General features: G+C 67.4%; 395 protein-coding genes, 2 tRNA genes, 3 rRNA genes, 4 pseudogenes and 3 riboswitches (1 of these 407 only partly in view). Of the genes and pseudogenes, 240 read left to right on the forward strand and 164 right to left on the reverse strand.

From position 1 onward, the window contains the following. Entirely contained in the window at positions 1 to 1095 is a 1095-nt protein-coding gene (locus tag CTP10_RS17180) for a replication protein RepA (protein WP_116319192.1), read from the forward strand. Positions 1096 to 1197: 102 nt separating this feature from the next. On the opposite strand, the gene CTP10_RS17185 is transcribed toward CTP10_RS17180, so the two are convergent. Continuing rightward, entirely contained in the window at positions 1198 to 1401 is a 204-nt protein-coding gene (locus CTP10_RS17185) for a cold-shock protein (RefSeq protein ID WP_006159056.1), read from the reverse strand. Positions 1402 to 1777: 376 nt separating this feature from the next. Here CTP10_RS17185 and CTP10_RS17190 point away from each other — a divergent pair, with 376 nt between their 5' ends. Together CTP10_RS17190 and CTP10_RS17195 are read left to right on the forward strand one after the other, a co-directional pair. Beyond that, positions 1778 to 2437 (forward strand): AAA family ATPase, encoded by a 660-nt coding sequence (locus CTP10_RS17190; RefSeq protein WP_116319194.1) that lies wholly within the window; start codon positions 1778 to 1780, stop codon positions 2435 to 2437. Between the two features lie 3 nt (positions 2438 to 2440). Next, on the forward strand, positions 2441 to 3454 hold the full coding sequence (locus CTP10_RS17195) for a ParB/RepB/Spo0J family partition protein (protein ID WP_116319196.1): 1014 nt from the start codon (positions 2441 to 2443) through the stop codon (positions 3452 to 3454). 157 nt (positions 3455 to 3611) lie between these two features. On the opposite strand, the gene CTP10_RS17200 is transcribed toward CTP10_RS17195, so the two are convergent. Further along, positions 3612 to 5315: a phage integrase family protein gene (locus tag CTP10_RS17200; protein ID WP_233528102.1), complete on the reverse strand. Its 1704-nt coding sequence runs from the start codon at positions 5313 to 5315 to the stop codon at positions 3612 to 3614. 572 nt (positions 5316 to 5887) lie between these two features. Between CTP10_RS17200 and CTP10_RS17205 the strand changes: the two genes are divergently transcribed. From CTP10_RS17205 to CTP10_RS17235, 7 genes are all read left to right on the forward strand, one after another. Next, positions 5888 to 6682, forward strand: coding sequence for a helix-turn-helix transcriptional regulator (locus CTP10_RS17205; protein ID WP_116319200.1), 795 nt, complete (start codon positions 5888 to 5890; stop codon positions 6680 to 6682). 328 nt (positions 6683 to 7010) lie between these two features. Further along, a complete protein-coding gene (locus tag CTP10_RS17210; RefSeq protein ID WP_116319202.1) occupies positions 7011 to 7475 on the forward strand; it encodes a response regulator transcription factor in 465 nt (154 codons plus the stop codon). Between the two features lie 158 nt (positions 7476 to 7633). Then, a complete protein-coding gene (locus CTP10_RS17215) occupies positions 7634 to 7912 on the forward strand; it encodes a hypothetical protein (protein WP_116319203.1) in 279 nt (92 codons plus the stop codon). Positions 7913 to 8653: 741 nt separating this feature from the next. Beyond that, on the forward strand, positions 8654 to 9637 hold the full coding sequence (locus CTP10_RS17220) for a DUF1839 family protein (protein ID WP_376790657.1): 984 nt from the start codon (positions 8654 to 8656) through the stop codon (positions 9635 to 9637). Continuing rightward, positions 9634 to 10425: a hypothetical protein gene (locus CTP10_RS17225; protein ID WP_158577666.1), complete on the forward strand. Its 792-nt coding sequence runs from the start codon at positions 9634 to 9636 to the stop codon at positions 10423 to 10425. Before CTP10_RS17220 ends, CTP10_RS17225 begins: the two co-directional genes overlap by 4 nt. Positions 10426 to 10720: 295 nt before the next feature. After that, the gene (locus tag CTP10_RS17230) at positions 10721 to 11443 is read left to right on the forward strand and encodes a Crp/Fnr family transcriptional regulator (RefSeq protein ID WP_116319207.1); all 723 of its coding nucleotides are present in this window, start codon (positions 10721 to 10723) and stop codon (positions 11441 to 11443) included. A gap of 87 nt (positions 11444 to 11530) precedes the next feature. After that, positions 11531 to 13960 (forward strand): polysaccharide biosynthesis tyrosine autokinase, encoded by a 2430-nt coding sequence (locus CTP10_RS17235; protein ID WP_116319209.1) that lies wholly within the window; start codon positions 11531 to 11533, stop codon positions 13958 to 13960. A 131-nt stretch (positions 13961 to 14091) separates the two neighbouring features. Here the strand turns inward: CTP10_RS17235 and CTP10_RS17240 are convergent, their stop codons facing one another. The 4 genes from CTP10_RS17240 to CTP10_RS17255 all read right to left on the reverse strand — a co-directional run bounded on the left by CTP10_RS17240 (position 14092) and on the right by CTP10_RS17255 (position 19785). After that, on the reverse strand, positions 14092 to 15636 hold the full coding sequence (locus tag CTP10_RS17240; RefSeq protein ID WP_233528103.1) for a right-handed parallel beta-helix repeat-containing protein: 1545 nt from the start codon (positions 15634 to 15636) through the stop codon (positions 14092 to 14094). A gap of 235 nt (positions 15637 to 15871) precedes the next feature. Then, positions 15872 to 18133, reverse strand: coding sequence for a polysaccharide biosynthesis tyrosine autokinase (locus tag CTP10_RS17245; RefSeq protein ID WP_116319211.1), 2262 nt, complete (start codon positions 18131 to 18133; stop codon positions 15872 to 15874). Next, positions 18130 to 18603: a low molecular weight protein-tyrosine-phosphatase gene (locus CTP10_RS17250; protein ID WP_116319213.1), complete on the reverse strand. Its 474-nt coding sequence runs from the start codon at positions 18601 to 18603 to the stop codon at positions 18130 to 18132. Before CTP10_RS17250 ends, CTP10_RS17245 begins: the two co-directional genes overlap by 4 nt. Before the next feature lie 15 nt (positions 18604 to 18618). Beyond that, positions 18619 to 19785, reverse strand: a complete 1167-nt coding sequence (locus CTP10_RS17255) for a polysaccharide biosynthesis/export family protein (RefSeq protein WP_116319215.1) — start codon at positions 19783 to 19785, stop codon at positions 18619 to 18621. A gap of 644 nt (positions 19786 to 20429) precedes the next feature. Here CTP10_RS17255 and CTP10_RS17260 point away from each other — a divergent pair. Next, complete coding sequence (locus CTP10_RS17260) at positions 20430 to 21686, forward strand: lipopolysaccharide biosynthesis protein (protein WP_116319217.1); 1257 nt, start codon at positions 20430 to 20432, stop codon at positions 21684 to 21686. Between the two features lie 47 nt (positions 21687 to 21733). After that, entirely contained in the window at positions 21734 to 22915 is a 1182-nt protein-coding gene (locus tag CTP10_RS17265) for a hypothetical protein (protein ID WP_116319219.1), read from the forward strand. A 141-nt stretch (positions 22916 to 23056) separates the two neighbouring features. Here the strand turns inward: CTP10_RS17265 and CTP10_RS17270 are convergent, their stop codons facing one another. The 3 genes from CTP10_RS17270 to CTP10_RS17280 all read right to left on the reverse strand — a co-directional run bounded on the left by CTP10_RS17270 (position 23057) and on the right by CTP10_RS17280 (position 26753). Next, positions 23057 to 24139 (reverse strand): acyltransferase family protein, encoded by a 1083-nt coding sequence (locus tag CTP10_RS17270; protein WP_116319221.1) that lies wholly within the window; start codon positions 24137 to 24139, stop codon positions 23057 to 23059. A 95-nt stretch (positions 24140 to 24234) separates the two neighbouring features. Next, on the reverse strand, positions 24235 to 25548 hold the full coding sequence (locus CTP10_RS17275) for an NAD(P)-binding domain-containing protein (RefSeq protein ID WP_116319223.1): 1314 nt from the start codon (positions 25546 to 25548) through the stop codon (positions 24235 to 24237). Further along, positions 25545 to 26753: a carboxylate--amine ligase gene (locus CTP10_RS17280; RefSeq protein WP_442875234.1), complete on the reverse strand. Its 1209-nt coding sequence runs from the start codon at positions 26751 to 26753 to the stop codon at positions 25545 to 25547. The genes CTP10_RS17275 and CTP10_RS17280 overlap by 4 nt, the downstream gene beginning before the upstream one ends. Positions 26754 to 27078: 325 nt before the next feature. Here CTP10_RS17280 and CTP10_RS17285 point away from each other — a divergent pair, with 325 nt between their 5' ends. Continuing rightward, a complete protein-coding gene (locus CTP10_RS17285; protein WP_233528104.1) occupies positions 27079 to 28635 on the forward strand; it encodes a glucosamine inositolphosphorylceramide transferase family protein in 1557 nt (518 codons plus the stop codon). Here the strand turns inward: CTP10_RS17285 and CTP10_RS17290 are convergent. The 7 genes from CTP10_RS17290 to CTP10_RS17320 form a co-directional block, all read right to left on the reverse strand. Continuing rightward, positions 28598 to 29716, reverse strand: a complete 1119-nt coding sequence (locus CTP10_RS17290; protein ID WP_116319226.1) for a glycosyltransferase family 4 protein — start codon at positions 29714 to 29716, stop codon at positions 28598 to 28600. The two genes, CTP10_RS17285 and CTP10_RS17290, sit on opposite strands and share 38 nt — an antisense overlap. Before the next feature lie 12 nt (positions 29717 to 29728). Next, entirely contained in the window at positions 29729 to 31735 is a 2007-nt protein-coding gene (asnB, locus tag CTP10_RS17295; protein ID WP_116319228.1) for an asparagine synthase (glutamine-hydrolyzing), read from the reverse strand. Positions 31736 to 31754: 19 nt separating this feature from the next. After that, the gene (locus CTP10_RS17300) at positions 31755 to 32840 is read right to left on the reverse strand and encodes an NAD-dependent epimerase/dehydratase family protein (protein WP_116319344.1); all 1086 of its coding nucleotides are present in this window, start codon (positions 32838 to 32840) and stop codon (positions 31755 to 31757) included. A 46-nt stretch (positions 32841 to 32886) separates the two neighbouring features. Further along, a complete protein-coding gene (tviB, locus tag CTP10_RS17305) occupies positions 32887 to 34164 on the reverse strand; it encodes a Vi polysaccharide biosynthesis UDP-N-acetylglucosamine C-6 dehydrogenase TviB (RefSeq protein WP_116319230.1) in 1278 nt (425 codons plus the stop codon). Between the two features lie 149 nt (positions 34165 to 34313). Continuing rightward, on the reverse strand, positions 34314 to 35477 hold the full coding sequence (locus CTP10_RS17310; RefSeq protein WP_116319232.1) for a glycosyltransferase family 4 protein: 1164 nt from the start codon (positions 35475 to 35477) through the stop codon (positions 34314 to 34316). Next, the gene (locus tag CTP10_RS17315; RefSeq protein WP_233528105.1) at positions 35455 to 36630 is read right to left on the reverse strand and encodes a glycosyltransferase; all 1176 of its coding nucleotides are present in this window, start codon (positions 36628 to 36630) and stop codon (positions 35455 to 35457) included. Before CTP10_RS17315 ends, CTP10_RS17310 begins: the two co-directional genes overlap by 23 nt. Positions 36631 to 36664: 34 nt before the next feature. Next, positions 36665 to 37927, reverse strand: a complete 1263-nt coding sequence (locus tag CTP10_RS17320) for a glycosyltransferase (RefSeq protein WP_233528106.1) — start codon at positions 37925 to 37927, stop codon at positions 36665 to 36667. Positions 37928 to 38122: 195 nt separating this feature from the next. Between CTP10_RS17320 and CTP10_RS17325 the strand changes: the two genes are divergently transcribed. From CTP10_RS17325 to CTP10_RS17345, 5 genes are all read left to right on the forward strand, one after another. Further along, on the forward strand, positions 38123 to 38722 hold the full coding sequence (locus CTP10_RS17325; protein ID WP_116319238.1) for a sugar transferase: 600 nt from the start codon (positions 38123 to 38125) through the stop codon (positions 38720 to 38722). A gap of 37 nt (positions 38723 to 38759) precedes the next feature. Then, positions 38760 to 39944, forward strand: a complete 1185-nt coding sequence (locus CTP10_RS17330; protein ID WP_116319240.1) for a DegT/DnrJ/EryC1/StrS family aminotransferase — start codon at positions 38760 to 38762, stop codon at positions 39942 to 39944. Next, complete coding sequence (locus CTP10_RS17335) at positions 39944 to 40612, forward strand: phosphatase (RefSeq protein WP_233528107.1); 669 nt, start codon at positions 39944 to 39946, stop codon at positions 40610 to 40612. Before CTP10_RS17330 ends, CTP10_RS17335 begins: the two co-directional genes overlap by 1 nt. 102 nt (positions 40613 to 40714) lie before the next feature. Next, a complete protein-coding gene (locus CTP10_RS17340; protein ID WP_116319241.1) occupies positions 40715 to 41755 on the forward strand; it encodes a hypothetical protein in 1041 nt (346 codons plus the stop codon). Beyond that, on the forward strand, positions 41752 to 42831 hold the full coding sequence (locus CTP10_RS17345; RefSeq protein ID WP_271815862.1) for a GNAT family N-acetyltransferase: 1080 nt from the start codon (positions 41752 to 41754) through the stop codon (positions 42829 to 42831). Before CTP10_RS17340 ends, CTP10_RS17345 begins: the two co-directional genes overlap by 4 nt. 90 nt (positions 42832 to 42921) lie before the next feature. Here the strand turns inward: CTP10_RS17345 and CTP10_RS17350 are convergent, their stop codons facing one another. The 5 genes from CTP10_RS17350 to CTP10_RS17370 form a co-directional block, all read right to left on the reverse strand. Beyond that, positions 42922 to 45015 (reverse strand): polysaccharide biosynthesis protein, encoded by a 2094-nt coding sequence (locus CTP10_RS17350; RefSeq protein ID WP_376790656.1) that lies wholly within the window; start codon positions 45013 to 45015, stop codon positions 42922 to 42924. Positions 45016 to 45542: 527 nt separating this feature from the next. Continuing rightward, positions 45543 to 46487, reverse strand: a complete 945-nt coding sequence (locus CTP10_RS17355; protein ID WP_116319244.1) for a glycosyltransferase family 2 protein — start codon at positions 46485 to 46487, stop codon at positions 45543 to 45545. Between the two features lie 85 nt (positions 46488 to 46572). Further along, positions 46573 to 47523: a helix-turn-helix transcriptional regulator gene (locus tag CTP10_RS17360; protein WP_116319246.1), complete on the reverse strand. Its 951-nt coding sequence runs from the start codon at positions 47521 to 47523 to the stop codon at positions 46573 to 46575. Positions 47524 to 48238: 715 nt separating this feature from the next. Beyond that, positions 48239 to 48556, reverse strand: coding sequence for a YXWGXW repeat-containing protein (locus CTP10_RS17365; protein WP_116319248.1), 318 nt, complete (start codon positions 48554 to 48556; stop codon positions 48239 to 48241). 73 nt (positions 48557 to 48629) lie between these two features. Continuing rightward, a complete protein-coding gene (locus tag CTP10_RS17370) occupies positions 48630 to 48755 on the reverse strand; it encodes a hypothetical protein (protein WP_255519748.1) in 126 nt (41 codons plus the stop codon). A 570-nt stretch (positions 48756 to 49325) separates the two neighbouring features. Between CTP10_RS17370 and CTP10_RS17375 the strand changes: the two genes are divergently transcribed. Continuing rightward, complete coding sequence (locus CTP10_RS17375) at positions 49326 to 49463, forward strand: hypothetical protein (RefSeq protein WP_199414570.1); 138 nt, start codon at positions 49326 to 49328, stop codon at positions 49461 to 49463. A gap of 68 nt (positions 49464 to 49531) precedes the next feature. Beyond that, on the forward strand, positions 49532 to 49975 hold the full coding sequence (cynS, locus tag CTP10_RS17380) for a cyanase (RefSeq protein WP_116319250.1): 444 nt from the start codon (positions 49532 to 49534) through the stop codon (positions 49973 to 49975). Here cynS and CTP10_RS17385 read toward each other — a convergent pair. Both CTP10_RS17385 and CTP10_RS17390 read right to left on the reverse strand, forming a co-directional pair. Then, positions 49969 to 51255 (reverse strand): cyanate transporter, encoded by a 1287-nt coding sequence (locus tag CTP10_RS17385; protein ID WP_116319348.1) that lies wholly within the window; start codon positions 51253 to 51255, stop codon positions 49969 to 49971. The genes cynS and CTP10_RS17385 overlap by 7 nt on opposite strands. A gap of 10 nt (positions 51256 to 51265) precedes the next feature. After that, a complete protein-coding gene (locus CTP10_RS17390; RefSeq protein WP_116319252.1) occupies positions 51266 to 51724 on the reverse strand; it encodes a nucleoside deaminase in 459 nt (152 codons plus the stop codon). 149 nt (positions 51725 to 51873) lie between these two features. On the opposite strand from CTP10_RS17390, the gene CTP10_RS17395 reads away from it, so the two are divergent. Beyond that, positions 51874 to 52776: a LysR family transcriptional regulator gene (locus CTP10_RS17395; protein ID WP_116319254.1), complete on the forward strand. Its 903-nt coding sequence runs from the start codon at positions 51874 to 51876 to the stop codon at positions 52774 to 52776. A gap of 8 nt (positions 52777 to 52784) precedes the next feature. On the opposite strand, the gene CTP10_RS17400 is transcribed toward CTP10_RS17395, so the two are convergent. Next, positions 52785 to 52964, reverse strand: a complete 180-nt coding sequence (locus CTP10_RS17400; RefSeq protein ID WP_116319256.1) for a hypothetical protein — start codon at positions 52962 to 52964, stop codon at positions 52785 to 52787. Positions 52965 to 53227: 263 nt separating this feature from the next. Between CTP10_RS17400 and CTP10_RS17405 the strand changes: the two genes are divergently transcribed. Continuing rightward, on the forward strand, positions 53228 to 53923 hold the full coding sequence (locus CTP10_RS17405) for a phosphoribosyltransferase (protein WP_116319258.1): 696 nt from the start codon (positions 53228 to 53230) through the stop codon (positions 53921 to 53923). A gap of 41 nt (positions 53924 to 53964) precedes the next feature. Here the strand turns inward: CTP10_RS17405 and CTP10_RS17410 are convergent, their stop codons facing one another. The 4 genes from CTP10_RS17410 to CTP10_RS17425 all read right to left on the reverse strand — a co-directional run bounded on the left by CTP10_RS17410 (position 53965) and on the right by CTP10_RS17425 (position 57801). After that, on the reverse strand, positions 53965 to 54486 hold the full coding sequence (locus tag CTP10_RS17410; protein WP_116319260.1) for a LeuD/DmdB family oxidoreductase small subunit: 522 nt from the start codon (positions 54484 to 54486) through the stop codon (positions 53965 to 53967). Positions 54487 to 54545: 59 nt separating this feature from the next. Then, complete coding sequence (locus tag CTP10_RS17415) at positions 54546 to 55874, reverse strand: 3-isopropylmalate dehydratase large subunit (protein ID WP_116319262.1); 1329 nt, start codon at positions 55872 to 55874, stop codon at positions 54546 to 54548. A gap of 2 nt (positions 55875 to 55876) precedes the next feature. After that, positions 55877 to 56926 carry a tripartite tricarboxylate transporter substrate binding protein gene (locus CTP10_RS17420; protein WP_116319263.1) on the reverse strand — a complete coding sequence of 350 codons (1050 nt, stop codon included), beginning with the start codon at positions 56924 to 56926 and terminating at the stop codon, positions 55877 to 55879. Positions 56927 to 57018: 92 nt separating this feature from the next. Next, on the reverse strand, positions 57019 to 57801 hold the full coding sequence (locus tag CTP10_RS17425; protein ID WP_116319265.1) for a GntR family transcriptional regulator: 783 nt from the start codon (positions 57799 to 57801) through the stop codon (positions 57019 to 57021). A 711-nt stretch (positions 57802 to 58512) separates the two neighbouring features. Between CTP10_RS17425 and CTP10_RS17430 the strand changes: the two genes are divergently transcribed. The 8 genes from CTP10_RS17430 to CTP10_RS17465 all read left to right on the forward strand — a co-directional run bounded on the left by CTP10_RS17430 (position 58513) and on the right by CTP10_RS17465 (position 67002). Further along, a complete protein-coding gene (locus tag CTP10_RS17430; protein WP_116319267.1) occupies positions 58513 to 60180 on the forward strand; it encodes a hypothetical protein in 1668 nt (555 codons plus the stop codon). A 186-nt stretch (positions 60181 to 60366) separates the two neighbouring features. Next, a complete protein-coding gene (locus tag CTP10_RS17435; RefSeq protein WP_116319269.1) occupies positions 60367 to 60798 on the forward strand; it encodes a hypothetical protein in 432 nt (143 codons plus the stop codon). Further along, positions 60798 to 61496, forward strand: coding sequence for a C39 family peptidase (locus tag CTP10_RS17440; RefSeq protein ID WP_116319270.1), 699 nt, complete (start codon positions 60798 to 60800; stop codon positions 61494 to 61496). Before CTP10_RS17435 ends, CTP10_RS17440 begins: the two co-directional genes overlap by 1 nt. Positions 61497 to 61506: 10 nt before the next feature. After that, positions 61507 to 62406 carry a flagellin gene (locus CTP10_RS17445; RefSeq protein WP_116319272.1) on the forward strand — a complete coding sequence of 300 codons (900 nt, stop codon included), beginning with the start codon at positions 61507 to 61509 and terminating at the stop codon, positions 62404 to 62406. 76 nt (positions 62407 to 62482) lie between these two features. Further along, positions 62483 to 63922, forward strand: coding sequence for an acetate kinase (locus CTP10_RS17450; protein WP_116319274.1), 1440 nt, complete (start codon positions 62483 to 62485; stop codon positions 63920 to 63922). Positions 63923 to 64182: 260 nt separating this feature from the next. After that, positions 64183 to 64695 carry a DUF1269 domain-containing protein gene (locus CTP10_RS17455; RefSeq protein WP_116319276.1) on the forward strand — a complete coding sequence of 171 codons (513 nt, stop codon included), beginning with the start codon at positions 64183 to 64185 and terminating at the stop codon, positions 64693 to 64695. 275 nt (positions 64696 to 64970) lie between these two features. Further along, positions 64971 to 66107, forward strand: coding sequence for an ABC transporter substrate-binding protein (locus CTP10_RS17460; RefSeq protein ID WP_116319278.1), 1137 nt, complete (start codon positions 64971 to 64973; stop codon positions 66105 to 66107). Positions 66108 to 66189: 82 nt separating this feature from the next. Continuing rightward, positions 66190 to 67002 carry an SDR family oxidoreductase gene (locus tag CTP10_RS17465; protein ID WP_116319280.1) on the forward strand — a complete coding sequence of 271 codons (813 nt, stop codon included), beginning with the start codon at positions 66190 to 66192 and terminating at the stop codon, positions 67000 to 67002. A gap of 75 nt (positions 67003 to 67077) precedes the next feature. Here CTP10_RS17465 and CTP10_RS17470 read toward each other — a convergent pair whose 3' ends face one another. Continuing rightward, positions 67078 to 67983 (reverse strand): LysR family transcriptional regulator, encoded by a 906-nt coding sequence (locus tag CTP10_RS17470; protein ID WP_116319350.1) that lies wholly within the window; start codon positions 67981 to 67983, stop codon positions 67078 to 67080. Positions 67984 to 68102: 119 nt separating this feature from the next. Here CTP10_RS17470 and CTP10_RS17475 point away from each other — a divergent pair, with 119 nt between their 5' ends. The 4 genes from CTP10_RS17475 to CTP10_RS17490 all read left to right on the forward strand — a co-directional run bounded on the left by CTP10_RS17475 (position 68103) and on the right by CTP10_RS17490 (position 72184). Then, the gene (locus CTP10_RS17475) at positions 68103 to 69464 is read left to right on the forward strand and encodes an acyclic terpene utilization AtuA family protein (protein WP_116319281.1); all 1362 of its coding nucleotides are present in this window, start codon (positions 68103 to 68105) and stop codon (positions 69462 to 69464) included. 13 nt (positions 69465 to 69477) lie between these two features. Further along, the gene (locus CTP10_RS17480; RefSeq protein WP_376790655.1) at positions 69478 to 69873 is read left to right on the forward strand and encodes an AtuA-related protein; all 396 of its coding nucleotides are present in this window, start codon (positions 69478 to 69480) and stop codon (positions 69871 to 69873) included. A gap of 35 nt (positions 69874 to 69908) precedes the next feature. Next, entirely contained in the window at positions 69909 to 70877 is a 969-nt protein-coding gene (locus tag CTP10_RS17485) for a Bug family tripartite tricarboxylate transporter substrate binding protein (protein ID WP_116319283.1), read from the forward strand. A gap of 272 nt (positions 70878 to 71149) precedes the next feature. Next, positions 71150 to 72184 (forward strand): MBL fold metallo-hydrolase, encoded by a 1035-nt coding sequence (locus CTP10_RS17490; RefSeq protein ID WP_116319284.1) that lies wholly within the window; start codon positions 71150 to 71152, stop codon positions 72182 to 72184. A gap of 239 nt (positions 72185 to 72423) precedes the next feature. Here CTP10_RS17490 and CTP10_RS17495 read toward each other — a convergent pair whose 3' ends face one another. Then, entirely contained in the window at positions 72424 to 72813 is a 390-nt protein-coding gene (locus CTP10_RS17495; RefSeq protein WP_116319286.1) for a GNAT family N-acetyltransferase, read from the reverse strand. Positions 72814 to 72998: 185 nt separating this feature from the next. Between CTP10_RS17495 and CTP10_RS17500 the strand changes: the two genes are divergently transcribed. Beyond that, complete coding sequence (locus CTP10_RS17500; RefSeq protein ID WP_116319354.1) at positions 72999 to 74489, forward strand: AMP nucleosidase; 1491 nt, start codon at positions 72999 to 73001, stop codon at positions 74487 to 74489. 79 nt (positions 74490 to 74568) lie between these two features. Here the strand turns inward: CTP10_RS17500 and CTP10_RS17505 are convergent, their stop codons facing one another. Next, on the reverse strand, positions 74569 to 75213 hold the full coding sequence (locus CTP10_RS17505; RefSeq protein WP_116319288.1) for an OmpW/AlkL family protein: 645 nt from the start codon (positions 75211 to 75213) through the stop codon (positions 74569 to 74571). 352 nt (positions 75214 to 75565) lie between these two features. Beyond that, positions 75566 to 77263, reverse strand: a complete 1698-nt coding sequence (gene leuA, locus CTP10_RS17510) for a 2-isopropylmalate synthase (RefSeq protein WP_199414575.1) — start codon at positions 77261 to 77263, stop codon at positions 75566 to 75568. A 646-nt stretch (positions 77264 to 77909) separates the two neighbouring features. On the opposite strand from leuA, the gene CTP10_RS17515 reads away from it, so the two are divergent. After that, positions 77910 to 79214 carry a hypothetical protein gene (locus tag CTP10_RS17515; protein ID WP_116319292.1) on the forward strand — a complete coding sequence of 435 codons (1305 nt, stop codon included), beginning with the start codon at positions 77910 to 77912 and terminating at the stop codon, positions 79212 to 79214. A gap of 532 nt (positions 79215 to 79746) precedes the next feature. Here the strand turns inward: CTP10_RS17515 and CTP10_RS17520 are convergent. The 4 genes from CTP10_RS17520 to CTP10_RS17535 all read right to left on the reverse strand — a co-directional run bounded on the left by CTP10_RS17520 (position 79747) and on the right by CTP10_RS17535 (position 83625). Then, the gene (locus tag CTP10_RS17520; protein WP_116319294.1) at positions 79747 to 80061 is read right to left on the reverse strand and encodes a DUF6587 family protein; all 315 of its coding nucleotides are present in this window, start codon (positions 80059 to 80061) and stop codon (positions 79747 to 79749) included. A gap of 13 nt (positions 80062 to 80074) precedes the next feature. Further along, positions 80075 to 81934 (reverse strand): ferrous iron transport protein B, encoded by a 1860-nt coding sequence (feoB, locus tag CTP10_RS17525; protein WP_116319296.1) that lies wholly within the window; start codon positions 81932 to 81934, stop codon positions 80075 to 80077. Positions 81935 to 81947: 13 nt separating this feature from the next. Further along, complete coding sequence (locus tag CTP10_RS17530) at positions 81948 to 82277, reverse strand: FeoA family protein (RefSeq protein ID WP_116319298.1); 330 nt, start codon at positions 82275 to 82277, stop codon at positions 81948 to 81950. Positions 82278 to 82632: 355 nt separating this feature from the next. Continuing rightward, positions 82633 to 83625 carry a LysR substrate-binding domain-containing protein gene (locus tag CTP10_RS17535; RefSeq protein ID WP_233528109.1) on the reverse strand — a complete coding sequence of 331 codons (993 nt, stop codon included), beginning with the start codon at positions 83623 to 83625 and terminating at the stop codon, positions 82633 to 82635. A gap of 132 nt (positions 83626 to 83757) precedes the next feature. Between CTP10_RS17535 and CTP10_RS17540 the strand changes: the two genes are divergently transcribed. The 4 genes from CTP10_RS17540 to CTP10_RS17555 all read left to right on the forward strand — a co-directional run bounded on the left by CTP10_RS17540 (position 83758) and on the right by CTP10_RS17555 (position 89334). Beyond that, on the forward strand, positions 83758 to 85557 hold the full coding sequence (locus CTP10_RS17540) for an acyl-CoA dehydrogenase family protein (RefSeq protein WP_116319300.1): 1800 nt from the start codon (positions 83758 to 83760) through the stop codon (positions 85555 to 85557). 123 nt (positions 85558 to 85680) lie between these two features. After that, a complete protein-coding gene (locus CTP10_RS17545) occupies positions 85681 to 87072 on the forward strand; it encodes an IS4 family transposase (RefSeq protein ID WP_271815723.1) in 1392 nt (463 codons plus the stop codon). A 115-nt stretch (positions 87073 to 87187) separates the two neighbouring features. Next, positions 87188 to 88162 (forward strand): Bug family tripartite tricarboxylate transporter substrate binding protein, encoded by a 975-nt coding sequence (locus CTP10_RS17550; RefSeq protein ID WP_116323672.1) that lies wholly within the window; start codon positions 87188 to 87190, stop codon positions 88160 to 88162. Between the two features lie 41 nt (positions 88163 to 88203). Then, on the forward strand, positions 88204 to 89334 hold the full coding sequence (locus CTP10_RS17555; RefSeq protein ID WP_116323673.1) for a CaiB/BaiF CoA transferase family protein: 1131 nt from the start codon (positions 88204 to 88206) through the stop codon (positions 89332 to 89334). Positions 89335 to 89427: 93 nt separating this feature from the next. Here the strand turns inward: CTP10_RS17555 and CTP10_RS17560 are convergent, their stop codons facing one another. The 4 genes from CTP10_RS17560 to CTP10_RS17575 form a co-directional block, all read right to left on the reverse strand. Next, on the reverse strand, positions 89428 to 91128 hold the full coding sequence (locus tag CTP10_RS17560) for a lactate permease LctP family transporter (RefSeq protein WP_116323674.1): 1701 nt from the start codon (positions 91126 to 91128) through the stop codon (positions 89428 to 89430). Between the two features lie 148 nt (positions 91129 to 91276). After that, positions 91277 to 92722 (reverse strand): LutB/LldF family L-lactate oxidation iron-sulfur protein, encoded by a 1446-nt coding sequence (locus tag CTP10_RS17565; RefSeq protein ID WP_116323675.1) that lies wholly within the window; start codon positions 92720 to 92722, stop codon positions 91277 to 91279. After that, complete coding sequence (locus CTP10_RS17570) at positions 92719 to 93438, reverse strand: LutC/YkgG family protein (RefSeq protein ID WP_116323676.1); 720 nt, start codon at positions 93436 to 93438, stop codon at positions 92719 to 92721. Before CTP10_RS17570 ends, CTP10_RS17565 begins: the two co-directional genes overlap by 4 nt. After that, positions 93435 to 94217 carry a (Fe-S)-binding protein gene (locus CTP10_RS17575; RefSeq protein ID WP_116323677.1) on the reverse strand — a complete coding sequence of 261 codons (783 nt, stop codon included), beginning with the start codon at positions 94215 to 94217 and terminating at the stop codon, positions 93435 to 93437. The genes CTP10_RS17570 and CTP10_RS17575 overlap by 4 nt, the downstream gene beginning before the upstream one ends. A gap of 181 nt (positions 94218 to 94398) precedes the next feature. Here CTP10_RS17575 and CTP10_RS17580 point away from each other — a divergent pair, with 181 nt between their 5' ends. Beyond that, positions 94399 to 95070, forward strand: a complete 672-nt coding sequence (locus CTP10_RS17580; protein WP_116323678.1) for a FadR/GntR family transcriptional regulator — start codon at positions 94399 to 94401, stop codon at positions 95068 to 95070. Between the two features lie 148 nt (positions 95071 to 95218). Here CTP10_RS17580 and CTP10_RS17585 read toward each other — a convergent pair whose 3' ends face one another. Then, positions 95219 to 96256, reverse strand: a complete 1038-nt coding sequence (locus CTP10_RS17585) for an AI-2E family transporter (protein WP_116323679.1) — start codon at positions 96254 to 96256, stop codon at positions 95219 to 95221. Positions 96257 to 96485: 229 nt separating this feature from the next. On the opposite strand from CTP10_RS17585, the gene CTP10_RS17590 reads away from it, so the two are divergent. Both CTP10_RS17590 and eutC read left to right on the forward strand, forming a co-directional pair. Continuing rightward, positions 96486 to 97868 (forward strand): ethanolamine ammonia-lyase subunit EutB, encoded by a 1383-nt coding sequence (locus tag CTP10_RS17590; protein WP_116323680.1) that lies wholly within the window; start codon positions 96486 to 96488, stop codon positions 97866 to 97868. 64 nt (positions 97869 to 97932) lie between these two features. Beyond that, the gene (gene eutC / locus CTP10_RS17595; protein ID WP_116323681.1) at positions 97933 to 98754 is read left to right on the forward strand and encodes an ethanolamine ammonia-lyase subunit EutC; all 822 of its coding nucleotides are present in this window, start codon (positions 97933 to 97935) and stop codon (positions 98752 to 98754) included. Between the two features lie 55 nt (positions 98755 to 98809). On the opposite strand, the gene CTP10_RS17600 is transcribed toward eutC, so the two are convergent. The 3 genes from CTP10_RS17600 to CTP10_RS17610 all read right to left on the reverse strand — a co-directional run bounded on the left by CTP10_RS17600 (position 98810) and on the right by CTP10_RS17610 (position 101744). After that, on the reverse strand, positions 98810 to 99283 hold the full coding sequence (locus CTP10_RS17600) for an aminoacyl-tRNA deacylase (protein WP_116323682.1): 474 nt from the start codon (positions 99281 to 99283) through the stop codon (positions 98810 to 98812). A 120-nt stretch (positions 99284 to 99403) separates the two neighbouring features. Continuing rightward, positions 99404 to 100324 carry a LysR family transcriptional regulator gene (locus CTP10_RS17605; protein WP_116323683.1) on the reverse strand — a complete coding sequence of 307 codons (921 nt, stop codon included), beginning with the start codon at positions 100322 to 100324 and terminating at the stop codon, positions 99404 to 99406. A gap of 106 nt (positions 100325 to 100430) precedes the next feature. Further along, positions 100431 to 101744, reverse strand: a complete 1314-nt coding sequence (locus tag CTP10_RS17610; RefSeq protein WP_116323684.1) for an MFS family transporter — start codon at positions 101742 to 101744, stop codon at positions 100431 to 100433. A 446-nt stretch (positions 101745 to 102190) separates the two neighbouring features. Here CTP10_RS17610 and CTP10_RS17615 point away from each other — a divergent pair, with 446 nt between their 5' ends. Then, entirely contained in the window at positions 102191 to 102532 is a 342-nt protein-coding gene (locus tag CTP10_RS17615; RefSeq protein WP_233528462.1) for a hypothetical protein, read from the forward strand. Positions 102533 to 102553: 21 nt separating this feature from the next. Here CTP10_RS17615 and CTP10_RS17620 read toward each other — a convergent pair whose 3' ends face one another. The 3 genes and pseudogenes from CTP10_RS17620 to CTP10_RS17630 form a co-directional block, all read right to left on the reverse strand. Further along, positions 102554 to 103318 (reverse strand): SDR family oxidoreductase, encoded by a 765-nt coding sequence (locus tag CTP10_RS17620; RefSeq protein WP_116323685.1) that lies wholly within the window; start codon positions 103316 to 103318, stop codon positions 102554 to 102556. 113 nt (positions 103319 to 103431) lie between these two features. Next, a pseudogene (locus CTP10_RS17625) lies at positions 103432 to 104353 on the reverse strand (lyase family protein); the annotation flags it as partial. A 209-nt stretch (positions 104354 to 104562) separates the two neighbouring features. Then, positions 104563 to 104913 carry a four-helix bundle copper-binding protein gene (locus tag CTP10_RS17630; RefSeq protein ID WP_116323686.1) on the reverse strand — a complete coding sequence of 117 codons (351 nt, stop codon included), beginning with the start codon at positions 104911 to 104913 and terminating at the stop codon, positions 104563 to 104565. A 475-nt stretch (positions 104914 to 105388) separates the two neighbouring features. On the opposite strand from CTP10_RS17630, the gene CTP10_RS17635 reads away from it, so the two are divergent. Continuing rightward, positions 105389 to 105775 carry a hypothetical protein gene (locus CTP10_RS17635; protein WP_116323687.1) on the forward strand — a complete coding sequence of 129 codons (387 nt, stop codon included), beginning with the start codon at positions 105389 to 105391 and terminating at the stop codon, positions 105773 to 105775. A 21-nt stretch (positions 105776 to 105796) separates the two neighbouring features. On the opposite strand, the gene CTP10_RS17640 is transcribed toward CTP10_RS17635, so the two are convergent. Beyond that, complete coding sequence (locus CTP10_RS17640) at positions 105797 to 107788, reverse strand: sensor domain-containing diguanylate cyclase (protein ID WP_116323688.1); 1992 nt, start codon at positions 107786 to 107788, stop codon at positions 105797 to 105799. Between the two features lie 333 nt (positions 107789 to 108121). On the opposite strand from CTP10_RS17640, the gene CTP10_RS17645 reads away from it, so the two are divergent. Beyond that, positions 108122 to 111301: a bifunctional diguanylate cyclase/phosphodiesterase gene (locus CTP10_RS17645; RefSeq protein ID WP_116323689.1), complete on the forward strand. Its 3180-nt coding sequence runs from the start codon at positions 108122 to 108124 to the stop codon at positions 111299 to 111301. 77 nt (positions 111302 to 111378) lie between these two features. On the opposite strand, the gene CTP10_RS17650 is transcribed toward CTP10_RS17645, so the two are convergent. After that, positions 111379 to 111699: a PadR family transcriptional regulator gene (locus CTP10_RS17650; protein ID WP_116323690.1), complete on the reverse strand. Its 321-nt coding sequence runs from the start codon at positions 111697 to 111699 to the stop codon at positions 111379 to 111381. Positions 111700 to 112225: 526 nt separating this feature from the next. Between CTP10_RS17650 and CTP10_RS17655 the strand changes: the two genes are divergently transcribed. Beyond that, the gene (locus tag CTP10_RS17655) at positions 112226 to 113149 is read left to right on the forward strand and encodes a DMT family transporter (protein WP_116323691.1); all 924 of its coding nucleotides are present in this window, start codon (positions 112226 to 112228) and stop codon (positions 113147 to 113149) included. Between the two features lie 4 nt (positions 113150 to 113153). Here the strand turns inward: CTP10_RS17655 and CTP10_RS17660 are convergent, their stop codons facing one another. Beyond that, positions 113154 to 113429 (reverse strand): hypothetical protein, encoded by a 276-nt coding sequence (locus CTP10_RS17660; RefSeq protein WP_116323692.1) that lies wholly within the window; start codon positions 113427 to 113429, stop codon positions 113154 to 113156. 55 nt (positions 113430 to 113484) lie between these two features. Further along, positions 113485 to 113970 (reverse strand): ferric iron uptake transcriptional regulator, encoded by a 486-nt coding sequence (fur, locus tag CTP10_RS17665; RefSeq protein WP_199414745.1) that lies wholly within the window; start codon positions 113968 to 113970, stop codon positions 113485 to 113487. 695 nt (positions 113971 to 114665) lie between these two features. On the opposite strand from fur, the gene CTP10_RS17670 reads away from it, so the two are divergent. Genes CTP10_RS17670 through CTP10_RS17685 form a run of 4 tightly spaced genes read left to right on the forward strand, consistent with a single transcriptional unit; the run spans position 114666 to position 117484 of the window. Continuing rightward, entirely contained in the window at positions 114666 to 114959 is a 294-nt protein-coding gene (locus CTP10_RS17670) for a DUF3649 domain-containing protein (RefSeq protein ID WP_116323693.1), read from the forward strand. Next, entirely contained in the window at positions 114959 to 116608 is a 1650-nt protein-coding gene (locus CTP10_RS17675) for a PepSY-associated TM helix domain-containing protein (RefSeq protein WP_116323694.1), read from the forward strand. The genes CTP10_RS17670 and CTP10_RS17675 overlap by 1 nt, the downstream gene beginning before the upstream one ends. Beyond that, a complete protein-coding gene (locus CTP10_RS17680) occupies positions 116605 to 116964 on the forward strand; it encodes a DUF3325 domain-containing protein (protein ID WP_116323695.1) in 360 nt (119 codons plus the stop codon). Before CTP10_RS17675 ends, CTP10_RS17680 begins: the two co-directional genes overlap by 4 nt. Then, on the forward strand, positions 116921 to 117484 hold the full coding sequence (locus tag CTP10_RS17685) for a TonB-dependent receptor domain-containing protein (RefSeq protein ID WP_233528463.1): 564 nt from the start codon (positions 116921 to 116923) through the stop codon (positions 117482 to 117484). The genes CTP10_RS17680 and CTP10_RS17685 overlap by 44 nt, the downstream gene beginning before the upstream one ends. On the opposite strand, the gene CTP10_RS17690 is transcribed toward CTP10_RS17685, so the two are convergent. The 4 genes from CTP10_RS17690 to CTP10_RS17705 form a co-directional block, all read right to left on the reverse strand. After that, entirely contained in the window at positions 117456 to 121862 is a 4407-nt protein-coding gene (locus CTP10_RS17690) for a response regulator (protein WP_233528464.1), read from the reverse strand. The genes CTP10_RS17685 and CTP10_RS17690 overlap by 29 nt on opposite strands. Positions 121863 to 121955: 93 nt before the next feature. Further along, positions 121956 to 122381, reverse strand: a complete 426-nt coding sequence (locus CTP10_RS17695) for a PRC-barrel domain-containing protein (protein WP_116323697.1) — start codon at positions 122379 to 122381, stop codon at positions 121956 to 121958. A gap of 173 nt (positions 122382 to 122554) precedes the next feature. Continuing rightward, positions 122555 to 122926: a porin gene (locus tag CTP10_RS17700; protein WP_233528465.1), complete on the reverse strand. Its 372-nt coding sequence runs from the start codon at positions 122924 to 122926 to the stop codon at positions 122555 to 122557. Positions 122927 to 122968: 42 nt separating this feature from the next. Further along, positions 122969 to 123913: a LysR substrate-binding domain-containing protein gene (locus CTP10_RS17705; protein WP_116323698.1), complete on the reverse strand. Its 945-nt coding sequence runs from the start codon at positions 123911 to 123913 to the stop codon at positions 122969 to 122971. Positions 123914 to 124114: 201 nt separating this feature from the next. Here CTP10_RS17705 and CTP10_RS17710 point away from each other — a divergent pair, with 201 nt between their 5' ends. The 7 genes from CTP10_RS17710 to CTP10_RS17740 all read left to right on the forward strand — a co-directional run bounded on the left by CTP10_RS17710 (position 124115) and on the right by CTP10_RS17740 (position 133988). Beyond that, the gene (locus CTP10_RS17710; protein WP_116323699.1) at positions 124115 to 125137 is read left to right on the forward strand and encodes a DUF1338 domain-containing protein; all 1023 of its coding nucleotides are present in this window, start codon (positions 124115 to 124117) and stop codon (positions 125135 to 125137) included. Between the two features lie 602 nt (positions 125138 to 125739). After that, positions 125740 to 128076 (forward strand): type VI secretion system Vgr family protein, encoded by a 2337-nt coding sequence (locus tag CTP10_RS17715; protein WP_271815863.1) that lies wholly within the window; start codon positions 125740 to 125742, stop codon positions 128074 to 128076. A gap of 56 nt (positions 128077 to 128132) precedes the next feature. Continuing rightward, the gene (locus CTP10_RS17720) at positions 128133 to 130994 is read left to right on the forward strand and encodes a glycoside hydrolase family 19 protein (RefSeq protein ID WP_147316331.1); all 2862 of its coding nucleotides are present in this window, start codon (positions 128133 to 128135) and stop codon (positions 130992 to 130994) included. Positions 130995 to 131398: 404 nt separating this feature from the next. Further along, on the forward strand, positions 131399 to 132646 hold the full coding sequence (ltrA, locus tag CTP10_RS17725) for a group II intron reverse transcriptase/maturase (protein WP_116323644.1): 1248 nt from the start codon (positions 131399 to 131401) through the stop codon (positions 132644 to 132646). A gap of 115 nt (positions 132647 to 132761) precedes the next feature. Continuing rightward, positions 132762 to 133277: a hypothetical protein gene (locus CTP10_RS17730; protein WP_147316330.1), complete on the forward strand. Its 516-nt coding sequence runs from the start codon at positions 132762 to 132764 to the stop codon at positions 133275 to 133277. Between the two features lie 206 nt (positions 133278 to 133483). Continuing rightward, positions 133484 to 133681: a hypothetical protein gene (locus tag CTP10_RS17735; protein ID WP_116323643.1), complete on the forward strand. Its 198-nt coding sequence runs from the start codon at positions 133484 to 133486 to the stop codon at positions 133679 to 133681. Positions 133682 to 133697: 16 nt separating this feature from the next. Then, positions 133698 to 133988, forward strand: a complete 291-nt coding sequence (locus CTP10_RS17740) for a PAAR domain-containing protein (protein ID WP_116323642.1) — start codon at positions 133698 to 133700, stop codon at positions 133986 to 133988. Between the two features lie 260 nt (positions 133989 to 134248). Here CTP10_RS17740 and fusA read toward each other — a convergent pair whose 3' ends face one another. Next, positions 134249 to 136357, reverse strand: coding sequence for an elongation factor G (fusA, locus tag CTP10_RS17745; protein WP_116323641.1), 2109 nt, complete (start codon positions 136355 to 136357; stop codon positions 134249 to 134251). Positions 136358 to 136617: 260 nt separating this feature from the next. On the opposite strand from fusA, the gene CTP10_RS17750 reads away from it, so the two are divergent. Beyond that, complete coding sequence (locus tag CTP10_RS17750; RefSeq protein ID WP_116323640.1) at positions 136618 to 137247, forward strand: response regulator transcription factor; 630 nt, start codon at positions 136618 to 136620, stop codon at positions 137245 to 137247. 75 nt (positions 137248 to 137322) lie between these two features. Here the strand turns inward: CTP10_RS17750 and CTP10_RS17755 are convergent, their stop codons facing one another. Further along, entirely contained in the window at positions 137323 to 138120 is a 798-nt protein-coding gene (locus CTP10_RS17755) for a FadR/GntR family transcriptional regulator (protein WP_116323639.1), read from the reverse strand. 112 nt (positions 138121 to 138232) lie between these two features. On the opposite strand from CTP10_RS17755, the gene gudD reads away from it, so the two are divergent. From gudD to CTP10_RS17770, 3 genes are all read left to right on the forward strand, one after another. After that, positions 138233 to 139606: a glucarate dehydratase gene (gudD, locus tag CTP10_RS17760; protein WP_116323638.1), complete on the forward strand. Its 1374-nt coding sequence runs from the start codon at positions 138233 to 138235 to the stop codon at positions 139604 to 139606. Between the two features lie 95 nt (positions 139607 to 139701). Next, positions 139702 to 140718, forward strand: coding sequence for a Bug family tripartite tricarboxylate transporter substrate binding protein (locus tag CTP10_RS17765; protein WP_116323637.1), 1017 nt, complete (start codon positions 139702 to 139704; stop codon positions 140716 to 140718). A 105-nt stretch (positions 140719 to 140823) separates the two neighbouring features. Then, on the forward strand, positions 140824 to 141825 hold the full coding sequence (locus CTP10_RS17770) for a Bug family tripartite tricarboxylate transporter substrate binding protein (RefSeq protein ID WP_116323636.1): 1002 nt from the start codon (positions 140824 to 140826) through the stop codon (positions 141823 to 141825). 152 nt (positions 141826 to 141977) lie between these two features. Here CTP10_RS17770 and CTP10_RS17775 read toward each other — a convergent pair whose 3' ends face one another. Together CTP10_RS17775 and kdgD are read right to left on the reverse strand one after the other, a co-directional pair. Further along, positions 141978 to 143504, reverse strand: coding sequence for an aldehyde dehydrogenase (NADP(+)) (locus tag CTP10_RS17775; RefSeq protein ID WP_116323635.1), 1527 nt, complete (start codon positions 143502 to 143504; stop codon positions 141978 to 141980). A 103-nt stretch (positions 143505 to 143607) separates the two neighbouring features. Further along, complete coding sequence (gene kdgD / locus CTP10_RS17780; RefSeq protein WP_116323634.1) at positions 143608 to 144522, reverse strand: 5-dehydro-4-deoxyglucarate dehydratase; 915 nt, start codon at positions 144520 to 144522, stop codon at positions 143608 to 143610. A 353-nt stretch (positions 144523 to 144875) separates the two neighbouring features. Here kdgD and CTP10_RS17785 point away from each other — a divergent pair, with 353 nt between their 5' ends. Next, on the forward strand, positions 144876 to 145856 hold the full coding sequence (locus tag CTP10_RS17785; protein ID WP_116323633.1) for a DedA family protein/thiosulfate sulfurtransferase GlpE: 981 nt from the start codon (positions 144876 to 144878) through the stop codon (positions 145854 to 145856). Positions 145857 to 145866: 10 nt separating this feature from the next. Here CTP10_RS17785 and CTP10_RS17790 read toward each other — a convergent pair whose 3' ends face one another. The 6 genes from CTP10_RS17790 to CTP10_RS17815 form a co-directional block, all read right to left on the reverse strand. After that, a complete protein-coding gene (locus tag CTP10_RS17790) occupies positions 145867 to 146823 on the reverse strand; it encodes a DUF1177 domain-containing protein (protein WP_116323632.1) in 957 nt (318 codons plus the stop codon). A gap of 59 nt (positions 146824 to 146882) precedes the next feature. Beyond that, the gene (locus CTP10_RS17795; protein ID WP_116323631.1) at positions 146883 to 148043 is read right to left on the reverse strand and encodes a porin; all 1161 of its coding nucleotides are present in this window, start codon (positions 148041 to 148043) and stop codon (positions 146883 to 146885) included. A 123-nt stretch (positions 148044 to 148166) separates the two neighbouring features. Next, entirely contained in the window at positions 148167 to 148922 is a 756-nt protein-coding gene (pepE, locus tag CTP10_RS17800) for a dipeptidase PepE (RefSeq protein ID WP_116323630.1), read from the reverse strand. Positions 148923 to 148975: 53 nt separating this feature from the next. Continuing rightward, entirely contained in the window at positions 148976 to 150160 is a 1185-nt protein-coding gene (locus CTP10_RS17805; RefSeq protein ID WP_116323629.1) for an aminotransferase class V-fold PLP-dependent enzyme, read from the reverse strand. Between the two features lie 65 nt (positions 150161 to 150225). Further along, positions 150226 to 151833 (reverse strand): OPT/YSL family transporter, encoded by a 1608-nt coding sequence (locus CTP10_RS17810; protein WP_116323628.1) that lies wholly within the window; start codon positions 151831 to 151833, stop codon positions 150226 to 150228. A gap of 90 nt (positions 151834 to 151923) precedes the next feature. Then, a complete protein-coding gene (locus tag CTP10_RS17815) occupies positions 151924 to 152637 on the reverse strand; it encodes an IclR family transcriptional regulator (protein WP_116323627.1) in 714 nt (237 codons plus the stop codon). 179 nt (positions 152638 to 152816) lie between these two features. Between CTP10_RS17815 and CTP10_RS17820 the strand changes: the two genes are divergently transcribed. Beyond that, complete coding sequence (locus CTP10_RS17820) at positions 152817 to 155609, forward strand: hypothetical protein (RefSeq protein WP_116323626.1); 2793 nt, start codon at positions 152817 to 152819, stop codon at positions 155607 to 155609. A 22-nt stretch (positions 155610 to 155631) separates the two neighbouring features. Here the strand turns inward: CTP10_RS17820 and CTP10_RS17825 are convergent, their stop codons facing one another. Continuing rightward, positions 155632 to 156387, reverse strand: a complete 756-nt coding sequence (locus tag CTP10_RS17825) for an IclR family transcriptional regulator (RefSeq protein WP_116323625.1) — start codon at positions 156385 to 156387, stop codon at positions 155632 to 155634. Positions 156388 to 156656: 269 nt separating this feature from the next. On the opposite strand from CTP10_RS17825, the gene CTP10_RS17830 reads away from it, so the two are divergent. The 8 genes from CTP10_RS17830 to CTP10_RS17865 all read left to right on the forward strand — a co-directional run bounded on the left by CTP10_RS17830 (position 156657) and on the right by CTP10_RS17865 (position 165652). Next, positions 156657 to 157697 (forward strand): LLM class flavin-dependent oxidoreductase, encoded by a 1041-nt coding sequence (locus CTP10_RS17830; RefSeq protein ID WP_116323624.1) that lies wholly within the window; start codon positions 156657 to 156659, stop codon positions 157695 to 157697. Positions 157698 to 157922: 225 nt separating this feature from the next. Next, entirely contained in the window at positions 157923 to 159935 is a 2013-nt protein-coding gene (locus CTP10_RS17835) for a sigma-54-dependent Fis family transcriptional regulator (RefSeq protein WP_116323623.1), read from the forward strand. Positions 159936 to 160119: 184 nt separating this feature from the next. Next, positions 160120 to 161193 (forward strand): ATP-NAD kinase family protein, encoded by a 1074-nt coding sequence (locus CTP10_RS17840; protein WP_116323622.1) that lies wholly within the window; start codon positions 160120 to 160122, stop codon positions 161191 to 161193. 33 nt (positions 161194 to 161226) lie between these two features. Further along, on the forward strand, positions 161227 to 162228 hold the full coding sequence (locus CTP10_RS17845; RefSeq protein ID WP_116323621.1) for a thiamine pyrophosphate-dependent dehydrogenase E1 component subunit alpha: 1002 nt from the start codon (positions 161227 to 161229) through the stop codon (positions 162226 to 162228). Positions 162229 to 162276: 48 nt separating this feature from the next. After that, positions 162277 to 163293 (forward strand): alpha-ketoacid dehydrogenase subunit beta, encoded by a 1017-nt coding sequence (locus CTP10_RS17850; protein ID WP_116323620.1) that lies wholly within the window; start codon positions 162277 to 162279, stop codon positions 163291 to 163293. Beyond that, the gene (locus CTP10_RS17855; RefSeq protein WP_116323619.1) at positions 163293 to 164417 is read left to right on the forward strand and encodes an acetoin dehydrogenase dihydrolipoyllysine-residue acetyltransferase subunit; all 1125 of its coding nucleotides are present in this window, start codon (positions 163293 to 163295) and stop codon (positions 164415 to 164417) included. The genes CTP10_RS17850 and CTP10_RS17855 overlap by 1 nt, the downstream gene beginning before the upstream one ends. Before the next feature lie 75 nt (positions 164418 to 164492). Then, complete coding sequence (locus tag CTP10_RS17860) at positions 164493 to 164834, forward strand: carboxymuconolactone decarboxylase family protein (RefSeq protein ID WP_116323618.1); 342 nt, start codon at positions 164493 to 164495, stop codon at positions 164832 to 164834. Between the two features lie 56 nt (positions 164835 to 164890). Continuing rightward, positions 164891 to 165652 (forward strand): lipoate--protein ligase family protein, encoded by a 762-nt coding sequence (locus tag CTP10_RS17865; protein ID WP_116323617.1) that lies wholly within the window; start codon positions 164891 to 164893, stop codon positions 165650 to 165652. Here the strand turns inward: CTP10_RS17865 and CTP10_RS17870 are convergent. From CTP10_RS17870 to CTP10_RS17880, 3 genes are all read right to left on the reverse strand, one after another. Further along, on the reverse strand, positions 165649 to 166389 hold the full coding sequence (locus tag CTP10_RS17870) for a DUF3047 domain-containing protein (protein ID WP_116323616.1): 741 nt from the start codon (positions 166387 to 166389) through the stop codon (positions 165649 to 165651). The two genes, CTP10_RS17865 and CTP10_RS17870, sit on opposite strands and share 4 nt — an antisense overlap. Before the next feature lie 249 nt (positions 166390 to 166638). Beyond that, entirely contained in the window at positions 166639 to 167460 is an 822-nt protein-coding gene (locus tag CTP10_RS17875) for a hypothetical protein (RefSeq protein WP_116323615.1), read from the reverse strand. Between the two features lie 397 nt (positions 167461 to 167857). Further along, entirely contained in the window at positions 167858 to 168247 is a 390-nt protein-coding gene (locus tag CTP10_RS17880) for an OsmC family protein (RefSeq protein ID WP_116323614.1), read from the reverse strand. Positions 168248 to 168815: 568 nt separating this feature from the next. On the opposite strand from CTP10_RS17880, the gene CTP10_RS17885 reads away from it, so the two are divergent. From CTP10_RS17885 to CTP10_RS17910, 6 genes are all read left to right on the forward strand, one after another. Then, a 16S ribosomal RNA gene (locus CTP10_RS17885) occupies positions 168816 to 170349 on the forward strand. Between the two features lie 62 nt (positions 170350 to 170411). Beyond that, positions 170412 to 170488, forward strand: a tRNA-Ile gene (locus CTP10_RS17890). A 12-nt stretch (positions 170489 to 170500) separates the two neighbouring features. Then, positions 170501 to 170576, forward strand: a tRNA-Ala gene (locus CTP10_RS17895). A gap of 306 nt (positions 170577 to 170882) precedes the next feature. After that, positions 170883 to 173763 (forward strand): 23S ribosomal RNA (locus tag CTP10_RS17900). Between the two features lie 127 nt (positions 173764 to 173890). Continuing rightward, a 5S ribosomal RNA gene (gene rrf, locus CTP10_RS17905) occupies positions 173891 to 174004 on the forward strand. Together the 16S, 23S and 5S rRNA genes with 2 tRNA genes alongside form the textbook arrangement of a ribosomal RNA operon. Before the next feature lie 134 nt (positions 174005 to 174138). Beyond that, a complete protein-coding gene (locus CTP10_RS17910) occupies positions 174139 to 174408 on the forward strand; it encodes a GIY-YIG nuclease family protein (RefSeq protein WP_116318937.1) in 270 nt (89 codons plus the stop codon). A gap of 50 nt (positions 174409 to 174458) precedes the next feature. Here the strand turns inward: CTP10_RS17910 and CTP10_RS17915 are convergent, their stop codons facing one another. Next, positions 174459 to 174881 (reverse strand): organic hydroperoxide resistance protein, encoded by a 423-nt coding sequence (locus CTP10_RS17915; RefSeq protein ID WP_116318936.1) that lies wholly within the window; start codon positions 174879 to 174881, stop codon positions 174459 to 174461. Between the two features lie 34 nt (positions 174882 to 174915). After that, positions 174916 to 175404, reverse strand: a complete 489-nt coding sequence (locus CTP10_RS17920) for a MarR family winged helix-turn-helix transcriptional regulator (protein WP_116318935.1) — start codon at positions 175402 to 175404, stop codon at positions 174916 to 174918. Between the two features lie 167 nt (positions 175405 to 175571). Here CTP10_RS17920 and CTP10_RS17925 point away from each other — a divergent pair, with 167 nt between their 5' ends. Next, on the forward strand, positions 175572 to 177041 hold the full coding sequence (locus tag CTP10_RS17925) for a DegQ family serine endoprotease (RefSeq protein WP_116318934.1): 1470 nt from the start codon (positions 175572 to 175574) through the stop codon (positions 177039 to 177041). Between the two features lie 236 nt (positions 177042 to 177277). After that, positions 177278 to 177610, forward strand: coding sequence for a hypothetical protein (locus CTP10_RS17930; RefSeq protein WP_116318933.1), 333 nt, complete (start codon positions 177278 to 177280; stop codon positions 177608 to 177610). A gap of 146 nt (positions 177611 to 177756) precedes the next feature. On the opposite strand, the pseudogene CTP10_RS17935 reads toward CTP10_RS17930, so the two are convergent. From CTP10_RS17935 to CTP10_RS17955, 5 genes and pseudogenes are all read right to left on the reverse strand, one after another. Further along, positions 177757 to 177927 (reverse strand): annotated as a pseudogene (locus CTP10_RS17935) (MFS transporter); the annotation flags it as partial. A 129-nt stretch (positions 177928 to 178056) separates the two neighbouring features. Beyond that, positions 178057 to 178485 (reverse strand): MarR family winged helix-turn-helix transcriptional regulator, encoded by a 429-nt coding sequence (locus CTP10_RS17940; protein WP_233528084.1) that lies wholly within the window; start codon positions 178483 to 178485, stop codon positions 178057 to 178059. A gap of 13 nt (positions 178486 to 178498) precedes the next feature. Next, a complete protein-coding gene (locus tag CTP10_RS17945) occupies positions 178499 to 180505 on the reverse strand; it encodes a transglutaminase family protein (protein WP_116318932.1) in 2007 nt (668 codons plus the stop codon). Continuing rightward, positions 180502 to 181590, reverse strand: coding sequence for a DUF58 domain-containing protein (locus CTP10_RS17950; protein WP_116318931.1), 1089 nt, complete (start codon positions 181588 to 181590; stop codon positions 180502 to 180504). The genes CTP10_RS17945 and CTP10_RS17950 overlap by 4 nt, the downstream gene beginning before the upstream one ends. A gap of 5 nt (positions 181591 to 181595) precedes the next feature. Beyond that, complete coding sequence (locus CTP10_RS17955) at positions 181596 to 182522, reverse strand: AAA family ATPase (protein WP_116318930.1); 927 nt, start codon at positions 182520 to 182522, stop codon at positions 181596 to 181598. A 260-nt stretch (positions 182523 to 182782) separates the two neighbouring features. Between CTP10_RS17955 and CTP10_RS17960 the strand changes: the two genes are divergently transcribed. Continuing rightward, positions 182783 to 183631, forward strand: coding sequence for a phytanoyl-CoA dioxygenase family protein (locus tag CTP10_RS17960; RefSeq protein WP_116318929.1), 849 nt, complete (start codon positions 182783 to 182785; stop codon positions 183629 to 183631). Positions 183632 to 183661: 30 nt separating this feature from the next. On the opposite strand, the gene CTP10_RS17965 is transcribed toward CTP10_RS17960, so the two are convergent. Next, positions 183662 to 184498, reverse strand: coding sequence for an IclR family transcriptional regulator (locus tag CTP10_RS17965; RefSeq protein ID WP_116318928.1), 837 nt, complete (start codon positions 184496 to 184498; stop codon positions 183662 to 183664). A gap of 205 nt (positions 184499 to 184703) precedes the next feature. Next, entirely contained in the window at positions 184704 to 186326 is a 1623-nt protein-coding gene (locus CTP10_RS17970) for an MFS transporter (protein ID WP_116318927.1), read from the reverse strand. Positions 186327 to 186386: 60 nt separating this feature from the next. Between CTP10_RS17970 and CTP10_RS17975 the strand changes: the two genes are divergently transcribed. After that, a complete protein-coding gene (locus tag CTP10_RS17975; RefSeq protein WP_116318926.1) occupies positions 186387 to 187406 on the forward strand; it encodes a LysR family transcriptional regulator in 1020 nt (339 codons plus the stop codon). Positions 187407 to 187460: 54 nt separating this feature from the next. Here CTP10_RS17975 and CTP10_RS17980 read toward each other — a convergent pair whose 3' ends face one another. Next, the gene (locus CTP10_RS17980; RefSeq protein ID WP_116318925.1) at positions 187461 to 187751 is read right to left on the reverse strand and encodes a hypothetical protein; all 291 of its coding nucleotides are present in this window, start codon (positions 187749 to 187751) and stop codon (positions 187461 to 187463) included. 161 nt (positions 187752 to 187912) lie between these two features. Then, positions 187913 to 188476: a YggT family protein gene (locus tag CTP10_RS17985; protein ID WP_116318924.1), complete on the reverse strand. Its 564-nt coding sequence runs from the start codon at positions 188474 to 188476 to the stop codon at positions 187913 to 187915. Between the two features lie 212 nt (positions 188477 to 188688). On the opposite strand from CTP10_RS17985, the gene CTP10_RS17990 reads away from it, so the two are divergent. Then, positions 188689 to 189147, forward strand: a complete 459-nt coding sequence (locus tag CTP10_RS17990; protein ID WP_116318923.1) for a MarR family winged helix-turn-helix transcriptional regulator — start codon at positions 188689 to 188691, stop codon at positions 189145 to 189147. Between the two features lie 134 nt (positions 189148 to 189281). Then, on the forward strand, positions 189282 to 190004 hold the full coding sequence (locus CTP10_RS17995; protein ID WP_116318922.1) for a glycine zipper 2TM domain-containing protein: 723 nt from the start codon (positions 189282 to 189284) through the stop codon (positions 190002 to 190004). Between the two features lie 20 nt (positions 190005 to 190024). Here the strand turns inward: CTP10_RS17995 and CTP10_RS18000 are convergent, their stop codons facing one another. The 3 genes from CTP10_RS18000 to CTP10_RS18010 all read right to left on the reverse strand — a co-directional run bounded on the left by CTP10_RS18000 (position 190025) and on the right by CTP10_RS18010 (position 193245). After that, the gene (locus tag CTP10_RS18000; protein WP_116318921.1) at positions 190025 to 191572 is read right to left on the reverse strand and encodes an acyl-CoA synthetase; all 1548 of its coding nucleotides are present in this window, start codon (positions 191570 to 191572) and stop codon (positions 190025 to 190027) included. Positions 191573 to 191695: 123 nt separating this feature from the next. After that, positions 191696 to 192406, reverse strand: coding sequence for a dienelactone hydrolase family protein (locus CTP10_RS18005; protein ID WP_116318920.1), 711 nt, complete (start codon positions 192404 to 192406; stop codon positions 191696 to 191698). A gap of 143 nt (positions 192407 to 192549) precedes the next feature. Continuing rightward, complete coding sequence (locus tag CTP10_RS18010) at positions 192550 to 193245, reverse strand: phospholipase D family nuclease (RefSeq protein WP_116318919.1); 696 nt, start codon at positions 193243 to 193245, stop codon at positions 192550 to 192552. A 237-nt stretch (positions 193246 to 193482) separates the two neighbouring features. Between CTP10_RS18010 and CTP10_RS18015 the strand changes: the two genes are divergently transcribed. Continuing rightward, positions 193483 to 193689, forward strand: a complete 207-nt coding sequence (locus tag CTP10_RS18015) for a dodecin (RefSeq protein ID WP_116318918.1) — start codon at positions 193483 to 193485, stop codon at positions 193687 to 193689. A gap of 184 nt (positions 193690 to 193873) precedes the next feature. On the opposite strand, the gene CTP10_RS18020 is transcribed toward CTP10_RS18015, so the two are convergent. Further along, complete coding sequence (locus CTP10_RS18020) at positions 193874 to 194230, reverse strand: YgiW/YdeI family stress tolerance OB fold protein (protein WP_116318917.1); 357 nt, start codon at positions 194228 to 194230, stop codon at positions 193874 to 193876. A 162-nt stretch (positions 194231 to 194392) separates the two neighbouring features. On the opposite strand from CTP10_RS18020, the gene CTP10_RS18025 reads away from it, so the two are divergent. Further along, on the forward strand, positions 194393 to 195541 hold the full coding sequence (locus CTP10_RS18025; protein WP_116318916.1) for an exonuclease SbcCD subunit D: 1149 nt from the start codon (positions 194393 to 194395) through the stop codon (positions 195539 to 195541). Beyond that, positions 195538 to 198600 carry an AAA family ATPase gene (locus CTP10_RS18030; protein ID WP_116318915.1) on the forward strand — a complete coding sequence of 1021 codons (3063 nt, stop codon included), beginning with the start codon at positions 195538 to 195540 and terminating at the stop codon, positions 198598 to 198600. Before CTP10_RS18025 ends, CTP10_RS18030 begins: the two co-directional genes overlap by 4 nt. Positions 198601 to 198725: 125 nt before the next feature. Here the strand turns inward: CTP10_RS18030 and CTP10_RS18035 are convergent, their stop codons facing one another. Beyond that, positions 198726 to 198983, reverse strand: a complete 258-nt coding sequence (locus CTP10_RS18035) for a hypothetical protein (RefSeq protein WP_116318914.1) — start codon at positions 198981 to 198983, stop codon at positions 198726 to 198728. A gap of 529 nt (positions 198984 to 199512) precedes the next feature. Here CTP10_RS18035 and CTP10_RS18040 point away from each other — a divergent pair. From CTP10_RS18040 to CTP10_RS18075, 8 genes are all read left to right on the forward strand, one after another. Further along, entirely contained in the window at positions 199513 to 200184 is a 672-nt protein-coding gene (locus tag CTP10_RS18040; protein ID WP_116318913.1) for a 3-oxoacid CoA-transferase subunit A, read from the forward strand. A gap of 26 nt (positions 200185 to 200210) precedes the next feature. Beyond that, positions 200211 to 200849, forward strand: a complete 639-nt coding sequence (locus CTP10_RS18045) for a 3-oxoacid CoA-transferase subunit B (protein ID WP_116318912.1) — start codon at positions 200211 to 200213, stop codon at positions 200847 to 200849. A gap of 61 nt (positions 200850 to 200910) precedes the next feature. After that, positions 200911 to 202113, forward strand: a complete 1203-nt coding sequence (gene pcaF / locus CTP10_RS18050) for a 3-oxoadipyl-CoA thiolase (RefSeq protein ID WP_116318911.1) — start codon at positions 200911 to 200913, stop codon at positions 202111 to 202113. A 76-nt stretch (positions 202114 to 202189) separates the two neighbouring features. Continuing rightward, a complete protein-coding gene (locus tag CTP10_RS18055) occupies positions 202190 to 202921 on the forward strand; it encodes an SDR family NAD(P)-dependent oxidoreductase (protein ID WP_116318910.1) in 732 nt (243 codons plus the stop codon). Between the two features lie 197 nt (positions 202922 to 203118). After that, positions 203119 to 204126, forward strand: a complete 1008-nt coding sequence (locus CTP10_RS18060; protein WP_116318909.1) for a Bug family tripartite tricarboxylate transporter substrate binding protein — start codon at positions 203119 to 203121, stop codon at positions 204124 to 204126. A 439-nt stretch (positions 204127 to 204565) separates the two neighbouring features. Continuing rightward, on the forward strand, positions 204566 to 205924 hold the full coding sequence (locus CTP10_RS18065) for an MmgE/PrpD family protein (protein WP_116318908.1): 1359 nt from the start codon (positions 204566 to 204568) through the stop codon (positions 205922 to 205924). Positions 205925 to 205997: 73 nt separating this feature from the next. After that, a complete protein-coding gene (locus CTP10_RS18070) occupies positions 205998 to 206960 on the forward strand; it encodes a Bug family tripartite tricarboxylate transporter substrate binding protein (RefSeq protein WP_116318907.1) in 963 nt (320 codons plus the stop codon). 79 nt (positions 206961 to 207039) lie between these two features. Then, on the forward strand, positions 207040 to 207312 hold the full coding sequence (locus CTP10_RS18075; protein WP_233528082.1) for a hypothetical protein: 273 nt from the start codon (positions 207040 to 207042) through the stop codon (positions 207310 to 207312). On the opposite strand, the gene tcuB is transcribed toward CTP10_RS18075, so the two are convergent. The 3 genes from tcuB to CTP10_RS18090 form a co-directional block, all read right to left on the reverse strand. Further along, on the reverse strand, positions 207237 to 208442 hold the full coding sequence (gene tcuB, locus CTP10_RS18080; RefSeq protein WP_116318906.1) for a tricarballylate utilization 4Fe-4S protein TcuB: 1206 nt from the start codon (positions 208440 to 208442) through the stop codon (positions 207237 to 207239). The genes CTP10_RS18075 and tcuB overlap by 76 nt on opposite strands. Then, the gene (gene tcuA / locus CTP10_RS18085) at positions 208429 to 209838 is read right to left on the reverse strand and encodes an FAD-dependent tricarballylate dehydrogenase TcuA (protein WP_116318963.1); all 1410 of its coding nucleotides are present in this window, start codon (positions 209836 to 209838) and stop codon (positions 208429 to 208431) included. Before tcuA ends, tcuB begins: the two co-directional genes overlap by 14 nt. Positions 209839 to 209966: 128 nt before the next feature. Further along, positions 209967 to 210893 (reverse strand): LysR family transcriptional regulator, encoded by a 927-nt coding sequence (locus CTP10_RS18090; protein WP_116318905.1) that lies wholly within the window; start codon positions 210891 to 210893, stop codon positions 209967 to 209969. A 194-nt stretch (positions 210894 to 211087) separates the two neighbouring features. Here CTP10_RS18090 and CTP10_RS18095 point away from each other — a divergent pair, with 194 nt between their 5' ends. Next, positions 211088 to 212086, forward strand: a complete 999-nt coding sequence (locus CTP10_RS18095) for a tripartite tricarboxylate transporter substrate binding protein (protein WP_116318904.1) — start codon at positions 211088 to 211090, stop codon at positions 212084 to 212086. 101 nt (positions 212087 to 212187) lie between these two features. Continuing rightward, complete coding sequence (locus CTP10_RS18100; protein WP_116318903.1) at positions 212188 to 213366, forward strand: FIST signal transduction protein; 1179 nt, start codon at positions 212188 to 212190, stop codon at positions 213364 to 213366. Positions 213367 to 213381: 15 nt separating this feature from the next. On the opposite strand, the gene CTP10_RS18105 is transcribed toward CTP10_RS18100, so the two are convergent. Next, positions 213382 to 214431 (reverse strand): phytoene/squalene synthase family protein, encoded by a 1050-nt coding sequence (locus tag CTP10_RS18105; protein WP_116318902.1) that lies wholly within the window; start codon positions 214429 to 214431, stop codon positions 213382 to 213384. A gap of 117 nt (positions 214432 to 214548) precedes the next feature. Further along, positions 214549 to 215208: a dienelactone hydrolase family protein gene (locus tag CTP10_RS18110; protein ID WP_116318901.1), complete on the reverse strand. Its 660-nt coding sequence runs from the start codon at positions 215206 to 215208 to the stop codon at positions 214549 to 214551. Positions 215209 to 215443: 235 nt separating this feature from the next. Here CTP10_RS18110 and CTP10_RS18115 point away from each other — a divergent pair, with 235 nt between their 5' ends. Continuing rightward, the gene (locus tag CTP10_RS18115; protein ID WP_116318900.1) at positions 215444 to 215932 is read left to right on the forward strand and encodes a SixA phosphatase family protein; all 489 of its coding nucleotides are present in this window, start codon (positions 215444 to 215446) and stop codon (positions 215930 to 215932) included. A 131-nt stretch (positions 215933 to 216063) separates the two neighbouring features. Next, complete coding sequence (locus tag CTP10_RS18120) at positions 216064 to 216990, forward strand: LysR family transcriptional regulator (RefSeq protein WP_116318899.1); 927 nt, start codon at positions 216064 to 216066, stop codon at positions 216988 to 216990. On the opposite strand, the gene CTP10_RS18125 is transcribed toward CTP10_RS18120, so the two are convergent. Both CTP10_RS18125 and CTP10_RS18130 read right to left on the reverse strand, forming a co-directional pair. After that, complete coding sequence (locus CTP10_RS18125; RefSeq protein WP_116318898.1) at positions 216987 to 218561, reverse strand: aldehyde dehydrogenase (NADP(+)); 1575 nt, start codon at positions 218559 to 218561, stop codon at positions 216987 to 216989. The two genes, CTP10_RS18120 and CTP10_RS18125, sit on opposite strands and share 4 nt — an antisense overlap. A gap of 20 nt (positions 218562 to 218581) precedes the next feature. Further along, positions 218582 to 219526 carry a dihydrodipicolinate synthase family protein gene (locus tag CTP10_RS18130; RefSeq protein WP_116318897.1) on the reverse strand — a complete coding sequence of 315 codons (945 nt, stop codon included), beginning with the start codon at positions 219524 to 219526 and terminating at the stop codon, positions 218582 to 218584. Between the two features lie 143 nt (positions 219527 to 219669). On the opposite strand from CTP10_RS18130, the gene CTP10_RS18135 reads away from it, so the two are divergent. From CTP10_RS18135 to CTP10_RS18155, 5 genes are all read left to right on the forward strand, one after another. Continuing rightward, complete coding sequence (locus CTP10_RS18135) at positions 219670 to 220617, forward strand: LysR substrate-binding domain-containing protein (RefSeq protein WP_116318896.1); 948 nt, start codon at positions 219670 to 219672, stop codon at positions 220615 to 220617. Between the two features lie 161 nt (positions 220618 to 220778). Continuing rightward, on the forward strand, positions 220779 to 221747 hold the full coding sequence (locus CTP10_RS18140) for a Bug family tripartite tricarboxylate transporter substrate binding protein (protein WP_116318895.1): 969 nt from the start codon (positions 220779 to 220781) through the stop codon (positions 221745 to 221747). A 22-nt stretch (positions 221748 to 221769) separates the two neighbouring features. Continuing rightward, positions 221770 to 222789: a 4-hydroxythreonine-4-phosphate dehydrogenase PdxA gene (locus CTP10_RS18145; RefSeq protein WP_116318894.1), complete on the forward strand. Its 1020-nt coding sequence runs from the start codon at positions 221770 to 221772 to the stop codon at positions 222787 to 222789. Positions 222790 to 222889: 100 nt separating this feature from the next. Beyond that, positions 222890 to 224065, forward strand: coding sequence for an L-rhamnonate dehydratase (locus tag CTP10_RS18150; protein WP_116318893.1), 1176 nt, complete (start codon positions 222890 to 222892; stop codon positions 224063 to 224065). Between the two features lie 156 nt (positions 224066 to 224221). Further along, entirely contained in the window at positions 224222 to 224758 is a 537-nt protein-coding gene (locus tag CTP10_RS18155) for a DUF3016 domain-containing protein (RefSeq protein WP_116318892.1), read from the forward strand. 12 nt (positions 224759 to 224770) lie between these two features. Here CTP10_RS18155 and CTP10_RS18160 read toward each other — a convergent pair whose 3' ends face one another. Then, positions 224771 to 225751 (reverse strand): LysR substrate-binding domain-containing protein, encoded by a 981-nt coding sequence (locus CTP10_RS18160; protein WP_233528081.1) that lies wholly within the window; start codon positions 225749 to 225751, stop codon positions 224771 to 224773. A gap of 200 nt (positions 225752 to 225951) precedes the next feature. Here CTP10_RS18160 and CTP10_RS18165 point away from each other — a divergent pair, with 200 nt between their 5' ends. Both CTP10_RS18165 and CTP10_RS18170 read left to right on the forward strand, forming a co-directional pair. After that, complete coding sequence (locus CTP10_RS18165; RefSeq protein ID WP_116318891.1) at positions 225952 to 227697, forward strand: IlvD/Edd family dehydratase; 1746 nt, start codon at positions 225952 to 225954, stop codon at positions 227695 to 227697. A gap of 76 nt (positions 227698 to 227773) precedes the next feature. Then, on the forward strand, positions 227774 to 229135 hold the full coding sequence (locus CTP10_RS18170) for an MFS transporter (RefSeq protein WP_116318890.1): 1362 nt from the start codon (positions 227774 to 227776) through the stop codon (positions 229133 to 229135). A 9-nt stretch (positions 229136 to 229144) separates the two neighbouring features. On the opposite strand, the gene CTP10_RS18175 is transcribed toward CTP10_RS18170, so the two are convergent. Further along, complete coding sequence (locus tag CTP10_RS18175; protein WP_116318889.1) at positions 229145 to 229381, reverse strand: hypothetical protein; 237 nt, start codon at positions 229379 to 229381, stop codon at positions 229145 to 229147. A 248-nt stretch (positions 229382 to 229629) separates the two neighbouring features. Here CTP10_RS18175 and CTP10_RS18180 point away from each other — a divergent pair, with 248 nt between their 5' ends. Beyond that, positions 229630 to 230175 (forward strand): GNAT family N-acetyltransferase, encoded by a 546-nt coding sequence (locus tag CTP10_RS18180; RefSeq protein ID WP_116318888.1) that lies wholly within the window; start codon positions 229630 to 229632, stop codon positions 230173 to 230175. Positions 230176 to 230260: 85 nt separating this feature from the next. Further along, entirely contained in the window at positions 230261 to 231403 is a 1143-nt protein-coding gene (locus CTP10_RS18185; protein WP_116318887.1) for a hypothetical protein, read from the forward strand. A 121-nt stretch (positions 231404 to 231524) separates the two neighbouring features. Here CTP10_RS18185 and CTP10_RS18190 read toward each other — a convergent pair whose 3' ends face one another. Beyond that, positions 231525 to 231752: a hypothetical protein gene (locus CTP10_RS18190; protein ID WP_116318886.1), complete on the reverse strand. Its 228-nt coding sequence runs from the start codon at positions 231750 to 231752 to the stop codon at positions 231525 to 231527. 349 nt (positions 231753 to 232101) lie between these two features. Here CTP10_RS18190 and CTP10_RS18195 point away from each other — a divergent pair, with 349 nt between their 5' ends. Then, positions 232102 to 232665, forward strand: coding sequence for a PadR family transcriptional regulator (locus CTP10_RS18195; protein ID WP_116318885.1), 564 nt, complete (start codon positions 232102 to 232104; stop codon positions 232663 to 232665). 74 nt (positions 232666 to 232739) lie between these two features. Here the strand turns inward: CTP10_RS18195 and CTP10_RS18200 are convergent, their stop codons facing one another. Together CTP10_RS18200 and CTP10_RS18205 are read right to left on the reverse strand one after the other, a co-directional pair. Beyond that, positions 232740 to 233735, reverse strand: a complete 996-nt coding sequence (locus CTP10_RS18200; protein ID WP_116318884.1) for an NAD(P)H-dependent flavin oxidoreductase — start codon at positions 233733 to 233735, stop codon at positions 232740 to 232742. 67 nt (positions 233736 to 233802) lie between these two features. Continuing rightward, the gene (locus CTP10_RS18205) at positions 233803 to 234237 is read right to left on the reverse strand and encodes a nuclear transport factor 2 family protein (RefSeq protein WP_116318883.1); all 435 of its coding nucleotides are present in this window, start codon (positions 234235 to 234237) and stop codon (positions 233803 to 233805) included. A 328-nt stretch (positions 234238 to 234565) separates the two neighbouring features. Between CTP10_RS18205 and CTP10_RS18210 the strand changes: the two genes are divergently transcribed. Both CTP10_RS18210 and galE read left to right on the forward strand, forming a co-directional pair. Continuing rightward, on the forward strand, positions 234566 to 235549 hold the full coding sequence (locus CTP10_RS18210) for a tyrosine-type recombinase/integrase (protein WP_116318961.1): 984 nt from the start codon (positions 234566 to 234568) through the stop codon (positions 235547 to 235549). Positions 235550 to 235732: 183 nt separating this feature from the next. Beyond that, a complete protein-coding gene (galE, locus tag CTP10_RS18215; RefSeq protein ID WP_116318882.1) occupies positions 235733 to 236752 on the forward strand; it encodes a UDP-glucose 4-epimerase GalE in 1020 nt (339 codons plus the stop codon). Positions 236753 to 236814: 62 nt separating this feature from the next. Here the strand turns inward: galE and CTP10_RS18220 are convergent, their stop codons facing one another. Continuing rightward, a complete protein-coding gene (locus CTP10_RS18220; RefSeq protein ID WP_116318881.1) occupies positions 236815 to 237123 on the reverse strand; it encodes an H-NS histone family protein in 309 nt (102 codons plus the stop codon). 622 nt (positions 237124 to 237745) lie between these two features. On the opposite strand from CTP10_RS18220, the gene CTP10_RS18225 reads away from it, so the two are divergent. The 19 genes from CTP10_RS18225 (at position 237746) to CTP10_RS18315 (ending at position 257927) form a co-directional block, all read left to right on the forward strand. Beyond that, complete coding sequence (locus tag CTP10_RS18225; RefSeq protein WP_116318880.1) at positions 237746 to 239485, forward strand: methyl-accepting chemotaxis protein; 1740 nt, start codon at positions 237746 to 237748, stop codon at positions 239483 to 239485. Positions 239486 to 239611: 126 nt separating this feature from the next. Further along, the gene (locus CTP10_RS18230; protein ID WP_116318879.1) at positions 239612 to 241576 is read left to right on the forward strand and encodes a putative bifunctional diguanylate cyclase/phosphodiesterase; all 1965 of its coding nucleotides are present in this window, start codon (positions 239612 to 239614) and stop codon (positions 241574 to 241576) included. Between the two features lie 209 nt (positions 241577 to 241785). Further along, on the forward strand, positions 241786 to 242193 hold the full coding sequence (locus CTP10_RS18235) for a response regulator (protein ID WP_116318878.1): 408 nt from the start codon (positions 241786 to 241788) through the stop codon (positions 242191 to 242193). 117 nt (positions 242194 to 242310) lie between these two features. Beyond that, on the forward strand, positions 242311 to 242808 hold the full coding sequence (locus tag CTP10_RS18240; protein ID WP_116318877.1) for a chemotaxis protein CheW: 498 nt from the start codon (positions 242311 to 242313) through the stop codon (positions 242806 to 242808). A 130-nt stretch (positions 242809 to 242938) separates the two neighbouring features. Then, the gene (locus CTP10_RS18245; RefSeq protein WP_116318960.1) at positions 242939 to 244588 is read left to right on the forward strand and encodes a methyl-accepting chemotaxis protein; all 1650 of its coding nucleotides are present in this window, start codon (positions 242939 to 242941) and stop codon (positions 244586 to 244588) included. A 32-nt stretch (positions 244589 to 244620) separates the two neighbouring features. Further along, on the forward strand, positions 244621 to 246477 hold the full coding sequence (locus tag CTP10_RS18250; protein ID WP_116318876.1) for a methyl-accepting chemotaxis protein: 1857 nt from the start codon (positions 244621 to 244623) through the stop codon (positions 246475 to 246477). Positions 246478 to 246535: 58 nt separating this feature from the next. Next, positions 246536 to 247270: a DUF4088 family protein gene (locus tag CTP10_RS18255; RefSeq protein ID WP_116318875.1), complete on the forward strand. Its 735-nt coding sequence runs from the start codon at positions 246536 to 246538 to the stop codon at positions 247268 to 247270. Between the two features lie 528 nt (positions 247271 to 247798). Beyond that, a complete protein-coding gene (gene flhD / locus CTP10_RS18260) occupies positions 247799 to 248116 on the forward strand; it encodes a flagellar transcriptional regulator FlhD (protein ID WP_022537455.1) in 318 nt (105 codons plus the stop codon). Continuing rightward, on the forward strand, positions 248113 to 248721 hold the full coding sequence (gene flhC / locus CTP10_RS18265) for a flagellar transcriptional regulator FlhC (RefSeq protein WP_116318874.1): 609 nt from the start codon (positions 248113 to 248115) through the stop codon (positions 248719 to 248721). Before flhD ends, flhC begins: the two co-directional genes overlap by 4 nt. A 119-nt stretch (positions 248722 to 248840) precedes the next feature. After that, positions 248841 to 249704: a flagellar motor stator protein MotA gene (motA, locus tag CTP10_RS18270; protein WP_029049989.1), complete on the forward strand. Its 864-nt coding sequence runs from the start codon at positions 248841 to 248843 to the stop codon at positions 249702 to 249704. 25 nt (positions 249705 to 249729) lie between these two features. Then, positions 249730 to 250707 carry a flagellar motor protein MotB gene (gene motB / locus CTP10_RS18275; protein WP_116318873.1) on the forward strand — a complete coding sequence of 326 codons (978 nt, stop codon included), beginning with the start codon at positions 249730 to 249732 and terminating at the stop codon, positions 250705 to 250707. A 74-nt stretch (positions 250708 to 250781) separates the two neighbouring features. After that, positions 250782 to 252839: a chemotaxis protein CheA gene (gene cheA, locus CTP10_RS18280; protein WP_116318872.1), complete on the forward strand. Its 2058-nt coding sequence runs from the start codon at positions 250782 to 250784 to the stop codon at positions 252837 to 252839. A gap of 34 nt (positions 252840 to 252873) precedes the next feature. After that, entirely contained in the window at positions 252874 to 253368 is a 495-nt protein-coding gene (locus CTP10_RS18285) for a chemotaxis protein CheW (RefSeq protein ID WP_116318871.1), read from the forward strand. Between the two features lie 33 nt (positions 253369 to 253401). Then, positions 253402 to 254325 (forward strand): CheR family methyltransferase, encoded by a 924-nt coding sequence (locus tag CTP10_RS18290; RefSeq protein ID WP_116318870.1) that lies wholly within the window; start codon positions 253402 to 253404, stop codon positions 254323 to 254325. After that, positions 254325 to 254996: a chemoreceptor glutamine deamidase CheD gene (gene cheD, locus CTP10_RS18295; protein ID WP_116318869.1), complete on the forward strand. Its 672-nt coding sequence runs from the start codon at positions 254325 to 254327 to the stop codon at positions 254994 to 254996. Before CTP10_RS18290 ends, cheD begins: the two co-directional genes overlap by 1 nt. 22 nt (positions 254997 to 255018) lie before the next feature. Next, positions 255019 to 256092, forward strand: a complete 1074-nt coding sequence (locus CTP10_RS18300; protein ID WP_116318868.1) for a protein-glutamate methylesterase/protein-glutamine glutaminase — start codon at positions 255019 to 255021, stop codon at positions 256090 to 256092. A gap of 137 nt (positions 256093 to 256229) precedes the next feature. Then, entirely contained in the window at positions 256230 to 256571 is a 342-nt protein-coding gene (gene cheY, locus CTP10_RS18305) for a chemotaxis response regulator CheY (RefSeq protein ID WP_216621516.1), read from the forward strand. A 19-nt stretch (positions 256572 to 256590) separates the two neighbouring features. Then, positions 256591 to 257226, forward strand: coding sequence for a protein phosphatase CheZ (cheZ, locus tag CTP10_RS18310; RefSeq protein WP_116318866.1), 636 nt, complete (start codon positions 256591 to 256593; stop codon positions 257224 to 257226). 410 nt (positions 257227 to 257636) lie between these two features. Further along, complete coding sequence (locus CTP10_RS18315) at positions 257637 to 257927, forward strand: hypothetical protein (RefSeq protein ID WP_199414559.1); 291 nt, start codon at positions 257637 to 257639, stop codon at positions 257925 to 257927. A 48-nt stretch (positions 257928 to 257975) separates the two neighbouring features. Here CTP10_RS18315 and CTP10_RS18320 read toward each other — a convergent pair whose 3' ends face one another. Continuing rightward, positions 257976 to 263105 carry a RecQ family ATP-dependent DNA helicase gene (locus tag CTP10_RS18320; protein WP_116318864.1) on the reverse strand — a complete coding sequence of 1710 codons (5130 nt, stop codon included), beginning with the start codon at positions 263103 to 263105 and terminating at the stop codon, positions 257976 to 257978. Between the two features lie 494 nt (positions 263106 to 263599). Here CTP10_RS18320 and flhB point away from each other — a divergent pair, with 494 nt between their 5' ends. From flhB to CTP10_RS18350, 6 genes are all read left to right on the forward strand, one after another. After that, positions 263600 to 264742, forward strand: coding sequence for a flagellar biosynthesis protein FlhB (gene flhB, locus CTP10_RS18325; protein WP_116318863.1), 1143 nt, complete (start codon positions 263600 to 263602; stop codon positions 264740 to 264742). Further along, positions 264739 to 266820, forward strand: coding sequence for a flagellar biosynthesis protein FlhA (flhA, locus tag CTP10_RS18330; protein ID WP_116318862.1), 2082 nt, complete (start codon positions 264739 to 264741; stop codon positions 266818 to 266820). Before flhB ends, flhA begins: the two co-directional genes overlap by 4 nt. Positions 266821 to 266843: 23 nt before the next feature. Continuing rightward, on the forward strand, positions 266844 to 269204 hold the full coding sequence (gene flhF / locus CTP10_RS18335; protein ID WP_116318861.1) for a flagellar biosynthesis protein FlhF: 2361 nt from the start codon (positions 266844 to 266846) through the stop codon (positions 269202 to 269204). Positions 269205 to 269215: 11 nt separating this feature from the next. Next, on the forward strand, positions 269216 to 270010 hold the full coding sequence (locus CTP10_RS18340; RefSeq protein WP_116318959.1) for a MinD/ParA family ATP-binding protein: 795 nt from the start codon (positions 269216 to 269218) through the stop codon (positions 270008 to 270010). A 102-nt stretch (positions 270011 to 270112) separates the two neighbouring features. Continuing rightward, complete coding sequence (locus CTP10_RS18345) at positions 270113 to 270829, forward strand: RNA polymerase sigma factor FliA (RefSeq protein WP_116318860.1); 717 nt, start codon at positions 270113 to 270115, stop codon at positions 270827 to 270829. Next, on the forward strand, positions 270829 to 271257 hold the full coding sequence (locus CTP10_RS18350) for a flagellar protein FlhE (RefSeq protein ID WP_116318859.1): 429 nt from the start codon (positions 270829 to 270831) through the stop codon (positions 271255 to 271257). Before CTP10_RS18345 ends, CTP10_RS18350 begins: the two co-directional genes overlap by 1 nt. Before the next feature lie 123 nt (positions 271258 to 271380). On the opposite strand, the gene CTP10_RS18355 is transcribed toward CTP10_RS18350, so the two are convergent. From CTP10_RS18355 to flgA, 3 genes are all read right to left on the reverse strand, one after another. Continuing rightward, on the reverse strand, positions 271381 to 271842 hold the full coding sequence (locus CTP10_RS18355) for a flagella synthesis protein FlgN (RefSeq protein WP_116318858.1): 462 nt from the start codon (positions 271840 to 271842) through the stop codon (positions 271381 to 271383). Between the two features lie 7 nt (positions 271843 to 271849). Then, a complete protein-coding gene (gene flgM / locus CTP10_RS18360) occupies positions 271850 to 272158 on the reverse strand; it encodes a flagellar biosynthesis anti-sigma factor FlgM (protein WP_116318857.1) in 309 nt (102 codons plus the stop codon). Positions 272159 to 272318: 160 nt separating this feature from the next. Further along, entirely contained in the window at positions 272319 to 273113 is a 795-nt protein-coding gene (gene flgA / locus CTP10_RS18365; RefSeq protein WP_116318856.1) for a flagellar basal body P-ring formation chaperone FlgA, read from the reverse strand. A 290-nt stretch (positions 273114 to 273403) separates the two neighbouring features. Here flgA and flgB point away from each other — a divergent pair, with 290 nt between their 5' ends. The 14 genes from flgB to CTP10_RS18435 all read left to right on the forward strand — a co-directional run bounded on the left by flgB (position 273404) and on the right by CTP10_RS18435 (position 286351). Then, on the forward strand, positions 273404 to 273811 hold the full coding sequence (flgB, locus tag CTP10_RS18370; RefSeq protein WP_116318958.1) for a flagellar basal body rod protein FlgB: 408 nt from the start codon (positions 273404 to 273406) through the stop codon (positions 273809 to 273811). 34 nt (positions 273812 to 273845) lie between these two features. Next, the gene (flgC, locus tag CTP10_RS18375) at positions 273846 to 274253 is read left to right on the forward strand and encodes a flagellar basal body rod protein FlgC (protein WP_116318855.1); all 408 of its coding nucleotides are present in this window, start codon (positions 273846 to 273848) and stop codon (positions 274251 to 274253) included. 72 nt (positions 274254 to 274325) lie between these two features. Next, positions 274326 to 274991, forward strand: a complete 666-nt coding sequence (gene flgD, locus CTP10_RS18380; protein WP_116318854.1) for a flagellar hook assembly protein FlgD — start codon at positions 274326 to 274328, stop codon at positions 274989 to 274991. 72 nt (positions 274992 to 275063) lie between these two features. Next, a complete protein-coding gene (gene flgE / locus CTP10_RS18385) occupies positions 275064 to 276311 on the forward strand; it encodes a flagellar hook protein FlgE (protein ID WP_116318853.1) in 1248 nt (415 codons plus the stop codon). 26 nt (positions 276312 to 276337) lie between these two features. Then, the gene (flgF, locus tag CTP10_RS18390; RefSeq protein ID WP_116318852.1) at positions 276338 to 277081 is read left to right on the forward strand and encodes a flagellar basal-body rod protein FlgF; all 744 of its coding nucleotides are present in this window, start codon (positions 276338 to 276340) and stop codon (positions 277079 to 277081) included. A 93-nt stretch (positions 277082 to 277174) separates the two neighbouring features. Further along, positions 277175 to 277960 carry a flagellar basal-body rod protein FlgG gene (flgG, locus tag CTP10_RS18395; RefSeq protein WP_116318851.1) on the forward strand — a complete coding sequence of 262 codons (786 nt, stop codon included), beginning with the start codon at positions 277175 to 277177 and terminating at the stop codon, positions 277958 to 277960. An 11-nt stretch (positions 277961 to 277971) separates the two neighbouring features. After that, positions 277972 to 278670 carry a flagellar basal body L-ring protein FlgH gene (gene flgH / locus CTP10_RS18400; protein ID WP_376790653.1) on the forward strand — a complete coding sequence of 233 codons (699 nt, stop codon included), beginning with the start codon at positions 277972 to 277974 and terminating at the stop codon, positions 278668 to 278670. Beyond that, entirely contained in the window at positions 278654 to 279823 is a 1170-nt protein-coding gene (locus tag CTP10_RS18405; protein WP_116318849.1) for a flagellar basal body P-ring protein FlgI, read from the forward strand. Before flgH ends, CTP10_RS18405 begins: the two co-directional genes overlap by 17 nt. 2 nt (positions 279824 to 279825) lie before the next feature. After that, positions 279826 to 280863: a flagellar assembly peptidoglycan hydrolase FlgJ gene (gene flgJ, locus CTP10_RS18410; protein WP_116318848.1), complete on the forward strand. Its 1038-nt coding sequence runs from the start codon at positions 279826 to 279828 to the stop codon at positions 280861 to 280863. Positions 280864 to 281101: 238 nt separating this feature from the next. Beyond that, positions 281102 to 283027, forward strand: a complete 1926-nt coding sequence (flgK, locus tag CTP10_RS18415) for a flagellar hook-associated protein FlgK (RefSeq protein ID WP_116318847.1) — start codon at positions 281102 to 281104, stop codon at positions 283025 to 283027. A 41-nt stretch (positions 283028 to 283068) separates the two neighbouring features. Next, positions 283069 to 284295: a flagellar hook-associated protein FlgL gene (flgL, locus tag CTP10_RS18420; RefSeq protein WP_116318846.1), complete on the forward strand. Its 1227-nt coding sequence runs from the start codon at positions 283069 to 283071 to the stop codon at positions 284293 to 284295. A 326-nt stretch (positions 284296 to 284621) separates the two neighbouring features. Beyond that, entirely contained in the window at positions 284622 to 285248 is a 627-nt protein-coding gene (locus tag CTP10_RS18425) for a CsgG/HfaB family protein (protein WP_116318957.1), read from the forward strand. Positions 285249 to 285278: 30 nt separating this feature from the next. Further along, the gene (locus CTP10_RS18430; RefSeq protein ID WP_116318845.1) at positions 285279 to 285698 is read left to right on the forward strand and encodes a DUF4810 domain-containing protein; all 420 of its coding nucleotides are present in this window, start codon (positions 285279 to 285281) and stop codon (positions 285696 to 285698) included. Beyond that, positions 285695 to 286351 (forward strand): DUF799 domain-containing protein, encoded by a 657-nt coding sequence (locus CTP10_RS18435; protein WP_116318844.1) that lies wholly within the window; start codon positions 285695 to 285697, stop codon positions 286349 to 286351. The genes CTP10_RS18430 and CTP10_RS18435 overlap by 4 nt, the downstream gene beginning before the upstream one ends. Before the next feature lie 55 nt (positions 286352 to 286406). Here the strand turns inward: CTP10_RS18435 and CTP10_RS18440 are convergent, their stop codons facing one another. Next, positions 286407 to 286916 (reverse strand): MarR family winged helix-turn-helix transcriptional regulator, encoded by a 510-nt coding sequence (locus CTP10_RS18440; RefSeq protein ID WP_116318843.1) that lies wholly within the window; start codon positions 286914 to 286916, stop codon positions 286407 to 286409. 134 nt (positions 286917 to 287050) lie between these two features. On the opposite strand from CTP10_RS18440, the gene CTP10_RS18445 reads away from it, so the two are divergent. The 21 genes from CTP10_RS18445 to CTP10_RS18545 all read left to right on the forward strand — a co-directional run bounded on the left by CTP10_RS18445 (position 287051) and on the right by CTP10_RS18545 (position 307046). Continuing rightward, entirely contained in the window at positions 287051 to 288775 is a 1725-nt protein-coding gene (locus CTP10_RS18445; protein ID WP_116318842.1) for an AMP-binding protein, read from the forward strand. Further along, a complete protein-coding gene (locus tag CTP10_RS18450) occupies positions 288772 to 289947 on the forward strand; it encodes a thiolase family protein (RefSeq protein ID WP_411860268.1) in 1176 nt (391 codons plus the stop codon). Before CTP10_RS18445 ends, CTP10_RS18450 begins: the two co-directional genes overlap by 4 nt. Further along, on the forward strand, positions 289944 to 290378 hold the full coding sequence (locus tag CTP10_RS18455; protein ID WP_116318840.1) for a Zn-ribbon domain-containing OB-fold protein: 435 nt from the start codon (positions 289944 to 289946) through the stop codon (positions 290376 to 290378). The genes CTP10_RS18450 and CTP10_RS18455 overlap by 4 nt, the downstream gene beginning before the upstream one ends. Continuing rightward, positions 290375 to 291130, forward strand: a complete 756-nt coding sequence (locus tag CTP10_RS18460; protein WP_116318839.1) for an SDR family NAD(P)-dependent oxidoreductase — start codon at positions 290375 to 290377, stop codon at positions 291128 to 291130. Before CTP10_RS18455 ends, CTP10_RS18460 begins: the two co-directional genes overlap by 4 nt. 66 nt (positions 291131 to 291196) lie before the next feature. Next, entirely contained in the window at positions 291197 to 291610 is a 414-nt protein-coding gene (locus CTP10_RS18465) for a cupin domain-containing protein (protein WP_233528080.1), read from the forward strand. A 16-nt stretch (positions 291611 to 291626) separates the two neighbouring features. Continuing rightward, positions 291627 to 292754 (forward strand): Ldh family oxidoreductase, encoded by a 1128-nt coding sequence (locus CTP10_RS18470; protein ID WP_116318955.1) that lies wholly within the window; start codon positions 291627 to 291629, stop codon positions 292752 to 292754. A 2-nt stretch (positions 292755 to 292756) separates the two neighbouring features. Next, a complete protein-coding gene (locus tag CTP10_RS18475) occupies positions 292757 to 293155 on the forward strand; it encodes a RidA family protein (protein ID WP_116318838.1) in 399 nt (132 codons plus the stop codon). Between the two features lie 25 nt (positions 293156 to 293180). Next, entirely contained in the window at positions 293181 to 294098 is a 918-nt protein-coding gene (locus tag CTP10_RS18480; protein WP_116318837.1) for a fumarylacetoacetate hydrolase family protein, read from the forward strand. Continuing rightward, positions 294095 to 294850: an SDR family NAD(P)-dependent oxidoreductase gene (locus tag CTP10_RS18485; RefSeq protein WP_116318836.1), complete on the forward strand. Its 756-nt coding sequence runs from the start codon at positions 294095 to 294097 to the stop codon at positions 294848 to 294850. The genes CTP10_RS18480 and CTP10_RS18485 overlap by 4 nt, the downstream gene beginning before the upstream one ends. A gap of 22 nt (positions 294851 to 294872) precedes the next feature. Beyond that, positions 294873 to 296453 carry an FAD-dependent monooxygenase gene (locus CTP10_RS18490; protein WP_116318835.1) on the forward strand — a complete coding sequence of 527 codons (1581 nt, stop codon included), beginning with the start codon at positions 294873 to 294875 and terminating at the stop codon, positions 296451 to 296453. Next, positions 296453 to 296911 (forward strand): VOC family protein, encoded by a 459-nt coding sequence (locus CTP10_RS18495; RefSeq protein WP_158577663.1) that lies wholly within the window; start codon positions 296453 to 296455, stop codon positions 296909 to 296911. The genes CTP10_RS18490 and CTP10_RS18495 overlap by 1 nt, the downstream gene beginning before the upstream one ends. Continuing rightward, positions 296863 to 297384, forward strand: a complete 522-nt coding sequence (locus CTP10_RS18500) for a VOC family protein (RefSeq protein WP_158577662.1) — start codon at positions 296863 to 296865, stop codon at positions 297382 to 297384. The genes CTP10_RS18495 and CTP10_RS18500 overlap by 49 nt, the downstream gene beginning before the upstream one ends. A gap of 33 nt (positions 297385 to 297417) precedes the next feature. Then, positions 297418 to 298377: an amidohydrolase family protein gene (locus CTP10_RS18505; RefSeq protein ID WP_158577661.1), complete on the forward strand. Its 960-nt coding sequence runs from the start codon at positions 297418 to 297420 to the stop codon at positions 298375 to 298377. Between the two features lie 21 nt (positions 298378 to 298398). Beyond that, positions 298399 to 299736, forward strand: a complete 1338-nt coding sequence (locus tag CTP10_RS18510) for an MFS transporter (RefSeq protein WP_116318832.1) — start codon at positions 298399 to 298401, stop codon at positions 299734 to 299736. A 28-nt stretch (positions 299737 to 299764) separates the two neighbouring features. Further along, a complete protein-coding gene (locus tag CTP10_RS18515) occupies positions 299765 to 300286 on the forward strand; it encodes a V4R domain-containing protein (protein ID WP_158577660.1) in 522 nt (173 codons plus the stop codon). Continuing rightward, positions 300283 to 301620: an aromatic ring-hydroxylating oxygenase subunit alpha gene (locus CTP10_RS18520; protein ID WP_116318830.1), complete on the forward strand. Its 1338-nt coding sequence runs from the start codon at positions 300283 to 300285 to the stop codon at positions 301618 to 301620. Before CTP10_RS18515 ends, CTP10_RS18520 begins: the two co-directional genes overlap by 4 nt. Further along, the gene (locus CTP10_RS18525) at positions 301617 to 302606 is read left to right on the forward strand and encodes a PDR/VanB family oxidoreductase (RefSeq protein WP_116318829.1); all 990 of its coding nucleotides are present in this window, start codon (positions 301617 to 301619) and stop codon (positions 302604 to 302606) included. The genes CTP10_RS18520 and CTP10_RS18525 overlap by 4 nt, the downstream gene beginning before the upstream one ends. A 17-nt stretch (positions 302607 to 302623) precedes the next feature. Continuing rightward, complete coding sequence (locus tag CTP10_RS18530; RefSeq protein WP_116318954.1) at positions 302624 to 303958, forward strand: aromatic ring-hydroxylating dioxygenase subunit alpha; 1335 nt, start codon at positions 302624 to 302626, stop codon at positions 303956 to 303958. Then, positions 303955 to 304455, forward strand: a complete 501-nt coding sequence (locus tag CTP10_RS18535) for an aromatic-ring-hydroxylating dioxygenase subunit beta (protein ID WP_116318828.1) — start codon at positions 303955 to 303957, stop codon at positions 304453 to 304455. The genes CTP10_RS18530 and CTP10_RS18535 overlap by 4 nt, the downstream gene beginning before the upstream one ends. Positions 304456 to 304652: 197 nt before the next feature. Continuing rightward, positions 304653 to 305792 carry a porin gene (locus CTP10_RS18540; RefSeq protein ID WP_116318827.1) on the forward strand — a complete coding sequence of 380 codons (1140 nt, stop codon included), beginning with the start codon at positions 304653 to 304655 and terminating at the stop codon, positions 305790 to 305792. Positions 305793 to 305966: 174 nt separating this feature from the next. Continuing rightward, positions 305967 to 307046 carry an AraC family transcriptional regulator gene (locus tag CTP10_RS18545; RefSeq protein ID WP_116318826.1) on the forward strand — a complete coding sequence of 360 codons (1080 nt, stop codon included), beginning with the start codon at positions 305967 to 305969 and terminating at the stop codon, positions 307044 to 307046. On the opposite strand, the gene CTP10_RS18550 is transcribed toward CTP10_RS18545, so the two are convergent. From CTP10_RS18550 to CTP10_RS18575, 6 genes are all read right to left on the reverse strand, one after another. After that, positions 307033 to 308004: a quinone oxidoreductase family protein gene (locus CTP10_RS18550; RefSeq protein WP_116318825.1), complete on the reverse strand. Its 972-nt coding sequence runs from the start codon at positions 308002 to 308004 to the stop codon at positions 307033 to 307035. The two genes, CTP10_RS18545 and CTP10_RS18550, sit on opposite strands and share 14 nt — an antisense overlap. Positions 308005 to 308017: 13 nt before the next feature. Continuing rightward, positions 308018 to 309019, reverse strand: coding sequence for a tripartite tricarboxylate transporter substrate binding protein (locus CTP10_RS18555; RefSeq protein WP_116318824.1), 1002 nt, complete (start codon positions 309017 to 309019; stop codon positions 308018 to 308020). Between the two features lie 66 nt (positions 309020 to 309085). Continuing rightward, positions 309086 to 310144 carry a 3-keto-5-aminohexanoate cleavage protein gene (locus CTP10_RS18560; RefSeq protein ID WP_116318823.1) on the reverse strand — a complete coding sequence of 353 codons (1059 nt, stop codon included), beginning with the start codon at positions 310142 to 310144 and terminating at the stop codon, positions 309086 to 309088. A 32-nt stretch (positions 310145 to 310176) separates the two neighbouring features. Further along, positions 310177 to 311022: a TauD/TfdA dioxygenase family protein gene (locus tag CTP10_RS18565; RefSeq protein WP_116318822.1), complete on the reverse strand. Its 846-nt coding sequence runs from the start codon at positions 311020 to 311022 to the stop codon at positions 310177 to 310179. Between the two features lie 90 nt (positions 311023 to 311112). After that, a complete protein-coding gene (locus tag CTP10_RS18570; protein ID WP_116318953.1) occupies positions 311113 to 311355 on the reverse strand; it encodes a DUF1214 domain-containing protein in 243 nt (80 codons plus the stop codon). Positions 311356 to 311385: 30 nt separating this feature from the next. Further along, positions 311386 to 311601, reverse strand: coding sequence for a DUF2188 domain-containing protein (locus CTP10_RS18575; RefSeq protein ID WP_116318821.1), 216 nt, complete (start codon positions 311599 to 311601; stop codon positions 311386 to 311388). A 127-nt stretch (positions 311602 to 311728) separates the two neighbouring features. On the opposite strand from CTP10_RS18575, the gene CTP10_RS18580 reads away from it, so the two are divergent. After that, positions 311729 to 312166, forward strand: a complete 438-nt coding sequence (locus tag CTP10_RS18580) for a MerR family transcriptional regulator (protein WP_116318820.1) — start codon at positions 311729 to 311731, stop codon at positions 312164 to 312166. Positions 312167 to 312306: 140 nt separating this feature from the next. On the opposite strand, the gene mdeB is transcribed toward CTP10_RS18580, so the two are convergent. Then, positions 312307 to 315018: an alpha-ketoglutarate dehydrogenase gene (gene mdeB, locus CTP10_RS18585; protein WP_116318819.1), complete on the reverse strand. Its 2712-nt coding sequence runs from the start codon at positions 315016 to 315018 to the stop codon at positions 312307 to 312309. A gap of 173 nt (positions 315019 to 315191) precedes the next feature. On the opposite strand from mdeB, the gene CTP10_RS18590 reads away from it, so the two are divergent. Beyond that, complete coding sequence (locus CTP10_RS18590; RefSeq protein WP_116318818.1) at positions 315192 to 315710, forward strand: Lrp/AsnC family transcriptional regulator; 519 nt, start codon at positions 315192 to 315194, stop codon at positions 315708 to 315710. A gap of 8 nt (positions 315711 to 315718) precedes the next feature. On the opposite strand, the gene CTP10_RS18595 is transcribed toward CTP10_RS18590, so the two are convergent. Continuing rightward, positions 315719 to 316642 (reverse strand): LysR family transcriptional regulator, encoded by a 924-nt coding sequence (locus CTP10_RS18595; RefSeq protein WP_116318817.1) that lies wholly within the window; start codon positions 316640 to 316642, stop codon positions 315719 to 315721. Positions 316643 to 316915: 273 nt separating this feature from the next. Between CTP10_RS18595 and CTP10_RS18600 the strand changes: the two genes are divergently transcribed. From CTP10_RS18600 to CTP10_RS18610, 3 genes are read left to right on the forward strand one after another with little or no spacing between them, the layout of a single operon-like run. Further along, the gene (locus CTP10_RS18600) at positions 316916 to 317374 is read left to right on the forward strand and encodes a MaoC family dehydratase (protein WP_116318816.1); all 459 of its coding nucleotides are present in this window, start codon (positions 316916 to 316918) and stop codon (positions 317372 to 317374) included. Positions 317375 to 317412: 38 nt separating this feature from the next. Then, a complete protein-coding gene (locus CTP10_RS18605; protein ID WP_116318815.1) occupies positions 317413 to 318579 on the forward strand; it encodes a thiolase domain-containing protein in 1167 nt (388 codons plus the stop codon). A gap of 24 nt (positions 318580 to 318603) precedes the next feature. After that, a complete protein-coding gene (locus CTP10_RS18610; protein WP_116318814.1) occupies positions 318604 to 319002 on the forward strand; it encodes a Zn-ribbon domain-containing OB-fold protein in 399 nt (132 codons plus the stop codon). 221 nt (positions 319003 to 319223) lie between these two features. Here CTP10_RS18610 and CTP10_RS18615 read toward each other — a convergent pair whose 3' ends face one another. Then, complete coding sequence (locus CTP10_RS18615) at positions 319224 to 320489, reverse strand: D-amino acid dehydrogenase (protein WP_116318813.1); 1266 nt, start codon at positions 320487 to 320489, stop codon at positions 319224 to 319226. Positions 320490 to 320543: 54 nt separating this feature from the next. Continuing rightward, a riboswitch (glycine riboswitch) is annotated at positions 320544 to 320672 on the reverse strand. Then, a riboswitch (glycine riboswitch) is annotated at positions 320673 to 320774 on the reverse strand. A 253-nt stretch (positions 320775 to 321027) separates the two neighbouring features. Here CTP10_RS18615 and CTP10_RS18620 point away from each other — a divergent pair. The 3 genes from CTP10_RS18620 to CTP10_RS18630 are packed head-to-tail and all read left to right on the forward strand — an operon-like array spanning position 321028 to position 325066. After that, on the forward strand, positions 321028 to 323313 hold the full coding sequence (locus tag CTP10_RS18620) for a TonB-dependent receptor (protein WP_116318812.1): 2286 nt from the start codon (positions 321028 to 321030) through the stop codon (positions 323311 to 323313). Positions 323314 to 323318: 5 nt separating this feature from the next. Further along, entirely contained in the window at positions 323319 to 324569 is a 1251-nt protein-coding gene (locus CTP10_RS18625) for a sialidase family protein (RefSeq protein ID WP_442875235.1), read from the forward strand. After that, a complete protein-coding gene (locus CTP10_RS18630; RefSeq protein WP_116318810.1) occupies positions 324566 to 325066 on the forward strand; it encodes a TlpA family protein disulfide reductase in 501 nt (166 codons plus the stop codon). The genes CTP10_RS18625 and CTP10_RS18630 overlap by 4 nt, the downstream gene beginning before the upstream one ends. Positions 325067 to 325094: 28 nt before the next feature. On the opposite strand, the gene CTP10_RS18635 is transcribed toward CTP10_RS18630, so the two are convergent. Together CTP10_RS18635 and CTP10_RS18640 are read right to left on the reverse strand one after the other, a co-directional pair. Beyond that, positions 325095 to 325541 (reverse strand): DUF3597 domain-containing protein, encoded by a 447-nt coding sequence (locus CTP10_RS18635; protein ID WP_116318809.1) that lies wholly within the window; start codon positions 325539 to 325541, stop codon positions 325095 to 325097. 130 nt (positions 325542 to 325671) lie between these two features. Then, positions 325672 to 326613 carry a LysR family transcriptional regulator gene (locus CTP10_RS18640; RefSeq protein WP_116318808.1) on the reverse strand — a complete coding sequence of 314 codons (942 nt, stop codon included), beginning with the start codon at positions 326611 to 326613 and terminating at the stop codon, positions 325672 to 325674. A 132-nt stretch (positions 326614 to 326745) separates the two neighbouring features. Between CTP10_RS18640 and CTP10_RS18645 the strand changes: the two genes are divergently transcribed. The 6 genes from CTP10_RS18645 to CTP10_RS18670 all read left to right on the forward strand — a co-directional run bounded on the left by CTP10_RS18645 (position 326746) and on the right by CTP10_RS18670 (position 334453). Continuing rightward, positions 326746 to 327831 (forward strand): tartrate dehydrogenase, encoded by a 1086-nt coding sequence (locus tag CTP10_RS18645; RefSeq protein WP_116318807.1) that lies wholly within the window; start codon positions 326746 to 326748, stop codon positions 327829 to 327831. Positions 327832 to 327993: 162 nt separating this feature from the next. Further along, positions 327994 to 329358, forward strand: coding sequence for a dicarboxylate/amino acid:cation symporter (locus CTP10_RS18650; protein ID WP_116318806.1), 1365 nt, complete (start codon positions 327994 to 327996; stop codon positions 329356 to 329358). Between the two features lie 16 nt (positions 329359 to 329374). After that, positions 329375 to 330661, forward strand: coding sequence for a glycerate kinase type-2 family protein (locus CTP10_RS18655; protein WP_233528083.1), 1287 nt, complete (start codon positions 329375 to 329377; stop codon positions 330659 to 330661). Further along, positions 330658 to 332076 (forward strand): pyruvate kinase, encoded by a 1419-nt coding sequence (pyk, locus tag CTP10_RS18660; RefSeq protein ID WP_116318805.1) that lies wholly within the window; start codon positions 330658 to 330660, stop codon positions 332074 to 332076. The genes CTP10_RS18655 and pyk overlap by 4 nt, the downstream gene beginning before the upstream one ends. A gap of 11 nt (positions 332077 to 332087) precedes the next feature. Beyond that, positions 332088 to 333374 (forward strand): phosphopyruvate hydratase, encoded by a 1287-nt coding sequence (gene eno / locus CTP10_RS18665; protein WP_116318804.1) that lies wholly within the window; start codon positions 332088 to 332090, stop codon positions 333372 to 333374. 92 nt (positions 333375 to 333466) lie between these two features. Then, positions 333467 to 334453, forward strand: coding sequence for a Bug family tripartite tricarboxylate transporter substrate binding protein (locus CTP10_RS18670; protein WP_116318803.1), 987 nt, complete (start codon positions 333467 to 333469; stop codon positions 334451 to 334453). A gap of 102 nt (positions 334454 to 334555) precedes the next feature. Here CTP10_RS18670 and CTP10_RS18675 read toward each other — a convergent pair whose 3' ends face one another. From CTP10_RS18675 to CTP10_RS18685, 3 genes are all read right to left on the reverse strand, one after another. Next, positions 334556 to 335545 (reverse strand): Bug family tripartite tricarboxylate transporter substrate binding protein, encoded by a 990-nt coding sequence (locus tag CTP10_RS18675; RefSeq protein ID WP_116318802.1) that lies wholly within the window; start codon positions 335543 to 335545, stop codon positions 334556 to 334558. 67 nt (positions 335546 to 335612) lie between these two features. Beyond that, positions 335613 to 336599: a tripartite tricarboxylate transporter substrate binding protein gene (locus tag CTP10_RS18680; RefSeq protein WP_116318801.1), complete on the reverse strand. Its 987-nt coding sequence runs from the start codon at positions 336597 to 336599 to the stop codon at positions 335613 to 335615. A gap of 60 nt (positions 336600 to 336659) precedes the next feature. After that, positions 336660 to 337409, reverse strand: coding sequence for a GntR family transcriptional regulator (locus CTP10_RS18685; protein ID WP_116318800.1), 750 nt, complete (start codon positions 337407 to 337409; stop codon positions 336660 to 336662). A 156-nt stretch (positions 337410 to 337565) separates the two neighbouring features. On the opposite strand from CTP10_RS18685, the gene CTP10_RS18690 reads away from it, so the two are divergent. Beyond that, on the forward strand, positions 337566 to 338426 hold the full coding sequence (locus tag CTP10_RS18690; protein ID WP_116318799.1) for an amidohydrolase family protein: 861 nt from the start codon (positions 337566 to 337568) through the stop codon (positions 338424 to 338426). Here the strand turns inward: CTP10_RS18690 and CTP10_RS18695 are convergent. From CTP10_RS18695 to CTP10_RS18730, 8 genes are all read right to left on the reverse strand, one after another. After that, positions 338423 to 339142, reverse strand: coding sequence for a DUF2894 domain-containing protein (locus CTP10_RS18695; RefSeq protein ID WP_116318798.1), 720 nt, complete (start codon positions 339140 to 339142; stop codon positions 338423 to 338425). The genes CTP10_RS18690 and CTP10_RS18695 overlap by 4 nt on opposite strands. After that, a complete protein-coding gene (locus CTP10_RS18700) occupies positions 339135 to 339785 on the reverse strand; it encodes an OmpA family protein (protein ID WP_116318797.1) in 651 nt (216 codons plus the stop codon). The genes CTP10_RS18695 and CTP10_RS18700 overlap by 8 nt, the downstream gene beginning before the upstream one ends. After that, entirely contained in the window at positions 339782 to 342919 is a 3138-nt protein-coding gene (locus tag CTP10_RS18705) for a DUF802 domain-containing protein (protein WP_116318796.1), read from the reverse strand. The genes CTP10_RS18700 and CTP10_RS18705 overlap by 4 nt, the downstream gene beginning before the upstream one ends. A 10-nt stretch (positions 342920 to 342929) precedes the next feature. Further along, entirely contained in the window at positions 342930 to 343682 is a 753-nt protein-coding gene (locus CTP10_RS18710; RefSeq protein ID WP_116318795.1) for a DUF3348 domain-containing protein, read from the reverse strand. Between the two features lie 183 nt (positions 343683 to 343865). Continuing rightward, complete coding sequence (locus CTP10_RS18715) at positions 343866 to 344375, reverse strand: 6,7-dimethyl-8-ribityllumazine synthase (RefSeq protein WP_116318794.1); 510 nt, start codon at positions 344373 to 344375, stop codon at positions 343866 to 343868. Positions 344376 to 344450: 75 nt separating this feature from the next. After that, a riboswitch (FMN riboswitch) is annotated at positions 344451 to 344602 on the reverse strand. A gap of 81 nt (positions 344603 to 344683) precedes the next feature. Further along, complete coding sequence (locus tag CTP10_RS18720) at positions 344684 to 345244, reverse strand: GAF domain-containing protein (protein WP_317921419.1); 561 nt, start codon at positions 345242 to 345244, stop codon at positions 344684 to 344686. Between the two features lies 1 nt (position 345245). Further along, a complete protein-coding gene (locus CTP10_RS18725; protein ID WP_116318793.1) occupies positions 345246 to 346223 on the reverse strand; it encodes a Bug family tripartite tricarboxylate transporter substrate binding protein in 978 nt (325 codons plus the stop codon). Positions 346224 to 346299: 76 nt separating this feature from the next. Further along, positions 346300 to 348129 carry a gamma-glutamyltransferase family protein gene (locus CTP10_RS18730; RefSeq protein WP_116318792.1) on the reverse strand — a complete coding sequence of 610 codons (1830 nt, stop codon included), beginning with the start codon at positions 348127 to 348129 and terminating at the stop codon, positions 346300 to 346302. A 133-nt stretch (positions 348130 to 348262) separates the two neighbouring features. Between CTP10_RS18730 and CTP10_RS18735 the strand changes: the two genes are divergently transcribed. From CTP10_RS18735 to CTP10_RS18745, 3 genes are all read left to right on the forward strand, one after another. After that, on the forward strand, positions 348263 to 349216 hold the full coding sequence (locus CTP10_RS18735; RefSeq protein ID WP_116318791.1) for a LysR family transcriptional regulator: 954 nt from the start codon (positions 348263 to 348265) through the stop codon (positions 349214 to 349216). 86 nt (positions 349217 to 349302) lie between these two features. Beyond that, positions 349303 to 349911: a glutathione S-transferase gene (locus CTP10_RS18740; RefSeq protein WP_116318790.1), complete on the forward strand. Its 609-nt coding sequence runs from the start codon at positions 349303 to 349305 to the stop codon at positions 349909 to 349911. Positions 349912 to 350051: 140 nt separating this feature from the next. Further along, a complete protein-coding gene (locus CTP10_RS18745) occupies positions 350052 to 350948 on the forward strand; it encodes a GntR family transcriptional regulator (protein WP_116318950.1) in 897 nt (298 codons plus the stop codon). Here CTP10_RS18745 and dmpG (CTP10_RS18750) read toward each other — a convergent pair. The 7 genes from dmpG (CTP10_RS18750) to CTP10_RS18780 all read right to left on the reverse strand — a co-directional run bounded on the left by dmpG (CTP10_RS18750) (position 350926) and on the right by CTP10_RS18780 (position 358723). Continuing rightward, the gene (dmpG, locus tag CTP10_RS18750; RefSeq protein WP_116318789.1) at positions 350926 to 351975 is read right to left on the reverse strand and encodes a 4-hydroxy-2-oxovalerate aldolase; all 1050 of its coding nucleotides are present in this window, start codon (positions 351973 to 351975) and stop codon (positions 350926 to 350928) included. The two genes, CTP10_RS18745 and dmpG (CTP10_RS18750), sit on opposite strands and share 23 nt — an antisense overlap. 14 nt (positions 351976 to 351989) lie before the next feature. Continuing rightward, entirely contained in the window at positions 351990 to 352940 is a 951-nt protein-coding gene (locus CTP10_RS18755; protein ID WP_116318788.1) for an acetaldehyde dehydrogenase (acetylating), read from the reverse strand. A 20-nt stretch (positions 352941 to 352960) separates the two neighbouring features. After that, entirely contained in the window at positions 352961 to 353968 is a 1008-nt protein-coding gene (locus CTP10_RS18760) for a Bug family tripartite tricarboxylate transporter substrate binding protein (protein WP_116318787.1), read from the reverse strand. A 50-nt stretch (positions 353969 to 354018) separates the two neighbouring features. After that, a complete protein-coding gene (mhpD, locus tag CTP10_RS18765; RefSeq protein ID WP_116318786.1) occupies positions 354019 to 354810 on the reverse strand; it encodes a 2-keto-4-pentenoate hydratase in 792 nt (263 codons plus the stop codon). A gap of 35 nt (positions 354811 to 354845) precedes the next feature. Then, a complete protein-coding gene (locus CTP10_RS18770; RefSeq protein ID WP_116318785.1) occupies positions 354846 to 355787 on the reverse strand; it encodes a 3-carboxyethylcatechol 2,3-dioxygenase in 942 nt (313 codons plus the stop codon). Between the two features lies 1 nt (position 355788). Continuing rightward, the gene (locus CTP10_RS18775; RefSeq protein WP_116318784.1) at positions 355789 to 357693 is read right to left on the reverse strand and encodes a bifunctional 3-(3-hydroxy-phenyl)propionate/3-hydroxycinnamic acid hydroxylase; all 1905 of its coding nucleotides are present in this window, start codon (positions 357691 to 357693) and stop codon (positions 355789 to 355791) included. A 91-nt stretch (positions 357694 to 357784) separates the two neighbouring features. Further along, positions 357785 to 358723, reverse strand: coding sequence for an alpha/beta fold hydrolase (locus CTP10_RS18780; RefSeq protein WP_116318783.1), 939 nt, complete (start codon positions 358721 to 358723; stop codon positions 357785 to 357787). A gap of 141 nt (positions 358724 to 358864) precedes the next feature. On the opposite strand from CTP10_RS18780, the gene CTP10_RS18785 reads away from it, so the two are divergent. From CTP10_RS18785 to CTP10_RS18830, 10 genes are all read left to right on the forward strand, one after another. Continuing rightward, positions 358865 to 359665, forward strand: coding sequence for a DNA-binding transcriptional regulator (locus tag CTP10_RS18785; protein WP_116318782.1), 801 nt, complete (start codon positions 358865 to 358867; stop codon positions 359663 to 359665). Between the two features lie 298 nt (positions 359666 to 359963). Continuing rightward, complete coding sequence (locus tag CTP10_RS18790; protein ID WP_199414558.1) at positions 359964 to 361217, forward strand: alpha/beta hydrolase; 1254 nt, start codon at positions 359964 to 359966, stop codon at positions 361215 to 361217. An 89-nt stretch (positions 361218 to 361306) separates the two neighbouring features. After that, positions 361307 to 363007 (forward strand): AMP-binding protein, encoded by a 1701-nt coding sequence (locus CTP10_RS18795; RefSeq protein ID WP_116318781.1) that lies wholly within the window; start codon positions 361307 to 361309, stop codon positions 363005 to 363007. Position 363008: 1 nt separating this feature from the next. Beyond that, a complete protein-coding gene (locus CTP10_RS18800; protein ID WP_116318780.1) occupies positions 363009 to 363902 on the forward strand; it encodes a VOC family protein in 894 nt (297 codons plus the stop codon). Further along, entirely contained in the window at positions 363899 to 365056 is a 1158-nt protein-coding gene (locus tag CTP10_RS18805; protein WP_116318779.1) for an FAD-dependent monooxygenase, read from the forward strand. The genes CTP10_RS18800 and CTP10_RS18805 overlap by 4 nt, the downstream gene beginning before the upstream one ends. Next, entirely contained in the window at positions 365053 to 365508 is a 456-nt protein-coding gene (locus CTP10_RS18810; RefSeq protein WP_116318778.1) for an acyl-CoA thioesterase, read from the forward strand. Before CTP10_RS18805 ends, CTP10_RS18810 begins: the two co-directional genes overlap by 4 nt. A 36-nt stretch (positions 365509 to 365544) precedes the next feature. Then, positions 365545 to 366300, forward strand: coding sequence for a maleate cis-trans isomerase family protein (locus CTP10_RS18815; RefSeq protein ID WP_116318777.1), 756 nt, complete (start codon positions 365545 to 365547; stop codon positions 366298 to 366300). Positions 366301 to 366363: 63 nt separating this feature from the next. After that, on the forward strand, positions 366364 to 367623 hold the full coding sequence (locus tag CTP10_RS18820; protein WP_116318776.1) for an MFS transporter: 1260 nt from the start codon (positions 366364 to 366366) through the stop codon (positions 367621 to 367623). A 64-nt stretch (positions 367624 to 367687) separates the two neighbouring features. Next, entirely contained in the window at positions 367688 to 368527 is an 840-nt protein-coding gene (locus tag CTP10_RS18825) for a TetR/AcrR family transcriptional regulator (RefSeq protein WP_233528079.1), read from the forward strand. 509 nt (positions 368528 to 369036) lie between these two features. Continuing rightward, positions 369037 to 370014 carry a Bug family tripartite tricarboxylate transporter substrate binding protein gene (locus tag CTP10_RS18830; RefSeq protein ID WP_116318775.1) on the forward strand — a complete coding sequence of 326 codons (978 nt, stop codon included), beginning with the start codon at positions 369037 to 369039 and terminating at the stop codon, positions 370012 to 370014. 27 nt (positions 370015 to 370041) lie between these two features. Here CTP10_RS18830 and CTP10_RS18835 read toward each other — a convergent pair. From CTP10_RS18835 to CTP10_RS18850, 4 genes and pseudogenes are all read right to left on the reverse strand, one after another. Then, positions 370042 to 372056 (reverse strand): annotated as a pseudogene (locus tag CTP10_RS18835) (alkaline phosphatase D family protein). Positions 372057 to 372313: 257 nt separating this feature from the next. After that, positions 372314 to 373171: a citryl-CoA lyase gene (locus CTP10_RS18840; protein WP_116318774.1), complete on the reverse strand. Its 858-nt coding sequence runs from the start codon at positions 373169 to 373171 to the stop codon at positions 372314 to 372316. Beyond that, positions 373168 to 374367 carry a CaiB/BaiF CoA transferase family protein gene (locus CTP10_RS18845; protein ID WP_116318773.1) on the reverse strand — a complete coding sequence of 400 codons (1200 nt, stop codon included), beginning with the start codon at positions 374365 to 374367 and terminating at the stop codon, positions 373168 to 373170. The genes CTP10_RS18840 and CTP10_RS18845 overlap by 4 nt, the downstream gene beginning before the upstream one ends. A 35-nt stretch (positions 374368 to 374402) precedes the next feature. After that, the gene (locus CTP10_RS18850; protein ID WP_116318947.1) at positions 374403 to 375368 is read right to left on the reverse strand and encodes a Bug family tripartite tricarboxylate transporter substrate binding protein; all 966 of its coding nucleotides are present in this window, start codon (positions 375366 to 375368) and stop codon (positions 374403 to 374405) included. 268 nt (positions 375369 to 375636) lie between these two features. Between CTP10_RS18850 and CTP10_RS18855 the strand changes: the two genes are divergently transcribed. Beyond that, positions 375637 to 376446, forward strand: a complete 810-nt coding sequence (locus CTP10_RS18855) for an IclR family transcriptional regulator (protein ID WP_116318772.1) — start codon at positions 375637 to 375639, stop codon at positions 376444 to 376446. 22 nt (positions 376447 to 376468) lie between these two features. Here the strand turns inward: CTP10_RS18855 and CTP10_RS18860 are convergent, their stop codons facing one another. Continuing rightward, positions 376469 to 376831 carry a glyoxalase superfamily protein gene (locus tag CTP10_RS18860; RefSeq protein WP_116318771.1) on the reverse strand — a complete coding sequence of 121 codons (363 nt, stop codon included), beginning with the start codon at positions 376829 to 376831 and terminating at the stop codon, positions 376469 to 376471. Between the two features lie 165 nt (positions 376832 to 376996). On the opposite strand from CTP10_RS18860, the gene CTP10_RS18865 reads away from it, so the two are divergent. The 3 genes from CTP10_RS18865 to CTP10_RS18875 all read left to right on the forward strand — a co-directional run bounded on the left by CTP10_RS18865 (position 376997) and on the right by CTP10_RS18875 (position 380351). Continuing rightward, the gene (locus CTP10_RS18865; RefSeq protein WP_116318770.1) at positions 376997 to 377980 is read left to right on the forward strand and encodes an aliphatic sulfonate ABC transporter substrate-binding protein; all 984 of its coding nucleotides are present in this window, start codon (positions 376997 to 376999) and stop codon (positions 377978 to 377980) included. A gap of 397 nt (positions 377981 to 378377) precedes the next feature. Further along, a complete protein-coding gene (locus tag CTP10_RS18870; protein WP_116318769.1) occupies positions 378378 to 378839 on the forward strand; it encodes a tripartite tricarboxylate transporter TctB family protein in 462 nt (153 codons plus the stop codon). 9 nt (positions 378840 to 378848) lie between these two features. After that, positions 378849 to 380351 (forward strand): tripartite tricarboxylate transporter permease, encoded by a 1503-nt coding sequence (locus CTP10_RS18875; protein ID WP_116318768.1) that lies wholly within the window; start codon positions 378849 to 378851, stop codon positions 380349 to 380351. Between the two features lie 26 nt (positions 380352 to 380377). Here CTP10_RS18875 and CTP10_RS18880 read toward each other — a convergent pair whose 3' ends face one another. Together CTP10_RS18880 and CTP10_RS18885 are read right to left on the reverse strand one after the other, a co-directional pair. Next, complete coding sequence (locus CTP10_RS18880; protein ID WP_116318767.1) at positions 380378 to 381313, reverse strand: LysR family transcriptional regulator; 936 nt, start codon at positions 381311 to 381313, stop codon at positions 380378 to 380380. 35 nt (positions 381314 to 381348) lie between these two features. Beyond that, positions 381349 to 382863, reverse strand: coding sequence for an amidase family protein (locus CTP10_RS18885; RefSeq protein ID WP_233528078.1), 1515 nt, complete (start codon positions 382861 to 382863; stop codon positions 381349 to 381351). A 174-nt stretch (positions 382864 to 383037) separates the two neighbouring features. Between CTP10_RS18885 and CTP10_RS18890 the strand changes: the two genes are divergently transcribed. Next, on the forward strand, positions 383038 to 383949 hold the full coding sequence (locus CTP10_RS18890) for a LysR substrate-binding domain-containing protein (RefSeq protein ID WP_116318766.1): 912 nt from the start codon (positions 383038 to 383040) through the stop codon (positions 383947 to 383949). A 30-nt stretch (positions 383950 to 383979) separates the two neighbouring features. Here CTP10_RS18890 and CTP10_RS18895 read toward each other — a convergent pair whose 3' ends face one another. Next, positions 383980 to 385437: an N-acyl-D-amino-acid deacylase family protein gene (locus CTP10_RS18895; RefSeq protein WP_116318765.1), complete on the reverse strand. Its 1458-nt coding sequence runs from the start codon at positions 385435 to 385437 to the stop codon at positions 383980 to 383982. A 14-nt stretch (positions 385438 to 385451) separates the two neighbouring features. Then, positions 385452 to 386426 carry a Bug family tripartite tricarboxylate transporter substrate binding protein gene (locus CTP10_RS18900; protein WP_116318764.1) on the reverse strand — a complete coding sequence of 325 codons (975 nt, stop codon included), beginning with the start codon at positions 386424 to 386426 and terminating at the stop codon, positions 385452 to 385454. Between the two features lie 254 nt (positions 386427 to 386680). Here CTP10_RS18900 and CTP10_RS18905 point away from each other — a divergent pair, with 254 nt between their 5' ends. The 18 genes and pseudogenes from CTP10_RS18905 to CTP10_RS18990 all read left to right on the forward strand — a co-directional run. Then, a complete protein-coding gene (locus tag CTP10_RS18905; RefSeq protein ID WP_233528077.1) occupies positions 386681 to 387670 on the forward strand; it encodes an MBL fold metallo-hydrolase in 990 nt (329 codons plus the stop codon). Positions 387671 to 387869: 199 nt separating this feature from the next. Beyond that, the gene (locus tag CTP10_RS18910) at positions 387870 to 389993 is read left to right on the forward strand and encodes a catalase (RefSeq protein WP_116318763.1); all 2124 of its coding nucleotides are present in this window, start codon (positions 387870 to 387872) and stop codon (positions 389991 to 389993) included. A 322-nt stretch (positions 389994 to 390315) separates the two neighbouring features. Beyond that, the gene (poxR, locus tag CTP10_RS18915; RefSeq protein WP_116318762.1) at positions 390316 to 392019 is read left to right on the forward strand and encodes a phenol degradation transcriptional regulator PoxR; all 1704 of its coding nucleotides are present in this window, start codon (positions 390316 to 390318) and stop codon (positions 392017 to 392019) included. A 978-nt stretch (positions 392020 to 392997) separates the two neighbouring features. Then, on the forward strand, positions 392998 to 393219 hold the full coding sequence (locus CTP10_RS18920) for a phenol hydroxylase subunit (protein WP_116318761.1): 222 nt from the start codon (positions 392998 to 393000) through the stop codon (positions 393217 to 393219). A gap of 52 nt (positions 393220 to 393271) precedes the next feature. Then, on the forward strand, positions 393272 to 394267 hold the full coding sequence (locus CTP10_RS18925; RefSeq protein ID WP_116318760.1) for an aromatic/alkene monooxygenase hydroxylase subunit beta: 996 nt from the start codon (positions 393272 to 393274) through the stop codon (positions 394265 to 394267). A 33-nt stretch (positions 394268 to 394300) separates the two neighbouring features. Beyond that, a complete protein-coding gene (locus CTP10_RS18930) occupies positions 394301 to 394579 on the forward strand; it encodes an MmoB/DmpM family protein (RefSeq protein WP_116318759.1) in 279 nt (92 codons plus the stop codon). 31 nt (positions 394580 to 394610) lie between these two features. After that, positions 394611 to 396122, forward strand: a complete 1512-nt coding sequence (locus CTP10_RS18935; RefSeq protein WP_116318758.1) for an aromatic/alkene/methane monooxygenase hydroxylase/oxygenase subunit alpha — start codon at positions 394611 to 394613, stop codon at positions 396120 to 396122. Between the two features lie 29 nt (positions 396123 to 396151). Continuing rightward, positions 396152 to 396511 (forward strand): phenol hydroxylase subunit P4, encoded by a 360-nt coding sequence (locus tag CTP10_RS18940; RefSeq protein WP_116318757.1) that lies wholly within the window; start codon positions 396152 to 396154, stop codon positions 396509 to 396511. A gap of 30 nt (positions 396512 to 396541) precedes the next feature. Beyond that, positions 396542 to 397609, forward strand: coding sequence for an NADH:ubiquinone reductase (Na(+)-transporting) subunit F (locus tag CTP10_RS18945; RefSeq protein ID WP_116318756.1), 1068 nt, complete (start codon positions 396542 to 396544; stop codon positions 397607 to 397609). A 15-nt stretch (positions 397610 to 397624) separates the two neighbouring features. Further along, the gene (locus CTP10_RS18950) at positions 397625 to 397948 is read left to right on the forward strand and encodes a 2Fe-2S iron-sulfur cluster binding domain-containing protein (RefSeq protein ID WP_116318755.1); all 324 of its coding nucleotides are present in this window, start codon (positions 397625 to 397627) and stop codon (positions 397946 to 397948) included. A 33-nt stretch (positions 397949 to 397981) separates the two neighbouring features. After that, entirely contained in the window at positions 397982 to 398917 is a 936-nt protein-coding gene (locus CTP10_RS18955; protein WP_116318754.1) for a catechol 2,3-dioxygenase, read from the forward strand. A 124-nt stretch (positions 398918 to 399041) separates the two neighbouring features. Beyond that, positions 399042 to 400496 (forward strand): 2-hydroxymuconic semialdehyde dehydrogenase, encoded by a 1455-nt coding sequence (locus CTP10_RS18960; protein ID WP_116318753.1) that lies wholly within the window; start codon positions 399042 to 399044, stop codon positions 400494 to 400496. Between the two features lie 8 nt (positions 400497 to 400504). Next, positions 400505 to 401287 carry a 2-oxopent-4-enoate hydratase gene (gene dmpE / locus CTP10_RS18965; RefSeq protein WP_116318752.1) on the forward strand — a complete coding sequence of 261 codons (783 nt, stop codon included), beginning with the start codon at positions 400505 to 400507 and terminating at the stop codon, positions 401285 to 401287. A gap of 30 nt (positions 401288 to 401317) precedes the next feature. Continuing rightward, the gene (gene dmpH / locus CTP10_RS18970) at positions 401318 to 402106 is read left to right on the forward strand and encodes a 2-oxo-3-hexenedioate decarboxylase (RefSeq protein WP_116318751.1); all 789 of its coding nucleotides are present in this window, start codon (positions 401318 to 401320) and stop codon (positions 402104 to 402106) included. Between the two features lie 35 nt (positions 402107 to 402141). Beyond that, a complete protein-coding gene (locus tag CTP10_RS18975) occupies positions 402142 to 402333 on the forward strand; it encodes a 2-hydroxymuconate tautomerase (protein WP_116318750.1) in 192 nt (63 codons plus the stop codon). Between the two features lie 52 nt (positions 402334 to 402385). Then, positions 402386 to 403330, forward strand: coding sequence for an acetaldehyde dehydrogenase (acetylating) (locus CTP10_RS18980; protein WP_116318749.1), 945 nt, complete (start codon positions 402386 to 402388; stop codon positions 403328 to 403330). A gap of 48 nt (positions 403331 to 403378) precedes the next feature. Next, entirely contained in the window at positions 403379 to 404422 is a 1044-nt protein-coding gene (gene dmpG, locus CTP10_RS18985; RefSeq protein WP_116318944.1) for a 4-hydroxy-2-oxovalerate aldolase, read from the forward strand. A 137-nt stretch (positions 404423 to 404559) separates the two neighbouring features. Beyond that, positions 404560 to 405057: pseudogene (locus tag CTP10_RS18990) on the forward strand (methyl-accepting chemotaxis protein); the annotation flags it as partial. A gap of 71 nt (positions 405058 to 405128) precedes the next feature. Here the strand turns inward: CTP10_RS18990 and CTP10_RS18995 are convergent. Continuing rightward, positions 405129 to 406520, reverse strand: coding sequence for an IS4 family transposase (locus tag CTP10_RS18995; protein WP_233528076.1), 1392 nt, complete (start codon positions 406518 to 406520; stop codon positions 405129 to 405131). Between the two features lie 262 nt (positions 406521 to 406782). On the opposite strand from CTP10_RS18995, the gene CTP10_RS19000 reads away from it, so the two are divergent. Together CTP10_RS19000 and CTP10_RS19005 are read left to right on the forward strand one after the other, a co-directional pair. Then, positions 406783 to 407757 carry a threo-3-hydroxy-L-aspartate ammonia-lyase gene (locus CTP10_RS19000; RefSeq protein ID WP_116318747.1) on the forward strand — a complete coding sequence of 325 codons (975 nt, stop codon included), beginning with the start codon at positions 406783 to 406785 and terminating at the stop codon, positions 407755 to 407757. 82 nt (positions 407758 to 407839) lie between these two features. Then, positions 407840 to 409069, forward strand: coding sequence for an RtcB family protein (locus CTP10_RS19005; RefSeq protein ID WP_116318746.1), 1230 nt, complete (start codon positions 407840 to 407842; stop codon positions 409067 to 409069). Between the two features lie 199 nt (positions 409070 to 409268). Here the strand turns inward: CTP10_RS19005 and CTP10_RS19010 are convergent, their stop codons facing one another. Together CTP10_RS19010 and phnN are read right to left on the reverse strand one after the other, a co-directional pair. After that, positions 409269 to 410261: a tripartite tricarboxylate transporter substrate binding protein gene (locus CTP10_RS19010; protein ID WP_116318745.1), complete on the reverse strand. Its 993-nt coding sequence runs from the start codon at positions 410259 to 410261 to the stop codon at positions 409269 to 409271. Between the two features lie 43 nt (positions 410262 to 410304). Next, positions 410305 to 412110 carry a phosphonate metabolism protein/1,5-bisphosphokinase (PRPP-forming) PhnN gene (gene phnN, locus CTP10_RS19015; protein WP_116318744.1) on the reverse strand — a complete coding sequence of 602 codons (1806 nt, stop codon included), beginning with the start codon at positions 412108 to 412110 and terminating at the stop codon, positions 410305 to 410307. A gap of 352 nt (positions 412111 to 412462) precedes the next feature. Here phnN and CTP10_RS19020 point away from each other — a divergent pair, with 352 nt between their 5' ends. After that, a complete protein-coding gene (locus CTP10_RS19020; RefSeq protein ID WP_116318743.1) occupies positions 412463 to 413008 on the forward strand; it encodes a MarR family winged helix-turn-helix transcriptional regulator in 546 nt (181 codons plus the stop codon). Between the two features lie 122 nt (positions 413009 to 413130). Here CTP10_RS19020 and nadC read toward each other — a convergent pair whose 3' ends face one another. The 8 genes from nadC to fliL all read right to left on the reverse strand — a co-directional run bounded on the left by nadC (position 413131) and on the right by fliL (position 418742). Further along, positions 413131 to 413964 carry a carboxylating nicotinate-nucleotide diphosphorylase gene (nadC, locus tag CTP10_RS19025; protein ID WP_029047086.1) on the reverse strand — a complete coding sequence of 278 codons (834 nt, stop codon included), beginning with the start codon at positions 413962 to 413964 and terminating at the stop codon, positions 413131 to 413133. Positions 413965 to 414174: 210 nt separating this feature from the next. Beyond that, positions 414175 to 414960 (reverse strand): flagellar biosynthetic protein FliR, encoded by a 786-nt coding sequence (gene fliR, locus CTP10_RS19030; RefSeq protein ID WP_116318742.1) that lies wholly within the window; start codon positions 414958 to 414960, stop codon positions 414175 to 414177. Positions 414961 to 414994: 34 nt separating this feature from the next. Next, entirely contained in the window at positions 414995 to 415264 is a 270-nt protein-coding gene (fliQ, locus tag CTP10_RS19035; protein ID WP_029047088.1) for a flagellar biosynthesis protein FliQ, read from the reverse strand. Positions 415265 to 415308: 44 nt separating this feature from the next. Then, on the reverse strand, positions 415309 to 416127 hold the full coding sequence (fliP, locus tag CTP10_RS19040; RefSeq protein WP_116318741.1) for a flagellar type III secretion system pore protein FliP: 819 nt from the start codon (positions 416125 to 416127) through the stop codon (positions 415309 to 415311). Next, positions 416124 to 416630: a flagellar biosynthetic protein FliO gene (gene fliO, locus CTP10_RS19045; RefSeq protein ID WP_116318740.1), complete on the reverse strand. Its 507-nt coding sequence runs from the start codon at positions 416628 to 416630 to the stop codon at positions 416124 to 416126. Before fliO ends, fliP begins: the two co-directional genes overlap by 4 nt. After that, on the reverse strand, positions 416627 to 417061 hold the full coding sequence (fliN, locus tag CTP10_RS19050; protein ID WP_063239558.1) for a flagellar motor switch protein FliN: 435 nt from the start codon (positions 417059 to 417061) through the stop codon (positions 416627 to 416629). The genes fliO and fliN overlap by 4 nt, the downstream gene beginning before the upstream one ends. After that, positions 417054 to 418073: a flagellar motor switch protein FliM gene (fliM, locus tag CTP10_RS19055; RefSeq protein ID WP_116318739.1), complete on the reverse strand. Its 1020-nt coding sequence runs from the start codon at positions 418071 to 418073 to the stop codon at positions 417054 to 417056. The genes fliN and fliM overlap by 8 nt, the downstream gene beginning before the upstream one ends. A gap of 174 nt (positions 418074 to 418247) precedes the next feature. Then, positions 418248 to 418742, reverse strand: a complete 495-nt coding sequence (fliL, locus tag CTP10_RS19060) for a flagellar basal body-associated protein FliL (protein WP_116318738.1) — start codon at positions 418740 to 418742, stop codon at positions 418248 to 418250. A gap of 457 nt (positions 418743 to 419199) precedes the next feature. Here fliL and acnB point away from each other — a divergent pair, with 457 nt between their 5' ends. From acnB to CTP10_RS19080, 4 genes are all read left to right on the forward strand, one after another. Next, positions 419200 to 421791, forward strand: coding sequence for a bifunctional aconitate hydratase 2/2-methylisocitrate dehydratase (acnB, locus tag CTP10_RS19065; RefSeq protein WP_116318737.1), 2592 nt, complete (start codon positions 419200 to 419202; stop codon positions 421789 to 421791). A 196-nt stretch (positions 421792 to 421987) separates the two neighbouring features. Then, positions 421988 to 422692 carry a glutathione S-transferase N-terminal domain-containing protein gene (locus tag CTP10_RS19070; RefSeq protein ID WP_116318736.1) on the forward strand — a complete coding sequence of 235 codons (705 nt, stop codon included), beginning with the start codon at positions 421988 to 421990 and terminating at the stop codon, positions 422690 to 422692. A 132-nt stretch (positions 422693 to 422824) separates the two neighbouring features. Continuing rightward, positions 422825 to 424168 (forward strand): PQQ-dependent sugar dehydrogenase, encoded by a 1344-nt coding sequence (locus CTP10_RS19075; protein WP_116318735.1) that lies wholly within the window; start codon positions 422825 to 422827, stop codon positions 424166 to 424168. 327 nt (positions 424169 to 424495) lie between these two features. Next, positions 424496 to 425320 carry a class I SAM-dependent methyltransferase gene (locus CTP10_RS19080; protein WP_116318734.1) on the forward strand — a complete coding sequence of 275 codons (825 nt, stop codon included), beginning with the start codon at positions 424496 to 424498 and terminating at the stop codon, positions 425318 to 425320. Positions 425321 to 425365: 45 nt separating this feature from the next. Here the strand turns inward: CTP10_RS19080 and CTP10_RS19085 are convergent, their stop codons facing one another. Next, entirely contained in the window at positions 425366 to 426223 is an 858-nt protein-coding gene (locus CTP10_RS19085) for an AraC family transcriptional regulator (RefSeq protein ID WP_116318733.1), read from the reverse strand. A 171-nt stretch (positions 426224 to 426394) separates the two neighbouring features. Between CTP10_RS19085 and CTP10_RS19090 the strand changes: the two genes are divergently transcribed. The 3 genes from CTP10_RS19090 to CTP10_RS19100 all read left to right on the forward strand — a co-directional run bounded on the left by CTP10_RS19090 (position 426395) and on the right by CTP10_RS19100 (position 429462). Continuing rightward, complete coding sequence (locus tag CTP10_RS19090) at positions 426395 to 427939, forward strand: SLC13 family permease (RefSeq protein ID WP_116318732.1); 1545 nt, start codon at positions 426395 to 426397, stop codon at positions 427937 to 427939. A gap of 211 nt (positions 427940 to 428150) precedes the next feature. Continuing rightward, positions 428151 to 428513 carry a hypothetical protein gene (locus tag CTP10_RS19095; protein ID WP_233528075.1) on the forward strand — a complete coding sequence of 121 codons (363 nt, stop codon included), beginning with the start codon at positions 428151 to 428153 and terminating at the stop codon, positions 428511 to 428513. 88 nt (positions 428514 to 428601) lie between these two features. Beyond that, positions 428602 to 429462 carry a LysR family transcriptional regulator gene (locus tag CTP10_RS19100; RefSeq protein ID WP_116318731.1) on the forward strand — a complete coding sequence of 287 codons (861 nt, stop codon included), beginning with the start codon at positions 428602 to 428604 and terminating at the stop codon, positions 429460 to 429462. A gap of 15 nt (positions 429463 to 429477) precedes the next feature. Here the strand turns inward: CTP10_RS19100 and CTP10_RS19105 are convergent, their stop codons facing one another. Next, positions 429478 to 429726: a hypothetical protein gene (locus CTP10_RS19105; RefSeq protein ID WP_116318730.1), complete on the reverse strand. Its 249-nt coding sequence runs from the start codon at positions 429724 to 429726 to the stop codon at positions 429478 to 429480. A gap of 236 nt (positions 429727 to 429962) precedes the next feature. On the opposite strand from CTP10_RS19105, the gene CTP10_RS19110 reads away from it, so the two are divergent. The 7 genes from CTP10_RS19110 (at position 429963) to CTP10_RS19140 (ending at position 440215) form a co-directional block, all read left to right on the forward strand. Then, on the forward strand, positions 429963 to 431120 hold the full coding sequence (locus CTP10_RS19110; RefSeq protein ID WP_116318729.1) for an acyl-CoA dehydrogenase family protein: 1158 nt from the start codon (positions 429963 to 429965) through the stop codon (positions 431118 to 431120). A 377-nt stretch (positions 431121 to 431497) separates the two neighbouring features. Continuing rightward, a complete protein-coding gene (locus CTP10_RS19115; protein WP_116318728.1) occupies positions 431498 to 432877 on the forward strand; it encodes a TolC family protein in 1380 nt (459 codons plus the stop codon). Between the two features lie 40 nt (positions 432878 to 432917). Then, positions 432918 to 434141, forward strand: coding sequence for an efflux RND transporter periplasmic adaptor subunit (locus tag CTP10_RS19120; RefSeq protein WP_116318727.1), 1224 nt, complete (start codon positions 432918 to 432920; stop codon positions 434139 to 434141). Positions 434142 to 434154: 13 nt separating this feature from the next. Beyond that, entirely contained in the window at positions 434155 to 437277 is a 3123-nt protein-coding gene (locus CTP10_RS19125; protein WP_116318726.1) for an efflux RND transporter permease subunit, read from the forward strand. A 324-nt stretch (positions 437278 to 437601) separates the two neighbouring features. Continuing rightward, the gene (locus CTP10_RS19130) at positions 437602 to 438183 is read left to right on the forward strand and encodes a hypothetical protein (protein ID WP_116318725.1); all 582 of its coding nucleotides are present in this window, start codon (positions 437602 to 437604) and stop codon (positions 438181 to 438183) included. A gap of 140 nt (positions 438184 to 438323) precedes the next feature. Continuing rightward, entirely contained in the window at positions 438324 to 438527 is a 204-nt protein-coding gene (locus CTP10_RS19135; protein ID WP_116318724.1) for a CsbD family protein, read from the forward strand. 269 nt (positions 438528 to 438796) lie between these two features. Beyond that, positions 438797 to 440215 carry a sensor histidine kinase gene (locus CTP10_RS19140; RefSeq protein WP_116318723.1) on the forward strand — a complete coding sequence of 473 codons (1419 nt, stop codon included), beginning with the start codon at positions 438797 to 438799 and terminating at the stop codon, positions 440213 to 440215. A gap of 100 nt (positions 440216 to 440315) precedes the next feature. Here the strand turns inward: CTP10_RS19140 and CTP10_RS19145 are convergent, their stop codons facing one another. Continuing rightward, positions 440316 to 440813, reverse strand: a complete 498-nt coding sequence (locus tag CTP10_RS19145) for an acyl-CoA thioesterase (RefSeq protein WP_116318722.1) — start codon at positions 440811 to 440813, stop codon at positions 440316 to 440318. A gap of 206 nt (positions 440814 to 441019) precedes the next feature. Here CTP10_RS19145 and CTP10_RS19150 point away from each other — a divergent pair, with 206 nt between their 5' ends. After that, positions 441020 to 442564, forward strand: coding sequence for an acetolactate synthase large subunit (locus tag CTP10_RS19150; RefSeq protein ID WP_116318943.1), 1545 nt, complete (start codon positions 441020 to 441022; stop codon positions 442562 to 442564). Between the two features lie 208 nt (positions 442565 to 442772). Here CTP10_RS19150 and bcsR read toward each other — a convergent pair whose 3' ends face one another. The 9 genes in view from bcsR to bcsB are tightly spaced (at most 53 nt apart) and all read right to left on the reverse strand, a layout consistent with a single transcriptional unit that may run on beyond the window. Continuing rightward, entirely contained in the window at positions 442773 to 442970 is a 198-nt protein-coding gene (gene bcsR / locus CTP10_RS19155; RefSeq protein ID WP_116318721.1) for a BcsR/BcsP family cellulose biosynthesis protein, read from the reverse strand. Then, on the reverse strand, positions 442967 to 444556 hold the full coding sequence (bcsG, locus tag CTP10_RS19160) for a cellulose biosynthesis protein BcsG (protein ID WP_116318720.1): 1590 nt from the start codon (positions 444554 to 444556) through the stop codon (positions 442967 to 442969). The genes bcsR and bcsG overlap by 4 nt, the downstream gene beginning before the upstream one ends. Before the next feature lie 53 nt (positions 444557 to 444609). Then, positions 444610 to 447204, reverse strand: a complete 2595-nt coding sequence (gene bcsA / locus CTP10_RS19165) for a UDP-forming cellulose synthase catalytic subunit (protein ID WP_233528074.1) — start codon at positions 447202 to 447204, stop codon at positions 444610 to 444612. Further along, the gene (bcsQ, locus tag CTP10_RS19170) at positions 447201 to 448013 is read right to left on the reverse strand and encodes a cellulose biosynthesis protein BcsQ (protein ID WP_116318718.1); all 813 of its coding nucleotides are present in this window, start codon (positions 448011 to 448013) and stop codon (positions 447201 to 447203) included. Before bcsQ ends, bcsA begins: the two co-directional genes overlap by 4 nt. Beyond that, positions 448010 to 448213: a hypothetical protein gene (locus CTP10_RS19175; RefSeq protein ID WP_116318717.1), complete on the reverse strand. Its 204-nt coding sequence runs from the start codon at positions 448211 to 448213 to the stop codon at positions 448010 to 448012. The genes bcsQ and CTP10_RS19175 overlap by 4 nt, the downstream gene beginning before the upstream one ends. Positions 448214 to 448234: 21 nt before the next feature. After that, a complete protein-coding gene (bcsE, locus tag CTP10_RS19180; RefSeq protein WP_116318716.1) occupies positions 448235 to 449974 on the reverse strand; it encodes a cellulose biosynthesis protein BcsE in 1740 nt (579 codons plus the stop codon). A gap of 44 nt (positions 449975 to 450018) precedes the next feature. Continuing rightward, positions 450019 to 453870 carry a cellulose synthase subunit BcsC-related outer membrane protein gene (locus CTP10_RS19185; RefSeq protein WP_116318715.1) on the reverse strand — a complete coding sequence of 1284 codons (3852 nt, stop codon included), beginning with the start codon at positions 453868 to 453870 and terminating at the stop codon, positions 450019 to 450021. Continuing rightward, positions 453855 to 455063, reverse strand: coding sequence for a cellulose synthase complex periplasmic endoglucanase BcsZ (gene bcsZ, locus CTP10_RS19190; protein WP_116318714.1), 1209 nt, complete (start codon positions 455061 to 455063; stop codon positions 453855 to 453857). Before bcsZ ends, CTP10_RS19185 begins: the two co-directional genes overlap by 16 nt. A gap of 1 nt (position 455064) precedes the next feature. Then, positions 455065 to 457128, reverse strand: the 3' portion of a protein-coding gene (gene bcsB, locus CTP10_RS19195) for a cellulose biosynthesis cyclic di-GMP-binding regulatory protein BcsB (RefSeq protein ID WP_116318713.1). 270 nt of this gene lie beyond the right edge of the window; 2064 of the gene's 2334 nt are visible here — the last part of the coding sequence; its start codon lies off the right edge, out of view; it ends in the stop codon at positions 455065 to 455067.

Genomic DNA, 457128 nt, shown 5'->3' on the forward strand with positions numbered 1-457128 from the left:
ATGCCCATCAAACGCTCCCCGGCCGCCACGGGGGATCGAAGTGTCCTCAACCTGGATGCCGAGCCCTCCCGCATCATTGTTCCCGGCAACGAGAACAGCCTGATTCCGTCCGAGAAATTCCAGCGTCTGTTTGACGAGGCGCAGGCCATGGAACGCGAAGACGCCTGGCAAAGCGGCGAAGTTGGCTTCCTGAGCCGCGCCAGCGTCCAGGTCACGCTGCCATATCGCGCGCCCAAGGGCGCGCCGCCGGTATGGACTCGCACAAGCGGCAATATCTCGCTGATGATCCAGCCCGGCTACTTCACGCAGCAACGCTCCGAGCGGGCCGCCAACGGCCGCCAGAAGCTGGTGTCAGAGACGGTCTCGCTGGGCTATCCCTATGGCTCCTATCCGCGCCTGATGCTTGCCTGGATCGGCAAGGAGATCATGGCGAAGAAGAAGCGTGGAGAGTTCACCGGGACGGTGGAGGACCGCCGCATTTCGCTGGGCAATTCGTTGTCCGAGTTCATGTACAACCTCGGCATCCCGATGGCTACCGGGGGCAAGCGCGGCACCATGACGCTGGTACGCCAGCAGATGATCCGGCTGTTCTCCGCGACCATTGCGATCGTGCAGAACAAGTCCACGCCCAGCCAGAACCAGAACCCCAACCACGAGCCGTTGTCGATCGACCGTGTCGGCTACCTGCTGGCCGACCAGCTGTCGACCTGGTGGGACCCGATGCAGCCGGGGCAGGGCTCGATGTTCGAGAGCTTTGTGGTGCTGTCCGAGCCGTTCTTCAACGAACTGGTGAACCGCCCGGTTCCGGTGGACATGCGGGCGCTGAAGGCACTGAAACAGTCGCCGTTCGCGCTGGATGTCTATTCGTGGCTGACCTACCGGTTCTTCACCATCCAGCGTCGCACCGAGATCCCGTGGGAAGCGCTGCAGATGCAGTTCGGCACGGAAACCGAAAGCGAGCGCAAGTTCCGCGCCCTGTTCCGCAAGGCGCTGAAGGACGTGCTGGTGGTCTATCCTGGCGCAAAGGTCGATGCGGACTCGTCCAAGGCGCTGATCCTGCAGCCGTCCCGTACCAGCGTGCGCAAGCTGGGCTGACCGCGTGGCCGCGATGGCCAGATGCAAAAAAGGCAAGCGTTGAACGCTTGCCTTTTTGTTTGTCCGCCGCGGCAGGCTGCTGCAGCGGGCAAAACAGCTGGATCAGGCCGGCTTGATGGCCGAAGCCTGCAGGCCCTTCGGACCCTGCTTGACTTCGAACGTCACGCGCTGCCCATCCTTCAGGGTCTTGAAGCCAGAGCCCTGGATTTCGGAGAAGTGCGCGAACAGATCTGCACCACCGTCGTCCGGGGTAATGAAGCCAAAGCCCTTGGTCTCGTTAAACCACTTGACCGTACCGGTTGCCATAAGAAATTTCCTTTTCGAAGCAAGTTCTAGTACACCACGCAAACAACCGTTCAAGCACGTTGAGTTCTCGTAGATACCGAACGGAAGCCGACGAGGTTGACACGACTTGACTCGACTGTAGCGCGCATCATAACCACTTTGGATTGCGGTGTCATGTGCGGCGTAATGCGCACTACAAATACTTTAGACACAGGGGCCGCCGCATATCAAGCAAATTTATTGTAGGAACGCCATTGCCTGGCGAAATGCCGTGTGTCGCTCGACACATCTTAATAAAACATTTGTAAATTTGTAAAACGGTTGAAGCGTCACCTGCTTTTGGCTACAGTTGCGCCTTAAGAGTCAACTGCGCTTTCAGCGCTGAAAGAGAGGTCCAGTGGCAGCCAAAATCATCACCGTCTTCAACCAGAAGGGCGGTTGCGGGAAGACCACGGTCAGCATGCATCTGGCGGGAACGCTTGGTTTGCGGGGCGCCCGATCCATGCTGGTCGACATGGACGAGCAAGGCACCGCCACCCGCTGGGCCGCTCAGGCCAGCGATGAGCGCCCGTTTCCCGCGTCGGTGATCGGGCTGGCGCCGTCGGGCGGAGCCATGCACCGCGAGGTCCGTAAATTCGTGCAGGACTACGATTACATCTTCGTCGACTGCCCGCCTGCGGTCCATTCGGCGGCGCCGTCCAGTGCGCTGCTGATTTCCGACCTTGCCATCATCCCGGTGGTGCCGTCGCCTCCGGACCTCTGGGCTGCGGTTGCCGCAAAAACGCTGGCACAACATGCGCAAGTCCAGAATGAAACGCTGCTGATTCGCGTGATGGCAAATATGGTGCAGCGGCGCGTGTCGATCGCACGGCAGGCAATCGAGATCCTCGGAGACGATGGCGAGGTGCCGTTGTTGAATTCAATGATTGGATCGCGCTCGGCATTCCGTGAATGCCAGGCGATCGGCTGTACCGTCCATGGCGTTGCCGGGGCGCGCGAGGCGGTACAGGAGGTCGACATGATGGTCGACGAAGTGTTGTCTTTGATTGAGCAATAAGGCATGGCTACAAAACTGAAGAGCCTCAAGGCCGGCATGCTCGCCGGCATGGTGGCGGAGAAGCACCGCAACGACACGCTGGACAGGTTCGCGCGGGCCGAGGCAGCGATTTCGCAGCATCCGAACGGCCTGCTGCAGGGCAGGGCAAACGATGGCGCCACCGTTTTCAGCGCTGAAAGTGCGGGCGAGATGGCATCCGGCCGGCAGCTGATGCGGATTCCGCTGGCGCAGCTCCATGACAATCCGCTGAATGCGCGCCGGATCTATGATCCCGCTGTCGTGCAGGAGCGCGCGGCGTCGATCGCAACGCATGGCCAGAAGACCCCGGGCCTTGCTGCCCCGGACCCGTCGCGTCCCGGCCACTACATCCTGATCGACGGCCACTACCGTAAACGAGCACTGGCGTCGGCCGGCAAGCTCGAGATGGAGTGCTTTGTCGAGGACGACCTGAGCGACCTGGACTTCTATCGCCTGTCGTTCATGCTCAATGAGCAGCGCTCGGATCAGTCGGCGCTCGACAATGCGATCGCCTGGCGCCAGTTGCTTGACGAAGGCAAGGTTCAAAAGGAAGAAGAAATTTGCGAACTGACCGGGATGTCCGCCGGAACGGTCAACAAGACGCTGGCGCTGTTGCGCCTGCCGGAATCCGTGCTTGGCGTCATGCGCGAGCGGCCGAGCGCGATCGGCATTGCCGCGGGCTATGAGCTGACTTTGTTCTGCAAGCTGGCAGGGGAGGAGCGGACCCGCGAACTGGCGGCGCGGATCATCAACGATGGCCTGTCGAGCCGTGAAGTCGAGGCGATCCGCAAGCACGCCCAGGAAGGCAAGGCGCGCAAGGTCAAGGAAATCAGCCGGCAATACAAGATCCGAACCGACGGCGGCCAGTTGCTCGGGACCATCAAGGAGTGGGACTCGGGGCGTGTTGTCCTCGATGTCCAGCTCGGCGACCGCAGCGCCCGCGAGGATCTGGTCGAACTGCTCAAGGCTCGCTTCGGGCTGGACAAGACCTTGCTCTGAATTACCGTCGAACCGGGGTGTGGTGGAGCATGGCGGGCCACCACAGCCCCGGGACATCCGTCCCCGGCCCTGCCAGGAATGGTCGATAAGATCCTGCTGCGTACCAAGTTCTTCGGTGGCAGCATCGCCACCAATCCCGCTTTCTACTGCCGATCCCCTACGGCAATTCTCCCTCCGTACCAATTTCTTCGACAGGCGCCAACGTTGCCCGGCAACGCTCCGAGTCGCGCACGAGGTCACGTGGCGACCGGACCGGGAACGCCGCATCCAACCTCCGATATCGGGTAATCGCCATCGACAGCAATGCATGCAGCCCTCGCACCGAGTAGGGCGGGTGGGGCGTGCTGGCCAGCTTGCGCTGTGCCCGCCGCGTGGGGGGCGCAGCGGGCGGGCCAAGCAAGGGCACATCCACCGCGGCCGGCGCATCCAGGTCCAGCCCCCGGTCCTGCCAGTGGCGACGTAGCGCGGCCAGCGCAGAATCGCTGAGCGCAAGCCGCCTATCGGCTGGCGCATCCGTCACCGTCGTTGCCGGCGCGTGATCGAGGATCGGCAGGTCATCCCAGCGCAATGCCACCAGCCCGGTGAACCGCGGCCGGCATTCACGCAGCAGCGCGACCGCCGCCGCCGCGGCACGATAGCGCATGCCGCCCGGCTGGCTGCCTTCACTCTCCAGCCAGGCGGTAAAGCGCACCAATGCCATCTCGTCGACAATCCCCTCGCCGGTGGCATCGTCCGTGTCCAGCACGGATGACACAGCCTCGGCCGTCGCCATATCGACATCCACCGCTGCAGTCCTTGCCGGCCCGCCCATTGGCAGCCACTGCGCGGCCGCGCCGTACCCATTGCGCGCCATCCAGCCCCACAGCGCGCCCAACACACGCATGCTATGGCGCACGCTGGCGTCACCCAGCGGCCCGGTAAAGGGCCGCCAGGCCCCGACTTGCCTGGGAGCCCGCGGTCCGCACCAGCGCGCCGCCGGCTGCGGGTCCGCAAGAAAGGCCAGGTATGCCTCGCGATCCTGCTCGTCCAGTGCAGAGAGATCCTTGCGGCGTTCGATCGCCGACCACAACAGCAACCGTTCGGCTTCCTTCCGGTACGCCGCAAACGTGGCGCCAGCGGGAGAACCGCTGGCATGCAGCCACTTGCGCACCACGTCGACGCCGCGGGCAAACGGACAATCGGGTGGCGCCCCGGCGCTGTTGGCGAGAAATTCCAGTGGCAGCAGGCGTGGCATGTCAGGCGCCAGCGCGCCAGGCGCCAGCGGCGTGCGGTTGCCCAGATGCGCGGCCAGCATTGGCTGGCCCTGGGCAGTGCGAACCAGTCCGCGATGCTCCGCCAGCCAGCGATTGATAGCCTGGCCAGCGAGTGCGCCGATCCGGGGCACTCGCCGCCACCATCCCGCGCCGCGAACATTAGCCAACCCTATAAGTGCTTTAATCGTAACAATTTCTGCGTTGCGAAGGCGCCGCGCCAGCGATGGCCCGAACCATAGTTCGACGCCGTGCTCCGCCCGCGGCGCCGCCGTGCCGAGCCGTTCCAGTTCCGCCAACGCGTCGACACGGCGATCCATGCCCCGGTTGGAACGGCCCGGACCGGCCACCAGGAGTTCGGCCAGATCCGCCCGGCCGTGGAGATGCGCCAACTGGACCATGCGGTCGCGCAGGCCCAGCAGCGTGCGCAGCGCCGACTCTCCGGCATCGTCGTCATCCCCGTCGTCGGCAAGATAGCGGCCGACGACCATCGCCGCAGGCATGCCCTGGACATAGGCGCGGACCGCAGCGAATTCACTGCGAGTCAGGCTGACGGGGTGCGATCCGGGCAACATGGTCAGCGGCGTGGGACGGTCGGTGGGGGAAGGCACATAGCTTGGCGATAACTTCTTGATTTATAAGGCACTTGAAGCCAGGCCAAATTGATCCGGCCGGAAATGCACACCAAAGCGCAATGCCGATAATTTTATGCGAGGTAAGCGGCATTCCGCCAGCCCCTGCGCCACCCGAACGCCTGTTTGCCCGGTTAAGCTCGTTGCCAGGGTCGCAGTGGACCGGCCGGAACGAGGTTCCGGGGCAAGGGGAGGGTCCCCCTCGGGAATACCCGCTGCAACGCAACAGAGGCTTGCTTTCGACGCCCCTGTTTAATAAGCTGAAGATCAGAATTAGATTCTTTTAAATCTGATTGAGAAGTTACTAAAGCGTCAGTCATGAACTGCGCGGCCCGGCAATGCCGGTCCGGAGCGGCTCGAACGGCGCAAACGGGGCGATTCGGCACTCCAAGGGAAGGGACAGGCGCGGCAACCGACGGGACGCCGTACCAGGCCAGGAACAAGCCGGACCGTATGGATCGACGCGAGCCGCAGCATAGTGGAAGCCGGTCCAACAGCAAGAACGGGTTGTCGCAGGACCTGGGCTTGCCGCAATAAGAAGGAGAGCGGCCATGGCCAGCATCCTCTTGATCGAACACCATCCACTCCTGCGCCTGGGTCTTCGCCACCTCCTGGCCCAAGCGCATATCCCAGGCGACCTGATCGATATCGATCCGCTCGCGCCAATCGACTCCGACCTCTGGCTGACGGAGCCCGACTTGCTGGTCTATGGGCTACCGCCCGACGCCGCGGCAGGCTGGGCGCAGCTCGATGACCTGTGCGAGCGCCTGCGGCCCCGGCGCGTGCTGCTGCTGACCGAGCAGCCCGCCGCGGCACTGTCCCGACCGGCCCTGCCGGAGTCTGTACGCGGCTGCCTGCACAAGGCCGCGAGCGCCGAAGCGCTCGACGCCGCGGTGCGGCTCGTGCTGGCCGGCGGGGAGTGCTTCCCTTCCGTGCTGCTGTCCGAGCCGGCCGCCGGGCGCGGCGACGAAGGGCGCATGCAAGCCACACCCGCACCGACCAGTCACACCTCCGCCCCGGTCGTGGTACCGCTGCATGCGGTGCGCGGCGAAATGCCGCCTGCGCCCGCGAACGAAACGCCGTCGAGCGGCGCGCACCTGCTCAATATCACCGAGCGGCAGTACGAGGTGCTGGCCTTGCTCGCGCGGGGCTATCCGATCAAGACCGTCAGCCGGATGCTCAATATCTCCGTCGCCACGGCCAAGACCCATGCCTGCACGCTTTACCAGCGTCTGCATGTCCGCAACAAGGGTGAAGCGGTCTACGTGGCGCTGCAGCGCGGCGCTACGCTGGACTGGGCCGGCCCGCCGGCGGTGCGGCCGCTTGGCGCCTGCCAGGCCGCCTGATCCCTGCATGACTGGTCGGGGGAGCATCGGTCGCAACTATGCCGGCGCCGGGCGGATCCGGTGCCGGGGCCGTCCCCCGCAGGTCATCCTTTTGACGTGGCGGCCTCCACCAAAAGCATGAGGCGGTGGCAGGTAGCGCTTGCTACGTTGAGAAGGAGGCGTTCGCCGCCGCCTGCCGCACGCCATGCGGCGGGTGCCGACAGGCAGGGCGGCGCGCTTGCCGCGAGGCTCGCCAAGTTCACCACGGCGGGCCATTCCGGCCACCTGACCTACTGACCCTGCGGGCCCATCGCGCCGTGATCCGGCCGTGGGCGCCATTGCTGAATCGATGCCGACCTACCTGATTGCCAGCAACGAAATGATGTGCCGCACGCTGGTGCGGCGCCTGGAAGCGCTAGGCCTGCCGCGACCGATCCGGTGGCGCGCGCCGCAATGGCTGCAGGAGAGCGCTGCCAGGCGGCAGCGGCACCCCGACGCGGATGACCTCGGCAGCGACCCGACCGACGTGGCGCTGATCGATTGCAGCGGCCTGGAAGGCGATCCGCGCAAGCTGCTCGACCAGATGCAGGCCCGGCTCGCGCCGCGCCGATGGCTGGTGTTGTCCGATCGGCTGGACGCGACGCTGATCGTCCACGCTGCGCTGCTCGGCGCCAGCGGTTGCCTGGCAGTGCCGGCACCCGCCGAGCTGGTCTGCGCCGCGACCGCGCTGGTGTGGGCCGGCGGCCAGTGCTTCCCGCGCATGGCGCTCTCGCTGATGCCCGCAGCGTCCCAGGACATCGTCGGCGCTGCCTGAGCCTGCGTAACCCTCGCACGCTTCCTTCCATTGGCCACGACAGGATTACAGCCTGCGGATGAGGGCGCGCTGTGCATGCAAGCACTATGCTTGAGATGCCCGGCGCGCGAGTGGCCCCGTTTCAAGAGGCAGGCCGCCCCGGGATGCTAGGGGGTCGTATGGAAGGCGGGATGGATTACCTGGTCGTGCATGGCTTCGCCGTGCGCGAGGGCCGGGGCAAATGGGCTTGCTGCTTCGAGATCCGGTTGGCTGGCGCGGGTGAACAGCCACTGCTGTATCGCGGAGAACTGCATGGCCGCAGATTCGATTGCGAGCACGCTGCAGCGCAGGCCGCGCACGAAGCAGGACAGCGTGAAGCGGTATTGCGCGTGGAGAGCCTGCGCGCGCTGATCCTGGCGCAGCATCGCCTGCGCCTGCCGGCGGCCACGCTGCCCTGAGCTACGGCGCCACAGAGCGCCTTTCCGGTTTCCGCATGCCTCGCCAGCGCCAGGGTGGGGCGCGACCGGAACTGCCGTGGCGCAACGGCAGTGCAGCCATGCGGCCTGCATCCAGCCACGCTGCTTCCGCCGAACCTTGCCGTGCATCCACAGGTCATGCGCGCACCTGCGCGTCGCCCGCGACGGCGATCGTCTTCGCGCGAGCGATGCCATGCCCCAAAAAAAGAAGCCCGCCGACCGGGGGACCATGCGGGCTTTGAAGGCGTGCGGGCAATACTGCCCGCCCACACGTCCTCTTGACGATATCCAATCGGCACGCGCGCCTGTATCCACCAGAAGCATCATGCGCGTCACGCATGCGGCTGAATGCCACTAAACCGACTCAACCGGACTCAACCTCTCAAGCGATTTCCGGTACCTGCGGCGATCCGCGGCAGAACCATCATAGCCTTCTGCGCATCCCATCGATGCCATTGGCGTGCGCCGCTTCGGGCCGCGTCCTGACGCCCTGGCGTCATGGCCCGTGCAAGGTTTGTGCGCCGTCCAACAGACTGTCCTGAACCACGCGCGCCAAGATCGCCATCACGACCGATGACGCAAGCATTTGGCTCGGTGCAGGGAGAAGGCGGGCATGACAACAGTCAGTGCACGGCGGCCGGATCGCAACGCGCCTTGGCGCGCATCCGGCGCGGACCGTGCATACCCGCAAACGGATCGGCATGGCAGGCGCGGAGGTCTCTAGTGTACGGCGACACCAAAATGCGTGGACGTGGCGGGCCCGGGTTGCGTGGCGGCAATCCGGTGTGGTCGCACGTCAACTGCCATATCGACCTGTGGATCGAGTTGCTGCACGGACTCGAGTTGCCACCGGTCGCCGCGCTGCCGTGCGCAGTGCGCCAGGATTTCGAAGCCGACCATTTCACGCAGTGCCGCTTCCCGGCCGCGGACCTGGAGCGGCTCTACGGGCTGACCGCCCATGCGCTGACACTGTACGACACGCTCGAGTCGCACGTGGCGGCGCAGACCGCGCGCGGCCATCTGGTCGTGATCGAGCTGGACAGCAGCCAGTTGCCACCGGCGCCCGGCGCGGGCTACCAGCGCCACCGCACGCCGACCTGCATTGCCGTCGACGTGCTGATCCCCGAGGCGGGCGCCGTCGGCTATTACCACACCGACGGCTACCACACCGCCAGCGGCGAAGACTACGCCGCGATCTTCCGGCTGGCGCCGGGTGCGCGCAGCGCCGAGACGCTGCCGTTCGTGCATGCCGACGTGGTGCGCCGCGATGGCCGCCTGTGCGGGCGCGAGCCGCTGCTCGATGCTTCGCTCGCACTGCTGCGCAAGCACCTCGGCAACCGTCCGCAGCAGAATCCCGTCACACAGTTCCGCGCCGTGTTTCCCGCGCACCTTGAGCGGTTGATGGCGCGCGGCGAGCCGGGCTTCCACCACTACGCCTCGGGCGTGCTGCGCCAGCTCGGCGCCAATTTCGAGCTGCTCGCGCGCTACCTGCGCTGGCTGATGATGCAGGGACAGGATATTCCCGAGAAGGCGACCGAAGCTTGCTACACGATGGCGTCGGAAGCGATGGTGATGCAGTTCCGGCTGATGCGCGCCGTGATCAGCCGCAAGCCCGACCGCTGCGAAGATTGCCTGGACCAGCTCGAGGCCTCATACCAGGCCAGCGTGCCGGCGCTGGCCCGGCATTTTGGCGAGTATGTGCCATGACCGCCGATGCCGATGCCGATGCCGATGCCGATGCCGACGCCGCGGCCACGGGCCGGGCCGCCACTGCCCCCGCCACCGTCTCGACCGTCACCACCATCACCCCCGTCAGCGCCGTCACAACCTTCACCGGCGTAACGTCGTGCGTGCCTTGCGGCCCGTGGCGATGGCTGCAGACGCTGCCGGGCGCGGCACCGTCCCCTGCGGTGCTTGACGACGGCGCGTGCTGGCTGCCGGCACCGGTGCCCGGTTCGGTCGCGATGGCCATGCGCGCGGCGGGCCGCTTGCGCGAAGGCGCACCGGTGCCGCTGCACTGCCACGACTACTGGTACCGGCTGCGCTTTGCCGGACACGGGCCGCGGCTGCTGCGCCTGCGCGGCCTGGTGCGCGGCACCGAAGCGTGGTTCAACGGGCGCCTGGTGATGGCTGTCGAGGATGCGATCGGTTGGGGAGCCGGGGTGCACGAGGTGCACGAGGCCGCGATCGAACTGTCGGGCGTGAACACGATCGACCTGTGCTTTCGCGCGCCGCGCGTGCTGCATCCCGCCGCGGCGGCAGCGCGCGGCTGGCGCTGCACCACGATCGCCGGCGCCGGTCACCTGGTCGGCTTCCTTCCGCGCGCATTGCCGCTGGATGCGATCGGGCCATGCCAGCCCGTCGAACTGATCGCGCCCTTTCCGTCGCTTCCGTTACCAGTGGTTTCCTCCTGTCGCCCCGCACTTCATCCCGTCTCCGACTTTTGCACGAGGACCCGGCGCCTGCCGGCCCCGCTGCCCCGCGCCGCACGCTGAACGCGGCGCGCAAGCGCGCCGCTCGGCTTTCCGGCCAACCTCCCGATGGATGAGCGCTTCCCCACCATTCGCCTACTGTCGGAACGTCTCGCCATGACGCTAAATAGAGTCACTGGCTTGCAGTCAGCGCCGCAGCAGGGTCAACGGCGTAGCCAGGCAGTCGGATACCAGTCATGCCGGCCACGCTGGCGCTGAACGGGGGGCCGGCAAGGCCAAAGCCCGTTTTCCCGAGTGGCGTTCGCCGTGCCGGCAGGACGTTGTTCCCGAAAACGGGTTTGGACAGGGGGTACGAAAAATGATTACGCATCGGTCGGATCTGCATGTCAATCATCTGCTCAGCGCACTGCCGCGCGGCGAGTGGGAAACGCTGGCCCAGCATTTCGAGCTGGTCCGGCTGCGCGCCGGGGAGTTGCTCACGGATTCCGGCCAGCGCATCGTCCACGTCTACTTTCCAACCACCGCAGTGGTTTCGCTGCTGTCGCTGCTCGAAGACGGCGCCACCGTCGAGATCGCCGCGGTCGGCCATGAAGGGCTGGTCGGGATCCCCGTGGTCACCGGTGGCGACACCATGCCCAGCCGCGTCGAAGTGCGCAGCCCCGGCCTCGCCTACCGCATCCCCGCGCGCATGCTGCGCACCGAACTGCCGCGCCTGCCCACGCTGCAGCGCGTGACGCTGCTGTACGTGCAGGCGATGCTGACGCAGATCGCGCAGACCGCTGCGTGCAACCGCCACCACTCGCTGAACAAGCAGCTGTGCCGCTGGCTGCTGCTGGCGATCGATCGCCTCAGCTCCAACGAGCTGGTGATCACGCAGCAGGTCATCGCCAACATGCTTGGCGTGCGCCGCGAAGGCGTGACCGAGGCCGCGGGTAAGCTGGAGGACCTGGGATTGATCCACCACAGCCGTGGCCACATCACGGTGCTGGATCGCTGCGGCCTGGAGAAGCATTCATGCGAGTGCTACAAGCTGGTCAAACGCGAATATGACCGGCTGCTGCCCGCGCTCGCCAGCGCCTGAGCGGCGCAGCTGGCCGCCCCTGGCGGCGTGCGGCTGACCACGCGCGGCGCAGGACGCCGCGCTGATCCCATTTGAGGAGCGGTACCCGTGAGCAGACTGTCATATGCCGGTGCACCGGCGGAAGGTGCGGCCCCCCGGCGCGAAGCCCAGCCCGCCGGCACGCGCCAGGCGCGCGCACTGATGGACCATATGGGCTGGATCGTCGCTGCGGGCGTCGTGGGCGCCGGCTTCGGCGCGCTGGTGGCGTTCTCTGAGCCCCCGCAGTACCGCGCCCAGGCGCTGGTGCAGGTGGAAGGCCGTGACGGCGGCGTGCGCAACGTGGCGCAGACGCAGGGCGTCGCCGGCTTCGACGCGGGGCTGCTCAAGAGCCGTGCCGTGGTCGGCCCCGTGGTCGAACGGCTGCGCCTGGATATCACCGCGCAGCCGCTGCGCGCGCCGCTGGTGGGCGCGCTGGTGGACCGCTTCTCCACCCCCGGTAACGTGCGCGGCACCTGGCCCGCCAGCCAGGGCTATGCCTGGGGTGGCGAACGCCTGGTGATCGACACCATGACCGTGCCGGAAGATCTGGTGGACCAGCCACTGCTGTTCGAGACGCGCCGCGATGGTGCCTACCGCCTCTTCAACCAGGACACGCTGCTGCTCGAGGGGCGTGTCGGCGAGACCGCCAGCGGCAACGGCGTCACGCTGCGCGTGGACAGGATCGAGGCCGCGGCCGGCACGCGCTTCGCGCTGACCCGGCATGACCTCGCGCGCACCGCCGAGTCGGTGCGCCGGGGCCTGCAGGTCGAAAGCGAGGGCGCACAGGCATCCGCCGGTTTTGGCGGCACACCGGCGCAGCCGGGCGGCACGGTGCGCGTGAGCTGGCAGTACCCTGACCGCCAGCTTGCCGCCGAGCTGGTCAACGGCGTCACGCGTGCCTATATCGACGGACAGACCACCAAGCGCCGCGAAGACGCCGCCGGCACGCTGGCCTTCCTGTCGAACGAACTGCCGCGCGTGCAGGCAGAACTGACCCGCGCCGAAGAGGCGCTGACGCGCTACCGCGCGCGTACCGGCTCGCTGGCGCCCAGCCGCGATGCGCAGTCGTTCCTGAACAACAGCATGGAATACCAGCGCCAGATCGCCGGGTTGCGGCTCGAGCGCACGCGGCTGCTGCAGCGCTTTACCGCCGAGGCCAATGAAGTGCGCATGGTCGACAGCCAGATCCAGCAGATGACGCGCGAGCGCGCCGAGATCGATGCGCGCATGCAAAGCCTGTCGACCTCCGAGCGCGAATCGGTGGCACTGACGCGCGACGTCAAGGTGGCCGAGGACATGTACATGACCCTGCGCAGCAAGGTCGAGCAGCTGTCGCTGATGCTGTCCGACAGCTCCAGCCAGCTGCGCGTGATCGACGCCGCGATCGCGCCGGTGACGCCGGTGGGAATCGGCACGTGGCCGTTCGCTTCCGTGGGCGCGCTGCTCGGGCTGTGCCTGGGCGTAGCCGGCGTCAACCTGCGCCAGCGCCTGCGGCCGTCGGTGGCCAGCGCGGCCGATGCCGAAGAGCGGCTTGGCATGGCCATGCTCGGCGACATCGCCTTCAGCAACGAGCAGGCCGAGCTGGAACGCCAGATCGAAACCAAGCGCCGCCTGGGCATTGCCGCGGGCTTTACGCTGCCGACCGAGGCGCGCCTGGGCTGGCCCGAGCCCGGCACCGAGGTGATCGATGCCGACACCGCCGCGGCACCCGAGGACGATCACGCGCGCGCCGAACGGCTGCTGCGCCAGGGCCTGCACGACCAGTTCCTGCTGGCGCGGCGCGCACCGCATTCGCTGGCGGTGGAGGGCCTGCGCACCTTGCGCGCGGCGCTGCACTTCGCGTTGCGCGATGCGCCCAATTGCGTGGTGGCGGTCACCAGCCCGGCCAGCGGCGCGGGCAAGACCTTTACCGCGGTCAACCTCGCGGTGCTGTTCGCCGAGGCCGGCCAGCGCGTGCTGCTGATCGATGCCGACCTGCGCCGCGGGCGCGTCGCGGACTGGTTCGACCAGCCCGTGGAACCGGGCCTTGCGGAAGTGCTGGCCGGGCGCGCGGCAATCGCCGATGCGGTCAGGCCGAGCGTGGTCAGCGGCCTGTTCCTGCTCAACCGTGGCGCGGCACCGGCGAATCCGTCCGAACTGCTGATGCTGCCGGCGCTGGCGGAAACGCTGCGCCTGTGCGCGGGCCGTTTCGACCTGGTGCTGGTCGATACCCCGCCGGTGCTGGCCGTGGCGGATGCCACGCTGGTGGCGAACCTGGCGGGCTCCACGCTGGTGGTGGTGCGCGCGGACGTGACGGCGGCGGGCCAGGTCGACGACACCCTCAAGCGCCTGGCGCATGCCAATGCGCGGCTTGCGGGCGGGATCCTGAACGGTGTCATGCCACGGCGCAGCAACCGTTCGGACTTCAATACGATCAATCCCTACCTGGGCATGCCGTTGCCGGTGCCGCAGAGCAAGCACCTCGCTTTGGAAAAGGCAGAAGCACCCCGGCGATCCTGAGCCGAGGCACGCGCGGCGTACCCGTTTCTGCGGGGGGCCGCGCGTGCCGGTTCCAGGGATGGGGCGCACCGCCGGGAAGGGCGGTGCGGGGGGCGGTGCGGCGGGTGGTGCGGTGGTCGGCACGCTGGCCGCTATTGCGCGAACAGGATGTGCGCGCCAACGTTGTTGTTCGCGGCATCGGCCCCTGGGCTTACCTTGATCGTGTAGCTTCCGCCAGTCAGGTCTGTGGTGATCGAGTTGTTCCTGAAGGTGGATGCCTTGATAAAGCCGACCACGGATTTGGTGCCGAAATTCTGCTGGGGATAGACGATCTTGTTGCCCGAGAAGGTGGCAACGCCAGCCCGGATATTGGGGAAATCGTCGCGATAGTCCGGCTTGTGCGTGCTGATGAGCGTGTTGTTCTCGATCAGGACCCTGGCCCCGGCATCGAGTGCCTGCAGTCCGACGCCACTGCTCTTGATGGTATTGCCCCTGACGATCGTGTTCACCGTCTTCATGTCGCCCATGCCCTCCGAAAACGCGGGATAGACGCCGCCATCGATGGTATCGATCACGTTGTTCTCAATGACCGATCCGGGCGCTGACAGGATCATGACGTAGGGATGCTTGTTGCCGGCGCGGCCCACGATTTCCGAGTTCCGGATGGTGACGTTTTCGGTGTTCCTGCCATTGTCGCCACCGACGAACTGCGAGCCCTTGTTGTTCACGAAGCGGCAGGCATCGAAGACGATATCGCCTGTTCTCGCGGTCACGCGCTCGGCAGGCGCGTCGGGTTCGATATCCACCCCGGCAGCGGGGGCGTGGGTCGGGTAGGAACCGTCGGTAATACCCGTGTTGCGGAACGAGGACCTGGTGATCCGCAAGGTCCTGGCCTGCATGATGCTCATTCCCTGCCGCGCATTGTTGTAGGAATCCACATTGTGGATGACGCCATTGCGATCGGCGTTGAACTCCCCGCCGATGTACAGGCCGTCGCAGGCAAAGTGATGGATTTTCAGGTGGCTGAGTTCATAGTTGGAACTCGCGTTCGTCTGGATGCCGTGTGAAGACGTTTCACTCAGGGGTTTGCCATCCGGCGAAGGCGGCCGCGACATCTTGTCCACGTTGCCGTAGAGCTCCAGGCCAGAGATCCTGAAGTTGGTGGAATGCCTGACCTCGAACCCGAGCTGGTGCCTGTAGGAATACCAGGATTGACCGCTGCTCTTGTCGTTGGTGATGGTGAAGTCCCCCTTAAAGGAAACCACGGAACCGGTGCAGCCGATCAGGCTGAAGTTGCTGGCTTTCGAGAGCAGGATATTCTGGATCCCGTTCGCAGCGGGGCCGGCGATCGCGAAGCGATCGATGTTGTAGGTGCCTTTGGGGAAATAAACGATCTTGCGCTTGATATACCTGTAGTTGGATATCTCTGCCGCCATTCTCTGGAAGGCGGCATAGTCGTCCGTCACGCCATCCCCCCTGGCCCCGTAGGCGGTGATGGACTTCACGATCGCGCCCGGATAAGCCCGTTTCTCGGCAGTCAGCAGAGGACAAGGGTCTCCGGCTTCATTCGGGTCTCTGGCTGCCGCCTGGAAGCCTGTCTGTGCATAGCCGGGAAGGGGCAGGAATACACAACAGACGGCTGCTGCGATGGAAGTCCGGAACAGCTTCGGCTTCGTTCGCCTCTGCGAAGCAGGCATATCGGTTCCCCTTCAGTGATGCCGTGGTTGAGCCGGATCCGGCCCGAAGCCGGCAGCGGCGTTGCGGATGAATCCTTGCAAGCAGTCTGCTGGCCCGGTTGCCGTGGTCGCGTGCCGCCGCGAGCGCTAATGGCAAGCCCTCCGGTCCGGCATCGGACGGAGGGCAGCCATGTCGGCAAGGAGCGGGAGGCCACGGACAGTTTCCTGTCCTGCGGCCTGTTCAATGTTGCCGTTCTCAGGCGCGCTTGGCGGGTTTGGCTAGCTTGGCTAGCTTGGCGGGCTTGGCGCTGTACTCGCCGAGGTAACGGTACTTGCCGAAGTAGTAATGCGCCCGGTACCAGCGGCCCTCGATGCGCAGCCCGTTGAGCAGTACGCCCTTGACTTCCGCTCCGCTCTGCAGGAGCGCTCGCTGCGACGCCTGCAGCTCGCTCACCGTGGTCTTTTCCGCGAGCGCGACGAGGAAGACCGCGGCCGCCTTGCTGGCCAGGATGCCGGCGTCGGTTGCGGCGAGGATCGGCGGGGTGTCGATCATGACCAGGTCGTAGCGCATCGTGAGCGTGTTGATCAGGTTCTCCATCGCCGGGCTGAGCAGGACGTCCGCCGCATGCGGCGGCTCGCTGCCGGTCGAGATAAAGTCCAGGCCGGGCGCAACTTCCCTTTGCACGACCTGCTCGAATGGCGCCCCCAGCAGCAGTTCGGTGAGCCCCGGCGTGCGCCGGGCGCCAAAGCGGCGATGCAGTGATCCGCGCCGCAGGTCGGCATCGATCAGCACCACGCGCTTGCCGCTGGCGGCGATCGCCGAGAAGTTGGCGCAGATAAAGGACTTGCCGACACCCGGCGCCGGCCCGGTGATGACCACGGTGCGGTTCTTGTTGCCGGCCAGGGCGAACTGCAGCGCGGTGCGGAAGCTGCGCAGCGTCTCCACGGCAGGATCATCCGGCTGCCGGCGAACCAGCAGCCCGTCGCCGTTGGGGACCTCCTGCGAATGTGCTTCCTCCGGGGTGAAGGGGATCGTGGTGTAGACCACCATGCCCGTGCGCCGCTCGATCTCGTCGGCGTCCGCCACGCCGCCGTTGAAGGCATGGCGCAGGACGACCGCCGCCAGGCCGGCGAGCAGGCCGAGCACGACCGCCAGCGTGGAAATCACCTCGCGGTTCGGGCGGATCGGGCTGATCGGCACTTCCGCCGCGTCAACCAGGCGCGAGGTGCCTACCTTGCTGGCCTTCATCAGCCTCAGCTGCTGCATGTCGTTCAGCAGCGACTGGAGCATCTCGGTGCTGACCTTCACGTCGCGCATCAGGCGCAGTACGTTCTGCTCGACGTCAGGCAGCTTCTGGATGCGGCCAGTCAGGCCGTTGATCTGTGCGTTGACGCTGGCGATCTGGCCGTCGATCAGCGAGATGATCGGATGGTTTGGCGTAAAGCGGGCGTCCAGTTCCTGCCGCTTCTGGCGAAGCTCCTGCACCTTGGTCTGGAGCTGCACCGACTGGTTCAGCATCAGTTTCGATTCCTCGGTCAGGTCAACGGTGCCGCGCTGGTTGCGCATCGCGTTGTAACGGGTCTCCGAGGTTTCAACCTGCTGCTTGAGCTGCGGCAGCTGCTGCTCCAGGAAGGCCAGCGACTTCTCTGCTTCGGCGGCCTTGCGCAGCAGGTTCTGCTCGACATAGGCATTGCCGATCTCGTTGAGCGTGGCCGCCACCATTGCCGGGTTGCTACCTTCCAGCGAGATGCCGATCACGCCGCTTTGCCGGCCGCGTTCGGTGATCACCAGCCTGCTCTGCAAGCTCGAGATCGCGGTGCTGCGCGGCACGCGGCGCAGGTCGAACCTGGCGCCGCTGTTCCCGTCGAGCTCCCTGACCAGCAGGCGCACGGGACCGGCCGGCGTGGCGATCGCGAGGGGCGCGCCGACCTTGCCGGTGCCCTTGACGCCCTCGCCGAACGACACCGTGTAGCCACCGTTGCCGGTCGCCGTCAGCAGGATCTTGCTGCCCTCCATCGATGCAGGCACATCCAGTTGCTGCACGGCAATGGCTTCACGCCCCCAGGCATAGCCACCCCATCCGAACAGGCCCGGCTTGGACAGTTCCGCGTTGAAGTTCGCAATGGTCGATCCGATCACCGGGAAATAGCGCGGCTGCGCCTCGATATCGAGATTCAGGGCAGCGATGGCCTTGCCCACCACCATCCGCGAACGCAGCAGCTCCATTTCCGCCGAAGCGGCCGGCTTGATGTCCAGCCCCGGCGATATCGACGTGGACAGCTTGCTGGCGTTGTTCAGCGGACTGTTGCTCTCTTCCACCTGGACCACGACGTCGGAGCGGTAGACCGGCGAGGCGACCATCGCGTAGAGCAGGCCCAGCGCGACGATGACGATGGCGGTGCCGAGGAACGTCCAGCGGTAGCGGACCAGGATGTCGACGTACGAGGTCAGGTCGATGGCTTTTTCGCGCTCGACGCTTTCCTCGATGGCATCGTCCCGTTTGCTTATCGTTCTCATGTCGCCTCCCTGTGGCATTCAGTCGCTGCAACCGGGTACTCCTTTTCCAGTTGCGACGACCATGACGAGATTCCCTGCTTGATCAATTCCAGGACGATGCTGAACATCTGCTGCGAGCAGCCGTACGGGTCGGGTACGTCAAGATCGAGGCCTTCGCAAAGCCTGAACGTCTTGCCGCGCGACTGTGGGAAGCGCTCCTCCAGCGTTTCGCGCTGGAGGCTCTCCATGACCAGTACCAGGTCCGCGGATTCCACCAGAGCTTTGTTCACGGCCTGGGCGCGGTGTCCGGCAAGGCTGCAGCCTTCGTTGGCCAGCAAGCGCACGACGCGCGGATCGGCCGAGGCGCCGACTGGCGGCGCGAGCCCGGCCGAAGTCACCCGGCAATCGGGCAGGGCGCGGTTGAGCAGCACGGCCGCCATCGGGCTGCGGCAGACATTGCCGAGGCAGACGACGAGGATGGTTCTGGGCATACCTGTATCACTCACTTATTTGATCCCTGATGCCGTGCCGATCAGCGACGTGGACGGCAGCAGCAGGTTCATCACGCGACTCCAGCGAACCAGGTCGCGGGCGTCGACATAGACCACATCCTTCGGCTCCAGGTCGAAGCCCTCGGCGATGGCCAGCGCGGCCGGCGAAGTGCCGTCCAGATGGAACACCTTGGGTTCGCCGTTCGCCTCCTTGCGGATGACGAAGATCTGCTCCGCGTTGGCTGTGCCGGGATTGACGCCGCCTGCGTCACCCAGCGCCTCGTTCAGTGTCATGCGGCCATTGCGCATCAGCAGCGACGACGGCTTTGCCACTTCGCCAGTCACGAAGATCTTGTTGTCCTCGCGCTGCTCCACGCGCACGATGTCGCCGGAGCGCAGCATGATGCGCGCCGGATCGACGCCCTTGGTCAGCAGGGCCGGGATGTTGACGTACCAGCTGCGTTCGCCGCGCGTGACCCGTATGCGGCTGTTGTCGCCGGTCAGGTTCAGCACGCCGCCGGCGCGATTGAGCGCTTCAACCAGCGTCATCGGCGCATCGTCGATGGCGAGCATGCCGGGCGTGCGCACTTCGCCGTCGACGTAGACGCGCTGGCTGCGGAAGCCCAGCACGCGCACCGTCATCTGCGGATCGCGCACCACCCGGGACAGGACGCGGGCCATCTCGTTGCGCACCTCGTTGGCGGTCTTGCCGGAAACCTTCATGACGCCGGCATAGGGAAACTGGATGTCTCCCTGCGGGCTCACCACGTAGCCGGGCAGGTTGGAGCCGCCACTTGACTGCGGGATCTCGAGGCTGGCGGCGGGGCTGTAGGTCTGGGTCGGGAAGACCAGTTCCGGGTGGTCCCAGACCACCACGGAAATAATGTCGCCCGGGCCGATCCGGTACGGCTGCGCCTTGGCGAACAGCTCTTCGACGCGTTCGTTGGCGGGCTTGCTCTTGCTGCGCAGCTCGCGCACGAGATCAAGCGTGATCGGTGTCACGCTAGGCATTGCGTCGGGCCCGACCGCCTTGACCGGTGCCTTGCTGTCGAAAACCATGCCGGGAGAGGCGGCGCATGCCGACAGCAGCGCAGCGCTCAAGAGGGACAGCATCAACGCCGCAGGACCGCGGCGCTTGGCCTGGTCGGGACGCTGGGTATTGCAACTGCAGATTGATCTCACGACGATCTCCTCGCGAAGCGGGCAGGCACCCAAGCCGATACTGCACCCACGATGCGCTGATCGTAGGAACGGTGGCTGAAAAGCTCGGTGCGCTGACACACATTGCTTTCGAGCGGAGATACCCCAACACTGCCGGAGCGAAGGCAGCACGGCGCGGACCGCGACCCATCTCCTCCATCAGGAGGAGATGGGCCATCTGGACGATGCCGCTGCCAGGGCAAGGCTGTAATCTGCGGAAACATACCGCCGGTACGGCAACATGTCTGGTCAGCGAGTCGAGCATAGGCAATGACTCGGAAAACCGACATGACAGGATGCGCTGCAGTGTGCGGGGGACAACAATGAGCGCGGCGGCGGCGCTGCCAGAATGCTTAGAATCGGTGCAAACAATCGGGCGACGGCGCAATGCGCAACCGGGGGGTTGGGCATTCAGAGCCAGAGGCGCATCAGCGCGCCTTGTGCAGGACACGTGGCCAAGGACAACAAGGCTTGCACTGCAGGCCCGCGCAACGACGCCTGATTGATTTCTTACTTACATAAGGGGTTCCAACGAAGACCGGCTGGACCGGCAGGCCGAGAGGTTGTTTCACCCAACGGCACTGCAGGCGACGACTCTACCGATCTTCTTTCCGGAGAAACCTGGCATGCGTATGCAGATCGCCCGCAATGTGCTCTGGCTGGTGCTGGAGCGGGGCCTTCAAGTAGTGTTCGGCATCGTCAGCGTGGCCTTGATCGCGCGCGCCGTCGGTCCCGAGGGCTTTGCGGAGTTCCAGTACGCGCAGTCACTGGTGCTGATCGCCTCGGCGTTCGCGCTTATCTGCGGCAACGAAGTGGTCATCCCGCGCCTGGTCGCCGACCAGGCGCCAGCCGCGCAGCACAGGCTGCTGGCCCATGTGTTCGGCTTGCGCGAGCTGGCCGCGGTGGTGGGCTACGTGCTGCTCGTACTGGTCGTGGCAATGACGGAAGAGGACCAGGTCATTGTCGTGATCGTCATCATCGTCGGCATCCCCATGCTGTTCCGCGAACCGTTCGGCGCGGTCCGCTCATGGCTGCAGGCGCGTACCGACAGCCGCCCCGGCGTGATCTTCGGCATGGTCGGCCTTGCCTTCCGGATGCTTGCGGTTGGAGCGCTCTACCTGGCAGGCACGAAATCTGCCCCGGACTATGCCTGGGTGGTCGCCGTGGAGTCCCTGTTGTTTGCCGTGCTGCTTGCCCGCTATTACCGCAAGCGCAGCCCCCGCGTCGCGGTGCAGTTCGACTGGTCGCTGGCCCGGACACTGCTGCGTGACGGCACGGTCTTCTGGATGGGCATGATGCTGATGCTCTGCGCGAAGCGCATCGATCAGCTGCTGCTCAAGCCGCATATCTCTCTCTACGAGCTGGGCGGTTACGCGGCCTGCATGCAGGTCCTGGACAACTTCATGATGCTCAGCGCGATCGTCGCGAGCTCGGTGGCGCCGTTGATGATCTACGCGCAACCGAACCTGGCGCTGGTACGGCGCAACGTGATGTATGTTGCGGCCGGCATGATCGCGATGGGGGCGGTGGGGGGCGCGGTGCTGGCCTACTGCGCGCCCTGGATCATCGAGCTGATCTACGGCTCCCACTATGACGCTGCCGCAAGCCTGCTGCGGCTCTCCGCGATGGCATCCGGGCTGGTGTTCGCAGATGCGGCGCTGTCGCTGCTGGTGATCTATCTGCGCAAGCCGAACTGGCTGGTGGAGAAATGGCTCCTGGTGCTGTCCACCATGGTCGTGGTGGACCTCATCGCCATCCCGACCTACGGTGCCCAGGGCGCCGTCTATGGCTATATCGCGGGCAACGCGGTGGCTGTCCTTGCCGGCATCGGATTCTTCCTGCGGTCCCGCGAGCCGGTCGCCGTGGAGCAGGCGGCCGCGTGAGCGCGGCACGCCTGTAGTGGCCAACACTCTCGCTTGGGGCTTCGACCATGGAATATGCATCTTCCGCGTGGCATGTAATCAGCGCGACACTCGTACTGCTGATAGGCGTGCAAGTGACGCTGAGCGTGGGCCGCAAGTTCGGCACCCGGCCGAAATGGGCGCTGTTGCTCTATGCCTGGCACACGATCTTCTGCATCGTCTACGCGAAGCTGGTGATGGAGACCGGCGGCGACGCAGCGGACTACTTCGAGGCTTCGCTGTTGCCGTCACCGGAGTTTTCGATCGGCACGCGCGCCGTGACCTACTTCACGCATATCTTCTCGAACTACCTCGACTTCTCGTACCTTGGGGTGTTTTTTGTCTTCAATATCTTCGGGACGATCGGCCTGCTGGCCTTCGACGCGGTGCTGCGCACGGTGACCCGCGGCCGGAGCCGGTTCCTGCGGGGCCTGGCCATGGTGATCGTGCTGTTGCCCTCGGTCAGCTTCTGGACCGCCGCCCTTGGCAAGGATTCGGTTGCCTTCATGGCAACCAGCCTTGCGCTGTGGGCAAGCTTGTCCATGCCGCGCCGCAGCTGGCTCATGATCATCGCCATCACCTGCATGTTCCTGGTGCGGCCACACATCGCGGCGGTGATGATCCTGTCGCTCACGGGCGCGATGGTGATTTCGGCGAAGATGCCGTGGAAGTGGCGGGTCGCGCTGGTCAGCGTGGCGTTGGTCGCAACCGCGGCCATCGTGCCGTTCACCATGCAGTACGCGGGCCTGGGCGAGGCGAAGGACGCCGCCACCATCGAGGCGTATGTCGAGACGCGCCAGGGCTACAACCAGCAGGGCGGGGGCGGTATCGACATCGCCAGCATGTCGCTGCCGATGCAGCTCTTCACCTATGTCTTCCGGCCTTTGCCGCACGAGGCGAACGGCATCTTCGGCCTGGCGGCGTCGCTGGACAACGTGGTGCTGCTGCTGCTCGCCGTGCGTGGCGTGTGGGGCATGATCCACCGCCGGGGCAGCCACGTGGTGCTGAAGAACCGCGCGTTTCTCTGGATCTACTGCATCGGCGCCTGGCTGATCCTGGCGCCGATGACCGCGAACCTGGGCATCTCGGTGCGGCAGAAGTGGATGTTCGTGCCGATGCTGGTCTGCCTGCTGTTCTGCAGTATCAGGGAGAGGCGGGTCAGCCGCCGCGCGCCGGCGGCAGATTACCAGCCGCTGAATACCAGCCGCTAAATACCAGCCGCTGATTTGCTGATTTCCAGCCGCTGACCACCTGCCACTGATTCCAGCCACTGACTACCAGCCACTGACTACCAGCCACTGACTACCAGCCGCCAGGCCCGCCGGCGGCTGTGCAACGCTCCGTCCCGCAAATCAGGTGCGGGCCAACTGCCTGGCCTGCAGCGCCTTCCCGTTGATCCGACGATTGATATAGGCGCGCATCGGCTTCTCGATGACGAGATGAAGCAGGATGGCGAGGCTGACGGTCAGCGCCAACAGCAACATCGCCTGCACTCCCCCTGGCAGGGTGGCCACGCCCATCGCCCGGCCGCGCACGAATTCGAACAGGTATTGGGGAATGCGTTGCACGATGTAGAGGCAGTAGGAGATCTCACCGAGGAACACCAGGCCGCGCAGCGAAAACAGGCGGGTCAGTACATCCTTCTCGTAGGAGAGGAAGAACACCAGCCCGGCGGCGCCGGCCACGAACAGGACATCCAGGCCCAGTTCGACGCCGAGCACGCAGACGCCTATTGCCAGCAAGCCGCCGGCGGCCAGGCCATGATGGCCAGGCAGCGCTTCGCGCAGCCGGCAGAGCAGGACCCCCAGCAGGAACTCGGGAACCAGCCGCGCCACGCCGCCGCTCAGCGACAGATGCTCGGGAGAGGTGACTTCCACCACCGCCAGCGCCGCCAGGGCGATGCCGCTGGCCAGCAGGATGCGGGTCCTGTTCAGCCGTGGCGCTACCAGGAGGAACAACGGGAAGAACACATAGGCGAACCACTCGGCACTGACTGACCAGCCGACGTCATTCCATCCGCTCTCGCCCGCGTAGCGCCACGCGCCCAGCATCAGCATTTCCCGCAGGAAGTTGGACACGGTATAGCCGCCTGCGCCTACGCTGTGCGTGTGCAGCAGCAGATCCCGGGCGATCACGGCGAAGGCGAAGGAGAGCAGGCAGACAAGGTAGACCGGGTAGATGCGGGCGATTCGCGCCACGATGAACCGCTTCCACGAAATCGACTTGCCCGGCGCCGGATCGTAGTTGTAGGCGAGGATGAAGCCGCTGAGGATAAAGAAGCCGTCGACGCCGAGGTAGCCGTGGTCGAACCAGGTGCTGGTGAAGCCGATGTTGAAGAAGGTGCCTTCCGCTCCGTAGACATGGAACCAGTGCCTGCACAGCACCCATAAGGCCAGGAACAGCCGCAGGCTCGTAAGAGGTTTGAATTGTTGCATTGCAGGGCTCTGTGCTCTCGATGCCAGGGCCGCGGCACCCGGATCGCGGGTGCCGCGGCATCGGCCATGGCAGGCTTGCAGGGGCCCGGCCTGTCCTAGTCGGCCGGGAGCTTCGCTTCCTGGAACGCCGCCGGGGGGTGCGTCAACGCGCCGGGGTTGCCTTCGGCACGGGCCTGCGGCACGCCATGCGGCTCGATGTGGCGGCTGCCGCCCTCCCCGGCATGGCGGCGACTGACATGCTGCGCAATGCGCGGCGCGGCAAACTTGGCGCCGTAGACAAAGCGCAGCACCGGGCCGAAGCTCATCGCCGTCGCGGGTCCGGTGACGTAGAGGCCCGGCACGCGGGATTCAAAGTTGCGCGACACGTCGGGCCAGCCATCGACGAGCGAAAGTCCGGCGACGATATCCGGTGACAGGAAGGGATGTTTTGCCAGATCGACCCGGAAGCCGGTGGCGACGACGACGTGGTCGCCGGTGACGGTTGACGGGCCGCTCTCGCTGCTCACCTCCAGCACGACCTCGCCGTTGCGCACCGCGCCACGCCGGACAGTGGTCTGCATCCGGATGTCGACCTTGCCCACCACGCGGTCACGCAGCCACCACGCGCCCGAGGGTCCGAACGAAGTCTCGGCGATACGCCTGCGCAGCCGCTGTCCGAGCGGGCGGAACAGAGACGGGAATTCCGAAAGGACGTACGGATACCAGCCCTGGGCCAGTCCGCCCTCGGGATTGAGCACCCGCGAGACCAGGCTGCGGTCGACTTCCGGATCCTTGTTCCAGGTAATGATGCTGTCGCGGACCAGCACGCGGACATGCGCGCCCAGCTCGTTGAACAGCGCTGCGAGGCCGAGGGCCGACTGCCCGCCGCCGACGATCACGATGCGCTTGCCTCGCGCCCACATCAGGTTGCCGATCTCGCCGGAGTGCAGGACCTGCGGCCTGGGCAGCCCTTGCAGGGCAGGCGGCATGTGCTCGAACCCCTTGAGCCCGAGGGCAATGACCGCGCGCCGCGCCAGCAGCGCGCCCCCGTCGCTCAGGGACACGCGGAAGCCGCCGTCCTGGCGGCGCAGCTCCGTGACTTCCACCGGGCGCACGTGGCTGACCAGCTGCGACTGGAACCAGAGTCCGTACTCGACAAACCTTTCCAGCGGCAAGCGCATGCCGATCGGGGCATACGGCAGGTGCATGCGGCGGCTGTAATCCTCCAGCCTGTAGCCAGCAAGGGGCGCATACAGGTCCGAGGCGAAGGCCTCGGAGCGCATCAGCATCCCGGGCGGCATGAAATTGCGCCAGGCCAGCATCGGCTCGCCGAGCACCTGGTGAGGTACCCCAAGATGGCTCAGGTGGGCCGAGATCGACAGCCCATATGGGCCCGCCCCGATGATCGCGGTATCTGTGGTCGAGATCATTGCTGTTCCTGTTGGACCTGCTCGCGACGATTGGAAGGAAACCAGCCGCTCCACCATTGACGCAGGCGGGTGAGCGGAGGGCTCAGGCAGTATTGATGGAGGGCCGGCAGCGGGTCATCCCAGCGGAAGTAGCCGTCGAAGGTTCGCGCGCCGGGCGGCATCAGCCCGCCCGGTGCTCCGCGGATGAAGGTTGCGCGCCAGACCGAGCCCGTCTGGGCGGTGGCCGCAGGCAAGTCGGGCAGGTCCAGTTCATGGCGATACGCCGCCAGCGGGATGTTGACCCCGCACAGTGTGGCGATTTCCTCCTGCCAGTCGATCCGCCCCACGGTTGGCTCGATCATCACGAAGCGCTGGTGTTTGTCGTCCCACTTGTACTCCATGCTGCCCATGCCGTCGAAGCCGGCACACCTGGCAAAGTCGAGCGTGATCCGTTCGAGTTCGGCGTGCGCCTCCGGCGCGGCGACGCAAACGGCGGTGCTGCCGATATCGGGCGGCCAGCACGCCAGTTTCCTGCCGGTAAACACGGCCGCCGCCTTGTCATCCTTGCCGCGGTAGAAGAGGGTGAAATAGATATTGCTCTGCGGGCCTTCGATCCACTCCTGCGCCACGATGCCCCCGGGAGTGCGCAGCATGGCGCGGGCGTGCTCCTGCCCCTCGGCCAGCGATTCCACGCGGATGGCGCGTTCCTTGTCTCCGCTCAGGGCCTGGCGCTTGTCGTCGGGCTTGATCACGCAGGGAAAGCGCAGGGAAGCCAGCTGGGGCACGTCGAACTGGCCGTTCAGGATGACCGTGCGGGGCACCGGGAAGTCATGGTCCTGCGCAAAGCGGTGGAACGCCGCCTTGCTGCTGAGCATGCGCACGCCCTGCGCGGACGGCATGCGCAGCCGGTACCACAGCGACAATTCCTCCCGCGCTTCGGAGACACTGTGGACGGCATCCTCGTCAGTCAGGAACAACACGGGACGGTGCCCCAGCCGGCGCGCGAGCGCAATCATGTCGTCGATGAAATCGCGCCCAACGAAGCTGCGAACGCCATGCCGGCGGACATGGCGGGACCACAGCGCCGGCGCGGCGTGCTTCGTTTCCGCCACGATGACGGGGATCCCCTGGCTCGACAATGACCGCACTAGTCCAAGCCCGCCGAGTTCGCCGCCGACGACTACCGCCGCGGGCATCTCTGCCGCATCGAGCCTGCTTTTCATCATGATCTCCAGGAGGGATAAGCGCTGTACCGGACAGCGGGTGCGGAGAGGATTCAGGTTGGGTCCGCGCGCCCGTCGGGCGACGCACGCTAGGCGTCGTGCACCGGGTCGACATCGCAAATCTAGATCGACGCAAACGGGGTATCCGTACGGGGCCACACATACGTCGACTTTGAAACAGCGGGGCGCCACGACTGGCCTCCGGGTGGCCTCCTACCTACCTACCGAAGCATGAAGGCGGCTACGCCCTAAGGCTACTGTCCGCGCCGTGGATGGTGGTGCTAAATACAGGTCAGGTGGCGTTGCGCCCAATCGCCAAGGGGGAGAGATGTCCTGTCGGTTTCCGGAGGCCGCCGCGCCGCAGGGCCCGGTCGTCGTGATCGTGGTGACTGCGCACGCGCCCGCAAGCTGGGAGGCATCTGTCATACAGCGCCTGCGGGATTCGGGCGCCAGCCGCATCGTCGTGCGCGCGTTGGATGCCATGCGCATGCCCGGCATGCCCGGCAAGCCCGGCGATGGCACGCATGCGCAGCAGATGGGCGGGCCGGTGACGGCGGTCGTCGACCTTACCGGCGAACTCGATCCGGGCTGGCACGGCCACGCCGTGGAGGGCGTGTGGCGCCTTTGCGACCGGCGCGGGCTCCCCCTGGGACATCCGCACCACGGCCTGGAGACGCACGCCAACGGCGCCGGCATCGTGCTGGAGCTCGTGGCCTGGAAGGACTCCGGCGTGTTCCTGGTCGACACGGCCCGTGGCTACGCCGAACCCTGCGAGACGGTTCCGCGCGAACGCCTTGCCATCATGGGCGCGTCGTTGCTCGACGGCGCGCTGCGCGAGATCCGAGCCCTGGGCAGCCTCGCAGGGCGCGCGGCGTGGCAGGGTCGCCGCGTGGACCCCACCGCATGGCAGCGCCTGATCTGGCGCACGCGTGCGCTCGCGGCGCACGCCGCGATCCAGTTCAAGGGGTTCGTGCTGGTCGAGCACTGGATGGTCGGGCTGGTCGACATGACGTTTGCCGAGGCCGTGCGCGCGCAGCGGCTGCCGGTGCGCTGGCTCGGCACCCGCATGTTTTCGCATTGCTGGGCCGATCCCTTTGGCGTGCCAGGCAGGCGGGACGAAATCTATTGCGAAGAAGTCGACCTGCGGCAGGGCCTCGGCCGCATCATCAGGCTGAAACTGGACGCGCATGACGTGCCGTCCGGCGCCGGGCAGGTCGACCTGGGGCTGCCGGGGCATCTGTCGTTTCCGTACCTGTTCCGCCACGACAGCGCGCTGTATTGCGTGGCCGAGTCATCGCAAAGCCGGCGCTGCGTGCTGAACCGCCAGGACGAGGCAGGCGGCTGGCAGCAGGTCGCCGTGCTGCTGGAAGACGTCGAGGCGGTCGACCCGACCATCTTCGAGCATGACGGCCGCTTCTGGCTGCTCTACACCGATGTCGCCATGGGGCAGTTCGACAACGTCTGCCTGTGCTATGCCGACAGCCTGCTCGGGCCATGGCAGCCGCACGCGCAGAACCCGGTCAGGTTCGACAACGGTTCGGCGCGCGCGGCCGGCTCGGTCGTGCGCGATGGCGGCCAGCTGTTGCGCGTGGCGCAGGTGTGCGAGAGCGGCTACGGGCAGGCCATCGCGGTCAACCGCATCGTGCATTGCACGCCGGAGTTCTATCGGGAAGAGACCGTGGGATGCGTCAGCCCCAAGGGCGATCGCCTCAACCCGGATGGCCTGCATACCATGTCAGACTGGGGCGACCGCGTCGTGGTCGATGGCAAGCGCTACCTGTTCCACGCAGGCTCGCTCTGGCACCGGATCGTGACCCGTGCCAGCCGTGCCTTGCGCCTGCCGGCGCCTACTCGAAGCCCATCTCGCGAAGCATCACGGCGTTGACCTTGTGCACGTCGTACTTGGTCTCGGCGATCTGGCGGGACCGTTGGCCCATGCGCACGACGCGCTCCCAGTCCTCGATCAGCTGCATCATGGCCTGCTCCAGCGCGCCGACGGACTTGACCGGGACCAGCACGCCGTTGTCGCCGTCGACCACGGTTTCGCGGCAGCCTGGGGCGTCCGTGGTGATGACCGGGCGGCCCATTGCCATCGCTTCGAGCACGGAGCGCGGCGTGCCTTCGCCGTACGAGGGCAGCACATAGACGTTGCAGCCGGCAATGGCGGGCCGGACATCCGACAGGCGCCCGAGATAGTCGACGGTGCCGTCCGCGATCCACGCGTCCAGCTCGTGCTGGGCGATGGCATCGGGACTGGCATCGATAAAGCCCGCCAGGCTGAAGCGTGCGCCGGCGCGGCGGGCCCGAACCCGCCGCGCGGCCTCGGCATATTCGCGCACGCCCTTGTCGCCAAGCAGCCGCGCGATCAGCAGGAAGCGCGGGCCGTCGTCGGGCAGGGGGGCCACCTGGAAGCTGCCGACGTCCACGCCGGAGCCATTGACGATGCACGAACGCCCGCCAGCCGGCAGGATGTCCAGCCGGCGGAACAGCGCCTCGTCGTCGGGGTTCTGGAAAAAGGTCGTATGCGCGCGGCCGAGGGCCAGCGCATAGAGCCGCTGCACCACCGCCCGCAGCCTGCTTCTGCCGCTGTCCTCGCGGAACGCGTAGCCAAGCCCGGTAATCAGCGCAAAGCGGCGCGGCACACGCGCCAGCCAGGCGGCCAGCAAGCCATAGATCACCGGCTTGATGGTGTAGCACATCACGCTGTCGGGCCGGACCCGCCGCATCAGGCGATGCAGCCCGAGCAGCGAGCGCGCATCGGCCAGCGGGTTCATGCCGGTACGTTCGAGGGCGACGTCATGCACGATCACGCCGCGCGACTCCAGCGCGGTGCGCACCGGCGCTCCCGCGGGCAGGCCCGGCGCCGCCACATGCATTTCCACGCCCTTTTCCTGCAAGGCAGCGATGAGCGGACCGCGAAAATTGAGCAGTGACTCGCCGAAGCTGGCGATCATCAGGAAGCGCATGCCGGTCTCCCGCTAAGCAATGGCCTCGCAGGCCTGGTCTTCAATGATTGGCTGCTGTGCGCGCTCGTGCGCCAGCCAGGCCTGGAACATCAGCACGCACCACAGCGGATGCTGCCAGTTGCGCCGCCCGGACAGATGCTCGGCCCAGCGGCTGCGGATCGGTTCCGGATTCAGGAAGCCCTGCTGGCGCAGGCGCCGCTCGTCGAGCAGGTCCTCGGCCCAGGGGCGCAACGGTCCGCGCAGCCATGCGTCGATCGGGATGCCGAAACCCATCTTCGGCCGCTCGATCAGCGTCCTGGGTACATAGCGGTCGAGTACCTGGCGCAGCACCCATTTGGTCGTGTAGCCGCCGGCTTCCTTGCGCACCTTGCAGGCCAGCGGCAGGCGCCAGGCGAACTCGACCACACGGTGATCCAGGAATGGTATGCGTGTCTCCAGGCTGTGCCGCATGGCCGCGCGGTCGACCTTGGTCAGGATGTCGTTGGGCAGGTAGCCCAGCATGTCCAGCGCCATCATGCGCTCCACATCGGTCAGGGCGCCGAGGGGCTGCAGGGCGCCCAGCACCGTGTCCGGCTCGGTGCCGCCGATGACAAGCGTCTCCGGGTGGTGCCAGTGGGACACCATGCCACGATACAGCTCGGCCGACGAGCGCGCGGCCATGACGCCGGCTCCCTTGTGGACCTTCTCGCCGAGATTGTTCCAGCGTGAGGCGACGGGGAGCGTGGCGGCGAGCTGGTCGATGCGCTGCGGCGAGAAGCGCGTCAGTCCCCATGCCGCGGCGGCGCGCATCGGGGAGGGGATGCGCGACAGCCGTTGCCACAGCTCGGCAGTGATCTGGTAGCGGTTGTAGCCGCCGAACAGCTCGTCGCCGGCGTCGCCGGACAGCGACACCGTGACATGGCGCCGCGCCAGCTGGCTGACCAGCAGCGTCGGGATCTGCGAGGAGTCGGCGAACGGCTCGTCGTAGCTGCCGGGCAATTCCGGGATCACCGCCATCGCATGTTCCGGCGTGACGTATAGCTCCGTGTGGCTGGTTCCGAGATGCTGCGCGACCGCCTTGGCGTACGCGGCCTCGCTGTAGTCCGAATTGTGGAAGCCGATGGAGAAGGTGCGGACCGGCTGCGACGATTGCGCCTGCATCAGCGCCACCACCGTCGACGAATCGACGCCACCTGACAGGAAGGCACCGAGCGGCACGTCTGCCATCATCTGGCGGCCCACCGCCTCGCGCAGCAGCGTCTCCAGGCTGTCCACGGCCTCCTCGGGGGTGCCGGTGAACGGATCCCGCACGCCATCAAGCGCCGCCGCGGCGCCCGACCAGTAGGGGCGCAGCACGGGCTCAGGGGCCCGCAGCGAGACCGTCAGCAGATGCGCCGGCGGCAGCTTGGCGACGTTCTGGTAGATCGAATGGCTGCCGGCCACATTGTTGTGGCGCATGAACAGGCACAGCGCGTCGCGGTTGATGCCGCCCTCGAATGCCGGATGGCGCCGCAGCGCCTTCAGTTCCGAGCCGAACAGGAAGGTACGGGCCTGGCCTGTCCCCTGCCAGCCGTAGTAGAGCGGCTTCTCGCCGAGGCGGTCGCGCGCCAGTGTCAGGGTGCCCGTCTGCCGGTCCCACAACGCGAACGCGAACATGCCCTGCGCACGCCTGACGGTGGCATCGGCGCCCCACGCGTCGATGCCGGCAAGCAGCGTTTCGGTGTCGGAGTGGCCCCGCCACCGCGGCGCGGCCCCCGTACGCTCCAGTTCGGCGCGGATATCCAGGTGGTTGTAGATCTCGCCGTTGTACGCGATCACATAGCGGCCGCTGGCTGCCGTCATCGGCTGCTGCCCGGCCGCGGAAAGATCGACGATGGCCAGGCGCCGGTGCGCCAGGCCGAACGGCTTGTCCGGATCGCACCAGGTGTCGCCGTGGTCCGGTCCGCGATGGCGGATCTGCCTGGCCATCGCGGCCAGCAGGGCCGCCCGGTCGGCCAGGGGAGTGGGTAAGCCGCCGAGAAATCCTGCGAGTCCGCACATTGTCGTATTCCGGTTGTGCTCAGGCCTTCAGTGCCTGCTGCATCTGCACGTACCAACGCATCGCTTCGGCCAGCCCGTCGCGGATGCGGTGCGTGGGCTCGTATCCCAGCAGGCTCTGCGCCTTGCTGATGTCGGCCTGGCTGTGGCGCACGTCGCCCGCCCGGAAGCCGCGATAGACCGGCTCGGTACTGGCGGCAACGCCATAGGGCAGCAGCCCGTCGCGCAGCAGCTCGAACAGCGTAGTGAGCGTGGTGCGATCGCCGACCGCGACGTTGTAGACCTGGCTGGCCGCCTCGCGGTGTTCGCTGGTTGCGGCCAAAAGGTTGACCTGCACGGCGTTCGCGACGTAGCAGAAGTCGCGGCTGGTCTCGCCGTCACCGTTGATGCAGACGGCCTCGCGCCGCAGCAGGGCCGCAATCCACTTCGGAATCACGGCCGCGTAGGCACCGTTCGGATCCTGGCGCGGGCCGAACACGTTGAAATAGCGCAGGCCGACGGCATGCACGCCGTAGCAGCGGTGGAAGACGTCGGCATACAGCTCGTTGGCGTACTTGGTGACCGCGTAGGGGCTCAACGGCTTGCCGATCAGGTCTTCCACCTTGGGCAGGCCCGGATGGTCGCCGTAGGTGCTGCTGCTGGCCGCGTAGACGAAGGTCTTGACCTGCGCGTCGCGGGCGGCGACCAGCATGTTCAGGAAGCCGGTGATATTCACGCTGTGGGTCGAGACCGGATCCTCCAGGCTGCGGGGCACGGAGCCGAGCGCCGCCTGGTGCAGCACGAAATCCACGGGATGCAGGCCGGCGGGCGTGCCCGCGCGCGCCGGCGCACTGAACAGCATGGCGTTGCGGCAGTGGTCGGGGTTGCGGATGTCGCCCTCGATGAACTGGAAATTGGCCCACTGCCTGGGCGGCACCAGCGACTCGACCTCGCACAGGTTGCGGCGGTGCCCGGTGGAAAAATTGTCCAGGCCGACCACGCGCTGGTCAAGCCGCAACAGGGCTTCCAGCAGGTTGCTGCCGATGAATCCGGCGACGCCGGTAATGAGCCACGTGCGCGGCGTGGCGGCCAGGCGGGCCTTGAGGTGCGCGTAGGCGGTCTCGTGCATGTTCTGTGCTTCCATGGCGCGGGTTCCGGTGGGCTTGCGTGCGTGACTAGAGGCGTCCGTCGACCTCGCTGCGCGGCAGGATGCCCTTCACGTCGAACAGCACCGCGTGCTCCTTGCCGAAGGACTTGATCGCCCGCACGCCCATGGTGACGAACTGGTGGTGCGCGACGGCCAGCACGATGGCATCGTAGTGGTCGTGCCGCGGGGGGTGGCGCAGGCATGCCAGCCCGTACTCTGCCTCGGCGTCCTCGACATTGATCCAGGGGTCGTAGATGTCGATCTCGGCGTTGTAGCCGCGCAGCGTCGTCACGATGTCCACGGCCTTGGTGTTGCGCACGTCCGGGCAGTTTTCCTTGAACGTCAGGCCGAGCACCAGCACGCGGCTGCCGAGCACCGGAATGCCCCGGCGCAGCATCAGCTTCACCACCTCGTCGGCGACATGGATCGCCATGCGGTCGTTGATGCGCCGGCCGGCAAGGATGACCTGCGGGTGGTAGCCGACCTCCTGCGCCTTGTGCGTGAGATAGTAGGGGTCGACGCCGATGCAGTGCCCGCCGACCAGGCCCGGGCGGAACGGCAGGAAGTTCCACTTGGTGCCGGCGGCCTTGAGCACTTCGAGCGTGTCGATATCCAGCTTGTGGAACAGCAGGCTGAGTTCGTTCATCAGTGCGATGTTCACGTCGCGCTGGGTGTTCTCGATGACTTTCGCGGCTTCCGCCACGCGGATGCTGCTGGCCCGGTGCGTGCCGGCCACGATGATCTTCCGGTAGAGCGCGTCGATGGCTTCGCTGACCTCGGGCGTGCTGCCGCTGGTGACCTTGCGGATATCCGGCAAGCGGTGCTCCTTGTCGCCGGGGTTGATGCGCTCCGGGCTGTAGCCGCAGAAGAAGTCTTCATTGAATTTCAGGCCGCTGTGCCGCTCCAGCACCGGCACGCAGATTTCTTCGGTAGCGCCCGGATACACGGTCGATTCGTAGATCACCACGGCGCCCGCCGCCATCGCCTTGCCCACGGTCTCGCTCGCCAGGATCAGCGGTGTCAGGTCGGGGCGCTTGGCCCGGTCCACTGGCGTGGGCACGGTCACGATAAAGACCTGGCAATCCTTCAGTGCGTCGGGATCGCTGCTGTAGCGCAGGTGTCGTGCGCCGCGCAGTTCGTCCGCACTGACCTCCAGCGTGGCGTCATGGCCGGAGCTCAGCTCTTCGATGCGCGCGGTATTGATATCGAAGCCCACGACTGGCTGCTGCTTGCCGAACTCCACCGCGAGCGGCAGGCCGACATAGCCCAGCCCAATGATGGCGACTTGTGCGTGACTGAAGTCCATGACAGTGATCTTCCGTGTTTTACGAGCCTGTCGGAGGGGCATGGAAAGCCAGGCTCGTGAAAATTATCATGCGCAGGAAGCACGCCGTGCGCGGGGGTTCGTGTCTTGGCGTACACAATCCCGCACCCGCGCGGCGGTCGCAGCCCGCGTCATGCCACGCCGATTTCCTTCGTGCCTGTTTCCCCCGAGATGCGGGACAGCAGCTGTTCCCAGCGCATGGCGATCTCGCCCGGCGCGAACTTGTGTACGTTCCGGCGGCCGGCATCGGCCAGCCGAGCGGCAAGCTCGGGACTGGCGATCACCGCCGCGATCTCGCGCGCCAGCGCGGCGGGATCGTCGACCGGGCTGAGCCGGGCGTTTTCGCCGTGGGTGAGCAGCGCCCTGACGCCGGTCTCGCAGTTGGTGGCGACGATCGGCAGGCCGTACGCCATCGCCTCCACCAGCACCAGCGAGAAGCCTTCATACCGGGAGCTGAGGCACAACATGGCAGCGTCGCGGTACACCGATTCGATATCGCTGCGCGCCGGTTCGAGGCGCACGCATTCCCGCAGGCCGAGCCGGTCGCGCAGCTGGGTCAGCGAGGCCAGCAGTTCGCCGCTGCCCACGATTCGCAACGTCCAGTCGGGAAAGGCCGTGGCGATGGGCACCCATGCCTGCAGCAGCACGTCGAAGCCCTTGACGTCGGTCAGGCGCCCCACGGCGATGGCAGTGCGCGACGTGCGTGCGGCCGGCTGGGCGGGAAGGGGAATCGGCAGCGAGTTGGGGATGACCTCGACGTTGCTGCAGCGCAGGCTGCGTACCCATTTCTCGCGGTCCAGTTCGGTCAGCACCACGATCCGCCGGCAAGTGCGTGCGCTCAGGCGGCGCGCAAGGCGGCGCAACGGCAGCCCCAGGTCCTGGTCGAGATTGCAGTGCTCCCAGGCAATGCGGCGTACGCCAAGTCCCAGGCATGCCGGCAGTGTGAACAGGGTCAGCAGCGGGTCGACTTCCACCAGCAAGGTAATCCCATGCTGCCTGACATAGCGGCGAATGCCGGCTACGGTGTGCAGGAAGTGGGTGCGGAAGGAGGGACATTCGTCGAACAGCGCCTCATGCCGGACCGCGGGGTCGAGCGGGAAGCAACTGCGGGGATCGCTCAGGCTGAGGATGTGGATACGGTGCCCGCGCCGGGCCAGCTCGTTCGCCACCGTGGCCGTCATGCGCTCGGCGCCGCCGAATACGTTCAGCGTTCCGGTCAGGAAGCAGATCGCCGGCCCTTGCGTCGCGCCGGCCTGCGGCTGCCGGCCGGCCTTAGCGGTAGTGCGCGGCGGCATCGGGGGCCTCCATTTGTGCCGGCGCGCTGGCGCGTGCATACCTGCCGTACAGGCGCAGCCAATCGCGCGCGATGAGCTCGATATTGAACTTGGTCGCGATGTGCTTGTGCCGTGCCGCCTCGTCGGCAATATCTCCCCGGCCTTGCGAGACGGCGTCGCGCATGGCTCGTGCCAGCGCCGGCGTGTCTCCACGGGGAACCAGCGTGCCGATACCGCGGACCATGGCGGGAACACCCGAGGCATCCGTGGCGACCACCGGGCAGCCGCTCGCCAGCGCCTCTCCCACCACCAGCGGCATGCCTTCGATCAGGGAGGACAGCACGAACAGGTCTGCCGCATTCAGCAGTGCTGGCACGTCCATCCGCTTGCCAAGGAGGATCACGCGTCCGGTCAGCCCGTGCTGCTCGATGCGCTGCGTCAGTGCATCGCGCTGCGGCCCTTCGCCGGCGATCATCAGGACGGTGCGGTCTCCGAGGGATGCCTGCGCGAAGGCATCGATCAGGGCGGTCTGCGCCTTGTCCGGTACCAGCCGGCCCACGTTGAGGATGAGCCGGTCGTCCGGGCGCAGCCCGAGCTCGGCACGGGTGGCGGCGCGCAGCCCGGCGCTGGGCCGGTAGCGGGTCGTATCAAAGCCGTTGGGCACGTAGATGATGCGCGACGCGGGGGCCGCGCGCACGTCGATCATGCGCTGCCGGCCCTCTTCGCTGACCTGGGTGGTGAGATCGGCGCAGCGGTCGGTGAGTCGATACGCCAGCATGCGCAACGTCCCGCCCTCGAAGTAGTTGTGTGCCGTGCAGATCGTTGCCGGGACCGTGCACACGCGCGTCAGCAAGCGTGCCATCAGGTTGGCATGAACCAGATGGGAATGGACGACGTCGGGGCGCCAGCGCAGCACGAACCGACGGATCTGCATTAGCGTGGACAGCAACGCCGCTGGCGTCTTGCGCATGTTCAGCATCAGGATTTCGATGCCTTCCGGGAGGGTCAGCTCGCAGCCCGGCATCAGGCTAACCACAGAGACAGCGTGTCCCAGCGAGCGGTATTGCGTCGCGAGCGCGGCCACTTGCTGCTCAGCGCCGCCCAGCTGCATGCAGGTAATCAGCAGCATGATTCGCATCGGTATGGCGGCGCTTCCGTTTTGACTCTGGTCCATCAGGACTCCGGCGGGAGGGTTTGTGCAGTTCCGGTTACGCTACCGCACCCGCACCGCAGCATCCGTTCGGCGTCGAACGCAAGGCTCGCCCGGCGCTGCGCAGGCCCGCGGAACCTGCCGGATCACGGTCCGTGCGCAGTGGCAGCGGGGACGCCAGGTGGAATGCCGCGCCGGTGCGGCTGCAGTCCGCATACAGTCGCAGCCAGGTGCGGGCGACGGCCTCGATGCTGAAGGCGGAATCGATGTGCCGATGCCGCGCCGCTTCGTCCGCGGCCGCACCGCGTCCTCGCGCGAGCGCGTCACCCATGGCTCGCGCCAGTGCCGGCGGATCGCCGCGCGGCACGACGGTGCCAACGCCGTCCACCATCGGCGTCACGCCGGAGGCGTCCGTGGCCACGACCGGGCAGCCGCACGCCAGTGCTTCGCCCACCACCAGCGGCATCCCTTCGACCTGTGACGACAGCACGAACAGGTCCGCTGCGTTCAACAGCGACGGCACGTCCTGCCGCCTGCCCAGCAGGCGCACCCGACCGTCCAGACCATGTCCGGCAATGCACTGCGCCAGCGTGTCGCGCAGCGGGCCGTCGCCGGCGATCATCAGCACCGTGCCGGGCGCCGGGGACAGTTGCGCAAAGGCATCGATCAGGTCCGTCTGCGCCTTTTCCCAGACGAGCCGTCCCACGTTGAGGATGAGCCGATCGTCGCCATGCAGCCCGAGCGCGGCCCGCGCGACGGAACGGGTTTGCATATCCGGGCGGTAGATAGCCGTGTCGATGCCGTTGGGGACGACGATGATCCGTTGCTCGGGCGCCGCGCGGGACTCGATCATGATCTGGCGGCCCTCGGCGCTGACGTGGGTGCTGAGATCGCTCCATCGATCGGTAAGGCGGTAGGCCAGCATGCGCAGCGCGCCGCCCTGGAACACGCTGTGCGCGGTGCAGATCGTGGCCGGGACCGGGCACACGCGCGTCAGCATGCGGGCGAACAGGTTGGCGTGGATCATGTGGGCGTGGACGACATCCGGGCGCCATTGCAGCACGAAGCGGCGCACCCGCATGAGCGCGGCCAGCAATGTCTGCGGCGTCTTGCGCATCGACAGCATCACGGTTTCGACGCCATCGGGCAGCGTTACCTCGTTGCCTGGCAACAGGCTGACCACCGATACCCGGTGACCCAGCGCCACGTACTCGCGCGCGAGCGCCGCCACTTGCTGCTCCGCGCCGCCAAGCTGCAGGCAGGTGACGAGCAGCATGATCCGCATCGATCCGCTGTGCTCCCCGTGTTGACGCTGCTCCATTGTGCCTCCCGCGGCATGATCTGGCGCACGCACCCTATCGCACCGCAGTGCCCGCATCTGTTCGCTGCCGAACCCACGCAGACGACCGTCGGAAGATTGTGGTGCAAGCCACGTTCCGACGGCCCTGGGCGCTTCACAGGGACGGACGAATCCGATTAGATATCTCCCGATACAGTTCAGAAGTGGGAAAGGATCATGAAGCGTGTTCTTGATGTCGTGCTCGCGTCTGTGGCGCTGCTGGTGCTGGCGCTTCCTCTTCTGGTCGTGATGGGCCTGGTGCGCTTCAAGCTTGGCAGTCCGGTCTTCTTTCGGCAGACGCGGGCCGGCCTCGATGGCAAGCCCTTTGAAGTCATCAAGTTCCGCACCATGACGGACGAGCGCGGCGCGGATGGCGAGCTGCTGCCTGACGCCGAACGCATCACGCCCTTCGGCTGGGTGATCCGGCGCACCAGCATCGACGAGCTCCCCGAGCTCTGGTGCGTGCTGAAGGGAGAGATGAGCCTGGTCGGGCCGCGCCCGCTGCCTACGTTCTACCTGCCGCTTTATTCCGCGGAGCAGGCGCGGCGGCTGGCCGTCAAGCCGGGCATCACGGGTTGGGCCCAGGTCAACGGGCGCAATTCACTGAGTTGGGAGGAGAAATTCCGGCTGGACGTCTGGTACGTCGATCACCAGTCGACCTGGCTGGATCTCAGAATCCTGTGGCGCACGATCGGCACGGTGCTTGCCAAGGAGGACATCAGCGCTGAAGGCGAAGTCTCGGCGACCCGCTTCTGCGGGAGCGAGAAGACGCCATAGGCACCGTGCCCCGCAACGCAAACCTTGGAAATCGGCGATGCTCAATTCCGGATTCTCACCCTGGCCGAGCTTCAGCCAGGAGGAAGCGCAGGCAGTGCAGCGCGTGCTGCTCTCGAACCGTGTCAACTACTGGACCGGCACCGAGTGCCGCGACTTCGAATCGGAGTTCGCGGCCTGGTGTGGCGCCGCGCACGCCATCACGCTGGCAAACGGCACGCTGGCGCTCGATGTGGCGCTGCGCGCGCTGGATATCGGGCCGGGCGACGAGGTGGTTGTGGCGCCCCGTACCTTCCTGGCCAGCGCATCCTGCGTGGTCAACGCGGGGGCGACGCCTGTGTTTGCGGACGTCGATGCCGACAGCGGCAACCTCAGCGCCCGAACCATCGCCGCCGTGCTGACGCCGCGCACGCGCGCCGTCATCTGCGTGCACCTGGCGGGCTTGCCATGCGACATGGACCCCATCATGGCGCTGGCACGCGAGCACGGGTTCAAGGTGATCGAAGATTGCGCGCAGGCGCACGGGGCCGCCTACAAGGGACGCATGGTTGGCACCATCGGCGATGTCGGCGCCTGGTCCTTCTGCCAGGACAAGATCATGACCACCGGGGGCGAGGGAGGCATGGTCACCACCAACGATCCCGCGCTGTGGTCGCGCATGTGGTCGTACAAGGATCACGGCAAGAGCTGGGAGGCCATGTATGACCGGGCGCATCCGCCGGGCTACCGCTGGGTGCACGACTCTTTCGGCACGAACTGGCGCATGACCGAGATGCAGGCCGCGATCGGCCGCATCCAGCTGCGGCGCATGGCGGACTGGCACGCCCGGCGTACCGCCAACGCGATGGCACTGGCAGACGCGCTTGGCGCATGCAACGGCCTGTACGTGCCGTTGCCGCCTGCTGGCGTGGAGCATGCCTGGTACAAGTTCCATGCGTTCGTGCAGCCGCAACGCCTCGCCGAAGGCTGGAGCCGCGACAGCATCATGGCTGCCATCAACGCGGCGGGGGTGCCTTGCTATACGGGCGGCTGTGCCGAGGTCTACCTGGAAAAGGCGTTTGACGGAACCGGATGGCGTCCGGCCGCACGCTTGCCGGTGGCGCGGGCGCTGGGCGAAACCAGCCTGATGTTCCTAGTGCATCCCACGCTGACGCAAGAGGAAGTGCACAAGACCGGGCAGGTGGTGCGCAGCGTGATGGAGCAGGCGACGCGCGCGGCAGCTTGATGACGAATTTCCTGTGGAACCATTACCTCTATTTTGGCGAGAGCCGTCTGGCACTGCCGCTGGCGGTCTGGATCGCGGTTTGCCTGGCGGTGGCAGGCCAGGGCGCGCGCGCGTTGCGCTGGTCGGTATCGTTCGGCATCGGTGCCGCGCTGGTGATGGCGGCCAAGTCCGCGTTCAGCTACTCGGGCTGGTCGCTCCCGTCGATCGGCGTCTACAGCGTCAGCGGGCATGCGTTGCTGACAGCCGCGGTGTATCCCGTGCTGCTGATGTTGCTGGGCTCCGTGCTGGGCAGGTACACGGCCTGGCTCGGGCTGGCGACGGGAGTGGGGCTGGCGCTGTTCATGCCGGTGGTGCTGGTGACGGATTTCCACCATACGGTGGGCGAGTCGCTGATCGGGCTGTGTGTCGGCCTCTTGGTTGCCGGCCTGACGCTGTGGCGCTGGCAGCCGGTGCGGTGGCACCACGCCGGCGCGACCGTGGCCATGCTGTTGCCATTGGCGCTGCTGATCGATCCGCGCGACGCCGTTGAAGACATGCAGGACGCGCTGCACAGCCGCGCCATGACGTGGAGCGGCGCTGATGGCGAATACTGGCGCAGCATCGACCCCGATCCCGCCACGGGGCGGCGGGTCGTCTCCGTCGGGTTTTTCAAGGCGGGAGGCGCGTAAGGCCGGCCGTGCCATGGGCGTCGGCCCTCCCGGTACCGGCCGCGACAGGCTGATGCCGATGCCCCTCAGGCCGGAATTCTCATTGAGCACGCGGGATAACCCATGAAACCTGCCTCGGAATTCGGCTCATTCTTTCACCTCGATCCTGCGGCCCCGCTGGGCGGGGTGCCGTGGCTGCGCCCGGGCGACCTGCTGACCGGCACCGGGCGCGATGCGCTGCGCGCGATCGTGGCGCAGGGACGCTCGCGCGGCTGGCGGCGGCTCTACGCGCCGAGCTACTACTGTCATGCGGTACTGGACGACGTTGCCGGCGACATCGACGTCCGCATGTATCCGCACGCGCCGTTCGGCGACCCCATGATGCTCTGGCTGGCGTCGGACGAGGCTGCGATCGTTCCCGAATACTTCGGCCTGCGGGCGGGCGTTGAAGTGCAGGGCGGCAGCGTCCTGCTCGACCGCTCGCACGATCTGCTTGCCGACTGGTCGTATGCGCGTGCGCCGGACTATGTGTTCGCGTCGCTGCGCAAGACCTTGCCCGTGCCCGACGGGGGGCTGGTGCGGCCGCCGGCCGGGCAGCCGTTCACGCACGTGCTTGCGCCTGCTTCCGGGCACGTGCGCGCCGCCGCCAGCATGGCCGCCGCCATGTCGATGAAGGCCGCTTACCTGGCAGGCGCTCAGGCCGCCAAGGCAACCTTCCTGGCACTTGCGGGCGAAGCGGAATCCACCCTGCGCACCGATGCCGAAATCTCCGGGCCCTCGGCGCTCACGCACGCGCTGGCGCCGGCGCTTGATCTGGGCCGGATGCGGCAGCGGCGGCGCGATAACCTGGCGCTGCTGGGTGCCTGCATGGCCGGCCTGCCCGCCGGCCTGCAATGGCAGGAAACGCCGGCGTACGGCATCCTGCTGTGCGCCGACGCGCCACAGCGCGATCGCATCCGGCAACGGCTGATCGCGAAGGATGTCTACCCGGCGGTCCTGTGGCCCATGACCTGGCCCGGCGCCACCGAGGACAACCGCCGGCTGTCCGAACGCATCCTGGTGGTGCATGCGGACCATCGCTACGGCCCGCGCGACATTGAGCGCCTGGGCGAAATCATCCTGCACATTGCCGCCAATCCCGATACTTCCGACGAGGATCGATGATGATGAACACGAATCTGCTGGAGACTTCCAGCGCCGAATGGCTCGCGGTGCTCCAGCGTTGCCGGCATGACAGCCACCACATGCCGGGCTGGCTGCGCGCGTCGCAGCATGAAGGCGGCGGCAAGCCGTTTGCCGTCCACGTCACGGACGGCAGCCACGAGCTGTTCCTGCCGCTGCTGAACCGGGACATCAACGGCAAGGACTGGGATGCAAGCTCGCCCTACGGGTTTGCCGGCCCGCTGGTCAGCGACGACGCCCCGGCCTCGTTCGCTGACGAGGCCTTGGCGGCGGCCATGGAGGTGCTGCGCGGGCAGGGGTGTGTCTCGTGCTTTATCCGGTTGAATCCGATCGTCAATGCGCAATGGAGCAGTTCCATCGGAACGCTGATCGAGCATGGCCAGACGATCTCGATCGACCTGTCCAAGAGCGAGGCCGAGCACTGGCGGGACACCTCGCACGGGCACAGGCTGGAGATTTCCAAGGCAATGCGGGCTGGGGTCACGGTGCGCCTGGACGAGACGCTGGAAACGCTGCCGCATTTCATCCGTCTCTACAACGCGTCGATGGACAGGCTGCGCGCGTCCGACTACTACTTCTTCGACGACGCCTACCACTACAGCCTGGCCCAGGAACTCGGTGACCGGCTGCGGCTGTTCGTGGCAGAGGAGGAGGGCGTCATCATCGGCGGCGCGACGGTCATGGTGTCCGGCGACGGCGGCATCCTGCAAGGCCACCTGATGGGCATCGACGCGCGATACCGGCACCGGCAGCCCAGCAAGATCATGCTGCACGCCATCCGGCAGTGGGGACGGGAGCAGGGGCACCGGTACTACCACCTCGGCGGCGGCCTGGGCGGATCGGCGGAGGATTCGCTGTTCCGCTTCAAGCGCGGGTTCTCGCCGGACACCCATGTATTCTGCACGCAGCGCGTGGTGGTGGATCCTGACCGGTACCAGGCACTGTGCGGCGATACGCCCTCGGTGCTGGAGGACCTGAGCGGGTTTTTCCCGGCTTATCGTAAGGCAGATAAGGCAGACAATGCAGATAAGGCAGATAAGGCAGAGAGGGCCGGTTAGCGCTCCGGCATAAGCAGCGAAGGCCGCCCGTTGAGGCGGCCTTCTTTTTATGCGCGCGCCAGGGAGGGTTGCCCCCTGGCCGTGAGCGGATCAGAGCAGCTTGCCCGAGCCCAGCAACCCAGCCGGTTCGACTTCGCTGCCGGCTTCGGGCTGGCTGCCCGCCTGGAACGCGACCCGGCGCAGCGCGACCGGCAGCGGCCCGAGCTGCCGCGGTGCCCTGGCTTCTTCCTGCACATCGTGGCTGCCGTGGCTGCCGTGACTGCTGTCTGCCGGCACGGTCCGCTCCGGCTTGCGCGAAGACTCGCCGAGCGAGGAGTATGGTGCATATTCCGGCACGATCGACTGCACCGCCGTCTGTATGCTGACCTCGTCGCGGGAGTCGCAGGCCGCGTAGAGCCTGGCCAGCTTTTCCCGTAGTTCCGTCTCCTCCAGGCGCGGCTCCTCCGAGCACATGATGCGTTCGTGCTCGCTCGGCGTGACTTGCCCGCCGATCAGCAGCTCTTCGTAAAGCTTTTCTCCGGGGCGCAGGCCGACGAACGCGATCTCGATGTCCCCGTTCGGGTTCTTGCTGGTGCGTTCCACCAGCCCCGCCATCTCGATCATCGTCCTGGCCAGGTCCACGATGCGCACCGGCTGCCCCATGTCCAGCACAAACACCTCGCCGCCGCGCGCCATGGCGCCGGCCTGGATCACCAGTTGCGAGGCCTCGGGGATCAGCATGAAGAAGCGGATGACATCCGGGTGGGTGATCGTGATCGGCCCGCCCGCTTCGATCTGGCTGCGGAACAGCGGAACCACCGAGCCGGAAGACCCGAGCACATTGCCGAAGCGGACCATCGCATAGACCGTGCGGGTACCGGGCCGGGCCGCGGCGGCCTGGAAGATCAGCTCCGCGATGCGCTTGCTCGCGCCCATCACATTGGTAGGCCGGACGGCCTTGTCGGTCGAGACCAGGACGCAGGTCTGCACGCCGAAGCGATCGGCCATGTTGGCGATGGTGAGCGAGCCCAGCACGTTGTTGCGAATGCCTTCGGGCATGTTGTCCTCGACCAGCGGAACGTGCTTGTACGCCGCGGCGTGGTAGATCGTGTCGACCTGCTGGCCCTGCATTGCCGCGGCCACCGCATTGGCGTCGCACACCGAGCCGATGCGCGCCATCAGCTGCACCCCGGGGAAGGTGCGGCGCAGGTCCTGCTCGATCATGTACAGCGCCCACTCGGAATGGTCGAGCAGAATGATCTTGCGTGGCTGCTGCGAAGCGACCTGGCGGCACAGCTCACTGCCGATGGAACCACCTGCGCCAGTCACCATGACAACCTTGCCGTGCGTGCACTTGGCGAACAGCGCCTCGCGCGGCGGCACGGGAGGCCGGCCGAGCAGGTCCTCCAGCTTGACTTCGCGGATCGACTGCATGGTGATCTTGCGGTCTACCAGTTCCAGCAGCGTGGGCAGGGTGCGCACGCTCACGCCACACCGGTGCAGCTTGTCCAGGATCCGCTTGCGCTGCTCCGGCGACAGCGATGGCACCGCCAGCACGACTTCGTCGACGCCCAGCCGCTGCAACTCTGCCTTCAGGCGCGAGGTATGGAACACCGGCAAATCGGCGAACGTGTGGTTGCCGAGCGAGCGATCGTCATCGAAGAAGCAGACGGCCTCGTGGTCGACGCTGGCGCGCATGGCGCTGGCGAGCTGGAAGCCGGCCTCGCCGGCACCGTAGATGGCGACATGCCGCGTCGGATGGCCGCGGGAGGTGCGCCACAGCTGGGTTCGCCGTACCAGGGCGCGGATCAGGAAACGCGAGATCACCACGTAGGCGAAGGCAATGAACCAGTAGATCAGCAGGCCTGCGCGCGGCAGGCGGCTATCGTTGATCAGGAACGATACGGCGTAGGTCAGCCCGACCAGGGCCGCCATGCTGATGCCGGCCGCCCATAGCACCTTCAGGTCGATATACCGCAGCACGGTCCGGTAGAGTCCGCTGAAGGCCAGCACCGGGATCGTCAGCACCGCGATGAACAGCGGCGGCAGCATCCCGTACTGCAGGATCAGTCCGCCGTCGCCGGCACGCAGCAGCAGCGCCAGCGTGAAGCACAGCGGCAACGCGAGCAGGTCGACCGTCATCATCACGACGATCTTCTGCCGGCGCGTCAGGGACACGGGACTTGGCAAGCGCATGCCGGTCATGGGCGCACCTCCTGCCACGTCAGTCGGGCCATGCCGTCCGGCATCGCCTCCAACATCGTCATTGCTGTCCGCACGCCCTGGGACCGGCAGGGGGCGGGTACCGCTCTAAGCATCCATATCGGTGTGTTCATGGCACGGCTCTTCTTGTTCCCGTTCAGGGCGAACGCCACCCGCCGGTACGTTGCGTGCCGGCTACTGGCGGCGCTTCACGCGGCACGACGTGCCGGTGTGAATCGCTTTACTGAAAGCTATCGTGTCTGCACGGGGTGGCGCAATTAGGCTACGTGCGCTGCCGAACGCGGATACGGCGGGTGGGGCGAAGGGCGGGGCGCGCGGCGCGTGTGCGCAGAAACGGGTACGCATGCCGGCCCGGGGGAGAGGACATCGCGGGGCCGCAAGGCGGCGTTGCAGGCCCTGCCAGGCGGGAGAACGGGCACCGCCGAGGCATCGACGGACGATACGCAGGCGCTTGTTTGTGGCCCGCAGAAATGGGTACGCCCGGGTCATGGCCCGGGCTTGCATGTCGCTCAGTCGCGCGGCAGCGGGGTGCCCAGCCCCGCGGTGCCGGCACGCTCGCCCAGTTCGGTGCGCGGCCCGCGCAGCAACTGCCACAGGCAGCCCGCGGTGGCGTAGAAATCGCCGGCGCCGCGCGCGCCTGCGGTGCGCAGGTCGCGGCCCAGCGCGTGCGGCAGCGCCAGCAGCAGGAACAGGGCCGCCTTCACCGGGCGCCGGTGGCCGCGCCGGTAGCGCTGGCAGGCCACATACAGGCGCGCGGCTTCGCAGGCGGGGCCGGCGCGCTCTGCGCGCGCCGCGGGGCGTGTGGCAGGCAGGCGCTGGTTGACCGCGCTTGTGACCAGCTCGATGCGGTAGCCCAGCTCCTGGACCGCACGGCCGGTCAGCTCGAACTCGTCATAGCCGCCGGCAAGCTGCTCATCGAAGTGCACGTGCTCGAACAGCTCGCGCGGGAACACCGCGCTGTGCAGCAGCACCGAGCTCAGGCGTTCGCCGCGCCGGTAGTCCTGCGTGGGGTCGCCAAGGAACGCCGGCTTGCGCGGGCGTCCCGGCTGGCCCTGGCACACCTCGGTGCCGGTCAGGATCAGCGGCGTTGCGCAGCCGGCCGTGGCACGGCGGATATGGTCGTCGGCAATGCACTCGGTCATCTGCTGCAGGAAGGTCGGGCCCAGCAGGGTCCAGTCGTCCAGGAACAACACGTGCGAGCCGGTGGCCGCGCGCAAGGAGCGGTTCCGGTTGGCAGCCCCGGAGCGGCGCGGGCCTTCCAGGTAAGTGATGTCCGGATAGTCGCGGCGCATCATCTCGCGCGTGGCGTAGCCGCTGCTGTCGTCGGTGACGATCAGCTGGTGCGGCGGCATGGTGGATTCGGCGACCGACTGCAGCGCGCGCTGTAGTCCCTCGGGATGGTCGCACGTAAGGATGCACACCGAAAAGGTGGGCAGGAAAGTGCTTGCCGGCATGGTTGACCCCTCCGATGTTCGGCGTGAGGCTGGCACGCGCGCCGGCGCCGTCTGGCGCGGGCACGGCGCGGTGCCAGTGAAGCTGCTACAGCGTCTGGCTGGTGCTGCGGAACGGGGCTTCTGCGTGCGGCGAACCCACCACCGAGCGGCTGCTGTCGCGCGTGAACGGTTCGTCGCCGCTGACCCACTCCAGCGTCGCGCCGCGCTGCAGGGCGGCGTAGACCGCTTCGCCCTTGTTGCGCACCTTGAGCCGCTGGTACAGCGTGCAGGCGTGGCTCTTCACCGTCGCCACCGAGATGTTCAGCATGCGGCTGACCGTCTTGATCGGGTAGCCGCGTGCCAGCAGCACCAGCACTTCGTACTGGCGCGGCGTGATCTTGAGCATTTCGGCTTCGCCGTAGCTCGGCTCTTCCTCGGCCATCGGCACTGCGCTGGGGGCAGCTGGCGCGGCCAATGGCTGGCCCGGCCTCAGGTCGGTCAGGTCGCGCACCGCCACGGCAGCGCGCGGCATGCTGCGCGGCGCACTGGCGCAGGAGGCGAGCGAGAGCGAATCGGTGGGCAGGCTCGCCGGCAAGGGCAGCGGCGCTGCCGAGGCGAGCGACTGCACCGCCGGCATGGCTGAACGCGAGGCAGAAGGCGTGGCTCCGGTCTCGGCCGAGAACAGCAGGCCTTGCACTCCCGATATGGCCAGGCGGATGGCCGCCTCGATTACCGCCAGCGAGGCAGTTTTCGGCAGGCAGCCGCACACCCCGCGGGCACTTTCCGGATTGGGCACGTGCAAGGGCAACACGTCGGCCAGGATCAGCACACGCTGCGGCTGCAGCAAGGTCTGGGCCTGTTCGAGTTGTGCCCAGCCCGGACCGGGTTCGGCGGGCATGCCGAACACGAGCAGGTCTGCATGGTGGTGCCGGCTATCGAGCCTGGCGATGTCCGCGGGCGCAATGGCTGCCACCTGGGCGGATTCCTGGATGTTCTCGAGCATCTGCAACAGCCCGAGCCGGAGCAGCGGATGCTCCTCGATCAGCAACGCGTTCATTGACTTCACTCCCCGTTACTCGGGAGCGGACTGCGGGACGCTTTGCGTATGGAGGACAGTGCAGGACGGCAGCCACCATTAGTGTCTGACCGTGTGTATGACCCCCATGCTTCCATGCCCCGGCAGTCCCGTTCTTCTGGATGGAACTTGTCGATGGCTGGATGGTTGACCCGAACCCGAACCCGAAAGATTCTCGCTCCTAAATCGGCTTAAATTCATCTTATGGGCTGGTTGAGTGGATTGCAAGCGAGCTGAATTGGGACGAGACAGGGTGGGAATGACAGGCCCGTCATAATCCTTTAAGAATTCACCCGAATGCGCCATACCAGGTTCCGCAAACGCCGCCCTGGCAGCGGGTTTCGGCAGTTTCACCGATGTGACACTTGTTTTTAAAATGGTTGCAGCACTGAAACAGATCGCATTATTCGAAGCCCTCATGAGAGGGTTTGGTAACCCTATAGTGGGGTGTACGGAATATATGGTGCATGCAGGTGACGCAATTATGAAACGGCAGCTTGATACGATGTTTCGTAATATATCTGCGCGATAAATGACCCGCTCGGGCGCATGGCCTAGTGCTTCTGGATGAGGGGGTGCTACACCCTCGGAATGAGACCTGGAACGGCTCGTGCACCGGCCTGCACCGGGCTTGCCACCAACTGCGTCCGACAGGGTGGCAAGCCGGTACCGGGACCCTGGTCCGTCAGCGGGTTCGTCAGCGGGTCCAGTAGCCGGGGCGCATCACCCAGCCCTGCGGTCCGCGCACCCAGCGGTCGGGCACGAAACGGTGACCCGGGCGCTGCGCCTGCCAGTAGCCGGGGCGCCAGTCGTAGCGGCCGCGCGCGCCGGCCCAGTGGCCGGGCACCCAGACCTGGCCGCGGCGTGCGGCGGGATGCGGCTCATAGCGCGGCGGCGGCGGCGGATGGCCATAGCCGCGGGCCTCGGCGGTGGGATGGGCTTCGGCGGGGGCGATGAGGCCGAAGGCGCCGCCCGTGGCGAGGACGGCTGCGGCAAGCATGAGCTGGCGTTTCATGGGAAGGCTCCTTGTGGGCGGTCGTTAAGGCAGACAGTCGATCAGTCAATCGGTTTGTGGATCAATCCGTGGATCAATACCGGTCGTAGTGATGGTGGTAGCGGGGCGGCGGTCCGCCGCGCGGCGGCACGACGATGCAGGCGGAAAGCAGTGCGGCCGTGGTGGACAGCAGCACGACCAGGGAGAGGGCGCGTTTCATTTCTTGGGCTCCTGCGGGATCGCGTTGGACACGGCTTCAATGTAGCGACCGGCCCCCTCGCTGCGTGCTTGCACTTGTAAGGCTGTCTCACATGGCGCTGAATCGCGCGAGATCGGGCGCGCGGTGCCTGGCGATGCCTGCGGAGCCTTGCGCGGCAAGGCTCGCGGGGCGCGGGAGCGGCACTGCCGAAGGGTGCGGCAAGCGCACGGATGGCGTAATGTGACGTTACATCGGAAATAGATCTTGCAAGCAAACGGGAGCCCGCTGGCGGCGCCAGGGTAGCGGCGTGATGGTGGCGGGCGCATTGCCGCGGCGACGCAGAAACGGGTACGGTCGGCGGGTTTGCCGGGGTCTTGCGCAGATGGGCCCGGACGGTGCAGCATGCTTCAGCATGGCTCGCGCTGCGTACCGGATGGGTTCGTTACGGTGCGCGCGGGATCCCGGAAGGCCGGGGTACGGCCGCTCCGGGCCACCGCGCCAATGGCACGAAGCTTGCGCCTGGGCCATTGCCAGACGGAGCCCGGTCGGGCCAGGAAGCGGAATCTGCCACGTGTGCTTGAAGGAGGCGCCATGCCAATCATGCTCATCGTGCTTGCCTTGCAGTTCTTGCAGGGACTGTCGCCACCCGCCGCGGCGCTGTTCGCGCTGCCCCAGGAGTTGGAGGCGCCGGATGCCACGGCCACGGTCGAAACCGCGCTGACTCGCTGACCTGCCGCCAACGGGCGGTGGCGCTCCGCATGGCTTCGATCCATCCACGCCATTGTCACGGAGTCAGCATGAACCGCAGCGAAGTCACCGATCTCATCATCGAAGCCAAGGTCCGGCGCGGCATTACCTGGGCGCAGGTTGCCGAGCGCGTCGGCCGCAGCAAGGAATGGACGACGGCCGCGTGCCTCGGCCAGATGGCTTTCGACGCGGCCGGGGCGCGCGCGGTGACGGAAATCTTCGGGCTGCCGCCCGAGGCAGAGGCCTGGCTGCGCGAGGTGCCGTACAGGGGCTCGCTGCCAACGGCGGTGCCGACCGATCCGCTGATCTACCGCTTCTACGAACTGATCAGCGTGTACGGCACCACCTTCAAGGCACTGATCCACGAGGAGTTTGGCGACGGCATCATGAGCGCGATCGATTTCCGCATGGACCTGCAGCGCGAAGCCGACCCCAACGGGGATCGGGTGCGCATCGAGATGTCGGGCAAGTTCCTGCCCTACAAGACTTACTGAGGGCTGTCAGCGGCGGCGCGCGCCGTGACCGCGGACGCCGGCGCGGCATAAGCCGCGCCATAGCCGGCCGGGTCCAGCCGCAGCGTCAGCACGCCCACCAGCGCGGCGCAGCCCAGGTGGTACCACCAGCCGGCGGCAAAACCGCCGGTATGGGCCTGCAGCATCGCGGTCAGCCACGGCGCCAGTGCCGCCAGCAGGAAGCCGCCGCCCTGCATCAGCGCGCTCAGCGTGCCGGCGCTGTCCGGGTCGGGCAGGTGGTCCAGCGCCACCACAAGGTACAGCGCAAAGCAGCCGCCCAGCCCCGCGCCGCCGATCATGGCCCAGGCATAGGGTGCCGCGTCGGGCCAGAGCGCCAGCCCGGCAAAGCCTGTCACCTGCATCGCCAGCGCCAGCACCATCCACCCGCGCCGGTCCACGCGCCGTGCCGCCAGCGCCGGCAGCAGCAGTGCCGCGCCGGCCTGCGCCACGGCCATCAGCGCCACCAGCGCGCCACTGGCGGGCGCGCTCCAGCCATGCCCCTGGTAGAACGGCGCCAGCCACGCCACCAGCGAGGCATAGCCGCCGTTCATCACGCCAAAGCATCCCATCAGCAGCCACGTGCGCGGCCGGCGCAGCAAGGCGCGCGTGGCGCCGCGCGACGGTTGGCGCGCCGCGGTGGCCGTGGCAGTCGCGGTGGCGCGAGGCAGCGCCACCCATGCCAGCGCCAGCGCGGCCAGCGCCGGCAGCGACCACAGCGCCAGCGCCTCGCGCCAGCTGCCGGACAGCTCTGTCACGTACGGCGAGAGCTGCGCCCCCAGCGCACCGCCGCCCATCAGCGCGGCCGAGTACAGCCCCATCACCGGGGCCACGCGGCCCGGGAATTCCTGCTTGACCAGTCCCGGGCAGGCCGCCTGCACCACGGCCACGCCCAGCCCGCACAACGCCGCCGAGGCGATCAGCCAGCCGCCGCCGGTCACGCCGAGGCGCAGCGCGCAGGCCGTGCCCAGCAGTGCCAGCGCCCCCAGCACCGCGTTGCGCGCGCCCAGGCGTGCACGCAGCGCGGGGCCGAAGAACGCGCCCACGCCCATCAGCAGCATCGGCAGCAACGTCAGCCAGGCCATGCCTTGGTACGTAAGCCCGGTGCCCGCGCGGATCGACGGCGCGAGCGGCCCCACCGCGGTCAGGAACGGCCGCAGGTTCAGGCCGATGCCCGCCACTGCCGCCAGCACCAGCCAGCGCGCCGGGGCTCCCCTGCTGCGAGCGCACGCCGGGGCGCTGGCGAGGTCGGATGCCTGTGCCATGTCCGCCATGTCAGCCGCGCGGGGAGCGCGGGCCGTAAAGCTGGGCGGCGGACAGTTCCACCGCCACGCGCGTCAGCGGCAGCGGCGGCGGATCCAGCGGCAGGCGCAGCGCCTGGTAGGCGGCTTCACTGGACATGCCGTAGGGCGCGGCGTCGTTGTTGTCGAAGGCGTAGTAGACCGCCTGCACGCCGGCCATGGTCATGGCCGCCAGGCACATCGGGCAGGGGTGGCCGCTGGCGTAGACCACGCTGCCGCGCAGATCCGGACGGCCCAGCTTGCGCGCCGCGGCCCGCACCGCTTCCATTTCGGCGTGGGTGGTCGGGTCGTGGCTGTGCACGATATCGTTGACGCCGGTGGCAATGGCCTGGCCGTCGATGGCCAGCACGGCACCGAAGGGACGCCCGCCGCGGTCGCGGTTGGCCGCGGCAAGGCGCACCGCCTCGCGCATGAATTCCTGGTGAGTGGTCATGGTTTTGCAGGGATCCGAATAAGTGAGTCCACGCTCGCAAGACTTGCGGCATGGCTGTTGGCAGGCTGCACACTCTACGCCGGGGCTTGGTGATTGGGAAATTAAATGATGAAATCGCCTGCAGTGGAAAACCCAATGAAAGGCCGGCCATGCAGGACCCCCGACTCGATCCCGTGCTGTTGCAGAGTTTTGTTGCCGTGGCGGAAAGCGGCAGCTTTACCCGCGCCGCGCAGCGCGTGCACCTGACGCAATCGACCGTCAGCCAGCAGGTGCGCCGGCTGGAAGACCAGCTCGGCTGCGTGCTGCTGGATCGCGGCGGGCGCTACGTGGTGACGACGCCGGAAGGCGAGCGGCTGCTGGGCTACGCGCGCCGCCTGCAGCAGCTGATGGCCGAAGCGGTCGGGCAGTTGCGCCAGAGCGCCGGCCAGGGCGAGATCCGCATCGGGGTGCCGGAAGATTTTGCCGCGCGGCCGCTGACGCCGGTGCTGGCCGGGTTTGCCGACGACTGGCCCGGGGTTCGGCTGGAAGTGACCAGCGGCATGAGCCACGAGCTGTGGCAGCGCTTCCAGGATCGCGAGCTGGACCTGGTGCTGGTCAAGCAGCGCGTGGCGCAGGCACCGGGCATGGCCAGCTGGCCCGAGCCGCTCTGCTGGATCGACAGCCGCAGCCGCCCGGCGGTGACGCGCGATCCGGTGCCGCTGGTGGCGTTTCCCGCCGGCGGGCTGTACCGCGGCGAGATGACGCACGCGCTCGATGCCGGCGGGCGGCGCTGGCGCATCGCCTTTGTCAGTGCGAGCCTCGCCAGCATCCTGGCCGCGGTGGCGGACGGGCTCGGCATCACACTGCTGCCGCGGCGGCTGGCCACGGCGCACCACCAGGTGCTGGACGGCGGCGGCTGGCCGGCACAGGTGCCCGACGTCGAACTCAGCCTGCACGCGCAGCCGGACCTGCAGGCCCCGGCGCGCGACATGGCCGCACGCCTGGCTGCGCTGTGTGACCGCGTGATGGACCCCAACCCGGCCCCCGGCGCCGCGGCGCCGGAAGCAGGCTAGCGCAACGGTCAGCCGAAGAATTCGTTGTAGTAGCCGGTGCAGGTGCCGGACGGACGGAAGGTGTACGGCAGTTCGGCGAGCGCGGCGGCCTCGAGCGAGCCGAAGGGGATGTCGGGCGCGTTCAGGCTGGCGGCGTCGGTGGCGTCGGATTGGTGGGCAGGGTGCAGGGCAAGGGCTTGCGAAGTCATTTTCAGTGCGTCGAAGGGCCGGCCGGGCCGGCGGTTGGCAACGCAACAATCCTAATGCGCCAGGCGGCCGGGATCAGCCCCCCTGCCTTGAACACACTGTTGCGCAATCGCATCCAATCATGGCGCCTTGGGTGACGTTGACGGCGGATGAGAACAACTCGCGAGTTGCGCCGACGCCTTGCGCGGCAGGGTCTATATTGGCCGAAGGGCCACCCCGGCCGGGAACCCTCCCGGCCGGCCAGCCAGCCAACCGGGAGCGCGCCATGCCAGTCCCACCGTGCTTTGCCGATCGCCGCGAAGCCGGCCATTACCTCGGCCGCCACCTGGCGGAACTGGGCTTCGGCGCCGACAAGCTGGGCCAGCCGGCGCTGGTGCTGGCGCTCCCGCGCGGCGGCGTGCCGGTCGCCTTCGAGGTGGCGCGCGCCCTCGCGGCGCAGCTTGACGTGCTGCTGGTGCGCAAGATCGGCGCCACCGGTTACCCGGAGCTGGCGCTGGGCGCCGTAGTCGAGGGCGATGCCGGCGGCGGCGGGCCGCATACGGTGGTGAACGACGATCCCTGGGCGCGCCGCGCGGTGGAAAGCGGCAGCTTCGATGCCGAACGCGGGCGCCAGCTCGACGAGATCGCCCGGCGCCAGCAGCGCTATCGCGGTGGGGCGCCGGTGCCGACGCGGGCCGGGCGTACCGTGATCGTGGTCGATGACGGCGTTGCCACCGGGGCGACCATGCGCGCCGCACTGGAAGGCGTGCGCATGGCCGGCGCCGCGCGCGTGATCGCGGCCACGCCGGTTGGCGCGCTGGAAGGGCTGGCCAGCCTGCAGCCCGCCGCCGACGAGGTGATCTGCCTGAACACGCCGCCCAACTTCGGCGCGGTCGGCTCCTTCTACCTGGATTTCACCCAGACCAGCGACGACGAGGCACTCGGGCTGCTGCGCCAGGCGGCCACGACGCGCGCCGGCTGACGCACAGGCCGGCACAAGCAGGCCGGCACAAGCAGGCCGCCTCAGTTCCGGGCGGCCAGGCGCCGCTTCAGGTGCGGCACCAGCCCGCCGGCGGCGAGGATCTCGCGCAGGAAGCCCGGGATCGGCTCGCACGCCAGCGTGCTGCCATCGTCCAGGCGCAGCAACGCGGTCTCCAGGTCCAGCGCCGCCCGGGCGCCGTCGGCCAGCCGGCCGGCGTCCGCGCATACCAGCACCGGCAAGCCCAGGTTGATCGCATTGCGGTAGAACAGCCCGCCGAACGACAGTGCTACCACCGCGCCTACGCCCAGCTCGCGCAGCGCCTGTGGCGCCTGCTCGCGCGAGGAGCCGATGCCGAAGTTGGCGCCCGCTACCACCACATCGCCCGGTCGCACGCTATCCGGAAACTCCGGGCGCAGTGACGCCAGGCAGTGCCGCGCCAGCACGGGCAGCGGCGATTTCATCAGCACGGCAGGGGCCATGGCATCGGTGTCGACGTTATCGCCGAAACGCCAGATGCGGCCGGCCGGGGCGGGGCCCGGGGTTGGGATGGTAGGGGCAGTCATGCAAAGAGATCTGGCCCGCCTGCGCGGGCACGTGGTCAGGCTGCGTCGTTATTGATGATTTATGCCAGCAAGGTGCGCGGGTCGGTAATGCGGCCGGTGACGGCGCTGGCGGCCACGGTCATCGGCGAACCCAGCCACACCGCGCTGCCCGCATCGCCCATGCGTCCGGAAAAATTGCGGGCGGTCGAGGCGATGGCACGGCTGCCGGCGGGAAAGCGCGCGGCGCCATAGCCGGCGCAGGCGCCGCAGGCATTGGGCAGCAGGCTGGCGCCGGCCTCGGCCAGGATGGCGAGCGTGCCTTCGCGTTCGGCCTGTTGCTGGTCGCGGCGCGAGGCGGCGGCCACCTGCAGCGTGACGCCCGGTGCAACGCGGCGGCCGCGCAACACGCGCGCGGCCATGCGCAGGTCTTCGAGCTTGGCGCCGGTGCAGGCGCCAAGGTAGGCGATCTGCACCGGCTCGCCGGCGGCCTGGTCGACCGGCGCGCTGTTGGCCGGCGAATGCGGCGCGGCCACCTGCGGCGCCAGCGCGGCGGAGTCGAAGCGGTGGTGCGCCAGCACCGGCGCCTGCGCGTCAGTGCGCCAGTGCGCCAGGTCGATCTGCGCCAGCACGTGCGCCGGCACGCCGGCCTGGGCCAGCCAGTCCAGCGTGACCGCATCGGGTGCGACCAGGCCGGTCTGCGCGCCCAGTTCGGCGCTCATGTTGGCCAGTGTCATGCGCTCCTGCAGCGGCAGCGCGGCGACGGCGCTGCCGGTGAATTCAAGCGCTTCGTAGCGTCCGCCACCCATGCCGAGCGTGGCGCACAGGAACAGCATGATGTCCTTGGCGCAGACCCCGGGTGCGAGCACGCCGTCCCATTCCAGCCGGATCGTATGCGGCACGCGCAGCCAGATCTCGCCGGTGGCCAACACGCCGGCCATCTCGGTGGCGCCCACGCCGAACATATAGGCGCCGAACGCGCCGCCGGTCGGGCTGTGGCTGTCGCCGCCGACGATCAACCGGCCCGGCAGCACATGCCCGCGTTCGGGCAGCACCACGTGGCAGATGCCCTCGGCATCGATCAGCTCGGCGCCGGCCTGGCGCGTCCAGTCGCGGGTGAAGCGCAGGATCGATTCGGCCTGTGCATCGCCACCCGGCACGAAGTGGTCGGTCACCACGACGTAGCGCGACGGGTCCCACACGCCCACCCCAAGCTCCTGCAGCAGTGGCGCGACGCGGCGCGGGCCGCTGGAGTCATGCGACATCGCCAGGTCGACCCGGCACATCGCCACCGTGCCGATCTCGGCGTAGTCCAGCGCGGCCGCGCGGGCGACCAGCTTCTGGGCCAGCGTCGCCGGCCTCGTGGTTGCCGGCCTGGCAGTTGCCTCGGCGCAAGGGGAGTCCGCAAGCATGCTCATTCCGGCGATGCCCCCGAATACTTGACCACCGAGGCCCAGCGCTTCACGTCCTGGCGGACAAAGCCGGCGAACGCCTCGGGCGCCATGCCAACCGGCTGCGCGCCGTCGTTTTCCAGGCGCTTGCGCACCGCCGGCGATTCCAGTCCCTTGCGGGCTGCCTGGTAGAGCGCCTGGGTGAGTTCGGCCGGCATGCCGGCCGGCCCGAACAGGCCGAACCACGCGCTCGACTCGAAGCCCTTGACGGTCGCGCCGATCGGCGCGGCGCCCGGGAACTGCGGCAGCGGCGCCGGGCTGGTCACGCCCAGCACCTTGAGCTTGCCGGCGCGCACGTGCGGCAGCACGTTGATCGTGCTGGCGAACATCAGGTCGCACTGGCCGGCCAGCACGTCGGTGAGCGCCGGCGCGGTGCCCTTGTACGGGATGTTGACGATATAGGTGCCGGTCATCATCTTGAACATGTCGCCGGCCATGTGCAGCGACGAGCCGACCGAGCCGATGGCGAAGTTCAGCTTGCCCGGCTGCGCGCGCGCCAGCCGGATCAGCTCGGGCACGTTATTGGCCGGCAGCCTGGGCGTGGCTACCAGCACGCTTGGCACGGTGGCGACCAGGGTGATCGGCGTGAAATCCTGCACGGGGTCGAACGGCAGCTTCTTGTACAGCGTGGCGTTGATGGTGTGGCTGGTGAAGCTCATCAGCAGCGTGCTGCCGTCCGGCGCGCTCTTGGCGACCAGGTCGGCGGCGATATTGCCGCCGGCGCCGGGGCGGTTCTCGACCACCACGGACTGCTCCAGCAGTTGCGACATCTCCTGGGCGATGGTGCGCGCCAGCGTGTCGGTGGTGCCGCCGGCGGGGGCGCCCACCAGGATCCGGATCGGCTTGCCGCCGGCAATCCCCTGCCCGTGGCCCTGCCCCTGGGCGGCGGCGGCGAGCGGCAGGATCAGCCCGCAGGCGGCCATGGCGGCAACCCGGCGCAGCGCGGTGCGGCGAGCGTGCGCGGGCGGAGACAAACGGGTCGGGCTGGACGAAACCAGGCGGAACACTGGCATGACGACTCCTCGCTTGATGTGATCAGGAGAGCGCAGTATCGCCCGACTCCGGGTGCCCGCGCATCCTTTGCCTTAGCGGCGCGCGGGCAGGCTTAGTCGCGCAGGCCCGGGCGGGTTTCGCTTTCCACCCAGACGTTGGCGCTGTCCACGCCGGCGGGCGACAGTTCCATGCGGTACTCGTAGCGGTCGGGACGGTACTGGCCGAGCAGCAGCTGCACCGGGCGGCCGGCCTGGTCTTTCACCACGCGGCGCACCGCCAGCAGCGCGCCGCCGACCGGCACGTCCAGCAGCGGCGCCACCACCACGTCGGCCAGGCGCGCCGACAGCACCTGGCTGGCACGGCCCAGCTTGACGCCGCCGGCTTCGAGCAGGCGCAGCACCGGCGTTTCCTCGAGCGCCTTGCGCGAGATCGGGCGGCCCAGGTCCGCGGGCAGGTAGACCGTGATATGCGACAGCGGCCGGTTGCGGTAGTGGCGCACGCGCACGATCTTGATGACAGGGTCGCCCGGCTGCAGCCCCAGCGACTCTGCCACGTCGGGCGTGGCATGGACTTCGTCGATCGAAATCACCTTCACGGACGTCTTCTGGCCCATGTCGATGATGTTGTCGAGCAGGCTGGAGCCGCGCTCCTCGGTGGCCGATGCGGGGCGCACCGGGTGCGGATTGACGAAGGTGCCGAGACCGCGGTGGCGCCGCACCAGGCCTTCCTGCACCAGGCGGTCAAACACGCGCCGCATGGTCACGCGAGAGGCGTGGAACTGCTTGGCCAGGTCGATCTCTCCCGGGAGGGGACCCTGGCCGAAGCGGCCTTCGACGATCTGCTGGCGCAGTACCACGTAAATCTGGTGATACAGGGGAACGACGGCTTCACTCATGGTTTCCCTTGTGGAGAGATGACAAGTCTGTAATGCCTCTAATGTACTGTAAATCAGACATAGAGCCTAGCAAGGATCGCGGCTGAGACGCTTCGGATACAACCTCCGCGCGCGGCGCTGCAGCATGACCGCCCCTTTGCGCCAAGCCTGTGGCCGATCACACGCCATCGGCCGCGCGCGTGCCGGTGGCGCCGCGCCGGGGCCGGGTGGCACCCCGCCCGGGTGAAGGCAACGATGGCCGGAACCGTGCGGCGAAAAACGGACATCACCGCTATGTGTGGGAGCCCACATGGGCGGCGGGGGCGGCACCTCGGGGATCGTGTTTCAGGCCCGATACGTGGCATGGCGCCTCGGGCAAATCCTAGGTCCGTCGGTAAGGCTTTGAAAATTAATGGGTTTTTTTAGGGTCTTGGCGTTACCCCTGAGCCGCGTCAGGGGGCGCTGTCACACCGATGTGACATGTCGTTTGCCGTGCACAGCGGCCGGGCCCCCATTGATGGCGCAAGCGGCCAGAAAGTTCCCCGGCTGGCGGCAGGCAGGCCTTGTATTACAAGGGTTTGCCGTCCGACGTGGAGAAGCTGGCACCGATTATGCGCAAGGGCTGGTCGGTTTGGCAGGTGCCGGACCTGAACCTCCAGCCGTCGTTCCGGACTTGAGCGCCGGCCGGAGGCTGAGCCGCAGTGACACTGTGAATACTCCTGGGAGCTAGGAATGAAAAAGACCTTACTGGCGTCGGCAATTGCCATGGCATTTGCGAGTTCCGCGTGGGCAAATCCGACCACCAACAACGATGGCGTAAGAGGCGGTGGCGATAACAATCAGAGCGCTACGGCAACCTCGACGCAAAGCGGGTCCGGAGCGTCGGCGAATGAATATTCGAAGGCTATCCAGGCGAACGACAACAGCTCGCGTACGTTCACCGACAGCAGCACGAGCACGAAGACCAACACCGTCACGGTCGGCATCGACAAGTCTGGCTCGAATAACAAGACCAAGAGCAATTCCGACAACGTAACGAAGGCTTCGGCCTCCGGTCTCGGCAGCGCCGCTGCCGTCGGCGGTGCCGCATCGTCCAGCATTGCCAGCTCCTTCAACAAGACCACGGCAATCGCGCTCAGCAAGCTGAACGGCGCCGTGAGCGGCAACAATGTCTATGGCATCGGCAACATTGCCACTAACAGCGGTAACGCCAACGGCGGCACTGGCTACGGTGGCAAGGGTGGCACGGGCGGCGCCGGTGGCACCGGCCAGGGTGGCTCGGGCGGCAACGGCGCAGTCGGCGCCGCGGGCGGCAGCGCCAGCGCTTCCAATGGCAGCGCCACGGCTGATTGGGCCAAGGCCGGCTCGGCCAAGGCCGGCGATGGCGGCGACGGCGGACGTGCCTCCAACTGGGGTGCCAATGGCGGCGACGGCTATGGCAAGGGTGGCAGCGCGCTTAGCGCGGCGGGCGCCAAGGGCGCCAGCGGCGGCGACGGCTACGGCAAGGGCGGCGGCGCGCTTGGCGCGGCAGGTGCCGCGGGCGCCAGCGGTGGCGACGGCGTTGGCAAGGGTGGCGGTGCTCTGAGCGCTTCGCTCGGTGCAGGCGGCCGCGGCGGCAGCGCCGGTGCGATCGGTGGTGATGCCCTGGGTGCCAGCGGCGCCCTTGGCGGTCTGGCCGGTGCGGCAGGTGGCTCGGGTGGTGCGGGTGGCAGCGCCAATGGCCGCGGTGCCGACGTGGGCGGTGCGGGCGGTGCGGGTGCCGGCGCAGGCGCGACCGGGACCAATACGGCTGGTGCTGGCTCTGGCACGGGCGGCGCCGCGGGCGCTACCGGTGGCACAGGCGGTGCCGGAACCTCCAGCGCATCGGCGACCGGTGGTGCGGGCAGCGGCTCCGGCGGTGCCGGTGGCACGAACGGTGCGGGCGCCACGGCAGCTGGCGGCGCGGGCACGGGCAGTGGCGGTGCCGGCGGCACGAACACCGCGGCCTCGTCGTCGACTGGCGGCGCGGGTTCGGGCACTGGCGGTGCCGGCGGCACGCAGACTGCTTCCGGTGGCGCCGGTGGCGCTGGCGGTGCGGCATCTGCAGGCAGCGCCAGCACTTCAGCCTCGAACGGCAGCGCTACCACGGGTAGCGGCGGCGCCGGCGGTTCCGGTGGTGCTGGCGGTGCGGGCACCGGCGGTACCGGTGGCGTTGGCGGTGTCGGCAACGGCGGCGCTGGCGGTGCTGGTGGTGCTGGCGGCTACAACTACGTCGACGCGGGTACGTTCAATATGTCCAACGTCATGACCAGCGTTGGTCAGACCGCGGCGGGCGTCATGATGGCGAGCCAGAACAGCGGCGCCGCCTCGCTGACGCAAATGAGCGTGAACGTTCAGGCCAACGTCAACGCGGGCAGGTAAGACGCGCGCAGCATCGGCCCGGCCTGAGCCTTGTGCCAGGACGGGCCGCCACTTCGAAGTCTTGCCGGCAGGACTGGCGCCCGCATCCTGTGCGCGGGCGCCAGGTTCCTGTCCATGCCTACGCAAGCCTAAATGTCTTCGCTGCCGCCCGGATGGCGCGCGCGCGGGGCTGGGGAGGATGACACCATGCAAACGGTCCGCTTTGCCGTCGGAGCACTCACGACGGTCCTGCTGGCCTGGCCAGCACTGCAGGCTCACGCAGAGCCGCCGGGGCTGGAAGCCGCCATGGCTGCCGCAAGCAGTGCTGCGGCAGGCACTCAGCAGGCGGCGACAGATACAACGCCTCCCGCCGCAGTCAATACTTTGTTTGGCGGGGTGGCGAAAGCTGTACCCGTGTCTAAACTAGACGATATCCGCGGTGGCGCCGAGGTCACCGTGAACGATATGCGCCTGCACGGCACGGTCGCTGAAAACGCCGCGGTCAATGTCGTATCCGGCGCAAACCGGATCACCGAAGGAGCTTTCGCGAACGCGGCCGGCATACCTACCGCGATCCAGAACTCCGGCTCCAACGTGCTGATCCAGAACGCAACGATCGTCAACGTCCAGTTCAGATGATGAAGCTGCTGCGCAACCTGTTGGCGTCTGTTCCGTTCGCACTGGCGGCGGGGCTCATCCCCTGTGCCAACGCCGCGGATGTCTATCTCTACGGTCCGGTCGGCGAACCCTACAGCGTCAGGGTCACCAGCGTTCGCGAAGCGCGCTTCAAATCCACGATTCGCCAGCAATACGATTTCAGCTGCGGCTCGGCCGCGGTGGCCACGCTGCTGACTTACCAGTACGGCCATCCGATGAACGAGGCCACGGTGTTCCAGAACATGTACCTCAACGGCGACCAGGAAAAGATACGTGCCGAAGGGTTCTCGCTGCTGGACATGAAACGTTTCCTGGGCGCGCTGGGCTATGAGGCGGACGGCTATGAGCTGCCGCTGTCCAAGCTCGAGGAAACACAGATCCCTGCCATCGTGCTGATCGTGGAAAACGGTTACCACCATTTCGTGGTGGTCAAGGGTGTGAAAGGCAACCGCGTACTCGTCGGCGATCCCGCGCGCGGCACGAGAGCGCTTTCACGCGAGCACTTCGAGAAGATCTGGCAGAGCCAGTTGTTGTTCGTGATCCACAACCGCACGGACAACGCACGCTTCAACGTGGCTGCGGACTGGCGCCTGGCGCCCAGCGGCCCTTACTGGATGGGAGTCAACCGGGATAGCCTGTTCTTCACCGTCATGCCCAAGCATGGCGTTGGCGACTTCTGAGGAATGCATCATGTTGCAGACTTCCCTCCCGACCCCTGCTGCACCGCGAACCGCCATTTCGGCGGCGGCGATGCTGCTCGGTGCCGGTCTGGCCTGTGCCGGCGTGGCGCATGCCGGTTCGCTAGCGCAGCCCGACAGCCTTGACCCGTCGGCGCTGCCGTCGCAGGCGGCCACGTCGGCCCGCGACCAGGACAACTCACCCGTGGCTGCCGCGCGCGGCAGCATGGCCGGCTGGAAGCCGGTCGCACAAGAAAAGCTCGACGACATGCGGGGCGGCTTCGAGATGCCGGGCCTGCAAGTTGCGTTCGGTATCGAACGCGCGGTGTACATCAACGGGGCCCTGGTCGTCGCAACCAGCATTAACATCCCGGACGTCAGCCGCATCACAGCGGACCAGGCGGCTCGGCTGGCAACTTCGCTCGGTCCGGCAATCGTCAATGCCACCAACGCGTCGGTCAACGCCGCGCTGGCCAGCAATCCAGTCACCGCAGGCACGCAACTGGGCTCCAGTGGCGGCAGTGCGAGTGCAGGCAGTGCAGGCAGTGCCGGCGCTTCGGCGTCGGCAGCGGGCGCTGCCGGAGGTAGCTCGTCCTCAGCCTCGGCGGCCGCGGGTGGCAGCGCCAGTGCCAGCGGGGCTGCCGGCCTGCCCGGCACGGTCGTCAGTACGGGCACTGGCCAGGTGACGACCAACGGGTTGCTCAATGTCATCCAGAACGGCGCTGGCAACGCGGCCGCGGTGGGATCGCTGGCCGGCACGCCCACCACGGTGATTCAGAACAGCATGGACAACCAGAGCATCCGGAGCCTGATGACAATCGACGCAAGCGTGAATACGCTGCAGGCTTTCCGGTCGCAATTGGCTAACTCGACGCTGCAGGATGCGTTGATGCGGGCCGCCAGCATGAGGTAATCGTAGCGCAGCAGAGGGCAGTACAGGTTGCGGGCTCCTGACCAACAGCCCGCCCGTCCCGGGGGAGGAAGACGTGATGAAGAAGCGGTCGATGCAGGGCATCCGGAATGCCGGATGCTCGACGTTGCTGTTGCTCGGCGGCCTGGCACAGGCCCAGACGCCGACCGATGCGGGCGTCCCCGCAGCGGGCCTGGAAACGTTGCAAAGGGAACTCGCCGATCAGGCCACCCAGCTCGACGCCATGAAGCGGGCACTGGCCGAACAAGAGGCAGTCATCCGCGAGCTGCGCAGCGTCATCAGCAACGAAGTGCTGGCCACCAAGCGCGGCGGCCAGGGTGTCGGCGGCGGTGTGTCGCCGTCCAACAACGCCACCAATGCCGCCACCGCTGCAGCGGCGGCCAGCGCGGCGCAGAGCGCGCCCAATGCGGTCAACAACCCGCAGCAGATCACGCTGCAGCCGCCGCAGGATGTCGCGCAGGGCCCGCAGGCGGGCGAGTCCGCCAACCCGCAGACCGTGGCCGTGGAAGAGCCCGTGGGCCGTCCGCCCGAGCGCGAGACCCGGCCGCCCGAGATCGCGCCGATCATCGACCAGCCCGGCGTGCTGACCGCGCAGGGCAAGCTGGTGGTCGAGCCTGGCTTCCAGTACGGCTACTCGTCAAACAACCGCGTGGCGCTGGTCGGCTACACGGTCATCCCCGCCATCCTGATCGGCCTGCTCGACGTGCGCGAGGTCAAGACCTCGACCTACATCCCGTCGATCGCGCTGCGCTATGGCGTGACCAAGCGGTTTGAAATCGAAGCCAAGGTGCCTTACGTGAAGACTTCCGGCTCGACCATCAGCCGCGAGGTCTTTACCGGCACCGCCGTCGACAACGTGTTCAATGCCAGCGGCGCCGGCCTGGGCGACGTCGAAGCGACGGTGCGCTACCAGCTCAACTACGGCAACGAGAAGATGCCGTACTTCGTCGGCTGGCTGCGCTACAAGTCGGCCACCGGCAAGGATCCGTTCGAAGTGGTGACCGATTGCGTGACGCGCTGCGTGGGCAATACCACCGGCACCGGCCTGCCGCTCGGGCTGCCGACCGGCACCGGCTTCCAGGCGCTCCAGCCGGGTATCACCTGGCTGCTGCCAACCGATCCGGCGGTGTTCTTCGGCACCTTCAGCTACCTGCACAACTTTGCGCGCAACAACGTCAGCCGCACCGTACTCAACGGCCAGACCGAAAACCTTGGCAAGATCGCCCCGGGCGATATCTTCGAGTTCAGCTTCGGCATGGGCCTGTCGCTCAACGAGAAGGCGTCGTTCAGTATCGGCTATGACCAGGCCATCATCTGGCCGACCAAGCAGAACGGACAGACCGTGCCGGGCTCGGTGCGCATCACGCAGGGCACGCTGCTGGTGGGCTACTCGTATCGCTTCAATGACCGCTACACGCTGAACCTGTCGGTGGGTGCGGGCCTGACGCGCGACACTCCCGACCTGCAGGTCAACCTGCGCCTGCCGATCACTTTCTGAGGCGCTTTCGCCGCGCCTGTCGAGGCGCTTTTCGGAGCGCTATTCCAGGCGCTTTCCCGCCGTATTTCGCTCACGTGACGCGTGCCTTGCACCAGCAGGGCACGCGCGCGCATCACATGCGCGCGCGCATGCCAAGCGCTCCAGAAGTTGCCTTGCGCTTGCCCCCCGAACGGCGTACAACGAAATAACCCCGCGCCGTCAGCGGTACTTTCTCACCGGTCTACCCACACCATCGGCGCGGCCTGAACAAGGAGAGAGACATGCGCAAACGCATCTTCTGGTTGTTGCCCGACCTGGCGAGCGCCCGCCGCACGATGGACGACTTGCTGCTCGCCCGCGTCGAGAACCGCCACATCCACTTCGTGGCGCGCGACGGTGCCGACATGACGGGCTTGCACGAAGCCAACCTGTTCCAGACGTCCGACATCGTCCATGCCGCGGAAATGGGCCTGGTGGTCGGCGGCGGCGTGGGCGTGGTGGCTGGCGCGGTGGTGGCGATGTTCCCGATCGTCAGCGATACGCCGCAATGGGGCCTCGTCGGCGTGCTGGCGGTGCTCGGCGCGGTGTTCGGCGCCTGGGCCGCGAGCATGATCGGCAGCTCGGCGCCCAACAGCCGCCTGCGCGCGTTCGAGAAGGACATCGAGTCGGGCAAGATCCTGCTGATGGTCGACGTGCCGCGCGGGCGCGTCGAGGAAATCGAAACGCTGCTGCAGAACGCTCACCCGGAAGCCCGCTTCGCCGGCCTCGATCCGGCAGTGCCGGCCTTCCCCTGATCGGTCCGCAGCAAGCCTTGCCGTCCTGACGGCAAGGGCTTTCGCAGTCTCTCTCGCGCGCCCGTGCGGCGCGCCCTCACGCGCATCTCTTAGCGCGTAGGTGGCCACGCCGGAACCGCCATCCGGTTCCGGTGTGATGCCGCTGCAACACCCCTCCACCTCTTGTTTGCCCTGACGTGACGCATGCGGTAATTTGCGCTACGGCGCATTGTCTTTACAGTGCGCAGCGCGCCCAGGCGCGCAACAGAATAACGACAGACAAGAGGGGACAATCGATGAAAGCGAAATGGATCGCGTGCGGCGTGCTGGCCGCCACGCTGGGATGGGCTGCGCAAACGGCGCAGGCGGAGCCGGGCGTGACCCGCAATACCATCCGCATCGGCCAGTCGGCGGGTATCACCGGCCCGGTGGCCGGTTCGGTCAAGGAACAGATCGCCGGCGCACAGGTTTACCTGCGTAGCGTCAACGCCAGCGGCGGCGTGGGCGGACGGCGCATCGAGCTGGTCACCTACGACGACGGCTTCGATGCCAAGCGCACGCCGGACAACGTGCGCAAGCTGCTCGACGAAGACAAGGTGTTCGCGCTGTTCATGGTGCGCGGCACGCCGCAGAACGAGAGCATCCTGCCGCTGGTCGCCGAGCACAAGGTGCCGCTGGTGGCGCCGCTGACCGGCGCGATCACGCTGCACCGCCCAGTGAACCGCTACGTGTTCAACGTGCGTGCCAAATACCAGGATGAAGTCGCGCGTGCGATCAACCACCTGGCCACCACCGGCATGAGCCGGATCGGCATCTTCCACACCACCGACGGCTTCGGCCAGGACGTGCTCGAAGGCTTTACCACCGCGCTCCAGGCGCGCGGCGTGCAGCCGGCGGCGAGCGTCAGCTTCGCGCGGCCGATGGGCGACATCAGCCAGGGCGTTGCCGCCATGAACAAGGCCAACCCGCAGGCGGTGCTGGTGATCGGCTCGGGCTCGGAAGCCGCGCGCATCATCCGCGAGCTGCGCCGCGCCGGCAGCCAGGCGCAGTTCGTCACGTTGTCGAACAACGCCGCCGACTCCTTTATCCGCGAACTGGGCGACGATGCGCGCGGGCTGATCATCACGCAGGTGGTGCCGGGGACCAACTCCAGCCAGATGACGCTCGCCAGCGAATACCGCAGCCAGGCCCGGCAGCAGGGCGTGGAGCCGTCCAACGCCGGCATGGAAGGCTTCATGTCGGCCAAGGTACTGGTCGAAGGACTGCGCCGCGCCGGGCCCGAGCCGACGCGCGAGCGCCTGGTCAGCGCACTCGAAGGCCTGCGCGACTACGATCTCGGCGGCATCCTGATCAGCTACAGTCCCACGCGCCACACCGGCTCGTCCTTCGTCGAGATGTCGATCGTCTCGTCCACGGGCAAGCTGATCCGCTGATGCGCTGATCCGGCGGGCGTGGCCACGTGGCGCACGCCGGCGCGCGCAATGTGGCCCGGCCTGCTGCGGTATATTCGCCCGCATGGCTACTCCTACCTCATCCCCCGATGCCGGCGTGCCCCAGGCAGCCGGCCGTACCCCATTCTCGTTGCAGGGCCGTGTCGCGCTGGTGACCGGTGGCGCGCAGGGCCTGGGCCTGGCGATCGCCGCCGGGCTGGCCGATGCCGGTGCCCACGTGCTGGTGGCGGCGCGCAGCGAGGCACGCGTGCATGACGCGGTCGCCACGCTGGCCGCGCGCGGCGGCAGCGCCGAGGCGCTGGTGCTGGACATCACCGACGAAGCAGCGGTCGAGGCCGCGTTCGCGCGGATCGACGCCGCCCACGGCCGGCTCGACATCCTGGTCAACAACGCCGGCGCGCGCAACCGAAACTCGATGGCGCATCTCGATGCCGGTGACCTGCGCGCCATGCTCGAGACCAACCTGGTCGCGCCCTACACGCTGTGCTGTCATGCCGCGCAACGGATGCAGCGCGGGCAGTACGGCCGCATCGTCAACGTCAGCTCGATCGCGGGCCAGGTGGCGCGCGCGGGCGACGTGCTCTATCCCGCCACCAAGGGCGGCCTGGATGCGCTGACACGCGCGCTGGCCGCCGACCTGGGCCGCTTCGGCGTCACCGTCAACGCGATCGCGCCCGGCTACTTCGCCACCGAACCGAACCAGCCGATGGTCGATGACGCGAGCGTGGCCGAGTGGCTGCGCCAGCGCACCTCACTGGGCCGCTGGGGCCGCCCGGACGAGATTGCGGGGGCGGCGGTGTTCCTGGCATCGCCGGCGGCGTCGTACATCACCGGGCATGTGCTGGCGGTCGACGGCGGCTACCTCGGCCACTTCTGACAGGCCGCCAGCGGCCAAGCGTACCCAATTCTGCGTGCCACCCCGAGACGGTGGTGGCGGCATTCCGGTGGCATTTCAGCGCCGCGTTGGTGTCTTGCCGCCGCGGTAAAACGCCTGCAGGCTTTCGATCATTGCAGCGGCCGCCGAGGAGTCGCCGCGGTCTTTCATCCGCACCAGGCAGATATCGCGCACCAGTGACGGCAGCTGCAGCGGCCGGATCGCCAGGCCCTCGCGCCGGAACTGGAACAGCGCCAGCGACGGCACCGCGCTGATGCCCAGTCCCGCCTGCACCAGCGCCGCCACGGTCGCCAGGTGCTCCACCTCCATCACGCTGTGCAGCCGCAGCGGGTGCAGCGCCGCGTCGAGATGCTGGCGCACGCTGGTCGTGCGCGACAGCTGGATAAACGGCTCGCCCGCCAGCGCCTGCGGCGCGATGCGGCGCTTGCGTGCCAGCGGATGGCCGGCCGGGCACACCAGGTGGAAGGTGTCGCGCACCAGCGGCTCGACGCGCAGGTCGTCGTCCTGCGCCGGCGCCGGTGCCAGCGCAAAGTCGGCGCGGCCTTGCCGGACCAGTTCGATGCAGCCATCGGCCAACTGGTCGAACAGCTCCAGCACGATGCCCGGATAGCGCTCGCGGAACTGCGCCAGCAGCGGCGGCAGGTCGCCGCCTGCCAGCGACGGCAGCGCGGCGATCGACACGCGGCCCTTGCGCCGCTCGGCATGCGCGCGCAGGTCTTCGAACGCCGCTTCGAAGTCCGCCAGCAGCCGCCGCGCGGTCTGCTCGAAGCGCACGCCGTCAGTGCTCAGCTCCACGTGGCGCGTGGTGCGCTCGAACAGGCGGCTGCCGGCCTGCTCTTCCAGGGTCTGCACCAGCGCGCTGAAGGCCGACTGCGACAGGTGGCAGGCGCGCGCCGCGCGGGTGAAGTTGCGGTAGGTCGCCAGCGCCACGAAGGCGCGCAGGTGCTTGGCCGACAGGTTCATCATCGTGGATTCGTATTTATCCAGCAAGTCGATAGATTAATCCAAATAATCCATTTTTTGGCTGGACGGGTGCGGCCTAGAATGGCTTCGACCCCGCCAACAACCTTGCCCCCCCGACCATGACTGCTTCCTTGCTCATCGGCTCCGGCGCCGGCTTCTCCGGCGACCGCACCGACGCCGCGCTGCCGGTGGTGCGCACGCTGATCGCCGCCGGCCAGCCCGCGGCGCTGATCTTCGAGACGCTGGCCGAACGCACGCTGGCGCTGGCGCAACTGGCGCGGCGCAACGATCCCGCGCACGGCTACGAGCCGCTGCTCGATGCGCTGCTGGTGCCCGTGCTCGGCCTGTGCCTGCAGCACGCCATTCCCATCGTGGGCAATTTCGGCGCGGCCAATCCGCACGCGGCGGCGCGGCGCGTGCTGCAGCTCGCCGCCGAACTCGGCCTGCCGGCGCCGCGCGTGGCAGTGGTGGAAGGCGACGATCTCTCGCACGACGCCGGCCGTTCGCTGCTGCAGGGCATCCTTGGCGACGCTTTCGATGCCGAGCGCTTTGTCTGCGCCAATGCCTATATCGGCGCGCAGGGCATCGCCGCGGCCCTGGCCGACGGCGCGCAGGTCGTGGTGTGCGGCCGCGTTGCCGACCCGGCGCTGGTGGTGGGGCCCGCGATGGCGCATCACGGCTGGTCGTGGGACGACTGGGACCGGCTGGCCGCCGCCACCATGGCCGGCCACCTGCTTGAATGCGGGGCCCAGGTCACCGGCGGCTACTTTGCCGATCCCGGCATGAAGGACGTACCCGACGTCCACGCGGTCGGCTTCCCGATCGCGCAGCTCGCCGCCGACGGCAGCATCGAGATCTTCAAGGCAGCCAATACCGGCGGCTGCGTCGACCTGCGCACCGTCAAGGAGCAATTGCTGTACGAAGTCCACGATCCGGCTGCCTACCTGACGCCGGACGTGGTCGCCGACATCGGCGCCGTCACTGTCACGCAGCTCGGTCCCGACCGCGTGGGGGTGTGCAATGTGCGCGGCCACGCGCGGCCGGCGCAGCTCAAGGCCAATGTGTTCAGCCACGGCGGCTGGCTGGCCGAAGGCGAGATCTCCTATGCCGGCCCCAACGCCGCCGCCCGCGCGCGCCTGGCGGCCGATATCCTGCGCCGGCGCATGCAGATGCTGGGCCATGACGTGCCGATCCGCTTCGACCTGATCGGCGTGCTCAGCGTCCTGGCCGACGACGCCGGCGCGATGTTCGCCCAGCGCCAGCCGAATGAGGCCGACGCGCAGGACGTGCGCCTGCGCGCGGCGCTGGCGCATGACGATGCCGCGGTGGCCCAGGCGCTGCTGCGCGAGGTCAACGCGCTCTACACCTGCGGCCCCGCCGGCGGCGGTGGCGTGCGCACGGGGCAGCGCGCGCGCCTGAACGCCGTGTCGTGCCTGGTGCCGCGCGAAGCCATCACTGCCACGCATCGCTTCATCGCCTGAGGAGGACGACGCCATGAACACGATCGACGCCATGACCGGTGCCCCCACCGGCGCCCCCACCGGCGCCACCGCCGCGCTCTACCAGTTCGCCCACGGCCGCACCGGCGACAAGGGCGACCGTTCCAACATCAGCGTGATCGCCTACGACGCGCGCGACTACGAGCACCTGGTCGCCCACGTCACCGAGGACGCCGTGCGCGCGCTGTTCCGCGAACGCCGGCCCAGCGCCGTCACGCGCTACCTGGTGCCGTCGCTGCAAGCGATGAACTTCGTCATCGACGGCGTGCTCGACGGTGGCGTCAACGACGCGCTCAACCTCGATACCCACGGCAAGGCGCTGTCGTTCCGCCTGCTGCAACTGCAGATACCGCTGCCGCCGCGGCTGGCGCATGCGCCAGCCGCAGCCTGAATCCGCACCAACAACGATTTCGACAGGAGACAACGATGCACCGATTCCTCAAGCCACTGGCAGCCGTCGCGCTGTGCGCACTGGTCCTGCCCGCCGGACAGGCGTGGGCCGAATTCCCCGACAAGCCGATCCGCTTCGTGGTGCCGTTCGCCGCCGGCAGCGCCACCGACCAGCTCGCGCGTGCCATCGGCCAGGCCATTACGCTGGACAGCAAGGTCACCGTGGTCGTCGACAACAAGCCGGGCGCCAATGGCTTTATCGCGGCGTCGGACGTCGCCAAGGCCGCGCCCGACGGCTACACCGTGCTGATCAGCACCAACACCACGCATGCCGCCAACGAGCACTTGTTCAAGAAGCTGCCCTACGACCCGGTCAAGGACTATGCGCCGTTGACCGCGCTGGGGCGCGGCGGCCAGATCATGGTGGTCAATCCGCAGGTGCCTGCCAGGACCGTGGGCGAGTTCATCGCGCTGGCGAAGAAGCAGCCGGGCAAGCTCAGCTTCGGCAGCGGTAGCTCGTCGTCGCGCATCGCCGGCGAGCTGTTCCAGCAGATGGCGCATGTCGAGCTGCTGCACGTGCCGTACAAGAGCAACCCACTGGCGATCACCGACCTGCTTGGCAACCAGATCCAGATGATGATCACGGACACCGCCACGGGCCTGCCGCAGGTCAAGAGCGGCAAGCTGCGCGCGCTGGGCGTGTCGGGCAAGGCGCGCTCGCCGCTGGCGCCCGACGTGCCGACCATCGACGAGGCCGGCGTCAAGGGCTACGAGATGAGCTATTGGTTCGCGGCCTATGCGCCGGCCGGTACGCCGCAGCCGGTAGTGGCCAAACTCAACGCGATCATGGTGAAGGCAGCGCGCAGCGAGACCGCGGCAAGCTTCTACCAGTCGACAGGGACCGAGGTGTTTACCAGCACGCCCGCCGAGCTGGCGAAATTCCAGGCGCAGGAGTCCGGCAAGTGGGGCCGCATCATCAAGGCGGCGAATATCCAGCCTGAATGACGATGGGCCGCTGCAAGCTCGCATGAATGGAAAACGGGGCCACGTGGCCCCGTTTTTTACGCAGAAGTAGGTACGCTTTTGCTGGGCGTACCCATTTCTGCGTGGCTTCGCTGTGTCGTTCCTGGTTTCTGATTGTCGCTGTCCGCCGCGTCCGGCCTGCGTTTCCGGTGAGTCGCCATCCGGCTTAACATACGCCTTCGGCCGGTGTACTCGCCGGCCCACGCTGTCTCCCTCGACAACAACCAACAACAATCAACAACAAGGAACCAGACATGACGCTGCAGTCCGCCGCGCGCCACGCCAGGCACAAGGTCCCGCGCCTGCCGGCATTCGCCATGGTCGTCGCAACGGCCACCGCGATGGCCACCACCATGCTGCCGGCCACGATCGGCACCGCCCATGCCGCGGCGGCGCAGCACAAGACCCAGGTGCCGGGCTACTACCGCATGATGATCGGCCAGCTGGAGGTCACCGCGCTGTACGACGGCTACATCGACCTCGATCCGCGGATCCTCAAGTACACCAGCGCGCGCGAGGTGCAGAGCCTGCTGGCACGGATGTTCGTCGAATCGACACCGGGCATGCAGACGGCGGTCAATGCCTACCTCGTCAATACCGGCGGCAGCCTGGTGCTGGTCGATTCCGGTGCGGCGGCATGTTTCGGTCCCACGCTCGGGCGCATCGGCGACAACCTGCGCGCGGCGGGCTATGCGCCGGAACAGGTCGACGCCGTGCTGCTGACGCACCTGCACGGCGACCATGCCTGTGGCCTCGCCGCCAACGGGCAGCCGGCCTTCCCGAACGCGACGGTCTATGTCGACAAGGCCGACGCCGACTACTGGCTCAACGAAGCCAATGCCGCAGCGGCGCCAAAGGAAGCACAGGGACTGTTCGCGATGGCACGCGCCGCGGTCGCGCCGTACCAGGCGGCGAACCGGTTCCGCACCTTCCATGGCGGCAACGGCGCCGAACCGGTCCCGGGCGTGCGCGCGCTGCCTGCCTACGGGCATACGCCGGGCCACAGCGGCTACCTGTTCACCTCGGGCAAGGACAGCCTGCTGCTGTGGGGCGACATCATCCACAGCCATGCGGTGCAGTTCCGCCGCCCGCAGGTGGCGATCGAGTTCGATACCGACAGCCACGCCGCGGTGATCACGCGCAAGCGCATCCTGGCCGATGCGGCCAAGGGCAAGCTGTGGGTGGGCGGCGCGCACCTGCCGTTCCCGGGGCTGGGCCATGTGCGTCGCGACGCCGCCGGCTATACCTGGGTGCCGGCCGAGTACGGGCCGATCCGGGCGGATCGATAGTCCGGGGCGCACGCCGCGCCTGGGGCGCCATCGGCGGGCTGTGGGTCAAGGCCGGATTCCCCGTGCTGTCCGCCTCGCGCCACCCGGTGAAACCCTCAGGCCGATGGCCGCAGAAATGGGTACGCTTGCCCGCGCCGGGCGGCCCGCTGTTCAGGCAGGTTGGTACGGCCGAGGAATTCCGGCGCAAGATGGGCGCGCAGTGAGGCGCGCGAGGATCATTCGAGGATGGCCGGCACAGGTCAGGGCCGGCGCCGCTCCATCGCCACCATCGACGGCGTAAAGCCGAGCTGGCCGAAGAACGCTGCTTCGGAAGAGCGCGCCGCGCGCAGCACCCAGGTGATATCGGGATCATTGCCCATGACGTAGCGCACCAGCGCGCGGCCGATCCCGCGACGGCGGTGGCTCGGGGCCACGGCAACCATCGACAGGAAACCGTCGGAGACGTCGTCGCACAGGGCCCGGGCGAAGCCGACGATCTCGCCGTCTTCCACCGCCACGGCCACGCGCTGGGAATTGGCCACCAGCCGCGCGAACTTGTCGGGACCGCCTATCCGGTTGGACCAGCCATTGGCGATCAGTAGTTGTCTGGCTGCCTCGATGTCTCCGGGCAACAGGTTACGGATTTCCATTGGCGGCTCTCCCAGTAAAGCATGTACGGCCCCTCGCCGCCCCTTGCCACCAGGGCCGCCGCGAGTCGAGAACGGCACGGGAACCCGTGCCGCACAATTGGCGGAGTGTAGCGAGCGGGCGCGGGCGCGTCAATTTGGCTTCCGGCTGGGTGGGGGTGCTGCTCACGCCAGCGCGCGGGCGCGGTATGATGGTCTGCATGAATGCCCCCGTCTTCTCCTCAGCCCATCCGGCCGACCAGCTCGCCGAATTTCCTGACGCGGATGCGGCGCTGGCGCGCATCCGCGACATCTACGACGCTTCGGTCGGGGCGGTGCGCGCGCGCTTCGAAGCTTTCGCCAGCGGCAAGCCGCTGCCGTCGGCCGCGCACGCGTGCTATCCGTACCTGGGGATCTCGGTCAATATCGAGACCATGGTCACCGACAGCCGCCCCTCGTGGGGCACGGTGGCCTACCCCGGGGTGTACGGCACCACGGTGACCCGTCCCGACCTGCTGGCGGACTACTACCGCGACCAGATCGAACGGCTGATGCGCTACCACCGGGTCCCGGTGGTCGTGGGCCTGAGCCGGCGCCCGATCCCGCTGCCGTTCGTGATCGAGGCCTCGACCACCGACATCAGCTACACCCAAGCGCGCGAACTGGAGGCCTCGTTCGTGCTGCCCGAGCTGAGCCGCATCGACGATGGCATCGCCAACGGCACCTACGAGCCGATCCCGGGCGAGGCCTGGCCGCTGTCGCTGTTCCCCGCCGAGCGCGTGGACCTGGCGCTGCAGCGGCTGTACCACTACACCGGCACGGCGCCGCAGCATTTCCAGCGCTTTGTGCTGTTCACCAACTACCAGCGCTATGTCGATGAATTCGTCGCGCTGGGCCGCGGGCTGATGAGCAGCAGCGACGGCGGCGGCTACACCCGCTTCGTCGAGCCCGGCGACGTGGTGCAGGACCTCGGCGGCGCCGAGCCGGACGATGCGACCCGCCCGCGCGCGCTGCCGCAGATGCCGGCCTACCACCTGGTGCGCGAGGACAAGCTGGGCGTGACGCTGGTCAATATCGGCGTGGGCCCGTCCAACGCGAAGACCATGACCGACCATCTCGCCGTGCTGCGCCCGCATTGCTGGCTGATGGTCGGCCACTGCGGCGGCCTGCGCCGCTCGCAGCAGCTGGGTGACTACGTGCTGGCGCACGCCTACGTGCGTGACGACCACGTGCTCGATCACGACCTCCCGCCCTGGGTGCCGGTGCCGCCGATCGCCGAAATCCAGGTGGCGCTGCAGGAAGCGGTGGCGCGCGTCACCGGCCTGTCGGGCAACGAGATGAAGACACGCATGCGCACCGGCACCGTGGTCTCCACCGACGACCGCAACTGGGAGCTGAAGTCCAAGTCGCTGTACGCACGCTTCAACCAGTCGCGCGCGATCGCGATCGACATGGAAAGCGCCGCGGTGGCCGCCAACGGCTTCCGCCTGCGCGTACCCTACGGCACGTTGCTGTGCGTGTCGGACAAGCCGCTGCATGGCGAGCTCAAGCTGCGCGGCATGGCCAATGCGTTCTACCGGCAGCGTGTCAGCCAGCACATGACCATCGGGCTGGAAGCAATTCGCATCCTGCGCGAGAACGGCGTCGAGCAGCTGCATTCGCGCAAGCTGCGCAGTTTCGACGAGCCTGCGTTCCGCTAGGCCGCGACGTTTTCCCACGGCCAACGTAAAAAGGCCGGCGCCCGATGGCGCCGGCCTTTTTTACTGTCGCAGTGGCCGCTCAGAAGCGGTAGCCCACGCCCATGCTGAACAGCCACGGGTCCAGGCTCACCTTGGACACCTTGACGTCGCCGGCCTTCACATCGCTCGACAGCCAGATCTTCTTGATGTCGGCATTCAGGAACCAGTTCCTGGTCAGCTTGTAGTCCATGCCGATCTGCAGCGCCGGACCCACGCTCCAGCTGTCGAGTTGCAGCGCGTTGTTGGCGAGGTTCTCGCCCCAGATACGGGTGAAATTCAGGCCCGCGCCGATATACGGGCGGAAAGTACCGTTGGGGATGAAGTGGTATTGCACCAGCAGCGACGGCGGCAGATGCTTGAAGGTGCCGATCTTGCTGCCGTCGAGGTAGACATTCTGCTTCTGCGGTACGGTCAGGACCAGCTCGGCGGCGATATTGGGGGTGAAGAAGTAGGTGACGTCGAGTTCGGGGATCCACTTGTTGTTGACCGTGATGCGATCCGATGCGCCCACGCCGCCGACCGGATCCGAACTGTTGGCCATGTCGAGGTAGGTGCCGCGCAGGCGCACCATCCAGTTGCCTTGCGCATCGTCGGCGGCCATCGCGGGCGCGGAGAACGCGCCAAGCATGGCGCAGGCGGCGATGGCGGAGCAGGTAACCCGGGTACGGAGAGAGAGCTTGTTCATGATGTTTTGTCTTGGTCTGGTAAGGAGTCCGCGGCCAGTTTGGCCGAGCGGCTCCGTGCGGACCTTGATGCAGAACAAGTCGGGAAGCCGCCACACACGGTGCGTCGCGATCGCGCGACAACGGTATTGGGGCAGCAATCCTCCGCTAATAACCACATGCGGAATCATTCGTGGCGCGCCGGCGCGCCAGCCCTTACGCTGTGCAGGAAATCAGCGTCCGCAAGCTTCCAGGCGAGGCGGGCGCCGACGCACCGAGCATGTCGTGGGCGTCCGCAAGGGCGTCTTTCCGGGTGTGCCCCGTGGGGGCGGGGCACACCGGTTTTCTTCGGATCCCCTTGCGGCAAGCGTGGTATCAGGCCGCGGCGGCCTCGTCTGCCGGCTGGCGCCGCGCCACGCCAAAGCCGGCCTGCAGGTGCCGGTTCACGCCCGAGACTACCGCGCGCAGCGACGCCGTGACCAGGTTCGCATCGATGCCCGCGCCGAATCCCGTCGGCGAATCGCCCACCCGGATTTCCACATAGCACGCCGCGCGCGCGTCGGCGCCGGCGGTCATCGCGTGCTCGTGGTAGTCCATCACGCGCACCGGCAGGTCCAGCGCATTGACGAAAGCATCGATGGGTCCGTTGCCGCTGCCGCGCACGCTGCAGGGCTGGCCGTCGCGCACCATCTGCACTTCGATCTCCACCGCCCCGCCGCTGTCCGACACCAGTTGGTGCGAAACATAGCGCAACGGCGCTTCCTGCTCCAGGTACTCGCGGCTGAACAGCGCATACAGGTCGTCCGCGCTCGCTTCCAGCCCGGTATCGTCGGTCATGGCCTGCACCGCGCGGCTGAACTCGATCTGCAGCCGGCGCGGCATGTAGATGCCATGCACCTGCTCGAGCAGGAAGGCCATGCCGCCCTTGCCCGACTGGCTGTTGACGCGGATTACCGCATCGTAGCTGCGGCCCAGGTCGGCGGGATCGATCGGCAGGTACGGCACTTCCCAGACCGCCCCGGGCTGCTGCTGCGCGAAGCCCTTGCGGATTGCATCCTGGTGCGAGCCGGAGAACGCGGTGAAGACCAGGTCGCCCACGTATGGATGTCGCGGATGCACCGGCAGCTGGTTGCAATGCTCGACGCACTGGCGCACTTCATCGATATCGGAAAAATCGAGGCCGGGCGCCACGCCCTGCGTGTAGAGATTCAGCGCCAGCGTCACCAGGTCGACGTTGCCGGTGCGCTCGCCATTGCCGAACAGGCAGCCTTCCACGCGATCGGCCCCCGCCATCACCGCCAGTTCGGCGGCAGCCACCGCGGTGCCACGATCGTTGTGCGGGTGGACCGACAGCACGATGTGTTCGCGCCGCGCCAGGCGCCGGTGCATCCATTCGACCTGGTCGGCAAACACATTGGGCGTGCTGCATTCCACCGTGGTCGGCAGGTTCAGGATCAAGGGGCGCCCAGGACCGGCTGCCCACGTCGCGGAGACCGCGTCGCTGACCTCCAGCGAGAAATCGAGCTCCGCCAGGCTGAAGGTCTCGGGCGAGTACTCGTAGGTCCATGCGGTCTCGGGCATGGCGTCGGTCAGGGACTTGATCAGGCGCGTGCCCGAGACCGCTACTTCCTTGATCTCCTCGCGTGTGGCATTGAAGACAATGCGCCGCCACGCCGGCGCGATGGGATTGTAGAGATGCACGGTGGCGCGCGCGGCGCCGCGCACGGACTCCACCGTCCGGTGGATCAAGTCTTCGCGCGATTGCGTCAGCACCACGATGCTGACGTCGTCGGGGATGCGTTTTTCTTCGATCAGCATGCGCACGAAGTCGAAGTCGGTCTGCGACGCGGCGGGGAAGGCCACCTCGATTTCCTTCAGGCCGATCTTCACCAGCTGCTCGAAGAAACGCAGCTTGCGCGCGGTGCTCATCGGCTCGATCAGCGACTGGTTGCCGTCGCGCAGGTCGGTGCTCATCCAGGCCGGCGCACGCGTGATGCGGCGGCTGGGCCAGGTACGGTCGGGGATGTCTACGGTGGCGGCGGGCTGGTACTTGGTGGCGGGATGGCTGAGCATGGGCATGAGCGGACTCCTTCCTCGCTAAGGAAGATAAGGAAGATACAAAAAAAGAAAAACGGAAAAGGGTGGCGAAAGGCTGCCGAACTGCCACGGGGCGCTAGGCCCGGCAACCGATCGATAGGCTTAGCAGTAGCGAGGAAGCGCGCAGGGCGCGGCCCGATGCCAGGGCAGCCAGCACGCGCGCGCGGACAGCGATGCGGGTCGCATCGGCAGCCTGGCGGAGGGTACTGGCGTAGAGGTTCATCGAGCCGGAATGATGAGGGCAGGAGCCGCTCTTCGGTGTTGCGCACGCGGCGGGCGCCGCATGACCTGGCAAGGTTAGACGACAAGGCCGGCGGCGGTCAAGCGCGCTGAATTGCGGTCAAGCGCCTGCCACGCGTCCGAACCCGGTCGGGGGAAGGGCTGCGCCAAACGGCGGTGACATGCCGGCCCGATGCATCCCTCGCGCTTGTCCGCCTCACCCGAAAGACGGTCGCCTGTGCTCTGAATGGATGAGTCAGACGCCGATTCCGTACGTTATGCCTCAGTCATCTGGCCGGTATTGCGCTGGCAGCGTTGCGCCTAGGCTGGTAGCGCGGGAAAAAACATACGGGGGAACATCATGAGACTGAGAACGTGGGCAACCTGGTTGGCAGGCACTGCCATGACATTCTTGCTGGCCGCGTGTGGCGGTGGTGGCGGTGGCTCGAGTACGCCCGCCACCCCGGCCGCGGCCACGCCGCTGACCTTCAGCGTCAAGATGAGCGCGACCGCGGGCGAGGTGGGCGTCGGCCGCTCGCTGACGATCAGCGCGATGACCGTCGACAGCAACGGCAACGACGCAAGCGGCAATACGGTGTTCACCTGGAGCAGCATCGACCGTGGCGTTGCCACGGTCGAGCCCGTCGCCGCGACGCCCGCCAGTGCCGTGGTACATGGCATCGCCACCGGCACCACCACCGTGCAGGTGGTCGCGACGGTCAAGAACGCCGACAACACGACGACCACGCTGCCGGCGCAGACGGCCACCATTACCGTGGTGCCGGCTTCCGCGGTCAGCTACAGCCTGTCGATCCCCAATACCAGCCTGTCGATGAGCGATGGCCAGGAGTTGCCGGTCAAGGTGTCGCTGATCGACAGCAATGGCAATGACGTCTCGGCCAGCGTCAACAGCTGGGCGTGGGCAAGCAGCGCTACCGCGGTCCAGGTCACGGCCAACCAGAACAGCGCCACGCTGAAGGCGAGCAACAGCTCGACCACCGCGGCGGCGACGGCTGACGTGTCGGTGTCGGTCACCGCGCCGGATGGCCGCGCGATCGGCGGCCTCATCGTGGTGACGGTCGCGAAGAACGGCTCGGCGACCTATCGCGTGGTGACCACTAGCAAGGGCCAGCCGGCGGATGCGCTGCAGGTGTTCAGCGAACGCCCGGCCAACTTCACCTCGCGCGTGCTGCGCAACGACGGCCAGGACGTGACGGCCGACTTCGACGGCACCTGGACCTACACTGCCACCTCGCCGACGCTGTCGACGACGGAAGCCGCGGGTACGCACGACGCCACGGTCAGCAGCAGCCTGGTCAAGGGCACTGGTCCGGTTCAGAGCACACTGACGGTGACCGCCGTCAGCACCAAGCTGGGCGTGCGTCCTTCGGCCGGCCTGTCCGTGACGGAGAATCCGACCTGGGCGCTGGTCAGCGACACCCAGCAACCGCTGACGCTGCTGCAAGCGCTGCCGATCGAGGTAACCGCGCGCATGATGCACCTGGGCGATGATGCACAGGCTGCCACCTGCCAGAACTGGGCATGGGTCAGCACAGGACCGGTATCGCTGAGCCCGGCTCTGCTGCCAATGCCGAACCAAATGCGCGCCACTGGTACGGCTCCCGGCGACTTCACCATCACCGCGACCTGCACGGTGATCGCCGACAACACGCAGCTGAAGCTGGTCTTCGTCGGTACCGTCAAGTAAGCAGCAACGTTCCCGCGCGCAAGTGAAGCGCCCTCCGATCCGGAGGGCGTTTTGCATTGGCGCGGCATCGGCGGCCCCGCGTCACCACTGGTTTGCTCCCCTCCCACGCTCGCGGGAGCGGGCCAGGGGGTGAGAGCCGGCGGCTCCAGGACGACGGCATTTCTCCCGAAGCGTACCCATTTCTGCGTGACGGCGAAAAGCATCTTCCGTCCGCAACATCGCCCGCCGAACAGGCCCCACAACCGCGCGCTTTACCAGCATCGGAGCCCACGCCGGCCATGCCTCGCACGCAAAGCGTACCCATTTCTGCGCCCCACTCAACAGGCCGGCACGGCCTGCGACACACGCTCGCTAGCCCGCTCAGGGAGCCCCCAGGGACACGCACGAATGCGTGCAAACCGCTGCCAGCGCATCCCGCGCGAGCAGCGGGCGTACCCATTTCTGCGTGACGGAGTAAACGAACCCCGAGAGGGGGAATGGAGGGAAAAGGAGAGGGAAAGGACGGGGGAAGGAGAGGAAAAAGACGCGCCGTTCAGCGCTTGCGCACGAAGCGCACGACCTGCTCGGCAGGCTTGTCCTGCGCGTCAGTGGCCCTGGCGGTGTTGGACCCGCAAGTGTTGCAGCCGCCGTCGTCGCAGCCACTGGCGCAGCCTGAGGCAGCCTGCGGCGCGAGCCAGCGTACCAGTCGGCCGCGCCAGCCGCTCGCGGCGCCGCCGCCCAGGCGCGACGCGAGCGCGCCCTTGACGCGCTCGCGCGTGCGCGGCGCATAGCGCGCCAGCACCGATACCGCGCACGCCAGCACGATCAGCGGGACCAGCAGCGTTTCGATGGCGTGGTAGAGCGTCATGGCGGCGATGGTGTCAGCTGAACAGCAGCGCGACGCGATAGGTCACAAACGCGGCCAGGTAGGCCAGCCCGGTCAGGTACACGACCGACGCGGCCATGACCTTCCACGAGTTGGTTTCGCGCCGGATCACGGCCAGCGTCGAGATGCACTGCGGCGCGAACACGAACCACGCCAGCAGCGCCAGCGCGGTGGCCAGCGACCACTGCGCGGCGATCATCGGAGCCAGCTGCGCGGCCATGGCGTCTTCACTGCCAGACAGCGCGTACACCGTCGCCAGCGCGCCCACGGCCACTTCGCGCGCGGCCAGGCCCGGCACCAGCGCGATGCAGATCTGCCAGTTGAAGCCCACCGGCGCGAACACCTTCTGCAGCGCGTGGCCGATCATGCCGGCGAAGCTGTAATCGATGGCCGGCGCAGTCGCGCCTTCCGGCGGCGCCGGGAAGGTCGACAGGAACCACAGCAGCACGGTCAGCGTCAGGATCACCTTGCCCACCCGCGACAGGAAGATGCGGGCACGCTCCCAGAGGCCGATGGCCACGTCGCGCACATGGGGGATGCGGTACGACGGCAGCTCCATCAGCAGCGGATGGTCGGTGCGGTCGCGGCGGAAGAACTTGAGCGCATAGGCCACCACCAGCGCGCTGACGATGCCGGCCACGTACAGCGCGAACAGCACCAGCCCCTGCAGGTTGAACAGGCCCAGCACGGTGCGCTCCGGGATGAAGGCGCCGATCAGCAGCGCATACACCGGCAGCCGTGCCGAGCAGGTCATCAGCGGCGCCACCAGGATGGTGGTGAGGCGGTCGCGCGGATCCTGGATCGTGCGCGTGGCCATGATGCCGGGGATCGCGCAGGCAAAGCTCGACAGCAGCGGGATGAACGAACGGCCAGACAGGCCCGCGCCCATCATCAGCCGGTCCAGCAGGAATGCCGCGCGCGGCAGGTAGCCCGATTCCTCCAGCGTGAGGATGAACAGGAACAGGATCAGGATCTGCGGCAGGAACACCACCACGCTGCCCAGGCCCGCGATCAGGCCGTCGACCAGCAGGCTCTTGAGCAGGCCGTCGGGCATATGCGCGCCGAGCAGTTCGCCGGCCCAGTGCACACCGCCCTCGATGCCGTCCATCAGCGGCTCGGCCCACGAGAACACTGCCTGGAACATCAGGAACAGCAGCACCGCCAGCAGCAGCAGGCCGAACACCGGGTGCAGCACGATGCGGTCGAGCCGGTCGTCCAGCGCCGCGGTGCGCGCCGGCATGCTGACCGCCGCGGCCAGCATGCGGTTGACTTCGGTATGCACGTCGACATCGTTGGCGGGCTCGGGCGTGGACGGCGGCGCGGCGGGCAGGGCGCCGTCGAGCACAGCCAGCAGCGCTGCCGCGCCGTCGCGCCTGACTGCCACGGTGCTGACCACCGGCACGCCCAGCGCGGCAGCCAGCTTGTCGCGGTCGATCTGGATGCCGCGGCGCGCGGCGGCGTCGCTCATGTTGAGTACGACTACCATCGGCAGGCCCAGCCGGCGCAGTTCCAGTACGAAGCGCAGGTGCAGGCGCAGGTTGGTCGCATCCACCACCGACACCAGCAGGTCGGGCCGCTGCTCGCCGGCGCGCACGCCCATGCAGACGTCGCGCGTGATGGCTTCATCCAGGCTGGCCGCATGCAGGCTGTAGGCACCCGGCAGGTCCAGGATGCGCACCTGGCGTCCGGCCGGCGAGACGAAATGGCCTTCCTTGCGCTCGACGGTCACGCCGGCGTAGTTGGCCACCTTCTGCCGGCTGCCGGTCAGTCGGTTGAACAGTGCGGTCTTGCCGCAATTGGGATTGCCCACCAGCGCGATGCGCAGGGCAGGAGTCGGGGAAGCTGCTGCAGACATATTCCGGAAGGGCTCAGGCGGTCCGCTTGGTCCGCTCGTTCGGTGTGGACGCTGTGGCGCCGGCCTGTTCGCCCGCCTCGGCGGGCGCGATGCTGGTCACCGAGGCGCTGGCAAGCTCGACGCCGATGCGCGCCGCTTCCACGCGGCGCAGCGCAAAGCGCGTAAAGCCGATCTGCGCGACCAGCGGATCCATGCCGAAGGGGCCATAGGCGATGACCTGGACGATCTCGCCGGGCACAAAGCCAAGCTCTCGCAGGCGGCGCGCAACCGGATCGCCGGGCGTGGCGTCGTCCACCGATTGCACTACGGCGGGCGTGCGCCGTGGAAGTTCAGACAACCGCATCATGCTTCCAGTCCGTTGGCGCGGTCGTCCGACGCGGCCGTGATGCGGCCGGCATGACCTCGCCGGGTACGTAAATGAAAATCGTTTTCATTGTATCGCAAATAGGGCATGACGATGCCCACAAGTGGCGGGCACGCCAGCCGCCATGCCGCTGCGCGGCAGGAGGCGAATGATAACCGGTGACGGCGCGCGCGGAGGGGCCAAGCTTAAGGCCGCGCGGTGGCCATGTCCGCGCGGTGGCACACATGCGCGCCATCGTTGCAAAGTTCGGCTGTCCGAAACCTAATGCAACAGGTTTCATGCAGCGCGATGCAATTACTGCATTTGCGTTATTGGATGCCGCAAGCCTGCGGAGTTAAGCTGCAAGCACGCTGAACACCCCGTTCCACGCGTACTTCACAAGCCATCGGCCATCGTGCCGGTGGCTTTTTCTTTGATGCGTTGCCTCTTTGGACGTTGCCTCCGTGGACGCTACCTGCGCGGCCACCATCGCCACAAAGTTGTCGCGGGCGGGATGGTCGGGCGCCGTCTTCCACACGCAATAGACTTCGGAGCGTACCGCCGTGCCCGCCAGCGGCCGGAACGCCGCGCCTGCCATGCCCGAGCGCGCCAGCGCCGCCGGCACCACGGCCACCCCCATTCCCTGCGAGACCAGGGACACCACCGAGAGCCAGTGGCGCACTTCGTGCCGGATCTGCGGGTAAAAGCCCTGGGCCGCGCACATATCGAAGATACGGCTGTAGTAGTCCGGCGAAGCCTTGCGCGAGAACAGCACGAAGGCCTCGCCGCGCAAGTCCGCCAGCGCCAGTTCCGGCTGCGCCGCGAGCGGGTGGTCCGCCGGCAGGCAGCAGACGAACGGTTCGGCGTGCACCCGCGTTGCCTGCAGCGGGTCGGGCACGCGGCCGGTGTGGATAAACGCTGCGTCGAGTTCGTCATGGAGCAGCGCATCGATCTGCTCCTGCGAGTTCAGTTCGGTCAGCGCCATCTGGATGCCTGGGTAAGCCGCCTCAAAGGCGCGCAGGGTTTGCGGCAGGCCGCGATACAGCATCGAGCCGACAAAGCCCACCCGCAGCCGGCCGATGGCGCCCGCTTCGATCTCGCGCGCCAGCAGCCGCGCCGCCTCGGCCTGCGCCAGCAAAGCCGTGGCCGATTCGCGAAAAGCGCGTCCGGCCGCGGTCAGGCGCACGCCGCGGCTGTCCCGGTCGAACAGCCGGGCCCCGACGGAGGCTTCTAGCTGCTGGATGTTCAGCGACAGCGGCGGCTGCGAAATGGCGAGCCGGCGCGCGGCCCGGCCGAAGTGCAGTTCCTCTGCCAGCACAAGGAAATAGCGCAGGTGGCGGAATTCCATGACGATACAAAAATTATATGGATCGAGCCAATTTTAGAATTAGACGCAAATCCTTGGGGTTTGAATAATGCAGATCATAGGGCCGCAGCGTGTTCGTCAACCATGCCGGTCCACCCGACCAGGAGACCCGACATGCCGAACAGCGCCGTGCGCGATACCGCACCTCACGCCCAGCCCGACAGCCCCGCCGCCGCCCATCCCGTGCCCGACCGCCAGGGCGGCAGCCTGTTCGCCGCCGACCCCGAGTTGCGTGCATTACTGCCGCTCTACCTGCCGGCGGATCTGTTCAACCATCTGCTGCCACACCTGGAGCGCATGGGCGCACTGGCCGGCGGCGTGCTCGACGAACTGGCCGCCGTGGCCGACCACAATCCCCCGACGCTAAGCTACCGCACCCGCAGCGGCGTCGACGCGCAGCGCATCGACAAGCATCCTGCCTACGTGGAACTGGAGCGCGTGGCGTTCGCCGAATTCGGGCTGGCCGCCGCTTCGCACCGCGGTGGCGTGCTCGGCTGGGACAAGCCCATGCCGCCGGCGGCGAAGTACGCACTCACCTATCTGTTCGTGCAGGCCGAGTTTGGCCTGTGCTGCCCGCTGTCGATGACCGATTCGCTGACGCGCACGCTGCGCAAGTTCGGCGATCCGGCACTGGTCGGGAAATTCCTGCCCAACCTGACCACGCAGGTGTTCGACGACCTGTACCAGGGCGCCATGTTCATGACCGAGCAGGGCGCCGGTTCCGACGTGGCCGCCACCGCCACGCGAGCGGTGCGCGATGCCGGCGCCGAGGGCGGCTGGCGCCTGCTCGGCGACAAGTGGTTCTGCTCCAACCCCGACGCCGCGCTGGCTATGGTGCTGGCGCGCGTGGAAGACGAAGCCGGCAACGCCGTCTCCGGCCACAAGGGCGTGTCGCTGTTCCTGCTGCCGCGCAAGCTGGCCGACGGCAGCGACAACCACTACCGTGTCATCCGGCTCAAGGACAAGCTCGGCACGCGCTCGATGGCCAGCGGCGAGATCCGCCTCGAAGGCGCGCACGCTTATCTAGTCGGCGAACCCGGCCGCGGCTTCGTGCAGATGGCCGACATGATCAACAACTCGCGCCTGTCCAACGGCGTGCGCGCCGCCGGCCTGATGCGCCGCGCGCTGACCGAGGGCCTGTTCATCGCGCATGAACGCCGCGCCTTCGGCAAGCGCCTGGAAGACATGCCGCTGATGCGCCGCCAGCTGCTCAAGCTGACGCTGCCCACCGAGCAGGCCCGCACCATGGTGTTCCAGACCGCCGAGGCGCTGCGCCGCGCCGATGCCGGCGAAGCCGACGCCTACCCGCTGATGCGCATCCTGACACCGCTGATCAAGTTCCGCGCCTGCCGCGACGCGCGCAAGGTCACCGGCGACGCGATGGAAATCCGCGGCGGCTGCGGCTACATAGAGGAATGGAGCGACCCGCGCCTGGTGCGCGACGCCCACCTCGGCTCGATCTGGGAGGGCACCAGCAATATCGTCGCGCTCGACGTGCTGCGCGCGATCCGCCGCGAAGGCGCGCTGCCGGTGCTGCAGGCCCACCTGGCCGGGCTGCTGGCCGATACGCCGATGCACGCGCACGCACGCGCCACGTTCGAAGGCGCCATCGCCGCTGCCGCGAAACTGGCCGCGCACGCCGCTGAGGCCGGCGCCGACGGCGACCTGCTGGCGCGCCAGGCCGCTTCCGCGCTGTACCACGTGACCACTGCGGTGGCGATGGCGTGGGAAGCCGGCCGCATCGGCTCGGTGCGCCGCATGCGCCTGGCGCAGCTGGTGCTGCGCCACCGTGTGCTGCCGCAGGATCCACTGGCGGCAAGCGTCGAGCCGGAATGGCTGGCCGAAACGGTGGCGCCCCCCGCCGATGGCGTGGTGCGCGCAGCCGGCGCGGTCGCCGACGTCAACGTGTTCTGACGCCACCAAGAAGAACCCATTGTTTGCCCCCCCTCCCGCTGGCGCTTGCCTTTACCCACATCTCGATTGGAAAGGTTGTAAACCGGATTGGACGGTGTTAACTTCGTGTGAAGTTGACAATCAGTGGTGGCAATTTTGCCGGATACGGAAGATCTCGAAGACTGGGCCAGCGACGAATTCAGTGGCGCACAATTGGGCGATGCGCGTCGCACGCAGCGCCTTGTGGCATTGGCGCGCGGACTGGCGCAAAAAGCCCATGTTTCGTTCCCGCAGGCCTTGAGTGGTGCCCAACTCAAGGCGGCATATCGCTTCTTTGATAATGAGGCGGTCGACCCGGACGGAATCCTGGCGAGCCACGTCGCTCAAACCGTGGGTCGCATGCAGCGGGTACCTGTCGTACTGGCGGTGCAGGACACCACGGAATTCAATCTGGCAAATTTGCCCGCGACTGAGGGACTTGGTCACGGCACGGGCGGCAATTTGCACGGATTCATGTTGCACAGCGTGCTGGCGGTGACGCCTGAAGGCCTGCCACTGGGCGTGTTGAGCATGAAGACGTGGGTGCGTGCGCCGCAAGCATCGGGCAAGGCCGGGCAGCGCCGGGCGCTGTCCATTCGTGACAAGGAAAGCGTGAAGTGGCTGGAGGGGCTGGAATGCCTTGAGCCGCTCAAGATGCAGTGTCCGGACACGCACCTTGTTGCCGTCAGCGATCGCGAGGGCGATGTGTACGACGTGTTCCTGGCGCCGCGCCCAGCGGGGGTGGACTGGTTGGTGCGGGCCGCCTGGAATCGAGGCGTGGACCACCCAGAGAAGTATCTGTGGGAGACGGTTGCTGCGGCTCCTGTACTTGGAGAGACCGTATTGCACGTGCCCAGGAGCGGCGCCAGGCAGGCGCGTAGCGCCCGACTGGCTTTGCGTTGTGTGCCCGTCCAACTGCGACCGCCGCGCAGCCGCGGTGCAGAGGATCTACCGAGTCTCGAAGTGTTTGCCATTCACGCGCTGGAGATCGAGCCGCCCCAAGGCGTTGAGCCGCTCGAATGGATGTTGCTCAGTTCAATGCCTACCCAAACGCTGGAAGATGCGCTGGAGCGACTGAGCTGGTATGCCCGGCGCTGGACCATTGAATCCTGGCATCGTGTCCTGAAGAGTGGCTGCCAGATCGAAGCGCGGCAGTTCGGGACGCTGGAGCGGTTCCTACGTGCTACGGCGCTGTTCGCCGTGATCGGCTGGCGCATTATGTACGCGACCATGCTGGGCCGGCTCGAAGCCGATATCCCTTGCTCGGTGCTACTGCAACCGCTCGAATGGCGGGCCTTGTACTGCCGCACGCACGGCACAACCAAGCCACCGGAAGAGGCGCCAAAACTCAGCGACGCGGTCCTTTGGATCGCCAAGCTCGGTGGCTACCTGGGTCGCAAAAACGACGATCCCCCGGGAGCCACCGTCCTCTGGCGCGGCTTCCTCGCCCTGCACGAAATCACCGAAATGTATCGGATCTTCCAGAAAGACGAGTAAGCCGCCGCAAGTTGTGGGTAAAGGCAAGCGCTGGCGGGAGAGGGAGCACCCCGCCCCGAAGATGCCCCAACCATCCCGCCCCCGCGGGAGACGTCCTACACCAGGAGACAACGCCATGAAACTCTGGCACCGCTTCGCGGCCATTGCCGCGTGCTCGCTCTGCATCGCCCCCGCCTTCGCGCAGAAGGACTTCCCGACCAAGCCCATCATGATGGTCGTTACCTACCCGCCGGGCGGTCCGACCGACGCCATGGCGCGCACGCTGGCCGCCGCGCTCAAGACCAGCCTGGGCCAGCCGGTGGTGGTGGAAAACCGCGCAGGCGCCGGCGGCAATATCGGCGCGGAAGTGGTCGCGCGCGCCGAGCCTGACGGCTACACGCTGATGTTCGGCACCTCGGCGCCGCTGGCGATCAACGTCAGCCTCTATCGCAAGATCAACTACGACCCGGTCAAGAGCTTTGCCCCGGTCATCCAGATCGGCCAGCTGCCCAACGTGCTGGTGGTGAACCCCTCGGTGCCGGCGAAGAACGTCAACGAGCTGATCGCCTACGGCAAGGCGCATCCGGGCAAGCTGACCTATGCCTCGTCCGGCAACGGCGCGTCGTCCCACCTCGCCGGCGTGCTGTTCAACAACGTCACCGGCACCGACTTCCAGCATATCCCGTACAAGGGCACCGGCCCGGCGCTGAACGACCTGCTCGGCGGCCAGGTCAGCATGACCTTCACCGACGTGCTGACCGCGATGCCCTTTATCAAGAGCGGCAAGGTGCGCGCGCTGGGCGTCACCACCAAGGCGCGCTCGCAGGCGCTGCCGGATGTGCCGACTGTCGCCGAACAGGGAGTGCCGGGTTTTGACGTCTCGGTCTTCTTCGGCGTGGTGGCGCCGGCGGGCACGCCGCCCGAAGTGATCGGCAAGCTCAACCGCGCCTTCGCCGATGCGCTCAAGCAGCCCGAGGTGCGCAAGACGCTGCAGGCGCAAGGCCTGGAATTCGCGCCGTCGACCACGCCGGAGCAGCTTGGGGGCTTCGTCAAGGCCGAGGTCGGCAAGTGGCGCGCCGTGGTGCAGAAGTCCGGCGCGCAGCTTGACTAGGTGACCAAGCGACCAAGCGACTAAGCAAAGAGGAGCCAGCCATGACCCAATCCAGCCCCGGCGCGCTTGCCGGCATCCGCGTGGTCGACCTGTCGCGCATCCTGGGCGGCCCGTACTGCGGCCAGATTCTCGGCGACCACGGTGCCGACGTGCTCAAGATCGAACCGCCCCAGGGCGACGACACCCGTACCTGGGGCCCGCCGTTCAAGGACGGCGTGGCGTCGTACTACTTCGGCCTGAACCGCAACAAGCGGGTGATGCGGCTGAACCTGACCACGGAAGGCGGGCGCGAAGTCCTGCTGGCCCTGCTGGCCGATGCCGACGTACTGGTCGAGAACTTCAAGACCGGCACGATGGAGAAGTGGGGGCTGGGCTATGACGTACTGTCGGCGCGCTTCCCGCGGCTGGTGCATTGCCGCGTGTCGGGCTTCGGCGCGGATGGCCCGCTGGGCGGCCTGCCCGGCTACGATGCAGCGATCCAGGCGATGTCCGGCATCATGAGCATCAACGGCGAAGCCGACGGCGATGCGTTGCGCGTGGGTTTGCCGGTGGTCGACATGGTCACCGGACTGAATGCCGCGATCGGCGTGCTGCTGGCGTTGCAGGAGCGAGCGCGCAGCGGGCGCGGGCAGTTCGTCGAGGCGGCACTGTATGACTCCGGCCTGTCGTTGCTGCATCCGCATGCGGCCAACTGGTTCATGAGCGGCAAGACCCCGCAGCGTACCGGTAACGCGCATCCGAACATCTACCCGTACGACACCGTGGCCACTGCCACCGACCCGATCTTCCTCGCGGTCGGCAATGACCGGCAGTTCCGCATCCTGTGCGAACACCTGCAGGTGCCGGTGCTGGCAGATGACGAACGCTATGCCACCGCGGGTGCGCGTTCGGTGAACCGCGTGGCGCTGAAGGCCGAACTGGAGACACACCTGCGCAAGCACGATGGCAAGACGCTGGCCGACACGCTGGTCGCCGCGGGCGTGCCGTGCGCACCGGTGCTGTCCGTTGCCGACGCCCTGCAGCATCCACATACGCTGCACCGCGAGATGGTGGTGGAAATGGAAGGCGGCTACAAGGGCCTGGGCGCGCCGGTCAAGCTGAGCCGGACGCCGGCGAGTTACCGGTATGCGCCGTTGAGCGAGGGGGACGCGTTTCTCTCGGACGGCCAGTAGGTCCCTACGGCCTGCGGCGCCTGCAGGCCGCGGCCCAGTGCCGGCGCCACAGCCTGGTCAAAGGCACTTGAGCCGCAGCTTCTTTGGCACACCTCAGCCCGGAATCATCCCCGGCAACAGATAGGCCTGTACCACAGTGATGATTCCGATGATCACCGCAAACAGCAGGCTGTGCTTCACGGTAAATCGGAACAGCTCCGACTCCTTGCCAACCAGCCCCGTCGCCGCGCAGGCCACCGCGATCGATTGCGGCGAGATCATCTTCGCGGTCACGCCGCCGGTGGTGTTGGCCGCCACCATCAGCGTGTCCGATACACCGATCTGATGTGCCGTCGTGTTCTGCAGTGCGCAGAACAGCGCGTTGGACGACGTATCCGATCCGGTCAGGAACACGCCCAGCCAGCCGAGGAACGGCGAGAAGAACGGGAACGCGGCGCCGGTGCCGGCCAGCAGCAGCGCCAGCGTCGAGGACATGCCGGAGTAGTTGGCGACGAAGGCAAAGGCCAGCACCAGCCCGATCGACAGCACCGGGCGCGCCAGTTCCACCAGCGTCTCGCCGAAGGTGGCAACCAGGTCGCGCGGCTTCATGCGCAGCAGCACCGCCGAGATCAGCGCGGTCAGCAGGATCGCGGTGCCCACGGCGGACAGCAGGTCCAGCTTCAGCACGGCGTCATACGCCTTGGGCGTCGCCACGATCGGCGCGGCCTTGATCACCATCTGGTCCAGCCCCGGCACCTTGAACTTCAGCACCGTGCCCGCCAGCACGCCATTGGCGGCGAACAGTGCCTTGAACGGCTGCAGGCTCCATACCGTGACGATAGCCGTCAGGATGCCGAACGGTGCCCAGGCCCGCAGCGTTTGCGCCAGCGTGTAGGGCGATGCCTTGCGGCTCACCGGGGCAGCGCCAAAGCCACCGCCGAAGCCGGCCAGCGCCACGGTGCCGCCGCTGGCCGTGCCGCCCGCGCGCTGCGAAGCGCTGCGCGGCTGCCAGACCTTCAGGAACGCCGCCAGCGACACCAGGCTGACCAGCGCAGAGGTGATGTCCGGCAGTTCCGGCCCGATATGGTTGGAAGTGAAGTACTGCGTCACCGCAAAGCTGCCGCCGCACACCAGCGCCGCCGGCCAGGTCTCGCGCACGCCCTTGGCGCCGTCCATCATGAACACCAGCCAGAACGGCACCAGCAGCGACAGCAGCGGCAGTTGGCGGCCGGCCATCGCGCCGATAAGGAAGGGATCGATGCCCGTGACCTGCCCGGCCACGATGATGGGAATTCCCATCGCGCCAAACGCCACCGGCGCGGTATTGGCGATCAGGCACAGGCCCGCGGCATACAGCGGATTGAAGCCCAGGCCGACCAGCAGCGCTGCGGTGATCGCCACCGGCGCGCCGAAGCCTGCCGCACCTTCCAGGAAGGCGCCGAAGGCAAAGCCGATCAGCAGCATCTGCAGGCGCTGGTCGTCGGTGATCGACAGCACCGAGGCACGGATGATGTCGAACTGGCCCGTCTTGACCACGATCTTGTAGAGGAACACCGCGGTCACGATGATCCATGCGATCGGCCACAGGCCGTAGGCAAAGCCGAAGCCGGCCGCGGCCAGCGCCTGCTGCACCGGCATGCCGTACGCGAAGATCGCCACGCCGAGCGCCAGCAGCAACGTCACCGCGGCGGCGGCATGGCCCTTCATGCGCCACACGGCCAGCGCGAAGAAGAAGAACAGGATGGGAATGGCCGCCGCCAGCGCCGACAGCCACAGGCTGCCTAGCGGCGTATAGAGTTGGGTCCAGGGTTGCACGGCTTAGTCTCCTACTTCAGTGGTGTTTCGAAAAATCTTTGTAGTTCTGGCAATCGCGGCGGCATGAGAGCAACCGCTGGTTTGCTCCCCTCTCCCGCAAGCGGGAGAGGGAGCACACAATCGACAGCTGACAAGCTCAGGGCGGCGCCTACTCCGGCTGCCCCTTCTCCTTGAGCAGATCCGCCAGGCTCTTCGCCGCCGGCTTCAGCGGCGTGCGATGCTGGGTCCATCCCATCTGCTTCGACGGCGCGAGCGCGCGCAGCCGCGTGGCCGCCCAACGGAACAGCCGGTAAGTGGACGGGTGCGAATACGCCCCGCTCCAGAACCGCCACACCAGGTGCTCACCCTTGCTGTACTTCGCGCCCTGGCCGCGCAGCGGATTGGCCACCCGTTCCTCGGGATCGCGGTTGGCTTCGGTACGCAGGCGCACCAGCAATTGCGGGATCGGGATGCGCACCGGGCATACCTCGCCGCAGGCCCCGCACAAGCTGGATGCGGTGGGCAGGTCAGCGGTGGCCTCGAGTCCCAGCAAATGCGGCGAGATGATCTTGCCGATCGGCCCGGGATAGGTGGTGCCATAGGCATGGCCGCCGATGCGCGTATAGACCGGGCAGTGGTTCATGCACGCGCCGCAGCGGATGCACTGCAGCGTGGCGCGCAGCTGTGCATCGGCATAGGCCTGCGTACGCCCGTTGTCGAGCAGTACCAGGTGCACCTCGCGCGGGCCGTCGCGCTCGCCGTCGCGGCGCGGGCCGGAGATCAGGTTGAAATACGTGGTAATGGCCTGGCCCGTGGCCGAGCGCGTCAGCAGGCTCGACAATGGCACGATGTGCTCGAGCTTCGCCACCACCTTTTCCATGCCCATGATGGCGATATGCACATCGGGCACCGTGGTGGAAAGCCGGCCGTTGCCTTCGTTCTCGACCAGCCACAGCGTGCCGGTATCCGCCGCGGCGAAGTTGACACCGGACAGGCCGATGTCGGCGCCGACGAACGCGTGCCGCAGCGCGCGGCGGCCGGTCTGGATCAGCGCGTCGACGTCCTCGGTATAGGGCGTGTCGGGGATATGCTGCTCGAACAGCGTGGCGATGTCGCCCTTGGTCTTGTGGATCGCCGGCATCACGATATGCGACGGCTTCTCGCCCGCCAGCTGGACGATGTACTCGCCCATGTCCGACTCGATGCATTCGACGCCGCGCTCGGCCAGGTAATGGTTCAGCTCGATTTCCTCGCTGGCCATCGACTTGCCCTTGATCACGCGCCTGGCCTGCCTTGCTGCCGCGATGCCGTGGATGATGCGGTTGGCGTCGTCGGCGGTCTCAGCCCAGTGGACCTGCACGCCGGCGGCGGTGAGCTTGTCTTCCAGCGCCACCAGCAGGTCCGGCAGGTTGGCGAGCGCGTGCTGGCGTACCGCTTCGCCCAGGTCGCGCAGCCGTTCCAGTTCATCGGCATCGGGAAACTGAGCCAGCCGTTTGCCCTGCAGGAAGTCCATCGCGCCGCGGAAGCTCTGGCGCAGCTTGGGGTCGTCCAGCGCCTCGCGCGCACGCGCCTTGAAGTCTTGCGGCGCGACGAAATGCAGCGTGCTCTGGCTCATTGCGCGGCCTCCGTATGGTCGATGTCCTGCACGATGACGACCCACAGCCGGCGCGGGCCGTGCGCACCGTAGGCAAGCGTCTGCTGGATATCGGAAGTCTTGGACGGGCCCGAGATCATCACCAGGTTGGTCGGCATGCCGTCGCGCCAGCGTTCGGCGCGCGCGGCCAAGTGCAGGTCCTGGTGCAGCGTGGATGCGCGCACCAGCGCCACATGCAGCGGCGGCACCAGCGATACCGTGCGCGGTGAACCCGCATCCGGTGCAACGATCAGCGTGCCGGTGGCCGCAATGCCAGAGCGCGCCACGGTGAAACCGGCGTCGACGGTGTCGAACAGTTCTGCTTTCCAGGCTTCGATGGGACGGTCGTAGCCGATGGCTTCGACCTGCGCCGGCAGTGCGGCGGCGAGCGCCGCGCCGGCGCGGCTTGACGGATCGAGCAGCAGGCGCCGGACGCCGGCTTCGGCCAGCGCCGTGGCCAGCAGCGCGGGCCAGGCTTGTTCATCGGTGCACCAGACTTCCGCGTGCGAGGCTTCCAGTGCGGTGCGCATTGCGTTGACCAATGCATTGACCAGCTCGTCGACGGTCGGAGCGCCGTGCCGGCGCGCCTCGAAATGGCCATCGATGCGGCGATCCAGTTCAGCGGTGGAGGACGCAGGTGCGGGGGCGGCGGCACGCAGCCGGCCGAGCATGCGTTCGCGGGCGCCGGGCGTGCTCATGCGGCACCTCCGGTACGACGCCACAGGAAGCTGGCCAGGTGCTCGACCTGCAGCGGCGCACCGTCGTGCGCGGCGGTGTGGCCGATATTGAGCAGGCAGCCGCAGTCGGCCGACACCAGCCGCTCGCAGCCGGTGGCGCAGGCGGACGCAACCTTGTCGCGCACCATCGCGCCGGAGATATCGGGATGCTTGAGCGAGAACGTGCCGCCGAAGCCGCAGCATTCCGATTCGCGCGCATGCTCGACGCGGGTCACGCCCGGCAATGCATCGACCAGCGCCACGCCATGCTGGCGCGTACCCATTTCGCGGCGGGCGCCGCAGGAGGTATGCAGCACGATCCGCTCAGCCGCCTGGCCCGGCGGCGTGGCATCGTGGAAATCGACATGGAGCACATGGAGCAGGAATTCGCCCAGCTCGTAGATGCGCTCGGCCAGTGCGCGCGCCTTCGGGCCGGCCGCCGGATCGTCGGCGAACAATTGCGGCCAGTGGTGGCGCATCATGCCGGCGCACGAACCCGACGGCACGATCACCGGCCACGGCTGGCTGAACAGGTCCAGCTGCGCGCGCGCCACTGCACGCGCGGCATCGGGGTTGCCGCTGCTGTAGGCCGGCTGGCCGCAGCAGCTCTGCGCACGCGGGAAGTGTACGGTGAGGCCTTCGCGCTCGAGCAGCCGCACGGCGTCGAGCCCGGCCTGCGGCACGAACAGGTCGACCAGGCAGGTGGCAAACAGGTAGGCCTGCGTGGGGGCAGGGCCGGTGGGGTACTGACGATCCTTCATGTCTCGCTCCGGATGTGCTGGGGTTGCGCTGCTGGCGTCGCACATTTGGGCGCATAATTCCCGCTTCCGAGCGGCGGTTCAAATTGGTTGGACCAATCTGCGGGGCGAGGGGAACGGGGCGGACGGCATGACGGTGGCGGCACAAAGGAGCGGGCGCACCCGCGGGCGTGTGGAGGCGGTCATGCGCCAGATGGAAACCGCGCTGCTCGACGGCACCTGGCCGCCGGGTACGCGGCTGCCGGCCGAGCGCGTGCTGGCGGAGCAGTACGCGGTGGCGCGCAACACCGTGCGCGAAGCCATCCAGCGCCTGGCCGCGCGCGGCCTGCTGCAAAGCCGGCACGGCGCGGGCGTCTACGCCACCGACCAGCTGCGTGCCGGCATCGCGTCGCCATGGGGCCAGCTGGTGGCCGACCATCCCGCGCTGCGCGACGACATCCTGGAATTCCGCCGCGTTCTGGAAGGCGCGACTGCCTACTTCGCCGCGCTGCGCGCCGACGCCGCCGACGTCAAGCGCATCCGCACCCTGATGGCCGAACTCGAACGCGCCCGCACCGCCGACGACAAGGAAGCCGAGGCCGATGCCGATGCGCGCCTGCATGACGCCATCGCGCTGGCCTCGCACAACACCATGTTCCTGCACCTGCATACCAGCGTGATCGGCATGCTGCGCGAACACATCACCATCAACGGCACCGGGCTGCGCGAGCAGGACGACAGCGCCTCGGAACTGTTGCTGCTGCAGCACCGCACGCTATGCGACGCGATCTGCGCGCGCCGGCCGGAAGAGGCACGCACGGCCATGCAGACGCATATTGATTTCGTGCGCAGCCGGGTGGAGCAGGACGGCGGCTGAGTCTGCGAAATTGGTCCGACCAGCGCGCGCTACGGCGCGGGAATCGGCACTGTCTCCAGTGCCAGCGACGGCTGCAGCACTTTGCTCCATGCCTGCGTGACCGCTTTGTCCCGCTGCGTTGTCCTGCGGGCAAAGGCCAGGGCGCCGGTCATATCAGGCCGGCACCGGCCAATTCCCGTTTCAGGTAGGCGTAGAAGATCGGCCCGGCAATCACGCCGGGGATGCCGAACAGCGTCTCCATCAACAGCATCACCATCAGCAGCTCCCACGCCGCCGCCTGGATGCGCGCCCCGATGATGCGGGCGTTCAGGAAATACTCCAGCTTGTGGATCACCACCAGGAACACCAGCGATGCCACCGCGATCGGCAGCGACACTGACAGCGACGCCACCACGATGGCCGTGTTGGAAATCAGGTTGCCCAGCACCGGGAGCAAGCCGGCCACGAAGGTAATGACCACCAGCGTCTTCGACAGGGGCAGGTGCACGCCGAACAGCGGCAGCACCAGCAGCAGGTAGAGCGCGGTCAGTACGGTATTGATCGTCGAGATCTGGATCTGCGCAAAGATGAACTGCGAGAACGCCTGCTGCAGCGTTCGCGCCCGCGCCACCAGCGCCGCTGCCAACGGCCGGCGGTTCGGCCGCGCCACCGCGCGGTAAAGCGCCACCATCGCGCCGATCACAAGGCCGATCAGGATATGCACCAGCGTGCGCAACACCTCCGCCCCCAGCTTCTGCGCCATGGCCGCATGCGCGCGCAGTGCTTCGATCAACGCATTGGCCAGCTCGTCCACGCCGTTGGGCAGCGCATCACTGAGCCACGGCGGCAACTGTCCGCGCGACTGGTCGATGATGTCCGCGACATGATTGAGCAGGCCATCCAGCGTATTCCCTTCCCCGCTGACAAAGCGCACCAGCAGCCAGCCGGCCAGCGACAGCCCAAGCAGGATTAGCGCCGACAGGATCGCCACCGCCAGCGCATCGTGCCGCTGGTTCAGCCGCTTCAGCCGCGGCGCCAGCACATCCACCAGCGAATACAGCAGGAGCCCGGACAACAACGCTGCCACCAGGTTGACATGGAGCACCGTCCAGAGCGCCAGAGCGGTCAGGACATAGGCGACGGCACCGACGCTATACCACGCGGCCGGCAGCAGACGCGGGGCGTTGGTCGGGTCGGGGTCTTTCATGTTTACGGTCCCTCCGGCATTGATGGGATTTGGCCAGGCTAGCGCTCGATTGTCGGGGCGGTGGCGGGGTTAGGCAAGTAGCGGGACGATTGCCCCCGAGCCGGTCGGTGTTGGCGGGCCGGATGGTGGGGACGACCAGTTTGCTGCAGGCCCGGAATGCCCGGGGCGTGCGGGATGATCGCGTCCGCTATATTAGGGGCATCGGCCCCGATATCGGAACGGCATTCCCATGGCATATATCCACACCATTGGCAGCCAGCGCCATGTCTTCGACGACCTGCGCACGTTGCTGGCCAAGGCCAGCCCGGCCCGCTCCGGCGATGCCCTGGCCGGCATCGCCGCCGCCAGCGAGCAGGAGCGGATGGCCGCGCGCCTGGCGCTGGCCGACGTGCCCCTGGCCCGGTTCCTCAACGAGGCGCTGGTGCCCTATGAACAGGACGAAGTCACGCGCCTGATCGTCGACCGGCACGATGCCTCCGCGTTTGCCGCGATCGGTGCCACCACGGTCGGCGACCTGCGCAACTGGCTGCTGCGGCACGAGACCGACACCGCCACGCTGGCGCGCATCGCACCGGGCATCACCCCGGAGATCGCGGCCGCGGTCAGCAAGCTGATGCGCAACCAGGACCTGGTGGCGGTGGCGCGCAAATGCCAGGTGGTGACGCGCTTTCGCAGTACTGTCGGCCTGCCGGGGCGGCTGGCGGTGCGGCTGCAGCCCAACCATCCTACCGACGACCCCAAGGGCATCGCCGCTTCCGTCATCGATGGCCTGCTGTACGGCTGTGGCGACGCCACCATCGGCATCAACCCGGCATCGGACAACCTGGGCGCCATCGTCTCGCTGTTGCACATGATCGATGCGCTGCGCAGCCGCTTCGATATCCCGACGCAGTCCTGTGTGCTCACCCATGTCACCAACACGCTGCGCGCGATCGGGCAGGGCGCGCCGGTCGACCTGGTGTTCCAGTCGGTGGCGGGCAGCGAACGCGCCAATACGGCCTTCGGCATCAGCCTGGCGCTGCTGGCCGAAGCGCACGACGCCGCGCAGGGACTGGCGCGCGGCACCGTCGGCGATAACGTCATGTATTTCGAAACCGGGCAAGGCAGCGCGCTGTCGGCCAATGCGCACCATGGGGTCGACCAGCAGACCATGGAGGCGCGCGCCTACGCCGTGGCGCGCGCCTTCTCGCCGCTACTGGTCAATACGGTGGTGGGCTTTATCGGGCCGGAATACCTGTACGACGGCAAGCAGATCATCCGCGCCGGACTGGAGGACCACTTCTGCGGCAAGCTGATGGGCGTGCCGATGGGCTGCGACATCTGCTACACCAACCATGCCGAGGCCGACCAGGACGACATGGACACGCTGCTGACGCTGTTCGGCGTGGCCGGCATCAATTTCATCATGGGCGTGCCGGGTGCCGACGACATCATGCTGAACTACCAGAGCACTTCGTTCCACGACGCGCTGTACCTGCGCGAAGTGCTGGGCCTGCGCCCGGCGCCGGAGTTCGAGCAATGGCTGCAGCGCATGGGCATTGCCGATGCCACCGGCCGCCTGCTGGAGCCTTCCGCACGCCAGCCGTTGCTGCAGATGGCGCACAACCTCTAGGGCCGGCCTGTTGGATGCCGGTGCCAAGCCATTTTTCCCGCCACGCCGTGTTTCCCGCCACGCCATGACCGAGCCCACTTCGCCCGCCGCCAACACCCCCGATTCGCACGATGCCGATCCATGGCAGCGCCTGCGCCAGTTCACCCGCGCACGCATCGCGCTGGGCCGCACCGGCCACAGCCAGACCACCGATGCCGTGCTGGCGTTCGGGCTGGCCCATGCGCAGGCGCGCGATGCCGTGCACCTGCCGCTGGACCTCGACGCCATGAGCAAGGTGCTGCTGCAGGCCGGGCTTGACCACGTGCTCGTCCACAGCGCGGCGCCCGACCGCACGCATTACCTGCGGCGCCCGGACCTCGGCCGGCGTCTCGATGACGGCAGCAGGCAGCGCCTGGCCGCTGCGCGCCCGCAGCAGGCGCCCGATGTCGTGTTCGTGATCGCCGACGGACTCTCGGCACTGGCCGCGCAGACGCACGCCGTGGCGGTACTGGAAGCGACGCGCCAGCGGCTGCCGCAGGACTGGCGCATCGGACCGGTGGTGGTGGCGGAGCAATCGCGTGTCGCGCTGGGCGACGACATCGGTGCCGCGCTGGGTGCGCGGCAGGTGGTAATGCTGATCGGCGAGCGGCCCGGGCTGAGTTCGCCCGACAGCCTCGGCATCTACCTGACCTACGCCCCGAAACCCGGCCGCACCGATGCCGAGCGCAACTGCATCTCCAATGTACGGCCCGAAGGGCTGTCCTACGCGCTGGCCGCGCAACGCCTGGCGTTACTGCTGCGCGGTGCCGTGGCGCTGGGGCGCTCGGGCGTGGACCTGAAAGACGACAGCGAGCATGCACTGCCCGGCGAGGCGCCGCCGGCGGCACCGCTGCAGAATCGTCCATAGAGAAAAACGGCCACCGGGGAAGGATCCGCGGTGGCCGCAGCGCAACATAGCCGCGCTACATCATGCGGCGCGAAAATTTGCCGGGCGTGGCATCCGACATCAGGTCCATGAACTGGTCCCGTGTCATGTGAACCAGTTCCTGGTGGTCGCCGCCTTCGAAATACACCTCGGGCTGCTGCATCAGGCTGTCGTCCACATAGGTCTGCATGCCATAGGCCATGGCGACCGGCGGAATCGCGCCGAGATCGCAATCCTTGAAGATCTCGCGGATTTCATCCTCATGCGCGAGCACCAGGTTGCGGCCGGTCTGTTCGCAGATGGCTGACATCTGCAGGTGATGGCTCGAAGGGATCACGGCAGCGACATAGCCGCGCTCGTCCTCGAGCAACAGGGTCTTGGCCAGACGGTCTCCGGGAACGTGCGCCGCCTCGGCAGTGGCCATGCTGCTGAGGGTGTAGGGGTGGCGGATAATGTCGTACTGGGTATTCTTGCTGCTCAGGCAGTTTGCGAGCGTGCTAGACAGGGCCATGGTTGCTCCTCAGGACAGGGATACACCTACAGTTATCCTTGTGCTCCTAATATAGTGCCTGGCGCCGTGCCCAACGGCTCCGGGTGCCCGATGGGCGGGACCCGGGTCCGCCATGCGCCGCTAGGCGTGCAGCCGCGGCCACACCGCCTGCAGTTCGGTTTTCAGGAAGTTCAGCAGATAGCGCGTGGCCAGCGTCTGGTAGCGGTTTGGCATGGTCAGCATGTACAGCCGGCTGCCGAACACGCTGATGCGGTAATCCGGCAGCAACTGCACCAGCCCGCCGTTCGCCAGCTCTTCGCCGATCGCGTAGATCGGCGTGATGCCGACGCCCAGGCCGGCCACCACCGCTTCCTTCAGGAATCCGAAATTGTCGGAACTGAGCGTCGGTTCCAGCACTACCTGATCGCGGGCTTCCGCGTCGCTGCCGGGCCGCGTTCCCGCGACCTTCAGCTTTTGCCCGACCGGCGAGGCGCACACGATCCCATGCGCCTGCAGGTCGGCGAGCGACTGGGGTGCGGGATGGTTGGCCAGGTAAGCGGGCGACGCGCAGATGACCCAGTCCACCGCGCCGATCTCGGTGGCGATGACCGAATCGGGCGGCGTGGAGATGATGCGCAACGCCACGTCCACATCCTCGGACACCAGGTTGTGCACGCGGTTGTCGAAGACTACGTCGAGGGTGATATCGGGATAGCGCTGCTTGAACTGGACCAGCAGCGGCGACAGCAGCGTATGGCCCAGGCCCGTGGGCACCGACAGCCGCACATGGCCCTGCAGGCTCTTGCCCATGTTGCTGATCAGCGCATTGGCGGCCGCCACCTCGCCAAGGATATTGCGGCCGTGCTCGTAGAGGCCCGCGCCCACGGGCGTGGGCTCGACATGGCGGGTGGTCCGGCGCAGCAGCTGCACGCCCAGCTCTTCTTCGAGCGCCTTCAGCCGGTAGCTGACATTGGCGCGCGTCATCTTGAGCTTGCGCGCGGCCGCGCTCAGGTTGCCGGCGTCGACGATGTCGACGAACAGGCGCAGGGCGTTGAGGTCCATGGCTCGAAAGAATGAAAATGGGCCGGCAGCGCCGTGTGGCAGCTGCCGGCCCCGTATATTGCCATGCCGGCGCGCGCGGTTGCCGTGCGCGCCGCCTTGGCCGGGCTCAGTGCTCGTGGTGCAGGTACTTTGCCTGGCGCGGCAGGCGCAGGCTCACCAGGAAGGCGATCGCCATCATCGCCGTCACGTACCAGTAGAACGAGGTCTCGTGGCCGAGGGTCTTCATGCCGAGCGCCACGTATTCAGCCGAGCCGCCGAAGATCGCATTGGCAATGGCGTAGGCCAGGCCCACGCCGAGCGCGCGCACTTCGGCCGGGAACATCTCGGCCTTCACGATGCCGCTGATCGAGGTATAGAAGCTGACGATGGCCAGTGCCACGGCGATCAGCACGAAGGCCAGTTCGGGGCTGCTCACCGAGCCGAGTGCGGTCAGGATCGGCACCGTGAACAACGTGCCGAGCGCACCGAACATCAGCATGTTGCTGCGCCGGCCGATGCGGTCGGACAAGGCGCCGAACACCGGCTGCATGCACATGTACAGGAACAGGCATCCGGTCATCACGTAGCTGGCGGTCTTGATCGACATGCCGGCGGTATTGACCAGGTACTTCTGCATGTACGTGGTGAATGTGTAGAAGATCAGCGAACCGCCGGCGGTATAGCCCAGCACCGTGAAGAACGCCGCCTTGTGGTTGCGGAACAGCTCGGCGACGCTGCCGGCCTCCTTGCTGCCGCGGCTGGCCGCCGAGGAGGTCTCGTGCAGCGTGCGGCGCAGGAACAGCGCGACGACTGCGGTGATCGAGCCGATCACGAACGGGATGCGCCAGCCCCAGGCCTTCAGCTCTGCCTCGTCCAGCAGCTGCTGCAGGATCACCACCACCAGCACCGCCAGCAACTGGCCGCCGATCAGCGTCACGTACTGGAACGACGAGAAGAAGCCGCGCCGCCCGCGCAGCGCGACCTCGCTCATGTAGGTGGCGGTGGTGCCATACTCGCCGCCCACCGACAGGCCCTGGATCAGGCGCGCGAGCAGCAGCAGCGCGGGAGCCCAGTTGCCGATGCTGTCATAGGTTGGCAGGCCGGCGATCAGCAGCGAGCCGGCGCACATCATGACCACCGAGATCAGCATCGAATTCTTGCGACCGTGGCGGTCGGCGATGGTGCCGAACAGCCAGCCACCGATGGGCCGCATCAGGAAGCCGGCGGCAAACACGCCGGCGGTGTTCAGCAGCTGTGCGGTGGGATCGGACTTGGGAAAGAACGACGGCGCGAAATAGATCGCGCAGAACGCATAGATGTAGAAGTCGAACCATTCGACCAGGTTGCCCGATGATGCGGCGACGATCGCATAGATGCGCTTGCGCACTTCATCGCGGCTCGGGCCGCCGGTCTGGGCGGAGGTTGCAGAGAGATCGGTCATGTTGTTGTGTTGCAGTCAGGGCGGAGCGGAACAACCGCGGGTCAGTCCCAATTGCAATGCGGCGGCGCAAGGGCCAAAAGCAGGACCATGCCGGCGAGGGCCGGCGCGGATGGCGGACCTTGGCATGGGGAACACGGGGAAGGCCGGGCGTGAAAAGCCCGTCGGTCTGGGGCGTGAACTGCGCGCGCTGCGGCGCATTTGCCAGTCAAGCGTAACGCGCTGGCCAGGTCCTGCCCACCCCTGGCCTGTGCGGCGGTGCATCATGCGACGGGGCCAGACACGGTGCCATCAGGGTTTGCGGGCGATTGTCCAGCCAGCGGGACAGTGTATCCCGCGCTTCGGCCGCCCGTGACGGCTTTCCGGGCGCCGCCTCCCTTGCACAGAACGCGGCTCTGGGCAATGATGCGAGGCATATCTTCCACTGGCCTGACGCGCCCCCGTTTGCCATGCACCGCTTGATGCGCCGCTGGTTGTGCCCGCTTTTGCTCGTTGCCGGCGCCAGCGCCAGCGCGTCCGCCCAGGACCTGGTCGAATGCAAGCGGATCGAGCATGACCAGCTGGTTGCCGCCACGCAGGAGACGCTGCTGTTCCTGCGCTGCCGCGCGCGCCAGGTCGCCTACGAAGCGCCGCGCCTCAAAGGCGTATCGCAGCGTTTCAAGGACGACCTGGTGTTCGCGTGCCTGGACCAGGCCGACGCCGTGGAGCACCAGTTGCGCGTACGCCATGGCTATTCGCGCGACTCGCTCGCGCGCCAGCGCTGCGACTTGTCGGCCAGCGCGCCGGGCTAAACATCCAGCCGGCGCACCGTTTCAGGCGAAGCCGCCGTTGACGCGCAGCACCTGCGCGTTGACCCAGCCGCCCTCCGGACCGGCCAGGAACGACACCGCGCCGGCAATGTCCTCGGGCGTGCCCAACCGCTCCAGCGGCGCCGCCTTCGACAATTGCTCGATCTGCACCTCGGTCTTGCCTTCCAGGAACAGTTCCGTGGCGACCGGCCCAGGCGCCACCGCGTTCACGCTAATGCCGCGCCCGCGCAGCTCGTTGGCCAGCACGCGCACCAGGCCTTCTACGCCGGCCTTGGCCGCGATGTAAGGCCCGTAGCCGGGCAACGCACGCGCGATCACGCTGGTGGACAGCGCGACGATGCGGCCGCCCTGGCCCAGGCGCGCGCCCGCTTCGCCCAGCACCAGGAAGGCGCCGCGCAGGTTGGTGGCAATGGTCTGGTCGAAGGCGTCGAGGCTGCCGGGGGCCACCGGCGCCATCGGCATGATGCCGGCGCTGTGGACGACCACGTCGAGGCGGCCGAACGCCTGCTGCGTCGTGTCGAACAGGCGCGCCACGTCCTGCGGCTGCGCCACGTCGCCCTGGATCGCGACGGCATTGACGCCGGCTTCGCGTGCCGCGGCCACGGTTTCATCGGCGCGCGCCGTGCTGCCGGCGTAGCCGATGGCCACGTCGAAGCCATCGGCCGCCAGGCGCAGTGCGATGGCGCGCCCGATGCCGCGCGAAGCGCCGGTCACAAGGGCGGCACGGCGCGGGGTGGCACTGGTTTGTTGGTCTTGATCGCGTTGCATGATGGGCTCCGTGTTGAGATGCCTTCATCATGGATGTTGGCGACGATTGGATAAATACGCCTAAAGCAAAAGGATCAGGCAACAGCGATCAACAATCGCCCGGTTGATGCGTCTTACACCTCCCGCGTCATCCCTTCCAGGTCGATCCATTGCCGGAATTGCTCCTCGGTCACATGTCCGGACGCGATGGCCGCTTCCCGCAGCGACAGGTTGCGCTGCACCGCCAGCTTGGCTATTTCGGCGGCCTTGTCGTAGCCGATGTGCGGGTTGAGCGCCGTGACCGGCATCAGCGAGCGATCCAGCAGCTCGGCTATGCGTTCGCGGTCGGCTTCGACGCCCTCGACCATATGCTCGGCAAAGCTCGACGCCGCCCCGGCCAGCAGGCTCACCGACTGCAGCAGGCTGTAGATGATCACCGGCTTGTACGCATTCAGCTCCAGCGTGCCCAGGCCGTTGGCCAGCGTCACCGTGGTGTGGTTGCCGATCACGCGGCAGCACACCATGGCCAGCGCCTCCGCCTGGGTCGGATTGACCTTGCCCGGCATGATCGACGAGCCCGGCTCGTTGGCCGGCAGGATCAGCTCGGCGAAGCCGGCGCGCGGCCCGGAGCCCAGCAGCATGAAATCGCGCGCGATCTTCAGGAATGACGAGGCGGTGGTGTTGAGCGCGCCCGACAGGTCGGCCAGCGCGTCATGCGAGGCCTGCAGCGCGTAGCGGTTGGGCGCGGGCTCGAACGGCAGGCCGGTGTAGTCGGCCAGCGCGCGCGCGAAGGCCCGCGGCGAAGCCGTGCGGCGCGTTCAGCCCGGTGCCGACCGCGGTGCCGCCCTGCGCCACCGGCATCGCTCGCAGCATGGCCTGTTGCAGCCGCGATTGCGCATCGGCGACCTGCGTCATGTAGCCCGAAAACTCCTGGCCCAGCGTCAGCGGCACCGCGTCCTGCAGGTGCGTGCGGCCCACCTTGACGATATCGGCGAAAGCCTCCACCTTGCGCGCGAAGGTCTGCTGCAGCTGCTCCAGTGCCGGCAGCAGCTGTTCCAAGGGACGCCGCTGCGGGCGTCCGCTATTGCCAAATGGAAGGAACGTGGCGGAATGCGGGCACCGGCATGTCAGGCTGCCTGACGCCGTGCGGTCCGCCAGATTACGCCGCAGGTGTGCAGCGCGCGGTCAAGTCCATGCTGTCCGCCGGGTCAACCGCGAGGGCGACCGACACGGCAGGCCGGAGGCCGGAACGAGGCTGCGCCGGGCTACGCTGTCATCTTGAGGCACTGCTCCATGCATACCGCGCAGGCCCGCGCGCATTCCTGGCAGTGTTCGGCGTTATGGTGCTCGCATTCTTCCTTGCACCACTTGCAGACTTCGGCGCAGTCCTCGCAGACCAGCTGCGCGAACTCGCTGTTGCGCAGCATGTACGAGGCGGCCAGTTGCGCGATGCCGGCGACATCCATGTCCAGCGCGATGCAGCGCGCCATCCTGCGCACGTCCTGCTCTTCCAGGCAGGCCGCGGCGCACTTGAGCGCGGCGGCCGCACAGGCGTTGCACGCGGCGATGCAGTCGGCGTAGCGGGCGGCGTTTTCCTGCACGGTGGGTCGGATCATCGGGGCGTCCTCCTTCGGGGGTAGGTGGGATGGAACCGTGAATGCCGGCGCGTTGCCCGCGGGCGCGGGCCCACCCCGCGCCGCCCGGCGGCGGCGAGCGCGGTTCCATGCGATGTCCCGCGGTGACGCGGTCGCCGCAAAGGCGCCGGCACGGGGCATCGTTATCCACAATAGCAGGCGCAAGTCGATCCTGCGGGCCCGGTACTTGCAGCGCCGTGCTGGTTACAATGCGACCTGCGCGAAGCGTTCCCGATGGCAGGCCACGGGTATCGTGCCCGGCACCCGGCGCGGCCGTCGGGCACCACCGTCCCCCCAACCGCATCTAACAGGAAGCCGCAGACAACAACGCAAGCCCGGGCCCTCCGGCAGGGCGCGCGACAGGCCGGCAGATGGCCACCCAACAACACACCGCACCGCGCGGCCGCCGTGGCCGCGCCGGGGCAAGCACACCGGCAGCACGGGAAGGAAGGACATCATGGGCGAGGCAAAGAAACGGGGCACCCCCGAAGAGCGTGCGGCACAGGCGCGCGCGAAGATCGAGGCCTTGCGTCCGGCGCAGCTGGTCTGCGGGCACTGCAAGACTGCGTTCAAGCAGTTCGACACCCTGAACGTACCGGGACTGCCGGGCATCGACGCCGTGTTCGGCGGCGAATGCCCCGGCTGCGGCAACGACGTGGTGGTGTTCAAGGGCGCCCCCGAGGCCGTGGCGCAGGCCATGATTGCCTGGGAAAAAATGCTGGGCGCCGACGCCCAGCTCGGCTACCAGTCCAGCGACGGGCGCCATGTTCCGTTCGAGCCGGAAGGCAGCGGTGCGGCAACTGCCGATGCCATGCCCGGCAAGCCCGGCGGCACACTGCACTGACGGGCCTCCGGGCCTCCCGCCTCACTGGCGGCTGAGTTCGCCGGCCAGTTCCGGCGGACCGATTTCGTAGCGTCCGCGCCCGGCGCCCTTGGCCTGGTACAGCAGCACGTCCGCGAGCCGCATCAGCTCGCGGTCCTGCGCCGGCCCGCCATGGTAAAGCGCGACGCCGATGCTGACGTCGACGTCAGCCGACACGCCTTCGACGCTGAACGGCTCGTCCATTGCGTGCAGGATCGCCTGCGCCACGCGGCGGGCCGCCGCCGGCTGCGCAAGGTCTTCCAGTACCACGGCAAATTCATCGCCACCCAGCCGGGCGACGGTGTCGGCCGCCCGCACGCAGGCGCGCACGCGTTGCGCGAACGCCTGCAGCAGCTGGTCGCCGGCGGCATGGCCGTGGATGTCGTTGACCGCCTTGAAGCGGTCCATGTCCAGGTACAGCAGCGCCATCAGGCTGCCGTGCTCGCGGCTGCGCGCCATGGCAGCCTGCAGCTGGCCTTCGAAGGCGCTGCGGTTCATCAGCTGGGTCAGGTGATCGGTGCGGGACATGCGCGCCAGGCGCAGGGTTTCGAGCTTGCGCTGGGTGATGTCCTGCACGTGGATATGCACGCCGACCACTTCGCTGCCGTCCGCGCTCCATTCCGGCCGCAGGCTGGTCTCCATGCAGTGGTACTCCGGGTCCTGGTCCTCGGACTCGAAGGTCACCGCGGTGCCGGCCAGCGCGCGCTGCAGAAAGGGCTGCGCGCGCGCGTAGCGGGCTTCGCCCAGCACCTCGCGCACCGCCTTGCCGCGCAGCTCGTCGAGCTTGAGGCCGAACACATGCTCATAGGCGATGTTGTTGAAGACGTAGCGCTCGTCAGGATCGATAAACGCCAGCAGCGACGGCAGCGTGTCGGTCACCGCGCGTAGGCGCCGCTCGCTGCGATCCAGCGCCTGGCGGCGCTCGCGCACGTCGCGCATCAGCTTGACGAAGGCGCGCGACAGGTCGCCGATCTCGTCGCGCTGCGGTCGCGCCGGCAGCCGCTCGAACGCCGACAGGTCGTTGGCGCTGGCCAGCACCACCTTGTGCAGGCGGGTCAGCGGTGCCAGCTGGCGCCGCACCGCCAGCCAGATCAGCATGGCCACGAGCGCCAGCGCCAGGCCGGCCAGCCCAAGGAAGCGCTGCTGCATCTGCCGCAGCGGGGCATAGGCTTCGCGCGCCGGCAGCAGCGCCACCAGTTCCCAGCCTGTGCTCGACATCAGGTAGCGCGCAATCACCGGGCGCACCGGCGTCAGGAATTCCAGCGGCGCCGGGCTGTCGTCCTCGCCGCAGCTGTCGCCCACGCTCAGCGCCGGCTGGCGCGCCTGCGCGGGGTCCGGATGGCGGATATAGACCGGGTCGCGTCCGGCCGAGACCAGGCAGTAGTAGCCCGTGGTGCCGAGCCGGTTGTGCAGGATCTCGACCATGAAGTTGGCACTCGCCATGTCCAGCCAGCCTCCCACGATCCCGACGAAGGTCTTCTGCGGCGACAGGACCGGCACGGCCACCATGATGCCGACCTCGCCGGTGGTGCGCGAGCGGATCGGCGGCGAGACCACCGGCGCGAGCGTGCGCGCGGCTTCGCGGAAATAGCCGCGATCGCTCACTTCCGCGCCGGAACCGATATTGTTGACGATATTGCCTTGCACGTCCGCGACCAGCAGCGCATTGAAGGCGGCCGGCACGGGGATCGCCTTGGACAGCGTCTGCAGCGCCTGCTGCCGTATTGCGCCGGCTTGCGCGCCGTGCGCCTGCGCCAGCAGGCCGCCGAGCTGCGTGGCCTGGTGCGACAGCAGCATGATGCGGTCCGACATGGCGGTGTCGAGCTGGTCGGCGGTGAGCTTGACCACCGAGTCCTGCTGGTCCTGCAGCGCATCATGCAGGTCGCGGTGCGCGTCATACAGCGCGACCAGCACGATACCGGTGCCGAATACCGCGGCCAGCACGGTGGTGATGAGGGCAATGCGCGCTTTCAGCGTTGGCGTATAGACAGGCATGTGGGCGCGAGGTGAATCGCGAGGTGGGCGCAAGGCAAGCGCCAGGTCGATTGCAGGATGGCGCGGCACGCCGGGTGGGGGGCCGGCGAGGCATGGCTACAAGCTACCATAGCGCATCGCGGCATGGCCGGCACGCAATGTGGGGCTGTCGGGACATGCGTAGCCGTGGGGCTTGCACCCTTCACCCGTTTGGGAAATCGCTGGCACAGGGGGCTGTGCCTGGTGCATCGGGCGCGGTATAGTGCCGCGTTATCGCTAGGCACGCAGCCGTTTCCCGGGCGCTGGCCAGCCTCGCGGCAGGCGCGTCGCCGGCGTCAGACGCTATCGAAGACCATGAGACTGACTGCGCTTCCCCCTGCCTTGATGTCGCTGCTGGTCGCGGCAGGCGGGGCGCTGCTGACTGCGGGGGCATGGCGCCAGGTACAGCAATTCGAGCAGCGGCTCGCCCAGCAGCATTTCGATGCGCAACTGAGCCAGGCCAGCAGCGCACTGCGCGAGCGCATGCTCGAGAACGAACGGCTGCTGCGCGGCGTGGCTGGCCTGATGACCGCCAATCCGGCAACCTCGCGCGCGCAATGGCGCAATTATCTCTATACCGCCCAGCTCGATGAACTGCCGCCCGGCACGCAGTCGATCGGCTACGCACCGCTCACGGCACCGCCGCAGGTCGAACCCCTGATCGCGGCCGCGCGCGCCGATGGCCTGACCGATTACTGGATCCGTCCCGCCGGCCCGCGCAGCCTCTACGCGCCCATCCTCTATGTGGAGCCGCTGGCCGGGCGCAACGCCCGCGCCGCCGGCTTCGACTTGTTGTCCGATCCGTCCCGACGCGCCGCGCTGGAAGCGGCGCGCGACAGCGGCGAGCCCCGGCTGACGCGCGGGCTGGACCTGGTGCGCGAGTCCGAGGCGGTGGAACGCCAGCGCGGCGCGCTGCTGTTCCTGCCGGTCTACGGTGGCGGTGTGGCCGCCAGCACGCTGGCGCAGCGGCGCCAGGCGGTGGTCGGCTATGTCTATGTATCGCTGCGCCTGGGCGACCTGATGCGCGGGGTCGGCGCGCCGGCACAGGCGGACCTGGAGCTGTCGCTGCATGAGGGTACGCCTGCCACGCCCGGCCCGCTGCTCTCGGACACGGCTGGCATCGCGCATCGCGATGACGGCAACGACCCGCTGCTGCGCGGCGAGCGCCAGGTCCACTACGGTGGCGCCGCGTGGACGCTGCGCGCGGCCACGCGTCCCGCCTTCGAGGCGGCATATGGCCCGCGCCACGGTTATATCGTGCTCGCCGCGGGCGCGCTGGCCTCGCTGGCGCTGGCCGGCCTGATCTATGCGCTGGCCCGCCAGCGCCGCACGGCCCGGCAACGCGAGGCCCAGGCAGTCCACGCCTGGGAGGATGACAACGCCATGCTGCAGGCATGCATGGCGCAATCCGCTGATGCCTTTGTCCTCACCGATGCCAACGGCACGGTCGTGCGTGCCAGCGATCGCGCCGGCAAGCTGTTCGGCATCGCGCCGGCTGACCTGGTCGGGCGCAACCTGGATATGCTTGCGCCCGGTGCCACCGGTGTCGCGGACGGTGCCGATGGCGCCGGCGTGGCGCGCGGCGCCGCGCAGCGCGAACTGACCGGTGTGCGCAGCGACGGCAGTCGTTTCCCGCTGCGCGCCAGCGCCGCGCACCTGCCCGGCGCCGAGGGCGGCGCTCACTGGCTGTGGGCCATCACGGACCTGGAGCTGCAGCACCGCGCGCAACAGGCCGCCGCTCACCAGGCGGCGCGCTATGCCGGGCTGGTCGACCATGCCAGTTTCGGCGTCATCACCTTCGGCGACGACGGCGTGGTCACCAGCGTCAATGCGGCGGGCATCCGCATGCTGTGGTACGCCACTGCCGAGCTGGTCGGCCGCATGCCGGTCACCGGGCTGCATCTCGCCGACGAACTGGCCGCGCACGCGCGCGCGCTCAGCCAGGAGCTGGGCGAACCGGTAGCGCCCGGCATGTCCGCGCTGGTCGCCAAGGCCCGGCTCGGCCTGACCGACGAACGCGAATGGACGTGGGTGCGCAAGGGCGGCTCGCGCCTGCCGGTGCAGGTAGCGGTGTCGGCACTGGCCGCGCAGCCGGACGGCGCGCCGGCAGGCTACCAGGCCATCGCCTACGACCTGACCGAGCGCCGCCGCGTCGACGAATATATCCGCCACCTGGCGCTGCACGATCCGCTGACCGCCCTGCCCAATCGCGCCGAGCTCAACGAACGCGCGCAACCCGTGCTGCTGCACGCGCGCCGCCATGGCGAACGCGTGGCATTGTTGCTGCTGGACCTGGACCACTTCAAGCACATCAACGATTCGCTTGGCCACCCGGTCGGCGACGACGTGCTGCGTACCATGGCCGACCGCCTCAAGGGCGCCGTGCGCCAGGGCGACCTGGTGGCGCGCATGGGCGGCGACGAATTCGGCGTGGTGCTGGGCGGTCTGCGCGACGACAGCGAAGCCGAATTGATCGCCGCCAAGATCCAGGCGCGCGTCAATGAAGAACTGCAGGCCGGCGGGCAGCGTCTGCGCGTGACCCCGTCGATCGGCATGGCGATCTTCCCCGACGACGGCGATTCCCTGACCGAACTGATGAAGTCCGCCGACGCCGCGGTCTATGCCGCCAAGCAGGGTGGCCGCGCGCAGCTGTGCCGCTTTGCCGCGTCGATGGCGGAAGCCTCGCTGGCACGCTTCACCATAGAAGGCCTGCTGCGCCGTGCACTGGCCGGCAACGAATTCCGGCTGCGCTACCAGCCCATCGTCGATACCGCCACGCTGGCGATCACCGGCGTCGAGGCGCTGGTTGCCTGGGAAACACCCGAGCGCGGTCCGATGAAGCCGTCCGAGTTCATCCCCATCGCCGAGCAAAGCGGCCTGGTCGCGCCGCTGGGCGAATGGACGCTGGCCACCGCCTGCCGCGAAATCCAGGCGCTGCGCCAGGCGCTGGGCCGCGATATCGAGGTGGCGGTCAATATCTCACCGCTGCAGCTGCGCCAGGCCGGCTTCCCGGACACCGTGGCGCGCTGCCTGGAGCAGGCTGGGCTGCCGCCGCAGCAACTGGTGATCGAGGTCACCGAAGGCATTCTCGTCGACGGCGGCGAGACCACTATCGAAACCTTCCGCCGGCTGCGCGCGCTTGGCGTGGCGCTGTCGATCGACGATTTCGGCACCGGCTATTCCGGCCTCAACTACCTGACCCGGCTGCCGATCGACCGGCTCAAGATCGACAAGTCCTTTGTCGACGACGTAGCTACGCCCGGTCACGACCAGGCGGTGGCCGCCGCGATCATCGCGCTCGGGCACCAGCTGCACCTGAAGGTGGTTGCCGAAGGGGTCGAAACCGCGGCGCAGTTCGAGTTCCTGCGGTCGCAGGGCTGCGACGGCGTGCAGGGCTTCCTGTTCTGCCAGGCGGTGCCGCCGCCGGCCTTGCGCCAGTTGCTGGAGACTGGCCTGGGATCGCCGCTGGCCAACGAGGCCACACTGCGGCAATAGGCTGCCCGCGCCGGACGGCGAGCCCGCAGAAACGGGTACGCTCAGGCTTGGTGGAGGCGTGGGAACGCGCAAACTGGTCAGGCTTGGCGCGGCGTGTCGGGAGTGGGAACGTCTGCGTGCAGGCGGCGATACAGTTCGTCGATGCGCTGGCGGCTGGCCGCCAGTTCCTCGCGGCCGCGCTCGGTCAGCAGGTAGACGCGGCCAATGCCGTCGCGCAACACGCTTTCGAGGTAACCCTCCATCTGCAAGGCGCGCAGCAAGGGTCGCACAGTGCCAATGTCGACCTGGAAGCCGTACTCCAGCAGCATGTCGGCGAGCATGGCGACCGTGGCGGGGACTTCCAGGGCAAATTGCAGGACGTAGACGCGGGCAAGCAAGCCCAAAAACTGTCGTTTCATGAAATCTGGCAACGCGGCAGCCGTCCCGGCGGTTGACGCGGGCGGCGGGCAGGATGTTTGGGTTTGCAGACGTTGCGCCGGCAAATGCAGCAGCGGTGCCGCGATTTTAACGTGCCATGATGCCTGATAGCGCACTTTAAACCGGGCGGGCAAAAAAGAAGCCGCCAGGGTTCCTGGCGGCTGTCGGGAATGCGTCGGAGGGGTCAATTAACTCTGGCGCAGACCAGAGTTTAATTTAATTGAATACGGGTTGTCACCTGTCTGTTTCGGCACCCCTCCTAGGGAGGGGTATGGGTGAAGGCAGTTCGACTGGAACGCTGGGAAATTGTCTGTCATTGTGCCCAAAAGGGCGCGCTAATGTGAGGTAGATCCGTCAACTGCGGCGAAAAAGCCACGATTAATGTGCAGCATGAATCGCATGTGAACGGATGCACATGTCCGGATCCGGCTTGCGTCCGTGCTGTCACCGGCGTCAAATCGCGACACCCCTATCTCGCCGTGGCGCCACAGTCCGCCATCGCCTTCCATGAAACCCGCCGATCTCGCACGCCTGCTTGCGCTGGCCGCCATCTGGGGCGCCAGCTTCCTGTTTATCCGCATCGGCGCACCGGTGCTCGGTCCGATGCTGGCCGCTTTCCTGCGCGTGCTCATTGCCGCCGTCACGCTGGCTGCGTGCCTGCCTTTGCTGGGCCTGCGCTGGGACATGCGCGGCAAATGGCCGGCCGTACTCGTGCTGGGCGTCATCAATTCGGGGATTCCGTTCGTCATGTACGCGGTGGCGGCGCTGTGGCTGCCGGCGGGGTATTCGGCGGTGTTCAATGCCATGACGCCGCTGATGGGCGTCGTGATCGGCGCGCTGGCCTTTTCCGAACGGCTGACGCGCGCCAAGGCGCTGGGCGTGATGTTGGGCGTGGCTGGCGTGGCGGTGCTGACGCGCACCGGCCCGGTCGCGTTCTCGACCGAGCTGCTGCTTGGTGCGCTGGCTTGCCTGGTGGCGACCGCCTGCTACGGCCTGGCCGGCTTCCTGGCGCGGCGCTGGATCACCGAGCGTGGCGGCCTGGACAGCCGCCTGGTCGCCGCCGGCAGCATGGTCGGCGCGACGCTGTTCCTGCTGCCGTTCAGCGCAGTCGCGCTGTGGCGCCACAACACGCTGCCCGATGCCGGCGCCGGGGTGTGGTGGGCCATGGCGGGCGTCGGCGTGCTCTGCACGGCGCTGGCTTACATCCTCTATTACCGGCTGATTGCCGACCTTGGCCCGGTGCGCTCGCTGACTGTGACTTTCCTGATTCCGCCGTTCGGCATTGTCTGGGGTGCGCTGTTCCTGGGCGAAGCGCTGTCGTTGGCCCACGCCGTGGGCGGTGCGTTGATCGGCCTGGCGGTGTGGCTGGTGCTGCGGCCCGTAGCGGCCGATGCGCCGACGGCCGCGGCGGTGCAGGCGGCAAAGCGCTGAGCTGTCAGCAAGCCGCCCTTGAAGGCGCCGTCGCTGCCGCGGCGACGTTGTACTGCTCCCGCACCATCATCACGACGCGGCGCGCCTGGCGCCAATGACGGATGGCGTCGGCTTCGGTGCGTTCGGGGAAATCGACCTCGGCGCTCCAGTTGCAGCCGGTGTGGTCGGGCCGGTGTACACACACCGCCCGCAGCTGGCAGTCCTGGCAGCCGGGTTCCTGCCTCAGGTACACGCTGAGCAGGCGTTTCAGTTCGGATAGCGGCTTGGTCAGGCGCTCCATGGTTGGCTCCGTCAGGGCGCGGCATCGAAATTTCAAATGCGGACCTCGGGCGTGCTCAGGCTTGCGTGGGCAGCACGGCGGACAGGTGCGTTTCGTCCGCCGCACTGGCATGGCATTCGGGGCAGACGCCATACAGCACCAGCATGTGCTCGCGCAATACAAAGGCGTTGTCGGCGGCTACCTGGCGCTGGCGCTGCTCGATGCTTTCATCGCGGAATTCCTCCACGCGGCCGCAGGCAACACAGATCAGGTGGTCATGGTGGCCGCCTTCATTGAGTTCGAACACGGCGTGGTCGGACTCGAAGGTGTGGCGCAGCAGGATGTCGGCCTGCACCAGCTGGTTCAGCACCCGGTACACGGTAGACAGTCCGGCATCCTCGTCCTGCGTCAGCAGGATGCGATAGACATCTTCCGCACTGAGATGGCGCCGTGCGCTGGTGCGGAACACTTCAAGGATCCGCATCCGCGGCGACGTGGCCTTCAGGCCGGCGCGCTTGAGGTGGATCGGGCTGGACCGTTCGGATGACATGGCGGATGACATTGGGATGCTGCTGTTGCCCTGCCTCGGGCAGGGCGGCACCGTGCCCGGCGCCACGCACGGGCGGCGTCAAGGGCTTGGCGGGATTATTCAGGCTGGAAGCGCCAGGGCCGGCCGCGCGCTGCGCTGGCGTCCCTGGCGGCGCGCCGTGCCTGCACGACGCGCTGAATAAAAAGGCGGCCTGGCTTGCCTCCGGAAGACGCGATCGGGAAAGCGGGGTCTGGTTGCTTTCCCGATCTTCCGAAGACTGGCTACTGCCAAACGCTCCGCGTGACGGAGCGGTCCCCACAAAAGTCGGTATCGAATGCCGCGTGGGATTGCCACGTTGCGGCGTCCGGAAATTCTGTGCCTGCCAGGGTTCGGGGCATTGCCGCTTGCCGCGGCGGCCTCGATGCTGGCCGGGCTGCCTGGCTGGTGAAGCACCGTGCGTCAGGCAGTGATCGAATAGTAAATAGGAATCGATCTCATTACAAGTGAAATTTTCACCGGCTTCGCATTTTTTTGGGTGCGGTCTCAGGCAGTGCCCATGTGCCTAATGTATACCATTGAGCATCTTAATGCGAATTGTTATCATTCGTAACTATTCCGATTCAGATTCCCGTCATGCGTCGCACCCCTCGCCGCCGTCCGGCCGGCCGCTCAATCCCTTCGTTCCTGCCACGCGCGCGCGCCCTGCATGGCGCGCCGGAGGGCAGCGCATGAGCAAGACCCATCCCATCGGCTGGCGCTACCGCGCGGGCGTGGCATCGCGCGCGGTCGCGGCGATCGCCGGCGGCTATGCCCTGGCTGCGCTGTCGACCGCCGCGCTGGCGGTGTCGCTGCCGCTGCCGCGTCCGGAAGCCGTGACCGCCGCCACGCTGCTGTCGTTTGCCGTCTATGCCGCCGCGGCGGTCTGGGTGTTCGCGGTCCGCCACGCATGGCGCGCCTGGGCCGGTCTGGCGCTGCCGGCCGGACTGCTGTGGGGATTGCTGGCATTGGGGCAGGGTGCGTGATGCGGACAGGCTTCCGACAATCGATGGCGTGGCTCCACACCTGGACTGGCCTGCTTGTGTGCTGGGTGTTGCTGCTGATGTTCTGCGGCGGCACCGCCAGCTATTTCAAGGACGAGATCTCGCTGTGGATGCGGCCCGAACTGCATCGCAGCGCGGCCGCCGCTTCCAAAGTGCCGGCAGCCCAGGCGACGGAAGGCGCGGTACGCTACCTGAACAGCGCGGCGCCCGATGCCACGCGCTGGTTTATCTCGCTGCCTGACGAGCGCCAACCCTATACCAGCGTGCTGTGGGTCTACCAGCCGGGCAAGGGGCCGAGCGATGCCCAAGGCAAGCCGCGCCGCTTCGACACGCGCCTGCTCGATCCTGTCACCGGCGCGCCGCTGCAAGCCGCGCGCGAGACTCGCGGCGGCGAGTTCCTGTACCGGCTGCATTTCGACCTGCACTACATGCCGGCCAAGTGGGCGCGCTGGATTGCCGGTTTCTGCGCCATGTTCATGCTGGTGGCGATCGTCAGCGGCGTGATCACGCACCGCCGCATCTTTGCCGACTTCTTCACCTTCCGCCGCAGCAAGGGCCAGCGTTCCTGCCTCGATGCGCATAACGCGCTGGCGGTGCTGGCGCTGCCGTTCCACCTGATGATCACCTACACCGGGCTGGTCACGCTGCTGTTCATGTACATGCCGTGGGGCATCGAAGCCGCCTATCGTGGCGACCAGCGCGCGTTCCAGGCCGAGGCGATGCAGCGGCCGCCGCAGCGCAAGCCGGCCGGCACGCCGGCCGAACTGGCGCCGGTCGGCGCGATGGTGGCGCAGGCGCAGCAGCGCTGGCAAGGCGCCGAGCCGCAGCGCGTAGTGGTCAGCCTGCCGGGCGATGCCAATGCCACCGTGTCGGTCATCCGCGCCGAGCCACGCGCGCTGGCGCACGATGCGCCAACGCTGGAGTTCTCCGGCAAGGACGGCACCCTGATGCAGGCCTATGCCGAAGACCAGCCCGGCGCGGACCTGACCCGCAGCGTCATGACCGGCCTGCATATCGCCGGCTTCGCTTCGCCGGGCCTGCGCGCGCTGTTCTTCCTGTGCGGGCTCGCCGGCTCGGCCATGGTGGCGACCGGCGCGATCCTGTGGGCCGTGCGCACGCGCCAGCAACAGGCCAGGGCGATTGCCGCGGGCGCGCGGCCCAGCTTCGGGCTGCGTCTGGTCGAGGCGCTCAATATCGCCGCCATCGCCGGGCTGCCGGTCGCTTTCGCCAGCTACTTCTGGGCCAACCGGCTGCTGCCGGTGGAGATGCTGCAACGCCAGGAGACCGAGATCCGCTGGTTCTTCATCGCCTGGGGCGCGTGCGCGCTGCTGGCGCAGCTTCGCCCAAGCCGCGCGATGTGGCGCGCGCAGCTGTGGGCCGGCGCGGTGCTGTTCGGCGGCATTCCGCTGCTCAACGCGTTGACCACGGATTCGCACCTCGGCGTAACGCTGCTGCAAGGCCGGGGCCCGGCCGCCGTGGCGGGGTTTGATCTGGTCACGCTGGCACTGGGCATCGCGCTGGGCGCCGCGGCTTGGATGACGGGACGCCGGCAGCCCGCCGCACGCAGCGCGCCCCAGCCGCGCGCACAGGCACGCGGCGCCAAGGTGGCCGCTGGCCAGGAGGCCGCATGAACGCGCTCGCTGTGGTAGCCGCGCTGGCCTTGTCGATGGCCGGCTTCGTCGCGCTGGCGCTGTCGCTCGATCGCCATCATGCCGACCTGCACGGACGCGGAAGCGTGCCGGCGCCGGCCGCGGTGCTGCGCCTGCGCGCCGCCGGTGCGTTGGCGCTGGCCCTGGCCTGGTCGGTCCATATCGGCGCCGACGGCTGGCCGCTGGGCACGGTGTCGTGGCTCGGCACGCTGACGGCCAGCGCGTTCGCCGTGGTGATGGGCCTGTGCTATGCGCCGCGCCTGGTGCAGCGGCTGCTGCCAGGCATGGCCGGCGTTGGCGTGGCCGCGCTGGCCGGCGCCCGCCTGTTCGCCGGCTGACGATGCCGGCCTGACCCCCTCCCTTGCCGTGCCGCCGTCGCAAGGCGGCAACGCGCCTCCTGTCGCGCCGATCAAGGAGCAGCGCAACCGCGGCATCGAGCTGGGCGGCTTCGGCGAGCCGCTGCGCGGCGTGCGCGTGATCGCAGGCATTGCTTATATCGACAGCAAGCAGACCAAGACCGGCGTGGCTGCGACGGAGGGCAAGCATGGCGTGGGCGTGCCGAACTACACCTTCAACGCCGAATGGGACCTGCCGTGGCTGGCCGGGCTGACCCTGTCGGGCCGCTACCTGCAGACCGGCGCGCAATATGCCGATGTCGCCAACCGGGTGCGGGTGCCGTCGTGGAACCGCTTTGACCTGGGCGCGCGCTACAGCTTCAAGGCGGCGCAGCAGCGCTACACGCCGCGCGCCGCGGTGGAGAACGTGGCCAACAAGGCCTACTGGGCCTCTGCCTACGGCGGCTACCTGGTGCAGGGCGCGCCGCGTACAGTCAAGCTGTCGATGACGGTCGACTTCTGAGCGCTGCGCCGCCCTCCGCCCCCTCCGCGCCCTGCACCAGGTCCAGCAGCGCTTGCGGCGCATACGGCTTGCGCAGCACCGTCGCGTCGCCCAGCACCTGGTGCTGGGCCGGCGTCAGCACCAGCGGATAGCCGGTGGCAAACACGACGCGCAGATGCCGCTGGCGCTGGCGTGCGGCAAGTGCCAGCTCCACGCCCGAACCGCCGGCGCCGCCGTGCAGCGCGACATCGGTCAGCAACAAATCAAAGGTGCCGGCGGCAAGCAGCGCCAGCGCCTCGATGTCGCTCTCTGCCTCGGTCACTTCGGCGCCGCAGGCGCGCAGCAGTTCCGCCGTGCTGGCGCGCACCAGCGCATCGTCGTCGACGCACAGCACGCGCGTGCCAGCACTTACCTGCACCTGTGCGCGGTCCGCTGGCGGCGCACCGGTTGCCGCCGCGGTACGTTGTTCCCGGTTGGCCAGCACGTGGCGCACCTTGCGCGCGAGCGCTTCGTGCGTATAAGGCTTGCTGAGCAGTTCGACGCCGGGATCCAGCCTGCCGCCGTGGACGATGATGCTGTCGGTATAGCCCGACGTGAACAGCACGCCGATGCCCGGCACCCGCCCACGCACCTTGTCGGCCAGCTCGGTGCTGCGCAACGGCCCCGGCATCACGACGTCGCTGAACAACAGGTCAATGTGCGCGCCCCGCTCGACGATGGCGAGCGCGCCCTGTGCATCGCGCGCGCGCAGTACGTGATAGCCCAGGCTGGCCAGCATCTCGACCACGGTGGCGCGCACATTCTCGTCGTCCTCGACCACCAGCACCGTTTCGCCGCCGCCGCGCGCGTGGTCCGCTTCGGGTTCGGTATCGGGATCCTCGGCCACGCGCACGCGCGGCAGGTAGAGCTTTACCGTGGTGCCGCGGCCGGGCTCGCTCACGATCTTCACGTGGCCGTCGGACTGGCGGATAAAGCCATACACCATGCTCAGGCCAAGGCCGGTGCCCTGGCCTTCGGGCTTGGTGGTGAAGAACGGCTCGAACACCTGCTCCTGCACCTCGGGCGTCATGCCCACGCCAGTGTCGGTGACCGCCAGCAACACATACTGCGCCGCGAGCCGCGGCGCGCGTCCGCGCGGCGGCTCTTCCAGCGCCTCGTCCAGCCACGCGTTGCGTGCCTCGATGGTCAGGCGGCCCTGCCCGTGCATGGCGTCGCGTGCGTTGATCGCCAGGTTCAGCAGCGCGTTCTCGACCTGGAACGGGTCGACCAGCGTGTTCCACAGGCCGTCGGTGACCACGGTATCGATCTCGATGCCGTCGCCCAGCGCGCGCCGCAGCATGTCGTCCAGCGTGCGCACCAGCCTGCCCAGGTTGACCACGCGCGGCGCCAGCGGCTGGCGCCGCCCGAATGCCAGCAGCTGCGACGACAGCTTGGCGCCGCGCGCCACGCCGGCCAGCGCATTGCGCAGCCGCGGCGCGGCCTCGCTGTTGCCGGCCAGGTCGCGCGCCAGCAGCTGCAGGTTGCCGCCGATCACCTGCAGCAGGTTGTTGAAGTCATGGGCGACGCCGCCGGTCAGCTTGCCGATAGCTTCCATCTTCTGCGCCGTGCGCAGGGCCTCGTCGGCATGGCGCAGCGCCGCCTGGACTTCGCGGTCGCCGGTGACGTCGCGGCCGACGCCGTGCAGATGGCCGTTGGCGGGATCCATCGCCACGGTCCAGGCCAGCCAGCGCAACGCGCCGTCCGCGCGCGGCTGGCGGCATTCGAAACGCACCGGCGTGCCGTCGTGGCGCAGCGCCGCCAGCTGCGCAGTCACCAGCACCAGATCATCCGGGTAGATGAACGACAGGTAGGGCCGGCTGAGCGCCTCGTGGGGGGCATGGCCAAGCGTGCGCGTCCACGCCGGGCTGACACGCTGCAGGGTGCCATCGAAACCGGCCACGATCAGCAGGTCTTCGCTCAGTTCCCACAGCCGGTCATGATCGGCCACGGCCTGCGTGATGCGCCGCTCGAGCGAGGCATTGAGATCCTGCAGGCGGCGCTCGGTGGCGCGCCGCAGTTCTGACAGGCGCAGGTTGCTGGCCACGCGCGCCAGCAGTTCGCGGGCCGAGAAGGGCTTGACCAGGTAATCGTCGGCGCCGGAACCCAGGCCGCTGACGCGCGCTTCTTCGCCGGCGCGGGCCGAGAGCAGCAGCACCGGCGTATCACGCAGCGCCGGATCCGCGCGCACGGCCTGCACCAGGCCGAAGCCGTCGAGCCGGGGCATCATCACGTCCGACACGATCAGCGCGGGCGACTGGCGCCGCGCCACCTCCAGCGCGGCCACGCCGTCGGGCGCCACCTCGACGCGGTGGCCCGCGGCGTTCAGCAGCCGGCGCATGTAGTCGCGCAGGTCGTCGTTGTCGTCCACTACCAGCACGGTGGCGGGGGCCGCGGCTTCGCCGTCCGGCGCGGGCGCATGCCGGGCGTGTTGGGCGTGTTGGGCTTTTGGGTCGTATTGCGCATCCTCGGCGGCCATGGTCATGGCCGGTGTTTCGGCACGCGGCCAGCGGAGGGTTGCGTCGACGTAGGCGCGGGCTTGCGCACTGCTGGCGGCCGGCGCCGCATCCACCGGCACATCCCCGGCGGACGCCACCGGCAGCGTGACGGTGAAGCAGGTGCCCTGGCCCTGCACGCTGTCGACTTCGACGGTGCCGCCATGCAGGCGCACCAGTTCCTGCACCAGCGCCAGGCCGATGCCGCTGCCTTCGATCGAGCGCCCCTGCGCGCCCTCGACGCGGTGGAAGCGCTCGAAGATGCGCGGCAGCTCGCCGGCCGGGATACCGATACCGGTGTCGCGCACGCGCAGCACCGCGTTGCCCCCCTGGGCCGCGACGCTGACGGTGATGCTGCCGGCAAACGTGAACTTGAATGCATTGGAGACCAGGTTCAGCACGATGGTCTCCCACATGTCGCGGTCTACCGCTACCGGGTGCGGCAGCGTCTCGCATTCGACCAGCAGCGCCAGGCCGGCATTCTCGACGCTGGCGCGGAACAGCGAGGCGAGGTCGGCGGTGAAGGCTGCCAGGTCGGTGGGATGGCGCTGCATGCGGATGCGGCCGGCCTCGATGCGCGAGAAGTCGAGCAACGCGTTGACCAGCTTGAGCAGGCGCAGGCCGCTGCGGTGGGTCATTTCGAGCAGCGAGCGTTGTTCGTCGTCGGCGCTGTCGCCGCCGTCGCCGCCGGCGCGCCGCAGCAATTCTTCGAGCGGCCCCAGCATCAGCGTCAGCGGCGTGCGGAACTCATGGCTGATATTGGAAAAGAAGGTGGTTTTGGCGCGGTCGATCTCGGCCAGCGCCTCGGCACGCTTGCGCGCTTCCTCGTAAGCCTGCGCCGAATGCATCGCCGCGCCGATCTGGCCGGCCACCAGGTTCAGGAAGCTGCGGTAGCGCTCGCCGAACAGCCGGTACGGGTTCAGTCCCACCACCAGCACGCCGCGATGCGAGGCGCCGCCCGACGGCGCCACCGGGATCACCGCGGCCGCATCCGTGGGCACGCCCCATGCGCCGGTGGGCAGCGGTGCGGCAAAGCGCGTTGCCAGCTGCCCGACCAGCGCCGGCTGTTGCTGCTGCAGGACCTCGGCCACCGGCCACGGCGCTACCGCTTCCAGCGAAATCGCGGGCGGCGCGGCGGGATGACTGGGGTCGATGCCGCTGGCCACCACGCGCTGCAGATCGGCGGCGCCGGGCTCGGCAATGTAGAGCAGCGCAAAGACGATGTCGCGCGGATCCGATGCCAGCGCGCCCATGGTGCGCTCGCAGGCCTCGCGCCAGGAGCGCGCGTCGGTGGCGGCCGCGGCCACGTCGCGCAGCACGTTGAGCTGCCGCTCGGCCAGCACGCGTTCGGTATCGTCGCTGTTGGCGCAGATGATGCCGCCGGTGCCGCCATGGTCGTTCGGCACGGGGCTGTACGAAAAGGTGTAGTAGGTCTCTTCCGGATACCCGTTGCGCTCCATGATCAGGAGCTTCTGCTCGACAAAACTGCCCTCGGCACGGGTCATCGCGGTGTCGAGCAGGGGGCTGATTTCCGGCCAGATTTCATGCCAAACCACCGCGGTCGGCTGGCCCAGCGCGCCAGGGTGCTTGCCGCCGATGATGGATTTGTAGGCGTCGTTGTAGAAGTAATGCAGCGCCTCGCCCCAGCCGATCCAGATCGGCTGGCGCGAGGTCAACATGATGCGGATTGCGGTCTTCAGGCTGTGGGGCCACCCCTGCGGCGGCCCCAGCGGGTTTGAGGACCAGTCGTGCGCGCGGATCAGCGCGCCCATCTCGCCACCCCCGGCGAGAAAGCCAGGCATGTCTGCGGAGGCACTGCCGCTGGCCGCGCCGGGCGCTTGCGGCACGGTGCCGTCGGATCTGCTCATGGTGGTCTCCCGAGCCGCGCCGGCGTTGCGCCGCGCGTGCGTCTCGCAAGACTGTGCCTAGCCTGGCGGCGCAATGCAAGCCTGCGCCGCGGCCTACAGCGGCGGGTTCACCCAGTACGGGTCGCGCCCATAGTACTCGTGCAGCGACTTGCCCCATTGCGGATCCGCCATGGCCGGCCAGCTGTCCTTGTTGAAGCCGGGCGCGGACTTGATCCGATCCGCCGTCACGGCAATCCGGAAGCACTTTTCGTCGGTGTCCATCACCAGGGCGCTCCATGGGATGGCATGCAGCGTATCGCCCATACCGAGGAAGCCGCCGGTGGTCAGCACCGCGTAGGCGATGCGGCCGTGCGGCACGTCCAGCATGATCTCGGAGATCTTGCCGACGTGTTCGCCGTCGGACGAGTACGCCTTGGTACCGTCCAGGCTGGATGCCGCCATGACTTCCGGACCGGGGCCTTCGCCCACGCCCGAACCGACGATGGCCGCGCCTTGACTGCTGGTAGCTTGGGTTTGCATGTTGGGCTCCTTATGCAAATGAACGCAGGAACATAAGGCGTGCGCAATGACCATGCCTGAACCGCAAGCAGCGCCACACCGGGCTGCGCAAGGCCGTCCCATCGCGTTCGGGCACGCGGCAAAGTAATTCTTTCGCGCCAGGTTGCAAAAAAAGCGCGCCCGGACTGCCGGGTTCAGAACTGGTGGCGCATCCCCAGCATGACGCCCACGCGCGTGCTGCTGTCCACGCCGGCAGCCGGAGTGCCTGCCCAGTACTCGGTCTCGCGGCCGACCGCGCCGCCGCGCGCATGCACGGCGTCCGCCTCCAGGTACACGCTGGTACGTTTGGACAGCGCGTAGTCGGCCACCACGGCAAGACTGTCGGCGTTGCCGCTGCCGGGCAGCGCCGGCACGTCCTGGAACTGCGTGGTCACGTCGCCGCCCTGCCAGTAGCGGTAGTAGGCGCCCGACAGGTGCAACGCCGGCGTGAGCTGGTAGCCCAGCCCGGCAAAGGCGATATTGAAGCGCGCGTCGCCCGCCGATTCGCGCCGGCCCATGGCAGGCATCCCGGAATAGTGCTGTATCGGGCGCTACGCTAGCGGGTGTCGTCAGCCTTCGGAGCTGTCGACCGGCATGTCGCGCGACAGGCCAAGGATCCAGCTCCGGAACGCCGCCAGCGCTTCCGATTCCGGCCGGCCGTCGGGATAGGCGAAATAGTAGCCCTGGTGGCCCTGGTAGCCCTGGTGCTCGTCCAGCATGCCGGCCAGCGGGATCACCAACTGGCCGGTCTGCAGCTCGCGCTCGATCAGCAGCCGCGGCGCCAGGCCGATGCCGAGCCCCGCGGCGGCGGCGGCTGTCATCATCGTGAACAGCTCATAGCGCGGCCCGCGCGAGGCCGCCAGGCTGAAGTCCCAGCCCTGCGCCGCGTACCAGTCGCGCCAGGCGTTGGCGCGCGTGCTCAGATGCAGATGACGGCAGCGTGCCAGGCTGGCGGCATCGGTGAGGGGATGGCCGGCATGGTCGGCAAGAAAGGCCGGGCTGCACACCGGCACCATGCCGCCTTCGCGGAAGATCACGCCGCCGCGCGTGCCGGGCCAGAACTGGTCGCCGAAATAGATGGCGGCGTCGTAGGCGCATTCCTGGAACGAGAACGGCTGCGAACGCGCCGACAGGTTGACGGTGACGTTGGGGTGGCGTTGCGCAAAGTCCGGTAGCCTCGGGATCAGCCACTGCGTGGCGAAGGTGGGCACCACCGCCAGTTCCAGCGTGAAGCCCATGGCGCGGCCGGTGCTGATTTCCAGCGTGTCGCGCTGCAGGTGGTCCAGGTGGCGGCGGATGCGCGCGGCGTATTCGCGCCCGGTCTCGGTCAGCGCCAGGCGCCGCCGCACGCGCGTGAACAGCGCCACGCCCAGGCGTTGTTCGAGCTGTGCGACCTGCCGCCCCACCGCGCTGTGCGTCAGCGCCAGCTCGGCTGCGGCGCGGGTAAAGCTGCCCAGCCGCGCCGAGGCCTCGAAGGCTTGCAGCGCGCCCAGGTTGGGGATGTCGTTTCTCATGGGGCGGCGGGGAAGGAGGTCCGACAGTATAAACAGCGGCCCGGAACCGGAGTTCGTGCGCCCCGCGCACAACGTTGTGCGCAATGCGCGCTTGTGCGGGGGCTGCGCGGGCCACTATCCTGCCCTGCGGATCGGTGTCCGCCATATTCGTACTGCCCCGCCCGGGGCAGGCGCCGGTTCACGTTGCCAAATCAAGCGCCCATGCCATCCAATATCTCCACGCTCCTCACCGAAAACGTCGGCGCCGCCCGCGCCGCGCATCTGATGTCGCTGGTCACGCTGCCGGCCAGCCTGCCGCAAGACCCGCAAGGCCGCGCCACCCGCGCCGAGATCGCCCAGGCGCTGAACATGGTGCTGTTCGGCGGCATCCTGGAACGCGTGCCGACCGGCCGTGCCTACACCGACGATGTCGCCGCCGCCGGCGGCAAGGTCACCTTCGACCACGGTGCGCTGCGCACGGTCAAATGGCGCGACAACGGCGCGCTGCCCGAAGGCGAGGCCGCCTTTACCCGCATCCTGCGTCCGCTGGGCTACGTGCTCAACGGCACCTATCCGCTCGACCGCATCGGCATGACCGGGCGCTCGTACGCGCACGCCGACGCACCGGAAGAGATTGCCCAGTTCTTCGTCAGCGAATTCCACCCGGAGCGTTTCAGCGAAGACTTCCGTGCCGCGGTCGGCCGCGTCACCGGCAGCTCCGTCGATCCGCTGGCGCCGCGCGCGCAGACGCTGCTGTGGCAACTGGAGCGCGACGGCGCGCTGGCAGTGGCCGACGGCGCCGAACTGGTCGGCCTGCTGGTGCCTTGCTTCGAGCGCCAGCACGCAGCGCCGCGGCTGGCCGACTACGAAGCGCTGCTGCGCGAATCGGCCGAAATGGCATGGATCGCTACCGAAGGCAACGCCTTCAACCACGCCACCGACCGCGTCGACGACGTGTTCGCGCTGGCCGAGCAGCAGAAGCAGCTGGGCCGGCCGATGAAGGACAAGGTGGAAGTGTCGGGCAGCGGGCGCGTCAAGCAGACTGCTTTCCGCGCCGATACCGTGCGCCGCACGTTCGTCGGTGCGCAGGGCGAGGCCGTCGAGCGCGAGGTGCCAGGATCGTTCTACGAGTTCATCACGCGCGAGCGCTTTTCCGAAGCGCAAGCTGCGCCACAGCGTTATGACCTCGGGTTTGACGCGGGGAATGCGCAGGGGATTTTCAGGATGACCGCGGCTGCGTGTTGAGCGCGGATTAGCGGATAGCTGTCGATTCCGCAGATTGTGTACAACTGGCGTCAGACGATATGTACCGCAAGACCGGCGCCCTCAAGCCTTCGGCAGGGCGCAGAGGGTGCCAAGATCCTTCGGCGGTTACCGCGTCGATTACTTTGAGCCAACGGGCGCGCCGCTGTCCCAGCCCGAGACACTGGTGCCCGTCACCGCAAAGCCGTCCCACGTCAACGTTGAATCGTGGGACGTGCTGAGTTATCTGTGCGAGTGCCGCGCGCACTGAGCGTTTAATCGCATTGCAAGAAATTGTCACGGCGTCGCGGGGCTCTCCCGCGGTCCGGCATTCGCTTGTCCGCTCGCACCTGCCTGCAGATATCCATCCGCTAGATTCAGATTTAATTAATCTGAACCCAATCAAGGCGAACTATTTTTCGGAATCGTCCGATATTCCGCTGCGTGCCCCCTTCCCTACCATTCGACTTCTATTGACGCGTCTCAAATGCGGGCGCAGCGATTGCTCCGCAAAATTGCCAATCCCTGGCTGCCTGCGGCAGCGGATGTCCAACCTGGCACGAAGTACCAAGCGTAACGGTATGGCGAAAGCGGAGTGAACAAAAATGGCGGAAGGATTTGACGAACTCAAGGCTCCCGGCGCCCGCGCACTCAACGAGCTGACCACCGGGCGGCAGGCTTACTTCCTCGAAGTACCCGGCACGGCCAGCGCCGCCGCGCTGTCGGTGGTGTCCTTCGAAGCGGTGGAACGGATGGGCGCCCCCTATGTCGTCACCATCCAACTCACGCACCCGCTTGCGCTCGACCGTGCCGACTACCTGGGCAAGGAAGCCACCTTCCTGATCGCTCCCGCCGATGGCAGCGAGCCGCGCAAGTTCGCGGGGTGCATCACCCACTTCAGCCAGACCCGCCAGACCCGCGATTTCTGTGGCTACGAGATCGTGGTCGAGCCGCTGGTCGCGCGGTTGCGGCTCACACGCGCCAGCCGCATCTACCAGCAGCAGACCGCTCCGCAAATCATCGAGGCGATCCTGCGCCGGCACGACCTCAAGGGCCACCGGTTCGTCTTCAAGACACGCCGCAAATACCCGCCGCACGCCTTCCGCATGCAATACCAGATGTCGGATTGGGACTATATCCGGCTGCTGATGGTGCAGGAGGGCCTGTATTGCTACTTCACCCCCGGCAAGTTCGGCGAGATGATCGTGTTCGGCGACGACATCGACCACTACCTCTACCAGCCTGAACTGCGCGTGCCGTACCGCGAGACGGCAGGACTGGAGTCCGGGCAGGAAACGGTGTTCTCGCTCACGACCCATGCCAGGACCATCCCCGAGTCGTTCCGGGTCGCGGACTTCAACCCCGACAAGGCGTGGGAGCGCTTCACCGGCGAGGCCAACGTCGCGCGCAAGGAGAATACAACCTACGGCCAGTCCTACGTCTACGGCACGCACCACCTGGACTTCGAGGGGGGAAAGTGGGAGGCGCTGCTGCGCCACGAGGCGGAGTTTGCCGAACAGTTGGTCTACGCGGGCGAGAGTAATGTGCTGGCGCTGTGCCCGGCGCGCATCCTGCGCATGGACTACGCGCTGCCTGACGCGCCCAACGGACAGGTCATCACCGAGGTCATCCACAGCGGCGCGCGCGATGCGGCCTACCGCAACACCTATCGGGCGATCCCCTCGGACCGGCGCTTCCGCCTGCCTCTGGACGAGGCCAACTGGCCGCGCATTGCCGGCACGCTCAGCGCGCGCATCACCTCGCCGGGCGAGTACAAGTATGCCTACCTCACGCAGGATGGCCGCTACGTGGTTCGCTTCGATCTGGATTTCGAGGAATGGCCCAACGGCGGAGAGAGCGTGCCGCTGGCGTTTGCCAAGCCGTTCGCGGGGGCGAACCAGACGGGCTTCCACTTCCCGCTGATCGACGGCACCTATGTGGACGTGGCCTTCCGTGACGGCAATCCGAACAAGCCGTATATCGCGCACGTGCAGCACAACAGCCAGCACACGGACCTGATCACGAACCAGGACCGGTGGTTGTCGCGCAACGTGATCCGTACGCAGAGCAACAACAAGCTGCGCTTCGAGGATTGGGAGGGGCAGGAAGGAATCAAGCTGTCGACCGAATACGGTGGCAAGACCCAGCTCAACCTGGGCTACCTGGTTGACCACAAGAAGAAGAAGCGCGGCGAAGGGTTCGAACTACGCACCGATGCGCAAGGCGCAGTGCGCGCCGGCGGCGGCCTGCTGCTGTCGGCGGATATCCAGCAGCGGGCGAACGGCAAGCAAACCGATACCAGCGTGGCCCTGCGCCAGTTGGAGACCGTGCAGATGCAGGCACAGACGCTGGCCGACGCAGCCAACCTCGCCAAGGCGGAGATTGTCGACCTGAAGGCAGAGAACGCGTGGCTCAGGAGCAGCGTGAACGAACTCAAGGAGGCCGTCCTGCTGCTGTCCGCGCCCAAGGGCATTGCCTTTGCGACCCCGGATCGCGTCTCCGTGGGCGCGGGCAAGGACGTGAATGTGGCGACAGGCACGAGCTTTGCCGTCAGCGCCCTGAAGGGCATTGTGATGGCCGCAGGCGATGCCCTGTCTCTGTTCGCGCACAACTTGGGTATCAAGCTTTTTGCCGCGCGCGGCAAGGTCCAGATTCAGGCGCAAAGCGATGAAATGTCTCTGGCAGCATTGAAAGACCTGACGATCTCCAGCACCGACGGCAGGCTGGTGCTGACGGCGGACAAGGAAGTCTGGATTGGCGCGGGTGGCTCATATATCCGTATCGACGCCTGCTCCATTCATCAGGTAACACCGGGCGACATGAATGAAAAGGCCATGTCCTGGCAGCGGCAAACGCCGGGCTCGGAGATAAGGAAGCCGTCGCTTCCTTATAGCACCGACCTGCCGGATACCGGCGGCCACGGGTCCCGGTACTCCGGCTGACGACGGCAGTTGCATTGCGCCAACTCCTGATTCATCGCTAACGAACGCCACAAGACATGTCCCCCCAGCCGCATCCCGCCTCGACGCCATCGCCCACAGCCGCTCCCACGACTCGCGCCGCCCTGACGTGGGGATATCCCTTTCCCGACGCCAAAAAGAAGGAAATCGCCGACCCGCAAAAATTCTACGAAGCCTTTTCATCGATGGACGATGGCTTCTTTCCGCTTGGCGTGAACGGCTTCCCGCATGGCGGCGCACACTTCGGTGGCGGCACCGCGTCCAGGCTAGACCAGACCGGGGGCGTGCGCTGTATCGCTGACGGCGAAATCGTCGCGTACCGCGTCAATGATAGGTGTCCACATCTGCAATTCGCGGACGGCAAGTGGGCAATGTATTCCACCGGCTTTGTGCTGGTGCGCCACCTTCTAGTCCTGCCCCCTGCGCCCAACAATAACGCGGCGCCGGCCGCCGACGAAATGCAGGACCTGTACAGCTTGTACATGCACATGGCGGACTGGACGACCTACCTTGCCGACGAAAAGCTGCTGCGGCCCTTCTGGTGGGATGTCGACGCATTCAAGATTCGGGGCAAGGACCATCAGCATCCTGCCGCCAGTGGCAGCGCGCCCGGTTCGACGGGCGCTTTCGTCTGGACGGAGCCGACGGCGGGGAAGAAGAAGGGGCAATACACTGCAGGCAGCCAGGTCGGCTTCCTGCCGGAAGGCAGCGAGGTTGTCATCAGCGAAAGACGCGGGGACTGGGGGCACATCAAGGGCATCGTCGTAGGTGGGATGATCAGCACGACCAGCGGCGGCCAGTTTGGCGAGGAAGATAACTTCGTGCCATGGGAGAATGACAGCGACAAACCTAATTCGCCGGTCACCCCTAAGGGCGATTGGGGCTGGATCAGTCTGAGCCGTCACCAGCCGACCAAGGAGCCCAAGCAACTCAATCAGGTCGTCATTCCCGCCTCGGCCCTTCATGTGACTGCCGGAACGCCGCTGGGGCAATTGGGCGAATATCACGACTATGAGACCGCCACCCCCTTGCCGCCCACCGCCAGGCGCAAGTTGCTGCACCTCGAAGTCTTCGCCGACGATGGCTTCGCCGCGTTCCTTGCCAAAAGCCGCGCCAGGGCCGCGCAACTACCAGCGGACCAACGCAGCCTGCTGGTGATCGATGCCGGGACAAAGCTGGTGACAGCCGTTCCAGCGGCGGATCGCAAGTTGAGACTCCACTATGCGGTGAAAAAGGCAGAACTCACCGCAGACAGTCCAACCGGCGGCCCGTGGGTCAAGGTGCAGCCGATGCATTTGGGGAGTATGGGCGTTGCCTACCAGTTTGACGGTCCGCCGGTATGGATCGAGCGCGCGAATCTGGCAAATGCCGGGGATAGCACGCCCGCCTGGAGCAAATTCCCCTTGAGCCTGCAAGGTGTTGCCGATCCGGCCAACGGGTATCCGCGCGGACAACTGGACGCCCTGGAGGCCAAGGATAAGGCCACCGACGACCAGAAGGTCCACTGGTGGCATTTACCGTTTAGCACCGCCGATGGCGAGAATGCCTGGGGCTGGGTGTGCGAGAAGAACCACCCTGGCACGATATGGGAAAGCCCGTGGGCCTGGCCCGGCTTCGAAACGGTGGATGCCACCGGCATCCAGATTGCCGATGCGTTCCGGCGCAATCTCGTCATCACGGGGGCGGCCAACTGGAAGGAGCAGAAGGAGTTCGAGCCATCGCTGGCGGCGGTGAACAACAGCCCGCTGTTGTTCAAGCTGGAGCAGACCGTCGCGAAGCTGAACGCCGGGGACGGCAAGGGCAAGGGAGGCGGCAGAGTCACCGCGCGGGCCATCCAGTCAGCCATGCACGTGCCCTCGCTCGCGCAGGCACTATCGCACGTGATCCTGCGCTACGAGAGCGAATGGGGCGGCGACATGAGCCGGTGGGAAGCGCTGACGCCGCTGATGCGTAATGCCAGGGATAACTGGCAGCGCGAGTTGCAGCGAATCAAGAAGCTGCAATGGTGGGACGAGGTGAAGGGCAAGGTTACAGGCTTCCCGACCAGCCCGACCGTGCAGCATATCCATCCGATTGCGTTGATTGCGAATTTCAGACCCGCGAGCGGAAAAATCACGATGGAAATTCTGAAAATGCTATTTCCGGGCGCATCGAATGAAAATCTCCGAATAATTGCTGATGAACTTAACCCGATATTGGCGGATTACAAGCTGAACACCAAACTGCGTCTTTCGCATTTCTTTGCGCAAATTAAACAGGAGGCGGGTGCTTCATTAAATACTTCTGAAAATTTAAACTATCGATCTTCCGTCCTGATTCAAAAATTCAGTTACTTTTCAAGTCATACAGCGGAAGCAGAGCTGTACGGTAGAACTTCCGCGCACCCCGCGAACCCTCAGGCAATTGCAAATCGCGCATATGCGAACAAGATAGGCAACGGAAATGTAGCGAGCGGTGATGGGTGGAAGTATAGGGGGCGAGGCCTCAAGCAACTCACAGGTAAAGCCAACTATCAAGGGTTTCAGAATTTCTACAAAACCCTCTGGCCTCAGGGGAGCGAAGATTTCGTGCAAAACCCGGATTTAGTTTCCGAAATGCGATTTTCGGTACGCTCTGTGGTCTGTTTCTGGATATCCAACAAGCTACCGGAGATAGCTGATACTGGCCATGGCGATAGTGTCGTAGACAAGATTACGGCTGTCATAAATTTGCACACCGATAGCTACGGCGATAGGCGTAATAATTTTCACGTCATATGGAATGTGTGCCAAGAACGCGAGCATCAGCCCATCGATGTTCGCGATGCTTTACTGAAGATGAGGGACGGCCCCTCGAAGTCGGCTTGCAGGAGCAGGCTTCAAACCGCCACAAGCTGCGTGGGTAAAGAGTCCTCGTGGTGAGCGTTGTTGGAAAAGTCGGGGGGTAACTCCGGCAGGTGGGAGTCAAAGAGACGAACGTGAGTGAACCGCTGATGACGTGTCGTAATCGTGATAATCGATGTCAAAACCGGGGGGATTTCATGCTCCGGGACAAGTTTGGGCGATGCCTGCTGACGGCCCATTCGGCATCCGGCATAAAGGCGGCGTGACTTTGACTCAGGCTTCAGTAAGGAACTTGGGAACCTGTCGTCCCGATGCGAAGGGAGAAATCCAAGCGGAAGGCCTCCGCAAGGATGAGAGTACCGATGCGGGGCACAGGGGCGGAGACGTCCGTAGTAGGGCTGAAGGTCCTGTAATGGGGCTGGACCGAAGGGGCGTCATCGTCTGGCTTTGTACTGCGGGCAACCCGCAAGGGGAGGACCCGCATGGATAAAGCAAAACCGTTTTGTATTTCCAAACGTGAGGTGTGGGAAGCATATCAACAGGTGAAGGCCAACCGTGGGGCGGCGGGCGTGGATGGACAGTCGATGAAGGCATTCGAGGCAGATTTGAAGAACAATCTGTATCGGATCTGGAATCGGATGTCCTCCGGCAGCTACATGCCGCCGCCGGTGCTGCGGGTTGACATACCCAAAGCGGGAGGTGCGGGAACGAGGCCGTTGGGAATACCCACGATCTCCGATCGCATCGCTCAGACGGTGGTCAAGCGATATCTGGAGCCGCTCGTGGAACCGGTGTTTCACCGTGACTCATACGGGTATCGTCCCGGACGATCGGCGCATCAGGCGCTCAACGTCACCCGGCAGCGATGCTGGGAGTACGAATGGGTGCTTGACCTCGACATCAAGAATTTCTTCGGTAGTATCGATTGGGAACTCATGATGCGCGCGGTGCGCTGTCACACGGACTGCGCGTGGGTGCTGCTGTATATCGAGCGCTGGCTCAAGGCACCCGTGCAAATGCCTGACGGGGCCGTGGAGTACCCGGACAAGGGCACGCCGCAAGGCGGTGTCGTCAGTCCGGTGCTGGCTAACCTGTTCCTCCACTATGCGTTCGACCGGTGGATGCAGAAGCATCATCCGGACGTGCCATTCGCGCGTTATGCCGATGATGTCATCTGTCATTGCAAGAGCGAAGCGCAGGCGCGGCTGCTCAAGCAGGGGCTAGAGACGCGGCTGGCCGAATGCAAGCTGGATCTGCATCCAGAGAAGACCAAAATCGTGTATTGCAAGCAGGCCAACAGGCATGCAAGCTATCCGCTATGTCAGTTCGACTTCCTGGGCTATACGTTCAGGCCGCGAAGTGTCAGAAGTCAGGGCGGCACGCTGTCGGTTGGCTTCGTGCCTGCAGTCAGCAACAAGGCTGCGAAAGCGATGCGGCAGGAGATGCGTCGCCGTAGTGTGTTGCACCGCTATGACCTGAGTCTGACTGAGTTGGCGGACCGAACGCGTCCGACTTTGCGGGGTTGGATTCAGTACTACGGTCGATTCTATCGGTCTGCGCTGGCGCAGGTGCTGCTTGCAGTCGATGCCGCGCTGGTCCGCTGGGCCCAACGGAAATACAAACCTCTCCGCGGTCGTAAGCGGCGTGCAGCGGCATGGCTACGAGACGTCAAATCTCGGCAGCCGGGCCTCTTTGCGCACTGGGCCGTGGAGACTACGGTTGGACGATAGGAGCCGGATGAATCGAGAGGTTCACGTCCGGTTCTGTGAGGGCGTGAGGGTGAGATTCCCTTGCGCCACTCGACTCTGGCATATTTTCCGCCTTCGATTGAACCGTGAGCGATTTATGAAAACCTTCATAAAATTTTTTATAGTTGGTTTGCTTTCGGCTGCTGGATTTGCCAATGCAGCAGCCGAATTAAAATGTTGCAAGGTGATTTTCTTTGGAAATGAATCTTGCATTGAATATCACGCGTACGCCGGACCAGACGGTGATCAAGTAGCGCTTCATCTGCTCGGCCGCGAGCGAATAAATGTGGCTGTTTACGAGCCGGAAGGCGGCGCGTTACCGCGAATTGTTAGTGTATTCACGAGCGGGAAAAGCCCGAAAAAACTTTTCGTAATTGTAGCTTGGAGATCCGATAATTCCGTGTTGAATACAGGCGGAAGTGTTTTCCAGGTATTTGTGTATGACGAAAAAATGGAATATTCGAAAGGTTCGCCAAGTTTGGTTGAGGACACTTTGCTTGGGAATAGATTCGGTGCGGGATTTGATGGTATTCGCGAAGGGAAGAGAATATCGTACAAATACAAAAATGCTGAGTCAGTTCGCCGCCAATTGGTGACCTGGAAATATAGATAAAGTCATCGAAGCTGGTGGCAACGGGTTCATTGCCGATATCCACCTCGGCTGGCCGGCGCGTGACGGACACCAGCGGCAAACGCCAGGAGGTTCGCTTGGCAGGTATGGCCGCGCGAACTGGGCAGGCGAGCAGCACCCGGTCACCTTCGCGGAGTTCTCCGAACCGCGCGAAGGGGGCTGGCTTGTTTGCCTGGCAGGAGACGAATGTGGAAGTCCAGAGCTGGACCGATGCGCGACTGTCTGGGGCTAAGAAATTCGCCGTCGAAACCGTCAGGTTCGCGCATGGTGGAATTGCCGACTGCAATCAGGTCGCGATGTTCGACCCGGAGTTCGGGCAATGGCATTTCTTACCCATGCCTTCGCAGCCTGATGAAGGCGGGGAACCCCACGGCAGGACGACATGATTTCAAGGAGTCAAGCATGTACCAACGCCATGACATCCGCGACGGCGACATGACCACAACGAACGGGAGGGTCAGCGCGACCTCACGAACCGAGATGCTGAACGGTCGGGCGGTCGCCTATGAAGGCGATCCGGTGTGGTGCCCGCAATGCAAGACTACGGGCAGGATTGCCTGCGTGGGCGAACGCCTGCCCAATCGAGGGCCGGATGGCCGCGAGCAGGCGTTGAGCTATGACTGGTGCCTGTGCAAGTGCGATCCGACGCCGTTGCTGATTGCGTCGCAGAGCGAGTCTATGAGCATTGCGTAGGCCCTTCCCGCAAGCGGCTCGATTGCCGGAATCGCATACTCTCCGAGCGTACACGAGTGACCGCTGCCAAAATACAGCGAGGCTTGCAGTGCCTCAGTCGCGTAAAGCTATTGGCATTGGAGATCTCCTTCGACGGGTTGCATTCGGCCTGGAACATCCCACCGGCCTTGCGTCTGGGCAAGCCAACGCGCAGAGAAAAGGTCGTCAGTTGAACCTGCTCAAGGCTCTTCCAGGCTGGCGGCCAGGGGAGAGAACCACCGCTATCCCAGCCGCTTTGCCGATATCACCGCTTCAGCCACGTTGGCCGGCGCTTCGGCATAGTGCTTGAACTCCATGGTGAACGTCGCGCGCCCCTGTGTCAGCGAGCGCAGCGTGGTCGAATAGCCGAACATCGTCGCCAGCGGCACTTCGGCGCGCACGATCTTGCCGCCGCCACCGGCGATGTCTTCCATGCCGTGCACCATGCCGCGGCGCGATGACAGGTCGCCCATCACGTTCCCGGTGAATTCCTCCGGCGTTTCCACCTCGACCGCCATCATCGGCTCCAGCAGCGCGGGCCGGGCCCGGCGCATGCCTTCCTTGAAAGCCATCGAGCCCGCCATGCGGAAGGCGTTCTCGTTCGAGTCCACGTCGTGGTACGAGCCGAACACCAGCGTGGCCTTGATGTCGACCACCGGATAGCCGGCCAGCACGCCGGCCTGCAAGGTCTCGCGGATGCCCTTGTCCACCGCGGGGATAAACTCGCGCGGCACCACGCCGCCCTTGATCGCATCGACGAATTCATAGCCGCCGCCATGCGGCATCGGCTCGAGGTTCAGCACCACGTGGCCGTACTGGCCGCGGCCGCCGGACTGCTTGATGAACTTGCCTTCCACGTCCTTGACCGACTGGCGGATGGTCTCGCGGTAAGCCACCTGCGGCTTGCCGACCGACGCCTCCACGTTGAACTCGCGGCGCATGCGGTCGACCAGGATTTCCAGGTGCAACTCGCCCATGCCGGAGATGATGGTCTGGCCGGATTCCTCGTCGGTGGTCACGCGGAATGACGGGTCCTCCTGCGCCAGGCGGTTCAGCGCAATGCCCATCTTTTCCTGGTCGGCCTTGGTCTTGGGCTCCACTGCCTGCGAGATCACCGGCTCGGGGAAACTCATGCGCTCCAGGATGATGACCTTGTCCGGATCGCACAGCGTATCGCCGGTGGTCGCTTCCTTCAGGCCGACTGCCGCGGCGATGTCGCCCGCGCGCACTTCCTTGATTTCCTGGCGCACGTTGGCATGCATCTGCAGGATGCGGCCGAGGCGCTCGCGCTTGGACTTGAGCGGGTTGTAGACCGTATCGCCGGACTTGACCACGCCCGAATACACGCGGAAAAAGATCAGCTGGCCGACGAAGGGGTCGGTCATGATCTTGAACGCCAGCGCCGAGAACGGCTCGTCGTCGCTCGGATGGCGCTCGGCCTCGCGGTCGTCCTCGGTGTGGCCGAGGATGGCCGGCACGTCGGCGGGCGAGGGCAGGTAGTCGATGACCGCATCGAGCATGCTCTGCACGCCCTTGTTCTTGAAGGCGCTGCCGCACAGCATCGGCACGATCTCGTTGGCGATGGTGCGCTTGCGCAGGCCGCGCTTGATCTGCTCTTCGGTCAGCGCCTCGCCGGAAAGATAGTGTTCGAGCAGGCTTTCATCGGCTTCGGCAGCGGCTTCCACCATCTTGTCGCGCCACGCCTGCGCGGTGGGCAACAGCTCGGTGGGAATTTCCTGGTACTCGAAGCGCACGCCCTGGCTGGCATCGTCCCAGACGATGGCCTTCATCTTGACCAGGTCGATCACGCCCAGGAAATGGTCTTCGGCGCCGAGCGGGATCTGGATCGGCACGGCGCGTCCCTTGAGGCGGTCGGCGATCTGCGTCTGCACGCGGAAGAAATCCGCGCCGACGCGGTCCATCTTGTTGACGAAGGCAATGCGCGGCACCGCGTACTTGTTGGCCTGGCGCCAGACGGTCTCGGATTGCGGCTGCACGCCGCCGACCGCGTCATAGACCATGCAGGCGCCGTCGAGCACGCGCATCGAGCGCTCGACTTCGATGGTGAAGTCGACGTGTCCCGGCGTATCGATGATGTTGATACGGTGTTCGGGGTAGTTGCCGGCCATGCCTTTCCAGAAGGCGGTGGTGGCAGCCGACGTGATGGTGATGCCGCGCTCCTGCTCCTGCTCCATCCAGTCCATGGTGGCAGCGCCATCGTGCACCTCGCCCAGCTTGTGGTTGACGCCCGTGTAGAACAGGATGCGTTCGGTCGTCGTGGTCTTGCCGGCGTCGATATGCGCGCTGATGCCGATGTTGCGGTAGCGCTCGATGGGGGTCTTGCGAGGCACAGTGTTCTCCTGGGTGACACCACCGGAATAGAGTAGCACCACTGGACCTTTGCCGTTGTCCCTGCCGCGTGCAGGGGAACGCCGGCATGCGGTGCGCGGGCCGGGCATGCAACCCGGTGCGCTGCGTCTGAGGCGAGCCTAGGGGCGAGCCGTAATAGCTTGCGGAATCCTCCCATCCTGCGCGCTGCCGGGCCTCCATATACTGGGCCTGCATCGCGCCAGCCGATGCCTCCGACATTACCATCCACGCGAACCGAAGCATGACCACCATCCTGATCGTTGACGACCACCCGGCGATGCGGCTGGTTCTCAAGACCCACCTGCTGCAGCTGCTCGGCGTTGATGAAGTGATCGAAGCTGACAACGGGCAATGCGCGCTCGAGCTGGCGCGCGCACGCATGCCCGACCTCGTGCTGCTCGACCTGGACATCCCGCGCTCGAGCGGACTCGACGTGGCGCCGCGGCTGCGGGCGATCCATCCGCAGGTGCGTTTGCTGGTGGTGACGGCGCTGGATCCGGCGGTGTTCGTCAGCCGCTCGTGGCAGGTCGGCGCGCAGGGGTTCGTCAGCAAGACGCAGGACCTGAAGGAAATCCTGCGCGCGGTCGAATCGGTGCTGGCCGGCTACACGGTGTTTCCGGCGATGGGCCGGGATGGCGGCTCGCGCCACGCCATGTCCGCCGACGACGAGATGCTGCGCCGGCTTTCCGACAAGGAACTGGTGGTGCTGCAGATGCTGGCGCGCGGGATGTCGTACAAGGCCATCAGCGCCAGCCTGTTTATCAGCAACAAGACCGTCAGCAGCTACAAGGCGCGCATCATGGCCAAGCTGCAGGTGTCGTCCCTGGTGGAACTGGTCGACTTCGCGCGCCGCTGCCGACTCGCCTTGTAGGCGCCGGCCGCGGCCAGTTGTTCGGACATCGTATGACTTGCGGCGGTAGGATACGCCCCGCGGGGCGTCCGGGCGTCAGGCCTGCGCGCCGCCGGAGCCCGAGGCCTTGCGCAGCCGCTCGCGGCTGTTGGTCAGGTGCATGCGCATCGCCGCCTTGGCCGCGTCCGGGTCGCGGCGCTCGATCGCGTCGTAGATGTTCTCATGCTCGAACTGGACCCGCTCCAGGTACTGCTCGCGCTCCGGCGTGTTGACCTGCAGCCGGCTGCGCGGGATCAGCATGGTGCCCAGGTGGCCCATGATGTCGGTGAAGTAGCGGTTGCCGGTGGCCCGGGCGATGGCGAGGTGGAAGGCAAAATCGCTGTCCACCGCGTCGTTGCCGGCCCCGGTATTGCGCTTGAGATCGTCCAGCGCCTGGCGCATCGCGGCTAGCTGGGCGTCGCTGCGGCGGGCGGCGGCCAGTCCGGCAGCCTCGGCCTCCAGGCTGACGCGGAATTCCAGCATCGCCATCACATCGATCGCGGTTCCCAGCGTGTCCGGCCCGATGCGGAACGGCGAGGGCGCTTCCGTCGCGCGCGCCAGCACGAAGGTGCCGATGCCGTGGCGGGTTTCGACCAGGCCGCTGGCCTGCAGCCGCGACAAAGCTTCGCGCACCACGGTGCGGCTTACGCCCTGCGTCGCCATGATTTCCGATTCGGTCGGCAGCTTGTCGCCGGGCTTTAGCTGGCCCTGGTGGATCTCTTCAGAGAGCGCCTGCACCACTTCTTCGGCCAGGGTGCGGCCGCGGCGGCGCAACGGCACGGCCGGGGCGGCGCCGGGCGCGCCGGCGGCAGCAAGAGACGGATCGGGCAGGGCAGAGTTGCGTGCGGTAGGCATGGCGGATACGGGCGGGGTTTCCCGGACTTGACCGGTTCGAGATGGCCTCATTATACTGGGTTATCAGTCATACGATGACCGATAACATAGCAATGCCGGAGACCTGACCAGAATGACCCATCCCGCCACTTCCGCCGCCCCCGCCACGCACGCCGGTGCCGGCCAGACCCCCGTGGTGACCGAACTCACCGTGGTGCCCGTGGCCGGGCACGACAGCATGCTGATGAACCTGTCGGGCGCACATGGCCCGTACTTCACGCGCAATATCGTGATCCTGCGCGACAGCGCCGGCCACACCGGCGTGGGCGAAGTGCCGGGCGGCGAAGGCATCCGCCAGACCCTGGAAGACGCCCGCCCGCTGCTGGTCGGCCAGCCCATCGGCCAGTTCCAGGCCATCCTGAACCGCGTGCGCGCCACCTTTGCCAGCCGCGACGCCGGTGGCCGGGGCCTGCAGACCTTCGACCTGCGCATCACCATCCACGCCGTCACCGCGCTGGAAGCCGCGCTGCTCGACCTGCTCGGCCAACACCTGCAGGTGCCGGTGGCGGCACTGCTGGGAGAAGGCCAGCAGCGCGACGCCGTCGAGATGCTGGGCTACCTGTTCTATATTGGCGACCGCCAGCGCACCACGCTGGACTACCGCACCGAACCCGATGCCGACAACGCCTGGTTCCGCCTGCGCAATGAGGTGGCGATGACGCCCGAGGCGATCGTGCGCCTGGCCGAGGCCGCCTATGAGCGCTACGGCTTCAACGATTTCAAGCTCAAGGGCGGGGTGCTGCGCGGCGACGAAGAGATGGAAGCGATCATTGCGTTGCACGAGCGTTTCCCCAAGGCTCGGGTGACGCTGGATCCGAACGGCGGCTGGCTGCTGGCCGATGCGATCCGCCTGTGCCGCGACAAGCACGGCATCCTGGCCTATGCCGAGGATCCGTGCGGCGCCGAGGACGGATATTCGGGGCGCGAGATCATGGCCGAGTTCCGCACCGCCACCGGCCTGCCCACCGCAACCAACATGATCGCCACCGACTGGCGCCAGATGGGCCATGCGGTGCGCCTGCAGTCCGTCGACATCCCGCTGGCTGACCCGCACTTCTGGACCATGCAGGGTTCGGTGCGCGTGGCGCAGATGTGTGCCGAATGGGGGCTGACCTGGGGCTCGCACTCGAACAACCACTTCGATATCTCGCTGGCGATGTTCACCCACGTGGCCGCCGCCGCGCCGGGCCGCGTTACCGCCATCGACACGCACTGGATCTGGCAGGACGGCGAGAACCTGACCAAGTCGCCGCTGAAGATCGAGAACGGCCTGGTACAGGTGCCCAAGACGCCGGGCCTGGGCGTGGAACTCGACATGGATGCGCTGGGCCGCGCGCATGCGCTGTACCAGAGCAAGGGCCTGGGTGCGCGTGACGACGCCATCGCCATGCAGTTCCTGATCCCCGGCTGGAAATTCAACAACAAGGCGCCCTGCATGGTGCGCTGAGCCGGCACGGCAGTCCGGTCCGATCGGTCCGATCTCCCGGCGCGCCGCCGCAACGCCTGCGCGCCGGTACCCAGAAGATAAAGCAGGAGACAACGATGTATCCCTTTCAACGCACGGGCGCGCTGCGCCTGCAAGACTGGCTGCGCGCCGTTGCTGTCGGCTCGGTGCTGACCGTCGCGGTGCTGGCTGCCGGCCACGCCCGGGCCGCGCAGGACTGGCCGCAACGCCCGGTTTCGGTGGTGGTGCCGTTCCCCGCGGGCGGCTCCACCGACACCATCGCGCGCATGCTGACGGCGCCGCTCAATGAAAAGCTGGGCCAGCCGTTCGTGGTCGACAACAAGCCCGGCGCGACCGGCGCCATCGGCGCGACCTTCGTCAAGCGCGCGCCGGCGGACGGCTACACCATGCTGGTGGCGTCGATCGGCGTCTTTGCCGTCAACCCGTTCCTGCAGAAGAACCTGGGCTACGACCCGGTCAAGGACTTCGACCTGCTGACGGTGGCGGTGCGCGCGCCCAACGTGCTGGTGGTCAATCCGCAGTTCCCGGCGAAGAACGTGCAGGAACTGGTGGCGCACATGAAGAAGAATCCGGGCAAGGTCAGCTTTGCCTCGTCCGGCGCGGGTTCGTCCGACCACCTGACCGCGGCGCTGTTCTGGCAGAAGACCGGCACCGACGGCCTGCACGTGCCGTACAAGGGAGGCGCGCCTGCGATCTCCGACCTGCTCGCCGGGCAGGTGGACGTGTCGTTCCAGAACATCAACGCGGTGCTGCAGCACATCCGCACCGGCAAGCTCAAGGCGCTCGCGGTGACGGCGGACAAGCGCTCGACCGTGTTGCCCAACGTGCCGACCATGGCGGAAGCCGGCGTCAGGGAGGTCGAGGTCTATTCGTGGCAAGGCGTGGCCGCGCCGCGCGGGCTGCCCGCCGACGTGAAGACGCGCCTGCATGGCGCGCTGGTCGGCGCGCTGAACGATCCCAAGATGCGCCAGAAGCTGTCGGAGAACGGCTTCGAGGTAGTGGCGAACACGCCCGAGCAGTTCAGCCAGTTTGAAGCGCAGGAACTGCAGCGCTGGAAGACCGTGATCGAGAAGGGCCGCATCGTGCTCGACTGAGCGCAAGCGGCATCCAGCTGAACTCACCAACACATTGACCGCGCCGGCGGCCGCACGACCACCGTGCCGCGTCGGCGCCTCTGCAAACGCCAACGGAGACACAACATGACCCAGGGACGCCGCATCTTCCTCAAGCAGACTTCCGCGCTGGCCGCGGGCATCGCCGCCGGCCCGCTGGCCGGCCTGGCCACCGGCGCGCACGCCGCGCAGCCCGCCTGGCCGACGCGCCCGATCCGCCTGGTGGTGCCGTACACCGCCGGCGGCTCGTCCGACATCATCGCGCGCCTGATCAGCAAGCAGCTGGGCGAGGCCCTGGGCCAGTCCGTGGTGGTCGACAACAAGCCGGGCGCCAACGGCAACGTGGGCGCGGCCATGGTTGCGCAGGCAACCGACAACCACACGCTGATGCTGTGCGATATCGGCGCGCTGGCGATCAGCCCGTCGGTCTATACCAAGCTCAGCTTCAATATCGCCAAGGATCTCAAGCCGGTGACGATGCTGGCCTATTCACCGCACCTGCTGGTGGTGCATCCGTCGGTGCAGGTCAGCAACCTGAAGGAACTGGTCGAGCTGTCCAAGCGCAGCCAGCTGAACTTTGCCGTGACCGCGATCGGCAGCGCGCCGCACCTGGCCGGCGTGGCGGTGGAACAGGCCACCGGCGCCAAGTGGCAGTACGTGCCGTACAAGGGCGGTTCGCAGGCGATTGCCGATACCGTTGGCGGCAGCGCGCAGGTGCTGATGAACGGCATGCTGGCCACGCTGCCGCATGTGCAGTCGGGCAAGCTCAAGCTGATCGCCCAGTCCAAGCGCACGCGCATGCCGCTGCTGCAGAACGTGCCGACCATTGCCGAGCAGGGCGTGCCCAACTTTGAGTCGGGCACTTGGCAGGGCGTGATGGCGCCGGCCAGCATGCCGGATGCGCTGGTGACGCGGCTGAACGCCGAGCTGATCAAGATCATCCGCGCGCCGGAGCTGCGTTCGCAACTGGTCCAGCAGGGCGCCGAGGTGGTGACGATGACGCCGGCGGAAACCGGCAAGTTCTTCGTTGCCGAGCAGGCGCGCTGGGCGGGCGTGGTGAAGCAGGCGGGGATCAAGCTGGACGCTTGATCGGTAAGGTTTCGCGCGCCCGGGCAGGGCGCTTCAACGCTCTGAACGACAGGCGGCCCGCGTGACGAACGCGGGCCGTTTTTCTTTTTGCGGTGGCTCCTTACAACAAAAAGCCCCGCACAAGGCGGGGCTCGTCACGGCAAGCGTAGCGCTTATCCCTGCAGCGCCGCCGGCAGCAACCCTTGCGGCAGGTTCTGGTAGCAGACCGGACGCAGGAAGCGATCGATCGCCGTGGCGCCGACCGAGGTCGAGCGCACATCCGACGTCGCCGGGAACGGCCCGCCATGCACCATGGCATACGCCACTTCCACGCCGGTCGGATAGCCGTTGCACAGCACGCGCCCGGCCTTGCGCTCCAGCACCGGCAGCAGGCGGCGCGCGGCGTCGAGGTCGGCGTCATCGAGCTGCATGGTGGCGGTGAGCTGGCCTTCGAGCTGGTTGGCCAGCGCCAGCATCTCTTCCAGGTCGCGGCATACCACCAGCACGGTCGACGGGCCGAACACTTCGGCCTGCATGCGGTGGTCGGCCAGGAACTGCGCGGCGGTGGTCTCGAAGATCACCGGACGGGCCTGGTTGACACCCGTGGCGGCCACGCCGTCGCCGATGCGCTGCAGGCCATCCAGCGACGACAGCTGCGCCACGCCCTTTTCATAGGCGGCATGGATGCCCGGCGTGAGCATGGTGGCCGCCGGCTTGCCGCCCAGCGCGTCGAGTGCCGCGGTGCGGAACTGGTCCAGCGCCGGGCCTTCGATGCCGATCACCAGGCCGGGGTTGGTACAGAACTGACCCACGCCCAGCACCAGCGAATCCACCAGGTGGCGGCCGATCTCGGCGCCGCGCGCCTGCAGCGCGGCGGGCAGCAGGAACACCGGGTTGATGCTGCTCATCTCGGCGTACACGGGAATCGGCTGCGGGCGCGCGTTGGCCGCCTGCATCAGTGCCATGCCGCCCGAACGCGAACCGGTGAAGCCAACCGCCTGGATCGCGGGATGCGACACCAGCGCCGTGCCGACGACATTGCCCGCGCCGACCAGCAGCGAGAACACGCCTTCCGGCAGGCCGGCGTCCTGCACGGCCTTCTGGATCACGCGGCCAACCAGTTCGGACGTGCCCAGGTGCGCCGAATGCGCCTTGACCACCACCGGGCAGCCGGCGGCCAGTGCGGAAGCGGTGTCGCCGCCCGCGACCGAGAAGGCCAGCGGGAAGTTGCTCGCGCCAAATACCGCCACCGGGCCGACTGCGATGCGCTGCATGCGCAGGTCGGGGCGCGGCGGGGTGCGCTCGGGCAATGCGGCGTCGAAGGTGGCGTCTTGCCAGCGGCCTTCGCGCAGCACGGTCGCGAACAGGCGCAGCTGGCCGGCGGTGCGGCCGCGCTCGCCCTGCAGGCGCGCGATCGGCAGGCCGCTTTCCTGGTGCGCGCGCTCGATCAGCGTGTCGCCCAGCGCCTCGATGCCGGCGGCGATCGCTTCCAGGAAGGCCGCGCGCTGCTCGGACGAGGTATTGCGATAGGTGTCGAAGGCCGCTTCGGCCAGCGCGCAGGCGCGCTCTACATCGGCCTGGCCGCCGCCGTGGAAGTCGGGGCCCAGGACTTCACCCGTGGAGGGGTTGATCGCCTGCAGCGTCGATTGCGCGCCGCGCACGGCTTGCGCGCCGATCAGCATGTCGCCGGTGATGTGCATGGATGGATTCCTTGTCAGCGTTTGGGTGTGGCAGAAGAGGACAAGCCGGCCGGAGGGCAAAGTGCCCCGCGGCCGGCCTGTCGCTGTGCAATGGCAGGACGGATTACTGCGGGCCGAGCTTGTTGATCAGCGTGCCCAGCATTTCCATTTCTTCGCCGGTCAGGTCGGTCAGCGGTGCGCGCACCGGGCCGCCGTCGCGGCCGACGATGCGGGCGCCGGCCTTGACGATGCTCACGGCGTAGCCGGCCTTGCGGTTGCGGATGGCCAGGTACGGCAGGAAGAAGTTGTCGATCAGGCGGCCCACGGTCTCCTGGTCGTCCGCGGCGATGGCGCGGTAGAAGTCCATCGCGGTCTTCGGGATGAAGTTGAATACCGCCGACGAGTACACCGGCACGCCCAGCGCCTTGTAGGCGGCGGCGTAGACCTCGGCCGTGGGCAGGCCGCCCAGGTACGAGAAGCGGTCGCCCAGCTTGCGGCGGATGCTGACCATGGCCTCGATGTCGCCCACGCCGTCCTTGAAGCCGATCAGGTTGGGGCAACGGTCGGCCAGGCGGGTCAGCTGGTCGGCATTCAGCTTGGAGTTGGCGCGGTTGTAGACGATCACGCCGATGTCGACCGCCTTGCAGACTTCTTCCACGTGGGCGGCGATGCCGTCCTGGCTGGCTTCGGTCAGGTAGTGCGGCAGCAGCAGCACGCCGGCGGCGCCCAGGCGCTGGGCTTCCTGCGCATAGGCGATGGCGGTGCGGGTCGGGCCACCGGCGCCGGCCAGGATGGGCACCTTGCCGGCGCAGGTCTTGACCGCGGTGTCGACCACGGCGGTGTAGTCGGCCGGGGTCAGCGAGAAGAACTCGCCGGTGCCGCCGGCGGCGAACAGCGCGGTGGCGCCATACGGGGCCAGCCATTCCAGGCGATCAGCGTAGGACTTGGCGTTGAAGTCGCCCTTGGCGTCGAAGTCGGTGATGGGAAAGGACAGCAGGCCATCGGAGACGATCTGCTTGAGTTCGTTGGGTGCGAGCATTGCGAAATCCTGATCGGGCCGGCGGCCCAGGGTGGTGACGGCGGTGACCTGCCGATTGGCGGGTCATCCGAGTTATCAGTCATCGTACGACAACGATCAGGCAAAGGCAATAGGGCGGGAGGGTGCCCCCGGGTTTACCGGGAGAAATGTACCGCGCACGCCCGGCCCGTCCACATCGGAGGTCAATGCAGGAGGTACAAGCGTCACTTCACGCGGCTTTAACGGTGGTCGCAAGGTTGTAGGACAACGTAAGTGACGGGCAATCAGTAGTTTTGATGCTCCCATGCAAAGACGCCCGTGCACCAGTTGCCCCTGGCTGGCACACTGGCACCTGAACCAAGGGGGGAAATACGGTGGGAGAGTTACAAGCCTTGCTGGAAAACCACGGGCTGATGCTGGTGTTCCTGAACGTGCTGGTGGAACAGGCGGGCCTGCCGGTGCCGGCGTACCCGATGCTGTTCGTCGCCGGCGCGCTCGGCATGCAGGAAACCGGCCCGTCGATCGGCGCGGTGCTTGCCGCGGTGATCGTTGCCTGCCTGATCGCCGATACCGGCTGGTACTTCGCCGGCCGCCGGCTGGGGCAGCCGATGCTGCGCACCATCTGCAAGGTATCGATCTCGCCCGATTCCTGCATCCGCCAGACCCAGTCGCTGTACCTGCGCGTGGGGCCCCGCTCGCTGGTGTTCGCGAAACTGCTGCCCGGTGCCGGCGCGCTGTCCACCGCGATGGCGGGCATGACCGGCACGCCGCTGCCGGTGTTCCTGTTCTACGACGCGATCGGTGCGCTGGTGTGGGCCGGCAGCGGCCTGCTGATCGGCGTGGTGTTCAGCGACTTTATCGATGCCATCCTGGAGGGTTTCAGCACCTACGGACATATGGCCGTGGTGACGGTGGTGGCGGCGTTCCTGGTGTTCCTGGCGTGGCGCTCGTGGCGCCGCTTCCGGCTGCTGCGCATCACGAAGCGCGTGCCGCGCATGAGCGTGGATGAACTGGAATCGCGCCGCGTGGCCGGCACGCTGCCCGTCGTGATCGACGTGCGCGCCCATGGCGACATGCCGATGGAACGCATCCCCGGTTCGATGGTGCTCGACATGCAGGGCGCGCTCGACAGCCTCGACGCGCTGGGCGTGCCGCCCGCCGAGGCCGACATCGTGGTCTATTGCGCCTGCCCGAACGAGATGTCCGCGGCGCTGCTGGCCGAACGCCTGCGTGTTGCCGGCTATCCCAGGACCTGGGCGCTGGCCGGCGGCTTCGACGAATGGAAGCGGCGGCATGGCGAGACCGTACCGCCTGCCGTCACGCATCCCGATCCGGGCAAGGTGACGGCACGCTGACCCGCAAGGCTCAGCGCTTGCCCGCGGTCTGGAATACCGACAGGTCCGGATAGATCGCGCGGATCTTTTCCCACTCGGCGGCATTGAAGAACTGGCACTTGCCGACGCCGAAGCGCTTGGCCACCTCCACGCAGAAGCGCACCGCCTCGGCGATGTCGATCTCGTGGTTGGCCGAGGTGGCGCTGCCCGACACCACCGACTGCGCGGTCACGGCCACACCCACCACCGGGGCCGCCGTGGCCACGTGCGGCTGCATGATGCTGTTGAAGTGGTACAGGCCGTTGTGGTACGGCGTGATGTCCTGCAGCGAGATCGGGAAGGTCACCGCCGGGCAGCCCGTGGTCGATTCCATCGTTGCCACCAGGTCCGGCGCCACGCGCAGGATGTAGCCCTGCATCGCCGTCGGCGAGATGGCAAAGCCGCGGTGCTTGATGATGCTGTTGCCCTTGGACGCATCGATCGACAGGATCGCGTCCATTTCCGGCAGCACCTGGTAGTCGTTCATGGTGTCGGAGGACACCGGCATGCCCATGAACGGCACCGGGTCGTGCGGCACCATCGAGACATCGGTCGACAGGTGCGTGGTCACGATCACGTCGCCGTCGAGGTGGTCGCCGCGCGCCTTCATCTGCGCCAGCTTCAGCGCCACCGCCAGGCAGCCGATCGGGCCGTCGGCGTCGGAGACCAGGCCCACCAGTGCCGGGCGCGCGCCGATGGCGCCGTTGCGGCCGATCACGCCCAGCGTCGGCGCCTTGCCGCCGCCGCGCTTGCCGGCGCTGCCGGGGATCACGATGGTGATGAAGTCGGTGGTATTGGCCGTGTTTTCGGGTGGGGCGTTGTTCACGGTGGTGACTTGCACGGTCACGCCGGCGCCGGCATAGGGCGCGAACAGTTCGCTGACGACCGCACCGTTGGCGTGCGGGCTGTCCAGGGCTTCGTGAATGACCAGCGTCTGCTGCAGGGCCATGGCTTTCTCCAGATGATGTGCCCGGCCCGCGCGATGCGGGCGGGGCGTCGGTTGAATCGTTAGAACTGGTGGCGCAGGCCGACCATTACCGTGGCCTGGCTGTCGCGCCCGTCCAGCGGCGTGCCGCTGCCGCCGGTCCAGTTGGTGGTGTTGTTGCCGAACAGGCCCGACCAGTCGCCATGCACGCGCTCGTAGGCCACTGCCAGGTAGGTGTCGGTGCGCTTGCTGAAGGCGTAGTCGGCCACGGCATACGCGGTGGTGCGGTTGCCGCTGAAGCTGTCGGCGCGGGTGCGGTTGTGCATCACGCTGCCGGTCAGGGTCACGTTGCCGGTCATGGCGTAGCTCGCGCCCAGCGTGAAGAAGTCATCGTGGCGGCTGCTGCCGAACACCGAGTTGATCGCTGCACGGTTGGTCGGCGTGGCCGCGGTCGACATGCTGGTGATGGTGGCCGTATCGGTGCCGCCCTTGGACGAGTCGAAGCCCGCGTCGCGGTCGCTGTGGATGTAGTTGGCGAACAGGCTGGCGCGGCCGACCGCGGCTTTCAGGCCCGCCAGGTAGATGTTCGCGGAGCGGCTCTGGCTGTCGCGGGTCTGCTGGAAATCGCCGATCGCGGTGATCGGGCCGGCTGCGTATTTCAGGCCGAACGACATCGACGAGGTGGCCCGGGTGTTGCCCGCGGTCTCGCCCAGCGCGTACTCGGCGATCAGCGACACCGGCCCGAAGTTGCCGGTGTAGCTGACGGCGTTGTCGTAGCGCTGGCCGGTCAGGTACACCATCCACGAGTTCGACGGCGCCGCGCCCACACCGAGCGGATCGACGTAATACAGCATGGTGTTGGCCGTGGTGTATTGCCGGCCCAGCGCCAGCTCGCCCCACTGGTTGCCGATCTTCACGTACGCCTGGCGGCCGAACAGCTGGCCCTGCTGGTCGAACCTGCCGGTGTCGGCGAGGAAGCCGTTTTCCAGCACGAAGCCGGCCTTTACCCCGCCGCCGAGGTCTTCGATGCCCTTCAGGCCGAAGCGGCTGCCCGACAGGAAGCCTTCGCCGCCTTGCTGCAGGCCGACCTGCGCATCGCCGGCGGGGTTGGAATGGGTCTGGTACGTCAGCGCGGTATCGATGACGCCGTAGAGCGTCACGCCGGACTGCGCCATCGCGGCGGCCGGCAGGCCCAGCAGCACGGGAAATGCCAGGCGAACGGCGCGGCGAAGGGTTTGGCTCATTGTATTTCTCCTCCAGAGGGCAAAAAGGGGGCCGCGCGGGCGGCGCAGCGCGGCCCGCGGGCGGGTTTTTGTTTGTTGTGGCCGGGTCGGGCCCGGCGTCAGCGCATCAGCAGATCAGGCAACTCAGGCTGCAAAGCCCGGCCAGTCCTGCATGCCGGCAGGCCCGGTGATCTGCGACAGCGGGAAAGGCTCGCCCTCGCGTAGGGTCTCGACCTTGCCTTCGGCCGGGAACCACAGCGCATTGCGCTCGCCCAGCACGGTGCCGGTGGTGCCGTCCGAGTACAGCGCCGAACCTTCCGGCAGCGCGAACACCTGTTCCGGCGCATTGATGTTCAGGAACTCGGCCAGGCGCTCCTCGCGGCTTTCGCCGTTGTGGCCGGCAGGCTTGCCGCTGATGAAATGCGGGTTGATCTGGAACGGCACCAGCCCCAGCGCGCGCAGCGACGGCGGCTGCACGATCGGCATGTCGTTGGTGGTGCGGATGGTCGGGCAGGCCACGTTGCTGCCGGCGCTCCAGCCCACATACGGCGTGCCCGCGCGCACCCTGGCGCGGATCGCATCGACCATGCCGGCGTCATACATGCGCTTGAGCAGCGCGAAGGTATTGCCGCCGCCCACGGCGATGGCCTCGGCTTCCTGCACCGCGCGCAGCGGGTCGGCGCTGTGGTGGATCGACTCCAGCGCGTAGCCGAGCTTCTCGAACACCGGCTTGACCATGCCTTCATAGGTATCGAAGCTGAAGGTCACGCCCGCGAACGGCACGAACAGCACCTTGCGCGGCTCGCGCTTCAGCAGCGTGTGGATCTGCTCGCCGGCGTGCTCCAGGTAGCCGAGGTTGTCCTTGCGCGAGCTGCTCATCAGGAGGATGCGTTGGGTCATGTCTTGGTTTCCGTCTGTTCGGTGTGGCTAGGTTCAGGCTCAGGGATTCAGGCTCAGGCGATGGCGGCGCGGACCAGTCCGGCGACACGGTCGATCTCTTCGTGCGTGTTGAAGTAGTGCAGCGACACGCGCGCCATGGTCGACACGCCGTAGCGCGCCAGGATCGAATCGGCCATGAAGTTGCCCGCTTCGATGATGCATTGCTGCGCTTCCAGCGCGGCCACGATGCGCGCCGGGTCGACGCCGCGCACATTGAACGGCACGATGCCGATGCGATGCGTCACGTCGGCCGGGCCGTACAGCTCGAAGCCGGGGATCGTGGCGAACTTCGCCACCGCGTACCCGGTCAGGTCGCGCACGCGCGCCTCGATGGCATCGATGCCGATGGCGGTGGCGTAGTCGATGGCGGTGCCCATGCCGAGGATGGCCGGCACGATCGGGCAGCCGGCCTCGAAACGCTTCGCGCCCGCCACCAGCGACAGCGCGCCGGTATTGCGGTCGTACGCGCCGTTCCACCAGCCCACCAGCATCGGCTCGACCTGCCCGATCAGCGCGCGGCGCACATACAGGAAGCCCGAGCCTTCGGTCGCACGCAGCGCCTTGCGCCCGCAGCCGGCGAGGAAGTCGCAGTCCAGCTCCGCCACATCGGAACGCAGCACGCCCACGCTCTGCGCGGCATTGACCAGCGACAGCACGCCATGCTTGCGCGCCACCGCGCAGATCTGCGCGGCGGGCTGCACCGCGCCAGTGGAATTGGGCAGGTGCGAGAACGTCAGCAGGCGCGTGCGCGGCGTGATCGCGGCTTCGAACGCCTCGGCGCTCAGCAGCCCTTCGGCATTGGCCGCCACCATCTTCACCACGACGCCGTGCGATTGCTCCAGCCGGCGCCATGGCAGCAGGTTGCTCAGCATCTCGGTATCGGCAACCAGCACTTCATCGCCGGCTTGCCAGGCGATGCCGCGCGCGGCGATGGAAATGCTTTCGGTGGCGTTCTTGGTGAAGGCGATCTCGTCGGCCGCGCAGTTGAGCAGTCCGGCCAGCTTGCCGCGCACGGTTTCCACGCGTGCATAGGTCTCCTTGCGGAACGCCGGCAGGTAGATGCCGACGTGCCCGGTATCGAGCAGGTAGCTGCGCACGGTGTCGAGCACGGCGTCGGGCGGAATCGAGGCCGCGGCCGTGTCGAGATAGATGGTGGAAGCCGTCAGCGGAGTGTCGGCGCGGATTGCTTGGATATCCATGGAACGTCTCGGGTAATGACAGGCGGGGCGCAGCGCATGCGCCCAGGGATGGCTTGCCGCAGGGCTTATTTCTTCAGCTTGGTGACGGAGCCGAAGAAGCTGAAGAGGGCATCACCGGCGATCACGCCGCCGGCAAAGGCGCTCATCTCGGCCAGATGTTTGTCGCCGCGCAGGCGCTGCACCACGAAGCGGATCAGCAGGCCAGCCAGCACCGCCCAGCCGGCCAGCGGCGAGGCGATCAGCATGCCGGTGGAAAGCAGGATGCCGAGCTGGCGCTTGGAGCCGCCGAGCCACTGCAGCAGCGCGCCGGGGATGGCCCAGATCACCAGGTTGCGCGCGATCTCGGCCGACGAGCCGGCCTTGATCGATGCCGCATAGACCCGGTCCACCGGCGGGATCAGGCCCTGCGAGAAGAAGGTGCCGTGGAACACCAGCACCACCACGGCGGCTACGCCGAAGCCGACCATCGCCGCCAGGAACTGCTGCTTGCGGCCCGCGATTTCAGCTTCCATGTCGCGGCCCTCGCCGCGCAGCAGGTAGCCGGTCTTGAGGTCATAGCCCATGTCGGCAAAGGCCGGGCCGGTGGCGGCCGAGAAGCCCACCAGCACCGCCAGCGCCGTCGGCGGGAAGCCGATCAGGATGCCGATGGTCAGCGTGATCAGCGCCACCGCGAAGGCCGGGAACCAGCCGGAGTGCATCGCCGCGATGCCGACGATCAATTCGTGCACATATGCAGCAAAGGCGGCGTACAGCACGAACACGACCAGCATGCCCAGCGACATGTCCGACACGTGCCCGGCCAGCAGCGAGATCAGCAGCGCGATCGCCAGGTAGACGACAAAGCCGCCCGACAGGATGCGGCTGGCGCGCGAGGCCGGGACTTCGATGGTGCGCGCATCGGCCGCCGGAGCGTTGCGCGCACGGCGGATTTCGGTGGCCACCTGGAACAGCGCGACGATGCCCGCGCCGATCATCAACCCGTGCGGGATATAGGCCTTGGCGATATCGATGCCGGTCACCGCCACCGAATAGCCGCGCACCAGCAGGCCGATGCCGAACATGGTCAGCGCCGCCAGGTTGCCCAGGAACGCCGCGCCGAATGCCGACATTGGCACGCCCAGCCAGGCGCCGCCCACGCCCACGGCAATGCCCAGGCCCAGGAACGCCGCCTTGCGGCCGCCGCGGTCGCCCGCCCAGATTGCCTCGGCGGTGGCGATGCCCGCCGGCCAGGTGCCGGTGGCGGGGAAGATCTTGCTGCCGAACAGGAAGTACAGCATCGCCCCGTCGACAAACATGGCAATCACCGCGCCGATCAGCATCGGCGTGGCCAGCTCGGGCATGCCCATCGCGTACGGAACGCCGATCGGGATCATCAGCGAGTTGGCGGCGCCGAAGGTGGCCGACGAGATCGCGGTCTGCACCAGGTTCTGCCGCTCCAGCACGCGGAAGCGCCGCGTGATCTCCAGCGGGATGCGCGAGAACACGATCGCGATCAGCGCGCCGATGATCGACGTATTGGCCGAAATCCCCAGCGACACGATCAGCTGCATGCCGATCATGGCGCCGAACACCGACAGCCCCACGGAGACCAGCAGCAGCAATGGCTCCATAAAGCGCGTCCGTGTCGCGGGCTGCGCCGCAATCGGCGCGTTCAGTTGTGTTGGCATGGTCATGTTGTCCACCGCTCCCCGTAGTGTTGTCTGGTTTTGTGTGTCGTGTGTGCGCGATTGCGTTGGCCGGCGATCCCGACCTCCTATCGCCCCCTATCGCATGAAGCCCGCCACCGGGCCGATCGTCTTCCTTGCCGCGCGCAGCGCTTCCAGCAGCCGCGGCACGGCCTCGCGCGTCAGCCGCTGCAGCGGGCCGGCGATGGCGAGGGATCCCACCACCGCCTGGGTCTCGCGGTGGTGCAGCGGCAATGCCAGCCCGGCCACCGTGGCCGCGGATTCCTGGCAGGTATAGGCAAAGCCGTCGGCGCGGACCTGGGCCAGTTGCGCGGCCAGTTCAGGCGCGTCGCCGATGAGCTGGCGCCGGAATGCTTCCGGCTGGAATGCCAGGATCGCCTTGGCATGCGCGCCGGCGTCCAGCGTGAAGCGCTGGCCCACCTCGATTGAAAAGCGCAGCTGGTGCTGGCTCTGGGCGATGTCCGTGCACAGGCCTTCGTGACCGTCCAGCCAGGACAGGAACACGGTTTCGCCGCTCTCCTGCGCCAGCGCCTCCAGCGCGGGCTGGACCACCTCTGACGGCGAAAACGTCTTGCGCATCACTTGCCCCAGCTCAAACCAGCGCAGGCCAAGCCCATAGCGGCCGGCGACGTCCTGCGTCAGGAAGCCGTTGGCGGCAAATGTGGCGAGTACGCGATGCACGACGGCGTGGTGCACGCCGCTTTCGCGAGCCAGTTCGCGCACGCCCCAACTGGGCTGGCGAGCGGTGAAATGGGTGAGGAGCGCCAGGGCGCCATCCAGGGTTTTGAGCATGACTGACTGCTTTGTGTCTCTATTTAAGAGACAACGTCTCTGATACAGAGAAATGCTAGGCCTCGGCCCGACCCGCAACAATCAGGGTTAACACGCAGTCGTATCCGGGCTCTGGGCGAATATCGGCCATGCGCCGCCGCCTATACTTGGCGCAGGCCGACTGCTAGGGGGAGGCGCCCATGGCTGCGGAAGACCACGGATCCGGCGACGAAGCGGCCCGCATCGCGCATCGCCGCCGCCAGCTCGGCATCGCACCGCGCACGCATGACGGCCAGCGCAACTGGGCGCTGGCGCTTTCCGGCGGCGGCATCCGCAGTGCCACGTTCTGCCTGGGCGTGATGCAGGCGATGGCGGGCACCGACATGCCGGCCAACACCGCAGCCAACCCCGCGGACACCGGGGCTCCCCCCACTCCCGCAGCCAGCACCGCCGCGGCGGCGCAGACCGTGCCCGGGCTGGCCTCGCTGCTGGCGCAATTCGACTACCTGTCCACCGTCAGCGGCGGCGGCTACCTCGGGGCCTTCTTCGTCAGCCTGTTCGTGCCGGGGCGCCTGGGCCGCGGCACCGGCCCGGTCCAGGCCGCGGCAGACGCCTACCACACCCTGCAATGCGAGCCGCCCGGGCGCATCCACACCTCGGTCTCCTATGCCGCCGATCCCGGCCGCGGCGCGGTCGCGTGGCTGCGCGAGAACGGGCGCTACCTGTCGCCTACCGGCGCGGGCGACAACCTCTATGCCGCCGCGCTGGTGGTGCGCAACTGGCTGGCCATGCATTTCGTGATCGGCAGCGCGCTGCTGGTGTTGCTCTCCCTGCTGGCGCTGCTGCTGCATGGCGCGGCGGGCGCCTGGTACGGGTTCGGACGCTATGAAATGGACTTGCTGCACGACGCGCGGCAGGCTTTCAACCAGGGCGAGTGCGCGATCTGGTGGAGCCCCTGGCTGTGGCTGCCGCTGGCCACCGCGGTGATCGGCGGGGTGCCGCCCGGCCTGGCGTACTGGCTGGTCAATCCGCGCGCCAGCGACCCGCAGGCGCCAGCGCGCTTTTTCAGCCCTGCGCCGATGGTGGCAACGCTGCTGGGGCTGCTGTTGCTGGCCGCTGCGCGCTGGTCGGAATGGCTTGGCGCCGAGCTGGTCTCGGCGCAGTTATTTGCCGCGCTGGGCGTGCTGACGTGGCTGGGCGTGCTGAGTTGCCTGGTGATGCTGCAGGGCGAACCGCGCACCGTGGCCGGCTACCGCGTGCGCGCCACGCGTGCGTTGCGCACGGCGGTCACGCTCACGCTGTGGCTCGCGGCATTGGGCGTGGCCGATACCGCCGCGCGAACCGCCTACCTGTATGCCCATGCCGCGCACCCTCCGTGGGGCGCGGCGCTGCCCGCGAGCGTACTGGGCGTGTTGGGCGCGCTGGTCTGGCTGGTGCGCTACGGTGCGGGCTGGCTCGACGAAGGCCGCAAGGGCAGCGCCGATACGCCCTGGCGCGCGCTGTACGCGCGGCTGCCGGTCTCGCTGCTGGCGGGCGCGGCCGCGGCGGTGCTGGCGCTGCTGCTGTTCGTGTTGTGGTCGTGGCTGGTGCTGTGGGTGCGCTGGGACGGCCGCGAGCCGGTCGACTGGCTGGTGTACGGCACGGCCCACACCGGCCCGGCGCTGGCCACGCTGACGGTCGTGGCGCTGGTGCTGGCGCTGGTCGCCGGCCGCTTTACCGGCTTCCTGAACCTTTCCACGCTGCAGCCTTTCTACGCGGCTCGGCTCACGCGTGCCTACCTGGGCGCGTCCAATGGCGAGCGCTTTGCCGCGCCCGATCCCGATCCGGTCGCGGACCGCCGCCGGCGCGCGCGCTTCAGCGTGGCGGAGCCCGTGCCCGGCGACCAGCTCAGCCTCAATGCCTACTACGATCCGCGCGTGCTGGCACCGCTGCACCTGATCAACGTGACGCTGAACCTGACCGTCGATCCGGCCGAGCAACTGGTACAGCGCGACCGCAAAGGCAAGCCGCTGTGCCTGGCGCCCGGCGCCAGCGTAGCCCAGCCGGGCGCCGCGACCACCTTCGCGCCGGATGCCTATGCGCGCTTCACCATCGACGGCTGGCAATGCTGCCCGGACGCGTCATGGCCTGCATCGGGCAAGCTGGCGCAATCGCTCACGGTAGGGGACTGGATCGCCATCTCGGGGGCGGCGGTGTCAACGGGGCTGGGCCGTGCCACCACGCTCGGCACCTCGCTGCTGCTGGGCCTGGCCAACCTGCGGCTGGGCACTTGGTGGCCCTCGTATCCGGCGAAGTACGCGCGCCAGGGCGGGCGCGAGGGCAAGCGGTGGCGCCATCCCGAACGCGCCACGCATCCATGGCTGGCCGCCGGCATGTTTCGCACGCAGTACTACCTGGGGTGCGAGCTGAGCGCCCGCTTCCACGGCACGCGGCGCGGCTGGCAGTACCTGTCGGACGGCGGGCATTTCGACAACACCGGTGTCTACGAGCTGCTGCGTCCGGGCCGGGACGTAGCGCTGATCGTGCTGTGCGACTGTGGCGGCGACCCGGACTATCGCTTCGGCGACCTCGCCAACCTGATCCGCCTCGCGCGCATCGACCATGGCCTGGAGATCGTGGTCGATACCGGGGCCGCCACCACGCACCCGGTGCTGAGCCGCGTCTTCGGCGTGCCGGACGATTTCCTGCCGGGCGGGGCGGCCAGCGACCCGGACGCCGACAAATGCGCGGTGCTGCTCAACGTGTACCGCACCGGCCCGGCATGCGCGGCGCCGCGCGCGCGGGTCTGCCGCATCGTGCTGCTCAAGTCGCGGCTGGTGTCATGGGCGCCGGCAGACGTGCGGCACTATGGCGCCACGCACCCGGCCTTTCCGCAGGAAGGCACCGGCGACCAGTTCTTCGATGAAGCGCAATGGGAAAGCTATCGCGCGCTGGGGCATGCGATCGGCCAGCGCGTGCTGGGCGGCGAAGTGGGCAAGGCGCTGCTGGCGTGATCGGGTGGCCTGAACGTCGGCGTCAGCGCACGAAGCCGATCACGTCCTCCAACCGGCCGCTGGCGTCGCGCAATGCCTCCAGCAGCCGCGGCACGGCGGCCTCATCCAGGCGCTGCTGCGGCCCGGCAATCGCCACCGAGCCCACCACCGCGCTGCGGTCGCGCGACCACAGGGGCAGCGCCAGCCCGGCCACGCTGGCCGCGGCTTCCTCGCGCGTATGGGCCCAGCCGCGTTCGCGCACCTCGGCCAGCTGCTGCTCGGTGCGCTCGCGGTCCAGCGTGCTGTGCGGGCCTATGCGCGCCATGCCCTGGCGATAGACTTCGTCGCGGAAGGCATCGTCCTGGAAGGCGAGCATCGCCTTGGCATGCGCCCCCGCGTACAGCGGAAAGCGCTCGCCCAGCTCGATCGAGAAACGCAGCTGGTGCTGGCTCTGCACCAGCCCCACGCACAGGCCTTCATGGCCGTCGAGCCACGACAGGAACACGGTCTCGCCGCTTTGCGCGGCCAGTTTCTCGAGTACCGGGCGGACGATCTCGTCCGGCGAGAAGCTTTTGCGCACCACTTGTCCCAGCTCGAACAGCCGCAGCCCAAGCGAATACTTGCCGGTAGCCGCGTCCTGCACCAGGAAGCCATTGGCGGCAAAGGTCGCCAGCACGCGGTGCACCACGGCGTAGTGCACGCCGCTGTGCTTGGCCAGTTCGCGCACGCCCCAGGTGGGCTGGCGCACGGTGAAGTGGGTCAGCAGGGCCAGCGCGCCGTCCAGTGTCTTGAGAGTCATCGATCGTTCCTTCGCATCGGGCTGAATGGTACGGGCAAGCGGCGCGCGGCTCAATCTTTCCGCCCGGATGCTGCATTGGCCCGCGTCGCCCCGATCGGCCCGATCGGCCCGCATCGGCCCGCATTGCCCCGCATCGGCAGATACCCACGCCGCCCGCAGGGCCGCGAATCCGTCGCCAGCACGATCCGCGCGGGCTCACTAACATAGCGATCCATCCGCATTGCCGCGGGACTGCGCACGTGTGGCGTACGCCGCCCGCCAACGACAACATGAATCGCGACTCTCTCCCCACCGCCACCGGCATCGCTTACTCGGTGCTGGACCTGGCTCCCATTCCGCAGGGCAGCGACGCCGGCCAGGCCATGCGCAATTCACTCGACCTGGCGCGCCATGCCGAGCAACTGGGCTACCACCGCTACTGGCTGGCCGAGCACCACAACATGCCCGGCATCGCCAGCGCAGCCACCGCGGTGCTGATCGGCTATGTCGCCAACGGCACGCAGACCATCCGCGTCGGCTCCGGCGGCGTGATGCTGCCCAACCATTCGCCGCTGGTGATCGCCGAGCAGTTCGGCACGCTGGCCTCGCTGTATCCGGGCCGCATCGACCTGGGCCTGGGCCGCGCCCCCGGCACCGACCAGGCCACCGCGCGCGCGTTGCGCCGCCATCTGACCAGCGACAGCGCCGATACCTTCCCGCAGGACGTGGAAGAGCTGCAGGCGTATTTCGATGACGTGCGCCCCGGCCAACGCCTGCGTGCCGTGCCCGGTGCCGGCCTGAAGGTGCCGATCTGGCTGCTGGGCTCAAGCCTGTTCAGCGCGCAGCTGGCCGCGGCGATGGGCCTGCCGTTCGCATTTGCCTCGCACTTCGCGCCGGGCTTCATGCGCCAGGCGCTCGACCTTTACCGCCGCACCTTCCGGCCCTCTGGAACGCTGGATCGCCCGTACGTGATGCTCGGCTTCAACGTCTTCGCCGCAGACAGCGCCGACGAGGCGCGCCGCCTGTTCAGCTCGCTGCAGCAGCAGTTCCTGGCGCTGGTGCGCGGCACGCCGGGGCAGCTGCGCCCGCCGGTGGACGACATCGAGTCGCTGTGGACCGAGAGCGAGGCCGACCATATCCGCCGCTCGCTGGCGTGCTCGGTGGTGGGCGATCCGGAGTCGGTGCGCGCCGGCATGCAGCGCTTTGTCGATGACCTGCAGCCGGACGAACTGATGCTGACCGGCCAGATCTATGACCACCAGGCGCGGCTGCGCTCCTTCGACATCGCCGCAGGCGCGGCACGCAGCCTCAAGGCCAACGCCGCACTCTGAGCATCCGGTATGGCGCACGCCGCACTTGCGGCGTGCGCTTGCCGCCGTCTCGTGACTCCTGTCTGCCATTCTGGTTTGCATCCCGCCGATGCGCTCGGATACATTAGAAGGCCGAGACCAGACAGAGGCGCGGCCACCCAGGCACGCGCCCGCACAGTCCGCCCGATCCACCGCCCCCTCAGAGAGACTCCCGGGGCCGACGGCAGCGACGACCAGGAGACAGCGATGGACCTGCGGCAACGCGAGCACATCGAGACGGTGGTCCAGGCCACCACATACCTAGCCCCGCCCGCCGTGCTGGCGGACCGGATCGCGCACGACGCCATCATCCAGAACTCATGGCGGCGCTGCGTGCACCAGTACGGGCTCGATCCTTCGCGCATGCAGGAAGCGCGCATTTTGCCGCAGCCGCGGCTGCGCGAACACCAGGAACGCATCGACGATTTCGCGCGCATCGCACGCCACGGCCTGCAGAGCCTGTACGGCCAGGTGGCGGCGCTGGGGTACGTGGTGCTGCTGACCGATGCGCAGGGCGTGACGGTCGACTATATCGGCGATGCGCGCACCGATGCCGCGCTGCGGCACGCCGGCCTCTATCTCGGCGCGGAATGGAGCGAAAGCGGCGCCGGCACCTGTGCAGTGGGGACGGCGCTGGTCACCGGGCAAGCCCTCACCGTGCACCAGGCCGACCATTTCGACGCGACCCATATCCCGCTGACCTGCACCGCCGCGCCGCTGTTCGACACGCACGGCAACCTGCACGCCATCCTCGACATCTCCGCGCTGACCTCGCCGCATGCCAAGGACAGCCAGGGGCTGGCGTTGCAGCTGGTGCGCATCTATGCCGCCCATATCGAGAACGCCAACTTCCTGCGCGCGCACCGGCGCGACTGGATCCTGAAGCTGAACGTCGCGCCGGAGTTCGTCGACGTCAACCCCGAATACCTGCTGGCGCTGGACGAGGCCGGCCGCATTGTCGGCCACAACCACCGCGCCCGGCTGATGCTGGAGAGCGAGCTGGGCGGCGCGGCCGGCGCCACCGTGCTCGGCCAGCGGTTCGAGGCACTGTTCGGCGCCCGGCTGGAAGAGCTGGGCAACTATGTCTACTCCCGGCCCAGCGAACAGCGGCTGGTGGCGCTGAACCGCAGCGGCGGGCTGCTGTACCTGAGCGTGATGCCGCCCGCGCTGCGCTGGCAGGCACCGGCGAAGGAAGCGCCGGTGGCCATGCCCGACGCGCTGGCCGCACTGACCGGCGGCGATATCGCGCTGCAGCAGCAACTGCAGCGCGCCGCGCGACTGGTCGATTCGCCGATCAACCTGCTGATCCACGGCGAGACCGGCAGCGGCAAGGAGTTCTTCGCCAAGGCCCTGCACCAGGCCAGCTCGCGCCGCAGCGGCCCGTTCATCGCGGTGAACTGCGCGGCGATCCCGGAAACGCTGATCGAGAGCGAGCTGTTCGGCCACCTGCCCAACAGCTTCTCCGGCGCCGGCCCGCGCGGCAAGCGCGGGCTGATCCAGGAAGCCGACGGCGGCACGCTGTTCCTGGACGAGATCGGCGACATGCCGCGCGAGCTGCAGTCGCGGCTGCTGCGCGTGCTGGCCGAGGGCGAGGTGCTGCCGGTCGGCGCCGCAAGGCCCGTGCCAGTGCGGCTGCGCGTCATCTCCGCGACGCACCACGGCCTGGAGCAACTGGTCGCCGAAGGCCGCTTCCGCGAGGACCTCTTCTACCGCCTCAATGGCGCCCGCTTCGAACTGCCGCCACTGCGCGCACGCAGCGACCTCGACTGGCTGATGGCCAAGCTGCTGCAGGAAGGCGCCGGCCAGGCCGTGACGTTGTCGCCGGCGGCACGCGAGCGGCTGCATCGCCATCGCTGGCCGGGCAACCTGCGCGAGCTGCGCAACGTGCTGGAATACGCGCGCGCCGTCTGCACCGGCGGCTATATCGATGAGCAGGACCTGCCCGATGGCCTCGGGACCGCGGCCATTCCCGCTGCACCCGCGCAAGCTGCGCCGGTTGCCGGCGACAGCGCCGCCGCGCCATTCGACCCGCACCAGCTGCCGCCCGAAGGCATGCTGCTGATGCAGTACCTGCGCGCTTCCGGCTGGAACCTGAGCGCGGTTGCGCGCCAGATCGGCATCAGCCGCATGACCCTGTACCGTCGCATGGAACGTTACGGCATCCAGTCGCCTAACCGGCGCGACGGGGCCGACGACGAGGGCGGCAAGCCCGCCCACTGAGCGGGCTCGCGATACGGCTGTCCACCCGCTGTACACCTGTGCTGTGACACCTGTCACATCGCAGCGCTCCGCTTTGCCTTTCCGCTGCGGGTAATCCCTCGGTTTTTGCGCATTTTTTGCCCTGCGCGCACTGGCACAGCCATTGCAATTTGCCTGTCACCACAACGACAACAGGAGACAGGCAATGGGGCACGCAGCCGGCGCCGGCACGCCACTGGTCGGTATCATCGCCAACCCGATTTCCGCGCGCGATATCCGCCGCGTGATCGCCAACGCCAATAGCCTGCAGCTGGCCGATCGCGTCAATATCGTGCTGCGCCTGCTGGCCGCGCTGGCGTCATGCGGCGTGGGCCGCGTGCTGATGATGCCGGACCGCGAAGGGTTGCGCGTCATGCTGGCGCGGCACCTGGCGCGTCGCCAAGGCCCCGACTCCGACCTGCCCGCCGTCGAATACCTCGACATGCCCGTGACCGCACGCGTCGACGACACGCTGCACGCCGCGCGCTGCATGGCCGACGCCGGCGTGGCCGCGATCATCGTGCTCGGGGGTGACGGCACGCATCGCGCGGTGGTGCGCGAATGTGGCGGCGTTCCGATCGCCGGCCTGTCGACCGGCACCAACAACGCCTACCCCGAGATGCGCGAGCCGACCATCACCGGCCTCGCCACCGGCCTCTACGCCACCGGGCGCGTTCCCGACAAGCACGCGCTTGCCTCCAACAAGCGGCTCGACATCGTCATCCGCGACGGCGACGGCGGCTTTCGCCGCGACATCGCGCTGGTGGATGCGGTGATCTCGCACGAACACTTCATCGGCGCGCGCGCCTTGTGGAAGACCGACACGCTCGCCGCGGTCTATGTGTCGTTCGCCGATCCGCAGGCCATCGGCCTGTCAGCTATCGCCGGCCTGCTGGAACCGCTCGGCCGGCGCGATCCCGGCGGCCTGGCGATCGAGCTGGCCGCGCCGGGCGAAGGCGAATTCGACCTGCGCGCACCGATCGCGCCGGGACTGCTGTGCACGGTGCCGGTGGCCGGCTGGGAGCGCCTCGAACACGGCCGCCCGCACCGCGTGCGCCAGCGCAGCGGCATCGTCGCGCTCGACGGCGAACGCGAGCTGGCCTTCGGCCCTGACGACGAAGTCACCGTGACCCTGCATGAACACGCTTTTCGCAGCATCGACGTGGCGGGCTGCATGCGCTATGCCGCGCAGCATCGGCTGATGCGCAGCAGCAACCCGTTGCTTACCTGCCTTTCCTGAAGTGCAAACCTTGATAGAACGAAGGAGACAGACATGACAGCCAGAGCTTCGAAGGATCCCGGCGCGCTGCCGCTCGACAAGGAGACGCTGCTGACGGTGTACCGGAAGATGCGCACCATCCGCGATTTCGAGGAGCGCCTGCACGTGGACTTCGCGCGGGGCGACATCCCGGGCTTCGTCCACCTGTATGCAGGTGAAGAAGCCGCGGGCGTCGGCATCCTGCACCACCTGAACGATGGCGACCGCATCGCCAGTACGCACCGCGGCCATGGCCACTGCATTGCCAAGGGTGTGGATCCGGTGGCGATGATGATGGAGATCTATGGCAAGAAGGGCGGCTCTTGCAACGGCAAGGGCGGCTCGATGCATATCGCCGACCTGTCCAAGGGCATGATGGGCGCCAACGGCATCCTCGGCGCAGGCGCGCCGCTGATCTGCGGCGCCGCGCTGGCGGCCAAGTTCCGCGGCAAGGGCGAGGTCGGCATCACCTTCTGCGGCGATGGCGCCTCCAACCAGGGCACCTTCCTGGAAAGCCTGAACCTGGCTGCGGTGTGGAACCTGCCGGTGATCTTCGTGATCGAGAACAACGGCTATGCCGAGTCGACCTCGCGCGAATATGGCACGGCCGTGGACAGCTATGTAGACCGCGCCGCCGGCTTCGGCATTCCGGGCGTGACCGTGGACGGCACCGATTTCTTTGCCGTGCACGAGGCCGCCGGCGAAGTCATCCGCCGCGCGCGCGAAGGCGGCGGCCCGTCGCTGCTCGAATGCAAGATGGTTCGCTTCTACGGCCACTTCGAGGGCGATGCGCAGACCTATCGCGCCGCCGGCGAGCTCGACGATATCCGCGCCAACAAGGACTGCCTGAAGCTGTTCGCCCGCACCGTGACGCAGGCCGGCGTGGTCGCGCGCGAGGAACTCGACACCATCGACCGTGAAGTCGCCGCGCTGATCGATCACGCCGTGCAGGAAGCCAAGGCCGCGCCGCTGCCCGGTCCGGAGGACCTGCTCACCGACGTCTACGTCAGCTACTGATCCGCCTCTCGCCAACAAGACGGCTAACCGAACTATCAGGAGACAAACATGGCTCGCAAACTGAGCATCAAGCTGGCGATCAACGAGGCGATCGACCAGGAAATGACCCGCGACCCCAGCGTCATCATGCTGGGCGAAGACATCGTCGGCGGCGCCGGCGCGGATGGTGAGAAGGACGCCTGGGGCGGCGTGCTGGGCGTGACCAAGGGACTGTACGCCAAGCATGGCGACCGCCTGCTCGATACGCCGCTGTCCGAATCGGCCTACGTGGGCGCTGCCATCGGCGCCGCGGCGTGCGGCATGCGTCCGATCGCCGAGCTGATGTTCATCGACTTCATGGGCGTCTGCTTCGACCAGATCTTCAACCAGGCGGCCAAGTTCCGCTACATGTTCGGCGGCAAGGCCGAAACCCCGGTGGTGATCCGCGCCATGGTCGGCGCTGGCTTCCGCGCCGCCGCGCAGCACAGCCAGATGCTGACGCCGCTGTTCACGCATATCCCCGGGCTCAAGGTGGTGTGCCCGTCGACGCCATACGACACCAAGGGCCTGCTGATCCAGGCGATCCGCGACAACGACCCGGTGATCTTCTGCGAGCACAAGAACCTGTACGGGCTGGAAGGCGAGGTTCCGGAGGGCGCCTACGCGATCCCGTTCGGCGAGGCCAATATCGTGCGCGACGGCAAGGACGTATCGATCGTCAGCTACGGGCTGATGGTGCACCGCGCGCTGGAAGCGGCGGCCACGCTCGCCAGGGAAGGCATCGAAGCGGAAGTGATCGACCTGCGCACGCTGTCGCCGCTGGACATGGACACGGTGCTGGAATCGGTCGAGAACACCGGCCGCCTGGTGGTCGTTGATGAAGCCAGCCCGCGCTGCAATATCGCCACCGATATCTCCGCGCAGGTCGCGCAGCAGGCCTTCGGCGCGCTCAAGGCAGGCATCGAGATGGTATGCCCGCCGCATACGCCGGTGCCGTTCTCGCCCACGCTGGAAGACCTGTATATCCCCAGCGCCGCGCAGATCGCTGCCGCCGCGCGCAAGACCGTGAAGGGAGGCAAGCACTGATGGCAACGGCACAATCCCCCACCATCACCCCGATCGTGATGCCCAAATGGGGCCTGTCGATGAAGGAAGGCACGGTCAATGACTGGCTGGTCGACGAGGGCACCGAGATTACCGTGGGCATGCCGATCCTCGATGTGGAAACCGACAAGATCGCCAATGCGGTGGAGGCGCCGGACGCCGGCACGCTGCGCCGCAAGGTGGCGCAGGCCGGCGACGTGCTGCCGGTCAAGGCCCTGCTTGGCGTGCTGGCTCCGGCGGAGGTGAGCGATGCGGATATCGACGCGTATGTATCGGCTTATGAAGCGCCCGCGGACGGCGGCGACGAGGAAGACGCCGCAGCCGCGTACCAGTTTGCCGACGTGGACGGCGTCCGCGTCCGCTACGCCCGCAAGGGCAACGGCGCCGAGGCGGTGCTCTTCATCCACGGCTTTGGCGGTGACCTGGACAACTGGCTGTTCAACCTCGATCCTCTCGCCGACGCGTACACGGTCGTGGCACTGGACCTTCCCGGCCATGGACAGTCGTCGCCGCGGCTCGCGGGCACGACGCTGGCGCAGATGGCCGGCTTTGTAGCGCGCTTCATGGACGAGACCGGTCTCGAAGCGGCGCACGTGGTCGGCCATTCGATGGGCGGCGGCGTGGCGGCGCAGCTTGCCGTGGACGCGCCCCAGCGGGTGCTGTCGGTGGCGCTGGTGTCGCCGGTGGGCTTCGGCGAAGCGGTCAACAGCGGCTATACCGAGGGCTTCGTCAATGCGCAGTCGCGGCGCGAGCTGAAGCCGGTCATTGAACTGCTGTTTGCGGATGCCGGGCTGGTCAGCCGGCAGATGCTGGACGACCTGCTGCGCTACAAGCGGCTGGATGGCGTGACCGAAGCACTGACCGCGCTCGGGCAGGACCTGTTCGGCGGCGGCAGGCAGAAGGAGCAGCCCGGCCAACGTCTGGCCGACAGCGGCAAGCGCGTGCTGGTGGTGTGGGGCGGACAGGACCGCATCATCCCGGCCGGGCATGCCGAGGCGGCGCCGCCTGACGCTACCGTCAAGGTCTTTGCCGATGCCGGCCATATGAGCCAGATGGAGAAGGCCAACGACTTCAACGCGCTGCTCCGGCAGCACCTCGGCGGCTGATGCCGCGGCGCGGGCGGCGGCATGCGCTGCCGCCCGCGTGAGCTTTCCTTCCACCGAAACACGACGACCGTTCCCATGAGCACAGAACTGAAGACCCGCCTCGCCCAGATCAACAAGCAGTTCGGCGCGCTCGCGCACGCCCAGCCCGCCGCCATGAGCGCATTCCAGGGCCTGATGAAGGCCGCCACGCAGGAAGGCAGCCTGCCCGCCGCCATCAAGGAACTGGTCGCGGTCGCGCTGGCCGTGCAGAAGGGCTGCGACGACTGCGTGCTGTTCCACACGGCGCAAGCGCTGCGGCACGGCGCCGCGCGCGAGCAGCTGGGCGAAGTGCTGGCGCTCAATATCGAGATGGGCGGCGGTCCCGGCGCCATGTATGCGTCGAAGGCGCTGGCCTATTTCGATGCGCTCAATGGCTAGCCTTGCTAGACTCGGCCCTATCGTTTATTGAGCGGCCCACCGGCCGCTGCCGCGCCATGCCTTTTGTGTTCGTCGAACCCGCGCCTGCCGGACCGCAGCATGCGGATCCGCTGCAGGAAGAGCTGGCGCTGCTCGAGTTCGCCGCGCAGGGCCGGCAGGTCGCGCAACTGTGGGAAGCGCCGCTGTCGCTGGTGGTGCCGCGTACCTACCAGCGGCATGCCGGCTTCGAGGCCGCGCGCGCCGAGTTCGCGCGGCAAGGCTGCCCCGTGTTCCTGCGCATGTCGGGCGGGGGACTGGTGCCGCAAGGCCCGGGCATCCTCAACCTGAGCCTGGCCTATACCGTGGGCCAGCCGCCAGGTGCGCTCAGCGATGCGGTCTACCTGCACCTGTGCGAGGTCATCGGCAAGGGACTGCAGGCGCTCGGCGTGCCGACCCATTGGCAGGCGGTGGCCGGGTCGTTCTGCGACGGCCGCTTCAACCTGGCGTGGGGGCCGCCGGAGGCGGCGCGCAAGATCGCCGGCACCGCGCAGTACTGGCGGCGCGCGCCGGCGGCGACGCAGTCTGCGGATGGCCAGCGGCACCTGGTGCTGGCCCATGCGGTGCTGCTGGTGAGCGCTGACCCGGAGCAGATCAACGCGCGCGCCAATGCTTTCGAGGCGGCGATCGACAGCGGGCGCCGCTATGATCCCGGCAAGGTGGTCAGCGTGCGCGAGGCGCTGCTGGCGCAGGGACCCGTCCCCGCCGACGGGGCCGAACTGATGGCGCAGGTTTCGCAGGCACTGCGGCACAGCGCCGCGCAGACGCCGCCGCCGGCCTAGTTGGCAGGCAGGAAGCGGATGTCGCCATACCAGGCGCGGGCGGTGCCCTGGGTGTTGTCGGTGTCGGTCAAGATGCCGTACGCCTTGAGCGGTCCCGGTTGCTCATGGAACACGCGTTCGTAGTCCTGCACGACATTGCGGCGCAGGCTTTGCCATTTGCCGGCATCGCCTTGCGCGCCGGAGACGACGATCATCTGCACGCGGCCGCTATGCGGGTTCGGGATGACGCTGCCCGGCTCAGCGCTGTCGGACCACACATACATCAACGTGGCGTAGGGCAGCTCTTCACCGCCGAGGCGCTTGGCCATCTGCATCGTCGCGCGATCCCCGAGCGAGAGCTTGCTCATGTCGCCCTCGAAGAAAAACACCAGCCGGGCGGGCGCATCCTCATGCGCGCTGTCGCTGTTGTCGGCACCGGGAATCGGGCCTTGCGCCTTCCAGCGCCACGCTACCACGGGTGTGCGGGAGAGATTGACATCCCCCGAGTGCATCAGCGCCGAGGCGGAGTGATCGGCGTCGGCCTGCAGCACGGTGGCACGGCCATCGGCCACCAGCTGATAGCTGGTCTGCGCCTTGCCGTTGGCCACCGGTAAATTTTTCCAGCCGTCTGGCAGCGCTGCACCCGGTTTGCGCGCGGACACCGAAAGTCCGGGCTGTTCGTCCGCGGCCTGCACGGCAAGCTGCGGCAGCAGCAGCGCGGCACACAAGGCAAGGCGCAGGGAAGGCGTGGCGATCATGGTCGATCCGGAGGGAATATGGCCACGGGGCGTGATGCAAGGCTCGTGCCGATGGCCGTGCCTATCGCCGTGCCTATCGCCGTGCCGGATCGTGCGCCGGCCGCGCAAAAAATTGCGGCCCACGTGGGGCCGCCAATCGGGAATGCGAGGAGGTCAGTTTCCTCAAGAGGCGTTATCGACACCATATGGCCCTGCAAGACCCTACTTTGGTGGGGCGCATTCATCGCAACCTGCCAGGCGAGTGATCGCTTACGCGATAAGGTAGGTGCCACGCGAATCCGGTTCCGCTGCCGCCTTGATCTTGCGGACGTTGGCCTCCAGTTCGGCATGGGCGGCGTCCAGCCATCCCACGCGATGGCGCACCGGATCCTTCGGCGAGAGGTCGCTGGCAGTCAGTTCGCGCAGGAAATAGCGCACCATGCTCCCGGCCCGAGCGGGTACGGGCATCATGCCCAGCAACTGGTCGCGCGCGAGCAGCCGCCGGCTGACTGCATGCCGGAGTCCGGCCCAGGCGGTGCGGCCCAGCGCGATATAGAACGCGTCGGGGCGCATCTGCCGGACGGCGTCGAGAAACTGGTTTTCGAAGACTTCGCGAAGCATGGGTGCCGCCATCAAGTCTTCAAAGGGGCCGTCGAACGCGAGCCCGCGCCGGGTGGTGGCATGCGGCAGCAACGCCAGCGGCTGCAGCCGCTCGAAGCCGTCGTTCCATAGCGCCGCGGCATGCGGCAGGCCGACCAGCTCGGGTACGCGGAAGTGGTCGAGCATGCGGATCAGGTTCGGACGAACCAGCTTGCCGCCCAGCTCCACCCGCCGCTTGTTCTCGCGCTGGATCACGCGGCCCGGCGTGTGGTCGCGCATCAGCTCCTCGGTAACCGACGCTGCCAGCCGCACATGGGCATGGCCGGGGGTGGTGCTGACCAGCACCAGCTGCGCCTGCGGGTTCAGGTATTCGCACGGTACGTAGTGCATGGCGTACGTACCGTCTTGCGCGACTAGGACTGGTCTGGCAATGACACCGGTTGCGCCCGCAAGCCGTACCTGCGAGCAATATGCTTCGATGAAATTGGTCAAGGATTCCCCCCGCGCGCGACGCTTCTGGATACGTTTTTCTTGTTTTGCTTTTCGTTCATGGTAAGCCGGGGCTGCATGGCAGACAAAGCGCGCGGTGCCGGATTAGCCTGAATACGACGGGACCTTCGTGGGACAGCCAACACACTGGCGGCGGCACCCCTCGATCGGGTGGGGGGCGTGGTCCTGAGCCTGCACTGTAGCTCGGGGCTGGCGTCAGGACGATGACATGCCAATGCATGCGAGCGGGTCAGCAGCCCTGGTTCAGGGACGAGCGGGAAGAAAAAACCGGACACGAAGCGTGTCCGGTAACCCATTTGCTGACTCAGGTCGTGTCAGAACCCGAGGACTCAAATAGTAACGATTATCATTTGCGACGACAACAGAAATCCGTTGCTTCTTAGCCGATCGACGTCTCGATCGCGATCTGCCCGGACAGCGTCTTGTGTACGGGGCAACGGTTGGCGACCCGCAGCAGGTCGTCCAGGATCTGGGGCGTCAGTTCACCGCTGACCTTGACCTCGCGTTTCAGCGTATAGGTTCCGTTGGCGTCTTCATGGGCGACCGACACGTCGATGCTGGCTATGGCGTAGCCCTTTCGCTTGGCATAGAGCTGCAGAGTCAGGGTCGTGCACGCGGCCAGCGCGGAGTCGAGCAAGTCGTGCGGGCTCGGGTTGCTGGTATCACCGCCGGCGGAGGCATCCAGGTCGGCCTGCCATTTGGCGGTGCCGTTGCTCAGGTGGCAGATGGTGTTGCCCTGGCTGGGCTGCCAGGTCGCTTGGATAGTCATCGGTCGTCCCCATCTAATAAGGAAGCGGCCCGGCGGGCCGGAGCAGCCCATTCTATACAGCGTATTGCATGTCATTGGAAGCGGCGCAAGCGGCGCTTTTTCCGGGGTTTCGGACTTTTCCGAAAAAGTGCTTGCCAACCCTGTCACGCTCCCTTAATATTCGCCCCCTCGCAACACAACGCGGCGCTGCAAAGCAGCACTGGCAAGGGTTGCGGGGTCGACCGGGAGGTTGGCGCAGCGAAGTTTGCAGCGCTGACCGCAGCAAAAAAAGCTTGCTGAAACGGTTGACGAAACGAAGAAAGCTCTGCATAATCTCGTTTCTCTGCTGCAGACAACGCAGCGCGCTGAACGGCAAAGCCGGGAAGCGAAGTTCTTTAACAAACAAACAACCGATAAGTGTGGGCGCTGGGTAGCGGACGCCACTGTCTTCGGACGGTGCTGCTTCACAAGTTATACAGTGCTCGCACAGCAAAACGTGACTGGGTCTTCGGATCTGGTCAGTCAGTTTTCTGAGAGTGAGCGACCGCTCGAAAGAGCGAGGGAGCCGCGAGGCTTCCACACAGAGATTGAACTGAAGAGTTTGATCCTGGCTCAGATTGAACGCTGGCGGCATGCCTTACACATGCAAGTCGAACGGCAGCACGGGCTTCGGCCTGGTGGCGAGTGGCGAACGGGTGAGTAATACATCGGAACGTGCCCTGTCGTGGGGGATAACTAGTCGAAAGATTAGCTAATACCGCATACGACCTGAGGGTGAAAGCGGGGGACCGGTAACGGCCTCGCGCGACAGGAGCGGCCGATGTCTGATTAGCTAGTTGGTGGGGTAAGAGCCTACCAAGGCGACGATCAGTAGCTGGTCTGAGAGGACGATCAGCCACACTGGGACTGAGACACGGCCCAGACTCCTACGGGAGGCAGCAGTGGGGAATTTTGGACAATGGGGGCAACCCTGATCCAGCAATGCCGCGTGTGTGAAGAAGGCCTTCGGGTTGTAAAGCACTTTTGTCCGGAAAGAAATGGCTCTGGTTAATACCCGGGGTCGATGACGGTACCGGAAGAATAAGCACCGGCTAACTACGTGCCAGCAGCCGCGGTAATACGTAGGGTGCGAGCGTTAATCGGAATTACTGGGCGTAAAGCGTGCGCAGGCGGTTTGATAAGACAGGCGTGAAATCCCCGAGCTTAACTTGGGAATGGCGCTTGTGACTGTCAGGCTAGAGTATGTCAGAGGGGGGTAGAATTCCACGTGTAGCAGTGAAATGCGTAGAGATGTGGAGGAATACCGATGGCGAAGGCAGCCCCCTGGGACGTCACTGACGCTCATGCACGAAAGCGTGGGGAGCAAACAGGATTAGATACCCTGGTAGTCCACGCCCTAAACGATGTCAACTAGTTGTTGGGGATTCATTTCTTCAGTAACGTAGCTAACGCGTGAAGTTGACCGCCTGGGGAGTACGGTCGCAAGATTAAAACTCAAAGGAATTGACGGGGACCCGCACAAGCGGTGGATGATGTGGATTAATTCGATGCAACGCGAAAAACCTTACCTACCCTTGACATGCCACTAACGAAGCAGAGATGCATCAGGTGCCCGAAAGGGAAAGTGGACACAGGTGCTGCATGGCTGTCGTCAGCTCGTGTCGTGAGATGTTGGGTTAAGTCCCGCAACGAGCGCAACCCTTGTCTCTAGTTGCTACGCAAGAGCACTCTAGAGAGACTGCCGGTGACAAACCGGAGGAAGGTGGGGATGACGTCAAGTCCTCATGGCCCTTATGGGTAGGGCTTCACACGTCATACAATGGTGCGTACAGAGGGTTGCCAACCCGCGAGGGGGAGCTAATCCCAGAAAACGCATCGTAGTCCGGATCGTAGTCTGCAACTCGACTACGTGAAGCTGGAATCGCTAGTAATCGCGGATCAGCATGCCGCGGTGAATACGTTCCCGGGTCTTGTACACACCGCCCGTCACACCATGGGAGTGGGTTTTGCCAGAAGTAGTTAGCCTAACCGCAAGGAGGGCGATTACCACGGCAGGGTTCATGACTGGGGTGAAGTCGTAACAAGGTAGCCGTATCGGAAGGTGCGGCTGGATCACCTCCTTTCTAGAGGCTTGTGTCTCAAGCCTAGCGTTCACACTTATCGGTTTGTTTGCTGTTACAGCCAAGGGTCTGTAGCTCAGGTGGTTAGAGCACCGTCTTGATAAGGCGGGGGTCGTAGGTTCAAGTCCTACCAGACCCACCAAGTTATCCATGCGGGGGATTAGCTCAGCTGGGAGAGCACCTGCTTTGCAAGCAGGGGGTCGTCGGTTCGATCCCGTCATCCTCCACCATCGCTTCGATGGGCCTGGTTACCTTGGATTGGTGGTCAAATGCAAGCGCTTAGGATTGAGCGTTTGCATTTGGCATTGCCAAGCGATCGGAACGATCGGCTGTTCTTTAACAATATGGGATGTAGTAAAGGTGTCGCGCGAGCGTTGATGAGACGCTGCAGTACCAACGCGATACCGGGTTGTGATTGTATCAACCAAAATGTATTTAAGTGATCGAAAGATGACTTGGAATACGGCACAAATGCGAGAACTCAACCTGTAGTGAGCGGTGTCATAGAGCGCAAGCTTGAGACACACTTGTTATAGGGTCAAGCGAACAAGTGCATGTGGTGGATGCCTTGGCGATCACAGGCGATGAAGGACGCGGTAGCCTGCGAAAAGCTTCGGGGAGCTGGCAAACAAGCTTTGATCCGGAGATGTCCGAATGGGGAAACCCGGCCCGAATGGGTCATCCCACACTGAATTCATAGGTGTGGGAAGCGAACGCGGCGAACTGAAACATCTAAGTAGCTGCAGGAACAGAAATCAACCGAGATTCCCAGAGTAGTGGCGAACGAAATGGGAACAGCCTTGTACTCTTTAGCAGCATTGTTAGCAGAACGGGATGGAAAGCCCGGCCGTAGCAGGTGATAGCCCTGTATGCGAAAACAGCGTTGTGGAACTAGGTGTACGACAAGTAGGGCGGGACACGTGAAATCCTGTCTGAAGATGGGGGGACCATCCTCCAAGGCTAAATACTCGTGATCGACCGATAGTGAACCAGTACCGTGAGGGAAAGGCGAAAAGAACCCCGGGAGGGGAGTGAAATAGATCCTGAAACCGCATGCATACAAACAGTCGGAGCCTGGCAACGGGTGACGGCGTACCTTTTGTATAATGGGTCAGCGACTTACATTCAGTGGCAAGCTTAACCGATTAGGGAAGGCGTAGCGAAAGCGAGTCCGAACAGGGCGTTGAGTCGCTGGGTGTAGACCCGAAACCAGATGATCTATCCATGGCCAGGTTGAAGGTGCGGTAACACGTACTGGAGGACCGAACCCACTAACGTTGAAAAGTTAGGGGATGAGCTGTGGATAGGGGTGAAAGGCTAAACAAATCTGGAAATAGCTGGTTCTCTCCGAAAACTATTTAGGTAGTGCCTCGTGTGTCACCTTCGGGGGTAGAGCACTGTCATGGTTGGGGGGTCTATTGCTGATTACCCCGCCATAGCAAACTCCGAATACCGAAGAGTGCAATCACGGGAGACAGACATCGGGTGCTAACGTCCGGTGTCAAGAGGGAAACAACCCAGACCGCCAGCTAAGGTCCCCAAGATTGGCTAAGTGGGAAACGAAGTGGGAAGGCTAAAACAGTCAGGAGGTTGGCTTAGAAGCAGCCACCCTTTAAAGAAAGCGTAATAGCTCACTGATCGAGTCGTCCTGCGCGGAAGATGTAACGGGGCTAAGCCAGTCACCGAAGCTGCGGACGCACAGCAATGTGCGTGGTAGGAGAGCGTTCTGTAAGCCTGTGAAGGTGTCTTGTAAAGGATGCTGGAGGTATCAGAAGTGCGAATGCTGACATGAGTAGCGATAAAGGGGGTGAAAGGCCCCCTCGCCGTAAGCCCAAGGTTTCCTACGCAACGTTCATCGGCGTAGGGTGAGTCGGCCCCTAAGGCGAGGCAGAGATGCGTAGCTGATGGGAAGCAGGTTAATATTCCTGCACCGTCGTATGATGCGATGGGGGGACGGATCGCGGAAGGTTGTCCGGGTGTTGGAAGTCCCGGTCCCTGCATTGGAGAAGGCGCTTAGGCAAATCCGGGCGCGGAATTCAAGGATGTGGGGCGAGCGGCCTAGTGCTGCGAAGCAATTGGAAGTGGTTCCAAGAAAAGCCTCTAAGCTTCAGTCATACGAGACCGTACCGCAAACCGACACAGGTGGGCGAGATGAGTATTCTAAGGCGCTTGAGAGAACTCGGGAGAAGGAACTCGGCAAATTGGTACCGTAACTTCGGGATAAGGTACGCCCTGGTAGCTTGACTGGCCTGCGCCAGAAGGGTGAAGGGGTTGCAATAAAATGGTGGCTGCGACTGTTTAATAAAAACACAGCACTCTGCAAACACGAAAGTGGACGTATAGGGTGTGACGCCTGCCCGGTGCCGGAAGATTAAATGATGGGGTGCAAGCTCTTGATTGAAGTCCCGGTAAACGGCGGCCGTAACTATAACGGTCCTAAGGTAGCGAAATTCCTTGTCGGGTAAGTTCCGACCTGCACGAATGGCGTAACGATGGCCACACTGTCTCCTCCCGAGACTCAGCGAAGTTGAAGTGTTTGTGATGATGCAATCTCCCCGCGGCTAGACGGAAAGACCCCATGAACCTTTACTGTAGCTTTGCATTGGACTTTGAACCGATCTGTGTAGGATAGGTGGGAGGCTTTGAAGCGTGGACGCTAGTTCACGTGGAGCCGTCCTTGAAATACCACCCTGGTTTGTTTGAGGTTCTAACCTTGGCCCGTGAATCCGGGTCGGGGACAGTGCATGGTAGGCAGTTTGACTGGGGCGGTCTCCTCCCAAAGTGTAACGGAGGAGTTCGAAGGTACGCTTGGTACGGTCGGACATCGTACCTAAAGTGCAATGGCAAAAGCGTGCTTAACTGCGAGACCGACAAGTCGAGCAGGTGCGAAAGCAGGACATAGTGATCCGGTGGTTCTGAATGGAAGGGCCATCGCTCAACGGATAAAAGGTACTCTGGGGATAACAGGCTGATACCGCCCAAGAGTTCATATCGACGGCGGTGTTTGGCACCTCGATGTCGGCTCATCTCATCCTGGGGCTGTAGCCGGTCCCAAGGGTATGGCTGTTCGCCATTTAAAGAGGTACGTGAGCTGGGTTTAAAACGTCGTGAGACAGTTTGGTCCCTATCTGCCGTGGGCGTTGGAATCTTGACGGGGGCTGCTCCTAGTACGAGAGGACCGGAGTGGACGTACCGCTGGTGTACCTGTTGTCTCGCCAGAGGCATCGCAGGGTAGCTATGTACGGAAGAGATAACCGCTGAAAGCATCTAAGCGGGAAACTCGCCTGAAGATGAGGATTCCCTGGAGGCTTGACCTCCTTGAAGGGTCGTTCGAGACCAGGACGTTGATAGGCTGGGTGTGGAAGCGCAGTAATGCGTTAAGCTAACCAGTACTAATTGCCCGTAAGGCTTGATCCTATAACCAGTGTGTTTCACCTGGTGTGTGTGATCGTGTCTGTGCCCTCGGTTGGCACAATACGCACAACCCAAGACTACATCCCGATTCGCAGCGTTGACCTCAACCTCAGCGCTGCAACCCCTTATGCCTGGTGACCATAGCGAGCTGGAACCACCCCTTCCCATCCCGAACAGGACCGTGAAACAGCTCCGCGCCGATGATAGTGCGGACTACCCGTGTGAAAGTAGGTCATCGCCAGGCTCTTATTGTGCAAAACCCCTCGACAGCGTGTGCTGCGAGGGGTTTTTGCTTTGGAGCTTCCGCATTACTCGCTTGGCCTTTCGTGCCTCGCATCGACGTAATACCATCAGGGCTGGATTAGCAGCTATCTCTTCATGTCAGCCGACGACGCCTGGTATCTCTATTTGCTCGAATGCACAGGTGATTCCATCTACACCGGAATCACGACCGACGTTGCCCGTCGTTTCGCCCAGCATCTGTCGGGAAAAGGCGCCAAATATACCCGCTCGCGCAAGCCGATCCGGGTCATGGCCCAGCTCCGTTTTGAAACCAAATCGGAAGCGCTGAAGGCGGAAATCGAGATCAAGCGAATGAGTTCGGCGCAGAAGCGTGCTTTTTGCGCGCAGTACGACAGCGAAAAGTAAAACGGCCAGGGCCGCAAGGCGATCCTGGCCGTTTTGGCTGACGCGTCGACTCAGACTACCGTCAACGTCACGTCGATATTGCCGCGGGTGGCATTCGAGTACGGGCAAACCTGGTGAGCCTGCTCCACCAGCTTCTCCGCCGCTTCGCGCTCGAACCCCGGCAGCGAGATCTTCAGTTCCACCTGGATGCCGAAGCCTTGGGGGATCGGTCCGATGCCAACGGCGCCTTCGATCGAGGCGTCTGCCGGCACATTGATTTTTTGCTGGCCGGCCACATACCGGATTGCGCCCAGGAAGCAGGCCGAGTAGCCGGCGGCAAACAGCTGTTCCGGGTTCAGTCCGTTGCCGGCGCCACCCATCTCCTTGGGCACTGCCAGCTTGACGTCCAGTTGGCCATCGGAGGTCGTGGCCCGGCCATCGCGGCCGCCGGTGGCTTTGGCATTGGCGGTATAAACGACTTTTTCGAGTTTCATTTAAGGCTCCGGTTTGGTTGTCCGCAGGGGACTATCAAGGCTTGCCGTCATGCGGCAGTGGGAAATCGGTACGCGCTGATTCCAGCGTGGACCGCAGTTCATGCAGGCGCTGCGTCAGGGCCTGGATCTCTTCGATCGGGCACTGCGTCGCGCACAACATCTGTTCGGGAATGCGTTCGGCCGTTTTGCGCAGCGCCAGGCCGGACTCGGTCACCGCCACCAGCACCCGGCGCTCGTCGCCGGTGTCACGGTTGCGTGTGACCAGCCCGGCTGCTTCCAGGCGCTTCAGCAGCGGCGTCAGGGTGCCGGAATCCAGCGCAAGGCGTGCGCCCAGATCCGATACCGTCAGCGTTTCACTCTCCCACAGTACGAGCATCACCAGGTATTGCGGATAAGTGAGTCCAAGCTCACCAAGCATGGGCTTGTACAGCTTGGTCATCGCAAGCGATGTCGAATACAGAGCAAAGCATAGTTGCCTATCGAGCAGCAGCCAATTCGGGGTGGCGTCGTTGTCGCGTTCCATGGCTATATCTTATACACAATTAAATTGTGCGCAATATAAATTTCGAACGCAATGAAAGTTTCGATTGAGGCACACAAGACCTTAAGTCTGTCTTAAGTCTGGGTCGCTAGCATGATCCCGTCGCGTTGCAAAGTGCCGACGCCAGATCTTCTACGAAAGGACCTGACATGATTCGCCAGACCATTGCTCGCACGGCCGTCGGTATCGCCGCCCTCGCCGCGCTGGGCGGCGGGTATGCCTATCTGCAGAAGGAAGTCATCACGCCCGGATATGCCGCCCCCACGCCGGCGCCCGTAGCGGCCGCGCAACCGGCCGCCGCCATAGCCACGCCGGGGGACTTCTCCGGCATCGTTGCCCAGTACGGGCCCGCCGTGGTCAATATCAGCGTGACCGCGCGCGCGCAGCGCACTGCGGCGCAGATGCCGCCGGGAATCGATCCGGACGATCCGTTGTTCCAGTTTTTCAAGCGATTCGGCCCGCAGTTCCAGGGCCCGCAAGGTGGCCAGCAGCAACTGGTACGCGGTTTGGGCTCCGGCTTTATCGTCAGTCCCGACGGGCTGATCCTGACCAATGCGCACGTCGTCGACGGGGCGCAAGAGGTGACCGTCAAGCTGACTGACCGTCGCGAGTTCAAGGCCAAGGTGCTGGGCACCGATCCGCAGACCGATGTGGCGGTGATCCGCATCGATACCAAAAACCTGCCGACGGTTCGGCTGGGCGACCCGTCGCGGGTACGCGTCGGCGAGCCGGTGCTGGCCATCGGTTCGCCGTATGGCTTCGAGAATACCGTGACTGCCGGCATCGTCAGCGCCAAGTCACGCTCGCTGCCGGATGACACCTACGTGCCGTTTATCCAGACGGACGTGGCCGTTAACCCGGGCAACTCAGGCGGCCCGCTGTTTAACCAGCGTGGCGAGGTGATCGGCATCAACGCGCAGATCTACAGCCAGACAGGCGGCTACCAAGGGCTGTCGTTCGCGATTCCGATCGACGTGGCCACCAAGGTGCAGCAGCAACTGGTGGCGACCGGCAAGGTCACGCGCGGCCGCCTCGGCATCAGCGTGCAGGAAGTCAACCAGGCGCTGGCGCAATCCTTCGGCTTGCCCAAGCCGACCGGGGCGCTGGTCAACTCGGTCGAACCGGACAGTCCCGCTGCCCGCGCCGGCCTGAAGCCGGGCGATGTGATCGTGCAACTGGGCAATGACGTGATCGACCATTCGGGCGACCTGCCCGAGCATGTGGCCGACCTGAAGCCCGGCACGCAAAGCTCGCTGAAGATCATTCGCAAGGGCGAGCCGATGACCTTGTCGGTGAAGATCGGCACGGCCAGGGACCGGGCGGTGGCGCAGAAGGGCGGCGCCAACGAGGCCAGCGGCCGGCTGGGGCTGGCAGTGCGTCCGCTGTCGCCGGCGGAAAAGCGCGACAGCGGCATCGAAGGCGGCCTCGTGGTCGAAGACGTGACCGGACCCGCGGCGCGGGTCGGCATCCAGCCCGGCGACGTGATCCTGTCGCTCAACGGCACGCCGATTGCTTCGGTCGAGCAGCTGAAATCGCTGGTGGCAAAGTCCGGCAAGCAGGTAGCGCTGCTGGTGCAGCGCGACGATGCCCGCATCTTCATTCCGCTCGATATCGGTTGACACCGAGCGCTGCGGGCACTGCCCGCTAATCGTTAACAGACAAGGCTTTTGCGTAAACGCGGGCCGTATACCTCGACCGGTATACGGCCCGCTAAGCCTTATGGGAAGCGGCATTCCGAACAACCAACTACTTACAGAAGGCGCGCCAACAGGTATTATCTCGACTGCGATGCACGAAGCATGCGGCGGTAGCCCCCGCCGGCCCTGGTTCTGCTGAATCGACAAAGAGGAAGTCTATGCAGTTGGATTTCACCCGCGCCACAACGCCGGGTACCGATAGAGTGCGGCGACTGACGTCAACGACGTCGGCGGCCGGCTCCGCGCCGAAGCCCCGGCGGCGCAAGAAGGTGGTCGCCCCACATTGGGAACGCGGCTACCGCTCGCATTTCTACCGCAATGAACGCGGCGACAAGCTTGGCGAAGTGCGTTTGTCCGAGCGCGGCGAAGTTCCCGTGGTCTACCACTGGGCCGCCGGCAATTACTCTGGTGCAGAAGGGGCGCTGGCCCACGCACGCGCGCGCGTCGAGGAAACCATCGGTTTCGGCATGCGCCAGCTGTCGTTGTTCTGAGCAGGCTTTTCGCCGATGCCGCGTCCGCCGGCACTGCGACCCGTCCGCGCCACCATCAGCTTGCGCGGCGACTCCGCACCTCCCCGATATCTCGCACTGCAGTTTCTCCAGCGTTCTGCCTCTGATGGCGCGCAAACCTGAGCGTTTCAGGCCAGACGCCGCTGCAGCAGCATGAACGCCGCCGCGCCAAGCGCGAGCACCGCAATCAACCGGTAGATATCCTCGCAGGCAATCAGCCTGGCCTGTTGCTCGACCATCGTGGCAAGCTGCGCCAGCGCGCCCTGATGCGCCTGTGCCATATCGAAGGAACTCCTCGCCGGTGGCCAGCGCCAGCATCATCAGCAGCGTCTGCCGCTGGCGGTGGCCGAGCCAGCGCAACCAGCGCAACCCGCGCATGCCGACACGCAGCCGCAGCCGCGATAGCGGCTGCCAGGACGTGCCGGTCGTCATGGCTGCTGGGCCTGCAGGGTGTGGTGCAACTGCGTCAGCGCGCGGGTGGCACCGGCGAGGCCGCTCGCGCCCAGCGGTGCCCAGGCCGCGCGGTAGGCGGCATGGACTACCGGCGCAGCCCGCTCCAGCAGGCGCCGGCCGGCCGCGGTCAGGGTCAGTTCGAGGCTGCGCCGGTCCTGCGCCGATACCTGGCGGCGCAGCAGGCCGCGCGCTTCGAGCCCGTCCAGCAGCCGCGTCATCTGCGTGCGGGTGGCGTCCAGCGTCGTACCCAGCTCGGACGGCATGCTGGGCTGGCCTTCGTCGGCCGACAGCATGCTCATCAGCAGGTACTGGTTCATGTCCAGCTCAAAGGGGGCGAGGGCCTGGTCGATATGCGCGCGCAGCAGGCGCGCGGTACGCAGCAGCAGGCGCGATGCCAGGATCAGGTCGCGCGGCGCTTCATTTTTGCCGGCGCAGCGCGCCGGCGATGTCCCGCGTGCCCGCTCGCATGCGCTCCGCCGCCTGGCGCGCGTGCGTCGGATCGCCCTTACCAGCCTTGCCGCCCTCGCCACCCTTGCCATAGCGCTGCCCGATGTAGGCCGCGGCAACCGCCGCGATGGGCGCGGCAGCCTGCGGCAGTCGGGCGCTGGCGCGTGCGGCGAAGTCTTGCGGGCCTTCGGCGGGTGCGCGCACGCAGCCGTGCCGGGCCAGCAGTTCGCAAAAGCGGTCGTACGCGGCGTCGAGCGGATCGGCCTGCTCCCGGCGTCGCCACAGTGGCACCAGCGCGAGCAGGCACAGCACGCCCAGCGCGCCGGCCAGCAGTTGCCCGGCACTGGCGCCAGTGCCGAGGGTGGCCAGCAGGCGCGCCTGTTGCGCGTGGTCATACTGCAGGACCCAGCGCTGCCAGCGGTAGACCATGCCCTCGTAGGCCCAGCGGACATCCTGCATCCAGCCCGGCTGGTGGGCCGGGCGCCATGCCGCGGCCTCGGCGCCAAGGGCGGCGTCCAGGCCTTGCTCGATCCGGCTGGGCGCGACCGCGCTGGTGGGGTCCACGCGCACCCAGCCGCGGCCGTCCAGCCAGACTTCGGCCCAGGCGTGGGCGTCGGACTGGCGCACCACGTAGTGGCCGCCGATCGGATTGTATTCGCCGCCCTGGTAGCCGGTGACGACCCGTGCCGGCACGCCTGCGGCGCGCATCAGGAAGACGAAGCTGCTGGCGTAGTGCTCGCAGAAGCCGCGCCGGGTGTTGAACACAAAACTGTCGACCTGCTCCGCGCCGAGCGGTGGCGGGCTGAGCGTGTAGGCAAACGGCGCGGCGGCAAACAGGCGCAGCGCCGCCTGCACGCGTGCGGCGGGATCGGCGTGCTGCGCGGCCCATGTGCCTGCCAGCGCGCGGGCGCGCGGGTTGCCGGCGGGCAGTGCCAGCGCCAGCCGGCGCGTGGCGGCATCCAGCGCCTCCGGTGCCGGAACGAGCATCGATCTCGCCTGGTAACGCAGGCGCTGGTCCACCGGCCTGCGCGCCATGAACTCGCCGTCGGGCGTGACGGCGGCATCGGCCGACGGCGACACAGCCTGCCCGCGGTCCAGCACCAGCAGCCAGTGCTGCGAACTGGGCTCAAGCGTGATGCTGTAGTCGATTCCGTGCCCGCCGGAGACAGCAGCCGGCGCAGGTGCCAGCGCGTGCAGGCGCTGGCGTGCGGGGCGCCAGGTGATGCCGTCGTACTCCCACAGCACCAGCGCGCGCCAGTACAGCGCCGCGGCAGGCAGCGGCGGGCCGGCGACCTCGGCGCGCAGCGCCAGCGCCGGCGAGCGGATCAGCTTACCGACGCTGCCGGGCCGCATGCTATCGCTGAGTCCGGTGGTTCCGGTGGGCGCGGATTGCGGCAACTGCCACAGCGGATGCTCCAGCCGCGGGAACAGCACGAACATGGCCACCGCCCACGGCAGGCCGAGCAGCGCCATGCGGCCCAGCATCGGCCAGATCGCCAGCCGGCTGCGCGCCTCCGGGTGGTGCAGCAGCAGCCAGTTGCGCAACACCCAGGCGCCGATCGCCAGGCTGTACAGCGCCAGCCAGAAGGGCTGGTCCGACAGGTACAGCGTCAGCAGCAGGTAGAAGGACAACTGCGTGACCAGCGTGGCATCGGCCAGCGCGCGGCACTCGAGCAGCTTGAGGATGACGAACGCACCCAGCAGCGCCACCGCCAGCTCTCGCCCAACGCCGCCGCCGGCCTGCCAGGCCAGCGCACTGGCCACCAGCAGCACCAGCAGCGCGGTCGTGCCGAGCATCCAGCGCGACGGCAGCGGCGCGCGCCGGCGCCACAGCAGCCAGCGCCAGCCCAGCAGCAGCAGCAGCAACAGGCTGACCGACACCGGCAGCGTGCGCGCCTGCGGCGCCAGCACCAGCGCCAGCTGGCCGAGCAGCATGCCGTGGTCTTCATGCCGCAGCGGCCGTGCCACGGCGTTCATGGGCGGGCTCCGGGCCGCGTTGGATGCTGCGGCCACAGCGCCAGTGCCTCCAGGCAGGCGCGCCGATGGCTCGCGCCGCATGCGGGTGGCAGTTCAAGACCCGGCAGGCGCAGGCCGATTTCCGCATCGTCCGGTGCGGCCAGCAGCCACGCGCACAGCCGCGATAGCCGCGCTTCGGCGTCCATGCCCGCCGGCATCGCCTGCCAGTCGAGCCAGCGCGCAGGGCGTTGCGGTGGATCGCCGCTGCGGCTGAGCCAGCGGCCGGTGCGCGCGCTGTGCTTCCACGCGATCCGGTGCAACGGGTCGCCGCTGCGGTAGCGCCGCAACTGGTCGATGCCGTCGTCGCTCGGAACGGCGGCCGCGGCATGTCCCGCGTCGTCCGCGCCTGGGCGATGCGCGGCGGGCGGGGGTGGTGCATTGGCCTCCGGCGCCGGATAGACCAGCGTCGACAGCGGCAGGTCCGCATGGCTCCAGACGCGGAACAGCCCGAACGGGAAGCGGCTGCTGATCACCACGCGCGGCAGCACCAGCCGTCCGCGCCGCGGCGCCGGCACGTGCAGGGCCAGCGTGCCGCTGGCGTGGCCGTCGAGTGTCAGGGTGGCGGGCAACACTTCGGGCAGCGCCGGCACGCGCACCTCGATGCCGATGCGCGCCTCGGCTTCGGCGTTGTCGGCGCGCAGCGCAAACACCGCCAACTGGCCGGCATGCACTGGCGCCACCGTGCCCGCGCTCACCGACAGTTCGAGCAGGTTTCGGTAAGCCAGCCACATGCACGACATGCCGATGCCGGCCAGCAGGAAGGTCAGCGCGAAGCCCAGGCTGATGTTGTAGTTGAGCGAAGTCAGCAGCATCGCGCCGAGCAGCACGGCAAAGCCGATGCCGCCCCGCGCGGGAAGGATATAGAGATGGCGCCGGGCCAGCCGCACGGTACCGCCGGACGGCCGGCGCGCGGCAATGCGCTGGCGGAAGCGCTGACGGAAGCGCTGGCGGAGCCTGGCGGACGCGAACAGCCCCGGCCAGGGCAAGCGTTGGTGTCCGGCGGCGTCTCCGTGGTTGCGCGGCGCCGCCAGCGGATCGCTCGCCATGGGCGTCAGGGGATGGCCACGCCGGCAAGCAGCGCCGCCAGCTCGCCGTCCACCGCCGCGGGCCCGCCCCCGCCCGCCGGCAGCAACCGGTGCGCGGCTACGGCGGTAAAGACCGCCTGCACATCTTCAGGCAGCACCAGCTCGCGCTGCGCCAGCAAGGCCCAGGCGCGTGCGCAGGCCAGCAGCGACAGCCCGGCGCGCGGCGACAGGCCCGCGGCAAAGCCGCCGTGCTGGCGCGTGGCCTGCACCAGCGCCAGCACATAGTCGACCAGCGCGGGGCTGGCGTACACCTGCGCGGCGGCCTGCTGCAGGGCCAGTACCTGCGCGGCATCCATCACCGGCGTGGCTTCCGCCGCGCTGGCGCCGCCAAGGTACAGCACGCGCTCGAAGGCCGGATCGGGGTAGCCGAGCGACACGCGCATGGTAAAGCGGTCGAGTTGCGACTCGGGCAGCGCATGGGTGCCGAGCTGCTCCAGCGGATTTTGCGTGGCGATGACGAAAAACGGTGCCGGCAGCGCATGCGTGGTGCCGTCATGCGTCACCTGCCGCTCGGCCATGGCTTCGAGCAGCGCGCTCTGGGTCTTGGGCGGCGCCCGGTTGATCTCATCAGCCAGCACCACTTGCGCGAACACCGGGCCGCGGTGGAAGCGGAATTCGCCCGCGTCGCGCATGAACACCGAGACGCCGATCAGATCCGCCGGCAGCAGGTCGCTGGTGAACTGCACGCGCTGGTACTGCAGCCCGAGCGTACGCGCCAGCGCATGCGCCAGCGTGGTCTTGCCCACGCCGGGCACGTCTTCCAGCAGCAGGTGGCCCCCTGCCAGCATGCAGGCCAGCGCCAGCCTCACTTGCTGCGGCTTGCCAAGGAGGATGCGGCCCAGCTGGGCCTGGGCCTCGGCCAGCGAAGCGACGATGCGTGGGCGAGCAGTCACGTTGGACCTCGGCGCAAAGGAGTGAAAGGGAGCCGGATTGCCGGCAAGAATGGGGACGTAGTCCAGCGCATTGTAGCGGCGTGCGCGGCACGCGGCACCGTCTGTTTCCGAACGGAGACACCCCGGGCCAGCGGCGCTGCACCTGAATGGCGCAGCGGCTGCTGCCAGACCACGCCAGATAGCGCCGGTTCTGGCATCATGAGCCTGTCGGGCCACCGCCGGCCCACCCGTGTTTCCCTCTCCTTCCGCTGCCCGCTGCAATGACTGCCTCGCTGGACTCCCCTGCCGACCTGCCTGCCGACCTCCCTGCCGCTGCCGTGCTGACCCCCGACGCTGCCGATTCCGATGCGCTGCTGCGCCTGGCGCAGGCCTTCCATGCCAGTGGCTTCGCGATCCTGCGCGGCTTCGGCAGCGAGGCAGACTGCGCCGCGCTGGAAGCGGTGGCGCGCAGGCACCTGGCGGCGGCGGTGCCGCCGGTGGAGTTCGAGGCCGACCTGGGCTATCCCGGCGCCCCCGCCGCGCGCGACGCCGCCGGCGGCGGCACCGTCAGGCGGCTGCGCCAGGCCTACGGCCGCGACGACGTGTTCCACGACTGGGCCACCGACCCGAAGCTGGTGTCGGTGGTGCAGGCGCTGCTGGGCGAACCCGCGTGCCTGACGCTGGCGCACCACAACTGCGTGATGACCAAGCACCCGCACTACGGCAGCCAGACCGGCTGGCACCGCGATACCCGCTATTGGTCGTTTGCCAAGCCCGAGCTGGTGACGGTGTGGCTGGCGCTGGGCGACGAGGACGAAAGCAACGGCGTGCTGCGCGTCATCCCGGGATCTCACCGCGCGGCGCTGGAGCCGGGCCAGCTGGATCCGGCCGAGTTCCTGATCGAGGCGCACCCCGCCAGCCTGCCGCTGCTGCAGGCGGCGCGCCCGCTCGCGCTGCATCGCGGCGATGTGCTGTTCTTCGACAGCCGGCTGTTCCACGCGGCGGGGCGCAATGCCTCCAACGCGGTCAAGCTGTCGGTGGCCTTTGCGTATTTCGGCGCCAGCAACCGGCCGCTGGACGGTACGCGCTCGGCCGAGTTCGGCAGCGTGGCGCTGCCGGTGGCCGGCTGAGCCTGCCGGAGCGGGTGTCGGGAGCGCCGTTCAGGTACGCAGCCCGACCAGCCCCGAGATCTTTTCCGAGGCTTCGAGCAGCGGCGGCAGGAAGCGCTCCAGCATTTCCTGCGCGCTGGTGCGGTTGGCCTGGCCGCTGATATTGATGGCGGCGATGGTCTGGCCGGCACGGTTGCGGATCGGCGCCGCCAGCGACACCAGTCCCTCTTCCAGCTCCTGGTCGTTGAGTGCCCAGCCGCGCTTGCGGATGTCGGCGACGACGGCCTTCAACGCATCGATGTCGGTCACGGTGCGGCTGGTGCGCGCGCGCAGCTCGCTGGCGCGCAGCACGCTGTCCAGCTCGGCTTCATTCAGCCCCGCCATCAGCACGCGGCCCATCGACGAGCAGTACGCCGGCAGCCGGCTGCCGATCGACAGGTTGATGGTCATGATCTTGCGCGCCGGCACGCGCAGCACGTAGACGATCTCGGTTCCGTCCAGCACGGAGATCGAGCAGCTTTCATGCACCTGCTGCGACAGCGTCTCCATGATCGGCTCGGCCAGGTTCCAGAACGGCATCGAGGTCAGGTAGGCAAAGCCGAGGTCGAGGATCTTGGGCGTCAGCCGGAACAGCCGCCCATCGGCCTGCACATAGCCCAGTCCCACCAGCGTCAGCAGGATGCGGCGCGCGCCCGCGCGCGTGAGGCCGCTGGCCTGGGCGATTTCCGTCAGCGTTTGCGCCGGGTGCTGGGCATTGAAGGCACGGATGACCGACAGCCCGCGTGCAAAGGACTGCACATAGCTGTCGCTTGGCTTCTCGGGCGCGGCGGCGCTGCCTGCGCTCTGGGGCGCCTGCGCGTCGCGGGGGGAGTCGGTGGAACTGGCCATCGGCGTAGCACCGGCGTGGGCCGCCGGATTGGCACGGAAAGGCCGAAAGGGTAGAGGAAATGCCGGCACAACGCCAGTACCGGCCCCGCCAGCGGCCGGACGGCGGCATGGGTCTTGCGGTGCCCCGCGGGGCGCCGCCATGCTGTCTCCTGCACCGGCTCTTTTGTTATAGGAAGCAGGTGGGGCGTCTGTGGAAGGTGAGACCTTAGCGGAAGCTGCGCTGCACCAGCACGAACACCGCGCCGAGCACGCAGATCACCGCGAAGCCGTGCAGCATGTCCATGCCGGCCAGCAGCGTGGCCTGCCGGTCGATTTCCAGCGAGATCTTCGCCAGCCCCGCGGCCGACAGCGCATCGGGGGCTTGCAGCGCCGGGTTGAAGCGCGTGACCTGTTCGACCAGGTGGGTGCGGTGCTCGGCCAGCCCGTCCTGCATGAACACGCTGGCCAGGCCGGTGCCCATGGCCGAGGCAATCTGCTTGCACACGTTCTTGAACTGGTAGGCGTGCGAGAAATCCTCGACCGGCACATCCAGATAGGTCATCGATGCCACCTGCACCATCAGCAGCACCGGCGTCAGCCCTTCCAGCAGCACCACCGGCACCAGCGCATAGTCGGGCGCGCCCGGCATCAGCTGGTGCGAAAACAGCATCGCGGCGCAGGCATAGACGATAAAGCCGAGCGCGATCACGCGCCGCTTGCGGAACACCAGCGCCATGCCCAGCGTGATAAGGACAGCGCCGATGGTCGCCACCGTGCCGCTGGTTGCCAGCAGCATGCAGGTGGTGCGGAACGTCAGGCCCAGGCCGGTCTGCGTCAGCGACGGCAGCAGGAAGGCCCATGCCGACGACATCAGGTAATACAGCGTGTAGAAGCCCAGCCCATAGAGATACTGGCGCCCGGCCAACCGCGACAGGTCGATCCACGGGTCCGGATGGCGGTACAGGCGCCAGCCGGCGAAGGCGAACAGCGCCAGGCCGCACAGCGCGGCCAGCGGCATTTCCAGCGAACTGAAAAAGCGCGTGTAGCGCATCTCCTGCAGCGTGTGCAGGAATACCAGCGCGCCGGCCGCGGCGGCGATCGCCACGGGCCAGTCCAGCGTCGACACCGGGGGATGCGGGTCGCGCGGCGCACGCGTGGGGTAGGTCAGCGCCACCGACAGCAGCACCGGCAAGGCAATGCCGGCCTGGAACAGGAACACCGCGCGCCAGCCGATATCGTCGAGGAAAATGCTGGTCAGCCATGGCGTGATCGCCAGCATCGAGAACGCGCCACCGCCGAAGCGCAGCATCAAGGCACCACGTTCGGCCGGCGTCGACACCAGTTGCACCAGGATGCGCGAGGCCGCGAACAGGCCGCCGGCGCCCAGGCCCTGCACCGCCTTGCCGGAGATCAGCCCGGCGGGGCTGGCAAATTCGGCACAGATCAGCGAACCCAGGATGAACACCACCAGCGACGCCAGCGTAAAGCGCTTGTACGTGGTGCGGCGCGCGACCTGGTCAAGCACCATGTTCATCAGCACCGCGGTCGCGGCATAGGCCGAGACCGCGTACAGGTAGTCTTCGGGCGCGGCGCCGACGCCGCCCTGGATATGCTGGCTGGCCACGCCCATCATCAGCGTGGAAGAAAAGTCGATGCCGGTGACCAGGCCGAGCGTCAGGCCGAACAATGAAAGACGCCAGTGACCCATTTCGGGGTGACTGGCGAGTTGCATGCGGGGGCGCGCTGGGGCGGTGGCCGGTGTCGTTGCGGGGGCGAGGGCTGCCGGGACTGATGTTGCCAGCGCTGGGGCTGAGCTGTCCGGTGCAGCCGGGACAGGCGTTTGTTGCATCGCTCAAGCATAATGTCGCCTGCCGAAGAGAACTACAGGCTGTCAGGGAAACATTGTCCGGTGAATCAAACAATTCAATGGAACGACTGGGAGGCGTTCTGCTGCGTCGTTGAGCAGGGTACGTTCACGGCCGCGGCGGAGCAGCTCGATTGCCCCAAGTCGCGCGTGTCGGCCGCGGTGGCGCGGCTGGAAACCGCCATCGGCGCCAAGCTGCTGGAGCGCACCACGCGGCGCATGCGCCTCACCGATGCCGGCAAGGCGGTCTATCGTGACGTCGCGCCGCTGTTCGCGCGGCTGCGCGAGATCCGCCAGGAAACGCTGGCGCGCGAGGAGCGCGTGCAGGGCGTGCTGCGCATCGCCACGCCATATGAATTTGGCGCCCAGCAACTGGGCGGGGTGATCTGCCGCACGCTGGCGGCGCATCCGGCACTCGACGTGGCGGTGGAGATCACGCAGGGACTGGTCGATCCGATCCGCGACGGGTTTGACGTGGCCTTCGTCATCGTCGATGCCGACCTGCCCGACTCCGGCACGGTGGCCCGCCGCATCTACCACGTCGAGCGCGGGCTGTTCGCCGCGCCGTCGCTGGCGGACAGCCTGCCGGCGCAACTGCGTCCGGAAGACCTGGCCAACATGCCGACGCTGACCACGCCGGGCGACACCGTCTGGGAATTCACCCGCGGCGGCGAGACCGTCTCCGTGCCGATCCGCCCGCGCATGCAGACCTTCAACGCCGAGTTGCGCCTGCAGGGCGCGCTGGCGGGCCTTGGCATCGCGCGCCTGTCGGTGAACTACTGCGAAGCCGAGGTCGCGCAGGGCCGCCTGGTGCGGGTGCTGCCGGACTTCCCGCTGCCGCCGCTGCGCGTGTTCGCGCTGCTGCCGGACCGGCGCCTGCAGCCGCGCAAGGTGCGCGTGTTCATGGAAGCGATCGAGTCGATGATGGTGTCGGAGCTGGGGCCCGAGTCAGGCCTGGAAGGGATCGAGCCAGGCGAGTGGGCGAGGGAGGGTGCCGGGCCCGCGGGCGACGCGCAGGCGGAAGGAAGCGGCCTGGCAGAGGGAGAGGCCCGGCCGGCGGGTTGAGGATGCCGGCGGGCCACCACGGCGCAAGGCCGTGGCAAGGGAAAACGCAGAAGCTCAGGCGCCTTCGGTGAAGCTGTCGCGGCGGTCGGTGATGCTTGCGCCGTCGGTGAACGGATCGGCCTTGCCTTGCCTGGCGCCGTCGGTGTACGGATCGCGGCGGCCATCTCGGAACCCATGGGCGCCGTCCAGGAACGGGTCGACCTTGCCGACGTGGGCGATACCGCCGTCGAGGCGGGCGATGTCGGAAACCGGTTCAGAGGCGTGGGCGGCAACGGCGGCAAACGACAGGCCGGCCGCGCAGAGCAGGGAAAGCGCCAGGCTGCGGCGTTGTGCGAGGGTCTTCATGGTGTGTGGTCCTTCTTGGCAGGGTGCGTGGCTGCATCGCCACGTCGCCTGTAATGTAGGACTTCACACTAAGCAGAAAAAGCGTCAATAAGCGAAACACTGTCCAGGCGCCTGGACAATGCGCCGGCTGGCACCGGCGCCATCGCAGCTGCCTGCAATCCTCAGAAATGCATGTTGAACACGCTCGCCCCCAGCCGGGCGATCACCATCAGCAGGATCTGCGCGATCAGGAACAGCACCAGCGGCGAGACATCGAAGCCCCCCAGGCGCGGCACCACGCGCTGGATCGGGCGCAGCACCGGCGCGGTCAGGTGGTCGATGGCGGGGGTGACCGGCGAATGCGGGTTGACCCACGACAGGATCGCCATCAGCAGCGTGACCCACATCACCAGGCTGATCGCCCACTTCAGCACGTACAGCAACGCAGTGAGCAGCACCGCCGGCAGGAATGCCAGCAGGTCGGCGTTGCTGAACAGCGCAACCAGCAGCAGGAACACGACCGCCGTCAGCCAGGCCGCCACCACCGTGGCCCAGTCGATGCCGCCCACGCCCGGGATGATCCGGCGCAGCGGCCGCACCAGCCAGTCGGTGATCTGGAACACGCCCTGCGAGACCGGGTTGCGTGTCGGCAGCCGCGTCAGCTGCATCCAGACGCGCAGCAGCAGGGCCATGCCGAACAGGGTAAAGACGGTATCCAGCAGGAAGAGGGCGATTTCCGTAAACATCGATGCGGTTTCCGGTGACGGGTGAAGGTGTCTGCAACCGCACAGATTCTGCCATAGCCCGGCGTCACATCGGCGCATTCGGGGTACATGCCTGTGTCGCGTCCAACATGCCGGCGCCGCCCTATAATTGCGGGCGCCCGCGGCCGCACTGCGCCTGCGGCGGGTGTGTTCCCGTCTTTTTCGCGCTTTCCGTCGTTCTTCCGCTTAGTCCTATGCCCAGCAAGCCAGCCTCGTCCCGCAACTCTGCGCCACTCACCAAGGCCGACTTCGAGGCGCTCTCGGACTTCCGCTACCAGCTGCGGCGTTTCCTGCGGTTCTCCGAGGACGCGGCGCGCGAGGAAGGGCTGACCGTGCAGCAGTACCTGCTGCTGCTGCATGTCCGCGGCAGCGCCGACAAGGACTGGGCCTCGATCGGCGAGCTGGCCGAACGCCTGCAGGCCAAGCAGCACGGCGTGGTGGCGCTGGTCAATCGTTGCGAGGCAGCCGGGCTGGTCAAGCGCCGCCTCAATCCCGATGATCGCCGCGTGGTACAGGTACACCTGCTGGCCAAGGGCGAGCGCAGCCTGAACCGGCTCGCAATGCTGCATCGGACCGAGCTGGAATCGCTGCGCAACACCTTCCGCGTGGCCCGCATCACGCAGTTCAACGACGACGGCGCGGAGCGCGGCTGAGCATTGCAAACCGGCCGCGGCGCGGCCCGGTTACAGGCAGTTACCAATCAAAAGCTCCGGTGACACCCGCCGCCCGCAGGCGGCCCTAGACTCGCGCGCATTCATCAATACGCGCAGTGCGCAGGAGTCGAGCCATGTCCATCCCCTTTCGTTCGGTTGTGCTTGCGGTGCTTGGCGCCGGTGCGCTGGCCGGGTGTGCCACGCCGTATGGCTACGACAACGGCTATGGCGGGGGCTATGGGGGCGGCTATGGCAGCTACGGCAGCAATAGCGGCTATGGCGGCGGCTATGGTGGAAGCTATGGCGGCAACTACGGCAGCGGCACCAGCGGCACCACCATCAGCGGCTACCCGCAACAGCAATATCCACAGCAGGGCTACCCGCAACAGCAATATCCGCAGCAAGGCTATCCGCAGCAGGGGTATCCGCAGCAGGGGTATCCGCAGCAGCAATATCCGGACGGCGGCTACGACTCCAACAACAGCTACGGCAACGACAACTACGGCAACCAGGCCTACGGCGTGCGCTACGGCTGGGTAGAGGCCATCGAAGTGGTGGCCGGCCAGCCGCCCTCGACCAGCGGCGCCGGCGCGGTGGTCGGCGGCATCGTCGGCGGCCTGCTCGGCCACCAGGTCGGCCGCGGCCGCGGCAATACGGTGGCCACCATCGGTGGCGCCGTGGCCGGTGCGGTGGCCGGCAACGAGGTCGAGAAGCGCACCGGCAGCAGCGCATCGGCCTACCGCGTGCGCGTGCGCACCAGCGACAACGCCTACCTGACGCTGACGCAGGCCAACGCCTACCAGATGCGCATTGGCGACCGCGTCAAGGTCGAGAACGGCGTCGCGGTGCCGTACTGACCGATGCCGGCGCTGGCCGGCTAGGCTCCGGCGTTGAACAGTTGCGCGTAGTCTTCGCGCAGCTGGCGCTTGAGCAGCTTGCCCGCCGTATTGCGCGGCAGGTCGTCGACGAAGACGATGCGCTTGGGCACCTTGAACGGCGCCAGCGCCTGGCGCGCATGCGCGACCAGCGCGTCTTCGCTGGCCTCCTGGCCGCGCTTGCGCACCACGCACGCGGCCACTGCCTCGACCCACTTCGGGTGAGGCAGCGCGAACACCGCGGCTTCGGCCACCGCGCCATGCGTGTACAGGCACTCTTCCACTTCGCGGCTCGATACCAGCACGCCGCCTGAATTGATCACGTCCTTGATCCGGTCGACCACGTACAGGTAGCCCTCGGCATCCAGGTAGCCGAGGTCGCCGGAATGGAACCAGCCGCCGGCAAACGCTTCGGCGGTCTGTTCCGGCTTGTCCCAGTACTCGGTCAGCAGCTGCGGCGAGCGATGCACGATCTCGCCAAGCTCGCCGGGCGGGACGTCCTGCATGGTCTCGTCGACGATGCGCGTCTCGACATTCAGCACCGGCCGCCCTGCCGACGCGGGGCGCGCCGCATGTTCGTCGGGACCCAGCACCGTCGCCAGCGGCCCGATCTCGCTTTGCCCGTAGCAGTTATAGAAGCGCAGCGCCGGCAGCTTCTGCTGCAACTCCAGCAGCACCGGCACCGGCATGATCGACGCCCCGTAGTAGGCCTTGACCAGCGCGCCGAGCCTGGCGGGATCGAACTCGGCGTGGCGCAGCAGCGAGATCCAGACCGTGGGCGGGGCAAAGAAGCTGGTGATGCCTTCCGCGTGGATGGTACGCAGGCAGTAGCCCGCCTCGGGACTGCCGGCGATCAGCGTGGTGCCGCCGCACAGCAGCAGCGGCATCAGGAACACGTGCATCTGCGCCGAGTGGTACAGCGGCAGCGCGGCCAGCGAATAGTCCGAGGCGCGGATGTCGCAGGCGGCGATGGTGCTGACATACTCGGCCAGCAGCGCGCGGTGGGTCAGCACCGCGCCCTTGGGCGCGGAGGTCGTGCCAGAGGTGTACAGGATCTGCGCCGGCATGGTATCGGCAAGGCTCTCGAGTACCGGTGCCTCGGGGCCGCTGGCCGCCGCAGCCAGGATATCGCGCGCCGGGTTGCCGCCATGCAGCGTGCCGATGATCCGGCATGGCAGGCCCTCGATGCGCTCGGCCAGTGCCGGGTCGGCAAAGACCGCGCTGGCGCCCGATTGCGTGACGAGATATTCCACCTCCGGCCGCGTCATCGAGAAATTGACCGGCACATGGACCAGCCCGCTGCGCAGGCAGGCCAGCCACAGCAGCACGTACGCATCCGAGTTCTTGCCGAAGGCGGCCACGCGGTCACCGGGGCGCAGCCCCCATTGCACCAGCGCACCGGCCACGCGCGCGGCGGCGAGGTCGAGTTCGCGATAGCTCCAGGACCGTTCGCCGAAGCGGAGCGCGGTCTTGGCGGGGCTGCGCCGCACCGCGCGGGCGATGGCATCGGGGATGGTGTTGCGCAGGGCGCGCTGCTGCTCTGACTGCATGGTGGTCTCCGTCGTTATGGTTTGAGGGTCCAGCAAGTCTTTGAAGCCAAGCGCCGAGGATAAGGGCAGCCGCCTCGCCATGGCAAGGCGGCAGCGGGGCGCGCAGGGGCGCCCCCGGGGCTGTTACAGCGCCTGCGCCAGGAAGGCCAGCGCGCGCCCGTGTGCCAGCGCGGCACTGGGCTGGTGGTACGAAGCACGCGCCCAGCAGTTGAAGCCGTGGTCGGCGTTGTCGTAGACGTGGATCTCGCTGCCGGGCTTGCCCGCCATGGCGTCGCGCACGCTCTGCACGGCCTCCGGCGGGATGTGCGCGTCGAGCGCGCCGTAGTGGAACTGCACCGGCACGCGGATGTTCGCCGCTTCCTGCAGCTGGTTCTGGATGCCGCCGCCGTAGTACGGCACCGCGGCGTCGACCAGCCCGCGCGCCGCGCTCAGGTACGACAGCAGGCCGCCGAAGCAGTAGCCCACCGTGGCGACCTTGCCGGCGCCGGTGCGCTGGCGCAGCGCCTGCACGGTGGCGGCGATGTCGCCGAGCGCGGCTTCGACGTCGACCGATTTGCGCAGCGCCATCGCACGCGTCATGTCATCGCCGGCATAGCCCAGCTCGACGCGCGGCGCCTCGCGCCAGAACACGTCGGGCGCGAGTACGGCATAGCCATCGGCGGCGTACTGGTCAGCCACCGCGCGGATGTGTTCGTTCACGCCGAAGATTTCCTGCAGCAGCACGATGGCGGGCGCGCCCGGCCTGGCGCCTGCGGGGGGCAGGCTGAGGTAGGCGTCGAAGCTGCCCGCGTCGCTGTCGACGCGGATCCATTGGCTGTCGGGAATGGCTGTCATGGCAAGGGCTCTCCGGAATGGCTCACAACGGGTAGGCGGAATGCGCGGCACGTGCCGCGCGCCAGCCGCAAGTTTGCCACCGCGCGCGCCACCGTGCTGGCGCGCGCCACTTGCCGGGTCCGGCGCGCGCTCAATAAGCGCGCTCAATAAGCGCGCGATTGCCGGTAGCGCTTGTGCCAGTTGTCGGTATAGGCCTTCACCACCGCCGCATCGCCGCGGATCAGCATGCCGTTCTCGGCATTGCGCTCCTGCGCGGACTTGGTGAAGTTGAACGAGCCGGTGAACACCGCCTGGTCGTCGAACACCATCACCTTGTTGTGGGCGATCGCGGGCTTGTTGTCGATCACCACCGGCACGCCCGCGTGCTTGAGGTACGTGGCGCTGGTATAGCGCTCCGACTCCTGGCTCTTGTCCAGGATCACGCGCACGTCCACGCCGCGCCGGTGCGCCTGCGCCACGGCCTCGGCGATCGGCGCGCTGGTGAACGAGTAAGCCTGGACCAGCAGCTGCCGCCGCGTGCTGCGGATCGCATTGACCAGCAGCGCCTGGCAGCTCGCGCCGTCGGGCACGAAGCAAAGCGTGTAGCCGCTGCCCTGCGCGAACGCCTTGCTCGGCGCGGGGCTGGCCTCGGGCGGCTGGGCCGGCTTGCCGGACCGCGAGGGCAGGTGCTTGGCCACCGCGTCGCTGAAGGTGTCGCTGATGCTGCTGGTGATGGACTCGGTGACCTGGTCGAAGCCAGACGCCGAACGCGCATGCGCGAGCAGCGCGAAGGGGCTGAACGAGGTAAAGGCCGATACGGCGGCGGCGAGGGCAAGGCCCAGTACGGTACGGCGGAACATTCGGTAAGTCAGGGCGCGTTGGTCGCGACGGTTATGCTGGCTTCGGTCAGGGACAGCCTGCGCGCGCCGCGCGGCGCGGGCTGTGATGCGCGGGACCGCAGCGTAGCAGCCGCTTACGCCACTGGCAAAGGGCGATGTGTAACAGGATTTGTGCCGGCGGCACCGGCCTTGGGACTATCGGCGCATGGCGCCTATGATGGATGGAACCCCGCGGGCTTGCCCACCAAGGAGAGGGACATGTCGAACCATACCTACAAGCTGGTCGAAATCGTCGGCTCTTCGCCGGATGGCTGCGACCAGGCCATCCGCAGCGCCATCGCCAAGGCTGGCGAAACCATCAAGAACATCGACTGGTTCGAAGTGGTGGAAACGCGCGGCCATATCGAAAACGGCAAGGTCGCACATTACCAGGTCACGCTGAAGGTCGGCTTCCGCGTGACCTGAGCGCGGCGCTGTAGCAGCGGGGCATCCCTGGCCGCAGCGTCGCGGGCTGGCGGCGCGCCCGCTGCTTGCGCCGCGTATGGTTCCTGACTGCGCTGGCGGTGAAAACAAGGCCGGCGCTGTAGCGCCGCCGGCCGGGTACAGGCCGAGCCGGCCTGGTGCCCGCGCAGCGCAGCGCCAGGGCCGCTCAGGGCAGGCGGATCTCCTTCACGTCGAAGTGCGATTCGCCGATCAGTTCCTTGTCGTACTCGCCGACCAGTTCCACCGTGGTGTTGGCGTCGACAGGCTTCTGCGCCGGCCATACCTTCTGCTTGATCTTTACCTTCATCTGGCCGGTGCCGTCCGCGAACAGGTAGCGCTCATCGCCGGCGCTGCTGACGATCTTGCCGCGCAGCACCGCGTGCTGGTCGTCCTTGCCGTCGGCCTGCAAAGCCTTCACGGTCATCGCCGGGATCGACGAGGGCCCGGTGTACTGCGCGCTGGCGCCGGCGGCGGCAAGTCCAAGGGCGAGGGCCACGGCGGTGGCGGTGAGGATGTGTTTCATGTGCGTTCTCCATCAAGGTTGGGACCCGGGGGCGATGGCATGCATGATGCGCCGGCACGGCTGAACCGTCGCTGAACGGCGGCGCGGGCGCCGCGACGCTTTATCATTCGGGATTCGCGTGCCGCGCGCGCTGCCGCATTCACCCATCCACCGGATCCCAGATTGCGTTTCCTGCACACCGCCGACTGGCATCTCGGCCGGCTCTTCCATGCCCGCAGCCTGCTGGAAGACCAGGCCCATATCCTCGGCCAGTTCGTTGAACTGGTCAAAGCCGAACGACCCGACGCCGTGCTGATCGCCGGCGACGTCTATGACCGCGCCGTGCCGCCGCCCGAGGCGGTGGCGCTGCTCGACGACGTGCTGGCCCGCATCGTCGTCGATGCCGGAGTGCCGGTGGTGATGATCGCCGGCAACCATGACAGCGCCCAGCGGCTGGAATTCGGCGCGCGCCTGATGCGCGCGCAGGGCCTGCACGTGGCCGGCCGCACGCTGGCCGATGCCGCCAGCGTGACGCTGCACGACGCGCACGGCGAAGTGCGCCTCTACGCGCTGCCCTATGCCGAGCCAGCGGTGGTGCGCGACGCCATGGGCGCGGAGCTGGTCTCGCACGAAGCCGCGCTGCGCGCGCAGCTCGACGCGATCCGTGCGGTCCATCCGCGGGGCGTGCGCGCGGTGGTGGTCGGCCATGCCTTCGTGGTCGGCGGTGCGGCCAGCGAATCGGAGCGGCCGCTGTCGGTCGGCGGCAGCGGCGCCGTGGCGGCGGACCTGTTCGCCGGTTTCGACCTGGTGGCGCTGGGCCACCTGCACCGGCCGCAGACGCTGGGCGGCGGGCGTATCCACTACGCCGGCTCGCTGCTCAAGTACTCGCTGTCCGAGTGCGCGCACGACAAGTCGGTGTCGCGCATCGAACTGGATGCCGACGGCGCCGTGTCGATCACGCCGGTGCCGCTGCAGCCGCTGCGCGACGTGCGCGTGGTGGAAGGCGAACTGGCCGCGCTGCTTGCCGCCGGCGCCAATGACCCGCAGCGCGACGACTATATCCACGCGCGCCTGACCGATGCCGGTGCGCTGCTCGACCCGATGGCCAAGCTGCGCCAGGTCTATCCCAATGCGCTGGCGATCGAGCGCACGGTGCTGGCGCGCAGCGGCACGGCTTCGGAAGCCGGCCGCCAGCTGCGCCAGCTTGGCGCCGGCGAGCTGTTTGCCAGCTTTTTCCGCGAGGTGGCCGATGCCGAGCTGGAGCCGGGCCACCGCGAAGTGCTCGACCAGGTGCTGGCCGGCATGGCGGCGGCGGAGCGGGAGTCGGCATGAGACCGCTGCAACTGACCCTGCAGGCCTTCGGGCCGTTTGCCGCGACCGAGCAGGTCGATTTCACGCGGCTCGGCGACCAGGCCTTCTTCCTGATCCATGGCCCCACCGGCGCCGGCAAGACCACGCTGCTTGACGCGATCTGCTTCGCGCTGTATGGCGATACCTCCGGCGGCGAGCGCAGCGCGCAGGCCATGCGCAGCGCCAATGCCGCGCCGGGCCTGCGCACCGAAGTCACGCTGGAATTCAGCCTGGGCGCGCAGCGCTGGCGCGTGGTGCGCTCGCCCGCGCAGGAGCGGCCCAAGCAGCGCGGCGAAGGCTGGCTGACGGAGCCGGCCAAGGCGCAGCTCGACCAGCATGACGGCAATGGCTGGGTCAGCAAGGCCGGCCAGCCGGGCAAGGTCAGCGATGCCATCCGCGATCTGCTCGGCTTCGACAGCGCGCAGTTCCGCCAGGTCATCGTGCTGCCGCAAGGGCGCTTCCGCGAACTGCTGACCGCCAGTTCGCAGGCGCGGCAGGCAATTCTGGAGCGATTGTTCCGCACCGAGCTCTATCGCCGCGTGGAAGAACTGCTGAAGGCGCAGGCGGCCGGCATCCGCCGCGATGCCGAGCGCATCGGCATCCAGCGCGACGAAGCGCTGCGGCAGGCCGGCATGGAGAGCGCGCAGGCGCTCGCCGACGGCATCGCCGCGCTGCACGCGGAAATGCATGCGCTGCAGGCGCAGGAGCAGGGCGCACGCCAGTCGCTGGCCGCGGCGCAGGCGGCACTCGGCGCGGGCGAACAGGTGGCGGCACGGCTGCGGGAACGCCAGCAGGCCGAGGCCGCGCACGCTGCGCTGCAGGCACAGCAGCCCGCGATGGAGGCCGAACGTGTGCGGCTGCAGGCCGCGCAGCGCGCGGCGCGCGTCAGCCCCGCGCTGCAGCAGTGGCAGCTAGCGCGGCGGGACCACGCGGCGGCCGGGACAGCGCTTGAGCAGGCCGACGCGGGCGCGGCGCGCACCGCGCAGCAGGCCGCGCAAGCCGCTGCCGCATTGCAGGCCGAGACCGCCCGTGCCGACTTGCGCGCGGCCGCCCAGCGGCGCTGCACGGAACTTGACGCCATGCTGCCGCGCGCGCGCCAGCTCGCCACGCTGCGGCAGGCCCTGGAGGCGGCCCAGCAGAAGCAAGCTGCCACCGTCGTGGCGCGCGAGCGTGGCGCCGCCAGGCTGGCCGCGAGCCAGGTCGACGCAGCGGCGGCGGAGACCGCGCTCGGGCGGGCGCAGCTTGCTGCCGCGCAACTGCAAGGCACGCAACTACAGCTTGCCGCGTTGCAGGAAAAATCGCGGCAGTTCAGCCGCCATGCCCAGGCGATGCAGGCGCTTGCCAACGCCGTTGCGCAGGCCGCCGACGTGGAAGCGGCTCAGCAACTGGCTGACCGCATGCGCGAGCGCCGCCGCGACGCACTGGCCGAAGCCGAAGCCGCATGGCGCGCCGGCCAGGCGGCACGGCTGGCGGCCGCGCTTGCCACCGGCGAGGCTTGCCCGGTATGCGGCAGCAGCTCGCATCCCACCCCGGCGCAGCATGTCGACACGCCGCTGTCGGACGACGCGCTGGAGCATGCGCGCGGGGCCATGCTCGAAGCCGAGTCGCAGGCGGTGCGTTGCGCCGCCCAGCTGCAGGCCGCGCAGGCCGCCACCACGCAGGCGCGTGAGCGTGCCGACGAACTCGCGCAGGCCCTGGGCGACGTCTCGGACGAGGCTGCGCACCAGCTGAAGACCGACATCGCCACGCTCGCGGCCGCGCTGGCAGCAGGCCAGCAGGCAGCTGCCAGCGTCGGCCAGTGCGAAGCCGCCATTGCCGCCAGCCGCGCCGCGCGCGAGGCGGCCGAACTCGCCAGCCGCGATGCCGCCGCCGCAGCGGAAGCGTCTGCGCAGGCGCTGGCGCAGTGCCAGGTCGAATGGCAGGTGGCCTGCGCGCAGGTTCCCGAGGATTCGCGCGATCCGGTGGCGCTGGCCGAAGCCTTGCGCCAGGCGCAGGCCGATGCCGCTGCGCTGGAGCGCGCCCTTGCCACCGCGCAGGCGGCGGACCGGCAAGCCGCCACGGACGCCGCCGCCGCGCAGGCCGCGCTTGGCTCGGCCCGGCAGGCACAGGCGCACGCCACCACGCGCCTCGCCGAGGCGCAATGCGCGCTGGTGCAAGCTTTAGAGCGGGAAGGTATTGCCGATGTAGCGGCGCATGCCGCGGCCAGCCTGCCCGATGCCGACATGGCGCGCATTGACCAGGCGCTGCGCGCCTTCGATGCGGAGCTGGTTGCCGCTGCCCGACTGCGCGAGCGCGCCGAGGCCGCGGCGCAAGGGCTCGGCGTGCCGGACCTGGATGGATTGCGTGCTGCCGGGCAGGCCGCCGCCGACGCGGTGGAAGCGCTGGTCCGGCAACAGGCGGATCGCGGCCGCTCGCGCGGCCTGCTGCAGCAATGCCAGCTGCGCCTGCAGCAACTTGATGCGCAGGGCCGCGACATCGAAGCCCGCTATGCAGTGCTCGGCCGGCTGGCCGAGGTCGCCAACGGCAACAACCCGCGCCGCATGACGTTCCAGCGTTTCGTGCTGGCCACGCTGCTCGATGAGGTGCTGGAAGCCGCGTCGGCGCGGTTGCTGGCGATGAGCCGGGGCCGCTATGTGCTGCAGCGCGTGCGCGAGCAGGCCGACCAGCGCAGTGCCGGCGGGCTGGATATCGAAGTGTTCGACCACGACACCGGTGCGCCGCGGCCGGCCAATACGCTGTCAGGCGGCGAAGGCTTCCTGGCGTCACTGTCGCTCGCGCTTGGCCTGGCCGACGTGGTGCAGTCGCGCGCGGGCGGGATCCAGCTCGATACGCTGTTCGTCGATGAAGGGTTCGGCACGCTGGATCCGGAAAGCCTGGACTTTGCCATCCGCACGCTGCTCGACCTGCAGCAGGCCGGTCGGCTGGTCGGGATCATTTCGCACGTGGCTGAGCTGCGGGAGCGCATTGATGTGCGGCTGGAAGTGCGGCCGGGGGTGGGTGGCAGCCGCGCGGTGCTGAGCGGCGTGGCAGCCATGGCCTGAAATTCTGCCGGCCAGTCTGGCTGGTCTGGCTGGTCTGGCTGGTCTGGCTGGTGGCAGCGGGTAGCAGGTGGCAGCGGGTAAAGCGAGGTGATCCGCGGCGAGGTGTTCCGCGAAGTGTTCCTTAGTCAGGCGACAAACACCTGCCGGCAGCGGATCGCCATGACCTGCGCCTCGAACGCCCGCGCGGCGGCCAGGGCCAGGCGCGCGCGGCGCGACAGCGCGGGCGCGCGCTTTGCGGGTGCGGCCTGCGCGGCCTGTGCAGTGGCGGCGCAGGGTACGATGCCGTCCTGGCCCAGTCCCCACGCCTGCTGCGTAACCTGCAGGATGCGCGCAAGGGCTGCGGCATGTTGCGTGGATGCATTCGGGAGGTTGGCGGTGGCCATGGTGGGCTCCTGTTTCTTGTCTGTATTTCGTGTTTCTAGCTGGGCGGCGCGCCTGAGCCGGTGGTCCGGGGACTGCTGTACGGGCGCTGCCTTCTTCTGATTCCAAGATAGCCGCCGCGACCGCGGCGCAACATCGACAGCGAACCGATTCCCCTGTCGGCCCTGTCCTACACGGGACGCCGCCGTCACCCCGCGCGGTGATCGCCCATCGTCTGCATCCCTTGCCGGCCGACCGGTTGACCGTCGCCCGCGCGCAGGTGTAATCTGTTCATTCTGCGAATTCAAGTTCGAATAGCGAACAAAAGCCAGCCAACCACCGGCCGCATTTCGGATCGCGGCTGTGCCGGACAGCACAGCACCAAACAACACCACGCAGACTGCTGGACCGTTCAACGGGCGGTACAGGCGGCACCAACGCCGCCCGGCCGTATATGAACATCCTTCCGGCGGGCATCTGGAGACAGTCTTTCATGCGCCGCGCCTTGCGGCCCGCTCCGGTAGCCTGCGGATCTTCCGACCTGGAACGCAAGTGATCAACAAGCTATACGACACGGTGGAAGCGGCGGTGGCCGGCATCCACGACGGCGCCACCATCCTCATTGGCGGCTTTGGCCTCGCAGGCATGCCCGCGGAACTGATCGACGCGCTCATCGAGCAAGGCGCGCGCGACCTCACCATCGTCAACAACAACGCCGGCAACGGCGACACCGGCCTGGCCGCGCTGCTGAAGACCAAGCGCGTGCGCAAGATCATTTGCTCGTTCCCGCGCCAGACGGACTCGTACGTGTTCGACGCGCTGTACCACGCCGGCGAGATCGAGCTGGAACTGGTGCCGCAGGGCAACCTGGCCGAGCGCATCCGCGCCGCCGGCGCCGGCATCGGCGGCTTCTTTACCCGCACCGCCTACGGCACGCCGCTGGCCGAGGGCAAGGAAACCCGCATCATCGACGGCCAGGGTTACGTGTTCGAGACCCCGATCCACGCCGACTTCGCGCTGATCAAGGCCGACACCGCCGACCGCTGGGGCAACCTCACCTACCGCAAGACCGCGCGCAACTTCGGCCCGATCATGGCGATGGCCGCCAAGTGCGCCATCGTGCAGGTCAACAAGGTAGTGGATCTGGGCGAAATGAATCCCGAACACATCGTCACGCCGGGCCTCTTCGTCAAGCGCGTCGTCAAGATCGCCAAGTCCGCATAAACGCGACAGGCAACAGGAGAAACAGCATGCAACGCCTGACCCGCGATCAGATGGCCGCCCGCGTGGCCAAAGACATTCCCGAAGGTGCCGTGGTCAATCTCGGCATCGGACTGCCGACGCTCGTCGGCAACCACCTGCCGGCAGACAAGGAAATCCTGCTGCACAGCGAGAACGGCCTGCTCGGCATGGGCCCCGCGCCCGCTGCCGGTGAAGAAGACGGCGACCTGATCAACGCCGGCAAGCAGCCGGTGACGATCAAGCCGGGCGGCTCGTACTTCCACCACGCCGATTCGTTCGCGATGATGCGCGGCGGCCACCTCGACTTCTGCGTGCTGGGCGCGTTCCAGGTGTCGGAGAAGGGCGACCTGGCCAACTGGCACACCGGCGCACCCGGCGCCATCCCCGCCGTGGGCGGCGCGATGGACCTGGCGATCGGCGCCAAGCAGGTGTTCGTGATGATGGAACACCAGACCAAGCAGGGCGAAAGCAAGGTCGTGCCGCAGTGCACTTATCCGCTGACCGGCATCGGTTGCGTGACGCGCATCTACACTGACCTTGCCACCCTCGACGTGACCGCCGACGGTCTGGTCGCGCGCGACCTGGTGGAAGGGCTGAGCTTCGAAGAACTGCAGCGCCTGACCGGCGTGCCCCTGAAGCAGGCCTGAGCGCCGGCATCGCCACCGCATCCGTACCGCACCGATACCAACCAGACGAGAGAGACACACCATGACCGAAGCCTTTATCTGCGACGCCATCCGCACGCCCATCGGCCGCTACGGCGGCAGCCTGTCCGCCGTGCGCGCGGACGACCTTGGCGCGGTGCCGCTGAAGGCGCTGATGGCCCGCAATCCCAATGTGGACTGGAAGGCCATCGACGACGTGATCTACGGCAACGCCAACCAGGCCGGCGAAGACAACCGCAACGTGGCGCGCATGTCGTCGCTGCTGGCGGGCCTGCCGCAGGACGTGCCGGGCGCGACCATCAACCGCCTGTGCGGCTCCGGCATGGATGCCACCGGCACCGCCGCGCGCGCCATCAAGGCGGGCGAAGCGCAACTGATGATCGCCGGCGGCGTGGAAAGCATGAGCCGCGCCCCGTTCGTGATGGGCAAGGCCACCAGCGCCTTCTCGCGCGATGCGCAGATCTTCGACACCACCATCGGCTGGCGCTTTGTCAACCCGGCCATGCGCGCGGCCTACGGCGTGGACTCGATGCCCGAGACCGCCGAGAACGTCGCCACCGACTACAAGATCAGCCGCGAAGACCAGGACCTGATGGCGCTGCGCAGCCAGGAGAAGGCTTCGCGCGCGCAGGCCGACGGCACGCTGGCGCAGGAAATCACCGCGGTCACCATCGCCCAGAAGAAGGGCGACCCGATCGTGGTCGAGCGCGACGAGCACCCGCGCGCCACCAGCATGGAATCGCTGGCCAAGCTGCGCGGCGTGGTCCGCCCTGACGGCACCGTCACCGCCGGCAACGCCTCGGGCGTGAACGACGGCGCCTGCGCGATCCTGCTGGCGAGCGAAGCCGGCATCAAGCAACACGGCCTGACCCCGCGTGCGCGCATCGTCGGCATGGCCACCGCAGGCGTGGCCCCGCGCGTGATGGGCATCGGCCCGGCACCGGCGACGCAGAAGCTGCTCAGGCAACTGGGCATGACGCTGGACCAGATCGACGTGATCGAGCTGAACGAAGCATTCGCCGCGCAAGGCCTGGCCGTGCTGCGTGAACTGGGCGTGGCCGACGACGACAAGCGCGTCAACCCGAACGGCGGCGCGATCGCGCTGGGCCACCCGCTGGGCATGAGCGGCGCGCGCCTGGTCACCACCGCGATGTACCAGCTGCACCGCACCGGCGGCCGCTTTGCGCTGTGCACGATGTGCATCGGCGTGGGCCAGGGCATCGCCATGGTGATCGAGCGCGTTTAACAGCAGAACGGCAAGGCGCCCTCTCGCACCAGGCGAGAGGGCGTTTGCCTGCGGTAGTCTTGAAAGTGAGTCAAAGATGTCCCTCCCCGTAGCCACCCTCGTCACCGGCGGCAGTTCCGGCATCGGCCGTGCCATTTGTGAAATGCTGCTGGCCGATGGCGTGAGCCAGGTGGTCAATGTCGACTACGCCGCGCCGGCCTGGTCGCATCCCGGCATGACCTTCTTCCAGGCCGACCTGACCGACGCCGAGGCGACCCGCGCCGTGGCCGAGCAGGTCACGTCGCGCTTCGCCGTCACGCGCCTGGTGAACAATGCCGGCGCCACGCGCCCCGGCACGGCCGACAGCGCCACCGTTGCCGACCTGGACTACGTGAGCGGCCTGCACCTGCAAGCGCCGCTGCTGCTGGTGCAAGCCTGCCTGCCCGCGATGCGCGCCGCAGGCTTCGGCCGCATCGTCAACATGGCCTCGCGCGCGGCGCTGGGCAAGCCCGAGCGCGTGGTGTACTCGGCCACCAAGGCTGGCCTGATCGGCATGACCCGCACGCTCGCGATGGAACTGGGCGGCGACGGCATTACCGTCAACGCCGTGGCCCCGGGCCCGATCGCCACCGAGCTGTTCCGCAAGAGCAATCCGGAAGGCGCGGAGCAGACCAGGCGCATCCTCGCCAGCATTACGGTCAAGCGCATGGGCACCCCGGAGGATGTCGCGCGCGCCGCGCTGTTCTTCCTGTCGCCCGACAACGGCTTCGTCACCGGCCAGGTGATGTACGTATGCGGCGGCACCACGCTGGGCGTTGCGCCGGTTTAAGCGCGCCCCCGGCACTCAAAGATTCGACAAGAAGAGACGTTAACCAAACGTCACGCATGGCGGCCCAGAGCCGGGCCGCCAACCAGGATGCGCGCGAGTGCGCAGCATCCGTTCGGGAACGGCAATCACGCCATTTCAGCACAACGTCCTGCACGGGCCCCAATCTCCGTCGGGACAGCTTTACCGGAGTAATACCGATGAGACACGATTCCCAGACCTCCACCACGCGCCGCCGCCTGCTCGCCGCCGGCGTGGCGCTGGCCACCACCTTTGCCGGCTTCGCTGGCGCCGCGCACGCACAAGGCGGCTACCCGACCAAGCCGATCACGCTGATCGTGCCGTTCTCGGCCGGCGGCACCACCGACATCCTGGCGCGTATCGTCGGCCTGCAGCTGGGCAAGGCGCTCGGCCAGCCGGTGGTGATCGACAACCGTCCGGGCGCGGGCGGCAATATTGGCGCCTCGCTGGCGGCCAAGGCGCCGGGCGACGGCTACACGCTGTTCATGGGCACCATCGGCACGCACGCGATCAACCAGTCGCTGTATTCCAAGCTGCCGTATGACCCGGTCAAGGACTTCGCGCCGATCTCGCGCGTGGCGATGGTGCCGAACCTGGTGGTGGTGAACCCCAAGGTGCCGGTCAACAACGTCAAGGAACTGATCGCCTACGTGAAGGGCAATCCGGACAAGCTGTCGTATGGTTCGTCGGGCAGCGGCTCGTCGATGCACCTGTCGGGTGAGCTGTTCAACTCGATGACCGGCCTGCATATCCAGCACATCCCCTACAAGGGCAGCGCGCCGGCGGTGAACGACCTGCTGGGCAACCAGATCGGTCTGATGTTCGACAACATGCCGTCGTCGTATCCGCACGTGAAGGCGGGCAAGCTGCGCGCAATCGCCGTGACCTCGGCCAAGCGCTCGCCGGCGCTGCCGAACGTGCCGACCGTGGCCGAGTCGGGCGTGCCGGGCTATGAAGCGACTTCCTGGTTCGCGCTGTACGCGACGGGCGGCACGCCGCAGCCCATCGTCGATCGCCTGAACGCTGAAGTGGTCAAGATCCTGGCCATGCCGGAAGTGAAGAAGCAGATGGCTGACCAGGGTGCTGAACCCAATCCGGAAAAGCCGGCGCAGCTGGCCGCATTCATGAAAGCCGAAACCGCCAAGTGGTCCAAGGTCGTGAAGGCCTCGGGCGCTACGGTGGACTGAGCCTGAAGTTTTCGTTGCCTGGATAATCGCCGGTTCCGTCGGGCCGGCCAGATGGCTGATGACCCCACATTCTTCGGAATGTGGGGTTTTGTTTTTTGGTGGCCCAGTGCGAGGCGCCTGGCCTTTCGGCAACGTCGCGCTCCTGCTTCATTTATGTACGTACATATTGCCTACTGAACAGAGCGGCAGCGACGGTGGCGGATGCTGTCGTCCGAAACTGTCTGGGTATGCAGGCAGCCGTTCTTGCAGGGATATTGTCGAAATGCTCCAACCCGGTTCGGGTGGGTGGCTGAGATAAGGCTTGCCACCCCCCCTGGCATTCGCACTATTATGTACGTACATAATCGCCGCCATTACGGCGCAGCCAGGAGTGCAAGGTGCGAAAACTGACTGTAAGGCCACCCATGACCAGGGTGGCAGCGTGAACGCGGGGGGTGCCATGACGCACGCCGTTGCGCCGACCGTGACCGCGCGCGCCGCCAGCTTCGCGGTTGACCGCACGCTGTGCTTTCCGGCCGATGCTCTCGACATCGCCCGGCTTTCCATTTATGACTGCCTGGCCGTGGCGATTGCCGGCACGCGGGAGCCGGTCAGCCAGGCCGTGCGCGGGCTGGTGCGCCAGGAAGGCGGCGCGCCGCAAGCCAGTGCCTTCGGCCTGTCCGAGCGTATCCCCGCCCGCGCCGCGGCGCTGCTCAATGGCGCGGTGGCGCATGCGCTGGACTACGACGACACGCATTTCGATTTCGTCGGCCACCCGAGCGTAGCCGTGCTGCCAGCCGCGCTGGCCGTGGCCGAGCAGCAGCAGGCCGGCGGCAAGGCGCTCCTCGAAGCCTTCCTCATCGGTGTGGAGATCACCTGCCGGGTGGGCGGATGGCTGGGCCGGCCGCACTACAACGCCGGTTTCCACCAGACCGCCACCTCGGGCGCGTTTGGCGCCACCGCTGCCAGCGCCCGCCTGCTCGGCCTCGACGCCGGACAGGCCACCCACGCGCTGGGCCTGGCGGCCACGCGGGCATCCGGCCTGAAGTGCCAGTTCGGCACGATGGCCAAGCCATTTCACGCGGGCATGGCCGCCTCCACCGGCGTGGAAGCGGCCGCGCTCGCCGCGCTGGGCTTCATTGCGCGCCCGGATGCCATCGAATGCCCGGGCGGGTTTGCGGCCACCCATGGCGCGGCGCAAGGCTGTGCGGACGAACCGTTCGCCGGCCTGTCCGAAGCCTTCCGCTTTGTCGACGTCCAGCACAAGTTCCACGCCTGTTGCCACGGTACGCACCCGGCATTGGAAGCCCTGAAGACCCTGCGCACGCGGCACGGGCTGCAGCCCGGCGACATTGCCGGTGTTTCGCTCGACATCGCGCCGCAGTGGCTGCCGGTCTGCTGCATCCCGCAGCCGGCGACTGCACTGGAAGCCAAGTTCAGTCTTTCGCTGACGGCTGCCATGGTGCTGGCCGGTGTGGACACGGCCGCGCTGGCGTCGTTCTCCGACGCCGCCTGCCGCGATGCCAGCCTGGCGGAACTCGCCCGACGCGTCGAGATCTGCCCGGATCCGGCTGTCGCGGATACCGCTTGCCGCGCCACCGTGCTCACCCGCTCGGGCGTCTCGCTGGCCTGCCAGGTCGAGCTGGCCGACCCGATGACGTATGAAACCCGGGCTACCCGCCTGCGCGGCAAGGTCGCGGCCTTGCTGGGCACGCAGCCGGCGCAGGCCTTGTGGGACTTTGTTGAGACCCTTGACGCGCTGCAGGCACCGGACCTGTATCCACGCCTGCACGCCTGGATGGCCGGCGAGGCCGCCTGAGCAGGCCAGTCTGGCCCGGGCAAAACCCATTCAAGACGCTGCCATGGATGCAGCGCAAATCAAGGAGACAGGCATGAAAAAATGGATCGTCGCCGCCGTGCTGGGCGGACTGGCCGGGCTCGCCGGTGCGTCGGACAACTACCCCTCGCGGCCCATCAGGCTGATCGTGGGCTATGCGGCCGGCGGTCCGGTCGACAGCGCGGCGCGGGTCTATGCCCGGCACCTGGGCAACGCGCTGGGGCAGCCGGTCGTGATCGACAACCGCGCGGGCGCCGGCGGTGCCATTGCCGCGACCCAGACTTCCCGGTCAAGCCCGGACGGCTATACGCTCTTCTTCGTCGGCAGCCCGACGCTGACCATGGCCCCGCTGGTCCAGAAGACGGCGACCTACAAGCCGCTCAAGGACTTTACGCTGGTCGGCCTGCTCAACACGTATACCAACGTGCTGCTGGTGCCGAACGAGTCTGCGCTGAAGAGCGTAAATGACCTGGTCAGCTATGCCAGGAGCCATCCCGACGCCATGGCATTCGGTTCGGCGGGCGTGGGCGCATCCAACCACCTCGCCGCGGAACTGCTTGCCCAGCGCGGCGGCGTCCGTTTCCTCCATGTGCCGTACAAGGGCAATTCCCCGGCCGTCACCGACCTGATCGGCGGGAAGATCGGCTTCATGTTCGACGTGACCGGCACCGCGATCGGCTATGTGCAGGGCGGCAAGGTGCGGGCGCTGGCCGTGACTTCCCAGGCGCGCAATGCCGCCTTGCCCGGCGTGCCGACCGTCGCCGAGTCCGGGCTCAAGGGCTTCGACGTGAGCGGCTGGTTCGGCCTGATCGGCCCGCCCGGGCTGCTGCCGGCCGTGGTCGAGCGGCTGGTGGCGGCCAACCGCGAGGTCGGCAACAACGCCGCGTTCCGGCAAAGCCTGGCGCGGGGCGGCTACACGCCCAGCATCAGCGGCCCCGCCCAGTTCACCGAGCGCCTGCGGCAAGACCTGGCGCTGTGGAGCGAGGTCATCACGAAGGCAAAGATCGAGGCGCAATGATCGCCACGCAGGCCTGCCAAACGAGAAGACACAGGCGATCGCGCTCTACTCCGAAGGGATCAACGACGGCGACGGCCTGGTGGCGGCACTGGACGCCGCGCGCCGGGCGCGCAAGCCGGTCGTGATGATGAAGGTAGGGCGCAGCGAGGTGGACGGCGCGGCGGCGCGCTCGCACACTGCCTCGATTGCCGGCGACGATGCGGTGGTTGACGCGGTGCTGGCCGAGCTCGGCGTGGTGCCCGCGCGCGCTGCGGAACGCAGGCCTGCTCACAAGCCTCAATCGCTTCCCACCTGCGGCCCGCCCCCTTGCCGTTTCTCGATCGCAGACTTGAGCAGTGCCGCACTTCGATAAATCCCGTGCGCAAACTTCCCGTACGGCAGCGTCGCAAACAATGCCATCACCACACCAAGGTGCACCGCCAGCAGCAACGGCATCGCCAACGTGTCGCGCAATGCCAGCAACCCGAGCCCGGTGGCACTGGTCAGCAACAGCAGCGCGATGAAACCCCGATCCATCGGCCGTTGCCGCACATCTCCCTGCATCGGATGTCGCCGGAGATTCAGCCATAGCAAGCCAGCAGGCCCGATCAGCAGCCCGACCCCGCCAGCGACACCCAGCAGCACCGGCAGGCTCGCAACCGGATACGGCGCATGCCAGCCCAGCAGGTAGTGGTACGCCGTAGCCACCGCCGTCGAGGCAAAGCACAGCATGAAGCCGTAGAACGTGAAATGGTGGAAACGCCGACGTGCCAGCGTAAAGCCATCGCTGGTCTCGTTGCATCCGTCGCCATGCCCACCATCCAGGTAGGTCAGCGCCAGCACGTTCTTCGCGGCCTCGACCACCGCAGGCGCTGACGCCGTGCCGGCCGACACGTCGCGCCAGAACCGCCGCACGCCAACCCCAAGCGCAAGCACCGAAAACCCGAACACCGCACCAAACATCGCAGCCAGCGTGTTGTGCGGGAACACTGCGTAGAAGTTGCCGCCGGCATGCCGCTGCCACAGGGCACCACCCATCATCACCGCCAGCACCAGGAACAATGCCAGCCCCAAGGCAAGCGCAACCGACACCGTCAGGCCGTTGCGCTTGTAGAGCTTGCCCAGCGGCGCCGGCCACGCATATTCACTGTACGTCTCCAGCCGCACCTTCGCCATCGCCTGTGGCACATTGACGCCGAAATCATGCGGCGGCGCGTACTGGCAGGCGTGATAGCACGCCCCGCAGTTGTGGCACAGGTTCGCCAGGTAGTTGACGTCGGCCTTGCCGAACTCCAGCCGCCGCGTCATCGCGGGGAACACCGCGCAGAAGCCTTCGCAGTAGCGGCAGGCATTGCAGATCTGCATCTGCCGCGCGACTTCGGCTTCGTTGTCGGTCAGCGGCAGAATGCGAATCACGCGACCGGCGCCAGGCGTGGCAATCGTGCCTGCATCCTCGCCGGCCAGTTGCGCGGCCTCGCGCGCCAGGGCTTCAAGCTTCTGCATGAACCGCTCCCGTCTTGATGCCAGCCGCTCGCGCGGCTTGCGTGCCAGCGATACGTCCGAACGCCGTGCCGATCGACATGCCGACCCCGGCCGTATATCCCTTGCCGAGCACGTTGCCCGCCATCATTTCCCCTGCCACGAACAGATTCCCGCTCGGCCTGCCGCCGAAATGCACCTGGGCCCGGTCGTTGACCTTGAGCCCCAGGTAAGTGAAGGTGATGCCCGGCCGCAGCGCGTAGCCGTAGAAAGGCGCCTGGTCCAGCGGCCGTGCCCAGTGCGTCTTGGCCGGTACCAAGCCCTCGGTATGGCAATCGTCCAGCGCGGTATGGTCGAAGGTGCCGACGCGGCACGCCGCGTTGTGGTCCTGCACGGTGCGAACGAACTGCGCTTCCGGCAGCCCGAGCTTGCGCGCGAGTTCAGGCAGCGTGTCGGCCTTCTCGCCGGGGAACACCGGCGGCATGAAGCGGCCGATGGCCTGGCTGTCGATGATCGAGTAGCCGATCTGCCCGGGCTGCTGCGCCACCAGACGGCCCCAGATCGCATAGCGCTTGGGCCAGAAGTCCTCGCCCTCGTCATAGAAGCGCTCGGCGTCGCGGTTGACGACAATACCCAGCGACACGCAGTCGATGCGCGTGCAGATGCCGCCGTCATAGAGCGGTGCGCGCGCATCGATGGCGACACAGTGCGACTGCGACGGATCGCCGATGGCATCGGCACCGGCTTCGATCATGTGGCGCAGCAGCACGCCCTGGTTGAAGCGGGTGCCGCGGATCAGGAAGTTGTCGGCGGGCCATTCGCCGCGTTCGTTCTGGCCCCAGGCCTCGCGCAGCCATTCGCGGTTGGACTCGAAGCCGCCCGCGGCCAGCACGCAGGTGCGCGCGGTGAAGCGCTGGCTGCCGCTGCGTGCGGCGACGAAGCGGTCGCCATCCATCTCGATCGCGTCGACCGGGGTTTCATAGCGGACCTGCACGCCCATCGCTTCGGCGCTGCGGTAATACGCATTGACCAGCGCCTTGCCGCCGCCCATGAAGAAGGCGTTGGTGCGGGCCACATGCAGCGCCCCCGACAGCGGCGGCTGGAAGCGCACGCCATGCCTGCGCATCCACGGCCGGCAGCCGGACGAGGCGCGGATTACCAGCCGCGCCAGGTGCTCGTCGGTGATGCCGCCGGTGACCCTGAGCAGGTCCTGCCAGTACTCTTCTTCGGGATAGGCATCGACCAGCACGTCTTGCGGCGCGTCGTGCATGCAGCGCAGGTTGCGGGTGTGCTGGGAATTGCCGCCACGCCAGGCGCGCGGCGCGGATTCGAGCAGCAGCACCGAGGCCCCGGCTTCGCGCGCCATCAGCGCCGCGCACAGGGCCGCGTTGCCGCCGCCGATTACCAATACATCGACCAATTCGTCTGCCATCGGATTGCCTCCTTGCTGGCGCCATCTTGGCCGGCAAGGCGACAAGCCGCCATCAGGGCCGCGGCAAGGGGGCTTCAGCTTTCGTGAAGCCCTGGCGGGGACAACTCCCAGAGGCGTCAGCGCGGCCGCAGCGTGGCGCCCGGCCAGCGCCCTTCGCGCACCAGCGTGGCGGCCACGTCGGCCAGCACCACGCGCGCGGCCAGTCCCGCGGGCGACAGTTCGTCGTCGGACAGGCTGACCAGCAGGTTGGGGCGGGTCGCGCCGGTGTCGGTGAGCAGCACGCTGCGGTAGGGCATGCCCTGGCTGCGCGCCAGCGCCGCGCCGGGCTGGATGGTGGCGCCCAGGCCACCCTGCACGGCATCCATCAGGATGGCCAGGCCGTCGATCTCGGCCACCACCTGCGGCTCGCGCCTGGCCTGCCGGAAGCAGGCGGCGACCAGCGCGCGCAATCCGTGCGAGCCACTGGGCAGGATCAGCGGCAGCTTGCCCAGCGCCGCCACCGAGGTGCTTTCGCCGCGCGGCATGCCGGCCAGGCCCTCGGCGCCGATCACGAACAGGCGCTCGTCGAGCAGCGGCAGCACGCTCCAGCGCTGCGCCGGCTCCTCGCTGAACAGCACCGCGAGGTCGATCTGGCGCGCGCTCAGCATGGCGCCAAGGTAGCCGGACAGGCTTTCCACCATGCGCAGCCGCACGTCGGGGTAGCGCTCGCGCATGGCCTGCATGAAGGGCAGCGCGAGCACGCCGGCGGTGCTGGGCGGCAGCCCGACGCTGACGTGGCCCGACAAGCGCGCCTGGCGTGCGGCCAGCGCGGCGTCGTCGATATGGCGCAGCGCCAGCTGGGCCTGGCGCCAGAAGGCCAGCCCGGCATCGGTGGCGACCACGCCGGTGGAGGTGCGCTGCAGCAGCCGCGTCGACAGTTCGCTTTCCAGCCGGCTGATCTGCTGGCTCAGCGCGGAGGTGACCACGCCCAGCTCCAGCGCCGCCTTGCCCATGCTGCCATGCTCGATCACGCTGACGAAGTAGCGCAGTTGCCTCAGTTCCATGTCGCGTCCCCGCTGCCGCAATTTGCCGGCATGGTAGCGGAAATCCCGTCGCGGTTCACGAATCCTGAAGACCCCTTAACGTCCGCCCGATGGCGCGCGCCGCGGCGGCTGCGTAGAGTCGCACCACCAGAAGCGGGCGCCTGCCCGCCGTCCGATAACAACATGACAACATGACTTCCCGCAAAGGAGACTGCATGCCTTCCGTTTCGCGCATCCGCCGCGGCGTGCTTGCCGCGCTGGCCGCCGCCGCCGTGCTGGGCAATCCCGCCGCCATCACCGCCGCATTCGCTGCCGACCCCTGGCCGACCAAGCCGATCACGCTGGTGGTGCCCTTCGCCAGCGGCGGCACCACCGACATCCTCGCGCGCACCGTCGGCCAGAAGCTGGGCGAGGCGCTGCAGCAGCCGGTGGTGATCGACAACCGCCCCGGCGCCGGCGGCACCATCGGCGCGGCCAACGTCGCGCGCGCGCAGCCCGACGGCTATACCTTCTTGCTCGCCACCGTGGCGCACACCATGGCGCCGGCCATCTACAAGAGCCTGCCGTACGAGTTCACGCGCGACCTCGACCCGGTGGGGCTGGTGGCGCTGACGCCCAACGTGCTGGTGGTCAATCCCGCCATCCCGGCGCGGTCGGTGCCGGAGCTGATCGCCTATATCAAGGCGCATCCCGGCAAGGTCAACTACGGCTCGGCCGGCATCGGCAGCACCGAGCACATGTCCGGCGAGCTGTTCCGCTCGCTCACCGGGACCGATATCGCGCACGTACCGTACAAGGGCGGCGCGCCGATGATGACCGACCTGATCGCGGGCCAGATCCAGATGGCGATCGAGACCAGCCCGTCGGCGTCGCAGCACGTGCGCAGCGGCAAGGTCAAGGCGCTGGCCGTCACCACCGCGAAGCGCTCCGGCGCCTATCCGGGCGTGCCGACGCTGGCCGAGAGCGGCGTGAAAGGCTATGAAGTCACGACGTGGTTCGCGCTGATGGCGCCACGCGGCACGCCGGCGGGGATCGAGCAGCGTGTGTCGGCCGAACTCGGCAAGCTGCTGAAGGCCCCCGACGTGCAGAAGCGCTTTGAAGAGCAGGGCGTGACCGCCGGCGACATGGCGCCGCCCCAGCTCGCCGCGTTTATCCGCGCCGAAACCGACAAGTGGGTCAAGGTCGCGCGCGAATCGGGGGCGAAGGCGGAATAAGCGAGGGCCGCGCGCATTCACCTACATCAACGCCGGACCTGAACACCTGCTGCCTGCCGGAGTCCAATGGTATGTCGCCAGCCTGGACCCGGAGGCAAGCCATGCATGACCTGACCTTTGTTCACGCTGACGCCGCGCATACCGAGTGGCAGGTCGCGCTGGCCGACTGCCAGCGCCAGCTCGACACGCAGGACCTGCTGCGCCAGGCGCGGCTGGATCATGCGCCGCCGCTGACGCTCGGCTGGTGCTACCTGAGCGACTACTACGCGCTGGCCGCGGAGGCCATCCTTGCCGCGTTGCAACAGAACTGGCCCGGGGTGTCGTGGATCGGCACGGTCGGGCTGGGCGTGTCGGCGAGCGGCGTGGAGTACTTCGACCAGCCGGCGATGGTGCTGCTGGCGGCGCCGTTCCCGCGCGGCAGCTTCCAGCTGTTCTCCGGGCGCCAGCCCTTGCCGGCCGCGTCTTCCGGCTTCGTCCCGCATACCGCGCTGGTGCATGCCGAGGGCAGCACGCCGGACGTGCAGGAGCTGCTGCACGAGCTGAGCGCCCGCACCGCCACCGGCTACCTGTTCGGCGGGCTGAGCTCGGCACGCAACCGTACCCTGCATATTGCCGACGGCGTGTATTCCGGCGGGCTGTCGGGCGTGCTGTTTGGCCCGGAAGTCGAACTTGTCTCCCGCGTCACGCAGGGCTGCCAGCCGATCGGGCCGGCACGCGCGGTGACGCGCAGCGAACACAACCTGCTGTTCGCGCTGGACGGCAAGCCGGCGCTGGATTGCGTGCTGCAGGACCTGGGCGTCGAGCGCGATGCGCCGGTCGAAGCCATGGCGGCAGCGTTGTCGGGAACGCTCGCCGGCTTGAACGCTTCCACCGACGATGCACCGGTGCAGCCGGGCAGGTTCGGCTCGGATACGCTGGTGCGCCACCTGATCGGACTGGATGTGCAGCATCGCGTGCTCGCGCTTGCCGACCAGGTCGAGCCTGGCATGCGGCTCGCGTTCTGCATGCGCAACGCCGCCGCGGCGCGTGCGGACCTGGAACGCATCGCCACGGAAGTCCGCGCGGATATTGAACAAAGCGGCGGCCACGCGCGTGGCGCGCTCTATATCAGCTGCTCAGGCCGGGGCGGGCCGCATTTCGGCGCACCGCATGCCGAGCTGCAGACCGTGCGCGGCGTGCTGGGTGACCTGCCGCTGGCCGGTTTCTTTGCCGGCGGCGAGATCGCGCGGGATCACCTCTATGGCTATACGGGAGTGCTGACGGTCTTCACCAGTCATTGAACGGCACGGCGCACTTCAGCGAATGACGGCTTCGATGCTGCGCACCTGGCGCGTGAACCAGCTGCGCAGCAGGCCGTTCGACCAGACCATCGGCAGCGAAGACGCCACCATGCGGTAGACCTCGCGGCGCGGCATCTTCGAGGCCCTGGCCGGGTCCAGCCAGTGCGCGTTGCGCACCAGCAGCAGCAAGGTCTCCATGCCGATCAGGATTGGCCACAGGCAGGCCAGCCGCAGCCGCACGAAACGCCGGGGGATGGCCAGCGTGTAGGCCATCGCCTCGTGGAAATGCGCCAGCGTCATGCCGGCGAGCGACCGCATCAGGGCATGCGCGCGCACCGAGGCGTCCGGCAGCAGCAAGTCCTGCGGACCCAGCCCGTGCTGCACCAGCAGCGACGCCGGCAGGTAACAGCGGCCGATGCGCAGGTCCTTGCCGCAGTCGCGCAGCACATTGGTCATCTGCAACGCCTTGCCGAAGCGAACCCCACTGCGCAGCATGGCGCCGAGGTCGCCATTGATCGCACCCGGCACGTGCGCCGCGGTCATGTGGGTCCAGAATTCGCCGACGCATCCGGCGACCATGTAGGTGTAGTGGTCCAGCGCCGCCAGGTCGGGCAGCGCCACGATGCGGCCGGCGCGCTCGTCGGGGAACGTGCGCAGGTCGAACTCCATGCCTTCGCTGAGGGTGGAAAGGATCTGCCTGACCGCTTGCCGGTCGGCTGGCTCCAGTCGCGTCAGCACCGCCAGCGCCGGATCGAGCGACTCCAGCAGGATCCGCTCATCGGATTGCTCCTGGTGGCGAGCCATCTCCGCCGCAATGCTGAGGGCTGGCGCCGCGCCAACCGTGTTGCCGTTGACCTGGTCACGCAAGGACAGCAGCAATGCCAGCCGCCTTTCCGGCGCAACCAGCGCCGTGTCCGCAATCGTGTCGGCGGCGCGCGCCAGCAGGTAGGCCAGCCCTACCGGGTCGCGCATCCGCGCGGGCAGCACGCGCAGCGTGAGATAGAACGAACGCGAGACGCCCTTGAGCAGCGGACCGAGGAGGAACGCCCGGCTGGGTTCGCGCATGAGTGGTGTCTGTTCCCTGAGAGGTTTGCGGAATGGCACGGCCCGCCTGGGCCTCAGGCCGGGCCCGGGGATTGTACCTTCGGCGCGAGGGGCAGATCCTGGATCCGCAGATCCTGGTCAGGGCGAGGCCTTGCCCAGATAGCGCTCGAACCACTGCGCCGCCAGGCGCGCGACCGATTCCAGTGCGCCGGGCTCCTCGAACAAATGGGAGGCGCCGGGCACGATCACCAGCTTCTTCTGGCACTTGAGCTGGGCAAAGGCGAGCCCATTCCGTTCAATGACGCTCACATCCAGCCCGCCGACGATCAGCATGGTGGGCGCAAGCAGTCTGGCCAGGGCGTCGGCGCCCGCCAGGTCGACCCTGCCGCCTCGTGAGACGATGGCGTGTATCGGGATCGGCGACTGGCTCGCGGCACGGATCGACGCGGCGGCACCAATGCTGGCGCCGAAGTAGCCCAACCGCGGTGGCACGCCTTGCTGCCGCGTTACCCAGTCGGTCGCCTGTGCCAGCCGCATGGCCAGTAGCCCGACGTCGAAGCGGATCGCCTGCACCTGGTCTTCCTCGGGCATGAGCAGGTCCATCAACAGCGTTCCCATGCCGCAGCGGTTGAGTTCCGCGGCCACATACTGGTTGCGCGGGCTATGCCGGGAACTGCCGGTGCCGTGCGCAAACAATACCAGGGCGCCAGCGCCTGGCGGCAAGGTGAGTATGCCTTGCAACGCCACGCTACCCGCGGGGATCACAACCTCGATGGCATCTGCACTGCTGCTGCGCATGACCGCCCTCCGGAAGATGGTGCTGAATGATGGTGCTTCGGCGCTGCCCGCGTTGCAATCGGCCCCTTCGCAGTCCACTATAGGGCGAGCGTAGCGGCGAGGCCAGCCGCCGTGCGCTGGTCCGCTGACGCGCGGAATCGACCGGCAATCCACCAATAATCCACCAATAATCCACCAATAATCCACCAATAATCCACCAACCATCGACCAGCATCCCGATGCATCAGGAGGGGCCATGAAGACCCTGTTTCTCGTCCGCCACGCCAAGTCAAGCCGCGATGACCCCTCCTTGCCTGACCGCGAGCGCCCGCTGGACGATCGCGGCCTGCGCGACGCCCCGGAAATGGGCAAGCGCCTGGCCGAGCGCAAGGTAAAGCCAGACCTGCTCGTGTCGAGTCCGGCCGTGCGCGCGTTGACCACGGCGCACCTGATCGCCGACGAACTCGGCTATGCCCGCAAGGACATCGTGATCGATGACCGGCTGTACGCCAGCAGTGCGGATGATCTGCTGGCCGTCGTCCGTGCGCTCGACAAGAAGCTTGGCAGCGTGATGCTGTTCGGTCACAACCCCGAGTTCACTGACTTCGCGCAGCGCCTGTCGGGCGAGATCACCGACATGCCGACCTGCGCCGTCGCCAAGTTCCGCTTCGACACGAAGGCGTGGGCGGATATCGGGGAAATCTCCCCGTCGAAAGTCTCGCTGGATTCGCCCAGGAAGTCGTAGCCGAATGCGGGGCGTGGGCATTGCAGCGATATCTCCGGCTTGACCATCCGGGGCGAAGCGATAAGAATTTGTGATCGCAGGCGAAAGCCCGCCTTCATGCATTTCTGTCCCTTCGTCCCATCGCCCGCCCCATGATCCCACCCGTCAGCACCCTTCACGGCCGCCTCAAGATGCAGCACCTGCGCCTGCTGCTGGCGGTGGAGGAGCGAGGCTCGCTGCGCCAGGCGGCCGAGTCGCTGACGCTCACCCAGCCAGCCGTCAGCAAGATGCTGCAGGACATGGAGGACCTGCTGGGCGTGCCGCTGTTCGAGCGCCATGCGCGCGGGCTGCGTGCCACGCGCTTCGGGATGGCGGCCACGCGCTATGCCCGGCTGGTGTTTGCCGACATGGATGGCTTGCGCGATGAGCTGGTGGCGCTGGAGTCGGGCAAGATCGGGCGCGTGCGTGTCGGCGCGGTGATGGCGCCTACGCCGGGCCTGCTGGCCGGGGTGATCCGGCGGCTGAACCGCGACCATCCGCGGCTGGAGGTGGCGGTGCAGGTGGAGACCAGCGACCTGCTGGTGCCGCTGCTGGAGCGCGACCAGCTCGATATCGTGCTGGGCCGCGTGCCCGATGGCTGGGACAGCAGCGGCCTCGAGTTCGAGCAGCTTGGCGACGAGGGCCTGGCGATCGTGGTCGGGCCGCAGCATGCCCTGGCGCGGCGGCGCAAGCTGTCGTTCGAGGAGCTGACCCGCTACCCGTGGATCATGCAGCCACGGCCGAGCCCGATGCGCGCGCTGATCGACCGCTCGTTCGAGGATGCCGGCGTGCCGGCGCCGCCGTCGACCATCGAGACCGCCGCGGTGCTGATGACCACGTCGTTGCTGGCCGACAGCGAGCTGGTCGCGGTGCTGCCGGAGTCGGTGGCGGCGTATTACGGCCGCCTCGGCGCGCTGGCGGTGCTGCCACTGCCACTGCCGCGGAAACTGGGGCCGTATGGCATCGTCACGCGGCGCGGGCGCCCGCCGACCGCATCGATGAGCCTGCTGATCGATACGCTGCGGGCGCTGTCGCGCTAGCGCTGCAGCTTGCCGTCAAGACGCCACGCGTGGCGCTGCTCGCTGTCGGGGCGCAAGGACGGGGGCAGCAGGTCCGCCGGCATGTCCTGGTAGCTGACCGGCCGCACGAAGCGCGCGATGGCGAGGCTGCCGACCGAGGTCGAGCGGCCATCCGACGTGGCCGGCCAGGGGCCGCCGTGGACCATGGCGTGCCCGACGTCGACGCCGGTGCCGAAACCATTGACCAGGATGCGGCCCGCCAGGCGCTCCAGCGCGGGCAGCAGCGTGCGCGCGGCGTCGTGGTCGGCGGGGTCGATATGCAGGGCCGCGGTAAGCTGTCCTTCCAGCGATTCGACCACGCGCCGCATCTCCGCCGCATCGCGGCAGCGCACCACCAGCGACGACGCGCCGAAGACTTCGTGGCGCAGCGTCTGGTCGGCCAGGAAGGCCTCGGCGCTGGTGCTGAACAACGCCGCTTGCCCTTGCAGCGCACTGCCTGCCTTGCCGCGCGCCACCACCTGTACCTTCGGATGCTGCGCGAACGTGCCCACGCCGTTGCAGTAGGCGCGCAGGATGCCGGAGGTCAGCATGCTCTGCGCGCCGATGTCCGCCAGGCTTGCCGCCGCCGCTTCCAGGAACTGGTCCAGGCCTTCGCTTTCCACCGCCAGCACGAGTCCGGGGTTGGTGCAGAACTGTCCGGCGCCCAGTGTCAGCGAACCGGCAAAGGCCGTGCCGATGGCGTGCGCGCGGTTGGCCAGCGCATGCGGGAACAGCAGCACCGGATTGATGCTGCTCATCTCCGCATAGACGGGAATCGGTTCCGGGCGCGCCGCGGCGATCGCCATCAGCGCCTGGCCGCCGGCGCGCGAGCCGGTGAAGCCGACCGCCCTGATGCGCCGGTCCGCCACCAGCCCCTGGCCGATTTCCAGCCCGGTATCGAAGAGCAGGGAGAAGGTGCCTTCGGGCAGGTCCAGGTCCGCCACCGCTTTCTGGATGGCGCGGCCGACCAGTTCGGAGGTGCCGAGGTGCGCGGGATGCGCCTTGACGATGACGGGGCAGCCGGCGGCCAGTGCGGACGCGGTATCGCCGCCCGCCACCGAGAACGCCAGCGGGAAGTTGCTGGCGCCGAACACCGCGACCGGGCCCAGCGGGATATGGCGCAGGCGCAGGTCGGGGCGCGGCAGGGGCTGGCGTTCGGGCTGGGCCGGGTCGACGCGCAGCTCCAGGAAATCCCCCTGGCGCAGCATGCCGGCGAACAGCCGCAACTGGCCCACGGTGCGCCCGCGTTCGCCCTCGATGCGGGCGCGTGGCAGGCCCGATTCGCTGACGCAGCGCTCGACGAGCGCATCGCCCAGCGCCAGGATGTTGCCGGCGATGGCTTCGAGGAAGTCGGCGCGCCGCGCGGGCGCGATCTCGCGATAGGTGTCGAAGGCCTGCCATGCCAGTTCGCAGGCTTCGTCGAGCTGTGCCGGCGTGGCGCCGCCGAAGGCGGGTTCGAGGGTGGCGCCGGTGGCGGCGTCGATGGCGTGCAGGGTGCCGTGGGTGCCGCGTACCGCGCGGCGGCCGATCAGGAGTTCGCCTGAGAGCGTCATGTCTTGTCCTTCCTTGAGGTTCAACGGGCCCAGCGCAACACCAGCGGATCCAGCCGCCGCGCAATCTTCATCAACCCCTCGCGCGTGGCCGGATGCATCGGCTGGAGCGGATGGCGCACGGCGTCCGACGCAATCACCCCACCTTCCTTCATCAACACCTTGCTGGTCGCCAGCCAACCCTGCCGGTTCTCGTAGTTGATCAGCGGCAGCCACTGCTGGTAGCGCTGCGCCGCCAGCTCGGCGTCGCCAGCCTGCCATGCGTCCAGGATCTGGCGGATGCCGTCCGGGAAGCCCGCGCCGGTCATCGCGCCGGTGGCGCCCGCTTCCAGGTCGGCCATCAGCGTGATGGCTTCTTCGCCGTCCCACGGGCCGACGATGGCGTCGCCGCCCAGTTCGATCAGTTCGCGCAGCTTGGCCGCGGACTGCGGCACTTCGATCTTGAAGTACGAGACATTGGCCAGCTCGCGTGCCATGCGGGCGAGGAAGGGCGCGGACAGCGTGGTGCCGCTTACTGGCGCATCCTGGATCATGATCGGGATATCGATGGCACCGGAGACCGTGGCGAAGAAGTCGTAGATGCCGCGCTCGGGCACGCGGATGGTGGCGCCGTGGTAGGGCGGCATCACCATCACCATGGCGGCGCCGGCGTCCTGCGCGGCGCGGCTGCGCTCGGCGCAGATGCGCGAGCTGAAATGCGTGGTGGTGACGATCACCGGCACGCGCCCGTCCACGTGCTCCAGCACGGTCTTCATCAGCACGTTGCGCTCGTCGTCGGTCAGCACGAACTGCTCGGAGAAGTTCGCCAGGATGCAGATGCCGTCCGAACCGGCGTCAATCATGAAGTCGATGCAGCGGCGCTGGCCGTCGAGGTCGAGGCCGCCTTGCTCGTCGAAGATGGTCGGCGCTACCGGGAAAACGCCTTGGTAGACGGCGCCGCGATAGACGGGCGGCTGGGATCGGGTCATGGTCTCCTCCTTGCGGCTGGCACGCGGCCGGCGCGGGTTCTGGGCAGTCAATCGGGTCGGGCCAATATACGAGCGGGGCAGCGGCGCTGTATATTGAAACCTTTCCATCTGGTGATCGCTTTTGCGACTCATCTGGTCCCAACATGAAATCCACCCTGGACACCCTCACCGGCCGCCTGCGCATGAAGCAGCTGCAGCTGCTGATCGCCCTGGACGAGCACCAGTCGCTGCACCAGGCCGCCGCCGCGATGGCGATGACCCAGTCGGCCGCCAGCAAGTCGCTGCAGGAACTGGAAGGCATGCTGGAAGCGCCGCTGTTCGAGCGCTCCAGACGCGGCATGCGCCCCAACGCCTTCGGCCATTGCGTGATCCGCCATGCCCGGCAACTGGTGGCGGACCTGGGCGCGATGTGCGAGGAAGTGGCCGGCATCCGCGCCGGCAGTGGCGGGCGCGTCGCGGTCGGCGTGATCATGGGCGCGGTGCCGGATGTGCTGGTGCCGGCGCTTGAGCAGCTGCGGCAGGCGCATCCGGACCTGGCGCTCGAGATCATCGAGGACACCAGCCTGCGCCTGCTCGGTCAACTCGACGACGGGCATCTGGACCTGGTGCTTGGCCGCGCGCTGGTCAGCGACCAACCCGGCAAGTACCACTACCACCCGCTTGGCGACGAACAGGTGTCCGTGGTGGTTGGCCACGCTCACCCCGCGCCCCGCGCGCGCGCCATGGGCCTTGCCGACCTTGCCGGTTATCGCTGGATCACATACGCGGGGCACATGCCGATGCATGCGCTGCTGCAGCGCGAGCTGGACCATGCCGGCGTCAGCTTTCCCGCCAATGCGATTTCCACGTCGTCGGCGCTGATTACCGTGGCGATGCTGCAGCGCGATCCCGGGCTGGTGTCGCTGCTGCCGGCCAGTGTGGCCGAGTTGTTCGTCCGCCAGAAAATGCTGCGCATCCTGCCCGTGCCGCTGCAATCGCGGCAGGAAACCTTTGGCATCGTCACGCGGCGCGGCGGCGCCTTGTCAGCCTCGGCGCGGCAGCTTGTGGCGATCCTGAAGGCCCGGGCCGGGAAGCCGGCGGGGGAGGCATGATCGAGGCATGATCGAGGTATAAGCGAGGTATAAGCGAGGTATAAGCGAGGTATAACCCCAGGTAATCGCCAGTTCAAAAAACGTCAGTAGTAGTGAATCGCTGATGCCCATATAGTCTGCTCATCCGCGCCATCAGAGCCGGACAGCAAACGGAGACAGCGATGAAGACATGGATCGCCGGCGCATTCGCCGGCATGGCCACGGTGGCCGTTGCGGTGACCACCAGCGCCTGGGCGCAGGACACCCGGCCGGTGCGGCTGATGGTGGGCGCCGCGCCCGGCGGCGGCACCGACGTGATGGCGCGCATCGTCTCCGACAAGCTTGCCGCACAGCTCAAGCAACCCGTGGTGGTCGATAACCGCCCCGGCGCGTCCAACACCATCGCCGCGGACATCACCGCCAAGGCCGCGCCGGACGGCAACACGCTGCTGATGGGCGTGGTCACCTCGCAGGCGATCGCGCCGCACCTGCTCAAGCTGCAGTTCGACCCGCTCAAGGACCTGGCGCCGGTGGCGCTGGTGTCGTCGGTGCCTAACGTGCTGGTGGTCAACAACCAGGTCACGGCGCGCGACGTAAAGGCGCTGGTGGCGCAGATCCAGGCCAGCCCGGACAAGTTCCGCTACAGCTCGTCGGGCGTCGGCAGCACCCAGCACCTGGCCGGCGCCGCATTTGCGCGACAGATCCAGGGCAAGCTGCTGCATGTGCCGTACAAGAGCAGCAGCAGCGCGCTGGTCGACCTGATGGGCGGCCAGGTGGACATGAGCTTCGAGACCATGCCGTCGGTGATCAACCATATCAAGGCCGGCAAGCTGCGCGCGCTGGCGGTGACGGCGGACAAGCGCTCGGCGCTGCTGCCCAATGTGCCGACGCTGGCCGAAGCCGGGGTGCCGGGCATCCAGATGAATGCCTGGTATGGCGTCTATGCGCCGGCCGGCACGCCGCCCGCCACGCTGCAGAAGCTCGGCGCGGCGCTGACCACCGTGATCAAGGATCCCGATACCGTGCGTCGCCTTGGTGAAGTCGGCGGCGTGCCCGGCACGCTGACGGCGGCGCAGTTCGATGCCTTCTCGCGCGCCGAGTACGCGCGCTATGGCAAGCTGATTGCCGAGCTTGGCGTCAAGCTCGACTGAGCCTGTATTACACGAGAATTCCATGACATCACGTCCAAGAATCGCGATGGTGCTGGGCGATCCCGCCGGCATCGGCCCCGAACTGATTGCCCGCCTGCTGGCCGACCCGGCCACCAGCGAACAGGCCGACATCCTGCTGATCGCCGACCGCGACGAATGGCGCCGCGGCATGCAGGTGGCGGGCGTCGAGCTGGCGCTGGCAGAGACCGATACCCTCGCGTTTGCACCAGGCGCGCCGCGCCTCTACCACTGGGAACTGGACGGCAAGCCCGCGTATCCGCGCGGCGCGTCCAGTGCCGAGGGCGGCCGTTACAGCCTGGGCACGCTGTCGCTGGCGCTGGAGCTGGCGCAGTCGGGCCAGGCGGACTCGATCCTGTTCGGGCCGCTCAACAAAAGCTCGCTGCACGCTGCCGGCATGGACCACAGCGATGAACTGCACTGGTTTGCCGAGCAGCTCGGCTACCACGGCGCGTTCTGCGAGTTCAACGTGCTCGACGGCCTGTGGACCTCGCGCGTCACCTCGCATGTGGCCCTGAAGGACGTGCCGGCGATGATCACACCGGAACGCGTCGGTGCTGCCATCGACCTGATCGACCAGGCGCTGCGCCGCGCCGGCATGGCCGGGCCGCGCATCGCCGTGTGCGGCCTGAACCCGCACAACGGCGACAACGGTGCCTTTGGCCGCGAAGAGATCGACGTGATCGCCCCGTCCGTGGCCGCGGCCCGCGAGCGTGGCGTGAATGCCGAGGGCCCGTTCCCCGCTGACACCATCTTCCTCAAGGTGCAGGGCGGTCCGTCGCAGCGGCAGTTCGACGCCATCGTCACCATGTACCACGACCAGGGGCAGATCGGCATCAAGCTGATGGGCTTCTCGCGAGGCGTGACGGTGCAGGGCGGGCTGCCGGTGCCGATCACCACGCCGGCGCACGGCACCGCGTTCGATATCGCGCAGCAGGGCCGCGCCGATCCCGGCGCCACGCAGCAGGCATTCCAGATCGCCTGCCGCATGGGTGCGCAACGGCGCGCCGCCGCCAGCGCCTAGCCACTACCCAACATCCAACACCGGATCGAGCGTGACCGCCCCCGGCGCAGCCAGGGGCAGGGGAGCGCTCGCGCCTACGCAACGCCATCAGGAGCTGAATATGAAGATCACCAACGTCCGTGCCCGCGTCTTTGAATGGAAGGGCAAGACCGTGCCGCCGCAGGCGCATTTCTGCACCAACGCCACCGACATCCTGTTCGAACGCGGCGATGCCATGGGTTCGTTCCGCTTCCACGGCTGGATGGTGGTCGAGATCGAGACCGACACCGGCCTGGTCGGCATCGGCAACTGTGCGCTGGCCCCGCGCGTGGCCAAGCAGATCGTCGATGAGTACCTGGCGCCGGTGGTGATCGGCCAGGATCCCTTCGACAACGAATACCTGTGGCAAAAGATGTACCGCCGCACGCACGCCTGGGGCCGCAAGGGCATCGGCATGGCGGCGATCTCGGCGGTCGATATCGCGCTGTGGGACCTGATGGGCAAGGCCGTCGGCAAGCCGGTGTTCAAGCTGCTGGGCGGGCGCACCAAGGAAAAGATCTGGTGCTATGCCTCCAAGCTCTACAACAACGATGACCGCGACGCCTTTCTGGCCGAAGCGCAGGGCTACCTGGACCAGGGCTTTACCGCGATGAAGATGCGCTTCGGCTACGGCCCCAAGGATGGCCCCGCCGGCATGCAGAAGAATATCGAGCAGGTCAGGCTGCTGCGCGAGCTGGTTGGCGACAGCGTCGACATCATGCTGGAGTGCTACATGGGCTGGACGCTGGAGTACGCGCGCCGCATGCTCCCGCGCCTGGCCGAGTTCAATCCGCGCTGGCTGGAAGAGCCGGTGATCGCCGACGATATCGAAGGCTATGTCGAACTGAAGAAGGCGAGCCCGTTCCCGATCTCCGGCGGCGAGCACGAGTTCACCTCGTACGGCTTCAAGGACCTGCTGGAGCGCCGCGCGGTGGACGTGATCCAGTACGACACCAACCGCGTCGGCGGCATCACCGCGGCGCAGAAGATCAACGCGATGGCCGAGGCCTGGTCCGTGCCGGTGATCCCGCACGCGGGGCAGATGCACAACTACCACCTGACCATGGCGTCGACCGCTTCGCCGATGTCGGAGTACTTCCCGGTGCACGACGTCGAGGTCGGCAATGAGCTGTTCTATTACATCTTCAAGGGCGACCCCGCGCCGGACAACGGCTACCTGCAGCTGGACGACAACCTGCCGGGCCTGGGGCTGGAACTGAACGAGGAATATTTCAGCCAGTTCAACATCATCGGCTGATCAACATCATCGGCTGATTGGCCTGAAGACGGGCGCCGGTTCACGCCGGCGCCCGCTTGTATCGGATGCGGCATCTGCCAACCATGGCAACCCACGCCCACCGGCCTTTGCCGGACTAGAATCAAGAGGCGAAAAACGCTTGTCCTGGAGTTCGCCATGGCCAGATCCCTCCGTCTGCTGGCCGCCTGCGCGGTGCCGCTCGCGCTGAGCGCCCTTGCCGCGCCGCCTGCCGGCACCCTGTCACTTACGTTCGTTCATCCGGAGACCTACACCGACGCCGCGTACCGCAGCGACTACGGCAGCGACAGGGAGCGGGGGCAGGTGATGAACGATATCCGCCGCCACTTCGACAAGCTGGCGGCGCGTTACCTGCCGGAGGGCTATGCGCTGAGCATCGAAGTGCTCGACGTCGACCTGGCGGGGCATTTCGAGCCGTGGCGCAGGCAAGCCTACGACGTGCGCATCGTGCGCGATGTCACCTGGCCGCACATGACGCTGCGCTACGAACTGCGCGGCAGCGACGGTGCCGTGATCGGCAGCGGCGAGCAGCGTATCGCCGACCAGACTTTCAATTTTGGCGTCAACATCTACGATCCCACCGACAGGCTGCGCTACGAAAAGGCGATGATGGACCGCTGGTTCGACCAGGCCGTGACACGCCGCATCGCGGCGCACCAGACTGGGCAAGGATGACCGACCACGGCACTACTGGCCGTAGATGTGCTGCGCTGTCTCGCGCAGCGCATCCGCGACCAGCAGCGCGCCGGGCGACATCAGCCGGTCGGTCGGCGTGATCAGGCCGAAGTCGTCCATATGGCAGGGCATGGCCATCGGCAGCACCTCCACCATGCCGAACGCCGCGTAGTACTGCGCCACATCCGCCGTCAGCACCGCGATCATGTCTGACTGCGTCACCATGCGCGTCAGGAACAGCAGCGCGGCGGTTTCCACCACGTTGGTTGGCGGCGCCAGGCTGGCACGCTGGAACATCAGCTCGAAGCGGTGCCGCAGCACGGTGCCGGCCGGCGGGATCAGCCAGGCGGCGTCGGTGGTGTCGGCCAGCGAAAGGCCGGGTGCCGCCAGCATCGGGTGGCCGGGCCGCACCACGGCGCAGACCGGCTCTTCCGCCATCGGCTCGTAGCGCAGCCGTCCCTTGTCGTGCTCGGGAAACAGGCGCGCCACTACCATGTCCAGCTTTTCCTGCCCCAGCCGGTCGAGCAGCACGTTGCTGTTGTCGATCTCCACGGACACGCGCAGCCCGGGGTAGTTCGCCTTCACCCGGGCGATCGCCGGCGGCAGCAGCCGCACGCCGGGCGAGGTGATCGCGCCGATCGCCACGTGGCCGAGCCGGCCCGCCTTCAGCGCCAGCACTTCCTCGCGCGCCTGGTTCAGGCTGCCGATCACCGCGCGCGCATGCCGGATCATCGCGCGGCCATAGTCCGTGGGCGCCATGCCGCGCGGCAGGCGTTCGAACAGCGGGACCGACAGCATTTCTTCCAGTTCGCGCAGCAGCTTGGACGCGGCCGGCTGCGTCATCGCCAGCCGTTCCGCGGCGCGGTGGATGCTGCCCTCGTCGGCGACGGCCAGCAACAGCAGCAGCTGGCGCGTCTTGAGGCGGGTGTGGCTGTGCCAGGAGGGTGCCGCGGGTGCTGCATCAGCCGCGGCGCAAAGGTTGGGGGCGTCCATAGGGTAAGTACCAATGCCGATATCGATATCGCAAATGCCGAACTCTTCATTAGTAGCATATCGGCAAGCTGCATACACTCCGTCCGACAAAACAACAACGACCGGAGACAGCGTGGCGCCCGCCATGTTGCGATGCCGCTGGATCCGTCGTCCCTGCCATCCCCGCCGCCGGCTCCGGCGGCCCTCGCCACAGGAACAACATGTCGGATTCCAAGGACAAGCAACGCAAGCCGCTGCGCTCGACGGCGTGGTTCGGCACCGCCGACAAGAATGGCTTCATGTACCGCAGCTGGATGAAGAACCAGGGCATTCCCGAGCACGCGTTCGACGGCCGCCCGGTGATCGGCATCTGCAATACGTGGTCGGAACTCACCCCCTGCAACGCGCATTTCCGCAAGCTGGCCGAGCACGTCAAGCGCGGCGTGTACGAGGCCGGTGGCTTCCCGGTGGAATTCCCGGTGTTTTCCAACGGCGAATCGAACCTGCGCCCGACCGCCATGCTGACCCGCAACCTGGCAGCGATGGACGTGGAAGAAGCGATCCGCGGCAACCCGATCGATGCGGTGGTGCTGCTGACCGGCTGCGACAAGACCACGCCGGCGCTGCTGATGGGCGCGGCCAGCTGCGACGTGCCGGCCATCGTCGTCACCGGCGGGCCCATGCTCAATGGCAAGCTCGACGGCAAGGACATCGGCTCGGGCACGGCGGTGTGGCAGCTGCATGAATCGCTGAAGGCGGGCGAGATCAACCTGCACCAGTTCCTGTCGGCCGAAGCCGGCATGTCGCGCTCGGCGGGCACCTGCAACACCATGGGCACCGCGTCGACCATGGCGTGCATGGCCGAGGCGCTGGGCACGTCGCTGCCGCACAACGCGGCGATCCCGGCGGTCGATTCGCGCCGCTACGTGCTGGCGCATATGTCCGGCATCCGCATCGTCGAGATGGCGCGCGAGGACCTGACGCTGTCGAAGATCCTGACGCGCCAGGCATTCGAGAATGCGATCCGTGTCAACGCGGCAATCGGCGGCTCGACCAACGCCGTGATCCACCTGAAGGCGATCGCCGGGCGCATCGGCGTGCCGCTGGAGCTGGAAGACTGGAGCCGCGTGGGCCGCGACACGCCGACCATCGTCGACCTGATGCCGTCGGGCCGCTTCCTGATGGAAGAGTTCTACTACGCCGGCGGCCTGCCCGCGGTGCTGCGCCGCATGGGCGAGGCCGGGCTGCTGCCGCATCCGGGCGCGCTGACCGTCAACGGCAAGGCGATCTGGGACAACGTCAGGGATGCGCCGATCACCAACGACGAAGTCATCCGCCCGCTCGACCAGCCGCTGATCCGCGACGGCAGCATCCGCATCCTGCGCGGCAACCTGTCGCCGCGCGGCGCGGTGCTCAAGCCGTCGGCGGCGACGCCGAAGCTGCTGCGCCACCGCGGCCGCGCGGTGGTGTTCGAGAACCTGGAGCACTACAAGGAGCGCATCGTCGACGAGTCGCTCGACGTCGACGAGAATTCCGTCCTCGTTCTCAAGCGCTGCGGCCCGCGCGGCTATCCCGGCATGGCCGAGGTCGGCAACATGGGCCTGCCGCCCAAGCTGCTGCGCCAGGGCATCAAGGACATGGTGCGCATTTCCGATGCGCGCATGAGCGGCACCGCCTACGGCACCGTGGTGCTGCACGTGGCGCCCGAGGCCGCCGCCGGCGGGCCGCTGGCGATCGTGCGCGACGGCGACTGGATCGAGCTGGACTGCGAGGCCGGGCGCCTGCACCTGGATATCGATCCCGCCGAGTTCGAGCGCCGCATGGCCGATGTGCAGCCGCTGCAGGCGCCCGCCGATGGCGGCTATCGCAAGCTCTACGTCAACCACGTGTTGCAGGCGGACGAGGGCTGCGACCTCGACTTCCTGGTCGGTTGCCGCGGACGCGAGGTGCCGCGCCACTCGCACTGATCCATCCGGATGCTTTGAAGGCGCGCGGCCTCCGCGGCCCGCGCGCGACCCCTTACAAGAACAGAGGAGACTAGCCATGCAAGGCACACAGACCGCGCCGCTGGAGCGCGCCGCCCCAGGACAGGAAACCGGCGCACAGGCGCAGGAAGAGACCCGCATCGTCGGCATGCTGGTGCGCCGGCTGATCCCGTTCCTGGCGCTGATCTACGTGGTGGCGTATATCGACCGCTCGGTGGTCGGCTTCGCCAAGCTGCACATGAACGCGGCGATCGGCATCAGCGACGCGGCCTATGGCCTGGGCGCGGGCTTGTTCTTCATCGGCTATTTCCTGTGCGAGGTGCCCAGCAACCTGGCGCTGGAGCGCTTCGGGGCGCGCCGCTGGTTCGCGCGCATCCTGCTGACCTGGGGCCTGATCACCATGGCGATGGCGTTCACGCAGGGCGCGCACAGCTTCTACGTGCTGCGCTTCCTGCTGGGCGCGGCCGAAGCCGGCCTGTATCCAGGCATCCTGTACTTCCTGACCAAGTGGTTCCCGATGCGCCATCGCGCGCGCATCATCGGCCTGCTGGTGCTGGCCCAGCCGATCGCGCTGATCATCACCGGACCGATTGCCGGCCTGGTGCTGTCGACGCATGGACTGTTCGGCATGGCCAACTGGCAGACGCTGTTCGTGCTGAGCGGCCTGCCCGCCGTGCTGCTGTGCCTGCCCACGCTGCGCGTCCTGCCGGAATCGCCCGCCAGTGCCGCATGGCTGGCACCGGCCGACCGCGCCTGGATCGAACGCGAACTCGCCGCCGACCAGGCCGCCTATGCGCTCAAGCCGCACGGCAACCCGCTGCAGGCGCTCAAGGACAAGCGCGTGCTGCTGCTGTCGCTGCTGTTCCTGCCGTTCCCGCTGAGCATCTACGGGCTGTCGCTGTGGCTGCCGACCATCATCAAGCAGTTCGGTGTGACCGACGCAATGACCGGCCTGCTGTCGGCGGTGCCCTACCTGTTCGCCGTGGTCGGCCTGTACCTGGTGCCGCGCCACTCTGACCGCAAGGGCGAGCGCTACGGCCACATCGTGGTGGTGTCGGGGATGGCCGCGATCACCATGGCGCTGAGTGCCTGGGTGCAGTCGCCGGTGCTGCAGTTCCTGTTTATCTGCCTGACCGCGTTCTCGATCTATTCGATCCAGGCGGTGGTGTGGGCGCTGCCCGGTGAGTTCCTGACCGGCGCCAGCGCGGCGGTGGGCATTGCCACGATCAACTCGCTGGCCAACCTGGGCGGCTACTTCGGGCCGTATGGCATCGGCGTGATCAAGGATGCGACCGGCAGCCTGGCGGCAGGGCTGTACTTCCTGGCGGCGATGCTGGTGTTCGCTGTGGTGATGGCGTTCGTGGTGCGCGCCGCGCTGCGGCCCGCTGCGCGGGCCGGTGCAGCGCGGGCCGGTGCCTGATCGCTGGCGTCACGGCCGCCGTTTCTTCCACTCGTAGTCGGGCGGCGGATCCGCCGCGCCGGCGCGGCCGACCGAGTTCGGGTTCTCCGAGCACAGCGTGACAAAGCTCACCGGCTCGCCCGCATGCTGGCGCTGGCGCAGCGCTTCGGCGAAGTGCAGCGCCTCGCGCATCGCGTCGCTCGGGAACGACTGCGCGTGCGGCGTAAGTCCGGTGCCGTGGGCCTCGGACCAGTAGACCATATACATAAGGCATTCCTCTCGATTGCGCCGGTCATCACGGGATGCTGCAACCTTCGTTCCCGGCCCCGGGCGGCAGGGGCACGACGGCAGGGTTCGCCGTGCACGCCGATTGCAATCCCTTCCCCGGCATTTTGCAAGCTCTGGCATGCCACAGGCACAATGGGCGCTCCTGGCACAGTTGCGCTTCAGGTGCCCCGCGCTTTGCCGCGCGGCACCTGAACCTGCTGTGCGGTTCCCGTCTCGTCCCGTCACCCATGCCTGACATTGCGCTGATTCCCGCCACCGCCGCCGATGCCGACCGGCTCGCCGCCATGCACACCGCCAGCTGGCAGCACACCTATCCCGGCATGCTGCCAGACGCATTCCTGCGCGAGCAGGCCTACCCGGAGCGGCTGGCCGCCTGGCGCGCGCGCATGCATGACGGCGCGGACGGCCCCGTGGAGGCCACGCTGGCGCTCGTTGACGGCGCGGCCGCCGGCTTCGCCTGCCTGCTGCCTGAGGCCGACCCCCAGTTCGGCATTTACCTGGACAACCTGCATGTCCTGCCGGCTTTCCATGGCCAGGGACTGGGCAAGCGGCTGCTGGCCCATTGCGCGCAGCGCGTGGCGCAGCGCTGGCCGGGGCAGCCGCTGTTCCTCTATGTGCTGGAGGCCAATACGCAGGCGCGTGAGTTCTACCAGCGACTGGGCGGCGAGGCATCGGAGCCGTTCGAGGACGATTTCCACGGGCCCGGGCTGCGCGTCATGGTGCGGCGCGTGACCTGGCCCGACGTGGCGGCGCTGGCCAGGCGGCTGGCGTGACGCAGGATGGCGGATGCGGCAAGCGTTGCCGTCCCGCTTTCCTCTGGCCTACCATCGCCGACATGCCAACCGGAGACGACCCGCCATGATCCCATCGACCGCAAGCCTGCCGCAGCCCGCCCGTTCGCGCCTGGCCCAGGCCCTGGCCGCCGCAGCCACCATTGCGGTGCTGGCCGGCTGCGCCGGCACGCCGGCAGCCCCGCCTGCCGCGGGCAAGCCTGCCGATGCCGCGGCGGCCGCGCCGCACTGGCAGCGTGTGCACCTTGGCGTCGGCGCCGGCTATGACTTCCCGGTCTATGCCAACCACCGGCTCGACGGCGACCTGTCGCGCATCCGCGAGGTCGTGTTTGTCCAGCATGGCCTGCAACGCAACGGCGACGACTACTACGCCGCCGGCGCCGAGTTGCTGAAGGCCAGCGGCCGCAAGCCGGACGAAGTGCTGCTGCTCGCGCCGAATTTCCCCGGCACGCCCGACCAGAAGAAGGGCTTTACCGGCATGCCGCACTGGTCGGTGCAGGGCTGGATCAGCGGCGAGGATGCGGTCGACGGCGCCGCTCGCGTCAGTTCGCTGCAGGTGCTGGACGACTTGCTCGCCTTTGTCACCGACAAGGCGCGGCTGCCGCAGGTCGGCAAGGTGACGGTGGCCGGCCATTCCGGCGGCGCGCAGATCGTGCACCGCTACGCGGTGCTGAACAATGTCGATGAGCGCATCCGCGCGGGCGGCATCGACCTGCGCTACGTCGTGGCCAATCCTTCGTCCTATCTCTATTTCACGCCGGTACGCCCGGCTGGCGCGGATGGCAAGTCGTTCGCGCCGTATGACAAGGCCATCTGCCCCGACTACGACAAATACCGCTACGGCGTGCAGGACATGGTGCCGTACGCGAAGGGGGCTGACGGCATGGCGCTCTACAAGCGCTACGCCGGGCGCCAGGTGACCTATCTTGCCGGCACCGAGGACAACGATCCCAACCACCGCGTGCTCGACAAAGCCTGCGGCGCCGAGGCCGAAGGCCCCACGCGGCTGCAGCGTGCGCGTGGTTACCTGCGCTACGAGCGCTACCTGGCCAGCCCCGGGCTGGCCATCCGCCACCAGGCATATGAAGTGGTGGGCGTGGGGCACGACCAGGCGCGCATGTTCGGCTCGCAGTGCGGCGCGCTCGCGGTGTTCGGCATGGCGGAAGCCGCCAATGCCGGCGGCGCGGCCTGCCGTGCGCCACAGCTCTGAGGCGGGCGCGCCGGACACCGTCACGGCAAGAAAAAACCCGCGGCAACCGCGGGTTCAAGTCCGTGCCCGCAGGATCGGGCTTGGAGGAGACAACCACAGGAAGAACCTGGGCGGCGACGGGTCAGGTCAGGCTGTATTTGACGACCTGTTCCTCGACGCCGACAAAACGTACAAGCTGGCGTAAGCCGCTGGCGTATTCCTTGATGTGGTGCCCGTCAGGCGTATCGGGCAGCCGGTAGTAGATCGGGGCCTTGTCGCGCAGCGGCTGCAGCAAGCCGAGCGGGCGTTCGCCGGCGTCGGCTTCCCAGGCGACGTCGCGCTCTTCGGCAAGCATGGTTTTTCCGGTCATGGACATACTCCAGATTCGGTGCATGGTGCGGCCGGGGACGGATTTTTCTTGCTCGCACAGGGTTTCAATGTATGGAATGTATGGCAGGCGGCGCAAAAATGCCATTCAGCATTATTTAATTCTGTTTGCCGAGAAATTTCGAAACTGCCAAATTTGCTGAATATATGGCGGGGCCTGCAGAAATTGCAGGAAGGCGGCGATGCTTGCATCACGCCTTGCCGACTGCGTGGGGCATTGCGCTAACATAGCGCCAGTTTTGCGGCGCGTGACGCACCGGCACGACCGGCGCTCCCGCCGCATGGCAATCCGAAACCATCAACCGCCCCCCGACGGGCCATTGCCCAGACGCATGTCGACCCAGCACGCCTTGTTGATTTCCCTGCTCGAGAAGCCGTCGTCCGGCTATGATCTGGCGCGCCGCTTCGACCGCTCCATCGGCTACTTCTGGCATGCCACCCACCAGCAGATCTACCGCGAGCTGGGGCGCATGGCCGATAGCGGCTGGATCGCCGCCGACGAGAACGAGGCGGCGGAAAGCGAGGGCGGGGCCGCCGATCGCAAGAACCGCAAGAAGGTCTACCGGGTGCTGCCGGCCGGGCGCGACGAACTGGTGCGCTGGGTGCTGGCGCCCGGCGCCGGACTGGACCAGCGCGAGGAAATCCTGGTCAAGCTGCGCGCCGATGCCGCGATCGGGCCGCTTGGCCTGGGCGATGAAATGCGCCGGCTGATCGCGTTGCACCAGGCACGGCTCGAAACCTACCTGGCGATCGAGCGCAAGGATTTCTCCGCGCCCGACATGGACCGTGGGCAGCAACTGCGCTATGCGCTGCTGCGCCGTGGCATCCGCTTCGAGCAGGACTGGGTCGCCTGGGGCGAAGACCTGCTGCCGCTGCTGGAGCGGCCGGCGGCGTAGCGCGCCGCGCTCCAAAGCAAAACGCCGGCCTTGGCGACTGCCAGGCCGGCGTTTTTTGTTGCACTCTGTCAGGCTCAGGCCACGTCAACCGCGCGCGCACTGGCCTGGCTGGCTTCGCCCAGCCCCAGGCGGCGACGCGCCAGCGCATACTCCTCGGCAAAGCGCCGCACCAGCTCGGCCGCCGGCACCACGCGCTTGATCGCGCCCACGCCCTGGCCGGCGCCCCAGATATCTTTCCACGCCTTCACGCTGGTCGAGCCGAAGTTCATCTTGGACGGGTCGGACTGCGGCAGCGCCGCCGGGTCCAGGCCCGCGCGCTCGATGCTGCCGCGCAGGTAGTTGCCGTGCACGCCGGTAAAGAGGTTGGAGTAGACGATATCGCCGGCGCTGCTGTCGACGATCATCTGCTTGTAGCCTTCCTGTGCGTTGGCTTCCTGCGTGGCGATGAAGGCCGAGCCGATGTAGGCCAGGTCGGCGCCAGCGGCCTGCGCGGCCAGGATCGCGTCTCCGCTGGAGATCGCACCCGACAGCAGCAGCGGGCCGTCGAACCATTCACGGATCTCGTGCAGCAGCGCGAACGGCGACAGTGTGCCGGCATGGCCGCCGGCGCCGGCAGCCACCGCCACCAGCCCGTCGGCGCCTTTCTCGATGGCCTTGCGCGCGAACGTGTTGTTGATCACGTCGTGCAGCACGATGCCGCCGTACGAATGCACCGCGTCGTTGACTTCCTTGCGCGCGCCCAGCGAGGTGATCACGACCGGCACCTTGTAGCGCACGCACAGTTCCAGGTCATGGTCGAGGCGGTCGTTGGACTTGTGCACGATCTGGTTGACCGCAAACGGCGCCGCCGGGCGGTCCGGATGCCTGTCGTTGTGCTCGGCCAGCTCGGTGGTGATGCGGTCCAGCCATTCTTCCAGCTTGGGCGCCGGGCGTGCGTTCAGCGCCGGGAACGAGCCCACCACGCCGGCCTTGCACTGGGCAATCACCAGGTCGGGGTTGGAAATGATGAACAGCGGCGAGCAGACCACCGGCAGCGACAGCCGGTTCTGCAGCGAGGCGGGGAGGGCCATGGGTGAAGTCTCCTGGGTAGTACGGTGAGGCAAAGAATCTGGCAGGCGCGGGCGGCGGACTGGCCGCTTACGCGGCGCCGGTCAGCACGTCCTTCTGGCTGGCGAGGCGCGCGCCCATGGCGGCGGCCAGCGCCTCCAGGCCCGAGCGCGGACGCACCATCACTTCGAATTCGGCAATATGGCCGGCGTCATTGAAGCGGATCATGTCGATGCCCTTGAGCGCCTTGCCATCGACCGTGGCACTGAACTCGAGCACCACGCTGTGGCCGTCCTCGCTGACAAAGCTGCGGTGGTAGCGGAAATCGCGGAATACCTGGTTCACCGTGGTCAGTACCAGCGCGATCGCCGCGCGGCCGGGGTAGGCCGTATGCGCGACCGGCGAGCGGAACACGACGTCGTCGGCGACGATGGCGTCGAGCCCGGCCATCGAATTGGTGGCAATCAACTGGTGCCAGGTGTCGAGCGAGGCCTGCGCCGCGGGAATCAGCTGGGTGGTGGTCACTACGGTCTCCTTGGACGGTCGCGGTTGCGCCGGCTATGTCTTGTTCTCGTTTGTGTTCACGTCTTATGCAACCAGTTGCATAGTGAGATGAAAGGTAGCACGCGTTGCGGCGCTGCGCAAGCCGGTATCGGGCTGGCATGAGCGCGTGCCGCGCCGAGGGCACCCTCGTAGTGACGGGTTGACTACAATAGGCGGCATCGCCCGGCGGAATCCCACCCGCGCGCCCGCAAGCCACCGGCAGGAGAAGTCAGTGACCACTAAGTCGACCACCAAGTCGACCGCCAAGTCGACCGCCAAGCCGACCGCGCACCAACCCGGCCAGGCCGCGCTGTTCGATGCCGATCTCGCCGCCTGGCGCGCCCATCCCGAGCGCGCCTTCGACGGCTGGCTGGCGCGGCACGGCTTTCGCCACGGCACCAGCGTGGTGTACCGCGCCATGTGGGGCAAGCTGCTGCGCTGGTCGGCGGAGCGCGGCCTGCCGCCGCTGAGCTGGTCGGCGGAGCAGCTCGGCGAATTCCTGGATGCCCAGCAATTGCACAAGTTGCACCGCTACCGCTATGCGCGGCTGATCGAACGGGTGTTCCACCATCTCGCCCAGTTGCGCGAGGGCATGCACAACCCCGGCAGCCAGGCGGTGCGCGCCCATCTCGCCGAGGGCGAAAACGATCCCACTGCCTTCCTGCTGCCGGGCGAGTGCGATCTGCTGGTGGCCCGCATCCTTGGTCCGGCAGGGCTGCCACCGACGGCGGACGAGTGCCGCGCGGCCTCGCCGACCCAATGGAAGCGCGCGCGCGATGCCGCCTTGCTGGCGGTCTTGCTGGGTGGCGGGCTGAAGGTGGGCGAAGCCCGCGCATTGCGCCTGGAGGCCATCGACGATGGCGCGCCGGGCCGAATGGCGCTGCGCATGGTGCGTCCCGACAATGGCCGCGCCTATACCGCGCCGCTGTTCGCGCTGGCCCATGCGCCGCTGCGGGCCTGGCTGGCGCTGCGCGAGGCGTCGGGCACGCTTGGCAGCCTGGTGTTCCCGGCCATGCCGGCGGGCCGGCCGATGCACGCGGCTTCGGTCTACCGGCGCGTGGAAATCCTGCTCGACGAGGCCGGCGTGCTCGCCGGCCGCCATGAGCGGGCCTCGCCGCAGACCTTGCGCAATACCTGCGCCGCCATGCATTTCGAGGCCGGCACGGCGCCGGCCGAGGTGGCGCAATGCCTGGGCATGCGCGACCTGGAATCGGGCTGGCGCCTGCGCGGCGCCTACGAGGCCTGGCAGGCGCGGGCGGGACTGGTCGCCGGGGCCAGCGACAAGCCGTCTTAAGTCCTGCGCCGCCATAGTCCCGGCTGCGCGTGCCAGCCGACCGGGGCGGTCTCGCGCATCGTGGATAATAGGCGACACTACCGCCAGCGCGGCTCGGATGTGGTGCCTGAGGCATTTGCCGGGCCCGCCAGGCAAGCGCTTGCGGCCTCACGGCCCTGAATCGAAATCCGACGCTTATTTCCCATGCCCGAAACTCTGCTTCTTACCGGTGCCACCGGCTATATCGCCTCGCATACCTGGGTCGCGCTGCTCAATGCCGGCTACCACGTGATCGGACTGGATAATCTGTGCAACAGCAGCCCGGTGGTGATCGAGCGGCTGGCCACCATTACCGGCAAGACCCCGCATTTTGTCGAGGGCGACGTGCGCGACCGTGCCTTGCTGGACCGGCTTTTTGCCGAACACCGCATCAGCGGCGTGATTCATTTTGCCGCGCTCAAGGCGGTGGGTGAATCGGTGAGCCAGCCGCTGGAGTATTACAGCAACAACCTCGACGGCCTGCTGACAGTCTGCGCCGCCATGGGGGCGGCCGGGGTGAAACAACTGGTGTTCAGCTCCTCGGCGACGGTTTATGGCAATCCCCATGCGGTGCCGATCCTGGAGGATTTTCCGCTGTCCTCGACCAATCCCTACGGCCAGACCAAGCTCATGGGCGAGCAAATCCTGCGCGACCTTGAAAAATCGGATCCGGCATGGCGCATTGCCTACCTGCGTTATTTCAATCCGGTCGGCGCGCATGAAAGCGGCCTGATCGGCGAGGATCCGCGCGGGATCCCGAATAACCTGATGCCATATGTGGCACAGGTGGCCGGCGGGCGCCGCGAGAAACTGATGGTATTCGGCGGCGACTACCCCACGCCGGACGGAACTGGCGTGCGCGACTATATCCACGTGTGCGACCTTGCCGACGGCCACCTGGCGGCGCTGGTCTACCTGCGCGACCAGGGACGTGGCCTGACCGTGAACCTGGGCACCGGCCGCGGCTACAGCGTGCTGGAGGTGGTCGATGCCTACCAGCGGGCCAGCGGCCAGCCGGTGCCATATGAGATCGTGGCGCGCCGCGCGGGCGATATTGCTTCTTGCTATGCCGATCCCGCGCTGGCCAACCAGCTGCTGGGCTGGCGCGCGCAATATGGTATCGAGCGCATGTGCCAGGACTCGTGGCGCTGGCAGTCAATGAACCCGCGCGGGTTCGACGCCTGAGCCTGAAAACAAAAACGCCACGGCATGCAACCGTGGCGTTTTGCCATAGACCGGGTCGCGCTTCAGCGGATCAGGAAGTCCTCGACCGTCTTGCCCTGGGCCAGGGCCTGGGTCAGCCAGCCCGGGCGCTTGCCGCGGCCGGTCCAGGTATTGCCGGCACTGTCGCGATAGCGCACCGGCACCTTGCGGTTGACTACCTTCTTGCCGGCCTGCGCTTTCGTGCCAAAACCCAGGTCTTCAGCGGTCAGGCCATATTGCTCGATTTTCTCGCGAATATCCGAGATCACCGAAGCTTGTTCACGCGCCTTGATTTCCTCAGCTTGCTTCTGCAGTTCACTGATTTTCTGAACGATTTCCTGATAAGTCGCCATTGCGTCCTCGGTTTCCGGTGGGGTGATATGCGTGGGTGTCGATACTGCGGGGGTGTCGCGCAGTTGCGCTGTAGGTGTGCTGAAATGCTGAAAAGAATTATAACGGGGTAACGGGCGGCTGCAAATGCCGGGCTGCTATTCAGGCATGGTTTTTACGAAAATTCTTGCTGCCGATATTGCAGTGAACTTTCGTGAACCATTCCGGTCGCCCACCCGATTTGCGCCGATGCCCACGGCGTAACGCCGCTACACTCCGCCGCGCCTGCACATAGCACCTGCACATAGCACCTGCACACAGCGCTTGCACATAAATGGTGTCGCCGACCTCGACGCGCGCCAACCGGGGCCGGCCGGCATGCGCCGACGCGCGTGGAAATCAAATGGCCATAATCGCCGGCGCTTCGGTGAATAAAGCGTTTGCTTACATGCATGGCACGCGGCGTGCCGTATATCCGACATTCCGGTTAATTGCCGCCCATTTGCCGGCGCGCCCGCGCGTGGCTGCTCAAGGTCCGGATGGGCCACGCCGTTATCCGGGCAGGGCGGATCAAGGGGGTGACAGGTCCTGCCGTAACGAGGCCAGGGGTGTGCCTCGCGGATTGCTTACGTTTTCCTTTCAACAATGTCTTTGCACAACAATATCCAGATCAAGACCCTGTTACGGGGCGCCATGGGAATGCTGTCGGTGTTGCTGTTGCTGGTCGGCGGTGCCGGGCTGCACGGTATTTCCTCCAGCAATGACTCGCTCAAGGATACGTATGCCAACCAGCTGGCTTCGACCATCGCGCTGAGCGACGCCATGCTGGCCACCACCCGCATGCGCCTGGCGCTGGACCGCAGCGTGATGCTGGGCGAGCCGGACGATCCCAAGGTCAACGTGGACCGCTCCAGGGTGTTCGTCGATGCTTCCGAAGCGGCCTGGAAACGCTACAACAGCCTGCCGCAGAACGACCAGGAAAAGGCGCTGGCCGCCGAACTCGGCCGCCTGCGCCAGGCGTTCTTCGAGCAGGGCGTCTTGCCGCTGCAGCAGGCGACGCTGGCCGGCAACCAGGACGAGGCGGTGCGCCTGGCCAGGAAGGTACTGCCCGACCTGCAACGCAGCATGTCCACCGCGCATGAAGCGCTGCAGAAATTCCAGATGAGCGCCGGCCAGGCCAATTTCGACGCCGCGCAGGCCAGCTTCGACAACACTCGCACGCTGTCGGTTGCGCTGATCGTGCTGGGCCTGGTGGTGGCGGTGCTATGCACGGTGACGTTGAACCGCGCCATCGTCACGCCGGTGCAGGAAGCGCTGGCCGTGTTCGAGCGCATCGCGCGCGGCGACCTGACCTCGCGCATCACCAGCATCTCGAAGAACGAGATCGGCCGCATGATGCAGGCGCTGGCCGCGATGCAGGCCAGCCTGTCGGGCATCGTGGCCGAAGTGCGTACCGGCGCCGACTCGATGGCGTCGGCCACGCAGCAGATTTCCACCGGCAACCAGGACCTGTCGCAGCGGACCGAGGAGCAGGCATCCTCGCTCGAGCAGACCGCCGCCAGCATGGAAGAGCTGACCACGGTGGTGCGCCAGAACGCGGACAATGCCCGCCAGGCCGGCGTGCTGGCCAGCGAAGCCTCGCAGATTGCGCTCAAGGGCGGCGACGTGGTCGGCCGCGTGGTCGACACCATGAACGAGATCAACGGCGCGTCGCGCAAGGTGGTCGAGATCATCAGCGTGATCGAGGGCATTGCCTTCCAGACCAATATCCTGGCGCTGAACGCCGCGGTGGAGGCGGCACGCGCCGGCGAGCAGGGCCGCGGCTTTGCCGTGGTGGCGGGCGAGGTGCGCAGTCTGGCGCAGCGCTCGGCCTCGGCGGCCAAGGAGATCGAGGCGCTGATCGGCGAGTCTGGCGAGCGCGTGGAGAGCGGCACCCGGCTGGTGGCGGAAGCCGGCCAGACCATGGGCGAGATCGTGCAGGCGGTGCGCCGCGTGACGGACATCATGAACGAGATCGGCGCGGCGTCGCTGGAGCAGACCACCGGCATCGAGCAGGTCAACCAGGCCGTCACGCAGATGGACGAGGTCACGCAGCAGAACGCCGCGCTGGTGGAAGAGGCCGCGGCCGCGGCCGGGGCGCTGGAAGAGCAGGCGCAGAAGTTGAAAAACGTGGTTTCGGTCTTTACCCTCGCCGGCGGTGCCGTGGCTTCGGCACAGCGTTCTGCACCGCTGCGCTCCACGCCGGCCGCTGCACCGGCCACTGCCCCGGCCACTGCCCCGGCCACGCCGCGCGTTGCCGGGGCCCGTGCGGCCGACGCCTCCCGTCCGGTGGCGCGCCCCGCGGCGGTCGCTGCCGGCAGCGAGGATGACTGGAGTGCGTTCTAAACAGGTGTCCCCGGCAGGGGACCCCCGTATTGTGTTGTTCACACGGCGACCGCAAGATGCCATGATGCGAGGTTTGTCCCGCGTCGGGTCCGTCTTCGCGCATTTACTTTATCACCGCGCAGCCCAATGATTGCCCTGAGTACCGTCCTGTTGCTGCTCGCCGCCCTGCTGGGCGTGGCCGCCGCCCTTGGCGTCCGCGCCGGGCGTGCGGACGAGGGCGCCGGAAGCCGGTCGCTGCGCACGCTGACCTGGTCGGCGGCGCTGTTATCGCAGTTGGCCGTGAGCCTGCCCGTGGTCGTGGTGGTGCTGTCGGGCAGCGTGCCGGCGGCCAATGACTCCGCCCAGATGGCAGCCAGCTTCGCCGCCGCCGCGGCCGCCACCACCGCCGCCAAGCTGCTGCTGCAGTGGCTGCGCCAGGGCGCGCGCCTGTGGCGCGGCGCGGCGTTGCTGGCGGTGGTCGCCGGCGCCGGCATGGTGGCCGCGGCCGGCACCCACCTGGGCCGGGCCTGCGGCGCCGGCGCGCCCTCGGCACGCGCCTGCATCGACGCGGCCGGGCTGCCGCACCCGGCCTGGCTCGCAGGCGGGCTGACCGCGCTGTGCGCGCTGATGTTCGTGCTGCACCGGGCGCAGTCGCGCGGCTGGCTGCCGGTGTCGCGCACCGAGGCCAGCCTTGCCGAAGACCTGGCCGACGACGGCACCACGAGCCTGCCGCGCGGTGCCGAACCGCGCCTGGTGCGGCGCGGCGCGCGCATTCCCGGCCGGCTCACGGTGCGCGCCACCGCGCGCGGGCAGGGCACGGTGGGCGAGTACAGCGTTGCCACCGTGATGCCCGACCGCGTCGCGTTCGGCCGCTGGCTGGACCAGGCCATCGCCCAGGCGCGGCTCGCCGATACCGCCTGCGCCGTGCTGCTGATCCATATTGCCGACTACCGCGAGGTCGACGAAGTCTTCGAGATCCGCGCCGACGATATCCTGGCGCAGGACGCCGGCGCGCTCGCGCAGGCCGTGCTGGAGCCGCACGATTTCCTTGCCCGGCTGGCGCGCGACGAGTTCGCCGTCGGCGTGCCCGAGCTGGTGCACCACGGCCGCGCGCAGGAGCTGGGCTCGCGCATGCTGGGCTCGCTGGCCGAGTTCATCGCCGCGCGCGGGCTGCAGATGCAGATCGGCGTCAATATCGGCATTGCCATCTACCCGCGTGACGCGCAGACCTCCGAGGCGCTGATGCAGGCCGCGCGCGTGAGCCTGGCCGAGGCGCGCGAAAGTGGCTCGAACCAGGTGCGCCTGTTCAACAGCGCCGCCGGCGAGCGCGCCCGCCGCACCCGCGTGATCCGCCGCGACCTGTGGCTGGCGATCGAGGACGATGCGCTGTCGCTGCAGTTCCAGCCCAAGTACGACGCCCGCCGCGGCACGCTGGTGGGCGCCGAGGCGCTGTGCCGCTGGCGCCATCCCGCGCTGGGCCAGGTCAGCCCGGCCGAGTTCATCGCCGTGGCCGAGCAGTCCGGCCAGATCGACAAGCTCGACGACTGGGTGCTGACCAGCGTCTGCCGCCAGCTGCGCCAGTGGCAGGACGCCGGCCTGCCGACCGTGCCGGTGGCGATCAACGTGTCAGGGCTGCGCTTTGCCAGCCGCAATTTCCCGCAGTACCTGCTCGAGCAGATCCACCAGCACGACATCCCGCCGTCGGCGATCACGCTGGAGATTACCGAGACCGCGGCCATGAAGGACATCGGCAAGTCGCTGGAGACGCTGGCCGAGCTGCAGTCGCTCGGGATCCAGGTGGCGCTGGACGACTTCGGCAGCGGCTATTCGAGCCTGGGCTACCTCAAGCGCCTGCGCGTGGGCACGCTCAAGATCGACCGCACGCTGATCGGCGGCCTCGACACCGATGCGCAAGGGCGCGCCATCGTCGGCTCCATGGTCGCGCTGGCGCACGAGCTGCGCATGAAGGTGGTGGCTGAAGGCGTCGAGTCGGCCTCGCAGCTGGAAATCCTCAACGAGATGGGCTGCGACGAGGTGCAGGGCTTCCTGCTGTCGCTGCCGCTCGATGCGGCGGGGTTTGCCGACGCGTTGCGCGGCCAGCAGCAGGCCTGAGCGCCGCGCCGCACGCAGGAACACCAAGCCGAAAAAACGCCAGAAACGCTAAAGCGTCGCGCCTGCCATGCCGATATCCACGCTGGCAGGGCGCACGCGCTTGCAGCGCGGCCCTGCACCGGCCCGTCCGTCGCCGGCCGCGCCACCCGGCGCCAAGCACCTGCTTCAGCATTCGGCGGATCAACCGAGCCTTGCCAACGGAGGCGCCAATGTCATTGCCCAGCATCCTCGTCGTCGATGATTCTCCCTCGCTACGCCGCATGATCGGCGCATGCCTGCGCGCCGGCGGCTTCGACGTCACCGAGGCCGCCGACGGCGAACAGGCGCACGCGCTGGCCGATGCCGCTGCGGCGGACGATGCCGCCTTCGGCATGCTGGTCACCGACCAGGTCATGCCCGGCATGGACGGCCTGACCCTGATCCGCCGACTGCGCGCCAGCGCGCGCTACGCCGCCATCCCGATCCTGATGCTGACCACCGAGCATGACAGCAGCATCCGCGAGCAGGCCCGCGCCGCCGGCGCCTCGGGCTTCCTGCCCAAGCCCTTCGATCCCGATGCGCTGATGCAGGCCGTGGCGGCGCTGCTCGCGCCCACCCACCCCTCGTCGGAAGGGTAAGGAAGGCGCCGCGTCGCCCTTCAGTCACCCCGTTTGCTGCCGTAAACACTGGTGGGCGAAATCACGCCCCGGCGCCATGCGCCAGGAAACCGGCATGACCAGATTGGGGGGCTGACGATGAAGCATATCGGCAAGGCAAGCGGCGCGGCAGGCGTGAACGAAGGCGCGGGCGAGGAATTCCTGGCCTTCACGCTGGGCCGCGAAGAGTACGGCATCGATATCCTGAAGGTCCAGGAAATCCGCGGCTATGAGTCGGTCACCCAGCTTGCCAATGCGCCCGACTACATCAAGGGCGTGATCAACCTGCGCGGCATCATCGTGCCGATCGTCGACCTGCGCATCAAGTTCCGCCAGCCGGACGTGACCTATGACCAGTACACCGTGGTCATCATCGTCGACCTCAACGAGCGCACCACCGGCATCGTCGTCGACGGCGTCTCCGACGTGCTGACGCTGACACCCGCACAGATCAAGCCCACGCCGCATTTTTCCGGCGAGCTGGCCACCGACTACATCCGCGGCCTCGGCTCGGTCGAGCAGCGCATGCTGATCCTGGTCGATATCGAGAAGCTGCTCAATATCGAAGAACTGGCCGCGCTCGACGCCGTGGCCTGATTCCTGCCACACCTGCCTGTTTGCCCCCGCCGTCCGGCCGGCGTACCGCGCCTGCCGGATCGTATTGCCCGGAATTGCGCCATGCCTGGCAGCCATGGTTTCTTCGGGCCAAGCAGTATCGATGTCATCCATGCGAAACAACCAACCCGTTACGCAGCGCGAATACCAGCTCTCAGCCTCGGACTACCTGATCTCGCGCACGGACCTCAAGGGCCGTATTACCTTCGCCAACCGCACCTTTATCGAGGCCAGCGGCTATGCGCCGGAAGAACTGATGGGCGCGCCGCACAACCTGGTGCGCCACCCCGACATGCCGCCCGAGGCATTCGCCGATCTGTGGCAGAACCTGGAAGCCGGCCGCAGCTGGATGGGCGTGGTCAAGAACCGCCGCAAGAACGGCGACTTCTACTGGGTCAATGCCACCGTCACGCCGACGCGCGTCGACGGGCGCGTGGTCGGCTATACCTCGGTGCGTTCGATGGCCTCGCGCGAGCAGATCGAAGGCGCCGGCGCGCTGTATGCGCGCTTTCGCGCAGGACGCGCCGCGGGGCTGGCGATCCGTAACGGCGCCGTGGTGCGCACCGGGCTGGCTGGCCTGGCGCAGCGCGCGCTGCGCATGAACCTGAAACGCCGCATCCTGTGGGCGCAGGCGGGCGGGCTGGTGTGGTTCCTGGCCGCGCTGGCGGCGGTCGAGATCCTGGACCCGGCGGGCGCCGCGACGCTGCGCCCGTGGCTGTGGGGCGGCTTCGCGCTGGCGCTGGCGACCTCGTTCGCGGCCGGCACCATGCTGCTGGCGCGCGTGCACCGGCCGGTGGGCGACATGCTGGACTTTGCGCTGCGCCTGGGTGCGGGCGACCTGACCACGCGCTACGAACATCGCAGCGACGACGAGATCGGCGCGCTGGCGCAGGCGATGCAGACCATGCAGCGCAGCCTGCTGTCGGTGGTGCATGAAATCCAGGAAGGCATGGCCAGCATTTCCACTGCGACGCACCAGGTGGCGGCTGGCAACAACGACCTGTCGCAACGCACCGAGCAGCAGGCCGCGTCGCTGGAGCAGACCGCGTCCAGCATGGAGGAACTGACCAGCACCGTGCGCCAGAACGCCGACAACGCGCGCCAGGCCAGCGGGCTGGCAGCCAATGCGTCGGAGACCGCGCTGCGTGGCGGCGAAGTGGTGGGCCGCGTGGTGATGACCATGGACGAGATCAACGATGCGTCAAAGAAGATCGTCGACATCATCGGCGTGATCGAAGGCATTGCCTTCCAGACCAACATCCTGGCGCTGAACGCGGCGGTGGAAGCCGCGCGTGCCGGCGAGCAGGGCCGCGGCTTTGCCGTGGTGGCGGGCGAGGTGCGCAGCCTGGCGCAGCGCAGCGCCAACGCGGCCAAGGAGATCAAGGGCCTGATCGGCGATACCGTCGAGCGCGTCGACAACGGCTCGGCACTGGTGGGCCAGGCTGGCAAGACCATGGACGAGATCGTGCAGGCGGTGAAGTCCGTCACCGACATCATGGGCGAGATCACAGCGGCGTCGGCCGAGCAGAGCGCCGGCATCGAGCAGGTCAACCGGGCGGTGGCGCAGATGGACGAAGGCACGCAGCAGAACGCAGCGCTGGTGGAACAGGCGGCAGCGGCGGCAGGCTCGCTGGAAGAGCAGGCACTGCGGCTGCGCGATGCCGTCGCCACCTTCCGCGTCAGCATGCAGGCCGAAGTGCGCCCGCAACGCCTGCCGGCCGCGCAGCGCGAAGCGGTGGCCCGCTCCAGGGCACAGGCTTAGTACGAAGCTATCAGTAACAAGGGGGAGTTGCTATGCAGTGGTTCAATCAATTGCGCGTCACGACCAGGCTGGTTGCCGGATTCCTGGTCGTCGCGGTGATCGGCGCCGTCATGGGGCTGTTGGGCGTCATCAACATGGGGCGCATGGCGGAGTGGACCGGCAAGATCTATCACGGCGACCTGCAGGCGCTCAAGGCCGTGCAGGACGCCAACATCAACCTGGTCTACGCCAGCCGTGCGCAGATCGGCCTGCTGTCGGCGTCGACCATGGGCGAGCGCGCCACCGAGAAGGAGCAGATCGCCAGGTCGCTGGGCGTGATGGACGAACGCATCCGGCAGGTCGCCAAGGCCTTCGAGCAGCCTGAAGGCAAGGCGCTGGTCAAGCAGTACCACGAGCTGTCGCCCGCGTTCCGCGCACGCATGGAAAAGTACGTCGAGCTGGTCAGCAAGCAGCCGCTGGATACCTCGCAGTTCGAGAGCCAGGTGTTCTCCGAGAGCGCCGACCTGCTCAAGGACAGCCATGCGCTGGAAGAAGTGATGGCGAAGATGGTGAAGCGCCGCGATGACCGTGCCCGCAGCAACAATGAAGAGGCGCGCAGCGTCTATGACGCCACGCGGGTGTGGATGCTGGCGCTGGTGCTGGGCGGGGTTGCGTTGTCGGTGCTGCTGGGCGTGTTCCTGGCGCGCGGGCTGTCGCGCCAGCTCGGCGGCGAACCGGGCTATGCGGCCGAGATCGCGAAGCGCATCGCCGATGGCGACTTCTCCGCCCCGGTGGCCACGCGCGCCGGCGACAAGAGCAGCCTGGTCTATGCCATGCAGCAGATGCAGCAGCAGCTGTCGCACATGGTCCGCGACTTCAAGGAGTCGGCGGAATCGATCGGCACGGCCTCGCGTGAAATTGCCGCGGGCAACAACGACCTGTCGCAGCGCACCGAGCAGCAGGCCGCGTCGCTGGAAGAGACCGCGTCCAGCATGGAGGAACTGACCAGCACCGTGCGCCAGAACGCCGACAATGCGCGCCAGGCCAGCGGGCTGGCGGCCAATGCTTCCGAGACCGCGCTGCGCGGCGGCGAAGTGGTGGGCCGCGTGGTGCAGACCATGGACGAGATCAACGATGCGTCCAAGAAGATCGTCGACATCATCGGCGTGATCGAGGGCATTGCCTTCCAGACCAACATCCTGGCGCTGAACGCCGCGGTGGAAGCCGCGCGCGCCGGCGAGCAGGGCCGCGGCTTTGCGGTGGTGGCGGGCGAGGTGCGCAGCCTGGCGCAGCGCAGCGCCAACGCGGCCAAGGAGATCAAGGGCCTGATCGGCGATACCGTCGAGCGCGTCGACAACGGCTCGGCGCTGGTGGGCCAGGCTGGCAAGACCATGGACGAGATCGTGCAGGCGGTGAAGCGCGTGACTGACATCATGGGCGAGATCAGCGCGGCCTCGGCCGAGCAGAGCTCGGGTATCGAGCAAGTCAACCTGGCCGTGGCGCAGATGGACGAGGTGACGCAGCAGAACGCGGCACTGGTCGAGCAGGCCGCGGCCGCCGCTGGTGCGCTGGAAGAGCAGGCCGGCCGACTGCAGGGCGCGGTGGCAATGTTCAGGCTGGCGGCGGAGGACGCGCACGCATCGTTCTCGCTGCCGGCGACCGCTTCGGCTTCCGCCGCAGTTTCGGGCAAGGCAGCGGGCAAGGCGGCGGGCAAGGCGCGCACGCTGGCTCCCCGCAAGCGCGCGGCCCCGGCCGTTCCGGGTGTAGCAATGGCAGCGGCAGCGGCATCCGCCGAAGCCGGCGCGCCGCAAGCCGCCGAGGCCGCCCAGGCAGCGCCATCGGTCACCGCCGCACGCACGCCGCGCCCCGCGCTGGCAGGTGCCGACAACGGCGACTGGAGCGCGTTCTGATCCACCGGCGCTTTCTACCGGAACCACGGGCCGCGGCGCGGCCCGTGATGGCAATGCTATGACGAACGAGATCACCCTGGCCCTGCCGCCTGACGATGCGTACAGGCTGCGCAAGGAATTCGACCAGTTCATCGGTGTCTCGACCCGGCTGGACCGCGAGTTCCTGCCACCCGAGTTCAACGACTTCCTGCGTGCCAGGCTGCTGCAACATGATGGCCCGCTGACCGAGCGCGCCGTGAACCGGTTGTTGTCCGGCGGCGAGTACGGCTGGGCCCGGCGCGTGTTCGACAAGCAGCTGCCCAACGCGCTGGCGGCGCTGATGCGCGATGCGCGGCGCTTCGGCTTCGGCCTGGCGGTGCAGCCGGACTGGACGGGCGAGCAGCGGCTTGCGCATGCGCGCGAATGGGCCGCGAAGGTACTGACCGAATGCGGGGCCGACGCCGCCTTCACTGAAGCGCTGGCGACCCAGGTCGCGGCCTCGGCCGAAGACGTGCGCTTGCTGGAGGAGCGCATGCGCACGCCGGCATGGCGGCTGGCGGAAAGCCTGCGCCAGCGCGCGTATGACCTGATGTACGCGCTGCAGACTGAAGACAACCAGACCGCGGGCCGCGCGCGCGTGGGCGAGTTGCGCGGCATGCTGGGCCTGGCGCTCGAGTATGGCTCGGTGCAGCCGGAAGAAGCCGCGCGCGTGCTGGAGCAGGTGGAACGCTCGCGTCCCTCGCTCTTCCGCGACGAGCCCGACGATGTCTTTGCGCGGCTGGCGGCGTGGCTGCGGCGAATGTTCGGCGGATAAGCGGCGGATGAGCGGCGGATGAGCGGCAGGTGATCGCCAGGTAGAGGCGCGCGTCCTCAAGCGCGCGCAATTCGGACATGCCGTTTTCGGACAGGGCAGGGGAATGCCATGCGCGCTCACCACCACGCGCGCACTTCGTCAATAGAGGAATCCATCAGGCACCCAAGTGACGGTCTCGCGCGTTTGGCTGCTATGACGATTGCGTTACAGCGTTGATCGAAATCAAAGCTACACGCCTGTGAAATGTTACAAAATGCGCCAAGCCATGTATGTTTCGTACGACATTTGCATCCCCCCCGCGTAAGTAGGGATTGGCATTGCGGGCGGATTGCCGATATAAACGTACCAGTCTCACTTACACTCTGTAACACTTGTAACGGGGCTGATAACAGTGTGACACGGGCGCAGTTCCTTTAAGTCGTACGTTGTACCCGCCCAGCCGCAAACAAACGATCTGGTCGCCGGAGCCCTCGGGCCTGGTAAGCGCCGGACAAGCGGCAACGGTGGGTTTTTGGTAGCGGGGAAAAATTGGAAAGCAGTGAAGTTCTCCAGGAGATCAGGGAGGTTAACCTCGCCTATCTGCTGCTCGCGCAACGACTCGTGCGCGAAAACCAGGTCGAAGCCATGTTCCGGCTCGGGGTCAGCAAGGAAATCGCGGATATCCTTGGCAAGCTGACTTCGGCGCAACTCGTCAAGCTCGCGGCATCCAACATGGTGCTGTGCAGGTTCCGCTTCGACGATCATGCGCTTCTGTCCACACTCACCCACACGGCCAAGAGCCATGACATGCAGCAGATCCACGCCGCGATCCTGCTGGCTCGTCAGCCTGTGGAGTCACTCAATTGACCGCGCTGCTGAAGGCCGAGCCGAACCGGAGTTTCACGGCCACCTCCGCAGCCGTCCCACGCAAGAGCGTTCTCCAGGATGCCAACCAGACCCAGCTCGCCATCGAGCTGATCGGCCTGGGTGCGCGCCTGCAGGTGCTTGAAGCCGAGACCACGCTGTCGCGCGACCGGCTCATCCGCCTGTACAAGGAACTGCGCGGGGTCTCGCCTCCCAAGGGCATGCTGCCCTTCTCGACGGACTGGTTCACCACCTGGCTGCCGAATATCCACTCGTCGCTGTTCTTCTCTGCCCATCAGTTCATGGTGCAGGAAGGCGAGACCGTGGGCATCCGCGCCGTGGTGGCTGCCTATCGCCTGTACCTCGAACACGTTTCGCTTCTCGGCGGTGAAATTGTCTTAAGTTTCACGCGTGCCTGGACGTTAGTACGGTTCTTCGAGAGCAATATGCTGCAGCTGTCCAGCTGCACGTGTTGCGGCGGACAGTTCGTCACGCACGCCTATGAGCCGCACGCGAACTTCGTGTGCAGCCTGTGCCGTCCGCCCTCGCGCGCAGGGAAAGTGAAGAAGCTCTCGAAAGACGCCGCCGCCGTGCAGACCAACGCCTGATCCTGGTTTAGGTCCGCCGGCCGGCAAGCTTGCAGCGCTGGCGGACGGACCACTCCCCGTTCGCCCGTGCGCGGGCCATTGTGCGTGATTGACGCGCGTTTTTTGACGGGGATCCCATCGTGCTAGTAGTTCTTGGCTATGTCGTCGTGGTTGTCGCGGTGCTTGGCGGTTACGCCATGACCGGCGGCCACATGGGCGCGCTATATCAACCGGCGGAATTCGTGATCATCGGGGGCGCTGCCTTCGGTGCCTTCATCGCCACCAACACCACCAAGGCCATCAAGGCCACCGCCCGCGCCCTGCCAGGGCTGTTCAAGGGCTCCAAGTACAAGAAGGAACTGTACCTGGACGTCATGTCGCTGCTGTACGTGCTGCTGTCCAAGGCACGGCGCGAGGGCATCCTGTTCCTGGAAAAGGAAATCGCGGATCCCGCCTCCAGCAGCGTCTTCAGCCAGTACCCGCGCATCCTGTCGGATCCGGTGGTGATGGAATTCCTCACCGACTACCTGCGCATGATGGTCAACGGCAACATGAACGCCTTCGAGATCGAGGCCCTGATGGACCACGAGATCGAGACCTTCCGCCATGAGGCCGAGATTCCCGCCCATGCGCTGTCGCGCGTCGGCGATGCGCTGCCCGCCTTCGGCATCGTCGCCGCGGTGATGGGCGTGGTGCACGCGCTGGCTTCGGCCGACCTGCCGCCGGCCGAGCTCGGCGCGCTGATCGCGCACGCCATGGTCGGCACCTTCCTCGGCATCCTGCTGGCCTACGGCTTTATCTCGCCGCTGGCCGCGCGCATCGAGCTGCAGGTGTCCGAGAACGTCAAGGTCTACGAGTGCATCAAGGTGGTGCTGCTCGCCTCCCTGAACGGCTACGCGCCGCTGGTCGCGGTGGAATTCGGCCGCAAGGTGCTGTACTCCACGGTGCGGCCGTCGTTCCTCGAGCTCGACGACCACGTGCGCGAAGTCAAGAGCCTGAACTGAGCGCGGCAAGGCAGGAGGCACCCTCATGAGCAGCGCACACGATATGCGTCCGATCATCGTCCGCCGGGCGAAATCGCACGCCAGGCCGCACGGCAACCACAGCTGGAAGATCGCCTACGCCGATTTCATGACGGCGATGATGGCGCTGTTCCTGGTGCTGTGGCTGCTGTCCAGCGCCAACAAGAAGACGCTGGAAGGCATTGCCGAATACTTCCGCATGCCGCTCAAGGTGGCGGTCGTCGGCGGCGAGAAAAGCAGCCAGTCGCCCAGCGTGATCCCGGGCGGCGGCATGGACGTCATGCGCAAGGACGGCGAGGTCATGCGCGCGCGCGACAACGATCCGAGCGAGGAACAGCGCCGCAACGAACTGCAGGAAGGGCAGCGCCTGCGCGCGCTCAAGCAGCGCCTCGAACAGCTCATCGAGAGCAACCCGATGCTGCGCCAGTTCCGCCCGCAGCTGCTGCTCGACATCACCAGCGAAGGCCTGCGCATCCAGATCCTCGATACGCAGAACCGGCCGATGTTCCGCACCGGCAGCGCCAACGTGGAGACCTATATGCGCACCATCCTGCGCGAGATCGGCCCGGTGCTGAACGAGCTGCCGAACAAGGTCAGCCTGTCCGGCCATACCGACGCGGCCAACTATTCCAACGGCGAGCGCACCTACAGCAACTGGGAGCTGTCCAGCGACCGCGCCAATGCCTCGCGCCGCGAACTGATCGCGGGTGGCATGCAGGAAGGCAAGGTGCTGCGCGTGCTGGGCCTGGCGGCGACCATGCCCCTGGACAAGGACGATCTGCTGGCGCCGGTCAACCGGCGCATCAGCATCGTCGTGCTCAACCACAAGGCCCAGGCGCGCTTCGAGGCCGAGAACGCCAGCGCGGCCGAGGTCTCGGTGGCGGCGCAGGCCGGCAAGGCCGCGCAGGAAATCCAGGCTGGGCTGGCCGCGGCCTCCGCGCCGGCGGCAGCGCCGGCCTCGGCACCGCAGGGCCGCAAGCCATGACGCAGCAAACCACCAAGCGCGGCCGCACCGGCGGCGCCCGCGCCTAGCGCAGTAACTTAGTGAGTCAGGACGCCATGTCTGTCGATATCGATATCACACAGTTTTACCAGACCTTCTTTGAAGAAGCGGAAGAACTGCTCGTGGAAATGGAGCAGCTGCTGCTCGGCCTGGACATCGAGTCTCCCGATCCCGAGCATCTGAACGCGATCTTCCGGGCGGCCCATTCGATCAAGGGCGGAGCCGCTACCTTCGGGTTCGCGGCGCTGACCGAGACCACCCACATCTTCGAGAACCTGCTGGACCGCACGCGCCGGCAGGAACTGGCGTTGACCAGGACCATCATCGACACCTTTCTGGAAACCAAGGACGTGTTGCAAGATCAGCTCAACGCCTACCGCAACGGCACCGAACCCGATCCGGAAACGCTGGTGCGCATCTGCGCCGTGCTGCAGCAGCTCGCGCAGGAAGCCGCTGGCCAGGCGGGCGCATCGGCGGCCGCTCCGGCCGCGGCACCCGTCGCCGCCCCGGTTGCGGCTCCCGTTGCCGCACCGGCAGCCGCGGCAGGCGGTGCGCTGAAGATCCGGCTGATCAAGGTCTCCGCCAACGACCAGGCGCTGCTGCGCGAAGAACTCGCCAACCTCGGCGAGATCACCGGGCAGCAGGAGGTCAACGGCGAACTGGTGGTGTGGCTCAACACCCAGTGCAGCGCCGACGACATCATTGCGGTGTGCTGCTTCGTGATCGACATGGACCAGATCGCGATCGAAGCCGCCAGCGATGCAGCGGCAGCGGCAGCGGCACCGGCCGAAGTACCCGCGCCGGCTCCGGCGCCGGCCGCGGCAGCACCGGCCGCTCCTGCTCCCGCCGCGCGCGAGAAGGAGAAGGAGAAAGAAAAGGCCAAGCCGGCCCCCGCCGCCGCGCACGGCGAAGGCTCGATCCGCGTGCCGACCGAAAAGGTCGACCAGATCATCAACCTGGTGGGCGAACTGGTGATTACCCAGTCGATGCTGGCGCAAACCGCGTCGTCGCTCGACCCGGTGCTGTTCGACCGCCTGTTCTCCGGCATGGGCCAGCTCGAGCGCAACGCGCGCGACCTGCAGGAAGCGGTGATGTCGATCCGCATGATGCCGATGGACTACGTGTTCTCGCGCTTCCCGCGCCTGGTGCGCGACCTGGCCAGCAAGCTCGGCAAGCAGATCGACCTGGTCACCTTCGGCAAGGCCACCGAGCTCGACAAGAGCCTGATCGAACGCATCATCGACCCGCTCACTCACCTGGTCCGCAACAGCCTGGACCATGGCATCGAGACCCCCGACAAGCGCGTCGCCGCCGGCAAGGAGCCGACCGGCCAGCTGGTGCTGTCCGCGCAGCACCACGGCGGCAACATCGTCATTGAAGTCAGCGATGACGGCGGCGGCCTGAACCGCGAGCGCATCCTGGCCAAGGCCATCCAGAACGGCCTGCCGGTGTCCGAGAACATCAGCGACGAGGAAGTCTGGCAGCTGATCTTTGCGCCGGGCTTCTCCACTGCCGAAGTCGTCACCGACGTGTCCGGCCGTGGCGTGGGCATGGACGTGGTCAAGCGCAACATCCAGGAGATGGGCGGCCATGTGCAGATCAGCTCGCGCCCGGGCCTGGGCACCACCATCCGCATCGTGCTGCCGCTGACGCTGGCGATCCTGGACGGCATGTCGGTCAAGGTCGGTGAAGAGACTTTCATCCTGCCGCTGAACTGCGTGATGGAATCGCTGCAGCCCAAGGCCGAGGACGTGCACACCGCCGCCAACTCCGACCGCGTCATGCACGTGCGCGGCGAGTACCTGCCGCTGCTGGAAATGCACCGCGTCTTCAACATCGCCGGCGCGCTGCAGGAACCCACGCAAGGCATCGCCGTGATCCTGCAGGCCGAGGGCAAGCGTTTCGCGCTGCTGGTGGACCAGCTGATCGGCCAGCACCAGGTGGTGCTGAAGAACCTGGAAACCAACTATCGCAAGGTGCCGTGCATCTCGGCGGCAACCATCCTCGGCGACGGCAGCGTGGCGCTGATCGTCGATGTCGGCGCGCTGCAACGCACCGGCGTGCGCCGGCAGGAGCCGGCGCTGGCTTCGTCGTTGGCCTCGTCGTTGGCCTAACCAACCGACCCACTACAGGAAGAGAAAACACATCATGGCCGGCATCGGACACATCGATACCCCCGGAAGCGACGCTTCGGGCCAGGAGTTCCTGGTCTTCACGCTGGGGTCGGAGGAATACGGCATCGACATCCTCAAGGTGCAGGAGATCCGCAGCTACGAGACCGTCACGCGCATTTCCAGCGCGCCCGATTTCATCAAGGGCGTGACCAACCTGCGCGGCGTGATCGTGCCGATCGTCGACCTGCGCCTGAAGTTCCGCCTGGGCAACGTGCGCTACGACCACCAGACCGTGGTCATCATCCTCAACGTGGCCGGCCGCGTGGTCGGCATCGTGGTCGATGGCGTGTCGGACGTGCTGACGCTGACCGGCGAGGCGATCAAGCCGGCGCCGGAGTTCGGCGTGTCGATCTCGACCGAGCACCTCACCGGCCTGGGCACCATCGACGGCCGCATGCTGGTGCTGATCGATATCGAGAAGCTGATGACGAGCGCCGAGATGGCACTGGTCGAGGCCGAGCTGGCCTGACGCCGCGCAGCAACCCGAAACGCCACGCAAGCCATGACGCCGTTCCGCACTGCCGCCAGCGCTCCCGCCAGCCTCCAGGGCCTGGCGGGCACCGTCTCCGCGCCGGCCGTCACGCCGCGGCGTGACGAGATGCGCGACTTCCTGCTGACCGAGCGCGACTTCGAGAAAATCCGCGCGCTGATCCACAAGCGCGCGGGCATTTCGCTGGGCAGCCACAAGCGCGAAATGGTCTACAGCCGCCTGGCACGCCGCCTGCGCACGCTGCAGCTGGCCGACTTTGCCTCGTACCTGGCGATCCTGGAGACGGATGACCGCTCGCCCGAGTGGGAGTTCTTCACCAATTCGCTGACCACCAACCTGACTTCGTTCTTCCGCGAGTCGCACCATTTCCCGCTGCTGGCCGAGCATGCGAAGAAGATCGGCCGCCCGTACAGCGTGTGGTGCTCCGCGGCGTCTACCGGCGAGGAACCGTACTCGATCGCCATCACGCTGGCCGAGGCGCTGGGCGACCGCGCCGCCACCGTGCTGGCCACCGATATCGACACGCAGGTGCTGGCCAAGGCCCGCAGCGGCGTGTACTCGGCCGACCAGGTCGCACGGCTGTCGCCCGAACGCCTCAAGCGCTTCTTCCTGAAAGGCACCGGCCAGCGCGCGGGCTCGGTCAAGGTCAAGCCCGAGCTGGCCTCCACCATCACGTTCGAGCCGCTCAACCTGCTCGCGCCCGACTGGGGCATCCGCGAGCAGTTCGACGCGATCTTTTGCCGGAACGTGATGATCTATTTCGACAAGCCAACGCAGGGCCGCATCCTGGAGCGTTTCATGCCGCTGCTCAAGCCGCACGGGCTGCTCTTCGCCGGGCACTCGGAGAACTTCTCCTACGTCACGCGCGCATTCCAGCTGCGCGGGCAGACTGTCTACGAACTGGCGCCCGATGCTGGCAGGGCGGGAAGGGCCTGATGCGCACGCCCTATCTCCCCGAGGCGCTGGCCACCCGCACCTACTTCGACCGCGAGTTCGGCAAGCAGGCAGTCAAGCTGCTGCCCAACGAGTACTACGTGACACGCGAAGACGTGGTGCTGACCACCGTGCTGGGTTCGTGCGTGGCCGCGTGCATCCGCGACGAGGCCGCCGGCGTCGGCGGCATGAACCACTTCATGCTGCCCGATGATGAAGGCGGCAGCGCCGGCGCCGACCGCATGCTGTCGCCGTCGATGCGCTACGGCAGCTACGCGCTCGAAGTGCTGATCAACGAGCTGCTCAAGATGGGCGCCCGGCGCGAGCGGCTGGAGGCCAAGGTCTTCGGCGGCGGCGCGGTGCTGGCCAACATGACCACGCTGAACATCGGCGACCGCAACGCGGATTTCGTGCTGCGCTACCTCAAGGCCGAAGAGATCCGTGTCGCGGCGCAGGACCTGCGCGGGCCCCATGCGCGCCGCGTCAGCTATTTCCCGGCCGGCGGGCTGGCACTGGTGCGCCGCCTGACGCGGCAGGACGACGAGGTCTCGGTGGCGCGCGACGAACGCGCGCTGGCGCGGGCCATCGCCACCTCGGCCAGGACCCCGGCGCGCGCGCCGGAGCGCGCCCCCGAACTGTTTGCGCGGCAGTCTTCCACGCGCCAGCTTCCCTGACCCAACACGAGCACGAATTCCTATGACTGCCGCCAAGATCAAGGTGCTCTGCGTGGACGATTCCGCGCTGATCCGCAGCCTGATGACGGAGATCATCAACAGCCAGCCCGACATGGAAGTGGTTGGCACCGCGCCCGACCCGCTGGTGGCGCGCGACCTGATCAAGCGCCTGAACCCGGACGTGCTGACGCTTGACGTCGAAATGCCGCGCATGGACGGCCTGGATTTCCTTGAGCGCCTGATGCGGCTGCGGCCGATGCCGGTGCTGATGGTGTCGTCGCTGACCGAGCGCGGCTCGGAAATCACCATGCGCGCGCTGGAGCTGGGCGCGGTCGACTTTGTCACCAAGCCCAAGCTGGGCATCCGTGACGGGCTGATCGAATACACCGACACCATCGCCGACAAGCTGCGTGCCGCGTCGCGCGCGCGCGTGCGCGCCGCGGCGCAGCCGGTAGCCGGCGTCAGCGCACCCGCGCCGATGCTGCGCAGCCCGCTGCTGTCGACCGAGAAGCTGATCATCCTGGGCGCTTCCACCGGCGGCACCGAGGCGATCAAGGAATTCCTGATGCCGCTGCCGCCCGACAGCCCCGCGGTGATGATCGTGCAGCATATGCCGGCCGGCTTCACGCGCTCGTTCGCGCAGCGCCTGGACGGGCTGTGCCGCATCACCGTGAAGGAAGCCGAGCACGGTGAACGCGTGCTGCCGGGCCATGCGTACATCGCACCGGGCGATTCGCACCTGCGCCTGGCGCGCAGCGGTGCCAACTACGTCGCGCACCTGTCGCAGGAAGCGCCGGTCAACCGGCACCGTCCCTCGGTCGACGTGCTGTTCGATTCGGCCGCCGAGCATGGCGGCAAGAACGTGATCGGCGTGATCCTGACCGGCATGGGCAAGGACGGCGCGCGCGGCATGCTGCGCATGCGCGAGGCCGGTGCCTACAACCTGGCGCAGGACGAGCAAACCTGCATCGTGTTTGGCATGCCGAAGGAGGCGATCGCCACCGGCGGCGTGCATGAAATCGTGCCCTTGCCGGCGATGACCCAGCGCGTGATGGCGCGCCTGGCCACGTACGGCACGCGCGCGCAACGGGTCTGAACGGGCCCGGAAACCTGAACAAGCCCAGACAACAAGCTGAAACAACAAGCTGGACCCACTAGCCAATACTGCATTTACCTGGAGCCCTCAAAGTGGACAAGAGCATCAAGATCCTGGTCGTGGATGATTTCCCGACCATGCGCCGGATCATCCGCAACCTGCTCAAGGAGCTGGGATTCGTCAACGTCGAGGAAGCCGAGGACGGCGCCGCCGGCCTGGAGAAGGCCAGGGACGGCAGCTTCCAGTTCGTGATCTCGGACTGGAACATGCCCAACATGGACGGCCTGTCGATGCTGCAGGCGATCCGCGCCGACGCGAATATCGGCAAGATCCCGGTGCTGATGGTGACGGCCGAGGCCAAGAAGGAAAACATCATCGCCGCGGCCCAGGCCGGCGCCAACGGCTACGTGGTCAAGCCGTTCACGGCAGCCACGCTGGACGAGAAGATCACCAAGATCTTCGAGAAACTCGGCGGCTGATCCAGAGGAGCCCTTTGCCATGACTCCGACGCTGAGCAACGATTCGGCCGAGCAACTGATCCTGCGCATCGGCAACCTGACGCGGATGCTGCGCGACAATATGCGCGAGCTGGGCCTGGACAAGGAGATCGAGCGCGCCGCGCAGGCCATTCCCGATGCGCGCGACCGGCTCAACTACATCGCGGCGATGACCGAGCAGGCCGCCGAGCGCACGCTGAACGCGGTCGAACTGGCGCAGCCGATCCAGTCCGGCATCGAGCAGCAGGCCGAGACCCTGGACAAGCGCTGGGAGGCCTGGTTCGAGAAGCCGGTGGAGCTGGCCGACGCCCGCTCGCTGGTGCTCGACACGCGCGCCTTCCTGACCGATGTGCCGGCGCAGGCCCGCGCTACCAACAGCCACCTGCTCGACATCATGATGGCGCAGGACTTCCAGGACCTGACCGGGCAGGTGATCAAGAAGATGATGGACATGATCCGCACGCTGGAGCAGGAGCTGCTGCAGGTGCTGATCGACAATGTTCCGTCCGAGCGGCGCGTGGAAGTGCAGGCGCCGTCAACGCTGATGAACGGGCCACAGGTGAATCCGGAGGGCAAGGCCGACGTGGTGTCGGACCAGGCGCAGGTGGATGATTTGTTGGCGAGTTTGGGGTTCTGACGTTTCGGTTGGGCGTGCATTTTTAAGAGTTTGCCCATACTCGCGCTTGCTGCCTCTGTTCATACTGGGTTCGTCGCTGCGCTTGTGGCGACCGGGTTTAGCAGCCCGCGGGATAGGGCGAACGACTGCCGTCTGGCGGTATCCTTACGTTCGCCGTGCTTGCGCACGCCCCTTCCATGGGCGGGCCCTGGCAGGGGAGCCTCCGGGCTCGCCGGCTCCTATTCCCCGGTCTGCTAACCCTGCTTTGCGCCCGCCCACCCCGATTAACACCCGGGGAGCGGCACTGAACCTGTATGAGAAAGGGGGTATTTCCATGCTTCAGTCCTTACTTGCCCATATCGGGCGATTGGCAATCTCCAGTATCTGCACAATGCAGCAGCGCGCCCGAGCCGCCCATGCGGAGGTGCGCCATGTATAGCCATAGCCATCACGGCATCACAGCGGAACACAACGGTGTCGACATGCTCGTGACCGCCCACAGCCCGGGCGAGAATCCGTTGAGCCTTGCCGTGCAACGTGCGGCACAGCTTCATGGCCTCTTGCTCATGGCCAGCGATCATGGTGCCCCGAATCTGGATCCGGTGGATCTGGACCAGGGGACCTGGGAGAGCTTGCTTTCCCTCGCGGTCAGCCTGGCGCACGAGACGCAGGTGTTGAGTGAACTGGCCGTGCTACATGGCCAGGCATTGCAGGCTGACTGACGTTGGGCGGGGTGCGCAGCCGTGCAATCGGCTGCCGCCCCATCCTGGTTACGCTTCAAACACCAGCTCCGGCACCACGATCTCCCACTCCTTGCACCGGATATGCTTCCTGAAACCGTCCTCCTCATCGTCCACCCGCCGTACCACAATGGCGTGTACCTGCGCCCTGACTCGCCCAACGTGTGATGGCGACCGATAACGGCGAGACAGGCGCCCTACCATGATGCCGGAGGGACTCAACAATTCCCATTTGTCATTGTTGCGACGCACCTGAAGCGCATCGCCGGGGCGTAGCGCCGCGATGGCGGTATGTATCGGATCGCTTGGCTCGCGCCGCCCGGGGAGCCCCAGATCCACGTCGCCAAGCGTAAGGCGTTGATAGCGGGTCGACAGCGCTGCGACAGGGCTCGGCAGCCGCACCGGTGCGCGTTTCATCGTGCTGGCTGAATCCACGAGCGCTTCAACGAACTTGTTGTCTCCGGAAAGACGGCACAGCAGGAGCAGGCGTTTTGCCCGCGTCATGGCAACGTAGTACAGCCGCCTCGGCGCTTCGGCGTCCTCATTCTTCCCAACCTTGTCCCAGCCGCCATCAAGCACCACCACATACTCAAACTCAAGACCTTTTGCGCGATGCGCGGTCAGCAGAAGCAGGCCGGTCTGGCGTCGCTTGACTTCGCGGCCCCATTCGGCAAGCCACTCGGTGAAGTGATCCTTTGGCAGGTCCGCGCCCGAAATCTCCAGCTCGTAGCTTTTCACCGCTTCCCGAAGCATAGCCCACCAGGGGCCGTCCTCTTGCTGCTCAAGCCAGCCCAATATTGCTTCCACATCGACCAGCTTGCCCTGGGTGCTACGCAGCCACGCCAGCATTGCCTGTGTTTCCCGCAAGCGCCAGAAATTTGTGGATTCCTCGTTCGCCATCTGTACCGGGATACCCAGGAACTCGCAGTAGGCGCGGACTGGGTCCAGGTAACTCCATTCCCGGGCTATGACAGCGCATTTGGACCAGCTCCACCCTCTGTCGAGGGAGGCAAGGCGCTTGAATTCCGAGATTGCCGCGAGAGCCTGCGAGGTCAATGAGTCTTCGGCAGGCAATATCTGAACCCGCCCCTGCCCGACGGGGTCGCGAGATTGCCACTCACCGCCGGGCGGATCCCGCCGCCTGGCACGGTCGATGGTGATGGGCTGTACCTTCTTCATACGCTCGGAAGCCAGCTCAATGACGGTATTGGCAGCGTCGATGATGTGAGCTGTCGACCGGTAGTTCTCAATCAAGAAATCCGGCTTGGCCTGATAGTCATCGGCAAAACGGCGGATGAACTCTACCGAGGCGCCGTCGAACGCATAGATGTTCTGGTCGTCGTCGCCTACGGCGAAGATGCTGAGTTTGCTCTCCTCATCCTGGAGCGTGCGGCCCGCGAGAGCCGAGATGAGTGCATATTGTTCGGGGCCGATGTCCTGGTACTCATCGACAAGGATCCAGCGGAAGCCGGCCAGCAGCCGATGGCGTTGCTCATCGGCCTCGTCGGGGGGAAGATCACTTCCGTCGAGTAGCTTGATGGCTTGCTGAAGCACTTCCCTGAAGCGGTCGCTGTCGGCTTTCTCGGCCTGTCCTGCGAAGCTGGCGCCGACGAGCCGCATCGCTAACGCGTGGCAGGTCAATACCGTGACGCTTCGGGCATCGTCTCCGATCAGTTCGAAAAGGCGTTTTCGGATCTCCACCGCCGCGTGCCGGTTGTACGCAAGCGCCAGGATGCCCTGGGGATTCTCGCGTCTGGCCCGCACCAGATAGGCTATGCGGTGTACCAGCACGCGAGTCTTGCCGGAGCCTGGGCCGGCGAGTATCAAGACATTGGTTTGCTCACGTTCATCTGTGACGATGCGTTGCTGGGTCGGGTTGTTGAGTGCTTCGACGACTCGGCGCCAGGAGTCGGGTGTGGTTTGCCGGGACAATTCCTTGTCGCGCCCTGGGAGCCAGCGCAGCAGAAATTCGCTCTGCGACAGGCCGAAATATTCCATTGCCAGTTTCGACGCATCTGCAATGGCTAGCAGCCCGCGCTGGGCGTACTCGGACATTACATGAATCTGCGTGACCTGCTCGTCGTAGTGGATCTGCAGTGGCTCGAAATCCGCCTTCATGAAAGCGCGCTTTTCCTTGTCGAGCAAAATCCTCATGGCTGGCCTGAAGACCGCCAAGCCCTTGTTGAGGCGGATGATCTCCTGCTCGTGCAACCACAACAACGCGCGGTCGAGCAGTTTGGTCGGCTCCTTAACCTGTGCCCGGAGCACCAGATCAGACTCAATGGCCGATAGCAGCTTGCCGAGTGTTGTCTCGGCAAGCACGTCCGTGCCGCGCGCTGAGGCCGGAGTACAGGACAGAAGATGGGTCAGCAGGCGTTCGGCCGCGGTACGGCGCAGCTCAGCCGTCTTATCCAGGCTGTCCCAATTGCGCTGAAGCTGAATCCCGATACTCTCCGCATCCAAACGCCGCACGAGCAAGCTACCAATCCCACCTTCGTCCGTGCGGCCATCATTGGCGATGCTCCGGATAAGGCGCCATACCTTCTCTGGCAACGCGGTGGGGTGGCCCTCGTCCTTCAAGCGCTGGGCGGAACGTCGCAGTTGTAGCACGGACCAATCGCCCTTGCTGAGGTCCGGGGCCGCTTCGCGCAGCAACAGGATCAGGGCCCGTTCGATGGAACGTGCTTCTTCCAACCGCTTCATGGATGACCGTTCCACCGCGACGTGAACGAATGCCGTCAAGGCGGTGTCATTGTTGGCGATACCAAGGCGTTCCAGATCGAAGAGCGCTGCGCGCACCTTTTCGGCACTGAGGCCCGATATCCCCATCAACTCGTCTGTCGAGATGCCTTCGTCCGCGTTCGCACCTAGCAATGCTTCGACCAGGGTCATCAGATTTTGGCGGTACGGGCCGGAAATCTGCGCTGCGGCGAGCTTCTCCCTGGCTTCCTCGCTCGAGTTCACACGTAGTGACGAGGGGAAGATCTGTACTTGGTTTTCCTCTCGCGTCAGCAGCACGGCCTCTTCGAGCCAGGAGATCGCGGTGCGCACGCGGGTGTCGTCGGTTGCAGAATCTCGCTCGAATTTACCTTCCTGGTCTTCTGCGAGAATCTCGCCTGGCGTGGCGATTACCTCGCCGCCCAGGCGCTTCTTGCGATTCAAGCTCCGCAGCGATCGGAGAACTGTCTGTATCTCCGCGCGAGTCAGCCGGGAACGGGCAGACATACTGAATTGGCGCTCAACGTCGTCGGTCGCGTAGAGGAGCACGCACCGGGCCGCGTTGCGGTCGCGCCCTGCCCGACCGGCTTCCTGCAGGTAGTTCTCCAGCGACCCCGGGATATCGGCATGGACTACCAGCCGGACGTCTGGTTTGTCTATGCCCATGCCAAAGGCATTGGTGGCCGTGATTACGCGCAGATCGCCACGGATGAATCGCTGCTGAACGCTCTTCTTCGTCTCCGGCGCTAGTCCCGCGTGGAAGTATTCGGCATGGATATCCTTTTCGCGCAGGAAACGCGCGACCTCCTCAGTTGCTTTTCGGGTTGCACAGTAGACGATCGCACCATCCTTGCTATTCGGGGAGAGCTCGGACGCGAGTACCTGGGAAATATGGTCGAGCTTGGCCTCGGGCGTCGTGGGTATGACCGAGAACTCAAGATTGTCGCGATTGGCCCCGCCGTTGAATAGCCTGAGGCCGACACCCACCTTCTCGCGAAAGTGCTCGAGGATGTCATCTATGACATCGGGCTTCGCTGTCGCAGTCAGGCATAGCACCGCGGGCACGGCGCCATGGCCGGACCACTCCTTGATGAAGCGGCCCACATAGCGATAATCCGGGCGGAAATCATGACCCCACTTGGACAGGCAATGCGCCTCGTCCAGGACCCAGGCGCCAACTTCACGCTGCGCCAGCGCTTTGCGAAGAGCACGATGGCGCAATTGCTCGGGCGAGACAATTAGGATGCCGATATCACCAAGTCGAACCCGGTCCAGGACGTCAGCCCTTTCCGGCATGGAAAGCATGCCGTTTAGCGCAGCGCAGCAGGTGATGCCTTTTGCTTCAAGGCCGGAAACTTGGTCTGCCATCAATGCAACCAACGGAGAAATGACTACCGTCAGTGCGCCTGTCTTATCAAAGCGCGAGAGGGCGGGGATTTGGTAGCAGATCGACTTGCCAGTGCCCGTAGGCAAAATTCCGAGGACATGCTCGCCGCGCATCGCAGCCTCGACGATGCTCTGCTGCAAGGGCCTGCCATTCTCGTCCATCGGCTCCGGGCGGAAACTGGTAAGCGCCGGAAACCAGCGAACCAACTCCTTTACCGCATTGTGGCGCTCCTGACACCACGAGCACGCCGGATTCTCACACGGCGTGTCCCGCAGCAGCTTGACCAATCGCGCCGCATCAGGAAACTGGTGGCGTACCCAGGGCGGCATAACGGAATTTCCGCCCGCGACGGAGAGCCAGGCAATCGCATAGGCGAGCGCCCAGCCTTCCCGCTTTGCGTGCGCAAGGATATGGCCACGATGTGTACTGCAGGTATCACGACCCAGCAGGCTCTCGATTGCCGCAGCGGCCTCCTCTGTTGTTGGCCTGAGCTTGCGGCGCACGGTGATGAAGAAGGCGTTCAGTCCGGAATCTGGTCCGTCGATCGTTGTGAGCCAGTGCCAGGCGGCTAGATATTCCGGATTGGTGGCATTGAGCGCCTGCAGGGCCCGGTGCTGATCATGAAACACCTCCAGCGTCAGACGCGCATCCAATTCCGGATCATTAATCCGGCCCCGCTTCAGTTGTCCATCCTGGTAGTGCTTGACCAGGTGGTGATATGGATTGCGAGGGAATGCCAGCGGGTTGATTCGCAGCGTGTCAACCGCAGGCATTTGGAGTAGATGCAAATCGGGTTGCGCAGCCGCCAAATGGGGTAGATCAAAGGCGATCAGGTTATGGCCAAGTATAAAGGCACTGTTTCGGCAGAATGAATCGAGTTTCTCCAGTGCCGCAAACAGGTCGCCGCGCCGATGAACCAGAGATTCCTGCGTGTCGCCGCGCAGGGCTGCAAACTGGTGAATGCGCTGGCCGTCGATCCCGACTTCGAGATCGATCGAGACGCATCGGGGTGAGAAACTGGCTTCCCCTTCGACTTTTGTTTCCTGGCCCTGCATCAACTTCCACCCCTCGGTAAGTTATTATTATGAGCGCGAGTGGCGCATCCCGTTATCTCGGCGCATCAGACTTGGGGCAGGTGATAACCGGGCAGACGCGCCACATAATGTGTGCAATATTGCACCAAAATAGGCCCGCGTGGGATTACTTCAGGGCGAATGAGTAGTGCGGGTACCATGCCAAGTGCTTATACCCACTTTTTCCGCAGAGGACGCTCGTCCAATCGCGCGCGAGCTCCCCCCGCAGCGGCCAAGTAGCCCGCGAGGGTGTGGGGGCTGCATTCTGAGTGAAGCGGCCGATCTCCGCCGGCTGGCCACCGCGAGTCCCCAACAACAGTCCCTAAAGTTCCCCAATTCCCCCGCCGTAACCCCCAGGTCCCCCCATTTCCCAAACAACACCCAAATCCCCCGCCTTTTCCCATGAATGGGAACCCCCCCACGCTTCGATAATCCCCACTGACGAATAGCGGCCCGCCGCTTCGCACGGAGCGTGGATGTCCGAAGAAAGCGATCTCGAGAAAACCGAACCCGCCTCACCCCGGCGCCTGGAAAAGGCGCGCGAGGAGGGGCAGGTGGTGCGTTCGCGCGAGCTGGCCACGTTCATCATGCTGATCGCCGGCGTGGTCGGGCTGTGGACGCTGGGCGGCCATATGGGCCGCGGCCTCAACCAGGTCATGCAGGGCGCGCTGCGCTTCGAGCGGGAAACCGCCTTCGATACCTCGCGCATGCTGTCGCGGTTTGGCCTGATGGTGTGGGACAGCCTGCTCGCCTTCCTGCCGCTGCTGCTGCTGTTCGGCGTTGCCGCGCTGGCCGCGCCGCTGATGCTGGGCGGCTGGGTGTTCTCGGCCAAGTCGTTCGCGCCGCAGTTCTCGCGCATGTCGCCGATCGCCGGTCTGGGCCGGATGTTCTCCGCTCATTCGCTGGTCGAGCTCCTCAAGGCGGTGGCCAAGTCGCTGCTGGTGGGTGCGGTCGGCGCCTGGGTGGTGTGGCACCGCCTGCCGGAAGCCATCGCGCTGATGAATGCGCCGGTGCAGGAAGCGCTGCTGCACATGGTCGACCTGGTGCTGTACTGCTGCCTGGTCGTCTCGCTGTCGCTGCTGGTGGTGGCGGCCATCGACGTGCCCTGGCAGTACTGGGAGTTCTTCAAGAAGCTGCGCATGACCAAGGAAGAGGTCAAGCAGGAATTCAAGGAGAGCGAGGGCGACCCGCATATCAAGAACCGCATCCGCCAGCAGCAGCGCGCCATGGCGCGCCGCCGCATGATGACCGAGGTGCCCAGGGCCGACGTGGTGGTGACCAACCCCACGCACTTCGCCGTGGCGCTGCGCTATGAAGAAGGCCGCATGGGCGCGCCGCGCGTGGTGGCCAAGGGCACTGGCGAAGTCGCCGCGCGCATCCGCGCGGTGGCGTCCGAGCACCGCGTGCCGCTGATGTCGGCGCCGCCGCTGGCGCGCGCGCTGCACCGCCACGTGGAACTGGGCCACGAGATCCCCGCAGGACTCTATACCGCCGTGGCCGAAGTGCTGGCCTGGGTCTACCAACTGAAGCACTGGCACTACTCGCAGGGCCCGCAGCCGCAGGCGCCGTCGGAGCTGCTGGTGCCTGATGAACTTGCCGTACCGGAAAGCCGCGAATGAATGCTCTGAACTCGCTGTTGAACCTGCCGGGCCTGCGCTCGGCGGGGCAGATGAAGGCCTTCACCGGCCCGCTGCTGATCATCATGATCCTGGGGATGATGATCCTGCCGCTGCCGGCCTTCGTGCTGGACCTGCTGTTTACCTTCAATATCGCGCTGGCGATCATGGTGCTGCTGGTCAGCATGTACACGCAGAAGCCGCTGGACTTTGCCGCGTTCCCCGCGGTGCTGCTGTTTACCACGCTGCTGCGCCTGTCGCTGAACGTCGCTTCCACCCGCGTGGTGCTGCTCGAAGGCCATACCGGCCCAGACGCCGCCGGCAAGGTGGTGGAGGCGTTCGGCCACTTCCTGGTGGGCGGCAACTTCGCGGTCGGTATCGTGGTGTTCGCCATCCTGGTGGTGATCAACTTCATGGTCATCACCAAGGGCGCGGGCCGGATCGCCGAGGTGGGCGCGCGCTTCATGCTGGACTCGATGCCCGGCAAGCAGATGTCGATCGATGCCGACCTCAACGCCGGCCTGATCGACGAAGCCGCCGCCAAGAAGCGCCGCGCCGAAGTGGCGCAGGAATCCGACTTCTACGGCGCCATGGACGGTGCCAGCAAGTTCGTGCGCGGCGACGCCGTGGCGGGCCTGATCATCATGTTCATCAATGTCGCCGCCGGCATGGTGGTGGGCATGGTGCAGCATGACCTGGACTTCGGCACCGCCGTGCACAACTACACGCTGCTGACCATCGGCGATGGCCTGGTGGCGCAGATCCCGGCGCTGGTGATCTCCACCGCGGCCGGCGTGATCGTGTCGCGCGTGGCCAACGAGCAGGACGTCGGCGAGCAGCTGACCGGGCAGCTGTTCTCCAACCCGCGCGTGCTGTACCTGACCGCCGGCATCATGGGCCTGATGGGCATTATCCCGGGCATGCCGCATTTCGCCTTCCTGCTGCTGTCCGGCGCGCTGGTCTGGATGGGCCGCTACCTGTCGCGCAAGGCAGCAACGCAGCAGCAGGTCAGGCAGCGCGAAGAGCGCGCACCGGCGGTGGCGCAGGAATCGACCGAAGCCAGCTGGGACGACGTGGCACTGGTCGACCCGCTCGGCATGGAAGTGGGCTATCGCCTGATCACGCTGGTCGACCGGGCGCAGGACGGCGAATTGCTCGGCCGCATCAAGAGCATCCGCAAGAAGGTGGCGCAGGAGATCGGCTTCCTGGTGCCGGTCGTGCATATCCGCGACAACCTGGAGCTCAAGCCCAATGCGTACCGCATCACGCTCAAGGGCGTCGAGATCGGCCGCGGCGAAGCCATGCCGGGGCAGTGGATGGCGATCAACCCGGGCCAGGTCAGCGGCACGCTGCCCGGGGCGGCCACGCGCGATCCCGCCTTCGGTTTGCCGGCGGTGTGGATCGACGCGGGCATCAAGGAGCAGGCGCAGGCGTACGGCTACACCGTGGTCGACGCCAGCACCGTGGTCGCCACGCACCTGAACCACCTGATCCACATGCACGCGGCCGAGCTGCTCGGCCGCCAGGAAGTGCAGTCGCTGCTGGACCGCATCGCCAGGGATGCGCCCAAGCTGACCGAAGACCTGGTGCCCAAGACCATCTCGCTGACGGCGCTGCAGAAGATCCTGCAGAACCTGCTCGACGAAGGCGTGGCAATCCGCGACATGCGCACCATCCTCGACGTGGTGGCCGAGCATGCGCCCAAGATCAGCGATCCGAACGAACTGACCGCGATGGTGCGCGTGGCCATGGGCCGCGCCATCACGCAGCAGCTGTTCCCGAACAACGCCGACCTGCAGGTGATCGGCCTTGACGCCGGCCTGGAGCGCGTGCTGTCGCAGGCGCTGACCAACGGCGGCGGCATCGAGCCGGGTCTGGCCGATGCGCTGCTGCAGCAGACCCAGGGCGCGGTCACGCGCCAGGAGCAGATGGGGCTGGACCCGGTGCTGCTGGTGCCGTCGCAGCTACGCCCGCTGATGGCGCGCTTCCTGCGCCGCACGCTGCCGCAGCTCAGGGTGCTGTCACACGCCGAAGTGCCTGACAACCGCAATATCCGCATCACCGCCATGATCGGCGCGTGAGAGATCATCCGACAGAGCCAACGATGAGCGTAGCCAAATTTGTCGCCGCCAACGGCCGTGAAGCCATGCGCCAGGTGCGCGAAGCCATGGGCCCTGATGCCGTGGTGCTGTCCAACCGCACCGTCGAAGGCGGCGTAGAAATCGTCGCCATGCGCGATGCCGATCTGGGCAGCGTGTCGGCCAGTGCACAGACCTACGTCCCGCCCGCGCCGGCGATGGTGGTGGCGGAGACGCCTGCCATTGGCGACCTGCGCGGCGAACTTCAGTCGATGCGCGCGATGCTGGAGCGCCAGCTCGCCGGCATCGGCAATGCGCCCGCCGGCGCCGGCCACGGTGTTGCCGCCAGCGACCCGCTGCGCGAATCGCTGTTCGAATGGATGGTGGGCGCCGGCTTCTCCGGCCAGCTGGCGCGCACGCTGCTGGCGCGCCTGCCGCTGGGCTACGACCGTCCCGCCGCGATGACCTGGATCCGCAAGGAGCTGGCCAGCAAGGTGCCGGTGCTGGGCGACGAAGACCACCTGTTCGCGCAGGGCGGCGTGCTGGCGCTGATCGGGCCCACCGGCGTGGGCAAGACCACCACCACTGCCAAGCTGGCGGCTCGCTTCGTGCTGCGCCACGGCGCCGACAAGCTGGCGCTGCTGACTACCGACAGCTTCCGTATCGGCGCGCATGAACAGCTGCGCATCTATGGCGACATCCTCGGCGTGCCGGTGCATGCGGTGAAAGATGCCGCCGACCTGCGCTTCGCGCTGGCGGCGATGAAGGACAAGCACCTGGTCATCATCGACACCGTCGGCATGAGCCAGCGCGACCGCAGCCTGTCGGAGCAGATCGCCATGCTGGCCGGTGTGCCCGCGCCGGTGCAGCGCGTACTGCTGCTCAACGGGGCCAGCCACGGCGACACGCTCAATGAGGTCGTGCATGCCTACCGCCACGATGCCGCGCCCGATGACGGCGGCATCGATGGCTGCATCATCAGCAAGCTGGATGAGGCCACCCACCTGGGTTCAGTGCTCGACGTGGTGATCCGCCACCGCCTGCCGGTGTTCTACGCCTCCACCGGCCAGCGCGTGCCCGAGCACCTGGAACTGGCCAGCAGCACGGCGCTGGTCGAACGCGCTTTCCTGACCCCACGCCGCGGCTCGGTCTTTGCCGATGCCGACGCCGCGCGCCGCCGCCAGGCGGCAGCGGACGAGCAGGCCGCGAAGGACGGGAACGGCGGGAAGGGCAGCGCCGACGACGTGCTGCGCTCGCTCACCGACAGCGCCGATGCGCTGGGCCAGTGCGTCGCGGAACTCAACGGCGCGGGCCTCGGCTTCGACCTGGCGCGCTCGCTGTGGCAGCAGCGCACCGCGGGCGATACCGCGCTGCGCGCGATGGCGCAGCAGGTGCGCGAAGCGGTCTGCCGCGACGTCAACCGCGCCTGCGACCAGTACGTGCTGGCGCTGGCGGCCACGCTGCCGGTCAGCGTGCCCGGCCGCCGCACGCCGCAGCCGCTGCAGCACACGCTGTGGCTGGGCGACCGCGACGGCACGCCGCTGGCCGCCACCGTCACCGCCGCCGGCCGCGCCGGCCAGCCGCTGGGCGAGGCCGATGCCGAGGCCGCCAACCTGCGCGCGGCCATGAGCGCTGCGCGCAAGGTGGTCAACCTGGTCGACGCGATGCCGTCCGCCGCCACGCTGGCGCGCTGGCAGCAGGCCGGCGAACGCTGGATCGCGGGCGCGCGCAAGACCGTGCGCGTGGTCAGCACAGGCGCCGCCTGGAAGCTCGATGCGCTCGCCGATACGCTGACCTTCCACGCCGTCGGCGACGCCGTCGTGCGTGAGCGCGACGCCGTGCGCTGGCTCGCCACCGCCGACGTGCGCGTGCCCGACAGCCCCGCGCGCGGCAAGGGCGCCCCCGAAGGCGGCATCGATGCCTGCCTGGTAGTGGTGCGCCTGGTCGATCGCGCCAGCGGCGAGCTGCTCGATGCCCGCTATTTGCTGTGCGACCCGGCACTGGCGCCGGACGCGGCGCAGGTGGCGCACTGGACGCCGTGGTCGGACACGGCCGAAACGCGCCTGCGCACGCTGCGCCATGCCGCCGACCACTTCGCGCAGGATGCCGAAGCCGGCCACGCCGGCAGTGCCGCACTCGCGGCGCTGCAGCTTGGCCTGTCCGTGCTGCGCCTGGAACACGCGCCGACCGCGACCGCGCCGGCTTTCTTGGCACGGCTGGCCGGCCGCACCGTGCGGGCCGGCGCGGCGGTGCCGGGCACCGCGCTCAATGAGGGCATGGGCCGCATGCTGGCGCTGCTCGACGTATTGGAGAACTACCCCGGCCGCGCGGCGGCGGCACCTGCCGCCGCCGTGGAAGCGGCCGATGTCATGGGAGCCCTGCAGTGAGCACCCTCGCCATGGACCAGGCAGAAAGCCTGCGGCGCATGCTGGCGCCGCGCACCACGCGCCGCATCGCCGTGGTCGCCAGCGAGCGCGGCGCCGGCGCCACCACCGTGGCGCTGGGCCTGTCGCAAGCCCTGGCGATGCAGGGCGAGCGCGTACTGCTGCTCGACGAAGACCCGGCCACGGCGCGCGCGACCAGACTCGCCGGCGCGACCCCGGCCGGCACGCTCGCCGACGTGCAGGAGGGGCGCCTGCCCCTGGAAGCCGCGGCGGGAGTCGGCACCGGCGGCGCGGTATCGGTGCTTCCGGCTGGCCGCCAACGCGCGGGGCTTGAGGTGCCCGCCACGGCGCTGTCGGCCTTCCGCAGCGTGCTGGTGGATGCCACCGCCGATGCCGACGGCGCGCTGTCGCCCTTTGCCGGCGGCGCGCACAACGTAGTGATCGTGATGCGCCCGGAACTGGCGTCGATCACCGCCGCGTATGCCTGCATCAAGCGCCTGCACCACCTGTACGCCTGGCGCCGCTTCCACCTCGTGGTCAACATGGCCGCCACCGAACTCGCGGTGCAGGCGATCCTGCGCAACCTGGCGCGCACCGCCAGCCAGTACCTGGGCGTGGAAGTGCAGTGCGCCGGCTGGCTGCCGGCCGATCCGCTGGTGGCGCGCGGCGTGCAGCTCGGCCGCTGCGTAGTCGAAGCCTTCCCGGCCGCACCCGCGACCAGCGCGCTGCGCCGCGCCGCCGGCAGCATCGGCGGCTGGCCGTTGCGGGCCGAGGCGCCAGCCCCCGCCGCAACGCCCGTGCCGGCATGAGCGCCGCCCGAACCATGCCTTACCAACGAACCAGACCCTGAGCCAGCCGGCGCGCCACGTGGCGCGCCGGTCCAGCAATCCAGCATTCACGAGAATTGCACCATGTACACGATCCAGGGAAAGCTCGACCAGGCCGACGTGGTCAAGGCGCACGCACAGCTGGTGCGTCGCATCGCCCTGCAGCTGGCCGCCAGGCTGCCTGCCAGCGTGCAGATCGACGACCTGATCCAGGCCGGCATGATCGGCCTGCTCGATGCCGCCAAGCGCTATGAAGACACCCACGGCGCGCGCTTCGAGACCTACGCCAGCCAGCGCATCCGCGGCGCCATGCTCGACGAGGTGCGCGCCAACGACTGGCAATCGCGCAGCCTGCGCCAGTTCACGCGCCGCATCGAACGCACCCAGCGCTCGCTTGAGCAGAAGCTCGGACGCACGCCGCTCGACTCCGAAGTGGCTGAAGCGATGGAAATGGCGCTGGACGAATACCAGGTCCTGCTCAACGAGGTCTATGGCTGCCAGTTGCTGCATTACGAAGATTTCGAGCGCTCCGGCGAAGAAGATTTCCTTGACCGCCACCTCGGCGCCAGCGATGACGGCAACCCGCTGAAAGTGCTGATGGAAAGCGGCATGCGCGAGGCGCTGATCCGCGCCATCGACCGGCTGCCCGAGCGCGAGAAGCTGGTGCTGTCGCTGTGCTACGACCAGGAGCTGAACCTGCGTGAGATCGGGGCCGTGCTGGATGTGACCGAGTCACGGGTGTGCCAGATCCGGGGGCAGGCGATTACGCGGTTGCGGAACCAGTTGCGTGGGTTGCTGTGATGTCCAGCCTGGCGCGCGTTGCCTGCCTCGGGCTCGTGGCGGGGTCTGCCTGTGCCTGGGCGGCGATCGAAGGCGGCACGCGGCATGCGTGGACCGGGTCGGTCAATGGGCCGGCGTTGCATGGGCGCGGGCAGCGGGCCGTGTCGGCGCCGATCCAGCCGGTGGGGGTGCTGCCTCAGGCTGAAGGGGTGATTACCACGGTGCGCTGGCGCTACAGCTTTGCGCAGACGCCGCCGGTTGAGTTGCAGGCATATCTCTGCAATGCGCAGCGGTGTGTGATGCTGCCTCAGGCCGAGGGGCAGACCTCCGCGTTCGCCGGGGACGATGCTACCAAGGGGTTTGTGTTTGCGTTCCGGGTGCCGGGGCAGGGGAGCCTGGTGCCGGTTTTGCAGGGGCGGAGCAATGAGGTGGTTGTTGGGTTTCGGTAGACAAATGTTGTGCCTTGCGGCTGGGCATCTTGTGGCTATTTGATCTGCCCGGTTCCACCCTTTAGGGCGGAACCGGGCGCATCAAATAGCTACCTGATGCCCAGTCGCAAGGCTAAGCTCAAATCAGCCAGCCGCCAGGCTCACACCCCCAACCCCGGCCGCCGCCCTCCCATCCTTCCCATACAACCCGGCATCCCCGCCGCAATGCTGCCGCAGCGCCTGAATCGCCTCCTGCGTGAATTCGAGGTGGGCCTTGATGACGGCGCCATTCAGCGCATTGCCATCCCGCGTCACCCGGGCAGCAAAGATCAGCTTGCGCCAGGCTTCGGCGACACCGGCATCAATCTGCTGGCCAAGCAATTGCCCATCGGCACCGGTGCGCAAGCCGAGCGCCTGCATCTGCGCCTCGCGCGCCCGAACCTGGCGCGACAGCGCCTGACCCACCTCCACCTTGCGCGTCAGCAATTCGCTGAGCGCAGTGAAATCCCCGCGCTTTATGGCATCGCGCTCTTGCGCAAGAAGCTGCCCGAAGGTCTCAAGGCCTTCGGTTTCACGCTGCAGGGACTGGATCAGGCTTTGGCTCATGATTTGGCTAGTGCGGGTCGGCCTGGCCGAACTCGCGCAAAGTGGCGAGCAGGCCATCGGCAATCTTGCCCGGGTCGATCTTGATCCGGCCCTCGGCAATAGCCTGGCGGATCTCTTCGACCTTGGCGGTATCGATATCGTCGTCGGTTTCCTGCGTCAGGCGGCTGCTGATCTCGCGCACCTGCGCGGCCAGCGGGCTGACGCTCAGCCCGGAGGACGGCGTGGCGGCGCTGGCCGGTGCGGCCTGGGGCCGGGCGGCGGCGTCGCCTGCGGGCGCGTCGGCGGGCCGGGACGAGGTGGAATGGTTGATCTTCACGGGCGTTCCTTGCTGGTTTCCTATGGCATTACGGCCGCGGCGGCGAAATCTTTAGGGAACGTGCCCCGTATTGCCCGCACGGCAGGACCGGCGGCATTTTCTCATGCCGCGGCGCCATCTGAATCCGGCTGTCAGCCACGATTCGAAAGACTGGAAGTGCTTATTGCAGCACGACCGTGTCGCCGCTGCGCACCAGGCCGTTGACCACCTGGCCGTTGCGCAGGCGTACCTGCACGGTATTGCCGGCGGCGGCGTCGGCCAGCACCTTGCCTTCGCTGGAGATCTGGAAGGCATCGCCTTCGACGGACACGGTGACGGTCTGCCCCTGGCGTACGGCGATGGCCTTGCGCAGCAGGTCGCTGCGCATGGGCGAGCCGGCGGCGATGCGGTTGGCGGCGACGGCGCCGGCGAGCTGTGCCGGGTCGGTAATGACCGCGCGCGGCAAGGTGGCCAGGTCGCCCTGGCGCACTTCGATATCGGCCTGGCCGACCGGTTCGCCCGGACCCAGCGCGCGCGAGGCGACGTAGTAGTCAGTCAGCACCGACACGCGCGCCTGCATATAGCGCACCCACGGCCGCTCGCCGCCGCAGCGCACGCCGACCGAAACCCGGCCCCACGGCGATGCGCCGGCGGGCAGGAACGGATCGGGCGAGACGCAGTCCGGCGCGCGGCCGCCCGACGGCGGCGCTACCTGCACGCTGACCTTGCCCGGCAGGCCGGCGGTCTGCTGCAGCAGGAAGCGCTCCACGGCAACGCGTGCGGGATCCTCGGTGAAGGGGCTCGCAGTGGCTGCGGGCTGGCCGCCCGGCGCCTGCATGGCGACCGGCGTGACCTGCGCCGGCGCGGCGCCAGTGGCCCCGGCAAGACACAGCAGGCACGCCGCCAGCAGGGCCTGTGCCTTGCGCGGGCCGTGGCGGCGGGAATAGCGGCGGAGGGTGCGGCGATTGGCGTTCATCTGGTCTTCCCGGCAAGGACGGCAGGGCGTGCGCTGGCATGCCTGGCGCGCTGCCCCGTGACCTGCGGCGCGCCCCGTCTACATCAGTCATCGGGTTCCGATTGTAGGCAGCGCCTCGCGCGAGGGCGTGCCGAAATGCAAGGATTTCCCGTCCTTATTCATCCGATTGGCGTGACAGGCCCCCGCCTAAGATGGCAACCCTGAAGAAGGTCGTCCCTTCGCTATTCGTTGAATTCATTGAATTCGTTGTCCGGTGGTTCGGCCACGCAGTGGGACAGGGAGATGCCAGCATGATTGACAGACTCGACGCGTCGCTACGCTTCCAGCAGGAAGCGCTGAGCTTGCGCAACCAGCGGCAATCGGTGATTGCCTCCAATATCGCGCACGCCGATACCCCGGGCTACAAGGCCCGCGACTTCGATTTCGCCAGCACGCTGGCGCAGTCCGTGGAACGCGGCCAGCGCAACGAAGGCATGTCGCTGTCGACCACCCAGGTGCGCCACCTGCCCGCGCAGGCGCCCACCCGCGAGGCGTTCGACCTGGCCTACCGCATCCCGCTGCAGTCCAGCGTCGACGGCAACACCGTGGAAATGGATGCCGAGCGCGTGGCCTTCGCCGACAACGCGGTGCATTTCGAGTCGGGCCTGACGGTGATGAACTCGAAGATCAAGACCATGCTGGCGGCGATCCAGCAATAAGCGAGCAACAGATCCAGCAGCAAGGAGAGAGCGCATGCCGGCAATGAACATCTTCGACGTCGCGGGCTCGGCCATGGCGGCGCAGTCGCAGCGCATGAACGTGACCGCGTCCAACCTGGCCAACGCCGACAGCGTGGTCAGCCCCGACGGGCAGGCCTACCGTGCCAGGCAGGTCGTGTTCGGCATGGCGCCCACGCCCGGCCAGAGCGACGTCGGCGGCGTGCAGGTGGCCGGCATCAGCGAAGACCCGTCGCCGCCGCGCATGGTCCACAACCCCACGCATCCGATGGCGAACGCGCAGGGCTACGTGGTCATGCCCAACGTCAACCCGGTGGAAGAGATGGTCAACATGATCTCGGCATCGCGCTCGTACCAGGCCAATGTCGAGGTGCTCAACTCCGCCAAGAACATGATGCTGAAGACGCTGACGATCGGCCAGTAAGGTCCGGCCGACTTACACCGCCCCCCGATCGCATACCTGAACGCATACCTGAACGCAACGCCGGAAGCCGACATGACAACCACCTCCTCGGTCAACAGCAACACCCAGGGCATCAACGATGCCCTCAAGAGCGGCAGCGCCAGCGCTTCCGAACTCCAGAGCAACTTCCTGACCATGCTCGTCACGCAGATGAACAACCAGGATCCGCTCAACCCGATGGACAACTCGCAACTGACCTCGCAACTGGCGCAGATCAGCACGGTCAGCAGCATGCAGACCATGAACGCGACGCTGTCGCAGCTGCTGGCGCAGGTCAGCGCCAGCCGCGCGATGGATTCGGCCGCGCTGATCGGCCACACCGTGATGGTGCCGGGCACGCAGGTGTCGGTGACGGACGGCGTGGCGGGCAAGTTCGGCGTGGACCTGCCGTCCACGGCTGACGCGGTGACGATCGACGTGCTCGACAAGGACGGCAACGTGGTCCGCACCATCGACATGAAGGGCCAGACCGCCGGCGTGCACGACGTCACGTGGGACGGCAAGAACAATGCCGGCAACCTCGTGCCGAACGGCGACTACACCTTCAAGGTCACGGCCACTGCAAACGGCACCTCGGTGCAGCCGGTGGCGCTGACCTACGGCAAGGTACAGAGCATCAGCGGCGACTCGACCGGCGTGCTGGTCGACCTGGGCAACGGGCAGACCGCCAACGTCGACGACGTGCGGCGCATTCTCTAATCGCAGGCGCCCGCCCAGCGCGCGCAATGCGCCGGCGGGCTTCAACGACAGCTAAAGCAAAGGAAGATAACCATGGGTTTCGGTCAAGGGGTAAGCGGCCTGAATGCCGCCGCGTCCAATCTCGATGTGATCGGCAACAACATCGCCAACGCCAACACGGTTGGCTACAAGCAGTCCGCGGCGCAGTTCGCCGACATCTATGCCGGTACCAAGATCGGCCTGGGCGTGCGCGTGAACTCGGTGGTGCAGTCGTTCAACCAGGGCAATATCGAGGCTTCGGGGCGCTCGCTTGACGTTGCCATCACCAATGGCAACGGCTTCTTCCGCATGACCAGCCCGGATGGCGCGATCTACTACTCGCGCAACGGCCAGTTCCAGCGCCAGGACGACGGGCGCCTCACCAATATGCAGGGCCTGCAGGTGACGGGCTATCCGGCGGGCGTGACCGGCGGCGCGGGCGTGCAGCCGCAGCCGCTGACGATCAGCAATGCGCAGATGGAGCCGCAGGCAACCAGTCGCATTACCGCCAAGTTCCAGCTGGACTCGCGCGCCACCGTGCCGGGCACCGCCTTCGCCAGCTCGGCCGGCAACCCGCCGACCAGCAACATGTTCAACTACAGCACGGCGATCAACGTCTATGACTCGCTGGGCAACAAGCAGCAGATGATGGCGTACTTCGCCAAGGTGCCGGATGCCACCCCGCCGGCCACTACGCCGCCGACCGTCCCGGGCGGCACCGACTGGAAGATGTACGTGACCGACGTCAACGGCAACATGGTCGGCGGCGCGCCGGTCACGCTGGCCTTCGACAACGCGGGTGCCATGCAGTCGCCGGCAGCCGGCGCGATCTCGCTGACGCAGCCTGCCGCCAACGGCGCACAGGCACTGAACATGGCGCTGGACCTGACCGGCACCACCCAGTTCGGCGCCGACAACGACGTCAAGCAGCTGAGCCAGAACGGCTACACCTCGGGCAGCCTGCTGGGCTACACGGTGAACTCGGACGGCACCATCACCGGCAGCTACTCCAACGAACAGAGCAAGCCGCTGGGCCAGATCGTGATGGCCGGGTTCGGCAACGTCGAGGGCCTGAAGCCGGAAGGCGACAACGTGTGGTCGGCCACCGGCGCGTCCGGCGAGGCGCTGCTGGGCGTGGCCGGCGGCAGCATGGGCACGCTGCGCTCGAACGCGGTGGAAGCGTCCAACGTCGACCTGTCGGGCCAGCTGGTCAACCTGATCGTCGCGCAGCGCAACTACCAGGCCAACGCGCAGACCATCAAGGCGCAGGACACGGTCATGCAGACCCTGGTCAACCTGTGATTGCCAAGCTGAGCTGAGCCGCCGCCATGGACCGCATGATCTACACCGCCCTGTCGGGCGCCAAGCAGATACTCGACCAGCAAGCGGCGGTATCGAACAACCTGGCCAACGTGTCGACGCCGGGCTTCCGCGCGCAGGTCAACCTGTATCGCGCGGTGCCGGTGGTCGGCGCCGAGGCCGGCACGCGTGCCTTTACGCTGGCGTCCACGCCGGGCGCGGACATGCGCGCCGGCCCGCTCACCTACACCGGCCGCGCGCTCGACGTGGCGCTGCAGGGCAACGGCTGGCTGGTGGTGCAGGCGCCGGACGGCACCGAGGCCTATACCCGTGCCGGCGCGCTGCAGGTGGCGCAGGATGGCCAGGTGCAGACCCAGTCAGGCCTGCCGGTGATGGGCGACGGCGGCCCGCTGGCGGTGCCGCCGGGCTCGCAGGTCACCATCGGCACGGATGGCACGATCACTGCGCGCGGACCGGGCGAAGCATCGGCTGGCCTTGCCCAGGTAGGCAAGCTGCGCGTGGTCAACCCGCCCAACGATGCCATCGCACGCGGTGATGACGGCCTGTTCCGCCTGCGCCCGGGCGCGCAGCCGCTGGAGGCCGACCCCACCGTGCGCGTGGTCTCGGGCGCGCTCGAAGGCAGCAACGTCAACCCGACCGAAGCCATGGTCGAGATGATCGCCAACGCGCGCCGCTTCGAGATGCAGATGAAGATGATCCAGGGCGTGGACGGCAACGAGCAGCGCGCCAACCAGCTGCTGTCGACCAACTGACGCCGCGGCAACACTGAACCCGGAGCGCGGCGCGCCGATTGCGGGCGCGCCCTCGCTCCAGCTCCCAGCTAAAGATTCCCAGCAAGGACCACCATGATCCGCTCTCTCTGGATTGCCAAGACCGGCCTCGATGCGCAGCAGACGCAGATGGACGTGATCTCGAACAACCTGGCCAACGTGTCGACCAACGGCTTCAAGCGTGGCCGCGCGGTGTTCGAGGAACTGATGTACCAGACCATCCGCCAGCCCGGCGCGCTGTCGTCGGACCAGACCACGCTGCCCTCGGGCATGCAGCTGGGCACCGGCGTGCGCCCGGTCGCGACCGAACGCATCCACACCCAGGGCAATCCGCAGCAGACCGGCAACAACAAGGACGTGGCCATCATCGGCCAGGGCTTCTTCCAGGTGGCGCTGCCTGACGGCACCACCGCCTATACGCGCGACGGCTCGTTCCAGGTGGACCAGAACGGCCAGCTGGTGACCTCCAGCGGTTTTGTGAGCCAGCCCGCCATCACCATCCCGGCCAACACGCTGTCGCTGACGGTCGCGCGCGACGGCACGGTGTCGGTGACGCAGCCGGGTTCGAGCGCCAACGTGCAGGTCGGCCAGCTGCAGCTCGCCACCTTCATGAACCCGGCCGGCCTGGAAAGCATGGGCGAGAACCTCTATGTGCAGACCGATGCGTCTGGCGCGCCCAATACCACCGTGCCGGGCCTGAACGGCGCCGGCGTGCTGCAGCAGAACTATGTGGAAGCGTCCAACGTCAACGTGGTGGAAGAGCTGGTCAGCATGATCCAGACCCAGCGCGCGTACGAGATCAACAGCAAGGCAGTGCAGACGTCCGACCAGATGCTGCAGCGCCTGGCCCAGATGGGTTGAGGGTAATGGACATGGCCACCTTGCTTTCCCGCCTGGGCGCGCGTGCGCTGGTTTGCCTGGCCGGCGTGGCAATGCTGGCCACGAGCGGCTGCGCGCTGGTGCCGCGCGAGCCGCTGGTGCAACTGCCCACCACCGCGCGTGCCGAGCCGCGCCCGGTCGGGCCGGCCTCCGGCTCCATCTACCAGTCGTCGTATGCCGGCAACCCGCTGTTCGAGGACCGCCGCCCGCGCAACGTGGGCGACATCCTGACGATCGTCATTACCGAGAACGTCAACGCCAGCAAGAACTCCGGCACCAATACCAGCCGCAGCGGCAACACCACGCTGGCGTTCGACGCCGTGCCGCGCGCGCTGGGCGGCCTGTTCGGCACCAGCCAGAACGCCGACATCAACGGCGCCAACAGCATGAAGGCCAGCGGCGGCGCCAGCGCGGCCAATACCTTCAACGGCACCATCACCGTGACCGTGCTGGAGGTACTGCAGAACGGCAACCTGGTGGTCTCCGGCGAAAAGCAGATGGCCATCAACCAGGGCGCCGAATTCATCCGCTTCTCGGGCGTGGTCAATCCGCGCACCGTGACCGGCGACAACGCCGTGCTGTCCACGCAGGTGGCCGACGCGCGCATCGAATACACCGCCAAGGGCGTGATCGACGAAGCGCAGAACATGGGCTGGCTGCAGCGCTTCTTCCTCAATGTCTCACCGTTCTGACCGCGCCATGTCCGCTTCCATGCTCGCCTATTTTCTGTCACGCCTGCTGCGCGTGAGCGTGATCAGCCTGGCGCTGGGGGTGGCCTTCGGCGCCTTCGCCACCGTCGCCAAGGCCGAGCGCCTGAAGAACCTGGCTGCCTTCCAGGGCGTGCGCGACAACCCGCTGGTGGGCTACGGCCTGGTGGTCGGCCTGGACAACACCGGCGACCAGACCATGCAGACGCCGTTCACCACGCAGAGCCTGACCAACATGCTCTCGCAGCTGGGGATCACGCTGCCGGCCGGCAAGAACATGCAGCTCAAGAACGTGGCCGCGGTGATGGTCACGGCCACGCTGCCGCCGTTCGCGCAGCCGGGCAGCCAGCTTGACGTAGTGGTGTCGTCGATGGGCAATGCCAAGAGCCTGCGCGGCGGCACGCTGCTGATGACGCCGCTCAAGGGCGCCGACGGGCAGGTCTATGCTATCGCGCAGGGCAACATGCTGGTGGGCGGCGCGGGCGCGTCGGCCAACGGCAGCAAGGTGCAGATCAACCAGCTGGCGGTGGGCCGTATCGCCAACGGCGCCATCGTCGAGCGCGCGGTCGCGCCGTTCCAGCCGGACGGCGGCGTGCTAAACCTGGAGCTGAAGGAAACCGATTTCGGCACCGCCGAGCGCGTGGTCGAAGCCATCAACCGTTCCATGGGCGGCGGCGTTGCCGCCGCGCTGGACGGCCGCACGGTGCAGGTACGCGCGCCGGCCGCGTCGAGCGCGCGCGTTGCCTTCCTGGCCCGCATCGAGAATATCGACGTGACGCCGGCCAAGGCCGCGGCCAAGGTGATCCTGAACGCCCGCACCGGGTCGATCGTGATGAACCAGGCGGTAACGGTGGAAGACTGCGCGGTCGCGCACGGCAACCTGTCGGTGGTGATCAATACGCAACCGGTGATCAGCCAGCCCGCGCCCTTCAGCGAGGGCCGCACCGTGGTCGCGCCCGTTTCGCAGATCGACATGAAGCAGCAGGGCGGATCGCTGCAGGTGGTCAAGGCGGGCGCCTCGCTGGCCGCAGTGGTGAAGGGCCTGAACGCGCTGGGCGCGACCCCCGCCGACCTGCAGACCATCCTGGAAGCCATGCGCGCCGCCGGTGCGCTGCGCGCCGAGCTGGAAGTGATCTGACCATGAGCGCGTCCATGCCACCGCAGGCCGCGGACCTGACGCAGCGCTTCGCGCTCGACACGCAGGGCTTCGAGGCGCTCAAGCACAGCGCGCGCAACGGTGCCGACGCGGCCACCTTGCAGGCGGCCGCAAAGCAGTTCGAGGCGGTGTTCACGCAGATGGTGCTCAAGAGCATGCGCAATGCCACGCCGCAGGACGGCCTCTTCGACAACGAGCAGAGCAAGCTCTATATGTCGATGATGGACCAGCAGCTCGCGCAGCAGATGTCGTCGCGCGGCATCGGGCTGGCCGAAGTGATGGTGCGCCAGCTGGCGCGTGCCGCGGGCACGCCGATGCCGGCGGGCATGAATGCGATGACGCCGGCCGAGTCCGGCTGCGCCGCCGATGCCGAGATGGCGCGGCTGCTCGACAGCCGCGGCGCCGCGTCTGCCGAAGGCAATGAACCTGCGGACCTGCCTGCGGTCGGCACGGTGGTGCCGGGACAGAACTGGAATCCCACCGCGGGCTTGCGCCAGTACCAGTCGCAGTTCTACGGCGACCGTGGCCAGGGCGGCGAGGCGCTCGGCCCGCTGCCGGCCGACGCGCCCGCCCACGTCAGCGCCTTCGTCGCGCGCATGGCGGCGCCGGCCGAAGCCGCTTCCCGTGCTTCAGGCGTTCCGGCGCGGCTGATCGTCGGCCAGGCGGCGCTTGAATCGGGCTGGGGCCAGCGCGAGATCCTGCATGCCGATGGCTCGACCACGTTCAACGTGTTCGGCATCAAGGCCGGATCGAGCTGGAAGGGCCGCGTGGCGGAGATCACCACCACCGAGTACGTCGATGGCCAGCCGCAGAAGGTGAAGGCGAAGTTCCGCGCCTATGGATCGTATGACGAAGCCTGCGCGGACTACGCGCGGCTGCTGACCAACAATCCGCGCTACGCGGGCGTGGTGAGCGCGGGATCGGCCGAGGAGGCCGCGCACGGGCTGCAGCGGGCGGGGTATGCGACGGATCCGTCGTACGGGCACAAGCTGGTGAAGATCATGAAGAAGGTGGCGGTCTGAGGCGCTCAGCGTGGCATCCGCCATAGCTGACAGCGCCAGAACCAGAACCAGGCTCCCCTCTCCCGCAAGCGGGAGAGGGGAGCAAACCGCCGCAAGTTGTGCGGCATATGGACTCCAAGGCCGTGCGCCATCCACCGCACTTCAGCCTAAAGTCCCACCCCCAACAGCCGATAACTCCCACATCTACCACCGCCGCCCCAAGCTCGCGGCAGTCCAACGAATCCGGGGTCAGAGCACAATGTCTCTCTTCAGTATTGGTCTTTCCGGCCTGAACACCGCGCAGAACGCGCTGACGACGACCAGCCATAATTTCGCCAACTCGGCGACCGAAGGCTATTCGCGCCAGAACACCATCGTGGCATCGGCCGGCGGCCAGTACACCAGCCAGGGCTTCTACGGTTTCGGCTCCAGCGCCACCACGGTGATCCGCGTCTATGACGAGTTCCTGACCGGCCAGCTGCGCGGCGCCACCTCGGCCAGCGCCTCGCTGGCGGCCTACTCCGACCAGATCGCCCAGATCGACAACCTGCTCGCCGACCAGAAGGGGGGCCTGGCGCCGCTGATGCAGAAGTTCTTTGCCGCGGTGCAGGCAGTAGCCGACACCCCGGCCGACCCCGCGGCGCGCCAGGGCATGCTGTCCGCCGGCCAGGCCCTGGTCGGCCAGGTCCGCTCCGCCAGCAACTACTTCAAGCAGCTGCAGTCCGGCGTCAACGAACAGGTCGGCACGGCAGTCACGCAAGTCAACGCCTACACCAGGCAGATCGCCGACCTGAACGAGGAAATCACGCGCATGAAGGCCGCTTCCGGCGGCCAGCCGCCCAACGACCTGCTCGACCAGCGCGACCAGGCCGTGGCCGAGCTGACCAAGCTGGTCGGCGCCAAGGTGGTGGTGCAGGACAGCGGCACCTACAACGTCTTCGCCGGCAACGGCCAGCCGCTGGTGATGGGCAACGATTCCTACGACCTGAAGGCAGTCGCCTCCGCCGCCGATCCCAACCGCACCGTAGTTGCCTACACCCTGCCCAACGGCAGCGTGTACGAGAGCGAGCCCGGCGCGATTACCGGCGGCTCGCTGGGCGGCCTGCTGCAGTTCCGCACCGAGACCCTCGACGCCGCGCAAAGCGCGATCGGCCGCCTGTCGCTGGCGATCGGCCAGAGCTTCAATGCGCAGCACAAGCTGGGCATGGACCTGAACGGCGACATCGGGACCGACATGTTCAAGCTCGGCTCCGCCACCGTGCTGCCCAACGCCAACAACGCCGTCAAGACCACGGTTGCCACCGCCACCATCGACGATGCCTCGGCGCTGACTGCCAGCGACTACAAGCTGCAGTTCGATGGCACCAACTACACGCTGACGCGCCTGTCGGACAACAAGCAGGTGAGCGCGCCAGTGCCGGGCACTCCCGCGCCTACCTATCCGCTGACCTTCAGCGCCGACGGCTTCAGCGTCTCGATCAACGCTGCCATGGGCGCCAACGACTCGTTCACGATCCAGCCGACGCGCAATGCCGCCACCGGCTTCGATATGGCGATCACCGACCCCGCCAAGATCGCCGCGGCATCGCCGGCGCGCGCCGAGGCGGCCGCCACCAACAAGGGCAGCGCCACCGCCAGCCTGGGCAACGTCGCGCCGGGCTTCACGCCGATGACCGGCAAGATCACCGCCGTCTATACCGCGACCGGCTACGTGTTCAAGGATGCAGGGGGCACGGACCTGTCGCCGCAGCCCACGGGCGTGCCCAATGGCGGCAATACTGACTACAACATCGGCGGCCTGACCTTCAGCTTCGGCGGCACGCCCACGGTAGGCGATTCCTTCACGCTCGGCGGCAACGCTGGCAGCGTCAAGGACAACGGCAACATGCTGAACCTGGCCAAGCTGCAGAACGCCAAGACCATCGGCGGGGTGTCCAGCTTCAGCGATGCCTACGCGCAGCTGGTCAACGACGTCGGGACGCGTGCCAAGTCGGTCAAGATCGCGTCGGCGTCGCAGGACAGCATCACCACGCAGATCAAGACCGCCCAGCAGTCGGTGTCGGGCGTCAACATGGACGAGGAAACCGTGTCGATGCTGCGCTTCCAGCAGCTCTACCAGGCCAACGCCCGCGTGATCCAGACAGCCACTTCGCTGTTCGACACGATCATCGGTATCGGCATGTAAGCACCGCCGGCACGTCAACGAATCCGAATAGGCTATCCATCATGCGCGTTGCAAGCTCCACCCTGTACCAGCAAGGCCTGGCGTCGATGAACCTCCAGCAGGGCTCGCTGCTGCATATCCAGCAACAGCTCGGCACGGGCCGCCGTGTTCTCACGCCGTCCGACGACCCGGTCGCCGCCACGCGCGCGCTCGGCGTCAGCCAGGCGCAAGCGGTCAACGGCCAGTACGCCACCTCGCGCAATCAGGCCAATATCTCGCTGGCGGCGGAAGAAAACGCGCTGAACTCCGTGACCACCGTCACGCAGAACATCCAGACCCTGCTGGTGCAGTCAGGCAACGGCACCATGAGCGACGCCGACCGCGGCTCGCTCGCCACGGCGCTGGAAGGGCTGTACAACCAGCTGGTCGGCCTGGCCAATTCCGACGACGGCAACGGCCAGTTCCTGTTCGGCGGCACCCGCTCCGGCTCGGCGCCGTTCACGCAGGCCACCGGCGCCGGCAACTACGTCGGCGACACCAGCCAGCAACTGCTGCAGGTCGACGTCGCGCGCCAGATGTCCGCGGGCGACAACGGCCGCGACGTGTTCATGAGCGTCACCGGCGGCGCCGGCTACGTGGTCAAGGACAACAGCGCAAACACGGGCAGCGCCACGTTTGGCTCGGTCTCGATCACCGACCCCAGCGACCCGCTGTACGGCAAATCGCTGCAGGTCAAGTTCCAGGCCAACGCCAGCGGCCAGATGGAATACAGCATCACCGACATGGACGCCCCGGCGCCCGCGCCGGTCCTGTCGGGCCCGACCGCCTACAATTCGCCGGCGCGGATCGAGGTCGGCGGCGTCACCTTCAACGTCACCGGCGAGCCCAAGGACGGCGACACGCTGACCATGGAGCCCGCCAAGGAAGCCGGCACCGACATGTTCGCCAACCTGCAGAACGTGATCGACACCCTTCGCCAGCCTACTTCCACCCCCGGCGACCAGGCCAAGCTGAGCAACGTGCTGTCCACGGCGACGCGCCAGTTCTCCAATTCACTGGATAACGTGCTGACGGTGCGTGCCTCGGTGGGTTCGCGGATGCAGGAACTGGATGCGCTGGACGACGTCGGCACCAACCGCGACCTGACGTATTCGCAGACGCTGTCTGGGCTGCAGGACCTGGATTATGCGGCGGCGATTACCGAGTACTACCAGCGCCAGACGGCGCTGCAGGGCGCGCAGCAATCGTTTATGCAAATTCAGGGGATGAATCTGTTCAAGTATCTGTGAGCGCAGGCCGGCGGTCGGCCGGCCGTGCTTTGTGCGACGGAAACAAAGCCTGAAACCCTCGCACCCTGGGAGTGAGAAGCGGCAGCGCCAGCTGCCCCCACCCGGCAATCTGCAGGGGCTTCCCCAATCCTCAGCTCCATTGCCGCAGAAGGTCGGGGCACACCTTCCTCCTCGTTCCACCCGGAATGGCTGCGCCGGCCATGCTGCCAGTCGCGGCACGGGCGGCACCGCGCCATAATATCGGCCGCGTCCCCACTGCAAACCAGGAGAAATCAGTGAAACAAACCAAGACTTGCTGCCTGCTCGCCATCGTTGCGGCGCTTGGCATGGCCGGTTGCGCCACCGAATCCTCGACCGCGTTGCCGGTCCAGAAGGTGGAAAGCGCCAGCCGCCCGTACAACGGCGTGCGCACGCCCATCGCGGTGGGCAAATTCGACAACCGCTCGAACTACATGCGTGGCGTTTTCTCGGACGGCATCGATCGCCTGAGCGGCCAGGCCAAGACCAGCCTGGTCACCCACCTGCAGCAGACCAACCGCTTCAATGTGCTGGAGCGTGAAAACCTGGACGAGATCAGGCGCGAGGCAACGATCAAGAACCAGGCCCAGCGCCTGAAGGGGGCGGACTTTGTCGTCACCGGTGACATCACCGAGTTTGGCCGCAAGGAAGTCGGCGACGTGCAGCTCTTCGGCATCCTTGGCCGCGGCAAGTCCCAGGTGGCCTATGCCAAGGTCAACCTGAACATCATCAATATCTCGACGTCGGAAGTGGTTTATTCAACCCAGGGAGCGGGGGAATACACGCTGTCGAATCGCGAAGTGATCGGCTTTGGCGGCACCGCCAGCTATGACTCGACGCTGAACGGCAAGGTCATGGACCTGGCCATGCGCGAGGCCATCAACCACCTGGTGGCGGCCATCGAGAGCGGGGCGTGGAACCCGGGTCAGAAGTAACCCATTCCTTTCACCAAAAAGAGAACAATGATGATGCAAACGGTCACGCTGCGCAGCGCAGCGTTATTGTCGGCCGCCGGCAGTATTCTGCTTGCCGGCTGTGCGGGTCCGCAGCCCATGTATCAGTGGGAGGGGTATCAGGCCCAGGTCTATGAGTACTTCAAGGGCGAGTCCAGGGAGGCGCAGGTCACCGCGCTGGAAGCGGGTTTGCAGAAGATCCAGGCCAAGGGCGGCTCCGTGCCGCCGGGCTACCATGCCCAGCTTGGCATGCTGTACCTGAACCTGGGCAAGCCGGACCAGATGGTCAGCGAATTCCAGACCGAGAAGACTCTCTTCCCCGAGGCCACGCCGTACATGGATTTCCTGCTGCGTAACGTCAAGAGCGACAGCCGCACTGAAATCAAGGCGGATGCCGCCAACGCCGCGCCCGTGGCAGGGAGCGTCAAATGATGCGCCGGCTCCTGACCTATATCGCCAGCCTGGGTGTCGTGCTGCTGTTCGCCGGGTGCGCGGTGCAGAACAAGCAGGTGGACTACTCCGCGTTCAAGGCCAGCCGTCCCCGCTCGATCGTGGTGCTGCCGCCGCTGAACGAGTCGCCGGACGTCAAGGCCACCTATGCCATGCTGTCGCAAGCGACGGTCCCGCTGGCGGAATCGGGCTACTACGTGTTGCCGGTCGCACTGGTTGAAGAGACGTTCCGGCAGAACGGCCTGACCGTGCCGGGCGATATCCATACCGTGCCGGTGGCCAAGCTGCGCGAAATCTTCGGGGCCGATTCCGCGCTGTACGTGACCGTGACCGACTATGGTTCGAAATACCAGGTCATCAGCAGCGTGACCCGCGTGGCGGCCAAAGCCAAGCTGGTCGATCTCAAGACGGGCGATGTCCTGTGGAGTGGTACGGCGGTGTCGGCCACCGACAGTTCCAGCGGTGGCGGCGGGCTGATCGGCATGCTCATCAACGCGGCGGTGACGCAGGTCATGAACCACACGTTCGATGCGAGCTACAGCGTGGCGGGCACAGCCAGCTACCGGCTGCTGTCGGCCGGCCAGCCTGCCGGCATTCTCTACGGGCCCCGTTCGCCCAAGTACCAGTCCGACTGACCCCAGGCAAACCGGGCCGGTGCCATGTGCCGGTCCGGAGATGCCCGGTACCCTGTCAGTTCCCCGGCGCTGCCGGGTCGTCGACCACCCCCAGCAGGTGACGCAGCGCGCGCGTCGCCGCACTGCATTCCTTTGCATCCAGCGTCGCCGTCAACGCATTCAGCCGCGCGATCCGCTCGTCCAGGGCGCGGTCGATAAGGTCCTTGCCGGCATCGCTCAACTCCACCTCGATGCGCCGCCGGTCGTTGGGATCGCGCAGGCGCCGCACCAGTCCCTTGTCTTCCAGCCGGTCCAGCAGCACGGTCATGGTGCCGGTGGTCAGGATCGCGATCCGGCTCAGGTCTGAAGGCGAAGCGGTTTGCGGATAGCGCCGTCGCAGCGCAGCCAGCACCTGGAACTGCCCTGACGAGATCCCATAAGCCTGGGACAGCTTGCCCAGTTCACGCTCCAGCACGCCGCCCAGGCGAATCACCCGGATCAGCAGGTCTGCATGCTGCAACTCAAGGTCCGGCCTTGCCGAACGCCATTCCGCCAGGAACTGGTCCACGTAGTCATAAGTAGTCATATACGCATTCTACTTGAAGCCAAAAAATTTGCTCGCATGTATCTTGATTTCAAGTAACTTGAGATATAGCATTCGAACCATGATGGATCGGGCGGCATGCCCGGCGGTGCTCAGACGACAACGAAAGCGATGCAATGACCATGTCTATTGGCTTCTCCACGGATTTGCCGGCGGTTCCCCCGGCGCGCCTTCCCGCAGACGGCTTCTACTCGGTGCGTGAGGCATTCGACGCGGCATGCCTGCGCTATGGGGATCGCCCGTTCTTGCATATTCCGGCGCAGGCGACCGCCGGCTACGGCGGCCAGGCGGTGGACTGGACCTATGGCAGCGCGTGCGCGCGCATCCGGGAACTGGAGGCAGACTTTCGCGGCGCCGGCCTGGCCCGCGGGCACCGGGTCGCGCTGATGCTGGACAACCGCGCCGAGTTCTTCCTGTACTGGCTGGCCCTCAATGGCCTCGGCGTATCCGTGGTGCCGCTGAATGCGGAAAGCAGCGCCGCGGAGCTTGCGCATGTGCTGCGCGACAGCGCAGCAGTGATGGTGGTGGCGCTGGATGGCCGCTGGCAGCCGCTCGAGCCAGCGCTCGGCCAGGCGCTGGGAGCCATGGGCGCCGCGCTGCCGCCGGTGTGCCGGCTCGGCACCGGCAGCGCAGCGGTGCCGATGCCGCAGGGCCAGCCCATGGCCGCCGAGGACGAATGCGCGCTGGTCTACACCTCCGGCAGCACCGGCCTGCCCAAGGGCTGCATGCTGTCGAATGAATACATGCTCGCGTTCGGCCGCTGGTACAACGCCCTGGGCGGCCTGTGCCGGATCGAGCCCGGCGCGGAACGGCTGATCACGCCGCTGCCGCTGGTCCACATGAACGCGCTGGCGTGCTCGTCGATGGCGATGATCCTCAGCGGCGGCTGCATCGTGCAGCTGGACCGCTTCCACCCGGGCACCTGGTGGGAGACGGTCGCGCAGAGCGGGGCCACCATCGTGCACTACCTGGGCGTCATGCCGGCCATCCTGCTGCAGCTTCCGCAGCAGGCCAGCGACCGCGCGCACGCGGTCCGCTTCGGCTTCGGCGCCGGCGTGCATCCCAGGCACCATGCCGCGTTCGAGGAGCGCTTCGGCTTTGCGCTGGTCGAGTCGTGGTCGATGACCGAAGTCGGCGCGGGCGGCGCCGTCGCCGCGCAGCTCGATCCGCGTCATCCCGGCACCCGCTGCTTCGGCCGGCCCACGCCCCAGATGGAATACCGCATCGTCGACGAAGAAGGCGAAGAGGTGCCGCCTGGCGCTGCGGGTGAACTACGCGTACGCGCCGCCGGCAACGACCCGCGCGCCGGCTTCTTCTCCGGCTACGCCAACCAGCCGGCGCTAACCGAGGCGGCGTGGGCCGGCGGCTATTTCCATACCGGCGACATCGTGCGCCAGGCCGAAGACGGCTCGCTGCATTTCGTCGACCGCAAGAAAAGCATCATCCGGCGCAGCGGCGAGAACATCGCCTCGCTTGAAGTCGAGGCCGTACTCAATCAGTTGCCGATGGTGCGACAGGTCGGCGTCGGCCCGGTGGAAGACGAAACCCGCGGCGAAGAAGTCATGGCGTGCGTCGAGCTGATGCCGGGGCATGCGCCCACGCGCGACCTCGCGCTTGGCATCTTTGCGGCCGCCGCGCAGCGGCTCGCCTACTTCAAGCTGCCCGGCTATATCGCCTTCGTGCCGGCGTTGCCGCTGACTGCGTCGCAGAAGCTGCAGCGCGGCGTGCTCAAGCAGGCCATGCACGCGTTGCTCGACGAGCACGCCGCGTTCGACCTGCGCGCACTGAAGAAGCGCCCTGACCGCCACGACTCGTCGGCCAAGCCATGCGGGAGCGCATGATGACACGGCAATACGACGACGCCGAGGTCGTGCTGACGGTGCCGGTCACCACCGGGTACGCGCGCTACAGCACCGAGCCGGCAGACTGGTACGTGGCGCAATGCCTGCGTGAACTGCTGGCGCGCGCGGGCCTGGCAAAAGACAGCCTCGACGGCCTGGCGGTGTCCAGCTTCACGCTGCCGCCCGACCCGGTGGCCAGCCTGTCGCGCTCGCTTGGCCTTTCGCTGCGCTGGCTGGAGTCGGTGCCATTCGGCGGCGCCAGCGGCGTGATCGCTTTGCGCCGCGCAGCGCGCGCGGTACAGGCCGGCGACGCCGACGTGGTCGCTTGCATCGGTGCGGACACCAACCCGCGTGGCGGCTTTGCCAGCCTGGCCAGCCGCTTCTCGTGGGCGGCCATCGACGCGATCCATCCGTACGGCGCGGCGGGGCCGAGCATGCCGTTCGCGCACCTGACCCGGCGCTACATGGACGCGACCGGCGCGACCCGCGCCGACTTCGGCCGCCTGTGCGTGAGCCAGCGCCAGAACGCCAGCGCCGTGCCGCACGCCTTGCTGGGCACGCCCATCACGCTGGAGGACTACCTGTGCGCCCGGCCGATCGCCGAGCCGCTGCACAAGCTCGACCTGGTAATGCCGTGCGCGGGCGCCGAGGGCTTCCTGGTGATGTCGCGCGGCCAGGCGCGCCGGCTCGGCCTGCCGCACGCGCGCCTGCGCGCCGTGGTGGAGCGCCACAACGCCTACGCCGACGACGACGCCATCCTGCGCGGCGGCTGGGCCCAGGAGCGCGAACGGCTGTATGGGCAGGCCGGCGTCGGTCCGCAGGACATCGACGTGCTGGCCACCTACGACGATTACCCCGCAGTGGTGTTCCTGCAACTGGAAGGGCTTGGCTTTTGCCAGCCTGGCACCGCCGCGGGCTTTATTGCCGCGCACGACCTCGGCTTCCGGGGCGACTTCCCGCACAACACCAGCGGCGGCCAGCTTGGCTGCGGGCAGGCCGGCGCCGGCGGCGGCTACCTCGGCCTGGTGGAGGTGCTGCGGCAGGTCACGAGACAGGCCGGCGCCAACCAGGTCGCCGATGCGCGACTTGGGCTAGCCAGCGGCTACGGCATGGCCGTGTACGACCGCTGCCTGGCGACCGGCGCGGCCATCATCGAAGGAGCCAGCGCATGAGCCACGACAGCCAATTCCCCGCATGCCGCTCGGCCGCGTGGCAAGGCATGGCAGAGGCCACGCCGGACGGCGGCCTGGCCTTGCCGCAATGCCCGGCCTGCGCACACCTGTTCTATCCGCCGCAGCGGTATTGCCCGCGGTGCCTGCATGACCGCATCAGCTTCCGGGCCGACAGCGGTGCCGGCGTGGTGCTTTCCGTGGCGCTGCTGCACAGCACGCTCGTGCCCGCATTCGTGGGCCGGCTGCCGGTGCATGTGGCCGCCGTGCGGCTCGATGCGGGCGTGACCCTGTTCGCGCTCGCCGACGCGATGCTGCCGGCGGGCACGCGCGTGGCGGCATGGCTGGACCAGCACGAAGACAACGCGGCGGGCGTGCTGCGCGTGCGCCGCCTGTTGACAGATCACGAAAACCACGATGGAGGTTGCGCATGAAATCGTCCGCCAAACGCGGATTGTCCTTTTGCGGGCGTACCGCGCTCGTGACCGGCGGCAATTCCGGTATCGGGCTGGCCATCTGCCAGTCGCTGCTGGCGCATGGCGCACGGGTGATCGCGGCCGGGCTGGACCCGGTGGAGCGCTCGCATCCGCTGCTGACGAGCGTTGTCGCCGACCTGTCCACGGCCGAAGGCATCGCGAACCTGACTGCCATCGCGCAAGAGCCCGGGATCGACATCCTGGTCAACAACGCCGGCGTCGTGCGCAACACCTTGCTGGCTGACGTGGACGACGCGGAGTTCGACCTGATGATGAACCTGCACGTGCGCTGCGCCATGCAGCTGGCGCAGGCGTGCGCACCGCACATGAAGGCGCAGCACTTCGGCCGCATCGTCAATGTCGCCTCGCGCGCCATCGTCGGCCTGGCCGGACGCACGGCCTACGGCGCGAGCAAGGCGGCGCTGGCGGCGATGACGCGTACCTGGGCGCTGGAGCTGGGCCCGTGCGGCATCACCGTCAATACCGTGTCGCCGGGGCCGACGCTCACCGACATGCTGGCCCGCGACTTCCCCGAGCACAGCGAACGCGCCCGCGCGCTGGCCGCCTCGCTGCCCGCGCGGCGGCTTGGCCTGCCCGAGGACGTGGCGCGTGCGGTGCTGTTCTTCGCCGATCCGGCGAGCAGCTGGATCACTGGCCAGAACCTCTTTGTCTGCGGCGGCGGCAGCCTGGCGGCATCGCTGGCGCTCTGAGTGTTCCTGCCCGGGGCCCTCTCATCGACTCACGACCAAGACGACACAGAAAACGGAGGAAACATCGTGAACCCATCCAGTCCCCAACTGCCGGCGGGCATGCCGGCACTCGAGGAAGTGCTGCTGCAAAGCGCCGACATGCCCTGGCGCCCGAAGTCGCTGTCCGGCCTGTACGAAAAGATGCTGTGGCGCGACGAGGCCTCCGGCGCTTCCATCGCGCTTATCCGCTTCGACAAGGGCGTGTCGATTCCGGAGCCGCATTCCCATGCGTCGAACCAGTTCATGTTCTGCCTGCAGGGCCGCTACGAGTACACGGCCACGCAGGTGGTGCTGACACCAGGCTGCTTCTACTGGAACCCGAAGGGCAACATCCACGGCCCCACGCTGGCGCACGAGGACACCATCGTGGTCGAGATCTACGACGGCCCGCACTATCCGCAGAAGCCGAGCTGGTACACGGATGAGCGCGATGCCCACTGACCGCGCCGGATCCGCGATGCCCACGTCCGTCCCCGCTTCCAGCCATTGCGATGCCGACGCGCACGCGCTGAGCGCGACCGTGAGCGCCATCTTCGAACGGCTCGGCGTGGCCCAGGCAGACGCCGTGCGCGTGGCCGATACGCTTGTCGAGGCCGACATGGAAGGCGTCCCGTCGCATGGCGTCATGCTCGTGCCCATGTATGCGCAGCGCCTGCGCGACGGCTCCGTGACGACCGCGTCGCGGGCAACCGTGGTCAGCGACAACGGCGGCTGCGTGGTGCTCGACGCGGCCAATATGCTGGGGCAGCTGTCGGCGTTCCATGCGGTCGCGCTGGCCCGCGAGCGGGCCGGGACGCATGGCATCGGCGCCGTGGCGGTGCGCAACGCGTTCCACTTCGGCGCCGCTGGCCTGTATGCGCGCGCACTGGCCAGCGACGACTGCATCGGCATCGTGATGTCCAACACCCGCCCGTTGATGCCGGCGCCGGGCGGCGCGCAGCGCGTGGTGGGCAACAATCCGCTCGCCATTGCCTTGCCGGGCGCCGACGACATTCCGGTCGAGCTGGACATGGCCATGAGCGCCAGCGCGATGGGCAAGATCCGGCTCGCCGCGGCCGCCGGCCGCGAGATCCCGGCGGGCTGGGCCACCGATGCGCACGGCCGGCCCACCACCGACGCGGCGGCAGCGCTCGCCGGCATGCTGCTGCCGGCGGCCGGACCCAAGGGCTTCGGCCTCGCGTTCATGGTCGACATGCTGTGCGGCGGACTGTCAGGCGGCGGCACCGGCGAAGCGGTCCAGCCGCTTTATGGCGACAGCGCGAGGCCCTACAACTGCGCGCACTTTTTCCTGGCGATCGACGTGGCGCACTTCGGCGACGCCGGCGCATTCGCGCGCACCGTCAGCCAGGCCGCCGCCGGCGTGCGCAACTCACACCGGGCGCCCGGAACCGAGCGCATCTACAGCCCCGGCGAAATCGGCTGGGCCAAACGCCACGAGCACGGCAGCACGTGCCACGTTGACCGCGCGGTGCTGACGGAGATCGTCGGCGTGGCGCGCGCGCTCCCGGCGGCGATTCCGCCATCCATTGCCAACCTCACGGACCACACGGACCACACGGACCACACGGACCACACGGACAAATAACCATGAAGACCCAGATTCACTCCGACGCACTGCGCCAGCCTAACGGCCATTTCTCGCAGGCCACCGCCATCGAGGCTCGCGGCAAGCTGGTGTTCATCTCCGGCATGACCGCGCGCCGGCCCGACGGCAGCATCGCCGGCATCGGCGACGTGGAAGCGCAGACGCGCCAGGTCTGCGAAAACCTCAAGGCCGCGGTAGAGGCCGCCGGCGGCACGCTGGAGGACATCTGCCGCGTCGATGTGTATGTGCGCAACATCGAGAACTTCGACCGCATCCACAAGATCCGCCGCGAGTATTTCCATGTGCCGTTGCCGGCCTCGACCATGGTGGAGGTCAGCAAGCTGGTCTCGCCGGACTACCTGATCGAGATCAGCGCCATCGCGGTGCTGCCCGACGCCTGAATCCCCCTGTACTGGAATCCCAATCATGCGATTCGCAAGTTTCCTGTACGACCGCCAGCCCCGCATCGGCGTGCTCGAAGGCGAGGAAGTGGCACTGTTACCCATGCCCATGGGGGATCTGCGCGATGTGATCGCGGGTGGTGCGCCCGCGCTCCAAAGCGTCGCCGCCGCGCGGTGCGACGGCAGGCTGCCGCGGCTCGCGCTCAGTGCGCTGCGCCTGCTGCCGCCGCTGCACCGGCTGCGGCGCGACGTGCTCTGCGTTGGCTGGAACTACTGGGACCACTTTCTGGAAGGCGAGGGCAAGCGTGAGGGGCAGGACGTGCCGCGCCCCGAGGCGCCGACGTTCTTCACCAAGAGCCCGCACACGCTGATCGGCCCGCGCGACGACATCGCGTTTGACGCCCGTGTCTCGGCCAGGTGGGACTACGAGGCCGAACTCGCGCTGGTCATCGGCGCCGACGGCCGCAGCATTCCCGCGGCAAGCGCCATGCAGCATGTGTGGGGCTATTGCCTCGCCAACGACATTTCGCAACGCGACCTGCAGCGGCGCCACGGCGGGCAGTGGCTGAAGGGCAAGAGCATCGACGGCACCATGCCGCTGGGTCCGTTCCTGGTGACCGCCGACGAGATCGACCCGAACGAGGTCCGCCTGCAATGCCTGGTCAACGGCGAACTGATGCAGGACGCCTCGGTGTCCCAGATGGCCTTTCCCATTCCTGAACTGATTGCCGAACTCTCGTTCGGCATGACGCTGCAGGCCGGTGACCTCGTCATTACCGGCACGCCGGCCGGCGTCGGCAATGCGCGCGACCCGCAAGTGTTCCTGCGGGCCGGCGACGAGGTGGTCGTGCGCGGCACCGGCCTGGGTGAGTTGGTGAACCGGGTGGTCGATGCCGACCTGTACCAGCAGTCGAGCGTGATGGACATGAGGAGCCGGCCATGAGAGCAACCTTTGATGCAGCCGGAGACGTGATCGTGATCACGGGCGGCGCGAACGGCATCGGGGCAGGGCTGGCGCGGGCCTGCGCGCAGGCCGGGGCCACGGTGGTTGTCTGCGATGTGGACGAGCGCGCCGCGTCGGGGCTGCTGGCGGACGCACCGGGCGTGCAGTTCCGCCGGCTCGACGTGAGCGACCGCGACGCGGTGATGCAGGTCATGCAGGCCATCGAGGCCGAACATGGGCGCATCGACGGCCTGGTCTGCGCCGCGGCGGTGCAGCCGCGCAAGGCCGTGCACGACACCGAGCCGCAGGCGTGGCGCAAGACCCTGGCAGTCAATCTGGACGGCGTGGTGTGGTGCTACCAGGCGGTCGTGCCCGGCATGATCCGCCGCCGGCGCGGCAGCGTGGTGGCGTTTTCGTCGGGACTTGCGCACAGCGGCTGGCCGGAATCCGCGGCCTATGCGTCGAGCAAGGCGGCGCTGGTCGCCTTTGTCAAAAGCGCGGCCAAGGAAGTTGCACAGCACCGGGTGCGGGTGAACCTGATCGCGCCGGGCGTGATCGACACGCCCCAGTACCGCCACGCCAACGCCGGCAACGACGACGCGCACTGGGCCGCCACGCTCGGCGTGGGCCGGCCGGAAGACGTTACGGGGCCGCTGCTGTTCCTGCTGTCCGATGCCGCGACCATGACCGCATCGCTGGTGAGCCGGGACCATGCCTACTCCGCCTGCGAAGCCGCCGGCGCAGCGCAATGAACCCCACCGGAGAGCTACAAGCATGCAACCTGTATTGATCGTGGGAGCCGGGCCGGTCGGCCTGACCACTGCGCTCGGCCTTGCGTATTACGGCATCCCGTTCCTGATCTTCGAGGAAGACGGCAGCCTGTCGCTGGATACCAAGGCCGGCACCATCCTGACCCGCACGCTGGAGGCCTTCCGCCGCTACGGCGTGGCCGATGCCGTGCTGGAGCGCGCGCTGCGCGTGGAAGAGATCGGCGAGATCGAGCGCGAGACCAACGTCGCGCATGCCTCCGTGCGCACGGCGGTCCTGCGCGAGGAAACCCGCTATCCGTTCGTCGTCAACCTGCCACAGCACCACCTTGAGCCCATCCTGCGCGAGGCGGTGGAGCAGGCGCCGCAGGGCCGCCTGCTGATGCAGCACCGGCTGGTGTCGTTCCGTTCCGAAGCCGGCGGCGTGGTGGCCGAGTTCGATACACCGCACGGCCGGCAGTGCTTCGAAGGCAGCTACCTGCTCGCCTGCGATGGCGGCAGGAGCACCGTGCGCGCGCAATGCGGCGTGCCGGTGGACGGCGTGTCGCTCGACGTGCGCTACATGCTGGTGGACCTGAAGGTCGACCTGGATGTGGCCAACCCGCGCGACTATCCCTACCTTGCCTACTTCTCGGATGCGCAGGAATGGATGATCCTGGTGCGGCAGCCACACTGCTGGCGTTTCCTGTATCCGCTTGCCGGCGATGCCGACGAACCGACCGATGAGGCGCTGCGCAGCAAGGTGCTGCGCTTCATCGGCAATGTCGACAAGGTGGAGCTGCTCGGACGGGTGACCTACCGCGTGCATCACCGCATCGCGCGGCAGTGGCGGCGCGAGCGCGTATTCCTGATGGGCGATGCTGCGCACCTGATCACGCCGATGTGGGCGCTTGGGCTGAACACCGGCGTGCTCGATGCCATCAGCCTGCCGTGGCGGCTGGCATGGGTGCTGCGCGGCTGGGCCGACAGCAGCCTGCTCGACGGCTACGAGCGCGAGCAGCGGCCGGTGGCCGCGGATGGCGCCGGCGAAATGGCCGAGGCCGCCCGCCACCACATGGCCATGCAGGGCCAGGACAATCCCGCGGCCGCGGTGCACGAGTGGGGACATGCCTATACGCGCACGCTGCTGGGCGTGCGGCTCGACATCAGCGGCAGCGGCGACTGGTCGATGATCCGCAACGAGGCCGAGCCGCCGCCACTGCGGGTGGGCGAGCGCATTCCCGACTTCTTGCTGCATGGCCCGGCCGGCCGGCCTGTCCGGCTCCACGACCTCGTCGACGACTGCTTCCTGGCGCTGTATTTCGCCGACGTGCGCCGCCAGCCCGGGATTCCGCACAACACATCGCCGGCGCTGCGGCACTTCGTGGTGTCGCGCTGGGATGCGCCGCTCGACTCGGGACTGCGCGACCGCGCGCTGCTCGACGTCGGCAACCATCTGCGCGACCGCCTTGGCGTGCCCGACGGCACGCTGGTGCTGGTCCGCCCCGACGACCACGTTGCCGCCATCGTGCCGATCGCGGCGCAGCGTGCCGAAGACCTCTACGCATCCATCGTCGGCGCGCGCGCGCCACAAGGGAGTTCCACGTGATGACCGGACCCAAAGTGCTTGGCCTGAACGGCTTCGGCCTGGAAGTGCCTGACCTTGCCGCCGCGAAGGCGTTTTACCAGACCTTCGGTCTCGAAGCGGCAGAGGAGTTGCCCGGCACGCTGCGGATGCGCTCGCCCGGCCGCACCAATGACGAGCTGGTGTTGTCGGCCGCAACCGGCAAGCGCCTGCATCACGTCTCGTTCTATTTCGATCCGCTGCAGCGCGAGGCCTTTATCGAGAAGCTGGGCCGTGCCGGGCTGGCCGTGCAGGAGCAGGCGCCGCCGGGCGGCTGCCGTGACGGGCTGTGGTTCCGGGATCCGTGGGGACGTGGATCAACCTGTCCCCGCGCATTCCGGTGGCGATCCGGCAGCTTCATGACGGACGGGACGAAGCCGGCTGGCGCGCGCGCGTGGACGTCGCCGCGTGGCAGCACCTGGAAGGCGGCAGGCCGCCGCTGAAGCTTGGCCATGTGCTGATCTTCACCCCGGAACTGGCCGAGGCCGAGCGGTTCCTGTGCGATGTGCTGGGACTGCGCGTGACCGACCGCGCGGTCGGCAAGGTCAGCTTCCTCGCGGCGGGCGAAGGCGTGATCGACCACCACTGCTTCGGCCTGATCCAGAGTACGCACCGCGGCTTCCAGCACGCCAGCTTCCAGGTCGGGGGCTTTGACGACATCGGCCTGGGCGCCTGGCGCATGCGTCAGGCCGGCTACCGGGACAGTTTCGGGCCGGGCCGCCACGCGCTGGCGTCGAACCTGTTCCAGTACGTGCGCGACCCGTGGGGCAGCTGGGTGGAGTACTACGCCGACATGGACAAGATCAGCGACCGGTGGATCAGCCGGGACTGGTCGGTGCTGCCCTATATCTGGGGGCCGGAATGGTCGCCGGAATTCTGGGGTGGCGAGATGAATGCCAACTGCGAGCCACGGTGAGCCATGGACCATCCTGAGACAACGGAGGGCGCCGTGCAGACGATCGCATTGGACGTTCACGCGCACCTCGTGCCGGTCGACACGCAGGCGCTGCAGGGCCTGGAAGGCGTGGCATGGCGGCTTGCCGATGGCGTGATGGTGGTCGACGGCCAGCCGCTCAAGGTGCCCGACCTGTACCGGCCCGAGCGCCTGCTTGAATGGATGGCCGCCAATGGCGTGCAGCGGGCGCTGGTATCGGTGCCGCCGCCGTTTTACCGCCAGCATCTTGGCGCGTTGCAGGCGGCGACGTGGGCGCGTTACCTGAACGACGGCCTGCTGGCGCTTGCCGCGCGCCACGCCGCGCAGCTCGGCGCACTGCTGCATCTGCCGATGGAGCACGCCGCCATCGCGCTGGAACTGGCCGGGGGCTATGCGCAGGCGCCATGCGCCGGCTTCGCGCTGGCGGCCGGCGGTGCCGATGCGATCGACTACGGCGACCCGGCGCACCGGCCGCTGTGGGAACTGCTGGACCAGCGCGGCGCCTTCGTCTTCCTTCACCCGGGACATTGCGGCGACGGCAGGCTGGCGCGGTGCTACCTGGAAAACCTGCTGGGCAATCCGTACGAGACCGCAGTGGCGGCAACGCAGCTGGTGATGGCCGACATTCCCCGGCAGTACCCGCGCATCCGCTTCTGCCTGGCGCATGCCGGCGGCCTGTTCCCGGCCGCGTGCGGGCGCCTGCAGCGCGGGCTCGACAGCGGCCGCCCCGGCGTGCCGGCGCAGATCGAGCCGCCCTTGCAGGCGGCAAAGCGGTTCTACGCCGATTGCATCGCGCATCAACCGGCCGGGCTGCGCCTGGCCACCGAAGTGTTTGGCGCCTCGCATGTGCTGTTCGGATCGGACTGGCCATTCCCGATGGGGATTCCATCACCCGGTACCGACGACACCGTGCGGGCGTGGCGGGGCGCCGCCATTCCGCAAGACCACGCAGCCACCACTACAGAAACCAACTGAGCAGACAAAGGGGGAGACACCATGAGCACGGAAGAGGCATTGGTTACCACGGACATACCGGCGGCCGCCGACCAGCAGCGCGCGACGCTGCGCAGGAACATCATCACGTCGATCGTCGGCCAGGCGCTCGAATGGTATGACTTCTTTCTGTACGGCACGGCCGCGGCGCTGATTTTCGGCAAGCTGTTCTTTCCGATCGGCACGGACCCGCTGGTCGGCACGCTGGCCGCATTCGGCGGCTTTGCGGTGGGCTTCGTGGCGCGCCCGCTCGGCGGCGTGCTCTGCGGCCACCTGGGCGACCGTTATGGCCGCAAGCTGGTGCTGGTACTGACGCTGATCGTGATGGGCCTGGCGACGACCCTGATGGGACTGTTGCCCACCTACCAGCAGATCGGCATCTGGGCGCCGGTGCTGCTGGTCTCGCTGCGCTTCCTGCAAGGGCTGGCTGCCGGCGGCGAGTGGAGCGGCAGCATCCTGATCATCAGCGAGAATGCGCCGCCGGCGCGGCGCGGTTTCCTGTCCGCATGGAGTCCGAGCGGCGCCACCATCGGCTTCGTGCTGTCGGCGGCGGCGTTCTGGGCCGTGCAGAAGCTGCCGCAGGAAGACTTCATGTCATGGGGCTGGCGCGTGCCGTTCCTCGCGAGCATGGTGCTGGTGGTGGCGGGCTACTACATCCGCAGCCGTATTCCGGAGAGCGCCGAATTCGTCGCGGCCCAGCGCAGCGGCCATGGCGTGCGCATGCCGGTGGTCGAAGTCCTGCTCAAGCAGCCGAAGCAGATCCTGATGGTGGTGGGGCTGCGCCTGGCCGAAGGCGGCGCGTCGTACATCTTCTTCGCCTTCTCGCTGGCATACGGCGCGTACCGCGGCATCCCGAACGGCGTCATGCTGGAAGGGCTGACCATTTCGATGATGATCGTGACGGTCACGGCACTGGCGTACGGACGGCTGTCGGACCGGCTCGGCCGGCGCACCGTGTACATGGCCGGGGCGATCGGTTTGATGCTGGTGGCGTTCCCGTTCTTCTGGCTGATCGACACGCGTGAACCATCGCTGGTGCTGCTGGCCTACGTGCTGGCCGACTCTGTGGTGCTGGCCGCCATGGTCGGCGTGCAGCCGAGCTACATGGCCGAGCTGTTCAAGACCGAGGTGCGGTACTCGGGCATGGGCATCGGCCGCGAGCTGTCGTCGGTGATCGGCGGCGGCGTGGCGCCGATGATCGCGACCGCCCTGCTGGCGAAGTACCACTCGGCGACGCCAGTGGCGATCTACCTGATCCTGCTGGGCCTGGCCACGGTGGTCACGCTGATGTTCACGCCGGAGACGCTGCCGCGCGAAGCACGGGAGGCGAGCCGTGCATAACCGGCCTGCGTCCATGGAGCCACAGTCCATGGCCACCCCGCTGGCGCAGCGCCTGGAGTTCGACACCGTGCGCGGCGAGGTGCGCGACCAGGACCGGCGCTACCTGCTGATGCGCCCCGATGTGCTGATGGGAATGCTGCGCCTGCTCGACGGCGCGGTGCGGCGCGACGTGCTGGCAGCCTTCGCCGAGTCCACGGCAAGGCACGGCAGGCGCAGCATCCTGGCCTATCTTGCCGGGCTTGGCGCGGGGGGCGGGGAGTCGCTGCAGGACCTGATCTGCCAGACCTCGCCCGCGCTCGGCTGGGGCCGCTGGGACTTTGAGCGGCATGGCGAGTGCCTGGTGCTCAATGTCTTCAACAGCCCGTTCGCCGCCGGCTACGGGCCGTCCAGCCAACCGGTGTGCGCGCCGATTGCCGGGATGTTCCGCACGATCGCCGCGATCGTGCTGGAGCGCCCCGTGCAGGTGGAGGAAACCGCGTGCGCCGCCATGGAGGGGCATGCCACGTGCCGCTTCGTGGCCAGGCCCGACGTGCAAGGAGTGTCGTCATGACAGACTACCGGAACGATGCCGGCGCGATCCGCGCGCTGGTGCAGGACGACCGGGTGCATCGGGACGTGTACCTGAGCGAGGCGCTGTTCCAGCTTGAGCGCGAGCGCCTGTTCCTGCGCAGCTGGAACTACGTCGGCCACGAGAGCCAGGTGCCGAATCCCGGTGACTACTACACCACCGACATCGCCGGCCAGCCGCTGATCATGGTGCGCCACGCCGACGGCACCGTGCGCGTGCTGATGAACCGCTGCGCTCACAAGGGGGCCCGGCTGGTGTGCCAGACCCATGGCAACACCGGCAAGTTCTTCCGCTGCCCGTACCATGCCTGGTCGTACCGGACCGACGGAACGCTGCTGGGAGTGCCGCTGAAGCACCAGTACGAGAACACGCGCATGCACGCGTGCGAGACCGGTGCGGGACTGGTGGCGCCGCGGGTGGCGGTGCACCGTGGCTTCGTCTTTGCCTGCCTGTCGGCGCAGGGGCCGGACTTTGCCGACTACTTTGGCGCGGTGCTGCCGGTCCTCGACAACCTGGCGGACCGCTCGCCGCAGGGCGAGCTGCAGGTCACGGGCGGCTGCCTGCGCAGCGTGATGCGCTGCAACTGGAAGATGTACCTGGAGAACGTCAACGATTCGGTGCATCCGGTCTCGACCCACGAATCGGTTTCGGCGACCGCCAGGTCGGTGGACGAGGCCCGGCCCGACGATGCGCCGGTGTCGATGGCGCTGCAGCAGCTGTTGCCGTTCGGGTCGGGCTACGAGTTCTTCGCCAGGACGGGCGCGCGAGTCTATCCGAATGGCCACAGCGTGCTTGGCACCAACGCCAGCATCCACTCCGGCTACACCATCCCGGACGACTACCGCCTGGCGATGACGCAGGCCCATGGCGAAGCGCGGACGCACGAGGTGCTGGGCTTTTCGCCGCAGAACGTCGTCTTCTACCCGTTGCTGGCGCTGAAGGGCTCGCCGCAGACGCTGCGCGTGATCCGCCCGCTCGGCGTCGACCGGACCCTGGTCGAGACCTGGGGACTGGTACCCAGAGGCGCGCCGCAGGAACTCTTGCGGCGCACGCTGACCTACAACCGCCTGACTTTCTCGCCGATGTCGGTGGTGGCGCATGACGACTTGCATATTTTCGAGGGCATCCAGGCTTCGCTGGCCGCGCAGGGCAATCCGTGGGTGAGCCTGCACCGCGAGTACCGGGATGACGAGCAGCTGCAGCCGGTCCAGGACGTGAGCGGCACCAATGAGCTGCTGATGCGCAACCAGTTCCGTGCGTGGGCCGCGCTGATGGCGGCCGAGACGCCGCAGGACGAATGCGGAGGCGAGGCATGACCATCCATGAGATGACGCTCGAACTTGTGGTGGAGGAAGTGATCGCGCTGACCGACACGACCACGGAGTTTCGCCTGCGGGACCCGGCGGGCAAGACCTTGCCACCCTTTTCCGCCGGCGCGCATCTGCGGGTGCAGGTGGCACCCGGCGGCACCGTTGGCTGGCGCCACTACTCGCTGGTCAACGGCGACGGCACGCCCGGGGCCACCGAGGCACCCGGCGCGTATCGGATCGCGGTGCGCCGCGACGACGGCGGGCAGGGCGGGTCGCTGTGGATGCACACGCAGGTGAGGGCCGGCAGCCGGCTGGTGACCAGCGCACCAATCCACGCGTTTGCGCTCGATGCCAGCGCCGAGGACGCCGTGCTGATCGCTGGCGGCATCGGCGTGACGCCCATCGTATCGATGGCCGCGGCTTTGTCGGCGGCCGGGCGTCGCTACAGCATCCACTACAGCGCGCGGCATCCGGACCAGCTCGCCTTTGTCGACGAACTGGCGGTACTGGCGGGCCCGGACCTCAAGCTCTACGCGGACGAGGGCTCGCTGCCGCCGCTGAACCTGGACGCGTTGCTGGCCGGCATGGCGCCGACGCAGCCGATCTACGTCTGCGGCCCCGTGGGCATGATCGACGCGGTGCTGGCGCTGGCATCGGCGCGTGGCTGGGCGCGCGAGGCGGTTCACTTCGAGCTCTTTTCCGCGCCGCCCGCCAGCGCGTCGGACGATGACTTCGAAGTGGAGCTGCGCCAGTCCGGCCAGGTGCTGACCGTGCCGGCGGGCCAGACCATCCTCGACGCCATGCTCGCGGCGGGGCTGGATCCGCTTTACGACTGCAAGCGCGGCGAGTGCGGGGTGTGCCTGACGGCGGTGATCGAGGGCGAGATCGAGCATCGGGACTACTGCCTTTCCGAGGCGCAGCGGTGCGCAGGCGACGTCATGCAGATCTGCGTGTCACGTGCCAAAGGCCGGCGGCTGGTGCTCGATGCATGAACAAGGGAGAGAACAAGATGGGCAATTACCGGGAGGATGCCGGCGCGTTGCGCGCGCTGGTGCAGGACCAGCAGGTGCACCGCGACGTCTACATCGACCAGGAGGTGTTCGCGCTGGAAATGGAGCGGCTTTGGTCGCGGGCGTGGATATATGTGGGACACGACAGCCAGGTGCCGGCGGCAGGTGACTTCGTCACGGCCGATATCGCCGGGCAGCCGGTCATCATGGTGCGGCTGCCGGACGGCGCGGTGAAGGTGTTGCGCAACCGGTGCGCGCACAAGGGCGCGAAGCTGGTCTCGCAGCCCAGCGGCAATGCCGGCCGGTTCTTCCGCTGTCCGTACCACGCATGGACCTACAAGACCGATGGCACGCTGCTGTCGATCCCGCTGCGGCAGGGCTACGCAGGCACCAGCCTGGACGCCTGCCCCGCCGGACAGGGCCTGAGCGGGCTGCGCCACGTGGAGAACTACCGCGGCTTCGTCTTCGCCCGGCTGTCCGATGCGGGCCCTGGCTTCCGCGAATACTTCGGCGAATCGCTGTCCTCCATCGACAACATGGTGGAGCGCGCGCCGGACGGGCAGCTGGAGATCGCGGGCGGCGTGCTGCGCTACACCCACGACTGCAACTGGAAGATGTTCGTCGAGAACCTGAACGACACCATGCACCCGATGGTGGCCCATGAGTCGTCGGCCGGCACGGCCATGGACCTCTGGGCGGACAAGCCGGAGGACGCGCCCAGGCCGATGGTGATCGAGCAACTGGTGCCGTTCACGTCCGGCTACGCGTTTTCCGACGAGATGGGGGTCAGGGTATTCGACAACGGCCATAGTTATACGGGCGTCGGCAGCGTGTCGCTGCACGCCGACTATGCCGGCCTGCCCGAGTACGAGGCGCGCATGTCGGAAAGCTATGGGCCTGAGCGGGCGGCGGAAATCCTCTCCACCGTGCGCCACAACACCATCTTCTACCCGAGCCTGACCATCAAGGGGGCGATCCAGGCGATCCGCGTGGTCCGGCCTGTAGCGGTGGACCGGACGGTGGTCGAGTCATGGACGTTCCGGCCCAGGGGCGCGCCGGAAGACCTGCTGCGGCGCACGCTGGTGTACACGCGCCTGATCAACTCGCCGATGTCGGTGGTTGGCCACGACGACCTGCACGCCTATCGCTCGATGCAGGAGGGCCTGCGCGCCGGCGGCAACGAATGGGTCAGCCTGCACCGCAACTTCGATGCGGCCGAACTCGGCCAGCATGACACCACCGCCAATGGCACCAGCGAGATCTCCATGCGCAACCAGTTCCGCGCGTGGGCCCGCTACATGGCGCCGGAAACCCAGACAGGAGAAACGACATGAGCAAGCTGCCGCAAACCTCGCCGCCGGGCCGGGACGACCTGATCGCGCTGGTCTATGAAGAAGCGCGGCTGATCGACGAGAAGCGCTTCGACGAGTGGCTTGCGCTGTTCGCGCAGGACTGCCTTTACTGGATTCCGCTCGTTCCCGGCCAGCAGGACGGTATCGATCACGCTTCGCTGATGTATGAAGACCGCCTGCTGCTGCAATTGCGCATCGAACGCATGGGCAATCCGCGTGCGTTCTCGCTGCAGCCGGAAAGCCGTTGCCTGCATGTGCTGCAGTGCCCGGAAGTCCTGTCGCTGCGCCATGACGAGAACGCCTGGCGGACGCGCACACGCTACATCTACGTGGAAACGCGCGGCGACGAACAGCAGGTCTACGCCTGCACCGCGGAGCACACGCTGGCATTGGAAGACGGCGTGCTGAAGATCCGACAGAAGCGCGTGAACCTGCTGAACTGCGACGCGGCCCTGCCTTCGGTCCAGTTGTTCATGTAGGGCGCGCTGGCGCGGCTGACGGCGGGTCCTGAGCCGGACTCGCCGTCCTTGCGCCTGCGTCGCCATATCCAGGATGCGGTGAAAGAGAAGTGCTCGCGCGCCGGGCACGGGGCGCGCTCGCGCCTGCATTGCCCTGCATTGACGAAAGGGGCAATCGCGCGGACTGCCGTGCTGACAAAAATATGGGGAGACAAGTCATGGGAATCGATATGAAGCGGAGGCTGGCGCTGCTGTGCGCCGGCACCACGTTTGGCCTGAGTGGCGCGGTGCGCGCGCAGGACGCGGTGACGCTGTACGGGCTGCTATCCGTCGGCGTGGCCTATGTCAACAACGAAGGCGGGCACGCGGCCACAAAGATGGTGCCCGGCACGATGCAGAACAACCGGTGGGGCTTGCGCGGCGTCGAGGACCTCGGCGGTGGCGCCAGGGCGCTCTTCGTGCTGGAAGGTGGCTTTGCGCTTGACGACGGCAAGCTGCAACAGGGCGGCCGGCTGTTTGGTCGCCAGGCATTCGTCGGCTTTGGCCATGATGCCTACGGCACGCTCACGTTCGGGCGCCAGTACGATGCGGTCTTCGATACGCTCAATGGCATGTCAGCCCCGGTGGCGGCGGCCGGGCTGGCCGCGCACATCGGCGACAACGACAACGTGTTCGGCAGCTTCCGGAACAACAACGCGATCAAGTACGTCACGCCAGGTTGGGGCGGCCTGCGGGCGGAAGCGGCCTACGCGATGTCCGATTCAGGCAGCGCGGCGAACAACCGCGCATACAGCCTTGGCGCCACCTATGCGAGCGGTCCGCTGAAGCTGGCGGCAGCCTATATGCAGCTGGACCGTCCGGGCCTTGCCGCCAGCAACAACGCGGGTGGCGCGGTGACCGACGACTATGCCGGCGCACCGTTTGTCCTGTTCCACACCAGCCCGCTGTCTGCTGCCGTGGGCGTCGCGCGGCAACGCGTGGGGGGACTTGCCGCCGGCTACAGTGTTGGCGCGGCTCGCGTCAATGCGATGGTGACCACGGCCCGGTACCGCTACCAGGACGGCACGGGCCTGCGGTTGAACAACTATGACGTCAACCTCAGCTACAACCTGACGCCTGCACTGACGCTGGGCGCCGCCTATGTATTCACCGACGGCGATTACAGCGGCGTGGACAGCCGACCGAAATGGCATATGGGCCAGCTCAGCCTTGACTACGCATTCTCCAAACGTACGGACATCTACGTCTTCGGCGTCTACCAGCGCGCCCGGTCGGCGAAAGCCGACATCTACCTGTTCGCACCGTCGGGCAACGACAGGCAGCTGGTGTTTGTCACGGGTATCCGGCACAAGTTCTGAGTGCGCCGGGACCGCCGTGCGGCGTCCCCCGCAGGTCCGCATGCGCCGCCACCCGGTCCCAGGCCTCCGTTTGAGGCATACTGCACGCACCCGCATGCGCGACCCCCGTCGCGCAGCGCCCCCATCGCCTCACACGAACGCCCCGGCGCAGTCCCCGCGCGCCGGGCCCTCGCCATGCAAAACGTCGGAAGACTTGTCCGCAGCGCCAGCCTGAGCGGCTTCATCGAATTGACGGAGTCGCTCGGGCACGATCCGGGCGCCTTGCTGCGCAAGGCCGGGCTGTCCGCGCGGCTGCTCAGGGACCCGCAGGCGCTGATCCCCAGCAAGGCGCTGCGCGAGTTGCTGGAACTCGCCGCCAGCGCCACCGGCACGGAGGATTTTGCGCTGCGGCTGGCGGCGCGCCGTACGTTTTCCAACCTGGGGCCGATCAGCCTGGTGCTGAAGGAGGAGCCGTCGCCGCGGCAGGCGCTCGATGCCTTGTGCCGCTACCTGAAGCTGATCAGCACCTCGCTGGTCATGCGCATCGAAGAGACCGGCCAGACCGTGGTCATCCGCGAAGACCTGCTGCCCGGTCCGGGCCCGGCGACGCGGCAGGCGATGGAGTTGAGCGTGGCCATGATGTTCCGGATCCTGTGCGAGCTGATCGGGCCGCAGTGGCGGCCGCAGCAGGTCTGCTTTACGCACCGGCCGCCGGCGGATATGGCGGCGCACCGTGCCTTCTTCGGCCGCAACCCGATGTTCAACCAGCCATTCAATGGCATGGTCTGCGCCGCGGCCGACCTGGACAAACCGCGCACGCCCGACAATTCCGGCGCCATCCAGCTGGCGCGCGACTATCTTGAGACGTCGCTGCGGCAGCGCGGCGAGGGCATGCGCGAGGCGTGCCGCGAGCTGATCATGGCGCTGCTGCCCGGCGGGCGCTGTACCGCCCAGCAGGTGGCGCGACATCTTCGCGTGGACCGTCGCACGCTGCATCGCCATCTCATCGTCGATGGGCTGACCTTCTCCGCCTTGCTCGACGAGGTCCGTACCGAACTGGTGAAGCGGCACCTGCAAGAGAGCGACCTGCCGCTCGGCGAGATCGCGGGACTGCTGGGATTCTCGACCCAGAGCAGTTTCAGCCACTGGTTCCGCGCCAGCTTTGGCTGCAGCGTCACGCAATGGCGCTCGCAGGTGGCCAGTTCGGGCGACCAGGCGGCAACGGGACGCGCCGGCCCGGGGCGCCGCCGCACGGGAAGCGTCAGTCGGCAATAAGCACGATCTTGCCCATATGCTGGCTGCGTTCGATGTAGGCATAGGCTTCGCCGATCGCATCCATGGGGAAGGTGCGGTCGATCGGCAGGCGCAGCTTGCCTTCGCGGAAGAAGGGCATCAGGTCGCGCGCGCAGGCCTGCACGCATTCAAGGCGTTCGGCCTCGGTGCGCGTGCGGAAGGTGGCGCCCATCAGCTTCAGCCGGTTATGCCACAGCAGGTTGAGATCGACCTGGGCAGTGCTGGAACCACCCAGCCGCGCCAGGTTCACCAGCCGGCCCTTTACCGCCAGGCTCTTGATGTGGTCTTCGAAGACCGTGCCGCCAATGGTATCGATGATGACGTCGACGCCACGCCCGTCGGTGGCTGCCATGATGGCCTCGACCTGCGATTCGCACGACGCATTGACGCCGACATCGACGCCATAGCCTGCCAGCCGCTCCAGCTTGGCCGCCGAGCGCGAGGAAGCGATCACCTTCGCGCCGAGCGCGGAGGCGGCCATCACCGCGGCCATGCCGACCCCGCCCGAGGCGCCGTTGATGAAGACTGTCTCGCCGGCCTTGAGCTCGCCGTTGCTGACCAGCGCGTCATGGGCGGTGATGAACACATTGGGGAATGCGGCTGCGTCGGCCCACGATACCTCCGGCGGCACTGGCATCAGCGCCAGCGGCGCCGCGACCACGTACTGTGCGTGACAGCCACGGCCATGGCCCATCACCCGGTCGCCTTCGCGCCAGCCTTGGACCTGCTCGCCGATGCTGGCGACCTCGCCCGCGAACTCCACGCCGGCCGTCATCGGGGCACCGGTGCGGTGTTCCCGCATGTACTTGATTTCGCCATAGTTGATGCCCGATGCGCGCACCCGCACCAGCACCTCGCCAGGGCCGGGTTGCGGCGTGGGGATATCCTGCACGGCCAGCTGGCCACCTTCCGCGCCCGGTAGTACTCGTACTGCTTTCATGCTGTCTCCTGTGTCATTCCGGCTTGAACTGAATCGAGCGCAGCAGCTTGCCCTGGCGTTCGTAGGACTCGCGTACGTCTTTGGCCAGTTCTTCGGGCGTGGCCGCCGTGCCGGTCTCCATGCCCAGCTCTTCGAGCTTGCGCCGCAGCGTGGGCGATTGCATGGCAGCGAGCGTGGCCTCGCGCACCTTGGCGACTACCGCCGGCGGTACGCCTGGCGCCGCCCACAGCCCCATCCAGCCAACCTCGCTGAGGTCCGGATAGCCCAGTTCGGCAAAGGTGGGAACGTTCGGCAGCGCGGCGATCCGCCGCGGGAAGGCCACCGCATAGGCCCGCAGCTTGCCCGCCTTGATAAACGGCATGGACGTCGCCGGACCGTCGAACATCAGCGGAACCTGTCCTCCCATGATGTCCTGCAGGGCCGGGGGGGAGCCCTTGTAGCTCACCGCGCCGGTGTCGAGGCCGGCCAGCCGGTTGAACTGCACGCCGATGGTGTGGCCACGCAGGCCAATGCCGAAGTTCGCGATGTCGACCTTGCCCGGGTTCGCCTTGACGTACGTGACCAGCTCGGCGAGGTTCTTTGCGGGAAGGCCGGGATTGCCGACGAGGACCAGGCCCTGGCGCGTGAGCTGCACCAGCGGGACGATGTCCTTGAACGGGTCGTAGGACACCTTGATGGCTTGCGGCACCTCCGAGGCGATGCCCTTCTGGATCAGCAGCAAGGTATAGCCGTCGCGCGGCGCGGACAGCAGGCCCTGCACGGCGATGGTTCCCGCCGCGCCGGCCTTGTAGTCGACGATCACGGACTGCCCGAGCGGGCGTTGCAGCTCATGGGCAAAGAGCCGTGCGAGGATGTCCGCGGTGCCGCCGGGGGGCGCGCCCACGAGGATCCGCACCGGCTTGGTCGGCCAGTCAGTGGCCGGGGCGGCGCGCACGGCCTGGGCGGCAGGCAGCAGCGCGCCGAGGGCAAGCGTGAGCACAACCGCGCGGCGCGAGGTGTGGGGGAAGCGTTTCATGACTGTCTCCGTTTCTCTGTGTCCCCTCGGCCCTGTTGGCGGGCCGTGTCAGCGGGGGAGTGCGGCTTACTGGGTCTTGCGCAGGAAGCCCTGGGTACCGCCGTTGCGGTTGGGCGCGAAGCCGTTGGCCTGCAGCGACTCTTCCACCGTGTCGTAGAACACGCCGATCCGGCAGATCTCGCGTGCCTCCTTGGCGGTGGCGATGTCACGGCCCAGTTCGCGGGAGATGCGCACGAGTTGCTCGATCTGGTCCACGCTTCCCTGCTTCGCCGTGCGGCGCGGGTTCCACAGCACGTCCTCGGTGCCGCAGCGCACGTGCAAGCCCATCGCAATACCCATGGTATTGACCGGCAGCACATTGCGCACATTGCTCTCGACCGTCACCACGGCGCCGTCCGGCACCGCGCGCATGAAGTTGGCGAGGCTGTAGACGCTGGGCGTGTCCATGCCGCCGCCGATTGCTACCCAGTTTATGTTCAGCGGGCCCTTGTAGAAGCCGCGCCGCACCAGCCGCTCCACCGACTCCAGGCTGTTGATGTTGTAGCACTGGAATTCGCTCTGGATGCCGGCGGCAGTCAGGCGGCGCACGTGTTCCTCGACCCAGCCGGGATTGGCGGGCACCGTCATGTTCTTGTAGGCGTCGAAGAGCGCCATGTCTTCGCGCGAGGTGCCCTTGAAGTCAGCGTCTTCCGCATGATCGGTGACGTTCATCTGCGAGGTGTTGACCGTCACCGTGACCTGGTCCGGCGTGGGGTCCAGGTCGGCCAGCATGTGGCGGGTGTCGTCCGACAGCCACTTGGCGGCCTGCCCTTCATCCTCCGGCGCGAAGGAGATCGAGCCGCCCACCTGGATGATCATGTCGGGCACCGCGGCGCGCACGCCGGAAATCAGTTCGTTGAACTTGGACAGGCGCTTGGAGCCCTTGCCGTCCAGTTCCCGCACATGCAGGTGCAGCACGGTGGCGCCGGCGTTGTAGCAGTCCACGGCCTTCTGGATCTGTGCCTCCATGGTGACCGGAATGTCTTCGGGGAAATCGGAAGGCTGCCAGCCGGGGGCATAGGGTGCGGCCGTGATGATCAGCGGCTGCTGGTTTTCGGGAAAGAGGTGGCCATCGAGGAAGTTCATGGGGAGTCTCCGGTTCGGAAGGCGGCTTCGGTTCAGTAGGGGATGTCGCCGACGATGGCTGCGCGCTCCATCTTGCGCGGCGCGGGAAAGTAGTCGTTGAGCGCGTAGTGCTGCGTGCAGCGGTTGTCCCACACGGCGATATCGCCCTGCTGCCATGACCAGCGCACCTGGTATTCGGGAATGGTGGCGCGGCTGATCAGGTAGCTGAGCAGCAGGGCCGCGCCGGGCGCCTTGTCGATGCCGTGACGCACGTTGGCCGGTGTGGCGTAGTTGGTGAAGTAGGTGGAGAAGCCTGCACCGACGAACAGCACCTTTTCCCCGGTTTCCGGATGCGTGCGCACGACCGGATGCTCTACCGGCGGATGGTCCTGCGCCAGCTTGGCGCGCGCCTCGGGCGTCATGACCGCACCGAAGCTCTGCTCGATACTGGCGCGGGCGCGCAGGCCATCGACCTTCGCCTTGATGTCGTCCGGCAGTTCCTCGTAGGCCTTCACCATGTTGACCCAGATGGTGTCGCCGCCAATCTCGGGACATTCGATGCAGCGCAGTACCGCGCCCATGGCCGGGTTCGGGCGCCAGAGGCCGTCGCAATGGTAGTTGTTCTCGTAGCTGTGCGGGTTGTCGCTGCGGTAGACCCGCACCAGGCCCGGATGGTCGGGGTCGCTGCCGACTACGGGATGGTCTTCCAGCTTGCCGAAGGCGCTGGCGAAGGCCACGTGCTCGGCACGCGTGATGTCCTGCTTGCGGAAGAAGAGTACGCGGTGCCTGAGCAGCGCTGCCTTGATGTCGGCGAAGAGCGCCGGGTCGCGCGCCGCGTCGCCGAGATGGATGCCCTTGATTTCGGCGCCGATGGCGGGGGTGATCTGCCTGATCTCCATTTCCAGTCTCCTGCAGTTTGGTGGATCTGCGCGCAGGTCCTTGCCTGCTTGGGAATGGAGTATCGGCGGATCGAAGGGTGCTCGCTTGCTTTACTGGGACATTCGTTTGTCAATTTGGGACATGTGGCGCGCACTCGCCTGTGCTGCGCTCCGCAAGGCGCCGGGGGCAGCCCATTGCCGCCAGGAATGAACGAGGAGGGTCGTCAGCGACCAGAATGCATTCGCCGGAGGAAGGGATTTCTTGTCGAAATGCAGGACGTATCTGCGGGCGCCGTCCAGCGGCTTGCCGCCGCTGTCAACGCGTGCCGCCGGATAAATCGCATCGGCCGGCAGGTGGTATGGCGATCAACACACGGGGCTGGATCACGAGCGTTGCGTATCGCCGCACGCGCTGCGCAAGTGCACCTCCCCGTCATGGCGATGGATGTGCAATTCAGCGTTCTGTCGCATCGCCAGATTCCAGCCCGCGGCAATTGCCGCTTCCATGGTCGAATATTTTTGGGGCTTGATATCGAGGCCGCTGAATTCCAACGCCCAACCGACTTCCGCGGGTAGAACGCGAATGATCCGCGATTGCATACTGACCTTTCAAGAGTTACCGCTGCGTATGGCGGCCGCTGTCGTTCTGCGGTCGAAATGCAATCCTCCTTCCCTAAAGTGCGGTTTAGGCATAGCCTAGGTCCGTACCATGGTACGGAGTCAAGGGATGGAGCAAACACTGACGATCGGGAAGCTGGCCAAGGCGGCCGGGGTCGGCGTGGAGACGGTACGCTACTACCATCGGTGCGGGCTGCTGCCGGTGCCGGAGCGCGCCTTTGGCACGATTCGCCATTACTCGGAACAGAGCCTGCAGCGGCTCCATTTCATCCGCCAGGCCCAGTCGCTAGGGTTCACGCTGGAAGAAGTCCGGGTACTGCTCCATCAGAACCATGGCAAGTGCAACACGGCCCGCGTGCTGGCCGAGCAAAAGCTTGGTCTGGTGGAGGAAAGGCTGAAGGAGTTGCGACGAATGCGAGCGGAACTGAAGAACCTGATCGGGCAATGCCGCGCCAATGGCACGGAGAGTTGTTGTCCCTTGATCGACACGTTGTCGACGAACACCAGGCCAGAAAACGCGCGTGTCGCGCCATTGCGGCATCAGTGACCGGGGGGCGGGCTTTGTCGACGCAGCCAGGCGCGCGCCGCCGGCATTCGACAGCGCGATCCCGGGGGCCGGTCGCCAATATCAGGGGCAGTGAGCTGGCGCTGGCAATGGCAGCGTAGCGCCAGCGGGCATGCGGCGCGTCAGACCTGCCACGCCGCGGCCTTGTCTCCCGACTTGCCGTAGCGCTCGCGCGCCGCGCGCACGACATCGGGAGACAACTTGCCGTCATCCGCCAGCGCCCGCAGCGCCGCCACCACCACGGAATGCCGGTCCACCTCGAAGAACGCGCGCAATGCCTGGCGCGTATCGCTGCGCCCGAAGCCGTCGGTGCCCAGCGTCACGTAGCGCGCCGGCACGCATGCGCGGATCAGCTCTGGCACCGCGCGCACATAGTCGGTGGCGGCGATCACCGGGCCGTTTGACCCGACCAGCAGCGTTTCGACATACGAGCGGGCATGCTCTTCGTTCAAGCGGTTGCTGCGTTCCACGGCGATCGCGTCGCGCTGCAGCTCGGTAAAGCTGGTCACGCTCCACACCTGCGCCACCACGCCCCAGTCGTCTTCAAGCAGGCGCGCGGCGGCGATCACCTCGGGCAGGATGGCGCCCGCGCCAAGCAGGTTGACCTGGCTGGCATCGCGCCGGTCCGGCGTGAGCGAATACATGCCCTTCAGGATGCCGTCGCGCACGGCATCGGCCGCCTGCGGCATGGACGGCTGCGCATAGTTCTCGTTGCCGACGGTGATGTAGTAGAAGACGTCGCGCTGCTGCTCGCCCATCTCGCGCATGCCGTGCTCCACGATCGCCGCCACTTCATAGGCAAAGGCGGGATCCCACGCGCGGCAGTTGGGGATGGTCGACGCCGCCAGGTGGCTGGTGCCGTCCTGGTGCTGCAGCCCCTCGCCGCCGAGCGTGGTCTTGCCCGAGGTGGCGCCGATCAGGAAGCCACGGGCGCGCTGGTCGGCAGCGGCCCAGATCAGGTCGCCGATGCGCTGGAAGCCGAACATCGAGTAGTAGATGTAGAACGGCAGCATCGGCAGGTCGTGCACGCTGTACGCGGTGGCCGCGGCGATCCATGACGAGATCGCGCCGGCTTCGGAGATGCCTTCTTCCAGGATCTGCCCGCCGGTGGATTCGCGGTAGTACAGCATCGAACCCAGGTCTTCCGGCTCATAGCGCTGGCCCAGCGGCGAATAGATGCCGACCTGCCGGAACAGGTTGGCCATGCCGAAGGTGCGCGCCTCGTCAGCGACCACCGGCACGATGCGCGGCCCGAGCGCGGCGTCCTTGAGCAGGCTGCCGAGCATGCGCACCACGGCCATGGTGGTCGACATCTCCTTGCCGTCCGCGGCCAGCGCGAAGCCGGCCCACTGGCCGGACGGCGGCACCGTGAGCGCAGTCGTGGCGGCCTGCCGGCGCCGCGGCAGGTAGCCGCCGAGCGCGGCCCGGCGCGCGTGCAGGTAGCGCATCTCCGGGCTGTCGTCGGCGGGTTTGTAGAAGCGCAGGTTGGCGACGTCGTCGTCCGACAGCGGCAGCTGGAAGCGGTCGCGGAAGGCCTTCAGGTCCTCCAGTTCCAGCTTTTTCTGCTGGTGCGTCGTCATGCGCCCCTGGCCTGCCGTGCCCATGCCAAAACCCTTCATGGTCTTCGCCAGGATCACGGTCGGCTGGCCGCGGTGGCCCATGGCGCGCGCGTAGGCGGCGTGCAGCTTGCGCAGGTCATGGCCGCCGCGGCGCAGGCGGTCGATATCGTCGTTGCTCAGGTGCGCGGCGAGTGCGGCGAGCTCGGGGTTCTGCTGGAAGAAGTGCTCGCGGTTATAGGCACCGTCGTTGGCCGAGAAGGTCTGGAACTGGCCGTCGACGGTCTGCGCGAAGGCACGCACCAGCGCGCCGGAGCGGTCGCGGGCGAACAGCTCATCCCAGTCCGAGCCCCACAGCACCTTGATCACGTTCCAGCCGGCGCCGGCGAACAGCGCTTCGAGTTCATCGACGATGCGGCCGTTGCCGCGCACCGGGCCGTCGAGCCGCTGCAGGTTGCAGTTGATGACGAACACCAGGTTGTCGAGCTGCTCGCGCGCGGCCAGCGACAATGCCCCGATCGACTCGGGCTCGTCCATTTCGCCGTCGCCGAAGAAGCCCCAGACCTTGCGCGAGGACACCGGCTGCAGGCCGCGGTTCTGCAGGTAGCGCATGAAGCGCGCCTGGTAGATCGAATTGATGGGGCCGATCCCCATCGACCCGGTCGGGAACTGCCAGAAGTCTGGCATCAGCCAGGGATGCGGGTAGGAGCACAGGCCCGGGCCGTCGATCTCGCGCCGGTAGTGCTGCAGGTGCGTTTCGTCGAGGAACCCTTCCAGGTAGGCGCGGGCATAGACGCCAGGCGCCGAGTGCGGCTGGAAATAGACCAGGTCCCCACCTTGCGCGTCACCCTGTGCGCCGTCAGCGCGGAAGAAGTGGTTGAAACCGACTTCGAACAGATCCGCCGCCGAGGCATAGCTGGCGATATGGCCGCCCAGTTCGCCATAGGCGCGGTTGGCGCGCACCACCATGGCCAGCGCGTTCCAGCGCAGCGCGGCGCCCAGCCGGGCTTCGATTTCCAGGTCGCCGGGGTAGGGCGGTTGTGCCTGCACCGGGATCGTATTCACATAGGCGCCCGGGCCGGCGGCGGGCGGCGGCAAGCCCTGCGCCGCGGCGTGCGCGGCCAGGCGCTGCAGCAGGAAGCTGGCGCGCGTGCTGCCGGCGTGGGCCAGCACGCCTTCGAGCGCGTCCAGCCATTCGCGCGTTTCCTGGGGATCGCTGTCCTCGTTGGCCGAGGGCAGCGCAAGCATCGATTGCACACCGTTTGCCAGGTTAGTCATGGCACCGCTCCTGTCCGTCTTCCATGTCTGTGGTGGCAGGCCAGGGAAATGCCCGCCGATGCCAACAAGATTACCCCTTGAGCCGCAGAGAATGTGTCTGAATTACCTTGCGTGAACGGGCTGTCGCAGTATAAAAATTCTCCAGAACCGCATGAATCCGGAATTGTTACGTCATGAACGAAACGTCACTCAGGCTCGATCGCATCGATATCGCCATCCTCAACCAGCTGCAGCAGAACGCCCGCATCACCAATGCGGAGCTGGCGCGCGCCGTGAACCTGTCGCCGACGCCCTGCTTCAACCGCGTCAAGGCGCTGGAGAAAATGGGACTGATCAAGCAGCAGGTCACGCTGCTGAATGCCGAGGCGCTGGGCCTGCGCATCAACGTCTTTATCCAGGTCAGCCTGGAAAAGCAGGTGGAAGACGCGCTGCGCCGCTTCGAGGCGGCCATCGACAAGCGACCCGAGGTGATGGAGTGCTACCTGATGACCGGCGACGCTGACTACCTGCTGCGCGTGGTCGTGCCCAGCATGCAGAGCCTGGAGCGCTTTATCCTGGAGCAGCTGACCAAGATCCCGGGCGTGTCCAATATCCGGTCGAGCTTCGCGCTGAAGCAGGTGCGGTACCGGACGGCGCTGCCGCTGCCGGCGGGGGGATTGACGTTGAGCGTGGCGGAAGAAGAGGGCGAGTAGCCTGCAGGCTAGCGCGCGTCACGCCCCTCGTCCGCGCCATCCACCGCGAACTCCGACAACGCCACCTCACGGAAATGCCGTACCACCGGGCTGTCGTGCGCCGGCAGCCAGGTGAGGGCGAGTCCGATGCTGGCGCCATCCGGGTAGCCGGCCAGGTCGCGGATCACCATGCGGTCGTTGGCGAAGCGCTGCATGATCGACGGCACCAGCGCCACGCCCAGCCCGCTTTCCACCAGCGCCAGCACGGTCTGTACCTGCGTGGCCTCTTGCGTGACGCGCGGCTGGAAGCCCGCCATCTGGCATGCCGACAGCGCGGCGCTGCGCAGGCCGGAGGCTTCGCCCTGCTCGTACATGACAAAGCGCTCCTGCGCCAGGTCGGCCAGCGTCAGTGACGGCTTGCCCGCCAGCGGATGGCTGCGCGGCAGGGCGGCGACAAAGCGGTCGCGCTCCAGCAGCGCCAGCGCAGTGTTGCCCGGCGTCAGCAACGGCGTGCGCACCAGGCCCACGTCCAGGGCCTCGTCCTCCAGCCACTGCATGATGCGGGTCGAGGTGGCTTCGCGCAGCACCAGCTCGACGCCGGGGTATTCATTGCGAAAGCGCGTCACCAGCCGCGGCAGCAGGTGCGACGTAGTGGTGCCGACAAAGCCGACGCGCAAGGTGCCGGCCATGCCACTGCTGGCCGACTGCACCAGTTCGCTGAACTGGCCGGCATGGAACAGGATGCGCCGGGCCTCGGCCAGCGCGGCGCGGCCGGTCTCGGTCAGCGTGACGCCGCGCGGCTCGCGCACGAACAGGGTGGCGTCGAGTTCCGACTCGAGCTTCTGGATCGAGACTGTCAGCGCGGGCTGGGCGATATGCAGGCGTTCTGCCGCGCGGCGGAAATTAAGGGTCTCGGCCAGCACGACGAAGTGCCGGATGCGGCGCAGTTCCATGGGGTCAGCGGGGGTGCGGGAGCCACATCTTAGTGCGCCCCGCGCCCGCCGGGCAACCGCGCGCGCCGGGGGGGTCGATAAACGCTGCTTATCGATCGCGCGGGAAACGATATTGGACGCTGCTTCGGCGGCGTCGCTACACTCAATCGCAAGCCGCGCTATGGCAGCAAGATCGGCAGCAAGATTCGGCAGCAAGAACGAAACGGAGACAGCCGCCCGCTTGGGTCGATCGCGCCGATCGCATCCAGCGAGACCCGGACCGACAGGAGCCTCATGCACAGCATTGCATCGCTCGACGACCTGCGTGCGCTTTGCGCCGCGCCGGCCGTGGTGAGCGAGTATTTCCCCATCGGGCAGGGCGCCATCGATACCTTTGCCGAGCTGACCCATGACCGGCAGTGGATCTACGTGGACCCCGAGCGCGCCGCGGCGGATTCGCCGTACGGCTGCACGGTTGCGCACGCCTTCCTGATCCTGTCGATGGTGTCGGCGGCGTTCGGGCAGTGCTTTGCCTTCCCGGGCCGCAAGCTGGCGCTGAACTATGGCTTCGACCGGCTGCGCTTCACCGGCCCGGTGCCGGCCGGCGCGCGCGTGCGCGGCGCGTTCACGCTGCAGCAGCTCGACGATGTCCGCCCCGGCGAAGTGCGCTGTCACTGGAAAGTAGAGATGCAGGTCGAAGGCAGCGAGCGGCCGGCCATGGTGGCGATCTGGCTGGTGCAGATGCGCTTCTGAATTTACCCAATATCAATCCCAAGCAAGACGAGACTCCCATGAGCATCAAAGGCAAGGCATATATCGTCGGGGCCTACGAGCACCCGACCCGCAAGGCGCCGGACAAGTCGGTGGCGCAGCTGCACGCGGAATCCGCGCGCGGCGCGCTGGCCGATGCCGGCCTGTCGCTGTCGGACGTGGACGGCTATTTCTGCGCCGGCGATGCGCCGGGGCTGGGCGCCACCAACATGATCGACTACCTCGGCCTGAAGGTGCGCCATGTGGATTCCACCGACACCGGTGGTTCTGCTTACCTGGTGCATGTCTCGCACGCGGCGCAGGCCATTGCAGCCGGCAAATGCAATGTGGCGCTGATCACGCTGGCCGGCCGGCCGCGCTCGGAAGGCTCGACCGGCACGCAGGCGCGCAACTGGGGCGCCAACCTGCCGGACGCGCCGTTCGAGGCGCCGTTCAATCCCGTCACCGTCAACTTGTACGCGATGGTCGCGATGCGCCATATGTACGAGTACGGCACCACGCCCGAGCAACTGGCATGGGTCAAGGTGGCGGCGTCGCACCACGCGCAGTACAACCCGCATGCGATGCTGCGCGATGTCGTGACGGTGGAGGACGTGCTGAACTCGCCGATGATCGCCGACCCGCTGCACAAGCTCGACTGCTGCGTGGTGTCGGACGGCGGCGGCGCGCTGATCGTGGCGCGGCCCGAGATCGCGGCGACGCTCAAGCGTCCGAAGGTGAAGATCGTCGGCGCCGGCGAATACGTCAAGGGCCAGCTGGGCGGCGAGGTCGACCTGAGCTGGTCGGGTGCGAAGTTCTCCGGCGCGGCCGCATTCGCGGAAGCCGGCGTGACCCCGGCCGACATCAAGTACGCCTCGATCTACGACAGCTTCACCATCACCGTGCTGATGCAGCTGGAAGACCTGGGCTTCTGCAAGAAGGGCGAGGGCGGCAAGTTCGTGGCCGACGGCAACCTGATCTCGGGCGTCGGCAAGCTGCCGTTCAATACCGATGGCGGCGGCCTGTGCAACAACCACCCGGCCAACCGCGGCGGCATCACCAAGGTGATCGAGGCGGTGCGCCAGTTGCGCGGCGAAGCGCATCCGGCGGTGCAGGTGAAGAACTGCGACCTGGCGCTGGCGCAAGGCACCGGCGGCTACCTGGGCTCGCGCCACGGCAGCGCCACCCTGATCCTCGAGCGCGAATAATGAACGATCGCCGGAGCAACTGACATGACGACCCCACACACTCCCATGGCCTACAAGGCCCCGGACGAACAGCCCGACAACGTCGAGTTCTGGCAGGCCGCGCGCGAAGGCCGCCTGCTGGTCAAGCACTGCCAGTCGTGCGGCAAGACGCACTGGTATCCGCGCACGCTGTGCCCGTTCTGCATGGGCGATACGGTCTGGAAGACCGCCAGCGGCCGTGGCACCATCTACTCGTACAGCGTCACGCGCAAGGCTGGCCCGCAGCCGTTCTGCATTGCCTATGTGAAGCTCGACGAGGGCGTGACCATGATGACCCATATCGTCGATTGCGATCTCGATGAGGTCCGCATCGGGCAGAAGGTGAAGGTCAAGTTCGCGCCCAGCGTGGACGGCGCGCCAGTGCCGGTGTTTGCGCCGGCCTGAGTAGTTCACGGCGGGCGGTGGCGCTTCACTCCGTGAAGGCTTACGCCCTCTCCCCCACCCCTCTCCCGCAGGCGAGGGGAGCGTATGCGGAGGGTAGTAGCAAGCTCGAACGCCTTCGCCCGCGATGGTTTTCTCCCTCTCCCGGCCCCTCTCCCGCTCGCGGGAGAGGGGCTGGGGGAGAGGGCCGGCGCTGGCAATAGCGACGCGCTTAACACGCGATCTCAAGCCTTGGCAATTGCCAGCGAACCCACGCCCGGCATCTTCGGCTCAAGCAGCGCCTGCGCCACCACCCCGGCCACCATATCCGCCGTCACCGCTGACAACGTCCAGCCAAGGTGCCCGTGCCCGGTGTTGTAGAAGATGCAGCGCGCCCGCCCGCGGCCCACGCGCGGCAGCATGTCGGGCAGCATCGGCCGCAGCCCCGCCCATGGCACCACGCTGCGCGTGCTGACGCCCGGGAAGCACTGCTGCACCCATTCCACCAGCGGCCGGATGCGGTCGGCGCGGATGTCGCGGTTGAAGCCGTTGAACTCAGCGGTGCCGGCCACGCGGAAGCGGTCGTCGCCGAGGCGGCTGGTGACCAGCTTGGTCTCGTCGTCGAGCAGGCTGACGGTTGGCGCCGCGGCGCGGCTGGCGGCGTCGTCCAGGTTGACGGTGATGGAATAGCCCTTGACCGGATAGATGTTGACGCGGTCGCCCAGCCCGGCGGCCAGCGCGCGGCTCACGGTACCGGCGCAGATCACCGCGCCATCGAAGGTCGAGGTGGTGCTTTCCGCGCCTTCCTGAACCGTGACGCGGGCGCTGCGGCCATCGGTGGTGACATTGCGCACGTCCTCGCCGTAGCGGCAGCGCACGCCCATGCGTTCGATGGCGGCGGCCAGGCCGCTGGTGAACTTGTGGATATCGCCGGTCGAATCGCTTTCGGTGAAATAACCGCCGTAGTACGTGCCGGCCAGCGTCGGCTCGATCGCGCGCATTTCCGCCGGCGTCACCGCCCGGCGCTCCAGCCCGCCCTGTGCCAGCAGCGCCGAGACGCGGCCCGCATGCTCGAAACCGGCCTTGTCGCGGTAGATATGCAGGATGCCTTCGCGCTTGTGGTCAAAGTCGATGCCTTCCTGCGCCGCCCACGCGAACAGGTGCTCGCGCGCCGCGATGGCCAGGCGCGCGGTCTCGATGGTGTTGCGTCGGTAGTGCGGGATCGAGGCAATGAACCCGGCGAACCAGCTCAGCTTGTGCCAGTTCGGGCGCGGGTTCACCAGCAGCGGCGCATCGCTGCGCAGCATCCACTTCAGGCCCTTGATGATGGTGGACCAGTGCGTCCAGACCTCGGCGTTGGAGGCGGACAGCTGTCCGCCGTTGGCGAACGAGGTTTCCATCGCGGCGTAGCGGTGCCGCTCGAACAGGGTGACGGAGAATCCGCGCCGGGCGAGCGCGTAGGCCGTGGTGACACCGGTGATGCCACCGCCGATGACGGCGATTGTCTTCATGATCTGGCAGTCCAGAAACGTCGGGATTGGAGCCCGTACGCGACATGCGTAGCGGACGCCCCCTCTGTTCCTGACCTGAGAGATTCACGACAGTCACCGGGGTGCCGGTAGTACCGGTGGCGAGGGCCGCTTGCTCCTTCGGTATGCCGGCTGACGATGGCGGCATTCTTCAGAGTGCTGTGACGCGTGATACCGGTCCTTTTGCCTGAGAGTTTCCGGGGCGGTTGCTCCTTCGGCGCTGTCCGCGGCGGCTGCCGCCGGATCAGTCTCTCCCAGCATCACGTTGGCGCGAACGCCAATCCGGGCAAATCTAGAGACAAAGGCCGCATGTGGGTATGCGGGTAAACGCGTATAGAACTTGATGCCCCCGCATGGGCGGTCGAGTCACTTCCGTTCTGGCGCGGCGCTATGTCGCACTGCGGCAATCCATCCCGCCACCTAGAATGTCAGCACTCGCTACGCGGAGGAAGTGCGCCGTACCACGAGCCGGATACGGCGCACCGGTCGGGCGAGCCAGAAGAACAGAAAAGGTATTTCAGTGACAAGAAATCGGATTGCGCTGGCCGCTTCGGCCGCGCTGATGGGCCCCGGCATCGCCGGCGCGCAGGCGGATGGACCCGTCAGCGCGCCGCAACCGTTGCAGGAAGTCGTGGTCTCGGCCAGGACCGAGCGCGGCGAAACGCCCGCCACGCCGCCCAATACGCCATCGCCCGCCTACGGCATCAGCGCCGCGCGCATGGCGGACTTCAACGTCGTCAACACCGAAGACGCGCTCAAGTACGCGCCCAACCTCGCCGTGCGCAAGCGCTTCATCGGCGATATGAATTCGATCATCTCGGTGCGCAGCACCAGCTCGCGCCAGTCGGCGCGCGGGCTGGTCTATGCCGACGGCCTGCTGCTGTCCAACCTGCTGGGCTCCGATTTCACCTTCCCGCCGCGCTGGTCGCTGGTCAATGCCGCCGAGATCGAGCGCGTAGACGTGCTGTATGGCCCGTATTCGGCGCTGTACCCCGGCAACTCGCTGGGCGCGACCGTGCTGATCAGCACGCGCACGCCGGAGAAGTTCGAAGGCGATGCCAGCGTGCAGCTGTTCACGCAGCGCTTCAACCTGTATGGCACGCACGACAATTTCAACGGCGTGCACGCCAACGCCTACGTAGGCGACCGCGTCGGACCGTTTTCGTGGCTGGTCAGCGTCGATCGGCAGGACAGCAAGAGCCAGCCGCTGAGCTTCTATACCGCGGCGCGTTCGAACGTGCGCGCCAGCTCGGCCGACAAGCCGGTCACCGGCGCCTATTTCGACCAGGACCAGACCGGCGCCGATCGCACCGTGATGGGCGTCAACAGCGAGGGCGTCACGCATACCGTGCAGGACCAGCTCAAGGTCAAGCTCGGCTACGACATCACCAATACGTTGCAGGCGCAGTTTACTGCCGCCTACTGGCAGCAGGACCGCTCCAGCACCACCGCCAGCTACCTGCGCGATGCCAACGGCAACGTGGTGTCGAGCGGCCCGGTCAATATCGGCGGCTTCCGCTACGTGATCCCCGCCAACGCGTTTGCGCCGAGCAACGGCGAAGACGCGCGCTGGCTGTATGGCCTGTCGCTGCGCACGCGCAACGAGACCGGGTGGAACTTCTCCGGCGTGGCGTCATTGTTCGACGTCAGCAAGGACATCAGCCGCACCGCCAGTACTGCGGGCAATGGCCCGGGCACGGTGACCTATGGCGACGGCACCGGCTGGCGCACGCTCGACCTGAAGGCCGACTACCGCCCGCAGCAGCTCAAGGGCGGCCACTGGGTCACCTTCGGCTACCACTACGACAACTACCGGCTCAGCAACACCACCTACAACACCTCGGACTGGCAGGCAGGCACCATCTCCGCCTTCAACAACGCCTTTGCCGGCAAGACCGAGACGCAGGCGCTGTATGCGCAGGACGCGTGGTACTTCGCCGAGGACTGGAAGCTGATCCCGGGCGTGCGCTGGGAACACTGGCGCGCCTATGACGGCAGCCGCAGCCAGCCGGGCGTGAATGTCGCATACCCGGTGCGCAGCGAGTCCAACTGGTCGCCCAAGCTGGCGCTGGAAAAAGCCATCGGCCAGGACTGGCTGGGCCGGCTGTCGCTCGGCCAGGCCTACCGCTACCCGACCGTCGCCGAGCTGTTCCAGGGCCGTATCACCGGCACCTCGCTGATCAACAACGATCCCAACCTGAAGCCGGAACGCTCGTTCTCGAAGGACCTGACCTTCGAGCGCACGGTCGACCGTTCGTACTTCCGCGTGTCGGTGTACGAGGACGACATCCGCGATGCGCTGGTCAGCCAGACCAACACCACGGTGTTCCCCACGGTCACCAGCTTCCAGAACGTGGATCGCGTGCGCACGCGCGGCATCGAACTGGCCTACGACGGGCGCGACGTGCTGTTCAGTGGCTTCGACCTGTCGGCCAGCGGCGCGTACAACCACTCCAAGACGCTGGAGAACGCCAACAACCCGGCATCGGTGGGCAAGTATTTCTATCGCATCCCGCAGTGGCGCGCGAACCTGGTCGGCACTTACCGCTTCACGCCGGCATGGGCGGGCACGCTGGCAATGACCTATTCGGGGCGGCAGTACAATACGCTCGACAACAGCGACGTCAATCCCGACACCTTCGGCGGCACCAGCAGTTTCCTGACCTTCGACGTCAAGGTGACGTACAAGCCCGCCAAGAACGTGCGTCTCGGGCTTGGCATCGACAACCTGACCGACCAGCGTTATTTCGTCTACCACCCGTACCCGGGCCGGACGTTCTACGCCGAGGCCAAGCTTTCCTTCTGAGTGCCGTGACCAGCCCGACCCCGACCCTGCCCATGCAGCGCCTGCACCGCAGCTTCCGATTCCTTGCCGCCGGCGTGATCGCCTGCATGGCGTTCGCCGCGATGGCGCAGTCTCATGGCGGCCACGCCGGCCACGGTGCGCAAAGCCCGGCGCCGAAGGCAATGAGCGAACTTGGCACCGGCGCCGCCTTCGATCGCGATGGCCGCCTGTGGATCGCCTACAAGGACGGCCAGCACGTGGCGGTGCGCGCGTCGACCGACCGGGGCCGCAGCTTCGGGCCGGCGCAGCACGTCAACAGCGTGCCCGAGCCGGTCGCGGCCGACCATGACAGCCGGCCCAAGGTAGCAGCGGGGCGCGACGGCGAGATCTATATCACCTGGACCCAGCCGCTGCCCAAGCCGTGGACCGGCTTTATCCGCTTCGCGCGCTCCACCGACGGCGGCAAGACGTTTGCCGCGCCAGTGACGGTGCATGCCAACCGCGACCAGATCGCGCACCGCTTCGACGCGGTCGCGGTGGACCCGGCCGGCCGCGTCTTCGTCAGCTGGATCGACAAGCGCGACGTGGTCGCCGCCGAGGCGCGCAAGCAGCCCTATGCCGGCGCCGCGATCTACTACGCGGTCTCGGCCGACCAGGGCAAGAGCTTCCAGGGCGACTACAAGATCGCCGACCAGTCTTGCGAATGCTGCCGCATCGCGCTGGCGCCGACGCCGGACGGCAAGATGCTGGCGCTGTGGCGCCATGTGTTCCCGCCCAACGCGCGCGACCACGCGGTGGCGCTGCTGGGCGCCGACGGCACGCCCACGCCGATGCAGCGCGCTACCTTCGATGACTGGCGCATCGACGCCTGCCCGCACCAGGGCCCGGGCGCCGCGGTGACGCCGGACGGCACGCTGCATATGGTGTGGTTCAACGTGAAGGCAGGCAAGCCGACGGTATCGGTCGGCCGCTTCAAGGACGGCAAGCTGCAGGCGCAGCGTCCGCTGGATGACCCGCGCGCGCAGCATGCCGATATCGTCGCGCTCGACGACCAGCAGATCGTGGTGGCATGGAAATCGTTCGACGGCCGGCAGACGCGGTTGTCGGCGATGCTGTCGCAGGACGGCGGCAAGACCTGGCAGACGCGGCAAGTCGCCGGCACCGCACGCGATTCGGACCAGCCGCACCTGCTTCAGCACGGTGGCCGCGCCTACGTGCTTTGGCGCACCGAGGCCGAAGGCTTCCAGGTCTTTCCGCTGGCGCAGGAGGGCGCATGACGTTCCATCGCAAACTCGTCGCCGCGCTGGCGGGCGCGGCGCTCGCGCTCGGCGTCGCCGGCATGTCGCAGGCCGCTGAGCGCGTATCGGTCTTTGAATCCGCCAGCGCGGCGCAGCTCGGTGCCAGCCAGCAGGGCAAGCCCTTCGTGCTGGTGGTGTGGTCGCTCGACTGCGTCTACTGCAAGCGCAATTTCGAAGCCATCGGCAAGCTGCAGGCCAGGCATCGCGGCCTGCGCGTGGTCACGCTGGCCATGGACCGGCCCGACGCGCTGCCGCAGGTGCAGCAGCTGCTCAAGCGCGTCAACCTGACGCGCAACGCGTGGATGTTCGGCAACGAGCCGCAGGAACGGCTGCGCTACGCGGTCGATCCCGACTGGATGGGCGAGATGCCGCGCACTTATTTCTATCGCGCCGACGGCCAGCGGCAGGGCGTGTCCGGCGTGATCAGTGACGCCGACTGGGACAAGCACCTGCGCTGGGCCGGCATCGGCGGCTGAGCCAGCCGCCGACCCTTCTCGCGGATTCCTACGATAAATCCGCCGGCAGCTTGCCGCCGTTGGCGGCAAGCTCCTGCATCAGCCGCTTGTGCAGCCAGATGTTCATCGCGGCGGAGTCGTTCGTGTCGCCGCTGTAGTGCAGCTCGCGCGCCAGTTCCTTGCGGTGCTCCAGGCTGCTGTCGATGCCCAGCGCCTTCATCGTATCGACGATGGACGTGCGCCAGTTCAGCGTCTGCCCGCTCTCCTTGACCAGGTTGTCCATGATCGATTCGACGTCCACGCCGGACAGTGGCGCGGGTTTGGCAGCGGTCTGGCCAGCGCTGGCCGCGGGTGCGGCTCCGCCTGCGGGAGACGGGCTTGCCGGCGAGGGTGCCGCGCCCGCGGAGGTTGGCGTACCGGTGGCGGTGCCAGAGGTCGTGGCAGCAGGCTTGGCTCTGCCCAGCAGCTTGTTGAGGATGTCCTTGAAAATGCTCATGGTGGCCTCCTGTCGGTTTGGATAACGGTACGTGGGAGAACAGCGCCATGCAGGAAACGCACCAGCTACGCAGGCCTTGATTCCGGCACGCCACGCTCTGCCGGGTTGTAAATGCTGCATGCAGCGACAGTCATGGCGGCACGTTCCCACGCTCCCCGAACTCACTGAATTTCGCGGCCATGAACTCCACGAACAGCCGGATCCGCGACGACAGCTGGTGCCGCTGGTGATAGACCGCGTAGATGTCGGCCTCCGGCGTGGCGTACTGCGGCAGCACCTGAACCAGCCGGCCGCTGCGCAAGAAGCGTTCGATATCCCATTCCGCCCGCATCAGGATGCCGTGGCCTTCCAGCGCCCAGTTAACGGCGATCTCGCCATCGTTGGTGGTCAGGTTGCCGCGCACGCGCACGGTTTCGGTACGCGCCTTGGCGCCCTTGCCGGCGGTCAGGCGCCATACGCCGTAGGCGTCGCTGCCTTGCCGGATGCCGATGCAGTTGTGCCGGCGCAGGTCGGCTGGCGTGTTGGGGATGCCATGGTCGCGCAGGTACTTGGGCGACGCGCATAGCAAGCGCCGGTTGGGTGCCAGCTTGCGCGCCACGATGCGTGCATCGGGCGGCTGGCCGAAGCGGATGCAGACGTCGAAGGCGTCTTCATTCAGCGGCGGCGGGTCGGCCGACAGCTGCAGCTGCACGTCGACTTCCGGATAGGCCGCGACGTACTCGGAAATCACCGGCGCCACATGCATGCGGCCGAACCCCAGCGTGGCATTGACGCGCAGCAAGCCGCTGGGCCTGCCCTTGGAGCGCGTCAGCAGCTGGTCCAGGTCTTCGATCTCGCTCAGGATGCGGCGCGCGTGCTCCAGGTAGACCTCGCCCTCGGGGGTCAGGCTCATGCGCCGGGTGGTGCGCGTCACCAGCGGCATGCCGATGCGCGCCTCCATCTGCGCCAGCCGCTTGCTGACCGCCGCGGTTGTGATGCCAAGGTCGCGCGCGGCCGCGCTCAGGCTGCCGGCCGTGGCCACCGACGTGAAAAAGCCCAGTTCTGACGGCTGGACGCCTGCGGACGATGCCATGGCACCTTTAATTTCAAGTTAAGAATGGTTTAACTCTACAAGCGATCCAAAACCTTGTCCACGGCCCAGAATCCGTTCCACGCAATCGCGCAACCCGATAGACACCCACGGATTCTGACCAGGAGACAAGACATGAAGACCTACCGCATCGCGACCATCCCCGGAGACGGCATTGGCAAGGAAGTGGTACCCGCAGGCCGCCAGGTGATGGAAGCGCTGGCCGCCGCCGGCACCGATTTCCGCTTCGAGTTCGAAGACTTTGACTGGGGCGGCGACTACTACCGCCAGCACGGCGTGATGATGCCCGCCGACGGCCTGGACGCGCTGCGCGACAAGGATGCGATCCTGTTCGGCTCGGCCGGCGACCCGCATATCCCCGATCACATCACGCTGTGGGGCCTGCGCCTGAAGATCTGCCAGGGCTTCGACCAGTACGCCAACGTGCGCCCGACCCGCATCCTGCCGGGCATCGACGCGCCGCTCAAGCGCTGCGCGCCGGAAGACCTGAACTGGGTGATCGTGCGCGAGAACTCCGAAGGCGAATACTCGGGCGTGGGCGGCCGCGTGCACCAGGGCCATCCGATCGAGGCGGCCACCGATGTCAGCATGATGACCCGCGTCGGCGTCGAACGCATCCTGCGCTTCGCCTTCAAGCTGGCGCAATCGCGTCCGCGCAAGCAGCTGACGGTGATCACCAAGTCCAACGCACAGCGCCACGCCATGGTGATGTGGGACGAGGTCGCGGTGCAGGTGGCCAAGGAATTCCCGGACGTTACCTGGGACAAGGAACTGGTCGATGCCGCCACCGCGCGCATGGTCAACCGCCCGAAGTCGCTCGACACCATCGTCGCCACCAACCTGCACGCCGACATCCTCAGCGACCTGGCCGCGGCGCTGGCCGGCAGCCTGGGCATCGCCCCGACCGGCAACATCGACCCGGAACGCCGCTATCCGTCGATGTTCGAGCCGATCCATGGTTCGGCCTTCGACATCATGGGCAAGGGCCTGGCCAACCCGGTCGGCACGTTCTGGTCGGTGGTCATGCTGCTGGAGCACCTGGGCGAGCACGCCGCGGCGCAACGCGTGATGCAGGCGGTCGAGGCTGTTACCGCCAATCCCGCGCTGCATACCGGCGATCTGGGTGGCAAGGCCACCACCGCACAGGTGACGCAAGCCGTGTGCGAACTGCTGTCCGGCAAGCAAGCCAAGGCAGCCTGAGCGGACGCACCGCGGCACGAAGCGCCCGGCCTGAGCCGGGCCAGATCCAGCGGGCTTCCTTGCCCGCACCAACTCCCGGGCCTGACAAGCAGCCACCCAGAGCTGCCCCGGGAGTGCTTTGCCTGACAAAACAGCGAATCACCGAATCAGCAGGAGACAGCCATGATTCAGAAGCTCCTAGGCAAGCTCTACGTCCAGGTATTGCTAGGCGTCAGCGCCGGCATTGCGCTGGGCGTGTGGGCGCCCGACATCGGCAGCGACCTCAAGCCGCTTGGTGACGTGTTCATCAAGCTCATCAAGATGGTGTTCGCGCCGATCATCTTCGCGACCGTGGTGCTCGGCATCGCGCGCATGGAGAACATGAAGGAGCTCGGGCGCGTCGGCGTGCGGGCCCTGATCTATTTTGAAGTGCTGTCGACCTTCGCGCTGGCGCTGGGGCTGCTGGTCGTCAACCTGGTCCAGCCGGGGCAGGGGATGAACGTCGATCCCGCGCACCTGGACACCAAGGCCATCGCCAGCTACACGCATGCTGCAGAGAAGCCGCACTCGTTCATCGATTTCCTGATGAACCTGGTGCCCACCAGCATCATCGATGCGCTCGCCAAGAACGACATCCTACAGATCCTGGTGTTCGCCACGCTGTTCGGCATCGCGCTGTCGCATATCGGCGCGCGCGCCAAGCCGGTGGTGGACTTCCTGGATTCCTTTACGCACGGCATCTTCACGGTGGTCGGCATGATCATGCGCCTGGCGCCGATTGCCGCGTTCGGCGCGATGGCCTTTACCGTGGGCAAGTACGGGCTGGGCTCGGTGGTGTCGCTGGGCAAGCTGATGGGCACCATGTACATCACGTGCTTCCTGTTCGTGGTGATCGTGCTGGGCGGGGTAGCCAGGGTCTCGGGCTTCAGCCTGTGGAAGTTCCTGAAATACATCCGCGACGAGCTGTTCACGGTGCTCGGCACGAGTTCGTCGGAATCGGTGGTGCCGCAGCTGATGCGCAAGCTGGAAAACGCCGGCGTATCCAAGCCCGTGGTTGGCCTGGTGGTGCCGTCCGGCCTGACCTTCAACCCCGATGGCCAGTGCATCTACTACACCATGGCCGCGATCTTCGTGGCGCAGGCGACCAACACGCCGCTGACCATGACCGACCAGCTGGTGGTGCTGGGCGTGCTGCTGTTGACCTCCAAGGGCTCGGCGGGCGTGACCGGTTCGGGCTTTATCACGCTGGCGGCGACGCTGGCCTCGATGGGCAAGATCCCGGTGGCCGGCATGGTGCTGCTGCTCGGCGTGGACCGCTTCATGTCGGAAGCGCGCGCCATCACCAATACCATCGGCAATGCGGTCGGCACGCTTGCCATCGCCCGCTGGGTCGGCGCGGTCGACCGGCAGCAGCTGGCAGATGCGCTGGACGGCAAGCTCGATGACGACGCCGAGGCGCAAGTTGCCACGGCAGCAGCCACGGACGGCGCGCCCGCTGCGTCGAGCCTGGCCCGCGTTGGCGACGCGCACGCTTCGCTGATGCACTGAGGGGCGCACCGTGACCATGCCATCGACCGATCCCAACCAACTGCTGCGGCGCATGTTCGACGCGGCCATTGCCGCGGCGCAGCCGGCCCGCACGCTGGCGCGTCACCTGCCCGCGCCGCCGCGCGGCCGCACCATCGTCATCGGTGCGGGCAAGGCCTCGGCGGCCATGGCCGCCGCGCTGGAAGCCGCGTGGCCTGGCGCGTTAGAGGGACTGGTAGTGACGCGCTACGGCTACGCGGTGCCTTGCTCGCGTATCGAGATCGCCGAAGCCGCGCACCCGGTGCCGGACGATGCCGGGCTGGCCGCCTCGCGCCGCATGCTTGAACTCGTGTCCGGCCTTAACGAGGACGACCTGGTGATCTGCCTGATCTCCGGCGGCGGCTCGTCGCTGCTGCCGTTGCCGCTGGCCGGCATCACGCTCGACGACAAGCAGCAGGTGAACCGCGCGCTGCTCAAGTCGGGCGCGACCATCTCCGAGATGAACTGCGTGCGCCGCCACCTGTCCGCGGTCAAGGGCGGCAGGCTGGCCGCCGCGTGCTATCCGGCGCAGGTGCTGAACCTGCTGATTTCCGATGTGCCGGGCGACGATGCCATCGACGTCGCCTCCGGCCCGACCGTTCCCGACCCGACCACGTGCGCCGATGCGCTGGCGATCGTCAGGCGCTACGCCATCGACCTGCCCGCCCATGTGCTGGCCGCGCTGCAGTCCGATGCGGCCGAGACGCTCAAGCCCGGCGACCCGCGCCTGCCGCGCATCCGCACCGAGTGGATCGCCACGCCGCGGCTGGCGCTGGAGGCCGCCGCGCAAGTGGGCCGCGACGCCGGCTATGCGGTGCATGTGCTCGGCGACGCCATCGAAGGCGAGGCCCGCGATGTCGGCAAGGTGCTGGGCGGCATCGCGCTGGCAGCGGCTAGACACGGCCAGCCCTTTGCCGCGCCGTGCGTGCTGCTGTCCGGTGGCGAGACCACCGTCACCGTGCGCGGCAGCGGCCGCGGCGGACGCAATGTCGAGTTCCTGCTGTCGCTGGCACTGGCCCTGCGCGGCGAGGCTGGCGTCCATGCCATCGCCGGCGACACCGACGGCGTCGACGGGCAGGAAGAGATCGCCGGCGCGATGATCGGCCCCGACACGCTGGACCGCGCCTGGCGCGCCGGCCTGAACCCGCAGGACGCGCTGGCCGCCAACGACGGCCACGGATTTTTCGAGGCGCTGGGGGACGCGGTCGTGACCGGCCCCACGCTGACCAATGTCAATGACTTTCGCGCGATCTTGCTGACGCGCGCTTCCGGAGCCAACACATGAGACGCCTTCGCAACGCAAAGATCGTGGCCACGCTTGGGCCCGCCAGTTCGGACCCGGCCATCATCGGCCAGTTGTTCGATGCGGGAGCCGATGTGTTCCGGCTCAACTTCAGCCATGGCTCGCATGAAGACCACAAGCAGCGCCTGCACGCCATCCGCGCGATCGAGCAGGAGCGCGGCCGCCCGATCGGCGTGCTGCTCGACCTGCAGGGCCCCAAGCTGCGCATCGGCACCTTCGCCGATGGCCCGGTGCAAGTGGCAGCGCAGGCACCGTTGCGGCTCGATCTGGATGCGGCCGTGCCGGGCACCGCGGAGCGCGTGAGCCTGCCGCATCCGGAAATCTTCGCGGCACTGCAGCCCGGTGCCGAACTGCTGGTCGACGATGGCCGGGTGCGCCTGCGCGTGGAGCGCTGCGGCGCCGATTATGCCGAGACCATCGTCGTCAACGGCGGCACGCTGTCCGACCGCAAGGGCGTCAACGTGCCGGGCGTGGTGCTGCCGCTGTCGGCCATGACCGGGAAGGACCGCGCCGACCTGGATTTCGGGCTGTCGCTGGGCGTGGACTGGGTGGCGCTGTCGTTCGTGCAGCGCGCCGAGGATATCGAGGAGATCCGCCAGATCGTCAACGGCCGCGCCGGCATCGTCGCCAAGCTGGAGAAGCCGGCCGCGATCCAGAGCCTGGAGGCGATCGTCGAAGCCTCCGACGCGGTCATGGTGGCGCGCGGCGACCTCGGCGTGGAAATGCCCGCGGAGCAGGTGCCGTCGCTGCAAAAGCGCATCGTGCGCGCCTGCCGCAAGGCGGGCAAACCGGTGATCGTGGCCACGCAGATGCTGGAGTCGATGGTGGCCGCACCGGTGCCGACGCGCGCCGAGGCATCCGACGTCGCCACCGCCATCTATGACGGCGCCGACGCGGTGATGCTGTCGGCGGAATCGGCGTCGGGCCGCTATCCGCTCGAAGCAGTGCGGATGATGGACAGCATCATCACCCGCACCGAATCCGACCCGCACTACCACGAAGCCATCCAGGCCTCGCATTCGGCACCGCGCGCCGACGCTGCCGATGCGATCGGCTATGCGGTGCGGCACGTGGCCAGAGTGCTGGGCGCGCCCGCGGCCGTGGCCTATACCAGCTCCGGCTATTCCGCGCTGCGCATGGCGCGCGAACGGCCCGAGGTGCCGATCCTCGGCATGACGCCGCGGCTTGCCACCGCGCGCCGGCTCGCGCTGGCGTGGGGCGTGCATGCGGTGCTCTGCCATGAAGTGGTCGACGTGGTGGAGATGACCGAAGTGGCCAGCCGCACCGTGCTCAAGGAGCAGTTCGGCGAGGCCGGCCAGTCGATCGTGATCTCGGCGGGGCTGCCGTTCACCGTCGCGGGCACCACCAACCTGCTGCGCATCGCGCAGGTCCAGTAAGGGGAAGGCACATGACTGTCATCAAGGAAATCCTCGGCTACGAGATCCTCGACTCGCGCGGCAATCCCACCGTGGCCGCGCGCGTGCTGCTGGCCGACGGCGCGGAAGGGTTCGCTGCAGCGCCGTCCGGCGCCTCGACCGGCTCGCGCGAGGCGCTGGAGTTGCGCGACGGCGATCCGCGCCGCTATCTCGGCAAGGGCGTGCGCAAGGCGGTGCAGCATATCAACGTCGATATCGCCCGCACGCTCGCCGGCATGGAAGCCGCCGATCAGTCCGAAGTGGATGCGTGCCTGATCCGGCTGGACGGCACCGCCGACAAGTCGCGCCTGGGCGCCAACGCGCTGCTCGCGGTTTCGCTGGCCACCGCGCGGGCGGCCGCGGCTTCGGCGGGCGTTCCGCTGTACCGGTCGCTGGGCGCGGGACGCGCCGAGACGCGCCTGCCCTTGCCGATGATGAACATCATCAACGGCGGCGCGCATGCCGACAACAGCGTCGACATGCAGGAGTTCATGATCCTGCCCGTGGGCGCGCCGAGCTTTGCCGAAGCGCTGCGCTGGGGTGCCGAGGTGTTCCATACGCTCAGGCGCGTGCTGCGCGAGCGCGGCTTCTCCACCGCGGTCGGTGACGAGGGCGGCTTTGCCCCGGACCTGGCCTCGAACGAGCATGCGCTGGAAGTGATCCTGCAAGCGGTGGAAGCCGCCGGCTTCCAGGCCGGCCGCGATATCGCGCTGGGCCTGGACGTGGCCAGCTCGGAGTTTCATGCCGACGGCCGCTACGTGCTGGCGTCGGAAGGCCGCAGCTACGACGCGGAAGGCTTTGTCGACCTGCTGGCCAGCTGGGTGCGGCAGTACCCCATCGTCACCATCGAAGACGGCATGGCCGAGCAGGACTGGCAGGGCTGGCGCCTGCTGACGGAAAGGCTGGGTGCGCAGGTGCAGCTGGTCGGCGACGACCTGTTCGTCACCAACGCCGCGATCCTGTCCGAAGGCATCGCGCAGGGCGTGGCCAACGCGATCCTGATCAAGCCCAACCAGATCGGCACGCTGACCGAGACGCTGCAGGCCATCGACGTGGCCGAGCGTGCCGGCTATGCGTCGGTGATCTCGCACCGCTCCGGCGAGACCGAGGACACCACTATCGCCGACCTGAGCGTATGCACCGCGGCCACGCAGATCAAGACCGGCTCGCTGAGCCGTTCCGACCGCGTGGCCAAGTACAACCGGCTGTTGTGCATCGAAGCGGAACTGGGCTGCGCCGCGGCCTTCGCCGGCAGGGGCGCGCTGCGCCAGCTGCGCTAGTGGCCGGACAGCAACCGGGCCCAGCAACCGGCCCGGCAACCGACAGACAAGCCAGCAAGGCTTGCTGAAAACCATCAGACAGGAGACAAGACATGCGTGCAACCGACTTTCTGCGCCGCGTTTCGGCATTGACCGTGGCCGCTGCCGGCCTCGCCCTCAGCGGTGCTGCCATGGCGCAAGCGTGGCCAGCCAAGCCCATTACCCTGGTCGTGCCGTTCCCTTCGGGCGGCACCACCGACGTGCTCGCGCGCGCGCTGGGCGACCAGCTCTCCAAGAGCCTCGGCCAGCCGGTGATCGTCGAGAACCGTCCCGGCGCCGGCGCCACCGTCGGCGCCGACTATGTCGCCAAGAACAAGCCGGACGGCTACACGCTGCTGATGGGCGCGGTGCACCACACCATCGCCACCAGCGTGTACAAGAAGCTGCCCTACAGCTTCGAGAAAGACCTCGCGCCGGTGGCCCCGGTGGCGATGGTGCCCAATGTGCTGGCGATCAACGCGGCCAGGACGCCGGCCAGGAACGTCAGCGAACTGGTGGCGCTGGCCAAGCGCGCCTCGCCCGAGTTCGCCTACGGTTCCAATGGCAATGGCACCGCGCAGCACCTGATCGGCACGCAGTTCCAGGCCGCCACCGGCGCGCCGCTGCTGCACGTGCCTTACAAGGGCAGCGGGCCACTGACGACCGACCTGCTGGGCGGGCAGGTGACCATGTCGTTCGACACGCTGACGCCGGTGCTGCAGCACATCAAGTCGGGCAAGCTGCGCGCGCTGGCGGTGACCACGGCGAAGCGTTCGACCGTGCTGCCGGACGTGCCCACGCTGGAAGAGGCCGGCCTGAAGGGCTTCGACATCGGCACGTGGTTTGGCGTGATGGCGCCGGTCGCCACGCCGGAACCGATCGTGACGCGCCTCAACGCCGAGATCGTCAAGATCGTGAAGTCGCCGGATTTCCAGCAGCGCATGCAGGCCATCGGTGCCGAGCCGATGACCAGCACGCCGAAGGAATTCGCGCGCCGCATCCAGGATGAGACGGTGAAGTTCGCGAAGCTGGTGAAGGACGGGAAGGTGACGATCGAGTGATTGCGCGGGTCAGGGCGACACGCTGTCAACAGGCGAGTGGTTTGCTCCCCTCTCGCGCAAGCGGGAGAGGGAGCACACACAGCATCCTCCCCAGAAGCCAGCTCAATCCGGCTTGATCTGCGCCCGCGCGATGATCGGCTTCCAGCGCTGCTGCTCCTGCGCGATAAACCGCGCAAATTCCGCCGGCGTATTGCCAACCACGATGGCCGCATCCGCACTCAGCCGTTCGACCGAGCTGGCACCCTTGACCGCCTTGATGGTCGCATCCGCCAGCTTGTCCGCGGCCGCCTGCGGCAGCGTCGCGGGCGCGAGCAACCCATACCATTGCGTCATCTCGAAGCCGGGATAGCCTTGCTCGGCCACCGTTGGCACATCCGGCAGCTGCGGAATGCGCTGCGTGGTGCCGGTGGCAATGCAGCGCACCTTGCCGGTCTTGATGAACTGCAGGATCGCGGGCGCACCCACTGCCGCCGCTTCCAGCCGGCCGGAAAGCAGGTCAGTAATCTGCGGGCCGCTGCCCCGGTACGGCACGTGCGTGATGAAGGTGCCGGTCGCCGCCTTCAGGTACTCGAACGCCAGGTGCCCGGCGCTGCCGTTGCCGGCCGAGCCGTAGTTGAGCTTGCCAGGCTTGCTCTTGGCCAGCGCCACGAATTCCTTCAGGTTTTTCGCCGGCACGTCGGGATGCACCACGTACAGGCTCGGCACCTTGGACAGCAGCGAGATCGGGCGGAAATCCTTGATCGGGTCGTAGGGCAGCTTGGGGAAGATGAACGGGTTCACCGCCAGCGTGCCGATATGGCCCAGGATCAGCGTGTGGTTGTCTTCGGCGCGCGCCACTTCGCCCATGGCGATATTGCCGGCGGCGCCCGGCTTGTTTTCCACGAAGACCGACACGCCCAGCAGCTTGGTCAGTTCCGCCGCGGTGGAGCGCGCGACGATTTCCGAACTGCCGCCCGGCGCGAACGGCACCACCAGCCGGATCGGCTTGGACGGCCATGCCTGGGCGCGGGCGAGCGTGGGGAAGAGGGCGCTGGCGCCGAATGCCGCGGTCGCTTGCAGCAACTGGCGGCGGGTGGGATTGATGCGGGTCATGCGGGTCTCCGTGAGTATCCAGTCGTCGTTGTCGTGGTCGTTGCGGCGCGGTTGGCGATGCCGGCGATCATTCGGGCTTGACGTTGCCGTCCTTGATCACCTTGGCCCAGAGCCGGGCCTGGCCGTCGATGAACTGCTGCGCCTGTGCCGGCGGCGCGCCTACCACCTCGCCGCCCAGTTCGGTGACGCGCTGCCGCGTCTCGGGGCTGTGCATGACCTTCTGCAAAGCCTCGGCAAGTTTTGCGACGATCGGCTCGGGCGTGGCCGCCGGCAGGAAGGCCGCGTTCCACTCATAGACTTCATAGCCGGGCACGCCGGCCTCCTGCATCGTCGGCACGCCCGGCAGCGCGCTGGTGCGCTGGTGGCTGGTGACCGCCAGCGGCTTGAGCTTGCCGGCCTTGATGTGCTGCAGGCTCGATGCAACGTTGGCGAAGAACAGCGGCACCTGCCCGGCGATGACGTCTGTCATGGCGGGACCGCCGCCCTTGTACGGCACGTGCAGCAGGTCCACCCCCGCGCGCTGCTCGAACAGCACGCCGGCCAGGTGCTGCGCCGAGCCATTGCCGGAGGAGGCAAATGCCACCGAACCAGGCTTCTGCTTCGCCATCGTCAGCACGTCGGCGACCCTGGTGGCCGGGAAGCTGGCCGTGGAAACCAGCACGTTGGGATAGCGCGCCAGCACGCCGACGGGCTTGAACGCCTTGGCCGGATCGTAGGGCAGCCTGGCATAGAGGCTGGGATTCACGGCGTAGGAAGAGGCATCGACCATCACCGTGTAGCCGTCCGGCGCCGCCTTGGCGACATAGGCAGCGCCGATCTGGCCGCCGGCGCCGGGGCGGTTCTCCACCACCACCGACTGGCCGAGTTCACGGCCGAGTCCCGGCGCGATCAGCCGTGCCATCAGGTCGGCGCCGCCGCCCGGCGGATACGTGACCACGATGGTGATGGGCCGCGACGGCCAGGTGGCCGCGCTCTCGGCGGCCTGCGCCGGCGCAAGTTGCAGCAGGATGCCGGCGGCGCCAATGGCCGCGGCCATCGCCTTGGTGGAATGCATGAAACGGTCTCCTCGGATGCGGATCGAGTATCGGATGGCTAGCGGATAGCTAGCCAACAGCTAGCGGATGTCCGCGGTATAGCGAAATGCGAAGGCATCGCCCCGAGTCAGCCGGTATTCGATGCAGGTGCCGCGCAGGTCGAAGGCTTGCCGGGTCACCACCGCGCATGGGTGCGCATCGGGCAGTTCCAGCAACTCGGCCTCGTCATGCGCCAGCGTGCGGAAGGTGACCTCGTCGACGGCGCGGTGCACGGTGATGCCGCACTGGCTGCCGAGCAGCGGATACAGCAGGTCGCCCCATTCCCACACCGGCAGCTGCTGCAGCGCTTCGCAGCGCGGCAGCGGCAGCCAGATCGATTCCAGCAGGCGCGGCTTCTCATCCAGCCAGCGGCGGCGCGTGATCGCCAGGCCGTGCGATCCGGACGGCAGTTCGAAGCGCTCCGCCATGGCCTTGTCCAGGCGCACGGCGCGGCACGACAGGATTTCCGAGCGCGGCACCGTGGTCGCGCCGTCAGCGCCGCCGAAGCGGAAGAAACGCATCAGGCTGGCACCGGTCAGTCCCTTGCGCACAAAGGTGCCCCGGCCCTGCACGCGTTCCAGCAGCCCTTCCTGTACCAGCACGGCGATCGCCTGGCGGATCGTTCCCAGCGCGATGCCGAACTCCCTGGCCAGCGCGCCCTCGGCCGGGATCGCCTCGCCCGGTGGCCAGTCGCCGGAAATAATCCGCGCCTGGAGCTGTGCGGCGATCTGGCCATATCGGCTCAGGCCGGCCGCGCTGGTGATTTTCTGAAGCAGGTCGTTATCTGCCATCGGTGGTTTGCGATCGGTTGTCCGTCGGTCTGGAGTCGTGCTAGATTGTCGTTTATGTCCTCTAGAGGACTAGAATACTAACGCGGGCCTGGTTCCCCTATCCGGGATTACCCGCGGGACACAGCAGGGCAGACCAGGGCAGACCAGGGCAGACAGATGAATCAACCCGCAACGCCGGTGGTGGACTGCCACTTCCATATCTTCGGGGCCGGCACGGCAGCGCCGTACGCCCGCTATCGGCCCCCGTATGCCGCCACGCTGGCGGCCTGGCTGCAGTTGGCCGGGGCGCTCGACGATCCGTTCGGGGTGGTGGTGCAGACCAGCTTCCTCGGCACCGACAACACCGCGCTGCTAGCGGCGCTGCGCGCCATGCCGGGGCGATTGCGTGGCGTCGCGGTGGTCGATCCCGACGTATCCGATGAGGCATTGCGCGAGCTGGACGATGCCGGCGTGCGCGGCATCCGGCTGAACCTCTACCGTGATGCCGGTTGGCGGCGTATCGATACCGCGCCCTGGCGCGCGCTGTTTGCGCGTATCGCCGCGCTGGGCTGGCATGTCGAACTCCATACCGACAATGGCGACGGCAGCATGGTGCTGGCCGCGCTGGATATCGCGCTGGATGCCGCGCTGGGCGAGGGGGATGTACCGGTGGTGCTGGACCATTTCGGCAGGCCGGGCGCCGCGGGCGTGGCGGATCCGGTGTTCGACGTAGCCGCTGCAGTGCGCCAGCGCCGGCAAGTATGGGTCAAATGCAGCGCCCCATACCGGCTGGTGGCGCCGCAGGCGTGGCGCGAACTGGCGCAGCGGTGGCTGGAGGTGGCCGGTGCCGATCGGTTGCTTTGGGGCAGCGACTGGCCGTGGACCAATCATGAATCCGCGGAGCGGGCGGGGGAATGCAGCGAGCTCAGCCGCTGGCCCGGCAACGCGCCGGCGGATGCTTCGCCGAGCGCTGCGCTGCGCTGGCGCAATGCCGCGGCGCTGTACGGGTTTGAGATCGCGCCAGCGGCGGCGGATTAGCCTGCCGCCTTGCGCGGCTTGCTGCGGGTGGTCTTCCTGGCGCTCGTGGCCCGCGCCGCTTCGTTCTCGGCCGGTGCCCCGCCGCGCTGGAGTTGTTCCAGCCACGCCATCGCCTCGACATAGGTAAAGAACTGCTCCAGGTAGCCTGGCGACAGCTCGTGCATCAGCGTCAGCGCACGGTGCACGAGGTGATCGGAATTGAGCGGTCCGGCATTGCCCGGCAGCTGTGCCTGCGACTGGCGCAACTGGCGGGTGACGCTGACGCGCGACCACGTGTCGCGGAAGTAGTCGACCAGTTCCGGCTCGGGCTCCGGGCGCAGGGGGCGTACCGGCGCCGCGGCGCGCGGTGAGGGGGCGCGCGGTGAGGGGGCGCTCGGTGCGGAAGCGCTCGGTGCGGAAGCGATTGCGGCGCGCGTATTGGCCTTGATGTAGCTGACCAGGCCGGCGAGCGTGCCGGTCGCTTCCGCGATGGCATCCGGTTCGGTTCCTGCGGCCGCTTCGCGCCGCGCCGCGTCTCGCGCCACGGCTTCGCGGTAACTGTCGACCAGCGCCGACAGCCGCGTATCCAGCATCTGCCGCACCGCGCCGTCATGGCCGGCCGAGCGCCGCGCCAGCGCTTCGATCAGCCGGAAGCGCACCGGATCGACGCCTGCGGCATCGCTGTCGCGCCAGGCGTCGAGCTGCGCGCGCGCGCTTGCGGCCACGTCTTCAGCCACGCGGCTTCCCCGTTCCCATGGTCACGCGCGGCACCGGCGCGATTTCCACGCGCCGGTTCCTGGCGCGGCTCTCGGCATCGGTATTGGCGGTGACCGGCTGCTGCGAGCCGAACCCCGCCGAGAACAGCGATGCAGGCGGCACGCCCGCGTCGATCAGCGCGCGCGTCACCGTCAGCGCGCGCTGCGCCGACAGCTCCCAGTTGTCGGCAAAGCGGCGGTTGCCCTCGCGCACCAGCTGGTCATCGGTGAAGCCGCTGACCATCAGCATCTCGTCGCGCGTGCGCAGGTAGGCCGACAGCGGCGCGGCCAGGCTGCGCAGCAGTTCGCGGCCCTCGGGCTGCAGCTGGTCGGAGTTCAGGGCAAAGAGCACGCTGCCGCTGATGCCGATGCGTCCGTTCACCAGCGTCACGCGCCCGGCGGCGAGCGGGCCGGCCAGCGCCTGCTCCAGTGTCTGGCGGCGCTGCGCCTCTTCCTGCCGCTGCCGCACCTCGTCTTCCAGCCGCGCCGACAGCTCCAGCTGCACGCCGATGACGCCCAGCAGGACCAGCACGAACGCGCCCAGCAGCACCGACATCAGGTCGCCGAACACCGCCCACGCCGGTACTGTCGGCTCGGCGCCGGCGTCGATGTAGTCGTCCTTCATGCCGCCTCTGCGCGCGGTGCCTGCCGGCCGCCCAGCTGCTGCAGGTCTTCCAGGATCTGCTTCTGCGACAGCATGCTGAGGTCGACCACCTCGCGCGCCTGCGCCACGTAGTAGGCCAGCTGCTCATCGCTGCGCGCCATCGACTTGTCGAGCGCGGCCTCGATGCGCTGCAGCTGCCCGGACAGCTTGTCGTTGGACGCGCTGAACATCTGCACCGCCACGCCGAAGGCTTCGCCCAGGCTCGCCACCTCGACGGCGCTGCCGGTGACCTGCGCCGCGGCTTGCGCCAGGCGGCCGGTCTCGGATTCGACCTGTTCCGTGAAGCGGCCGCCGACGCGTTCCAGCAGCTCGGAGGTGGTCGCGAGCAGCGTGTCGACCGCGGCGCGCTGGCCGGTGGAGGCATGGTTCACGGCGTCCAGCAGCGTGCCCAGCGTTTCCAGCATGCGGCTGCGTTCTTCCAGCATGGCGTTGTCGCGGGCCATGCCTTCGGTGAGCTTCTGGCGCAGTTCGGCAATGACCTCGGCCGCGGCCCTGGGCGCTTCGGCGGATGCCTGCATCAGGCGCGCGACTTCGGCGATGGTGCCGGTGGCGTGCGCCTCGGCCTGCGCGGTGATGTCGCGCGCGGTCTGTGCCAGGGTGTCGCAGATCTCCTGCTGGCGGCTGGCGCTGTGGCTGCCGGCCTGTTCCCATTGCTGGCGCAGCGTGGCGGCCATGCCGTCGAGGTGGCCAGTCCAGGCCGCCAGGCGCTGTTCGTCGCGGGCGGCCAGTTCGGCCTGCAGTGCGGCGGCGGCCCTGGGCGCCTCGGCCGCGGCCTGCACCAGCCGCTCGATCTCGGCCAGCGTGCCGCTGGCGTGTGCCTGCGTTTCGGTGGAAATCGCTTGCGCGGTCTGCGCCAGCGCTTCGCAGATTTCCTGCTGGCGGGTGGCGGTCTGCGCGCCGGCCTGCTGCCATTCCTGGCGCAGCGTCGCGGCCATGGCGCCGAGGGATTCGGTCCAGGCGGCCAGGCGTTGTTCGTCGCGCGCGCTCAGTTCGGTCTGCAGCGCGAGAGCGGCCTTGGGCGCGTCGGCGGCGGCCTGCACCAGCCGGTCGATCTCGGCGATGGTGCCGCTGGCGTGGGCCTGGGCCTGCGCCGAGATATCGCTGGCGGTCTGCGCCAGCGCGGCGCAGATTTCCTGCTGGCGGGTGGCGGCCTGTGCGCTCGCCTGCTCCCATTGGCCCCGTAGTCCGGCGGCCATGTTGCCAAGCGCTTCGGTCCAGGTGGCGAGGCGTTGCTCGTCGTGCGCGCTCAGTTCGGCCTGCATGGCCAGCGCGGCCTTGGGCGCGTCGGCCGCGGCCTGCACCAGCCGGTCGATTTCGGCGATGGTGCCGCTGGCATGCGCCTGCGAGTGGGCGGAAATGTCGTTTGCGGTCTGCGCCAGCGCCGTGCAGATCTCCTGCTGGCGATGCGCAGCTTGCACGCCCGCTTGTTCCCATTGCTCGCGCAGGCCGGTGGCCATGGCGCCGAGCGAATCGGTCCAGGCAGCCAGGCGCTGTTCGTCGCGTGCGGCCAGTTCGGCCTGCAGCGCGAGGGCGGCCTTGGGCGCGTCGGCGGCGGCTTGCACCAGCCGCTCGATTTCGGCAATCGTGCCGCTGGCATGCGCTTGCGCCTGCGCGCCGATCTCGCGCGCGGTCTGCGCCAGCGTCTCGTTGATTGCCTGCTGGCGGCTCGCGGCCTGGGCGCTGGTCTGGTCCCACTGCTGGCGCAGCACCTCGGTCATGCTGCCGAGCGTGCCGGCCCACGCGGCCAGGCGCTGTTCGTCATGCGATGCCAGGCCCGACTGCAGGTCGGCGTGCGACTGGCCCACGGTGCGCACCAGCGACGCCGCCTGCTGTTCGAATGCCGCCGTGGCGGCGGCCAGTGCCTGCTGGTTGTCGGCGGCGAGCTTCTCGCCGGTGCGGGCGTGCTGCGACAGGGCCTCGGTCCACGCCTGCGCGGTGCTGGCGGAAGTCGACTCCAGGCGTGCCGCCACCTGCTCGACCAGACCCGCCGAACGCTGCTCGAAAGTCTGTGCAAAGCCGCCGAGCGCGCCGCGCAGCTCGTCCGCCAGCGCTTCGTTGCTGCGCTGCTGGCTGGCCAGCGCCTCGTTCCAGATCCCGGCGACGCCGGCGGTCGAGGCCTCGAAGCGCGCCGAGATGCCTTCGAGCTGCTGCTGCACGGACTGCGTGACGGCGTCGCGCATGGCGGCGGTCTCGCGCGCCAGGCCGGCCATGGTTGCCTCCACGGCCGGCTGGATCGCCGTGCCGGCGGCGCGCGCGCTGTCGGCAACGCTGTCTTTCAGCGATTGCCCGACCGAGGCGGCCAGTTGCGTGTACACGGCTTCGGTCTTGCCGTGGAAGGCTTCCTGATTCACCGCCAGGCGCTCCGCCATGGCCTCGTTCTGTTGTTCCATCGCCGCCATCATGGCCTGCAGCCGGTCCACCAGCGCCGGCATGGCATCGGCCTGGCGCTGCAGCAGCCGGAACGATTCGTCGCGCTGGTGGCTGCGCGAATAGGGGCGCAGCGTGGTGGCAATGCGCGCATCGAGCGCCTGCGCTGCCTGCACCCGTTCGCGTCGGCACAGTGCCGACAGCAGGCCCAGCATGGCCGACGTGGCGACGCCCGCCACCGAGGTGCCGAAGGCGAAGCCCAGCCCCTTCACCGGTGCCGCCAGCGAAGCGCGGATCGCCTGCAGGTCGGTCGCGGTTTCCAGCGCCATGCCGGTGCCGCGCAGCGTCGACACCATGCCCAGGAACGTGCCGAGCATGCCCAGCAGCACCAGCAGCCCGACCAGGTACGGCGTCAGCGCCGGACCCGGCAGCGCCACGCGCTCGCCCTCGACGCGCAGGCGCACGGCGTTGCGCAGGCCGACGGGCAGGCGCTCCAGCCAGCCATCCAGGCTGGCCGGCGCCTCGGACAGGCCCTGCACCGCCTGCGCCAGCCCCAGCGTGGATTGCCGGTAGCGCAGCAGCTCATGCGCGCCGGCCACGTAGCAGGCGCCGATCAGCAGCGTGACCGACAGCGCCAGCGCATTCGAGCCCGCATAGCCGCCGGCGATCCAGCACACGGCCGCCAGGCCCGCCAGGAAAACAACAAGAGGGAAGAAGTATCGGTTCATGGTGTCCTGGTCAGCTGCCGCGCAGGGCGGCGAGCAATCCTTCGACGGGTTGGAAGCGTATTTCCAGCTCGGCCAGCAATACGCTTTGCATATCCTTGCGAAACACGGCCAGCCACGCGCCGGGCGCGACCGCTGCCACGGCAACCTGCCCGGCGGCGGCATGCGCCTCGGACAGCGCCGCGGCTTCCGCCTGGCGCAAACGCTGGAAATGCCCTTCCAGCAGGGTCGGCACGCTGCCGAGCACGCTTTGCTCGCGCGCGCCCAGCACGCGCTCCATCACGGCATCGACCATCGCCAGCCGGGCCATGTCCGGCGCACGCGTCGACAACGCCGCCCGCAGCCGCCCGCGCAAGGCGCCGATCGCGGTCTCCATGGCCTGCTGCTGCGACACGTAGCGGTGGCGGTAGATGGCGTAGTCCACCTGCGCATCCACGGCCTCGGCAAGCGCCGATGGCCGCCCCGGCCCGCGCCGGCGCGCGGCGAGGGCGTTGTCCCCGGCGATGGCATCGGCCAGCGCGCCGCGCACGCGCGCGCATTCCTGCTCCTCCGCAGTGGCGCCGGAGGCACGCGGGTTGGCCGGCACCGCAGCCGGCGCACCTTTCAGGGCGGCCGACAGGGCGATCGCGTCCGGCCAGCCCAGCCATTGGCTCAGCTGGCCCGAAAGTGACGTTGCAGGAGGTGGGGCGTCGGCGTCGGTCAGGCGCGCCAGCAGCCGGACTAGCGTCGGACCGCTGAAACCTGTGCGCCGGGGCTCTTGGGACATACCGCCGGATTCAAAAAGCCAGCAGTTTACACGCCTCGGGGAGGCGGGCGGCAGTATCCGGGGGAGGGGAGTGGCGGCAAGGGATGCCGCCGTGGGCGAGCCGGGCTGTTCAGGAAATCCCGCGGTTCGTGAATCCTGAACCTGCCGCGAGCAGGAACAGGCCGGCCGCGTCCCTTCAATGCATCAGGCCGCGAGCTTCTGCAGCGACGCGACCGTGCGGACGCAGGCCTGCGCCGCCTCGCGGCCCTTGGTCACGAAGTGCTCGGCGAAGAAGCGATGGTGCTCGTCGTGCTCGTGGAAGCTCTTCGGAGTCAGCACGGCGGAGAACACAGGGACCTCGGTGTCGAGCTGGACCCGCATCAGGCCGCTGATGACGGCATCGGCGACAAATTCATGGCGGTAGATGCCGCCGTCGACGACAAAGCCGCTGGCGACGATGGCGGCGTATTTGCCGGATCTGGCGAGCCGTTGCGCATGCAGGGGGATTTCGAAAGCCCCGGGGACATCGAAGATGTCGATGACATCCGCGGTGACGCCGAGCTTTGCCATTTCGGCCACGAACGCGTCGCGCGCGCGATGGACGATATCGGCATGCCATTGGGCATGGATATAGGCAATACGCTTGCCTTCGGGGAGGGAAAAGCCGGCCGCGGGTGCGGTGGCACGCTGGAAAGCTGAGACAGGCTGATTCATGGTGTTCCTGTACGGATGGAGTTGGCCAGAATCAGGGCGCACGAGACTTGCCCCCGTGGAGGCGGGGGCATTTTTGCTCGCTCTCTTTCATCCGGACTATTACCGTCGGCTTCGGATTTGAACCGAATCTGCTGACCCCGGCGTGTGGACACGCCGGGCGCTCGCGGGCTTGTGCGTCAGACGCCTTCACCGCCGGTAGGGACTTCCACCCTGCCCTGAGAACGTTGCCGCGTTGTGCTTGGTTGTGCGTTCAACGCGGCGGGGGAATCATACCGCAGAGTGGCGTTCGGTGTTGGCGGCCGCTTTCGTCAGGTGCGCGCAGCGGTCAGCGCCTGCACCGGCGCCACCGACAGCGCCGCCAGCAGCCTGAGCGTTGCCACCTCTGCCGCCGACCAGATCGCGCGATCGGCCAGGTAGTTGAAGGTGCCGATCACCGCGCCCTGGTAGCCCAGCGGCACATTGACCACCGCCGTGCAGCCGAGGGTGCGGATTACCTGCACGTCGTCGAACACCGCCGCCAGCGCGTCATCGCCTTCGCCGACAAAGACTTCGCCGCGTTCCAGCAATTGCCGGCGCCACGGGCTGTCGCCCTTGGTCTTGTGCCCGCCGACCGGATAGGCGGCGGTGTCGGAAGACCACAGACGTTCGATCCGCGCAGTCTCCACATGCCAGGCATTGATCGTCAACAACCCGGGGCCGAGCGTGCGCAGCGTGGCCGCGCCGATCGCATCGAGCGCCGCGGCTGGTTCGCGCGCCTGCCGCAGCGCATCGCACAGCAGGTTGACCTGCGCGATCAGCGAGCCGGCGTCTTCCAGCGGTGCGCCGGCTTGCGGGACGAAATGAGATGCCTGGTGCGATGCCTGGCTCACGTCATTCCCCCTGGATGCCGAGTTCGCGGATCAGCTTGCCGTAGCGGTCGGCATCGCGGCGCATGATGGTGCCGAACTGTTGCGGCGTGGAGGTCGCGGTTTCAACGCCGATGGCGTTCATCTTGGCCTTGACTTCAGGCATCGCCATCACGGTGTTGATCTCGCGGTTCAGCCGCGCCGTCAGCTCGGCGGGCATGCCCTTGGGCCCGAAGGCGCCGTACCAGACCGCCAGCTCGTAGCCGGGCAGGGTCTCGGCAACGGTCGGCACGCTGGGCAGCAGCGGTGAGCGCTTGCTCTCGGTCACGGCCAGCAGGCGCAGCTTGCCCGCCTTGACGTGCGGCAGCGTCTGCGTGCCCGCCGAGAACAGCAGCTGGGTCTGCCCGGCCACGGTATCGACCACCGCCGGCGCGCCGCCCTTGTACGGCACGTGCAGCATCTGAATGCCGGCCATCTTCTCGAACAGCACCGCGCTGAGGTGGTTGGTGGAGCCGGGACCCGCGCTGGCGTAGGCCAGCTTGCCCGGGTTGGCCTTGGCGTAGGCCACCAGTTCCCTGACGTTCTGCGCCGGCACCGACGGGTGTACCACCATGGTGTTGGTCACGTACGCCAGCAGGCCCAGCGGCGTGAAGTCATCCACGCCGCGGAACGGCATATTGGACATCAGCGCCGGGTTCATGGCGTGGGTGCTCATCGAGCCCACCAGCAGCGTGTAGCCGTCGGGCTTGGCGCGGGCCACCATGGCGGAGCCGATGTTGCCGGAAGCGCCCGGCTTGTTGTCGACGATCACCGGCTGGCCGAGCGAGCGCGTCAGGTGCTCGGACAGCACGCGCGCGAGGATATCGGTCGAGCCGCCGGCGGCCCACGGCACGATCAGCGTGATCGGCTTCTGCGGCCAGGTTTCGCTGGCGCCGGCCGGGGCCGCCAGGCACATCGCCAGCGCGGCCACGCCGCCCAGCAGGGTTTTCAGTACTGCGCGCATTTTTCCTTCCTCCTTGGTACTTGCGCGGACCTGGTGCGGTCCGCTGTCATGCATCGAATCGTCAGCGACGCATCGGTCAGCGACCCACTGCGTAGCCCTGCATGCCGCGCGGATTGGCGCCGGCGCGCAGCACCAGCCGCCCGCGCCCGTCGCGTTCGCGCGAGCATGCCGACATGCGGCCTTCGGACCAGGCCTCGCCCACGCGCACCTCATGCCCGCGTTCGCGCAGCGCCGCCAGCGTTGCCGCCGGGAAGCGCGATTCCACGCTGATGCGGTTGAGCACGGTCTGGCGCGGCCAGAACGAGCCCGGGAAATGGTCGATATGCCAGGCCGGCGCGTCGATCGCTTCCTGCAGGTTCATGCCATGGACCGCATGGCGCAGGAAGAATGCCAGCGACCACTGGTCCTGCTGGTCGCCGCCCGGGGTGCCGAACACCATGTAGGGCTCGCCGTCGCGCAGCGCCAGCGACGGCGACAGCGTGGTGCAGGGGCGCTTGCCGGGGGCCAGCGTGTTGGGCAGGCCCGGCTCCAGCCAGGTCATCTGCAGGCGGGTATTGAGCGCGAAGCCCAGCGTCGGGATGGTCGGGCTGGAGGACAGCCAGCCGCCCGACGGCGTGGCGGCGACCATATTGCCGTGGCGGTCGATCACGTCGATATGGCAGGTGTCGCCGACGAACAGCTCGCGTTCGGCCCATTCGGCCACCGGCGGCAGCTCGGCGAAGGTCGGCTCGCCCACGCCGAAGCGCACGTCGGCGCGCCGCAGCGTGCGTTCGGCCGCGCCCAGGTCGGGCAGGCGCGGCGCCATGCCGTTGAGCGTGCCGGGATCGATAGCCAGCGCCGCGCGTTCGCCGATGCGCTGCGCGCGCGCGGCCAGGTAGCCGTCGTCGAGCAGCGCGGCGAGCGGGCTGTGCGCGAAGCGGGGATCGCCGTACCACGCCAGGCGGTCGGCCATGGCCAGCTTGGTGGCCTCGGCAATGCGGTGCACGAATTCGGGGGAATCGGGCGCATGCTGCGCCAGCCCGGCGTGGCGCAGCATGCCGAGCTGCTGCAGGAACACCGGACCCTGGCTCCAGATGCCGCACTTGGCCACGGTGTGGCGGCCGAAGTCGAGCGTGACAGGATCCTCTTCCTCGGGTGTCCAGCCGGCCATGTCGTCATAGCGCAGCAGGCCGGTGTGCTTGTCGCCGGTGGTGTCGCGCACCGGCGTGTTGCGGCAGTACGCGTCGATTTCTTCGGCGACGAAGCCGCGGTACCAGCAATTCAGCGCGGCGTCGATCTGGCCGGTGCGGCTGTCGCTGCGGCGCTGGGCATCTTCGACGATGCGGGTGTAGGTATCGGCCAGCACCGGCAACGTGTGCAGGCTGCCCGGGCGCGGCACCTTGCCGTCCGGCAGCCAGGTGGCCGCCGAGCTGTGCCATTCGTCGCGGAACAGCGCCTGCACCGCCAGGATCGCGCGCGAGATCCGCGGCACCAGCGGGAAGCCGTCGCGCGCGTAGCCGATGGCGGGCGCCAGCACGTCGGCCAGCGACCACGTGCCGTGATCACGCAGCATCGTCAGCCATGCGCCGAAGGCGCCGGGGACGGTGGCCGGGACCAGGCCGATGCCCGGCATCAGCTCCAGGCCCTGCGCGCGCAGCGCGGCGGGATCGGCAAGCGCCGGCGCCGGGCCCTGGCCGCACAGGGTGCGCATGCGGCGCTCGCGCTCGCTCCAGAAAATGATCGGGACTTCGCCCCCGGGGCCGTTCAGGTGCGGCTCGACCACCTGCAGCACAAAGCCGGCCGCCGCGGCGGCGTCGAAGGCATTGCCGCCGCGTTCCAGCACGCCCATGGCGGTCTGCGTGGCCAGCCAGTGGGTGGAGGCGGCAACGCCAAAGGTGCCGACGATTTCGGGGCGGGTAGTGAACATGGATTGCAGCTCCGGTGATGCGAGCCAGTATAGGACTGGTGAATAACCACGATCGCCTGAATAGTTATCGTTGTATTACGATTTGGTTATACGACTGTCCGCCGACTGTTCTCCCTGTTTGCAGGAATTCCCCGTGTCCCTCGCCGCCCCCGACAAGCTGGTCCACAACCTCGTCTCGCGCCTGCGCCTCAGGCACCTGCCGCTGCTGCTGGCGCTGGAACGCCAGCGCTCGGTGTCGCGCGTGGCCGCGGAGCTGAACCTGTCGCAGCCCGCGGTCACCAAGACCCTGCGCGAGATCGAGGACATCTTCATGGTGCCGCTGTTCACCCGCACCCGGCGCGGCCTGGAGCCCACGCCCACGGGCCGCGCGGTGCTGGCGCATGCGCGGCTGACGCTGGCGGATACCGATGCGCTGGGTCGGGAGCTGGCGGCAATCGGTGCCGGCATGTCGGGGCGGCTGCGCATCGGCGTGATTCCGTTTATCAGCCGTACCGTCCTCGATGCCGCCTGCAGCTTTGGCCTGACCCAGTCGCCGCGGGTCTCGGTGCTGGTGCGCGAGGGCACCACCGACGAGCTGGTGGCGGCGCTGCGCGAGCACGAGCTGGATTGCGTGGTGGCGCGCACCTTCTACGCGCCCGGCGCGGACATCGCCCAGCAGCCGCTGTATCGCGAGGAGCCGGCGCTGGTGGTGCCCGCCGGTGCCGCCAGCCGGCTCGGGCGCGGGCCGCTCGACTGGCGCCGGCTGGCCGAACGCGACTGGATCCTGCCGCCGCCGAACACGCCGATCCGGCGCACCATCAACACCATCTTCGCGGTGGCCGGCGTGGCGCAGCCGGTGCCGATCGTCGAGACCTACTCGATCAAGACCATGGCCACGCTGCTGCGCAACCACGCGGCGGCCACCACCATCGTGCCGCGCGCGGTGGCCGGGGAGCTGGTCGAGGGCGGGGGCGCGGCGGTCTTGCCGCATGCGCTGAGCTGGGACTTGCCGCCGGTGGGGGTGATGTGGCGGCGGCAGGCGCTGGAGGATGATGTGGTGGTGTCGCTGGTGGCGACGTTGGGCAGCCTGAAATGGGCGGAAGGGTGAGGACGCTGGCATTGCCGCCAAGGCTCGGCGATCATAAGCAGCTTCACGTCCCGCATTGCCCTCAACCCCAACCCGGAGCAATACCCATGCGACTCATCGGCATGCTCGATTCCCCCTACGTGCGCCGTGTCGCCATCACGCTGCGCCTGCTGGGTTTGCCGTTCACCCACGAATCCATTTCCGTGTTCCGCACCTTCGACCAGTTCCGCGCCATCAACCCGGTGGTCAAGGCGCCGTCGCTGGTGTGCGACAACGGCGTGGTGCTGATGGACTCGACCCTGATCATCGACTACGCCGAAGCGCTGTCCGGCCGCAGCCTGATGCCTGCGTCGCTGGACGAGCGCCAGCGCGCGCTGCGCACCATCGGCCTGGCGCTGGCTGCCAGCGAGAAGGCAGTGCAGCACGTGTACGAGCACAACCTGCGGCCGGCGGAGAAGGTGCACCAGCCGTGGGTCGAGCGCGTCGACGGCCAGCGTGCCAGCGCCTTTGCGCTGCTGGAAGACGAAATCGCCCGCATGCCTGTGCCGGCCGACGAGGCGGCCGTGACCCAAGCCACGCTGACCGCGGGCGTGGTGTGGACCTTCACCCAGGCGCTGCTGCCCGGCCACGTCGACCGGGCGGCGCACCCGGCGCTGGCGGCGCTTGCGGCGCAGCTCGAAAGCTTTCCTGCTTTTAGCGCGCTGCCCCACGCATGACAGCTCCCGGGAGCCCGGCCGCCGATTGCGGTAAGCTTCTGGCGCACCCATCGCTCCCGCCTGGCCGGCTCCGCCGGGTGACGCCGCCAACACAGGCAGCGCCCCGGCGCCAGATGCAAGCCGCACCATGGCCGCAGACCATGAACCACGACCGATCCATTGCCACCCAGATCGTTGCGCTGATCCAGGCCGAAGGCCTGACCGTCGGCGCGCACCTGCCGGCGCAAATGCTGGCCGACAAGCTGCGCGTATCGCGCTCGCCCGTCAACGAGGCGCTCGCGCTGCTGCACGAGAAGGGCGTGCTTACGCGCGAGAAAAACCGCGGCTTCTTCCTGGCGCAGCCGGTCGCGGCGCCGGCCGCGGAGTTTGCCTCGCAGCTGGGCCTGGCCGAGCCCGACCTGGCCAGCGCGGCCTATTTCCAGATCGCGGAAGACTTGCTGCAAGGGTCCCTGGAAATGGAGGTCTCCGAGCAGCACCTGCGGCAGCGCTACGGCCTGACCGCCACCCAGCTCAGCACCGTGCTCAAGCGGATTGCGCAGGAGGGCTGGGGCGAGCGCAAGCCCGGCTATGGCTGGGAGTTCTCGTCGATGCTGACCACGCCCGATTCGCTGCTGCAGTCCTACCGGCTGCGGCTGGCGCTGGAGCCGGCCGCGCTGCTCGAACCCACCTACCGGCTCGAGCCGCAGGCGATCGAGCGGCTGCGCGCCGCCGAGCGGCACCTGCTGGAAGGCGGCATCGAGACCGACAGCGCCGACCAGCTGCACGACCGCGGCGTGCGCTTCCATGAAACGCTGGTCGAGGCGTCGGGCAACGCGTTTTTCATCGACACCATCCGGCGTGTCAACCGCGTGCGCCGGCTGCTGTCCTACCGCTCGATGCGGGATCGCGAGCGCTACCCGGAACACGCCAGGCAGCACCTGCACGTGCTGGACCTGCTCGCGCGCGAGCGCAACGAGGAAGCCTCGGAGGCGATGCGCGAGCACCTGCAGCACACGCTCAACGCGCTGGCGCAGATCAGCCGGCTGCTCGAGCCGTAGCCGATTCTGTCGGCGGCTGGCTCAGCAGGTCCAGCGCCACGTCCACGATCATGTCTTCCTGCCCGCCGACCATGCGCCGGCGCCCCAGCTCGACCAGCACGTCGACGGTCTTCAGGCCATAGCGCGCCGCGGCCGCTTCGCTGTGGCGCAGGAAGCTGGAATACACCCCCGCATAGCCCAGCGCCAGTGTCTCGCGGTCGACCCGCACCGGCCGGTCCTGCAGCGGGCGCACCAGGTCGTCAGCGGCGTCCATCAGCCGGTACAGGTCGGTGCCGTGATGCCAGCCCATGCGCTCGGCGGCGGCGATAAACACTTCCAGCGGCGCATTGCCCGCGCCCGCGCCCATGCCGGCCAGGCTGGCGTCGATGCGGTCGCAGCCTTCCTCCACCGCGACGATGCTGTTGGCCACGCCCAGGCTCAGGTTGTGGTGCGCGTGCATGCCGGTCAGCGTTTCGGGCTTGAGCACATCCTTGAACGCCCGGAAGCGGTCGCGCACGCCATCCATGGTCAGCGCGCCGCCGGAGTCGACCACGTAGCAGCAGGTCGCGCCGTAGCTCTCCATCAGCCTGGCCTGCTGCGCCAGCTGCTGCGGCGTGGTCATGTGGCTCATCATCAGGAAGCCGACCGCTTCCATGCCCAGCTCGCGCGCCGCCTCGATATGCTGGCGCGAGATGTCGGCCTCGGTGCAGTGCGTGGCCACGCGCACGATGCGCGCGCCGGCCTGGCAGGCGTCCTTGAGGTCGTGGACGGTGCCGATGCCGGGCAGCAGCAGCGTGGCGATCCTGGCGTGGCTGACCACGTCGGCGACGGCCTCGATCCACTCCAGGTCGGTATGCGCGCCGAAGCCATAGTTGAAGCTGGAGCCTTGCAGCCCGTCGCCGTGCGCGACTTCGATCGAATCGACGCCGGCCTGGTCAAGTGCCGCGGCGATCTGGCGGACCTGCGCCACGCTGTACTGGTGGCGGATGGCGTGGCTGCCGTCGCGCAGCGTCACGTCGGAGATATAGAGTTTCTTGTCGGTGCTCATGGCGTGGTTCCTGTTCAGGCCGCGGCGGACTCGGCGAGCATGGCTTCGGCCATGCTCTCGGCGGTGTTCAGCGCGGCGCTGGTCATGATGTCCAGGTTGCCGGCGTAGGCGGGCAGGTAGTGCGCGGCGCCCTCGACTTCAAGGAACACCGTGGTTTTCAGGCCGGCAAGGCGTCCCAGCCCCGGGATATTGAGCGGCGCGTCCGCGGTGATTGCCTCGAACTGCACCGCCTGCTTGAGGCGGTAGCCCGGCACATAGCGCTGCACGTCGGCGGCCATGCACGCCACCGATTCGGCAATGGCGTCCTGGTCGGCCGGTTCGCTCAGGCAGTACACGGTGTCGCGCATGAGCAGCGGCGGCTCGGCCGGGTTCAGCACGATGATGGCCTTGCCGCGGCGCGCGCCGCCCACCTGCTCGATGGCGCGCGAGGTGGTTTCGGTGAATTCGTCGATATTGGCGCGCGTGCCGGGGCCGGCGCTCTTGCTGGAGATGCTGGCGACGATCTCCGCGTAGTGCACCGGCGCCACGCGCGATACCGCCGCCACCATCGGGATGGTGGCCTGGCCGCCGCAGGTGACCATGTTGACGTTGGGCGCGTCCAGGTGCGCGGCGCCGTTAACCACCGGGATGCAGTACGGGCCGATCGCCGCCGGGGTCAGGTCGACCATGCGCAGCGCCGGGCGCAGCGCGCGCAGGAAGGCGTCGTTCTTCACGTGCGCGCCGGCGCTGGTGGCATCGAAGACGATGTCGATGTCGCCGAATACCGGCAGCCGGCTCAGCCCTTCCACGCCTTCATGCGTGGTGGCCACGCCCATGCGGGCCGCGCGGGCCAGGCCGTCGGAGGCGGGGTCGATGCCGACCATCGCGCCCATCTCGACCTGCCGGCCATGCCGCAGGATCTTGATCATCAGGTCGGTGCCGATATTGCCCGAGCCGATGATGGCGGCTTTGAGCTTGCGCGTCATAGGGATTCTCCTTGGATGGGTTACTCGACACTGGCGCCGCTGGCCTTGACCAGCGGGGTCCAGCGCGTGCTTTCGCTGGCGAGGAAGGTGCCGAACTGCTGCGGGTTCATGGGCATGGGATCGAGGCCCTGGTCGGCGAAGCGCCTGGCCACTTCCGGGGCCTTGAGCGCCTTCAACGCGGACTCATTGAGCCGTGCGACCACGGCATCTGGCGTGCCGCTGCGCACCACCATGCCGAACCACACGCCGGCATCCAGGCCGGGCACGCCCAGCTCGGCGAGCGTGCGCACATCGGGCAGGCTGGCCGAGCGCTTGCTCGACGCGATTGCCAGCGCCTTGACCTTGCCGCCCTTGATCAGTGGCGAGGTGGTGATGACCGGGTCGAACATCATGTCGACCTGGCCCGCCATCACGTCCTGCAGTGCGGGCGCGGAGCCCTTGTAGGCAACGTGGGTGAACTTGCCGCCAGCCTTGTCGCCGAACAGGCCGCCGAGCAGGTGTCCGATCGAGCCGATACCCTGCGAGGCGTAGTTCACTCCGTCCGAGCGCGACTTGGCCAGCGCGACCAAGTCTTTTACCGAATTGGCCGGGCTGTTCTGCGGCACCACCAGCACCAGCGGCGATGCCGCCAGCGCCGTCACCGGCTTGAAGTCCTTGAGCGGGTCGTACGAGAAATTGCGGTACAGGCCCGGGTTGATCGCAAACATCTCGGTGGCCGCGACGAACACCGTATGCCCGTCCGGCTCGGCGCGCTTGACCGCCAGCGCGGCGATCTGCCCGCCGCCGCCGGGGCGGTTCTCCACGATCACCGGCTTGCCGAGGTCGCCCTGCATCTGCTGCGCGACCTGGCGCGCGATCATGTCGGTGATGCCGCCTGCCGGGAACGGGACCACGATGGTGACGGGGCGGGTTGGGAAGGCGGGCGCTTGCGTTGTCGCTGCGCCGGCGCTGCCGATCAGGGCGGCGCCGATGGCAAAGGGGGCGAGCAGCCTAACCAGCAGGCGATGGTTGCGATGGGGGCGTTGCATGCTTGTCTCCGTTTCTCTGTCGTTATGGGTTGAATGCTTCCGGGGGCGTGTCAGCTGTCGGCGAACTTCGCGCGCACCGTGCCGACGCCGGCGATATGCGCCTCATAGGTCTTGCCGGCCTGCGCCGGCACCATCGGCCCCAGCGCTCCGGTCAGCACCAGGTCGCCGGCGCGCAGCGGATCGCGCAGGCTGGCCAGCTTGCGCGCCAGCCACACTGCAGCGTTGAGCGGATGGCCCAGGCAAGCGGCGCCGTTGCCTTGCGAGACGCGTTCGTCGCCGCACCGCATCTCCATCTCGACGGCCTTCAGGTCCAGCCCGGACAGTGGCACCGGCACCGCGCCCAGCACGACCAGCCCGCTGGAAGCGTTATCGGCCACGGTGTCGACATACGAGATGTCCCAGTTGGCGATGCGGCTCCCGACCACCTCGATCGCCGGCAGCACGTAGTCCACCGCGCCCAGCACGTCTAGCACCGTGGCATCGGCCACGTCGAGGTCGCGGCGCAGCACCAGCGCCACCTCGGCCTCGACCTTGGGCTGCAGCGTGCGCGCCATCGGGATCGGCTCGTCGTCGCCGTAGACCATGTCTGCAAACAGGGTGCCGAAGTCGGGCTGGTCCACGCCCAGCTGGCGCTGCACCGCGGGCGAGGTCAGGCCGATCTTGCGGCCGACCACGCGGCGACCTGCCGCTTGCCAGACGGCGACGTTGGCGCGTTGCACGGCATAGGCGGTGGCCGCGTCATCGGCGGCGATTTCGCCGCGCAGCGGCGGCACCGGCGCGCGCCTGCGTTCGGCTTCGCGCAGGCGAGCGGCGAGGGCGAGGATGGTTTCCTGGTCGGGCATGGCTGTTGTCCTTGTGATGGGTCAGGGGGCTGCGTTCAGCGGGCAGGCGCGGCGTGCATCAGCGCGAAGCCGGCGATCCATTCCGGGATCGGGCGGTAGTAGTCCAGTTCGGCGCGGTAGGCGCCGCTCGCCGCGAGCGCGGCAAAGGCGGCGATCCAGGTGCGCACCTCATGGGCCGATTTGCCGGCGTCGCGCGTAATGCCGTCGTTGGTCATGCTGTCGACCCGGGCCAGTTCGCCACTGGCGAGCAGCGCCAGGAACGCGCGGTCCCAGTCAGGGTTGAGCGCATGCAGTTGGCTGTCGCCGCCGGCAAAGGCGCGCGCGGCGGCCACGGTGCGCTCCTGCCGCGCCTGGCGTGAAGCCGGCGGCGGGTTGCGTCCCGCGATCAGCCGTTCCGCCACCTCCGCGCTGGCGCCGGCGATCTCCGGCACTGGCGGCTCGTGCGAGATGCCGCCGGAGCCGACCACCAGCACGCGCTTGCCCAGGCCCGCCAGGTAGCGGCCGATGGCATCGCCCAGCAGCCGCGCGCGGCGGCAGCTTGCCATCGGCGGCGCGACCGAGTTGATGAAGACCGGGATCACCGGGTAGCGGCCGAGCGCGCCGGTCAGCACTTCCAGCGCCTGCGCGCAGCCGTGGTCGACCTGCATGCGGTACGACACCGCCACGTCGAGGTCCTGCGCCATCACCGCTTCGGCCAGGCCGAGCGCCACGTCCTGCGGCACGTCGAGCGGACCGGCGAGGCTGTTGAAGTCGCCGATGGCGCTGGCGGCCACGCCGACACAGAACGGCGGCATCACGTCATAGAAGAAGCCGTTGTAGTGGTCGGGCGCAAACACCACCACCAGTTCGGGATCAAAGGCTTCCACGCGGGCGCGCGCCGCGGCCTGCAGGCGCTCGACTTCGGCCACGATTTCCGGCGCGGGGTCGTAGTAGCCGTGCAGCGGCGTATGCGACAGGCATTCAAGATGGACCGGCATGTCAGGCTCCTGCGGCAAGCTGCCGGACGGCGGCGGCCTGGGTGTCGTACGAAGGCGCGGCGGTGCGGGCGGCGGCACGCGTATCGGTTTCCCCGGTTTCCTCGGCTTCCTCGGCTTCCTCGGCAGCCGGGGTGCGCAAGGCCAGCTTGCGCGCCAGCGCCACCACCGATTCCGAGACCTGTTGCGGCGAGCACATGCCCGCGACGAAGCGGTCGGGCCGCAGCAGCACCACCGAGCCGGGCTGGTTGCCGAACCAGTCCTTGAGCCGGCCGTGCGCGTCGCCCACGGCGATCACGCCGTCGGGCACGTCGTCGCGGTATTCGAGCTGCGGGTCCGGCTTGGCCAGCACGAACACGCCGCCAAGCTGGCGCCACACCGCGCGTGCCTGCGCGGTCAGGCCGAAGGTGGGATCGGTGCCCCAGCCAAGGATGGCGAAGCGGTTGCCGATCACGTCGTCGAGGCGCTCGACGGTATTGGCTTCGGTGCGCACCAGCGGCTGGATGAACATGCGGCCCACCGGCGAGTTGCCGGCCGGGTCGCGGCCATGCACCAGACGTCCGGCCAGCGACTCGCGCTTCTCGCTCATCAGCCCCAGCAGACGGCCCAGCGCGGAGTTGCCAGAGCGCTCCAGCCAGCGCGCCAGCAGGCCGGGATGCGAAGGAAGGCGCTGGCCTTCGGGCAAGAGCACGACGCCTTGCTCGTAGCGCGGCATCGGCTTGAAGCGCATCTCGACAAAGTACTGCTTGACCGCGGGGAACCGGTTCAGCACCCTGGTCAGCCCATCGCGCAGCGCCGACCCCGCGCGGCTGGCAGGCGCGAAGATATCGCCGGCCACTTCCGACAGGTGGATCATCGAACGCGCATGGGCGCGGCGCTCGGCGGTGTAGGTGTCGAGCAGCGCATCGCCGGCCTGGCCCTTGACCACCATCGCCAGCTTCCAGCCCAGGTTGCTGGCGTCGCGGATGCCACTGTTGTAGCCCTGGCCCTGCCACACCGGCATGATGTGCGCGGCATCGCCCGCCAGCAGCACGCGGCCGGCGCGGAAGTCGCGCGCCAGGCGTGCGTTGTGCGTATAGACGCGCTGGCGGATGTAGTCGACCTTGTCCGGGTCGGCGACGACCTTGCGGATCAGTGCGGCCATGTTCTCGGGGCGCGACAGTTCTTCCTCGGTCTCGCCGGGCATGACCATGAACTCGAAGCGGCGGATGCCGTGCGGCAGCGCGGCCGACACATAGGGCCGCTCGGGGTCGCAATGCATGTAGATGTGCGGCGTACCGATCGGGTCATTGCGCACGTCCACCACGATCCACTGGTTGGGCTTGGTGCGGCCTTCGAACGGCATGTCGAGCGCGCGTCGCACCAGGCTGTTGCCGCCGTCCGCACCGACCATGTAGGCGGCACGGATGCGCACCGGCCGGCCGGCGTCGTCGGCGGCATCGACCTGCACGCCGTGGTCGTCATGCGTGAACGACGACACGCCGTGGCCCAGCAGCGTGCGCACATGCGGGAAGCGCTGCAGGCCCTCGAACAGGATGCGGTCGGCCAGCGGCTGGATAAAGGCATTGCGGCGCGGCCAGCCGAACTCGTCGGTGCGCGGCTCGATCGACGCAAAGCAGCGCCCGCCCGCGGTGACGAAGCGCATCCAGTGATTGGGCGTGGTGTGCGGCAGCAGCGTCTGCGCCAGCCCGACCGACTGGAACACGCGCAGCGCTTCGTCGTCCAGGCCGATGGCACGCGGATAGTCGATGATCTGCGCGAGCTTTTCCACCAGCACCACGCTGACGCCCTGCAGGCCGAGGATATTGGCGATCATCAGGCCGACCGGCCCGGCACCGACGATGGCGACGTCGCAATCGAAAGTGTCGGGACGAGCGTCGCCGCCCGCCATGGCGATGGCGTGGGTCATGTCTGTCTCCGTTTTATGTTGTGGGTGTCCGGGCGCGGCCCGGACCGTCAGGGATGCGCGCAGCGCGGCCGTCAGGGATGCGCGTAGCGCATCAGACCGTGGTCGCCTCGGGCACCGGCTTGCCGAGCAGGAAGTCCAGGTGGATGCGGTTGAAGGTGTCGGCATCCTCGAACTGCGGCCAGTGGCCGCAGCCCTCCATCACCGTGAACAGCGCGCCGGGAATCATGGTGGCGATGCGGCGGCCTTCGGAGACATCGGCGGTGGGATCGTCGGAGGTCCACAGCACCAGCGTCGGCGCCTGGATGCGGCCGTAGTCGCCGGCACGCAGGATGTTGCGCTGGCGCGTCTCCATGTCCTGCAGGATCATGTTGCCGCGCTGCGCCTCGACCATGCCGGGCTGCGCATAGATCGCCTGGCGCGTGGCAACGAGGTCGTCGAAGACCCTGGACTTGTCGGCCATCAGCCATTCCACGCGGGCCTTGATGAAGTCCCAGCTCGGGTCTTCGACCGCGCGCATCGACAGCGTCTTCAGGCGTTCCATCACCACCGGGTCGGCTTGCGAGCCGCCTGCGGTGTTCAGCACCAGACGCTCGACGCGCTCGGGATGGTCGATCGCCAGTTGCGAGGCGACCCAGCCGCCCAGCGATTCGCCGCTGAACGAGGCGCGTTCGATGTCGAGCGCATCGAGCACGCGGATCACGTGGTCCACGTAGGCCGACACCTCGCGCGGGCCATCGGGCTTGTCGGTCCAGCCGTGGCCGATCATGTCGATGGCCCAGACGTCGAAGTGCTCGGCGTGCGCCTTCAGGTTGCGCACATAGGCCTCGGCGTGGCCGCCGACGCCGTGCAGCAGGATCAGCGCGGGCTTGCTGCGATCGCCGGCGTGCAGGTAGCGTGTCTGGATGCCGCCGGCATCGAGCCAGCCCTGGGTGAAGCTGACGCCGCGCAGGTCGGCCCAGATGCTCTGGAACGGCTTGGCGGCGGGGGAGGAAGTGTTGGGGGCGGTGGCCGGGGCGGCTTGCGTCGACATCGGTTGTCTCCAGGTTCTGTGCAGGGTGCCTGCATTCGGGGGGCTTGCTTTGAACGGAAGTCTAGAGACCGCGTTGCTCGCGGCAAAAAAAATGTGCAAACTGTGCAAGGAGTGCACAGCATTGATTTAAAAGGACTTTTTATGGCGCTGGAGCGGGATGCCATTTACGCCAATGTCAGGGGACTGACGCGCGGCCTGGATGTGCTGCGCGCGCTGAACCGCATGGAAAGCGGGCGCGCAACGGCCCAGCAACTGGCGCAAGAGACGGGGCTGCACCGCACCACGGTGCGGCGCCTGCTGGAGACACTGGTGGGGCAGGGTTTCGTTCGGCGCAGCGAGTCTGACGACACCTTCCGCCTGACGCTGCAGGTGCGCACGCTCAGCGAGGGCTTCACCGACGACGAGTGGATCTCCACCACCGCCGCGCCGCTGATGGGCGAACTGCTGCAGCAAGTGGTGTGGCCCTCCGACCTGACCACGCCCGACGGCGACGCGATGATCATCCGCGAGACCACGCACCGCTTCAGCCCGCTGTCGTTCCACCGCGCCATGGTCGGGCGGCGGCTGCCGATGCTGCTGACGGCGTCAGGGCGCGCGTACTTTGCCAACTGCACCGAGGCCGAGCAGGAGAGCGTCGTCGCGATGCTGCGCGCTGGTGCCGGCGGCGAGCGGCAGGCCGCGCTTGCGAGCGATGCGCAGTTCGTGCAGAACCTGGTGAAGCGTGTGCGGGAGGACGGCTTCAGCACCAATCATGGGGACTGGAGCGAACAGCGCAACATCAGTGCCATTGCGGTGCCGCTGCGTGCGGGCGAGCGCGTGCTCGGCAGCCTGAACGTGGTTTATCTGTCGCGTGCGCTCAAGCCGGCCGAGGCGGAGGCGAAGTTCGTGGCGCCGCTGGCCAGCATTGCGGGCAAGATCGCGGCGGGCCTTGCAGGGGACTGAGCGGACTGGCGCCTCCTTGTAAGGATCGGACTTCCGGGAAGGATCCGGTTTGGTTTTTTGTGTTGTGTGTTGTGTGTTGTGTGCTGCGTGCTGCGGCTGGGCATCTGGCGGATATTTGATATGTCCTGTTCCGCCCTTTAGGGCGGAACCGGGCGTATCAAATATCCACCAGATGCCAAGCCGGAGGCACAACACACCCACCCCGCCAAGCCCCCAAGGTTTACCATTATTTGACGCGATATCAAATAAATCCTACATTATTGAGACGGTATCATTTACCACCCAACAAGGAGCCCCCGTGACCGACCAAGACAAGCCACAAGTAACCGCAGGCATGCGCGGCGCCTCGTGGGACACCCGCCTGATGTCCCGTCCGTACCAGATGGTCCCCTATGCGCTCACCACGGCAGATGGCCAGCGCACGCTAGGCTTCCTGTTCACGGTCACCGGAAAAGAAAAAACCGTCGTCTCCCTGATGCACCCCCGCGAAATGGCCATCACCCACTACCTGGTGCCATTCGTGCTGGACGCCGGCTGCGCCTGCTGGGTCCAGGGCCCGCGCTCGATCGGCAACGATCTGCGCCTGGAGCATGAACTCGCCTTGCTCGACGTAGCCGCCGGCATGACCCACTTGCGCGAGCTCGGCTACGAGCGCATCGTGCTGCTAGGCAACTCCGGCGGCGCGGGACTGTATGCCTTCTACAACCAGCAATCGCAAGCGGCCCCCGACCAGCGCATCGCCCGCACGCCAGGCGGCCGCCCGACCAACCTGGCCGAAGCCCCGATGCCAGTGGTCGACGGCATGATCCTCGTCTCGCCGCACCCCGGCCAGGGCAAATTGCTGATGAGCGGCCTCGACCCCTCCGTCGTCGACGAGAACGACCCCATGCAAACCGACCCGTCGCTCGACCCGTTCTCCGCCGCCAACGGTTTTGACGCCGCCGCCGGCCGCGGCACCTATGCGCCGGACTTCATCGCTCGCTACCGGGACGCGCAGGAAAAACGCGTGGCCCGCATCGACAACCGCGCCCGCGCACTCCTCAAGGCCAAGCAGGAAGCGCGGCAGCGCATCAAGGCCGGCAGCGGCACCGAAGCCGACCGCCGCGTGGCCGCGCATGCCCCTATCTTCGAGGTCTGGCGCACCGATGCCGACCTGCGCTCGTGGGACATCTCGCTTGATCCCTCGGATCGCAAGACCGGCTCGCTGTGGGGCAAGGACCCGTTCGTGTCGAACTGGGGCAGCGTCGGCTTCGGCCGCGTGGTCACGCCGGAGTCGTGGCTGTCGACGTGGTCCGGGCTGTCGTCGAATGCCGCGCTCGACAAGACCCTCGACGCGCTGCACCAGCCCACGCTGCTGCTGGAATACACCGGCGACCAGTGCACCTTCCCGGCCGACATCGAAGCGATCTACCGCCAGATCCCCGGCACGCGCAAGCAGCTCCTGCGCGTGCGGGGCAACCACCACGGCATGGCGCTGAGCCGGGACGAGGAACCGGGGCAGCGCATCGCCGGCCGCCACATCGTTGCCTGGCTGCGCGAGAACATGAACTAACCGGCAAGCATCCACCAGGGCCAGCGCGCACGTCGCCCCCCGACATCAAGCGCGCGGCTCCGACCATCGACTACAAAGGGTAGAGACACATGCTGCAGAACCACACCGTCCGTCCGCCGCAATTGCTGGAGGGAGTCAGGTATCCGGATGAAGACCGCCTGCGCCGCTATGTCGCCGAAGGCGTGCTGACCGGCGAATCCCTGGCGGGCGCCTTCCGTGAATCGTTCGAACGCCATGCAGACCGCCTGGCGCTGGTGGGCCCCGAAGGCGAGCTGACCTATCGCCAGCTTGACGAGCAGACCGACCGCCTGGCCGCCGCGCTGCTGGCGCTCGGCCTGAAGCCGCTGGACCGCGCCGTGTTCCAGTGCGGCAACTGCAATGAACTGCTGCTGGCGTTCTTCGCCTGCCTGAAGGCCGGCATCATCCCGCTGTGCTCGCTGCAGGCCTTCCGCAAGCTGGAGATCGGCTACCTGGGCAACCTGTGCGAAGCGCGGCTGCACCTGGTGCAGGGCGACGATTCCAAGTTTGACGATGTGGCTTTTGCCGAAGAAATGCAGGCCGAGGTGCCGAGCCTTGCCCATATCCTGCAGGCGCGCGGCGAGCGTCGTGGCAAGGCAGTGTTGATTGCCGACCTGATCCAGGAGATGCCGCTGGCGCGGGCGCGCGAACTGCTCGCCGGCGTGCGGCACGATCCCTTCCAGGTGGCGGTGTTCCAGCTTTCCGGCGGTACCACCGGCGTGCCCAAGATCATCCCGCGCTTCCAGAACGAATACCTGTACAACATGCGCGCGGTGGCCGCGTGCAACGGCTACACGCAGGAAGACGTGCTGTTCTTCCCCACGCCGTACATGCACAACCTGAACATGGGTTGCTTCTTCGGCCCGTTCCTGCTCGCCGGTGCGACCGTCACCGTGACGCCTGACATCGGCGAGGAGAACCTGCAGCGGCTGGTGCGCGACTACCGCCCGACCTGGTTCGGCGTCGCCGGCCCGATCCTGACGCGGATCGCGCCGGAGCTGGCCAAGGCCGGTGCGGCCGAGCGCGCGCGCCGCAACTTCGTCGCGCCCAAGAATGCCGCGGGGCTGACACGGCTGACCGGCTCGCCGACGCACCATATCTTCGGCATGACCGAGGGCGTGATCATGTTCGCGCGCCGCGACGATCCGCAGGAGATCCGCGATACCTCGGTCGGCAGTCCGGTGTCCGAGCATGACGAAGTGAAGATCGTCCATCCCGGCACCGAGGATCCGGTGCCCGACGGCGAGGCCGGCGAGGCGCTGTTCCGCGGCCCGTACACGATCCTCGGCTACTACAAGTCAGAGAAGGAAGATGTGACGCGCTTTACCGCCGACGGCTTCTACCGCTCCGGCGACCTGATGTCGGCGCGCGTGGTCGACGGGCGCCGCTATTACTTCTTCTGCGGCCGCATCAAGGACGTGGTCGACCGCGGTGGCGAGAAGATCAATGCGGAAGAGCTGGAGAACGTGATCAACCTGCATCCGGCGGTGCTCGCCTGCGCCGTGGTGGGCATGCCCGACCGCATCTACGGCGAGCGCGTGTGCGCGTTCATCGTGCCCAAGCCGCCGGCTACCAGCCTGTCGCTGCCGCAGCTGACCCAGTACCTGCACGAAGCGGGCCTCGCCAAATTCAAGTGGCCGGAGCGGCTGGAGGTTGTGCGGGAATTCCCGCTGACCGCCTCCGGCAAGCTCAGCAAGGCGCTGCTGCGAGAGCAGATTATCCAGACGCTCGAGGCCGAGGCGGCCCGTGGCAACACCAACGAAGGGAAGTGAGATGACCCAAGCGACGACCCAATCGACGACCCAAGCGACAAACATTGCCGCAGCGCCTGCCGTGCAGCTGCATGGCGTGCACCACACCGCGCGCCCGACCTGGAAGCTGGCCGAGACCGTGCATTTCTACCGCGACCTGCTCGGCCTGCCGCTGGTGCATGCGATTTCCGCCAAGGGCTGGGGGCCGGACAACCATGCCGACTTCCTGCACTTCTTCTTCGATAGCGGCAACGGCAGCACCATCGCCTTCTTCTACTACATCGGCACCGAGCGCCCGGACTGGCTCACCGTGCGCGAGCATTACCAGGACCGCGCCACCCACACCGCCTGGCGCGTGCGCGACGAGGCCGAGCTGCTGCTGTGGCGCCAGCGTGTCGAAGCGGTCGGCATCCCGCTGCGCTACCAGATCCGCCATGAGGTGATCGAGTCGATCTACTTCAACGATCCCAACGGCTACCCGATCGAGATCACCTGGCAGGTGCGACCGTTCAGCGAGTCCGATGCCGAAGACGCACGGCTGACCATCGACGCCGCCATCGAGCTGGAGAACGCCGGCAAGGACGGCGCGCCGTTCGGCTCGATCGAGCCGGTGTGGCAGCGCAAGGCCGCGCTGATCGACAAGAGCGCGCCGGCCGGCAAGGCTTCGGTGTTCGTGCTCGACGTGCCCGAGTTCGCCGCGCTGCTCGATGTGGCCGGCAAGACCGAAGGCTACAACACGACGTCGCTCGGCAACGGCTACGTGCGCATCGACGGCAACCCCGGCATCCGCTTCGGCCGCAAGGCGCTCGGCTTCAAGCCGGCGGTCTGGTACGGCGCGCTGACCGGCGGGCTGGCGGGGCGCATCGAACAGTTCGACATGGATGCATTGGTCATCGCCCCGGGGGACGCCAAATGAAGATCGCCATCATCGGGGGCGGCCCGTCGGGGCTGTTCCTGGCTATCCTGCTGAAGGAACGGCTCGCCGAAGTCGATATCGACATCTACGAGCAGAATCCGGAAGACGCCACTTTCGGCTTTGGCGTGGTGCTGGCCGATACCGGGCTGTCCAACCTGCGCGCGGCGTCGCCGGCCGTGGTCGATGAGCTGGCGCGCGCGATGCGCTTCAGCGACCGCCATTCCATCGTCAGCCACGAGCACCCGATCACGATGAAGCGCCCTGGCGCGGGCGGCGGCGCAATTCCGCGCCTCCGGCTGCTGCAGATCCTGCAGGCGCGCGCGGGGGAGCTGGGGGTGCGGATCACGTACAACCAGCGCATCAGCGATTTCTCGGCGATCGATGCCGACCTGGTAGTCGGTGCGGACGGCGTCAATTCGCAGCTGCGCGCGGCCAACGAGGCCGGCTTCGGCACGCGCCGCCACAGCCTGACCAACCACTTCGCCTGGTATGGCGTGGAGAAGCCGTTCCCGAACCCCGCGCTGGTGTTCCGCAAGTACGAAGGCGGGTATTTCGTCGCGCACTACTACCCATACTCGGACTCGATGAGCACCTTCGTGGCCGAGTGCGACCACCAGACCTGGCTCGACTTCGGCATGGAGTCGATGACGCAGGAAGAGCGCCAGGCGCTGTTCGAGAAGATCTTCGCCGCAGAGCTGGGTGGCTACCGGCTGGTGTCGAACAACTCGGTGTGGCGCCAGTTCCCGGTGATCGTCAATGACACCTGGCATGTCGGCAACCAGGTGCTGATCGGCGATGCGCTGACCAGCGCGCATTTCTCGATCGGCTCGGGTACGCGCATTGCCATGGAAGACGCGATCGCGCTGGCCGAGGCCATCGTCGCCTCGCCGGATGATGTGCAGGCTGCGCTGCAGCGTTACGATGCCAGGCGCCGCCCGGAGAAGGCCAAGCTGATCAGTGCGTCCGAGGCCTCGTACAACTGGTACGAACGCATCCGCGAATGGATGGATCTGCCCACGGCGCATGAGTTCGTGTTCCGCTTCATGACCCGTACCGGCCGCGTCGACCTGAACCGGCTGCGCGAGCAATACCCGAACCTGCTTGCCGAGCTGACGGCGGCGGGCGTGTCGGTGCCGGCCGGGCAGCACCCATGATCCGCGCCACCGAGTATGTACTCAGCGAGCAGCCCTTCGTGGTGCGCCGCACCGTGCGCTGGGGCGACTGCGATCCGGCCGGGGTGGTCTACACCGGCCGCTTCACGGACTACCTGCTGGGTGCGGTGGGGTTGTTCTCCGACCATATCGCCGGTGGCACGGGCCGCCTCGGCACCGCGCATGGCGTCGGCACGCCGTGCAAGGCCATGCGTTTCGAATTCATCGGCACCTTGTGGCCGGACGATGTGATCGACATCGAGTGCCGGGTCGAAGCGATCCGCACGCGTTCCTACGACATCCGCTGCACGGCCCGGCGCCCGGACGGGAGCGCGGTGTTCGACGCGACCTTCTCGCCGATCTGCGTGCGGCTGGACGAGCGCGTCGGCACGCCCATCCCCGACTCCCTGCGCGCCGCGCTGTCGGCTTTCCAGCGGCCTGCGGCCGCGCGCTGATGCGCGGCACTGCCGCCGACATTCTCGAATTTCATCATGCAATACAGAATCGGACAGATCGTTCCCAGCTCCAACATCACCATGGAGCGCGAAGTCCCCGCCATTTTCGCCGGCCGCATGCAGGTGCTGCCCGAACGCTTCTCCTTCCATTCGAGCCGGGTGCGCATGCATCGCGTAGTAGCCGAGGAACTGGCGCAGATGAACCGCGACATGGGCCGCTGCGCGCAGGAACTGGCCGACGCGCGCGTCGACATCATGAGCACCGCATGCCTGGTCGCGACCATGTGCATGGGGCAGGGCTACCACCGGCAGGTCATCGAAGACCTCACCGCGGCGATCGGCGACGCGCCGCATTTGCCCGAAGTAATGACCTCGGCCGGCGCGCTGGTGGAGGAACTGAAGGACTTCGGCGCGCGCCGCATTGCGCTGCTGGCGCCATACAGCGATGCGCTCACGCGCACCGTGGTCGACTACATCGAAAGCGAAGGCATCGCGGTGCAGGATGCGATCAACTTCTCGATCCTCGACAACCTGGAAGTCGGTGCGCGCGACCCGATGCAGTTGCTGCAGGATGTGCAGCGGCTGGATACCGCCGGCGTCGACGTGGTGGTGCTGTCCGCCTGCGTGCAGATGCCATCGCTGGCGGCGCTGGAGCCGGCGCAGCAGGCGCTAGGCATCCCGGTGACGTCGACGGCGGCCTGCACCGCGCGCCAGATGCTGCGCCGGCTCGGCCTGCGCGCCGAGGCGCCGGGCGCAGGCGCCTTGCTCGGCAGCCGCACCGGACTGGCATGACGCAAGACGGCCGCCCGCAGAGGCCGCCACCATCCGCCAACCTCGGCAACGGAGACAACCACCATGCAGCAAGCCCCCCAACCGGCGCCCGCCGCCGCCCGCTGGACCTATGTCGCCGTCATCCTGGGCGCGGCGCTCGGGATGCTCGCGGGCTACGCCCCGCTGTTCAATGCCACCGCTGGCGTCTTCGTACAGCCGCTGGCGCAGGAGTTCGGCTGGGGGCGCTCTGAAGCCTCGCTGTCGTATGCGGCGTCGATGTTCGGGCTGGCGGTGGTCAGCCCGCTGGTTGGCACGATGATGGACCGCTTCGGCATCCGGCGCGTGATCGCGGCGTCGGCGCTGGTGTTCGGGATTGCCACGGCATGCATGGCCTTGCAGGATGGCAGCAAGGCGATGTGGGTGAGCTTGTCGGTGGTGGTCGGCGTGTTTGGCGCGGCGACCTCGGTGCTGGGCTACCTTGCGGTACTGCCGCAGTGGTTCGACCGTCGCCTGGGGCTGGCGCTCGGCATTGCCATGTGCGGGCTCGGGGCGGGCACAGTGCTGATGCCGGCCACCGCGCAGTACCTGGTCACCGGCTATGGCTGGCGCACGACGTATGTGGCGCTGGGGCTCGGGTCGATCGTGCTGTCGCTGCTGGCCTGCGCGCTGCTGCGCGAGCGCCGCGTGCCCGGCGTGGCACGGGCCGCGTCCGGGGCGGCGGCGCCCGGGGTGCCGCTGCGTGAGGCACTGCGCAGCTATCGCCTCTGGGCCATCTGGGCGGTGTTTATCCTGGCGTCGTCGGCGACGCTGTCGCTCGGGCCGCACCTGCCCGCGATGTTTGCCGACAAGGGCTTCAGCCCGGCGGACGCCGCGCGCAGCGCGTCGATGGTCGGCGTGGGGTTGCTGGTGGGCCGTATCCTGACCGGAGTGCTGATCGATCGCATCCACGCGCCGTTCGTCGCCTGCGTGTTCTTTGTCGGTGGCGCTGCGGGCATCTACCTGCTTGGCGTCACGCGGGATTACCAGTTGCTGCTGGTCGCCGCCACCCTGATCGGCCTGACCATCGGTGCCGAGGGCGACCTGATCTCTTACCTGGTGCGCTCGTATTTCGGGCTGCGGGCGTTCGGGGCGCTGTTCGGCATCGCGTTCTCCGGGTATGGCTTCGGCGCGGTGATCGGGCCGATCGGGCTGGGCGGATGGTTTGACCGGCATGGCAACTACGACACCGCGCTGCTGGTGCTGCCGTGCATGCTGCTGGCGGCCGGGGCGCTGACGCTGTCGCTGGGGCGTTATCTGCGCCCGAGCTCGCATGGTTCCGGTTTGCCCGAGCCTGCCGGCGCCTGAGTTCGCCATGGCTGGCGCAGCGCGGTAAAATTACCAGGGCCGCAATTTACGCGGCCCTGTGTCCATGACCGGTCAAACCAACATGCCAGCCGCTCGCCGCAATACCACAGCCGCCGCCGCACCCGCCGGAAAGGCAACCGCCACCCCCACTGCGCCGCGCCGTCGCGGCCGCCCGCCCAAGACCGATTCGCCTATCGGCGCCGAGCCGATGCTGAGCCGTGTCGCCATCCTGCAGCATGCGATCAAGCTGACCAAGTCCATGCCGCTGGACCAGATCTCGATGGTGCAGCTGGCCAAGGATTTCGGCGTGGCGCCGGGGTTGATCCACTACTACCTCGGGGGGCGTGACCAACTGGTGTCTGGTGTACTCAACGACTACTACCGCCAGCGGGTTGGCGTGCTGCCGTCGTTGACTGGCGACTGGCGTGCGGATGTGGAGGGGATTGCGCGGCTGAGTTTCGAAGTTGCCGTGGAGAATCCCGGGGTCAGTATCTACGTCGCGTCGCATAACCGGTATCGCTTGTTCCAGGAAGTGGAGCCGGGGGAAACCGATTACGGGATGGAGTTCTTCAACCGGATGACGTCGGCCATCATGCAGGGTGGTTTTACTGCCGAGCAGGTGGCGCTTGGCTATCACCTGATTGCGCAGTATCTGGTGTCGGCCAGCATGGCCGAGGCCTCGCGGCAGTTGCCGGCTTATCACCAGGCCTTTATCGAGAAGAAGCTGGAGTCGGCTTCCGAACTGCAATATCCGGGAGCGCGGTTCGTCAGCAAGGCGTTTTCGCGGTTGACTTCCGATGTGGCGTTTGAGGAAGGGCTGCGGATTACGCTGGATGGGATTGAGGGGTGGAAGGTTAGTGGGAGGGGTGTTGTGGTCAAGAGGGCCAGGAAGAAGGTTGCTTGAGGTTTGTGGCCTGGCGGCTGGCATCTGGTAGCAGTTGATATGCCCTGTTCCGCCCTGAAGGGCGGGTAACTTTTTGTCCGAGCGACAAAAAGTCACCAAAAAGCGCGTTTACTGCCCTGGGCGGGCGGCCACTCTTATCGTAGTGCGCGCGAGCTTTCGTACGGGGCTGGGCGTCGTTGCAGGGCAGGACTGCCTGACGCCATGGTGCGCCACGGTGGCTCGGGATTGACGCAGTTTTTGAACGAGCCCAGAGCTGTTGGGTGGCCCCTGCTGCTAGCGGCGTGGTAGGAACGCCTGCGGCTGCGCAGCGCGCGGGTCCTAGTTGGTCAGCTGGGCTTGGCGACAGGCGATCGACTACGAAGGTAGGGACATAGTGGTAACCCCTTATTTGATACACAAACAATTAATCTAAAATTAATTGCCAGTATGTCAAATAAAGACGTCCTCGTCCCGCTGCCCTGCATCAGACCCTTGACGACGAGACGCCACACCACACACGGGAGACAACCATGAACCGCCGCACCAGCCTGAGGCTGCTTGTAGCAACCAGCCTGACCGTCGCGGCCGCGGCCGCAGCCGCAACCGCCGCCCCCTATCCAGAAAAAATAGTCCGCATCGTCGTCCCCTCCATCGCCGGCAGCGCCCCCGACATCATCGCCCGCCAGGTCGCCGAACGCCTGACAGCAGTCTGGAAGCAACAAGTCATCGTAGAAAACAAGCCAGGCGGCAACGGCATCGTCGCCATGAGCGCCTTGAAGCAATCCGCGCCGGACGGCTACACGCTAGGCATCTTCCACGCCGCCGCAGCCGTCACCACCCCGGTGATGTACAAGGAAGCCAGGTTCGACATCCAGCGCGACACCGAAGTCGCGGCAACACTGGCCTACACGCCAATGATGTTCGTCGCCGACCCCAAGTCCGGCTTCACGACCCTCGCGGAAGTGCTGAAAGCCGGCAAGGCACGCCCGGACGACGTCACCATCGGCAGCCCCACGCGCGGCTCAGTCCCGCACCTGACCGCTGAAATGATGGGCCAGCTGCAGCAGGCACGCTTCCGCCAGGTCAGTTTCAGCGGCACCACGCAGGCGATCCAGGCCGTGGTCAAGGGCGATGTGCCGGTCTATGTCGACGGCATCGCACCGCTGGTACCGCTGGTGCGCAGCGGCCGCCTCAAGGCGCTGGCGGTGACCGCCGACACCACGCTGCCCGGGCTCGAAGGGATACCCCTTGCGAGGGACGTAGCCCCCGGCCTGGTGGCAAAGGGCTGGTTCGCCGTGTTCGCGCCCAAGGGCACCCCCGCGGCCGCGCTCGACGCGATCAACACCGCGGTCGGCACCGTGCTGTCGCAGCCTGTCTTCGTCGAGCGGCTGAAGGAGCTGGGCACCTACCCGATGCCTCAGAACCGCCAGCAGGGCGAACGCTTCGTGCAGGCAGAGAAGGTGCGCTGGGAAAAAGTCATCCGTGACGCCGGCGTCAAGGCCGAATAAGCACCCGGCGCACCGCAACCCATCCCGCTACAGCACATTCACATCCGCCGTGCCTGCCGCCACTTCAAGCACCCGCGTGCTTGCGGTAGCCGGCAGCGCCGGCGCGACCCCGCCGCTGATGGACTTCATCGTATGGAACGCGCAGCTGAGCTTGTCCGCCGTCAGCGTCACCAGCGCATACCCTTCCGCATTGGTGTCGGCATGGCGAATCCACGGGTTGAACGCGCGCAAAGTGGTATCGAACGCGTTCACCAGCACGCCGCCGACATCGCTGTAGACCAGCTCGCGCAACGCGGCAAAAGCCTGGTCGTTGTCGACGATGGCGCGGAACGAACTCAGCAGCGTGTTGCTCGACACGCCCGCGGTCACCAGGTCGACCATCACCGGCGTGGGCGAAGCCGCATCGTAGTCGTCCATCACCTGGCCGCCGAAGAACGCATGGATGTCGCCACTCAGCGCCACCATGTTGCGCACGCCGTTGGCCTTCAGGAACGCCATCAGGTTCTTGCGCTCGGCGTTGTAGCCATCCCACTGGTCGGCATTGAGGATAAAGCGGTCGAGCAGCGCGATCGCCGGCAGGCGGCTTTCGATCAGCGGCCGGATGTTGGCGTCGAAGGCCGCCGCGTCGATGCCTGCCTGCGACAGCAGGTTGCGCAGCGCGGTGTACGCCAGTCCGGCATAGGAGCCGGCGGCCTTGGCCGCGGCCAGATCGCTTTCCAGCGCACTGGCGATGGCCGACTGCAGCGATGCCAGCGCGCTATTGGCCTGCACCAAGGCCCGCGCGATCAGATCGGCGATGGCCTTGGTGATGTCGACCTGCATGCGCATGAGCGACAGCTGGTTGCCCCACAGCTTCCACGTGGTATTGGCGCCGCCGACGCGGTCCTGCCACCACGCGCGCTGCGCGTCGCCGAGCATCGACACCGGCGTCAGCGCATTGCCGGCATCGCTGATCTTCTGCGCCTCGGTGGAGGCCAGCGTGGCGGCGGGAACGAAGTACAGGCTGCCGACCGCGCGGCCAGTCGATTCCTCCGCGATGATGTGGTCGGCGCGGTACAGCCGTTCGTCGGTCATCAACAGCGTGGCCAGGTTGCCGAAGGTGAAGGCCCGGTAGATCTGGATGTTCTGGAACGACGGGTTGCTCGTGTCGAGGCTGACGTCGGCGGGCAGGTATTCGAACCACGCCTGGCTGGCGGCGCGCCGGCGCGCGGTGTGTGGCGTGAGGTCGTCGTCCGAGTCGTAGGTCTGGCGGTCCTGCCAGCAGTTGTCCGAGAACTCGTGGTCGTCCCAGATCGCGATCATGGGGAAGGCCGCGTGCAGCGCCTGCAAGCGCGTATCGCTGCGGTAGCTGCGGTACAGGTAGCGGTAGTCGTCGAGCGTGGTGGCGTAGACGCTGCCATCCGGCAGCACCGTGCCGTTGGGCAGCTGCAGCGCGGCGTGGCGGTCTTCCACCAGTCCGGCGCGTGAGCCGCCGGGCACGGCTTCGTAGATGTAGTCGCCCACGTGGACGATAAAGTCCAGGTCCTGTTCCACCAGCTCTTCCATGCCGGCCCAGTGGTTGGCATTCCAGTCCTGGCAACTGACAAAGGCGAAGCGCAGTTGCGCCAGCGGCGTGCCCGCGGCTGCTGCGGTGCGCGTGCGGCCTGCGGTGCTGGGGCGGTTGCCGAGCAGGAAGCGGTAGTAGTAGCGAGTGCCGGCGGTCAGGCCCGTGACCTTGTTGCGAATGGTGTAGTCCCATTCCGGAAGGGCCATCAGCGGCTGGTTGACCACCAGCGATTGCGGCGGGAAGTCCTGCTGGGTCGAGACTTGCAGCCGCACCACCACGGGCCGCTTGCCGTTGCTGCCTTCAACGCGGGTCCACACCACTACGCTGTCTGCTTTGGGTCGCCCGAGGCGACGCCGTGTACGAAATTGAAGTTTTCCGGATTGCCCGTGTCGGGCTCATCGTCGTCGCCACCACCGCCGCCGCAGGCAGCCAGGCCGCCGGTGGCGATCGTGACGGTCATGAAACTTCCCCACTTCAGGAACTGGCGTCGATCCATGATTGCTCTCCTTCTCTCGGGTTGCGGAGCACAGCCGCGGCCCGGACGCCGGAGAGGGCATCATTTTTTTGTGGGAGACGTGACTGCTTGTTGCATGGATACTAGTGGCCGGTCTCTGTCTTCGCTGTCGGTGATGCGCCGACATCGATATAGGAAAAGGACGACTGATGCCGAGAGGCGTTGTGCTCGGCCTTTCCAGTCATCCATGGCGTCAGGACGCGATCTCCGCAGCGACGCAATGATTCATCAACGACCGGCTAGGGCACGTCGCGCTGCGGCGCGCCGTCGTAGGTCCACAGGAACTGGCGCGGGATCGGTCCCTTGTTGCGCCCGCCCTGGCAGGTCTGCTCCCACGCGTGCGCGAGGATGCCGACCGAACGCGACAGGCAGAACAGGCCGCGCGCCAGCGGGGCAGGGAAGCCGAGCTCGGCATAGATCACGGCAGTGGCACCGTCGATATTCATCGGAATGGGCTTGCTGCGCCCGGCGGACAGTGCCTGCTCGATGGCACGCGCGATCGACGCATAGCGCCCCGTGACGACGCCATCGGCCGCGGCTTGTTCCACCAGCGCGAGCAGGCGCGGTGCGCGCGGGTCGACCGGATGGAAGCGGTGACCAAATCCGGAGACAAACTTGCCATGCAGGTCGCGATAGCCATGCAGCGCCGCGGCCACGGCATCGTCCATGCTGCTGCCGGCGTCGATGCGCGCGCCGACATCCTCATACAGCGCCACCGCCTGTTCGCCCGCGCCGCCATGCACGTCGCCCAGCACGTTGACCGCCGACGCCATTGCATTGTTCAGCCCCACGCCGCAGGTCGCCGCCATGCGCGCGATGGCAATGCTCGGTGCCTGCGGACCGTGGTCGACGGCGGCCATCAGCGCCGCGTCAAGCAACTCTCCCTGTCCCGGGCCAGGCAGTTCGCCGCGCAGCATCAGCCAGATCATCTGCGCAAACGAGACGCGTCCGATCAGCTGCTCGATGGGATAGCCGCGGTAGCGGATCTCGCCGGGCTTCATGTCGATGATGCCGGTATGCCACCAGTCCTGCGACAGGCGCTGGCCCGGATCCATGTCTTGTTCGCCGGCGTTGGGATGTTGGCCGATGCCGCTCATATTGCGCGCTCCTGGCTGAGTTGATCGATGTCCGTGCTGCTGTAGCCCAGGCTTTCCAGCACCTGGCGCGTGTGCTGGCCCAGTTCTGGCGGCGGCGTGTCCACTGCCGGCGCCTCGCGGTTGAGCTTGAAGCCGGTGCGCACCACGCGGATGTCGCGGCCCACGCCTGGCACTTCGGCAAATTCGCCGATCATGCCGCGGTCGCGCACCTGCGGATGCGCCAGCGTGTCGGGCACGCCCAGCACCGGACCGGCCGGGACCCCGGCGGCGTTCAGCAGCGGCCACCATTCGGTGGCGGGCCTGGTTGCCAGCTCGGCTTCCAGCGCTTCGGTCAGGGCCGCGCGGTTGGCCAGGCGCGCCTGCCGCTGCGCGAAGCGCGCATCGCCCGCCAGTTCGGGACGGCCGACCACGCGGCACACCGCCTCGAACTGTTCCTGCTTGTTGGCGGCGATATTGAGCAGCCCGTCGCCGGTGCGGAAGGTGCCCGACGGGCTGGCGGTCATGTTCTCGTTGCCCATCGGCACCGGCGCCTTGCCGGCGATCAGGTGGTTGGAGACCACCCAGCCCATGGTGGCGAGCGTGGCCTCCAGCATCGACACGTCGATGAAATAGCCCTCGGTGCGCTGGTGATCCGCCAGCGCCGCCGCCACGGCGAGCGCCGCGGTCAGTCCGCCAATGGTGTCGGACACCGGATAGCCCACCCGATACGGCGCCGTCTCCGGATCGCCGGTGATGCTCATCACGCCTGACATGCCCTGGATGATCTGGTCGTACGCCGGCAGCTCCGCCAGCGGCCCGTCCTGGCCGAAGCCGGAGATCGCGCAGTAGATCAGCCGCGGGTTCTCCTGTCTGAGCGTTGCGTAGCCCAGGCCGAGCCGGTCCATCACGCCGGGGCGGAAGTTTTCGACCAACACGTCGGCGCTGCGCACCAGCTTGCGGAACACTTCCTTGCCGCGCGCGTGCTTGAGGTTGATGGTCACGGACTGCTTGCCCGGGTTCTGGGCCAGGAACGAGACGCCCATCAGGCGCTGGTTCAGCTCGGCATCCGCGCCAAGCTGGCGCGCCAGGTCGCCGGTACCCGGCGTTTCCACCTTGATGACCTCGGCGCCAAGATGCGCGAGCTGGTGGCAGCAGAACGGGCCGGCCAGCACGTTGGTGAGGTCGAGCACGCGGATGTTACGCAAGGGTTTTTGCATGGCGTTGGTGTCTGGTCCGTTGTTCGACGATTCAACTATTCGACGCGCGCGCCGGACTGGCGCACGATCTCGCCCCAGCGCGTGTTCTCGCTCTGGATAAAGGCGCCGAGCTCTTTGGCGGTGCCGCCGCGAGGCTCGCTGCCTTCTTCACGCAGCTTGCTCACCGTGTCCGGCTGCGCCAGCGCCTTGTTGACCTCGGCATTCAGCCGCGCCACCACCTCGGGCGGCGTGCCGGCGGGCGCCACCAGCGCCTTCCAGTCTTCCGCCTGGAAGCCTGCGTAGCCCGACTCTGCAATGGTAGGCACGGCGGACAGCAATGGCAGGCGTTTGGCCGATGTCACTGCCAGGGCCCGGATCTTGCCGGCCTTGATCATCGGCATGGCGATCGGCGGCGTGGCGAAATAGAAGTCGGTCTGCCCGCCCATCAGGTCGGTCAGGGCCGGCGAGGCGCCCTTGTACGGCACATGCAGCGTCTTGATGCCGGCGCGCCGTGCGAACATTTCACCGGTCAGGTGCCCGACCGTGCCCGTGCCGGCCGAAGCCATCGACAACTGCTTCGCCTTCGCCGCCGCCACGAGGTCTGCAACAGTCTTGTAGGGAGCGTCGTTACGTACGATCAGCACCACCGGCTGCGCCGCCACCAGCGCCACCGGCGCGAAGTCCTTCAGCGCGTTGTAGGGCATCTTCGGATACAGCGTGGGATTGATCGCCAGGTTGGCGGTCTGCCCCATGCCCAGGGTATAGCCATCGGGCCTGGCCTTGGCCACGCCGTCCATGCCGATGTTGCCGCCCGCACCCGCGCGGTTCTCCACCACCACGTTCCACTTTGTCGCCATGCCGATCTTGTTGAAGACCAGTCGCGACAGCACGTCGGTGCCGCCCGCCGGCGGGAAGGGCACGATCAGGCGAACCGGCTGCGCGGGATAGGCGTCGGCGGCATGGGCGACGCCGGCACCTGCGGCAAGCAGCGCAGGCAGCGCGCAGCAGGCAACGGTGCGCATCAGGGCCCGCACAGGCGCGGCAAGTATCGGGGAACGCATGGAATGGGTGGAACGGAGCGAACGGCGGGTCATGGAGTCTCCTGTCTGATGGAACCGGCAGGCCTGATCTCTTCAGTTGGCGCCGGTTTTGTTCCTTCTGATAGAACTGTGTTCTATGGAGAAGAACTTTAGAGCCAGAATAGAGAGAAACTAATCCGAGTAAACCCGATGATTTCGAAAAAATGTGAAACCTGTGTTCTACTAGGCAGAACTCTGGCCGCCTGCAACCATGGAAGACAAGCAACCCGCCCACTCCGCCGGCGCCCCCGATACCTCCAGCGGCGTCGCCGTGCTGGACCGCGCCTTCGCCATCCTCGGCGCCTTCGGACCGACCGACGAGCGCCTGTCGCTGACCGAACTGTCGCGCCGCACCGACCTGTACAAGAGCACCGTGCTGCGCCTGCTGGCGGCGCTGGAGCATGGCGGCTATATCCGCAAGCTCGACGACGGCCAGTACGCAATCGGGCCACAGCCGCTGCGGCTGGCGGCGATCTACCAGCGCTCGTTCCGCGTCGGCCCGGTGATCGAGCCGCTGCTGGAGCAGGTCAGCCGCGAACTGGGCGAAACCTCATCGTTCTACGTGCGCCAGGGCGACCAGCGGCTGGTGCTCTACCGTGTGGAGCCGGCGCGTGCGGTGCGCGTTTCCATTGGCGTTGGCGACGCCTTCCCGGTCGACCGCGGCGCCTCGGGCAAACTGCTGCGCGCCTTCACTGAACCCGGCGACGAGCGCTGGAGCGAGGTGCGGGCGCGGCTATGGGCGGCGTCGTATGGCGAGCGCGATGCCGAGACCGCCTCGGCCTCGGTGCCGGTGTTCGGCGCCACCGGCGAGCTGGTGGGCGCGCTGACCTTGTCGGGCCCGAAGCAACGGCTGGCCGCGGCGCCGACAATGTACGCGGCAGTGGCGACCTTGCTCAAGGTCGCGCGGCAGGCCACCGCGGTGCTGGGCGGCAATGGCGCGCGCTACGATCAGGGCATCGCGCAGCTGAGCATGGAGCAGATCATGGCCAGCGGCGCGACCGGCGCCGGCGACGCGGACTAGCTGGCGTCACGCGGGCTTGCGCCTATTCGGACAGCTCGCAGAAGCGCAGCCGGTTGCCGAACGGATCCGCCACCTGCAGTTGCCGGCCCCAGCCGAGCGTCTCGACGCCGGGGCGCGCATACGCGTAGTCCCTGGCCGACAACTCGCGGTGCAGCGCATCGATGTCCTGCATTGGCACGAATACCGTCGATCCGGGCGTGGCGTCGCCGTAGTGCTCGCTGAGATGCAGCGTCAGGCCGGAGCGCCTGACCTGCATATACAACGGGAAGCCTTCTTCGAAGCGATGCTCCCAGTCCACCGTGAAGCCGAGGAAATCCAGGTAGAACTCGCGGGCCTTGTCGACCGAGAAGATGCGCAGGATCGGGATGGCGGGGGACAGTTGCATGGCATTGGCCTCGTCATGGAAACAGTTGGCGGAAAAGGGATTGCCGGATCATAGGCCATGCTTGCCGATTCGCGCTGGATGCATAAGCAACCGCGACATTGTTCGTTGGCTTGCGGCGCGCCCGTGACTATGCTGGCCCTCTTTGCCATTGCCCGGAGTGCCGCCATGAATCCCCGATACAACGCCCGCCGCCGCCAGTTGCTCGCGGCCACAGCCGCCGCGGGCGTTGCCGCCGCGGCCGGCGCCTGGACCGGCACCGCCCGCGCGCAGGGACAGCCGACGCCGCTGCGCATCGGCTACCAGAAGTCCTCCACGCTGATGATCCTGCTGAAGTCGCGGCAGACGCTGGAGAAAGCGCTGGCACCGAAGGGCGTGGCAGTGCAGTGGCATGAATTCACCTCAGGCCTGCCGCTGCTGGAGGCGCTGAACCTCGGCAACCTCGACCTCAGCGCGGACGTGGCCGATGCGGTGCCGCCTTTCGCATTGGCCGCGGGCGCGGACCTGACCTATTACGCCAGCGAGACCCCCTCGCCGCAGGCGCAGGCCATCGTCGTACGCGGCGATTCGCCGATCCGTGAAGTGGCACAGCTCAAGGGCCAGCGCGTGGCGTTTGCCAAGGGTGCCGGTGCGCACTACCTGGTGCTCGAAGCGCTGGCGCGCGCGGGCCTGTCGATCCGGGATATCGACCCGGTGTACCTGAGTCCGGCCGATGCGCGCGCGGCCTTCGAGCGCGCCAGCGTGGCGGCGTGGGCGATCTGGGATCCGTTCCTGGCGGCGGTGCAGCGCCAGGCCAATGCGCGGGTGCTGCGCGATGGCGACGGACTGGCGAGCTACCGCCGCTTCTACCTGGCCGCCACGCCGTATGCGCGTGCGCATGCGGAGGTGCTCAACGTGGTCTTCGACGCGCTGCGCGACGCCGGCGAGTGGGTCAAGCGCAATCCGGCCGAAGCGGCGCGATGGCATGCGCCACTGATCGGGCTGGATGCGGCCACGGTCGAGGCCGCCAACGCGCGCCGCAGCTACGCGGTGCGCACCGTCGACGGCGCGGCGCTGGCCGAGCAGCAGCGCATTGCCGATGCCTTCACGGCGCAGCAGATCCTGCCGCGCAAGGTCGCGATCTCCGGCTCGCCGGTCTGGCGCAAGGCTTGACCGACTTCGGCTGCGCTGTCAGGGCGCAGCCGCACCCTTCGCATTAGCCCGTCACTGCGCAGGCACCCGCGTTCAACGCCGGTGCCTGCGCTGCTTTTCGCGCCTCCGTTCCCGCATCTTCCTCGCTGCAGCAGCGTGTCTCACGGGCGCGGCCCCGCATGCGTCTCCATGTCTTCAATGTCTCGGCATAACGGCATAACGGCATAACGGCGTAACGGCGTAACGGCGTAACGGCGATCCCTGACGTGTCGGAAGCGGCTGCCGTGCCGTCCGATTCCTAAGGAATAACCCTTGGGTGCCGAAAAATATATCACGACATGATGTATTGTTCGGGGCTCCGGAAGCGGGCGCCACCGCAATGGCGCCTTCTGTCGCCCCCCAGCTTCAAGGATCCTGCATGCGCATACGCAAACAAACCGACTTCTTGTCCGGCCTGATGTTCATCGTCGTCGGCCTCAGTTTTTCTTTCGTCGCCCGTGGCTACTCCATGGGCACCGCCGCCCGGATGGGCCCCGGATACTTCCCGTTCTGGCTTGGCATCGTTCTCGCGCTGCTCGGCGCCGTGGTGGCGTTCGGCGCCATGTCGAAAGAAGGAGAGGCCGACCGCATGGCCCGCTGGGACATCAAGACGCTGCTGTGGATCCTCGGCTCGGTCGTGCTGTTCGGCCTCGTGCTCAAGGCGCTGGGCATGGTGCTGTCGGTGCTGGCGCTGGTGCTGGTGTCGTCGATGGCCAGCCATGAATTCACGTGGAAGGGCGCCATCCTGAACGCGGTGGTGCTGGTGGCGATCAGCACGGTCGCCTTTGTCTACGGCATCAACCTGCAGATGCCGGTGTGGCCGGCGATCTTCACCAACTAGGAGACACCGATGGAACTGCTCAGTCATCTCGCACTCGGGTTCTCCACGGCGCTGTCGCTGCAGAACCTCGCCTATGCCTTCCTCGGCTGCGTGCTCGGCACGCTGATCGGCGTGCTGCCGGGGCTGGGGCCGCTGGCCACCATCGCCATGCTGCTGCCGATCACCTACACGCTGCCGCCGGTGGCCGCGCTGATCATGCTGGCCGGCATCTACTACGGCGCGCAGTATGGCGGCTCGACCACGGCCATCCTGGTCAACCTGCCGGGCGAGTCGTCGGCGGTGGTGACTACGCTGGACGGCTACCAGATGGCGCGGCGCGGCCGGGCCGGCGTGGCGCTCGCCACGGCGGGCATTGGCTCGTTCTTCGCCGGCAGCGTGGCCACGCTGATCCTGGCCGCATTCGCCACGCCACTGTCGGAGCTGGCCTTCAAGTTCGGTCCCGCCGAGTATTTCTCGCTGATGGTGCTCGGGCTGATCGGTGCCGTGGTGCTGGCGTCGGGCTCGCTGGTCAAGGCGGTGGCGATGATCGTGCTGGGCCTGCTGCTCGGGCTGGTCGGCACCGACGTGAACTCGGGCGCAGCGCGCTTCTCGTTCGACGTGCCGGAACTGACCGACGGCATCAGCATCACGGCGCTCGCGATGGGCTTGTTCGGCTTCGCCGAGATCATCGCCAACCTGGAGCAGAAGGAGCACCGCGAGACCTTTACCGACCGCGTAACCGGTCTGTTCCCGAACAAGGAAGACTTCAGGCGCATGATCCCCGCTGTGCTGCGCGGCACGCTACTGGGCTCTTCGCTGGGCATCCTGCCGGGCGGCGGCGCGTCGCTGGCGTCCTTTGCCGCGTATTCGCTGGAGAAAAAGACATCGAAGCATCCGCAGGAATTCGGCAAGGGCGCGATCGAAGGCGTCGCAGGCCCTGAGTCGGCTAACAATGCCGCGGCGCAGACGTCATTCATCCCGCTGCTGACGCTGGGCATCCCGCCCAATGCGGTGATGGCGCTGATGGTGGGCGCGATGACGATCCACAACATCCAGCCGGGCCCGCAGGTGATGACCAGCAACCCCGCGCTGTTCTGGGGGCTGATCGCCTCGATGTGGATCGGCAACCTGATGCTGGTGGTGCTGAACCTGCCGCTGATCGGCATCTGGGTCAAGCTGCTGACCGTGCCGTACCGCTTCCTCTACCCGGCGATCCTGGTGTTCTGCAGCATCGGCGTCTATTCGGTCAACAACACGGTGTTCGATGTCTTCGCCGCGGCCGCGTGCGGCCTGATCGGCTACATCTTCCACAAGCTGCGCTGCGAACCCGCGCCGCTGCTGCTGGGCTTCGTGCTGGGGCCGATGATGGAGGAGAACTTCCGCCGCACCTTGCTGCTGTCGCGCGGGGACTTCTCGGTGTTCACCACGCGGCCGCTGTCGCTGGGCTTGCTGGTGGCCGCCGCGGCGCTGGTGGCGGTGGTGGCGCTGCCGTCGATCAAGGCAAAGCGGGAAGAGGCCTTCCAGGAGGAATAGGCAAGCCGCCATTCGCGCGGGCGGCGCTACGTGGCGAGACCCTCGCCCGCGCCGGCCAGGCTTGCGATCCGGTCCGCCAGCCACATCAGCCCGGCATCGCTGTCCCGCGCCGTGGTCCAGGCCGCTAGCACGGTGAAGTCGGGCAGTGGCACCGGCGATGGCAACTGTCGCAGCCCCGCGCTGGCACACCACTGGTCCGCCAGCACCGCCGGCACTGTAGCCAGCGCGGCGATGCCATGCAGGATGGCGGGCACGCTGGCGAAGCGCGCGCTGCTGTAGCGCACCTCGCGGGCATGCCCTTGCGTGGCCAGCCATGCGTCGGCGGCACTGTCGAAGCCGCCGCGATACGACACCAGCACGTGGGGAAAGCGCAGGTAGTCGGCTAGCGACAGGCGGCCACCGTCCTGCAGCGGCGCTGCCCCATACACGCAGCGAAAGCCCATGCTGCGCACATCGCGCTCGCGACGCCACGCCGGGCCCCTGGCAAACGGCCCGACACCCAGGTCCATTTCCCCGCGCTCCAGCATGTCGGTGCCGCGGAACGGATCGGTCGGTACGATCGCCAGCCGCACCCGCGGCGCATGCACCGCCAGGCACGCCAGCAGGAACGGCGCCAGCCACAGTTCGATCCAGTCCGGCATGCCGATGACAAAGGTCCGGTCCGACGCCAGCGGATCGAATTCACGCCGCTGCAGCAGTGCGGCCTCGATCTCGGCAAGCGCCGGCAACAGGCGCCGCTCCAGTTCCAGCGCGCGCGCCGTCGGTGCCATGCCGTGTGTGCTGCGGACCAGCAGGGGATCGTCGAACAGTTCGCGCAACCGGGCCAGCGCACCGCTGACCGCCGGCTGCCCGAGATGCAGGCGTTCAGCGGCGCGCGAAACGCTGCGCTCGCGCAGCAGCACGGACAGCGTCACCAGCAGGTTCAGGTCGACACCGCGAAAATGGCTTTCCTTGATTTGCATGCCTCGCTATCTCCTGCGGCAAGTCCGTCGGCGCGTCACGGCAGCGCCGGCGTGGTGGCGGGCGCGCGACGGTGCCGGGTTTGCTGCTCGAACGCGACCGCCATGGCCAGCAGCGCCGCGTCGCTGCCCGCTGGACCCAGCCACGAAACGCCGGCCGGTACGCCCGCCTCGACAAAGCCCATCGGCACGCTGACCTCCGGCATGCCGGAGGTGCTGGCGATGTGCATCGCTGCCAGCGGCTGCGCTGCCCGGCAGTGGTAGGTGGCGTCAGCCATGTCGTAGCGGGGCGAGGCGGGACACGCAAGCGTCGGAAAGACCAACGCATCCACGCGATGCGAATGCATGATGTCGTCGAGCAGGTGGCGCAGGCAACGGGCCGTGGCCGCATCGATCCGGGGCGGCAGGCCTCGGGTCTCGCATGCGTGGCGCAACGCGGCAAGCGTCAGCGGGTTGACTTCGCGCCCGTCGTCTTCACGCCGCCCCTGAAGGCTTGCCAGCAGTGCGGCGGCACTGCGCGGCACGGCGCTGCCTGCCAGCCGCAGGTAGCGGTCGAGGCCCGGCACCCATTCGGCGCGCGTAATGTCGTCCAGCAGGTCGGCGTAAAGCGTCAGTGCGGAGATTGGCAGGCGCACTGGGACCGCGTGGGCGCCGCCGGCCTGCATTGCCGCCACGGCAGCGTCGAACAGCGCATCGATCTCATCATTGCCGCCCGCGAAGTCGGTCACGATACCCAGCCGGCGTCCGGCCAATGTGGCCAGCGTGGCCGGCGCGCCGAAGCCCTGGCCTGGCGCCAGCACGTCCATCACCAGCGCCACGTCGGCCGCGCTGCGGCCCAGCGGCCCGACGGTGTCGAACGAGGCCGCCAGCGGCAGTACGCCGGCGTTGTCGAGCAATCCGTGGGTTGGCCGCAGGCCGGCCAGCGCATGCACGCAAGCGGGGCCGCGCACCGAGCCGAAGGTATCGGTGCCCAGGCCGAAGGCCGCAAGGCTGGCCGCGACCGCCGCGCCGCTGCCGCTGCTGGAACCGCTGGCATTGCGCGAGAGCCGGTAGGGGTTGAGCGTCAGTCCGTTGGCCGAACTGTAGCCGAAACGGCCGTTGGAAGCGGCCAGTTCAGACATATTGGCCTTGGCCAGCACGATCGCGCCGGCCGCGCGCAGCCGTGCCACGCATGCCGCATCGGCTGGCGGGTACGCCTGGCTCAGAGCCGCGCATCCGGCCGTGGTCGGCATGCCGGCCGTGTCGATGTTGTCCTTGACCACCATGGGGATGCCGTGCAGCGCACTGCGCGGACCTTGCGTGCGGAGTTCCTCGTCCAGCGCGCGGGCTTCCCGCATGGCGGACGGGTTCACTTCGCTGATCGCGTTCAGGCAGGGCCCGGCGCGGTCGTAGGCAGCAATGCGGGCGAGGCAGCCACCCACCAACGCCTGCGCCGAGATGCGGCGGGAGCGCATGGCGTCGGCGAGCGCTGCCAGCGATGTTTCGAACGGGTCGACGGCAGCACGCGATAGCGTGTCATGCGCGGGCCATGCGGAGTGCGGTAAGGAAGTCATGGGCGGTCCTGCGGTTTGTTTGCATAGTGGCTGCTCCGGGCTGGTCCGGCAATGGATGTTTCTTCCCACGTTCTTTCCTTCCCGGAATGAATCGACGACAATGCCGGCACCTCGCTGGCCGGCGCGCAATTGCAGCCCGGCTTCCTCCACGACCTACCGACCTGCGCCTGCGCCATGAAGAGCACCACCGGACGCCACCTGCCTGCGCTGGCCAACCTGATCGCGCTGGAAACCACGGCCCGCGTTGGCAGCGTCACGGGCGCGGCCGACGAGCTGTGCCTGACGCAAAGCGCGGTCAGCAAGCAGATCACCGAGCTGGAAGACTATCTCGGCACACGCATGCTGAATCGCCGCAAGGGCGCGGTGGCCCCGACGCCGGCTGGAGAGGAATTCCTGGCGAGCGTGCGCAAGGCGCTGGCCCTGATCGAGGAAGCGACGCTTGAAGTGCAGTCCGGCCGCACCGCCGGCGGGCGCCTTAACCTGTCGGTGCCGGTCTCGCTGGGCAATATCTGGCTGTTGCCGCGGCTGCTGCGCTTCGCCAAGGAGCAGCCGCACATCCAGCTCAACGTCACCACCAAGGTCGGGCCGGTAGACCTGGAGAGCACCGGGCTCGATGCGGCGATCATGTACTGCGCCGGCCCGCCGCCGCGCCATTTTTCGCTCAAGGTCATGCCGCTGGAGCTGTATCCGGTGTGCGCGCCGGAGCTGCTCGGCGCCGGTGTGTCGTTGGCCAAGGCGATCAGGCGACTGCCCTTGCTGCACCAGAACGCCGCGCTGGAGGCGTGGCCCAGTTACCTGCAACAAGCGGGATTCCGGGTCGCGCATCCGGACGATGGCCCGCGCTACGGCCTGCTGACCATGGGCCTGCAGGCTGCGCTGAGCGGCATGGGGCTGGCGCTGCTGCCCGACTACGTGGCCGGAGACGACATCCGCGCCGGCCGGCTGCTGCGCCTGGCGACGCAACCCTATGTCTCGCCCAAGGCTTACTACTTCATCTGCCCGGAACACAAGCGCGACGGCCCCGCGATGCAGACCTTTATCGCGTGGCTGCAGCAACAGAGCGCCGACGACCGCGCGGCTCCCTGAGCGCAGAGGCCGGCGGCATGCCGGCACGCCTCATTGCGCCGAGCGCGCGTTCACCAGCGTCGAGCCGACGAAGCGCCCGGGGCGGGCGTCCAGCGGCGCACCGTCGCGCAGGGTCGCCTGCCCGGCAACGAACACATGGCGCACGCCGACCGAAGGCTGCTGCGGATCGTCGAAGGTGGCGCGGTCCTGGATCGTTGCCGGATCGAACACGGTGATGTCCGCGACATGGCCGGCGCGCAGTTCGCCGCGCCGTTCCAGCCCGAAGCGCTGCGCCGCCAGCCCGGTCATCTTGTGCACCGCTCGTTCCAGCGGAAACAGGCCCAGGTCGCGCGAGTACAGGCCCAGCACGCGCGGGAAAGTGCCCCACAGGCGCGGGTGCGGGGTCTCGTCCGAAGGAATGCCGTCCGATCCGATCATGGTGTCGGGGTAGGCCAGGATGTCGCGCACGTCGGCCTCGTCCATGATGAAGTAGACGGCGCCACCGGGCACCAGTGCCTGCGCCACCTCATGGCGCGAGCGGCCCCATTCCTGCGCCAGGTCTTCCAGGTAGCGCCCGGCGGCTTCAGGATGGGTGGCCGACCACGTGATCAGGATGCGGTCGCATTGCGTGACCCGCTCGGGCCGCAGCATGGTCGACGAAGCTGCGTACGGGTAGCAATCCAGGCACAGCGGCATGGTCTGGGCATGTTCGCGCACCTGCGCGAGCGTGGCGCGGCTGCGGCCGTGGTTCTGCTTGCCGACCAGCTTGTGGTGCGAGATCACGGTGGACACCCCCAGCGCCTTGCCGATGCGCGCGGTCTCGTCGATCGACTCGGCGATCTTGTCGCTCTCGTCGCGGATATGCGCGACCAGCACGCCGCCGAGGCGCCGCATCGGCTCGCACATGCGCACGATCTCGTCCTCGGGCGCCGCCGCCGAAGGCGGATAGAAGGTGCCGGTCGAGACCCCGATCGCGCCCTCTCGCAGCGCCGCTTCTACGTCCTGGCGCACCTGTTCGATTTCCGCGTCGCTGGCGGCCAAGCCGAGCTGGGGCACATGCCGCGCACGCAGCGTCGACTGGCCCACCAGCACTGCCACATTGACCGCTGCCGGGCTGGCGGCGAACGCTTCGCGGTAAGCGCGCACGGAGTCGAATCGGTAGCCGCCGCGCATGATGTCCAGCGGCGCCGGCGGGATGCTGTCGGTCACCAGCGGGAACAGGCTGATGCCGCAGTTGCCGGCGATGATGGTGGTGACGCCCTGCGTTACCTTGGGCAGCATGCCGGGAGACTCGAACACCATCCAGTCGTCGTGGGTGTGGGTGTCGATAAAGCCGGGCGCGACGATCAGTCCGGCGGCATCCACTTCAGCGTCCGCACGCGCGGCGCCGAGGTCGCCGATCGCCGCGATCGCGCCGTCGGCAATGGCTACGTCAGCGGTGCGGCGTGGCGCGCCGGTGCCATCGATCACGTCGCCGTTGCGGATGATGAGGTCATAGAGCCTGGTCATGTCGGTCTCCTCGCTCAATCGACCCTGGCGCCGCTCTTGCGGACCAGTTCGCCGAACTTGACGGTTTCGGACGCGATCAGCGCCTGGAAATCGCGCGCGCTGCCACCGAGCGGCTCGAACGAAAGCTTGTCCAGTTGCGCCCGGAAGCCCGGATCGCGGATCACTGCGTTGACCTCGCGGTTCAGCCGCTCGATGGCCTCGGCCGGCGTTCCCGGCGCCGCCACCAGGCCTGCCCAGGCGGTCAGCTCGTAGCCCTTGAGGCCGGCTTCGGCCATGGTTGGCAGGTCGGGGAATTGCGGCGAGCGCTTGCTCGACGTGACCGCCAGCGCGCGCACGCGGTTCGCGCTCACGTACGGGCCGATCGACGGCACGTTGTCGAACATCAGCTGCACGTTGTTGCCGACCAGGTCTTGCAGCGCCGGCGTGCTGCCCTTGTAAGGCACGTGCGTGATGTTGAGGTTGGTCATGACCTTGAACAACTCGCCGCCGAGGTGGCTGGTGGTGCCGTTGCCGGCCGAGCCCATCGACAGCTTGCCCGGGTTGGCGCGAGCATAGGCCACCAGTTCCTGCGTGGACCGCACCGGCAATGACGGGTTGACCGCCAGGATATTGAAGGTCGTGACCAGGCCGACGATGGGAACCAGCTTGTCCGGGTCGTACGGTAGCCGGCTGTACAGGAAGCGGTTGGTCGCCAGTGTGGCGTTGTTGCCATAGCCGATGGTGTAGCCATCCGCCGGTGCCGCAAGCAGCGCCTGCATGCCGATATTGCCGCCCGCGCCAGGGCGGTTCTCCACCACCACCGCCTGGCCCAGGCGCCGCGACAGGGCATCGCCGAACAGGCGCGCGACGATGTCCGGCGCGCCGCCCGGCGCGGTCGGCACGATCAGGCGCACCGGCTTCTCCGGCCACTCCGCCTGTGCCGCGCCGGGCACGCATGCCACAACGCCGAGGACCCCGGCGGCCAGGGCCTGCATTGCAAACTTCTTCATGTGCTGTCTCCCCTCGTTGGTGGTGTTTCCGGGATTGAGTATCAGCGACGGTGATTGGCCGGCCTATTGAAGTTTCGTGGGCCATTGTTTCCGTGGCGGAATGCATGGCGCTTACGGCACTGCGCGGCGGGGGTGGCAGCAGAACGCGATATCGTCCCCCCGATACCCGCGATCATGCCAAACGATTTGCGCAGGGATGCAGCCGGTCACCACAATGCCAGCCACACCTTAGCCATCCGTTTTCGAGGCCATTCATGAAAATCTTGCGATCCCCATCGATGCAGCGCATGTGGTGCGGCACTGTGCTGGCCGGCGTGGTGCTAGCGTCGGCGCTTGCCATGCCGGCCCGTGCCGCCGCGCCGCAGGTCGGCACGCAGGCGCCGGGCTACTACCGCATGCCGCTCGGCAAGTTCGAGATCACCGCCTTGTCAGACGGCACGGTCGACGTGCCGCTGGCCAAACTGCTCAAGCACGCAACGCCCGCGCGCATCGCCTCGCTGCAGGCGCGCGGCCACCAGTCGGCGCAGGCCGCCGAAACCTCCATCAATGCCTTCCTGATCAACACCGGTGCACAGCTGGTGCTCGTCGATACCGGCGCGGGGCAACTGTTTGGGCCCGGAGTGGGCGGAAAGCTGCCCGACAGCATCCGCGCCGCCGGCTACCAGCCGGAACAGGTCGATGCCGTGCTGCTGACCCATATCCACGTCGACCACTCTGGCGGGCTGTCGGTCGAGGGCAAGGCCGTGTTCCCGAACGCGGTGGTCTATGTCGAGCGCCATGAAGCCGACTTCTGGCTGAACCCTGCCAACGCCGCCACCGCGGCCAAGGGGCAGCGGCACAACTTCGCGCAGTCCGAGGCGGTGTTCGCTCCCTATTTGCGCGCGGGCAAGGTAAAGAAGTTCGAGAGCGGGGAGGTGCTGTTTCCCGGCATCCGCGCGCTGGGCCGGCCGGGCCATACACCGGGCCACACCTTTTTCGAGATCAGCAGCGAAGGCCAGCGCATGCAACTATGGGGCGACACCATCCATGCGCAGCACGTGCAGTTTCCCGAGCCGGGTGTCGCCATCGATTTCGATGTCGATTCCGCCGCCGCGGTCAGGATGCGCAAGCGAGCGATGGCCGATGCCGCCGAGAGGGGTCACTGGGTCGGCGCGGCGCACATCGCGTTTCCCGGGATCGGCCATGTGCGCCGTGACGGCAAGGGCTTTGCCTGGGTGCCCGCGGAATACAGCTTGCGACGTTAGGCGCGCCGCCGTGTAGAGGCGTTCCTGGCCTGTAGGAATAGGTGGCCTGTCGGCAGGCCCGGCAATTGCTGTCAGTTGGATGGCCTTGTTATCGGCGTAAAGCCCTCAATAGAGCTCAACTATTGATCCGATAGCGGGCAGCGATCGAGAAGATTTCCTTCCTCCCGTCCTCCAACTACCCCAGCGCAAGGAGACCGACATGGCCGAAAAGAAGGCAAAACCCAATGCAAACAACGCCGCAGGCCAGAAGTCAGCAGGCACGCCGGCGGGTTACGGCGACGCCCGGCGCGGCACTGGGGGTGAACTGCACCAGACCGCCGGCGGCAGCCATCCGCCGCTGACCACCGCGCAAGGCATCCCCATTCCGGACAACCAGAACTCGCTCAGGGCAAATCCGCGCGGCCCGACCTTGCTCGAAGATTTCATCCTGCGGGAAAAAATTACACACTTCGACCACGAGCGCATCCCGGAGCGGATCGTCCACGCACGTGGTTCGGCGGCACATGGCTACTTCCAGCTGACCGACTCGCTCTCGGCCTACACCACTGCAAAGATGCTCACCGAAGTCGGCGAGAAGACGCCGGTCTTTACCCGCTTCTCCACCGTGGCCGGCGGCGCCGGCTCGGTCGACACGCCGCGCGACGTGCGCGGCTTCGCGGTCAAGTTCTATACCAAGGAAGGCAACTGGGACCTGGTCGGCAACAACATCCCGGTGTTCTTTATCCAGGACGCGATGAAGTTCCCCGACGTGGTCCACTCGGTCAAGATGGAACCAGACCGGGGCTTTCCGCAAGCGGCCAGTGCGCACGACACATTCTGGGATTTCATTTCGCTCACGCCTGAGTCGATGCACATGGTGATGTGGATCATGTCGGACCGCACCATCCCGCGCTCGCTGCGCATGATCGAAGGCTTCGGTGTGCACAGCTTCCGGCTGCTCGATGCGCAGGGCAATTCCACCTTCGTCAAATTCCACTGGCGGCCCAAGCTGGGGCTGCAGTCGACGGTATGGGACGAGGCGGTCAAGATCGCCGGCGCCGATCCCGACTTCCATCGCCGCGACCTGTTCAACGCGATCCAGTCGGGCAACTTTCCGGAATGGGAACTGGGCGTGCAGTTGTTCACCGAGGACGACGCGGCAAAATTCCCGTTCGACCACCTCGACCCCACCAAGATCATCCCGGAAGAGACAGTGCCGCTGAAGATGATTGGCCGCATGGTGCTCGACCGCTGGCCCGACAACTTCTTTGCCGAGACCGAGCAGGTGGCGTTCTGCCCGGCCAATATCGTGCCGGGGGTGGACTTCTCCAACGACCCGCTGCTGCAGGGGCGTCTGTTCTCCTACCTCGACACGCAGTTGCTGCGGCTAGGCTCGCCGAACTTCCACCAGATCCCGGTCAACGCGCCGAAGTGCCCGTTCGCCCATCACCAGCGCGATGGCCATATGCAGATGGAGCGGCCGCGCGGGCGCGTGGCCTATGAGCCCAGCTCGCTCGATGACGGTTCCCCGCGCGAGGCGCCCGATCTTGGCTTCCCCAGCGCACGCGTGCCCGAGCAAGGCGACAAGGGCCGCATCCGTGCCGAGAGCTTTGCCGACCACTACAGCCAGGCGCGCTTGTTCTTCCGCAGCCAGACGCGCGCCGAGCAGGCGCATATCGCCTCGGCGCTGGTGTTCGAGCTGTCCAAGGTCGAACATGTGCACGTGCGCGAGCGCATGGTGGGGCACCTGCGCAATATCGACGACAACCTGGGCCAGCGCGTCGCCGATGGCCTGGCGCTGGACCAGCTGCCGGACCCGCTGCCGTCCGCCGTGCCGGTGCAGGACCTGCCGCCGTCACCGGCGCTGCAGATCATCGGCCGCATGAAAGACACGCTGCAGGGGCGCGAGGTTGGCATCCTGGTTGCCGATGGCTCCGATGGCGCCACCGTCGAATCCCTCCGGCAGGCAGCAACCGCCGCCGGCGCCACGGTGAAGATCGTCGCGCCCAAGGTCGGCGGCGCGGTGCTGGCCGACGGCAGCAAGCTGGCCGCGGATGGCCAGCTTGCCGGTACCCCTTCCGTGATGTTCGATGCGGTGGCGGTGGTGCTGTCCGCCGACGGCGCGGCGCAGCTGGCGCAGGAAAGCGCGGCGCTGGACTTCGTCTGCTTTGCCTATGCGCACCTGAAGGCCATTGCGGCCGATGACGGCGGCGACGCGTTGCTGGCGCAGGCCAACCTGAAGCCCGATAGCGGGGTGGTGCCGGCCAGCGATACCGCGCGCTTTATCGCGGCGGCCAAGACGCGGCAGTGGGAGCGCGAGCCGCAGGTGCGGATGCTGGCGTAAGGCAAGCTTCGGCAGGCGAGAGCAGGGCCTTCGCTATTTCCCCTGCCGCATCACCCATTGCACCGCCCGCGCCGGGAACGGCGAAGTACCGCCCTTATGACCATCCGAGCAGCCGAGCCCGCGCGAGCAGCGCATGTCGCGGGCGACGGCTGGCCCCGCGCTGCGCTCCGGCCGGCCCGGCGCCTCGCCGGACCGGCCGGCGACGCGATATCCCAAGGGAAACCCACTAGAAGACCCCCTCTGCCTTTGGCACATAATGTGCAAGCGATGCCGGTGAAACGGCACACGCGAGCGGGCTACCCGCCGCCACAGAGGGGAGACAATGAGCAGTTCAACCGACAAGTTCTCGGCCACCATGCGCGCCGGGCTGGCCGACCTTGCCCGCCGCCTGCGCTTCGCCATGGAGGAAGGCGCGATCTGGCTGGACGAGCAACGCATGATCCTGATCCACACCGCGGCCCTTGGCGCGCTGCGCAAGGAGCTGGTGGACACCATGGGCATGGAGCGCGCGCGCGGCCTGTTCATGCGCATGGGCTTCCATTCCGGCATGCGCGATGCCGAAGTCGCGAAGAAGCTGCGCGCCGGCCAGAGCGACTTCGGGCAGCTTGAAATCGGGCCGTGCCTGCACACCATCGAAGGCGTGGTCCGCGTCACGCCGGTCAAGGTCGATATCGATATCGCCGCCGGGATCTACGACGGCGAATTCCTCTGGGAAGACTCGTTCGAGGGCGACGTCCACCGGCAACTTTTCGGCATCGTCGACGAGCCTGCCTGCTGGATGCAGATCGGCTATGCCACCGGCTACACCTCGGCGCTGATGGGCCGCACCATCCTGTATCGCGAGGTGGAATGCATTGCCTGCGGCCATGCGCACTGCCGCATCGTCGGCAAGCCGGTCGAGGCCTGGGAGGACGGCCAGCAGGTGCTGGCGCTGTACCAGCCCGATCCCGTGATCGAAACCATCATGGCGCTGCAGAGCGAGGTCGAGAACCTGCGCGCGCTGCAGGAAACCCGCGCCACGCCGGCCGATCTGGTGGGCAGTTCACCCGGCTTCCGTGCTGCCTGGAACCTGCTGCAGCGCGCTGCCGGCAGCAACGTGACGGTGCTGCTGTTGGGCGAGACCGGCGTCGGCAAGGAGCGCTTTGCGCAGGCGCTGCACAGTGTCAGCGGTCGTGCCGACAAGCCTTTCATCGCCGTCAACTGCGCGGCGATTCCCGATGAGCTGATCGAGTCTGAACTGTTTGGCGTGGAGAAGGGCGCCTTTACCGGCGCGCACCAGTCGCGGCCGGGGCGCTTCGAGCGCGCGCATGGCGGCACGTTGTTCCTGGACGAGTTGGGGGAGCTGTCGGCATCGGCGCAGTCCAAGCTGTTGCGGGTGCTGCAGGAGGGGGAGGTCGAGCGCGTGGGGGGCTCGGGGTCGCGCAAGGTGGATGTGCGGCTGGTGGCCGCGACCAACGTCGATCTGGCGCAGGCGGTCAAGGAGGGTACCTTCCGCAAGGACTTGTACTACCGGCTCAACGTGTATCCGGTGACGATTCCGCCGTTGCGGGAGCGGCTGGATGATATTCGTTTGTTGGCCGAACGCTTCGTGGCGCGCTATGGGGCGCGTCATGGCAAGCGCATCCTTGGTATTACCGATCGGGCGCTGGCCGAGTTGCGGCGCTATGACTGGCCGGGGAATGTGCGGGAACTGGAGAACGTGATCGAGCGGGGGGTGATTTTGGCCAGCAACGGGGGGCAGATTGGTGCCGATCATTTGTTCTTGCCCGCCAGTGCTGCGCCGCCGGTCGATACCGCGCCACGCCTCGGCGCCGGCGGCACGCTGCCAGAACTGCGTGAGGCGGCTGTGCATGCGCTGCTTGACCAGTTGTCGGAGCAGCAGTTGGCGCTGGGGGATGTGGAGACGGTGTTGATGGAAGCGGCGATGCAGCGCACTGATGGGAATATGAGCCAGGCGGCGCGGTTGTTGGGGATTACGCGGCCGCAGTTGGCTTATCGGTGGAAGATGAGGAGAGGCGGGAATTGATGTTTTTTTGATGTTGCCTGCGGCTTGGCGCCGGCAGCATCTCAGGTCAGCGGCCCTGGCACGGAACGCATCGCTGCGCTCGCTTGGCGCTATCGCCGATGAGCCCGAATGCCTGTACCTGCCCGCTTGTTTGCTCCCCTCTCCCGCTTGCGGGAGAGGGGCCGGGGGAGAGGGCCGGAGCTTCCACGAAGTGCACGCAGTCAATCCGCTCAGGCGTCCCTGGCGAGGACCTTCGTTAGCGGTAGTCATGTCGCCAAGCCCAGCTGACTAACCAGGACGCGCGCGCAGCGCAGCCGCAGGCGTTCCTACCACGCCGCTAGCAGCAGGGGCCACCAAACAGCTCAGGGCTCGTTCAAAAACTGCGTCAATCCGAAGCCACCGTGGCGCACCCTGGCGTCAGGCAGCCCCACTCTGCAACGAAGCCCAGCCCCGTACGAAAGCCCCGGCACACTACGATAAGAGTGCCGCCCGCCCAGGGCAGTAAACGCGCTTTCTGGTGACTCTTTGTCGCTCGGACAAAGAGTTACCCGCCCTTTAGGGCGGAACAGGGCGCATCAAATATCCACCAGATGCCCAGCCGCAACGCACACCCCAAAGCAGCTTCACCATTTGATCCATATTAAATCCCGCCACCCAGCCCCCGCAGCAGCGCAATGCTGCACCGCGCAGTCGGAATTTCAGCACCACATCAACACGTTAGCAGCGTACGCAAGCACGCCGCTGCTGCGCCGCAAGGCCCACGTACCCAGCCACCCTCGCTACCCGCAAACGTCCATCCCAAGCGGCTTTTAACCATTTGATCAAACGCCCTCCACAGCTTGATCAATCGATCAAACACCACAACGCCAGCGCTTGCGGGTTAACGCGGACGCAAGCCACGCCCATTCCCTGCAATCCCTTATCCCATCACGCTTCAAAGCCCTTGGCACAGTCTTCGCAATAAGCCCCGCACCCCAAGCCATCGCGAAGGAGCCAGCCATGACCCCCTCATCGGTCCCCCTGTTCGAAGCCACGCCGCGCTACGTCCGCGTCGAAGGCCGTACGCCCGAAGGCTTCGTGCAATTCGCCTTCAGCGTGGCCGACCCCGACCTGAACGTCGAACTGATCATGCCCGAGCCGATGTTCGAAGCCTTCTGCTGCGTCAACCGCGTGCGCTTCCTGCCGCCGCTGGCAGAAGGCCCGCAGGAAGACGAAGACTGACAAGCCAACACCACCCACCGCACCACAAGAGAGGGACACAGGAGACCAAGCGATGCAAGTCGATATCAAGACCCAGCAGATCCAGCCGCTGCGCCAGACCTACGGCCACGTGGCGCGCCGCTTCGGCGACAAGCCGGCGTCGCGCTACCAGGAAGCGACCTACGACGTGCAGTCGGAAGTCAACTTCCACTACCGCCCCACCTGGGACCCCGGCTTCGAGCTGTACGACAAGCGCCGCACCGCCATCGTGATGCAGGACTGGTACGCGCTGAAGGACCCGCGCCAGTACTACTACGGCGCCTACGTGACCACACGCGGCCGCCAGCAGGATGCCGCCGAGAAGAACTTTGCCTTTGTCGAGAAGCGCGGCCTGTTGCAGGCGCTGCCGGCCGAATGGCAGGAGCGCCTGGCCACGGGCCTGCTGCCGCTGCGCCACGTGGAGTGGGGCGCGAACATGAACAACTTCTATTGCGCCGACTACGGCTGGGGCACGGCGATCACGCAGGCCTGCACCTACTGCGCGATGGACCGCCTCGGCATCGCGCAGTACCTGTCGCGCATCGGCATGCTGCTCGATGGCAATACCGGCGTGGCGCTGGAGCGCGCCAGGGTGGCGTGGCTGGAAAGCGCCGCGTGGCAGCCGCTGCGCCGCTATGTCGAGCACACCTTCGTCACCGAAGACTGGTTCGAGACCTTTGTCGCGCAGAACCTGGTGCTCGACGGCTTGCTCTACCCGCTGGTCTACCAGCATGCCGACGCAGTCATCGTGCGCGCCTGCGGCACGGGCCTCGCCGTGCTGACCGAGTTCATGAACGACTGGCGCGACGAGCATGCGCGCTGGGTCGATGCCGTGATCCAGGCCGCCGCCGCCGAGTCCGACGCCAACCGCGCGCTGCTGTCCGGCTGGGCGCACGCCGCCGCCGCGCAGGTGGCCGAAGCGCTGGTGCCAGTCGCCGACGCACTGACCGGCGCCGACGGCGCGCAGATCGTATCGCTGTGCCGCGAGCAGTTCGAAGTGCGGCTGAACAAGCTCGGCCTCGCCGCCTGATCCCACGGACACACGGACACACGGAGACAAGACATGCCGACCGCCGCCAACGTCTACATCGCCCTGCAGAACAACGACGACACCCGCCCCATCATCGACGCCATCACCGAAGCCAACCCGCACGCCGTGGTCTCGCAGTTCCCGGCCATGGTCAAGATCGACGCCCCCGGCCACCTGACCATCGTGCGCGAGCTGGTCGCCGGCAAGCTCGGCCGCGACTGGGACCTGCAGGAGATCCACCTCAACCTGATCTCGCTGTGCGGGAACATCGACGAAGACGAAGACGCCTTCACGCTGCGCTGGAACAGCTGACACCACGCACACAGGACACCACGGAGACATCATGGACGCACGCAAGAAGCTCAACCTGCGCGAGACGTACGCCTCGATGACGCGCGACCTCGCCTGGGACACCACCTACGAGCCGATGGACAAGGTCTTTCCCTTCGACAAGTACGAAGGCATCAAGATCCACGACTGGGACAAGTGGGAAGACCCGTTCCGCATGACCATGGACGCGTACTGGAAATACCAGTCCGAGAAAGAGCGCAAGCTGTACGCGATCATCGACTCGTTCGTGCAGAACAACGGCCACCTCAATGTTTCCGACCCGCGCTACCTGAACGCGCTGCGGCTGTTCCTGACCGGCGTGACGCCGCTCGAATACGCCGCGCACCGGGGCTACGCCCACCTGGGCCGGCACTTCCGCGGCGCCGGCGCGCGCGTGGCGGCGCAGATGCAGTCGATCGACGAGCTGCGCCATGCGCAGACCCAGCTGCATACGCTGTCCGTCTACAACAAGTACTTCAACGGCTTTGGCGAATGGCGCCACATGCACGACCGGGTCTGGTACCTGTCGGTGCCCAAGTCGTACTTCGAAGACGCCATGAGCGCGGGGCCATTCGAGTTCATCACCGCGATCTCGTTCTCGTTCGAATACGTGCTGACCAACCTGCTGTTCATGCCGTTCATGTCGGGCGCGGCGTACAACGGCGACATGGCCACGGTGACCTTTGGCTTCTCGGCGCAGTCCGACGAGTCGCGCCACATGACGCTGGGGCTGGAGGTGGTCAAGTTCCTCTGCGAGCAGGATCCCGGCAACATCCCGCTCCTGCAGAAGTGGCTCGACAAATGGTTCTGGCGCGGTTTCCGCCTGCTGACGCTGGTCGGCATGATGATGGACTACATGCTGCCCAAGCGCGTGATGTCGTGGGCCGAAGCGTGGGAGATGTACTTCGAGCAGGCCGGCGGCGCGCTGTTCAAGGACCTGGAGCGCTACGGGCTGCGCATGCCCAAGTACCACGAGGTCGCGACCAAGACCAAGGACCGCATCACGCACGAGGCGTGGGGCACCTTCTACAACTACGCCGCCGCGGCCGGATTCCACACCTGGGTGCCGAAGCAAGACGAAATGGCGTGGCTCGCCGGGAAATACCCAGAGACCTTCGAGCGCTACTACAAGCCGCGCCTGGACCACTGGCAGGAGCGGCAACAGGAGGGCGAGCGCTTCTACAACGCCACGCTGCCGATGCTGTGCCAGACCTGCCAGATCCCGATGGTGTTCTCCGAGGCGGACGACCCCACCCAGACCTGCTACCGCGAGAGCAGCTACCACGGCATGAAGTTCCACTTCTGCTCCGACGGCTGCAAGGACATCTTCGACGACGAGCCCGAAAAGTACGCACAGGCCTGGCTGCCGGTGCACCAGATCTACCAGGGCAACTGCGGCGGGGCGACGCTGCCTGACGTGCTGCAGTGGTATCGCATCAACCAGGGCGCCGACAACCTGGACTTCGAAGGCTCGCAGGACCAGCGCAACTGGAATGCCTGGAAGGGCATCGCGCCGGCCGCCTGAGCAGGCGCATAACAGACAAGGAGACAACCATGCCCGTCGTATCCATCGGCGACTACACCTTCGCGCCGGCCGACCGCGAAGACGCATTCCACGGCAACCGCCTGCTCTACATCGGCTGGGACGGCCACCTGCTGTTCTGCGCGCCGCACTGCTTTCCGTTCGCGCCGTCGATGCCGCTGCGCGCGGTGGTGCAGGACGTGCTGCCCGCGGTCTACGGCTATCACCCAGACTTCGCCCGCATTGACTGGAGCACGGTGCAGTGGCTGCGCGGCGGCCAGCCGTGGCAGCCCGACCTGGACCGCACGCTGGAAGAGAACGGCCTGGGCCACAAGGACGTGATCCGCTTCCGCACGCCGGGGCTGGACGGCATCGCCGGCAGCGGCAGCTGATGCGCGCGGTTAGCAAGCAAGGAGACCGAGATGTATTCGCTGACCATTGAACCCATCGGCCAGACCATCCCCATCGCCCCGGGGCAGACGGTGCTCGATGCCTGCCTGCGCAATGGCGTGTGGCTGCCGCACGCCTGCTGCCACGGCCTGTGCGCCACCTGCAAGGTGCAGGTGGTCGACGGCGAGGTCGACCAGGGCGAGGCTTCCAGCTTCGCGCTGATGGACTTCGAGCGCGACAACGGGCAGTGCCTGGCCTGCTGCGCCACCGCGCAGTCAGACCTGGTGATCGAGGCCGATATCGAGGAAGATGCCGATGCAGAAGGCCTGCCGCTGGCGGACTACCGCGCCGAGGTGGTGGCCACGCGCGCGCTGACGCCGACCATCCTCGGCATCTGGCTCAAGCCAACGGACGGCCAGCGCGCCGCGTTCCAGGCCGGCCAGTACCTGAACCTGCAGGTGCCGGGCTGCGACCAGCCGCGCGCGTTCTCGCTCGCCAGCAAGCCCGGCGACGAACTGGTCGAACTGCACGTGCGCCGCGTGCCCGGCGGGCCCGCCACCACGTGGTTGCACGAGCAGCTGGAGGTGGGCAGCGAGCTGCGCTTCTCGGCCCCGTACGGACGATTTTTCGTGCGCAAGTCAGCGCAGGTGCCGATGCTGTTCCTGGCCGGCGGCTCGGGCCTGTCCAGCCCGCGCTCGATGATCCTCGACCTGCTCGCCGCCGGCGAGACGCTGCCGATCACGCTGGTGCAGGGCGCGCGCAACCGCGGCGAGCTGTACTACGACGACGAGTTCCAGGCGCTGGCGCAGGCGCATGCCAACTTCCGCTACGTGCCGGCGCTGTCGGACGAGCCCGCCGACAGCGGCTGGGACGGTGCGCGCGGCTACGTGCACGACGTGCTGCACCAGCTCTACGCAAACGACGGCAGTGCCGACTTCCGCGGCCACAAGGCCTACCTGTGCGGCCCGCCGCCGATGATCGAGGCCTGCATCCGCACGCTGATGCAGGGCCGCCTGTTCGAGGCGGATATCCACACGGAGAAGTTCCTGTCCGCGGGCGATGCGCAGAACAGCGCGCGCAGCCCGCTGTTCAAGATCTGAGCGGGGAGGCCATGCATGCATACCGTAGAAATCGCCGGCAGCGGCCAGCGCTACGCATGCGCGCCGGAACAGAACCTGTTGCGGGCCATGGAAGTGCTGGGCCAGCGTGGCATTCCCGCCGGCTGCCGCGGTGGCGGCTGCGGCGTGTGCAAGGTGCGTATTGAGGCCGGGCAGTACCACGTGGGCAAGATGAGCCGCACCTGCCTGTCCGAGTCGGAGCAGCGCGACGGACTGGTGCTGGCCTGCAAGACCTATCCCGACAGCGATATCCGGCTGCGCCCGGTGGCGTTGCTGCAGCGCTGCCTGGAGCGGCATGCCGCCAGACGCGATCACGCATGACCAAGCAGTGAAGACACACACAAGGAGACAGACATGGCATTGACTGGCGTATTGCGCCCGGGGCACGTGGCCCTGCGCGTGCTGGAGCTGGAACCGGCGGTGAAGCACTACACCGAGGTCCTGGGCCTGATCGAAACCGCCCGCGATGAGCAGGGCCGCGTGTTCCTGAAGGCGTGGGACGAGCACGACCACCACAGCGTGGTGCTGCGCGAGGCCGACAGCCCGGGCATGGACTACATGGGCTTCCGCGTCGACAGCGGCCGCACGCTGGAGCGGCTGGCGCAGGAGGTCGAGCAATCCGGGCTGGCTACCGGGTGCCAGTGGATCGCCGCGGGAGAGCATCCGCATACCGGCGTGCGCTTCCGCTTCACGATTCCCACCGGCCATGCGATGGAGCTGTTCGCGGACAAGGACAAGCCGGGCTGCAAGACCGGTGACCTCAACCCCGATCCCTGGCCGGACGACCTGCGCGGCATGGCGCCGAGCCGCTTCGACCACTGCCTGCTGTATGGCGACGATGTCGACGGCACCGTGAAGCTGTTCCGCGATGTGCTCGGGTTCTCGCTGGCGGAGCAGGTAGTGGCTGGCCCGGATGGCGAGGTGCTGATCGGTGCCTTCCTGACGTGCTCGAACAAGGCGCATGACGTGGCCTTTATCCGGCATCCGGAGAAGAACCGCTTCCACCATGCGTCGTTCCTGCTCGACAACTGGAGCGAGGTGCTGAAGGCGGCGGACATCATTTCCAAGAAGGACGTGTCGCTGGATATCGGGCCGACGCGGCATGGGATTACGCGCGGGGCCACGATCTACTTCTTTGATCCGTCCGGGAACCGGAACGAGGTGTTTTCCGGCGGGTATATCCACTACCCGGACAAGCCGACGATCACGTGGACGGATAACGAGCTGGGCAGGGCGATCTTCTATCACGACCGCAAGCTGAATGAGGCGTTTTTGAATGTGCTGACCTGAACGGCGCCACTGGTTTGCTCCCCTATCCCGCTTGCGGGAGAGGGGAGCGTTTGCCGGCCTTGGCAGCCGTCTCCACCGCAACCGCTGCTGACACGTCTTCCGCACTGAACACCAGAGAACCAACATGAAAGACTTCAAGAACTTCATCAACGGCGAGTGGGTCGGCACTACCCGCACGTTCCCCAACCGCAATCCCGCCGACAACACCGTGATCGGCCACGTCCACGAAGCCGGCCAGGCAGAAGTCGATGCTGCCGTGCAGGCCGCGCGCAACGCGCTGCATGGCCCCTGGGGCCGCATGACCGTAGCGCAGCGTGTCGAACTGCTGCACGCCGTGGCCGACGGCATCAACCGGCGCTTCGAGGAATTCGTGCAGGCGGAGATCGCCGATACCGGCAAGCCCTATGCGCTCGCCAGCCATGTCGACATCCCCCGCGGCGCGGCCAACTTCAAGGTCTTCGCCGACCTGATCCGCAACGTCCCGACCGAAAGCTTCACCATGGACACGCCGGACGGCGGCAAGGCCGTCAACTACGCCGTGCGCAGCCCGCGCGGCGTGATCGGCGTGGTCTGCCCATGGAACCTGCCGTTGCTGCTGATGACGTGGAAGGTCAGCCCCGCGCTGGCCTGCGGCAACACCGTGGTGGTCAAGCCGTCGGAAGAGACCCCCGCCACTGCCACGCTGCTGGGCGAGGTGATGAACGAGGCTGGCGTGCCGCCGGGCGTCTACAACGTGGTCCACGGCTTCGGCCCGGATTCGGCCGGCGCGTTCCTGACGGCGCATCCGCAGGTCAACGGCATCACCTTCACCGGCGAAACGCGCACCGGCGAGGCCATCATGAAGGCGGCCGCCAACGGCGTGCGTCCGGTGTCGTTTGAACTGGGCGGCAAGAACGCCGGCATCGTTTTTGCCGATGCCGATTTCGACAAGGCCGTGGCCGGCATCACCCGCTCGGCGTTCGAGAACAGCGGCCAGGTCTGCCTGGGCACCGAACGCGTCTACGTGCAGCGTCCGGTCTTCGAGCGCTTCGTTGCCGCACTCAAGGAGAAGGCCGAAGGGCTGAAGCTTGGCGCGCCCACTGAACCCGGCGTCAGCATGGGCCCGCTGGTCTCGCACGAGCACCGCGACAAGGTGCTGTCCTACTACCGCAAGGCCGCAGAGGAGGGCGCCACCGTAGTCACCGGCGGCAGCGTGCCGCAGATGCCCGGCAAGCTGGCCGAAGGCGCGTGGGTGCAGCCGACCATCTGGACCGGCCTGCCGGAAGGCGCCGCGGTCATCCGCGAGGAAATCTTCGGGCCGTGCTGCCATATCGCCCCGTTCGACACCGAGGAAGAAGTCATCGCGCTGGCCAACGCCACGCCCTACGGCCTTGCCGCTACCGTGTGGACCGGCGACCTCGGCACCGCCCATCGCATGGGCAGCGCGCTTGAGGTCGGGATCTGCTGGATCAACGCGTGGTTCCTGCGCGACCTGCGCACCGCTTTCGGCGGCGCGAAGCAATCCGGCATCGGACGCGAAGGCGGCGTCCATTCGCTCGAGTTCTACACCGAGCTGCGTAACGTCTGCGTCAAACTGTGAGCCACCCCATGCAAAGCGAACAAATCCGCGAACTCGGTGCCAGCCTGCATCAGGCGTTGGCCAGCCGGCGCCCTCTGGCACCGCTGACCGAATCCTGGCCCGACCTGACCCTGGATGATGCCTACCGCATCCAGCTCGCCATGGTGCAGCACCGGCTCGACGCCGGCGAGCGCGTGGTCGGCAAGAAGATCGGCGTGACCAGCCGCGTGGTGATGGACATGCTGGACGTGTGCCAGCCTGACTTCGGCCACCTGCTGTCGGGCATGGTGTATGCCGACGGCGCCGCCATTGCCGCCGATTCCCTGATCGCGCCCAAGGCCGAAGGCGAGATCGCCTTCGTGCTCAAGGACGACCTCGCAGGCCCCGGCGTGACCAATGCCGACGTGCTGCGCGCAACCGCTTATGTGCTGCCGTGCTTCGAGATCGTCGACTCGCGCATCCGCGACTGGAAGATCCGCATCCAGGACACCGTCGCCGACAACGCCTCCTCGGGCGTATTCGTGCTGGGCGATGCCGCAGTCGATCCGCGCCAGCTAGATCTCGGCACTGTCGGCATGACGCTGGAGAAGAACGGCGAGATCGTCGCTACCGGCGCCGGCGCAGCTGCGCTCGGGCACCCGGCCAATGCGGTGGCATGGCTCGCCAACACGCTGGGCAGGCTGGGGCTCGGCCTGAAGCGCGGCGAGGTGATCCTGTCGGGCTCGCTGGCCGCGATGGTACCGGTGGCTGCCGGCGACCAGTTGCGCATCAGCCTGGGTGGCATCGGCTCGGCCGGCGTGCGCTTCGTCTGATCCTTTCCATTCCTTCTGCAGGACAATGCCATGAACCTCACGCAAGACACCATCGCCCGGCTGGCCGAGCACCTGGAAAACGCCGAGCTGCACCGGGAAGCCGTGCCGAAGATCACGGATGCGCATCCAGAGATGGACTGGGACGACGCCTATGCCATCCAGGACGCGATCCGTGCGCGCAAGGCGGCACGCGGCACCCGTATCGCCGGCCTCAAGATGGGACTGACCTCGTTCGCCAAGATGCGCCAGATGGGCGTGAGCGATCCGGTCTACGGTTTCCTCACCGACTACGGCGCGTGTATGGACGGCGCCGCCATCGATACGTCGTCGCTGATCCATCCCAAGGTCGAAGCCGAGATCGCCTTCGTGCTGAAGGCCCCGCTGAAGGGCCCCGGCTGCCATATCGGCGACGTGCTGGCCGCGACCGACTTCGTGGTGCCGGCGGTGGAGGTGATCGATTCACGCTACGAGAACTTCCGTTTCGACCTCAAGAGCGTGATTGCCGACAACACCTCGTCCGCGCGCTTCGTCGTCGGCGGCAGCCACCGTGGCGCCGATGGTCTCGACCTGAAGACGCTAGGCGTGGTGCTGGAGAAGAACGGCGAGGTGGTCGCCACCGCCGCCGGCGCCGCGGTGCTGGGGCATGCCGCCAACAGCGTTGCCATGCTGGCCAACATGCTGGGCGCGCGCGGCCGCGAGCTGCCAGCGGGGACTTTCATCATGACCGGCGGCGTGACCGAGGCCATTGCGGTCGCCGCCGGCGACAGCATTACCGTGCGCTACCAGCATCTCGGCACGGTCTCGATGCGCTTCACCTGAACCCGCACCGCGAACGCATAGAAAGGAGACACACCATGCCGATCATGCAGGTCTTCCTGATCGAAGGCCGTACCGATGAACAGAAGGCGCGCCTGATCCGCGCGCTGACCGATGCCGCGGTGGAAGCGGTGGGCGCGCCGGTGGAAACCGTGCGCGTGATGATCACCGAGGTGCCGAAGACGCAGTTCGGCATCGGCGGCACCACCGCCAAGGCGCTGGGGCGCTGAGCGCCGCGATCAGTACAACGAAGACAGCGCAGACAACGGAGAGGACAGCGACATGGACATGAAAGCAAACGCCCGGCACAAGGTGGCCATCATCGGTTCGGGCAATATCGGCACCGACCTGATGATCAAGGTGATGCGGCAATCGCAGCACCTGGAGATGGGCGCAATGGTCGGCATTGACGCGGCCTCGGACGGGCTCGCGCGTGCGGCACGGCTTGGCGTGCCTACCACGGCGGAAGGGATCGATGGCCTGGTCGCCATGGCCGGCTTCGGCGACATCCGCGTTGCCTTCGATGCAACGTCGGCCGGCGCGCATGCGCACCACAACCGCGTGCTGCAGCAGCACGGCGTGCGCGTGATCGACCTGACGCCGGCGTCGATCGGGCCGCACGTGGTGCCGGTGGTCAACCTCGACCAGCATCTGGAGGCGGCCAATATCAACATGGTCACCTGCGGCGGGCAGGCCACCATCCCGATGGTGGCCGCGGTATCGCGCGTGGCCAGGGTGCACTACGCCGAGATCGTCGCATCGATCTCCAGCAAGTCGGCCGGGCCGGGCACGCGCGCCAATATCGACGAGTTCACCGAGACCACCAGCCAGGCGCTGTGCTCGGTCGGCGGCGCGGCGCGCGGCAAGGCCATCATCGTGCTGAATCCCGCCGAGCCGCCGCTGATGATGCGCGACACCGTCTTCACCTTGTCGGAGGATGCCGACACGGCGGCGATCGAGGCGAGCATCGAAGCCATGGCGCAGGCGGTGCAGGCCTACGTGCCGGGCTACCGGCTCAAGCAGCGCGTGCAATTCGAGCGCATCGACCCGTCGGCGCCGCTGAATATCCCGGGGCTGGGACCGATGAGCGGACTCAAGACCTCGATCTTCCTCGAGGTTGAGGGCGCCGCCCACTACCTGCCGGCCTATGCGGGCAATCTCGACATCATGACCAGCGCCGCGCTGGCCTGCGCCGAGCGCCTGGCCGCGACCCGGCTGTCCGCCTGAGCGCGGCCCTATCACCGCAGGGAGACCAACATGACCTTACCGTCCGACATGCCCAACAAGAAGCTCTACATTTCCGACGTAACGCTGCGCGACGGCAGCCACGCCATCCGCCACCAGTACAGCCTGGACCAGGTGCGCCGCATCGCCGCGGCGCTCGACGCGGCCCGGGTCGATTCGATTGAAGTGGCGCATGGCGATGGCCTGTCGGGCTCCAGCTTCAACTACGGCTTTGGTGCCCACACCGACCTGGAATGGATCGCCGCCGTGGCCGAGACCGTGCGCCACGCGCGCGTGGCGACGCTGCTGCTGCCCGGCGTTGGCACCGTGCACGACCTGCGCGCCGCCTATGACGCCGGCGCGCGCGTGGTGCGCGTGGCCACGCATTGCACCGAGGCCGATGTTTCGCGCCAGCATATCGAGTCCGCGCGCGAACTTGGCATGGACACCGTCGGCTTCCTGATGATGAGCCACATGACTTCGCCGGCGGCGCTGGCGCAGCAGGCCAGGCTGATGGAAAGCTACGGCGCGCAGTGTGTCTATGTCGTCGATTCCGGCGGCGCACTCAGCATGCAGGACGTGCGCGAGCGCTTCCGCGCGTTCAAGGACGTGCTCCGGCCCGAGACCGCCACTGGCATGCACGCGCACCACAACCTGAGCCTGGGCGTGGCCAACTCTATCGTCGCCGTGGAAGAGGGGTGCGACCGCATCGACGCCAGCCTGGCCGGCATGGGCGCCGGCGCTGGCAATGCGCCGCTGGAAGTGTTCATCGCCGCCGCCGAGCGGCTGGGCTGGCACCACGGCTGCGACCTGTACACGCTGATGGATGCCGCCGACGACATCGTGCGGCCGCTGCAGGACCGCCCGGTGCGGGTCGACCGCGAGACGCTGGCGCTGGGCTACGCCGGGGTTTACTCCAGCTTCCTGCGCCATGCCGAGGCGGCGGCAGCGCGCTACGGGCTGGGTACGGTCGATATCCTGGTCGAGCTGGGCAAGCGCCGCATGGTCGGCGGGCAGGAGGACATGATCGTCGACGTGGCGCTGGACTTGCTGGCGCGGGAGGGGCAGGGACAGCCAGCGGTGGCGTCTGCCTGAGTGATGGCGTGCAGTTGTGGAAACAGGCGCACATCGAGGCCAGGCATGGGGCATCCTTATCGCGCTGTGTCCGTACTCTAGTAGGGATCAGTTCGACTTCCCGCCGCCTACACGGATTTCACCAAGGCACGCCAGAAGGCCGCTTGCTGGCGGCGCTGCGCGTCATGAACGAGCGCCTGCCCGCCACCGTTACGCAGGTGCGCGCCAGCAGCGCCAATATCGCGCTGTCGACCAGCGAGATCGCCACCGGCAATGCCGACCTGAGCAGCCGCACAGAGGAGCAGGCCGCGTCGCTGGAACAGACCGCGGCCAGCATGGAAGAGCTGACCGAGACCGTGCGCCAGAATACCGACAACGCGCGCCAGGCCAGCGAGCTGGCGGGCAGCGCCGCCGACGTGGCGCAGCGCGGCAGCATCACGGTGCAGCGCGTGGTCGGCACCATGCAGGACATCAGCACCAGTTCGGCCAAGATTGCCGAGATCACCGGCATCATCCACGAGGCCGCCATGGCATCGCGCGCGCTGGAAGAGCAGGGGCGCGCGCTGAACGAGGTGGTGGCGTTCTTCCGGCTGCCGGGCGAGGGGGCAGGGCGTGTGGCGTCGGGTGCGGCAACTGCGGTGCACCGTGCGCGAGGGGCGTTGGCGACGGCGTAGCGATACCGTGCTCCCTCCCTCCGGGCTTGCCTTTACCCACAACTTGCGGCGGCTTACTCGTCTTTCTGGAAGATCCGATACATTTCGGTGATTTCGTGCAGGGCGAGGAAGCCGCGCCAGAGGACGGTGGCTCCCGGGGGATCGTCGTTTTTGCGACCCAGGTAGCCACCGAGCTTGGCGATCCCAAGGACCGCGTCGCTGAGTTTTGGCGCCTCTTCCGGTGGCTTGGTTGTGCCGTGCGTGCGGCAGTACAAGGCCCGCCATTCGAGCGATTGCAGTAGCGCCGAGCATGGGATATCGGCTTCGAGCCGGCCCAGCATGGTCGCGTACATAATGCGCCAGCCGATCACGGCGAACAGCGCCGTGGCCCGCAGGAACCGCTCCAGCGTCCCGAACTGCCGGGCTTCGATCTGGCAGCCACTTTTCAGGACACGATGCCAGGATTCAATGGTCCAGCGCCGGGCATACCAGCTCAGCCGCTCGAGCACATCTTCCAGCGTTTGGGTGGGCATCGAACTGAGCAACATCCATTCGAGCGGCTCAACGCCTTGGGGCGGCTCGATCTCCAGCGCGTGAATGGCAAACACTTCGAGACTCGGTAGATCCTCTGCACCGCGGCTGCGCGGCGGTCGCAGTTGGACGGGCACACAACGCAAAGCCAGTCGGGCGCTACGCGCCTGCCTGGCGCCGCTCCTGGGCACGTGCAATACGGTCTCCCCAAGTACAGGAGCCGCAGCAACCGTCTCCCACAGATACTTCTCTGGGTGGTCCACGCCTCGATTCCAGGCGGCCCGCACCAACCAGTCCACCCCCGCTGGGCGCGGCGCCAGGAACACGTCATACACATCGCCCTCGCGATCGCTGACGGCAACAAGGTGCGTGTCCGGACACTGCATCTTGAGCGGCTCAAGGCATTCCAGCCCCTCCAGCCATTTCACGCTTTCCTTGTCACGAATGGACAGCGTCCGGCGCTGCCTGGCCTTGCCCGATGCTTGCGGCGCACGCACCCACGTCTTCATGCTCAGCACGCCCAGTGGCAGGCCCTCAGGCGTCACCGCCAGCACGCTGTGCAACATGAATCCGTGCAAATTGCCGCCCATGCCGTGTCCAAGTCCCTCAGTCGCGGGCAAATTTGCCAGATTGAATTCCGTGGTGTCCTGCACCGCCAGTACGACAGGTACCTGCTGCATGCGACCCACGGTTTGAGCGACGTGGCTCGCCAGTATTCCGTCCGGGTCGACCGCCTCATTATCAAAGAAGCGATATGCCGCCTTGAGTTGGGCACCACTCAAGGCCTGCGGGAACGAAACATGGGCTTTTTGCGCCAGTCCGCGCGCCAATGCCACAAGGCGCTGCGTGCGACGCGCATCGCCCAATTGTGCGCCACTGAATTCGTCGCTGGCCCAGTCTTCCAGATCTTCCGTATCCGGCAAAATTGCCACCACTGATTGTCAACTTCGCACGAAGTTAACACCGTCCAATCCGGTTTACAACCTTTCCAATCGAGATGTGGGTAAAGGCAAGCTCCGGGAGAGGGTTGGGGAGAGGGCCGGCGTGGCAACGAAGTCACGGTTGCGGTATGCCACGGCGATGCCTTCTCCCCCGGCCGCTCTTCCGCAGGCGGGAGCGGGGAGCAAACCGGCGGGTGCATTGGGCGCGCGGGGCGGGTAGACTTGCCTGTCCCGCTTCCCTTTCTCCGCCATCGCCATGCCGAACCTGCCGATCTCCTTCGAAGACGTCGTCGCCGCCCACGACCGCATCCGTGCCGCAGCCCACCGCACGCCGGTGCTGACTTCCACGACCGCGGACGCGGCCACCGGCGCGCAGCTGTTCTTCAAGTGCGAGAATTTCCAGCGCATCGGTGCCTTCAAGTTCCGCGGCGCCTATAACGCCATCGCCCAGTTCACGCCGCAGCAGAAGGCCGGCGGGGTGCTGGCGTTTTCCTCCGGCAACCACGCGCAGGCGATTGCGCTGTCCGCACGGCTGCTGGGCGCGCAGGCGGTGATCGTGATGCCGCAGGACGCGCCCGCGATCAAGATCGAGGCCACGCGCGGCTATGGCGCCGAGGTGGTGCTGTACGACCGCTACACCGAGGACCGCGAGGCGCTGGGCCAGCGCATCGCCGCCGAGCGCGGCATGACGCTGATCCCGCCGTACGACCATCCGCACGTGATGGCCGGGCAGGGCACCGCGGCCAAGGAACTGCTGGAGGAAACCGGCCCGCTCGACATGCTGGCGGTGTGCCTGGGCGGTGGCGGGCTGCTGTCGGGCTGTGCCGTGGCGGCGCACGCCATGTCGCCCGGCTGCGCGGTCTACGGCGTCGAGCCCGAAGCCGGCAACGACGGCCAGCGCAGCCTGCGCAGCGGCGAGATCGTCCGCATCGACACGCCGCGCACCATAGCCGACGGCGCCCAGACCCCGTTTCTCGGCCAGTACACCTTTGCCGTGATTCGCGAACGGGTCACCGATATCGTGACTGTTTCGGACGCAGAACTGGTCGAAACCATGAAGTTCTTCGCCGGGCGCATGAAGATCGTGGTCGAGCCGACCGGATGCCTGGCAGCGGCCGCGGTGCTGCACGGCAAGCTCGATGTGAAGGGCAAGCGCGTGGGCATCATCGTCTCCGGCGGCAATGTCGACCTGGGCAGTTTTGCCGGCTTTTTGCAGGGGAAGGCAGGCTGAGCCGCGACTGCCTTGCGTTCTCCGGAATCCGCCCGGCACCCGGCCGTCTAACCTGCAACGCAATGGCAACGCAGGACAGACCATGACGGCCAGGCAGCACTATGACGTTCTCGAGACCGGCGCCGGCAAGCCGGTAAAGATGTGGACCCGCGGCGTCCCGGTGGAAGACGCCGCGCGCCAGCAGCTTGTCAATACCGCGCAGATGCCGTTTATCTTCCGCCACATGGCGGTGATGCCGGACGTGCACCTCGGCAAGGGATCGACCATCGGCTCGGTGATCCCGACCGTGGGCGCGGTGATCCCGGCCGCGGTGGGCGTGGATATCGGCTGCGGCATGATGGCGGTAAAGACCTCGCTGACCGCCTCCGACCTGCCCGATAACCTCGGCCCGCTGCGCAGCGCGATCGAGCACGCGGTGCCGCATGGCCGCACCGCGCAGGGCCGGCGCCGCGACGAAGGCGCCTGGGGTTCGGTGCCGTCGCACGTCGACGCCGCCTGGGCGGGCATGGCCGACGACTTCCGGCGTATCACCGAGAAATACCCGCAACTGGCGCGCACCAACCACCGCAACCACCTGGGCACGCTTGGCACCGGCAACCACTTTATCGAGGTCTGCCTGGACGAGTCGCAAGCGGTCTGGTTCATGCTGCACTCCGGCTCGCGCGGCGTGGGCAATGCCATCGGCACCACCTTCATCACGCTGGCGCAGCAGGACATGCGCCGCCACCAGGCCAACCTGCCCGACCGCGATTTGGCCTACCTCGTCGAAGGCTCGCAGCACTATGCGGACTATGTCTTCGCGGTGTCGTGGGCGCAGGCGTTCGCGCGCCGCAACCGCGAGCTGATGATGGAGGCGGTGCTCGCGGCGGCGCAGCGCGTGCTGCGCAAGCCGTTCCAGGCGCGGCTGGAAGCGGTCAACTGCCACCATAACTATGTGCAGAAAGAACATCACTTCGGCAAGGAAGTGCTGGTGACACGCAAGGGCGCGGTCAGCGCGCGCGCCGGCGAGCTGGGCATCATCCCGGGTTCGATGGGCGCGCGCTCCTTCATCGTGCGCGGCAAGGGCAATCCGGAATCGTTCTGCTCCTGCAGCCACGGCGCGGGCCGCACCATGAGCCGCACCGAAGCCAAGCGCCGCTTCACCGTGGCCGACCAGAAGCACGCGACCGAAGGGGTGGAATGCCGCAAGGACGCGGCGGTGATCGACGAGATCCCGATGGCGTACAAGGACATCGACGCGGTGATGGCGGCGCAGTCGGACCTGGTCGAGGTCGTGCATACGCTGCGGCAAGTGGTGTGCGTGAAGGGATAAGTGCAGGTGATTTTGGTGGGCCGGCCGCTATCGCGGCCGGTTTTCTTGACAGCCGCACGCGGCCAACGCCTGCCCGGCAGATTGAGGACATAGGGACGAACGCGCTCTCACGGGGGCTGGCTTGCGCCCGTGCGGCAACGATGAAATGCGGGAAGGTGAGGGGATCTGGCTGCTGTAGCCCGGCCGGCGCCGCGGGCGGTCAGTCGACGAGCAGATTGATCTTCGTCGCGAATTTCTGCCAGCGATCGATGTCGGAGGCCACCAGCTTCTGGAATTCTGCGGGGGTGCTGGTGGTCGTGGCAAAGCCGAGCTGCGTCAGCGAAGCCTTGATCTCGGGCTTGGCGACGGCCCTGGCGATTTCCGCGTTGAGCTTCTGCACGATCTCGGGCGGCGTGTTTGCCGGCGCGAGGATGCCGAACCACTGGTCGACGTCATAACCGGCCACGCCCAGCTCGCTCACGGTCGGCACGTCCGGCAGGAACTGCGAGCGCGCCTTCGACGTCACGGCCAGCGCGCGCAGCTTGTTGCTCTTCAGGTAGGGGATGGTGTTGGTCAGCGTATTGACGCTGACATCGGCCTGGTTGCCCAGCACGTCCGCGATGGCGGGGGCGCAACCCTTGTACGGCACATGGAGCATGTCCATCTTCGCCGAGACCTTCAGCAGTTCGCCAGCCAGGTGTTGCGGCGTGCCATTGCCGCATGACGCGTAGCTGGGAGGCGTGCCGCTCTTGCCCGCCGCCAGCAGGTCGCTGAAGTTGCGGATCTTCGAATGCGAGGGCACGGCGATCACCGAGGGCACCGAAGCGAAGGTGATGACCGCGCTGAAATCGGACTTTGGATTGAACTGCAGCTTCTTGAAGACACTCGGGTTGATGGCAAAGCTGCTGTTGACGATCAGCAGCGTGTAGCCGTCGGCCGGGCTCTTGGCGACGAACTCGGCACCGATATTGCCGCTGGCGCCGGGGCGGTTGTCGACCACCACCGGCTGCCCCAGCGATTTGCTGATGTCGGTTCCGATCAGCCGCGCCAGCGAATCGGTCCCTCCTCCGGCCGGGAACGTCACCACCATGCGGATGGGCTTCTGCGGGAAGGTACTTGCGATGTTCGCCTCGGCGCGGCCTGGCATGGCTGCCAGGCTGCCTGCGACAAAGAGCAGCGATGCCAGGCTGCTGACGACGGATAGGGGTCTCATTGATTTGCCTCGTCGGTTAGGGTGAAGGAAGGGGGGGAACCGGTCAATCGGGATCTATACGCACTGCCTCGCCGCACTCGCCGCCGACGCGTGTCAGTGCCGCGGCCGCCTCAAGTGCTGCATCGCAGCCCGCATGGATGCGGTAAAGGGGTTGCCCTTGCGCCACCTTTGCACCGATCGTGCACAGCAGGTCGATGCCGGCACCGGCGTCGCGCGGGGCCCCCGCGGCGCGCGCGACGCCGGAGATCTGCAGTCCGTCAATGGCCCCCACGCGGCCCTGCATGGCGGCGCACACCACGTGCGTATGCGCTCCCGGCGCCACGGGGTCCGGGCGAACGCCCTGCGCGGCGGCAATGCGATCGAACGCTTCTCTTGCCTTGCCTTCGTTCAGCAGGGCGGTTGCAATTCGCATGCCTTGGTCGGGCGAACCCACGCGCGGATCGAAAGCGATGATTTCTCCGGCAAAGCGCAGTGCTTTCTCCCGCAGGTCCGCTGGCGCCTGCGGGTCGTTGCCGAGCACCAGCCGGACGTCGCGCACTTCCAGCGCGGGCCCGATGCCGCGGCCGATCGGGCGGCTGCCGTCCGTGACCAGCGCGCGCACGTGCAGGCCGAGTCCCTTGCCGACGTGCTCGAACATGGCGCCCAGCGTCTCGGCGTCGGCGCGGGTCGCCAGCTTGGTTTGCGGGCCATAAGGCAGGTCGACGATGACGTGGGTGGCGCCGGCGGTGTATTTTTTTGACAGGATCGATGCTACGGACCAGCGGCGGGAATCCAGGCGCAGCGGCCGCGTGATCGCGTTCATCACATCGTCGACCACGGAATGGTTCAGGCGGCCGTTCCACGCGATGCAGGCACGCGCCTGGCCCACGCAGCGGCGCACGTCCTCGTGCGCCAGGTCGACGCGCGCGACGGTCTCCATGGCGTCGGCCGTGCCGGCGGCGGAGGTGATGGCACGCGACGATGTCTTGGGCATGGCCAGCCCGTACGCCGCGACAATCGGCACCACGATCAGCGTGATGCGGCTGCCGGGCACGCCACCGATGGAATGCTTGTCGACGACGACCGGCTCGTCCCAGTCGATGCGGGGCGTAAATGCCGTGCGCGCGCGTGCCAGTGCCACGACTTCGTCGTCTGTCAGCGTACGCGTGGCGGCAACCAGGAACTCGGTCAGTTCCGCCTCGGTGTACCGTCCGGCAATGGCGTCCTGCAGGATGGCAATGTAGGCAGCTTCGTCGAGCGACTCGCCGCGCAGCTTCGCCATCAGGTTGGTGCGGCTGGCCGCAGACCCGTTGCCGCCTGCCCGGGTGCCATGCCGCAGCGCTTCCACAAAGCGTGCCATGCCCACGTCGAGCGTGCTGTCATTCGACACCGTGATGCATGGGACATCTGGCGGCACCTCTGCGCCGGTCCGCGCCACGCGCCGTGCAACCTGGTCGCCCGATTCACGGCCGCGCGCGGCAATGCGCCGGGCCAGCACCTCATGCGGCGCCGTCACCAGGACCACCACGAAGCGCGGCAATCGTCCGGCGAGTTCCGCGATGACGGCGCGCGAGCCGTTGGCGACGACGTTGCGCCCGCGTTCCAGCTCAGCCATCAGGGACTGGGGCAATCCGTAGCGCAGGTCGTGCGCATCCCAGGTGACCAGGAACTCGCCGCTGCGCTGGCGCCGTGCGAACTCGATCTCCGAGACACCCTCGTGCGCTTCGCCGACCGCGCCATCGGGGCGGGTGATGACGCGCCGCGCAAATACATAGTTGTCATCGAGCGCTGCACGCGCACCGTCCATCAGCGAATCCTTGCCCGCGCCGCTGGGTCCTACAACAAAGAAGAATGTGCCGGTCGTGTCCATGACAAATACCTTAGATGTCGAAGTTATGTGGCAATGCTAGCACCGGCAAAGGGGGTGTCAAGATAAGTTCGATGTCTAAGGTAATGCAAGCAACGGGCCAATTGCCGCAAATCCAGTGTGTACGCGGGATTCGCGTTCTCGTAGGGGAAAACACGGGTAAGCGGCGTGCGCGCTCGCGGTGCTTCATGCATCGGTTGCGCGCATCGTGCACTGATGGAGTGAACGCTACATTGGCGGAAATGGCGCGGGCGTGCGGCGTCGCCGCGTGCACGCCGGAGGCGCTATCATGTGCGCTGTCGCCGGCACTGTTCGCCTGGTGCTGCATGCATACGTTTCACTTACCGTCACGACTATGGCCACAAAGAAGCCGGATGCTCCGGTCAACATCACGCCACCGGATGAAGCCGATGAAGAGCGGCTTGCCCACCTGGTAAAGGACGCCGCGCGCGCCTATATCCGCGCGCTGCAGCTGCGGCTGGCGGAACATTCGGTGTCGTACGGCCACTGGACCATCCTGCGCATCCTGTGGCGCCATGACGGCCTGTCGCAGCGCGAGCTGAGCGAGCGGGCCGGCGTGACCGAGCCGACCACGTTTGCGGCAGTCAAGGCGCTGGAAGCGCTGGGCTATGTCGAGCGCACGCATCTTCCCGGCAACAAGAAGAAGGTGCATGTGTTCCTCAGCAAGACCGGGCGTGCGCTGCGCCGCAAGCTCGAGCCGCTGGCGACCGAAGTGAATGAACTCAGCGTGGAAGGGCTGAGCGAAGCAGATGTGCTGACCACGCGCCGCGTGCTGATCACGATCGCCAAGCGGCTGGTCGCCGACGAAGTTGCGTCTGCCGAGCATGGCCGGCGGGTTCCGTCCACGCAGGAGGTGGGGCGGCTGCTCTCGGACCTGTAGCGGGTCCGCAAACGAAAAGGCCCTCGCCGGGCGAGACCGGCGAGGGTGAATGCCTCGGGTAGAAGGCGTGAATCGCTATTTGATCGCTATAGACGTATATGGAAAGGCTGGCCTGGCAGGCCTCAGGCTTCGTCGAGCCCGATATCGACCGCCGGGGCAGACTGGGTAATCTTGCTCGTGGAGATGTAGTCCACGCCCGTTTCCGCCACCGGCCGGATCGTCTCCAGGCGGATGCCGCCCGACGCCTCGACCTTGGTCCGGCCATTGACGATCTGCACGGCTTCCTTCATGTCAGGCACCGACATGTTGTCCAGCATGATCACGTCGACTCCGGCTGCCAGTGCCTCGTGCACCTGCTCCAGCCGGTCGCATTCCACTTCCAGCTTGGTCAGCACCGGCAGCTTGCGGCGCACGCGTTCCACCGCGGCGGCGATGCTGCCGCACACGGCGATGTGGTTGTCCTTGATCATCACGCCGTTGTCCAGGCTCAGCCGGTGGTTCAGGCCACCGCCGCAGGTCACGGCATGTTTTTCCAGCGCGCGCAGTCCGGGCGTGGTCTTGCGGCTGTCGATCAGGCGCGCCTTGGTATGCGCAATGGCCTGGGCATAGGTGGCCGTGTGGTTGGCGATGCCGCACAACCGCTGCATGATGTTCAGCGCGGTGCGCTCGGCGGTCAGCACGCTGCGTGCATTGCCGCTCACGTTGAGCAGCACCGCGCCTTTGCCGACCTTGTCGCCGTCCGCGACGCGCACATCGACAGTCAGCGTGGGGTCGTAGCGGGCGAAGATGCGGGCCGCCACGTCGATGCCGGCAATGATCATCGGCTCGCGGGCGTTCATGCAGAAGGTGCCGGTCTCGCCCGGCTCGATCATGGTGTGGACGGTCAAGTCGCAGATGCCGATGTCTTCGGTCAGCCAGAGGTCGATCAGCTTGTCGGTGGCAAAGAGGTCGTACATGTAAGGGCTCCTGAGCGGTGGTTGCGGTACCTCAATAATCTTAGAGATCGAAGTACATGGCGTAATACTAGCGCCTCGCCGTCCCGTGTCAAGGAATATTCGACATCTAAGATAAATGCGCGCAGGCGTTGAAGATCAGCGTGACGCAGCGTTACCTTGTCGAAAGGAGTGGAGTTGCATCCGCAATAAGGGCGCGGTGCCGCCGTACCGCTAGCGCCCGAACTGCGCCAGCACCGTTCCGATCGACTCCAGCCCGGCCTCGATCATGTGTTGCATGTAGGTGCCCATCTGCGGCATCACCAGCATCAGCACCAGGAAGCCGCCCGACAGCGTGACCGGGAAGCCCACCGCGAAGATCGACAACTGGGGCGAGGCGCGGTTCAGGATGCCCATGGCCAGGTTCAGCGTCAGCAGCGCCGCGATCATCGGCAGCGCCAGCAGCAGGCCCGATGCGAACACCATGCCGCCGGCGCGCGCCACTGCCATCGCGCCGCCCGCCGACAGCGGCGTGCCACCAACAGGCAGTCCGTTGAAGCTGTCGACCAGAGCGCCCAGCATCATCAGGTGGCCGTCCAGCGCCAGGAACAGCAGCACCGCGATGATATTGAGAAAGCGCGACAGCACCATGGTCTGCCCGCCGGCGGAGCGATCGAAGAAGGAGGCGAACGACAGGCCCATCTGCAGGCCGATGATTTCGCCCGCCTGCTGCACCGTGGCAAAGACCAGGCGCATGACAAAGCCGGTGGCCAGGCCGATGCCGACCTCGTTGAGGATGATCAGCAGGCCCTCGAAGGAGTACACCGGCACCGCCGGCAGCTGCGCGATGGTGGGCGACACCACCATCGCGATCATCGCCGACAGCGCGATCTTGGCGCGGCGCGGGATGGTCGATTCACCGAACAGCGGCGCGGTGCCGATCAGCGCCAGGATGCGGAAGAAGGGCCACAGGAATGCCGCGAGCCAGCCGTAGAGCTGGGCTGAGGTGAATTCGACCACGGCAGTCCGTCAGCAGGGCGAAAGGAAGGAGGCGTCAGTGCGCCAGCGCGGGGATGCTCTGGAACACCTCGCGCATGTAGTCGACCATGGTATTGATCATCCACGGGCCGGCCAGCACCATGGTGGCAAACAGGGCGATCAGCTTGGGGATGAAGGTCAGCGTCATCTCGTTGATCTGCGTCGCGGCCTGGAACAGGCTCACCACCAGGCCGGCCGCCAGCGCCACCAGCAGCAGCGGCGCGGCCAGCAGCAGGGTCATCTTCATCGCCTGGGTGGCGATGGTCATTACGGTTTCCGGTGTCATGGCTCGGGTCCTGCGGAAGGAATGCGGAGGGCGAGGCCAGGGCCTCAGTTCATGAAGCTCTGCGCCAGCGATCCCAGCAGCAGCTGCCAGCCGTCCACCAGCACGAACAGCATCAGCTTGAACGGCAACGAGATGGTGGCCGGCGGCACCATCATCATGCCCATCGCCATCAGCACGCTGGCGACCACCAGGTCGATGATCAGGAACGGGATAAAGATGGTGAAGCCGATCTGGAACGCGGTCTTCAGCTCGCTGGTGACGAAGGCGGGCACCAGGATGCTCAGCGGCACTTCTTCCGGGCCCTGCATTTCCGGCGCCTTGGCCATCTGCGCGAACATGGCCAGGTCCTTTTCGCGGGTCTGGCGCAGCATGAAGGCCTTGAGCGGCTCGGCGGCCCTGGCGGCGGCCGTTTCCAGGCTGATCTTGTTTTCCGACAGCGGCTTGTAGGCGTCGTTGTAGACGCGGTCGAACACCGGCCCCATTACGAAGAAGGTCAGGAACAGCGACAGTCCCACCAGCACCTGGTTTGGCGGCGAGGTGGCCGTGCCGAGAGCGTTGCGCAGCAGGCCCAGCACGATGATGATGCGGGTGAATCCGGTCATCATCAGCATCGCCGCCGGCAGGAATGACAGCGAGGTCAGCAGCACCAGCGTCTGGATCGGCAGCGACCAGATCTGGCCGCCGCCCGGGGCGGGCTTGCTGATAACGCCGGGCAGCTGCTGCGCCCAGGCGGGCGCGGGCGCCAATGCCAGCACGGCGGCGGCAAGCGTCAGGACCAGGGCAATCGACAACGGGCGGCAGCGCGCGGCCACGGCAAGGCGGGGCCGAAAACGGCGCCGCCATGCGGCACGCAGGGAATTCATGACTTGAACTGGGATTGCAGCGAACGCAGCAGCTTCTCGGCGAAGGTGCCGCCGGTCGGCGGTTGCGGCATGCCGGTGGCGTGTGCCGGGGTCAGCGGGTCGGCGGAGGTACTGCCAGTGGTGTGCGCCGGCATGCTGTGCAGCGGGCGGATTTCGCCGGGGCTGACGCCCAGCACCAGCCAGGTATCGCCGACTTCCACCAGCACCAGCCGCTGGCGCGCGCCCAGCATGGTGCTGCCGACTACCTTCATCACCCCGCCGGTGGCATGGCGCACCAGCCCGGCACGCCGCGCCAGCCAGGCCATGCCGAGGATCAGCGCGATCACGGCAAACAGCCCCAGCCCGGCCTGCGCCAGGCTGCCCGCGCCGCTGATGGCCGGTGCCGGCTTGTCGTCGGCGGCCAGTGCCAGCGCTGGGGTCAGTGTCGGGGTCAGCGCGGCGAGACTGGCGCCAGCCGCCCAAAGGCGGCCAGCACCGCGCGTGGGGTACTTCCGGACGGTCATTTGTTCAGCTTGCGGATGCGTTCGGACGGCGTAATGATGTCCGTCAGGCGGATGCCGAACTTGTCGTTCACCACCACCACCTCGCCCTGCGCGATCAGGTAGCCGTTGACCAGCACGTCCATCGGCTCGCCGGCCAGCCCGTCCAGTTCGACCACCGAGCCCTGCGCCAGCTGCAGCAGGTTCTTGATGGGCACCTTGGTGCGGCCCAGCTCGACCGTCAGCTGCACCGGGATATCGAGGATCATCTCGATATCGTTGTGGAAGCCGCTGGTCGCTTCCTTGGCCAGCGGCTGGAAGACGGTGGCGGCGGCCGGCGTGGCCGCGGGCGCCGCGGCCGGGATCTCGGCAGCTGTGGCGCTGGTCTGCTCCGCCAGCGCGCTGGCCCAGTCGTCCATCGGATCGACCGGCTTGTCCTCGAAGCCGTCACTCATAATCGGTGTCCTCGGTGTCCAGGTGGGATTGGCCGTCCTGGTGATTGATCATTCGTTCTACCCGCAGCGCGTACTGGCCATTCATGGTGCCGAAGCCGCACTGCATCACGGGCACGCCGTCCACCTTGCCGAATATCTTCTCCGGCAGCTCGATCGGCAGCACGTCGCCGGCGCGCAGCGCCAGCACTTCGGCCACCGTGCTCTGCAGGTGCGCGAACTCGGCGACCAGTTCCACTTCGGCCGCACGCAGCTGCTTTGACAGCTGGTTGACCCAGCCCTTGTCGACTTCCTTCTCGTCCTGCAACGGATTCATCAGCAGGTCCTTGAGCGGCTCGATCATCGCGTACGGCAGGCACACGTGGAGCTGTCCGCCGACGGCGCCCAGTTCGATATGGAAGGCGGTGGTCACCACGGCTTCGTTCTGCGTGGCGACATTGGCAAACTTGGTGTGCATCTCCGAGCGGATGTACTCGGTCTCGATCGGATGCACGGTGCGCCAGGCGCTGCCATAGCTGGCCAGCGTCAGTTCCAGCATGCGCTGGATGATGCGCTGCTCGGTCTGGGTGAAGTCGCGTCCTTCCACGCGGGTGTGGAAGCGGCCGTCGCCGCCGAACAGGTTGTCCACCACCAGGAACACCAGGTTCGGGTCGTAGACGAACAGCGCCGTGCCGCGCAGCGGCTTCAGGTGGACCAGGTTCAGGTTGGTCGGCATCGGCAGGTTGCGGGCGAAATCGCCGAACTTCTCGATCCTGATGCTGCCGACCGAAATATCCGCGCCGCGGCGGATGAAATTGAACAGAGCCGAGCGCAGCGACCGCGCGAAGCGCTCGTTGATGATTTCCAGCGTGTGCAGGCGGCCGCGGATGATGCGTTCCTGCGTCGCCAGGTTGTACGGGCGAACCCCGCTGTCATCCAGCGCCGGCTCGCTGGCCTTGGGCGTATCGGCCTCGCCGGATACGCCCTTGAGCAGCTCGTCGACCTCGTCTTGCGAGAGGAACTTGTCGTAGGCCATCTGGTGTCCTGCCCCTTGTGCGGCTTTATGCGGCTTTTATGCGGCGTTATGGATGAAACCGTTGCGGCGTGCCCAGGCGCGCATCACCGTGCCCGGCGGCATGCGGTGGCGGGGTCTGGCTGGGTGGCGGCGGACAGTTTCATATCGGTTGGGGGGCAGGGCGCAAGCGGGCGCTTACTGCACCACGAAAGAGGTGAACAACACATCCAGCACGCGCTGGCCGGGCAGTCCGGTGGCGAAGGGCTGGGCGATGGTGGTGCGGATGTCGTCGGCCAGCTTGCGCTTGCCTTCGACCGTGGCCAGATCCGCGGGCTGGCGTGCCGACAGCAGCAGCAGGATGCGGCTGCGTGCCTCGGGCAGGTACTGCGCCAGGCGCGCCTGCGTCTCGGCATCCGCCACCTTCAGCGACAGGCCGGTATGCAGGAAGCGGTCGCCGTCCTCGCTCTTCAGGTTGACGGTGAACGCATCCAGCGGCACGAAGATCGGCGGCGGAATGACCGGGGTTGCCGGCGCGGCGGCAGCCGCGGGCTGGCGGTTGCTCAGCACGCTGCCCAGCACGAAGCCTCCGGCACCCAGTGCCAGGACAAGCACGCCGCCGCCGATCAGCAGCAGCCGACCGCGCTTGCCTGTGTTGCTGCCAGTCCGGGAAGGGGAAGCCGTGTTCGCCATGAGAAGCCTGTGTTGGAATGCCTGCCATTCTTCCGGAATCGCAGGCCAGCAAAGGGCCGAAAAAAAGGGGGAAACCCTTTCAGCTTGGCCGTTTGAGCGGAAAGGGGGCAGGCATGGCTACGCTAGCGGGCGCTTTGTGGTGCGCGCCTGCAGGGGGGTTAACGAGTGGTGGGGCGGGAACTTGAGGTATTGGGGTTATTGGGGGATCTGTGATTTTTTGCCTGGCGGCTGCCAAGCCGAAGGCACATAGGCAAGAAGCAATCATTCCCTACTGCTCTACTCAGGTAGTCCCTATGCAAGCCCATCAAGTCTTCTATTCAGGACAGCATTGATTCTTAACGTTTTTCCAAAACCAACTCTTATATAAGATATAAGACATTTGACCGATGCCCCCCGACGTACTACAATCGCGACGTCAAAGGAAGTTTTTCAAAACCTAATTACTCAGCAGGTTCCCATGCTTGAAAACTATCGCGCACATGTGGCCGAGCGCGCCGCGCTTGGTATCCCTCCTCTGCCCCTGACCGCCAAGCAGACGGCCGAGCTGATTGAACTGCTGAAGAATCCGCCCGCAGGCGAAGAGCAGAACCTGGTTGAGCTGATCACCAACCGCGTTCCCGCCGGCGTGGACGACGCCGCCAAGGTCAAGGCCTCGTACCTGGCCGCCGTCGCCCTGGGCAAGGAAAAGTGCGCGCTGATTTCCCGCGCCAAGGCCACCGAACTGCTCGGCACCATGCTGGGCGGCTACAACATCTCGCCGCTGATCGAGCTGCTGGACGACGCCGAAGTCGGCGCCGTCGCCGCCGACGCGCTGAAGAAGACCCTGCTGATGTTCGACGCCTTCCACGACGTGAAGGAAAAGGCGGACAAGGGCAACGCCAATGCCAAGGCCGTGCTGCAAAGCTGGGCCGACGCCGAGTGGTTCACCAGCCGCCCGGAAGTGCCGCAAAGCCTGACCATCACCGTGTTCAAGGTGCCGGGCGAAACCAACACCGACGACCTGTCGCCGGCCCCGGACGCCACCACCCGCCCGGACATCCCGATGCACGCGCTGGCCATGCTGAAGAACAAGCGCGAAGGCGCGGCGTTCCAGCCGGAAGAAGACGGCAAGCGCGGCCCGATCAAGTTCATTGAATCGCTGAAGGACAAGGGCCACCTGGTTGCCTACGTGGGCGACGTGGTCGGTACCGGCTCCAGCCGCAAGTCGGCCACCAACTCGGTGCTGTGGTTCACCGGCGAAGACATCCCGTTCATCCCGAACAAGCGCTTCGGCGGCGTGTGCCTGGGCAACAAGATTGCCCCGATCTTCTACAACACCATGGAAGACGCCGGCGCGCTGCCGATCGAGCTGGACGTGTCCCAGATGGAAATGGGCGACGTGGTCGAACTGCGCCCGTACGAAGGCAAGGCCCTGAAGAACGGCGCCGTGATCGCCGAGTTCAAGGTCAAGTCCGATGTGCTGTTTGACGAAGTCCGCGCCGGCGGCCGCATTCCGCTGATCGTCGGCCGTGGCCTGACCGCCAAGGCGCGTGAAGCGCTGGGCCTGGCCCCGTCGACGCTGTTCCGCCTGCCGCAGAACCCGGCCGACACCGGCAAGGGCTTCACGCTGGCCCAGAAGATGGTTGGCCGCGCCTGCGGCCTGCCGGAAGGCAAGGGCATCCGCCCGAACACCTACTGCGAACCGAAGATGACCTCGGTGGGCTCGCAGGACACCACCGGCCCGATGACCCGCGACGAGCTGAAGGACCTGGCCTGCCTGGGCTTCTCGGCCGACCTGGTGATGCAGTCGTTCTGCCACACCGCCGCCTACCCGAAGCCGGTCGACGTCAAGACCCACCACACCCTGCCTGAGTTCATCAGCACCCGCGGCGGCATCTCGCTGCGCCCGGGCGACGGCGTGATCCACTCGTGGCTGAACCGCATGCTGCTGCCCGACACCGTCGGCACCGGCGGCGACTCGCACACCCGCTTCCCGATCGGCATCAGCTTCCCCGCAGGCTCGGGCCTGGTGGCCTTTGCCGCTGCCACCGGCGTGATGCCGCTGGACATGCCGGAATCGGTGCTGGTCCGCTTCAAGGGCCAGATGCAGCCGGGCGTGACCCTGCGCGACCTGGTCAACGCCATTCCGCTGTATGCCATCAAGCAAGGCCTGCTGACCGTGGCCAAGCAAGGCAAGAAGAACATCTTCTCGGGCCGTATCCTGGAAATCGAAGGCCTGCCCGACCTGAAGGTCGAGCAAGCGTTTGAACTGTCGGACGCTTCGGCAGAACGTTCGGCTGCCGGTTGCACGGTGCGCCTGAACAAGGACCCGATCATCGAATACATCAACAGCAACATCACGCTGCTGAAGTGGATGATCGCCCAGGGGTATCAAGACCCGCGCAGCCTGCAGCGCCGCATCCAGGCGATGCAGGGCTGGCTGGCCGATCCGAAGCTGCTGGAGCCGGACGCCGACGCCGAGTACGCCGCCGTGATCGAGATCGACCTGGCCGACGTGCATGAGCCGATCGTGGCCTGCCCGAACGACCCGGACGACGTGAAGACCCTGACGGATGTGGCCGGCGCCAAGATCGACGAAGTCTTCATCGGTTCGTGCATGACCAACATCGGCCACTTCCGCGCAGCCTCCAAGCTGCTGGAAGGCAAGCGCGACATCCCGGTCAAGCTGTGGGTGGCCCCGCCGACCAAGATGGACCAGAAGCAGCTGACCGAGGAAGGCCACTACGGCGTGTTCGGCACCGCCGGTGCCCGCACCGAAATGCCGGGCTGCTCGCTGTGCATGGGCAACCAGGCACAGGTGCGCGAAGGCGCGACCGTGATGTCGACCTCGACCCGCAACTTCCCGAACCGCCTGGGCAAGAACACCAACGTGTACCTGGGTTCCGCCGAACTGGCGGCGATCTGCTCGCGTCTGGGCCGTATCCCGACCAAGGACGAGTACATGGCCGACATGGGCGTGCTCAACGCCAACGGCGACAAGATTTACAAGTACATGAACTTCGACCAGATCGAGGACTTCAAGCAAGTGGCGGACGGCGTGACGGTCTGAGCTTCGCACTGAGCTGGCAAGGGCGCCGCACAACGGCGCCCCACACGGCAAGACGAAACCCCGCATCTCGCAAGAGATGCGGGGTTTTGCATATTGGCCTGCGGCCCCCGGCATGGTTTGCATCGGCGGGCTATCATCCGTGGTTTCAGCTATCCGATGCCCGCCACGCGCCGGGCACCGCGCCACCGGAGCCCACGTGTCCGATCTGTCCGCTTTCCCCATCACCCGCAAATGGCCGGCGCAGCATCCCGACCGCATCCAGCTCTATTCGCTGCCAACGCCGAACGGCGTCAAGGCATCGATCATGCTGGAAGAGAGCGGCTTGCCGTATGAGCCGCACCTGGTGCGCTTTGACACCGACGACCAGCTCTCGCCGGAATTCCTGTCGCTCAACCCGAACAACAAGATCCCCGCGCTCCTCGACCCCAGCGGCCCGGGCGGCAAGCCGCTGGCGCTGTTCGAATCGGGCGCGATCCTGCTGTACCTGGCCGACAAGTCGGGCAAGCTGATCCCGGCGGACCCGGCACGGCGCTACGAGACCATCCAGTGGCTGATGTTCCAGATGGGCGGTATCGGGCCGATGTTCGGACAGGTCGGCTTCTTCCACAAGTTTGCCGGCAAGGCCTATGAAGACAAGCGCCCGCGCGACCGCTACGTGGCGGAGAGCCGGCGCCTGCTGAACGTGCTCGAGCAGCGCCTGGCGGGCCGCACATGGATCATGGGCGATGAGTACACCATTGCCGACATCGCGACTTTCCCATGGGTGCGCAACCTGGTCGGCTTTTACGAGGCGGGCGACCTGGTCGGCTTCAAGGACTTCGCCAACGTGCGGCGCGTGCTGGACGCGTTCGTGCAGCGTCCGGCGGTGGTGAAGGGGCTGGATACGCCGCATCGGGGCTGAGCGCCGGCGCATGGCGGGCGGGCGTGGGCAATGTCCTACGCCGGGCCTTCCCGGGCGCCTACAGAGGGGCCGGCAGCCCGCTCCTATAGTCGAGAAGCGGGCACATCCTGCATTGCCCGAGGAGTCCGGACCATGCCGCTGCCCAAGCCCTTCCCGTCTTCTTTCCGCCTGTGCGGCGCAGCGCTGCTGGTGGGCGCTGCAGCGGCGCTTTGCGCCTGCAGCGAATCGGCGAAGCTGCCTTCGGAGGCCGGATTCGGCCCGACGCCGCAGCTGCCGCCGCCGAACAAGACCTCCATCCCCACCGTCAAGATCGCACCCGCCATTGGATGGTCCGAGGGCCAGCGCCCGGTGCCGGCCGAGGGCATGGCGGTGACCGCCTTCGCCGACAAGCTCGATCACCCGCGCTGGGTCTACGTGCTGCCCAACGGCGACGTGCTGGTGGCCGAGAGCAATGCCCCGCCCAAGCCCGACGACGGCAAGGGCATCAAGGGCTGGATCATGAAGAAGATGATGAAGCGCGCCGGCGCCGGCACGCCCAGCGCCAACCGCATCACGCTGCTGCGCGACAGCAACGGCGACGGCGTCGCCGACCAGCGCTCGGTGTTCCTGAAGGACATCAACTCGCCGTTCGGCATGGTGCTGGTCGGCAACGACTTCTACGTGGCGGCCACCGACGCCGTGCTGCGCTTCCCGTACCAGGCCGGCCAGACCCAGATCGCCGCGGCGCCACAGAAGGTGGCGGACCTGCCCGGCGGGCCGCTCAACCACCACTGGACCAAGAACATCATCGCCAGCCGCGACGGCAGCAAGCTCTACGTGACGGTGGGCTCGAACAGCAACGTGGCCGAGCATGGCATGGACAAGGAAGTGGGCCGCGCCGCGATCTGGGAGGTTGACCCCAGGAACGGCACGCACCGCATCTTTGCCAGCGGCCTGCGCAATCCCAACGGCATGGCGTGGGAGCCGGTCACGGGCGTGCTGTGGACCGCGGTCAACGAGCGCGACGAGATCGGCAGCGACCTGGTGCCGGACTACATCACCTCGGTGCGCGATGGCGGCTTCTATGGCTGGCCATACAGCTACTACGGCCAGCATGTCGATGAGCGCGTCAAGCCGCCGGCGCCGGAACTGGTGGCCAGGGCGATCGCGCCCGACTACGCGGTCGGCGCGCATACCGCGGCGCTGGGGCTCGCGGCGGCCACCGGCAACAGCCTGCCGGCGCGCTTCCAGGATGGCATGTTCGTGGGCCAGCATGGCTCGTGGAACCGGCGGCCGCTGGCGGGATACAAGGTCATCTTCGTGCCGTTCAGCAACGGCCGGCCGAATGGCGCGCCCTTCGACGTGCTGACCGGCTTTGTCGACGGCGAGGGCAATGCACGCGGCCGGCCCGTGGGCGTGGCGATCGACAAGCGCGGCGGGTTGCTGGTGGCGGACGACGTCGGCAATGTCATCTGGCGCGTGAGCGGGACGAAATAGCGGCTGTGCCGGTGCCGGCCCGGCCAGCGCCGCCTCAAGGAGCGGGTAGGCCCGGCCCGGCTGGGTGCCGCCCGCCTGATCGCCGCCGGCGTGGCCACGCTGCGTTTTGCCTGAGCGCGGCACATTGCGCGGAGGGTGCGAGGAGGTTGCGCGGAGGTTGCGCGGAGGTTGCGCGGAGGTTGCGAGGAGATCGCGCGGCCATTGCCAGACCATTGCGACGGCGCCGCGCTGACTATACTTCGCTTGGATGGGGGCGCGGCGCATCAATCGTGCCTGCTTCATCCCCGCACAAACCGCAGCCTGGACACCGACGCCTGGGAGGGGGGCATGGATCACACCGGAGATTCGTTTCGCGCCTTTGAGCTGGCTGGCTGGGAGGATCCCGAAGTCGTCAGCCGCTACCAGGAGCACCTGTCGCACGTGACCCGGCAATCGATCGAGGCGCTGCTGGACGAGGCGCGCGCCGGCAGCGGACTGCGTGTGCTCGATGTCGCCAGCGGCTCGGGCCATATTGCCGCGGCCGCGGCGCGGCGCGGCGCCGAGGCCATCGGCATCGATTTCTCGCTGGCGCAGGTGGAGCTGGCGCGCAAGCTCTATCCCGACATCGACTACCAGCAGGCCGACGCGCAGGCGCTGCCCTACGGCGACGCCAGCTTCGATGCGGTGGTGAATGGATTCGGCATGTGCCACCTGTCCGATCCCGATGCCGCGCTGCGCGAAGCTTTCCGCGTGCTGCGCCCCGGCGGGCGCATTGCCTTTACGGTGTGGGATGCCCCCGAGCGGGCGGTGGGCTTCGGCGCAGTCTATGCCGCCATCCGCGCCTATGGCTCGATGGAGGTCGACTTGCCGGCGGGGCCCAATTTCTTTCTTTTCAGCGATCCCAACCAGTGCCGCAGCGCCTTGCAGCAGGCCGGCTTCGTTGCGCCCTCGTGCCGGAACGTGCCGCAGGTGTGGCGCTTTTCCACGCCGGACCAGCTCTTCGATGCGCTGGCGCAGGGCACCGTGCGTGCCGCCGCCACGCTGCGCGCGCAGACCCCGCGGGCGCGCGACGAGATCCGGGCCGTGCTGCGCGGGACGGTGGCCGGCTATATGCGCGGCAGCGGCTTCGAGGTGCCGATGCCGGCAGTGCTGGCCGCCGCGGTAAAGCCCTGAGCCTGCGTCGCCCCGAGCCTGCGTCGCGCGCCGCCGACCGTCACCTCAAGCCAGCACGCGGCGCCGGCGCGCCATGAAGTCGCGCGGGGTTTGCCCAAGTGCGCGTCGGAACATGGTCGAGAACGCGCCTGCGTGGGCGTAGCCGGTTTCCGCGGCCACATGCGCCAGCGGCCGGCCGCGGCTCATCAGGTCGATCGCGTGGGCCAGGCGCAACTGCTGGCGCCAGCTGCCGAAGCTGGTCTTCAGCTCGCTTTCGAACAGCCGCGCCAGCGTCCGCTCGCTGGCGCCGGTGCGCGCCGCCCATTCGGACAGCGTCAGGCTGGATCCGGGATCTTCCATCAGCGCGTGGCACAGCGCCTGCAGCCGCCGGTCTGAAGGCAGCGCCAGCCCCAATGACAGCGTAGGCGCGGCGGCCAGTTCCTCCACCAGCAGGCTGGCGCACAGCTGACGGCGGCGCTCGCCGAGCGTGTCGTCGTGGGCCAGGGCTTCCATCAGCTCGCGCAATAGTGGCGACACCTCCAGCACCGCGCACGAATCGGCCGACAGCGCGCAGGCCTGCGGCGCGATGTAGCAGGCGTAGAAGCGCACCGTGCCCAGCACCACCACGTTGTGCTCCACGTCGGGCGGGATCCAGACTGCGCGCATCGCCGGCACCAGCCATGTGATGCCGCCGGCGGTGATGCGCAGGCTGCCGCTGATCGGAAACGACAGCTGGCCCCACGGATGGCGGTGCGGGTGGATCACCGCATTGGGCGGCGGACGCCGCAGGTGAGCGATCACCGGGTCGGCGGCGCTGGGGCGTGCGCGCGGCACCGGCGAGTAGACCGGGCGGCGGCGGGCCGGGGCGGCAGGCGCGTCAAGTGAGGCAAGCGAGCCAGGAGTGGGGGCGACTTCGCGTGGCATGGAATCGTAAGAAATTGCCCGATTAGTGTAACTCCGCCAATCGGGGCCGGCCTACGATGCTGACATCGAGTGGCCGCGACCGGGAACGGGACCGGCCAGTTGCCGAACAGGCACCGGCCCGCCGCAATCGCGCGCGGCATGGGACCGGCGCCATTGACGAGACGTTTCTCCATGCCTCCATTCGTACGCCGCGCCGCGGCGCGTTTCGGCCTGGGCGGCCCGGGTGCCGCGCCGGCCACCGCCGGCACGGTGCCGCCCACCACGCCTACCACGCTCGCCACGTCCGCCACGTCCGCCACGTCCGCCACGCCCACCACGCCCGCCACGCCCGATACCGGCCTGCAGCAGTCTGCCAGGGCCGCCTTCGCCATCGGCGCGTGCATCGCGCTGGTGTTGAGTGCCGGCCACGCCATCGATGCGCCGCCGGCGCTGGTCTGGGCCGCGGCGCTGGTGCTGTCCACCGTGTGCTGCTGGGCGCTCGGCGCCTTGCCCGAGCCCACCGCCACGCTGCTGTTCTTCCTGTGCGCGGTGGTGTTCCATATCGCGCCGCCCAAGGTGGTGTTCAGCGGTTTCGCCTCGCCCGCATGGTGGCTGATGTTCGGCGGCGCGGTCACCGGCGTGGCGCTGCGCAACAGCGGGCTGGCGCTGCGGCTGGCCGATGTTATCTTCCAGCGCCGGATGCACGGCTATCCGCAACTGGTCGCGCTGGTGGCGGTCAGCGCCGTAGGCCTGGCGGTCCTGATGCCGTCCACCACCGGCCGCGTGCTGCTGCTGATCCCGATCGTGCTGGCGCTGGCGGACCGTGTGGGCCTGGCTCCGGGCTCCAACGGCCGCATCGGCCTTGTGCTGACGGTGGCCGCGGCCAGCTATATGCCGCCGACCACCATCCTGCCGGCCAATATTCCCAACAGCGTGCTGCTGGGTGCGGCCAGTTCGCTGTACGGCATCAACCTCAGCTACGGCAGTTACCTGCTGCTGCACTTCCCGGTGCTGGGCCTGCTCAAGACCGTGGTGCTGGTCTGGCTGGTGTGCCGGCTGTTCCCGCACGACGCGCCGCTGGTGGCGGCGCCTGCGGCAGTGCGCGCGCCAATGGGCCTGCAGGAGCGGCTGCTGGCGGTCATCCTGGCGATCGCCGTGGTGGGGTTTGCCACCGATGCGCTGCATGGCGTCTCGCCGGCGTGGATCGCGCTGGCCGCGGGCATCGTATGCCTGCTGCCGGGCGTGGGCCTGGTCTCGTCCAAAGCGCTGGCCGAGCAGGTCCACCTGGTGCCGTTGCTCTATGTGGCGGGCTTCCTCGGGCTTGGCGCGGTGGTGGAGTCGACCGGACTGGGCACTGCCGTCAGCCACGCGCTGCTGCACTGGCTGCAGCTGACGCCGGGGAACACGATGGTGAACGTTAGCGCGCTCGGGGCCGTCGGCGCCAGCATGGGACTGATGACCACGCTGCCGAGCCTGCCGGCCGTGTTGTCTCCCCTGGCGCGGGAGTTTGCCAGCGCCACCGGCTTGCCGCTGGAAACGGTGCTGATGCTGCAGGTGCCGGTGTTCTCCACGGTGTTCTTCCCGTACCAGTCGCCGCCGATCGTGATCGCAATGCAGCTGGGCGGGGTCGGGCTGCGCCATGGCACGCGGCTCTGCCTGGCGCTGGCGGCCATCACGGTGCTGGTGTTGCTGCCGCTGGATTACCTGTGGTGGCGGCTGCTCGGGTACCTGCCCTGAGCCAGCGGGTGGTGTTGGACGGATGCCGACAGCTTTTGGCTGACCGTCGGTCTTTCGCCAACGAGTTACCTTCGGATTGACCCGGGAAAGTGCGTCACGCCGCGCTGCAGGCGACGTGGTGGTGGTGGCACGGTCATTGCGGATCAGGCAGCGAGCGCGGCGCCGATGCTCGTTGTCCCACCCGCCAGCAATGGCTTCCCGGAGAACTCCGATGAATCCCCAATCCCCCTGCCAACGCGGGCAGGCCGCGTCGCGCCCGCAAAAGAAACTGGTTCACCGTACACGCCGCGCTGTCGTGCTGCTGCGCGTACTGGGGCTGTGCCTGAACAGCGTCGCCTGCGCACAGGCCGAGGCCCCGCAGCCGGTCGCTCCCGCGGCAGTGGCTGTTATCCCCGAACAGAAATTCGCCCCCGGCTACCTCGAGGCCGTGTCCACCGGCTATGACAATGGCGTGGCATGGCAGGAACCGGAAGGCATCGCGCCGCTGCGGCAGCCGCGCGACGTGCGTGGGCCGGCTGCGGGAGATGCCGGCGCGGCGGTGCGACCGGTCGCGGCAAAGCCGCCGGTCCGTTGAGCGGGGTCCGAGGGAGTCAGTGAGGGATTTGCGATTCTCGGTTGGGATCTGCCTACAATGCGTCACACCGGCCATTGCAGCCCCGACCATGGACATCGAACTCGCCCGCACCTTCCTGCAAGTCGTGCGTACCGGCAGCCTGCTGGCGGCCGCTGACAAGCTGCACGTCACGCAAACCGCGGTAACGGCCCGGATCAAGAGCCTGGAGTCGCAGCTGAACTGCCGGCTGTTCGAGCGCAACAAGGCCGGCGCGCGCCTGACCGCCGATGGCCAGCGTTTCCTGGGCTATGCCAGCCAGCTGGTGCAGACCTGGGAGGCGGCGTGCCGCGAGTTGCCGCTGCCGGCGGGGCTGGAAAGCCTGTTCCGCTTTGGCGCGGAGATCAGCCTGGGCAATCCGCTGGTGCTGCTTTGGGCCACGCGCATGCGCCAGCAGATGGCGGCGCTGGCGGTGCGTGCTGAAGTGGGGGAGGGCGAGGCACTGCAGTACAAGCTGCAGTCGGGCACGCTCGACGCGGCGCTGGTCTACCAGCCGGAGTACGCGCCCGGCATGCATGTCGAGGCGCTGATGGAAGAAAAGCTGATCCTGATCCGCTCGACCCAGCGCGACGGCCCCTATGTCCACGTCGACTGGGGCCCGGAGTTCCGGCGCCAGCATGACAGCGTGCTGCCCCAGCATGCGCGCGCGTCGCTGTACTTCAACCTGGGGCCGCTGGCGTTGCAGTACATCCTGCAGTTCGGGGGCAGCGGCTATTTCCGCACGCGGGTCGTGCAGAGCTACCTGGACAGCGGCGTGCTGACGCGCGTCGACAGCGAATCGGAATTCTCGTATCCGGTGTTCCTGGTGTGCGCCAGGAAGCCAGCCGGCACGACGCAGGAGGCTGTCCGCATCCTGCGCGATATCGTGCGCGAAGAATCTGACTGGTCGCAGCGCTGGGACGTGCCGCTGTAGCAGGCGCCACTGGCATCAGGCGCGCACCGGTACGGCCTGTGCCGCCAGGACCGGCCATCCCGCGGCAGGCACCAGCCGGTATTGCCGCACGCGCTTGCCGCCGCGCGGCCGGCGTGGCGGCCTCGGTTCCAGGCCGGCAAAGCGGCCATGCCGCTGCGCGCGCTCGAATACCGGTTCCGGTACCCGCGTGCCGATCAGCCAGGTGACGGTGCCTCCCAGCGCCACCAGCGCCAGCGCCAGCGCAATCCAGAGGACGGCTTCCATGGTTTCCCGCTCCATCGAATAGGTGTCTGTGCTTCCAGTATTGGCACAAAGCATGCCCGCGGGTAAATGAAAGTTATCGTCGGTTCATATCAATATATTTGCATTGAATCGCTTGTGCCGGCAAAACCGGCATGCCCGCGGCTTGTAGAAAAATCATCTTTTCCGACGAACCTGAGGCACGCGGCACGGCAGACACTCAACCGATCCGCACACCACACCGAAAGGGGACTCCAGCCATGCAACGCCTGATCTTCGAAGCCGAACACGACGCCTTCCGCGAATCCGCCCGCCGCTTCTACCAGCGCGAGGTCGGGCCGCACGGCGAGCGCTGGCGCGAGCAGGGCTGCGTCGACCGCGAGGTGTTCCGCAAGGCCGGCGAGCAGGGCTACCTGCTGATGTGGGCCGACGAGAAATACGGCGGCGCCGGCGTCGATGATTTCCGCTATGAGCAGATCCTGATCGAGGAAAACGCGCGCCATGGCGACTCCGGCTTCTTCGGCACGCTGCATTCGCGCCTGGTGGCGCCGTATGTCGGCCGCATCGGCAATGAAGAGCAGCGCCTGCGCCTGCTGCCGGCCGCGGCGCGCGGCGAGGCCATCTTCGCCATCGCCATGACCGAGCCGCAGACCGGTTCCGACCTGGCCGGCATCCGCACCCGGGCCGAGGACCGCGGCGACCACTGGGTGCTGAACGGCGCCAAGACCTATATCTCCAACGGCCAGCTGGCCGACTACGTGGTGGTGGTGGCGCGCACCGATCCCGAGCGCAGCCACGGCCTGACCCTGTTTATCGTCGAGCGCGGCATGCCGGGCTTCGAGCGCGGCCGCAAGCTGCGCAAGATGGGGCTGCATTCGCAGGACACCTCCGAGTTGTTCTTCGACAACGTCAAGGTGCCCAAGGCCAATGTGCTCGGCGAACCGGGCCAGGCCTTCCGCTACCTGACCCGGCACCTGGCCGAGGAACGGCTGATCGGCGCCTGCGGCTACATGGCGTCCGCGCAGGTGGCGTTCGACCTGACGCTCGACTACGTCAAGGAGCGCAAGGCCTTCGGCCGGCCGATCGGCACCTTCCAGAACTCGCGCTTCAAGCTGGCCGAGCTGCGCGCCCAGCTCGACGCCATCCAGACCTTCGTCGACCAGTGCGTGCTGCAGCACAACGCGGGCACGCTGACGGTGGAGACGGCGGCGTCGGCCAAGCTCCTGACTTCCGAGCTGCAGGGCCGCGTGGTGGACGAGGGCGTGCAGCTGCACGGCGGGGCCGGCTATATGGAGGAGTACCGCATCTGCCGGATGTATTCAGATGCCCGGATCTCGCGCATCTACGCCGGCAGCAGCGAAATCATGAAAGAGATCATCGGACGCAGCCTCGGGCTGGACGATCGCGTCAAGGCATAGGCACCCCGCAGGGCGAAGGCCGAATAGCGGCCCGGAAGCAGCCGACCCACGCGTCGGCCGCTTCCGGGCCGTTTGCCGTTTTTCTTCGCCGCCACGCCGCGGAACTTGGGGTTTTCACGCAGTTAAAGGCTTTTGTCAGGGATATGAAAGCCGTTTGTAATGCGATTCGGTTTGAATGCCGTCGGGAGATCGTGTCCGGGTGGCGTCTAAAGCATCAGGACAGCAGGCGAGGGCGCGGCAAGACAGCCCGGCCGAGCGACCGCGGAGGCGGCTGGCCGACGGATGAAAATTCATCGGTCGGTGCACCGTTCGGTGGGCACGGTCGTTTACCGCAGACCGCTGACCGCAAACCGCATTCGAACCGAGCCAGACTGACCGTGCCTGTTGTCTTTACCCGTGCCGCCGCGGGAACCCTGCTCCTGCTGGGTGCTCTCGCCAGACCCGCGGCCAGCATTGCCGCCGAACCCCAGCCTTCGGCGGATACCGCCGATGCCGCCGCTCCCTGCACGCCACCGCCCGCCGGCGCCACGCTGACGCTGGCCCAGGTGCGCCTGGACGCGCTGCGCTGCAACCGCACCATCATCGCCGCGCGGCGCGGCGTGGAAGCCAGCCAGGCCGATGTGCAGATTGCATCGCAGCGGCCCAACCCGGTGCTGAGCCTGGGGGTCGAGAACATCAATCCGCACGCCGGCGTTGGCTCCGGCAACCTGCGCAGCAAGACGGTGGACTCCAAGCTGCGCGTCGACCAGCTCGTCGAAACCGCCAACAAGGGCAACCTGCGCGTGGACGCCGCGCGCAAGGCCAGCGCCGCGGCGGGCGAAGTGGTGCAGGCCGTGGTGGCGCAGCAGACCGCCGCGGTCGAGCAGGCCTTCTTCGAGGCGCTGGTCAGCCAGGAACGCGTGGCGGTGCTCCGGGAAACGCTGGGTTTGTACGAGCGCACCCGCCAGGCCAGCGAAACGCGCCTGAGGGCGGGCGACGTGGCGCGCGCCGACGTGAACAAGCTGCAGCTCGACGTCCTGCGCTCGCAGAACGACATGCGCCAGGCCATGACCGACCACTACAGCGACAAGGCCGCGCTGGCGCAGGCGATGGGGGTTCCGGGCACGCTGTCGGATAACCGGCTGGTCGCCGACTGGCCGGCGCTCGATACGCCGGCGCCGCAACCTGATCCCTACCTGCTCGAGCGCCGCCCCGACGTGACCGCCGCCGAGGCGCGGCTGGCAGCGGCCGCCGCCTCGCGCGACCTGGCCCGCGCGGGACGCGTGCCCGACGTGACCATTGGGGCGCAGGCCGAGCACTATCCGGTCTCCCCCACCAATTCGTATGGCACCGGCAACAGCTTCGGCGTGTTCCTGACGATCCCGCTGTTCGTGCGCCATCGCAACGGCGGCGAGGCACGCCGCGCCGAAGTCGACTACTACGCCGCGCTGGACGACCGCAACCGCGTGATGCTGGAGGCCGGCAACGAAATCGACCGGCTGCGCAGCCAGCTCGAAACCGCGCGCCAGTCGCTGCGCCAGATGCGCGACGAGGTGCTGCCCGCCGCCGAAAGCGTCGCCGGCAGCGCCGAGTTCGCCTACAACAAGGGCGCCACCGGCGTGCTCGACCTGCTCGACGCGCGCCGCGCGCTGCGCCAGACCCGGCTCGACGCGGTCGAAGCGCAGGGCGCGTACGCCAAGGCGCTGTCGGCCTACCGCGCCGCGTTGCAGACCACTACCACCACGGGCGAGCCCGTGGCCTCGCAGGCACGTCCCTGATCGCAGTTCCAGCGCATTCTTCATGTATCACTTGTCACGCATGTTCCGCCGCACGTCCTGCACCCATCGCCCGCGTTCCACCGCCGTGCCCGCACGGCTGTCTTCCGTCTGCGCCGTGGCGCTGTGCGCGCTGGTGCTCGCCGCCTGCGGCAAGTCCGAGCCGCCCAAGCCCGATGACGATCCCAAGGTCAGCGGCAACACCATCCAGTTCCCGGCCAGCGTGAAATCGCTGCCCGGCATCACCGGCGAACCCGCCAGGTCCGGCGGCGAACGCATGCTGAACCTGCCGGGCCGGCTGGTGTGGAACGAGGACAAGACCGTGCGCGTGTCCACGCCCTTTGCCGGCCGCGTGACCGAGGTCCTGGTGCAGCCCGGCGCCACCGTCAAGGCCGGCCAGCCGCTGGCCAGCCTGACTTCGCCGGACTTCGGCGTGGCCCAGGCCGACGCGCGCAAGGCCGCCGCCGACAGCGCGGTCGCGGCCAAGGCGCTGGCGCGCCAGCGCGAGCTGTACGGCGCCGGCGTCATCGCGCAGAAGGAACTGGAACAGTCGCAGGCCGATGCGGCGCGCGCCGCGGCCGACCTGCAGCGCACGCAGGCGGCGCTGCGCCAGTACGGCGCTGCGGCAGGCAGCGACGGCGTGAACCAGCGCTTCGCGCTGCGCAGCCCGATCGACGGCCTGGTGGTCGAGCGCAACATCAACCAGGGCATGGAGCTGCGCCCCGACCAGCCGCCAGCCGCGCCGCTGTTCCTGATCACCGACCCGACCACGCTGTGGGCGCAGGTCGATGCGGCGGAATCCGACCTCAGCCTGTTCCGCGACGGCGTCATCGTGCAGGTAGTCACCGCCGCCTACCCCGGCGAAACCTTCACCGGCACCGTGGTCAAGATCGCCGACTATGTCGACCCGACCGCGCGCAGCATCAAGGTCCGGCTGAGCGTGCCCAATCCCGGACGCCGCCTGAAGGCCGAGATGTTCGTTACGGCGCGCATGCCCGCGGCATCGTTCGAAGGCATCGCGGTGCCTTCCAAGGCCGTGTTCCTGGCCGACAACCGCAACTATGTCTTCGTGCGCACCGCCCCCAACACCTTCGAGCGCCGCCAGGTGCGCGTGGGCGTGACCATGCCCGGCACTACCGAATTGCTGGAAGGCGTGAAGGAAGCCGAGACCGTGGTGACCGAGGGCAACCTGTACCTGCAGGACATCCTGCGCGATGCCACCGCCCTGAACGCGGCAAGTGCGGCGCGTGCGGCCGACAAGAAGTGAGGACGGCGGCCACATGATCTCTCGCATCGTCAGCTTTGCCCTGCACCAGAAGCTCTTTGTCTGGCTGGGGCTGCTAATCTTCGTCGGCGGCGGCCTGGCCGCGTTCAAGAACCTGCCCATCGAGGCCTTCCCCGACGTTTCCGACATCCAGGTCAACGTCATCACGCTGTACCCCGGCCGCGCCGCGGAAGAAGTCGAGCGGCAGGTCACCATCCCGATCGAGACCGCGCTGGCCGGCACGCCGAATGCGGTGCGGGTGTTCTCGCACACCCAGTTCGGCCTGTCGTTCATGATGGTGACCTTCAATGACAAGGCTACCGACGTGACCGCGCGCCAGCAGATCCTGGAGCGGCTGCGCAGCGTCGACCTGCCCGACGGCGTGCATCCGGACCTGGCGCCGCTGTCCACCGCGATCGGCGAGATCTTCCGTTTCCGCCTGACCGGCAAGGGCTATACGCCGCAGGAACTGCGCACGCTGCAGGACTGGGTGGTGGAGAAGAACCTGCGCCAGGTGCCGGGCGTGGCCGACCTGGTGACGATCGGCGGCACTATCAAGCAGTACGAAGTCAACCCCAACCTGGCGCGCATGCGCGACGCCAGGATCTCGCTGTCGCAGCTGTTCACGGCGCTGCAGCGCGCCAATGCCAACGCCGGCGGTGGCGCGGTCGCGCACGGGCGCCAGCAGTTCCTGCTGCGCTCGCTGGGCAGCTTCCGCACCTCGGCCGATATCGCCAACGTGGTGGTGGCCGAGAACAACGGCACGCCGATCCTGGTCAAGGACATCGCCGACGTGAAGGTCGGCAGCGCGCCGCCGCAGGGCCTGATGGGCCAGGACGACGAGAACGATATCGTCTCGGGCATCGTGGTGATGCGCAAGGGCGAGAACCCTTCCGCAGTGCTGGAAGCATTGAAGGCGAAGATCGAACTGCTGGACGACCAGATCCTGCCCAAGGGCGTGAAGATCGTGCCGTACTACGACCGCTCCACGCTGATCGACAAGACCCTGCACACGGTGTTCGGCAACCTGGTGGAAGGCGCGCTGCTGGTAATGGCGGTGCTGTACCTGTTCCTGGCCAATGTGCGCGCCGCCGCCATCGTGGCGCTGATCATTCCGCTGGCGCTGATGTCGACCTTCATCGGGCTGACGTGGGTGGGCATCCCGGCCAACCTGCTGTCTTTGGGTGCGATGGACTTCGGTATCATCGTCGATGGCGCGGTGATCGTGGTCGAGAACATCTTCAAGCGGCTGGGCGAGCTCAAGGAGCAGCAGATCAAGGACAGCAAGGCGCGCCTGCATGCCATCCTGCAGGCCACCACGGAGGTAGGCCGTCCGACCGTGTTCTCGATGGTCATCATCATCGCCGCGCACGTCCCGATCTTCACGCTGCAGCGGCACGAGGGCAAGATCTTCGCGCCGATGGCCTACACGGTGACGGGGGCGCTGATCGGGTCCCTGATCCTCTCGCTGACACTGGTGCCGCTGCTGTGCCACCTGTTGCTCACGAAGAATATCGCGCACGACGACAACTTCCTGGTGCGTCACTGCAAGCGGCTCTATGAGCCGATGCTGGCCTGGGCGCTGGACCACAAGAAGATGGTGATCGGCACGGCCCTGGGCCTGCTGGTGGCGACCGTAGGCGTGGGCAAGTTCCTCGGCAGCGAATTCCTGCCTGAACTGGACGAAGGCTCGATGTGGGTCAGCTTCGACCTGCCGGCCTCAGTCTCGATCGACGAGGCGCGCGACCAGGCGCGGCTGCTGCGCAGCGTCATCCGCAAGACGCAGGAGGTCAACTCCACCATCTCCAAGGTGGGCCGCCCCGACGACGGCACCGACCCCAAGCTGATCAACACCGTCGAGATCCTGGTCGACCTCAAGCCGGAGAAGCAATGGCGCGATGGCTTCAACAAGCGCGCCATCATTGGCGAGATCGACAAGAACCTGCGCCAGCTCCCCGGCATCGAGCCCAATTTCTCGCAGCCGGTGCGCGACAACATCCTGGAAAGCATCTCGCAGATCAAGGGCCAGATCGTGATCAAGGTGCAGAGCGACAGCCTTGAGCAGAACAAGAAGGTGGCCGACCAGATCCTGGCCAACGTGCAGTCGGTCAAGGGCGTGATGCGCGCCTTTATCGACCGCGACGGCGAGCTGCCGCAATACGTGCTGGAGTTCGACCGCGCCCAGGCGGCACGCTACGGCATCAACGTGGCGGACGTGCAGGACCTGATGGAAACCGCGCTGGCCGGCAAGGCCGCCACCGAGCTGTGGGAAGGCGAGCGCCACTTCAGCGTGGCGGTGCGCCTGAAGCCGTCGGAGCGCGAGCTGCCCAACCTGCCCAATATCTTCATGCAGACGGCCGACGGCGCGCAGGTGCCGCTGTCGCAACTGGTGACGTTCCGCGCGGCGTCGGGCGCGATGAACATCAGCCGCGAGAACGGCCAGCGCACCACCTCGATCGGCATCTTTATCCGCGACCGCGACATGGGCAGCGTAGTCAAGGACATGCAGGCGCTGGTGAAGAAGAACGTCAAGGCCGACGACGTCAAGATCAGCTGGTCGGGCGAGTTCGAGAACCAGGAGCGCGCCATGGCGCGGCTGGCGATCGTGGTGCCGCTGTCGGTGCTGATGATCTTCCTGCTGCTGTTCAACGCGTTCAAGTCGTTCAAGAGCGCCACGCTGATCATCTCGAACATCCCGTTCGCGCTGATCGGCGGCGTGTTCGCGCTGTTCCTGACCGGCATCCCGCTGTCGGTGTCGGCAGCGATCGGCTTTATCGCGCTGTTTGGCCAGGCCGTGCTTAACGGCGTGGTGATGGTGACCTACTTCAACCAGCTGCGCGATGAAGGCATGCCGGTGCGGCAGGCGGTGCTGACTGGTTCGATGGACCGGCTGCGCACGGTGTTGATGACCGCGCTGCTGGCGATGCTGGGCCTGTTCCCGATGGCGATCTCGCGGGCGATCGGCTCGGAGACGCAGCGCCCGCTGGCGATCGTCATCATCGGCGGGCTGATCACGGCCACGGTGCTGACGCTGATCGTGCTGCCGACGCTGTACGAATGGATGGTCGGCCGCAACTGGCCGGACGAAGAGGGCGAAGCGACTGACGAGAACAAGCTGACGCCGTCGATTTCGGGCTGAGGCTGTTTCATTGTTCACCGGTTCGCGCCCCTCTCCCGCATGCGGGAGAGGGGCGCCTGCTTCAGGCGCTATTTCCTTCCTGCCAGCGTGCCTGTCTGCCACGCCAGACATGGCGACCCCGCCCAGTCCCATCCCCGCAACCCATTGCATACCCCAAGTGCTCGCGCCGGACCCTGGTGTCGGAATCGTCTGACGTACCTTTCGGAACCCCACGCCTGCTTCCGGGACCCCCCGGCTCCTACTCTGTACTTACGGCGTGGCCAGCAGCATAGCCGCCGGCCTCTCATGCGTACCCTTACGCAAACAACCGGAAAGGAGCCCGACATGATGAAGAAATGGCTGACCGCAGCAGTATGTTCGATGATGGTTGCCGCCCCGGCAGGTTTCGCCCTCGCGCAGACGGCGCCGGCTGGATCCAAGGCCGACTATGACGCGGCTGTCAAGCAGGCAGACGCGGACTACAAGGCTGCCACTGCCAAGTGCGATGGCATGAAGGACAACGCCAAGGACGTCTGCAAGGCCGAAGCCAAGCGCGACCGTGACGTGGTCAAGGCCCAGGCCGAAGCCAAGCGCGACGGCACGCAAAAGTCGTTGGCCAAGGCCGAGAAGACCAAGGCTGACCGCGACTACGACGTTGCCAAGGAAATGTGCGACGACAAGAAGGGCAACGACAAGGACGTTTGCAAGAAGGACGCCAAGGCATCTCATGAAAAAGCCCTGACCGCAGCCAAGGTCGACAAGGCCGCGGCGACCGGCTCGCGCACCGATGTGGCGGAAGCCCGCGCTGATGCCAAGAAGGACACCATGGACGCCGCTTACAAGGCCGACAAGGAACGTTGCGACGCGCTGTCCGGCGATACCAAGGACAAGTGCCAGGCTGACGTGAAGGCCAAGTACGGCAAGTAAGTCGGGCAAGCAAGTCGGGCAAGCAAGTCGCCCGGTAAGCCCTCGCAAGCCGACTCGCGCTGCGAACGGCTGGCAGACCACTCATCGAAGCAATGGCGGAAGGACCCTCGGTCCTTCCGCCCCGCATGAAGGAGCACAACATGAACTGGGACCAGATCGAAGGCAAGTGGGAACAAGCCAAGGGCAAGGTCAAGGAAAAGTGGGGCAAGCTCACCGACGATGACATCGCGCAGATCAACGGCAAGCGCGACCAGCTCGCCGGCCGCATCCAGGAGCGCTATGGCTATACCAAGGAGCGCACCGAGGAAGAAATGAAGGCGTGGGAGAACGACTCCCGCTGGTAAGCCCGCCGGGAGGCAGTCGCCATACCGGCTGCAGCAGACGGCGGGGCGCTATCAGGCGCCCCGCCGTTTTTTTTCGGGCTTCACTTGATACCCCCAATACGTGGGGTGATCTGTACTGCATTAAGTGGGCGTTAGCTCTGTATGCAAGGAAATGATGCACGCATCACGCGCGGACGGCATAACATGTCGCGTCGCGCAGCAACGCCATGGTTGGCGCCGCCGGTTGCTGCGCTCCCGCCTGGCTTGTCCGGCCTGTACCCGCTCTGCGCATGTACGCTGCCCTGCCTGCCTTCGTCTCGTCCATCTTCCTCGGTTACGGCCTCTATGTGCTGGTGACCAAGGGCGTCACGCGCGTATCGGCATCGTTCTTCCTGCTGTGCGTGACCACCTTTGCCTGGCAGGGCACCTGGGTCTTCCTGTTCCAGGCGACGCATCCCGACGTGGCGCTGCTGCTGGCCCGTTTGGGTTACCTGTTCATCCTGTTCCTGCCGACGACGTTCTACCACTTCATCGCCGAAGTGACCGAGCGCCGCCAGGAGCGGCCGCTGCTGCTGGCGTCCTATGCGCTCAGCCTGGTGCTGGCGGTGCTGCTTCTGACTACCGGGCAGGTGATATCGGGTTACTACACGTATTTCTTCGGCGACTATCCCAAGGCCGGGCCGCTGCATCCGCTGCACCTGGCGCAGACCGCGCTGGTCGCGCTGCGCAGTGCCTGGATCCTGGCCGAGGCCCGCCGCAACGCTGCCGCCGAACGCCGCAAGCGCTACAACCTGTGCCTGGTCGCGGTGGCGCTGTACTCGCTGGCGGCGGTCGACTACCTGGTCAACTACGGCGTGGCCTTCTACCCGCCGGGCGTGGTGTTCGTGGCGGCGAGCCTGGGCATCCTCGCCGTCAGCGTGGTGCGCTACGACCTGATGCATCCGTATTCGCTGGCGGCCACGGTCGCGCATGAAGTGCGCACGCCGCTGGCGACCATCCGCATGCAGGCGCAGGAACTGGCGCGTACCTGGCCACAGGTGCTGCAGGGCTACCAGCTGGCGGTCGAGCAGGGACTGTGCGAAGACCGCATGCGTCCCGGGCAGCTCGAGCGCGTGTCGAGCCTGGTTGGCGCGATCACGCGCGAGGTCGACGGCACCAGTACCGTAATCGACATGGCGCTGGCCTCGGTCACGCTCGAGCGGCTGGACCGCAGCACCTTCGCGCCGCACGGCATCGCCGACTGCGTCCACGCCGCGCTGGAGCGCTACCCGTTCCAGGGCGACGAACGTGGCTGCGTGCAAGTGCGCGGCATCGACGCCGGCTGGCGGTTTGTCGGTTCCGACACGCTGCTGGTCTATGTGCTGTTCAACCTGATCAAGAATGCGCTGCACGCGATCCGCGCCACCGGCGGCGGGCACATCGACATCACCGGTGCGACCGAAGGGCAGTACCACGTGATCCGCTTCCGCGACTCCGGCCCCGGCATCGCGGCCGACGTGCTGCCGCGCATCTTCGAGCCGTTTTTCTCGACCAAGGCGCATGGCCTGGGCGCCGGCCTCGGGCTGGCGTTTTGCCGGCGCGTGATCGAGACCTTCGGCGGCCGCATCGAGTGCGAATCGCTGCCCACGGTGCACACCACCTTCACGCTGCGGCTGCCGCGTTTCACCGCCATGGCCGACAGCCAGCTGCGCACCAGCACCGCCGGCTGAACCACGCCGGCGGTACGTGTCCTACTGCATTGTTTGCTGCATGTCAGCGGATGTCATCGGATGTCAGGCGGGCGCTGACGCATGCCGCGCCGCCGCGGCTTCAGCTGGCGAACCTGGGCATCGCCAGCTCATATTCCTTCACCCGTTCGATGATGCCCGCCGGGAAGCGCGTGATGCGCTTCTGCCGGTCGGCAAACACGATCTGCTGGTACCCCAGCGACACCGGCTTGCCGCCGACGCAGAAGCGGAACAGCAGGTAGGCCGAGCACTGGCGCACCTGGAAGGTGTTCAGGTAGCAGTCCACGCGCTGGAACGGGAAGGTTTCCTCGACATACTCCTGGTGCGCGCGCTTGGTCACGAAGACGCCGCCCGCGGCCAGCAGGTTGTCGTGGATGCATTCATGGAACCACCGCTCGCGGCAGATACCCTGCCATTCGAAATAGCGGGCGAAGTAAGTATTCATGAAGGCATTGGAATCCTTGAGGTAGATGTCGATTGCATGGTGGAACGTCTTGTGTCCGCCCGCATCGAGCGAGCCTGGCTCCGGCATGGCCGTCGCGTGGTTCAGGACTTGGGGGATCACGTCTCGCATCAACATGAGTTGACTCCTTGAAAGGGCTGCAGGCGGCAGCCACGCCTGCCCCGGGGAGGTCGGGGCATGCTGGCATTCTGGCCGGATGCGGTGGGCTGATGTGCATGATGTGGCACGCCGTGGGGCTGCGGTGTGGCGTGGGACGTACGCTGATATAGTCGCCGATGACAACCCGCTAACCTGCACACCGAGACATGGACAACACCCAAGCGATGAACGGCGCCGAAAGCCTGGTCAAGACCCTGCTGGCCAACGGCGTGGACACCTGTTTTGCCAACCCCGGCACCAGCGAGATGCATTTCGTCGCGGCGCTCGACCGGATTCCGGGCATGCGCTGCGTGCTGGGCCTCTTCGAAGGCGTGGTCACCGGCGCCGCCGACGGCTATGCGCGCATGGCAGACAAGCCCGCCGCCACGCTGCTGCATTGCGGCCCGGGCCTGGCCAACGGCCTGGCCAACCTCCACAACGCAAAGCGCGCACAGACGCCGGTGGTCAATATCATCGGCGACCAGGCCACCTACCACCGGCCGCTGGATGCGCCGCTGACCGCCGATACCGAGGGCTGGGCCCGCCCTGTTTCGGTATGGACGCGTACCGCCACGCATGCCGAGTCGGTCGGCGCCGATGCCGCGGCCGCGGTGCAGGCCGCACGCGCCGCCCCGGGCGGCGTCGCCAGCCTGATCCTGCCGTCGGACGTCTGCTGGGACGCGGGTGGCGTGGTCGCCGGCGCGCTGCAGCCGCTGCCGGTGCCCCGGGTCGCGCCCGACGCCGTGCAACAGGCCGCGCGCGTGCTGCGCTCAGGCCAGCCGGTGCTGATCGTGCTGGCGGGCAGCGCGCTGCGCGAAGCGCCGCTGGCCGATGCCCACCGCATCGCCGCCGCCACCGGCGCGCGGCTGATCACGCCGATGTCCAACGCACGCGTAGCGCGGGGCCGCGGCCGCCTGGCAGTCGAGCGCGTGCCGTATTCCGGCGACGCCGCGCGCGACAAGCTGGCCGGCATCCGCCATGTGATCCTGGTCGGCGCGCCGGCACCGGTGACCTTCTTCGCCTACCCGGGCAAGTCGGCGCGCCCCTATCCGGAAGATGCGGTGCTGCATGTGCTGGCACGGCCCGAAGAAGATCTGGCCGAAGCCCTGGCCCGGCTGGCGGACGAAGTTGGCGCCCGCAATGCACCGCTGCCGGCAACGGTTGCGCCGGCGCCGGCCGAGCCCGCGCGCGGCGCGGTCACTTCCGAAGCCGTAGCACGCACCCTCAGCGCGTTGCTGCCCGAGCAGGCCATCGTGGTCGAGGAAAGCGTCAGCTTCGGCCGCGCCTTCTATCCCGGCACGGTCCACGCGCCCCCGCATGACTGGCTGCAGCTGACCGGCGGTGCCATCGGCGACGGCCTGCCGCTGGCAGTCGGCGCGGCGGTCGCGGCGCCGGACCGGCGCGTGGTGTCGCTGCAGGCCGATGGCTCGGCCATGTACACGCTGCAGTCGCTGTGGACCATGGCGCGCGAACGGCTCGACGTCACCGTGGTGCTGCTCGCCAACCGCAAGTACGCAATCCTGCTGGGCGAACTGGCTGGGGTTGGGGCGAATCCGGGCAAGACCGCGCTGGACATGCTGGACATCGGCAATCCGGACCTGGACTGGGTCAAGCTGGCCAACGGCATGGGCGTGGAAGGGGCGCGGGCGAAGGATATGGAGACATTCGCCGACTTGTTCCGGACGGCAAACGGACGGAAGGGCCCATTCCTGATCGAGCTGGTGATCTGACCAGGCGGTATTGCCGCTACCTGCTGACGGGTCGGCCCGACATAGTCCACCCGCGACCGGTCCGGTGCCGGGAACGGCAACGGCAACGGCCGCGGGCCTTCGGTCTCGACGGTGCAGGGGGCGCCCGGGAAAGTCAGCGCTGTCGGGCGAACGCCTGCAACCTGGCCCGCCCGGATACCGCAACGAAGCATGATCCTGGCGGCACTCGCTAGCTCTCGCGCTGCGGCGCTGGCGCTTCATAGCCCAGCAGGCTTGCCAGCAGCGGCCAGCGCCGCGCAGCCGCCTGTGCGGCGCGCAGTTCCTGATGGTCGAAATAGCGGCGTGGGTCAAAACCGTCGACCTCGTTGCCGAGGACGTCGATGTCGCTGCGTGCCAGCGGCAGCCCGCGTGCGTTGGCCGGCTTCATGGCTTGCCCTCGATCCAGACCCCGTCCGGCGTGCGCACGACATAGCCGTTGCCTTCGCGCATGGTCACGGTGGCTTCGTTCTCGCCGACCATCTGCGTCTGCGGCAGGTCGCTGGCATAGCTGGCCAGGGCCGGCGCCTGCGCGGTGAACGGGTTGTCGGCAATCAGGTTGGACAGCAGTTGCGACAGGCCCAGGTAGCTGGTCGGCGCATCGATGGTGACAGTGCTGTTGTTGGGCTTGGGCAGTCCCACCAGCTTGACGCCCACCGGCACGTTGATGATGCGCGGGGTCGGGATCTCGCGCATGCCGGCGATCTGGTTGGCGTCGCCGCGCAGGGCCGCGCCGTGCTCGGGCACGAACACGATCACCGCGCGCCGGCCCGACTGCGCCACCATCTCGATGACCTTGTCGATGTCGCCCAGCAGCCGCGACAGCCGCAGCGGATAGGACTCCAGGCTGGACAGCCGGTTGTCGGACATGCGATTGCCGTCGTGCAGCGTCACGGTGTTGTAGTACAGCGCCTGCGGGCCGCCGCCGGCCTGCTGGCGATCGCGGAACCAGCGCTGCAGCACGTCGAAGTCGCCCACGATGGGCGAGCTGTCGAACGAGCGCATCGCCACCGGCAGGCCGGTATTGGGGGTCGGCGCGACGCCGTCGACGCCGATCTCCTTCTGCACTTCCTTGAGGAAGTTGTCGAAGTGGCCGTCGTGGTTAAGCAGCATGCGGGTAGAGAAACCCGCCTGCGCCAGCGCCTGGAACAGGTGGCACTGGCCCGGCGCCGGGTCGTACAGCCCCTTGTGCTCGGGCTGGCCGCAGGCCGCGCGCAGTACGCGGATCGCCGCCGGGCCACTGTAGCTGGCCGCCGAGCTGAAGTTGGTAAAGAGGAAGTCGAAGCGCTGCAGCAGCGGGTTGTCGCGTGCGCGCGCCGTGTCGAGATCGTCCCACGACAGCGAGCAGATATGCAGCACGATCACGTCGTACTGTGTATCGGACGTGTTGGCCGTGGCCGCCAGCCGCGTGAAATTCACCTGCCGCTGCGCTTCCTGGTTGCGGAACGCGGCCAGCCGGGCGTCCGGGCCGCTTGCGGAGACCTCGGCGCCGCCAGTGCCCAGCGCCGCGCCCGTGGTCAGTGCCGCGGTCGCGGTGCCGGCGCGGGCGCCTCCCTGGCCGCCCGCGTCATACAGCGCCTGCCACAGCGGCACCGCCACCAGCGCGCCCAGCACCAGCGTGGTCACCCGTACCCAGCGGTTCACGAGCCAGAAGATCACCAGCGCCGCCAGCGCGACCAGCAGCATCTCGCGCGTGATGACGCGCTGCGCCAGTTCGAGCATGTACGCCGGCGTAAATGCATGCAGGTTGGCGAACTGCGAGACCACCCGCGAGAACGGTGGCAGGTCCGATTCGCGGTACATCAGCGCGGCGCCCGCCACCACCGCCAGCACGTGCCGCAGCGCCGACAGCGCCGGATGGCGGATGCGCACTACCAGCAGCAGCGCGAACAGCAGGTTCAGCAGCCATTGCGGATGCAGCCGCCCGATATAGAACAGGTACAGCTTGGCGATGAAGTAGAGGTTCCAGATACCCATTGTCCGAAGCGTGGCGTTGCCGCGTTTCCGTTGTGTTGCCGTTGTGTTTGAGGTCAGAGCCGGCGCGGGCGCACGCGCTCGGCCAATGCCATGGTGGCGCCGCGGAACGCATCGACCAGCCGCAGCAGCCCCTGGTAGCCCATCTCGATCACTTCCTTGAGGCCGCGCAGCGGCACGTCGACCGGTTGTTCGTCGACCCAGTGGATCCAGGCGTCGGCCCGGCCGAAGGTGCACTGGATCAGTTGCTGCTCGGTGCGCGCGTCCATGTCGTCGAAGCGCACGCCCATCTGCCGCTCGACATTGCGCGTGACCACCGCCGGGAAATGATAGCTGCGGGTGCCGCGCGACAGGCATATGCCCACGTGCGTGCCGGGCTCGACCCTGGCCTCCACCGGCAGCGCCAGGCCCAGGCCGCCGAGCGAGTAGTTGTCGGTCTTGCAGGCGAGCGTGCGGCCGTCGGGCAGCAGCAGCGTCGCCGGCACGCGCATCGGGATGCGGTGCGACACGCGCACCTGCCGCGCCTCGCGTGCCACGCCGATGGCCGCGCCCAGCATCACCAGGTTGGCCACCGCCCAGCCCAGGTTCATGATGATGGCTGAAGCCTCGAAGGCCGGATCGAACAGGATGCGCCCGAACCCCAGCAGCAGGGCGATCACGTTCAGCGCCAGCAAGACCAGGTAAGGCTTGGAAATGGTCCAGTCCAGATATTCTTCCTTGATCTGCCCGCCCTTGGCCGTGACGTTGAACTTGCCCAGCTTCGGGTTGATGAACGCCATCGTGGTCGGCAGCACGATGTACCAGGCCAGCACCGATTCATAGACCTCGGCCCAGAACGAATGCCGGTAGCGTCCCTGCAGGCGCGAGTTGGTGACATTGGCGACGAACAGGTAGGGCAGCACGTAGGCCATGATCAGCACCGCCGAGGTGTGGATCACATGCAGCCCGAAATACAGGTACGCGATCGGCATGGTCAGGAAGATCAGCCGCGGCACGCCGTAGAAGAAATGCAGCATCGCGTTGGTGTAGCACAGGCGCTGGAACAGGTGCAGCCCCTTGCCGAACATGGGATTGTCGATGCGGAAGATCTGCGCCATGCCGCGCGCCCAGCGGATGCGCTGGCCGATATGGCCGGCCAGGTTCTCGGTGGCGAGCCCGGCGGCCTGCACGATGCGGATATAGGCGCTGTTATACCCGCGGCGATGCAGCTTCAGCGCGGTGTGGGCATCCTCGGTCACGGTCTCCACCGCGATGCCGCCGACTTCTTCCAGCGGCGCGCGCTTGATCACCGCGCATGAGCCGCAGAAGAAGGTGGCGTTCCAGAAGTCGTTGCCGTCCTGGATCAGCCCGTAGAACAGGCTGCCTTCATTGGGCACGCGGCGGAAGGTATCGAAATTGCGCTCGAACGGGTCCGGCGAGAAGAAATGGTGCGGGGTCTGCACCATCGCGCATTTGGGGTCGGCGATGAACTCGCCCATCGTCATCTGCAGGAAGGAACGCACCGGCATGTGGTCGCAATCGAAGATCGCGACGAACTCGCCCTGCGTGTGCCGCAGCGCCGAATTGATATTGCCGGCCTTGGCGTGCGCGTGCTCGGTGCGCGCCAGGTAGCCCACGCCGGCATCGCGAGCGAAGTCGCGCACCTCGTCGCGGGCACCGTCGTCGAGGATGTAGATGCGCAGCTTCTCGGGCGGCCAGTCCAGGCCCAGCGCGGCGTAGACGGTCGGCTGCAGCACCCGCAACGGTTCGTTGTAGGTGGGGATCAGGACGTCGACGGTGGGCCAGGTGGCGGAATCGGGCGGCAGCGGCGCCGGCTGGCGGTTGAGCGGCCAGATGGTCTGCACGTAGCCCAGGAACAGCACGATCCAGGTATAGACCTCGGCCGCGAACAGCAGGTAGCCGAACACCGCCTCCGGCGCATTCTCGAACTGCAGCGTGCTCGTGATCCGCCACCAGATATAGCGCCCGGCCATCAGCACCGACAGGGCCGCCATGGTCAGCGTGGCGGCGCGCCCGGGGATGCGGCGCAACACCAGCAGTCCCAGGATGATCAGCACGGCCAGCAGGAACTGGTCTTGCAGCGGCAGCGGCGTGGTACACAGCAGGATGCCCGCGGCGGCGGCCAGCGACAGCAGCGCCGGCATCAGCCACGGCACGCCGGACAACGTGGGCGACAGCGACTCGAGCCGCAGTCCCACGCGTTTCCAGTCGATGCGCGGCAGCCGTGCCAGGATCCTGCGTCGCAGCCGCTTGGCGCGGAAATAGACCGGTTCGAGCCAGCCGCGGAACCAGCGCCGCAGCGCGCTGGGCTCGGGCGGCGCCTGCGGCTTGCGGCGGTGGTGCACGTCGGCGGCGAGCGGCACCAGCGCGCGTGGCGGCCGCAGCAGCGCGCGGCGCAGCCAGATACTCGGGCCGTACTGGTGGCGCGGGATGTCCAGGCGCTGGCGCAGGCGCCGCCGCACCCAGTTGGCGCCGAGCAGCGCCACGTCAGGGCGCCCGCGCGGCGGGGTGCGGAAGAACACCCGCAGCAGCCACAGGCTGACCGGGGCCTCGGCGGCCACGCCCAGCTCGCGCGCGAGCGCGCGGCGCAGCGCCAGGAACCAGTCGGCCACGCGGCGGCGCAGCGGCAGGGGCAGCAGTGCGCGCATCATGTCCGGTCGGCCTCGGTGGCCATCGGGCGCGCGCCCATATCGCGCACGCTGTCGGGGCCGGCCTTGCCGCGCACGGCCAGCAGGCTCCAGCCCGATACCCACGAGGCCAGCCCCTGCAGGTCATGCGCCGCCTGCGAGTAGGGCGTGCTGCGGCAAAAGCTCTCGCCGCGGGCAAAGGCTTCGGGCACGGCGGCGTCCTCATGCACTTCGTATGGCAGCAGGTCGCCGTCCAGCGTGGCGCGCAGCAGCACCGAGATATCGGTATGGAGCTGGCGCGCCGGCTGCAGCCGCGTGACTGCGCAGGCGACAGCGGCGCCGGTCTCGCGCAGCGCCGCGCGCAGCGGCGGCAGCGTGGCGCAGGTCTGCGGCTGCGGCGGCACCAGCACCAGCACGAGATCCGCCGCGGCGATGGCCTGGCGCGCATACGGCGACGGCCACGGCGCGCTGTCGACCAGCGCCAGCGCGTTGGCCGGCAGGTCTACCTGGGCCAGCAGGCCGCGCAGCCAGTGCGGATCGCGTTCCAGGCGCTCGGCCATGCGGCCTTGCTCCATGGCGCTGCCCGGATCGCCCCACGGCACGAACAGCACGCCGTCGTCGCTGCGCTGCCCCGCATCGCTCCAGTTCGCGCTGTTGCATAACCCGGCCCCGGCCGGCGCGCGCAGGCCGAAATGGAAGCCAAGCAGCCCGCGCGGGTCGCATTCGACGGCCAGCGCAGGATGGCCGTGCCAGGCCAGCAGCGTGGCCAGCTCGGCGGTGACGGTGGTGCGGCCCGCGCCGCCGACGGTCGAGACGATGGCCACGGTCTTCATTCGCGCTCTCCGGTCACTTCGCGCCAGCGCCGGCCGCGGATCACCACCGGCTGCAGCTGGGGCGGCAGCCGCACCGCGCGGCGCGCGCGCGGCAGGCGCCAGCGCGGCAGCAGCCGCAGCAGCCGGAAGTGCCAGACGACCCAGGCCACCGGCACTGCGAGGATGAGTCCCCAGATGAAATAGCCGAGAAACAAGTCCATGGTGTTTCCTGTCGATCGTGCCTAGCGTTGCGGCTTCAGCGGGATGGCAAACGCCTGCGGCTGCGCGCGCCGGCCACGGCGCGCGCGCGAGGTTGCGGGCAACGGGATCGGCGCGTCCTGCGGCGGCAGTTCCGCCGGCGCCGTCACCGGCGACAGCCCGGGCTGGCTGGCCAGCCAGCCGCTGTAGTCCTGCACCGGGCGCTGTGCGATATCGGATTCAAGCCGCTTGAGCGAGCCCAGGATCGATTCGGGATCGCCGCAGCGCAGCTCGCCGCCGAACAGCTCGGACATCGGCCGCACGAACACATGGCGGCACGCGGTCTCGACGTTCTCCATGCGGCAGGCGAAGAAGAAGGCGTAGACCGCATTGCTGCCTGCGGTGCAGAGGTCGCCGGCATCGTGCATCTGGCACGCGCGCAGCGCATCGACGTGGGCCGCTTCGGGCAGCAGCGGCAGCTCCAGCAGCACATGCGGCAGCCGGATCACGCTGCTGCGTTCGAGCGTGGTGCGCACCAGCGAGATAAAGTCGGCGGGCGGCACGTAGCCCGTGGCGGCGGTGGCCACCACCGCGGACAGCGCGCTCTTGTAGTCGGGCAGGATCGGGCGCGAGAACACCTGGCCCTGGATCGCCTCGATCATGGTCTGCACGCGCGCGAAGGGCGTGTTGCGGTGGATCACCAGGCTGGCGCCCAGCGTCATCATCAGCAGCTCGTAGCGCTGGCGCAGGATCTCGTGGTCCTCGCGCACCACGATCTTGAGCGCCTTGCCGCCGTCGTGGCGCAGCTGGTGTACCTGGCCGGCAAGGGTCTCGAGTTCGGCGATCTGGCCGTAATGCAGCACCACGGTGGCCGCGACCGCACCGCCAGCGGCAGCCACCGCGGTGGCATTGTCGTCGACCACCTGCCAGTGCGCGGGGATCCAGCGCTCGCGCAGCACCGCTTCGCGGCTGACGATGACGCGGTCCTCGTCGGGGGCCAGCAACGTGGGTGCCTCGCCGGGCGCGATGGCGTCGTCGGCGCCGGTACCGGCCACCAGGCCGCGGTCGACCGGCGAGAAGCGCAGCGGCACCACCTCCGGCGGCAGGATCGCATCCTTGTGGCGCCAGAAGCCGACCTCCCAGACAAACTGCCCGTGCTGCTGCGCCAGCCGCGCCACGCCGGCGAAATGCCGGTGGAACCCCGCCAGTGACACCAGCTGCAGCGCCGCCGTGCCGCCGGGCGGCTCCATCACCAGCAGCACGCCGCAGCTGTTGCTTCTGCACCATCGTGCCAGCAGCTCGCCGTCATCGGCCAGCGCGACCGGGTCTTCCCAGCGGAAATATCCCTGCGCGCCTTCCACCAGGAACTGGCTGCCCTGTGCGCCGCACTGGTCCACCACGGCCTGCAGCGCTTCGGTCAGCACGGCGATGCCGGAGCGGTCGGGCACGCCGCGCAGCGTGCAGACGTTGGCGCGCGGATGCAGCGTGCGCGAGCGTTCGATGTCGAGCCCGTGCGCGCGCAGCATGTCGGCGATCCCGGCCGGCTCGCGCGGCGACAGCACCGTGGTGCGTGCGCGCAGCAGCCGTGCCGCACTTTGCCAGAACAGCGCGTCGCAGGCGGGCGTGGCGTCGGCATAGACCACGTGCACGGCGGTGGGCTCGAGCGCCGCCAGCGCGGGCGGCAGCGCATCGATGGCCAGCGCCGGGCGCGCCTGCAGCCAGGCGCGCGGCTTCTTGCGCAAGCTCGGCGGCGGCGGGGCGGTTGGGCGGCTGGCGTCGTTCATGGTGTGGCTCGGTATGTGGCTTGCTATGTGGCTTGGCAAGTCGCTTAGTAAGTCGAATAAGGCCGCACCGGCGTGGGCGGGTAGGGCACGGGCCCCTGCTGCTTGTCGAAGAAATAGCGCACGTACGCCTGCGCGCGGTTCGGCGCGTAGTCGCGCGAGCGGTCGATCTCGAACACCGCGCCGGCGACCCAGTGCGGTGCGAAGCGGTACTCGACCGCCGCGCCGATGGTATAGCTGAAACCGCCGCCGGACCCGCCGCCATAGGTGGCATTGCCGGAGAGTTCCTGCAGCCGGGAATCGGTCGGGTAGTACGGCATCGACTTCTCATACGTGCTCGACAGCCCCACCGAACCGCGCACGCGCCACGACAGCTTGTCGCGCCGCCCGGTCCAGTCGAGCGGGATGCCGAACGACAGGTAGCGCTGCGGACTGTAGTAGCCGCCGTGGCCGAAGCTGTAGTAGCGCTCGTTCTCGCTGTAGCGCCAGTAGTTCAGCACCAGGCCGCTGGTGAGGCGCTGGTCGCGCCGCACGAAGACGGGCACGTCGAAGCCGGTGCGCACGGTGAACTCGCGGTTGGTCAGGACATTGTGACCAGTGTAGATGCCGTAGCCGAGATCGGCGAACAGGCCGAAGCGCCCCACATCGCGCGCATAGCGCACATGCACGCCGTTGCGCACCACGCCGCCCCAGGTGGCCGCGGGCGTGACCACCCCGGTGGCCGGGTCGACATGGGCGGGGTCGGTGGCGCCGGCGTACGACACCAGGCTGCTGGTGACGGCGCGCCGCGACACGTCGATGGTGGTCGATGCCAGCCCCATTTCGCCGCGCCAGCGCAGTCCGCCGACGATGTTCTGCCGCAGGAACCCCAGCGGCGTGGTGCCGATGTCGGCACGCCAGCTGTTGTAGGCGCCGTTGAACTCGTAGCCGGCGGCCAGCGCCACGCCGCGGTCGTTCTGGCCGATGGGGCTGAGGCCGGTATTGCCGAGCGCGCGGATGCGCCCGAAGTCGCGCGAGGCGGACAGGTTGTCGGCGGGCAGCGTGCCCGCATTGAGCAGCACCGTGTCGGCATGGAAGAAAGTGTGGCCGGTGTAGCCGTGCGGAATGCGCACGTACAGCGGGATCTCGGTGGCCAGCAGGCGCGAGATGCCGGGATCGCCGGTCTTGTGCGAGAACAGCACCGCCGAGGCCACCTGGCCTTCGCGCCGGGCCTCGAGCGAGGCCAGCGCGCGGCCGGCCGCGGTGCTTGCGGGGCCCTCGGGGCCTGGGCTGACGCCCTCGCGCTGCTCCAGCACGCGCGCCTCGCGGTACAGCGCCGCGGCCTCGTCGAAGTTGCCGCGCGACTGCGCGATGCGCCCGGCCTGCACCGTGATGTCGGCGCGCTCGGGATAGCGCTGGCGCAGCGGCCCGACCACCGCCAGCGCCTCGTCCTCGCGCCGCATCGCGGTGAAGCGGCGCGCGATCGACAGGCGCGTATCGATGTCGTCCTCGGGCGTGTCCGCCAGCACCGCGCGCACGATCTCCAGCGCCTGCTTCTCGTCGCCCTGGCGCTCCAGCATGTTGGCCACCATCAGCCGCGCGCCGGCGTCCCTGGGGTTGGTCGCGAGCACCTGCCGCGCGGCGTCGGCGGCGCCGGCATAGTCGCCCTCGGCCTCGCGCAAGTCGGCCAGCGCCAGCAGCCAGCGCCGCTCGCGCTGCTGCGCTTCGGGCACGGCCATCAGCGTGCGCTGCGCCCCGGCGAAATCGCCCTCGGCAATCAGGCGGTCGCTCTCGCGCACCGCCAGCCGCAAAGATTGGTCGTCGAGATCGGCGCGCTGCGCGGCGTTCAGGCCGGGACGCGCGCGCACGTCGGCGATCCACGCGCGCAGTGCATCGTCGCGCCCGGCCGCGGCCAGCAGTTCGCCATAGCGGATGCGCACGTCGATGGCGGGGTCGTCCGGATGGGCGTCGAGCCAGTCCGTGACCAGTTTCAGGCCGGTGTCGGGCTGGCCCAGCGCGATCCATTCGCGCCCGACCGAGGCCAGCATCTGCGGATCGTCGGGCACCTCGGCCGCGGCGGCGCGCAGCCTGGCCATGGCCTCGTCTTCGCGGCCCTGCGCGGACAGCTGGCGCGCCTCGCGCAGCAGGCGCTGCGCCGCCAGGTTGCCGGACAGGCGGCGCATGCCTTCGGAGCGCCCGGCGTCCGGCACGCCAGCCAGCAGCGCACTGGCGGCGTCGATGTCGTCGACCGAATTCAGGTACAGCGCCGCGGCGTAGCGCATCTCGGCATTGCCGGCGGCGGCCACGCCTTCGTCCATCACGCGCCGGCCCAGCGCGGGCAGGCCCAGGTCGCGGTAGGCGCGCGCCAGCGTGAAGCGCGTCCAGGGATCCTGCGGCGCCAGCCGGATCGATTCTTCTAGGCGCGCCAGCGCCGGGCTCTGCTTGCGCTGCGCCAGCAGCTGTTCGCCCTGCAGCGCGAGCAGCTCGGCGCGCAGGCTGCGCAGTTCTTCGGCCGAGCCCTTGAGGCGGCTGGCGGTGCTGGCGATCAGCGGCCCGGTCTCGTCGCCGCGCCCGCTTTCGTTGAGCAGCTTGACCAGCGTGCGCAGGCTGCCGATGTCCGGCTCGGGGCCGGCCAGGTTGGCGCGCAGCAGGCGTTCGGCCTCGGCCGGCTGGTCCTGCGCGATCAGCGCGTCCGCGAGGATGGCGCGGGCATTGGCGTTGTCCGGCTGCTGCTGCAGCGCCTGGCGCGCCAGGGCCTCGGCCTGCGCCGGCTTGCCCTGCGCGTTGGCCTCGCGCGCACGCGCCAGCGTGCCCCAGAACGTGGCGGTGCCCTGCAGGCTGCGCCATTTACTTCGGTTGCCGGTATCGAGCTCGGCGGCGCGCGTGAACAGCTCGCGCGCTTCGTCGTGGCGGCCCTGACGCAGGCGCACCAGCCCCAGGTTGCCGAGCGTCTCGCCTTCGTTGCGGCGCTTCCGGTTGGCGATTTCCAGCGCGATCTCGGCCTCGCGCACATTGCCGCGCGCCAGCTGCTTCTCGCCTTCGCGCCGCGCCTGGTATGCCGGGCTGGCCTGCTCGCGCTGGCGTGCGGTGGTGCGCTTGCCGAGCTCGGCCAGGGTCTGGCGCGCGGCGTCGTCGTCCGGCACTTCCTGCAGGTAGGCCTCGTACCACTTGTAGTACGCGGGATCGTCGCTGACGTTGTAGAGCGTGCGCCGCCACATCTCCAGCGCGCCCTTGCGGTCGCCGTCCGGCCGCCGGGCAATGCGCTGCAGGATGCCGAGCCCTTCCTGGCGCGTCGCCTCGCGGTCGGTCAGCAGGCTGGCCAGCGCCATCTGCAGGCGCAGGTCGTCCGGGTTCTGGCGCACGCGCGTGCGCAGCTCGGCGATGGTGGCGGTGCGCCCGGCGGGCGTGCCGGCCAGGATGCGGTAGTAGTCGATCGCCAGTTCGCCGCGCGGGGCGCCGCGCGGGAACAGCTTATGCAGCCGGGCGATCGCTTCGTCGGACTTGCCGGCGCGCGCCAGCAGCCGGATGCGCGCCATCTCGGCCTTGTCGCGCGTGGCGATGCGCCAGGCGTCTTCAAGCTCGAGCGTGGCGGGGTGGCCGGGGTTGGCCTGGCGCAGCCGGCGCAGGATCTTCTCGGCTTCGAGCGGGCGGTTGGAGCGCAGCTCGATCAGGCCCATCAGCATCAGCGCGTCTGGCTGGCTGGGATCGATCAGCAGCGCCTTGTCGAGGATGCCGCGGGCCACGTCGGTGCGGTTCTTGGCTTCCCACATGCGCGCCGCGGACAGCAGCTGCGCCAGTTCGGGCGAAGGTTTGGCGGCCTGCTGCGCCGGCTGGGCCAGCGCCGGCGCGGCTGCCATCGGCGCCACGGCGGCGGCGCCGAACAGTGCCGGCAGCAGGATCGGGTTCAGCGCGCGGGGCATCCGGTCTTCCATGCAGGCAGCAGCGCACCGTCCCGGGCGAAGCGGTACTGGCCGTCGAGGTAGCCGAGCCCGAACAGCGTCAGCACCTGGGTGTAATAGCCGGCCTGTCCGCCAGGCTCGCGCTGCGCCAGCTCGCGCGTGCGGCGCGCCTGCGCGGCGGCCTGGTCGGCGCGGCCGAGCGCGGCCAGGTACGGTGCCACCGCGGCGCTGAAGCCGCCGTTGCCCGCGTTGGGACCCGGCTGGCCGGTCTGCGTGTCGATGCGCTCGGGCGGATAGCCCCTGGCCGCGACATAGTCGGCCAGCGGCGTGAAGGTGCGCAGCAGCGCGGCGCGCTGGGGCTCGTCGGCGGGCAGCATGCCGGCCCACAGGTAGACACGGATCGCGTTGTAGGCGCTTTCGGCGTGGGTGGCGGCGTCGGGCAGGAAGCCGCGATCGGCCTCGTATTCGACCCAGTCGGGCGAGAAACCGCGCGGCGCCGTGTCCAGCATCAGCCGCGCCGAAGTGCCCACCAGCTGCTGCCACGCCGGTTCTTCCGGCAGCGCGGCGGCCAGCCGGCGCATCACCTGCAGCGGCACGTAGCTGGGGTTCAGGCGCCAGCGCTTGTCGCCCAGCCTGAAGCCCTGCGGTCCCGGCAGCACGGTGCGGCCCAGGCCGGGCAGCACCGCGGTTTCCTCGCGCAGGATGCGTCGTGCCAGCAAGGTGCCGAGCGCGGTGAAGCGGCGCTCCTGCCACAGCCGGCCCGCTTCCAGCAGCGCATAGGCGATCCACAGGTCTGCATCGGATGCCGGATTGCTGTCGATCACGCCCCAGCCGCTGCCTGGGTTGCCTGCGTGGCCGGCGCTGGCCGCCTGCGCGGGCGTGAGCCTGCCCCAGATCCATGCGGGCAGGTGCGAGACCAGGTCGCCCTGCGCGAGGTTGTTCTCGGTCCAGGCCAGCAGCTTGTCGAAGCTCGCGCGGTCGTTGGCCACCAGCGCAAAGAACAGGCCGTAGGCCTGGCCTTCGGAAACGGTGGCCTGCCGGTCCGAGCTGCGGTCGATCACGCGCCCGTCGGCGCTCAGCAGGTGCTGGCGGAAGGCATCCCAGTCGGCCCACTTGCAGGCAGGCGCGGGCGCGGCCGCTACCGCCGCCAGGGAGGCACAGGCCAGCGCGCCGGCTGCCAGCCATCGGCACAGGCCTGTCAGCGTGCGCCGCATGTCAGCTCCCGCCGCGCCGCGCAGCCAGCCTGCCCAGTGTCCAGAACAGCGACAGCGCCACCACCAGCCCGGCCAGCAGCCCGCCGATCGCCATCAGGCTGGGGAAGGCCGAGACCCGCACCCAGATGCGCGCGTACCACGGCAGGTCGCCGACGTAGTAGCGCTCGCCCAGGCGCAGGCCATCGACCTGGTCCTGCCGGATCACGGTCAGGTCGCCGCGCATCTGCGCCACCTTGCCGGGGTTCTCCAGGGCGTCCAGCACATCGGCCACGCGGCGGTCTTCGGTGGCGGTCAGCGCGACCACGGTATTGCCGCCGGACAGCGGCGATTCGAAGCCGACCAGTGCCGCCACCGGCCCGTCGGCGGACAGTATGGCGCGCCCGACCGGCGTGACCGGGTCTTCGCGCACGCCGGCCAGCCAGTTCGACCAGATGCCGGTGCGCTGGTCGCGCAGCGTGAGTTCGGTCTTGCCGCGCGCGATCAGCAGCGGCAGCGACTTGCCCCATTTTTCCAGCGTGGCGGCGCCGCTGCCGGTGCCGATCAGCAGCAGGTTCTGGTCGCGCACGCTGTCGATCTTCGCCGTCGGCACCACCGTCACGCGCAGCGACGGCAGGCCGGTCCATTTGCCCATATGGCCCAGCAGCGACAGCAGCGCTTCCTGGTCCATGGCGGTCGGTGCGTCAGGCACGACCACGGCGGTGTCGGCGAGGTCGGCCAGCCGGGTGAAGGGATAGCCGCTGTTGGCGAAGTACGCCAGGTTGGGCAGCCCGGTGTAGTGCGAGAAGCTGCTGAAGTCGATGGTCGAGTCCGGGTCGATCGCCGCGCGCGCCACGTCGGTCGCGGTGGAGGTACACAGCCCCGTCTTCTGCGAATCGATATGGAACTGGAACTGCATCTGGTTGTTGCTGCCGACGCGGAACGCCGGGATGCCGACCCGCTGCGCTGCCGACGCGGTGGTGCCCGACAGCAGCGGCACGCTGACCACGTTGTGGTCGTCGGTGCTGGCCAGGGGACGCAGGCGGTACGAGCGCACCAGCTGGTCGTTGATGTCGATGCTCAGTACCGAGTCGTTGTAGGCGGGCGGCGCGGTGTAGCGGTAGCGCAGGTTCAGCGGCACGTTGCTGCGGGTCCAGTCGTACAGGTCCGCCGGCACGCGCAGGTTGACGCGGATCGGGTTCGGGTTGCTGCCGGCCACCTGCAGGTCCTGCGGGTCCGGCACCAGTTCGCGGAACAGCACCGGGCGGTCGGTCGGCGCCCACGCCGGCGCGTCATAGGGCCGGCGCGGCTTGCCGATGTCCACCGATTCCACGCGTGCGCTGTTGCCGGCCATGGCCACCTTGCCCAGCACCAGGGCATTGACCGCGGTCTGCAGGTCCTGCGGATTGCGCCCGGCTATCACCAGCAGCTTGCGGTCCGGGCTGGCCGGGTTGGGCATGAGGCTGACGGTGGGGCCCGCGATCGCCGGCAGGTTCAGGCCCGCCGGGATGGTCTGCGGCGTGACGAAGGCAATGGCGTCGCTGCCGGCCGGCGCGGTTCGCGCCACCGGGAAGCGCGCCTCGCGCCAGGCGGCCAGCGCGCCCAGCCACGACGCCGCAACCCCGGCGGCGCGCAGCGTTGCGCCGTCGGCGCCGGCCGGCAGCACGAACGGCACGGTCACGCGGCGGTTGTCGCGACGGTCGAAGAACGGTGCCGGCAGCAGCGCCAGGTTATCCGGCAGCGTCACGCGCGAGGTATTGAGCGTCAGCGTGGTGGCCGGGCTGATGTCGGCCCACAGGCTCGAGTGCAGCGGGTCCTCGCAATGATCCAGCGTGTAGTGCGCGATCAGCTGCACGCGCAGGTGGTTGAAGTCGGTGAAGAAACGCGGATCGATATCCAGTTCGCGCGTGACCAGGCGGCCGGCTTCTTTCTCTTCCAGCGGCAGCGTGGCGATGACTTCGTCGTTCAGCGTCAGCTTGATATGCGACAGCGGGAACACCAGCGCCGGCGAATAGGTAAAGGCCAGCTTGAGCCTGGCCGCCGTGACCACTTCATCGAGCCGCACGCCGACGTCGAGCTGGCGCGCGTG

Source organism: Cupriavidus sp. P-10 (assembly GCF_003402535.2).
Classification (GTDB): Bacteria; Pseudomonadota; Gammaproteobacteria; order Burkholderiales; family Burkholderiaceae; genus Cupriavidus.

Coding starts and splice junctions, on each gene's coding strand:
- bcsZ (WP_116318714.1), bottom strand. CDS start 455,063: ATGCGGCGCACGCTGACAGGCCTGTGCCGATGGCTGGCAGCCGGCGCG.
- CTP10_RS17365 (WP_116319248.1), bottom strand. CDS start 48,556: ATGAAACGCCAGCTCATGCTTGCCGCAGCCGTCCTCGCCACGGGCGGC.
- CTP10_RS19080 (WP_116318734.1), top strand. CDS start 424,496: ATGGATCACACCGGAGATTCGTTTCGCGCCTTTGAGCTGGCTGGCTGG.
- CTP10_RS18685 (WP_116318800.1), bottom strand. CDS start 337,409: ATGGCAGATAACGACCTGCTTCAGAAAATCACCAGCGCGGCCGGCCTG.
- CTP10_RS17660 (WP_116323692.1), bottom strand. CDS start 113,429: ATGGAGCGCCTGACCAAGCCGCTATCCGAACTGAAACGCCTGCTCAGC.
- CTP10_RS17810 (WP_116323628.1), bottom strand. CDS start 151,833: ATGACCATGCCAACACAACTGAACGCGCCGATTGCGGCGCAGCCCGCG.
- CTP10_RS17860 (WP_116323618.1), top strand. CDS start 164,493: ATGAGCACAGAACTGAAGACCCGCCTCGCCCAGATCAACAAGCAGTTC.
- CTP10_RS19095 (WP_233528075.1), top strand. CDS start 428,151: ATGAATCCCCAATCCCCCTGCCAACGCGGGCAGGCCGCGTCGCGCCCG.
- mdeB (WP_116318819.1), bottom strand. CDS start 315,018: ATGACTAACCTGGCAAACGGTGTGCAATCGATGCTTGCGCTGCCCTCG.
- CTP10_RS18230 (WP_116318879.1), top strand. CDS start 239,612: ATGATTGCCCTGAGTACCGTCCTGTTGCTGCTCGCCGCCCTGCTGGGC.
- CTP10_RS18005 (WP_116318920.1), bottom strand. CDS start 192,406: ATGACAGCCATTCCCGACAGCCAATGGATCCGCGTCGACAGCGACGCG.
- CTP10_RS17880 (WP_116323614.1), bottom strand. CDS start 168,247: ATGACTATCCAAGCGACCTGGCAGCCCAGCCAGGGCAACACCATCTGC.
- CTP10_RS18800 (WP_116318780.1), top strand. CDS start 363,009: ATGACCCAAGCGACGACCCAATCGACGACCCAAGCGACAAACATTGCC.
- CTP10_RS17515 (WP_116319292.1), top strand. CDS start 77,910: ATGACATTCTTGCTGGCCGCGTGTGGCGGTGGTGGCGGTGGCTCGAGT.
- CTP10_RS18930 (WP_116318759.1), top strand. CDS start 394,301: ATGCCGACCGCCGCCAACGTCTACATCGCCCTGCAGAACAACGACGAC.
- CTP10_RS18895 (WP_116318765.1), bottom strand. CDS start 385,437: ATGACCAGGCTCTATGACCTCATCATCCGCAACGGCGACGTGATCGAT.
- CTP10_RS18220 (WP_116318881.1), bottom strand. CDS start 237,123: ATGGCGACTTATCAGGAAATCGTTCAGAAAATCAGTGAACTGCAGAAG.
- CTP10_RS18945 (WP_116318756.1), top strand. CDS start 396,542: ATGTATTCGCTGACCATTGAACCCATCGGCCAGACCATCCCCATCGCC.
- CTP10_RS17600 (WP_116323682.1), bottom strand. CDS start 99,283: ATGGCCCTGTCTAGCACGCTCGCAAACTGCCTGAGCAGCAAGAATACC.
- CTP10_RS17505 (WP_116319288.1), bottom strand. CDS start 75,213: ATGAACAAGCTCTCTCTCCGTACCCGGGTTACCTGCTCCGCCATCGCC.
- CTP10_RS17990 (WP_116318923.1), top strand. CDS start 188,689: ATGCCCAGCAAGCCAGCCTCGTCCCGCAACTCTGCGCCACTCACCAAG.
- CTP10_RS18670 (WP_116318803.1), top strand. CDS start 333,467: ATGCGTGCAACCGACTTTCTGCGCCGCGTTTCGGCATTGACCGTGGCC.
- cynS (WP_116319250.1), top strand. CDS start 49,532: ATGAACCGCAGCGAAGTCACCGATCTCATCATCGAAGCCAAGGTCCGG.
- CTP10_RS18455 (WP_116318840.1), top strand. CDS start 289,944: ATGAGCCACGACAGCCAATTCCCCGCATGCCGCTCGGCCGCGTGGCAA.
- CTP10_RS18150 (WP_116318893.1), top strand. CDS start 222,890: ATGAAGATCACCAACGTCCGTGCCCGCGTCTTTGAATGGAAGGGCAAG.
- cheD (WP_116318869.1), top strand. CDS start 254,325: ATGCGCACGCCCTATCTCCCCGAGGCGCTGGCCACCCGCACCTACTTC.
- CTP10_RS18630 (WP_116318810.1), top strand. CDS start 324,566: ATGACGTTCCATCGCAAACTCGTCGCCGCGCTGGCGGGCGCGGCGCTC.
- CTP10_RS18315 (WP_199414559.1), top strand. CDS start 257,637: ATGTATAGCCATAGCCATCACGGCATCACAGCGGAACACAACGGTGTC.
- CTP10_RS18745 (WP_116318950.1), top strand. CDS start 350,052: ATGAACCACGACCGATCCATTGCCACCCAGATCGTTGCGCTGATCCAG.
- CTP10_RS18345 (WP_116318860.1), top strand. CDS start 270,113: ATGTACACGATCCAGGGAAAGCTCGACCAGGCCGACGTGGTCAAGGCG.
- CTP10_RS17835 (WP_116323623.1), top strand. CDS start 157,923: ATGGACCTGCGGCAACGCGAGCACATCGAGACGGTGGTCCAGGCCACC.
- CTP10_RS17870 (WP_116323616.1), bottom strand. CDS start 166,389: ATGATCGCCACGCCTTCCCTGCGCCTTGCCTTGTGTGCCGCGCTGCTG.
- flgJ (WP_116318848.1), top strand. CDS start 279,826: ATGAGCGCGTCCATGCCACCGCAGGCCGCGGACCTGACGCAGCGCTTC.
- CTP10_RS18405 (WP_116318849.1), top strand. CDS start 278,654: ATGTCTCACCGTTCTGACCGCGCCATGTCCGCTTCCATGCTCGCCTAT.
- CTP10_RS17805 (WP_116323629.1), bottom strand. CDS start 150,160: ATGGATATCCAAGCAATCCGCGCCGACACTCCGCTGACGGCTTCCACC.
- CTP10_RS18060 (WP_116318909.1), top strand. CDS start 203,119: ATGAGACACGATTCCCAGACCTCCACCACGCGCCGCCGCCTGCTCGCC.
- CTP10_RS17285 (WP_233528104.1), top strand. CDS start 27,079: ATGTCCTGTCGGTTTCCGGAGGCCGCCGCGCCGCAGGGCCCGGTCGTC.
- CTP10_RS18180 (WP_116318888.1), top strand. CDS start 229,630: ATGCCTGACATTGCGCTGATTCCCGCCACCGCCGCCGATGCCGACCGG.
- cheY (WP_216621516.1), top strand. CDS start 256,230: ATGCGCCGGATCATCCGCAACCTGCTCAAGGAGCTGGGATTCGTCAAC.
- fur (WP_199414745.1), bottom strand. CDS start 113,970: ATGTCATCCGCCATGTCATCCGAACGGTCCAGCCCGATCCACCTCAAG.
- CTP10_RS17400 (WP_116319256.1), bottom strand. CDS start 52,964: ATGACTTCGCAAGCCCTTGCCCTGCACCCTGCCCACCAATCCGACGCC.
- CTP10_RS17210 (WP_116319202.1), top strand. CDS start 7,011: ATGCCGACCTACCTGATTGCCAGCAACGAAATGATGTGCCGCACGCTG.
- tcuB (WP_116318906.1), bottom strand. CDS start 208,442: ATGCAGAAGCTTGAAGCCCTGGCGCGCGAGGCCGCGCAACTGGCCGGC.
- CTP10_RS17195 (WP_116319196.1), top strand. CDS start 2,441: ATGGCTACAAAACTGAAGAGCCTCAAGGCCGGCATGCTCGCCGGCATG.
- CTP10_RS17640 (WP_116323688.1), bottom strand. CDS start 107,788: ATGCCTGTCTATACGCCAACGCTGAAAGCGCGCATTGCCCTCATCACC.
- kdgD (WP_116323634.1), bottom strand. CDS start 144,522: ATGCTCGCACCCAACGAACTCAAGCAGATCGTCTCCGATGGCCTGCTG.
- fliL (WP_116318738.1), bottom strand. CDS start 418,742: ATGGCGAACACGGCTTCCCCTTCCCGGACTGGCAGCAACACAGGCAAG.
- CTP10_RS17840 (WP_116323622.1), top strand. CDS start 160,120: ATGGGGCACGCAGCCGGCGCCGGCACGCCACTGGTCGGTATCATCGCC.
- motB (WP_116318873.1), top strand. CDS start 249,730: ATGAGCAGCGCACACGATATGCGTCCGATCATCGTCCGCCGGGCGAAA.
- flgL (WP_116318846.1), top strand. CDS start 283,069: ATGCGCGTTGCAAGCTCCACCCTGTACCAGCAAGGCCTGGCGTCGATG.
- CTP10_RS17360 (WP_116319246.1), bottom strand. CDS start 47,523: ATGAACGCGTTGCTGATCGAGGAGCATCCGCTGCTCCGGCTCGGGCTG.
- CTP10_RS17845 (WP_116323621.1), top strand. CDS start 161,227: ATGACAGCCAGAGCTTCGAAGGATCCCGGCGCGCTGCCGCTCGACAAG.
- CTP10_RS17570 (WP_116323676.1), bottom strand. CDS start 93,438: ATGAGCACGCCCGGCGCCCGCGAACGCATGCTCGGCCGGCTGCGTGCC.
- CTP10_RS18725 (WP_116318793.1), bottom strand. CDS start 346,223: ATGCGCGCAGTACTGAAAACCCTGCTGGGCGGCGTGGCCGCGCTGGCG.
- flgK (WP_116318847.1), top strand. CDS start 281,102: ATGTCTCTCTTCAGTATTGGTCTTTCCGGCCTGAACACCGCGCAGAAC.
- CTP10_RS18145 (WP_116318894.1), top strand. CDS start 221,770: ATGACATCACGTCCAAGAATCGCGATGGTGCTGGGCGATCCCGCCGGC.
- galE (WP_116318882.1), top strand. CDS start 235,733: ATGCCCGAAACTCTGCTTCTTACCGGTGCCACCGGCTATATCGCCTCG.
- CTP10_RS18490 (WP_116318835.1), top strand. CDS start 294,873: ATGCAACCTGTATTGATCGTGGGAGCCGGGCCGGTCGGCCTGACCACT.
- bcsA (WP_233528074.1), bottom strand. CDS start 447,204: ATGATGCGCGCACTGCTGCCCCTGCCGCTGCGCCGCCGCGTGGCCGAC.
- CTP10_RS17205 (WP_116319200.1), top strand. CDS start 5,888: ATGGCCAGCATCCTCTTGATCGAACACCATCCACTCCTGCGCCTGGGT.
- CTP10_RS18950 (WP_116318755.1), top strand. CDS start 397,625: ATGCATACCGTAGAAATCGCCGGCAGCGGCCAGCGCTACGCATGCGCG.
- CTP10_RS17825 (WP_116323625.1), bottom strand. CDS start 156,387: ATGACTCTCAAGACACTGGACGGCGCGCTGGCCCTGCTGACCCACTTC.
- CTP10_RS17635 (WP_116323687.1), top strand. CDS start 105,389: ATGGGCGAGGCAAAGAAACGGGGCACCCCCGAAGAGCGTGCGGCACAG.
- CTP10_RS18760 (WP_116318787.1), bottom strand. CDS start 353,968: ATGCAACGCCCCCATCGCAACCATCGCCTGCTGGTTAGGCTGCTCGCC.
- CTP10_RS17390 (WP_116319252.1), bottom strand. CDS start 51,724: ATGACCACTCACCAGGAATTCATGCGCGAGGCGGTGCGCCTTGCCGCG.
- CTP10_RS17490 (WP_116319284.1), top strand. CDS start 71,150: ATGACGCTGCAGTCCGCCGCGCGCCACGCCAGGCACAAGGTCCCGCGC.
- CTP10_RS18605 (WP_116318815.1), top strand. CDS start 317,413: ATGAGCATCAAAGGCAAGGCATATATCGTCGGGGCCTACGAGCACCCG.
- CTP10_RS18200 (WP_116318884.1), bottom strand. CDS start 233,735: ATGGCCCTCCCCGCCTCGCTGCAGAACCGGCTGTCGCTGCCGGTGGTC.
- CTP10_RS17465 (WP_116319280.1), top strand. CDS start 66,190: ATGGCTACTCCTACCTCATCCCCCGATGCCGGCGTGCCCCAGGCAGCC.
- CTP10_RS18775 (WP_116318784.1), bottom strand. CDS start 357,693: ATGACCCACGCCATCGCCATGGCGGGCGGCGACGCTCGTCCCGACACT.
- flhB (WP_116318863.1), top strand. CDS start 263,600: ATGTCCGAAGAAAGCGATCTCGAGAAAACCGAACCCGCCTCACCCCGG.
- CTP10_RS18470 (WP_116318955.1), top strand. CDS start 291,627: ATGCCCACGTCCGTCCCCGCTTCCAGCCATTGCGATGCCGACGCGCAC.
- CTP10_RS17960 (WP_116318929.1), top strand. CDS start 182,783: ATGACTGCCTCGCTGGACTCCCCTGCCGACCTGCCTGCCGACCTCCCT.
- CTP10_RS18185 (WP_116318887.1), top strand. CDS start 230,261: ATGATCCCATCGACCGCAAGCCTGCCGCAGCCCGCCCGTTCGCGCCTG.
- CTP10_RS18680 (WP_116318801.1), bottom strand. CDS start 336,599: ATGCATTCCACCAAGGCGATGGCCGCGGCCATTGGCGCCGCCGGCATC.
- CTP10_RS17645 (WP_116323689.1), top strand. CDS start 108,122: ATGAGACTGACTGCGCTTCCCCCTGCCTTGATGTCGCTGCTGGTCGCG.
- CTP10_RS18905 (WP_233528077.1), top strand. CDS start 386,681: ATGAAAATCTTGCGATCCCCATCGATGCAGCGCATGTGGTGCGGCACT.
- CTP10_RS17395 (WP_116319254.1), top strand. CDS start 51,874: ATGCAGGACCCCCGACTCGATCCCGTGCTGTTGCAGAGTTTTGTTGCC.
- CTP10_RS17675 (WP_116323694.1), top strand. CDS start 114,959: ATGCGGACAGGCTTCCGACAATCGATGGCGTGGCTCCACACCTGGACT.
- flhF (WP_116318861.1), top strand. CDS start 266,844: ATGAGCGTAGCCAAATTTGTCGCCGCCAACGGCCGTGAAGCCATGCGC.
- CTP10_RS18170 (WP_116318890.1), top strand. CDS start 227,774: ATGCAAGGCACACAGACCGCGCCGCTGGAGCGCGCCGCCCCAGGACAG.
- CTP10_RS17230 (WP_116319207.1), top strand. CDS start 10,721: ATGATTACGCATCGGTCGGATCTGCATGTCAATCATCTGCTCAGCGCA.
- CTP10_RS18925 (WP_116318760.1), top strand. CDS start 393,272: ATGCAAGTCGATATCAAGACCCAGCAGATCCAGCCGCTGCGCCAGACC.
- flgG (WP_116318851.1), top strand. CDS start 277,175: ATGATCCGCTCTCTCTGGATTGCCAAGACCGGCCTCGATGCGCAGCAG.
- CTP10_RS18300 (WP_116318868.1), top strand. CDS start 255,019: ATGACTGCCGCCAAGATCAAGGTGCTCTGCGTGGACGATTCCGCGCTG.
- CTP10_RS17355 (WP_116319244.1), bottom strand. CDS start 46,487: ATGCCGGCAAGCACTTTCCTGCCCACCTTTTCGGTGTGCATCCTTACG.
- CTP10_RS17550 (WP_116323672.1), top strand. CDS start 87,188: ATGAAACTCTGGCACCGCTTCGCGGCCATTGCCGCGTGCTCGCTCTGC.
- CTP10_RS17350 (WP_376790656.1), bottom strand. CDS start 45,015: ATGACCGGCATGCGCTTGCCAAGTCCCGTGTCCCTGACGCGCCGGCAG.
- CTP10_RS17620 (WP_116323685.1), bottom strand. CDS start 103,318: ATGCAACGCGATCAAGACCAACAAACCAGTGCCACCCCGCGCCGTGCC.
- CTP10_RS18540 (WP_116318827.1), top strand. CDS start 304,653: ATGGGAATCGATATGAAGCGGAGGCTGGCGCTGCTGTGCGCCGGCACC.
- CTP10_RS19130 (WP_116318725.1), top strand. CDS start 437,602: ATGATGAAGAAATGGCTGACCGCAGCAGTATGTTCGATGATGGTTGCC.
- CTP10_RS18510 (WP_116318832.1), top strand. CDS start 298,399: ATGAGCACGGAAGAGGCATTGGTTACCACGGACATACCGGCGGCCGCC.
- CTP10_RS18705 (WP_116318796.1), bottom strand. CDS start 342,919: ATGAACCGATACTTCTTCCCTCTTGTTGTTTTCCTGGCGGGCCTGGCG.
- CTP10_RS17945 (WP_116318932.1), bottom strand. CDS start 180,505: ATGAACGCCGTGGCACGGCCGCTGCGGCATGAAGACCACGGCATGCTG.
- CTP10_RS18955 (WP_116318754.1), top strand. CDS start 397,982: ATGGCATTGACTGGCGTATTGCGCCCGGGGCACGTGGCCCTGCGCGTG.
- CTP10_RS19100 (WP_116318731.1), top strand. CDS start 428,602: ATGGACATCGAACTCGCCCGCACCTTCCTGCAAGTCGTGCGTACCGGC.
- CTP10_RS17485 (WP_116319283.1), top strand. CDS start 69,909: ATGCACCGATTCCTCAAGCCACTGGCAGCCGTCGCGCTGTGCGCACTG.
- CTP10_RS18820 (WP_116318776.1), top strand. CDS start 366,364: ATGCAGCAAGCCCCCCAACCGGCGCCCGCCGCCGCCCGCTGGACCTAT.
- dmpG (WP_116318944.1), top strand. CDS start 403,379: ATGCCCAACAAGAAGCTCTACATTTCCGACGTAACGCTGCGCGACGGC.
- bcsQ (WP_116318718.1), bottom strand. CDS start 448,013: ATGAAGACCGTGGCCATCGTCTCGACCGTCGGCGGCGCGGGCCGCACC.
- CTP10_RS18285 (WP_116318871.1), top strand. CDS start 252,874: ATGGCCGGCATCGGACACATCGATACCCCCGGAAGCGACGCTTCGGGC.
- flgB (WP_116318958.1), top strand. CDS start 273,404: ATGATTGACAGACTCGACGCGTCGCTACGCTTCCAGCAGGAAGCGCTG.
- CTP10_RS17740 (WP_116323642.1), top strand. CDS start 133,698: ATGTACCAACGCCATGACATCCGCGACGGCGACATGACCACAACGAAC.
- CTP10_RS18195 (WP_116318885.1), top strand. CDS start 232,102: ATGTCGACCCAGCACGCCTTGTTGATTTCCCTGCTCGAGAAGCCGTCG.
- CTP10_RS18090 (WP_116318905.1), bottom strand. CDS start 210,893: ATGGAACTGAGGCAACTGCGCTACTTCGTCAGCGTGATCGAGCATGGC.
- CTP10_RS17680 (WP_116323695.1), top strand. CDS start 116,605: ATGAACGCGCTCGCTGTGGTAGCCGCGCTGGCCTTGTCGATGGCCGGC.
- CTP10_RS18565 (WP_116318822.1), bottom strand. CDS start 311,022: ATGGAGATCAGGCAGATCACCCCCGCCATCGGCGCCGAAATCAAGGGC.
- CTP10_RS18840 (WP_116318774.1), bottom strand. CDS start 373,171: ATGAGCGGCATCGGCCAACATCCCAACGCCGGCGAACAAGACATGGAT.
- fliQ (WP_029047088.1), bottom strand. CDS start 415,264: ATGACACCGGAAACCGTAATGACCATCGCCACCCAGGCGATGAAGATG.
- CTP10_RS18815 (WP_116318777.1), top strand. CDS start 365,545: ATGCAATACAGAATCGGACAGATCGTTCCCAGCTCCAACATCACCATG.
- phnN (WP_116318744.1), bottom strand. CDS start 412,110: ATGGACACGACCGGCACATTCTTCTTTGTTGTAGGACCCAGCGGCGCG.
- flgD (WP_116318854.1), top strand. CDS start 274,326: ATGACAACCACCTCCTCGGTCAACAGCAACACCCAGGGCATCAACGAT.
- CTP10_RS19085 (WP_116318733.1), bottom strand. CDS start 426,223: ATGCCACGCGAAGTCGCCCCCACTCCTGGCTCGCTTGCCTCACTTGAC.
- CTP10_RS17925 (WP_116318934.1), top strand. CDS start 175,572: ATGATTCGCCAGACCATTGCTCGCACGGCCGTCGGTATCGCCGCCCTC.
- CTP10_RS18340 (WP_116318959.1), top strand. CDS start 269,216: ATGGACCAGGCAGAAAGCCTGCGGCGCATGCTGGCGCCGCGCACCACG.
- CTP10_RS17915 (WP_116318936.1), bottom strand. CDS start 174,881: ATGAAACTCGAAAAAGTCGTTTATACCGCCAATGCCAAAGCCACCGGC.
- CTP10_RS17790 (WP_116323632.1), bottom strand. CDS start 146,823: ATGGCCCTGCAGCAGACGCTGGTCATTCACGAAGCCCTGGACAGCCCG.
- eno (WP_116318804.1), top strand. CDS start 332,088: ATGACTGTCATCAAGGAAATCCTCGGCTACGAGATCCTCGACTCGCGC.
- CTP10_RS17695 (WP_116323697.1), bottom strand. CDS start 122,381: ATGCAAACCCAAGCTACCAGCAGTCAAGGCGCGGCCATCGTCGGTTCG.
- CTP10_RS19090 (WP_116318732.1), top strand. CDS start 426,395: ATGCCTCCATTCGTACGCCGCGCCGCGGCGCGTTTCGGCCTGGGCGGC.
- CTP10_RS18940 (WP_116318757.1), top strand. CDS start 396,152: ATGCCCGTCGTATCCATCGGCGACTACACCTTCGCGCCGGCCGACCGC.
- dmpG (WP_116318789.1), bottom strand. CDS start 351,975: ATGAGCACCGACAAGAAACTCTATATCTCCGACGTGACGCTGCGCGAC.
- dmpH (WP_116318751.1), top strand. CDS start 401,318: ATGAACCTCACGCAAGACACCATCGCCCGGCTGGCCGAGCACCTGGAA.
- CTP10_RS18855 (WP_116318772.1), top strand. CDS start 375,637: ATGGAAGACAAGCAACCCGCCCACTCCGCCGGCGCCCCCGATACCTCC.
- CTP10_RS18810 (WP_116318778.1), top strand. CDS start 365,053: ATGATCCGCGCCACCGAGTATGTACTCAGCGAGCAGCCCTTCGTGGTG.
- CTP10_RS18830 (WP_116318775.1), top strand. CDS start 369,037: ATGAACCGCCGCACCAGCCTGAGGCTGCTTGTAGCAACCAGCCTGACC.
- CTP10_RS17950 (WP_116318931.1), bottom strand. CDS start 181,590: ATGGCGAGCGATCCGCTGGCGGCGCCGCGCAACCACGGAGACGCCGCC.
- CTP10_RS18880 (WP_116318767.1), bottom strand. CDS start 381,313: ATGCAAATCAAGGAAAGCCATTTTCGCGGTGTCGACCTGAACCTGCTG.
- CTP10_RS17480 (WP_376790655.1), top strand. CDS start 69,478: ATGAACACGATCGACGCCATGACCGGTGCCCCCACCGGCGCCCCCACC.
- bcsE (WP_116318716.1), bottom strand. CDS start 449,974: ATGAACGACGCCAGCCGCCCAACCGCCCCGCCGCCGCCGAGCTTGCGC.
- CTP10_RS18140 (WP_116318895.1), top strand. CDS start 220,779: ATGAAGACATGGATCGCCGGCGCATTCGCCGGCATGGCCACGGTGGCC.
- CTP10_RS18600 (WP_116318816.1), top strand. CDS start 316,916: ATGCACAGCATTGCATCGCTCGACGACCTGCGTGCGCTTTGCGCCGCG.
- CTP10_RS18035 (WP_116318914.1), bottom strand. CDS start 198,983: ATGGCCACCGCCAACCTCCCGAATGCATCCACGCAACATGCCGCAGCC.
- CTP10_RS18560 (WP_116318823.1), bottom strand. CDS start 310,144: ATGAACTTCCTCGATGGCCACCTCTTTCCCGAAAACCAGCAGCCGCTG.
- CTP10_RS17275 (WP_116319223.1), bottom strand. CDS start 25,548: ATGATCTCGACCACAGATACCGCGATCATCGGGGCGGGCCCATATGGG.
- CTP10_RS17530 (WP_116319298.1), bottom strand. CDS start 82,277: ATGCGGTTGTCTGAACTTCCACGGCGCACGCCCGCCGTAGTGCAATCG.
- fliN (WP_063239558.1), bottom strand. CDS start 417,061: ATGAGTGACGGCTTCGAGGACAAGCCGGTCGATCCGATGGACGACTGG.
- CTP10_RS17270 (WP_116319221.1), bottom strand. CDS start 24,139: ATGCAACAATTCAAACCTCTTACGAGCCTGCGGCTGTTCCTGGCCTTA.
- CTP10_RS17910 (WP_116318937.1), top strand. CDS start 174,139: ATGTCAGCCGACGACGCCTGGTATCTCTATTTGCTCGAATGCACAGGT.
- CTP10_RS17830 (WP_116323624.1), top strand. CDS start 156,657: ATGAATCGCGACTCTCTCCCCACCGCCACCGGCATCGCTTACTCGGTG.
- CTP10_RS19010 (WP_116318745.1), bottom strand. CDS start 410,261: ATGAGACCCCTATCCGTCGTCAGCAGCCTGGCATCGCTGCTCTTTGTC.
- CTP10_RS17375 (WP_199414570.1), top strand. CDS start 49,326: ATGCCAATCATGCTCATCGTGCTTGCCTTGCAGTTCTTGCAGGGACTG.
- tviB (WP_116319230.1), bottom strand. CDS start 34,164: ATGGACTTCAGTCACGCACAAGTCGCCATCATTGGGCTGGGCTATGTC.
- CTP10_RS18355 (WP_116318858.1), bottom strand. CDS start 271,842: ATGAGCCAAAGCCTGATCCAGTCCCTGCAGCGTGAAACCGAAGGCCTT.
- pyk (WP_116318805.1), top strand. CDS start 330,658: ATGAGACGCCTTCGCAACGCAAAGATCGTGGCCACGCTTGGGCCCGCC.
- CTP10_RS17320 (WP_233528106.1), bottom strand. CDS start 37,927: ATGGAGCAGCGTCAACACGGGGAGCACAGCGGATCGATGCGGATCATG.
- cheZ (WP_116318866.1), top strand. CDS start 256,591: ATGACTCCGACGCTGAGCAACGATTCGGCCGAGCAACTGATCCTGCGC.
- CTP10_RS19125 (WP_116318726.1), top strand. CDS start 434,155: ATGATCTCTCGCATCGTCAGCTTTGCCCTGCACCAGAAGCTCTTTGTC.
- CTP10_RS17720 (WP_147316331.1), top strand. CDS start 128,133: ATGTCCCCCCAGCCGCATCCCGCCTCGACGCCATCGCCCACAGCCGCT.
- CTP10_RS18250 (WP_116318876.1), top strand. CDS start 244,621: ATGCAGTGGTTCAATCAATTGCGCGTCACGACCAGGCTGGTTGCCGGA.
- CTP10_RS18190 (WP_116318886.1), bottom strand. CDS start 231,752: ATGACCGGAAAAACCATGCTTGCCGAAGAGCGCGACGTCGCCTGGGAA.
- CTP10_RS19185 (WP_116318715.1), bottom strand. CDS start 453,870: ATGCCCCGCGCGCTGAACCCGATCCTGCTGCCGGCACTGTTCGGCGCC.
- CTP10_RS17300 (WP_116319344.1), bottom strand. CDS start 32,840: ATGCACGAGACCGCCTACGCGCACCTCAAGGCCCGCCTGGCCGCCACG.
- CTP10_RS19105 (WP_116318730.1), bottom strand. CDS start 429,726: ATGGAAGCCGTCCTCTGGATTGCGCTGGCGCTGGCGCTGGTGGCGCTG.
- CTP10_RS17460 (WP_116319278.1), top strand. CDS start 64,971: ATGAAAGCGAAATGGATCGCGTGCGGCGTGCTGGCCGCCACGCTGGGA.
- CTP10_RS18920 (WP_116318761.1), top strand. CDS start 392,998: ATGACCCCCTCATCGGTCCCCCTGTTCGAAGCCACGCCGCGCTACGTC.
- CTP10_RS18865 (WP_116318770.1), top strand. CDS start 376,997: ATGAATCCCCGATACAACGCCCGCCGCCGCCAGTTGCTCGCGGCCACA.
- CTP10_RS18100 (WP_116318903.1), top strand. CDS start 212,188: ATGCATGACCTGACCTTTGTTCACGCTGACGCCGCGCATACCGAGTGG.
- CTP10_RS18935 (WP_116318758.1), top strand. CDS start 394,611: ATGGACGCACGCAAGAAGCTCAACCTGCGCGAGACGTACGCCTCGATG.
- CTP10_RS18255 (WP_116318875.1), top strand. CDS start 246,536: ATGACGAACGAGATCACCCTGGCCCTGCCGCCTGACGATGCGTACAGG.
- CTP10_RS18070 (WP_116318907.1), top strand. CDS start 205,998: ATGAAAAAATGGATCGTCGCCGCCGTGCTGGGCGGACTGGCCGGGCTC.
- CTP10_RS17930 (WP_116318933.1), top strand. CDS start 177,278: ATGCAGTTGGATTTCACCCGCGCCACAACGCCGGGTACCGATAGAGTG.
- CTP10_RS17420 (WP_116319263.1), bottom strand. CDS start 56,926: ATGCCAGTGTTCCGCCTGGTTTCGTCCAGCCCGACCCGTTTGTCTCCG.
- CTP10_RS18640 (WP_116318808.1), bottom strand. CDS start 326,613: ATGGCATCGTCCGCAGGCGTCCAGCCGTCAGAACTGGGCTTTTTCACG.
- CTP10_RS19135 (WP_116318724.1), top strand. CDS start 438,324: ATGAACTGGGACCAGATCGAAGGCAAGTGGGAACAAGCCAAGGGCAAG.
- CTP10_RS17565 (WP_116323675.1), bottom strand. CDS start 92,722: ATGAGCCAGAGCACGCTGCATTTCGTCGCGCCGCAAGACTTCAAGGCG.
- CTP10_RS18095 (WP_116318904.1), top strand. CDS start 211,088: ATGCCTTCCGTTTCGCGCATCCGCCGCGGCGTGCTTGCCGCGCTGGCC.
- CTP10_RS18115 (WP_116318900.1), top strand. CDS start 215,444: ATGAAGACCCTGTTTCTCGTCCGCCACGCCAAGTCAAGCCGCGATGAC.
- dmpE (WP_116318752.1), top strand. CDS start 400,505: ATGCAAAGCGAACAAATCCGCGAACTCGGTGCCAGCCTGCATCAGGCG.
- CTP10_RS17215 (WP_116319203.1), top strand. CDS start 7,634: ATGGAAGGCGGGATGGATTACCTGGTCGTGCATGGCTTCGCCGTGCGC.
- CTP10_RS18475 (WP_116318838.1), top strand. CDS start 292,757: ATGAAGACCCAGATTCACTCCGACGCACTGCGCCAGCCTAACGGCCAT.
- CTP10_RS17750 (WP_116323640.1), top strand. CDS start 136,618: ATGACCACCATCCTGATCGTTGACGACCACCCGGCGATGCGGCTGGTT.
- CTP10_RS17920 (WP_116318935.1), bottom strand. CDS start 175,404: ATGGAACGCGACAACGACGCCACCCCGAATTGGCTGCTGCTCGATAGG.
- CTP10_RS17500 (WP_116319354.1), top strand. CDS start 72,999: ATGATGGTCTGCATGAATGCCCCCGTCTTCTCCTCAGCCCATCCGGCC.
- acnB (WP_116318737.1), top strand. CDS start 419,200: ATGCTTGAAAACTATCGCGCACATGTGGCCGAGCGCGCCGCGCTTGGT.
- fliP (WP_116318741.1), bottom strand. CDS start 416,127: ATGAATTCCCTGCGTGCCGCATGGCGGCGCCGTTTTCGGCCCCGCCTT.
- CTP10_RS17250 (WP_116319213.1), bottom strand. CDS start 18,603: ATGCCCAGAACCATCCTCGTCGTCTGCCTCGGCAATGTCTGCCGCAGC.
- CTP10_RS18740 (WP_116318790.1), top strand. CDS start 349,303: ATGCGACTCATCGGCATGCTCGATTCCCCCTACGTGCGCCGTGTCGCC.
- leuA (WP_199414575.1), bottom strand. CDS start 77,263: ATGCTCAGCCATCCCGCCACCAAGTACCAGCCCGCCGCCACCGTAGAC.
- CTP10_RS17435 (WP_116319269.1), top strand. CDS start 60,367: ATGCAAACGGTCCGCTTTGCCGTCGGAGCACTCACGACGGTCCTGCTG.
- CTP10_RS17690 (WP_233528464.1), bottom strand. CDS start 121,862: ATGAGCAGATCCGACGGCACCGTGCCGCAAGCGCCCGGCGCGGCCAGC.
- CTP10_RS17585 (WP_116323679.1), bottom strand. CDS start 96,256: ATGAAAGACCCCGACCCGACCAACGCCCCGCGTCTGCTGCCGGCCGCG.
- CTP10_RS18715 (WP_116318794.1), bottom strand. CDS start 344,375: ATGAATCAGCCTGTCTCAGCTTTCCAGCGTGCCACCGCACCCGCGGCC.
- CTP10_RS17290 (WP_116319226.1), bottom strand. CDS start 29,716: ATGCGCTTCCTGATGATCGCCAGCTTCGGCGAGTCACTGCTCAATTTT.
- CTP10_RS18975 (WP_116318750.1), top strand. CDS start 402,142: ATGCCGATCATGCAGGTCTTCCTGATCGAAGGCCGTACCGATGAACAG.
- CTP10_RS18650 (WP_116318806.1), top strand. CDS start 327,994: ATGATTCAGAAGCTCCTAGGCAAGCTCTACGTCCAGGTATTGCTAGGC.
- eutC (WP_116323681.1), top strand. CDS start 97,933: ATGACCGAGCCCACTTCGCCCGCCGCCAACACCCCCGATTCGCACGAT.
- CTP10_RS18480 (WP_116318837.1), top strand. CDS start 293,181: ATGCGATTCGCAAGTTTCCTGTACGACCGCCAGCCCCGCATCGGCGTG.
- CTP10_RS17535 (WP_233528109.1), bottom strand. CDS start 83,625: ATGGAATTCCGCCACCTGCGCTATTTCCTTGTGCTGGCAGAGGAACTG.
- CTP10_RS17765 (WP_116323637.1), top strand. CDS start 139,702: ATGTATCCCTTTCAACGCACGGGCGCGCTGCGCCTGCAAGACTGGCTG.
- bcsG (WP_116318720.1), bottom strand. CDS start 444,556: ATGGGTATCTGGAACCTCTACTTCATCGCCAAGCTGTACCTGTTCTAT.
- CTP10_RS17455 (WP_116319276.1), top strand. CDS start 64,183: ATGCGCAAACGCATCTTCTGGTTGTTGCCCGACCTGGCGAGCGCCCGC.
- CTP10_RS17965 (WP_116318928.1), bottom strand. CDS start 184,498: ATGGCCAGTTCCACCGACTCCCCCCGCGACGCGCAGGCGCCCCAGAGC.
- CTP10_RS18860 (WP_116318771.1), bottom strand. CDS start 376,831: ATGCAACTGTCCCCCGCCATCCCGATCCTGCGCATCTTCTCGGTCGAC.
- CTP10_RS18110 (WP_116318901.1), bottom strand. CDS start 215,208: ATGCGCAGCAGCAGTGCAGATGCCATCGAGGTTGTGATCCCCGCGGGT.
- CTP10_RS18870 (WP_116318769.1), top strand. CDS start 378,378: ATGCGCATACGCAAACAAACCGACTTCTTGTCCGGCCTGATGTTCATC.
- CTP10_RS18700 (WP_116318797.1), bottom strand. CDS start 339,785: ATGAAGGACGACTACATCGACGCCGGCGCCGAGCCGACAGTACCGGCG.
- CTP10_RS18320 (WP_116318864.1), bottom strand. CDS start 263,105: ATGCAGGGCCAGGAAACAAAAGTCGAAGGGGAAGCCAGTTTCTCACCC.
- CTP10_RS17855 (WP_116323619.1), top strand. CDS start 163,293: ATGGCAACGGCACAATCCCCCACCATCACCCCGATCGTGATGCCCAAA.
- CTP10_RS18525 (WP_116318829.1), top strand. CDS start 301,617: ATGACCATCCATGAGATGACGCTCGAACTTGTGGTGGAGGAAGTGATC.
- CTP10_RS18845 (WP_116318773.1), bottom strand. CDS start 374,367: ATGCAAAAACCCTTGCGTAACATCCGCGTGCTCGACCTCACCAACGTG.
- CTP10_RS17330 (WP_116319240.1), top strand. CDS start 38,760: ATGCTCAATTCCGGATTCTCACCCTGGCCGAGCTTCAGCCAGGAGGAA.
- CTP10_RS17985 (WP_116318924.1), bottom strand. CDS start 188,476: ATGTTTACGGAAATCGCCCTCTTCCTGCTGGATACCGTCTTTACCCTG.
- CTP10_RS17775 (WP_116323635.1), bottom strand. CDS start 143,504: ATGCACATCACCGGCGACATGCTGATCGGCGCGCAAGCCGTGCGCGGC.
- CTP10_RS18290 (WP_116318870.1), top strand. CDS start 253,402: ATGACGCCGTTCCGCACTGCCGCCAGCGCTCCCGCCAGCCTCCAGGGC.
- CTP10_RS18890 (WP_116318766.1), top strand. CDS start 383,038: ATGAAGAGCACCACCGGACGCCACCTGCCTGCGCTGGCCAACCTGATC.
- CTP10_RS18350 (WP_116318859.1), top strand. CDS start 270,829: ATGTCCAGCCTGGCGCGCGTTGCCTGCCTCGGGCTCGTGGCGGGGTCT.
- CTP10_RS18225 (WP_116318880.1), top strand. CDS start 237,746: ATGTCTTTGCACAACAATATCCAGATCAAGACCCTGTTACGGGGCGCC.
- CTP10_RS18795 (WP_116318781.1), top strand. CDS start 361,307: ATGCTGCAGAACCACACCGTCCGTCCGCCGCAATTGCTGGAGGGAGTC.
- CTP10_RS17615 (WP_233528462.1), top strand. CDS start 102,191: ATGCACCGCTTGATGCGCCGCTGGTTGTGCCCGCTTTTGCTCGTTGCC.
- CTP10_RS17655 (WP_116323691.1), top strand. CDS start 112,226: ATGAAACCCGCCGATCTCGCACGCCTGCTTGCGCTGGCCGCCATCTGG.
- CTP10_RS17670 (WP_116323693.1), top strand. CDS start 114,666: ATGAGCAAGACCCATCCCATCGGCTGGCGCTACCGCGCGGGCGTGGCA.
- CTP10_RS18495 (WP_158577663.1), top strand. CDS start 296,453: ATGACCGGACCCAAAGTGCTTGGCCTGAACGGCTTCGGCCTGGAAGTG.
- CTP10_RS17730 (WP_147316330.1), top strand. CDS start 132,762: ATGAAAACCTTCATAAAATTTTTTATAGTTGGTTTGCTTTCGGCTGCT.
- CTP10_RS18960 (WP_116318753.1), top strand. CDS start 399,042: ATGAAAGACTTCAAGAACTTCATCAACGGCGAGTGGGTCGGCACTACC.
- CTP10_RS18030 (WP_116318915.1), top strand. CDS start 195,538: ATGAGACCGCTGCAACTGACCCTGCAGGCCTTCGGGCCGTTTGCCGCG.
- CTP10_RS18425 (WP_116318957.1), top strand. CDS start 284,622: ATGGCCGGTTGCGCCACCGAATCCTCGACCGCGTTGCCGGTCCAGAAG.
- CTP10_RS17260 (WP_116319217.1), top strand. CDS start 20,430: ATGCGTATGCAGATCGCCCGCAATGTGCTCTGGCTGGTGCTGGAGCGG.
- CTP10_RS18875 (WP_116318768.1), top strand. CDS start 378,849: ATGGAACTGCTCAGTCATCTCGCACTCGGGTTCTCCACGGCGCTGTCG.
- feoB (WP_116319296.1), bottom strand. CDS start 81,934: ATGTCTGCAGCAGCTTCCCCGACTCCTGCCCTGCGCATCGCGCTGGTG.
- CTP10_RS18580 (WP_116318820.1), top strand. CDS start 311,729: ATGGAGCAAACACTGACGATCGGGAAGCTGGCCAAGGCGGCCGGGGTC.
- CTP10_RS18010 (WP_116318919.1), bottom strand. CDS start 193,245: ATGTTCCGCCGTACCGTACTGGGCCTTGCCCTCGCCGCCGCCGTATCG.
- CTP10_RS18000 (WP_116318921.1), bottom strand. CDS start 191,572: ATGCAGTCAGAGCAGCAGCGCGCCCTGCGCAACACCATCCCCGATGCC.
- CTP10_RS18770 (WP_116318785.1), bottom strand. CDS start 355,787: ATGCCGGTCCATCTTGAATGCCTGTCGCATACGCCGCTGCACGGCTAC.
- CTP10_RS18445 (WP_116318842.1), top strand. CDS start 287,051: ATGACCATGTCTATTGGCTTCTCCACGGATTTGCCGGCGGTTCCCCCG.
- CTP10_RS18675 (WP_116318802.1), bottom strand. CDS start 335,545: ATGACCCGCATCAATCCCACCCGCCGCCAGTTGCTGCAAGCGACCGCG.
- CTP10_RS17185 (WP_006159056.1), bottom strand. CDS start 1,401: ATGGCAACCGGTACGGTCAAGTGGTTTAACGAGACCAAGGGCTTTGGC.
- CTP10_RS17795 (WP_116323631.1), bottom strand. CDS start 148,043: ATGAGCCAAACCCTTCGCCGCGCCGTTCGCCTGGCATTTCCCGTGCTG.
- CTP10_RS19075 (WP_116318735.1), top strand. CDS start 422,825: ATGCCGCTGCCCAAGCCCTTCCCGTCTTCTTTCCGCCTGTGCGGCGCA.
- CTP10_RS18545 (WP_116318826.1), top strand. CDS start 305,967: ATGCAAAACGTCGGAAGACTTGTCCGCAGCGCCAGCCTGAGCGGCTTC.
- flgE (WP_116318853.1), top strand. CDS start 275,064: ATGGGTTTCGGTCAAGGGGTAAGCGGCCTGAATGCCGCCGCGTCCAAT.
- pcaF (WP_116318911.1), top strand. CDS start 200,911: ATGACCGAAGCCTTTATCTGCGACGCCATCCGCACGCCCATCGGCCGC.
- CTP10_RS18550 (WP_116318825.1), bottom strand. CDS start 308,004: ATGAAAGCAGTACGAGTACTACCGGGCGCGGAAGGTGGCCAGCTGGCC.
- CTP10_RS18485 (WP_116318836.1), top strand. CDS start 294,095: ATGAGAGCAACCTTTGATGCAGCCGGAGACGTGATCGTGATCACGGGC.
- CTP10_RS18235 (WP_116318878.1), top strand. CDS start 241,786: ATGTCATTGCCCAGCATCCTCGTCGTCGATGATTCTCCCTCGCTACGC.
- CTP10_RS17225 (WP_158577666.1), top strand. CDS start 9,634: ATGACCGCCGATGCCGATGCCGATGCCGATGCCGATGCCGACGCCGCG.
- CTP10_RS18520 (WP_116318830.1), top strand. CDS start 300,283: ATGACAGACTACCGGAACGATGCCGGCGCGATCCGCGCGCTGGTGCAG.
- CTP10_RS17315 (WP_233528105.1), bottom strand. CDS start 36,630: ATGGACCAGAGTCAAAACGGAAGCGCCGCCATACCGATGCGAATCATG.
- CTP10_RS17650 (WP_116323690.1), bottom strand. CDS start 111,699: ATGAAACGACAGTTTTTGGGCTTGCTTGCCCGCGTCTACGTCCTGCAA.
- CTP10_RS17310 (WP_116319232.1), bottom strand. CDS start 35,477: ATGCCGCCGCGCACTACCGCTAAGGCCGGCCGGCAGCCGCAGGCCGGC.
- CTP10_RS18045 (WP_116318912.1), top strand. CDS start 200,211: ATGCAACGCCTGACCCGCGATCAGATGGCCGCCCGCGTGGCCAAAGAC.
- CTP10_RS18730 (WP_116318792.1), bottom strand. CDS start 348,129: ATGTTCACTACCCGCCCCGAAATCGTCGGCACCTTTGGCGTTGCCGCC.
- CTP10_RS17325 (WP_116319238.1), top strand. CDS start 38,123: ATGAAGCGTGTTCTTGATGTCGTGCTCGCGTCTGTGGCGCTGCTGGTG.
- CTP10_RS17430 (WP_116319267.1), top strand. CDS start 58,513: ATGAAAAAGACCTTACTGGCGTCGGCAATTGCCATGGCATTTGCGAGT.
- CTP10_RS18755 (WP_116318788.1), bottom strand. CDS start 352,940: ATGACGCGCAAGCTCAAAGCCGCCATCATCGGCTCGGGCAATATCGGC.
- CTP10_RS18900 (WP_116318764.1), bottom strand. CDS start 386,426: ATGAAGAAGTTTGCAATGCAGGCCCTGGCCGCCGGGGTCCTCGGCGTT.
- CTP10_RS17415 (WP_116319262.1), bottom strand. CDS start 55,874: ATGCTTGCGGACTCCCCTTGCGCCGAGGCAACTGCCAGGCCGGCAACC.
- CTP10_RS18430 (WP_116318845.1), top strand. CDS start 285,279: ATGATGCAAACGGTCACGCTGCGCAGCGCAGCGTTATTGTCGGCCGCC.
- mhpD (WP_116318786.1), bottom strand. CDS start 354,810: ATGCCCGACCAGGAAACCATCCTCGCCCTCGCCGCTCGCCTGCGCGAA.
- CTP10_RS17440 (WP_116319270.1), top strand. CDS start 60,798: ATGAAGCTGCTGCGCAACCTGTTGGCGTCTGTTCCGTTCGCACTGGCG.
- CTP10_RS17700 (WP_233528465.1), bottom strand. CDS start 122,926: ATGCCTGCCATGGGCCGGCGCGAATCGGCGGGCGACGCGCGCTTCAAT.
- CTP10_RS18980 (WP_116318749.1), top strand. CDS start 402,386: ATGGACATGAAAGCAAACGCCCGGCACAAGGTGGCCATCATCGGTTCG.
- CTP10_RS18805 (WP_116318779.1), top strand. CDS start 363,899: ATGAAGATCGCCATCATCGGGGGCGGCCCGTCGGGGCTGTTCCTGGCT.
- CTP10_RS17770 (WP_116323636.1), top strand. CDS start 140,824: ATGACCCAGGGACGCCGCATCTTCCTCAAGCAGACTTCCGCGCTGGCC.
- CTP10_RS17710 (WP_116323699.1), top strand. CDS start 124,115: ATGCCATCCAATATCTCCACGCTCCTCACCGAAAACGTCGGCGCCGCC.
- CTP10_RS17865 (WP_116323617.1), top strand. CDS start 164,891: ATGCCTTTTGTGTTCGTCGAACCCGCGCCTGCCGGACCGCAGCATGCG.
- CTP10_RS18055 (WP_116318910.1), top strand. CDS start 202,190: ATGTCCCTCCCCGTAGCCACCCTCGTCACCGGCGGCAGTTCCGGCATC.
- CTP10_RS17425 (WP_116319265.1), bottom strand. CDS start 57,801: ATGAGTGAAGCCGTCGTTCCCCTGTATCACCAGATTTACGTGGTACTG.
- CTP10_RS18175 (WP_116318889.1), bottom strand. CDS start 229,381: ATGTATATGGTCTACTGGTCCGAGGCCCACGGCACCGGACTTACGCCG.
- CTP10_RS18125 (WP_116318898.1), bottom strand. CDS start 218,561: ATGACGCTCTCAGGCGAACTCCTGATCGGCCGCCGCGCGGTACGCGGC.
- CTP10_RS17475 (WP_116319281.1), top strand. CDS start 68,103: ATGACTGCTTCCTTGCTCATCGGCTCCGGCGCCGGCTTCTCCGGCGAC.
- CTP10_RS17715 (WP_271815863.1), top strand. CDS start 125,740: ATGGCGGAAGGATTTGACGAACTCAAGGCTCCCGGCGCCCGCGCACTC.
- CTP10_RS17555 (WP_116323673.1), top strand. CDS start 88,204: ATGACCCAATCCAGCCCCGGCGCGCTTGCCGGCATCCGCGTGGTCGAC.
- CTP10_RS18635 (WP_116318809.1), bottom strand. CDS start 325,541: ATGAGCATTTTCAAGGACATCCTCAACAAGCTGCTGGGCAGAGCCAAG.
- flgA (WP_116318856.1), bottom strand. CDS start 273,113: ATGAACGCCAATCGCCGCACCCTCCGCCGCTATTCCCGCCGCCACGGC.
- CTP10_RS18120 (WP_116318899.1), top strand. CDS start 216,064: ATGATCCCACCCGTCAGCACCCTTCACGGCCGCCTCAAGATGCAGCAC.
- CTP10_RS17820 (WP_116323626.1), top strand. CDS start 152,817: ATGGCTGCGGAAGACCACGGATCCGGCGACGAAGCGGCCCGCATCGCG.
- CTP10_RS17410 (WP_116319260.1), bottom strand. CDS start 54,486: ATGACTGCCCCTACCATCCCAACCCCGGGCCCCGCCCCGGCCGGCCGC.
- gudD (WP_116323638.1), top strand. CDS start 138,233: ATGACCCATCCCGCCACTTCCGCCGCCCCCGCCACGCACGCCGGTGCC.
- asnB (WP_116319228.1), bottom strand. CDS start 31,735: ATGTGCGGACTCGCAGGATTTCTCGGCGGCTTACCCACTCCCCTGGCC.
- CTP10_RS17240 (WP_233528103.1), bottom strand. CDS start 15,636: ATGCCTGCTTCGCAGAGGCGAACGAAGCCGAAGCTGTTCCGGACTTCC.
- CTP10_RS18555 (WP_116318824.1), bottom strand. CDS start 309,019: ATGAAACGCTTCCCCCACACCTCGCGCCGCGCGGTTGTGCTCACGCTT.
- CTP10_RS19175 (WP_116318717.1), bottom strand. CDS start 448,213: ATGGACTTGTTTCTCGGCTATTTCATCTGGGGACTCATCCTCGCAGTG.
- CTP10_RS17245 (WP_116319211.1), bottom strand. CDS start 18,133: ATGAGAACGATAAGCAAACGGGACGATGCCATCGAGGAAAGCGTCGAG.
- CTP10_RS17470 (WP_116319350.1), bottom strand. CDS start 67,983: ATGAACCTGTCGGCCAAGCACCTGCGCGCCTTCGTGGCGCTGGCGACC.
- CTP10_RS19140 (WP_116318723.1), top strand. CDS start 438,797: ATGTACGCTGCCCTGCCTGCCTTCGTCTCGTCCATCTTCCTCGGTTAC.
- CTP10_RS17450 (WP_116319274.1), top strand. CDS start 62,483: ATGAAGAAGCGGTCGATGCAGGGCATCCGGAATGCCGGATGCTCGACG.
- CTP10_RS19020 (WP_116318743.1), top strand. CDS start 412,463: ATGGCCACAAAGAAGCCGGATGCTCCGGTCAACATCACGCCACCGGAT.
- CTP10_RS17385 (WP_116319348.1), bottom strand. CDS start 51,255: ATGGCACAGGCATCCGACCTCGCCAGCGCCCCGGCGTGCGCTCGCAGC.
- CTP10_RS19150 (WP_116318943.1), top strand. CDS start 441,020: ATGAACGGCGCCGAAAGCCTGGTCAAGACCCTGCTGGCCAACGGCGTG.
- CTP10_RS18690 (WP_116318799.1), top strand. CDS start 337,566: ATGAATCAACCCGCAACGCCGGTGGTGGACTGCCACTTCCATATCTTC.
- bcsR (WP_116318721.1), bottom strand. CDS start 442,970: ATGAAGCCGGCCAACGCACGCGGGCTGCCGCTGGCACGCAGCGACATC.
- CTP10_RS18530 (WP_116318954.1), top strand. CDS start 302,624: ATGGGCAATTACCGGGAGGATGCCGGCGCGTTGCGCGCGCTGGTGCAG.
- CTP10_RS17575 (WP_116323677.1), bottom strand. CDS start 94,217: ATGAAGGATCGTCAGTACCCCACCGGCCCTGCCCCCACGCAGGCCTAC.
- CTP10_RS17540 (WP_116319300.1), top strand. CDS start 83,758: ATGCCGAACAGCGCCGTGCGCGATACCGCACCTCACGCCCAGCCCGAC.
- CTP10_RS18885 (WP_233528078.1), bottom strand. CDS start 382,863: ATGACTTCCTTACCGCACTCCGCATGGCCCGCGCATGACACGCTATCG.
- CTP10_RS17980 (WP_116318925.1), bottom strand. CDS start 187,751: ATGAAGACCCTCGCACAACGCCGCAGCCTGGCGCTTTCCCTGCTCTGC.
- CTP10_RS19120 (WP_116318727.1), top strand. CDS start 432,918: ATGTTCCGCCGCACGTCCTGCACCCATCGCCCGCGTTCCACCGCCGTG.
- CTP10_RS17520 (WP_116319294.1), bottom strand. CDS start 80,061: ATGACGCTCTACCACGCCATCGAAACGCTGCTGGTCCCGCTGATCGTG.
- CTP10_RS17345 (WP_271815862.1), top strand. CDS start 41,752: ATGATGATGAACACGAATCTGCTGGAGACTTCCAGCGCCGAATGGCTC.
- CTP10_RS17445 (WP_116319272.1), top strand. CDS start 61,507: ATGTTGCAGACTTCCCTCCCGACCCCTGCTGCACCGCGAACCGCCATT.
- CTP10_RS18645 (WP_116318807.1), top strand. CDS start 326,746: ATGAAGACCTACCGCATCGCGACCATCCCCGGAGACGGCATTGGCAAG.
- CTP10_RS17590 (WP_116323680.1), top strand. CDS start 96,486: ATGGCATATATCCACACCATTGGCAGCCAGCGCCATGTCTTCGACGAC.
- CTP10_RS18785 (WP_116318782.1), top strand. CDS start 358,865: ATGGCGCTGGAGCGGGATGCCATTTACGCCAATGTCAGGGGACTGACG.
- CTP10_RS19005 (WP_116318746.1), top strand. CDS start 407,840: ATGACGGCCAGGCAGCACTATGACGTTCTCGAGACCGGCGCCGGCAAG.
- CTP10_RS18135 (WP_116318896.1), top strand. CDS start 219,670: ATGAAATCCACCCTGGACACCCTCACCGGCCGCCTGCGCATGAAGCAG.
- CTP10_RS18515 (WP_158577660.1), top strand. CDS start 299,765: ATGGCCACCCCGCTGGCGCAGCGCCTGGAGTTCGACACCGTGCGCGGC.
- CTP10_RS17610 (WP_116323684.1), bottom strand. CDS start 101,744: ATGACCGATCTCTCTGCAACCTCCGCCCAGACCGGCGGCCCGAGCCGC.
- CTP10_RS18240 (WP_116318877.1), top strand. CDS start 242,311: ATGAAGCATATCGGCAAGGCAAGCGGCGCGGCAGGCGTGAACGAAGGC.
- CTP10_RS18155 (WP_116318892.1), top strand. CDS start 224,222: ATGGCCAGATCCCTCCGTCTGCTGGCCGCCTGCGCGGTGCCGCTCGCG.
- poxR (WP_116318762.1), top strand. CDS start 390,316: ATGAGCAGTTCAACCGACAAGTTCTCGGCCACCATGCGCGCCGGGCTG.
- CTP10_RS19145 (WP_116318722.1), bottom strand. CDS start 440,813: ATGTTGATGCGAGACGTGATCCCCCAAGTCCTGAACCACGCGACGGCC.
- fliO (WP_116318740.1), bottom strand. CDS start 416,630: ATGACCGTCCGGAAGTACCCCACGCGCGGTGCTGGCCGCCTTTGGGCG.
- CTP10_RS17580 (WP_116323678.1), top strand. CDS start 94,399: ATGCGCCAGATGGAAACCGCGCTGCTCGACGGCACCTGGCCGCCGGGT.
- CTP10_RS18440 (WP_116318843.1), bottom strand. CDS start 286,916: ATGACTACTTATGACTACGTGGACCAGTTCCTGGCGGAATGGCGTTCG.
- CTP10_RS18245 (WP_116318960.1), top strand. CDS start 242,939: ATGCGAAACAACCAACCCGTTACGCAGCGCGAATACCAGCTCTCAGCC.
- CTP10_RS18020 (WP_116318917.1), bottom strand. CDS start 194,230: ATGAAACACATCCTCACCGCCACCGCCGTGGCCCTCGCCCTTGGACTT.
- CTP10_RS18460 (WP_116318839.1), top strand. CDS start 290,375: ATGAAATCGTCCGCCAAACGCGGATTGTCCTTTTGCGGGCGTACCGCG.
- CTP10_RS18450 (WP_411860268.1), top strand. CDS start 288,772: ATGATGACACGGCAATACGACGACGCCGAGGTCGTGCTGACGGTGCCG.
- CTP10_RS17605 (WP_116323683.1), bottom strand. CDS start 100,324: ATGGACCTCAACGCCCTGCGCCTGTTCGTCGACATCGTCGACGCCGGC.
- CTP10_RS17180 (WP_116319192.1), top strand. CDS start 1: ATGCCCATCAAACGCTCCCCGGCCGCCACGGGGGATCGAAGTGTCCTC.
- CTP10_RS18610 (WP_116318814.1), top strand. CDS start 318,604: ATGACGACCCCACACACTCCCATGGCCTACAAGGCCCCGGACGAACAG.
- CTP10_RS19110 (WP_116318729.1), top strand. CDS start 429,963: ATGCAACGCCTGATCTTCGAAGCCGAACACGACGCCTTCCGCGAATCC.
- CTP10_RS17630 (WP_116323686.1), bottom strand. CDS start 104,913: ATGATCCGACCCACCGTGCAGGAAAACGCCGCCCGCTACGCCGACTGC.
- CTP10_RS18105 (WP_116318902.1), bottom strand. CDS start 214,431: ATGCGCGAACCCAGCCGGGCGTTCCTCCTCGGTCCGCTGCTCAAGGGC.
- CTP10_RS19000 (WP_116318747.1), top strand. CDS start 406,783: ATGCCGAACCTGCCGATCTCCTTCGAAGACGTCGTCGCCGCCCACGAC.
- ltrA (WP_116323644.1), top strand. CDS start 131,399: ATGGATAAAGCAAAACCGTTTTGTATTTCCAAACGTGAGGTGTGGGAA.
- CTP10_RS17815 (WP_116323627.1), bottom strand. CDS start 152,637: ATGCTCAAAACCCTGGATGGCGCCCTGGCGCTCCTCACCCATTTCACC.
- cheA (WP_116318872.1), top strand. CDS start 250,782: ATGTCTGTCGATATCGATATCACACAGTTTTACCAGACCTTCTTTGAA.
- CTP10_RS17755 (WP_116323639.1), bottom strand. CDS start 138,120: ATGCCTACCGCACGCAACTCTGCCCTGCCCGATCCGTCTCTTGCTGCC.
- CTP10_RS17995 (WP_116318922.1), top strand. CDS start 189,282: ATGTCCATCCCCTTTCGTTCGGTTGTGCTTGCGGTGCTTGGCGCCGGT.
- CTP10_RS17340 (WP_116319241.1), top strand. CDS start 40,715: ATGAAACCTGCCTCGGAATTCGGCTCATTCTTTCACCTCGATCCTGCG.
- CTP10_RS18710 (WP_116318795.1), bottom strand. CDS start 343,682: ATGTCCCAAGAGCCCCGGCGCACAGGTTTCAGCGGTCCGACGCTAGTC.
- CTP10_RS17705 (WP_116323698.1), bottom strand. CDS start 123,913: ATGAGAAACGACATCCCCAACCTGGGCGCGCTGCAAGCCTTCGAGGCC.
- CTP10_RS18015 (WP_116318918.1), top strand. CDS start 193,483: ATGTCGAACCATACCTACAAGCTGGTCGAAATCGTCGGCTCTTCGCCG.
- CTP10_RS17405 (WP_116319258.1), top strand. CDS start 53,228: ATGCCAGTCCCACCGTGCTTTGCCGATCGCCGCGAAGCCGGCCATTAC.
- CTP10_RS17370 (WP_255519748.1), bottom strand. CDS start 48,755: ATGAAACGCGCCCTCTCCCTGGTCGTGCTGCTGTCCACCACGGCCGCA.
- flgH (WP_376790653.1), top strand. CDS start 277,972: ATGGCCACCTTGCTTTCCCGCCTGGGCGCGCGTGCGCTGGTTTGCCTG.
- CTP10_RS18590 (WP_116318818.1), top strand. CDS start 315,192: ATGAACGAAACGTCACTCAGGCTCGATCGCATCGATATCGCCATCCTC.
- CTP10_RS17280 (WP_442875234.1), bottom strand. CDS start 26,753: ATGATGAAAAGCAGGCTCGATGCGGCAGAGATGCCCGCGGCGGTAGTC.
- CTP10_RS18535 (WP_116318828.1), top strand. CDS start 303,955: ATGAGCAAGCTGCCGCAAACCTCGCCGCCGGGCCGGGACGACCTGATC.
- CTP10_RS18165 (WP_116318891.1), top strand. CDS start 225,952: ATGTCGGATTCCAAGGACAAGCAACGCAAGCCGCTGCGCTCGACGGCG.
- CTP10_RS18850 (WP_116318947.1), bottom strand. CDS start 375,368: ATGCGCACCGTTGCCTGCTGCGCGCTGCCTGCGCTGCTTGCCGCAGGT.
- CTP10_RS18130 (WP_116318897.1), bottom strand. CDS start 219,526: ATGACCCGATCCCAGCCGCCCGTCTATCGCGGCGCCGTCTACCAAGGC.
- CTP10_RS18910 (WP_116318763.1), top strand. CDS start 387,870: ATGGCCGAAAAGAAGGCAAAACCCAATGCAAACAACGCCGCAGGCCAG.
- CTP10_RS18615 (WP_116318813.1), bottom strand. CDS start 320,489: ATGAAGACAATCGCCGTCATCGGCGGTGGCATCACCGGTGTCACCACG.
- CTP10_RS18575 (WP_116318821.1), bottom strand. CDS start 311,601: ATGCAATCGCGGATCATTCGCGTTCTACCCGCGGAAGTCGGTTGGGCG.
- CTP10_RS18065 (WP_116318908.1), top strand. CDS start 204,566: ATGACGCACGCCGTTGCGCCGACCGTGACCGCGCGCGCCGCCAGCTTC.
- CTP10_RS17495 (WP_116319286.1), bottom strand. CDS start 72,813: ATGGAAATCCGTAACCTGTTGCCCGGAGACATCGAGGCAGCCAGACAA.
- CTP10_RS18655 (WP_233528083.1), top strand. CDS start 329,375: ATGCCATCGACCGATCCCAACCAACTGCTGCGGCGCATGTTCGACGCG.
- nadC (WP_029047086.1), bottom strand. CDS start 413,964: ATGTACGACCTCTTTGCCACCGACAAGCTGATCGACCTCTGGCTGACC.
- CTP10_RS17850 (WP_116323620.1), top strand. CDS start 162,277: ATGGCTCGCAAACTGAGCATCAAGCTGGCGATCAACGAGGCGATCGAC.
- CTP10_RS18160 (WP_233528081.1), bottom strand. CDS start 225,751: ATGGACGCCCCCAACCTTTGCGCCGCGGCTGATGCAGCACCCGCGGCA.
- CTP10_RS18780 (WP_116318783.1), bottom strand. CDS start 358,723: ATGTCGACGCAAGCCGCCCCGGCCACCGCCCCCAACACTTCCTCCCCC.
- CTP10_RS17265 (WP_116319219.1), top strand. CDS start 21,734: ATGGAATATGCATCTTCCGCGTGGCATGTAATCAGCGCGACACTCGTA.
- pepE (WP_116323630.1), bottom strand. CDS start 148,922: ATGACCCAACGCATCCTCCTGATGAGCAGCTCGCGCAAGGACAACCTC.
- CTP10_RS17335 (WP_233528107.1), top strand. CDS start 39,944: ATGACGAATTTCCTGTGGAACCATTACCTCTATTTTGGCGAGAGCCGT.
- fliM (WP_116318739.1), bottom strand. CDS start 418,073: ATGGCCTACGACAAGTTCCTCTCGCAAGACGAGGTCGACGAGCTGCTC.
- flgC (WP_116318855.1), top strand. CDS start 273,846: ATGCCGGCAATGAACATCTTCGACGTCGCGGGCTCGGCCATGGCGGCG.
- CTP10_RS18825 (WP_233528079.1), top strand. CDS start 367,688: ATGACCGGTCAAACCAACATGCCAGCCGCTCGCCGCAATACCACAGCC.
- flgF (WP_116318852.1), top strand. CDS start 276,338: ATGGACCGCATGATCTACACCGCCCTGTCGGGCGCCAAGCAGATACTC.
- CTP10_RS18595 (WP_116318817.1), bottom strand. CDS start 316,642: ATGGAACTGCGCCGCATCCGGCACTTCGTCGTGCTGGCCGAGACCCTT.
- CTP10_RS18435 (WP_116318844.1), top strand. CDS start 285,695: ATGATGCGCCGGCTCCTGACCTATATCGCCAGCCTGGGTGTCGTGCTG.
- CTP10_RS17970 (WP_116318927.1), bottom strand. CDS start 186,326: ATGCAACAAACGCCTGTCCCGGCTGCACCGGACAGCTCAGCCCCAGCG.
- flhA (WP_116318862.1), top strand. CDS start 264,739: ATGAATGCTCTGAACTCGCTGTTGAACCTGCCGGGCCTGCGCTCGGCG.